The following is a 461,373-nucleotide window of genomic DNA, read 5'->3' on the forward strand; positions in this document are numbered from 1 at the left end:
GCCGGCACCACCGAGGAAGAGGCGATGGTCGATTTCGAGCTGACCGTCGGCAATTCGGGCGACACCGAGGCGCGCAACGTCCGCATCTCGAGCTTCATGCTCACCGAGGAGGGCGAGAGCACCGAGATGGAGCGCATGCTGATGGAGCACCGCAGCGACACGATCGTGCCGCCGGTCTCGATCGAGCCGGGCGACGGCACCCGCGTCGACGCGCACCTCGCCGTGCCCAAGGGCGAGCTCGGCCGCACCTTCAACCCGGTGGTGGTCGCCGAGGCCCGCTACACGCTTCCGGACGGCAGCGAGGCACGCACCTCGGCGGCGTTCCGGATCGGGCGCCCGGCCTATGAAGGCGGCATCGGTGCGATCGGCGCGTCGCGCCCGCACGTGACCGACGATCTCGCCGCCGAGCTCTACGGCCAGCCCGAGCACGTCTAACCTCCGGCATATCGGAGCAACAGGAGCCCGCTTCTTCCGAAAGGGAGAGGCGGGCTCTTTCCTTGCGGAGGGTTTTGGGCCTATCGAACGCGCTTCCTCAGGGAGACAAGATCACATGAAGAAGTCGCTGCTCGCGCTCGCCGCCGGAACCGCCATCCTCGCCGCCACCGTCGCCCAGGCGCAGGAAAGTCCGCAGGCCGCGCCGCCCGCGTTCAACGACATCCCGGCGAACTTCCAGCCGCCCGCGCAGGAAGCCGACTATATCAAGCGCGAAGTGATGATCCCGATGCGCGACGGGACCAAGCTCTACACCGTCTTCATCATCCCCAAGGGGGCGAAGAACGCACCGATCCTGTTCACCCGCACGCCCTACAACGCCGCTGGCCGCGTCGTCCGCACGCAGAGCGGCAAGATGCTCAACACTCTGCCCGAGGGCGACGAGGTGTTCGTCAAGGCCGGCTATATCCGCGCCTTCCAGGACATTCGCGGCAAGTACCGGTCCGAGGGCGACTATGTCATCACCCGCCCGCCGGTCGGCCCGCTCAACCCGACCAAGGTCGATCACACCACCGACGCGTGGGACTCGATCGACTGGATGACCAAGAACCTCCCCGAGAGCAACGGCAAGGTCGGCATGCTCGGCTCGTCGTACGAGGGCTTCACCGTCGTCATGGCGCTGCTCAATCCGCACCCGGCGCTCAAGGTCGCCGCGCCCGAAAGCCCGATGATCGACGGCTGGATGGGCGACGACTGGTTCCACAACGGCGCCTTCCGCCTCGCCAATATCGGCTGGATCGGCGCGCAGACCGGTTACAAGGGCGACGGCAAGGCCCCGCCGCGTCCAGACTGGGACGATTACGAGACCTTCCGCAAGGTCGGCTCGGCCGGCGATTGGGCGAAGAAGTTCGGCTATGACCAGCTGCCCGCCTGGAACAAGATGTCCGAGCATGTCGCCTACGACCAGTTCTGGCAGCTCCAGGCGCTCGACAAGCTGATCGCCGAAAAGCCCTCCAACGTGCCGACCCTGTGGGAGCAGGGCATCTGGGATCACGAGGACATGTACGGCGCGATCCACTCGTGGGAGGCGATGCAGAAGACGTCGTCGGCCGACAAGAACTTCCTGCTGATGGGCCCGTGGCGCCATTCGGGCTTCAACTATAACGGCTCGACGCTCGGCGAGCTCGCCTTCAACGGCGACACCGCGCTCCAGGCCCGCCGCGATATCCTGCTGCCGTTCTTCAATGCCTATCTCAAGGACGGCGCGCCGCCCTTCACCCCGGCCAAGGCAAGCTTCTACAATACCGGCGACAACCGCTGGGAATATCTCAACAAATGGCCGCTCGCCGGCGGCACGAGCGATACCCCGCTCACTCCGATCTACCTCAAGCCCGGCGAGGGCCTGGGCTTCGACAAGCCGGCGGCCGGCTCGGACAGCTACATCGCCGATCCCGCCAAGCCGGTGCCGCATCTGCCGCGCCCGGTGAACTTCCAGGACGGCCGCTGGTCGACCTATCTCGTCACCGACCAGCGCTTCGTCGACGGCCGGCCCGACGTGATGACCTACATGACCGACCCGCTGACCGCCCCGGTCCGCGTCTCGGGCGCGCCGCTTGCGGACATCTTCGCCAAGACCACCGGGACCGACGGCGATTTCGTCGTCAAGGTGATCGACGTTTATCCGGACGAGAACGCCACCAAGAAGGAGATGGGCGGCTTCCAGCTGCCGATCGCGCTCGACATCTTCCGCGGCCGCTACCGCAACTCGTTCGAGCACCCGACGGCAATCCCCGCCAACAAGGTCCAGGAATACAAGTTCCGCCTGCCGACGGTGAACCACGTCTTCCAGCCGGGGCACCGGATCATGGTGCAGGTCCAGTCGAGCCTGTTCCCGGTCTATGACCGCAACCCGCAGAAGTTCGTGCCCAACATCTTCTTCGCCAAGCCCGAGGACTATCAGAAGGCGACGGTGACGCTGATGTATGGCGGCGCCCAGTCGAGCAGCGTGCAGCTGCCGGTGGTGCCGCTCGACCAGTCGGCGAACATGGCGAAGTGATCGCACGGAACCGGGGCGTTATCGGGCTTGGTAACGCTCCGGACACGGCGTAGCACGGCATCGGTTGCGGCACGGTCACGCCGCTGGGGGAGCGCGATGATCAAATCGGCGATATTTGGCCTGGCGCTTGCCGGCAGTATCGGGCTGGGCGGCCCGGCGGCATTTGCGCAGGACAAGCCGATCGACACGCTGACCCGGTCCAGCCAGTGGCTGGTCAATTTCGACGACGATTCCTGCCAGCTGATGGCCGAGTTCGGCCCGCCCGAGGATCGGATGGTCCTCAAGTTCACCCGCTATTCGACCGGCGACAGCACCGATATCGCGGTGATCGGCAATCGGCTCAAGAACGGATCGACCTGGTTCGATGTGAGCTTCGACTTCGGCCTGGGCAAGCCGACCACGCGGCAGGCCGCCGGCGGATCCCAGGGTACGATGCCGGCGATCTTCGTCGTCGGCGTGCGCTATGACGGGCTGGACTCGGGAGCGCGCGACCAAGGTGATCCTTTTCCCGATCTCACCCCTGCGCAGGAAGCAGCCATCACCGGGGTCAAGGTGGCGGTTTCGGGCAAGAAGCCCTTCCGGCTCCAATTTGGCCCGCTTGATCGGCCGATGGCAACGATGCGCCGTTGCATCACCGATCTCGTGCAGAGCTGGGGCTATGATCCGGTGGTCATCAAGGGGCTCAGCCGCCGCCTGAAGCCGATAGTTAGTCCCGGCAGCTGGTTTTCGAGCGATGATTTCCCGGATCAGGCAATGGCCGGCGGCCATAATGGCCTGCTCCGATTCCGGCTCGATATCGACGAGAAGGGCGGCGTGGCGGGCTGCCACATCCTCGATCGCACCGATCCCGATGATTTCGCCAAGGTCACCTGCAACCGGCTGACCAAGAACGCGCATTTCAAGCCGGCCCTGGATGCGAACGGCAAGGTGGTGCGCGCCTTCTATCTCGGCTCCATTTCGTGGAAGGCCTGATCCGCGGACTGCCCTCTTCCCAACCCGGTATCGTAGTGAAATAAAACACCGACTCACCCGAGAGGAAAAGCAATGAGGAAGTGGAGTCTCGCGCTCGCCCTGGCGGCGGCCGCCGTTCCGGCGCTCGCGCACGCCCAACCCGCCGCACCGGCGGGTGCGCTGCACGTCGATACCCAATATTTCACGCTGCCCAACGGCCTGCGCGTGGTGCTGACCAAGGACAGCATCGCCCCCACGGTCACGGTCGGCGTCTATTACGGCATTGGCTTCCGCGTCGAACCGCGCGACCGCACCGGCTTCGCCCATCTGTTCGAGCATCTGATGTTCCAGGGATCGAAGCACGCGCCCAAGGGCGTGTTCGACACCACGATCACCAATTCGGGCGGCGTCAACAACGGCTCGACCCGCTTCGATTTCACCAATTATTACGAGATCCTGCCCTCGGGCGCGCTCGAGCGGATGCTGTGGCTCGAGGCCGATCGCATGGCCAATCCGGTGATCGACGATGTCGTGCTCAAGAACCAGCAGGGCGTGGTCGGCAACGAGATCAAGGTCAATGTGCTCAACCAGCCCTACAGCACCTGGCCGTGGATCGACCTGCCGATGCTGGCCAACACCAACTGGTACAACAGCCATAATTTCTACGGCGACCTGAAGGAAGTCGAGGCCGCGACCGTCCCCGACGCGCAGAGCTTCTCGAAACAGTTCTATCGGCCGAACAACGCCGTGCTCGTGATCGCCGGCGACCTCGACTATGCCGCCACCCGGGCGATGGTGGAGAAGTATTTCGGCCCGATCCCCGCTGCCGCGCCGGTCGCGCAGCCCGACATCTCCGAGCCGCGCCAGACCGAAGAGAAGTTCAGGAGCCGCGTCGATGCGCTGGCGCCCAAGCCCGGCTATGCCGCGGGCTATCATGTGCCCGCGCGCGGCACGCCCGAATGGTATGCGATGGGGCTGATCGACCAGATCCTCGTCCAGGGCGACGACAGCCGGCTGTTCCGCAAGCTCGTCACCGATACCGGCATCGCCGGCGAGATCGACGGCGGGATCAACGGCGATCTCGGCAACATGTTCAACTATCGCGGGCCGATGCTGTGGAGCTTCAGCTTCACGCATGATCCGACGCACTCGACCGCGCAGATCACCCAGGCGGTGGACGAAGTGATCGAGGAGCTGCGCAGCAAGCCGGTCAGCGCCGCCGAGCTCGAGCGCGCGCGCACCAAGATGCGCTCGGCGCTGTACGGCACGATCGACGGGGGCGGCCGCGTCGGCCTGGTCGACTTGCTCGCCGTCTATGCGCTGTTCGACAATGATCCCGCCGCGGTGAACCGGATCGAGGCCGGCTTCGCCCAGGTGACGCCCGCGCTGATCCAGAAGACCGCGCAGGAATATCTCCGCAAGACCAATCGCTCGGTCTACGTCATCGCGCCTGGTGCCCAGGCAAAGGGAGGCAAGTGATGAAGCGCGCGCTCCTCGCATTCGCGGTCCTGCTCGCCGCTCCCGTTCCGGCGCTGGCGCAGGACAGTTTCCCGCCCGCGCCGCCGATCGCCGATCCCAAGCCGTTCACGCTGCCGGCCACCGAGACCTACACGCTGCCCAACGGGCTGCAGGTCACGCTGATTCCCTATGGCATCGCGCCCAAGACCGTCGTGTCGCTGCGTGTCCGCGCCGGCGCGGTCAATGAAGGCGACGCAGTGTGGCTTTCCGAGGTCACCGGCGCGCTGATGAAGGAAGGCGCCGCCGGCAAGACCGCCGCCGATCTCGCCGCCGCGGCGGCGGGGATGGGCGGCCAGCTCGACGTCAGCGCCGGCATGCAGACCACCGGCATCGGCACCAACGTCCTTTCCGAATATGCCCCCGCCGCGATCCAGCTGGTCAGCGACGTGGCGATCCGCCCGACCTTGCCGGCGAGCGAGCTTGCCCGGGTGAAGGCCAATCTCGGCCGCCAGCTCTCGGTCGCGCTGTCGCAGCCGGGCACGGTGGCCGATGTCGCGCTGGGCCGCACCGTATACGGCGCGAACCACCCCTATGGCCGGCTGATCCCCGGCGCCGGGCAGCTCCAGGGCTATACGATCGCGCAGGTGCGGGCCTTTCACGACGGTCAGTTCGGGGCCAAGCGCGCGCATCTCTATGTCGCCGGTCGGTTCGATGCGGTGGCGGTGAAGGCGGCGATCGACAAGGCGTTCGCCGGCTGGGCCGCCGGCCCCGCGCCGGTGATGCTCGAAAGCCCGCACAAGCCGGGCCCGCAGATCGTGCTGATCGACCGTCCCGGCGCGCCGCAGACCACGCTGCGCCTCGCCTTCGATGCCAGCCGCGCGGGCACCGATGCGGATATCCCGCAGCGCGTGACCAATGCGCTGCTCGGCGGCGCGTTCAGCTCGCGCATCACGGTCAATATCCGCGAGGACAAGGGCTATACCTATTCGCCCTATTCGGACATCGACTTCAGTCCCGAACAGGCGCTGTGGGGCTTCCAGGCGGACGTGACCACCGAGCATACCGGGGACTCGCTCAAGGAGGTCTTCAAGGAGATCCGCCGCATGCAGACCGAGCCGGTGCCGGCCGAGGAAGCCAAGGGCATCCGCACCTATCTGGCCGGGTTGTTCGCGATCTCGAACTCGACCTCGGCCGCGGTGACCGGCACGCTGGCAACGCGCGACCTGCTCGGCCTGCCCGCCGACTGGACCGAGCGCTACGTCCCCGCGGTGCTGGCGGTGACGCCCGAGCAGATGATGGCCTCGGCCAGGGCAGGCTATCCGATCGGCAAGCTGATCCTGGTGGTGGTCGGCGACCTCAAGACCGTCGTCCCCCAGCTCAAGGCACAGCCCGAGCTGGCGAACGTCCCGATGACCACGGTGACGGTGCCGTGACCTCTAATTTCCCCTCCCTGCAAGGGAGGGGGCAGAAGGCTTGCAATGTAGGATTTCGCCTGCTTGGCTCAGGCGGTCGGTGTGGCGGCCGGCCGCTCTTTGCCCTGTTGGAAACATAGGATCTCGCGCACGCAAGGATATTGCGAGATGCGGCGCGTTGGCGGGAACTCTGTCAACCTAAGCGCCGCGAAAACCCGCCCTTGGCGTGAACTTTGAGGACTTTGGCGAGTCGCCAGCATCCGCGCTGTTGGAGCCGTCGCGGCGCGTCACCGCACCCCCAGCACCGTCCGCTTGAGGTCGGCATAGATCAGGTCGTTGCCCAGCCCGCTTGGATGGTCGCCATCGAAGAACAGCGGGCGCCCGCCCGGCAGCGCTTCGCAGGTCTGGCCCGGGCAGAAGATCGGCAGCGGGTCCCACAGGATCATCGCCGGCTGGCTTGCGGCGAGCGCGCTCATCCCGCGCATCACCTTGCGGCGGCGCTCGAGCATCGCCTCGCGGCCGATCGTCAGGCCGTGACAGGCCGGGTTGGCGCGATTGAACCAGTCGGCGCAGCGGAAGGTCGGGCTGGGGAAGGTCGGCTTGGGGGCCTCGAGCACCAGGCGCGCGCCCCTTGCCGCCAGCCGCTGTGCGATGCCCTGCGCCTCGGCGAGCGCAGCGGGGGAGACGCTGTCGTCATGCGGGCCGATCAGGTCGTGGTCGTTCTCGAACTGGTTGGCGAGGCGGGTGACGCGCAATCCGGGCAGGAACACGACGTCGCCCGGCCGGGAGCGGCTGACGATGTCCTGCTCGACGCCGTCATACCACCCCGCGCAGCGCGGGCGCGAGGCGTGGCTCTCGATCAGCTTGAAATAGGGGCAACCCGCACGGAAATAGAGCCGCACGCTGGCGCCGGTCTCCGCCGCCAGCCGCATCAGCGCAGGGGCATAGGCGAGGGCGTGCGAGTCCCCCGGCACGAACAGCGTGAAGCCCTCGGGCCGCGCACAGCGCGGCGCCCAGGCAGTGACCTTGCCGCCTGCGAGCCGCGTGTCGCTGGCGGTGGGCGTGCAGCCGGTCAGCTCGACCGGCAGCGGCCGGTTCGGCTCGGCATACCAGGCGAAGCGGTCGCCGGTGACGCTGAGCGTGATCCGGTCATGCGCCGCGATCAGCGCCTGGCCGGCCAGCGCCGTCACGATCACGCCGGCAATCGCCGCGACCACCACGCGGCCGCGCGGCCAGCCGGCGAGGCGGCGGCTGGTGCGCAGCGGCTTCTCGACGAGGAAATAGGAGAGGACCGCGAGCGCCACGGCGATCGCCAGCGCGGCGAGCTGGAGCGCGAGCGTGTGCAGTCCGCAGGTCCAGCGGAACAGCACGAACACCGGCCAGTGCCACAGGTAGAGCGAATAGGAGAGCAGGCCGACGCCCACGAGCGGCCGGCTGCCGAGCAGGCGCGGTGCGGTGCCGCCCAGGATCGCCATGAGGAGGAGCGCGGTCCCGCCGACGGGCAGCAGCGCCCCGGGGAAGGGGAAGAACGGTCCTTCGGGCAGCACGAAGCCCGCGATGATCAGCAGCATGCCGAGCGGCGCCAGCCAGCGCCTCGACGCCGCCCAGGGCTGCCAGCGCTCCCGGGTCAGGCAGAGCAGCATGCCGGCGCCCAGCTCCCAGAAGCGCGGGAAGATCAGGTAGAAGGCGAATTTGGGGGCAAGCAGGGCCAGTATCGCACACAGCAGCAGCGAGGCCGCGGAGAGGATCGTCACCAGCCGCACTGCCTTGGGTCCCGAATGCAGCTTGTGGTGCCACCACAGGATGAAGGGGAAGAACAGGTAGAACTGCTCCTCGACGCCGAGCGACCAGGTGTGGGTGAGGGGGTTGTACGCCGCCTGCGGGCCGAAATAGCTGTCGGTGTCGGTCGCCAGCACGATGTTGCTGAGACCGAAAAAGGCGAAGCGGGCGACCTGCGCCAGGCTGTTGCTCAGCCAGGCATCGGGGATGAACAGCTGGGCGGCGAGCAGCGTGGCGAGCAGCATCGCCACCAGCGCCGGCATGATCCGCATCAGCCGCCGGGCGTAGAAATAGCCGGCGAGCTGCTTGAGGCTGGTGAACTCGCGGCCGAGCAGCGATCCGGTCACCACGAAGCCGGAGATCACGAAGAAGATGTCCACCCCGGTGAAGCCGCCGGGCAGCGATCGGGGCCAGAGGTGGAAGAGGATCACCGAGGTGACGGCAACGGCGCGCAGCGCGTCGATCGCCGGAATATAGCCGGTCCGGTCCCCGGTTCGCTCGCCAACCACGCCTGTCTCCCTTTCGAACGCCTCTAAGCGAGCGGACGGGCGGGGACAATCCGCCCTTGCGGTGCGGCGAGCGGCGCGCGATGTGCAGCCATTGTTCATCTTCGCAGGGCCAGGAAAAGCCAGTGAACGCAGGGAGGCTCAAGACCCGCTGGCTATGCGGCCTTGCCGCGGCGACGCTCGCCGCGCCGCTGGCGCATGCGCAGGACGCGCCGGCGCCGAGCCCGAGCGCCGCGCCGGTGATCGTCCCGCCGCCGCGCCTCCAGCAGCAGCTGCCGGGAGTGATTCCCGAACGCTTCAGCATCGCACCCGCGCCGAGCCCGACCCCCGCACCGGCGCCAAGCCCCACGCCGAGCGCCAGCGCCCGGCCGCAGCGCCAGTTGCCCGCCGCCCGCTCCGCGCCGCCGCGCGCCGCTCCTGCGCCGGCCGCGGCCACGCCGACGCCGGCTGCGACGCCGGTACCGGCCGCCGCGCCCAGCCCGGTCGCTAGCGCCGTGCCGGCGCCCTTGCCCCAGCCGGTCGCTACCTCGGCAGCAGCCGAGCCGGCGCCTGCCACACCCCCCTGGATCTGGGCTGCGGCAGGTGCCGGCGGCACGGCGCTGCTCGGGTTCGGTGCCTGGCTGCTGTTCAGCCTCCGCCGCCGCGATGAAGACGAGGAAGCGGTGTTCGAGCCTGAGCCCATAGTCGCCGCACCGCCGCCGCCGGTCACGCCGCCCCGGGGGCTGACGCCCGCCGCGCCGGTGTCGCCACCGGCGCCGGTTGCGAGCGGCAGCGCGCCGTTCGAGCTCCAGCTCAACCCGCACCGCATCGCCTTCGCCGAGCGCGAGGTGCTGCTCGAGTTCGAGTTGCTGGTCGGCAACGCCTCCGGCGCGCTCGCCGAGAATATCCGCATCGCCTTCGCCGCGATGAGCGCGCATGCCCGGCAGGACGAGGTCATTGCCGGCTTCCATGGCGGCCCGCCAGGCACTCCGGGCGGCGAGCCTTTCGACCTGCCCGCCGGCGGTGGCGCCCGCATGCCGGTGCGCCTCGCCATTCCGCGCGAGGGCGTGAATGTGGTGCAGGTGAGCGGCCGGCCGATGTTCGTGCCGATCGTGCTGATCGACCTGCGCTGGCGCGGCGGCCTCAGCATCCGCCGCTTCGGGCTGGACTTCATCCTGGGCACGGCGGGGCAGGGCGACAAGCTGGGCCCGATCTGGCTCGATCGCCCGGCACCGAGCGGCCCGCTTGCGGCGCACCGCTATTTCGCCAGGGAAGCCGCGGCGGCCTGAACACCCCAAAGGAAAAGGGCGGCCCGTTGCCGGACCGCCCTGATCTTTGGTGCTGAGAAGCTAAGAAGCTTACTTGACCTCGACGGTCGCGCCAGCTTCCTCGAGCTGCTTCTTGATCTTCTCGGCCTCGTCCTTGTTGACGCCTTCCTTGACAGCCTTCGGAGCCGACTCAACGAGGGTCTTCGCCTCGGTCAGGCCCAGGCCGGTGATGGCGCGGACTTCCTTGATGACGTTGATCTTCTTGCCACCGTCGCCGGTGAGGATCACGTCGAACTCGGTCTGCTCTTCAGCAGCCGGGGCAGCGGCGCCACCGCCAGCGGCCGGAGCGGCGGCAACGGCAGCGGCGGCCGAGACGCCCCACTTCTCTTCGAGAAGCTTCGAGAGCTCGGCGGCTTCGAGAACGGTCAGCTCGGAGAGCTGGTCGACGAGTGCGTTAAGGTCAGCCATGATAAACTCCAATCAAATCAAATGGGTTAGGGAATAAGTCTCGAAAAGGCCGCTCAGGCGGCCTCCTTCTCCGCATAAGCCGAAAGGACGCGCGCAATCTGCGCGGCCGGCGCCTGGGTGATGGTCGCGAGCTTGGTCGCGGGGGCAACGATGAGCCCCACGATCTTCGCACGCAGTTCATCCAGCGACGGCATCGTCGCGAGCGCCTTGACGCCCTCGGCATTCAGCAGCTGCGCGCCCATTGCTCCGCCGACGATCTCGAGCTTGTCGTTCGTCTTGGCGAATTCCGCGATGACCTTGGCCGCAGCCACGGGATCGGCGGAAGTGGCGAGAGCGGTCGGACCCGTGAGCAGGTCCGCGATCACCGAGTAATCGGTGCCCTCGGTAGCAATCTTGGCGAGCTTGTTCTTCGAGACCTTATAGGTCGCGCCGGCTGCGCGCATCTTGTTGCGGAGGTCCGTCGACTGCTTGACGGTCATCCCGAGATTGCGGGTGACAACCACCACGCCGACCTCGTTGAAGGTGCGGTTCAGCTCGGCAACGGCGTCGGCCTTTTGGGAACGATCCATGCCGGTCTCCTCGTTATGAGCAAGTCCCTTGCGGGAATGCCCGGTTACAACATGTCCGAGGGGAAGGATCGTCGTGGCCAGGATATCCCTGGGCATGACCCGAACGCTCCGCGTGCGGAGCCGGTCGGTAAAAATCTGTCCCCGTCTAGGCGAGAGATTAAGCGGGGCATATTCCCCGCACTCGCTGTCTCGGACGGTCTCCTCCCGAAGGAGGAAGGCGCGCCAATAGCGATTCTTGTGGATAAGTCAACCGAGCGCCGGCCGCGCGGGGAGAGGGGTCGGCAGTCTGCCTCGATTGTTTCATAAGCGTGTCCCTAATGTGTCTCAGAACCTCAACGGGACTGCCACATGCCGGGCCTAGGCGCCGTTGCTGCGGCGCAACGAAGCCGCGATTCCCAGGGGGGTTCCATGACCGTTCGCCACGCGCTTCGCGCCACTGTTTGCGCTGCCGCTCTTTCCTTCGCCGCCATGGCCGCGGCGCCGGCCTATGCCCAGGATCAGACCGCGCCCGTCGTCGACGAACAGGCGCCCGAGAATGCCGGTGACGGCTCGATCCTCGTCACTGCCAAGCAGACGCGCTCGGCGACCGCGATCCCGGCGAGCGAGATCCAGAAGATCCTGCCGGGCGTCTCGCCGCTGAAGGCGATCCAGACGCTGCCCGGCGTGCTCTACGTGACCGCCGATCCCTGGGGCAACAACGAGCAGAACGCCCAGATCTTCATCCATGGCTTTGCCGGCAACCAGCTTGGCTACACGATGGACGGCATCCCGCTCGGCGACCAGAGCTACGGCAACTATAACGGCCTTTCGCCGCAGCGCGCGGTGATCTCCGAGAATGTCGGCCGCGTCGTCGTGGCGGCGGGCGCAGGCGATCTCGCCACCGCGTCGAACAGCAACCTGGGCGGCACGGTCGAGACCTATTCGTCCGATCCCACGCCGGGCTTCGGCCTGATCACCAATCAGACGCTCGGCAGCTACAACACCTCGCGCACCTTCCTACGCCTCGACACCGGCAATTTCGGCCGCGATGGCAGCACCGATGCCGGCTATGTCTCGGTCGCGCGCCAGAAGGCCAAGGCCTGGGACTTCAACGGCTGGCAGGGCGGCTGGCAGGCGAACGGCAAGTTCGTGCACGACGACAGCGTCGGCAAGCTCACGCTGTTCCTCGACTATAACGACATGAAGCAGCCGAACGAGGACGCCACCGTCTTCTTCAAGCCGACGCCGCCGGCAACGGCGACCGCGGTGCAGCTCTATACGCCCTATACCAAGCCATTCTTCTACCCCGCGTTCGATGCCTATCGGAACAGCTACCTGACCGCGCTGGGCAATTCGCCGGCGTCGGTGGGCAGCAACTACCGCAACTATTATTCGGACGCGCAGCGCACCGACTGGCTGACCTATGCGCGCTACGACGCCAAGATCGCCGACAATGTCACGCTGTCGAACACCTTCTATTTCCACCACAATGACGGTGTCGGCGTCGTCGCCGGCCCGCTCGGCCAGTCGATCACGACCGCGCAGCCCTATCTCGATCCGAACTATGCGACACTGGCGACCAACTGCCGCTTCGGCACCAACGCCAACGGCATCCGTCCCACCGCCTGCACCACGCTGACCGACGCGCAGGCGGCGGCGCGTGGCGCCGCGCTGGTCGCGGCGACGGGCGGCTCGGGCATGATCACCCGCACCACCGAATATCGCATCGACCGCGAGGGCGGGATCACTGCGCTGAATATCGATCTCGGCAACCACAAGATCGAGCTGGGCGGCTGGTTCGAGCATAACAGCACGACGCAGTGGCGCCGCTGGTATGCGGTCCCGGCCGCCAATCCGGGGATCAGCACGCCCTATATTCGCCCCCTCGACGCGGCCCAGCCGCTGTTCACCCAGTATCAGGGCGAGGCGCGGATCAACGAGCTGCAGCTCCATGTGCAGGACACCTGGCAGGTGTTCGAGCCGCTCCTCGTCCAGTTCGGCTTCAAGACCAGCGCGCAATGGGCCGATGGCTGGTTCCCGGTGCAGCCCAAGCTGGGCTCGCTGTCGGGCCTGACCGGTGGCCTGCCCGAGGGCAAGATCAACACGCTGAAGTGGTTTCTGCCGGCCATCGGCGCGACCTATGACTTCAACGGGCACGAGCAAGTCTATTTCAACGTCCAGAAGAACCTGCGTCAGTATCAGGCATATCTGGCCGGTGGCGGCGGCCCGTGGTTCACCGGCAGCCAGACTGCGTTCAACGCTTTCGCCACCGACGGCAAGCCCGAGAGCAGCTGGACCTATGAAGCCGGCCTGCGCACGCATCGCAGCTTCGGCGGCGGCATCGGGCTCGACGCGCAGATCAACTATTACCATGTCGACTTCAGCGACCGCCTGCTGGCGATCTCGACCAATCCGGGCGGCATCGCCGGCGGCCAGATCGCGGGCGGCACCTCGATCCTGGTGAACGTCGGCGACGTGAAGACCAACGGCGTCGATGCGGCCTTCACGCTGCGCTTCGGCCGCGCCTTCTCGTTCTACAACGCGGTCTCGTACAATCTCTCCAAGTACCAGAGCGACTATACGTCGGCGGCAACCGGCATCGGCGGTGCCACCGACAGCTGCATCGGCGGCTATGTGGTGGTGGCCGGTGTCGTCCCGACCTGTGGCAAGCAGCTGCCCGGCACGCCGAAGTGGATGAACAAGAGCGTCGCGACGCTCAATGTCGGTCCGGTCGAAGCGCAGCTCGTCGGCGACTATGTCGGCAAGCGCTACGCGACCTTCTCCAACGATGCGAGCGTCGGCTCCTACTTCCTCGCCTCGGTCAGCCTGGGTGTCGACCTGCCGGCCGAGGCGCTCGGGATGAAGAAGGCCAAGCTCAGCCTCAACGTCACCAACCTGGGCGACATCAAGGGCGTCTCGACGCTCTCGATCGGCTCGGCGACGAACAGCTACTCGGCCTATCCGATCCCGCCGCGCCAGTGGTTCGTCACCTATTCGGCGAACTTCTGATCGACGCTTGAAGACGGGAACGGGCGCTCCGGGAAGCCGGGGCGCCCTTTTCCTATAGGGTCGCCAGTAACGCGCGCGCCCGCGCGGCCTCGGGCGAATCATAGGCGCCGTTCGCCACCGGGATCAGCGCCTTGCGCGCCGCGGGCAGGTTGCCGCGCTTCGCCAGCGCCTCGCCGAGCAGCAGCCGCGGGCCGGGCGCAGCGGGCACCGCGTCGGCGGCCTTCATCAGCCCTTCGATCGCGACATCGGGCGCCGCTTCGCCGGCATCGGCATAGCTGCGGTAGAAGGCGAGCAGGGGCAGGGGATTCTCGGTATCGGCGCGATTGGCCTGGGCGATCGTCCGGCGCGCGGACTTGAGCATCGAAGCCCGATCGGCTCCAGACGCGGCGAGCGCGAGCAGCACCAGGCCGCTGCCCTTCCAGGCGAGCGCATCGCTGTTGCCCGGCGCCGCGGCGAGCGCGCGCTCCGCCGCCGCAACGCATTCGGTGCCGTTGCCGCTGCGGCACTCGGCCTCGGCGAGCAACAGCTGCGCCTGCAGGTTCGCGGGATAGCGCGCGGCGTTCTTGCGCACGCCCTCGATCCAGCGGTCGCGCTCGGCGATCGCGTTGCGGCGTGCCTGGGCGAGGCGGGGATCGTCGCTCGCGGGCGGCACGTCGATGCGGGCACCCAGCTCGAGCCGGCCCTTGACGAACGCAGCCTCGCCCTGGGTCAATTGGCGCAGGCTCGGCTCGCCGGCGCGATCGGCCGGATAGGTCATCTGCTCATAGGGCAGCTTGTGATCGTCATACGCCATCAGCTCGCGCTCGAGCTTGCCGATATCGCCGAACGCCGCGGCCGCCTGCTCCATCGATCCGCCTGCCGCGATCGTCGCGAGATAGGCGTGGAGCTGGCCCTTCCGCTCGTTCGAGAAGAACAGCATGTGGGTGAGCGCCCAGGCATGATAGGGCGTCCAGCGCTCGGTGGTGCGCTTCTCGGCGAGGTAACGGCCGGTGAGGATGTCGGCGAGCGGCATGCGCAGATACCGGCCCATCACCTTCTGATAGGCGGCGGGCGCGCGGCCATATTCGATGCTGCCGTCACCCTGCGTCGCGATCGTCGAGAACAGCTCGCCAAAGCCGTCAACATACCAGCGCGGATAGGCGTTGGGGAAATAGGTGAGCAGCCAGTTCTGCGCGAAGCCGGCATAGATGCGGCTCTCCGCCGGGATCGGCACGGTCGAGCCGTTGACGTCGATTGCGAGCGGATCGTTCTGCGCAAAGGTCGCGCCAGCGCCTGCGAGGTAGACGCTCATCCCCGGCATGTCCGCGGCGGCAACGGTATCGGGGCCGCCGCCGCCCTGCACTGAACTGACAAGCGCCGGCAGGATCGCGGAAAGCGGCGTGCCCTGCTCCAGGATCGCGCGCGAATCGTTGCGGCTCGCCGCCATCACCGGCCCGTCCTCGCGCGGATCGTAATAGCGCTGGAAGGGGAAGGCGGCGACATAAGGGCCGCTGCTCGAGCGCAGGTTCTTCAAATGCATCGCATCGAACTCGGCCGTGTCGCCGACGAGGGTGACGCGCAGCTTCACGGCGATGTCGGGCTGGTCGACGCGGTTGAGCAGCACCGAGAGCAGGAAATGCAGCCGCTCCAGATTGTGCGCGATGCGGGTCAGGTCTTTTTCGCTGCCGTCGCTGATCACCACGACGTGGTCGGTCTCGGCCTGGCGCCAGCTGCTCGGCTTGTCGCGCAGGCCTCGCACAACGATCGCGGCGTCCTGGCCGGCATTTGTTTCCTGCGCCTGAGCAACGCCCGGCAAGCCGATCAGAAACAGTGCCAAAATCGCAGAGGTGCCCTGCATATTCGCCTCTCCCTCTTCTCTCCCGATGCGCTACTATGCACCGGAAAACGGGGGAAGGGGAGCGGGCGTCATGCGAGCTCGGCCACGTCCGGAACGGCAGGCGGCTCACCTGGTGCGGGTGGTCCGGTCGCGGCTGGCTAGCTTCCCGGCATCAATCGATTTTTTCTGTCTGCGACCTGCGACGAAACCCGCCGAAAACTACACCAACTCGGTTGGATTCGCGCGGGCGATGGCTAAAAGCAGGCTGCGATGGTGACCGGGACGATTGAGCAGCTGACAGCGCGTGAACGCGACTGCCTGCGCCTTGTGGGGCGTGGCATGTCGTCGAAGGAAATTGCGCTCGCGCTCGGCCTCTCGCCCCTCACCGTCGACGGCTATCTCAAGGAAGCAGTGCGCACGCTCGGGGTCTCGGGCCGGCGCGAGGCTGCGCGGGTGCTCGCCGCGCACGAAGACGTCTCTCCTGTGGAGGCGGAAACGCCCCCCCAAAATTTGGGGGGCGAGCCGCTGGACCTTGCCGAAACGGTGCATTCCGGAGTTCCATTGCCACCGAAACGGTCCGAAGGCGAACCGCGTTTTCGGGTCCCGTTTCTGAGACAGGGGAAGCAAATCAATGAACTGGACCCGCTCAACCGCTTGATGTGGATCTTTGGCCTCGCGTTGCTGATGCTGATCGCGGTGGCCAACTTCCTCAACGGCCTGGGCGCGCTCTGGCGCATTACCAGCTAGCTCCGGTCTCTTTCGACACTGTCAATGTAACCCCGTCGCGGCCGCTGGCTGCGCGAAGGAGGACCTATGCCTTCTGCCAAGAAGATTGCATCCGTGCGCATCGCCCGTTCGCTCCAGCCCGCGGAGCTCGCGGTCAATCAAGCCGCCCTCAAGGTGCTCGCCATGGGCACTGCCGTGCTCACTGCGCGCGCCGACGGCACCTTCCACCCGCTCGAGGCGCAGAGCGCAGTGGACTATGTCGGCGAAGCGACGGCCAAGGTCTTCGGCGCGCTTTCGGATATCAAGAAAGCACATGGCGAGCTGCGCAGTGCGGCGATCCGCCATCAGATCCTCGGCGAGGGCGATCTCTACCAGACGCCGCCGCACGGTGAGGAGCCGATCGGCATCGTCACGCCCCTGATCGCAGCCGTAGCATGAGGAGGGCGTTGACTTGGACCAGTTTCGCTGGTGCGATCATGTCGCATGAATGTGATCGTCTATCTCAGCCTGTTGTTGACGTGCTGCCTCTACGCGCTTGCGCGGGGCGGCACGCCCGAACGGGTGGCCGTCGCGATCCTCGTCACCGCAGTGGTGGCGTCGACCTTGGTGCCTTCCATGGGATCGCATCGATTCTATCAACTCGAGGTCGGCATGCTCGCGGTCGACACCTGCCTGTTCGTCTCGATGACGGCGCTGGCGCTCCGCGCGCAACGCTACTGGCCGATGTGGCTGGCCGCGGTGAAGCTCAACACGGTGATCACGCATCTGCTGATCCTCGCGCCGACGCTGCCGCCCTGGTCCTACGCGATCGCCAATGCGGCATGGAGCTATCCCAGCCCGCTGTTGATCGCGATCGGCGCGATACGGCACCGGCAGCGCTTGCGGCGCTATGGCGCGGACCCCGCCTGGTCCTGAACCGGGAGGTGCGTCATGGCTGAGGCAGACAACGCGCTGTACCGCCTGCGCGAACGTCCGGTCATTCCGAGCCGCGGCGCGACCGGAGGGGCGGGCTTCACCGGTACGGCGACCGATTTGGTGGAGGGCATCTATCGCTCGCGCCGGCTGCGCGACGACGTCTTCGGGCCGATCGCGGGCCAGTTCCGCGAGCCGACCTGGGATATCCTGCTCGACCTCTATCTCGCCGCCGCCAAGGGGCGCCCGGTATCGGTAAGCAGTGCCTGTATCGGCAGCGGCGCGCCGCAGACCACGGCGATCCGCCATCTCGCCCTTCTCGAGAGCGCCGGGCTGGTGGTCCGCACGCCCAATCCGATGGACAATCGTGCCGGTATCGTCACGCTCACCGAGGAAGCGATCCGCCGGATCGATGACTGGGCACGGCGCGTGCGCGGTGCCTGGAAGGCGGACACGCCCTTGCCGGGCGATCCGCTCGCTTAGCCGCCCCTTTTCGATGGGGGAGGCGAAAAGGGGCCGAGGGCAGCGCCTTCGGCCCTTTTTGCTGCCTCAGCCGCGTTCACGCGCGTCCGATGGCGTCATGCCGAAGCGGCGGCGGAAGCAGCGGTTGAAATAGGAGATGTCGCCAAAGCCGCTCTCCAGCGCGATCGCGGCGATCGGGCGATGCTGCCAGGCCGGATCGCATAGCCGCGCGCGCGCCTGGTCGAGCCGCATCGCCAGCACGCAATCGGCGAAGCTGCTGCCCTCGGCCGCGAACAGCTTGCGCAGATAGACCGGCGAGATGCCCTGCCGGGCCGCCACGCCGGCGATCGACAGCTCGGGCCGCCAGGCGTTGCGGCGGATGTCCGCCTTGGCGAGCGCCAGCCGCGCCGCCCCTGCCGAGGCGCGGCGGCCGGGATCGGGCAGCGCGCCCAGCGCCAGCAGCGCCAGGTCGCAGATATGGTCCGCCACGATCGCTCCCAGACCGTCGACGGGGGCGAGCGTCTCCACCAGTTGGGTGTAGCGCGTGAGCAGCGCTAGCGCCGGCGTGACTGCAGGCAAGGCGCGGGCGAGCCGGTCATGCACGTCGGGCATGCGCTGGGCCAGCTCGGCGCCGGGCAGTCGGATGTTGAGAAAGTCGACTCCCCCCGGGTGGATCGAGCGGCCCAGCTCGGCGCTGTGGAGCAGGGCGGCATCGCCGGGCGCCAGCTCGGCGCGGCGCCCGCATTGCTCGACCGCGCCGTGCGCGCCGCCATGGACGATCAGCAGCAGCTCGTCGCCGCCGGCCAAGTCCGGCGTCTTGGCGAAGATCGCGCCCGATGTGTGCCCGCGCACAAAGGCGACGCGCTCCACCGCATGCGCGCTGAAGCTGCAGGCAAAGGGGAGCTCCCCCACGGGATCGAGCGCGACGTTGAGGATCTCGCGGCCATAGAGCGCACGCCATGCCTCGGTGCGCACGGGCGCGGGCAGGGTGTCGGTCGAGAATCGCAGCGGGGCTTGCATGTCCTCGTCGATACGGGAAAGTATCGCTGAGTCCAACTGTCCGGAAGCGGACAGTCCAAGATGCCGCCGTCACCGACGGGTAGAATGGTTCTCGTCGTTGTCTTTGTAACTTCTAGCGATTTCGTTTCGTTGGATACGGTATGCATAGCGGTTTTGACTTGGCCGGAGCGGCATGTGCTTTTGCCCCCGCAACTTGTCCGTATCGCCATCTTTCGATCGAACCAATGTGGTGCGAGGTTACTTCGGCAACATGAGGAGGGTTGTTGTCATGAAACATTACATCATCGAAAGACAAATTTCCGGAATACACACATTCGACCAAGACAAGATGCGCAAGGGGGCGGCTTCGTCCAATGCAGCACTTGACGAGATCGGCGGCCGCGCGCGCTGGCTGCAGTCGTTCGTCCTCGAAGATCGTACCCTGTGCAGCTATCTCGCCGAGGACGAGGCCGCGATCCACGAGCACGCGCGGCTCTCGGGTTTTCCCGCCTCGCGGATCTTCGAAGTCGCGGCCGTGATCGGTCCCGAGACTGCGAGCGGCTGAGGCATGGATCTTTCCCCCAGTAACGCGCCCGAGGGGCGCCGCGTACTCGACGTCACCATCGTCATGCTCGATGACGGCCTGTCCTCGACAGCGGTGATGCCCACCGAGATTTTCCATTCCGCCGGCAGCCTGTGGAACGCGCTGCACGACGAGCCCGAATATCCCGGGTTCCGCGTGCGCACCGCTTCTCTGCGCGGGGCGGCCGTCCGCACGCCCTATGGCTTCGGCATGACGCCCGAAGTCGCGGTCGAAGCCGTCGAGCGCAGCGATATCGTCATCGTGCCCACCTCGGGCCTCGATCTCGATCTCAAGCTGGTCGAGAACAGCGCGCTGCTGCCCTGGCTGCGGCGCCAGCACGCGTCGGGCGCCTATATCGTCGGCGTCTGCATGGGCGCTGCCTATCTCGCCGCGGCCGGGCTGCTCGACGGCCGGCTGGCGACCACCCATTGGGCAGCGTGCGGCGAGATGGCGACGCGCTTCCCGCGAGTGCGCTGGCATCCCGAGCTGTTCATGACCGAGGACCAGCGCATCCTGTGCAGCGGCGGGGTAGGGGCATCGATCGACATCAGCCTCTATCTGGTCGAGAAGTTCTGCGGCCACGATGTCGCGGTGCAGACCGCCAAGGCGCTGTTGTTGCCGATGCCGCGGCTGATGCAGTCGGGCTATGCGGTGCTGCCGGTTTCGCGGGCGCATGACGATCCGCAGATCCGGGCGATCGAGGCATGGCTGCAGGAGAATTTCCGCAAGGAAGTGTCGATCCCCGAGCTCGCCGCGCGCGTGCATCTGGGCGCGCGGACCTTCGTGCGGCGGTTCAAGTCGGCCACCGGGCGGCTGCCCGCGGCCTATATCCAGGCGCTCCGCATCGAAGCGGCCAAGACGATGCTCGAGCATGAGGATCGCTCGGTTGCGGTGATTTCCGAGGCGGTCGGCTATCTCGATCTCGGTTTCTTCCGGGCGCTGTTCAAGCGGATGACGGGCATGACGCCCGGCCAGTATCGCGCGGAATTCGCGCCGATCAGCGTGCGCGGCCATGCGCCGCCTGCGCTCCACCTCGTGCCGGGCGACGCGCTCGTCGGGCATTGCTGAGGCGACAGCCTCCAACGCTTTGAAAAGACAAGAGTTCGCGGGTCGCAGCCGCGCGCGCCTTCGCGCGCCTCAACCCCAAGGAGTGTTTTCGATGTTTCGTACCCTGTTGTTCACCACGCTGGCCTTCGGGCTGGCGGCGCCGGCGCTTGGCCGGCCCTTCGACGATCCGCAGCCGGTCTCGCGGACGGTCTCGGTCCGCGATCTAAACCTCGCGACCGACGCCGGCGCTCGCGAGCTCGATCGGCGCATCCAGGCGGCGGCGCGTTTCGTCTGCCGGATTCCCAATCCGAGTCTAGCCATCCCCTTCGTCTATTCGCGGCCCTGTGTGGCGGAGGCGTTGCGGGACGTCGCCCCGCGGGTAGCCAACGCCGTCGCGCTCGCCCGCAGCAACCAGCTGCGGATGAGCGCCATCCAGGTCTCCACCCGCTAGGGCTGGCGACAAGCGATCCCTCGCTTGACCTGACAGGGCCGGGCAATTCCCCGATTTCCCGGCCCTGTTCTTTGCCCAGGCGCGGGACGCAAAAAAAGGCCCGGGAGGATCGCTCCTCCCGGGCCCATTTTTCAGCTTGTCGCCAGGATCAGACGGTCGCGACTTCGGCGACGTCGACCTTCACGCCCGGGCCCATCGTCGAGCTGAGGGCGACCTTCTTCAGGTACTTGCCCTTGGCGCCCGACGGCTTGGCCTTGACCACGGCGTCGACCAGCGCGTCGAAATTGGCGCGCAGGTCCTCCGCCGGGAACGACGCCTTGCCGATGCCCGAGTGGATGATGCCGGCCTTTTCGACGCGGTACTCGACCTGGCCGCCCTTGGCGGCCTTGACGGCCTCGGCGACGTTCATGGTCACGGTGCCGAGCTTCGGGTTCGGCATCAGGCCCTTCGGACCCAGCACCTTGCCGAGGCGGCCGACCAGGCCCATCATGTCCGGGGTCGCGATGCAGCGATCGAACTCTATCTTGCCGCCCTGGACGATCTCGAGCAGGTCCTCGGCGCCGACCACGTCGGCACCGGCCTCGCGGGCCTCGTCAGCCTTGGCGCCCTTGGCGAACACGCCGACGCGCACGGTCTTGCCGGTGCCCTTGGGCAGGGTCACCACGCCGCGGACCATCTGGTCGGCGTGACGCGGATCGACGCCCAGGTTGAGCGCGACTTCGATCGACTCGTCGAACTTCGAGGTGGCGTTGGCCTTCACCAGCGCGATCGCCTCGTCCACGCCGTGCAGCTTCTCGCCGTCGACGGTCCAGGCCTTCTGCTTCTTCGTGAGCTTTGCCATGTCCTTAGCCCTCCACAACCTGGAGGCCCATCGCGCGGGCCGAGCCCTCGATGATGCGGGTGGCCGCCTCGATATCGTTAGCGTTGAGATCCTTCATCTTGATCTCGGCGATTTCGCTCAGCTTCGAGCGCGCGATCTTTCCGGCGGAAACCTTGCCCGGCTCCTTCGAGCCCGACTTCAGGTTCGCGGCCTTCTTGATCAGATAGGTCGCCGGCGGCGTCTTGGTCTCGAACGAGAACGAGCGGTCCGCATAGACGGTGATGACGGTGGGGAGGGGCGTGCCCTTCTCCATGTCGCCGGTCGAGGCGTTGAACGCCTTGCAGAATTCCATGATGTTCACGCCGCGCTGACCCAGCGCAGGGCCGATCGGCGGCGAGGGGTTTGCAGAGCCGGCCGGCACCTGCAGCTTGATATAGCCGGTAATCTTCTTTGCCATGTCACTCTCTTTCGTGGGGAGGGGCCAAAGGCCGATCCCCTGATCAAGTCGAGCGGTTAAAGCGGCCGAGCGAACCCGGCCTCCCGCGGTTTTTCCGTAGCTGTTGCTCTGGAAGGGCGCGCGCCTAACGCAATATGCGTTCGAACGCAAATGCTTCTGTGCCGAACCGCCGAAAACCGCGGTTTTCTGTCACAAAACTGCCAAACATTAACTTTTGGTAATGTTCGGGATTTACCCCGAACTGTCATTTGTGCAGCGCAACCGGCGGCCTCCTAAAGGGGGGAACCAGAAACAATGCGCACCGCACGCTCCACTTTCCTTGCGCGTCCCGCGCTTGCCGCGCTCGTCATGGGCATCGCGCTCGGCGTCGCCGCTCCGGCCTTCGCGCAGGACCAGGCTGCGCCTGCCGCCGAGGCGCAGGAAGCGCCGCCGCAGGAGATCGTCGTCACCGGCCAGCGCGCCGCCCAGCGCGCCGCGAACCTCGAGAAGCGCGATGCCGACAACACGGTCGAGACGCTGCATGCCAACGATGTCGGCAAGCTCCCCGACCAGAACGTCGCCGAGGCGATCAAGCGCCTGCCTGGCCTGTCGGTCGCCAACGACCAGGGCGAGGGCCGCTACGTCATCATCCGCGGCATCGATCCGAACCTGATCAACGTCACGCTCAACGGCCAGACGTTGCCCGCGCCGGAACCCGCCGGCCGCCAGGTCAAGCTCGACGATCTGCCCTCGGGCATGATCCAGTCGGTCACCGTCAGCAAGTCGCTGCTCGCCAGCCAGGACGCCAATGCGGTGGGCGGCGAGGTCAATATCAAGACCAAGACCGGCTTCGACAGCCGCAATCCCTTTTTCCTCGATGCGCGGGGCGCGATCGGCCGCTACGACATGAACCACAAGGCGCCCTGGGAGCTCGACGGCACGCTGGGCGGCCATTCGGGCGATTTCGGCGCAGTGGTCTCGGTCAATTATTCGCGCCGTCCGATCGAGTCCGAGAATTTCCAGGGCTCGACCGCCTATACCGCCGCCGGCGCACCCGACGGCAACGGCCTGCGCGACTATAACCTGATCCGCACCCGCCTGGGCGTGGTCGGCAATTTCGACTGGCATCCGAGCGATGGCGTGAAGCTGTACCTGCGCACCAGCTATTCGAAGTTCCAGGACCACGAGACCCGCGACCAGAACCGCCTGGCGATCACCACCCCGACGCCCGGTGCGCTCAAGGCGACCGGCACGATCCTCGTCCGCCACCGCGAGGAGGACGACAACACCAAGTCGGCCACGCTGGGCGGCGAGTTCGACCTGGGCGGCGGCAAGCTCGAGGCCTCGGGGGGCTGGACGCGCGCGGTGAAGATCGATCCGATCCGCAGCGAGTTCACTTTCGGCACCGCCAAGGGGGCGGTGTTCGCGACCCTCGACAGCAGCACCGATCCCTACACGCTGGTGCCGAGCGGCACCACGGCGGGGATCTTCGACGATCCCAGCAAGTTCAGCCTGACCAAGTTCAACTACGAGACCCGCCAGGCCAGCGAGGATGTGTGGCAGGGCCGCGTGGATTACAGCCATCCGATCGCGATCGGCGACGACAGCGCTATCAAGTTCGGCGCCAAATATCTCGAGCGCCGCAAGAAGAACAACCAGGATAAGCGCAACTACAAGAACGGCACGCTCTGGACGATGACCAACGTCGCCTATGCCGCCGATCCGAACTTCTATGACGGCATGTTCCACTTCGGCCAGCGGATCGATTACGGCGCCGCGCTCGCCTATACCCAGGCCAATCCCGGCGTCATCGCGATCGACAATGGCACGTCCCTCTCGGACTCGCTGTCGAGCGATTATGACGTGCGCGAGAAGATTAGCGCCGGCTATGTGATGGCGACGCTGCGCTTCGGCGCGCTGACCCTGATCCCCGGCGTGCGCGTCGAGCATACCGACGACGATACCCGGGCGAAGATCGTCCATACCGGCTCCACGCTGGCGGACGGCTACAACAGCCATGGAGAGAACGGCTATACCGACGTCTTCCCGGGCCTGAACGCCAAGTTCGAGATGGCGCATAACCTGTTCCTGCGCGGTGCCGTCACCACCTCGATCGGCCGCCCCAACTATGCGGACCTCGCGCCGTACATCACCGTCGACAGCACTGCCTCGCCGACGGCGATCGCGCTCGGCAACCCGGACCTCAAGCCCTATCGCGCGGTCAATTACGACGCGTCGATCGAATATTATCCCTCGCCGGACACGCTGTTCGTCGCCGGCTTCTTCCACAAGGACATCGACAACCCGATCTACAAGACGGGCAACCCGGTGACCAATGGCACCTATGCCGGCGTGACCTATCCCAGCGCGTTCGTCACCAAGCCGATCAACGTCGACAGCGAGACGCTGAGCGGTGTCGAGTTCAACGCCCAGACCCAGTTCACCTTCCTTCCCGGCCCGCTGAGCGGCTTCGGCGTGTCGGCGAACTTCACCCATGTCTGGGGCCATGCCAACGGCCTGCCGGGCCGTGCCGGCGACCTGCCGCTCGGCTTCCAGTCGAAGAATGTCGGCAACGTCCAGCTCTTCTACGAGAAGTACGGCCTCGCCGCGCGCCTCGCCTTCAACTATCGCTCCTCCTATCTCGACACGCTGGCCGGCAGCGCCGCGCTCGACCAGTTCACTGACGGCAATGGCCAGCTCGACCTTCACGTCAGCTACCAGGTCATTCCAGCGATCACGCTGTTCGGCGACGCGGTGAACATGACCAACGCGCCGTGGCGCCGCTATATCGGCACCAAGCCGTTCCTGGTCGAGCGTGAGCAATATGGCGCGCTGCTGCGCGGCGGCGTGCAGCTGCACTTCTAGCGCGGAAGAGACCGCATGCCGACGCTGGTCAGCATGCGGTCTCGCGAAGCAGACTATCACGGAACGCGAAGGAGAGGGCGATGCGCATGACGAGGTTCCGTACCCTGTTGGGCAGCATCGCCCTTGCGCTCACTCTTTCCGGCAATGGGCCCGCAGGTCCGGCCGCCGATGCGCCGTCAGGGCTCCGCGTGGACCGCGTCGTGCTGCTGATGCGGCACGGCGTGCGCCCGCCGACCAAGGCGCAGCCCATGCCCGCCGGCGTGGCGGCCGATCCCTGGCCGAGCTGGCCGATCGCACCCGGCTGGCTCACGCCGCACGGCGCTATCGCGATCGGCCGGCTCGGCAGCTGGGACGGGGCACGCCTGCGCCGCCTCGGCGTGCTGCCCGCCACCGGGTGCCCGGCACCGGGCGCGGTGACCGTTGTCGCGGACAGCGACCAGCGCACGATTGCCACTGCTGACGCCTGGCTCGCCACGCTCGCGCCAGGCTGCGGCATCCCCAACCGGCACCGGCCGCAGGGCGAGGCCGATCCGGTCTTCTCCGCGATCGAGCAGGGGCAGGGCGGCTATGATCCCGCCAGGGCAGATGCCGCGGTTGCCGCCGCTCTCGGCTCGGGTGGCATCGCCGCCGTCGAGGCGCGCCACCGCGCACTGCTTACTCGGCTCGACAAGATCCTGTGCGGCGCGGCCAAGTCCGGCTGCGGCGTCTCCGCCGAGCCTTCGAGCATCGCGCCCGCCAGCGCCGGCAAGCGCCCCAAGCTCGGCGGCGCGCTCGACCGCGCCTCGACTGCCGCGCAGATCCTGCTGCTCGAATATGCCGACGGCAAGCCGATGGCCGAGGTGGGCTGGGGCCGCGCCTCGCCCAGCGACGTCACTGCGCTCTCCGCCTTTCACGCGCTCGAATTCCGCCTGCTCGCCCGCCCGCCGCATGTCGCTGCCGCGAACCTGGCCGGCATCGCGCCGATTCTGCGCGACGGGCTGACCGGCAAGGCGGTGGTCACGCTCGTCTCCGGCCATGACACCAATGTCGCCAATCTCGGCGGCCTGCTCGGCATCCACTGGCAGGTGCCCGGCATCGCTGCCGACGATCCTGCGCCCGGCGGGGCGATCGTGCTCGAGCGGCTGCGCGACGCCAAGGGTGCGCTCTATGTCCGCGCGCGCTACCGCGCCCAGGCGCTCGAGCAGATCCGCAGCGCCGCGCCGCTTGCTGCCAATGCGCCCTATGATGCCGTGCTGCCGATCCCGGGCTGCACTGCGCGCGGCGTCGCCGGCCTGTGCACGCTGGCGCAGTTCGAGGCGAAGCTGGCGCCCGCGCTGCACTGATTCCGACCAATCACCGCTTGCCAAGGCGCGTACGCCGTCACAGGCTGTGCGTACCGGCGGCACGAGCACAAGCTCCCATGAGACTGCCGGGGCAATCCAGGAGGCGCCTGGAGAAGATGCCATGTTCAAGCACAACCGTACGGCCGTTCTTGCGGCCACCGGCCTGATCCTCGCCACCGCGGGGGTCGCCTGGGCCTATACCACCGATACCGACGACCACGGCACGATCAGCAACATCAGCGGCGGCAAGCGGTTCGTCATCCAGCAGCGTACCGACAGCATCCCCGGCCGCGCCGAGTTGCGCGGCACATCCAGCACCACCGGCGTCTCGGCGAGCGGCCGGTTCAAGCTGGTCAGCGGCGGCAAATATGTGAGCGTGATGCAGGTGCTCAACGTCGTCGCGGCAGGCTCCACCTCGGGCCCGTCCGAGCCGATTACCCAACTCGCCGTGCGGCCCAAATCGGGCGGAAACTACGAGTTCTACATCGTCCAGGGCAGCCAGGTCTGCAGCGGCGCGCCGACAGTGGTGGTGGGCAGTTCCTACGATGTCAGCGTATCGGTGAGCACCGGTCAGAGCCCGGGCTACACGATCAACGGCGTGAGCTGCAAGAAGTCCAACCCCGACGGCGACAAGGCCGGCACGGTGTTCGACGGCAGCCTGAAGAGCGGGCGCTATTTCTACCCGAAGATGGGCGCCTACAACACCAGCAGCAACCAGTCACAGAGCGGCGGCGGCTCGACGATCGAGTGGACCGAGATCGCGATCTAGGCGGGGTTGGGGGATCGGCCGGGCCTAGAATGGCCGATCCCCCACAAGCGCTAGTGCCCGCCGCCCATATCCTGCGGCATCGGCATCATGTTGGCGTTGAGGTGGTACATCACCCAGATCGAGCCGCCGATCGTCAGCACCACGATCACCGTGGTGAACAGGAAGGCGAGCAGCGTCCATCCGCCTTCCGACCGCGTGTCGAGGTGCAGGAAGAACAGCACGTGCACCACGATCTGGACGATCGCGAAGCCGAAGATGATTGCCGCGGTCCAGCCCGGGGCGAGCTGCGGGCCGCTCATCACCAGCCAGAAGGGGATCACCGTCAGGATGATCGCCAGGACCGAGCCGAGGCGGTGGCCATTGCCATGCGCGGGGGTGTTGCCGGGGGTGCTCAACGGATCACTCCAAACAGATAGACGAAGGTGAAGACGCCGATCCAGATGATGTCGAGGAAATGCCAGAACATCGAAAGGCAGATCAGCCGCCGGCGAGTCGCGTCGTTGAGGCCGTGCTGGCCGATCTGGACCAGCATCGTCACCAGCCAGATCAGGCCGATGGTCACGTGTGCGCCGTGGGTGCCGACCAGGGTGAAGAAGGCCGAGAGGAAGGCGCTGCGGCCAGGCCCGGCATTCTCGGCGATCAGGTGCGAGAATTCGTAGAGCTCGATCCCGATGAAGCCGGCGCCGAGCAGCCCGGTCAGCACCAGCCAGAAGCGCACCGCGCCGGTGCGGCCCGCCTCCATGTGCGGCATCGCCTCGCCGAAGGTGATCGACGAGGCAAGCAGCAGGCCGGTGTTGAGCGCGACGAGCTTCAGGTCGAAGATCTCGCGCGGCACCGGTCCGCCGGCAAAGGCCGTGCTCACCACGCCGAACATCGCGAACAGCGAGGCGAAGATGAGGGCGTCGCTCATCAGGTAGATCCAGAAGCCCAGGATCGTCGGGCCGGTGGCCGCGTGATCGTGATGCGCTTCCTCGGCGAGATACCAGATCGGCTCCGCCTGGGGGTCGAGTGCGTGGTCGGTCATGTCAGGCCCCCTGTGCAAGCAGCTGCGTGCGCTTGTCCTCGGTTTGGGCGACTTCCTCGGCGGGGATGAAATAGTCGCGCTTGAAGTTGAAGCTATGGCCGATGGCGACGACGAACAGGCCGATAAAGGCGAGTGCTGCAAGCCACCACATGTACCAGACCATCGCGAAGCCCATCACCAGCGCCAGGCCGGAGAGGATCACGCCCGCGCCGGTGTTCTTCGGCATGTGGATCGGCTGGAAGCCGGTGGTCGGGCGCCGATAGCCGCGGGTCTTCATGTCCTGCCAGGCGTCGAGGTCGTGGATCACCGGCGTGAAGGCGTAGTTATAGGCCGGCGGCGGAGACGAGGTCGACCATTCGAGCGTGCGGGCGTCCCAGGGATCGCCGGTCACGTCCTTCAGCTGGTCGCGCTTCAGCCAGCCGACCAGGATGCTCATCACGAAGCCGAGGATGCCGACCAGGATGATCACCGCGCCGATCGCCGCGATCACGAAATAGGGCTGGATCGAGGGGTCGTCGAAATGGTTCACGCGGCGCGTCGTGCCCATCAGGCCGACGATGTAGATCGGCGTCCAGGCGACCCAATAGCCGATCACCCAGCCCCAGAAGGCGACCTTGCCCCAGAACTCGTCGAGCTTGAAGCCGAAGGCCTTGGGGAACCAGTAGACCATCGCCGCGAACAGGCCGAACACCACGCCGCCGATGATCGTGTTGTGGAAGTGCGCGACGAGGAACAGCGAGTTGTGCAGCACGAAGTCGGCCGGCGGGATGGCGAGCAGCACGCCGGTCATGCCGCCCACGGTGAAGGTCAGCATGAAGGCGACGACCCACATCATCGGCAGCTCGAAGCGGATGTTGCCGCGGTACATCGTGAACAGCCAGTTGAAGATCTTCGCGCCGGTCGGGATCGAGATCACCATCGTGGCGATGCCGAAGAAGCTGTTGACCGTCGGGCCAGCGCCCATGGTGAAGAAGTGGTGCAGCCACACCAGATAGCTCAGGATGGTGATGACCACCGTCGCGTAGACCATCGACGAATAGCCGAACAGGCGCTTGCCGGTGAAGGTCTGGGTGATCTCGGAATAGATGCCGAAGGCCGGAAGGACGAGGACATAGACCTCGGGATGGCCCCAGATCCACACCATGTTCCAGTACATCATCGGCGCGCCGCCGAGCTCGTTGGTGAAGAAGTGCGTGCCGGCATAGCGATCGAGCAGCAGCAGGAAGAAGGCCGCGGTCAGCGCCGGGAAGATGGCGATGGCGAGGATGTTAGAGCAGAGCGCGGTCCAGCAGAACACCGGCATCCGCATCATCGTCATGCCCGGGGCGCGCATCTTGATGATCGTCGCGACCATGTTGATCGCCGAGAGTGTCGTGCCGACGCCGGCTATCTGCAGCGACCATAGATAATAGTCGACGCCTGTGTCGGGGCTATAGGCCAGCCCCGCCAACGGCGCGTAGGACAGCCAGCCGGTCCGCGCGAACTCGCCGACGAACAGCGAGATCATGGTCAGCACCGCGCCCGCCACGGTCAGCCAGAAGCTGAGATTGTTGAGGAACGGGAAGGCCACGTCGCGCGCGCCGATCTGCATCGGCATGACGAAGTTGATGATGCCCACCACCAGCGGGATCGCCACGAAGAAGATCATGATCGTCCCGTGCGCGGTGAAGATCTGGTCATAATGATGCGGCGGCAAATAGCCCGGGTTGCTGCCGAACGCGACCGCCTGCTGCGCCCGCATCATCAGCGCATCGGAGAAGCCGCGCAGCAGCATCACGATGCCCAGGATGATGTACATGATGCCGATCTTCTTGTGATCGACGCTGGTGAACCACTCGGTCCACAGATAGCCCCACAGCTTGTACTTGGTCACCACGCCGACCAGGCCGAGGCCGAGCAGCGAGACGACGATGAAGGTGCCGAGCAGGATCGGCTCGTGGAAGGGGAAGGAGTCGAGCGTCAGGCGCCCGAACACCGTCTTGATCAAGGTATCACTCATGGCGGTTCCGATGCGCTCAGGCCTGGGCGGCGCGCGGGGCGCCGGGGAGGGGGTTCAGGGCGGACATGTCCCGGTTGTGCGGGTCGCCGGGCTTGCTGCTCCCGGGCGGTTGCCCCTCCTGGGGCTTGGTCACGGGCGGGGCGCCTTTCATCTCCTCGGGTGATTTTTGCAGCGCCGGCGTCGGCGTCATCGCGGGCATCGGCGCCATCTGCGGCGCCGGCTTGCCCGCGGCGCGCAGCGCATCGGCGCGCATCACGTCGACCATGCAGGGCGTGCCGGGCGCGACGCACTGGTTGACGATCCGGTCGAACAGCCCCGGCTGGATGGCGGAGAAGCGCATCACCGGCACCTTCTCGCTCGGCTTGGCCAACGCGAGATAGGCGCTGGTGTCCAGCTTGCCGCCGGCCTTCGCGCCCGCGACCCAGGCGTCGAAGTCCGCGTTGCTCACGCCGCGCAGCTTGAAGCGCATGTCCGAATAGCCGCGGCCGGTATAGTTGCCCGAATAGCCCCAGCTTTCGCCCGGCTTGTTGAGCACGGCGTTCAGCTCCGATTTCATCGTCGGCATCGCATAGATCATGCCCGCCAGCGTCGGCGCGTAGAAGGTGTTGAACTGGTCGGTCGAGGTGATCGAGAAGTGCACCGGCCGGTCGACCGGCAGCGCCAGCTCGTTGACCGTGGCGATGCCCAGCTCGGGATAGATGAACAGCCACTTCCAATCGAGCCCGACCGCCTGCACCTCGAGCGGCCTGGTGCCGGCGGGGATCGGCTTGCCCGGCGCGATGCGCTCGAGCGGGCGGAAGGGATCGAGCAAATGAGTGCTCGTCCAGGTCACCGCGCTCAGCGCGATGATGATCAGCAGCGGGCAAGTCCAGATGATCAGCTCGAGCGTGGTCGAGTGGTCGAATTCCGGATCATAGACCTTGTTCGGATTGCTCTTGCGATACTTCCACGCGAACCAGATCGTCAGCGCCAGCACCGGCACGATGATCAGCAGCATGACGCCTGTCGAGAACAGGATCAGGTTGCGCTGCTGGACGGCGATGTCCCCGGTCGGGTTCATCACCACCATGTCGCAGCCGCCCAGCAGGGCCGGCAGCGCGAGGATGGAAAGGCTGATTGCCCGGCGAGTTCGCTTGGATCCTGGTCTCCGCATGCGCCCCAGCTACCCCTCAGTTGCGCGGCTGCCTTTGACCGGAGTCAAAGGGCCGCCCGTCGCTCTCGGCTAGATTGAACCAACATCGCGCTGAATCGTTGCGCACGCGTTCCTCCCGAACGCGCGTTGCGCCGAAGACAAAGGACAAAAGGGGTATGGTGGCTACGCTGAGCTCGACGAATTCGACATCGCTCGAACGCGACGCCCGCCTGATCAACGCGCGCGGGCACGAGGTCCGCCCGGCGGACATCGCCGTCGGCGTCATCATTGGCCGTGCCTCGGAGTTCTTCGATTTCTTCGTCTACGCCATCGCCTCGGTGCTGGTGTTCCCGTCGGTGATCTTCTCCTTCGCCGATCCGCTGACCGGCACGCTCTATTCCTTCGCGATGTTCGCGCTGGCGTTCGTTGCCCGCCCGTTCGGCGCGCTGCTCTTCGTCTGGCTCGATCGCAAGCATGGGCGCGGGGTGAAGCTCACCATCGCGATGTTCCTGCTCGGCGGCTCGACCGCGGCGATGGCCTTCCTACCCGGCTATGCCCAGGCGGGCAGCCTGGCGGTGCTCCTGCTCGCGCTGTTTCGGCTCGGCCAGGGCTTCGCGCAGGGCGGCACCTGGGACGGGTTGCCCTCGCTGCTCGCCTTGAACGCGCCCGCCTCCAAGCGCGGCTTCTACGCGATGATCCCGCAGCTTGGGGCGCCGATCGGCCTGTTCGTGGCGGTGGCGGTGTTCGCCTTCCTGCTCACCGCGCTCAGCCCTGCCGACTTCCTCGACTGGGGCTGGCGCTATCCCTTCTTCGTCGCCTTCGTGATCAACGTCGTCGCGCTGTTCGCCCGGCTGCGCCTGATCTCCACGCCGGAGTTCGAGCGGTTGTTCGAGAGCCAGGAGCTCCAGCCGACGCCGGTTGGCGAGCTGTTCCGCGAGGAAGGGCGCACCGTCATCCTCGGCGCCTTCGCTCCGCTTGCCAGCTTCGCGCTGTTCCACCTGGTCACCGTCTTCCCGCTCTCCTGGGTGGTGCTGCACGGCGCGCCGGCGGTGGACTTCCTGACGATCGAGCTGGTCGGCGCCGTGGTCGGCCTGCTCGCGGTGGTCGCCTCGGGCTATATCGCCGACGCCATCGGCCGCCGCACGCTGCTCGGCGTCTCGGCCGTGCTGATCGGAGCCTATAGTGGCTTCGCGCCGCAGCTGCTCGCGCACGGCCCGGCGGGCGAATGGACCTATATGGTCCTCGGCTTCATCCTGCTCGGCCTGTCGTTCGGCCAGAGCTCGGGTGCGGTGAACAGCAGCTTCTCGGCCAAGCGGCGCTACACCGGGGCCGGCACCACCGCGACTGCCTCCTGGTTCATCGGCGCCGGCTTCGCCCCGCTCGCCGCCTTGTTCCTGGCGAGCCAGTTCGGGCTGATCGCGGTGGGCGGCTATCTGCTGTCGGGCGCGGTCTGCACGCTGGCGGCGCTGGGCCTCAACCGCGAGCTTGGCCGCAAGGAGAGCTAAGCGCCTTCGGATACAATCCGCAAACCGCGCATTTCCCCTTGGCCCCAAGGAGCGATGCGCGTGCTAAGCGAGCTGCAACGGCTACACGGCCAGATATTGGCCAATCTCGACGAGCTGGAGGCGCTGACGGCGCTCGGCGAACCGCCGATGCACCGTCTCTCCGCCGTCCGGCTGGCACTCACCCGCGCCAGCCGCGCGCGGACGATGCTGCTCGATCGGCTCTATCCCACGCTGATCGCGGGTGCGGGCGCTGCAGACCGGGCCGTGCTGGAAAGGCTTCGCGGCGAGGCGAAGGACAATCTGGTCACCTCGGTAAACCATATCGGCAACTGGACGGTGCGCGAGATCACCGCGCGCTGGGCCGATTATTGCACGGCCTCGCACGCGCTGCGCGCTGCGATGCGCGACCGGATCGCGCGCGAGATCGCCGTGGTCTACCCGCTGCTCGCCGACAGGGCCGCCTGAACGCAAAAGGCCGGAGCGTCGCCGCCCCGGCCTTTTGATGCGCCTGGAAGTGAGGGGTTACTTGACCCGCTCGACGTCCTCGAAGCCCAGCTCCAGCGGCGTCGCGCGACCGAAGATCGAGATCGAGACCTTGACGCGGCTCTTGTCGTAATCGAGCTCCTCGACCACGCCCGAGAAGGTCGCGAAGTTGCCGCTGGTGACCTTGACGGTGTCGCCGATGTCGTAGTCGACCTTGACCCGTGCCTTGGGCGCGGCGGTGGCCGCCTCGTCCTTGGTGTTGAGGATGCGCGCGGCTTCGGCCTCGCTGATCGGCTGGGGCTTGCCCGACGAACCGAGGAAGCCCGTCACCTTCGGCGTGTTCTTCACCAGGTGGTAGACGTCGTCGTTCATCTCGAGCTTGGCGAGGACATAGCCCGGGAAGAACTTCCGCTCGGACTGGATCTTCTTGCCGCGGCGGACCTCGGTCACCGTCTCGGTCGGCACCTCGACGGCTTCGACCAGGCGGTCGAGGCCCATGCGGGTGGCGTCGGCCAGGATCTGGTCGCGGACCTTGCCCTCGAAGCCCGAATAGGCGTGGATGATGTACCAGCGCGCCATGCGTTCGTTCTTTCCCTTTGGTTCTGTGATCGGCTTACTGCGCCAGGCGCAGCAGCGAATTGACGATGAAGTCGAAGATCGAGTCGATGCCGAGGAAGAAGGCGCCGAGCAGCGTGGTCATGATCATCACCATCACGCCGGTCATGATCGTCTCGCGGCGCGAGGGCCACACGATCTTGCGCGCTTCGGTCTGCACCTGCTTCACGAATTCGGTCGGACTGGTCTTCGCCACCGGGGCATCCTCGCTTCAAAGTTCGCCAACTGCGGGGCATGGGTCCGCTGCCCGGTCCTTCTGGAAGGAACCGGTGCTTACCCACCCACGCTGTCGGATTGGGGTTGGTATCTAGCGAGTCGCGTCCCGTGGCGCAAGCTGCGCCGCGGGGAAAAGAAACAAGCGGCTCAGAACAGCGCGACGGCGACGAAACCGAGCACGATCAGGCCCAGGAACGCCCAGGCCAGCAGGTCCAGCCGCTTCTCGATGAATTCCTGCACCGGCGCGCCGAAGCGCTTGAGCAGCGCGGCGACGATGAAGAAGCGGGCGCCGCGGGTGATCGCGCACAGCAGCACGAACAGCGGGAAGTTGAAGCTCGCCGCGCCGCTGGCGATCGTCACGAGCTTGAACGGGATCGGGGTCAGGCCCTTCAGCAGGATGATCCAGGTGCCATATTCGCTCTGATAGGCGTGGATCGCTTCTTGGAGCTTGGCTTCCAGATGATAGGTGTGAACGATCCACTGGCCGACGGTCTGCATCAGGCCGTAGCCGATATAATAGCCGAGCATCGCACCCAGCACCGAGGCGACGGTGCACACCAGCGCGATGCGGAACGCCCGCTCGCGGCGCGCGATGATCATCGGGATCAGCATCGCGTCGGGCGGGATCGGGAAGAAGCTGCTCTCCACGAAGGAGACGAGGCCAAGCAGCCAGATCGCATGGCGGTGCTCGGCCATGCGCAGCACCCAGTCATACAAGCGTCGAAACATCGGGACCGGGCAACTTTCGCAGAAATTTCAGTCGCGCGGCTATGGCATCCGAACCGGGCTTTGGGAAGATGGCGCCGCGCCGGCGAGGCGGGTGCGTCAGATCGCCACTGCGTAGAGCGCGTGATGGGCGAGGATGAACAGCGTGTGCCCGCCCGCGCCGCCGATCACCAGCTGGAGCGGCCGCTCGGGCACGTCGATCCGCCGGATCGGCTTGCCGCCCGCGTCATAGACGAACACCTGCCCGTTCGCGACATAGAGCGTGCCGTCCGCGGCCCGCGCCACGCTCTCGCCGCCGCGATCGGCGACGATGCGCAGGTCGGTGACGGTGCCGTTCGGCCCGACCAGCCCGCTATAGGTCCGGTTCTCCGAGCCGTTGGTCAGCGTCACTCGCTCGCCGGGCCGCGCCGCGACCAGGCCATGCGCATCGAGCGTGTCCGACCAGCGCCAGCCATTGTGGTCGTCGGGCCCCTGGTTCCAGACGCGGAAGGCGGGGAGGACGAGCGATCCGTCGGGCGAGACATATTCGCGCGGCTTCGGCGTGCCCATTGCCTTCAGGAAGAAGTCGGCGAGCGGCGGGAACTGGTAGGTCGCCGGATCGATGCGGTCGGCGAACTCGCCATTCGCCCACATGTTGCCCGGCAGCAGCGTCGCGGCGCCGGCGTGCGGCTTGGCCGGGGTAGGGGCGATCACCTGCACGTTGCCGGGTGTCGCCGGGTCGATGCTGTAGACGCTGGCATCGTGCCCGGCCGAGGACAGCACCAGCAGATGGCCCGAGCGATCGACCGCCAGGCTCACCGGATCGAGCGGCGCATCCGCGACGATCGTCAGCCCTTCCTTGGCCGACCAGCCATGGATGCGCTGGAACTGGCGGTCGATGAAATAGAGCTTGCCCTTTGCATCCACTGCCGCGCCGGCGATCGAATAGAAGCCGTCCGCCAGCTTCTCGACCCCGGGCGACACCGGCACCGACGTCTTTGATGCGGCAACCGCGCCGACATCGAGCCGGGCGAACTCGCGCTCGCGCACTTCCTGGCCGCCGGTCAGGTCCTTTATCGCATTCTCGAACGGATATTTGCTCGCCCGCACATAGGTGCCGCAGCCCTTGTCGTCGCAGCTCGCGAAGGCGCTCTCGGCGTTCACATGGACATTGCGGAAGCGGATGTCGCTCGAGTTGGTCAGCTTCACCGCCGCGTCCATCGGCTTGGCCGAGCGGGTGACGCGGTAGCCGTGATAATTGGCGAACAGGATGTTGCGCGAATTGCGGAACTCGGTGGAGATCGCATTGACCCCGTCGCGCACCTCCTGCTCGGTCTGCGGCGCCAGGAACTCCCAGTTCTCGACATGATCGAACACGATCTCGACCCGGTAGTGATGCTCGGCCGACAGCTCGTAGACATGGCCGGGCGTCTTGGTGTCCGAGACGTAGAATCCTGCCGAGGCCAGCGTGTTCGGCGACCAGATCGCCGCGAAGGTGCCGCCGCCGCCATCGGTCACCCAGATGCTCGGATGCTGGCCGTCGAAGCGCGCCTTGGGATCCCCGAAGCCGATCGGGCTGCCCTTGGTCAACACCGTACCGCCGCCGCCCTGGATCTTGACGTCGTTGACCATCGACGCCGCGCCCGCCTTCCACAGCAGCGCGGTGGCGCGGGGATTGACCCCGCCGGTCCACAACCCGAGCCCGGAGACGATCGCATCGCCGCCCTTCGCGCTCTCGAGCAAGGCCCTGGCGCTGCCCACGCCCGCATAGGCCGGTGTCTCGTCGGGCAGATAAAGATGCGTCAGGCTCGGATGCAGCGCGATCAGCACGCTGTCCGGCTGCAGCCTGAGCGTGTCGGTCACCCGGTAGCGGCCCATCGGCAGATAGACCACGCGGTGCGTGTCGATCGCGCGTTGCAGCGCCGCGGTGTCGTCGGTCTCGTCATCGCCCTTCACGCCGAGGTCGCGGACATTGGCCCATTCGCTGACCGGCGGCAGCGCGCGGATCGCGGGCGCTTGGCGCTTCGGCATCTTCGAAAGCGGCGCCATCGTCACATCGGTCGCGAAGTCGCCCATCGCGCCCAGGCCAGGGAGCTTGAGGCCGTAGGAGAAGTCGCTGACCCGGTAGCTGCGGCCCTGTCCCGCCACGATCCTGCCGCTGTCGCGGAAGCGGGCGAACACCGGCGTGCCCGTCGCCACCGCATTGTCGAAGCCGATCTGGGTGAAGACGCTGTCCTCGTTCGAGATCAGCACCCCGGCGCGCGACACATTCTCGAAGCGGACGTCCTTGCCCCACAGCGAATCCGAATAGCCGCGGTCGATCTCGATCCCGACGGGCACGTTGCGGATCGCGACATTGACCAACGTCAGGTCGACCTCATGCTCGCGGATCGCCGCGTCGCGCTGTCCCTCGAACTCCGAATCGATCAGCGTGAACTGCCAGGCGGGCGAGGTCTTCTCGGTGACGATGCCGTAGCGCCCGCCATAGAAGCGCAGATCCTCGCATTCGTTGCCGGCCTGGTAGATGCCGGCCAGGCCGGAACCCAGATGGAAGTCGATATGGCGCAGGAAGCCGTGCTGCGCGACGCGGAAGCGCACCGCGACCGCGCCCGCATTGCCCTGGCCGATCTCGAAATCGACGTTGGACAGCGCCGAATAGAAGGTGCTCGAGGTCGCGTCGTAGATGTCGGGATTGGCCGGCACGCTGGTCGGCGGCGGCACCGGCACCGCGCCGACGCGGTACTGGTCCTCGCCGGTGAAGCTTACCATCGCCGCCACGCCCGCGCCATAGCCGGGCGTGTTGTCGTCGAGCACGATCACCGGCCGGGTCGCGCCGACGCCGAACACGCGCACGGCGGAGCGCAGGAAGATCGTCCGGCTGATCCGGTAGCGTCCCGAGGGCAGGAAGACGATTCCGCCATGCCCGCCGGCTGCCGCCGCATCGATCGCCTGCTGGAGCGCGGCGCTGTCGTCGCTGCGGCCGTCGCCCGCGCCCTTCACGACGATCGCGCGCGGGTCGTTCGGCTGAGTGCGATAGACCGAGGTCGATCCGGCCAGCGCGGGCAGGGGCGCAAGCAGCATCAGCGCGACAAGCAGGCGAAAGGCCTTCAGCATAGCGTCCCCCGAACCGGAAATTGAAAGGTGCAAGCCGGCGCGCGCGGCGCCGCAAATCAGGAAAGCGGGATCGCCAGCGCCTGGGCCGCGATCGCCACCTGGGTGCGGTTGCGGACGTTGAGCTTGCGCATCAGCGCGGTCATGTGCGCCTTCACCGTCGCCTCGGCGATGCCGAGCTCGAACGCGATCTGCTTGTTGAGCTGGCCCGAATGCACGCCGCGCATCACCTTGAGCTGCGTCGGCGTCAGCCGCACCGGCGTGCCGGCGCGATCGAAGGTGCAGGGCATCGCCGCCATGGCCTGACCGGTTTCCTGGGAAATCCCCGTCATGTCATCCTCTCCTAGGCTCTTTGGCCTTGCGCGGAGCCACCAGGTTCCGCGATCTATCCAGGTTCCGATTGTTCGGAATCAGTTGGACAGGTTTCAGTATGTTCCTCGAATGTGAGCGCTAGCAAGCCTTTTTCATTGCCGAATGACAAAAATCTGTCCTACAGATCATGCTACTCGGCAGCCAAATACGAAAAAGTGGCGGACTTCTGGGGAGGACAACGATGTCAGAGATTTCGCCCGGCGCGGCGCCGGCTTGGGATCATTCGCGATGACCGGCGGCGACATCCGGCTGGTGCTGGCCGCGCTCGCGGGCATCGCGCTTGCAATCGTGCTGATCGTCCGCGGGCGGCTTCATCCCTTTATCGGCCTGCTCTGCGGCGCCTTCGCTGTCGGGCTGCTCGCCGGCCTGCCTTTGGCCGACACCGCAAAGGCGGTGCAGAAGGGCGTGGGCGACATCGTCGGCGGCACCGGTCTGGTTGTCGCGCTCGGCCTGTCGCTCGGCGCGATGCTGCATTTGTCAGGCGCGGCCGCGTCGCTCGCCACCGGCGCGCTGCGGCTGACCGGGCCCAGGGCCGCCCCCTGGGCAACGCTCGGCATCGCGATCGTCATCGGCCTGCCGCTGTTCTTCGAGACCGGGCTGGTGCTGCTGCTGCCGATCGTGGTCGCCGCGGCCCGGGCGATGCCCGACAATGGCGATCCCGACGGCACCAAGCTGCGGCTGATCATGCCCGCGCTCGCCGGCCTGGGCGTGGTCCACGCGCTGGTGCCGCCGCATCCGGGGCCGCTGCTCGCCGTCGACGCGCTGCACGCAAGCCTGGGCCTGACGATGCTCTACGGCGTGATCATCGCCATTCCGATCGCGATCCTGGCCGGGCCGGTACTGGCGAAATTCGTCACGCCCGGCGTCAAGCTTGCCGAGCCGGTGCTGAGCGATCCCGTGCCCGACATGCTGCCGCCGCGCCGGGCGCTGTCGCTGTTCATCGTGCTGCTGCCGATCGTGCTGATCGCGTCAGGCGAGCTCGGCAAGCTGGTGCCCTGGCTTGCGGAGGCGCCCTGGCTCGCCGCCGCTGCCAACCCCGTGCTGGCGCTGCTCGTCACCAACCTGCTGGCGCTGCCCTTGCTGTTCGGCCGGCGCCTCGCCGAGGCGAGCATCCAGGATGCGATCTGGTTCGAGACGATGGGCGCGGCCGGCGCGATCCTGCTGGCGATCGGCGCGGGCGGGGCGCTCAAGCAGGTGCTGGTCACCGCCGGCCTGTCGGACCTGCTGGCCCGGCTGGTGCTGATGTACGCGATCTCGCCCTTGCTGCTCGGCTGGCTCGTCGCGGTCGGCATCCGTCTGGCCGCCGGCTCGGCGACGGTGGCGACGATCACCGCCGTAGGCATCATGCCCGGCGTGGTCGCTGCCTCGGGTGCCTCGCCCGAGCTGGTCGTGCTGGCGATCGGCGCGGGCTCGGTGTTCTTCAGCCACGTCAACGATCCGGGCTTCTGGCTGGTCAAGGGCTATATGGGCACCAGCACGGCGGACACCTTCCGCACCTGGTCGCTGCTCGAGACGGTGATCTCGGTGGCCGGACTCGCCATGGTGGTGGGGCTCAGTTACATTGTCTGAGACGCGGAAACACCCGCGCACCGGCTTGAAGAGAGGCGCCGTGCAAGAGGGGAGGCTCGCCGATCGCGCCTATACCGCGATCGTCGGGATCATCAACGAGGACGATCTGGCCGCCGGCGATCGCCTGCCGTCGGAAGCGCGGTTGGCGGAGCTGTTCGGCATGTCGCGCACGATCGTGCGCGAGGCGCTGGTGCGGCTCGCTGCCGATGGGATCACCGAGGCACGGCGCGGCGCCGGCTCCTATGTCAAGCGTCGCCCTTCCGCCCGGCTCGGCTCGCACGTGCCGATGGACGGCCTCGCCGGCACGCTCGGCACCTATGAGGTCCGCTTCGTGCTGGAGGCCGAGGCGGCGCGGCTGGCGGCGCAGCGCCGCTCCGATGAACAGATGGACGCGATCGACGCCGCGCTCGAGGCGCTGCGTGCCGCATTGCTCTCCAGCGCGCCGGCGCATGAGGAGGACTGGCGGCTGCACCGCGCGATCGCCGAGGCGACGGGCAACAGCGCCTTCATCTCCACCTTCGACCATTTGCAGGGCGACGTGATGGGCATCTTGCGCGCCGGCGTCGACATCTCGCGCTCGCGCCCGCCCGAGGTGATCGGCGCGATGATGGACGAGCATGACGCGGTGGTCGACGCAATCCGCGCCCAGGATGGCGACGGCGCGGCGCTGGCGATGCGCTGGCACCTGTCGCAAGGCCGCAAAAGGCTGATGCCCTAACTTTCTCCCTCTCCCTTCCGGGGAGAGGGAGAAGGCTTGCAATGTAGGATTCCGCCTGCTTGCCTCTCGCCGCCCGGCAAGCAGCCGGCCGCTCTTTGCAATGTTGGAAAGATAGGATCATCCGCCCGCAAGAATGTTGCGGGACGGGGCCTTGTCCGGAAAGATAGGGAAAATAGTCGGCCCGAAAAATCGCCATTGGTGCGGCCTTTGTGACCTTTGGTGAGTCGGCCCGTCACACGATGTAGGATTCCGCTAGGCGCCCAGCACCGCCTGCGCCCAGGCAAGCACGTCGCCGCGAAGCTCCTCGATCGGCCGGTAGCAATGCAGCGCCAGCGCGCGCTCGTCGGCGGCTGGCCGTTCCAGCGTCGCGAACTGGCTGTCGAGCAGGCTCGGCGCCATGTAATGCCCGGCGCGCGCCGCCAGCCGCGGCGCGATCTCGTCGCGGTCGCCGTCGAGCAGGACGAAGACGATCGGCACGCCCGCTGCCGCCTCGAGCCGTTCGCGATAGCTGCGCTTGAGCGCCGAGCAGGCGGCCACCGCAATGCCCTGCTCGCGCACTGCTGCGCCGATCGCCGCGCCCAGCCGGTCGAGCCAGGGCCAGCGGTCGGCATCGTCGAGCGGCTGGCCGGCGCGCATCTTGGCGACGCTTTCGGCCGAATGGAAATCATCGCCTTCGAATGCCGGCGCGGCGAGATGCGCGGCAAGATGCGCGACCAGGGTCGACTTGCCGCAGCCGCTCACCCCCATCGCGACGATCGCGCAAGGCAGCAATCCGGTCATTTTTCGCTGCGCTTCCACGTCGTTCCCCGGCTTCGGACAGGACGCTAATGTTCCGCGCCGCGCGCTTTGACCATTGCGACCTTTGTCGCGGTCGCCGGAGCCTGCGCGCATGCGTATCGGCGTGCTATCGTGTGGCGATAACAAGAAGATGGGGACGGGCATGATCGGCAGGATGCGGTGCGGGATCGCGGCTTTGATGCTCGTCGCGGGCGTGCAGGTCGTGGTCGCCCAGGCCCAGCCGGCCCGCTCGGTCTACGCAGTCGCGCCGAACGAGCCCGCCGCGGTCACGGTCAAGGCGAAGGGCGACGACATCGCCGATGACGGCGCTGCGATCCAGGCGGCGATCGACACCGCCGCGGCCAGGCCCGGCGGCGGCATCGTCTTCCTGCCCTCGGGCCGGCACCGGATCACCCGGACGATCTACCTCTGGCCCGGCGTGCGGCTGTTCGGCGTCGGCAGGACGCGGCCGGTCTTCGTGCTCGGCGCCAATACGCCTGGCTTCCAGAGCGGTGTCGGCAGCATGGTCTTCTTCACTGGCAACCAGCCGAACGGCGCCGCGCCCGGCCCCGGTGGCGGCCCTCTGCGCGGCAAGGTGCCGGTGCCGCCGCCGACCAGCGTGCCGTTCGATCCGAACATCGCCGATGCCAATTCGGGCACCTTCTATTCCGCCCTGGCAAACGTCGATTTCGAGATCGGCGCAGGCAATCCGGCCGCGACGGCGGTGCGCCAGCATGGCGCGCAGCACAGCTATCTCGCGCATATCGACTTCCATTTGGGGTCCGGACTGGCCGGCATCTACCAGGTCGGCAACCTCGGCATGGACCTGCGCTTCTTCGGCGGGCGCTATGGCATCCTCACTGAGAAGACCTCGCCCGCCTGGCAGTACACGCTGCTCGATTCGAGCTTCGACGGGCAGCGCGATGCCGCGATCCGCGAGCATGAGGCGGGGCTCACTCTGGTCAACACATCGTTCCGCAATGTCCCCGTCGGCATCGAGGTCGACCGCGGCTATGGCGACTGGCTGTGGGGCAAGGACGTCCGCTTCGAGAATGTCTCGAAGGCCGGGGTGATCATCAGCAACGAGGGCAATGCCTATACCCAGATCGGCTTCGACAACGCCCTGGCCAGCGGCACCCCGGTGTTCGCCCGCTTCCGCGACAGCGGCAAGGCTGTCGCCGGGCCGGCGCCGCGCTACCGCGTCAAGGAATTCACCTACGGCCTGACGCTGCCCGGCCTCGGCCAGTCGAGCAGCTATGCGACCCGCATCGACGCCGCACCGCTCGCCAAGTTGCCGCCCCGCCGCGACCCGGCGATCCGCGCCTTCCCGGCCGTCGCCGCCTGGGCCAATGTTCGCGATCTCGGTGCGAAGGGCGACAACGGTGCCGACGACACCGCCGCGCTGCAGAAGGCGATCGACACCCACCGCGTGCTCTATTTCCCCGCCGGCTTCTACCGCGTCACCGACACGCTGAAGCTGCGCCCCGACAGCGTGCTGATCGGCCTGCACCCGAGCCTGACCCAGATCGTGCTAGCCGAGGACATGCCCGGCTATCGCGGTATCGGCCCGGCCAAGGCGCTGGTCGAGAGCGCCAAAGGCGGCGACGCGATCGTCTCCGGGCTCGGTCTGTTCACCGGCGGTGTGAACCCACGGGCGACTGCGCTGCTCTGGAAGGCGGGGGCGAAGTCGCTGGTCGACGACGTCAAGTTCCAGGGCGGGCATGGCACCAACCTCGCCGATGGCAGCCGCTTCGATCCCTACAACGCCAACCACACGGCGGACGCGGACCCGAAGAAGCGCTGGGACGGCCAATATCCCAGCCTCTGGGTCACCGATGGCGGCGGCGGCACCTTCAACGGGCTGTGGACGCCCAACACCTATGCCCAGGCCGGGCTGTACGTGTCGGATACCGACACCCCCGGCTTCGTCTACGAGCTGTCGGCCGAGCATCATGTCCGCGCCGAGATCGTGCTCGACCGGGTGCGCAACTGGGAATTCCTCGCGCCGCAGACCGAGGAGGAAGCCGGCGAAAGCCGCAACACCGTGGCGCTGGAAGTGCGCAACTCGCGCGACATCCTGTTCGCCAATTTCCACGGCTACCGCGTCACCCGCTCGCTCCAGCCGGCGCACGCTGCGGTGAAGCTGTTCGGCTCGACCGATATCCGCTTCCGCAACGTGCATGTGAACGCCGAAAGCGGCTTCTCGACCTGCGACGCCAATGGCTGCGGCACTTATCTGCGGGCGAGCAAATACCCCTATGCGAACGCCATCGTCGATGTGACGCGCGGGCTCGAGATGCGCGAGCGCGAGTTCGCGGTGCTCGACGTCACCGAAGCCCCGGCTCCGGCTGCCGCGCCTTCGTTCGCATCGGTCACGCGCCTTGCAGAGGGCTTCGGCGCGCTCGGTGGCGGTGCGGTCGATGCCAAGGGCAAGCTCTATTTCATCGACCGCCAGTTCCAGCGCGTCCATGGCTGGTCCGAAGGCGAGGGGCTGTCGGTCGCCGCCGATGCGCCGCTCGATGCAGTGAACCTCGCGGTCGATCGGTCCGGCCACCTGCTGGTGCTTTCCTCGATGGGCGCGGAGGCAACGGTCTACAGCCTGGATCCGGCGAGCCCCGGCGAGGTCCGGAAGATCGAACCGACCGCCGCCAGGGACCGCTCAAGCGCCCGCGTCGCGCTGCCCGGCAGCTTCTGGAACAATGGCGAGTTCCGCGACCAGTATGACCCCGCCAGCGACCATTTTACCACCCTCGCCGAGATGTTCGCCCGCGACATGGCCGCACCCAAGCCGCGTGAATATGTCTCGCTCGACGGCAGCCTGGTACTGCCCGCCTACCGCGTCTGGCAGCAGGGCCCGCCCGACCATCTCGGCTGGCGCTTCTCCGATACGCTCGACACCTATGGCTGGGTCACCGGCAAGGCCGGCGAGCGCGTCTATCTCGCCAACGGTTCGGAGAACCGGACCTATTCGGGGCTGCTCGGCGCCGGCGGCGCGGTGACCGACCTCAGGCCCTTCGTCTCGCGCGGCGGCGAGAGCGTGGCGGTGGGGCCGGACGGGCGCGTCTATGTCGCGAACGGCGAGGTGTTCGTCTACGCCGCCGATGGCCGCGAACTCGGCCGGATCGCCGTGCCCGAGCGTCCACTGCAATTGCTGTTCGGCGGGCCGGATGGGAAGACGCTGCTTATCCTCGCCCATCACGGCCTCTATTCCGCACGCCCCTGAGGATCGCCGCCCGGGGCTTGCGACCATGGTCGTAGATGTCGCCCGGACCCTGATCCGATAAGACTCGGACACAATGGCACAGCGCATGTGCCGATAATGATCAGGGGATGGATGATGGGGAATTCGTTCGACCGCCGCGCGTCGCTTCGTGATAGCGCTACCAGCCTTGCCGCGCTCGCGGCGGCATTGTGCTGCTCGCCCGCGCTGGCGCAAACCGCGACCGCGCCGCAGAATGTGCCGGCACCGAGCCAGACCGCCGACGAGCCTGCGCAGAGTGAAGGCCAGATCATCGTCACCGGCACCCGCATCCTGTCGAGCGGCTTCACCGCGCCGACGCCGACCACGGTGATCGGCGAGGAGGCGATCGCCAACAACGCCCAGCCGAACCTCTTCAACACGATCGCCCAGCTGCCCTCGCTCCAGGGCTCGACCGGCGCCGCCACCGGCACGTTCAGCACCTCGAGCGGCCAGCAGGGCCTCAGCTCCTTCTCGCTGCGCGGCCTCCAGCCGATCCGCACGCTGACCCTGCTCGACGGCCAGCGCGTCGTCGGCGCCAATGTGACCGGCGTGCCCGACATCAGCATGTTCCCGCAGCTGCTGGTCAAGCGCGTCGACGTGGTGAATGGCGGCGCCTCGGCCTCCTACGGTTCGGACGCCGTCGGCGGCGTGGTCAACTTCATCACCGACACGCACTTCACCGGGTTCAAGGCCAATCTGCTCGGCAGCATCACCCGCTATGGCGACGACAAGACCGGGCTCGCCCAGGTGGCCTTCGGCACCGCGCTGTTCGACAATCGCCTGCACATCGTCGTCAGCGGCGAATATGACAATGAAGAGGGCGTCGGCCCCGGCAATTTCGGCACCGACCTTGCCGGCGACCGCGACTGGTTCCGTGCCTCGACCCTGCTCGACAGCAAGGTCACCAGCGGCGGCGCCCCGCAATACACCTATGGCGACTACGCCCAATCCTATCAGTATGCGAAATACGGCCTCATCACCAACGGGCCCCTCCAGGGCACCGCGTTCGACAAGAACGGCGTGCCGTATAATTTCAACTATGGCTCGAACGGCGTGCCCCAGGGCAACGGCAACGTGTCGAATTGCTATCCCGGCAACAGCTTCTGCGTCGGCGGGGACCTTTCGGGCGGTGTCGGCTCGGGCGCCTCGCTCAAATCCGCGCTCGAGCGGATCAACGGCTATGGCCGGATCGGCTTCGATTTTGCCGAGGGCCAGGAGTTCTACGTCACCGCCAACGTCGCGCAGGTGCTGACGAACAACCAGCCGAGCCCCGGCTATAACCGGGTCAACCTCACCATCTCCTGCGCCAACGCCTTCCTTCCCCAGTCGATCAAGGACCGGTGCGCCACTGCCAACATCACCTCGTTCGCGTTCGGATCGAGCAACGGCGCCTTTCCCAGCCCGAAGGTCAGCACCGACCGGCGGCAGTATCGCTTCGTCGCCGGCGTGAAGGGCGAGTTCGCGCCCAAGTGGAGCTATGACGCCTATTACGAGCACGGCACCACCAAGTCGAACATCGACGTCGACCACATCGTGCTGCAGAACCGCTATGCCGCTGCGATCGACGCGGTGACGCTCAACGGCACGATCGTCTGCGCCAATGCCCAGGCGCGCGCGCTTGGCTGCCAGCCGATCAACATCTTCGGCGGAGCGACTCCGTCCGCTGCGGCGCTCGCCTATGTCCAGCCGGAGAATGGGCCGTTCCAGCACACCACGCTGACCCAGGATGTCGCCAGCGTGAACTTCTCGGGCGAGGCGTTCGATCTTTGGGCGGGGCCGCTGTCGGTCGCGTTCGGCGGCGAGTATCGCCATGAATATTACCGGGTGACTGCCGACCCCTATGGTGCGGGCGTCTCCGCGATCAGCCCGAACTCGGCCGCCTATCCCGCCGATCCGCTGCTCAACTCGACGCAGGGCAGCAACTATGCGGCGGGCAACTACAAGAACGGCAACGGCGCCTACAGCGTGTACGAGGGCTTTCTCGAGCTCAATCTGCCGCTCTTCAACGGTCCGCTCGGCAAGGCGAACATCAACCCTGCGGCGCGCGTCACCCATTACAGCACCTCGGGGACGGTATGGGCGTGGAAGGTCGGCGGCACCTGGGATACGCCGCTCGACGGCCTCCGCCTGCGCGCGGTGACTTCGCGCGACGTCCGCGCACCGAACCTCTCGGAGCTGTTCGCCGCGCCCACCGTCACCACGGTGCCGAGCTTCGCCAACCCCTATGGGCCGACGGTGCAGATCTTCCAGAACACGGTCGGCAACCCCGACCTGAAGCCGGAGATCGCCCGCAACACCGAGCTGGGGATCGTCTATTCGAACCCGTCCTGGCTGCCGGGGCTCAGCCTGTCCTTCGACTATTACAACATCAAGCTGAAGGGCGTGATCTCGACGCTTTCGGCAGCGCAGATCGTGCAATTCTGTCATGACGGCCTAACCGCCTTCTGCGGCGGCTTCGTCCTCGACAGCCCGACCCAGGGCGGCAATTTCGTCAACGTCCAGCCGTTCAACCTCGCCTCGTGGAAGACCAGCGGGTTCGACATCGAAGCGAGCTATCAGTGGAAGCGGCCGCTGGGCCTTCCCGGTTCCTTCACGGTGCGCGGGCTCGGCACGCATGTCCGCGAGTTCCTGGTCGATGCCGGCGTCAAGGGCGTGGACGTCGTCGACCAGGCAGGGGCGAACACCGGCAACACGCCGCACTGGAAGTGGCTGGCCGTCCAGACCTATGACGGCAACGGCTTCACGCTGACGGCGCAGCAGCGCTGGTTCTCCGACGGCGTGTTCGGCAACCAATATGTCGTCTGCCAGTCCGGCTGCCCGGTCTCGACCACCAACCACCCGACGATCAACACCAATACGATGAAGGGGGCCTTCTACTTCGACATCGGCGGATCGCTCGATCTCGGCGACCACATCACCTCATACTTCAAGATCGACAATCTATTCGATCACGATCCCGCGCCGTCGCCGCAGACCAATACCGGTCTCGACGTCAATCCGGCACTCTACGACACGCTTGGCCGCACCTACCGTATCGGCGTCCGCATCAAGTTCTGATCCCCGGTGTCCCCTATGGCTTGGCGGAGCCCGGCGCGATCGCGCCGGACTTCGCCAAGCCACTTTGTCTTCGGTGCCGGCCGCAATGCTTCAGCCCTGCTTCGTGCTGGCGGCCGCGAGCGCGCGCGCTGCATCGCGGACCGACAGCCACCGGGCACGCTCCGCCTCGGCGTCCGGCAAGGCGCGATGCTCCGGCGCCGCGCCCCGCATCGCGCCTTCGCTCTGCGCCAGGATCGCCTCCACCGCAGCCGTGAGCGCTTCGCCCGGCAGCACTGGCGCCAGGATCGAGCATGCACATTCGCGCATGGCGTCGTCGCTGCGGCGTACCCTCAGGCTGTGCCGCGGATGGCCCGCAGCGCGAAGCAGGGCGCTGAGCCATTTGCCGTCCCAGGAGGGTGCGCTCGCCAGCAGATCATGTCCACCGAGCTGCTCGACCATGCGCGCAGCGACCAGCCCATGCGGCGTGCCGTGCTCGACGAGCGTGGCGGGCGCGATGCGATGGATTGCCTGTGCTTCTTCGTCCCAGTCGGACCAGTCCGGCGCCGGCCGGATCAGATAGGATTCCGCGCGACCGTCAGCGAACACCCAGGCCACTTCGATCGGGTAGCTGTGCTTGCCAAGCGAGGACGCTTCGAAATCGAGAAAGACGAGCATGGAGCCGGAACGAGCGCAGGCAGACAAGGCTGCATATGCGAAGGGCCGCCCTTTCGGGACGGCCCTTCCATTGTCATCCGAACGCGGGCAGCTCAGGCGAGCCGGACCCCCGCGGTGGAGGTCATGCTCAGAGAATCTGCCGCGTGCGGCATGTGACAATGAGACATCAGACCACCTCCTTTCCGTTGTTGAACGAGAATTGGAATGTGGGTGCGCACGCGTGCCGTTTCAATTGCAAGACATTGGCCCGGCAGCAGAAATCATAGGAAACGGGCGGAGGGCCGCGGGACTAGCTCTCGATGCCGCGCTGCCCCGATCGCACGGTCAGCGTGGCAAGATCGCGCGCGCCGCTGCGTGGGTCCGCGGGATTGTCCAGCCCGACGAAGCGCACCGTGCATTGCTGTGGCGTCAGCGTCGCCGAAGCGTAGCCACGCACTTCGTTCTCCGCATAGCGGAAGCCGTGCGCCCGGCCGGTGCTGCGCTTGAACAGCGGATCATGGTTCTTGCTGGTGATCGCGCCGCCGACGAATTCGGAGGCGAGGGGCGGCGCCTCGGGGCGATCCGGGTCGAGCAGATCGGCCGCTGCAAAGGCGTGGATGTCGCCGCTCAGCACCAGCGGGTTGGCGATCCGCCGGTCGCGCCAATGGCGCAGGATGCGCTCGCGCGTTGCCGGATAGCCGCCCCAATTGTCGACCGTGTAGAGATCGGGCCCGGTATCGGGATGGGCCGGATTGAGGCGGGGGCAATCGGCCATGAGGGTCTGCTGGCCGAGCAGGTTCCACTGCGCCTGCGATGCCTCGAACGCGCCGCGCAGCCATCGCTCCTGCGGCATGCCCAGGGCCGAGCGCATCGGATCATGCCGCTCCGCGCAGTCCTGGACGATCGACCGGTAGTCGCGGTGCTGCGCGAGCAATTCGGGCGGCTGGCACGGGTGGCCCGAGCGATATTGGCGATCGTCGAGCAGCTGGAATTCGGCGAGCCTGCCCCATTTCAGCGTGCGGTAGAGCTGCATCATCGCGCCATTCGGCCGGTTGGCGCGGCGCAGCGGCATATGCTCCCAATAGGCCTGGTAGGCGGCGGCGCGGCGGCGCAGGAAAGCCGCCGGGTCGCCATTATGCTCGTCCAGCGTATCGGCATAGTCGTTGGCGACTTCGTGATCGTCCGGGATCACCGCCCAGGGCGCGGCGTGATGCGCGGCCTGCAGCAGCGGATCGAGCTTGTAGCTGGCATAGCGCACCCGGTAGCCGGGGACGTCGAACGGCTCGGGGTTGAGGTGGATGCGGACGTCCTGCTGCGGGCCGTTCTCGTAGATATAGTCGCCCAGGAACAGGATCAGGTCGGGCTCCTCGGCCGCGATCAGCCGGTGCGCGGCGTAGTTGCCCGCCTCATATTTCTGGCAGGAGCCGAAGCAGAGGCGCAGCTTGTCTACCAGCTGGTCATGCGCCGGCGCGGTGCGGGTGCGCGCAACCGGGCTCGCCTGGCCACTGGCGATAAAGCGATACCAATAGGGCCGGTCGGCACGCAGGCCGCGCACTTCGGCATGCACCGAATGCGCCCATGCCGGCTCGGCCAGCTCGGTGCCGTGCGCCGCGATATGGCGGAATCCGGGATCCTCGGCGATCTCCCAGCGCACCGGCACTGCCCGTGCGGGCATGCCTCCGTCCGCTTCGAGCGGCAGGGGAGCGAGGCGGGTCCAGAGCACCATGCCGTCGGGGGTCGGCTCGCCCGAGGCCACGCCGAGCGTGAAGAGCGGCGCGCCCGAGAGCCCCGCCGCCCGCGCTGCCATGAGCAGCAAGCCGGTGGATCCGGCGATGGCGCCGCTGCGGAGCAGCGAGCGGCGATCTAGGTCGAAACGCATGACGAACCTCAGCGATGCAGGAGGAGTTGATCGGGCCGTATTTCCGCGCGCAGGCCGAAATTGGTGCGCGCGGCTTCGAGGAACTCGGCGGGATCGCTGGTGAGGAAGCGGCCGCCGAGGCGCAGCTTGCCGATCTCCGCATCGGCGAGGACGATCGGCGTGCGCAGGTACCGGTTATATTCGGCCACTGCCTCCGCAAGCGTCTCACCGTTGAAGATCAGCTCGCCTTCGCGCCACGCCGACAGCGCGCGCACGGCGTCGTCGGCGATCCTGCGGGGATGGGCGGCGCCGCTTTCCGATACGGTCAGCCCCTGCTGGCGTTCCAGTCGTACCTCCCCGGTGCCGCCATGCCGCGCGAGCAGGTGCGCCACGCCACGGATCGCCACCACATCGGCAACGCCGTGCGAGACGAGGCGCAGGTCGAAATTGCCGGTGCCGAAGCGAAACGCGGCCGGCCCGGCACGTACCGTGCAGGTCGGGCTGCCCGCCGCCAGGTCGAGCGACAGCTGGCCGCGCTCGAGCTCGACCTGGATGCCGTCGTCGCTGTGCCACCAGCGCAGCCGGCTGGCCGTGTTGAGGTCGAAACAGGCCTTCTCGTCGACATAGAAGCGGCGCCGCTCGCCCACGGCGGTCTCCACGACATGCGCCGCGGCCTGCTGGATGGCGAAAGCGCCGGCGCCGGCTGCCGCCAGCCCGGCAAGCCCCGCGATCTTCAGCGCGCGGCGGCGTCCGGGCGCGGCGGGAAGCGCTTCGGGCTCGACCGGATCGGGAGCGGCGGGCGCCGGCGCGGCGCGGCCGAGCCGGTCGAGCTGGCGCCAGGTCTGATCGAGCCTGATGAAGGCGATCGCATGCGCCGGATCAGCGGCGCGCCAGGCTTCGAACGCGGCGCGGTCAGCCTGGCCGCAATCGAGCGCCGCCAGCCACTCGGCTGCTTCCTGCTCGATCCGGTCGTGGCGCTGCTGCTCGTTCAAAGGAATCGGTCCGTCCCGAAATGCACTGGTGGTCTACTCCCGATGATCGGGACGAGGAAAACCGCCATAACATTGTTCAGGCTTGGCGAAGCGCCAGATCGGCGGCTTTTTGCACCGCAACGGGTTCGGCGGCATCGCGCATCGCGCGGGTCAGCAGCAGCGTGCCGCGGGCCAGGTGCTTTTCCACCGTCGACAGGCTGAGCCCCAGCTTTTCGGCGATGGCGCGCGGCGGCATTTCCTCGAACTTGCGCAGCAGGATCACGCGCCGACAGGCGGGCGGCAGCGCGTCGACCGCCGCCATGAGCCGCCGCAGTTCCTCGCGGCCGGCAGTGATCGCGAAGCTGTCCGGCGCGGGATCGGGGAAATCCAGTTCCTCGAGCGCGGCGAACTGGCGCATCGGCACGATCCGGGTGCGGCGCATCCGCTGCAGCGCGCAGTTGCGGATGGTCCGCACCGCGTAGGCCGCCGGATTGCCGATTGCCTCCCAGGCGCTCAGCTGGAGCAGCTGGGCATAGGCTTCGTGCAGCAGGTCGCGCGCCTCGTCCTCGTCCATTGCCCAGCGGCGTGCCTGGCGCAGAAGGTCCGCTTCGTGCGGCAGGATGGAGGATGCGAACCACGCATCGATCGGGCGAAGCCAGGACATGGAAGGACCTGAAGAGAAGGAAGTCGCTTCCGCCTATGCGGCGATTGATACGCCCCTGTGACAATGGCCGCATTCCTTGCCGAAAAATGCGGCCTTCCCGCTCCTTAGAAGAGGGGAAGGCCGCAGGCACCTCACTTGCGCAGGCGGGGCTTGATCACCAGCCCGAACCAGATCGTGCGGCCCACCGGATAGCGGGTCTGCAGCAGCTCGCGATTGGCGCCGAGATGCGCCTCGAACGACGTCTTGGTCAGGTTCTGGACCTGCGCAGTCAGCTGCGCCCAGGGCAGGATGTAGTAGCTGCCCTGCAGGTCGATCTGGTCGCGCGCATCGGCCCAGATGTCGCGCCACGCCACTGCCGAGTCGACCGAGACGGGCGAAGCGCCGATCCGGTTATAGGCGAGGCGCAGGTTCGCCGGGCCGTCCGAATAGAAGACCGAGGCGTTGTAGATATGGTCGGGCTGATTGAAGAGCGCGCCGATCCGCCGCGACGTGCCGGTGCCCATGATGAAGTCGAAATGCCCGTCGAGCCAGGTGGCGTTGAGCGACACGCCGAGATTGGCGAGCGGCCCGGGCAGGAAGTCGAGCTTGTCCTTGACGATCTGGAGCTCGGCACCCTTCACCGCCGCCCTCGACGCGTTGACCGGCTGGACGATCGTCGCGTTATAGGTCTTGCCGTCCAGATAATAGACGGCCGGGCCCACGGTCGACTTGTTGAAGATCTCGTCGTGGATGTCCTTGTAGAAGAGCGCCGCCGAGATCAGTCCGCCATTGCCGAGATACCATTCGCCCGACAGGTCGTAGTTCCACGAATGGCGAGGCTTCAGGTCGGGATTGCCCTGGTTGATCGAGAGCGGCGTATTCTGGTTGGACGTGTCCAGCGATTCGGACGTGGTCGCGCCGTACTGGCCATAGTCCGGCCGGCCGATCGTCTCGCTCACGCCGGCACGCAGCTTGAGCGCCGAGGTCGCGTTCCAGGTCGCGATCGCCGAGGGCAGGAAAAAGTCATAGTCCCGGCTGCGGCTGATCAGCGCGCTGCCGCCGTTCACGTGCGTCGTCACGTCGACATCGGTCTTGTCGTAACGCACGCCCGCCTGGATGCTGAACGCATCGCTCTGCCAGCGCGCCTGGCCATAGCCCGCGGTGATCGATTCACGCAGCGCGTAGTAGCCGTTGTTGCTGTCGGACACGCGCGCGGTGTTCTCGACGAACCATTCGGGGTGGTTGGCCAGCACCGCCGCCGCCTTGGCCTGATCGATCAGGTAGAAATTGATGCCCGGCGCCATGATCGGATGCAGCACGGTCGGCTGCTCATATTGGTCGAGATTGCCGATCAGCGCGGCGGACGCATTGTCCTTGGCGAACCATTCGCGATAATTGACCGTGCTCAGCACATTGGTAAGCGTCTGGTTCACCCCCAGATCGATACCGAACCCGCGATCGTCCGCCTCGAAATTCCAGCCGAGATCGCCGCGCAGCGAGCGAACCTTGTTGTCGATATTGTATATGACGTTGCGCCAGTAGCGCGGACCGTAATTGGCGGCGTTGTCGGCAGCGGTGGGATCGTTCAGGGTGATGGTCGGCTCACCGTCGACATCGGTGTAGCCATACCCATAGGCGGCCGAGTTGGTCGTCTTGCCGGCGCCATAGGTCTGGCCGGTGTTCCACTTATACATCCACCGGTTTTCGTTATAAGTCGCGTTCGAGTCCGACGCGGCCAGCTTGAGCTTCAGCTTGTCGTCGAAATCATATTTGGCAGTGCCGTTGACGAACCAGGTGCGGCGCTTCTCGGGCTGGGCGACAAGGCCGAGCTGGTAGTTGCCGGTGGTCAGTGTGCCGGTGTCCGGCGTGGTGCCGGGCACATAGCCGGCGGCGGGCAGCGCCAGCGCCTCGTAGCGGTCTTCGTCCGAGAATTCGTGATAATAGCCGCCGAACAGCGACGCCTCGAAACGGTCGCTCGGGCGGAATTCGAGCTTGCCGTTGATGCTGTAGCGCTCGCGCTTCTCGTCGAACGCATAGTCCTGCACGCGCACCGGCACTGCGCGGCCGGTGGAGGCGGCGATGTTCGCGGTCTGCGCGCCTGCAGCGGTGTAGTAGGTCCAGCCGGCGCCGCCGGTGTCGCCCGGCAGGCTCGCCAGCGCCGAGGCGTGGAGCTGCTGATATTCGCCCGACAGCACCAGGCCGAACTGGTGGTCGTTGCCGAACACGGCGGCGGCGGTGGCGTCGGCGCGGATATTGGCGTGCTTGTCGGGCACGACCTTGCCGTCCTGCGAGGTCCAGCCGCCCAGCGCCTGCGCGCTGAAGAAATTGCCGGTGTCGAACGCGCTCTTCGAAACCAGGTTGAGCTGGCCGCCCAGTGCGTGCGGGTCGTATTGCGCCGTCACGGTCTTGATCGCCTGGATTTCGCTCACCAGCGACGCCGGCAGCATCGCGAGCTGCGCGCCGCGATAGCTTGCATCCGCGCTGGCGACCTGCGCGCCATCGACGGTGACGAGATTGTAGCGGCTGTCGAGGCCGCGGATCGTGACATACTGGTAGTTGTCGTGCCCGCGCGAGCTGTCGCGGTCCGAGATGACCGACAGGCCGGGGATGCGCCGTGCCGCCTCGACGATGTTGACGTCGGGGAGCTGGCTGACTTCGTCCTGGCTGACCGTGTCGATGATCTGGTCGCTGTTGCGCTTGCTGGCGAGCGCGCGGCGGTTCGACAGGCGATAGCCGGTGACGGTGATCTCGGCATTGTCCTCGGCGACCGGTGCGGCGGCGGGTTGCTGCTGGCCGCTGTCTGCCTGCGGCGCGGTGTTCGCGGTGAGCAGGATATGGTCGGCACTGGCCTGGACGATCCGCAGTCCGGTGTTGGCGATCAGGCGGCGCACTGCGTCTGCAGCCGTCATCTGGCCGCGCAGAGCGAACGCGCGATGCCCGGATGCGCGGTCATAGGGAAAGGCGATCCGGACGCCCGACTGGCGCGAGACTTCGTTGAGCGCGGAGGCGAGGTCGCTCGCCGGAACGTCGAAGCGGACGGCCTGAACGGTCTCCGCATGCGCGGCGACGGTGACGAACCCGGGCGCTGCGGCCGCAGCCGCACCGCACATCAGCACGGAAATGATTGGACGACGGAACATCTGCTGGAGCCCTCCCTGGCGGCATCATGCCGCTTCGGTTGCCCGATGCCCGGGGGAGGAAAAACCGCCATCGCGATCGGACGATTGTCGAAAACGGCAGGGGTTCGTCAGGTTCTGGCGTGACCAGGACGGCCGGGATCGGGCCGGCGGCGCGGCCGGCATGACGGCTGGCGCCCGGTCGTCCGGCCCGCCATGACATTGCAACGTCGCGCCGCTAGCCCGGCTGCCTGACCCGGGGAGGAACCGCATGCCTGATCTCGATCGCCGCTCGCTCCTGCTCGGCGCCACCGCGGCGGCGGCGCTGCCGGCGTCGATCGCCCGTGCGCTCGCGGTCCCCGCCGACCGGCGGACCGGCACGATCCGCGACGTCGAGCATGTCGTGATCCTGATGCAGGAGAATCGCGGATTCGACCACTATTTCGGCACGCTGCGCGGGGTGCGCGGCTTTGCCGACCGCTTCCCGATTCCGGTGGCGCCGGGCCGCGACGTGTGGCGCCAGCTCGATCGCAGGGCCAGGGGCGGGCCGCGCATCTCCGCGCCGTTCCACCTCGACACGCGCCGCGCGTTCGAGCTGATGCGGATGAAGGGCACCCCGCATGGCTGGCCCGACGCGCAGCAGGCGTGGGACAAGGGCCGGATGGCACATTGGACAGAGGCGAAGACCGAGCGCGCCATGGGCCATTATCGGCGCGCCGACATAGCCTTCCAGTTCGCGCTGGCCGATGCGTTCACGATCTGCGACGCCTATCATTGCTCGATCCAGACCGGCACCAATACCAACCGGCTGTTCCTGTGGACGGGCACCAACGATCCTGGCGGTACTCGCGGCGGCCCGTCGATCGACAATTCGCACGACGATTTCCCGGAAGGCGAGGGTGCCAGGGACAGTTATCGCTGGACGAGCTATGTCGAGCGGCTCCAGGCCGCCGGGATCGACTGGCGCATCTACCAGGACATGACCGACAATTTCACCGACAACCCGCTTGCGGGCTTCGAGAAATTCCGCGCTGCGCATCGCCGCGACCCGGGCCATGACCCCGCGCTGCTCGACCGCGCGCTCACCTCGCGCCTGCCGGAGCAGCTGCGTGCCGATGTGCTCGCCGGCAAGCTGCCGCAGGTCTCCTACATCATCGCCCCTTCCGCCGATTCAGAGCATCCAGGCCCGTCGAGCCCGGCGCAGGGCGCGGCCTATACCGCGCGCATCCTCGACGCGCTGACCGCCGATCCCACGGTGTGGGCGCGCACGGTGTTCCTGGTGATGTTCGACGAGAATGACGGTTTCTTCGATCACGTCCCACCGCCGGCGCCGCCTTCGCAGGGCGCCGGCGCGTCGAAGGTGGACACCACGGGCGAGTATCATCTCGCGCCCAGCACCGGCGACGCCAAGATCGATCTCCTCGAGCTGCGCGGCCGCCCCTATGGTCTGGGCCCGCGCGTGCCTTTCTATGCGATCTCGCCTTGGAGCCGTGGCGGCTGGGTCTGTTCGCAAGTCTTCGATCACACATCCGTGATCCGCTTCCTCGAGGCGCGGTTCGGTGTCGCCGAGCCCAATATCTCGCCCTGGCGGCGCGCGGTCTGCGGCGACCTGACCGCGGCGTTCGACTTCGCCAATCCCAATGCGCGGCTGCCCGCCGCCATTCCCGATCCGCGCCCCGACGCCGCCCGCGCCGCTGCAGTGCCCAGGCAGGTCGCGCCCGCCGCGCCCGCCATCTCCGAGCGGCTGGCGCAAGAGCCTGGCACGCGCCCCTCGCGCGCGCTGCCCTATGCGCCCGAAGTCAGCACGATCGCCGCCGATCGCGGCGCGATCGCGTTGCGGCTCGAAACCGCCGGCAGCGGGGCGGTGGTGTTGCATGTCTATGACCGGCTCAACCTTGACAGGGTGCCGCGGCGCTACACGCTCGTTCCCGGCACCTATCTGGAGGATAACTGGCGATGTCGCGCGGGAGATGGCGCTTATGACCTGTGGGTGCTCGGCCCCAACGGCTTCCATCGCCATTTCGCCGGCAGCGATGCCGCCGACGCCGCGGCGCGCGCGGTGCGCTGGGAGCTGGGCCGCGAGGCGCTGACGCTCCGCGCCGAGGCCGGCACGGCGCCGCTCCGCATCGTCGCCAATGCCTATCGCGCGCACCACCGCGACTGGACGCCCGGCCCCGCAGCCGCGCATCGCAGCTGGCCGCTCGCCGCTACCCGGGGCTGGTACGACCTCACCATCGAATGCGGCGCGCATCGCCGCCGCCTCGCCGGCCGGTTCGAGACCGGCTACCCCTCGATCAGCGATCCCGCGCTCGCCTGACCCCCCGCTGCACTGGAGGAGAATGTGACTCACCGCCTGCTCGCCGCCGCCGCCGCCGCTGTCGCCGCGCTGCTGCTCCCCGGCATTGCCGCCGCCCAGGTGCGGATGAACGACATCCAGGCGGTCGGCACGCACAACAGCTACAAGGTGGCGATCCCGCCGAACGAACTCGCGATCATCCGCGCCCGCACTGCTGAGGGTGCCGACGCGCTCGACTACGGCCACGCCGCGCTCGAAGCGCAGCTCGATGCCGGGGCGCGGACGATCGAGCTCGACGTGTGGCAGGATCCGCAGGGCGGCCTGTACGCGACGCCGCTCCTCCCGCGCGTCGCCCGCAGCCCGCTGCCGCCCGTCGATACCCGGCCCGGCTACAAGGTGATGCACATGGCGGATGTCGACGTCCGCGCGCATTGCGTCCGTTTCGTCGACTGCCTCGCGATCCTCAAGCGCTGGTCCAGCGCGCATCCCGGCCATGTGCCGATCCTGATCATGATCAACGCGAAGGACGAGACTGCCGCGGTGCCCGGTGCGGTGAAGGTGCCGCACTATACCACCGCCGCCTTCGACGCGCTCGATGCCGAAATCCGCTCGGTGTTCGGTGCCGGCGACCTGGTCACGCCCGACCTGGTCCGCGGCAGGCACAAGACGCTGCGCGAGGCGGTGGCGGCGGGCTGGCCCATGCTCGACGCGGTGCGTGGCCGCTTCTTCTTCGCGCTCGATGAAGGGCCCGAGAAGGTCGATCTCTATCGCGGCGGCCGCAGGAACCTCGAGGGGCGGGTGATGTTCGTCAACGGCAGCGAGACCGCGGACGATGCGGCCTATCTGACGCTCAACGATCCGGTCGGCGACGCCGCGCGCATCCGCAGCGCGCTGGCGCACGGGCTGATCGTGCGGACCCGGGCGGACGCGGACACGATCGAGGCACGCGCGGGCGATACGCGCCGCCGCGATGCGGCCTTCGCCTCGGGCGCACATTATGTGTCCACCGACTATATGGCCGGCGACGCCGACGCGCGCTTCCCCGGCTATTCGGTCGGACTGCCAGGCGGCGAGGCTGCACGATGCAATCCGGTGCATCGGGACGGCTGCCGCACCGGCCGGCTGGAGCCGGAGTCCAGGCGCCGGGGAAGCTGACTCGGCGGCATTCCCAGGTTGGCGGGGCAGCTTGTGCGCGGGCTATGCGAAAACTGTCATATTCCGGCGCTAGCCGTCAGGCTCTTGCGGGATCGACACAGACCTTGATGCGATGACGTGGCGGGGCAATTTCACGACAAGTTCTTGGACAAGGCGGCTTTTCGGAGCCGCGCCGATTGTCGTCCCGACGATTCCTCCCGTCGCGAATCGCTGAGACGATGCGGCCCCAGGCTCTTGTCGGCACCGGCCACAATCCGTCGGACATGGCGATGGACGGCGTGCGCCATGCCTATCACCCCAGCCCGGCGACCGGGAAGGCGCTGACGCTCTCGACCTTGGTGTCGGGCGGCATGGTCGCGATGCTGATGGTCGGCAACAGCGCATCGCATCGCCCGGTGCGGCCGGACAATGGCCGCCGCATGACGGTGTTCTCGCTCGACGCGCCCGGAGCCGAGCCGGAGGCGCGAGCCGCGTCGGCAAATGGCGCTGCCCGCGGCGAGCGGCACGTCGCGAACCTCCCGGCCTCCGCGCTGCCGCTGCCCGCTGAACAGGCTAGCGGGCAGGGCAGGGAAAAGCGCCCGCCCGCCGCGACGGAGGGAGGTGCCGCACCGTCGGAGATGGCGGGCCAGGGTGCCGCCGGCGGTGCCAGGGCAGGCGGCGTCTTCGACATTTCGAGCTACCGCGCAATGATCGAGGCCCGGATCTGGCGCGCGCGCCGCTATCCCCCCGAGCTTGCGGGCCGCGGAGTGCGCGGATCGATCGATGTCTCGTTCACGATTTCGCGCGATGGCGCGGTGATCGATTCGTTCGTCCGGCACAGCTCGGGCGATGACGGGTTCGATCGTGCGGCGCTGGCGACCGTCGAGCGCGCGGCGCCGATGCCCGGGATCCCGGATCCGCTGCCCGATACGATGCGCTTCGTGGTTACCATCGACTTCGATACCCCGGGGTTGGCGAGCCGATGATCGATAGCGGCTTGTCGCTCAAGGAAAACCTGACTGCCCATTATTCCGAGTTCGCCCGCCGCCTTGGCGTGCGCCTGGGCTCGCGCGATCTCGCCCATGAGACGCTGGCGGAATTGTTCATCAAGATCGAAGCCGCGGCGAACCCGCCCGCGCCCCGCAATCCGCGCGCCTATCTGTACCGGATGGCGATCAATCTCGCCACCGATCGGCGGCGTTCCGAGGCGCGCCATCTGTCGCGGGCGGATGTGGATGCCTTGCTCGACGTGCCCGATCCCTCGCCCGACGCGCTGCGCGAGGCGGAGGCGCGCTCGGAAATCGACGCCTTGCGGCTGGCGCTGCGCGAACTGCCCGAGCGCCAGCGCGAGGTGTTGCTGGCGAGCCGGCTCGAGCGAACGAGCAACGCGGAATTGGCGCTGCGCTACGGGGTTTCGACCAGAACCGTGGAGACTGATCTGAAGCGGGCGGTTGAACATTGTTCGCAGCGGTTGGAAAGAAAAGTCGTCCAGCGCTTCGGACCCGCCCGGTTCCGAACGTTTAAGAATTGAAAAGACAGCAGGAAAGAGACCAGCATACCGTCATGACCGATCGCGACGCCGCCTTGTCCCACCGGAATGCGCTGCTCAGCCAGGGCCTGGACCATGTCCTGCGCCTGGCCTCGGGCAATGCGACCGAGGGGGATGCGCGCCTGCTGCGCGACTGGCGTGCGGCGAGCCCGGAGAACGACGCCGCCTTTGTCGAGGCGGCGCGGCTATGGCGCAACATCGGCAAGGCTGCGGTCGAGGAACAGGCGGGACCGGCCGAACTGGTGTCGATCGCGCGCGCGCGCTGGTCGCGGCGGCGCGTGATCGGCGGCGGACTGGCGACGGCTGCCGCGGCGAGCGTCGCGATGGTCGTCCTGCTGCCCGATGCCCGTGCCGGCGACCTGGTGAGCGCCAAGGGCAGCCGGCGACGCTTCCAGCCGGTGGCGGGCGTCCTGGTCGATCTCAACACGGATTCGCGCCTGCGCCCGCTCGACATGGCGGGTGCCGATGCGCAGTTCGAGCTGATCCGCGGCGAGGTCCTGCTGTCCACGTCGCGGCCCGTGCGCGTGCGCGTCGCCAGCGTGGAGGCCGCGACCCAGCGCGGGCGGTTCAACGTGCGGCGCGACGGCGCGGCGTGCGAGATCGCCTGTGTGAGCGAGACGGCGTCGGTGCGCGACGACACGCAGACCGTCGTGCTCGCCGCGGGCCAATCGGTGCGCCACGACGGGACGCGCTTCGAGCCGCGCAGGGCGGCAGACCTCACGGTCACCACCGCGTGGCGCGACGGGCTGCTGGTGTTTCGCGACCGCGCGCTCAGCGACGTGGTCCACGAGATCAATCGCTATCGCCCCGGCCGCGTGATCGTCGCCAGCAGCACGCTCGGCGCGCGCCGGCTGAATGGCGTGTTCCATCTGGGCGACATGGATGCGATGCTGGCCGAAATCCGCCGCGGCACGGGTGCCAGCATCACGCGGCTGCCCGGCGGGATCGTCATCCTCGATTGACCCCGGATTTGGCGCGCACGCGATCGTCGCCTAGGTTGCCGGCCATGCGGGCATTGGTGCAAGTGGCGATCCTGATCGCGGTGCCGGGCGCCGCCGTGCTGCCATTGCCGGTGGCGGCGCAGGCAATGGCCGAGCAGCGGGATTTCGACATTCCGGCCGGGCCGCTCGACGTCGCGCTTGAACAGTTCGCCCGCTCCACCGGCGTCAATTTCGTACTCGAGACGCGCCTGATCGCGGGGCGGCGGACCGAGGGCATCCACGGCCGGATGTCGATCACCCAGGCGCTGCACAAGCTGCTCGCGGCGAGCGGCCTCGACGTCAACTGGACCTCGCGCTCCTCGGCGATGATCGTCGATCCCGCGGCCGGGGGAGAGGGCGAGGTGCGGCTGCATGCGGTGCGCATCGAGGCCAAGCCGGCGAGCCCGGCCGAATTCTGGGCCTATGCCGGGCTTGTCGGCGCCGAGGCGAACGCCGCATTGCGCCGCCGCTCGTCCGCGGCCGGTGCCGGCTATCGCGCGCGGGTGAGCCTCTGGCTCGACGAGCATGGGGCGGTTCGGCGGCTGGAAGTGGGCGGCGGCCGGCGCGATCTGCAAGCCGAGATCCGCGCGGCGCTGGCCGGGCTGATCGTCAGCCGCGCGCCGCCCGTCGGGCTGCCTCAGCCCCTGCGCTTCGAAGTCTCGCTCGAGGACTAGCCGCCGCCCGGCGGCGCTTGTGTGCACCTGCGAAAATATTTTCGCAGGTGGCTTCGGTCGCACCGAATCCGATCCGTCCTGATCATTGAGGAGGCGTCACGCGAGTGCCGCAGCCGAGGGGCTTTGACGACAATGGGGTGGGACGCATGACGGCGCGCGCGATCGGCAGCAACCAGGGTTCGAGCGGGCAGCCGCGTGCGGTGAGTCTGTTCCCTTCTCACCGTGCGCGGACGGTCCTGCTCGCGGGTACCGCGCTCGGTGCCATGCTGCTCGCGTCCCCCGCGGCGGCAGGGCCCGTGACCGCGGTACCCGTCAAGGGGGGCGCCGCGCCTTCTGCCGCCCCCACCGGTTCGCGCCCGGCGGCGCCGACGTCGATCAAGCCCGATACCAGCGCGGGTCTCGCCCAGCGCGTCCGTGACCTCACCGCCACCGCCGATGCGATCCGCGCCGCCCAGGCGGCGCAGGCCGCCGCGCGTGCCGCGGGAGGATCGAACCTGACCCCCAACGGGCTCAGCAAGGGCGGGCTCGAGGTCTATGGCGGCGTCACCGCCGATCCGCGCACGGCGCAGAACAACAATCCGCTCTGGGTGAATGCCGGCCTGCCGAGCGAGACCGTGAATGCCGATGGCTCGGTGACGGTGTCGATCAAGCAGACCGACGCCAAGGCGACGCTGACCTGGAACACGTTCAACGTCGGCGACAAGACCACCGTCGCCTTCGACCAGACCGACAGCGCGGGGGTTGCCCGCAAGGACTGGATCGCGCTCAACCGCGTCGAAGACCCGTCGCTCGCCCCCAGCGTGATCCGCGGCAAGATCCAGGCGCCGGGCGAAGTCTATATCATCAACCGCAACGGCGTGATCTTCTCGGCGACCAGCCAGGTGAATACCGCCGGATTGCTCGCCTCGACGCTCGATTTCTCGGTGCCGGTAGGCGCGGCGGCGGTGCCCTATGGCACGCGCGCCACGGCCGATCAGAAGAACATCGCGTTCGGCAGCCTTACCGCCGACCAGAAGGCGGCGGGCGTCGACACCACCTATTCGGGCCTGCTCGGCGCGTTCCGCAGCGATGCCGACCAGAGCATCGGCCAGCAGGTCAACAACAGCTTCGGCCTCGGCCGCACGCCTTCGCTCACCAACGATACGCTCAATCCGGGCAGCATCGTGATCGAGGCGGGGGCGACGATCACCACGCCCAAGGTGGACCTGACCAACGCGGCCTCGTCCAATTCGGTATCGCGCGTGATCCTCGTCGCACCGAAGATCGTCAATGGCGGCATGATCACCGCGGACCAGGGCCAGGTGATCCTGGCCGCCGGCGCCGATGCCTTCTTCGCCGATCGCGGCGGCGGCAAGCTCGACGTGTTCGTGCGCGGCCGCGACAAGACGACCACCGGCGAGCTCGGCAGCCTGCCGCTCATCGAGAGCAGCATCACCAACGCGAAGAACGGGCTGATCGCGGTGCCGCGCGGCGACATCACCTTCGTCGCGGACAAGATCGAGCAGGACGGCGTGCTCGAAGTCAGCACGTCGGTCACCACGCCGGGCACCGTCAATCTGCTGACCCGCACCGGCCTGCGGTTTCTGTTCGGCGCCGGCTCCAGCGCCAATATCCCGAGCTCGCTGACCTCGCTCACGCTGGGCAGCGTCACGATGGGCGATGGCGCGGTGATCGCCAACTTGCCCGACGACGCGACGGGCGGCGGGCTGGACGGCATCGCCGACGCCGATCCGTTCACGCCGCCGGTGGTGACGCTGCAGGGCCGCTTCATCACGCTCGGCAAGGGCGCCGGGATCATGGCGCCGGGCGGCACCGTCAATTTCCTCGACACGATCGCCGGGTCGAATTTTTCGCCGCTCAACTACGACCTGACCAGCCCCACGCGCGTCGGGCGCACCTATCTCGGGCAGAACAGCTTCGTCGACGTCAGCGGCCAGGCGGTGACGCTGTCGGCGGATCGCAACTTCATCACGGTCAATCTGCGCTCCTACGAGCTGCGCGATTCGCCGCTGCAGCGCGAGGACGGCCCCTCGAACGTCTATGGCCAGGACGTGGTGATCGATCTGCGCGTCACCGGGACGCGCGACGACGGCTCGACCTGGGTCGGCACGCCGCTGGCGGACGTGAGCGCGGCGGTCGCCAATCTCACCCGCGGCATCGACGAGAAGCTGAGCGCCGGCGGGACGATCAATTTCGGGATATTCAGCCAGCTCGGCAACAGCTCGACCGGCGAGCTCGTCGCGATGTCCGGATCGACGCTCAACGTCGCCGGCGGCTATGTCAGCTACACGCCGGGCGAGGCGCTCACCACCAAGCTGGTGACCGCCGATGGGCGGCTGGTCGATATCGGCGCGGCGAGCCGCGACGTGGTCTATCAGGGGCTGTACGGCGCCGACAATGTCGATCACCCGACCTGGGGCGTCGGCGATTCCTACACCCAGCCCTTTACCGAGGGCACGGCAAACCAGGGCTATTTCGAAGGCAAGAACGCCGGCAAGATCTCGTTCACCGGATCGCGCCTGGTTTCCGATGCGGCGATCTATGGCGGGGTGGTGATCGGCCAGCGCCAGCGGCTGACCGGCTCCACGACGAGCAGCCTCTACGCCGGCGACCTGATCCCGACGGCGGCGACGCTGTCGATCACCACCTTGGCGTCCAGTTCCGTCACCTATATTCCGGGCGCCACCGGGACCAACGCCAGCATCTCGACGGCTTCGGGCGCCGCCGGGCTCAAGTTCGTTGCAGGGTCGGCGACCGGGCTGGCCGGGCTGACCGCCGATTTCCGCCCCGACGACGCGCTTCCGGCCACCGCCGAATTCCCCACCAGCTACCTCTCGGTCGACGGGCTGTCGGGCGACCAGGGCATCGGCAACCTCAAGGTCGTCGCCGGCGACATCACGCTGGGCAAGGGCGTGTCGCTCAAGCTCGCGCCGCGCGGAACGCTCGATCTGGAATCCTATGGCCGCATCACCGAAGTGGTGGATGCGGTGACCGGCAAGCCGCTGCCCTGCACGGTCTGCGCGGGCGGGCGCGTGGTCAACGGCGTGGCGTTCGTCACCGATCTGGACGGCGTCGAGCACCGGCTGGCCCAGCGCAGCCGCGCCGCCGTGACGACGATCGACGGCACGATCACCACGCCGGGCGGCAACGTCATCCTGCGCCACGCCACCACGACCGATTCGGGCACCGACCGCACGGCCGTGCGGATCGGCAGCGGCGCGGTGATCGACGTCTCGGGCCAGTATCTCAACGACTATGGCGCGACCGTGCTCGGCGCGCCGCCGGTGATCGGCGGCGGCTCGATAACGATCGGCAATCTCAACGAAATTGCGCCCAACGCCTATGACATAGCCAGCGGCGCGCAGCTGCTCGCCAATGGCGGGGCATGGCTCCAGGCGGGCGGCGACCTCGCGTTCGGCGACGGCGGCGCGATCACGCTCAACGGCCCCAGCGCCGGCGACAGCGCTGCGCTGTTCGGCGGCCAGATCGTGCTCGAAGCGTTCGGCTATGCCGCGCCCGCGCTGACCCGTGCGACAGGGAAGGGCGGTTCGCTCTCGTTCAACGTCAATTCGGGCGTCGCGTTCGGCGCGCTCGATCCCAACAGCCGCCCGGGCTCGCTGGTGATCGATCCGGCCTTCCTGACGCGCGGCGGCTTTTCCAGCGTCTCGGTCAAGGCGATCGTCAACAATGTCGATCCGCTGCTCACCCAGACCGCCGACCAGACGCAGGACTACACCTACGCACTGAGCTTCGCGCCGGGGAAATATGATTTCGGCATCCGCAACCGTATCCTCGACGCGAGCCTGCGCAGCGTCGCGAGCGGAGCGGACCTGCGCGCGGCAAGCCATGTCGGTCAGGTCGATGCGCTGTTCCGCCCGGGCGTCGCGATCAACCTGACCACCACGGGCCGCATCTACGTGCCGACCGGCGTCGACATCACGCTCGATCGCGCCAGCGCCTTTGCGCTCAACGGCGGCCCCAGCCTCTATTTCGACGGCACGATCACGGCGCCGGCGAGCAAGATCAGCTTCTACACCACCGGCGCCACCTTCGTGCAGCGCGGCGATCCGGCGGACTATTTCTGGAGCCCGGTCTCGGTCAGCAACGTGATCGATTTCGGCGCGCATGCGAAGATCGATGCGCGCGGCATCGCCAGCATCTACAAGGATTCGGCGGGGCTGCGCGCAGGCGAAGTGCTTGCCGGCGGCGATGTCAGCATCACCACGAACAACGGCGTGGTCTGGCTGCGCCCGGGCAGCGAGATCGACGTCTCCGGCACTTCGGGCATGGTCGATGCCGCGCGTGCAGAGGACACGATGTTCGGCGTTGCGCGCGGGCGCCGGCCGACCAGCCTGGTCGGCGAGGCCGGCAGCGTCACGCTGATCGGCACCGAAGGGCTGTTCGTTGATGGCACGCTCACCGGCAAGGCCGGCGGCGCCGGCGGAATGGGCGGCACGCTCACCGTCCGGCTCGCCCGCCAGGTCGGCCTCAATACCTATCTGACCGGCGTCTCGTCGCTGGATGCCGACCGCGTCGTTACGCGCACCGCAACCGCCAACCAGGGCGACAAGGACTGGTTCTGGTTTGCGCCGCTGATTCTCGAGACGCTCGATGTCGCGCAGAGCGGCACCTCGGGCTTCAGCCTGGCGACCGATGCGAACGGCATCCGCACGGCGGCGCTCGGCAGCTATGCCAACAACGCGGTCCAGCTCAACACCGCCACCGCGACGGACAATTTCGCCGCGGGCATGGACGGCAAGGGTTTCATCGCCGCCGACACGATCAGCAAGGGCGGCTTCAGCGACGTGACGCTCGATGCCCGCCGGGCCGTGCGCTTCACGACCGATGTGACGCTGGCGCCGTCGCGCTCGCTCACCTTGCGGACCCCCAATGTCGGCGTGATCGGCGCGGCCAAGATCGCGCTCTCGGCGACGCGTGTCGCGTTCGACAGCCCGCAGGAATATATCGGCACGACGCCGGGCGTTCGCAACGCGGACGGCACCACCAGCATCGGCCTCACGCCCAGCTCGATCGGGGACACGCTCGGCAACAAGCAGCGCGACACCGAGAACAGCCGGCCGGACAATGTCCTGGGCACGCTGGACGTCAATGCCGGCGTGATCGATGTCAGCGGCAACGTCGCGTTCGGCAACGGCACGGTGCAGATCCAGTCGGTGGCGGAATCGGTCGCGGCGACCGGAACCTATACCGGCAACGGCCTCGCCTATGTCACCAATGCCGCGGGCACCGGCTACACGTCCTATTATCGCCCTGCGGTTTCGCGAAACCTCGACGGTTTCGCGACGATCAACTTCCTCAGCGCCACCGATATCCGCGTTGCCGCATCGATCGGTTCGCGCTTCGTCGTCCCGCCAAGCTATCCGGCGGGCCATGCGCTCTACACCTGGGGCAACCTCAACCTCACCGCCGGCCAGCTCTATCCCACGCTGCGCGCCGACAATTTCGCGCCGAACAACTTTGCCTTCCGGATCAACGCGCCGGCCGACAAGACGATCACGATCCGTTCGAACGGCGCGACGCCGCCCGTGCCCTACGCGCCGTTCGGCCAGCTGACGATCGCGGCGGGCACGATCGACCAGGGCGGCGTGGTCCGCGCGCCGCAGGGCACGATCGCGCTGATCTCGACCGACCCGGTCAACGGGAAGGTGATCCTGCGCCCCGGCAGCCTGACTTCGGCCTCGCTCGAGGGCGCGGTGATCCCGGCCGGCTCGATCGAGGATGACGGCATCACCTGGGCCTTCTCGCAGGGCGCGAATGGCGGCTTCTTCGCCACGCTGGCGAACGGCACCACCGGCGCACAGACCGTCGGGCCGTTCACCGTCCCCGGCAAGGGACTGACGATCTCGGCGACGAACATCGATGCGCAGGTCGGCTCGGTGATCGATCTGTCGGGCGGCGGCGATCTCTATGCCAAGCGCTTCGTCCCCGGCACCGGTGGCTCGGTCGACGTCGCGACGCGCGGACCCAATCGCTGGGCGATCGTGCCGGCACGTGCGGGCCTGCCCGGTTCGCTGGTCGGCGAGGATCCGCAGCAGATCTATATCGGCGAAGGTGCCGGCGTCCCGGCTGGTTTCTACACGCTGCTGCCGGCCGATTACGCGACGCTGCCCGGAGCCTATCTGGTCACCCGCACGGACGTGTCGAGCGACTTGCCGCTTTATTCGGTCGATCGACCGGACGGCGCCCGGCTGGTCTCCGGCTATCTGACGCTGGGCGGCGAGCGCGAGCAGAAATGGTCGCAGTTCGAAATCGATGCGCCCGCCGTCGTGCGCAGCCGCAGCGGCTATCAGGAATTCTTCGCCAACCAGTATTTCACGTCCGACGCCTATCTCGCCGCGGCTGCCCGCACCGCGGGTGCTGCGGTGGACGTGCCGGTCCTGCCGGCCGATGGCGGCTCGCTGACGCTCAACGCGCTCGGCACGGTCAATCTGCTCGGCACGTCGCGGTTCCTGGCGATGGGCGGCGCGCGCGTCGGCGTCGGCACGATCACCGGCGACAAGCTCGCGGTGATCGACAGCGGCGCCGACAAGGCATCGCTGCTCGCGCAGAACTACACGCTGCTGCTCGCCGACCAGCTGAGCGCCTTCTTCAGCAGCGGCTCGCTGGCGGTCGCCGGCAAGACCGCGCTGCTGGTCGATACCGAGGTCCAGCCGCTCAGCGCCGCGCAGATCCGCCTGACCTCTGACACCAACGTCACGATTGCGGACGGCAGCCAGATCGTCGCCAAGGGCGTGTTCGACCAGAACAGCCTCGATGCGATCAACATCAACTTCGTGTCGATCTATGCGCCGGTCACGCGGATCGGCGACAATACCAAGTTCACCAGCTCGGGCGCATTGCGCATGGGCGGCAATGCGACCGACAACATCCCGGACCTGGCGTTCGGCAAGAACGTAAGCCTGGTCGCGCGCGAGATCGATCTGCAGAGCACGGCAATCAGCCTGGGCGCCGCGCCGGCGGGCACCAAGGGCCTTGTCCTCGGCCAGGCCGCGATCGACGGCATCGCCAAGGCCGAACGGATCAGCCTGCGCAGCGGCGGCACGATCGACTTCTACGGCGCAGTGACGATCGGCGGCGTCGATGCGGCCGGCCTGCCCACGCTCGAGCAGCTCCGCCTCGATAGCGCAGGCCTGTACGGCTACGCCAATGACGGGACCGAGAGCAAGCTGATCGCCGGCACGGTGACGATCACCAACACCGGCGGCGTGCTGCCCACGGGCAAGACCGCGACGGGCACCGGCTCGCTCACGATCCAGGCGCTGAACTATGATCCGGGCACCGCGCCCGATCCCAATGGCGACAGCCTCAACAACCCTGCCGACAATATCGCGGGCGACGTCTTCCTCTCGGCGACCAGCTCCTCGGTCCTCGGCTTCACCGTCACCAATGGCGGGCGCGGCTATACGAGCCCGCCGACCGTGACGGTCTCGGGCGGCGGCGGCGGCTCGGGCGTGGTTGCCACGGCGGAGCTCGACACGTCGCTTCGCAACCTTAAGACGCTCGGCCTCAGCGGCGGCTCCGGCTATGTCGCCGCGAGCGATACCGGCGCGCTGCCGATCACGATCATGGCCAACGGCCAGGTGCTGGGGACGATCAACGGCTTCGTCCAGGGTGCGCTCAAGACCGGCGCGACGGGTGGCGTCACGGCGTTCGGCGGCGTCCAGTATCTCCGCGCAGGCGCCAGCACGATGGGAACGCTGGTGCAGGGCACCGGCGCGACGCAGCAGACCGCCGTGGTCGAGATCACCTATGCCGTGCGCGGCACGACCAGCGGCACGCAGCTCGCCACCGACGTTACGCCGATCGCCTACAAGGTGATCAGCAGCAGCGCCGGCTTCCAGTCGGACCAGACCTTCTCGCTGGTAGCCTCGGGCATCGTCGCGGTCACCGGCCAGCCGGGCACGATCACCCAGCAATCCTCGACTCGCCTTGGCCAGAATGTCGTCGGCCAGGCGATGAACGCCACGCTGGTCCCGACGGCGATCAACAGCGTCAATTTCGCCGGCGATCCGACCTTCCAGATCGCGGGCTCCGGCACCGGCGCGGTGTTCGCGCCGGTCTTCGGCAACCCGATCAAGTCGATCAAGATCGTCAACAGCGGCGCGGGCTTCACCTCCAACCCGACGATCGCGATCGCGGGCGGCGGCGGCAGTGCCGCGACGGCGACTGCGGTGGTGAGCGACGGCAACACCGGCACGCAGGGCTTCGGCAAGACCAACATCGTCGCGTCCGATCGCGTTGTCGTGACGAGCACGCGCCCGGCGGGCTTCACCGCCGGCGGCGACCTGACGCTGACCAGCGGCGCGCTCACGGTCGGCTCGGGCAGCAACTACACGATGAACATCGCCGGCGCGCTCAGCGTCGTGCAGGGCGCGACGGCGGCCAAGGCGCGCGAAGAGAATGGCGGCGCGCTGGTCGTGTCGGCCAAGACCGTGGACATTGGCGGCCTGGTCGAAGCGCATTCGGGCCTGGTGACGATCAACAGCCAGAACGGCATCAACGTCACCGGCAAGATCGACACGTCGGGCATCGTGAAGCCCTATTACGACGTTACCCAGGCGCTCGACGGCGGCATGGTCAAGCTGGCCGCGGCCAAGGGCGATGTGACGCTCGGCAAGGACAGCGTGCTAGACGTGTCGGCAGGCGAGGGGGCCAAGGCGGGTCTGATCGATCTCAGCGCCTCGGGCACCGCGAAGCTCGACGGCACGCTGAACGGCGCCGGCGATGGCGATTTCGCGCTCGATGTCGCCAGCCTCACCGGCTCGCTGGGCGGGCTCGGCGACATGCTGGGCAAGGCCGGGCTCGACGGGCAGGTCGCGATCCGCGTCCGTACCGGCAACCTCGCGCTCGGCGCCGGCGAAACGATCCGTGCCGGCTCGGTCACGATCGGCGCCGATGCCGGCAACCTGTCGATCGCCGGCACGATCGACGCGCGCCGGACGACGACCGGCGGTGGCGATGTCCGCCTCTCGGCCGGGCAGTCGCTCACCCTTGCGGGCACCGGCCTGGTCGATGCCTCGGGCACCGCGGTCGACAGCGGCGGCAAGGGCGGCGACGTGCTGCTCGCGGCGGGCACCGGCACGCTGGCGATCGCCGATGGCGCGCGCATCCGCGTCGGTGCTGCGGGCACCACGACCTCGGATACCGGGCAGGTGCATCTGCGTGCGCTGCGCACCGGCAACGATGTCGCGATCACCGGCAATGTCGGCGCGGCGGTCAGCGGTGCGGAGGACATCCTCGTCGAGCCGCTGCGCATCTATTCGAACCCCGTCGGCAACACGACGGGCACCGGCGCCGGCGCGGTGGTGACGGTGAACAATGCGCTGATCAACACGATCAATACCGACAACACCGCCTATGCGGCGAACGCGGGCGCGATCCTCGCCAAGCTCGGGCTCACCACCAACCCGGCGGCCTATTTCGAGATGGGTGCCGAGATCCGCTCGACCGGCGCGATCGACATCAACGACAGCACCGGCACGATCGACCTGGTCGGCAAGCGCTACGGCAGCCAGGGCTATGCCGGCGTGCTCAGCTTCCGCGCGGCGGGCGACATCACCGTCAACACCACGCTGACCGACGGCTTCACGATCCGCAGCGGCCAGATCGTCCGCACCGTCAGCAACAATCCGGCCAATCTGAGCGGCCCGGGCAATCTCGGCTCGATCCCGAGCAACGACATCATCTTCACCACCAACACCGGCACGGTCGGCATCGGCGTGCTCGGCCGCTCCTGGGACTTCAACTTCGTCGCCGGCGCGGATTTCACAGCGGCGGACAGCATGGCGACGGCGCGCGGGGCGACCGGCAACTTCACGCTCGGCAACGCGACCACCGCGCGCACGATCCGCACCGGCGCGGGCGACATCAACATCGCCGCCGCGGGCAGCGTCACCTCGGTCAACGTCAATTCGGGCATCGTCACCGGCGGCCGCGTGGTCGATCGCCCGGTGGCGATCCCCAACGGCACCTATCTCACCTACACCACCACCCAGACCAGCCTGACGCTGGTCCAGGGCGCGATCTCGGTCGATCCGTCGCTCGTTGCCGGCGGGAAGACCTATGACGGCACCTTCCTGGGCGATGGCGGCAACATCAAGATCGTCGCGGGCGGGGACATCAACATCGCGGGCAACGGCCGCGGCGTGATGAGCCGCGTGCCGGCGATCGGCGACAACGCCAATGCGCTCGAATGGTGGTCGAACCTGTCGATCGCCAATGGCGTGGGCACCTATGGCGGCGGCAATGTCGAGCTGATCGCCGGCGGATCGGTCAACGCGAACGTCGTCACCGCCTCGCATTCGGACACGGTGTCGAACCGCAAGGTCACTGCGATCGGCGAGCTCACCGTCGCGGGCAGCAGCAACGGCATCATCGGTTCGCCGCGCCTGCTCACCTTGTCGAGCATCGACGGGCTGAAGGTCGGCGACACGCTCACCTTCCGCGCCAATCCGCCGGGCACGGCCTATGCCAATGCCCAGAACACCACCTTCACCGCCACGGTGCGCGAGATCGTGCTCGACGCGAACGGCAAGCCGACCGGCCAGGTGCGGGTGGATTACGGCCTGTCCTCGCTCCAGGTCGTGCCGCAGGGCTATTTCGGCCAGTCGGCGGCGACCAGCACGGCCGGCGGCCCGGTGGTAGGCTCGGTGTCGGTCTACACCAACTCCGATCCGCGCGTGACGGTCAATGGCGGCGACATCTCGATCAAGGCGCGCGGCAACATCGCCGGCACCACCCAGGCCTATCGCGGCGATACCAGCCTGCGCGCCGGCCTCTCGGTCAATGCGACGACGCAGACGGGCGAGGGCGGGCTGACGATCCGCGCCAACCAGTCGATCACCTTCACCGCCGACGATCTGCCGCGCGTCAATCCGCTCAAGACCGGCATTTCGGCGATCTCGACCGGTGGCGGCATCACCTTCCTCAACGGGACCAGTTTGTTGTTCACCGCGCCGCAGGTGACGCTGGTCGCGGGCGCGGGGGACATCACCGCCTCGTTCAACCAGGTCGCTGCGCCCGACGCCACCTTCACGCTGCTCGCCAGCGGCTCGATCGGCACGGGCACCGGCCAGATCGTCCGCCAGAGCGACCGCATCGCCGGGGTGACCGACCTGTACAACGCCACCACCGGCCAGCCGCGCATCTCGATGGCGGGGCTGCACCTGCGCGACGGATCGGCGCTCGGGCCGGATACCAACCCCAACCGGCTCTATGCGCTGACCGGCGACTATAATGGCGGCTTCGTCTCGGCAAAGAGCCTGCAGCTTCGCGCCGGCCGCGACGTGCGCATCCAGTCGGCGGCGAGCGTGCTCGCCGGCGGCGGCTATCGCAACGCCGCCTATGTCACCAACGTGTCGGACAGCGACCTGACGCTGATCGCCGCGGGCCGCGACATCCTCGACATCCGCCCGGGCAATCTGGTCGGCACCGATACCTCGCTGGTGGTCGGCGGGCCGGGCACGGTCGAGCTGATTGCGGGCCGCGACATCTATCCGGGCGGCGGCATCATCACCAACGGCAACCAGGCGACCGCGACGAGCGGCGCGTGGAGTGACCGGGTGGAGGGTGCGGCGCTGTACCTGCAGGCGGGCACCGACCCGTATCAGGCGACCCGCACCCAGTTCATCGATCGCTATTTCACCACCGGCGCGGCGATGGCGCCGGGCATCGGCAAGGATGGCGGGACGCTCTATACCGAGGCACTGATCGCCTATGTCGCCCAGCGCGAAGGACTGCACGACGCTAAGGGCAAGCCGACGATCACCGGTGCGCAGGCGCTCGCGATCTTCCGCGGCTATGACTATGCCAACCAGCTGCCGCTGATCCAGTCGACGGTGACCGCCGAGCTGAGCCGTGCCGGCCGCGCCTCGGCAAGCACCACGGCGAGCGCCGGCGGCGCGCTCGACGTCACGGCGGGAGGCTATGAGGCGCTGGCCGCCGCTTTCCCGACCTCGGACAAGGAAACCGGCCTCTCGCGCCACGGCAGCATCATCAACAACGGCACCGGCGTGCTCAACCAGCCGACGCCCAGCTCGGTGCTGCAGACGCTGGCCGGCGGCCGGATGAGCATCTTCGCGCCCTATGGCACGGTGGTGATCGGTGTGCCGGGCGACAGCGGCGGCGGCGCCTATACGGGCCGCGGCGGCGAGATCAACGTGGTTGCGCATGACGACATCCCGGTCGGCGACGGGCGCCTGCTCACCGTGCTCGGCGGCCGTCTGCTCGCCTGGTCGAGCTGGGGCGACATCAACGCCGGCAAGGGCGCCAAGACGTCGCAGATCAACCTCGGCAACTTCGTCAGCCTCGACAATGACGGCCAGGTGCGCAGCTCGGTGCTGCCGCCGATCCCGGGCTCGGGCATCGGCACGCTGGTCGCGCCCGGCTTCCCGCCCGCCGATGTCGAGCTCTACGCGCCGCACGGCGTGGTCGATTTCGGCGATGCCGGCATCCGCGCCTCGGGCAACCTCATCGTCTTCGCCCGCACCGTGATCCATGCCGACAATGCGCAGGTTCAGGGCACGACGATCGGCGTGCCCAAGCCGGCGACGGTCGATGTCGCGGTGGCCGCGAGCGCATCCGGCGCGGCGGCGGCGGCGCGCAAGGTGGCGGAGGACGCGGTGGGCGGGCGCCAGCCGCCGAGCCAGCCGGCCACGTGGCGCGTGACCTTCCTCGGCTTCGGCGACTGAGCCGGCCTTTCCCCTTTCCGAACGGATCGATGATGACCAAAGGCATCCAGACAATGCTGTTGCTCGCGCCCGTGGCGCTGGCATCGGCAGCCCAGGCGCAGGAGGCGCCGCCTCCCTCGCCGACGCCCGCCGCGGTGGCGGCGGCGGCCGCCCAGCCGATCGACATTCTCGAGTTCCGGGTGCGCGGCAATACGCGCCTGACGGCAGACCAGATCGAGCGCGCCGTCTACCCCTTCGAGGGCCCCGGCCGCACGGTGGGCGACGCCGAGCGTGCCCGCGCCGCGCTCGAGAAAGCCTATCGCGAGGCCGGCTATCCGAGCGTTTACGTCCTGATCCCCGAACAGGACGGCGCGCACGGCATCGTCTATCTGAAGGTGATCGAATCCAAGATCGGCGCGGTCACCGTTGCCGGCGCCAGCGAGGGCGTCGCCGCGAAGGTCCGCGAGGCGCTTCCGGCGCTCAAGCAGGGCGAGGCACCCAATTATACTGCGCTCACCGCCCAGTTGATCGCGCTCAATTCGCGCAGCTCCGATCGTCAGGTCGACATCATTCCCAAGCCGGGCGCCACGCCCGAGACGATTGACGTCGACCTCAGTGTGAAGTCGGCATTGCCGCTGCACGGCCAGTTCGAGCTCAACAACCAGTATAGCCGCGACACCACCGATCTGCGCGCGCTCGCCCGGCTGCGCTATGACGATCTGTGGGGCCTCAACCATTCGATCGAGCTGCTCGGCAATTTCTCGCCGCGCAAATACAGCGAATCCAGCGCCTATTCGGCGACTTATTCGCTGCCGCTCTTTTCGTCGCTGACGCGTCTCTATCTCACCGCGCTCAAGTCGGACAGCAATGTCGCGACGCTGGGCGACACCACGGTGATCGGCAAGGGCGAGCAGGTCACCGCCACCTTCAGCATGCCGCTCAGCCCGATCGGTACCTATCAGCAGACGATGCAGTTCGGCGGCACCTGGAAGCATGTCGACGAGCGGACGATGTTCCCCGGGCTCGAGACCCGCGCGCCGATCACCTATTATCCCGTGTTCCTCGGCTATTACAGCTCGATCCGTACCGACACCGACCAGCTGAGCTTCAACGGCTCGCTCAACATGGCGTTTCGCGGGCTGGGCAGCAGCGATGGCACGCTCGACGCCAAGCGCTTCCGCTCGCGCGGCAACTTCGTCTATTTCCGCGGCTCGCTGAGCGCGCTCCACCAGTTCCCGTTCGGCGCCAATCTCTGGGTCCAGCTCGAAGGCCAGGTGGCGAGCGCGGCGCTGGTGCAGACCGAGCAGTTCGCCGTGGGCGGCGACGGTTCGGTGCGCGGCTATCTCCAGGCGGAGGGGCTGGGCGACAATGCCTATCGCACCTCGATCGAGCTGCGCTCGCCGACGCTCGGGCCGATCCTTGGCCTGGGCCGCTCGGTCGACGACCTGCGCGTGCTCGGGTTCCTCGATGCCGGCCGGGTGTGGATCTATGATCCGCTGCCCCAGCAGGATGCCGGGCTGTCGATCGCCAGCGCCGGGGTGGGGCTGCGGCTCCAGCTGTTCAAATATCTCTATGGCTCGCTCGATTTCGGCATTCCGCTCCGCACCACGCCGGTGACCGAGCGGGGCCCGAAGCGGGTCCAGTTCCGCATCTACTCGCAATTCTAACTGATCGGGCGCGCCCCTGCGGCGCGCGAGGGAGGGCTTTATGAAGCTGAAGAAGATCGCGGCCGTCATCGCCGCATTGCTGATGCTGCCGCAGGTGGCGCATGCCTGGTGGGACCCGCACTGGGCCTATCGCAAGGCGCTCACCGTCGATACCGGCGCGCCGGGCAGCATCGCCGAGGAAGCGCAGAAGGATTTCCCGATCCTGCTGCGGCTGGACAGCAGCAACATCCGCTTCGAGGACCTCAAGACCGGTGGCGCCGATCTTCGCTTCCTTGCCCAGGACGACAAGACGCCGCTCGCCTATCAGATCGAAAGCTTCGATGCGAAGCTGGGCATCGCGCTCGTCTGGGTGAAGCTGCCCGAGCTGCCCGCCGGTGGCCAGCAGAAGATCTGGCTGTACTATGGCAACAAGGAAGCGCCGGCGGCCAGCGCCCCGGCCAGCGTGTGGAACGCCGGCTACCGCGCGGTCTACCACTTCTCCGGTGCCGACGCTGCGCGTGACGCGACCAGCAACCGCAACGACCTGCCCCAAGGGCCCGCGCTCGCCAATGCCGGCTGGATCGGCAACGGCGCCGCGCTCGACGGCACGCGCAGCCTCGCGATCACGGCTGCCCCCGCGCTGGCAATCGATCCGGCGCAGGGGATCAGCATCCAGGCCTGGGTCTCGCTCGCCAAGGACAAGCCGGCGAACGGCGTGCTCTACGCCAATCAGGGCGGTGCTTCGTCGATCGTGATCGGCGTGGCGAACGGTGTGCCCTATCTCGACATCGTCAATGCCGGCCGCCAGCAGCGCGTCACGGCGACGACCGCGCTCTCGAGCGACTGGACCGCGATCGCGGTGACCGCCAATGCCGGCGGCGCGACGCTCTATGTCAACGGCCAGGTCGCCGGCCAGAGCCCGCTCGGCATCGCCTCGCTCGCAGGGGGCGGCACGATCGGCGGCGACAGTGCCGGCAATTTCCTCGCCGGGACGATCGACGAGTTCCGCATCGCCGGCAGCGCGCTTCCGGCCGATGCGATTGCCGCGGACTATGCCGCCACCGGTCGCCGCACGGGCTTTCTCAGCTTCGGCACCGACGAGCAGCAGGGCGGCGGCGGCGGCGCCTTCGGCACGATCGTCCGCAGCACGCCGATCGACGCCTGGGCAGTGATCGGCGTGCTCGGCGTGATGTTCGTCATCGCGGTCTGGGTGATGGCCAGCAAGGCCGCGCTGCTCGGCCGTTTCGCCAAGGCCAATGCCGCCTTCCTGCGCCAGTATCGCGGCTTTCGCGGCGATGTCGCGCCGATCGCCGAGGACGAGGCGCGCCGCAATCGCTTCGGGGAATCGCCGCTCTATCACCTGTTCCGCACCGGCATGGCCGAGCTTGCCGAGCGCATCGAGCTCTATCGCGGCGAGCCGCTCTCGGCCGAGACCCTGGCCGCGATGCGCTCCTCGCTCGACGGCCAGCAGGTCCGCGAGAACCAGCGGCTCGACAGCCAGATGGTGCTGCTGACGATCGCGATCGCCGGCGGGCCGTTCATCGGCCTGCTCGGCACGGTGCTCGGTGTGATGATCACCTTCGGCGCGATCGCGGCGGCGGGCGATGTCAACGTCAACGCGATCGCCCCCGGCATCGCCTCGGCATTGCTCGCCACCGTTGCCGGCCTTGCCGTCGCGATCCCGGCGCTGTTCGGATACAATTATCTCAACAGCCGCATCCGGGCCCTGTCGGACGATATGCAGGTGTTCGTCGACAATCTGATCACGCGCCTGGCCGAGGCGCAGCGTCACGCCGCCCCGGTGCGCGTGGCCGCCAATCAGTAACCAGTCGAGCCCGGGAGACACGCCATGGCCATGAAGCTCGGCGGCCGCCGCGCGGCCTATGACGAGATCAACATCACGCCGATGCTCGATCTCGCTTATGTGCTGCTGATCATCTTCATCATCATGACCACTGCCTCGGTGCAGGGGATCAAGACCAACCTGCCCAAGGCCAGCTCGTCGGCCCAGCTCGACAGCAAGTCCAAGGCGATCACCGTCGCCGACACCGGAGAGGTCTATTTCGAGGCCTATCCGGTGACGATGACCGAGCTCGAGCAGCGGCTGCGCGAGCAGCAGGCGCTCGATCCCGAGGTCAACATCGTCGTCAAGGGCGACACCGCCGTCCAGTACGGCAAGGTGATCGAGGTGCTCGATCTGCTGCGCCGCCTCGACCTCAACAAGGTCGGGCTGGTCACCGGCAAGCCGGGCAAGAGCTGACGATGTACGCCGACAGCCTTCTCGACCGGCCGGACGCGCCGGGGATCGCGCGGACCTGGCTGCTGCGCGGCCTCGTCCTCGCCGGGGTGCTCGTCCTGGTGCTGTTCGCCTGGCGCACGTTCACGCAGGACGACGGCGTGGCGCGCAAGGCGGCGGACATCTCGACGATCATCCCGCTTGCGCCGCCGCCGCCGCCACCCCCGCCTCCGGAAGAGGTCGAAAAGCCCAAGCCGGTCGAGGAGAGCCCGCCCGTGCCGGTGCCGAACCCGGCGCAGAATCCCCAGGCGCCGAGCCCTTCGCCGGCGGCCAATGCCGCAGCGCCGGGCGCGGTCACCCAGAATGCCGATGCGCAGACGGCGGGGGCAGGGGTCCAGTCCGGCGCGGGCACCGGCAGGTTCGGCAGCGGCATCGGCGGCAGCGGCACGAGCAACGGCACCGGCGGCAATGGCGCGTTCGACGCTTCCGCCTATGGCAATTATCTCAACACGGTGATCGAGGCGGCGCTCAAGCGCAGCCGCAAGCTGCCGGGCAATCTGCGCGCCTATGCCAAGGGCCGCGTCTGGGTCGATGCCGGAGGGCGCGTCGTGCGCTTCGAGTTCGACCAGGGCACCGGCACGCGCGCCTATGACGACGAAATCGCCGCGATCATCCGCAGCCTGAGCGCGCTGCGCTTGCCGTCCCAGGCCGTGCTCGACCGCCAGCCGCTCCGTTTCTCCATGGATCACCGCACCGGCATTTGAAGCCCGGCCCGCACCTCGCTTTGTCGAAAGGAAACCTGACTGATGACCCGTTCCTCCCTCTGGCTCAAGGCGCTGGCGCTCGGCGCCTCGGCGGCGGCGCTTGCGGCGGGCAACCCCGCGCTCGCGCAGACCGGCACCCCCACCGCCGCCGCGACCGCGGAGCCCGGCGGCGCGATGGCCGATCTCGTCCGCCTGCTCGTCAAGAAGGGCTCGATCACGCAGGAGGAAGGCGACCTGCTGATCGCCAAGTCGGCGGCCGAGCTGGTTGCCGCGCGCGCCCAGGGTGCGGCCAGCGCCGTTGCCAGCGCCGCGCCGCCGCCCGAGCCGGGCGAAGTCAGCGTCCCCTATGTCCCGCAGCTGGTGCGCGATCAGATCCGCGACCAGATCCGCGAGCAGGTGCTTGCCCAGGCCAAGGCCGAGCGCTGGGCCGCGCCCAATGCCGTGCCCGACTGGACGTCGCGCATCCGCCTGTTCGGCGATCTGCGCGTCCGTGCCGAGGGCCGCTACTATGACAAGGACAACCGCGCCAACCTGGTCGACTTCATCGCGATCAACGCCGGGCCGGGCTATGACGTCAGCACCAGCAACCCCGATTTCCCGGCAATCCAGAACTCGCTTGCCGATCGCCAGCTGCTCCGCCTGCGCGCACGCTTCGGGCTCGAGGCGCAGCTCGGCGGCGGGCTGAGCACCACGATCCGCGTCGCCACCGGCAGCGACAATTCGCCGGTATCGACCACCCAGACGCTGGGCGGCTATCTCTCCAAGAAGAACCTCTGGCTCGACCGCGGCTATCTCAGCTATCGCCAGGGCGACGCGCTGCAGGTCAATCTCGGCCGCACGGACAATCCGTTCATCGAGAGCAACGCCGCCTTTGCGACCAGCGACATCGTGTGGGACGAGGATACCGCGCTCGACGGCATCACCGCCACCGCGCGCTACAGCCCGAGCAAGTCGCTCAAGCTGCGCGCCGATCTCGCCGGCGTGACGCTCAATTTCGCGCCTGACGGCTTCCCTGATCAGGCAACCGCGGACCAGAAGGTCAGCTCGAGCCAGAACAGCTATCTGGTCGGCGGCCAGGTGGCGGCGACCTACCAGGTCAATTCGGCGGTCAACGCCTCGCTCTCGGCGGCGGTCTATGGCTATTACAACGTGACCGGGAAGGTCGCTTCGCAGTGCCTCAACACCGGCCCCTATTGCGCGACCGACTATAGCCGGCCGGGCTTCATGCAGAAGGGCAACACGCTGGTCCAGCTGCGCGATTTCGTCATCCCCGACCCGACCAGCAACCGTCAGCTCCAATATTTCGGCTATGCCTCGCAGTTCCGCGACCTGAGCGTGAAGGGCGCGGTCAGCTATCTGTTCAAGGACGACGTCCACGCCTCCCTGACCGGCAACTACGTCCATAATTTCGGCTATGACCGGAACGTCGTGATGAACCGCGGCGTGATCGTCACCAATAATGACGGCTGCTCGGTTCAGGTGCCGCTCGGGCAGCCTTGCCCGGTGTCGAACCAGATCTTCCGCAGCGGCGCCGACGCCTATATGGCCCGCTTCGAGATCGGCCGGACCAGCTTCAGCAAGAAGGGCGATTGGCTGGGCTTCGCCGAATATCGCTACATCCAGCCCGACGCGGTGCTCGATGCGTTCAACGATAGCGACTTCCACCTCGGCGGCACCAATGCCAAGGGCTATGTCGTCGGCGGCGCCTATGGCCTGACCGACAATTTCTCCGTCGGCGCGCGCTGGCTGTCGGCGAACACCGTCTATGGCGCGCCGCTCTCCATCGACGTTCTGCAACTGGACCTTTCCGGCAAGTTCTAGCCGGAAAATGGAGCGGATCGGGCTTCCCCGGGCCCGATCCGCTTCAGCTGCCGCTCGGGCAATAGCGGCGACGGCCCGGCCGCGGCGATCGCCCCGGCGGGCTCGACGCCACGGCGCGCGCGGCTGTGCCGCAGAACTAGGGATCGCGATGCACCGCTTGCTCTTGCCGATCGCCGCGGGGCTGGGGCTCGCCTCGGCTCCCGCTGCAGCCCCAGCCCCAGCGCAGGCCGTCACCGGACAGGCTGTGCCGGAATCGTGGCGTGCCTATGCCGAGCGCGTCACCGAGAAGGTAACGGCGCGGCTCAGCGACGGTCAGGATCCTGCGGCGCTCCGGCTGCGGGCGGCCATGCGGACCTTGCCCGACAGGCAGGGCGAAGCCAGCCCAGGCCTGGTGCTGCGCATCTGGATCGACGCCTCGGGACACATCACGCGGGTCGAATGCCCGACCTTTGCCGCCGCGCCGGCGGGCGACGATCTGCGTGCGCTGCTGCTCGGCATGGCGCTGGACCAGGAGCCCCCCGCAAACATGCGGCTGCCGCTCCGCCTGTCGATTCAGGCTATTCCCCTGCCGGACGCCGATATCGCTCCCGGGGGGGACAGAAGAAAAATAGCTACGACGATGAACGTCCGGAGTCGCGCAGAATTCTGAAAATGGCAGGCCATCGTGCAAGATATTCGAACTTCGCTATGGGAAGATGCAGATATAATCGCCGCGAGCGTGCTAAGCCTCCGGTTGATTGGTTACTTGCCGATAGCGGGCCTTGAATAGGCCATTCAAAAACAACATGCCCAAGGTAAAGGCGCGGATATTCCTAGGGAAGCAGGGCGGGTAAAGTCATCAAGAGAAACCTTCAAGGCGGAAAGGTGCGACGTCGGCTCTCGAAACGGCTGCCTGCGCCGTCGCACGAAGGCGGGACTGGATAAGGGCGGGAGAAGCACGTGCTTCGGCGAAGAGTCCGAGGCTCCGCTTCGTGACGACCGTCTCGATCGGCCCGAGCCATTCTATCGCTTCGGCGACGCACGCATCGTCGCCGGTGATCAAAATCGTCGGGACGCCATATTGACCGGCAATGGTGCGCGTTGCGCGCGTTCGGGCAGGTCGCGCCCGTTGAGGATGAGGCTGGTGAATAGCTTACTGGTTCCTGCACCAAGGCAGTGCCGCGGATGACGGCAAACCGGGGAATCTCGATTGTCGTACGCCTCTCATGCAGCGTGACACTATCGACAACCGGATCGCGAAGATCAGGATCGCACTCGGCGCGCCCGTGACGTCGAGGAGTGTGACCATCGGCGTCGCTATTTAAATCCCGCCAATAAGACCATAATGGTTATATTGCGTAAGCGGCACGATCATTTAATATAAATATCTAAAGAGTCAAGTTGATTATGATCTGATAGTTGATCCATATCCCGCTTGACACAAAAAAAACTAGGTCTTTAATGCTGAAGTTATCCGAGGGGGGTAATTCGGTGTCAGATATTGATGTGGCGCGTGATATAACTCGCGTTGTTCGTTCTGCTGAGCGATTTACGAAGGGCTTGCAGCAGCTACAACTAAAACTCGATGAGCTTGTGCAACAATCTGCCGAGCAAATTGACAGTTCTAACATTATATTCAGCAACTCCGCCTCAGATAACTTGGGCGCATCTGAAGTTAGAATTGCCCTGTCCCGCTCAAAATCGCGGCCGACCTTCGGGGCGCCCGATCTTTTTGGAAACGCGCTTTGGAGCCTGATGCTCGAGCTCCTTCTGGCCGAAATGGACGGCGAGGCAGTCCCGGTCAGCAATGCGTGCATCAGCCTGGGCGGGCCGCAAAGCACGGCCATTCGCCTCCTGAACTGCATCGAGAAGCGCGGATTGGTGGTGAGTCATCCCGATCCCCGCGATGGCCGGCGCCGGCTCCTGCGCCTTGCGGAGTCGGTCAGGGCAAGGCTGATCGCCCACCTCGTGACCGAGCACTCCGGCGGCGCGGTGCGGTTCCGCGTCAACATGAAGCTGACCGAGATGCACGAAGATTCCGTGGAGAGCTCGCGCGAAGACGAAGTTCCCACATTGCATCTGGCAAGAATGGACGAGAAAGCTCCAGCATTGGATGCAGTCAATAACGACACAAATTCCGCATTCCGAAAAGTATCTTAAAATGAGAGGTAGTATTAGTCGAGTTGCAAATTGGTGCGCTCGACTAAGCAAAGGGGAAATACGATGCGTAATCTTTGCCTCGTTGAGCTCGAAATGATCGTCGGCGGCTATAGCCAGTTCGATGCCGGAGATTATTCGGGCGTCGCCACCGACAATGGCGATGGCAGCTACTCGCTCGTCGTGAGCGAGGCCGAGTATTCGGCCCAGGCCAGCGCCGCAGCCGACAATGGCTGGGGCGTCGAGGTTACCGGCGGCTGGACTCAGAACGGCGGCTTCTCCGTGGGCGTCAAGGCCTCGAAGAAGTGCTGATGTGATCGCGACGCCCCGGTTCGCCGGGGCGTCGCACTTTACAAGCGTGGTGTCATGGTGAGTTCAGTTCCGTTGCTGTCAGAGCCCGAACCCGATCGCCGCGGCGCCCATTCTCTGGCCGAGCGCGGTGTCCGCCTCCTGGCGCGCCTCCCGATGCGGCTACGCCGCAAGCTGCTCCGCTCGGCGTTCCGGCTCTCGCGGGCATCCGGGTTGCTTCGACCCTGCGGCAAGAGTGCATGGATGATGGCCAAGGCCTTGCATTTGCCGCGTGCGCAGGCGTGGAAGCTGGCCGGCGAGAATGGCTATCATGATCTGCTTTTCCAGATGGAATGGCTCGCGCTCGCCGATCGTTCGCTGCCTGGGCTGCTCGCCGATGCCGCGAACGTCCGGACCGAAGATGATGACGCGCTGCGCTGGATTTCGCGCCAGCGCGGCGCAGTTCTGGCGACGCTGCACATGGGTCCCTATTCGCTGGCGCTTGCCTGGCTGCTGCATCGGTACTTCCGCGACCGCGACGTCATCATCGTCAAGACCCGGACCACGGATGATGATGAGAGCCGGGCGATGAACCGCCTCGATCAGCTGGGCGTGCGCGTGGCGCTGATGGCACCGACAGAGCCCGCGGAGTTCCATGCGCTACTCAAGCGCGTCCGCATGGGCGCTATCCTGATCGCGCTGATTGACCTGCCCGAAAGCTATGGCCGTGCGGTGGACATCAACTTGCTCTGGACGCCGGCGCGCATCGCAGCGGGCGCCGTCGACGTCGCAGCACTCTGTCAGGTCCCGTTGCTGCTGTTCCGGACCGAGGCTCGGAGCACAGGCGACCAGGTCACCGTGGCGGACCTGCTCGAAGTGCCTTCACGCCAAGCAGAGCGTGATCACGCGACCGGGAAGATCGCATCCTTCATTACCGACTCTGTGCGCGGTTGCCCCGAGCAATGGCATATGTGGCAGCGCTTCGACGAGTTCGTCACCGCGCCGCAGCGGTGCGCGGCATGACCGCCATCCTTACCAAGCCGCGGCGCGTGGCGGACATGGATTCGAAAGTGCTGCTGGCGCAGCCGGTATTCGATCATGTTCTGAGCGTATTCTTCGGCACGCTGCTCGTCGTGGGTGGTATCTTCTGCTGGGCCACGCAATATTCGAAGCAGGAGACCGTATCCGGCGAAATCGCCGCGGTCTCGGGCTTCTCGGCGATCGTCGCCGATCAGGGAGCGATCGTCTCGCAACTTCGAGTTGCCTCCGGCACGCGTGTCCACAAGGGGCAGGTGCTGGCGGTGCTCAGCCTGCCGCCAGTGATCAGCGGCGATGGCGACACCATCGCGCAGAGCATCCAGCGGATGCGCGAGTCGATCGCGAACATCGACAATCAGCTCGCCGAATATGCGCGGACTAGCGAGGAGGCCCGCCAGCAGATCGCAGAGGTCGAGGCGAGCGCCCAGGCATCGCTCGTCTCGGCGCGCAATCGTGGCAGCGCTACCAAGGCGCGCCAGCAGATGGCCGAGCGACGCCTGCGCGGCTATGAGCAACTCGCCGGCAAGGGCTTCATTACCGACATGGCGGTGGACCAGGCGCGCGGCGTGGTCATGCAGTTGAACCAGGAGGCCTCGGACACCGAGCTGACCTTGCAGGAGGTGCGGCGCTCGCGTGCCGATCGCGTGACCGGGATCCAGAACCGCATCGCCGAGATCCGCCAGGCGATGCTCAACCTCAGTACGCAGCGGCTGCAGACCGAGAACCAGCTGCACGCCCAGACCTCGTTGCAGACGCGCGAGATTGTCGCTCCCGCCGATGGCGTCGTGTCGGCAGTCTCGGTGCGGCCCGGCGAGCGCATCGAGGCCGGCGCGCGCATCCTCGCCATTGGCCAGCCCTCGGCACGGCTCACCGCCATCCTCACCGTACCGTCCAAGGCGATCGGCATGATCGATGTGGGTCAGCGCGTCGTGCTGAAATACGACGCCTTTCCGTATCAGAGCTTCGGCGTGCGCTACGGCAAGGTCGTCCGGGTCGAGCAGGCGTCGATCGACACTGGCGCGCAGAAGGCGGACGATGCCAAGCAGATCGAGCGCAACTTCATCGTCGAAGTGGCGCCCGCCGAGGACGCGGTCGAGGTCTATGGACGTCGGCGCGCGCTCAAGGTCGGGATGACGCTGACCGCCGACATCGAGGTCGAGCGGCGCAATCTGCTGCAATGGTTCCTGGAACCGCTCGTCGCGCTCAGGGGACGCATGGGATGAACCTGTTCGAATCCGGGCGGCGGACGCTGCCCATGATCCTGCAAGAGGCGAATGGCGAGTGCGGGATCGCCTGCATGGCGATGATCGCGCACTGGCACGGCCACCGGCTCGACTTGACCTATCTGCGCAGCCAGTACCGTACGACGCGGCGCGGCCTCAGCCTTTCCGACCTTGCGAATGTCGCCGACCAGCTGCGGTTCGACGTGCGGGGGCTCCGCATCGACGATCTTGCCGATCTCGCCCATGTCCGCACGCCTGCGATCCTCCACTGGGACAGCAATCATTTCGTCGTGCTGAAGTCGGTTCGGCGCGGCCGCGCCGTCATCCACAATCCCGCGATGGGCGTGCGCACCTATGACATGGCCGAGTTCGCCGAGCATTTCAGCGGTATCGCCCTCGAAGTCTCGCCGGGCGGCGCGTTCGAGACGATCGTGCGCGCCAGAAAATACACGCTGTCGCGTATCTTCGACCTCACCCACGGCCTGAAAGCCTCGCTCATCCAAGTGATCGTTGTCGCCACTGCGGGTGCCGTCATCGCGATGCTGATGCCGATGATCGTCCAGGTTGCTCTCGATTCGGTGCTGCCGCGCAATGATCTCGACTTGCTATGGGTGCTCGCGGTCGGCCTGATGCTGGTCTCGCTCAGCACCGCGGTCGCGACATGGATCCAGAAGCGCGTCATCGCCAATGCCGGAAGCGCGTTCTTCGCGCAGCTGACGCGTAACGCCGTGGGCCATATCTTCCGATTGCCGCTGCGCTATTTCGAGGGACGCCATCCGGGCGATATCGCCACGCGGCTCGATTCGATCGATTCGGTGCGCAACGTCGTCACAAAGTCCTTCTCCGCGGCGGCGGTGGACCTGATCATGATCCTGCTGAGTGGCGCGATCATGTTCCTCTACGCGCCCGGGCTGGCCGCGCTGGTGAGCGCGATCTTCCTGATGGTGATCGCGATCCGGCTCACGCTCTATCCCTATATGCGCCGCCAGGGCGCGCTCGCGCTCAAGGCGAAGTCGGACGAGCGCTCGCGCCTGATCGACAATCTTCGCGCGGTCGCCGCGATCAAGACCGGCAATGCGACGATCGTCACCACCAACCGCTGGTACGACAGCCTGGTGCGGCACGTGAATGCCAGCTTCCGCATCCAGATCACGGAAGCCAATGCCGTGCTGCTGGTCGAGCTGGTCACGGCGCTGGGCATGGCGGTGACGCTCTATTACGGCGTCGCCGCGGTCCTGCTCCAGCAGATGACGGTCGGCATGCTCTACGCTTTCTTCACCTACCGCACGATCTTCTTCGACCGGATCGACAATCTGGTCACGACGATGACCGAGGTGTCGCTGCTCGGCGCGAACATGACGCGGCTGTCCGATTTCCTGGAGGAAGAGCCCGAGCCGAGCGACCAGCCGATCGAGCGCCATATACGCGACGCGGTGACACTGCGCGGGGTGACCTATCGCGCCGGATTCGCCGACGCGCCAATCCTGTCCGACATCGATTTCGAACTTGGCGCGAAGCAGGGCAACGCGATCGCGATCATGGGTCCCTCGGGATCGGGCAAGACCACGCTGCTCAAGATCCTGGCCGGACTCTACACGCCGAGCGAAGGCGTGATGGAGGTGGACGGGGTCGGGCTCGCCGCCTGGGGTCTCAAGGCCTATCGCGAAAATGTCGGCCTGGTGCTCGGCGCGGACAAGCTGGTGCGCGGCTCGATCCTTGAGAACATCACCGGATTCGAGGAAAACCCCGACCGCGGCCGTGCGCTTTCAGCATTGCGCGTGGCCTGTCTCGAGGACGTGGTCGAGGCGTTGCCGCGCGGGCTCGACACCGTGGTGAGCGAGGAGAATGGCACGCTCTCCAGCGGGCAGCGCCGCCGCCTGATGCTGGCGCGCGCGCTCTATGGCGATCCGCCCCTGCTGCTGCTCGATGAAGTCACCTCGAACCTGGATGTGGAAACCGCCACGCGGATGATCCGGGCGCTGGCCGAGCATCCCTCCACCAAGGTGATCACTTCGCACGATCCGCAGGTCCTGGAGATTTGCGACACTGTCTACCGCATGGAAGCGGGGCGCCTGACGCGCGACGCCGCCTACGAGCAGTTTTCAATCCACGAGCGGAAAGGTCTCTGAGATGAACGAAGACATTGAAGCCGATGTGATTTCACTGGTCCGCGAGGCGGCCCGGGTCGGCGATGTTCCGATCGATCTCGACACCAGCCTTGAGCAGCTGGGAATCGAATCGCTCGACATGGTCGAGTTGCTCTTCGCGATCGAGGACCGTTTCGGCATCGACGTGCCGTACAACGCCAATGCGGTCGGCGAATCCGGACTCTCCAAGGTGCGCGACGTCGTGACGGCGATCCGGCAGCTCGTCTCGCAGCGGACTGCCCAGGCATGAGACGGGTCGCGATCACCGGGATCGGCGCGCTGACCGCCGGGGGCACCGATGCGGAGCGCAGCTGGCAGGCGATACGCGACGCACACCGGCCCTTCGGCGCGCCTTCGCGCCTGGGCGACAAGACGACGGGCGTCAGCCGGGTCGCGGAACTGCAGGGCTATGATCCCGAAGCCTATTTCGACCGGCGCCGGCTGAGCGCGCTCGACCCCGCCGCGCAATATGCGATCATCGCCGGGCGCGAGGCACTGGCCCAGTCGGGCATCGATTTCGCGGACTATGATCCGGATCGCACGATGTGCGTCATCGGCAGTGGCGCTGCGGGCGAGTCGACGCACGACATGAGCTCCGAGCGAATCTATCGTCACGGTGCCGACCGGCTTCATCCGCTCACGGTGCCGCGGCTGATGGCCAGCGCGCCGGCCAGCCAGCTGGCGATCGAATTCGGAATCCGCGGCGGCGTGTTCCTGATCGCGTCGGCCTGCGCATCGGCCGCCCACGCGATCGGGCAGGCGTATCAGGCGATCCGTTACGGGATGGCCGATGTGGCGATGACCGGCGGTACCGAGGCAAGCCTGACCTTTGGCTGCCTCAAGGGCTGGGAAGCGCTGCACGTGCTTTCCGACGATCTGTGCCGGCCCTTTTCCTTTGGACGGCGCGGGCTGATGCTCGGCGAAGGTGCGGCGATCCTGATCCTGGAGGAGATGGAGGCGGCCAAGCGCCGCGGCGCCGACATTCTGGGCGAACTGCGTGGGTTCGGGATGAGCTCGGACGCCGGCTCGCTGACCTCGCCCGATCCCGCCGGCATGGCGCGGGCGATGCGCCTGGCGCTTGCCGATGCAGGTACCGACGCGGACGCGGTCGATCATTTGAACGCGCATGGCACCGGCACCAATATGAACGACGCTAGCGAATGCCTCGCGCTGCACCAGGTGTTCGGCGATCGCGCCGCGCGCATCCCGGTCACCGCCACCAAGTCGGTGCTCGGCCATTGCCTCGGCGCCTCGGGCGCGATCGAGCTGGTGATGACGGTGAAGTCGCTCGGCGCGCAGACACTGGCGCCGACGGCGAACTTCGTCGAGGCCGATCCCGAATGCCCGATCGACTGCATCCCCAATGTCGCCCGCGACGCCAAGGTGCGCACGATCGTCTCCAATTCCTTCGCCTTTGGAGGGCTCAACGCCTCATTGGTGGTCGGGCATGCCTGAGCGGGTGGACAGCTTCCTGGCCGCGTGCATGACGGTGAACCCGGCCGCGCGGGACGCCGGCCTGCCGCCGTTCATGGCGCCGCTCGGGCGCGAGACCCCGCTCGACAGTTCGCCCTATGTCTACGACATCGCGCGCTTCGCCGATGCCTTTGCCGGCTCGGAGCAGCGGCGCACGCTGCTGTCCGCGCTGCTGACGCGGATTGCGGCGCTCGAGCGGGCCGGGATTCGGGTCGATCTGCTGCTCGTCGGCGGCAGCTTCCTGCGCCTCGGCCAGGAGCCGCGCGATATCGACGCGTTGGGCGTGTACACGCTGACTTGCGATCCGGAGGCGGGCGCGACGGCATTGTCGCAGGCAATGGAGCGGGGCGACACGGCGGATCTCCATCTCTGCCCCGCGGACGCGCATCCCGCGGTGCTGATCAAGCGCGCAATCTACTTCTCCAACACCTTCGCCTACGACAAGGGAACGGGGGCGCTCGATCGCGGCATCGTGATGGTGGTGCCGCGCCGCAGCCCCGTGGCGGCGGCATGATGGCGGGCGTTTCGATCGCCGAGCAGGCGATGCGGCGTGGCGAGGCGCTGGCGGTGCTCGGCCGGGCGCTGCTTTCGCCGGCGCACGCACCTGCGCTCTTCGAGAGCAGCCCGCATGTGGTGAGCGCGCCCTGGCTGTCCGAGCATCTCGGATGGTCGCCGGGGCGACGCGTCCTGCTCGAGCGCTTCACGGCCAGGATCGAGGCGATGCGGGCCCAGCGCGTGATGCCCTTGTGCGCGCTTGTCGGCGGCAGTTTCGTCGGGACGGGCGATGCGCCCAACGATCTGGACGCCCTCGTCATATACCGGACCGATGCCGCGCCGGACGTGATCGCCGCAGTGTTGCGCACGAAGATCGAAGGACTCGACCTGCGCTACGTTCCCGAAGACGCGGATCCGATCCTGCTCATCAAGATGACATGCTTCTTCCATACGCTCTATCAAGGCATCGACAACGGCGCCTGTCGCGGAAGCATGCTGACATTATTCCACGATTCGATTTTGGCGGGAGCGGACTAGATGCGTTTTTCGATGACGATTCTTGCGGTCGCAGCCGCATGGATGCCGGCGGCGGCGATGGCCCAGGCGGAGGCGCCGTTCACCGGCACCTATGTGGGGGGCGAGGCGGGCGCGCTCGAGCATCATATCTATCTGGAGACGCAGAGCGGCGGCACCACCACGGGGCGTTATCACCGCGCTTGGGGCGTTGGCGGCGGCTTGTTCGTCGGCCATGACGTCGTGGTCTCAGAGCATTTCCGCATCGGCGGCGAGGCGGGTCTGACTACCGGCGGCGGCGACAATGTCGTGCCGTTCGCGGGCGGCGCCGAGCTGCGGCTGGAGCCGCGCTACGGCTATCGCGTCTCGCTGCATGGCGGCGTGGTGCTCGGCTCGTCGCTCTTCGTCTATGCCAGCGGCGGCTATGGCGGCAACAACTACCGGATCCGCAACACTGCCGGCGTCGCCGATGTGCACGAATGGGGGAGCAGCTTCGTGGTCGGTGCGGGCGCCGAATACCGGATCTCGCCGCGGCTCGGGATCCGCATCGACTACAAGCATGTCGACAATCAGAGCCATCAGTTCTTTGTCGGCGTGCCGGTCCGCTTCTGATGCGGCACGGGAAGACAGTCCTCGCCCTGTTGCTGCTCGGGCTGTCGATCGGCCTGGCGCCGAGTTGTGCCGGGCAGATCGACAGCCGCATCTTCCGGCCGGATCCGATGCCGCGAGAAGTGAATTGGGCCGGTCCGGCGCCGGTGGAGGTCACCACCACCACGACCGACGGCGTGCATCTCAAGGGCTATTGGTGGGCGCCCACGCGCGCGGGCGCGCCGGTGCTGGTGTTCTTCCACGGCCAGAGCGGCAACCGCTTCGAGTCCGCGAAAATGGCGGCCGCGCTGGTGACCGATGGCCAGGGCGTGCTGGTTGCCTCCTACCGGGGCTATGGCGACAATCCCGGCAAGCCGTCGGAGGCTGGGCTCTATGCCGATGGCGACGCGTTCGTGCGGCTTGCGGGAACGCTCGCGCCAGGCGCGCGGCTCTATGTATGCGGCTTTTCGCTCGGCAGCGCGGTTGCCCTGCGCGCGGGCATTGCGCCCGGCGTGCGCGGGATCGTGACGATCGGTGCCTTTACGCGCATAGCCGATCTCGCGCCGCCCCTGGCACGTGCGTTTGTCGGAAACCGCTTCGACAATCTCGCTGCGATCGCGCAGGTCGAGAAGCCGGTGCTCCTGATCCACGGCACGGCGGACGAGGTCGTGCCCTTTGCCCATGCGGAGCGCTTGCGCGCGGCTGCTCGGCGGGCGCGCTTGCTCAGATTGCCCGGCGCCCCCCACAGGCTGGATTTCGCCCAGCTCGCGCCGATGCTCTGGAGCAATCTGGCGCAGATGCCCGCGCCGCTCGACTAGGCGTCTAGCGCATTCCGGGTCCGGTCTGACGGAAAGCGTCGGGCGCCCGAAGCGCCGTGCTGACGTGCGAAATGGCAGACCATCGTGTTGCTCTATGGGAAAATGCCGATGTCATCGCGGCGAGTGCGCTCAGCCTAAGATTGATCGGTTATCTTCCGAGAGCTCGGTCAGTTTCCGTCGGCGAAGCAGATCGGTCTATCAATAGCCGGGAATCTTGTGGTCATAGTCCGAGGGCAGTTCGCACAAGCCGCGCATCGGATTAAAGAGATAGGTGGGCGCGCAGGGGTGGTGTGCGGGCTTCGGATAGGCCTGCACGATGCACAGGCTTCGGAACGCATCACTCAACATCACGCCGCAGTGTAAATTTAAGTGCAGAATAAAAACGGGGATGAAGCAAGGTGCGAATAAATCATTATTTTTCAAAGAGTTATGGCAGGCCATTATGTACGATATTCGAACTTGTCTATGGGAAGATGCGGACGAGATCGCCGCAAGCGTGCTTAGCCTCCGTTTGATTGGCTACTTGCCGAAGGCGTCAGAGCAAGACTGCCATCGACAGCAATAGGCCTATCTCAACGCCTTTCTGGTAGTGATTTTGGGACCCCCGCAAATCGTGCAGACATCGCTGAGTCGTTCAAAGTGGTCGCTCCCGACCAGCTCGCGCGCAGCCTGGTTTACTTGGGATTTCCAAGAAAGGCTCAGCTTCTCGGAGATGCACTCGTCGCAGATCGGGGCCGGCGCCAGCCTCTCGATCAGGCTTCGGACGCGCTCCAAAATCGTGGGTGTTCCCTGCATTTCTCCCCCTATGAAGGGGATCCGACGCACGAGCAACGGACGCTCCGGAATGGACACACAGAACCCGGAACCTGCGACGTCGCCGACCCGAGGAGCGTGACGTCGTCTGGTTTCAGCTCCAGGTCAGAATCAGGCGGCCGTTCGCCGGCACGCGATAGTCGATGCGGTCGGCGGAGCTGGAGTGTGGGCGTAAGGCATCTCCGCCCACCGTGACGAGCCTGACGCTCGGGAGCTTGCGGCGCTTCCGACGTACGAGACTAAACCCGGCCGTGCAGGTCTCGCCGCCATCCAAGGTCAGGGTCAGAGCATTGTCGCCCGTGCGTTCGCGCGCGCGAACGAAATGATCGCAGTGGACAAGGAAGGGCGCACCTTCGACCTGGTGAAAGGCACGCGTCGCGAAGACCATCGCCGCGCCCGCCCCATAGACCTCCTGGCCCACCTGGCCGGCAAGTTGCCCGTCGGGATAGAGATCCTCCAGCGGGAAGGAGAGCTTGCGATCGACATGCCCATTGGTCTCGCGCTGCTTCGGCGATATCGCCTCGGGCGGCAGTGCGTCGGGATAATAGTACCAGGCGCGATCAAGCGCATATTTGCAATATTCAGCGATCAGCATGCGCGCGGCCGGCTCAAGGTCTGGGCCGCTATCGTCGAGATATTTCTCGAAGGCCGTGTAGGCATCGAAGCATTCGTAGATCGCCATGTACGGCGCATCTTGCAGGCATGTCGCGCCAAGGAAGTTACGGTAGTGGACGGCGAGCTCGAGCTCGCTCTCCCAGATTTCGCAATTGTGGAAGAAGCTGGCGAGATAGACGTAGCTCTGCTCCAGATACACATCTTGCGAGGTGATCCGCCACAATCGCATGCACGCTGCGGCGCCCCACGCGGTCAGGTTCGCCTGATAGTTGATGCTGAATCGTAGCCCCACCGCGGCGTCGATCGCCGCACGCGCCTCGTCGAGGAAGCGCTTCTCGTCAGTGAGCTCGAATGCCTGGAGCATCACCCAGGCATAGACTCCGCCGACATCCGTCTGGCCGCGGCCATCCGCCCCGGCGGTCTCGGTGATCACCGAGAAATCAGTGACGTTATACTGGACCGGCCATTTGTACTCGAAGTGCTGGGCTGCCTTAATTCCATAGTCGATCGATTTCACGAACAGTGCGCGCGCCTCGCCGTCGCCATCCAAGGCGAGGCGTCCCAGGTTCAGCATCGGATGATAGAGGTACCAGCTGTCCACGGCATTCGCGTCCTTGTCGTCGCCGACATTGGGCAAATAGCGCCGCATCGCCTTGAGCTTCGGATCGTAGAATTTGCCCAGGCCAGCCTTAAATTCCGCTTCGAGCGGATGGAGTTCTCCCTGCCACTTGCTCCAGTCGTGAATCGCCGCAACGATCGACATCTGAACCATGCTGTCGGGATATTCGGCCGCGGTATAGGGATGAATGTAGCGGTGCCCATAGTGACGGATGGTCGCTTCGGGGGCTTCGTCCAAATCGCGTAGCGTACGCTCGGCCCGGTCGATCCAGTCGCGGAAGTCGGTGCGCGGCAAGTCGATCATCCTGTAGGCGACGCCGAGCATCTGGAGGAATTGCCGGGCTGATTCACGTTCCCCGGAATCGGTTTGGTGCCGGAAGACCAGGATCGCGTCGGAGAGAGTGACTTCGGCTCCGGCAGGCAGCGGCTCGGTTGGCGGGGTGCCGCTCTGTGTTGGCGTCGGCGGCAGATAGCCGAGTTCGGGCCAAACGCCGCCCACAGCGCCGTCCGGACTAGTTTTCGTTGCGCTATAGAACGGATTCATCGCGGTGAGGTTCTGGAAGTAGAGGACGTTGCCGAACGCAGGCTCATCGAGGCGGAAATAGAGCAAGCCCGAATTGAGTCCGCGTTGCCCGGCTTCGACCGTGCCGGACGAACCTAGGGGATCGTCATTCGCGTCGAGCGGATACAGGTCGCGCGGCAGGAACGGTACAAGCAGGGATTCCGAAGGAGTGAGCGTCACCGTGAGGCGCAGGTGCTCGAGTGCGTCTTCGCCGAGGCGGACAACGATGAGATGCTCCCCGAGCACGCTCGTCACCCGAATCCGAACGGCCTCGCCCGCTTCCGGTTTCAGCTTGGTCACCTCGAACTCGTCTGCGAGATAGGCGGCACGTAACGCGAGACCGCCGCGCCCCTGACGTCGGATCACGGCCCAGACGGAATCGCGGCTGCGGACCATTTCAACGTCCAGCGCGCCGACCGCGCAATCCGCAATTTTCTTGGTCGCACCTTCGGCAAGCGCCCGGCGTAGCGCCAGGACGAATGGAGTGGCGCTCGATGTTTTCGATTTGAGCGCGGTCGTTGCCATGTCTTCTCCGCTGATCTGGGTAGAATTCAGGCACGCAAACAGGCCATCCCGATCCCCGGTTCCGGCACCACGTCCGTTCCTTGACCCAGGTTATGAAGATTCCCTCGGTCCCAACTTACGGTCGGAACGACGCCTTCGGCCGGAGGTTGGTGTGGGCAACGACATGGAGACGGAACATGGCCGACAAGCAGCCGATGCAATCTGATGGCGGCGCAGGCAAGCGCGCGCCAGACGGTGTCGAAGATCCCGCATCGAATGGTGAGAGCAAGGGCGGCGCCTATCCCAATCCGCATACGGACGGCGACGGCGGCCACTTCGGCGGCGGCCAGAGCCACAAGGATTATGAAGGGCCTAAAAATCCGAACGCCACCACCGGCTCAGCTTAGGCCACAGACTCATAAAAGCGGCCTATCCGCTCACGCCCCAATTGCAGTCGGTCGCCCGAAGGCTGCTTCGCGCCCCAATAGCGGTTGTTCGGTTGGTCCAACCGCAGGCCCGAAAGCTGCCGTTCGCCGGCAGCGGCATCTACACCGACTGAGTGGTTAAGCGGTCATCCCGCCAGCAACTCGTTGCAGGATACCTGAGCCATTCTCGAAGACGAGCATCCGCGCACAGTGCGGGCAACGGTAAGTGGTGAACTGCCGGAGTCATCCCATACAGGGCCCGCGCGCCAGTTTCGCTTGAGAATGTCGGAAAATGGCAACCTCGAAGACGGCATGTGGCCATTTGGGCGGCGCTTGATCGACGAACCGAGAGCCAATATCATGATGCAATCAAGAGCTTCGGGGGCACATGGAGCTGGAGATGCAACGAGAAACGGACTTGGCATATTTCGCGCGCCGGGCGACCGAAGAACGCGAAAAGGCGGAGAATGCCAAGGATCCCGCCGGCTATCGAATGCACATGGATTTTGCACGGGAATATGAGCGCAAGGTCCAATCCTTGCAGTCCCGGGTTATCGACGCATAGCCAGGCACTCTGACTTGTGATGTCATCGCTTCGGCCGGTTTTAGCGACCGGTACCTTGCCTGGCGAATGATCGGTGTCCGCTCTGCGACTTGTTGCCCTGGTCCATGTCCCGCAAGAGGAACGAATCCGCTGCCTGCACGTCCTTGCTTCATCACCGAGACTACAGATGGCTGCGGTGACTGAGAGACTGCGCGCTCCCGCCCAAATAAAGGGAAGCGCATGTGCCCAAATACTATTTTTACGCCCGGGACAGCGCGCCTCACCGAGACGGAACTTCCCTACCCGACCTAGCCGCTGCCAAGTGCCTTGCGGCGCAGCTCATCGGTAATTCGATTATTGATGCTGCCCCAAGTTTCTGGGCCACGGGGGAGTTGAGCATGACGGTAACTGATGAAGCCGGACTTATACTCTTCACACTCCAAATCATGGGCATCGAATCACCCGCAATTAGGGGGTGATCTTCTGAAGCCAGCGAAGAACTGATACCGTTTTTCGGTCTCAACCCAGCAGATCGGACCCCCGGTCGAGGTGCAGATAGCGAACATCGAAATCGCCTATTCGAGCCAGTTGGTCGAAGTCCAGAATCCGTATCGCCCTCTTGGTGCGTTCGATCAGGCCTTCCTGTCCAAAGATCTTGAGCATCCGATTTACGTGGATGCTGGTGAGCGCGAGCGCATCCGCCAATTGTTCCTGTGTCATCGGCAGTTCGAAATCACGCTTCTCGCCGAGGCCCGCAACCGCGAGCCGAACGCCGAACTCGCAAATGAGGTGCGCCGCGCGGGCACGGGCGTCGCGCCGACCGAGATTGAGCGTCCATTCCCGGAAAATCGCTGCGTCGACGAGCGTCTCGTACCACATGGCCTGGCCGACCTGGGGATAGTCCGCTGCGATCTTGCGAATCGCGTCTGCCGGAATGAGCGCGACTTCGACCTCGGTCAGGGTTTCCACATTATGGTCGGCGCGGCGAAGGATCGAGTTGTGAAGATCGACCACGTCTCCCTTCATATGGATCGAGAATATCTGGCGCCCACCGTTCCCCGCGATCTTGTGCCGGACCGCAAATCCCGAAAGCAATAGGCAGGAATTGGTCGGCCGGTCGTCCTCGCGTACCAAATATTCCTGGGCGCGCAGCGTTCGCACGACGTGGGGAAGCGCAAGCACAGCTGCCTGGTCGCGCGCATCTAGTGGAAGCCAGAGCTGCAACTTATCGATCATCGGTGTTAAAACAGCAGCCAAGACACGCTCCGTTTCTCTGACGGGAGCGCTTCGCATCTCTCAGCCATCGGCGGCCAGAAATCGGGCCGATGATACCTTACCTTAGTTTATAACCCGACGCCTGTCTCTGTATTATTAACCCATGCAACTAATCTAGGTTTGGTTAGTTGTCTGACCCATCGCCGGCTCATCGATGGGCGCCTGCGGCTGGGAGTCTCCGCACTCTCGCTCACAGGGAGGCGACATGCTCAACGGATTGCCCATCCTCATCGTCGAAGACGAGCCGCTCATCGCAATGAATTTGGCAAGCGCGGTCGCCGAGCTCGACGGGAAAATCGTCGGTCCGGTCGATACGGTGGCGGCAGCTTTTGAACTGCTCGCATCGGAAACGATCGCCGCAGCCATATTGGACGCGAACCTGCTGGATCGCGACGTCACGCCGCTGGCGACGTCTCTAGCGGAGCGATCCGTCCCGTTCGTGATCTTTACCGGAACCGGGCTGCCGCCCGCTCTGGCGGCGACACATCCGGACCTTCCGGTCATCATTAAGCCGGCGCGATCGACAGCGGTCCTCGCTGCCCTACTTCAACGGGTATCGCCAGATCGCTTGGCACTTGAGGCGCGATGTTCGGATCCCGGAGCGGGTGTCTAGCAACTCGTCCAGTCTGCCTCGGCGTCGTCCACCGCGTCGAACATGTCCCCCTCGGCCATCACTTCGCGCAAGCGCGCCCTGACCTGTTCGGGGGTGCCCGCCTTTGGAAACTTCGGATCGTTCTTTGCGGAGGCAGCCAGTTCGCCAACATAACCGGTGCGATTGCTTTGCTGCAGGAGCCACTCACCAAAGGGCATGTTGCCTTGGTTGTGCGGCGCGTCATCCATGATCGATGGCCCCTGAGCCGATCGAAGGCGACGAAGTTTTCCCGATCCCAAGAGCAAAAAGGCCGAACGCCGCGAGCGGCGGCCTATCCAAAACAGCCGCAACAGGGGAATCTATGACCTCATGCCCCGGTTTGAGCTCGAGGCGAATGGCATCGTCATGAGGCACCGGGATGGCGACCGCGACGGCACGCGCTGGGCAATCAATGATCTGAGGCAACATGGCGAATTCCCTCTCCGATGAGCGGGAGCGCAAGCGTCTCTCAGCCGCCCTTGCTCGAACATCGGGGCGATGCGCATCAGATAGGATGTGTGCGACTGGAAAGCGAGGAACCAATCTCGCCGGAGCGATCAATCGACTGGTGGTTTCAAGCCGAAAGTATCTCGTCCAACACATATTGGCTGTTTCGGCACCTGAGGGTCCGGCACTATAATGATCCGGTCGAACAGCCGTTTGCGGCGAGCGCCTTCGGAGCGATCTCTGGCATCGCGCTCCAAACCAGCGGCGATGCTGGCGGCCTTTCCGCGGGTTAGAAAGGCAAACATCTCTTTGGCTCCAATATCCTACCGCTACGCCTGACCTATTAACAAAAAGCGCGAAGCCGCTCGTCCCGCGTATATTCTAGGGGTTCGTCCGAGATCGGTGAGGATGGTCAAAGACCACAAATGCGCATATACTCGCACAATCGTCGCCAGGCCCGCTTCGCAAGCGCGCGACGCCCGAGAGAAATGTGGTTTACTCCCGCTTGCAGCCGGGAGAAATCATGTGCTGACGATATTAACGAATCCCAATTTCGACTTGTCACAGCCCGTGGGTGCTGGGCTGTCTTTAGACACGCCCGATGTCCTTTTGCAGCTCGTCCGGCCAGTGGATGATACATTGCCGCTATCGGAACTGATAACGGCACAGCCTGACGTATGGCCGGACCGGGAGCCGTATTTCGAGATCTATTACGCCGAGCGCATCAGCCTTACCTCGATCCTGTTCTCCGGCGGAGACTGGCGTTGGCGGTTCTGTTCGGCGACCGGCGAGGCGATCGCATCCAGTCTCGGCTATCGTTCCAAACAAACCTGCGAAGCGGCGGTGACTGCGCTTCGGAAAGGCGCGGGCAGCGCATCGATACGCAGCACGCCGTAGCGGCCGACCTGGGCCGGCCGGTCAGACTGTCGAGGTACCGGTCCACTGAAAGCTCGGGGTCAGGCGGCCTCGGAAAGACGACCAGATGGTTCGCCGAGCAGCAAGAAGCCGTCGTCAAAGTCCCCGACTGAGACTAGCTGATCCCAGTCATGGATCGTGACGATCCCCGCGCGCATTGTCGCTATGGAGCGCGTTCTTAGCTCCCGCAGCGTCCGGTTGACATGAACGGCCGTCAGGCCTGTCGCGTCCCCTAGATCGCCTTGGGTGGCGGGAAGCGGAAACGAGAGTCGGTCGCCCTGACCCGCTCGTTGAGACCTGATCGCCATTTCGCAGAGCAGGTGCGCCAGTCGAGAAAGGGCGTCTCTTCGGCCAACATTTACGACCCATTCCGAGAAGATTGATCCGTCCGCGACGCAATCGCGCCAGAAGGCCTCGGCAAGGCCCGAATGCTTTGCCGCGACGCGACGCAGGCTGGCATGCGACAGACACAGAACTGTCGAATGAGTCAGCGCCGCCAACCCCCATCCTGCCTTTGGACTTACCACCGACGGGAGGTCGGCCATGTCGCCCGGGATATAGAGACAGGTTGTCTGTCGCTCCCCATCCTTGTTCTGGCCGAAGCGGCCAACAAGGCCATCGACGATGAGGCACGAATGCTGGACGTGCTCGCCCAGCCGCACGAAGTCGATATGGGCGGCAACGCGCCTCAATTGGCCCTGCAAACCAAGGACCGCTTTCTTCTCGTCTTCGGTAAGGATCGAGCGTGAAGAGAGGCGATCGACGAAGAGCTGAAGGGCCGTGTCCTGCGATTGAACCATAAATCCGCTCCTGCCAAAGGCGGGAGCGCATAGGTCTCACAGTCACCAGCGCCTCGAAGGTCGTTGCCGGTAATGGATTTCTATTAGCACGATTCGGCGAGCTGCCCTAATTGGCATTGCACCATGCGGCGCGGCGCTTGGCACTTAACTCCGATCTTCGCTTCAATCCCCGCCCGCATGAGGACAGCCCGCTGCAGTCATCTCAATCGGGCTTGTCGCCGATCAGCGAGGCCGACGACGAAACGCCGTCCATGAAGATTTCCCACAGGATTAACCCGGAAGAGTCCGTGACGCTTACGTTCCATGGCCTGCTTCCCCAAAAGTCTTCAGGCGCTTCTTGCATCATTTGCCCGCAGGTTTGGATCGCCTGTCGGCGTGCTTCAATCGGTCCGGCCAGCTCCATACCCTCGTGATCGGTCACTCGGGTGTCGGTCTGGGTATGGAAGTAAAACCGAGGCACGGCCGCTCCTGTAGGTGGGAGCTACGCCACTTTGTTGCTCGCAGGAATGAGCGCTTGATGAGCCTCGTCGTTCCATTGACGCTGGGGGGCTGCGAAATATTCTCTTCGTCGCGGCCGGTAACTTTTTGACGTTTCAAGCCGGGGTCCGGGACCTAGGTGAGATATGCGCTTCACATCCTGTCTCCGCGAGCGCAAAGCATCTCTAAGTCGCGGCGCTCGAGGCATTGCTAAGATAAGAGCGATATGGTGTTGCCGAGGCGGATTGGTGCGCCGCATACCACGATTTCCAGTGGCGGATAACGAACCTAGGCGGGCGCCAAGGACCCGCCTTCGCCTTCCCACCTGTTGAGCGCTACATCGCGACGCTGGCGTTGTTCCCGCAGTTGGGCTCGTTCGGCATCCGTTTGAAAGCGGTTGTGGGGGTAACTGCTCTTCACGAGAAGCTTCCCAAATTCCAATGCGAACGCGCGATGCGCCGCACGTGCCGAGCGCGATGGCGAACGCGTGGCCTTCGACAGGGACTCCTGTTCGCGGCTAAGTAGGTAGTTGATGTCCATAACAAAGCTCCTTTGAGCGGGAGCGTCAGGCCCTCACGCGCATCGCTCAACGGGCGCATGATATATTCTCCTACCACACCGCTGCCCCAAGCACTTGGAAATTCGCGCCACTGCTTGCCCAAGCGGGGGCCGAACAAGGTCCTGGCTCCGTCACGAAGGGAGAAGTGCTCAGGACGAGGCGATAGGATCGAGCGGACCGCCAAGTGCGGCTTTTCTGCGATACGGGGCCTGCCCGACTGGGCGCAATGCGTGGGTCAAAAGCCGCCCGCAGGCGCCATGTTCGGCGAGGCCGGCGAGTCGTCTGAAAAATCGACGATCGCGGCTTCCGTGGTGAGCACCAGGCCAGCCACGGATGCTGCGTCCTGAAGCGCCGACCGGACCACCAAAGTGGGATCGATCACGCCCGCTGTGACCAGATTCTCATAGACTTCGGTCTGGGCGTTGAACCCCATATCTGCGTCGTTTCCGTCGAGCAGCCGGCCGGCCACCACCGCTCCGTCGTGCCCGGCATTCTCGACGATCTGGCGCAGCGGTGCGGATAGCGCCTGGCGGACGATATCAATTCCCCGCGTCTGGTCGTCGCTGGCACCGGCCATCCCATCTAGCGTGCGCGACGCATAGAGCAGCGCAGTGCCACCGCCGGGGACCACGCCTTCTTCTACGGCGGCGCGCGTCGCGTGGAGCGCGTCGTCGACGCGGTCCTTGCGCTCGATCATCTCGACTTCGCTCGCGGCACCGACGCGGATGATGGCGACCCCGCCTGCGAGCTTGGCGAGCCGTTCCTGGAGCTTTTCCTGATCATAGTCGCTGCCCGCGAGCTCGAGCTGCTGCTTGATCGCGTCTACCCGACTTGCGATCACCTCGGCATCACCCGCGCCATCGATGATGGTGGTATCGTTTCTGTCGATCGTCACGCGCCGCGCGGTGCCAAGTCTGTCGAGCGTGACACTTTCAAGTGTCATGCCGAGATCAGGCGAAACCACCGTGCTGCCGGTCAGGATCGCCATGTCCTCCAGCATGGCTCTGCGGCGGTCCCCGAAGCCCGGCGCCTTGACTGCCGCGACCTTGAGTCCGCCACGCAGTTGATTGACGACCAAGGTCGCGAGCGCCGCACCCTCGACGTCCTCCGCGACGATCAGCAATGGCCTGCCCGCTTGCGCCACCGCTTCCAGCAGCGGTAGCAGCGCCTGGAGCTCGGCCAGTTTCTGCTCATGGATCAGGATGTAGGGATCCTGAAGCTCGACGATCATCTTCGCCTGGTCGGTGATGAAATAGGGCGAGAGATAACCGCGGTCGAACTGCATGCCATCGACGATCTCGAGCTCGAATTCCACGCCGCGCGCATCCTCGACCGAGATCACGCCCACCTTGCCTACCTTGGCCATCGCCGCCGCGATCATGTTGCCGATCTCCTCGTCGCCATTTGCGGAGACGATACCGACCTGCGCGATCTCGTCGTTGCTCGACACTGGCCGCGATCGCGCCTTCAGCGCCTCCACGACGGCCAGGACCGCAAAGTCGATGCCCCGCTTGAGATCGATTGGACTGACGCCCGCGGAGACCGACTTCATCCCCTCCCGGACGATAGCCTGGGCGAGCACGGTGGCCGTGGTGGTGCCGTCACCGGCATGATCGTGCGTCTTCGAGGCGACGGCGCGGAGCAATTGTGCGCCGAGATTCTCGAATTTGTCCCGAAGCGCGATTTCCTTCGCGACCGTGACGCCATCCTTGGTGATCCGAGGCGCGCCATAGCTCTTGTCGAGCAGGACATTGCGCCCTTTGGGGCCGAGCGTGACTTTGACTGCGTCGGCAAGGATGTCGATCCCGCGAACGATGCTCTCCCGCGCAGCACGCGAGAATCTGAGGTCTTTGGCTGGCATGGGGTGGGGCCGTTTCGATTGCTGGGCCACGACAAAGGCGTCGTTTTCACAACCGGAGCCAGCGCTACCATTTGCGAAGTGGCACTCGGGAAGCGCGAGCGCCAGCATGTTTGATGTGGGGTTATGCGAAGTCTTTCGCAAGGCGGCGAGCGGGGGGCTGCGATGATCATGCGCCTGGCGGTTTCGATCCGAAGGTCTCGCGGATTCTTGCTGACGCTCGGCGGCCGCAGCTACCCGCTCAACCGCTTCGATCCAAGGTCGTCTCGGGGCCTCTGCGGTCCCAGCTCAAATGTCAGCTTTCTTCCTCTGCCTTCTGAAAGCTGCCGGACCGCAAGCGGACCAAGAGCCGCTGGGCAGCTTTCGAAGAAACCTGCCGGTCGGGAATGCGCTCAGGTTGCAGCCATTTGGTGGTCACCGCATCGTTCTCAAAAGCGGCCGAATTTCCATCCCGAAGGCGCTACGAACCATCGCGACCAACGGCAGCGCGCATGGCAACCGACATCGTCCGATCAAGTCCGGCGGCGATGTCGAAGGGCGTCTCCTCAACTACTATGTCGGGAACGATCCCGGCATCGGGCTGCGCGCCGGGCGGAAAATAGCCGATCAACGGAATATCGACCTCGATGCCCGATGCCGGCAGCCGCAGGAACAGGAAGGCACCGCCATTGATACCGCGACGATTTCCACCGGTCGTTTGCCCTATAAGCGTCGCGAGCCGTCCCGATTTGACGACCTGGGCGAAACCAAAGGTCGCCGAGCTGTTGCTCGCATCCGTCAGCACGACCACCTTACCACCAAATCGCTTTCCCGCCGGACGAATGGTCATTCCTCCGTTTGCATCATCGTCGCTTGTCGCCAGATCGTAGAATCCGTCGCCCCGCGGCCCCGTGGCGCGTCCGCCCCAGTCGTAGAATTGCTTGTTCCAGGTATCGACATGCGGCCTGATATCATCGGGTACGCGGCGGGCCCGCACCCGTCGCGCATTCACCACGGGCGCGATCTCGCGTTCGATGAGCCGCGCAAGAATCGGATTGCCGCAATCGAGCCCGCCTTCGTTGCCGCGCAAGTCGATGATCAAGCCGCGGGTGCCATCGGTCGCAATTTCGTCGAGCCGCGCTTCGAGCCAGGCGCGCCAATCCCAGCTTCCGTTGTAGACACTCCAGGATGGCATGGTCAGGCATGCGATGCCGTCCGGCTTGCGATCGAGCGACCAGAGCGCAGCATCCTTGGGTTTCGTGTCGATGGGCGGTACTGCCGCAAGCCGCTCCGCAGGCGTCATGAGAGCCAGGTCGATACGACGCGGAGGCCGACCCGGCCTCGTGGCGAAAACCGCGACCTTGCCGCGTGACACCAACTGCGGCCACAGCATCGGCATGTAGATGTCGAAGGCCTGGAAGCGATCGATGCCTTCGACGGCCAAAATCCGTCTACGCTTGGCGTCGTTATGACCGTCGGCCCGCGCGAACGGCATCAGGCTCGACAATAGCCGCTTTGCTTCTATCCGTTCGATCGAATGGATTTCCGTGCCTGGCTCCAGTCCCGCGCCGGATAAGTCACGGGTCACGATCATCCGCTCGCCGATCCAGCGGAAAAGGAACGGCAGACGGCTGCGTCCGTCGAACAGTGCCGCAGTGATTGCGTCTGTCTGATTGTAGAAATTAGGATAACTATGGCCGCAGCGCACAGCGGCGGTGATCCGCGCGAAGGCGAGATAGGTATCGCTCAGGCTGCGCGGAGCCGACAGGCTATTGTGTAGCGCAGCGAAGCGCGCGTCCATTTGCGCCGGGCTGTTGTATCGATACAGCCCTGGATGCAGCGCGCCATAAGCACGTGCGAGAAGCGCGGCATCTTCGCCGAGATTGGCGACTTGCGTGGATGCAAGCGCGGAAGGGCTGGCTATTGCAGCGGCACCGACGGCGGCGCCGGCTGCTTGGAGAAACGACCGGCGCGAGGTGTTGGAGTGCATGTCTTTGCGTCCCTGGTGATATCCAAGCCCAAGTCCACCTATTGGACGACGCGCTCGCCTCAGATTCCGAAGCGCAAGAAGCTATTTCGGATTTGAGGCGTGTGCCCGTCGATATGCCGACGGCGACAATCCAAAGCGCGCGCGAAAACTGCGGTTGAAGCTTGCTTTGGATCCGAACCCCGCGTCGAGGGCGAGGCGAAGCAGATCGATTTCGCTTCCCGAGCGTAGCGTTGCCGCGACATCGTCGCAGCGAAGCCCCGCGATGAACGTCGAGAAACTCACCCCAAGGCCTTCGTTGAGCGCGCGCGACAGGTATGCGGTATTGGTGCCGAGCATCCGTGCCAGCGCAGCGAGTGAGAGTTCCGGATCACGCTGCCAGTTGGCATCGCGAACCTGCGACGCCCATGCCGCTCCTTGTGCTCTCCAGTCACGGGAGGGGGCTGGGGGCTCGTCATTCGAGGGGACCGGAATTGGGGCGAGCCGCAAATCGGCGTGCCGCCACCCTTCGATCGCGAGATAGCAACCGATCGCGGCGATCGCGAGATAGCGCCCAATGACGCCGAAATAGTCGAGCGGTGCGATGAAAGCATTCCACGCGGCGTACGCCAAAGAGATCGTCAGCAGGAGCAGCAATGCCACGACCGCACGGCTCAACCAGCGTGCACTCAGCCGGTCGTCATCGCTGCGCTGCTGTGCCAGTGCGATGCGATAAAGGCGCAGAATCCGCAGGCTGGCGATGCTATAGCCCGCCAGGCTTGCGATCAGCGCAAGCATCAGTATGGGCGCCAGCACGGGCGTGGCAATGGCGTCCCAATGGTTCTTGACGGACAGGGGCAGCGGGAAAATCACTGCCTGATAGCCGAATTGCGCCAGCGCGGGCGCGAGGTGCAACGCGAGCCGCGGCGGCGTCGCCGCGAACGCGACGCTATAGGCATAGCTATAGAGCAGCGGCCCGATCGCGAGCGGCACCGCGAAAGGTGCAAATGACAGCCAGGGAAAGCGATCGTAGAAGCCGGCAAAGCCGATCGCGAAAGGCAGGATAACGCCAACCAGGACGATCAGCAGGCACGAGAGGATGCGGTTCGCAGTTCGGTTCGCGAGCGGCTGCCACAGCGCCGCAGCCAAGACCAGCATCTCGATACTGGCGAACAGCAATAGCGCCGTGCGCCATCCAAATGTCAGCAATGCCATCGGCTATGCTTAGCGCCGGGTGCCATTCGAAATGGAGTGATTTCTGCGCAAAGCGCAGGCGAGGCGAATGACAACTTATTGAAGTTCAGTCACTGAAACCTGCCGGTCCGTTTGCGGCCCACTTTCCGGCGTTCAACTCGGCACAGCGGGCCGACCGCAAACCACCCAATGTCAACCATTCAACTCTTGCGCCCAAAGCGGTCTTTATGGGTTCACGACCTAAGTAACGGACATGAAGCTTCGCAGGGTTCTCCTGTATTTGTCCTCGTGAGCGCGCATTGTTCGGAACTCCCCCCGCCGCATGGGGTTCGTGCGGCGAGGAGATGTCCATGTCAGACTTAGCCGACCCCCCAGCCCGAAACCTGTCCGACGCGCATACCGCCATGCCAAGCCTTAATGGGCGCAAAGCGATCATCACCGGCGGCACCACCGGGATAGGGCGAGCCATCGCCACTCTGCTTGCCTCTGAGGGCGTCGACGTGTTCGTCTGCGGTCGGGACCCGCAACATCTCCAGGACGGACTTGAGCGCATCCGCGAAGTCGGGAAGGGCGACGGTATCGCGATCGACCTGGCCGAACCGGAAAGCGTCGACCGCTTCGTTGAGGCTGCCAAGGACTATTTCGGGGATTTCGATATCGCGATCGTCAACGCCGCCATCCCAGCCCAGGGCGTGACCAAGATGAGTGCTGACGAGCTGCGCTACGCCATCGCCACTGACTTCACCGCCTATCTCACGACTGCCCATGCGGCTGCGGCGGTGATGAAGGACAAGGGCGACATCGTGTTCATCGGATCGGTCGCCGCCCATATCCTCGGGGCGGAATCCAGCGTCTATGCCGGCATGAAGGCTGGCGTCGCCGGTTTTGCCGAGGCGCTGCGCAAGGAGCTCGCGCCGAAAGGCATCAAGGTCTGCAATGTCGAGCCTGCAAAGACCGGCGCTGATTTCCAGTATCAAAGCTTTACCGCAGAAGAGCAGGCAGAGCAGAATCGCAACGAGACGATGCTCCGCGCCGAAGACATCGCCGTCGCCGTACACTTTGTCCTCACCCAGGCGCGCCGCGCGAATGTGCAGCAGGTCGTGATTGCACCGCGTGCGCGAGGTGAAGAATGAGTGGCTTTCCGATTGATCGCCTGATCCTTGGCCCGGACGACATCGATCTGACCCGCTCGCCGCTGGCGGGGCAATTCGAGGCCGAGACCTATGTGCTCGGCGCCTTCAACCCCGCGCTGACCAGACTCCCCAACGGCAACCTCGCCATTTTCGTGCGGGTGGCGGAAGCGCTTCGCCGGCCGGTCTTCGATGGCTATATCCACGCGATCCGCTGGGACGAGGGCAAATATGTCCTCGATGCCTGGTCCCTCGAACTCGTTGACACCGCAGATCCCCGCAAATTCCTTCTTCGCGGCGGGCGGTGGAAGGTCATGGCGCTGACCTCACTGTCCTGGATCCTCCCGGTCGAACTCACCCCCGACGGCCTCGAGATCGTCGAGATCCATTACGACAAGGCCATTGCGCCGCAGGGCAGCTTCCAGTGCTACGGCATCGAGGATGCCCGGGTCTCGAAGGTCGGCGACCGCTGGCTGATGACGACCTGCTCGGTCAGCCCGGAGCGGCATTCGACCACGCTATACAGCTCGGACAACGGCCTGGACTTCCGTTTCGAAGACATCGTCCTCGATCACCAGAACAAGGACATGCTGATCTTCGAAGGCTTGGTCGACGGCAAATACTGGGCACAGACCCGGCCGCTCGGGGACCTATATTTTACCTATCCTCCCGGGAGCGAATGGCGCGGCGGTCCGTCGATCAATCTGGCGACCTCGCCGGATGCGCTGCATTGGAAGCCGCACCGCGAGCCCGGCATCCGTCCGCACGCGGCGACGATCGCCACCGCAAGGATGGGCGGCGGCACGCCGCCGATTTTGACCGACGACGGTTGGCTCACCCTGTGGCACGGCGTCGAACCCAAGGAGATCGTCGGCATCTATCGGACCTATTGGTCGATCCTAGACCGGGACGATCCCGCGAAGGTCATCCGGACCGAGCACAGCGCGCTGCTCGAAGCAGCCCCCGATCTCACCAAGCCGCTCGAAGACAAGATGTATGTGCGCGATGTGGTATTCACGACCGGGATCGTCGATGCGGGCGACCATTATGTCGTAGCCTCGGGCGAGGCGGATCTGGCCTGCCGCATCACGCATATCCCCAAGATCGTCTTCCAGGCGGAACGGGTAGGGGTGGCCGCCTAGCCAGCGGCCATCAATTTCGGAATTTCGCCGAGCAGCTCTCGGGCAAGGAAGCCGATCTTCCCCGAGACCGTCGCACGGTTGCGCCCGGCCTCGCCGTGCAGCCAAACCGCCCAGGCGGCGGCAATGCGGGGCGCCGCCCCGCGCGAAAGAAGACCGCCCATGATGCCGGCGAGCACATCGCCGGAGCCGCCGGTCGCGAGACCGGGCCCGCCGCCTTCATAGCAAAGCACATCCTCGCCGGGCGCGGCGATCCATGTCTCGGAACGCTTGAGGACGACAGTCGCGCCGAACCGCTCCGCCGCCGATCGAGCAAGGGCCTCCGGCCTGTCTCTCACCTCGTCCTCGTCGCATCCCATCAACTGCATCATCTCGCCGGGATGCGGCGTCAGTACGACACGGCCACCATGACCGCGCACGGCATCCGCGCAGCCGCTCGCGCCGCCGATCGCTGCTGCGTCGAGCAGGACGCTGCGCTCTCCAAGGGGTTTGGCCAGCAGCCGGCGCACGATCGAGGATGCAGCTGAGTCGGGTCCCATGCCTGGGCCCAACACCAGGGTGTCGCACGCTTCCAGAAGGTCGAGCAGTCTGGCGACTGCGCTCGCGGCGATCTCTCCGGTCCCGTTTACCGGCAGACCGAACACCGCAGCCTCGGGCATTGCGATCCCCAGCGGAAGGGCGGCCGGCTCGACCGTGGCCAATTGGACCTTGCCGGCGCCGGCACGAAGAGCCGCCTCGCCGGTCAGCGCGAGCGCGCCGGGAACCGTAAGCGAGCCGCCCGCCACCAGTACGCGGCCGCGCGCATTCTTGTCGGTCTCCGCGTCGACCCGTGGAAGCGGATGGGCGGTCAGCCATTCGGCACGTAACGCGATCATCCGCGCGCCGCCACGGCCCGGTCCGGCTCGCTCGTCACCTCAGCAACCGGATCCTGCTCGATGGAGGCGATTTCATTGTAGCGCACCAGCTCAAGGCCGCCATCTTTCCCCTTCGAAGCGTTGAAGCGATATTCCGTGACGGAGCAATTTGCGACGTCGCCGTCCCTGTCGATCGAGAGTATCTCTTCCTCGCTCAGATTCTCGATGACGTAGCGCAGGCAGAGCACCACCACTTGGTGGCCGACGATCATCACATGTCGTCCGCCGTAATGGAGCGAGACGGTGTCGAGCAGACTGCGCAGACGCAGGATGACGTCGCACCAACTCTCGCCGCCCGGCGGACGATGATAGAATTTGCCGAGCAGACGGCGAAATTCCGCCTGTTGCGGCAGCTGCGCCGCGACGCCCGCGGTGGTGAGCCCGTCGAGAATGCCGAACTCCTTTTCGCGCAGCCGCTCGTCGACGCAAACGGGTTCGTCCGGCGCTGCGCCTCCGGCATCGCGGAAGCGGCGGGCGGTCTCGCGCGACCGGACATAGGGGCTGGAAAGGATGATGTCCGGCTGACCGTTGCCATGACCGTCGGCAAACCAGCGGCCAAGGGCGTCGGCCTGCTGTTCACCCAGCTGCGACAGCGGGACGTCAACGTCACGCGTGTCGAGCGGAATGCGCTCGAGGCCCGCGGCATGGGCGGCGTCGCGCGCGACGTTGCCGGCGCTCTGGCCATGGCGGACCAGCCAGAGACGCGCCGGCCAGCTGGACGTTTCCGCCCCGCTCACGCGCTACCGCGCCGGCGCCGGGTCTCCCAACCCTTTTTCGCGGCGGCGGAGCGCGTCTCTGCGCTTTGGCTTGAACCGCTTTTTTGGCCGCCCTTGCGGGCGCTATCGTGATTCTCTTTCTTGCCGCGTCCCGAGCCGGACTTCTTGCCGCCGCCCGACTCCTTGTTCACGGTCGCCCAGGCGCGGCGCTCAGCTTCCTTCTTGGGCGTGCCTCGATCCTCGTAACCCTCCTCGATATGCTCGGCCTTACGCTTCTGCTTGTCGGTATAGGCGCTCTTGTCACCCTGCGGCATGGTCCTCTCCATCGACAGACTCGCTTTTCAACGACGCTGGCGGGAGAATGATCCGGTCGCGCGCAGGAGGGAATTTGCCATGCCGCCGCGCCGCAATGGGACGTTGCCGGCGACCAAGGCGCGTCGGTTCGATCGCGATCGTCACAAGGCACGCGGCGCCTATATCCGGCAGGGGGTGCCGTTCAAAAAGAGCAGGCGGGGCACCCTATCGTAAACTGACTCTGCGTGGTGCCAGCTAGAGGAGCAGGGAGGAATCGCCCCCGGGCGGCGCGCCATGGACTTGGCGGACCTTCAGGCTGCCGGTTGGGAGGATGCGGAGTATATCGGCTGCCGGTATCGCGGGATCCAGCCACGCCGACCATTGGTCGCGAGCCAGAGGAATTATCTGGCGATGGTGATAGGGCGCGACGTCCGGGCCGGCGTCGAGGGTCAGCATCGTAAAGGCTTCGCCGACCTCCGGATGCTTGCGCCAGATGCCGGCGATCGCGAACCAGTCATGCTCCTCGAGCGTGAACAGCCATTTATTCTGCCGCTTCTGCTTGGGGTCTTCCGCCTTGGTGAATTCGTAGAAGCCGTCCGTCAGGATCAGGCATCGGTTGGACTGGAATTCCCGGCCTTCCGCGCGATAATTATAGACGGGCTTTCCCGTCGGCCCCGGCCAGCTCCATCTGCGGTTGAGGAGAGCGCCACGCGCGCGGGCCCCCGCCACGCTGGCGACGATCGGCGCGATATCGGTGATCTTGATGTCTTCGCGGGCTGCGACATTCGGCGTGCCCTCGGGCGTGTCGATCGCGATCTCGAGCTCGTCGAAATCCTCCATGATGGAGGCGATATCGACCTCGAGGCGATAGTCATTGCACATGGCGAGCTCCCGATTTGCACCTCGAGCGTGTTCGCATTATGTTCTCACCATGCAAGCGAGTCCCTTCGAGTCGGATGCACCCTTTGGCAGCCGCAAGATCATCATCCGGCGCAATCCGCGCACGGGCAAGCCCCAGGCGATCGAAGCAAGCTGGGGTCTCGAGCCGTGGGAGCCGGAGGGCAAGCCGTTCCGCTTCATCCGTTCCGAGGGACGCAGCTTTCCGCATCAGCGCTGTCTCGTGCCAGCGAGCGAGTTTCAGGTAACCAATGGCGACCGCAAGTTCCGGGTCACGCTCGACGACGGCAACTTCTTCTATCTCGCCGGCATCTGGCGGTCTTCCTCGGGGGAGCATGACGTCAGCTACGCGATCATCACGATCGAGGCCGGACCGGATATCTTTTTCTATCAGGAGCGGCAGGGCGCGGTGTTGCTGCGGCGGCAGAATATGGCCTGGCTCGACCTCGCTCAGCCCGAGTCCGAGCTGCTGCACGCGCTGCCGAAACATAGTTTTCATATCGAGGAAGTGGGCCCGAAAGGGCTCGCCGATCGCCAGCGCATGCTGGCCTTCTGAAAGGGCTTACCCATGTTCTCGCAAACATCGCCGGTTGCAGCCCCAACGTCTCTCGGCAGCGCCACCGAGCGCCTGAACGCGGTGCCGCTCGTCGGCGGGCAGATCGCGGCGGCGCTCGAAGTGCTGGCACTGCTGCCGGCCGCGCATCGCCAGGATCCGCGGTCTCAGGCAGCGGTGCTGCAAGCCTATGCGCGCGATGCTGGGTTCGCCGATGACGCGCTCGCAGGTACGGCGCTCCACGCGCGCGTCACTGCGCTGGCGAAATGGACGACGGCCCATGACCCGCTCCGCCAGTCCGACCCCGAAGCCATCGTCGAGGCGGCAGCACGGCATCCTCTGGTGGAGAGCGAAGGAGGAATTGGGTTCGAGGCGCCGGCCTTTCAGGAGATGATCCTTTTTATCGAGGAACTGCCCTGGTAGGCTGGCGCCTATCGCTTCAACCGATCGGCCCGGCGCTACCGCGCAAGATAAGCCCGCACTGCGTCGGCGCTGTTGCCGACGGCATCGACCGCTTCCTGCAAGCGCTCCCGGCTGACGCCGAACTTTTCCGTCCAATAGGAAACTTCATATTCCTCGCCCATCGCGACGCGCGAGCTGTCTTGCGGTCCACGTAACGTCTTGTCGTCTGCCATGCTCAAGCTCCTCTTGTCTGATCTTCCAACGTTCCGGATTCTCAAGAGTTTCCCGATGCTTGGCGTGACACGGAACGAACCCGCCTTGAATAGAGTCTAGGGACGATGAAAACGTCCGCTTCTACCGCGCGTCGCGCTCGCCCAAAATCGGATCGGGTAAAGGGGCCGCCGCCGTTCAGGGCGGTACAGCTCGCCCAGCTCGTCGATGCCGTTCCTTCGGGCGACCGCTGGCTGCACGAAATGAAGTATGACGGGTACCGGGCTTTGATCGCGGTCGGCGGAGGCGAGGCGCGCGCCTATACGCGCTCCGGTCTGGACTGGTCGGACCGTTTCTCGGCCATCCTAAAAGAGGTTGCCGGGCTCAAGGTCGATTCCGCTTTGATCGACGGCGAGGCTGTCGTGCTGGACGCGAACGGCAAGTCGAGCTTCCAGGCGCTGCAGGGCGCGCTCAAGGGCGCCCCCGGGACCATCGACTATTTCGCGTTCGACCTGCTCGAGCTGAACGGCGAGGATCTGACCGGACTGCCGCTGCTCGAGCGCAAGGAAATGCTGCGCGCCATCCTGCCGGAGGATAACCCGCACCTGCGCTACTCCGAACATATTCGCGGCAACGGCGAGAAGCTGCTCGCGAGTTTCTGCAGCGCCAATCTCGAAGGCGTCATCTCCAAGCTCGCCACCGCAAAATATGTCGGCTCGCGCAGCGGCACCTGGGTCAAGACCAAGTGCATCAAGCGCCAGGAATTCGTGATCATCGGCTGGACGCCCTCGGACAAGTCGCGGACCTTCCGCTCGCTGATCCTGGGTATCCATGAGGATGGCGCGCTGCGCTATGCCGGCAAGGTCGGGACGGGGTTCAACACCGCCGAGCTGCTGCGCCTGATGGAGATCATGGCGCCGATCGAGCAGAAGGAGCCGACGGTGAAGGCGCCGCGCGCCGAGGTGCGCGGCGCACATTGGTTGAAGCCTAAATTGGTCGCCGAGATCGCCTATACCGAGATGACCAACGAGGGCACCCTCCGGCACCCGAGCTATCTGGGCCTGCGCGAGGACAAGAAGCCCGAAGCGGTCGTGCTCGAGGTCGAGGCGTCCGTCGAATCGGCTGCTGTGCCGGCAGCGTCCAGCGTCAAGATCAGCAACCGCGACCGCGTGATCTTCCCGGAATCGAGCATCACCAAGGGCGCGCTCGCCGATTATTATGCCGCGGTGGCGCCGATCATGCTGCCTTGGGTAGCGAGCCGGCCGATCAGTCTGGTGCGCTGTCCGCAGGGTCGCGCCAAGAAGTGCTTTTTCCAGAAGCACGATGCCGGCAGCTTCGGCGACACGGTCAAGCATGTCGGCATCCTCGAGAAGGACGGGCACGAGGAGCCCTATCTGTTTGTCGACACGGCCGACGGTCTGCTGACCTGCGTCCAGATGGGGACGATCGAATTCCATGGCTGGGGTGCCAGGATCGAGGATGTCGAGAAGGCCGACCGGCTGGTCTTTGATCTCGACCCCGACGAGGGGCTGGACTTCGAGGCGGTGCGCAAGGCCGCCTTCCATTTCCGCGACATCCTGAAGTCGATCGGGCTCGAGACCTTCCCGATGGCGACGGGGGGCAAGGGCATCCACGTCATCGCGCCACTCGTGCCCAAGGCGGAATGGCCGGAGGTGAAGGACTTCGCGCATCGCCTGGCGCAGGCGGTGGCGCAGAGCGATCCCGAGAACTTCACCGCTGCGTTGCCGAAGGTCCAGCGCAAGGGCCGCATCTTCGTCGACTATCTGCGCAACCAGCGCGGGGCCACGGCAGTGATGCCCTATGCCGTTCGCGCGCGGCCCGAGGCGCCGGTGGCCGCGCCGATTACCTGGAAGGAAATGGAGACGATCGACAAGCCGTCGCATTTTCATATCGGCGACGCTGCGGAGTTGGTGAAAAGGGCTGCATCCAAGGCGCTGTCCGGATGGGGACGCGCGGATCAAGTGCTGCCCGACCTGTAAAGGTCAGGAAGACCAGCATACCACTCGGCATAGGGGGTGTTGCGCGCCATGCGGCGGTTATAGTCCTCGGAGCCATCGTTCCACCACACTGGCCCGCGTTCGCCGAGCGCGCGCTTTGCTCGATCGACTGCAGCACGCGCACGGTTCTCGGCATCAGCGTCGGCAGCGCGGCGAGCCATTCCGACCGCCCGGCGCGCCGTCATCAGCTCGTGAACCAGTTTTTCCCGCTCGTGGGCGGGAAGGGATGGGTCCGACATGCGCCAGAGCCGCCCGCGGACGACGAAATAGCGCCCATCTGGCGTAACGGGATTTTTCCCTGCGAAGGGCATGTGTTCAACGATCCCCAACCTTCGCCGCGGCGACCTCGCGTGCGGCACTGCAGACTGCCAGCCATCGGGCGCGGTCGGCCTGCGCATCGGGCAGCGCGCGATGGGCGGGCGCTTCGCCCGACGCGCCATTTTCGCTCCGCGTCAGGATCGCTTCGATCGCCGCTGCGACATCTTCGTTCGCCAGCGTCGGCGCCAAAATCGACAAAGCGCATTCGCGCAGTGCCTCGGCGGTGCGGCGCAGCCTCAGGCTACGGCGCGGATAGCCGGCGGCGCGCAGCAGGGCGCTGAGCCACTTGCCATCCCAGGACGGCGCGCTCGCCAGCAGATCGTGTCCCGTAAGTTGATCGATCATGCGCTGGGCGACGAGATCGTGCGGCGTGCCATGCAGGGCGAGCGTCTCGCGCGTGATCCCGTGAACTGCTTGGGCTTCCTCGTCCCAATCGATCCAGGCGGGCGCCGGACGGATCAGATGGGTCTCCGAACGCCCGTCGGCGAATATCCAGGCGACCTCGATCGGATAGCTATGCTTGCCGAGCGACGAGGCTTCGAAGTCGAGAAAGACCAGCATGGGAGCGGAACGACTGCGGCACGACATGGCTGCATATGCGAAGGGCCGCCCCTTTCGAGACGGCCCTTCCATTGTCATCCGAACGCGGACAGCTCAGCCGAGCCGGACCCCCGCGGTGGAGGTCATGCTCGAAGATCCTGCCGCGCGCGGCATGTGACAATGAGACATCTGACCACCTCCTTTCCGTTGTTGAACGATCAACTTGATGTGGGAGGCCGGATCGGATTTTCAATCGGTCAAGGCATTGGAGAGGCAGGAATTTCGGCGATCCCTCCTGATCGGATCGCCTCGACTTCAAGCGCCCTCGGCCGGAATCGCAGTCCGGCTTGGCGGCGGCTCCTCGCCGAACACGCTGCGCCCGCCATAGCCGTGCGAATTGTGGCGTTCCTCGGCGATCAATGCTTCTACCGACGGACCGGTCGCGCTGGCTTCCAGCCGGCGCGCCTGGGCATCGAGCCGCCGGATCGCGTCGAGTTCCTCGCTGTGGCCGAGCCTGGCCTTGCGGACCGCGGTCTTCATCACCGAGATCGTATAGTCGTAGACCTTGATCGGCACGGGATAGGGATGCCGGTCCTTGCCGCCATGCGCGAGCGAGAAGCGCGCCGGATCGCTGAACCGGCAGGGCGCGCCGTGCACGACCTCCGCGACCATCGCCAGCGCGCGCACCGTCCGGGCGCCGACGCCCGGCACGAGCAGCAGGTCGGCGAAATCCTTTGGCCCTTGCTCGGCGGCCGCGGCAAGCGCGCCGTGCAATCGGCGGCCGATGATATTCTCGGGGCGGACGTCGTGGTGATCGGGCAGCACGAGATGCGGCAGCAACGCCTGGGCATCGGGCGGGGCGGGCGCCTCGAAGCGCGCGAGCTCGCGGGCGATGCCGTCGGGACCGATCGAGCCGAGCAGCTCGAGCTGTCCCTGCCGCGATGCTTCGGCCCGCCGGTCGGCGAGATTGACGATGACGCCCTGGTCGCGCCCGTCGATCGCGGCGTGCGGCGCGTCGACGAAGCTCTCCAGCCCCTCGCTCAGCCAATGATAACGCCGTGCCTGGCGGCGATCGCCGTTCATCCCCTGCTGAACGATGACCCAGCGGCCGTCGTCGGTGACGATGAAGCCGTGGAGATACAGTTCGAAGCCGTCCTGGACGGCGGCGCTGTCGACCTTGGCGACGAGGCGGCTGGCATGGCCTAGAGCCGCGCCGTCGAGCCCGGTGCGCGCGCCGACGGCGAGCAGTTCGGCGGGCGTTGCCCTGCTATGCTTGCCGCGTCCGCCGCAGACATGGATGCCGAGTTCCTGCGCGCGGGGCGCCAGGCCACGCTTGAGCGACCCGAGCACGCTCGTCGTGATGCCGGACGAGTGCCAGTCCATGCCCATCACCGCGCCGAAACACTGGAACCAGAAGGGATGGGCGAGCCGGCGCAGCAATTCGTCGCGGCCATATTCGAGGACGATCGCCTCGACGAGGATCGTGCCGAGCTTGGTCATGCGCTCGCCGAGCCAGGCCGGCACGCGGCCCCCATGGAGGGGCAGGTCGGCGCTGCCGCCCCGGCGGCTCATGCGGCAAGCATCCCGCGACGCTCAACCCGCGGCAAGGCAATGATCTTAGAGGGCGGATGCGCGTTCATGGCAATGGACATAGTAGATCGGGAACAGATTGTGAACAACGGGTCGAGCCAAGAAGGGGATGACGAGGCAATGGAGATCATCCGGTTGCCGCAAGGCGAGGCGGCTCCGGTCGACAGCGACTGCATCAGTGTCGACACGGTCGAGGGTGGATTCCGGTTGACCGGTTCGCTGCTCACCTCCGAGGAGAGCCATGCGATCGTCGATGGCGACGTCTATGCCGATGAAGATGCCGCCGAGGCTGCCGGCGTGTCCTGGGCTGCCGGCTGCGGCGTAGCGACATTGTATGTCGCGCGAAATTCGCCCGGGCCCGCGTGAAGCGCTGCCTCTTCGTGTCGAGCCGGAGGCGTCTCCGTGGCGTGGCGTTGCTTCGCCCCGACGCAACAGGCGCATTGCGAGGTGGCCCGGGGCCGGGTTTGCGCTGCCAGCGTGCGGCGTTCCTTGCGATTCATCATGCCGGTCCCGAGAAGGAAGTGAGAGCCGCGTCAGCCTGGCGTGGTAATCCGGTCAGGCAGGCGTTCGGCCAGGCTTGCGATCGCCGCACCGGTCAGGCGGGGTGTCGCCACGCCATCGATCAGAAGCGGACGCTCCGGCGTCAGGATCGCTTCGGCGCGGTGGGCCGGATCGAGCTCCAGCCATGCAGCGACGGCGCCCTCGAGGCTCGTCACTTCTGCCAGGTCGCTATCGCCGCGCGGTACATTCTCCAGCGCTGCGCTCATATGCCATTCGATGTCGGGCGACAGGGAGCCGTCGCCCCAGCTGGCCTCGGTCATGTCAGCGCCGCCCGCGCAGCGTGTTCAACAGCGCGATCGCAGCGATGCCGACAAACGCCGCGCTGGTCCAGGGGCGCGCCTTGGCGAAGCTCTTCGCCTTCTCGGTCAGTGGCGCGTCGCCGGAAAAATGCTCGCGAAAGGCATCGGTGAGCGCGGTCTTTCCATTGCTTGCCTGCGCGGCGACTACAGGCTCTGTCGTATCGGTCATGAAGATCTCCCGAGGCGAAGGCCTCGCAACCGTCCAACGCCCGGCGTGCCGACGCGGTCCACCGACCGCCGAAAATGAGGGCGATGGACGCAATCGACGAATGCGAGGCTGTTCACGCTGCCGAGCGGGGCCGGCGTTTCCAGTCGCGAGCCCTCCGGAACTTCGGGCGACGGCAGCACGTTGCGCTCTCGAACCGATCAACGGCGACAGGAGGAGAGACAATGGGAAAAGGTATCCTGCTTTGGCTATTGGGCATTCCGTTGCCCATCATCCTCCTTCTCCTCCTGTTCTGGCATTGATCATGGCAACCCATCCCCATCACATCGATCCCGTCCTCTACCCGGCAGGCGTGCCGGAGACCGGCGGGGGCTCGGCGCTTTCCTGGTCGGCCATCGTTGCCGGCACCGTCGGCGCGATCGCACTGACGCTTACGCTGCTCGCACTCGGCGCGGCACTCGGGTTCGCGTCGATTTCGCCCTGGCCCGGCGTGGGTGCGCGGCCCGCCACCTTCACGATTGGCGCGGGCGTCTGGCTGATCGTGACCCAGTGGCTGTCGGCCGGCCTGGGCGGCTATCTCGCCGGACGGTTGCGCGTCCGCTGGCCCGGCCTCCACACCGACGAAGTGCTTTTCCGTGACACCGCCCATGGTTTCCTGACCTGGGCAACGGCGACGGTCGTCATGACCGGTATCGCCGTTGTGACGGCCTCGCTTGCGAATATCGGCAGTGCGCCGGTCGACGCCTCGGTGACCCGGGACACGATAGACGCGGCGCGCAAGGTCGCGGTCGCCTTTGCGGGCTTCTCGGCCCTTTCGCTTGCGGTCGGCGCCTTTGTCGGCAGCGTGGGCGGTGCGGTCGGCGGCCGGCTGCGCGACCTGCACCCCTGAGGTTCGGTGTCGCCGCCATGGCGGCGACACCCCCTTGCACCGGCTACTTGAAGGCCTGGCTCCAAGGCGGACGTCGCATCGCAGAGGCCGTTTGGACGCCGGTTCTCCCGCCCGTCGCGCTTCGACGAGCCGGTAGCGCCTTCTATCGGAAATCCCGTGTCCTGACCTTGATACCTTCGGTCGGCTGGCCTGGGATGATCCCGGAGCCAAGCCTGAGATCGGGGATGTAGATGTCGCGCGGCGGCTTGCCCAAGGGGCGCTCCGCAGGGTCGCGCGGATCCGGCCCCATGCCGTGCTTGACGACATCGGCGCGGCTGACGCGGTAGACATCGGCGATATCGTCGCGGGCGCCCACGCTCGCGAGGAGGGGGGACAGGTCGTCCAGCCTGCGCGCGATCACATGGATGACATCGCCTTCGCGCTGGACCTGGCCCCGCACACCCATCATCGACGCGCCAAGTACGGTCCGGCGGTTCTCCTCGAAGATCTTGGTCCAAACGACGAGATTGGCGACGTCGGTCTCGTCTTCGAGCGTTATGAACATCACGCCCTTGGCCGAGCCCGGCTTTTGCCGGACGAGCACCAGTCCGGCGAGCTCGACATAACGGCCGTCCTTCACGCCGCGCAGCTCGGCGCACGAGATCATCCGCCGCGCCTTGAGTTCGTCGCGCAGGAAGGCGAGCGGATGGGCCCGCAGCGAAAGCCCTGCGGCGCGATAGTCCTCTACCACTTCCTGGCCTTCGCCCATCGCGGCGAGCGCCACTTCGGGTTCGATCGCCTCGGCACGCGCCCGGCCCTCGCGGGCATCGGCGGCGGCGAACAAGGGAAGGGCGTCGTTGCCCAGCGCCTTCACGCCCCACAGGCCCGCACGGCGGCTGAGTTCCAGCGAGCCGAACCCGTCGGCATCGCCGATTCGGTCGAGCGCGCCGCGGCCGACCTCGGCACGGCGCTGGATCTCCTCGACCGAGGCATAAGGAACATCGCCGCGCGCGCCGACGATCGCCGCGCCGTCCAGGTTGGACAGGCCGCGTATCATGCGCAGGCCGAGCCGGACCGCCTTATGGTTTCCAGCGTCCTCGAGCGTGCAGTCCCAGCGGCTGTGATTGACGTCGATCGGCCGGACTTCGACGCCGTGCTGGCGCGCGTCGCGGACGATCTGCGCGGGCGCGTAGAAGCCCATGGGCTGGGCGTTGAGCAAGGCGGCGCAGAAGGCGTCAGGGTGGTGGCACTTCACCCAGGAGGAGGCATAGGCGATCAGCGCGAAGCTGGCGGCATGGCTTTCGGGAAAGCCATAGGAGCCGAACCCCTCGATCTGCTTGAAGGTCTTCTCGGCGAAGTCGCGCTCGTAGCCGCGTGCGACCATGCCGTCGATCAGCTTGTCGCGGAAATGGCTGACCCCGCCGGTCAGCTTGAACGTCGCCATCGCGCGGCGCAGCAGATCGGCCTCGGACGCCGTGAACCCCGCGCATTCGATGGCGACGCGCATCGCCTGTTCCTGGAACAGCGGCACGCCCAGCGTCTTCTCGAGGACGCGGCGAAGCTCGGGGGTCGGATAGGTCACTTCTTCCAGACCCGCGCGCCGCCGCCGATAGGGGTGGACCATGTCGCCCTGGATCGGACCGGGACGGACGATCGCGACCTGGATGACGAGATCGTAAAAGGTCTTGGGACCCATCAAAGGGAGCGAGGCCATCTGCGCGCGGCTCTCGATCTGGAAGACGCCTAGCGTGTCGGCCTTGCGGATCATCTTATAGGTCGCGGGATCCTCGGCGGGGATACTGGCGAGGTCGAGCGTCACGCCCTTGTCCTGGTCCATGAATTCGAAGGCGCGGCGCATGCAGCTGAGCATGCCGAGCGCGAGCACATCGACCTTCATAAAGCCCAATGCGTCGATATCGTCCTTGTCCCATTCGATGACCTGGCGATCGTCCATCGCCGCCGGCTCGATCGGCACCAGCTCGTCCAATCGGTCGCGGGTCAGCACGAAGCCGCCGGGGTGCTGGGACAAATGCCGCGGCGTGTTGATCAGCTGCTTGGCGAGCTCGAGAGTGAGGGTGAGGCGGGGGTCGCCCATATCGAGATTGAGCTCGCTGGCGTGCTTCTCCTCGACGCCCTCGCGGCTCCAGCCCCAGACCTGGCTCGCAAGGCCCGCGGTCATGTCGTCACTGAGGCCAAGCGCCTTGCCGACCTCGCGCACTGCGCCGCGCGCGCGGTAGCGGATCACCACGGCGGTCAGCGCGGCGCGGGTGCGGCCATAGGTCTCGTAGATCCACTGGATCACTTCCTCGCGCCGCTCATGCTCGAAATCGACATCGATATCGGGCGGCTCGCGCCGCTCGGCGCTGACGAAGCGCTCGAACAGCAGTTCGGAGCGCACCGGGTCGATCGAGGTTATGCCTAGACAAAAGCAGACCGCCGAATTGGCCGCCGACCCGCGTCCCTGGCAGAGGATCTCGCGGCGCCGCGCTTCGGCGACGATCGCGTGCACCGTCAGGAAATAGGGTGCATAGTCGAGCTCGGCGATCAGCTTGAGTTCGTGCTCGAGCTGCGCTCGGACCACGGGCGTGACACCGTCCGAATAGCGTTCGGGCGCCTTCTCCCAGGTCAGTCGCTCGAGCTCCTGCTGCGGCGTTCGGCCCGCGACGCGAATCTCGTCGGGATATTGGTATCGGAGCTGCTCGAGATCGAAGCTGCAGCGTTCGGCAATCTCCATGCTGCGGGCGACCGGGCGCGTGTCGCCGAGATAGCGCTTGAACAGCCGCTCCATCTCCTGGCCAGGCTTGAGGTGGCGGTCGGCGATCGCCTCGCGCCGGTCGCCGAGATCGTCGATCGTGCATTTCTCGCGGATGCAGGTGACCACGTCCTGCAACAGGCGCCGCTCGGGGCTGTGGTAGAGGACGTCGCCGGTCGCGACCGTCGCGACCCGCGCCGCCGCCGCCATGGCGGCGAGATCGCGCAGCCGCACCGCATCGCGCGGACGCCGGCGCAGCGACAGGGCAAGATAGCACCGGTCCCCGAAGATCTGGCTGGTCCGCGCAACGCCCCAAGCGTATCGGCATCGGCGCGGTCCGGCACCAATATCCCGATCAGCCCGGCGTTCCAATCCTCGACATCGCTCCAGTCCAGATGGCAGGCACCCTTGCCGGCGCGTCCCTTGCCGACCGAGAGCAGCCGGGTCAGCCGGCCATAGGCCATGCGGTCGGTCGGATAAACGAGCAGCCCGGTCCCGTCCGCAAGGTCGAGCCGGCAGCCGGCGATCGAGCGCACGCCGGTGGCGCGATGCGCATCCCACGCACGGACGATTCCGGCGACCGAGTTGCGGTCGGCAATCCCGAGCGCAGGCATCTCGAGCATTGCCGCGGCGGCGAACAACTCCTCGGGCGAAGAAGCCCCGCGCAGGAAGCTGAAATGCGTCGTGACCTGGAGTTCGGCATAGCGGGAAGCGGGCATCGGCTTCGCTCTCGGCAAAACGTCGTTCTCTATATGTTCTTCTTCGGCGTGTCGATTCCAATCGCGCCGGTCCTGCCGCGCTTTCTCTACCGGCGATGCATCGTGGATCGGGTGACGCCGGTCCCCGCACGATAATTATCTGCAACCAGCGGGCATTCGGCTGCGCCGAGCGTTGTTTCCTTACAATCGAGCAACGGAGCAGCAATGAAGCAGAATTTCGACGACCGGCTCCGCGACCTGGAACGGAGCCGCGCGCTCAAGATGGCGCGTTCGACGCATGCCTATGTCCGCGGCAACACCGCGAAATTCTATGAGTGGCTGGCGGACTCGCGCTCGGCGGCGCGACTGCCGGCCGGGCCCGCCATCTGGATCTGCGGCGACTGCCACCTCGGCAATTTGGGCCCGATCGCCGATGCCGGCGGCAAGGTCGACGTGCAGATTCGCGACCTCGACCAGACCGTCATCGGGAATCCCGCCCACGACCTCATCCGCCTTGGCCTCTCGCTCGCGACGGCGGCGCGTGGCTCGGACCTGCCCGGCGTGACCACCGCGCAGATGATCGAGCAGATGGTCGAGGGCTATGCACTGGCGATGGCCGAGCAGGGGGAGGCGGAAACGCCCGAGCCCAATGTCGTGCGCGCGGTGCGGCGGCGTGCCCTTGGCCGGCGCTGGCGACACCTCGCGGATGAACGGCTCGACGATGTCGAGCCGAAGCTGCCGCTCGGGAAGAAATTCTGGGCGCTCGCATCCGACGAGAAAGCGGCGCTCGACCAATTATTCGAAGATCCGGCCGTAACCGCGCTGATCCTGTCGCTGAGCGCGCGCGACGAAAGCGACCGGGTCCGTCTGATCGACGCCGCCTATTGGAAAAAGGGCTGCAGCTCGCTTGGCAATCTGCGCTTCGCCGCGCTCGTCTCGATCGGCGGCACGCGCAAGAAACCCGCGGAATATGCGCTGATCGATCTGAAGGAGGCGGTTCCCGCCATCGCGCCGACCGGCCATGGCCGGGCGATGCCGCGCGACCATGCGGAGCGCGTCGTGGCAGGCGCCACGGCGCTCGCGCCCAATCTCGGGGAACGGATGCTGGCAACGCACGTCCTTGGCAAGCCGGTCGTGCTGCGCGAGTTGATGCCGCAGGACCTGAAGCTCGAGATCGCGCAATTCTCCCGGTCCGAGGCAACGCGCGCGGCGCGCTATCTCGCCTATGTCGTGGGCCTCGCGCATGCGCGGCAGATGGATGCGAGCGACCGCGCCAGCTGGGGTCGTGCGATCGCGCGGCGCCAGAGCGCGAGCATCGATGCTCCGACCTGGCTGTGGGACAGCATCGTCGACCTCACCGCCAGCCACGAGGCGGGCTATCTCGAGCATTGCCGCCGCTACGCGCTTGCCCAGGCCGCATAGCCCCATGGCGGCGCGGCGGAGGTGCGGCGCGCGCGTGCCCAACCACTGCGTTGGCGCGTTGCGCTCCTCCATGCGCGAAGCGTGCGATGGTATTGAGAGGATAAGGCACTGAACGAGATTGCCGCATGGGTCGCCCCGGTCGCGACCATGATCGCCGCGATGATGACCGCCGCCAACCTCGGAGCCCGGCTGACGGGCTGGGGCTTCGTGGTCTTCACGATCGGGTCGGTGTGCTGGGTCGCGATCGGCCTGTCCTCCGGACAGGCGAACCTGCTCGCCTCGAACGCCTTCCTGACGTTGGTCAACCTGGTCGGGATCTGGCGCTGGCTCGGGCGCCAGGCAACCTACGAGGACGGCGCCGAGACAGCCAAGGCAAAGAGCCACAAGGCGTCGGTGCCGAGCCTGTTCACCGCCACCGGGGTCGCCGGCATGGCGGTGGTCGACGCCAAGGGCAAGCCGCTCGGCAGGGCCGTCGAAGCGCTGGTCGAATGCCGGTCGGGCACCGTGAGCTATGTCGTGGTCGCGACCGGTGGTGTCGCGGGGATTCGCGAGGCCTTGCGCGCCGTGCCGCGCGAGGCGGTCGACTTCGGCTGCGACAAGCTCGCACTCACTCTGTCGCCGACCGCGTTCGAGGCGCTGCCTGCGCTGGACGGCGGCGACTGGCCGGCGGCCGCGGTGCCACAGCCGGTGACGGCATGAGGATCGCCCATAGCGCGCTGCGGATCGCCGCTGCCCTGGAGCAGGACGATCTCGTCTATCTCGCCGATGACGAGCAGCAGGCAGACGCGCTTGCCGCCGCCCTGCGTTCGCTGGTGCCCGAAGCGCAGGTGATTTTTCTGCCCTCGAGCGACGCCCTGCCGGGCGACGTCGCGCCGCCATCACCGTCCAACACCGGCAGACGCGTTGCGGCGCTTCGAGCGCTGCGGCAGGCACAGCAGCCAAAGGACCGCCCGCATCTCGTGCTGATACTGAGCGGCGAGGCGGCCGCGCGGCTCTATCCGGCGCCAGAGGCCTATGACGGGGCGCCGCCGACGCTCCGGCCGGGCGATACGCTCGACGCGGAAGGCTTTGCGGCGCAGGTCGAGGCGCTTGGCTATTTCGCCGACGACCGCATCGACGAACCTGGCGAAGTCGCGATCCGCGGCGACGTGATCGACATCTTCCCCGCCGATGCCGGTCTCCCGGCGCGGATCGAGATCGCCGATGGCGCCATCGCCGCGATCCGCGCCTTCGACCCCCTGACCCAGCGCACCGTCGCCGAGCTCGACCTGCTCGAGATCGGCCATGCCGCCGAGCCGGCGCTCGTCGAGCCGGTTCCGATCCTCGCCCATATGAAGCCCGGCCTGCTCGCGCGATCGGACAAGGCCGACAAGCGGCGTGCGCGGTTCCTTCAGCTCGCAGCCGACACCGCGGGACGCGCCGGCGGCAAGGTCGATGCGATCGAGGAGAAAATCTGGGCGGCGGCGCTCGCGGACTGGCAAGACGTCGCCTTCGACGATGCCATCGTGCCGATGCCGCGCTTCGTCGAGGCGCGCGGGCCGATGGCGGCATTCGTCCGCTTCGCCCGGCCGCTGCTGGACGAAGGGCGCGCACTGGTGCTCGCCGGCAGCAAGCGCGACATCCGCTTCCTGCGCATGAAGATCGCGCGGCGCCTCGCGCTCGACCTGGTCGATCTTGTCGGCTTCGCCGATATCGAGGCACTCGCTTCCGGCGCTGCAGGCAGCATCGACATGCCCGTCGATGGCGGGTTCGTCGACGACCGGCTGGTCGTCGTCGCGGCCGCCGACATCCTTGGCAGCCGCGCGCAACTCGAGGATGCGCCCGTCCATGCCATTGACCCGTTTGCGGCCGCTGGCGCCGAGATCCGCCTCGGCGATGTCGTCGTCCATGAGGATCACGGCGTGGCGCTGGTCGCGGGGCTCGAGCCCGTGCCCGAGGGCGGCGGCGAGCCGGGCGAGATGATCGCGCTCGAATATGCCGGCGGTGCACGCCGCCTCGTCACGATCGACGCTGCCGACCGGATCTGGCGCTACGGCGCCGATGCCGATGCCGTGACCTTCGACAAGCTCGATGGCTCGTCCTGGAACAAGCGCCGCGCGGCGATCGACGAAGCCATCAACGAGAGCGCGCGCGGGCTGGCTGCGCTCGCCGAGGCGCGCGCGACGCTGAAGGCGCCGGTGATCGAGCCGGACGCCGCCGCCTATGAGCGCTTCGCGGGCGGCTTTGCGTTCAATGAGACCGCCGACCAGGCGCGGGCGATCGCCGCGGTGCGCGCGGACCTTGCCAGCGGCAAGCCGATGGACCGACTGGTCGTCGGCGATGTAGGCTATGGCAAGACCGAAGTGGCGCTGCGCGGCGCCGCGCTCGCCGCGCTCGCCGGCTATCAGGTGATCGTCGCCGCACCGACCACGGTGCTGGTACGCCAGCATCTCGAAGGCTTCGCCAAGCGGTTCGAGGCAACGGGGATCAGGGTCGCGGGACTGTCGCGCCTGTCGAGCGCCGGGGAGAAGAAAGCGGTCAAGGCCGGGCTTGCGGACGGCTCGATCCAGATCGTCATCGGCACGGGCGCGGTGATGGCCAAGGACGTGCGCTATGCCAATCTGGGGCTCGTCGTGATCGATGAGGAACAGCGCTTTGGTGCGGCCGACAAGGCGCGGCTGCGCGGCTCGGGCGAGACGCATCTGCTGTCGCTCAGCGCCACGCCGATCCCGCGCACGCTGCAGATGGCGCTGATCGGGCTCCAGCAGGTGTCGGTGATCGCCACCCCGCCGGCGCGGCGCCAGCCGATCCGCACCAGCCTCGACCAATATGACGACGTGCGCATCCGCACCGCGCTGCTGCGCGAGAAGGGCAGGGGCGGGCAGAGCTTCGTCGTCGTGCCGCGGATCGAGGACCTGGCCAAGCTCGCCGAGAAGCTGCGCCGCATCGTGCCCGACCTTGGGTTGGTCGAGGCGCATGGCAAGATGCCGGCCGCCGAGATCGACGCGGCGATGGTCGACTTCGCCGGCGGCAAGGGCGATATCCTGCTCGCCACCAACATCATCGAAGCCGGGCTCGACGTGCCGCGCGCCAACACGATGATCGTATGGCGCGCCGACCGCTTCGGTCTTGCCCAGCTCCACCAGCTGCGCGGCCGGGTCGGGCGCGGCAATCGGCGCGGGCAGGTGATCCTGCTCACCCAGGCCGAGGACGCGATCGGCGAGCGCACCTTGAAGCGGCTACGTACGCTTGCCACCCATGACCGGCTTGGAGCGGGCTTCGATATCAGCGCCGAGGATCTCGATATGCGCGGTGCCGGCGACCTGCTCGGCGACAACCAGGCCGGGCATATGAAGCTGATCGGCACCCAGCTCTACCAGTATCTGCTAAGCGCGGCGCTGCGCAGCGCCCAGGGCGAGACGGTCGAGCGCTGGTCGCCCGAATTGCATCTCGGCGTGGGCGGCTTTCTTCCCGAAAGCTGGATCCCCGAGCCCGATGTCCGGCTCGGTCTTTATGTGCGGCTGGCGCGGATCGAGGATGATGCGGGGTTGGACGCTTTCGAGGAGGAACTGCTCGATCGCTTCGGGCCGTTGCCGCACGAGGCCGAGGCGCTGATGGCGCGTGGCCGTATCCGCATGGCCGCGCAGGCGCTGCGGATCGAGCGCATCGACGCCGGTCCCGCCGCGATTGCGCTCACACCGAGGACCGGGTTCGACGCCGATGCGATGGGAGCAGGGTTGACCGAAAAGAATGGCAGGCTCGTGCTTGCAGAGGCGACCGACGAAGGGAATCGAAGCGAGCGGATCCAGGCCTTGCTGGAATTGCTCGCGTCCTGACCGGCTTCCCCCAAGACCGACGGACAACGTCTTTTTCAGGAGCATCGTCCCGGCGGCTGATTTATGTTGCGGCGCAGCAACTATTGGTCGGCTAGGCCGTTTGATAGGGACCGGCCACCTTCGGCTTCCTGGCCGAAGGAGCAAGCGATGAGACCCCTATCGGACACGATTGGCAGGCTAACCGCGCTTCGCGCTGCGCGCGCAGCCGGCGCTGCCCCTGCCGCATCCGCCAAGCTGACGCCGCTTGGCGACTTCGGTTCCAACCCCGGTGCGCTCGATGCCTATTTCTATGTGCCCGATACCGCGGGCGCGCAGGCGCCGCTGGTGGTCGTGCTGCACGGCTGCACCCAGAATGCCGCCTGCTACGATCATGGCTCGGGCTGGTCGCAGCTCGCCGAGGAACAGGGCTTCATCCTGCTCTTTCCCGAGCAGCGCCGCGCGAACAATATGAACCTGTGCTTCAGCTGGTTCGAACCAGAGGACAGCCGGCGCGATGCCGGTGAGCCCCTGTCGATTCGCCAGATGATCGATGCAATGGTCGATCGCCATGGCGCCGATCCCGACCGCGTCTTCATCAACGGCCTGTCGGCCGGTGGCGCGATGACCTCGGTGATGCTGGCGACCTATCCCGAGCTGTTCGCCGGCGGCGCGATCATCGCGGGGCTCGCCTTCGGTTCGGCCGGCAGCGTGCCCGAAGCCTTTGACCGGATGCGCGGCCATGGCGGGCCGGGGCAGGCTGCGCTCGCGGCGGCAGTGCGCGCGGCATCGCCGCATCGCGGGCCCTGGCCGACCGTATCGATATGGCATGGCAGTGCCGATCATACCGTGGTGCCCGCCAACGCCGATGCCATCCTGGCGCAGTGGCAGGCGATCCATGGCGTTTCCGGCGATACGGCCGAAACCGACATGGCTGATGGCCATCCGCATCGTGTCTGGCGCGATGCGCGCGGGCGCGCCGTGCTCGAGGAGTATCGGATCACCGGCATGGGCCATGGCACGCCCCTGTCTACACGCGGCGAAGCGGGCTGCGGGGCGAGTGGCCCGCATATGCTGGAGGCGGGGATCTCCTCGACCCGGCAAATTGCACGTTTTTGGGGGCTGGCTGCGCCCGAACTCGCTGCCTCAGCGCATCGACGCACGACCGGATCAAGGCCGGCGTCGGCTGCTGCGCCCCGACCCGTCGATAGTCCGCGCGCTAGCACCGCATCCCTTCCGCGGCCGGCTGCTGGCGGCGGGGTCGGGCAAATCATCGAAAATGCCTTGCGCGCGGCCGGGCTGATGCGGTGACGCGCCGCGCCGGCTATTGGCGTTCGTCGCGCCGGCAAACGGCTGGTGTCTTCAGTCGGCGCTTTCCAGCAATCGGCCGGCATCGAGCGCACCGAGGAACCTCCGGTGGTGCCCGGCCGTCTGACCGCGACAATCACAAGACAGGGAGACTTTCATGGGTATCATCATGTGGCTTATCGTCGGCGGCGTGGTCGGCTGGCTCGCGAGCCTGATCATGCGCACCGACGGCCAGCAGGGCATCTTCCTGAACGTCGTCGTCGGCGTCGTCGGCGCCTTTATCGGCGGCCTGATCCTGGGCCGCGGCGAGATCAACAACTCGCCGCTGACCGTCACGACCTTTCTGGTCTCGCTTGCGGGCGCAGTCATCCTGCTCGCCATCGTCAATCTCGTCCGGCGTGGCTCGCTGCGCTGACAAGGCACGGGTGGCGCCTGGCGCGCCGCCCGCCTCTCGGCCGGCGAAGTCGCATCGTCCGATCCTGCGATTCCGATATCGGCTTTTCGGCCTCAATCGGGGAAGTCACTGATCGCCGCCCTCGCCGGTGCGGGCTTCCCGTTCCTCACGACACAGGATGGCAATGCGGCGCTCATAGGCGTACGCGAAGTCGAGATGCTTGCGGTAGCGCGGCGGGTCGGGCGCGTTTTCCGCCTTCTCCCGCTCCTCGCGCGCGCGGCGCGCGAAATAGTCCACATCCGATTCCCGGTTCATCGTCTTCCCATGGGTCGATGCTTGAACGCGCGAGATAGAAAGCGGGCGCCGCTCGCTCAAGAACCTGGATCAGGTTACGGCGAGGCGTTGGGCGTTCCGCATTCAAGCGAAGGCACCGTGGATGAACCAGGTCATGGGGCCCGTCGCACCATGCTCGCCGTCGCCCTGGCGGAACAGCCAGTAGCGGCCGCCGCCTTCGACCTCGACCTGGAAATAGTCGCGCACCGCAAAGGGCTGGCGTGCCTCATGGCCCTGGCCGCACCACCATTCGGCGTGCAGCCGCTCGGGACCGTCGGCCTGAACGACGCGGTAGCGCTTGCGTCCCCAGACGAACATCGCCGGTGGGTGGTCGGGCAGCATCGCGGTGACCTGGATCGGCTGGGGCGGGTCGAGCAGGCGCCCGGGCCGTGGCAGGTCGTCCGCCCAGCGGCCGCTCGACACGGCCTCCATTGCCCCGGCTTGCCCTACCGAGCGCTCGGGCATGCCGCCGGCCCTAGGCTGCGCGCGATACAGGCTCGCCTGCCCGAACCGGTTGGCGAGCGCATCGACCAGCGCGCCTAGATCGGCCTTGCGCTCAGCGCTTGCCGCGAGATCCGACTGCGCCGCCGCAAGCGGCTCGAGGAGTGGGGCGACGAGCGTCATCGCCTCGATGCCGAGGCCGGGCTCGACCTGGTCGATCCGGGCGACGAGCAGCTTGGCAAAATGCGCAGGATCGCGGCTGGGCGCGGCGGTGCCGACGCGAATAGCCTGCACGCGCCCGTCGACGCGGTGGAAATGGCAGTCGAGCCTGCGGGCGCCGCGGCCGAGCGCAACGAGCTGGCCGGCAAGATCGCCCGCGAGATCGCCGATCACCTGGGCAAAGGCCTCCGGCGTGACGATCGGTTCGAGCAGCCCGCGGCGCGCCCGCGGCACCTTGGGCGGGAAAACCGGCTCAAGCGTTTCGCCGGCATGGCCGAGCGCCTGGTCGAGGCGCTGATGGAGCGTGCGGCCGAAGCGGCGCGCGAGGGGACCACGCGGCGTGCCGAGCAATTGCTCGACGCGCTCGAAGCCGAGCTTGCGCAGGCCGTCGACCGTGCCCGGATCGAGGCGCAGTGCTGCCACCGGCAGCAGCGCTATTGCCTTGCGCTGGTCGCCGGGAAGGATCGACACCGGGCGGCCGGCGGGCACGTAGCGCGCGACCGCATGCGCGCAGCCGGGCGTGTCGGCCGCGGCGATCTGTACCGCGAACCCCGCGCGGGCGATGCGGCGATGCAGGTCCTTGAGCAGCGGCCGCTCGCCGCCGAACAATGCCGCGCAACCGCTGATGTCGATCCAGACGCCGTCGGGCGGGTCGGGCGCCACGAATGGCGAATAGCGCCCCGCCCACAGCGCCAGCCGGTGGAGCGCTACGAGATCGGCGGCCGGATCGGCATCGATGACGGCCAGTTCGGGCACCAGGCTGCGCGCCTTGGTAACGGTCATGCCCGGGCGAATGCCGGCGGCACGCGCCGCCGCGTCGATCGCGGCGACGACCTTGCGGCCATGATCGGGCAGGGCGGTGGCGAGCGGCGTATCGGGCGCGAGGCGGGCCTCAGCTTGCCCGGCGCCGCTCTTCCGCCGCAGCCGGTCGGTCGGCCAGCTGGGCAGGTAGAGCGAGACGACCCTGCGCATCGCAGGCCTCCATGATCCAGGATCGGGGTTCGCCCCCGCGCACGCGTTCGAGCTGGACGTCCCAGCGCGGCCGGCCGAGGCTGGGAATGCCCAAGGGAATGCTCGGCGCCGCGAGCACGCGCCAGCGCGTCACCGCGGCGGTGCCTTCGCCCGTGCCCTCGATCGGCGCGGCACGGCGGAACACGAAGGCCGGGACACCCGAGCCCTCGGCGGCGAGCTGGAGCCGCTTCGAGGCGGTGGTCGAGAGCTTGGCGACCTCGCCGACCACGCCGGCCAGGCCGGCATGGCGCAGGCATTCCTCCATCGCGAGCAGGACGTTGACGTCGCTGCCCGCCTCGACATGGATCACCCGGTCGGGCGCCAAGCCGGCCAGGTCGAGGGCAGGGGCGAACAGGTCGCGCCAGCGCAGGCACCAGAATACCGGGCCGTCGATCCGCGCGAGGATGCCGGCCAGGAAGATCGTCGCGGCGGCATCGTCGCATAGTTCGGGGCTGCCGGCCACTTCATGCAGCGCGCCGGTGGCGAGGCCACCCCCCGGCAGCCAGCCATCGAGCGCGTCGATCCCGAACGGCACCGACGCATGGCGCTGGCCGACACCTTCGATGGCGGCGATGCGCGAACGCAGCTGGGCGATGACGGCGGGCTGACCCATGGATTGGCTAGACTCGAGAACGAGGTGATTCGTTCCTTGTTTGTTCCCAATGGGATGAACGAGTCAAGCGAGCGGCCGCCGGACGCTCGAAATCGGGCCTTGCAAGGCGCGAGGGTCAGGGGCCTTCGTGCAGCGGGTCGGTGCCGGGTTCGGGCGCGTCTCCCGAGCTCAACCGCAGATCGTCGAAGGGCTCGCCGAGCGCGGCCGCGATCATCCGCTGCCAGACCGCGATGTCGCCGGCGCGCTCCATCTCGGCATCGGGCTCGCGCAGCGTTTTGAGCACGGCGATCGCATCGTCCTCGAATTCGTGCCACCGGCTGTCGACCGCGCCTGCCGCATGGGCATCGTCGCCGTCCGCATTGGCACTGAGACGCTGTCCGGCCAGCACCCGCGCGATCCGCTCGACCGCGCCTGTCGTTGCAATGTCCATATCCTGCTCCTCCACCGCGTTCGAACGATTGCCGCTACCGGCGTTGCGGAGACGCCGGGCGCGCAGGCACCCGCCGGCGATCTAGTCGCCGCCGCCCTGGCCGCGCAGATAGGTCTGGACGGCATGCGCGTCGCTGCCGACCGCGCTGACCGCCTCTTCGAGCTGCGCGCGTGTCACCGAATAGCGATCGGCCCAGCGCTCCGCGGCTGTCTCGTCGTCCAGATCGATTGTCGTCGTATTGCGGTCGGCGATGCCCGGATCGCCGGCGGTACCTGCCCCGATCGTCGGGTTGCTCGCGGCAGTGGCCGCGTCGGTCTTGGCGCCACCCTGGTCGCCGTCGCGCGCGATCGCGTTGGTATAGGCGGCGCCCTCGTCGGCAATGCCGGCCTGCTCGCTCTCCTGGGCGGCCTGCTCGGGATCGGCTGGTCCGGTATGGGCTGGGTTGCGGTCCGACATCTGCGTTCTCCTCGCCAGAACCAACCTTTGGACGCAGTCCGGGTTCCTGCGCACGACACGCGAACCGACCCATTTTCAACCAGTTGGGAGGGCGCGATCAGCCGCTGGGACCGGGGCCGGTCTCGCCGGCAACCTTGATGTCTTCGGCCGAACCCGGGATGCGCGAGGGCTCGATGCTGTCGTCATCGCCGCCCGACTGGTTCGCCGCGTCCTTCTCGGCTTCGGACTGCGAGAAATCGGCTGCGCTGCGCTCATCGTCGGGGCCGGCGCTGACTTCGGCGAGCGGATCCTCCTCGCCGGTCTGGGGAATGCCCTGATCGTCCTCGATGGGCGAACCGGGCCGCGGCGCCGAAGATGCGCCGGAACCGTCGACATTCGCGTCGTTCGTCCAGCGGCCGTCCGGTGTCGATGCGGTGCCGGTGACGTTGCGCGAATCCGCAGGTTCGAGTTCGCCGCCATGGCCCGGCGCCGGCGCATCCCCGCTCCAGCGTCCGTCCGGTGTATGGGCAGTCCCGGTCACGTTTCGCGAGTCCCCGGGCTCCAGTTCGCTTCCTCCGGCCATTATCGCTCTCCATCAAACGCCGCATCGTGGCGGCCCGGCTTCAAAGCGCGCTGACGGCGCCGGGAGTTCCGGCGATGGCGTCCATCGGCGCGCGGCCAAGGGCGAGTGGAACGCGGGGCCGCTTCGAAACGTCTGTCCCGCGTGAAGATCGCGACCTACAATGTGAACGGCGTCAACGGACGCCTACCGGTGCTGCTGCGCTGGCTGGAGGAACGCCAGCCCGACATCGTCGTGCTGCAGGAGCTCAAGGCACCGCAGGAGAAGTTTCCCGAAACGGCGATCCGCGACCTGGGCTATGAGGCGATCTGGCATGGCCAGAAGAGCTGGAACGGCGTCGCGATGCTCAGCCGGGTCGGCGAGATCCACGAGACGCGCCGCGGCCTTCCGGACGATCCCGACGGCAGCCAGAGCCGCTATATCGAGGCGGCGGTCAATGGGCTGCTTATCGGCGGGCTCTATCTCCCCAACGGCAATCCGCGGCCGGGCCCCAAGTTCGACTATAAATTGCGCTGGTTCGACAAGCTCATCGAGCATGCCGCGGGGCTGCTGGAATCGGGGCTGCCGGTGATGCTCGCCGGCGACTTCAACGTCATGCCGACCGAGCGCGATGTCTACAAGCCGGAGCGTTGGCTCGACGATGCGCTGTTCGCGCCCGAGGTGCGCGAGGCCTTTTTCCGGCTGACCGGGCAGGGCTGGACCGATGCGCTGCGCACGATCCATCCCGACGAGACCATCTACACCTTCTGGGATTATTTCCGGAACGCCTATGGCCGCAATGCCGGCCTCAGGATCGATCACCTGCTGCTCAGCCCGATGCTGGCCGACCGGCTCGTCGACGCGCAGGTCGACATGCATGTCCGCGGCTGGGAAAAGACCAGCGATCATGCGCCGGTCTGGGTCGAGCTTTCCGACAAGCCCAAGCGCAAGCGGCGCCCGTGACCGACAAGCCGCATCCGCTCGCCGACACGGTGCCGATGGAGGCGAAGCTCGTCGAGGCGTTGCCCGTGCAGGGCGCGTTTCAGTTCGAGCCCAAATGGGACGGCTTTCGCGCGATCGCCTCGCGCCTGGGCGGCCATGTCGAGCTGCGCTCCAAATCGGGCAAGTCGCTGGCGCGCTATTTCCCCGAGATCGTGGCGGCGCTGCTCGCGACCCGGTCCGACGACTATGTGCTCGACGGCGAGCTGATCCTGCCGATGGACGGCATCCTGTCCTTCGACGCGCTGCAGGCCCGGCTGCATCCGGCCGAAAGCCGGATCCTGCGCTTGTCGCACGAGACGCCGGCGCAATTGATGCTGTTCGACTGTCTCGCGCTGGGTGGCACGGTACTGACCGACCGGCCGCTCGCCGAACGCCGCGCGGCACTCGAGCGGTTCCATGCGCGTGACGGCAGCGCGATGCTGCTGCTCTCGCCCCACGCCTCCGACCTGGCGGGCGCGCAGGCCTGGCTCGCCGCCAGCGGCGGGGCTCTCGACGGGGTCATCGCCAAGCCGCTCGACCAGCCCTATCGGCCCGGCGAGCGCGCGATGCTCAAGGTCAAGCAGCACCGCACCGCGGACTGCGTCGTCGGGGGCTTTCGCCGTGCCAAGGACAGCCAGTTGGTCGCTTCGCTGCTGCTCGGGCTCTATGATGAGGCCGGGCTGCTCAACCATGTCGGCTTCACCTCGGCGCTTGCGAAGCAGGATCGTGCGGCGCTGACCGAGCGGCTGGACGCGCTGATCGCGCCGCCCGGCTTCACCGGCAAGGCACCCGGCGGGCCCAGCCGGTGGAACGACGGCAAGGAAAGCGAATGGCTGCCGCTCAAGCCGGAGCTGGTCGTCGAGGTGAGCTTCGACCAGGTCACCGGCGAGCGCTTTCGCCACGGCACCGGCCTTGTGCGCTGGCGGCCGGACAAGGCGCCCCGGCAATGCCGCATGGAGCAACTCGACTATGCGCTGCGGCCTTCCGAGCTGGCGGATATCCGCTAGCCGGGCTCGGGAACCGTCATTCGCCAAGGGGTTGCGCCCAGGGAACATCACGGCTCTGTAACGCTTTCATATTCAAAGCCGCGAAGGCGCGGAAATGCGGGATACGAAATTGGCATCATCGAATGAGCTGCCGGAGCTTGCCTCGACCGGCATCGCGGGGCTGGACACGATCCTGAAGGGCGGACTGACCCCACACCGCATGTATCTCGTCGAGGGTACGCCCGGCACCGGAAAGACGACGCTTGGCCTCGCCTTCTTGTTGGCGGGAGCCGAACGCGGCGAGCCGGGGTTGTACATCACCCTTGCCGAGACCGAGACCGAGCTGCGCGGGGTCGCCAACACCCATGGTTGGTCGCTCGATCCGATCACCTTGTTTGAGATGGTGCCGGCCGACGGATTTAGCGACGAGCAGGAGCAGACGCTACTTCATCCCAGCGAAGTCGAGCTCGGCGAGACGATCCGCAACATCATGGCCAAGGTCGGCGAATTGCGGCCGAGCCGCGTCGTGCTGGACAGCCTGTCGGAGCTTCGTCTCCTCGCCCAAAGTCCGATCCGCTACCGACGTCAGATCCTGGCGCTCAAGCATTTCTTCTCGACCCAGCAATGCTCGGTCTTGTTCCTCGACGACAAGAGCGGCAGCGAGAGCGATCTGCAGCTTCACAGCATCGCGCACGGCGTGATCTCGCTCGAGCAGACGCTGTCCGGGTTCGGCGCCCAACGCCGGCGGCTTCACATCGTGAAGATGCGCGGCGCCAGCTACCGTGGGGGCTATCACGATTTCGAGATCGAGCGTGGAGGGCTCTCCGTTTTCCCGCGGCTCGTGGCGTCCGAGCACTCGGTTCTCGAGCAGCGGCCGACGGTGTCCACGGGATCGACCGAGCTCGACCTGTTACTCGGCGGCGGGCTCGTGCCGGGCACCTCGACCCTGCTCACCGGCCCCGCCGGCGTCGGCAAGACCACGGCATCGGTGCAGTGCATGGTGACCGCGCTCGAACGTGGCGACAAGGCGGCCTATTTCCTGTTCGACGAGCGCCTGCCGACGTTGCTGACCCGCAGCGCCAATCTCGGCATGGACCTCCAACCCTATATCGATTCCGGCCATCTCGAACTGCGCGCGGTCGATCCCGCGGAAATGTCGCCGGGCGAGTTCGCCGGGGCGATCCGCGGCGCGGTTGAGGAGCTGGACGCGCGGGTGATCGTGATCGACAGCCTCAACGCCTATCTCCAGTCCATGCCCAGCGAGCAGTTCCTCGTGCTGCAGATGCACGAGCTGCTGACCTATCTTGGCCAGAAGGGCATCGTTACCGTCCTGATTCTCGGGCTCCACGGCGTGATGGGCGATATCCGCTCCGACGTGGATCTCAGCTACCTGTCCGACACGGTGGTCCAGCTTCGATATTTCGAAGCCGAAGGCCAGGTGCGCCAGGCCATTTCCGTCATCAAGACGCGGACCGCGCAGCATGAACGGACGATCCGCGAATTCCAGATCGGCGCAAGCGGGCTGCAAGTCGGCGAGCCGCTGCGGCAGTTTCAAGGTGTCCTGACCGGAGTTCCGACCTTCTCGGGCGAAGGCAAGGCGCTGATGGCGAGCCGAATGGGAACGCGGGACCGTCAGGGCTGAGATGCACGAACGCGTCCTGATCCTTGCGCCACGTGGGCGGGACGCCGCGATTGCCGCCGAACTGCTCGGCCGCAATGACATCCGCTGCCACATCTGCGCGGACCAGGCCGGCCTTCTGGTCGAGATGACCGCCGGTGCGGGAGCAGTACTGCTTACCGAAGAAGCGCTCGCTGCAAGCGATACCAGCGCGCTTGCCGAATGGGTGACGGCCCAGCCGACATGGGCCGACATCCCGTTCGTGGTGCTCGCCAACGGCACGACCGCGCCGCGCACGCAGGCGGCGGCGAAGCGCCTCGCCGAACTGGGCAATGTCGTCCTGCTCGAACGCCCGCTCCATGCCGAGGCGATGCTCGGGGCGATCCGCTCGGCGCTCAAGGCGCGAACGCGGCAATATCAACTGCGCGATGCGGCCAGCACGCTCGAAAAGGCGGTCGTAGACCGGACGCGCGACCTGGAAGATGCGCGCGCCAGCCTCGAGATCGCGCTCGATGCTGCGGAGATGGGAAGCTGGGACATCGATCTCGCGACCGGCCAGGCCAGGCGCACGCTTCGCCATGACGAGATTTTCGGCTACCCGGCATTGCTTCCGAGCTGGAACGTCGAGACCTTCCTGTCGCATGTCGATCCGGCACAACGCGACGCAGTCGCCGGCGCGCTCGACCTGGCGGTGCAAAGCGGCTCGCTCGAGATCGAATGCGGCATCACCGACGCCAATGGTCGCGGCCGTTGGCTCGTCATCAAGGGCCGCGTGCGCTACAGTCCGGAAGGGGTTCCGACGCGGATGGCCGGCGTGGTTTCGGACGTGACCGACCGCAAGGAAGCAGACGCGCAACTCGCCCAGGCCCAGAAGATGGATGCGGTCGGGCAGCTCACCGGCGGTGTCGCCCACGACTTCAACAATCTGCTTACGCCGATCGTCGGCAGCCTCGATCTCATTCGCCGGCATCACGCCGACGATCCGCGCACCCAGCGCATGATCGCGGGCGCACTCGAGGCCGCGGAGCGCGCGGCGACGCTTACCCAACGGCTGCTGGCCTTCGCCCGGCGGCAGGCCCTCCAGCCGCAGGCGGTCGACGTTGGCGCGCTCATCGAGGGCATCGTCGACCTCATCCGGCGCACATTGGGGCCGTCAATCTCCATAGTGCTCGAGGCACCCCCTCGGCTCAGCGCGGCGCGCGTCGATCCGAACCAGCTCGAGCTCGCTTTGCTCAACCTGTCGATAAACGCGCGGGACGCGATGCCCGGCGGCGGAAAGCTGACCCTGTCGGTTGCCGAAGTCGCGGTGGACCACCGCAATGCGCTCGGTCTCGGCGCCGGTGAGTATCTGTGTATGACGGTCACCGATACCGGTACCGGCATGGACCGCGCCACGCTGGAGCGGGCCACCGAGCCGTTCTTCTCGACCAAGGGCGTGGGGAAGGGCACTGGTCTCGGCCTGTCGATGGTCCATGGCCTCGCCGCCCAGTCCGGGGGAACCTTGACGATCGAGAGCGAGATCGGCGTCGGGACGTCGATACAATTGTGGCTGCCGACCACCGACGAGAAGCCTGCAAATGCGATTCACCACGCGGTCGATCCTGTCCGCGCACGCGCCGCGGCACGAGTGCTGTTGGTGGATGATGAGGATCTCGTCCGTTCGGCGACAGCGGATATGCTGCGCGATCTCGGCTATGTCGTCGTCGAGGCCTCCTCGGCGAGCCAGGCGCTGTCGGCGCTGCGTTCGGGCATCGAAGCAGATATCCTCGTCAGCGACTATCTGATGCCGTCGATGACCGGCGGCCAGCTCATCACGGAGCTCCGTGCGACGGGAAATCGCATACCCGCGCTCCTGGTCACCGGCTACGCGGCCGCGGGTAGCGATGTGCCAGGCGACGTCGTCCGGCTCGCCAAACCGTTTCGCCAATCGGATCTCGCCAAGCAGGTGGATGAATTGCTCGGCGCTTCGCGCTCGCGGGTCTCGCCACTGCCGGCCTAGCGCAGTCGGCGATACCTTTCGCCAGCAACAGGTGCGAGACGTGGCGCGCGCAGATCTCCGCGGGATCGCTGCGCGGAGATGACGGACGGCCGACAATTCTACCTGGAGGGATCGTCGAAACGCTAGGTGCGACATGCCCGCCGCCGCGCTCCCCGGTCGCGCCCGCTATGCTGTGGCGCGTCGCCGGCTTGCCGATTTATTTCGAGCGGCATGCGCCCGCGTTCGATTTCAACGGGTTATAGCTTCACAATCCGCCGCACGAGGGAACGCGTCCTGTCGATCTCGCATCGACAGATGACGTGCGCCTGCAAGACGCGCGGCGCTACCGAGAGGAACTTCATGAAGCTCTATATTCTTGCCGTGCTCGCGACCGTCGCCAGCACCGGCGCGATCGCGCAGGATCGCCAGTCCTCGCCGCACAACCCGGCGATGAAGGACAGCCGCGTCCATGCGGTCGCGCGTCCGGCGCGCGGGCACAGCTCGTTCACCCAGAGCCAGGCCCGGGGGCGCATCGCCAAGGCCGGCTTCACCAACATCAGCGGCCTTCGCAAGAACAATGACGGCGTCTGGCAGGGCCGCGCGATGAAGCGCCGCCATGCCGTGACGGTGATGCTCGACTTCAAGGGCAACGTCACCTCGCGCTGATCCACCGCATTTCAGGAGCATTGAACATGACCAGGACCATCACACGCCTGTTCGACGACTATTCGGACGCGCAGACCGCCGTGACCGAACTCGAGCGCATCGGCGTTCCCCATGACGATCTGAGCATCGTCGCGAACAATGCCCATGGCACGCACGGTGCCGATCGCGCCGATAACGACGGCATTAATGACGATGGCGACGTCACGCGCGGCGCCTCCGCCGGCGCCGCCATCGGCGGCGTCGGCGGCCTGCTCGCCGGTCTCGGGCTTCTCGCCATTCCCGGCCTTGGACCGATCGTGGCCGCGGGCTGGCTGGCATCGACTGCCGTTGGAGCCGCTATTGGCGGCGTCGGCGGCGCGGCCACCGGCGGCATTGTCGGCGCGCTGAAGAATGCGGGCCACAGCGACGAGGAAGCCGGCGTCTACGCCGAGGGCGTGCGCCGTGGCGGCACCCTCGTCAGCGCGCGCGTCGAAGACGCTCTCGTCGGCGAGACCGAAGCGGTGCTCGACGGCAATCGTGGTGTCAGCGCCGACACGCGCGGATCGGACTATAAGCAGTCCGGCTGGACCGGCTTCGACCCGGATGCCGCGCCGTACAGCGCCGGCGAGATCGACAGCCACCGGGCGGCCTATCGCCGCGAGCCGGCGGCGATGTGATCGATGATCAGGAGGCCGGCCATCACGCCGGCCTCCTTACTCAACGCATTGCCGTACGAACGCAGGACCCGGCGCGCGGCACCGGCGCCTCCAGTCCGGGTCAACCGACCTGACTGCCGTTAGCTGGCGAGGTTTGCGCCTTCGGATTTGGCTATGCCGTGCGGCGCGCCGGTGCCGCGAATGCGGGAGGGTATCCCGACGTGATGAACGTCGCGGCGATTGATCGGTTAGCACCTGATGTCGGACATCTTTTCCTGGCCTCCGGAGCCCTATATATCGGCGCTGGTCGGGATCGGCGTGCTGATCGCGCTCGTCGCATGGCTGCCGCTTGCCTTGAAAAGGCTGCCACTGTCGCTTCCGATCGTCTGCATCGCGATCGGTGCTGCCTTGGGCCATTATGCGCCGACCCCGGTGGTGCCCTTGCCCAGCGCGCATCCGGTCTTCGTCGAGCACTTCACCGAGCTCGTGGTCATCATCGCGCTGATGGGGGCCGGGTTGAAGATCGATCGGGTGTTCGGCTGGAAACGCTGGGCAGTCACCTGGCGCCTCCTGGGTCCCACGATGCTCCTGACCATCGCCGGGGTTACAATGATCGGAGTTTGGGTCCTTGGTCTGCCGCTCCCGCTCGCCATCCTGCTCGGCGGTGTCATGGCGCCGACCGACCCGGTGCTTGCTGCCGACGTCCAGGTCGGTCCCCCCAGGTCGGGCGAAGAGGATGAAGTGCGTTTCGGGCTCACCTCCGAGGCGGGCCTGAACGATGGACTGGCTTTTCCGTTCGTCAATCTCGCGGTAGCGCTGGCGGCAGCGAGCGTCACGGGCGAAGCCTGGGCGACGAAATGGGTCCTCCATAGCGTGATCTGGGAAATCGTTGCGGGGGCCGGGATCGGCTGGCTCGTCGGCCAGTTGTTCGGATGGATCACGTTCCACATCCCGGCCGAGAGCAAGCTGGCGCAGACCGGCGACGGCGTGATCGCGATCGCGGCGACGCTGATCATCTACGGACTCTGCGAGATGGCGCAGAGCTATGGCTTCCTCGGCGTCTTCGTCGCCGCCATGGCCATTCGGCATGCGCATCGCAGCCACGAGTTCCAGCGCGAAATGCACGACTTCACCGAGCAGATCGAGCGGATTGCAATGATGGCGGGCCTGTTGCTGTTCGGGGGCGCACTGGTGAGCGGCCTCCTGGCGCCGCTCGGCTGGCCGGAGATACTTGCCGCCGGCATCATCTTGCTCGTGGTTCGGCCGGTGGCCGGCGCGATAGGTCTTCTCGGCTTCAAGGCCGGACGCAGCGAAAAGCTGACCTTGGCCTTTTTCGGGATTCGCGGCGTCGGCTCCTTCTACTATCTCGCTTACGGCCTGAACCATATGGAAGACGGAGATCAGAGCCGGCTCTGGGCGTTGTTGAGCCTGGTGGTCCTGGTCTCGGTTCTTCTGCACGGGCTTACGGTCACGCCGGTTATGCGGTCGCTCGACCGCCACCACGGGCGCGATCCGGATGCGGACGAAAGCTCCCCCGGCCACGCCGCCTAGCAGAAATTACTTCCGTCATGCGCCCCTCTCGCAGGGCTGAACCACGGCGCGATATCGCTGTGCCCTGCGGTCTCGCATAGCGGACATCGCGCGAGCGCGATGGCGTTTTCTGTCCGCGTCCGCGGACTGGCGGGGTGGGCGTCGCATCCCTTTGGTCCCGCCGCGGCGCGCCGCAAGCCGGGCTTTGCCCGGCTCCTCCCCTGCGTTGCGGCCCTGCGGGTGCGTCCCGCCTCGTCCGGCGGGACCGGCGGTCCTGCTCCTGCCGCCCACCCCGCCATTCCGGCCCGGGTCGCGGTGTTTTGAGCAGGAGGAGGGCAGGGCGTTGCGCCTGAACCGCAAGGACCGTGTCCGCTTGGCACGGTTGGAGGCCGCTGTGGCAACGATGGAGGACACCACACGCGAGATATTCCTGATGCTCCGGGTGGACGGTCTTGCCTATCCCGAGATCGGCGCGCGGCTCGGGCTGTCCGTCGCCGAGGTCGAGCGAGGCTTCGTCGAGGCGATGGTGCATCTGACTCGCTTCATGGACGAAGCGGAGCGCGGGGAGGGCGACTGAACGCCTTTGGACCCGATGGGTCTTGCCATCTCGGCTTTGCCTGCCACAGGTTGCGGAAACACCATGCGAACCGGTCTCGATCATCTCCCCCAGTCCAAGCAGCGCGAGCTCGGCCATGTCGTGCGCGTGCTGATCGAGGAATTCGAGGCCGCCCATGCGATGGGCACGCTGAAGTGGAAGAAGGCCGGTCGCGTCTTCAAGATCGTGCTCTACGGCTCCTATGCGCGCGGCGACTGGGTCGACGATCCGGTCGGCGGCTACCAGTCCGATTATGACATCCTCATCGTCGTCAACGACGAGCGGCTGACCGAATTCGAGTTCTGGTCGGCGGCCGAGGATCGGTTGATGCGGGATACGACGATCACGCATGTGCTGAGCGCGCCGGTCAACTTCATCGTCCATTCGCTCGCCGACGTGAACCATCAGCTCGAGCGGGGCAGGCCTTTCTTCATCGACATCGTGGGGCAGGGGATCGCGCTCTACGAGGCGGAAGGCTTCCCGTTCGTGCAGCCGCGCGATCTGCCGCCTGCCGAAGCGCGCGCCGAGGCGCAAAAGTATTTCGATGAGTGGTTTCCGACCGCAGCCGAGTTCGCAGCGGGTGCAGAGTTTCACCGGTCGCGCGGTGCCGGAAAGATCGCAGCGTTCAACTATCACCAGTCCGTTGAGCGCTTCTATCACTGCGTGTTGCTGGTGTTCCGCCTCTACAGCCCTAAATCGCACAGGCTCAAATTTTTGCGATCCCACGCTGAGGAGGTGGCGCCCGAACTGGTCGCTGCCTGGCCGCGCGGCGACAAATTCAGCCGCCGGTGCTTCGAGCTTATCCGCCAAGCCTATGTGAACGCTCGCTACTCGCCGCACTACGAGATCACCGATGAAGAACTGCGCTGGATCGGGGAGCGCGTGGCCGTGCTCCAGGCATTGGTGCTGGAGGTGTGTGAGCGTCGATTGGTCGAGAACGGCTAGTCTTGGGCCGCTAGCCGACTGTCGGGTTTGAGGTGCAAGAACTACGAAAGCAGCCGTCACTTGTTCGTCTAGAGCGCTGCCCCTCCGAAGGCAGAGGCCGCAGGTTCGAATCCTGCCGGGTGCGCCATGTTTTCAATGACTTAGCTCTACGCCGCACTTGCCGTACGGAATAAGTACGGAAAACGTCGTCGGATGTTTTGCGCCGGAATGAACCCAATCTTTCCCGGCGATTCGCGACACGCCTCTAGCGCTTCAGTGAGGGTAGTCATTGCTAAGCCGCAGAATCCGCGGAAGGAATCTTAGATTCTTCCGTAGTGAATTGATTTCACATCAGATTTCTCTGCAGCCTTATCGGCTAACCCACGTGAGATCCTATGGAGCGGCACGACACGGTATACGTCCGCTTTGCGCCCCAAATACGGTCGTCCGGGGCTTCATGATTTCCCTGAAAGCTACCTTTTATCAGAGACGGTGAACCAGTGGCCGCTGTTTTGCGGTGACGGATCGCCGCCGCGCTTGAGCGCTGGTTTGGCGGCCGCGCGAAGAGGTCATACACGATCGGCTCTTAGGGCAAAGAACGCGAAGTCTTTGACCTTGCATCGATGCGGCATAGCGGGAGCAGTTCAATTAATGCAGCCGATGTGCTTTCCCAGCTTTCGGCTCGGCGAGCCGATACCAGCCTAAATGCTTATGGGCCGCCTCTTACGAGACGACCCACAAACACCCACGCTCTCGAACGGATCAGAAGCGGAAGCGGACGCCGGCGCGGCCGCCATAGCCTTCATAGTCGCCGCCATCGGCATAGCGGCCTTCGAAGAAGCCGCTGATCGCGCCGTGCTGCGAACCGATGTTCAGTCCGAGCAGGCCCTCGCCATAGTCGCTCAGCCGCTGGTTGCCGAACCGGACCGTCTGCCCACCGCTGGTGAAGGTGACCTGATCCTGACCCTTGAACTCATGGACGTAGTTGCCGCCGCCATAGAGGGTCATCTTGGCCGGGCCGATATCGCTGGTGAAACCGATCCGCGCGCCGCCGCGGCCGCGCACGCCGTCTTGGTCGTTGAAGGCGAAATTGCCCGACGCGCGGCCGAAATCATCGAAATCGGAATGCGTGTAGGAAACGCTCGCCGCCGGTTCGAACCAGAGCTTGCTGCCGAAGCGGAAGCCCGCCTCCGCCTTGCCGCCATAGATCGAACCCTTCAGCTTCTGGGTGTAGCGTCCCGAGATGCTGACATTGTCGCCCCAGTAATAGTCGTACTTGGCGAGCGCATTGACGAAGAAGCTGCCGGCATTGAGGCTGGCATAGACGCCGCCGTTGACCGCATCGAAATTGATCCGGTCAGGCGAGTTGGCGAAGTTCATGTTGGAATTGAGATAGCCGCCGGTCAGGCCGAAGGCGAAGCCGCCCTCACCCACCGGGGCGCCGAGATCCACGCCCATCTGGCCACCGAAATAGTCCTGCTTGTAGCTGAGATCGACCGGCGTTGTGACGCCGTTGAACGCGAAGCTGCGATTGCTGCCGCGCTGCTCGACCTGGCCGAGCACCTGAGCCCAGACGCGACCGCCGGCACCACCCGGCCCGTTGGCCGCGACGTTGTCGCGCAATTCGCGCATATGGCCCGACCAGCTGTCGCCCGACTGCAGCCAGAGGTTTCGCACCCCTTCGGCGAACAGCGAGGCGCGGTAGACGCCGACACCCGGGGTGGCGACCAGGCTGTAGGAGAAGGTCGTCGGGTTGTAGACGATGCCGTATTGGATCAGGCCTTGGTCCACCGTCGCGCCGTCGAGTGTGAAGGCCGTTGCGGATGAAGCCGCGCCGGCCTGCACCACCAGCGTGCCGGCGCTGGGGCTGAGCACCGCCGGCGTGGTGTTGAGCGCCGCGATCGAGACGATCGTCGTGCCGCTCGCCGCGCCGCCGATGCGGAGCTGGTCGGCGGTGAAGGTGGCGAGGTTCACGTCGACGCCAAGCTGGGCCGCACCACTGCCGGTATAGGTGCCCGGCAGGACCAGCACATCGCCGACATGGCCGTTGCGCAGATCGACCAGGCCGCTGTTGTTGAACGTCTCCAGCCCGGTCAGCGTGACCGTGCCGGCGGTGGTCGCCAGGCCAAGCACCCGCAGCGTCCCGCTGTTGTTGAACACGTCGGCACCGGCGCCGAAGTCGCTGTTGCTGTTGCTGTTGGCGTTGAAGGTCCCGGTGTTGTTCACCGTGTCGCCATTGGCGGTGAGCAGGATACGTCCGTTGATCGTGCCGCTATTGTTGACCGTGGCCGCGCCGCCAGTGACCGCGAGGGCATAGTTGCCGCCGTTGATCGTGCCGGCGTTGGTCACCGTGGTGCCCGTGCCCGAAGTGATCGTCGCGCCGTTGTTCAGGCCACCGAGCGTACCCGAGGTCAGCGCGAGATTGGCGGTAGTCGCCGCTGCGATGTGCACGCCGTCGAGGCTGGCCGAGTTGTTGGCACCGCTGAGCGAGACGCCCACCGAGCCGGCCGTGCTGTTCGCCACGACCGCATTCGCAGTCGTACCGGTGGTGGTGACGCCGGTCGCCGAGACGGTGACTGCGCCGCCGCCATTGGCGACGATGCCGCGGCTGCCGGCGCCGGTGGTGGCAACCTGGCCGCCGGTGATGGCGATGGTGCCGGGCGTGACGATGTTGATGCCGTCGGAAGCGGCGCCGGTGGTGGTGATCGTGCCGCTATTGGCGAACGTCACCGGACCGGTGCCGGTGATAACGACTGCCGTCCCCGCGCCGGTGGTGCCTGCCCCGGCAACTGTGGCGTTGATCGCGCCGGCACCGCCGGTGATGCGAAGCGCGTTCGCGCCATTGGCCGCCTGCCTGCCGCCGGTGAAGTTCACCGCGCCGGTCGAGTTGACGACGGTGCCGGTCGCACCCGCCTCGGTCGCGGTGACTGCGCCGGTCGTCAGCGTGACGGCGTTGGTGCCGGCATTGACGATCAGGCCATTGCCGGTCGTCGCCACGGTGCCGATGGTGAGGTTGATCGGAGCGGTCGAGGTGATGATCGCGCCCTGCGAACCGAGGCCGGTGGTGGTGACATTGCCGAGGTTACCGGTGATACCCGCACCGGTGACGACGGCGGCAGTCACGCCGGCGCCGTTGGTGCGAAGCGTCGCGCCATTACCGCGCAGGTTGATCGTGCCGGTCGAGGCGAGATCGAGCGCAGCGGCACTGTTGGCGCCGGCCGCAATGCCCGAAGTCGTGATGTTGCCGTAGCCGGCATCGATCGCGCCCGTCGCGGCGCGGCTATAGAGGCCGGTGCCGCCGATGCCGGTGGTGGTGATCACTCCCGCATTGGTGGTCACCGTGCCGGCGCCTGTCGTGTTGGCAGTGACACCATAGGAGCCGACACCCGAGGTGGTCGCCGAAGTGGTGTTGACGGCCACGTTGCCGCCGACCGAAGTCGCGAACACGCCGTTGCTGTTGAGGCCGGTCGTCGAGAGCGCGCCGCAGTTGACCGTCACCGATCCGGTGCCCTGCGCCTGTGCCGAGACCGCGGTCGCGTTGTCACCGGTCGTGGTGACGGTGGGGCAGCCGCCCACGTCGACGGCGCCGGTCGGGCTGAACGCGCTGGCGATGATGCCCGCGCCGTTGACCGTGCTCACCGTGCCGGTCCGGACCGCGACATTGCCGGTAAAGCCCTGCGCCGCGATGCCATAGCCGCCGGGGGTCGTGCCGCCATTGGTCGAGGTGGTGATGTTGCCGCTGGTGACCGACACCGCGCCGCCATTGGCGAGGATGGCGCGATCGCCCGCCACGACATTGCCGACAACGGTGGTGTTCGCGCCGTTGGTGGCCGAGACCGTGCGGATGCCGCGGCCTGTCGCGGTAATGTTGCCCGCGGTGGTCGAGATGGCGCCGGTCTGGGCGCCCGCATCGATCGCAGTGCTGTTCGCACCGGTGACGTTGATGTTGCCGGTGCGCAGCGTGAGGTCGCCGCCGGCCGTCGACAGCACGCCGAAGGAATTGGTGCCGCTGGTCGCAATGTTGCCGACCGTGACGGTGGCCGGCTGAGCGAGCGTATTGAGCGTCACGCCATTGGCAGCAATACCGCCCGTGACGTTGATGTTCACCGGCGCGCCGGCGCCGGCGGGGGTGAAGCCGAGCGCACCACCCGTGGAGGTGAGGTTGACCGCGGTCACGCCCGTCGTCGAAATCGGGCCGGTGGCGGTATAAGTTGTCGTTGCCGGGCTGGTCGTATCGACAGTCACCAGGCCGGGGCCCGCAATCGTCGCATTGCCGGCGCTGGTGGTGCCGGTCAGGACCGGGGCCGCGCCATCGACGCAGGTGATCGTGGTGCCGGTCTGCGAGCAGGTCGTCGCCTGCGCAGCGGCGCTGGTGGGCAGAAGCAGCATTGCTGCGGCGGTGGATACGCTACCGAGGAGCGCGAGGCGCAGCTTGGTGGTCGGGGTGGCAAAAGCCATCACGTGCGAAGCGAACATTTGAAGCCGGTCTCCTGAAATCAGGTCCCCCCGGATTACGTTTCGCTTAGCCGCAACCTTTTGACATGGATACTCGTAGTACTACCAGTTCCAGCAACTGTAATTATGCCAAAAACTGCATATGTGGATAGTTCCCCAAAAAGAGGAAATCTTTATTTCTGGTGCCTTGAAACTGTGCTTACAAACCCCGGCCGAGGAATCTTCGGCGGAACTTCTCCAAGTGGCGATCAAACATTCTTTGATCGGTATTGCGGTTTGTGATCACGACCTCACCGTGCACTTCTTTAATCCTGCGATGGCCCGGCTCATCGGCGGCAAGATAGCCGCTGCCCACGGACTGGCGATGCTACGCTTGCTCGGCGTCGATGAAGCTGCGGCAACGGCGGAGATCGCATCGCAGGGTGGCTGGGCCGGCCTAACGCGCATCGGCGCGATGGCCGTCGAAATGCACGTCGCAGTGGAGTCCTTTCGCGGCGCGAATAATGTCGCCGGCTGGTTGATCACCGCGCACCAGCCCGTCATCCGGCCGGTCTCCCTCGGCGATCATCAGCTGATCGCCTTGTCAGGCAAGCTCACGGCGCGGGAACGCGAGGTGATGCTCGCGCTGCAGGAAGGTGCCAGCAACAAGGCGATCGCGCTCCGCCTCGCCATTAGCCCTCGCACCGTCGAGTTCCATCGCGCCAGGATCATGCAGCGCTTTGACGCCAAATCCGTCGTCGATTTAGTGCGAAAAGTCGCTGCGGACGCGATGGCGGCGATGTGAGCGCGCTACCGCGCGGATTCCTCCATTATGGAGCAGCGCGCGGTCGCATGGCTTGCAATGTCTTCGCGGCGCCGTACCTTGGTGAGGCACCGCACGCAGTGCGGCGCCGAGGCGTGAGAACCTCGCTCTGAAAGCGATCTACTATATCCGGGCCTTTCCGTGGCCGGGTGGCCTACGCGCATGTCCAAGCCGCTTGCGGCCAAAGGCGTGGGCGCATGTACTTTCAGGCATGTTCTCATCACCCGGCTTTGCCGGTCCGCCTCGAACGGGAGAGGCGGACGCATGCGACGGTCGGTTCGAGCGAGGGATGGGGAGGGGCGGCATGGCCGCCCGGGCTTCGCGTGACGAGCAAGTCCGCGTCGCGCGGATCGGTCGTCCCGAAGGAGCCGCCCGAGGCGGCCGAGCCGCCACCGGCGCGGGATGTGGCTTCCTTGTACCGCTCCGAGGGGCCGCGGCTGCTGCGTTTCTTCCGGCGACGTACTGCGAACGCCGAGGACGCCCGCGACCTGATGCAGGAGAGCTTTTCGCGGCTGTTGGGAGGGGGGACGGGCCGCGATGTTGGACAGCCCGAGGCTTATCTCACGCGGATCGGCCAGAACCTTCTACGCGACCGCGCCAGGTTCGCGGCGCGGCGGTCCGCCGCGCTGCATGTCCCGGCCGACGACGCGGTTCTAACCGGGATGGATCAATTCCGTCTGCTCGAGACGCGCGATTTGCTTGACCGCCTCAACCTGGCCATGCTGGAGCTGGCAGAGGAAACGCGGGAGGTTTTCATGGCGCACCGTGTCGAAGGCCTGACCTATGTCGAGATCGCCGAGCGCACCGGCCTGACGGTCAAGCAAGTCGAAAAGCGTATCGCGCGCGCCATGTTGGACCTGAGCGATCTGCTCGGCCCGCGTTGATGAATGCCGAGTCCGACGCGGCGCTGCGCGAAGCAGCCGCCGAATGGTTTGCGAGAATGCGGGCGCCCGATGCAGAGCGCGACCGTTCCGCCTTTGAAGCCTGGCTTGCCGAAGATGTTCGCCACAGGCGCGCGTACGATCGCATGCTCATGACCTGGGAGCAGTCGCGCTTGGTCACGCACACGCCGGCGGGCGAAGCCTATAAAGGCTTGCCGAAACGCATGCGTTCCCGCCGCCCGGCCTGGCGATATGCGTTTGCGGCAGGAGTCGGGGCGTTGTTCGCCATCGGCGTCCTCCTCGTTCCGCGGGATCACTCCGCCGGTCCGCAGGTCGCGGCTCAGGAGGTAACATCGCCGGTCGGCATCCGGAAAGTCCGGTTGGGCGACGGTTCTATCGTGACTCTCGACGTGGGCGCGCGGCTGACAGTGCGCTTCTCCGGACGCGAACGCCGCGTTCAGCTTGATGCTGGCAGGGCGCGGTTCGAAGTGGTTCACGATGCGACGAGGGCCTTTGTGGTCGCGGCAATCGATCAGGAGATCGTCGCCACGGGAACGACCTTCGATGTTACCTGCATGGACGGGAAAATCTCCGTCGCGCTGCTGCGGGGCAATGTCGAGATACGCCAGTTCCAACCCGGCGCGTCCCGGGTGCCGATCGCGCGCTTGGCGTCGGGGCAATCGGTCGACCTCGCATCCGGCGCCAGCAAACCGGTGCCCCACATGATCAACCCGGCGGCCAGAGACTGGCCGAGCGGCATGGTCGAGTTCGATGGGGCGCCGCTTCGCGAGGTAATCGCGATCGCCAATCGCTATTCAGCGCGCAGAATTGTGCTTGGTGACCCGGCGATCGGCGAATTGCGCGTCACTGGCGGATACCGCATGGGTGATGCCCAAGCGCTGGCGGCCACGCTTGCGGCGGCGTTCGGCTTGCGCGTGGAGAGTGGTCCGGACCAATCTATCGTCTTGAAAGGGACGCGGTCGCCGGCGCGCTAATCCGCTCGACTTCGCGATGCCCGTGAAATTTTTTTTACGCGCTGTAGGGGGGATTCCCGCCCGCTGTCGTCAAGCACCCCATCGAGACCGCCGAAGGGCGGCCGGATGGGGGAGATGGCATGCACGAGACGTTCAAGACTTTCCTGATGGCGGGTGCCGCGCTGACCTTGTGCGCGGCGGTGCCGGCGACCGCCGGCTATCAGGCACAGATCTATGATCTTCCCGCGCAGTCGCTGGGCGATGCGCTGCGCGCGGTGGCGCGCAGCTCGGGCCAGTCGATCATTGTCCCCACCGATCTGGTGGCCGGCGAGCGCGCGCCCGCGCTCAAGGGCGAGTTTTCCCCCGAGGCCGCTCTGGCCCAGCTCCTGGCCGGGACCGGCCTCATAGCCCGCCGGGTCGGTGACGCGCTGGTGATCCAGCGCATCGGTGCCGAAAGCACGCAAGATGCCCAAGGCACAGGGGAGGGTGCCGGTGACCAGAGTATCGTTGTCACCGGCACCCGTATTCGCGGGCGTGCACCCGCCGGGTCGGCGGTTACCGTGATAGACCGCAAGGCGATCGACCAGAGCGGCTATGCGACCGCCCAGCAGATCCTGCAGGCGCTGCCGCAGAATTTCGGGGGCGGCGCCACCGAGGCCAGCTACACCACCGGCCGGAATGGCGCCGATGCCAACGCGACCTTTGGGTCGGGCATCAACCTGCGCGGCCTTGGACCGTCCTCGACCCTGGTGCTGCTGAACGGCGAGCGCCCGCCGATGGCGGGCTTTGCCGGCGTATTCACCGATCTGTCGATGGTGCCGGTGAGCGTTGTCGAACGGATCGAGGTCCTGCCCGACGGTGCCTCGGCGCTCTATGGCTCGGATGCAGTCGCTGGCGTCGTCAACATCGTGCCGCGCAACACCTTCCGCGGCCTGGAAACCAGCGCCAATATCGGCAGCGCCGATGGCTACCGCCAAGTGCAGGCAAGCGCCATCGCCGGCTTCGCCTGGAACGGCGGGCACGCCGTGCTCGGCTACGAATATTATGACCGCGGCGCGCTCGCGGCGCGCGAGCGCGCCTATTTCAGCGAGGATCTCCGGCGCTTTGGTCTGGGCGATTACCGGACTGCGCCTGGCATCGTCCCGGTGATCACCGCAGGCGGGCGGACCTATGTTGTGCCTGCGAACCAGGATGGCACCCATCTGACCGCGGCGGACCTTGTCCAGGGTCCGGGCGAGAAGAGCGATGCCTGGGCCGGGGCCGACGCGCTTCCCGCGCAGCGCCGGCACAGCCTGTTCGCCTCGCTCGATGTCGGGCTCGCCGATCGGCTGCGGTTCACGGCACAGGGTCTGTTCGGCTCACGGCAGTTCGACGCGAAGGGCCGCACCTTCTCCAACGCAAGTGCCGTCACGGTGCCGGTGACCAACCCCTTCTATGTCGACCCGGTGGGAACCCATCTCCCAGTGCGCGTCGCGTACAGCTTCCTCAAGGAGCTCGGCGCCGAAGGTACCCGCGGTACGTCCGAGGCGATCGGCGGCACCGCGGCGCTCCATTGGACGCCGGGCAGCTGGGACGTCAGCCTGAGCGCGACCTATGGGCGCCAGCGCGAGGACATCGAGATCTACAATATCGTCAATACCGCCCAGCTCGCGGCGGCGCTTGCCGATCCCAACCGGACCACCGCGCTCAACGTCTTCGGCAACGGCACCGCCAACAACCCGGCAACGCTCGACAAGCTGCGCGGCTATTATTTCACGGGCGGTACCTACACCATGTGGTCGGCGGCGCTGCGTGCCGATGGCGCGTTGCTCTCCCTGCCTGCCGGCGACCTCCGCCTGGCCCTTGGTGCCGAGCATCGCCGCGAGCGCTATCTCGATCCGGCGTCCGATTATTACCGCACGACGCTGACCCCGATCGTTCAGCCCGGGTCGCTGAACGCGCGGCGCGACGTGACCGCGGCCTATGCCGAATTGAGCGCGCCCTTGTCGGGCAAATCGGGGACCGGTCTCAGGATCGGCCAGCTCGACCTTTCCGGCGCAATCCGCGCCGAGCGCTACAGCGACTTCGGAACGACCGTGAACCCGCGCGTCGGACTGAGCTGGCTGCCGGTCGACATGGTACGGTTGCGGGGCACCTTCGGCACCTCGTTCCGGGCGCCGAGCTTCACCGAGCTGCAGCAGGGCCCGGGCTTCACCAGCTATTTCGCCTATCCACTGGCCGATCCTGCCGCGCCGGGCGGAACCACGAATGCGCTCATCATCGCCGGCAACGATCCCGACATGGGGCCGGAGCGGCCGACGAGCTGGACCGCGGGCCTTGATTTCCGGCCGGACGCATCGCGCGGCCTGACCGCGCAGCTCACCTATTTCGAGATCCGCTACCGCGACCGGATTACCAATCCCGGCGCGGCGGCGCCGACCTTTCTGACCAACCGCGCCGTCTACGCGGCGCTCATCACGATGAATCCGGACCCGGCTGTCGTCGCCGGCTATTTCGCGAGCCCGTTCTACGCCAATTATTTCGGCATCCCGGCCAGCCAGGTCACCGCGATCATCGATGCGCGACGCCAGAACCTCGCATTGCAGCGGCAGCGCGCACTCGACTTCGATCTTGGCTATCGCTTCGACCTGGCGGGCGGCGCCGGCGAGATCGGCGCGAGCGGCGCCTATATCTTCGACTATTCGCAGAAGCTGACGGAAACCGCGCCGCGGATCAGCCTGGTCGGCACCCTGGGCTATCCGCCCGCCTTCAAGCTACGCGGCCGCGCGCTCTATTCGAACGGCGGCAGCGGCCTCGCCGTCTTCACCAACTATCTCGGCGGCTATTCGAACAATTCCACCGGCCCCATCCAGCATGTCGACAGCTGGCTCACCTTCGATGTGCAGTTGAGCCATGCCTTTCGCAATGGGCCGCTGGGCAAATTGCGCGTAGCATTGAGCGTCTCGAACCTGCTCGATGCGGATCCGCCGCTGACGGTGGCGAAATCGACCCTGACGACCCTGGGTATCGATCTCGAGAATGCCAGCCCGGTGGGCAGGATGGTGTCCTTGCAGGTGTCGAAGCAATGGTGACGGTCTTGCGTGTCCGCCTCGCGCTCGGCGCGGTGCTGCTCGCCTGCGCTGCACAGCCCGTCAAGGCGGCCGGCTGCGCCGATCGGCTGCGCTGGTCGACCGGTTCGCCGGCCGACCCGCATCCCTTGCGCGCGGAGGATCTGATCGAGCTGCGCGACTTCGGTGCGGCCGACAGCCTGAGCAGCCAGAAAGGCGATTTCGCGCTGTCTCCGGACGGCACTCAGATTGCCGTCCTGCTGCGCCGCGCCGAGGTCGCAAGCAACAGCTATTGCTACGGCTTGGCGATCATCGCGCTTGCCACCGGCGCGGTGCGCTTCGCCGATATCGGCGGCGAGCCCATTCTCTGGACGATCGACTTTCGAGGCCAGGCCGATCAACCCTTCGGGGCCATCGACACCAAGGCGCCGCTCTGGTCGGCCGATGGGCGCTGGATCGCGTTCCTCCGGCGCGATGGCGGACGCACCCGGCTCTGGCGCGTGGCTTCAGCTGGCGGGGCGGCCAAGCCCTTTCCGACGCCGGACCTCGACGTCCGGCGCTTCGCGTGGACGGCGGATGGTGGCGGGCTCGTCTACGAAATCCGGCCGAGGCTGGATGCGGCGCGCGCCGAGATCGCCCGGGAGGGGCGTTCGGGCTATCTCTACGACACGCGGTTCGCACCGCAGTTCGCCAGCGCACCGAGCCCGGCGCCGGAAACCCCGACGGACTTTCGCTATGCCGCGCGCGACGGTGATGTCGATCGAGCGGCAAGCGATGACGAGAAGGACGCGTTGCTGTTACCATCCCGACCTGGATTGCCGCGCGGCGCAAGCGTTCCGGTCGTCGCGTCCGACGGCAGCGAAGCCTGGACCGGGCCCCGCGACGCCGACACCTATATCGGTGCCGCGCCGATCACGATCCGGCGCGCCGGCAGAATCCTTTCCTGCGGCGTGGCCGCCTGCGCCGATCGCATTCGGGGCATGTGGTGGCTGAGGCCGGGCGAATTGCTGTTCGTCCGCGACTGGGGCGCCGAGGCGCTCGGCGCGATGGAGCTGTTCCGCTGGAGAATCGGGGCCAAGCCGGTCTCGCTGCTGCGAACCACCGACCCGCTGCTCAACTGCCAGTTCGCTGCCGGCGCCCTCTACTGCGCGCATGAAACTTCGTCTCGACCCCGCCACATCGTCCGGGTCGATCTGCGTAGCGGTGCGCTGCATACCATCTTCGACCCGAACCCGGAATTTCCGGCCACGAGCCTCGGATCGGTGAAACGCCTTGGCCTGCGGTCGGCAGATGGCGCGCCGGCTTATGCCGATCTCGTCCTGCCGCCCGACCATCGGCCGGGACAACGGCATCCCATGGTCGTCGTTCAATATCAGACGCGCGGATTCCTGCGTGGTGGCGTCGGCGACGAATATCCCGTCTGGCTGCTTGCCGCGCGCGGCTATGCCGTGCTGAGCTATCAGCGCCCGACATCCGTTGCCGACGATCACAAGGCGCCCGATCTCAACGCCTTCCAGCGGATCAACACCCAGGGCTTCGCCGATCGCCGGCGCGTCTTCACGGCCCTCGAACAGGGCGTCGACAAGGCGATCGCCGACGGCGCGGTGGATCCTGGGCGACTTGGCATCACAGGGCTGAGCGAGGGCGCGGCATCGGCTCTCTGGGCGATGCTTGCGACCTCGCGCTACCGCGCCGCCGCGGTGAGCACCTGCTGCGAGGACCCCGGATCGGTGCTGTACGCAGGTGGGCTGGCACTTGCTCGCGACGTGAAGGCATGGGGCTATCCGACTCTGGATAGGGACACGCAGGGCTTCTGGCAGACCAATTCGCTCGCGCTCAACGCCCGCCGGATCACCACTCCGCTCCTCCTCCAGCTGTCGGATCAGGAATATCGGCTCGCGCTCCAAGGCTTCGGCGCGCTCAAGGACGCCGGCAAGCCGGTCGAGCTCTATGTGTTTCCCGGTGAGTTTCACAATAAGTGGCAGCCGGCGCATCGTGCCGCGATCTATGAACGGGCGATCGACTGGTTCGATTTCTGGTTGCGCGACCGCGTGGATCCCTCGGCTGCCAAGGTAGCGCAGGCGCAGCGCTGGGCAGCGATGCGGGATGCGGCATCACGGGCTGCGCACGGACTGGAGCCAGGCCTCGACGGCGATCAGGCGGAGCATCCGGGACGATAAGGCTGGCGCGATCGGCGCCGGATCGGCCAGGAGCGCTGCGATCGCCTGCGTGTCGAGCCAGCCCCGTTCGGCCAGCGTGCCGTCGAGCAGCATTTCCTGTGCGACGGTGCGGTTGCGCTCGAGCAGATCGTGGACGAAGCCGTCAAAGCCGCCCTTGCTGGTTCGCGCCAGGATCGTCTCCGGCAGGGCGTCCGCAAAGGCGGCGCGTGCCACCGCACGATTGGCGCCCTTGGTGCAGGACAGCCAGCTCGGAATGCCTAGGCAGGTCTCGATGATCGGTTGCGAAGCGAGCGGGGCGATCAGCGGCGCATAGTGACTGCGCAGATGATATTCATGATGATCGGCCAGCTGGATCAGCGCCAAGACATAAGCCCGCACGCCGGGGAGCGTGCCGGGGGGTGCCGGCCACCAGGGATGGACGGGCGATGCCGCCAGTGGCTTCGCGGCGCCGGCGAGCAAAGCGGTGCTGCTGGGCCAGGGGCGCGGACGCCGCTGCGCGCGCTTCTTGAGGGCGATGGCGAGCGACCGGGTCCAGGGCACCCGGCACATTACCGCAAGGTCGCCGACCGTCCTGAGAAACCCGCCGGGGCCTTCGACCGCGAGGCGATCGAGCGCGGGTGCCGCCGTATTGAAATACCAGAAGATACTGTCACCGCCGGCGCCCACGAAGAAGGTGTCGCACCCGAGCGCCTCCGCCAGCGCGATATCCTGCCGGTCATTGGCTTGGGAAAAAGCGCGGCCGCTCGGTCGGGGCAATGCGGCGGCCGCCGAAAATCGCAGGTCGATGAGCGACAGGTCCAGCACCTCGCGGTGCAGCGGTATACCCAAATGATCGGCGACCGCGGCGGCGTAGCGGCCTTCGTCGAGGTCCGCCTCGCCGCCGCGATAGGTCACCGCCTGCAGCGCCGGAGCCTGCGGGGCGGAAGCCGCAGCAACGATCGACGAATCCAGTCCCCCGGAAATGTCGATGAGGGGCTTTTCGAACAGCTTTGCCCAGCTCGCGATGCTGTGTTCGGTGGTGCGGCGCAGCCGGTCGGCCGCCTCGTCGAACGATTGCGGTCGGCCCCATGTGCTCGCAAACCCGTAAGGCGTCCAGAGCTGCTCTGTCGTTAAGCCTGAGCCACCGACGTGTAGCGCGGCGCCGGGCAAGAGCTCTTCCACGCCCTCGATCGCGGTTCGAACGGTCCGCAACGACGAATATTGGAGCTGCGCATGGATCTCGCTCCAGCAAATCTCTCTGGCGCGATCGTCAGCAAATTCGACCCAGTCGAGATCGGAGCCCAGTGCGACCGCATCGCCGAGCCGACGGTAGTAACAGGGAAAAAGGCCGGATGGATCCCGGATCGCCACGATACCGGCCGGGGTCCGTAGGATCGCGAGATAAGCGCCCCAATAGCGCTCGATCAGGGTGCGGCCGTTCGTTGCGATCCAGCCGGCAACGGCCTCCTCGCCGATCTGGTCGCATCGGCGTCCTGAGCGATCGAAGAGCGTTCCGAGGAGAAAACCGGTGGCCGCCGGCAGGAGAGTCACGCGGCAGCGGGGTCCGGTGACAAGGGCTGCTGCAGCGCTCGCCTGATGGGCGAGACCTTGGCGCGTGGCGGTGGCCGACAAGCGCTCGACGGCCGCGATCGGCAGGGGGCCGGCGCTGACCCGCACATGATAGCCGTCGGGCTTCATCGCTGCAGGATCGGCGTGTAGGGCGAGACATAGTCGAGCCCGTCATTCAGGATTTCGTCACCGAGCTGCACCCAGCAATGCGCACGAAACGGCATGCCGGTGATCCCGAATACGATCGACGCGTGGATGTCGCGTCGGCGCAGATAATGGAGGAGCGCGAGAGAGTCGGGCAGACAGGCGCGCCGATCCGGATATTGGGGGCGGATACGGAGAAAGGCGGCGGCCGCCCGCCGGGCAGCATCGCCATGCGTTTGCTCGGCGCCTGGACGCAGCCAGTCGAGCGTGGCGAGAAGGCCCGCTCGGCGGAATTTCCATCGAACCCAGCGGGCGCTGCGTTCGATCACGAGCGCTTCGCGCAAGCCCGGCCATCGGGCCGCTAGCGCCTGTCCTCTTTGGACGCGGGCGATATTGGGCGCAGCGATCATCGAGGTGCCATCGACTTCCGCGAGCAGACCTGCGCGCTCCAGCAACTCGACGCTGGTGGGAAGGGGGCGTTGGTCGGGTGCCGAGAGCCATTGGATAAAGGCTCGGCTTTGCTCGAGGGGCAGCGCGAAATAGCGGTCGCGCGCGACATCGAGAAAGACGATCCTGCCGGAACCGACGCAGAAAGTGACATGGGGTGCGAGCGTCCAGCCCATTTCGCGATAGGCGCGTCGGCGTTGCCGCCGGCGCGCCCTCCGGTTCAGTCTTCGTCCGACATCGTCTCGGGGATGCCCTGGACGAAGAGGTCGATCCCGTTCTCGGGCCGGCCCTGGGTCTCGACGCTGGCGGCGCCGAGGTCGATGAGTGCGTCGTTCGTGTTCATGATCGTCTCCTGTCTGCCGCATGGGAGTCGCGGCAGTCCGACGATCCGCCTGGTCGAGCGCAATCCGAAGTTTATACGGATAATATATCGAGATTGTTTGGGATGTTGCGCTGCGGCGCCCGTCGGCGGTGCGGCCGGTCCGCTTTGCGTCCCCGGCCGCGTGCGAACCGTCGAGGCGGTCAATCCCCGCGCGTCGGCAAGAGCGGAATTTCGTCTGGAAGGTCGCGTAGGGACAACCGGTCGGTAGGGGATCGGCATCGACGCGAGCGTACGGTCCATGGCGCGACAGGCGCGCCGACGTTGCCGCCGGCGCGCCGTCGGGTCAGTCTTCGTCCGACATCGCCTCGGGGATGCCCTGGACGAAAAGATCGACCTTCATGTCGGGCTGGCCTTGGGTCTCGACGCTGGCAGCGCCGAGATCGATCAGCGTGTCGCTCGTGTCATGCGCGTTCATGATCGTCTCCTATCTGCCGCATGGGAGTCGCGGCACGTCAACGATCCGCTCAGGGAAGCGCTATCCGAAGTTTATACGGAGGAAATTTGGATATTGTTTGGGACCCCGCGCTGCGGCGTCAGCCTGCCGCGCGATATAGCGCCCGCAGCGTCTCGGACGCCGCCGCGATCCGCCGGCGATGATAGCGACCGAGCCTGGTTCGCAGCGTCCGCAGATCGGCTTCGATCAGATCGGACAGTTCCTCCGCGAGACCGGGCAAGACCAAGGTTTCAGCGCGGCGGACGGCGTGGAGGCGGTCTCCCGAAGCGGCGACGGCGTGACGAAGCTCGAGATTTGGCGCTGCGTTCGCGATCGCGCTGAACAGTTGCTCGACCACTTCCGCAAGATGCGCTTCTGCGGGTAACTCAGGAAGAAAATCGGCATGTGTTCGGCGCGACGTGCGTAGGGCCGACTGCAGGAGCTGATACTGCCAGTCATAGAGGTCGCGCAGGTCGGGCTCGCTCGGGCTCGGCACCTGGAAGCCATCGTGCGTGGCGAGCACCATATGCTCGCCCGCCAGCCGGTGAAGCGCATCGCGCACGGGGGTCACGCTGGCGGCTAGCTGCTCCGCATAGCGGGCAGGATCGAGCCGGGTTCCAGGCACGATCGTGCCCGAGCGAAGCAAGTGTTTCAGACCGCCATAGACGCGGTCGAATACCGGTGCCGCATTCATGGCTGGCCTCAATCCCCGTCGTCCTGGCTGACGGTTCGTCGATACTCGGCGGCAAGCGCTGCCTGATCCGGGCGCAGCGCGTCGATCGCCCCGATACGCTCGGGAAGCCTCTCCTGGAGCAGGACCGAAGGGCATTGGCCTTCGTAATTGCCGAGATTGGGCCGATGCTGACGATAGCCGACCAGCGCCGCGAGCTCGCCCGGGAAGTGGCGAGCGACTTGCGGCGGGTAGGCGAGCCACTGATTTTCATACGGCTTCAGCCAGCCCAGGCAGTAGCTGACAATCATGCCGCGGCGCACCGCCTGGGTCCGGTTGGCGCCCGCGCCGTGGAGCGTCGAGCCCAGGAAGAGCAGTGCATCGCCGGGATCGAGCTCGGCCGCGAAGCACATGCTCGGCAGATCCTGGTCGAGCGCTCGGGCGCCGTGGCTGTCCGGATAGACGAGCGTCGTGCCATTCTCCCTCGTGTATGGGGTAAACGGCCACATCACGTTGACGAGATATTCGAGCTCGCCCTTGGGGCTCGCCCACATGTCCTGATCGCGGTGCGGAAACTGGCGTGGAGCGCCGGGATGAATCTCGATCGCTTGGGTCAGGTTGAGCTGGATCGTGTCGCACCAGGGCGCGAGGACCCGCTCCACGATGGCGAGCACCAGCGCGTGCTGGACGAAGGCGGCGGTGTGCGGTGAACGCGCCAGCAGCCTGCCGATCCTCTTGGTGCGCGTGCCGTAGAAATCGCCCTGGCAGAACAGGGCGGCCTCGAAGCCGGGGCGGAGTTCGGCGTCGAGCGCGGCGACCGTTTCGATGGGCTGCAGCCTCGGAACGATACAATAGCCGTGCGCGCGCAGCGCCTGGGTGTACTGGTCGACAGCGTCGATGAGCGGGGCGATTGCAGTGGCCATGGCGCTGCTCCTCAGGCGGCGTCGCGGCGGACGGCGTCCGCCAGCGTGGTAATCGGGCAGAGGCCCGAGGCGCGCAGCAAGGCAGGCGTCTCGGGATCGATATGGATCTGCAGCGCGCCGAGCCCGGTATCATCCGGCTGCCCGAGCAAAGCGCACCGCCAGCCGAAGCGCAGGATCTGCGCGAGCCAGGCGTGCTCGGCGACGCCGGTATAGGAATCGATGCCCGCAAGCAGCGCATATTCGGCGAGCCCCACGACCAGCGTATCGCGTGCCCGCCGGCGGTCCGCAGCGCTAAGGTCGCGGTCGAGACAGAAGCGGGTGATCTCGCGGACGTTCGCGCCGCGCGGCGCCGGCCCGCCGCACAGCTCGGGGAACATGGTGTCGAGCAGGTGCGGTCGCTCGGTCTCGAGCAGACGGGCAGAAGCGAGATGCCCGCCGGCGGCGTCGAGCAGGATCAAGTACACGGCATGCGGGTCGTCGAACTGGTCGACCTCGTAGCGACCTGCAAGCACCGGCACGTCCCATTTGAGCAGATCGACAAAGACGCGCTTGCGCGCTTCGAACATGGCCCGGAACGCCTGGGCTTCGCCGGCGGAATCGCGTGGGCCGATCAACAAATACATGGCTAGCTTCCCTTGTTGCCAAGGGCAGAAGCTGACCAGATCGATCCGGGCGGCCATATACCGCAAAAGGGGGATCAGCTGTCGAGCACGTCGCCGAACGAGATGATCCCGTCATAGAGCGCGCGCACCGCGAGCTGCGAGCGCTTCTGGATCCCGTAGCGTTCCCGCGCCTGCTTGAGATGCTGGCGGACAGTCTCCTTGCTGAGGCCGAGAATCTGTCCGATCTCCCAGTCGGTCTTGCCGCGCGCCGCCCAGATGACGCAGTCGCGCTGGCGCGCGGTGAGGCGAAGCGGACCGCCGTCCGGGCCGCCGGGAAGCGCCAAGCGCCGCGCGGTCTCGAAGGCGGAGACTCCGATGAGCTGAGCGACCGGCAGCCAGTCTTCGGGCACGTCGTGGGTGTCGGATACCGCGAACGAGCAAGACCCGCGCGATTCGCCGGGGACGTGCGCGGGCACCGTGAAGCCGTTGCCGATACCTTCCTGACGCGCACGCTCGAAGATCTCGTGATCGGTGCGCCCAAGGTCGATCATTGCGGCGACATGCGCCCAGCGAAATCCCTTGGTGGTGCGATGACAGGCGCGGTGCACCGGATCGAGGCGCCCATAGCGGTTCTCGTCGAACCAGGATGAAAAGGCGGAGGGGTAGTTGTGCAGCCGGAGCGACGGACCGGGTCCCTCGGCGGTGTCGACGTGATGCATGAGCGCGAAATAGCGAAAGCCCATCGTCGTCGTCGCTCGGCCCAATAGGTGCTCGAGATCTCCGATCGTCTTCAAATGCTTCGTTTGGTCGTCGAACTCCTCGGCCAACATTAACCTGTGCATGTACTCTGCCGCGACCGCAGGGACGTCTTCCAGTCCGCCTTTCCCACGCGTCGTCCTCTGTGCGCCCAGCCAAGACCTCCCATGGTCCCGCCGACGGCGCGTTACGCAACATGCTTGTAATCAAACACCTTATCGCAAGTATTTCCAACATCTTGTGCGCCGCAGCAGCGGCAACACCCATCCCCTTTTCGGGGGAAGGCACTCGATCTGCCTTTATGTTCTGTGGATGTCTCACTTTGGTGGAGCGCACTCATGGCTTTTGCCGCCCGGCCTTTCTCCAACAAGTCGTCAACTCGCCTGGCTTGCCGTGGTACATGCCGCCCGTACCCCTGACGGGTCCGATCCTGAGGCCTATGCCTGGATGGTCAATCTCGATCGCACGGGGTGGGCCTGGGAATGGCTGCGCCGTGATCCCGGCTATGACGGGCGGGACGTCCGCGCGGACGCGCAGATGTCCCATGGCCCGATCCTGTTGCAGGAGGCCCCCGACGCTGGTCGGGGGCTGTTGTTTCGCCGAGGACGCTGGCACGCCGGCCTGGCGCGCGCGCATCTTCTTTGACGCGGCAACCGACCCTTCAGTCCTGATATGCGATGTCGCGTGCGAGGATCCGTCGGGTTTCGATCTAGCAAGGGTCGGATGCTTTTCTGCGGTGCTCCGCGGCGAGGATCCTCTCGAGCATGTCTTGCTGACCGATGGGCTGCACCAGCTGCGGCTGGATGTCCGCGGCGGGACGCTGACGCGAGGGCCCGTTCGACTGCATTTCGAGTTTGAAGGACTTGCCGAGATCGATGCCGCGCTGCTGACGCTGCGCCGGCTCGTCGCCGTCGACCGGCGAGGGAAGATACCGCTCGGCCTGTTCGCGAAGGAGCCCCGCGCCGGCCGCTGGATCGCCGCCGCACGGGCCCTGGACGCCCGCGAGGCCGGTGCCAGCCAGCGCGATGTGGCCGAGACTCTGTTCGGGGGAGAGCGGGTGCGCGCGGACTGGGCGGGATCGTCCGACTATCTGCGTTCGCAGGTCAGGCGCATGCTCGCATTCGGAACGCGGATGCGCAGCAGTGGCTGGCGCGCCTTGCTTGCAGGCAAGGGGTAAGCGATGCCGCCGGGCGGGCGTGCCGGCACCGCCGGCACGCGTCGCCGATCAGACCTGGACCGCGGTGAGCGTCGTGGTCTCGGGCTTGGCCAGACCGCCTGCCTTGTAGCCGGCGATGAGCTCTTCCTTGCGGGCGCGGAGCTGGTCGCCGAGCGCATCCATGTCGAGCCCGGCCTTGCGCGCCTGGGCGAACATTCCCTCCATGCGCTGCTCTTCCTCGCCGACATGGTGCTCGATCTGCTCGGAAAGCACCGAGACCTTGGCGTCGTAGAAGTCGTCCGACGGCGTGCCGGCCTCGATCTCGGCGATCAGCACCTTGGCGCCGTCATGCTCGACATAGGCCTCCTTCAGCAGGTCCTCGTCGATCTTGCCTTCGCAGGCCGGATAGAAGATTTCTTCCTCGATCTGCGCATGGACGGTCAGCTCGAGGCAGATCTGCAGCGCGATCTTCTGCTTCTTGCCGTCTCCGCCCGCCTTCTCATACTGCTCGAACAGATCTTCCACCGTGCGGTGGTCCGCCTTCAGAAGGGCGATCGCGTCCTGTTTGGTATCGGCCATGGAAATGCTCCTTTCAGACAGAACAAGAGGCGGAGATACTCGTTCCGCTTCCGTGCCCATTGCGAGTCGTTCGCAGACCTGGGTCAGGCCCAGAGCGCGCGTCGATAGGCTTCGAAGCAGCGCGCGCCGCAGCGCAACCGGATCAGGGCGCCTTCGGCCATTGCCGTGGCACGTGCCGGATCCTCCTCGACCGCCGGACGGATCGCTTCCTTGTTCCATTCGATGCTGTGCTTGATGTCGAGCACGGCATGGACCGAGAAATAGCGGCGCTCCTTGCCCGACAGGCCGATCCGGCCCAGGCCGTCGGCGACCATTGCCGAGCGACCCGGCGCGGTCAGTTCGATCACGCCCAGCGCACCGACCGAGTGCCAGGCGTAGCGCCGGTTCGTCGCCATCGCGGTCATCGCATTGGCGAGCGCGAGGCTCTCCCAGACGGTGCGCTCGATCGCGGGCGAAACCTGCAGCGTCTCGACCAGCGCGTCGAGCATCGGGCCATGCATGCCCTTGGCGGTGCCGTGTCCCATCTCGTCCCAATAGTTGCGCGCGAGCTCGAGCTTGGGGCGCGTGGGGAGCTTGACCTGCGTCATCGCGACGAGATCGTCGAACCCCGCCTCGCCCGCGGCTTCCTGCTCGAAGAACCATCGAAGCTGGTCGCGGTCGGCGGTCTCGGCCAGCCAGGGGAAGAGCGGATCATTCTGTCCTGGACCGGCGGCCTTGAGCCCTTCGAACCAGGCGATGAAGCCGTCGGCATCGGTCGGCGCGGCGGCTGCCTCGTCGATCACCTCGGCGCGTAGCTCCTCGAAGAAGCCGCCCTCGAGGCGTTGCATGCGGATGTCGCGCTCGAAGGTCTTCTGCCAGTCGATGCTCGGGAAGCCGGGCTCGAGGCGCTCGCGGTTCCAGTGTGCAAGGCCGCGCTGGAAGCTGTCGGTGAGGAATTGCGATCGTCGTTCGGTGTCGAATTCAGCGGCTCTGGTCGCCATGGGATATGCTCTCCTGTTGACCGCCAGAACCCAGGAACAGGAGGGCATGTTCCCCGACATGGCGCCAAACATAACCCAGGTTATCGAACTCGTTTTTAGGAGCCGGCGGCGCTCTGCGCCGAGCGGAACGATCGCTTCGCCATGCGTTGTGTAGGGCGAGGAGCACCGCCATGACCGATCCAACGCAGCCCGATGCCGACCTTCCGCCCGAGGCCGGCAAGCGCCTCGTCTTCGCCAGACCCGTGGACCCCGAGGCAGGGGCCGAGATCGGCACTGGCGGGGGCTATTCGGGGCAGGAATATGATTCCGCGGGCCAGGCAGAATGGCGTGCCGAACAACAACGCCATGCGCTGCCCGCCGACGGCGCCGTGCACGGGAGCGGCGCAGGCACGGGCGGCGGCAATCCCGGAGAAGACTATGATTCCGACAGCCAGAACGGCTCGGGCTATCCGCGCACCGGCGCCGAAGGCGAAGCGCAAATCGAGGCTGCCGACGATCAACCCTAACCTGCTTAGTGTTACCGCATCCGATTGAGACCCAAGACTCTCCCGGCACGCGCGATGTGGCGCGAGCGGCAAGGGAGAGTCGGATGAGCATCTTGATCCTGTTCGGCATCGGCATCGTGGCCGGCCTGATCGCGGCCTTTCTACGCGGTCCCGGCAGGCGGTTCGTCTTCCTGCATGTTCTGGTCGGGATCGTCGGCGCGATGGTCGGCGGCGTGCTCGTCGCGCGCTTGCTCGGCGACAAGGCCTATCACCCCGATCATTTCGATGCCGAGGCCAGCGCCTGGGCCGCGGGCAGCGCGGTGCTGTTTCTCGCCCTTGCCAAGCTGATCGGCGCCGCGCTGGCGCGCCGGCCCGACTAGGGACGCGACAGGAACGGCGCCTCGGCAAGGCCATCGAAGAGGAACTGAACCGCCAGGGCCGCGAGCAGGATGCCCGAGACGCGGCCGATCACATCGGCACCGGTGCGCCCGAGCTTGGCAACCAGCCCTTCCGAAGCGCGCATCGCGGCGTAGGTGAGCGCCAGGCACAAGCCGAGCATCGCTAGGACGCCTGCGCTCTCAAGCGTCGTTCCGGTGCGCCCCATCAGCAGGACGACGGCCGAGAGCGCGCCCGGGCCGGCGATCAACGGAAAGGCGAGCGGAAATACCGCGATGTCGCCCGGACGGCGCGCATCGCGCTTCTCGGGCTCGCTGATCGAGGAGAGGCCCGGACTCGAAAACACCAGGCTGAGGGCCTGGAGAAGCAGCAGAATGCCCCCGGCCACACGGAATGCCGGCATCGAGATATGCAGCAGCGACAGCAGCAATTGTCCGGCGACGGCGAACAGCAGCAGCACCAGGCCGGCAATGCCGATGGAGCGTGCCGCCAGTTTCAGCCGGTCCGGGCGATGCACCTCGGCGGTGAGGGAAGCGAAGATGGCGGCGGTCTCTACAGGTCCGATCGTGACGAACAAAGTCACGAAGGCGGAAAGGATGGACGGCGCGACATGCATAAGCGGGCTCCACGACTCCTTGCGCAAAAATCGCGCAGTTAGGTTCGCTTCGCGGGTACGCAAGACCCTGGAATAGGGCGGAAAAGGCTACTGACGGGCTCGCGCGATTTTTTTGCGCGCGCGATCTTGAAGCCGGTTTTGCCATTCCTAATTTTGCCCTCGCCGGTGCGCGATGGCGACCGGCACTGAGGGCGCCGGCTCTCTCCGGCGTTCCTTGTGACCAAGTTGCTCTATGGAGGATTTGCACATGAGGACCAATTTCGACTTCTCGCCCTATCGCCGTTCCACCGTCGGGTTCGACCGGTTGTTCGACCTGCTCGAATCGAGCGCGCGCGCCGACACCGGCGACGGCTTCCCGCCCTTCGATATCGAGGCGATGGGCGAGGACAGCTACCAGATTACGCTTGCGGTGGCCGGCTTCCGTCCGGACGAGATCGAGATCGTCGCGCAGAACAACCAGCTGACCGTCAGTGGCCGGAAGGGCGAGGATGGCGACAGCGGCCGCTACCTGCACCGCGGCATCGCGACGCGCGCGTTCGAGCGGCGCTTCCAGCTCGCCGACTTCGTCGAGGTTCGCAGCGCCGATTTCGACAATGGCCTTTTGCGGATTTCGCTGAAGCGCGAGATCCCGGAGGCGATGAAGCCGCGCCGCATCGCGATCGGTTCGGCGGCGCCGGCGAACGACCGGCTCGAAGGGCCGCGTTCCGAGCAGGAAGCGGCCTGAGCAAGGCGGCCCGCCGCCTGCGCGGCGGGCCTTCGCTTTTGGCTAGGCCGCCTGGCTTATGATCGCTGCGACCAGCGCGATCCGGTCGACATCGCGGTACGCCGGGCGCTCCAGTTCCTCGCCGAAGACGTCGGGATCGAGCTCGCGGTAGCGCAGCGTACATTCCCCCGTTTCCGCTGCTCGGGTGAGCGCTGACTGCAGGGCATCCTCGCCGTCAACGATCGCGCTGCCGGTATAGAGGATCAGCCGCCCGCCCGGCGCCAGCCGGGCGATCGCGGCCTGCGCCATGCCGAGCGCGACTTCTGCTCCGTGCATGCCGCCGCCATCGCGGTAGTGCCGCTTGTCGTCGTCGATGATGTAGGGTGGATTGGCGAGGGCCAGATCGATCGGGCGCCCGACGCCGCCGAGATTGTCGCCTTGGACCCCATGCAGCGCGACGCCCGCGGCGCGTGCATTGATCGCGGCGAGCCGGAGGGCCTGGGGATTGACGTCGGTGCCGGTGGCGGCGCCCAGTCCCGACAGCTTGGCAGCCACGATTGCGCCCACGCCGGCGCCCGTCCCGATGTCGACGATATGGCCGTGCTCAGGCGCCGGCTCGGCGGCCAGCTCGGCTTCGATCAGCGCTGCGAACCGATAGCTGTCGGGCCCGAAGAACACCGCGTCGCGTCCATCGGTCGGGTAGGCGGAGTGCAGATACAGCGTGTCCATGAGCGAAGAGACGCGCAAATGGCTGCGGAGCAGGCCGCCGCTCGCTGGCTCGACCATGCAGGCCAGCTCGAGCAGGCCGAGCAGCTCGGGCTCGAGCGCATCGCGGGCAAAGGGCAGGCTCCAGCCGAAGATGTCCGCGAGCGTCCGCGCCCGCTCGCGCCCGGGGCGTGCCACCACGCGGGCGTGCGAGGCCGGGGTAGGGGTGACGAAACGATAGCCGCGCTCGCGCAAGCTATCGAGCAGCTGGAGCAGCGCCACGTCCTCGCGGCCGAAGACGAAGCGCTCGCCGAGACCGCCAGCGGTCTCGCGCCGCATCCGTTCGAGCGTGCTAATCGGTTCTCTCCTCACGGTTCGTAGCGGCTTCGCCGGGCATTCTGCGCTCGAGGTCGAAGCGGTCGCCTGCGCTCAGCACGTGCAGGCGCACATCGTGCATCGACAGCGTACGCTCGGGCCGTGCCTCGGCGATATTGGAATGGGTGACGCTGGAGCCGTCGACGATATAGACTGCGCCCGCCCCGATCACGCCGAAGCAGCAGCCTTCCACGACGATCGCGGTGTCCTCGTCGATGCCGATGCCGAGCACGCGCGGGTTCTGCGCAACCGCGCCGAGCAGCCGGCCGATCCGACCCCGCTCGGCGAAGTGTTGGTCGATGATGACGTCGGGGACCAGGCCGAGGCCGGGGGCCATGTGCAGGTCGCCGACACGGTGCGATTCCGAGCTCGTCCCCTTGACCAGCATCGTCTCGCTCATCACAGAGGCGCCCGCCGAGGTTCCGGCAATCAGCCCGCCACGTTCGTGCAGCTCGCGAACCATCCGCTCGATCGGCGTGTCGCCGATCTGGCTGGAAATGCGCAGTTGGTCGCCGCCGGTGAAAAAGACGCCGGCCGCGCCCTGCAACAGCTCGGCGAACCGCGCGTCGCGCGTTTCCCCGCGCTCATGGACATAGAGTTCGACCAGGTCGGTGACGCCGAGGGCGCCAAAGGCTTCCTTGTACGCGTCGAAATAGCCTTCGGGCTCGTGGCTCGCGACGGTGGCGATGACGAGCTTTCCGTCGCGCACCCGGTCGGCGACGTGCTTGAGGATGACGCGGTCGTGTTTCTTGTCCTCATGCCCCCCGATGATGATGAGGGGCCCTGGTTGATCAGTCATGGTCGAGGACGTCCTTGAGTTCGGAGGAATGGAGCGCGGCCCGCGGTTCGGGCAGCCAGCTCGCATGCAGCGCGAGGGCGAAATGCTCGCTGTTATGGGCCACGCCGATCCGGCCCGCCCGATCGATCACGATCGCCCCGGCTTCGCCGCCGACACGCGCAAGCCTGGCGATCGCGGCCTCGGCCGCGGGGGTGGCCTGCATGGTCTCCAGCGCCTGCATCACGCGTGCGGCGAGCATGGTCCGCAGGATGCTCTCGCCGTCGCCCGAGAAGGCGACGCCGCCGAGCTGGTCGTCCGCGTAGAGGCCGGCCCCCGGGATCGGCGCGTCGCCGATCCGTCCGGGATGTTGGCCGGTCAGTCCGCCGGTCGAAGCGGCCGCGGCGATATGCCCGGCGGCATCGATCGCAACGCAGCCGACCGTGTCGTGTTCGGGGCTGCCGGCAGCGGCAGGGGGAGACGCCAGCGGCTCGGGCTCGCAAAGCGCGATGCCATGGTCGCGCGCGAAACGCTCGGCGCCTTCGCCGACGAGCAGCACCGGCAAGGCGTCCAGCATCATGGCCGCGCCGCCGATCGGGTTGCGGATCCTGCGCACCGCGGCGACGGCGCCGACCGCGAGCGTGGTCCCGTCCATAATCGCCGCATCCATCTCGATCTCGCCATCGGCGTTGGGCACCGAGCCGATCCCGGCGTTGAAGGTGTCGTCGTCCTCGAGATGGCGCACCGCCGCTTCGGCGGCTGCGACGGCGCTGCCGCCACCACGCAGGATCTGCGCGCCGATCCGCGCGGCGGCGAGGCAGCCGGCGCGGTTGGCCTCCGCCTTGTCCGGCGCGATCGACTTCGCCCCGCCATGCACGATGAGGGCCCAGCACCCATTGGCATCATGCATGCGCTGCGGCCTTCGACTCGGCGGCTTCCGCCGTTGCCGGCTCGAAATCGCGGACGAGCCGCCAGACGCGCTCGACCGCGGTCGGCATCAGCACGACCAGGTCGCCGGGCGCCGCCATCCGCAGGCATGCCTCGGCCGCCCGATGTTCGTCGACGATCCGGCGGATGCGCTCGGGCGCGAGGCCCGAGCCAAGGGCTGCGTCGGACATCAACGAGGTGACCTCGCCTTCCTGCCGCCCGCGTCCGTCGGGCGCTTCGCGGAACACGATCTCGTCGAAGATCGCGCCGGCGAGGCGGCCCATCTCGGCGATATCGGCGTCGCGCCGGTCTCCGGGGATGCTGACCATGCCGATCACCCGCCCGAAGCGCTCGCGCATCTTGCCGATGACCTGGCCGAGCGCGGTCAGGCTCGCAGGGTTATGCGCATAGTCGACGATGACGCGGAAGCCGTTGCTGTCGTCGATGTTGAGCCGCCCGGGGCTTTCTTCGAAGGAAGAGGTGAAGCCTGCCAGCGCGCGCCGTACCGTCTCGACCGGCACGCCGTGCGCGAGCGTCATCGCGGCGGCAGCCAGCGCATTCTCGATGTTGAACTCGGCGATCCCGCCGATGGTCGCCGGAATCTCCGCGGCGGGCATCACGGCGATGCGCTCGCCATCCCGGTGCAGAACGATCGTTCCGCCATAGGAGCCGGTCTCGCGCACCACCGCCATGCCGCCGGCCTGGACATGATCGCGCAGCCGGGGCGGCATCAGCGTGTCCCCGAACATCGAGAACCAGACAGGTGTGCCGCCCGCGTGGCGGGCGATGCGCTCGCACATCGGATCGTCGGCGTTGAGGATCGAATGGCCGCGTCGGGCGACGCTCTCGACGACCACCGACTTGACGTCGGCGAGGTCCTCGAGCGTGTCGATGCCCTTGATCCCGAGATGGTCGGGGGTGACATTGAGCACTGCGCCCACATCGCAGCGGTCGAACCCCAGGCCTTCGCGCAGGATGCCGCCCCTGGCGGTCTCGAGTATCGCGGCGTCGACCTTGGGATGGCGCAAGATGGCGCGCGCGCTCTTGGGGCCGCTCGCATCGGCCTCCTTGGTCAGCCGGCCGTCGATATAGATGCCGCTGGTCGTGCTCATACCGATGGTGAGGCCATGCTCGCACAGAATGCGAGCCACCATGCGGACCGTGGTCGACTTGCCGTTGGTGCCGGTGATCGCGAAGATCGGGATGCGGCTGCGCGAGGGCCGCGGGAACAGCGCGTCGATGACCGGGCCGGCCACGTCGCGCGGGGTTCCGCTCGACGGCTCGAGATGCATGCGGAAGCCTGGCGCCGCATTGACCTCGACGATGCCGCCGCCGGTCTCCGCGACCGGTCGGGCGATGTCGCTTGTCAGGAAATCGATGCCGCAAATGTCGAGCCCGACCACCGCGGCCGCCTGCTCGGCGACCGCGATATTGTCCGGATGGATGGCATCGGTGCGATCGACCGCCGTGCCGCCGGTCGAGAGGTTGGCGGTCTCGCGCAGCACCACTTCCTCGCCCGCCATCGGGACGCTTTTGAGCGTCCTGCCGCTCTTGGCGAGCAATGCCTCCATCGCGGCGTCGGGGACGATCCGGGTCAGGACATTCTCATGTCCGATACCGCGGCGCGGGTCGGCGTTCAGGTCGGCGATCAACTGCTCGATCCGGTGCAGGCCATCGCCGATCACGCGCGCCGGCACGCGCTCGGCGACCGCGACGACCTTGCCGGCGACGACGAGGATGCGGTGATCGTTGCCCGCCACCTGTTGTTCGACGATCACCCGCCGCGAATGCGCGCCGGCGCGTTCGAAGGCCGAGCGGACCGCTTCCTCGGAGTGCAGGTCGGTGCTGACGCCGCGCCCATGGTTACCATCGAGCGGCTTGACCACGACCGGATAGCCAAGCCGCGTTGCCTCTTCCGCCGCGGCGTCGGCGGTGCGCACCACCGTGCCGCGCGGGACCGGGAGGCCAGCCTCGCTGAGGAGGCGCTTGGTCAGGCTTTTGTCGGCGGCGATTTCCACCGCGATGTGCGCCGTCGCGCCGGTGATGCTGGCGCGCAGGCGCCGCTGGCGGCTGCCGTAGCCGAGCTGGACGAGGCTATAGTCATCGAGACGCAGCACCGGGATGCCGCGCGCGTGGGCCGCCTCCACAAGGGCGCGGGTGGTGGGGCCGAGCGCGGTCTTGCGCAGCAGCGCTTGCAGCGCCGCGACCATCGCGGGCACGTCGCGGGCGTCCTCGATCGCCGGGACGCCCAGCATGCGTAGGCCATCGATCGTCCCGAGCCGTTCTGGCAGCAGCGCGGCGACGAGCTGGATCGCGAAAGCACCGGCGGCGAGCGCGGTGGCTTCGTCGCGATATTCGTAGAGGATGTTGTAGACGCCGGGCCGGTCCTTGACGGAGCGCGTCTTGCCGCGCGTGACCGCGCTACCGGCCAAGGTCTGCAGTTCGAGCGCGACGTGCTCGATGATGTGGCCGAGCCAGGTGCCGTCATGAAGCCTGCGCAGAAATCCACCGGGCTCGCGGTAACTGCAGCCGTGATTGGCGAGTCCGGGCAACAGGACGGCAAGCTGATCGGCAAAGCCCGGCAATTGATCGCTGGGCCAGCGCTCAAGCTCGCCCAGATCGATCTGGATCCGGACCATCGGCCGTACGGAATAGAGATGCGGGCCGCGGTACACGCTGCGCTCCAGCACCCTCATCCCGCACGCGCCGGCAGCTTCGTCTGAACGGGCCGTGCCCGCTCGCCGCTCTAACGCCGTCATATTTGCCCCATGGTATCGGCCGGACTGGGCCTTCAGATGGCGCAAAAACACTGGGGCGGCGGTCGCAGTTCCGCGACTCCGCGCCAACCTTAACCCTTGTTATCAAGAAAGATCGCCCATGGGCTCTGTTGCATTGGAGTCCGGCCGACGCCCTGTCGCGAGCCATGCGGGGGCGGCGACGATCAGGCTAGCGCGGCTCCTTCTCGAGATAGAGATATGCCGGGTTGAACTCGGCAATCGCGTGAAGCCGCTCCAGGTCGAAAATCCTGACACGGCCGCGCTGCATATCGGCGACGCGGTCCTCGCGCAGCAGCTTCAGCGTGCGATTCACGTGCACCGGGGTGAGGCCGACGCATTCGGCAAGATCCACCTGCGTCAGCGGCAGCCGGAACTCGAGGCCGTTGGTCAATCCGACCAGGCCAAGGCGGACATGTGTCTCGGACAAGAGATGCGCGATACGCGCGATTGCCGACCGACGCCCGAGCGAGAGCTCCCATTCGCGGTGGACCGCCGCGTCCATGTTGGTCGTGAACCAATAGAGGCGGGTCAAATGCGGGTGGTCGTGGGACAAGAGCTGCAACCGCTCATGCGGGACGACCGCGATCTTGCAGGCGGTCAGCGCCATGATGTTGTGATCGAGGCGCTTGAGCGTGAAGCTGTGGAGATCGACGAAATCGCCTGCGACGTGGAGCTCGCTGATCTGGCGCTGCCCGTCGTTCAAGTCCTTGTAGCGACACATCAGGCCTTCGAGGAGCAGCGTCGATATGGTGATCCGCTGGCCGGCGCGGATCAATGTCGACTTCGCCGCAACGTCGCGGGTCTCGCTGATCAGATTTCGCAGAACCTGTTCTTCTTCGGCGCTGACGTCGTCGCGCGCTCGAAGCTTTGCCAAGTGCTTCTCGATCATTCCTCACCCTTGTCCGGTGCTCGCAATTTTACCGCTTCGCTGAACGGAACGGAACGCAGAACGGATCCGGCCCGGTCGCAAATGTCGAGCCGGCCGTTGAGATCGATCAGTCCGGATTCCAGCTCCTCGCCGAGGAGCGACCGGATCCCGGTGAGCGCCTGCTGGCGCGCTGCCTCGAGGTCGGGCAATTCCATGCCCTCCGGATCTTCCGTAAGCCCCGTTCCATTGTGCACATTGAAAAAATAGCGTTGCATCAGTCTGTCCATGCGGCCTGAGGGAATGAAGGCTTCGACATCGGGATCGCCCGTTGACCTCCACTCGTATCGAGCCAACCCCGCTGGGTGCCCGGGGTTGCGCCGAAATGCGCGGACTTAACGTCGGTTAGTACGAAATCGCGAACGCTCGCCGTGCCAGCGCGATGCAAGGCTCGGCTGAAAGGCCAGCCGGGCCGATGCGCGCGCCGCTTACAGGCGCTGGCCGATTGTACCTCGGGAACGCACGCATCGGACAAGGGTTGGTAGCGAGGAATGGCCAGGAAAAATCGCGATGGATCAGCCGGTTCGCTACAGCCCGTCGGTCGAACAGGTCGAGCCGGACGAAGCGGAGACGATCCAGGGTCTCGAGGAACAGTTCCAGAAGATCCTCGATACGACCTCGCAGGATTACGGCCATGCCGTCCGCTCGGTGCACGCCAAGGGGCATGCTATCGCCCGCGGCACGCTTCGGATCGCGCAAGGGCTGCCGCCCGAGCTCGCCCAAGGCCTGTTCGGGGTGCCGGGCGAGCACGAGGCGATCCTGCGCTTCTCGACCAACGCCGGCGACATTCTCGACGATGCGATCCGGCTGCCGCGCGGAGTCGCGATCAAGGTGCTCGGCGTCGAGGGCGAGCGCCTGCCCGGCAGTGAGGGCGACACCACCCAGGATTTCGTCCTTGTCAATGCGCCGGCCTTCGCCGCGCCCGACGCCAAGAAGTTCCTGACGAACCTCAAGCTGCTCGCCGCGACCACCGACAAGGCCGAGGGCGGCAAGAAATTGCTGTCGGCGGTGCTGCGCAGTTTCGAGTCCGCTCTCGAGGCGGTGGGCGTCCAGTCGGCGATGTTGAGCACGCTGGGTGGCGCCAAGCCGGTCCATCCGCTTGGTGCGACCTATTTCAGCCAGACGCCGTTTCGCCATGGCGATCATATCGCCAAGTTCCAGCTCGTGCCGGTCTCAGCCATCAAGGACTTCGCCGACGCAACGATCAACGCCACGGGACGTCCCGACGCGATCCGTGCGGCGATGAACGAACTGCTCGCCGAGCAGGGCGGCATCTGGGAGTTTCGCGTGCAGCTCTGCACCGACTTGGAGACGATGCCCATCGAGGACGCCTCGGTGGCCTGGGACGAGGAGGCGTGCCCTTTTCGTACAGTCGCGACGCTCACGGTTGCGCCGCAACGCGCCTGGGTCCAGGGCGAGAGCGAGAAGACCGAGGACGCCCTGTCATTCGCGCCCTGGCATGGGCTCGCGGCGCACCAGCCGCTCGGCGGCGTCAACCGTGCGCGCAAGCGTCCCTATGCATTTTCTTCGGCCTATCGCGCGCGGTTCAACGGCTGCCCCATCCACGAACCCCGGACGCTCGAGGAACTGGGCGCTTGAAGGTTGCGTCCTCCGCACCTTTGATCGGCCCGGCGGAATGACCGAGACGCTCGCCGAACTCCAGCGGATGATGGAAGTCGCCGCCGAGGCGATGGATTTCGAGCGCGCCCGAACGCTGCGCGACCAGATCAGCCTGGTACGCGGCGGCGCCACGCCTGAGGAGGCCGCGCAGGCCGAAACCGCCGGGCTGCGGCGCCAGCAGCCTGGTGCGATGGGATTGGGCACCAGCCAGCAGCGCGTCACGCCTCCGCCGGGATGGAAGCCGCCGCCCAAGCCGGATCCGATGACGCGCGGCAAGGGCAGGCGGCGCGCGCGAGATCAGGCCTGAGCGGGCGCTCACGCCGGGCCGGCGGGTTCCGTGGAGGCTTCCGTCCCGCCCGCCACGATCGCGTCGTAGCGGTTCGCCAATTCGCGGTGGAGGCGCGCTACCGCCGGATCCTGGGCCTTGTCCGCCAGTGCCCGCTCGACCTCGGCGCGGCGGGCATAATAGTCCGATGGATTGTCGGTCATCGATCGTTCCCTATTCAAAAGGCTTCCCACAATGGCCCGCACGCGTCGGCTCGCATCAGCGGGCGGCGCTTAGATGGGTTTTGCGCGCACCGTGTCAACGCGGGCGAACTAAGTAGCGGATTTTTATGACGTTTCTGCTGCGCAATGGATGGCACGTACGTCGCGCTGCAGCGTTCGCATGGAATGGATGAAGCACGCTTCACGATCAAGACGGTCTCCATGCGCGATCTCGAGCGCTGGGCGCAGGGCCTGGCGCTTGCCTATCCGCTCGGCGAGCCGCGCGACTTCGACGTGCTTATGCGCGAGCTCGACGCCGTGCCTTGGCCGCCGGAGGGTATGGCCCCGGAGGACAGGCGGCAGCTTTAGTCCGAGCCGCTATGGCGCGCGAGCAGCTCGTCGACCGAGGCGTCGGCCGATTCGGCTCCCGCGTCGCCGCTGCCCGCTTCGCGTTCGAGCGCATCACGGATCGCGCAAATCTCCTTGTCGGTCAGATGCTCGATGCCGATGAACTCGGGCCGCGCCTTGTTGACCGCGCGCAGCAGTTCGTCGAGCTTGGCCTGGATCGCCGAGCCGTCACGGTTCTGGCTGTTTTGGATCAGGAACACGGCGAGGAAGGTGAGCACCGTGGTCGCGGTGTTGATCACCAGCTGCCAGGTATCGGAATAGTGGAAGACCGGGCCGCTGACCGCCCAGACGATGCAGCACAGCGTGGCGAGGATGAACGCCAGCGGATGACCCATCACGGCAGCGCTGCGCGAGGCGAGCGCGGTAAAGAAGCGGTTCACAGGCGATTCCTCTCTCGATTGTCCCCGGCGAACGTTTCGCAAGCTTTATGGTGCCGGGCGGAGCCCACGCTTGAGCGGGACGCGGAACTGCGGGGCTCCGTCGCCTCAGCCGGGAGACCGCCGGCGCCTCCAAAGCGCATAGGCGCCGGCAGCCGCTACCGAAGACAGGAGCAGGGCGCCGGTCAGCCGAGGCCGCAGGACCGCCTGGGTGTAGGGGCTGAGGGTGAAGCCGCGCTCGTGCGGCGACCGCTCCTCGCCGTCCGTGCCCGGGCCGAATAGATTGCTGCCCTTGGACTTCACCATGGCGCGGTCGTGGAGGAAGGGGATGATCAGCGGCGCGAGGCGCTCGAACAGCGCCGGGAAATGCTCGGAGAACAGCACCTGCGCGCGACCGGCACCCCCGACGGTGACCTCGCGGCGAGGGCGCTCGGCACAGCGCAGGATCGCCTCGGCGACGAGACCCGGATCATAGGGTGGGGGCGGGATCATCGCCTCGCCATCGAGATGGTTCGCCGCGTGAATGCCGATGGGCGTCGCGATGCCCGAGGGCTTGATCAGGCAGACCGCTACCGGCGAGCCAGCAGCCTTCAATTCGATGCGAAGCGAGTCGACAAAGGCGCGCACCGCGTGTTTCGACGCGGCATAGGCGCCCATGATCGGCGTACTCATGTCCGCCGCGATCGATGCAACGGTGATGAGGTTTCCGGCGCGGTCGCCGAAGCGCTCGAGCGCGACGTGCGCACCGTTGACGACGCCGAAATAATTGGTGCGGAACAGGCGCTGATGCTCGTCGTCCGGCGTGTCGGCGAGCGTCGCATAGATCGCAACGCCGGCATTGTTGACCCAGGTGTCGATGCGGCCGAACCGCGCGATGCCGGCATCCGCCGCCCGCGCCAGCGAGTCCCGGTCGCCGACATCGGCGATCGCGAAGCAGGCCTGTCCGCCTTGCGCTTCGATGCCGCGCACGATGTCCGCCAGCGCAGCCTCGTTGCGCGACACGAGGATCACCTTCGCGCCGCGCGACGCGGCGAGCCGCGCGGCGACGAGCCCGATTCCCGAGCTCGCCCCCGTGATGAGAATGGTCTGATCGCCGAGCGGCGGCATGTCAGGATGCCGCTGCGCGACGAGCGGCGCATGCGTCGCCCCGGCTTGCCGTTGGGGTCACGCGTCGCCGCTGCCCGGTTCGGCCATGCCGCGGTGCATCTGGGCCGGCACCGATTGCGGCAGCACGCCGGCCGCGGCAACCTGGAGCTTGTTCATCCAGCCCGAGATGATCGTGTCCTTGCCGGCGTTGAGCGCGTCCCAGCCATCCTTGGCGACATCGGCCGGATCGGCCTTCTCGCCCTGGCCGACCTTGGTGTCGTCCATGCCGGCCCGGTGGAAGAAGTTGGTCTCGACCGGGCCCGGCTCAAGCGTGGTGAGCGTGATGCCCTTGTGGTCCTTCAGCTCGTTGCGAATCGCGGCGGTGAAATTGTCCACGAACGCCTTGCTGCCGTTGTAGACCGCCGAGAAGCTGCCCGGCATCCAGCCGGCGATCGAGCCCGTGACGAGCACCTTGCCCTCACCCTGCGTCACCATCTGCTTGAGGACCTTCTGGAGCAGATAGGCTGTGCCGGTGACGTTGGTGTCGATCACATGGCGCCACTCGGCGATGTCCTGATCGAGGAATGCGCCGCCCAGACCGTGCCCGGCATTGGCGCAGAGCAAGTCGATGTGACGCTCGCCGATCGCGCCGAGCAGCCGGTCGACGCCTTCGATCGTCGAAAGGTCGACCTCCAGCGTCTCGGCGCCGGCGATTCCGGCTGCGGGGTCGACGAAGGGCGTGTCCGCGACCAGCAGCAATTCGTAGCCGTCGGCCGAGGCGAGCTTCGCTAACTGCGCACCGATGCCGCTCGAGGCGCCGGTGATGATTCCGAATTTCGCCATGGTGCTCACTCCGCTGCGAGTGCCAGGCCGGGCTTGAGCACGACCTTGGTCACTTCGTTCTGATTGTCGTGGAACATCTTGTAGCCGTCCGGGGCCTGCTCGAGCCCGAGCGTGTGGCTGATCAAGAAGGTGGTATCGATCTTGCCTTCCATGATCGCGTTGAGCAGCGCGGGCATATAGTGCTGGACGCTGGTCTGGCCGGTCTTGAGCGTCAGGCCCTTTTCCATGAAGGCGCCGAGCGGGAACTTGTCGACGAAGCCGCCATAGACCGCGGGCATCGAGACGCGGCCGCCCTTGCGGCAGGCATGGATCGCCTGGCGGATCGAATGGGTGCGATCGGTGCCGAGGAAAGTCGATTTCTTGATCTGGTCGATGACGTTGTCGACGAAGAAGCCGTGCGCCTCGAGCCCGACGGCGTCGATCACCGCGTCGGGGCCGATGCCGCCGGTCATCACCATCAGCGCCTCGTAGGTGGCGCTTTCCTCGAAGTTGATCGTCTCGGCCCCGAACTTCTTCGCCAGTTCGAGCCGGTGCGGGAAATGGTCGATCGCGATGACGCGCTCCGCGCCCATCAGGAATGCCGACTGGATGGCGAACAGGCCAACCGGGCCACAGCCCCACACAGCGACGGTGTCGCCGGGCTCGATCTGGGCATTCTCGGCTGCCTGCCATCCGGTCGGCAGGATGTCGGATAGGAACAGCACCTTCTCGTCCTCGACGCCGTCGGGGATTACGATCGGGCCGACATCGCTGAACGGCACGCGGACATATTCGGCCTGGCCGCCGGCATAGCCACCGGTCAGATGGCTGTAGCCGAACAGCCCCGACATCGGCTGGCCGTACATTTCCTGGCCGATATCCTGATTGTCTGCGGGCAAGCCGTTGTCGCAGGCGGAATATTGGTGCTTGCCGCAATGATAGCAGCTGCCGCAGGCGATGGTGAACGGCACGACGACGCGCTGACCCTTTTGCAGCGTCGACTTGGCGCCGACCTCGACGACTTCGCCCATGAACTCATGGCCGAGGATATCGCCGGCCTGCATCGTCGGGATATAGCCGTCATAGAGATGGAGGTCGGAGCCGCAGATCGCGGTGGAAGTGATCTTGATGATCGCATCGCGCGGATTGAGGATCTCGGGATCGTCGACCGTGTCGACGCGGACGTCGTGCTTGCCGTGCCAGGTGAGCGCGCGCATCAGTTCTTCTCCTCATCGAGCTGCGCGCGGGTGCGCGAAGACGTGGCGATCTCGCCGGTTTCCATGAGTTGCTTGAAACGACGCAGGTCGCGGCGTGCCTGGATCGCGGGCTCGCGCTGGAACATCTTTGCGATCACCTTGCCGATCACACCGGCGGGCGGATCGTAGAGGATGGTGGCGGTGACGACAGTGCCGCGGGCGCCGGCGTCGCGGAACTCGATGCGGCCGCTATTGGGCACTTCGGCGCCTTCGTCCGAGGACCAGGCGATCAGCGCGTCCTCGATCTCCTCGGTGACGGTCGCGTCCCATTCGACGGTCTTTCCGCCCGGCGCCTTGACCACCCAATGCGACCGGGTCGGCGACAGGACATCGATGCGCTCGACATTGTCCATGAAGGTCGCGAGGTTCGCGAAGTCGCGCCAATAGGCGAAAAGCTCCTTGCGCGGACGATTGATCGTAACAGCACGCCCGATCAGCGTGTCGCCGCGCGGATCGACGAGCTGGCCGGAGGCGATGTCGACCGCGGCGGAGGCGTGCTTGGACGTTGCCAGCGGCGCGTCGTCGGCGCGGGCTGGCTCCAGGATCTCGGACATGAACGGCTCTCCTATGGGTCCTTCTCAAACCCTGGCCGACCTTCGCCGTTCCCGACGGTCGCAACATAGAGCAAGATTTCGTCTTGATTATCAGCGATTAAGTGGCGGTGGGCGCGGCGAGCCGCTCAGCGGAGCTGGCTGTCCTTGCTTCCGCGCCGATTGAACGCAGAGAAAGCCGGTTTGCGGTCCCGCGTCGACTGGCATTGCACGCAGGTCCGGGCGCTCGGCAGCGCCTTGCGGCGTGCCTCGGGAATTTCCTCGCCGCATTCCGCGCAGTGAGTATCGCCTTCGCCCGAGGCCATACGCGCGCGCGCGAACTGGACCGCGTCCGCGACCGTGTCGTCGATCTGATCCTGCACCGCGCCGTCGCGCGTCCATCCACCGGCCATGTCCACCACTTTTCCGAATTGTTCTTCGCCATGAACCAACGCGCCGGGCCGGCGCGCGATCCGGTAAGGTCAGCGGAACGCGGGTTTTGGTGAGCGCACACTGGCGGGCTTCTGCGAAGCCGCCAGGGTTCGCGCATTGACGGGCCCGCGTTGCACACTCGGGAGCGCCTTGGGGACGCGGCAGCGGCTGGCGCACGGCCCGCGCGCGCACGCCGCCGCGCCAATGGCGGCGTCCCGAGAGTGCGTATCAGGGACGGACTTGTGTCCGTCCGGGATCAGGAAATCTGACGCATCAGCTCGCTGAGATAGATGCGCGCGATCGGCTGTCTGTCGGCATCCTGGATATCGAGCGTGCCGCGGACCGCCTCGGGGCCGCAACGCACGCATCTGCGCAGCACGGCGCGCGCGCGGCTATTGGCCTTTTGCAGCGCTGCCATGAGGTTTGGCAGTTCGTGCGCTTCGTCCTTGAAGGCGATGTCGGGACCGGCGCGGTTGAGATGGAAGATATAGTGCGGCACCCGGCGATAATGCGCGGCCGCTCAATCGGTTGCGCATGCTGTCCCGGATGTCCGTCGCGCTAGTTTGCTGCGATCGATGCCGGTCCTGTGGCGCTGGCGTTGCAAAGGCGTGGGTATGCCGCTCAAGCGCGTGCGAGCGGCATGGTCACGCAATGCAGTCCGCCGCCGCACGCCGCGAATTCCGATATGTCGACCGGAACGGTTTCGAAGCCCGACCGCCATAGCAGCGCCTCGAGCCGCGTCTCTCCTTTGGCGACGAGCACGGTCTGCCCGTCCAGCGACAGGATGTTGCAGCCGAGCTGGCGCGATTCCGCCGGCAGTACGGGGAGGATATGGATGCCGCGCGCCTCGAGCGCTCGGAGAAATTCCTGCGGCAATGCGTCGATGCAAGCCAGCGCTGTGCGCGCATCGACCATGCAGAAGATGGTGTCGAGATGGAGATGATAGGCGTCGAAAGGACATAGCAGGACGTCCCAGCCATGCGTCCGGAACAGCGCCGCCAGCGTCTCGGCACCAGCGAGGCTGGTGCGTTCGCCGGACCAGCCGATGATCGCGAGACCGTCGCGCGCGACGCAGACGTCGCCACCCTCGACCGTGCCGCGCTCGATCCGGCGCACCGGGCCGGCGTCGAGTTCCGAAAGATAGCGCGCGACATGATCGACTTCGCGGCGGCGATGACCCAGCGCCGGATTGAGCAGCACCGGCCCCCAGGGCGTGACGACCGCGGAGTCGCGGGTGAAGCACAGGTCGGGGAGGCCGGGCAGGGGATCGAGCATATGGCAGCGCACCGCGTGCCGCTCGAGCGCGGCGCGCAGGTCGCGGTGCTGCGCAAGCGCCTTGTGCGTGTCCGTCTCGAATCCCCGGTCTAGGCTCTCGCGCGTGACCGAGCAGCACGGCACCGGGCTGAGATGAGCAGGTGCGCACAGCAGCACGTCGGTGAGGCGGTCGCTTTCGCAGCGGACCGACCAGCGCGGCGCATCGCGGCGCGAGGCAAGGCCGGCGGGGATATTCAGAAACTCGGGCTTCATGGGGCCTCATTGGATTGCCGCGCCGGGGCAAGGGGCGCATCGTTCGCGTTGCCGGCGGCGACGCCCTCGGCCCGTGCCGGGGCGCCGCCGTGCGACCGGGCTATTTCGCCTGCTGGGCGTCCGCGTCGAGATCGACCGCCAACTCGCGCGGCCAGTGACGCAGCGCTCCGCACGCCGCGACGAACGCCTTGGCGTCCGCTGCCTTGGCAAGCGAAACGAAGGCTTCGTCGCGATCGGCCTCACCGATGCCGGCCTTGGCGAGCAGCGGTGCCGCTTCCTCGGTGAACCCGATGAACTTCAGGTGGCCGAACGCATCGGCGACGAAATCGCGTGCCGCGCCGTCGCGCGCCAGCCGCGCCGCGCCGTCCGCCGAGAGCACGAGTGCCACCGCGTCATAGAGTACCGAAGGCCCGCCATCGAGCTTCTGCTTGCCCTCGAACAGGGTCCCGTCGTCGAGCGTCACGCCGCCGATCCGGGGCGTGATCACCTCATAGGTGGCGGGGAGCGCCTCGATCGCCTTGGCGAGGGCATTGACCAGCGCGGCCGATGCGCCGTCGCTGACCAGGATGCCGAGCTTGCGGCCGGCGAAGCTGCCGGGCGCGCGCTTGACGATGCTGAGTGCGTCCGAAGGCGCGAGGTCATCGCGCGGCTTGACCGCGGGCTTGGCGGCTGGCGGCAGCTTGGGAAGCGCGAGCCCGGTCGCGACGGTGGTCGCAAGGGTATCGTCAATATTGCGCAGATGTCCGACGATCTTCTCGCGGATGTCGACGCGCACGCATTTGGAGAGCTCGAACACCAGCGCATCGCCGATATGCTTCTGCTCGATCGGCGTCTGGCTGATGAAGAACTGGCGCGCCTGGCTGTAATGGTCGGCAAAACTTTCGGACCGCAGCCGTACCTTCTCGCCCATCTCGGGCTCGGCGAAGTGGCGATAGCCGGCCTCCGGGTCCTCGCGCGGGCCGCCCCAGCTATTGGGTTCGTAATTGGCGCGCCCCTTGGGGTTGCGCATCGCCATGTGCCCGTCCTGCTGGAAATTATGGACCGGGCAGCCGCGCGGCTGGTTGATCGGAATATGGGTGAAGTTGGGCGAGCCCAGGCGCTTGAGCTGGGTGTCGAGATAGGAGAAGTTGCGGCCCTGGAGCAGCGGGTCGTTCGAGAAGCCGATGCCCGGCACGACATTCTGCGTGCAGAAGGCAACCTGCTCGGTCTCGGCGAAGAAATTGTCGACGAGATTGTCGAGCACGAACTCGCCGATGATCCGAACCGGCACCTGTTCCTCGGGAATGATCTTGGTCGGGTCGAGCACGTCGAACTCGAACGCTTCGGCGAACTTGTCGTCGAACAGCTGCACGCCGAAGTCCCAGACCGGCGGCGTGCCCATGTCGATCGCGTCCCACAGGTCGCGGCGGTGGAAGTCGGGATCGGCACCGTTGATCTTGACCGCTTCGTTCCAGACGACCGACTGCAGCCCGAGGCGCGGCTTGAAGTGGAACTTGACGAAGGTCGACTTGCCCTTGGCATTGATCAGCCGGAAGGTGTGGACGCCGAAGCCTTCCATGAACCGGTAAGACCGCGGGATCGCGCGGTCCGACATGGTCCACATGATCATGTGCATCGCCTCGGGGGTCAGGCTGATAAAGTCCCAGAAATTGTCGTGCGCGGTCTGCGCCTGCGGGAATTCGCGGTCCGGCGCGGGCTTGGCGGCATGGACCAGATCGGGGAACTTGATCGCGTCCTGGATGAAGAAGACCGGGATATTGTTGCCGACCAGGTCCCAATTGCCCTGCTTCGTATAGAATTTGCAGGCAAAGCCGCGCACGTCGCGCGCGAGGTCCGCAGAGCCCTTGTTGCCGACCACGGTCGAGAAGCGCGTGAACATCGGCGTGCGCTCGCCGACTTCGCTGAGGATGCGCGCGGTGGTGAATTCCTCCAGCGATTCGGTCAGCGTGAAGGTGCCATGGACGCCGTAGCCGCGCGCATGGACGACGCGCTCGGGGATCCGCTCATGGTCGAAGTGGAAGATCTTCTCGCGGAAATGGAAATCCTCGAGCAGGGTCGCGCCGCGCGGCCCGGTCTTGAGACTGTTCTGGTCGTCCGCGACCGGAATGCCCTGCTGGGTCGTCAGCGTCTCGACGCCGTTGCCTGCCAGCTGGTGGAGCTCGCCGCCATTTCCGACCTTGGTCTCGATTTCTACGGGTTGCGGATCGACGATCTTGTCGTTGGTCGGTTTTACCATGATGCCCTCCAGTTGGTATTTGCCCCAACCCGCCGGAGTGCCCGAAGTTGCCCTATCTTTTCGAACCTTAACTTCAGTTATGACGATTTGGACGGCGCGGCCTCAAGGGGGGCGGCCTTCTCCGCGATCAGGTTGACCGTCGTCGGATAGGCGAAGGCCGATGTCGCGTTGCCGGAAGCGCGCGAGCACTGCGGCCGCGACATTGTCGCGCGCATCGGCCGGGAAGTCGGTCTCGACCGATTCGAACTCGAGATCGTAGCTGAGGCCGGCGTCGGAGAAGCCGTTGAGCCCGCCATGGACCAGGACATAGCCCTCGCTCTCGACGGCTTCCTTGAGCAAAGCGGGCAGCGACCGCACCAGCTCGGGATCGGTCGTGTAGCCGAGATGGAAGTCGAACTTGAAACGGTTGCGCGCGCGCCTGGTGGTGTTGAGGATCTCGAAGTCGAGCAGCTTGCGATTGGCGATGATCCGCTCTTCGCCATTGCCGCCGCGAATGCGGGTCGACTTGAGCCCGATCGCCTCGACCGTGCCGGACCCCGACCCCTTGTCGTAGGAAATGGAGTCGCCGAGCCGGAACGGCCGATCGAAGATGATGGCGAGCGCCGCGAACAGGTCGGCGAACACGCCTTGTGCGGCCAAGCCGATCGCGATGCCGCCGACGCCGAGCCCGGCGATCAGGCCGGTGACGTTGACGCCGAGATTGCTGAGCACCAGCACGACCGAGATGGCGAACAGCGCGATCGTGACCAGCAGCCGGATGATGCCTAGCGCGCTGGCCAGGCCATGGTCATGGCCGGGGTCGGCGCGGGTGCGGTGCTCGATCGCGCCGAAGATGATTTCGCGCGCCCAGATCGCGGCCTGGAACACCGCGACGATGGTGAACAGGAAAACGATGGTCGCATGGATGATCGGCGGAGCGTCGGCATAGCCGATCACCAATCGCGCCGCGGTCATCCCCATGAAGAGGGTGCCGGTCTTCGCCAGCGCGCGGCCGATAATGCTATACCAGGTGGCGACACCTTCGCCGCGCTTGCACAGCCGCACGGCCCAGCCGCGCAACAGCAGGAGGAGGCCGAAGATCGCGACCCCGACGGCTATGGCGATTGCGATCGCCAGCCAGTGCGCGGTGAACCAAGCGGCTGCGTCGGCAGCCGCGCCGCGGGTCTGGGCGATGAGGTCGCCGCGACGCAGGTTTGCGATTGGTCCGGCAAGGTTCTGGTTGGGCATCCGGGACCAAAGCCGCGACCTCGATCGCGGTTCCGGCCGGTTTTGTGCGGCGCGGGAATAAACGCGTGCCGGAAGTCGGGGCTAGGCCGTCGTGCGGACGCTTGCCAGCCCTTCAAACGTGGCGCGCACGTTCGGGGAAGCGCCCGCGACGAGCGACGAGACCTGGGCTAGGAACGCCTCTGCTTCGTCCCCGGCCTGGCGCTCAGCCATTGCCCAGCTGCCGAACTCGCGTTGCTCGATCGAGCGATCCGACAGGATGACGATTGCGCGGTGCCGGCGATCCTCGCGGATGCGATCCAGCGTCGTGGCGAGCTGCGGATCCTCGCCCTCGATGGCTTGCAGGAAGCGCTTGCCGTCGAAAAACAGCAGGCCGGTGATGCCGTCGCGGCGGTTGTTGGCCTTCGAAGCTGCCAGAATCTCGCGCAGTGCGGCGGTACCGACCTCGCCTGTCGCAGTGCTGATATAGACGATCTGACGCATGCAATCCTCTTACCGGGTTGCGCTAGGCTTAGGGCTAACCCGTTATAAACTGGTGAAAACGCGCATGCGCGTTGGCGCCTCTACTATCGGGCTCGAGAGCGAGCCGCAGATCGCGGTAGGCCGCAACCTCAGGCGGACGGCAAGGGCAACAGGATCGACAGGCTTTCGGCCAGCTCGGCATTGCGGAATGGCTTGGTCAAGCGGGCGATGTCGGGATCGACGCCTTCGGCTTCTGCATAGCCGGAGACGATGAGCACCGGCAGGTCCGGCCGCATGGCCTTGAGCTCGCGCGCGAGCTGGGCGCCGCTCATGCCCGGCATGAGATGGTCGGTGACGACGAGGTTCGGGGTGAGCCCGGTCCCGAGCAGCGCCAGCGCTTCCTCCGCGGAGCTTGCTTCGGTCACCTGGTAGCCGAGATCCACCAGCATGTCGGCGGTGCTCATCCGCACCAGCTCCTCATCGTCGACCAGCAGCGCGACGCCGCGCGACTTCACGACCAGAGTCTGCGCCGGTTCCTGCTCCGGGCTTCCCGGGGCGATGGCGCTGATCGGCAGCCAGAGCATGATAGCCGTGCCCGCGCCGGGTTCGCTTTCGATCGTCATCCCGCCACCGAGCTGGGCGGCCAGTCCATGCACCATCGACAGGCCGAGGCCGGTGCCCTTGCCGAGCCCCTTGGTCGAGAAAAAAGGTTCGGTCGCGCGCTGAAGCGTCGCTTCGTCCATGCCGACGCCGGTGTCGGTGACGGTGAGGCACACATAATGTCCTTGGGCCAGGCCCGCGGCATGCTGGACGCGAATGCTTTCGCGATGCGCGGCAATCCTGAGCTCGCCGCCCTTGGGCATCGCGTCGCGCGCATTTACCGCAAGGTTGAGCAGCGCCATCTCGAGCTGATTCACATCCGCGCGCGCCGGCGGCAGGTCCTTTGCGAGGTCGACCCGGACATCGATCGTCGGACCCAGCGTCGAGCTGAGCAGTCCGACCATCCCTTCGACGAGCAACGCAACATCGACCGCGGTCGGCTGAAGTGGCTGGCGGCGGGCAAAGGCGAGCAGGCGCTGCACGAGCGTCTTGGCGCGCTCGGCCGACTGGAGCGCGCCGTCGATCAGGCGCCGCTCGCGTTCGCTGCCGACATTCTTGCGCACCAGCATGTCGAGCGAGCCGATGATCGGGGTGAGAAGATTGTTGAAGTCGTGGGCGACGCCGCCGGTCAGGCTGCCCATCGCCTCCATCTTCTGGCTTTGGCGCAGCGCTTCCTGCGCCTTCTCCAGTTCCGCCTCGCGGGCCTTGGCGTGGCTGAGATCGCGTCCGACGGCAATGAAGTTGAGGCCGTCCGGCTCGGGCGCGACCGTCCATTCGATCGGCTTCCAGCCGCCGTCGCTGGTGCTGATGCGATTCTCGAAGCGGGTGGGCTGACGTGTCTCCGCCATGCGCCCGATTGTCGCCAGGGTAGGCGGCGCATCCTCGGGATGCATGAAGGTCGCATAGCCGCGCGTCAGCAACTCGTGTTCGCTCCAGCCCAGCACCTGCGTCCAGGCCGGGCTGACCGCCGACATCATGCCCGTGTAATCGGCGCGTGCGAGCATGTCCTGCGACAGGTTCCACAACCGGTCGCGCTCTGCGGATTTGGCCGCAACCTGCGCCGCCAGCGTCTCGTTGAGCTCGCGCAGCCGTGCCTCGCTTGCCCTGAGGGCATGTTCGCCGCGCGCGCGCTCGACGGCGTTGCGCGTCCGGTCCGCGAACTCCCGGATCAGCGCGAGATCGGCCTCGCTCCAGTTGCGGACCTCGCCATGGTTGACGAAGAATACTGCGACGAGACGGCCCTGCTCGAGGACCGGCGCATTGACGAACGCGCAGGAGTTTTTGGCTGCCAGCGCTTCGACGGCGCCGGACGTGCGGGGATCGGCGCGGACATTCGGGATGACGATGTACTCGCCCCGCTTCAGGTCGTCGATGAACGAGCCATAGTCGCGCAGCGACAGGGTTCCGGCGAGCGTATCGACCCCAGGCGCGGTCCAGTCGCGCTCGACATGGAGCGTCTCGGCATCGTGATCGATCGCGGCATAGCCAACACGGGCATTGCCAAGCGTCCGCCCAAGGACCTCGGCCGCAGCATATCCGATATCGGCGGGATCCGTCAGGTCCCGGATCGCCAGGGTCAGCTCCGCCAGTGCGAGGCGATAGACCTCCGCCGCCTTGCGCCCGGTGATATCGAGCACAGTCCCCGCAACGCGCAGGCATTGCCCGGAGGCGTCGAACACGCCGCGGCCCTTGGCGGCGACCCACCGCACCAGGCCGTCCTCCTTGCCGATCGTGCGATATTCGACATCGTAGAGCGCACGGACTTCCGGATCGGCGGCGGCGAGATAAGCGATGGTCGTCGCTTCGCGATCGTCGGGATGGAGGCCGCTGTAGAAGTCGTCGAGCGTGACCGGCACGTCCGGAGAGATGCCGAACATCGCCTTGGTGCGCGCGGGCCAGATCAGACGGTCGTTGACGATATCGACGTCCCAGAAGCCGACCTCGGCATTGTCGACCGCCAGGTGCAGGCGCGCTTCGCCCTCGCGAAGCTCGGCCTCGGCGCGGTCGCGCGCCTGTGCGAGCCGCGCATTCTCGATCGCGATAGTCGCGAGCCGGGCCAGGCTCTCGAGCCGCTCGACCGTGCCCTGGTCGTGATCCGCCGGCGCGGACCAATAGGCGCCGAGCGCCGCGACCGGCTCGGGCCGCCCGATCGGCACCATGATGAGGCTGCGCACGAAGGTCTGGGCATAGGCCTTTTGCGGAATTCGGGAGTCGAGCCGGACATCGCGGATCGCGACCGTTTCGCGTTCGCGCATCGCCCAGCCGGAAATGCAATCCGCCGCGGGAAAGCTCTGGCCCTGCCATAAGGGCGAGACCGCATCCTCGGCGACATAGGCGCAGCGGTCGCCGTCCTTGAGCGCGATGGCGATGCCTTCGGCGCCGATTGCGGAGCGCGCCGTGTCGCGCAGGACCTGAATGACGTCCTCGAAGGAGTGCGCCGTAACCAGCCGTTCGCTGGCCTCGAGGATGCGGGTTTGCCGGCTGGCGTCGCTGGCATGCGGCCCGGCATCGCTTGCAAAGGCCGCGGGCGAAGACATCGGCGGATCCTCCGTGCTCTGAGTTTTCGAGGCCATAAGAAGGGTATAGAGTGCGTAGCCCCGCGCGTCATGCGCGACTTTTGGCCAGAGCTTCGCGCCGCGTCTCACCGATCGACGCGGCGAACCGTCTATCCCTTCGTTCTTGGCTCCGACGTCGCCGGCGAGGTTGCCGAGGTCGGCGCAGGCGTGACCCGGTTCGCGGTCGGCGATCGGGTGGTCGGCCATGCGGTCGGGTCCGACAAAGCGCGCAATTGCGCTGCCGAGGGCGCCTTCCAGAGCCATGTCGTGCTGCTCGCCCATATGACTGCGCCGCCGCCGGACGACCTGGCGTTCGAGGCGGCAGCGGTGCTGCCGCTCGCGGCCTCGACCGCGGCCTGCGGCCTTTTCCAGCGGGACCTGCGTAGGGTGTTTCCTGGGGCAGGGGCGGCAAGGGGCGGGGCGGCGCCTCGCGCGCTTGCGCGCGACCGCGTGCTACGCCGCACGATCGCCTGACGGCATGTGCGCCGCCGAGCCCTGCGGTCTCGGCCAAGGGTGACGCCCGCTGGCGCAGCGGCGGAGGCTGCTGTGCAGCCGAGTCTTTTATGTGCCTCTCCCGGCAAGCGGGAGGTGGCCGGCGCTCCCGGCTAGGCCCGCCGCGGCCGGCGGCAACCCCTCGCTACGCTCGCGGTGCTCCACTTCGTTGCGCCCTTCGGTGCCGCCCGCCGCTTCGCGCGGGCCTGGTCCGTCCGCTTCGCCGCCCACCCCCCGCTCTTGCGGGGAGGCATGGTGTTTTTGGCGGTGGGGAGCGTGCGATGCGCAAGACCAACAACCGTGGAGCCAAAGGCGAGCGGGGCGATCTGTATCGGCAAGTGACGGCGCGGATCGTCGCCGAGCTGGAGGCGGGACGGCTTCCATGGGTGCAGCCTTGGGGCAGCGCCGGGATCGGACCCTGCCTGCCGCATAATGCGGCAACCAAGCGGCCCTATTCGGGGATCAACATCCTGCTGCTCTGGGGCGCCGCGCAGGAGCGCGGCTTTGCCGGGCAGGGCTGGCTGACCTTTCGCCAAGCGCTCGGCGCGGGTGGCGCGGTGCGCAAGGGCGAGCGCGGGACCACGGTCTTCTATGCCGATAGCTTCGTGCCCAAAGAGGAAAAGGCGCGGGCTGCCGAGACAGGGGAAGACGCGAAGGCGGTCACCTTCCTCAAGCGTTTCACCGTCTTCCATATCGACCAGTGCGACGGCCTGCCCGAGGGACTGGGCGGGGAGGCGGCGCCCGTGTCCGAGGCCGATCAGGTCCCGCTTGCCGAGGCCGTGATTGCCGCCTCGGGCGTGCCGTTCCGAATCGGCGGCGACGAAGCCTATTATGCTCCCGGACTGGATATGGTTGTGGTGCCGCCGCAGCGGGCCTTCTTCGCGCCGATCAACTTCTACCGCACCGCGCTCCACGAACTGACCCACGCCACCGGCCACGCCAAGCGTCTTGGACGCCAGCTGCTCAATGCGTTCGGCAGCAAGGACTATGCTCGCGAGGAACTGGTCGCCGAGATGGGTTCGGCATTCCTCTGCGCTGCGCTCGGTATCGTCCCCACGGTACGCCATGCCGACTATATCGGCGCGTGGCTCGCGGTGCTGCGCGACGACAATCGCGCGATCTTCCGCGCCGCCTCCCAAGCCAGCAAGGCCGCCGACTGGCTGCTGACGCGCCATCGCGAGGCCGAAGAAGCCGCCGCCGCGCTCCCGCAGGCCGGGAGGATCGCCGCATGATCCTGCTCCCCGATGATCTGCGCGTGATCCTGCGCGCCTATGCCGAGGCGCATCTCGCGGCCCAGCGTTCCCATGCGGCGGAGCCCGATCCCGTGCCGGTTCTCAAGCTGTTCAACCCCTTGAGCGCCGCGACATGGCTGGCGACCGAAATCGACGTCGATGGCGACACCTTGTTCGGGCTCGCCGATCTCGGATTCGGCTGCCCCGAACTCGGATCGTTCAGCATCGCTGAACTGGCTTCGGTGCGCCTGCGCTACGGTCTGCTGATCGAGCGCGACACCGCCTTTCGGACCCCGTTCGCGCTGTCGGTTTGGACGCAGTGGTCGAGCCATGCGGGCTCGATCCTCTGGGCCGAAACCCTGCTTCGCCGCGTCGCGCTGGCGCGCGGCATCCCCGATCCCTCCGGACCCTGAGCCCGGCGGATGGCGTGCGGCGCGCCTGTCCGCCGCAATCGAAAGAGGAGTTATTGCTATGCAATTGCAGTTCATCGCGCTCGACCGGCTTACGGTCAGCAAGGCCAATATGCGCCACGGCAAGGCGCCGCCCGATGTGAGCGACATCCTTCCCACGATCCGCAAGCGCGGGGTGATCCAGTCGCTGCTGGTCCGCCCCGGACCCGAGCCGGAGCATTTCCAGATCGACGCGGGAAGCCGCCGCTTCCACGCGGCGGGGCTGGACGCCGCCGAGAAGGAAATCGCGCCAAGCGACTATCTGCTGCCCTGCGGCATCCTCGAAGACGGCGACGATGCCGCCGCCATCGAGGCCTCGCTGATCGAGAATATGGCGCGGCTCGATCCCGACGAGGTGCGGCAATGGGAAGCGTTCGCCAAGCTGGCGAAGCAGGGCCAGAGCCCCGAGGCAATCGGGCTTACCTTCGGCCTGCCCGAGCTTGCCGTGCGCCGCACGCTCGCGCTCGGCAATCTGCTGCCGCGCCTGCGCGACCTTTACCGCCGCGACAAGATCGACCGGGTGACGATCCGCCACCTGACCCTTGCCAGCAAGGTCCAGCAGAAGGACTGGCTGGCGCTGTTCGACGATCCCGAGCAGCGCGCGCCGAGCGGCAACCAGATCAAGGCGTGGCTGTTCGGCGGGGCGACCATCCCGACCGCCAACGCGCTGTTCCCGCTGGACGGCTATTCGGGCATTGTGGTCGCCGACTTGTTCGGCGAAGGCGGCTATTTCGCCCACGCGGAGGCGTTCTGGGCCGCGCAGAATGCCGAGATCGAGGTGCGCACCACCGCCTATCTCGACGCCGGATGGAGCGCGGTCGCGGTCGTCCCCGCGACCGAGCATTTCCACAGTTGGGAATATGAGAAGACGCCGAAAAAGAAGGGCGGGCGGGTTTATGTCGATGTCCGCGCCAATGGCGAGGTCGTCTTTCACGAAGGCTATCTCAGCCGCCGCGAGGTTGCACAGCGCGCCAAAGGGGAGCAGCCGGACGCGCCCAAGCCGCCGCCTCCCGAGATCAGCTCGGGTTTGCAATGCTATGTCGATCTGCACCGGCACGCGGCGGTTCGCACCGCGATGCTCGCCAAGCCCGGCGTGGCGCTTCGCCTGATGGCGGCGCACGTCATCGGCACCGGCGCGGCGCAATATTCGGTGAAGCCCGACAACCGTAGCGCACCGAGCGATGCGGTCGCCGAGAGCGCCGAATGCGCCCGCGCCGAGACGGTGTTCGACGAGAAGCGCCGCGCGGCGCTGGCGGTACTGGGGTTCGGCGAGGACGAGGCCAACCTCGTCCACGGCTATGGCGTCGGCCATGAAGTGACCGCCATCTTCGAGCGGCTGGTGGAGCTTCCCGATGCCGTCGTCATGGAACTGGTCGCGGTGGCGATGGGCGAGACGCTGGCGCGGGGCTCCGCCGAAGTCGAGGCGCTGGGGCTGCATCTCGGCGTGGACATGGCCGATTGGTGGGAAGCCGATACCGCCTTTTTCGACCTGATCCGCGACAAGGAGGTGCTGGGCCAGATCGTCGGCGAAGTCGCGGGTGCGCGGGTCGCCGATGCCAACAGGCAGGAGAAGACCAAGACCCTCAAGACCATCGTCGTCGCGCATCTGGAAGGCGCGGACGGTCGTCCCAAGGTCGAGCGCTGGGTGCCGAAATGGATGGCGTTCCCGCCCGCCGCCTATACCGGGCGGGGCGGGGTCGGCACGGTCAAGGCCCATGGCCGGATGCTCGGCGCACGGCCTGTTCTGCCGGACCCTGAGCCGGGTGAGGTCGAGGAGAAGCTGGCGGCCTGACTTGCTGCACGGGCGGTCCTGGGGCCGCCCGTGCCCTTTCGGACCATGAATGAATCGGCCGCGCCGGGCGCCTTTGCAGGCTGCCCGGCGCGGCTTTTTGGGTCGTTGACTAAGGAATGCGGAACGACGGAAGGTTCGTGGAAAGCGGTCGGGCGGCTCATAGGAGCTTGGGCCGCTATCCGGACGCTCGATTACGCAATATCGTTTGCGACCTTGGCTTTGTCTCGCGCGAGGCTACGTCTGGAAAACTCGGCAAGGAACGGCTTGGCGCGTTCCCTGGCACGCTCGCGAAATGCGGCCCTGACTTCGTTGAGCAACTGCCGGTCGGTCAATTCAGCGTTGCTCATCTCAACTCCTCCGAACGGCGATGTTGACCAAATTAGATATACTGCATGGTCGCGTCGAGCGGCGGATTTTCGAGGCGCACAACTTAGGGCCCAACGTCCTGCATGGGGGCGAAACGGTCATTCGCTTCATTGCCGGTAGGGCTCGCAGGCGATCCCGTCCGAATCTCCATCCAGCCCCTCGCGATATCCCGCCTGGCCGCGATACATCGGGGCGGCGCCGGCCGCGCGCGCATCATTGCAGTTGCGATAATAGGCGGATCGCTCGATCGCCGCGCGCTGCTCGGGGGTGGTGGTCACCGCACTCGAGACCGCCAGCAGCTGTGGCATCGCGGCCCAGGTGCCGATGGCGACGGCGCCCCAGACCAGCAGCAGCGTGCGCACGAATGCCCCACGCGATTCCCGTCCGCTCTGCGATCGGCGCGGGCGGCGGTGCCGGTACGGAGTGAATTGCCGAGCCACGCCCCGCAGCCTCGCACCCTGGCCTTGCCAATCGCTTAAGGTTCGCGCTCGACCGCCCCGGCAGGTCCGCCTGTCGCGCATGTCGTACCCTTGGGAGACTGGATTTGCCCTCACTGGCGGGGGGCGGATCCGGCCTTCTTGAGGCCCAGCGCGCGGCGGGCACCCACCGGCGCCGAACCTCCCCGGCGCTTTGGCGAGAGCCGCCCACGGCCTCTTTGCGATGGCTGTCTGGCAGGGCGCGGCCTTCATGCCTGCAACGGCTTCGCCGTCCTCCACTGCGTTGCGGCCCTACGCCCACCCCATCGCGCGAGCGCGACGGGGACCCCGAGCTGGGTGCACGCAGGCCGCCTGCCCTGCCTGTCCGACGCCATCGAGGCCGCATTCGGGCGGCTTCGACCAAGCAGTCGGAGGTTATCATGGCACAGATTGGCAGCTTCACCCGCGACGATGCGGGCAATTTCACCGGCACGATCCGCACGCTCACCCTCAACGTGAAGGCGGTCCTCAAGCCCTCGCCCAAGGACAACGACAAGGCGCCCGACTATCGCGTCACCGCCAATGGCGGGGTCGAGTTCGGCGCCGGCTGGAGCAAATCCTCGCGCGAGGATCGGCCCTATATCTCGGTCAAGCTCGACGATCCTTCCTTCCCCGCGCCGATCTACGCGACGCTGGCCGAGGGCGAGGGCGGTGCGCACAATCTGATCTGGTCGCGCTGATCCGGCCGCCGCGGCGCCCTTCGGGGCGCCGCGGTCCGTCACCCTTTCAAGGGGGTGTCGATTTCGCGGGGGTGCGGTTTTCGACCCTGCTGCCGCCCGGCGCCAGCCGGCAACACCCGTCGTCAGGACGGCCTGCGGGCCTGCCAGCAACGACGGGATTGGAACGATGGACGACGAACTTGCCCGGGCCGAACGCGCAAAGCGCGGCAGCCCCTATCTGAGCACGGCGCAGGCCGCGCATTATCTCGGCATTTCCGAACGCACGCTGCAGCGGATGCGCGGCGGGAAGTCCAAGGATCCGGGTCCGACGCCGCGTCGCCACGCGCATATGGTCATCTACCATATCGACGATCTCGACGCCTGGTCGCGCGATACCTTCAAGGGCAAAAAGCCATGAGCCCCGATGATCTGCGGGTGCGGGCACGCGTCTGGCGATGGATCCTGGTCGGTCTCGCCTGCTTCTGGGCGACGCTCGCGACCCTGGCCTTTCCGCCGGCGCCGCGCCTCGTCTGGAACGCGAGCGACAGCGCCCCGCAAGGGCTCTACCGGGTGTTCCCGGGCACTGCGCCGGGTCGCGGCGATATGGTGATTGCCTGGGCGCCGGCGCCCTATCGGCACCTTGCTGCGACCCGACACTACCTCCCGGGCAATGTGCCGCTGGTGAAGCGTGTCGCCGCGCTCGCCGGGGATCGAGTCTGTGCGACCGGCCCCTCGATCCGCGTCGACGGCAAGCAGGTCGCGACCCGGCTCGCCGTGGATGGCAAGGGCCGGCCTATGCCCTGGTGGGAGGGCTGCCGGACCCTGCCTCCCGGCGAGTATCTCCTGCTGATGGATGCGCCCGCGTCGTTCGACGGGCGCTATTTCGGGATCAGCCGCGCCGACCAGTTGGTCGGCAAAGCGAGGCCGCTATGGACCCGCTGAGGTTCGCGCTCGCCCCGCTGATGCTCGCGCTGCCGGGCCCTGCGGCGGCCGACGCGGTGGCGCGCTGGCAGCCCTTCATCGCCGAAGCCTCGCAGCGCTTCGGCATCCCCGAGACCTGGATCGTCCGGGTGATGCGCGCCGAGAGCGGAGGGATGACCGCGATCGACGGACGCCCGATCCGTTCGACCAAGGGCGCGATGGGGCTGATGCAGCTGATGCCGGGAACCTGGTCGGACATGCGTGCGCGGCTCGGCCTCGGCGCCGATCCGGACGATCCGCGCGACAATATCCTCGCCGGTACTTGCTACCTTCGGCTGATGTACGACCGGTTCGGCTATCCCGGCCTGTTCGCCGCGTACAATGCCGGGCCGGGCCGCTATGCCGAGTGGCTCGCCGGTCGCGCCACTTTGCGCGCCGAGACGATCGCCTATGTGGCGAAGGTCGCGCCAGCCGGCCGAGTTGCACAGACAGCGGCAATCGAAGCGCCCACGCCGCCCTTGTTCGCGGTGCGGCGCGAGCTTGCCGATGTTGCTGCGCAGGATGCTGCCAATAGGCCCCGATCGCTCCTGTTCGCAGTGCGGAAGGACCCGCAATGACGGTCCTGCGGGGTGGGGGCTCGTCGTGGTCGTCCCAGCATGACGGGGGGCGCAGCGCCTATCAAGGCCCGCGGGTCCCCCCAATTTGCTGCGCAAATCGGTTCCCCCCGCGTCCGCTGCGCGGCGCCTGCGCTGGCGCTCCGGCGGCCCTGACAGCCGCTGCGCCCCCCGTCGTCGAGGCTGCGTCCTCGATGAGGAGGGCGACAAGCGGAGACAGTTCATGACCTTTGTTCAACCCATCTCGGCCGCAGCGGATCGCGTGATTTCGGCGCTGGCGGCGGGGCTAGAGATCGAGTTCGGACGGGGCGCCGGCCAGGCATTGGCGCATCGTTTTCTGGAAGCCGAGGATGTCGAATTCCATTGGGATGCGCGGATAAAGGAGCGCTGGATCGGCAGCTATGAGGCGTTGGGCGGGGAGGAAATCGAGCTCGATCGGGTGCGCATTCTGGGGCGCCTGGACGGCAAATGGTTCGTCGCGGTGATGATCATCGACGGGGACGGAAGCGCGCACGGGATGCAAGGTCGACGCGCGTTCAAGCGGCGTGGCGACGCGGTTCGGGCGTTCGCGGATGCCTGATCTCGATGGGCCGGGATGCGGTGTCGGAAGGCGCGCGCGTCCCGGCCATTTTTTTGCGCCGAGTGAGGGGGAGGGCAGCAGAAGAAGGAAGAAGGGAATGCAAGAGAAAGGCAATGTCTCGCGGCCATTGCTATGTGGTTGTCTGCACATCGTTTTTTCGCGAGACAGGCGCGGCGCCCTGCGAGACAGAAGGCGCAGAAAGGGCGGAAATCCGACGTTTCTTGCCCCTGTTTGCGAGACTCTCGCTGAGCGGCGGTCGTCATGAGCGATGACGGAGAGTTCACCCCGCGTCTGGGCAGGATGCGCAACCGCGGCGGCGGTAAGCGCGCGCGGCGCTACCTTTCGACCGTCGTCGCTGCCGCGGCCCGCTCCGCCGAGAAGGGTGAGATCCGCAGCCGGCGGTTCGACGGCAGCCGGATCGGCCGTGGCGCCAGCATGGGCAGGTTGCTCTCCAGCCGCGACCGGCTCGCCGCGTTCCGGGCACGGCGCGCGGTGGTCAAGACGCGGCTCGTGCGCCTCGGCGGGAAAGGCCTGTCGGCGGCGCGTGCGCATCTCCGCTATATCCAGCGCGACGGCGTCACCCGCGAAGGTGCGCCGGGCGAGCTCTATTCGGCCGAGCATGCTCGGGCCGACGGCAAAGCATTCCTCGAACGCTCGGCAGGCGACCGCCACCAGTTCCGTTTCATCGTCTCCGCCGAGGACGGGTCCGAGTATCCCGACCTTAAGCCCTATATCCGCCGTCTGATGACGCAGATGGAGGCCGATCTCGGCACGCGTCTCGACTGGGTGGCAGTGGACCATTTCAACACCGCGCACCCGCATACGCACATCATGCTGCGCGGCGTCGACGACCTCGGCCAGAATCTTGTCATCGCCCGCGAGTATATCTCGCACGGCATCCGCACGCGGGCGGCCGAACTGGCGACACTCGATCTGGGACCACGCACCGACCAGGAGATCGAGGCCCGGCTGCGCCATGATATCGGCGAGGAGCGGGTGACCGCGATCGACCGGCGCCTGATCCAGGCGATGGACTCCGATCGCGTCGTGTCCTCGGCGGACAGCGACCCGTTCCAGCAGTCGCTTCGCGCGGGTCGGCTGCAGAAGCTCGCCAGCCTCGGGCTCGCCGACAATTTGGGCGGCGGCCGTTGGCAGCTCGCCGAGGATCTGGAGGCGACCCTTAAGGCGATGAGCGAGCGAGGCGACATCATCCGCACGATGCAGCGCGAGTTGACCGCCCGGAAGCTCGAGCGCCCTTGGCTTGGACGCAGCGTTTTTGGCGCCGGCGACGCCGCCGTCGAACCCATCGTCGGCCGCATTATCGCGAGAGGCTTCGCCGACGAGCATAACGACCGCCATTTCCTGCTCGTCGATGGCGTCGATGGCCATGCCCATTATATTGATATCGGTCGAGGCGATGCGACCGGTCCATTGGCCGAGGGAAGCATCGTCGAAGTGCGCGCGCGCAGCCTGGAGGTCCGCGACGCCGACCGCGTCGTCGCCGAGGTCGCCGCCGCCAATGCCGGGCGATACTCGGTAGATCTCCATCTGCGGCATGATCCCACCGCGACCCAGGCCTTTGCCGAGGCGCATGTCCGCCGGCTCGAGGCGATGCGCCGCGCTGGCGCCGGCGTCGAGCGAGAACCGGACGGAAGCTGGACGATCGCCGCGGACCATCTCGATCGCGCCGCTTCGTACGAGGCCCGCCGCTACCGCGACCAGCCGGCCGAGGTGGTCATCTTATCGGCCGCCCCGCTCGAGCAGTTGCGCGACGCTGATGCCGCGACCTGGGTGGACCGTGAATTGGCTTCTGGCGACGCGCAACCCATACGCGATGCCGGGTTCGGACGAGAGGTTCGTAGTGCGCTGGCTGCGCGTCGCCAATGGTTGGTCAAGCACGGACTGGCAGATTCGGACGGCGACCGCGTGCGGCTACGTGCCAACGCGCTGGCGGCCCTTCGACGCCGGGAATTGCTGCGCGTCGGCGGGCAGTTGTCCGGCGAGCTGGGCAAGGCGTTTGCCGAGGCGCGGCCTGGCGACGCGATTGGGGGCCGGCTCACGCGTCAAATCGATTTGATAAGCGGGCGGTTCGCCCTGGTGGAGAAGAGTCGCGAATTCACGCTCGTGCCCTGGCGGCCGGTACTTGAGCGGCAAGTGGGTAATCAGGTGGGCGGAATCATGCGTGCCGACGGGGTAAATTGGCAGTTCGGGCGGGGAAGGGCCGGGCCGGAAATTACCTAACTGTTGACGCAACGCCTTTGCGAGCGCGTCGCGGGTAACTTCTCTGCGTTCCGAGTACTTCGTTGTTCGACCAAAACCCGCATGGCAGCACCGCGCCCCAATTGCGGTCGTCCAGAGGGTTATCAATCACCCCCATAGGCTGCCATTCGTTCAGGTGATCTGGGAACGTCCGCAATGGGGTGGAAAGCGGACTGGCGGCTTCCAGCCACAATAAGGCGTTAGCCGCCGAACTTTTCGACCTTCCACCAATATGCCACTTTAAGGTCGCCTACCTGGATGGACGATGGCTTCGAACGAGTCATGTCCAAGAGTTGTCAATCGGCTAGCGGCTCAGAAATTGACGGACCGCTTTGACACGACCTGTCGTGCGGCATTGCGACCTAATTTCGGTTGCTCAGCCGGAGTGAGCGTGACTCCAGAACCTGCCATCCGTTCGCACTGTCGAAATGGCAATTACGACGGCAAATTCCTCGTGCTCACCACGCTCTTGTATCAGCGGCAGCTACGCGGTGATATCTACCCAGCAATCCGGAATGCCGCCTCAAGTTGCGTTTTGAGGGAATCGTCACACGGATATTCCCTAATTCGCTCGAGTGCCCGGGAGCACCAGGCGCGGCACTCAATCCTGTGAGAGAGCGCGAGGAACAACGGCGCGCTTACTGCAGCTAGCGGGATGGCGATCTTCGGGTCGCCTTGGGAGCCAAAGCTCCAATCGAGCGCGTTGCGGATGTTGCCGAGCTGAAGGCGCAACTGGCCTGTGCCCTGCGGTAGGTTTATCGCTTCCTCAGCCGCTTCGAGTTCGCCGAGGAAATAGTTGGCGTGGCGACGCGCGATTTCGCGCTGCGCGTCGCGGCCACGCAATGCCAGCTTTTCTCGAGCATAAGCGCGCGTCATTTCGAGCAGCCGGTAGGTGGAAGTGCGCCGCGACGTGTCCGGCACGAGCAGCGACTTGGACGTCAGGCTATCCATGGCTGCCGCTACTTCATCCGCCAATATCCCCGCGTCGGCGACCACTTCAACTGCCGCGTCGATCGAGAATGGCCCGACGAATACCGATATGCGCTCGAGGACGACTTGCTCGGCGGGTGAGAGCAGGTCGTAGCTCCAGTCGAGCATCGCCTGCATGGTCTGCTGGCGCGGCTGCGCCGTTCGCCGGCCCGGCCAGACGAGACTGAACCGTTCGCCGAGTTGGCGTGCGGTAGCGACGATACCATGGGTGGCTGCGCGCACCGCGGCGAGCTCGATCGGCAGCGCAAGGCCGCCGAGCCGCCGGCACATCTGGGCAATCAGTTGCATGGCTTCATAGTCGATTGTCAGCGCGCTGTCAGCGGCGGTGGCGCGTTCGCAGAATAGCCGCACCGCGGGGAAGGCGCGCAGTTCCTCCAGCGTCCGACCATCCAGTTCGCCCGGAAACTCCAGCGCCTCGAGGCGCAGCACATGCTCGTCGCGTATGCGAAGGGGCTCGCGCGAGGTGCTCACGATCCGCGCTCCGGGCGCTTCGGAGACGATCCGCTCGGCGACGCTGGCGGCCTGCTCGATGAGATGCTCGCAATTGTCGAGGATCAAGAGGAACGGCTCGTGGCCGATATGCTCGAGTATTGCTGCGAGCGGATCATTCCTCCGATCGGTGACACCCATGGCACCGGCGATCATCGACGGTACGATCGCCGGGTTTTCGAGCATGCTGAAATCGACGAAGGCGACGCGGTTGGCGAAGGCGGGTGCCAGCCGGTGCCCGAGTTCGATCGCGAGCGAGGTCTTGCCCAGGCCGGCCGCCCCGACGATCGAGAAGAGAGGCGTGTCGATCACGCGTTCCATCAGGAACGCCACGTCACGCTCGCGCCCGATCAGATGCGGCAGGCGGGCAGGGACCCGGATGTCACCCGCGAGCGGACGGGTGACCACCTCCGGCACAGGCGCGCCCTGCCGCTCGATGGGACTGACAAAGGCATAGCCGACGCCGATCTGGGTCGCGATGTAGCGCGCGCCATCGGTGCCGTCCCCGAGCAGCTTGCGCAGTGCCGCCATATGGAAGCGCAGGCTGCCATCCTCGACTATCACGTCCGGCCAGACGCGCTTGAGCAACTCGCGCTTGGAGAGCACGCGCCCCGGTTGTTCGGTCAGCACGACAAGCAGATCAAACGACCGCCCGCCGATCTCGACCGGCTCGCCGTCCTTGGTCAGCAGTCGCTCGCCCGGCGACAGGCGGAAAGGGCCGAAGCATAGGGGGCCGCCGCGAAGCTGTGTCTCTGGGTCTGCCACGATCCGTCGTCCCGGTGTCCGATCGTGGGCCTAATGCCGCAAAAGCGGGCACATCTCCATTCTACCAAGGTAGCAGGAGAGCGGCCTCAGCCTTCCGGCGGGAAATCGGTGGAGAGGCTGACCGCGCGCCATTGCTCCAGCTCCGCAAGACGCGCCTTGTCGAAACGCTCGATCAGACCGACCGCGTCGCTGCCAAGGGGGAGGCGGAGGGGCGGGGAGTCCGAAGCGACCACGTCCAAAATCGCCCGGGCGCCCAGGCGCGGATCGCCGCGCTGCTTGCCGTTGGATGCGGCCTGCATGCGCGAAGCATTGCCGACCACCGCATCATATTCGGCGCGTCCCGCCTCCAGCCTGGTCGAGGATCCGGCGAAGTCGGTGCGGAAGCCGCCCGGCTCGACAACCGTCACCCGTACGCCGATCAGTTTCATTTCCTGCGCGAGCACTTCGGAAAAGCCCTCCACGCCCCATTTTGCCGCCGAATAGGGCGAGCGACCGGGCGCGCCGATCCGACCGCCGACCGAGGAGAACTGGACGATATGCCCCCGGCGCCGTTCGCGCATGTGCGGGATCGCCGCCTTGGTCATGATGATCGTGCCGAACAGGTTGGTCTCGATCTGGCGGCGGAAGCTGTCGAGCGTCGTGTCCTCGACCGAGCCGACATCGCCGTAGCCGGCATTGTTGACGAGCACATCGAGCTCGCCGAACGCGTCGATTGCAGTCGCCACCGCGGTGGCCGCGTCGGCCTCGCTGGTCACGTCGAGCTTCGCGGTGGCGAAGCGCGCGGGGTGATGCCCGTCGCCCAGGCCCGCGAGCTGCGCGGGATCCCGCGCCGTCGCAAGCAGATTGTCGCCGGACGCGATAATGGCCTCGCACAGCGCGCGCCCGAAGCCCCGCGAACTGCCGGTCACCAGCCAGGTTCGTGCCATTATCGTTACTCCATCAACCGAAGGTGAAGACATAGGCGCGCGCGCCCGGTCGGGAAAATTCGATCGCGATCGTCCGGTCGGTGATTGCGCCGGTCTGGCGGACGAGCTGATAGAGCCGGTCCTCCTTCACTTCGCCCCAGCCACCCGCATCGACATCGACGCCGTGGCTTGCCCCCGGCGCCCGCCCGTCGATTGTCACGCGGAAGCGCACCGGCTGCCCGTCGGGCGCTCCGCCAAGCACGAGATGCGCATCGCGGGCGCGGAAGCGGAAGCGGATCGTGCCGGTGTCCCCCACGAGCATCGCGTACTCGCCGCCGACCTGCCAGCTGCCCACCAGGTCCCATTGGTTTAGCGACAGGCCCGGTGCCGGGGTATAGGCGTGGGCCATGTCCCGCCGCAGGCCGCCGGGCGAGGCGAAGTCGACGCCCTTGGCATAGCCGAGATAGGCCTCGGGCGAGCCCAGGTCCGCCCAGTCCGCCGGGGCCTCGATTCCCGTGCCGTCGATCGGCGCCACCGGCACGCCGGACAGGTTCTGGCCTGCCTCGGCCAGCAGCGAGCGGATCAGCCGTTCCGCTTCGCCATACCCGCCCTCGCCGAGCCGGTAGCCGCGAATCTTGCCCTTGGCGTCGATGAAATAGATGCCGGGCCAACCCTGGTTGGCGAAGTCCCGCCACACGGCATAATCATTATCCTGCAAGTTCGGATAGGTGATCTTCAGCTGCGCGACCGCCAGGCGGACCTTGGCCGGATCCTTCTCGAAGCCGAATTCGGGCGCGTGCACGCCGATCACCGCGAGGCCCCTGGCGCCATAACGCGTATTCCACGCGCGCAGATAAGGCAGGGCGCGCAGCGAGTTGATGCACGAATAGGTCCAGAAATTCACGACCACCACCTTGCCGCGCAGTGCCTTCGGACCTTCGCGCACCGGCGTGAGCCAGGGCGATCCGCGCTGCAGCACTTCGACAGGCCGGGAGGTGGCGCCGAACGGCGCGTCGGCGATCGCATCGGCGGGCTGGGCCGAAGGGCGCGTCAGCCCCAGCGCATCGCCGAAGCAGATCGCAGTGGTGGCACCTGCCGCGGCAATTGCGGCAGCGGCAAAGCCGAGCGAGCGTCTGGTCATCATCACAGCCTCATCTTGAAGTGACGCTGATCTAGGGTGTCGCCGCGCCGGCGCCCGTTAGTTGCTGCGAGGCGCTGTCAGGCGCGAGCGCTAACGCCGCATCACCGCAGATAACGAGCGTCCAGCCGCCGCTTCTCTACATCCGGCCCTGACCAGATCAGAGGAGACGCCCATGTTCGCAGACCAGGCCTCGCGCCGCCAATTCGTCGTCGGGGCGAGCGTGGCGGGCGCGCTTGCCGCCATGCCCTCCGCCGTGCGTGCTCAAGGCGCCAACAGCGCCATCCGCCCGTTCAAGATCGCCATTCCGCAGGCCGAGATCCAGGCGATGCAACGCCGGATTGCCGAGACGCGCTGGGCCGATACCCAGCCGGCGCCGGATGACGGCCAGGGCGTGCGCCGCCAGGTGCTCGAACCGCTCATGCGCTACTGGGCGCGCGGCTATGACTGGCGCAAGGTCGAGGCCCGGCTCAACGCGCTGCCGATGTTCCTGACCGAAATCGACGGTCTCGACATTCACTTCATCCATGTCCGCTCGCGCCATGAAAATGCGATGCCGATGATCCTGACCCATGGCTGGCCGGGCTCGATCCTCGAGTTCCTCGGCGCGATCGGCCCACTGAGCGATCCCACGGCCTATGGCGGCAAGGCCGAGGACGCGTTCCACCTGGTAATCCCCTCGATCCCGGGCTTCGGCTTCTCCGCCAGGCCGACGGTGCCTGGCTGGGGTTCGGACCATATCGGCCGCGCCTGGGGCATGCTGATGCAGCGGCTGGGCTATGATCGCTATGTCAGTCAGGGCGGCGATTGCGGCTCGGTGATCTCGCAGCGCATGGCGCTCCAGTATGTGCCGGGTCTGCTCGGCATCCATCTCAACATGCCTGCGGTCGTCCCCGCCGAGATCGCACGCATCCTCGCGGTCGGCGACCCCGCGCCGGCGAGCCTCTCGGCCAAGGAGCGCGGCGCGTTCGACCAGCTCGAGGCCTTTTACCGCGACAATGCCGGCTATGCCGCGATGATGAACACCCGGCCGCAGACGATCGGTTATTCGCTGGTCGACAGCCCCGTCGGCATGGCCGCCTGGATGTATGAGAAGATCGGCCAATGGGCCTATCCCGCCGGCGACCCCGAAAAGGTGCTCGGCCGCGACACCATCCTCGACGACCTGTCGCTCTACTGGCTGACCGGCACCGGCGCCTCGGCCGCGCGGATCTATTGGGAAGACCATAGCAACAACTTCAACGCGCGCGGCATCATTGACCTGCCGGTGGCGATCAGCGTGTTCCCCGGCGAGATCTTCCGCGCGCCGAAGAGCTGGGCGGAGCGCTGTTACACCAACCTCTTCTACTTCAACGAAGCCAGCAATGGCGGCCATTTCGCCGCCTGGGAGCAGCCCCGACTGTTCGCCGAGGAAGTGCGCGCCGCCTTCCGCCCGCTGCGCTGATCCGCCGATCCTCAAGGAGACTATCGATGTCCGATACCAAGACCCTCTATACCGCGCATGTCCATGTCACCGGCGGCCGCGAAGGCGCCGCGCGCAGCTCGGACGGGCGGCTCGACATCCAGCTGGCCGTCCCCGGCAGCGCCGGTGCGGGCACTAATCCCGAGCAGCTGTTCGCAGCCGGCTGGTCGGCCTGCTTCACCGGTGCGATGGCGATCGCCGCCAAGGAGAAGGGCATCGTCCTGCCGTCCGATCTCGCCATCGATGCCGAGATCGATCTGCGCCACGGCGCGGATGGCTATTCGCTAGCTGCGCGTCTGAATGTCAGCCTACCGGGTATTGCCCCCGATATCGCCGCCCAGTTAATCGACGCTGCCCACCGCACCTGCCCTTACTCGAAGGCAGTCCAGGGCAATATCGACGCCGTCTTCGCGCTCGCCTGACCCAGATCCCGAAGGAGATCCGACATGAAGAATTGCATAGCCGCTGGGTTGCTGCTCGCCGCCTCCGCGCTGCCTTTCGCGGCACAGGCCCAGGCAAAGAAGCCCACCATCGTCCTCGTCCATGGCGCCTTCGCCGATTCCTCGAGCTGGAACGGCGTGATCCCGATCCTCGAGCGCGACGGCTACACCGTCATCGCCGCACCCAACGCGCTGCGCAGCGTGCGCACCGACGCCGATCAGGTGCGCGATCTGCTCAAGAGCATCGACGGCCCGGTCGTGCTGGTCGGTCACAGCTATGGCGGCTCGGTGATCAGCGAGGCGGCAGAGGGAACGCCCAACGTCAAGGCGCTCGTCTATGTCGCTGCCTTCGCGCCCGAAGAAGGCGAAACCGCGCTCGGCCTCACCGGCAAGTTCCCGGGCAGCACGCTGGCACCCACCTTGGCCCCCCCGGTCAAGCTGACGGGCGGCGGCAACGACCTATACATCCTCCAGGCGCGCTTCCACGACCAGTTCGCAGCGGACGTGCCGGTGGCCGAAGCCCGGCTGATGGCCGCCGGCCAGCGCCCGATCGCGGATGCGGCGCTCGGCGAGGCATCGACCGCGCCGGCCTGGAAGCATTTGCCGTCCTGGTTCATCTATGGCGATGCCGACAAGAACATCCCGCCCGCCGCGCTCAACTTCATGGCCGATCGCGCCAGCTCGCGCGGCACCGTGGTGGTGAAGGGCGCCTCGCACGTCGTGATGGTGTCGCACGCACCGGCCGTCGCCAGCCTGATCGAGAAGGCCGCCGCGGCGCAATAAGTCCCGGAGCGCCGGCGGCTTCCCCAGCGCCCCCCACGCCGGCGCCCGCGCCCACGGTTGGTTCATGCCGGCCGTGGGCTTTCCTATTGCGACTGTCGTTCCGGCGGTGCTTCGGGCATGGCGGGTCGATCGGGAAGAGAGGGACGCGGATGACGGAAGCAAAGCCATGGGACGGCGAACAGGTCCGGAAATGGCTGGAGCGCCGCTTCGCGGCCGCGCGGCTCGACCAGGCGGCGGCGGACCGCCGCGGCTATGAGGCGCAGGACGATTATGACAAAGCCGCTGCCGAGGAATGGGTGTGCCGCGCGCTGCAGGCGGAGGCGAGCACCAACGACCAGGCCGCGTTCGCCAAGCGGCTCAAGGATCTGATCGGGCAGGACGAATATCCGCAGACGGGCATCTATGACGACACCAAGTTCGAACGGCACGTCCGCGGCCATCTGCGCAAGATCGCCAAGATGACCAAGGTGAATGAAGGCTTCGAGAAGACGCTGCGATACCAGTGACGGGCTCGGCGCCCTATTCCGAATACACCGTGAACACCAGATCCGCCTTCGCCTCGAGCGCCTCCAGCTTGGCATGGCAGGCGAAGCACGACCTGGTCAGCGCCGCATCCTGGTTGGCCATGCCCTTCTCGAACTGGCCATAGCCCCAGCCGCCGCTCGCGGCATAGCGCTTCGAGTCCTTCACGCTCACCTGCACATTGGTCGGCTCTCCCGCGACGAAGGATTGCGGCGCGGGGAATACCGTGTCGTTGCGCGACGACGACTGATATTGCCAGGCGAGCCGCACGATCACCGCGCCATCCGGGAAGGGGCGCTTGCCCTCGCGAAAGGCCTTCACCGCGATATCGTTACCCAGGATCGCACGGATATCGTTGTTCCTGCCTGCTTCGTGCGCGACGCTGATCAGCTTCCAGTCGCGATAGTCCTTGGGAAGCTTGACGCCATAGACGGGCGGGGCCTCCTGTCTCGGCCACACGGCGGCGATCCCGAAAATCAGGATCGCGGCGCCCAAGGCGGCATTGCCGAGGCGTCTCATGCCAGCTTTGCCACGTCGAGCACCGCCTTGGCGAACGCCGCGGGCGCTTCCTGAGGCAGGTTATGCCCGATCCCGCCGGCGATCAGCCGGTGCTCGTAGGGGCCGGTGAACTTGGCGCGATATTGCGACGGATCGGGATGCGGGGCGCCATTGGCGTCGCCTTCCATGGTGATCGCCGGGATCGTCACGACCGGGCCGGTCGCGAGCTTAGCCTCGATCGCGTCATACTTCGCCTCGCCTTCGGCCAGGCCGAGCCGCCAGCGGTAATTATGGATCACGATCGCGACATGGTCGGGGTTGACGAAGTTCGCCGCCGAACGGTCATAGGTCGCCGTGTCGAACGCCCATTTCGGCGAGGCGAGCTGCCAGATCAGCTTGTTGAAGTCCTTGGCGTTCGCCGCATAGCCGGCCTTGCCGCGCTCGGTGGCGAAGTAGAATTGGTACCACCATTGCAGCTCGGCTGCCGGCGGCAACGGCTTGGCATTGCCCGCCTGGCTACCGATCAGATAGCCGCTGACCGAGACCAGCGCCTTGCAACGCTCCGGCCAGAGCACCGCCATGATGTCCGCGGTGCGGGCGCCCCAGTCGAAGCCGGCGACGATCGACTGGCGGATGCCGAGTGCGTCCATCAGCGCCAGCCCGTCTGCCGCGAGCGCCGCCTGCTGGGCATTGCGCGGAGTCTCGGCTTCGCGGATCACCGTGGTGCCATAACCGCGTAGGTGCGGCACGATTACGCGGTAGCCGCGTGCCGCCAGCAACGGCGCGACTTCGGCGAAGGCGTTGATGTCATAAGGCCAACCGTGGAAGAGCAGAACGGCCGGGCCGCCTGCTGGACCCATCTCGACATAGCCGATGCTCAGCACGCCCGCACCGATCTGCTTGACCGGGCCGATCGGCGCGAGGGCGTCCGGTGCGGCTCGGGACGCGGCGGTGGCGGAACCACCGGCCAGCGTCGCGATCGCGGCGGCCCCGTGGAGGAAACTGCGCCGGTCGGCATTCAGGATTTCGGACAGCGGCTTCGACATGACTCGCTCCTTTCGGCAGGGGGAACCCGTCGAATATAAGCCAGCGAACGGAAAGGTGCCTGTTAGTCGCTGTGATCTGCTGTGAGCGCGTGGATTGCGTCTTGAATGATCGTTCCAATATCCTATTTTCGCGGCATGGCGAGACCCAAGGAATTCGATCACGACCGTGTCGTGGAAGCCGCGGTGACGGTATTCCGCGAGCATGGCTTTGAGGGCAGCTCGGCGCAGATGCTCGTCGATGCGATGGGGATCGGCCGGCAGAGCCTGTACGATACCTTCGGCGACAAATGGGGCATCTATCGCGCGGCGCTCCAGTTTTATTCGGACGCCGAAGTTCATGCCCATGCCGACATGCTGGCGAGCCGCGAACGGGCAGTCGACGGCATAAGGGCGATGTTCGATCGCGTCGCGGAGGAGGCGGAGCGGGGCTGCCTCGGGGTCAGCTCGGTCGTCGAGTTCGGCTGCAGCGCGCCCGATCTCGTCAAGATTCGCGAGGCTGCGGGTGGGAAGCTCGCCCGGGCGGTGAAGGCTGCGCTGGCGAAGGCGCAAGCGCAAGGCGATGTCGCCGCCGATCTCGATCTGGACGCGCTCGCCAGGTTCCTGATTGCCTCGATCTCCACGCTGCGCCTCGCCGCGCGCTCGGGGGTGGGCCGCGCGGATCGCGCCGCCCTGGTCGATCTTACAATGCGCGCGCTGCGATAATCATTTGCCCAATTCTGGAACGATCATTCAATAAGGAAACAGCGAAATGAAGACGATGACAATGTCCGCGGTAGGTGGGACCGAAGTTCTGACGCTTCTCGACCTGCCCGAACCCGTGCCGGGGCCCGGCCAGGTGCTGGTCGAGATTACCGCTGCCGGCGTGAACTTCATGGACATCGGTGTGCGGCAGGGAATGGCGTGGCAGGAGATGCCGCTGCCCCGCGCGCTTGGCGTCGAGGGCGCCGGACGCGTTATCGGGCTGGGCGAGGGCGTCACCGATCTCGCGCTCGGGCAGCGTGTCGCCTGGGTATATGCGCCGGGCAGCTATGCCGAGCGGATCGCCATTCCGGCAGCCGCGCTGGTGCCGCTTCCCGACGATATCGACGACCGCACTGCCGCCGCGCTGATGATGCAGGGCCTGACCGCCAGCCATTTCGCCACGGATTTCTATCCGGTCCAGCGCGGCGATGTGGCGCTGGTCCATGCCGCGGCGGGCGGACTCGGGCAGTTGCTCACCCAGATCATCAAGCTGCGCGGCGGCACCGTGATCGGTCGCGTCTCCAGCGTCACCAAGGTTGCGGCGGCCAAAGCGGCGGGCGCGGACCATGTCATTGTCGATGCCAAGGGCGACTTCGCTGCCGAGGTGTTGCGCCTGACCGGGGGCGAGGGTGTGCATGTCGTCTATGACGGCTCGGGCCCGGCAACCTTCGAGGGCTCGCTCGCCTCGCTGCGCCGCTCGGGCACCTTCTGCTGGTATGGTCCGGTGCTGGGTGGGCCGGAGGCGATCGACATCATGCGCCTGCCGCGCAGCATCAAGATCGGCTATGCCGTCTTCTCAGACCATATCTACACGCCTGAGCTGCTCCGCGCTCGCACGACCCGGCTGTTCGACTGGGTGCGCGAGGGACAGCTGCGGATCGCGCCGGCAACCGATTACGCGCTGGCCGATTCCGCGCAGGCGCATGCCGCGATGGAGAGCCGCGCGACTACCGGCAAGCTGCTCCTCATTCCGTGACGCTGTCTATGTAGCGGCGGGCAGGCCGATGGTGACGGTGGTGCCGTTACCCGGTGCGCTGTCGATCTCGGTCCAACCGCCGCTGCGCTCGGCGAAGCGGCGGACGGCGGCGAGACCCAGTCCGTGCCCGTCAAGGGCGAATCCAGGAGCGAAGGCGAAGGCCATCGTCGCCGCGCTCATGCCGGGACCGTCATCGATGGCGTGCAGCAGTACGGCCTGGCCCTGCCGGGCAAGGGCGAGGAGCAGCACGCCACCCTCGGGCATCGTGCCGCGCGCATGGGTGACGAGGTTGAACACGGCATTCTCGAACGCGTGGATCTCGCAGGCCACCGCGGGCAGGTCGTCGGGGAGGTCGAAGCCCAGATCGACCAGGGGACCAGCGGCGAGGATGAGCAGGGGCGCGATCGCGGCGATCGCCTGAGCGGGAGGGATCAGCTCGTCCTCCGCGGCGGCGTGACGATCAATCATCGGGCCCGGGCCTGGCGTTGGGCAGGCACAGCAGCAACTGCGGCGATGCGCACCGATCTGCTTCATACGGCTTTCTCCAAGATGGGCCGGATTGTGCATCGAAGTACGGCCTGCGCGCCATTGCACGATGGTATGGGCTGGACCTTGGTATCGCTTTGCGCTGCAACGCATTGATTTCCCGCGCTGCGCCGGACTAGCTGCCGCTATTGGCTACTCGCGCGCGGTTGTGAGATGATGGACCGGAATGGGGAGAAATACGCACGACATCAGCCACTCGACGCTGGCCCTTGAAGCCGGGCCGGTGCGACGCTGGCTGTCCGGCTATTTCCACCGTCGGGTTCGCGACCATGATGAGGTAGAGGACCTGGTGCAGGACGTCTTCACCCGGATCGTAGCCCGAGACAGCGAGGAGGCCGTAGGCCATCTCGGCGGCTATGTGATGCGCACCGCGGCCAGCGTGTTGGCCGACCGCGCCCGCCGCCGCGCCGTACGCCAGGCCGATCTGCATATCGTGCATGATGGCGATCGGCACGGTGACGACGCGCTCGATCCCGAGCGCGTGCTGAGTGGTAAGCAGGACCTCCATGCCGCCACCGCCGCGTTGCTGTCGTTGCCCGAGCGGACCCGCACGGTGTTCGTCTTGCGGCGGCTCGAGGGGCAGCGGCACGCAGATATTGCCCGGCATCTCGGTATTTCGATCAGCGCGGTGGAGAAGCATATGGTTCGCGCGATGCGCCATTTGAGCGCGGAGATGGAGAAGCGCGATGGTGCGTGAGGCACTCACTTCCGCGCGGCTCCGCGCCATGCCGACCGACGAGGCCGCCGCGCTGTTCGCCGTGCGCCGAGCCGAAGGGCTGACGGAGAGTGAACAGGCGCTGCTGGCCGAATGGCTGACGGAGCCTGTGCATGCCCGGGCCTTCGAGCAGATTGAACGCGGGTGGGATGCGTTCGACGAAGCCGGCGACGACGAAATTCTCGCGGCCATGCGTGAACATGCCCTGGCGCCGCGCGCGCGCGGCGGGTTGCATTGGCCGCAGGTTGCCGCAGTGGCCGCCATGCTGCTGGTCGTTGTCGCGGTGGGCCTGTGGTTTATGCTTCCGCAGCCGCGACAGGAGACCCCACAGGTCGCCTGGGCTCGCTACGAAGCGCCAGCGAGTCAGGTTCGGCCGGTCACCTTGGCGGATGGCAGCGTGATGACGCTCGACGCCGGCAGTGCAGCGGAAGCGCGGTTCGTGACGGACGGGCGCGCGATCCGGCTGCTGCGCGGCCGCGCGCTGTTCGAGGTCAGCCACGATCCCGCACGCCCCTTTGGCGTGACGGCCGCGCGCCGCCGCATTGTCGCGCTCGGCACACGCTTTGAAGTCGATCTGGGCGGCGATGCGCTGAAGGTGACGTTGCTCCGCGGAAAGGTCGCGGTCGAGCCGGTTGGTATCCCCGCGAAGACCGTCACGCTCGCGCCCGGCCAACAATTCATCGAGCGGGGGGGAGCGGCCTCGGTCGGCACGGTGCCCATGCTAGAAGCACCGGCCTGGAGCCGCGGGCTGCTCGATCTCGACGACGTGCCGCTCGGCGCGGCAGTGGCCGAGATCAACCGCTACGCCCAGGACCACATCGTCATCCGCGATGCCGGCGTGTCGGCCCTGCGCGTGTCAGGCCAGTTCCGCGCCGGCGAGGCGGCGCGCTTCGCCAATACCGTGGCGGAGCTGCACGACTTGCGCGTGATCCGCCGCGGCAGCGAAATCGAACTCGTGCGGAAATAATTTTCATCGGCAGGTGTGGGTTTCGCAATTCGCTGCGTCCTTGGCGTGAATTTCGAAAAGGCCGATCATGACCGCGACCCTAGCTTCCTATGACAGCCGCCGCGCCGACAGTGTGCTCTTTCTCGGCAGTGCCGGTGTTCCGGTCGTGCGGATGCGGGCGAGGCATCGGCTCGATCCCGCCGCGCGCCAGCCACAGGCGGTGGTGCATATCGTCCACACCGATGACGCAGCCGCCGAACACCTCGCCGCGCTTTGCCGCGCGACGGGGATCGAGGCGCAGCTGCACGCCAGCATCCAGGCCTTTGCCGAGGCAGAGCTGCCCGATGCGCCGGCCTGCCTGCTCCTCCAGCTGCGCAGCGCCTCGGTCAGTGCGTTTGAGGCGCTGGCACAGCGTGTCGCGCCGGTGGCGCGCCCGCCGATGATCGTCGTTGCCGAGCGCGCGGAAGTACGCACCGCGGTCCAGGCGATGAAGGCGGGAGCGATCGAATTCTTCGACCGCGTGCCGCGCGACCAGGACCTGCTCGATGCGATCGGTACCGCGATCGGCATGGATCGGGCGCGCCGTTGGCTCGCGGTGGATTGCGCGGCGCTGCGGGCAGCCTTCGCGCTGCTCACCGATCGCGAGCGCCAGGTGATGGCGCGGGTAACGCAAGGGCTGCTCAACAAGCAGGTCGCCGGCGAGCTGGGTATCACCGAGATCACGGTGAAGGCGCATCGCGGCGCGGTGATGCGCAAGATGGGCGCCCGCACGCTTGCCGATCTGGTCCGCATGGCCGATGCGCTGGCCTATCTGAACGGCGCGCAGAACTGAGCCTCAGAAGCGCGTATTGACCGAGAGCTCGACGCGCCGTTGGCGGATATCGCCATAGGGGCTGTACATGGGACCGACGAGCCGGAGCTGCGCGACGTAGGGTGGCGCGGTGTTGAGCAGGTTGACCAGCCCGAGATCGATGCTGAACTCGCGCGGCTTGCCTGCCCAGTCCAGCTGGAAGCGGCGGCTGGCATAGAGATCGAGATAGGTTTGCCCTGCCACATAGGGGGAGCCCTGCAATGTCTCGACGCTAGCGCAGCAACCGATATCGGAAGTCAGGACGCGGTATCGGCTGAAATACTGGACGTTCATGCCCAGCGTCGTCCGTCCCCTGGTCCATTCCGGCCCGCCATTGGCGCGCCAGCGCAGCGGTCCGCCCTGATAGCCGGCGACTTCTTCGGGCGGATCGAGCGGGCTGTGCGAGATATTGTGGATCTGGAAGGTCGCGGCGCCATTGGCGCGGAGCGTCCCGTCGGCGAACGGCAGTATCCAGTCGAACCTGGCATCGACCGATTCCGACAGGAAGGTGCCGAGGTTCATCGTCCGCGCGTCGATCATCGTGACCACGCCGCCGGTATAGCCGCGCGCCCGGTCGGCATCCGTGAGCGGCAGGCGCGTGACGCGACCGGGCAAGCGCTCCTCATTGGCGATCACATAGGCACTGTCGATCCACACCGGATCCCCGGTCCGGCGAATGCGCGAATAGTCGATCGAAACGCGCGGCCCGCCTTCACCGCGTGGATTGAGGACGATGCCGAGCGCCAGCGTGCTCGCCCTGACCGGCTTCAGATCGGGGGATCCGGCGAGCTTGTTGAGATACGTGCCGGACTCGCTGAACATGGCATTCCCGCGCTTTGGATCGGCGAGGGTGTCGAGCAATCCCAGCGTGTCGAACTCGACCAGGTCGCTGAGCAGGGGAGGCTGTTGCCCGGTCGCATAGCTACCGCGCAGCATCAGCCAAGGACGCGGCAGGACCTTGGCGCCGGCAGTGAAATTGGTGCCGGCGAAGCGGGCGCGCAGCGCCTTGTCCGCGTCCGGCTTCTCGTCGGCGTAGAAGTCCACCGATTGATCGTCATGGCGCAGTGCAAGCTGGAGCGTCAGCCCGTTGAGCAGCGGCACCCTGGCATCCTCCGCGACTAGCGGCGCATCGAGTTCGACCGAGAGAGAACGCGTGCTGCTGCCGCGATCGGCATAGTCGAAATAGCTTGGATCGGGCCCATCATAATCGGCATCGGAGCGCACCGTATAGGTCGGCACCTTCTCGGCGCGGTTCTGCCCGAGCACGGTCAGCGTGGCCGCACCGGCGGCGGTGCGGAACAGCGGTCCGGCCACTCGCAGCGATTGCTCGCGGTAGCGATTATAGCTGTCGAAGCTGGTGGCGGAATTGAGCAGGTCGCCAGCCAGCGCACGCTGGAAACTTTCCCAGTCGCCGAACGGATTGATCGTCGAGGGAGCCTGGCCGAAGCTGAAATAGTCCTGTTTGCTGCCGACGCTGCCGAAATGTGCGGCGCCGAAACTGGCTTCGGCCGTCGCTTTCCAGCCCAGCGAAAGCGGGACCACCAGGCCACCTGTGAACCGGTCGGTGGAGAAATGCACCTTCAGCACCTCAAGTGCCGAAGGGGCAGGGAAGGTCACCAGAACAAGGTTCTGGAACGGATTGCCCGGATCGCCGGGGCGAAGGAGCACCTCGCCATTGGAGGCATAGCTGCGATAGCGCCCCTGGTTGCGCAACATCAGCCCGTCGACATAGGCCTCCACGCCGCCGCCGAACCGGTGCCGCACGCTGAAGATCGCGGAGCCGGTGGTGGGCGTGGAGCCGATGTCGCTCGCCTGGGTCTCGTTCGACGGGGTGAGGTCCGTCCGCCCGGCATTGCCGGTGAGCGCGGCGACCATCTCGGCCGCCGATCCGGAAAAGCCGCGCGGCAGGAAGGTGCGGTTCGACGCCAGCGCCGCGCCGCCATATTCAGGGCGAAAGACCAGCTGGTCGGTATCGAAATTATACGCGAAGACGTTGATCGCGTTGGCGTTGATCGGGGAATGCTTGCCGCTCACCTCGTCAGGCAGGAACTGCGCCGCGAGCTCGCGGCCGCGCAGGACATAACCGCGCTCGCCCTCGCGCACCGCCTGTTCCCAGCGCTGCGAAACATAGAGCATCAAATCGGTATCGCCGCCATCGGGCGAGAAGCCGAAACCGCCCTCCAGGCTCAGCCGGCCTGCATCGCCGCGCGTGCTGATCCCGGTGGTGCCGTGCAGCTCCAGCCCGTGCAGGTCGCGCCGCAGGATGACATTGACCATCCCGCCAAGCGCGCCGAAGCCATAGATTCCGCCGGCTGTGCCGGTGAGCGTCTCGACCCGCTCGATCGCGTGCAGCGGGATGGCGTTGAGGTCGGGCTGCTGAAAGGTCAGCGGCTCACGGGGCACGCTTGGCAGACGGCGCCCATCGACCAGAATAAGCGTCTGGTCGGTGCCCAGTCCGCGCAGGTCTATCAGCGAATTGGTTGCGCCGTTCTGGCTTGAGGGGACGGCCTGGGTGTTCGCAGTGACGCGGCTGCGAAAATATTGATCGAGATCGTCGCGGTGCGCGCTGACGATCTCGGCGCGTGTCGAGACCTGGTAGGGCTGGATGCCGTTCTCCTGGCGGGGGATGTCGACATTCTGACTGCGCCGGCCGACGACCAGGATCTCGGGCTCGGCCAAATCCTCTGGCGGGGGTGGTTCGTCCGAGACGGGGCGTCGCGTTACCACCCAGGCACCCGAGGCGCCTCGGTGCGCGACGAAGCTGGTGTCGCCGATTAGCGCGCGCAGCGCCGCATCGATGGTCATCCGGCCTCTAAGGCGCGGCGCATGATAGCCGCGCAGCGCCGCCCGGTCGAAGAGCAGCTCAGCGCCGGTCTGCCGGGCCAGATCCTGCAACGCGCCATCGAGAGGCCCGCTGCGGATGTCGACAGGAAAGGCGTAGCCGTCTCCGGACAGGCCTGGTGCCGGAGCAGCTATCACGAGCATCGATGCGATGGGCGCGAGAATGCCCACTCCCCCTAAGAGCATGCTGCCGCTTAGTTCAGCAATGCGCGGCATGTCCACATCGGAGCGCGACCCTCAGTTTCGGCTGATCCAAAGGATGAAAGCGGACGATTTGCAATCGCTCCCACAGCCGCCGGGCTGGAATGCGCCCCAACTGTAGCCGTTCGGACTCGCTTTCGCGTTTCCCAAAAGCTGAAGCTCGTTTGGAGGTCCTGTCTCAGAACCCAGTCAGGAGGGACATCACCGCTCGCGCGGCGCATCGCAGGCATTCGCGCGATTTGCACGCAAGCACTGGGAGGCGCGTCTTTGATTTGCCAGCCAAATCGCGGCGGCCGGTATGCTTCACAATCTTCCGGCTCAGATACGAAAGGCCGTCATGCTTACCCTGTACGATTATCGCCCTTCCCAGAATGCCTGGAAGGTTCGCCAGCTGCTGTCCCACCTGTCGCTGGACTACAGCAGTATCGAGATTAGCATCTTTGAAGGCGAGGGCCGTAGCGCGGAAATTCTGAAAATGAGTCCCAGCGGCAAAGTGCCCATCCTGGTCTTGGAGGACGGACGCGCCCTCGCTGAGTCCAACGCCATTCTCGCCTATCTTGCCGACGGAACACACTATCTTCCCACCGACGCGTTTGACCGGGCGAAAGTGCATCAGTGGATGAGCTTCGAACAGGAGCAGGTCGAGTCTGTGATCGGCTCGCTACGCCATTGGACGATGACCGGCAAACTCGATCGTCGCTCCTTGGAGGTCGTAGCCGGAAAAAAAGCTGCGGCCATTCGTGCGCTGTCAATCCTCGATGCGCAATTCGCCGACCGGCCCTTCATCGCTGGAGGAAACTACACGATCGCCGACATCTCGCTCTACGCTTATGCCGGCCATTCTGAAGAGGCTGGGTTGGAAACTAAGCCATACTCTCACTTTAACGACTGGCGCCGCCGAATCCGTTCGCAACCGGGATTTCTGGAGGCTCGTTTCCCGTATTCGGTGGATCCGAATTCAAGATTGGAGCTACCTGGATAAAGAGAGGTAACGCGTCTGCAATGCGCCCCAATTTCGGTCATTCAGCGAACACCGGCTGGCGCCTGGAAGCCGACATTCGTGCGGGTCGGATGGAAGGGTAACTGGGGAGCGATTTTCGATCGTTTAGGTCTGAGCGAAGAATTTAGGAACCGAGGTTCGGTAGTTCGGAAGGCAGAGTGAGTCGTAGCCGCGTACCGAGCGCGGACGGCGAAACCTCCAAGGTACCCCCAAGCGATGCGGCTCGATGCCGCATATTGTTTAGACCATTTCCGCCGCGCTCGTTCCCTATCTCGATTTCTCGCCCGTCATTCTCGACGGAGATTACCAGCTCGCCGGAGCTGCCCGCACAGATAACGACATTGATCACCCGGGCGGGGCCGTGGCGGATGGCGTTGGTTATGGCTTCCTGGAGGATTCGAAGTAGCGAGAGGGCGTTGGCTGGCGTGAGGCCTGTAGTGGCCGGAATCGGGCCCATCGACCAGTTCAGTTCGATCCCGAGCCGCCGGAACAGCGGCGTGATCCGCTCGCGGAAATAGCCGAGCACGACCGGCAGATCCTCGCTGCCGATATCGAGCGAATGAATGACCAGGCGAAGGTCGTCGAGCGCCTCCCGCGCGGTCTGCTCGATGTCGAACTGCGCCTCGCGCTCCGCCATCGCGATGATCGAGGCGATATGGCCCGAAAGCCCGTCATGCAGGTCGCGCATCAGCCGCTGGCGCTCCTGCTCGCGCGCGAACTTGGTGGCGAGCACGCGCTCCTGCTCGTGCAACTCGGCGAGCTCCGCTTCGCGCACCCCGAGCCTCTGCGTGAGTGTCTCATTGGCCGCATCGAGCCGGTTGGTCGCGGCGGCGAGGCGGCCGAGGAAGATTCCAGCCAGCACCAGCGCCATGATCGGGGTGGCATAGGGCAGCAGCAGCACGCCGCGATCGACAAGCCCCGAGCCCGTGCCGATGTCGAGCGCGGCGAACCAGATGAATAGCATCCACCCCGCGGCGAGCAGCCCGTTCTCGCCACCGTCGCGGCGCAGATAATCGCGCACCAGCTCCAAGGCGGCAGCGGCGATCAGCACGACCGAGGCGATGCCGGTAAGCGCGGTTAGCAGTGCGAAGGGAAGCTGCGCCGCATAGCCGAGGAGAAGCAGGAGAGGCAGCGCCGGCAGCAGCCAGGGCAGCCAGCGCGCCGGTCTGGCACGCACCGCGGCGCGCGCCAGGCCGAGCGCCGCCGTGGCGGTCACCACGGCGGGCAACAAGGTGAGGCGGTTCTGCCAGTCCTCTCCCACAATCCCACCCGGGGAAAGCTCGAGCGCCCCGGCCACGAGACTACTCGTCCCCGCCAGCGCGAACCAGCCGAAGATGCGATCCTGGGGGCGCAGAAGCCCGATCGCGATGGCACCGACCAGCAGCAAGAGGTGCACGCCGATCATCGTGACACGAAGCTGGTCGCCGAGAAAGGCGCGCAGCTGATAATTGCCGGCCACCGCCTCCGCATCGCCGAGATAGGGCGCCGAGAGATAGCCTGGCCGCGGCCCGGCGTGGCGTTCCTGGACGATTTCGATCCGGTTCATGCCGGGGCGGAGCAACCCGTCGGGCACGGGCGCGAATTGGGCGACGCGCGTGATCGGCTCCGCCCAGCTCGCCGCGCGCTGCAGCGGCAATTCGCGGCCGTTGAGGAACAGCCGCAGCGCCACCCGCGAAAGCGGAAGCAGGATCGCCTGCCGTGCGGACACAGCGCCGCGCAGCTCGAAATCGATCCGGTAGCGGGCGACGGCGGGCCCAGCCGACATGCGCCGGGACCAGGAGAAGGGCAAGGCGACCGTGCGCGGCGCTGCCCCATCGATCGTCACGATCGCGCGGTCGAACCGCAGCGCGCCGCGCGGCTCGGGCAGATGGAGGAGGAGAGGCAGCAGGGCGATCAGCGCCATCAGCGCGATCAGCGGCACCAGCGTGGCCGGTGGGCGGCGCACCCCGGTGACAGGCTGCGTCGCCGCGCTCAAATCCGCAGCAGCCCCCGCTGCGTCGCTTCGAACACGGCCTCGGAGCGATTGCTCACCGCAAGCTTGCGATAGATGTTGCGGATGTGGACCGGCACGGTCTGGCGCGAGATCGCCAGCCGCTCGGCGATCTCGTCATAGGTAAAGCCCTTGGCGATGCCCCAGAGAATGTCCATCTCGCGCGCGGTGAGGTCGGATTGGCTGAGGTGCGGCCGTCCGGTATCCTCCTGCCCGGCGAGCCGGCGCACCAGCACCCGGGCAATGCTGGACGAGATTGGCGACTTGCCTGCCATCACGTCATTGACCGCGTCGATCAGGTCGATCGCATAGGCATCCTTGAGCAGATAGCCCGCGGCTCCCGCTTCGATCGCGTCGAGCACGGTGCGCTCGTCGGCCAGAACCGAGATCACCATCGCCTCGGCCTCGGGCTGGAGCGTCTTGAGCTGGCGGATCGCCGTGATGCCGTTGCCGTCGGGCAGGCGCAGATCAGTGACGAGCAGGTCGATCGCATGCGCCTGAAGCGCTGCCAGGCTCTCCTGCAGCGTGCTGCACGCCGCGACCAGCACCGCGCGATCCCATTGCTCGATGATCGCGCGCAGACGTTCGCGCACGGGCGCGTCGTCTTCGGTAAGCAGGATCCGCCAAGGTTCGCGATGCTGTGGCGCATTGCCGGCGCTTTCCGAATTCTGCATGCGCCCGATCCGTCCGCTCCCGTGAAGCCTGCGCTCGTACATCTGCCTGCGGCGTGCGCAGTTCGCCATGCCCGTGTGCACCCCCGTGCGCCCCGCCGACGCCCCGGCCAATACCATATTCATGGTATTTCGGTCGACCGGCCCGGGCGATATCCGATGCCCCGGCAACAACAAGGCAGAGGTTCGCGGAACCGGGGCCAGCTGCGACGCACGCGCGCCGCGGCATGGCTTCGCGCATCCTCGGGCCGGAGGGCGCTATGGTACGGGGAACCATCGGATCGCGGCGATTGGGCGCGCTGCTGTGCGGATCAGCGGCGGGGCTGCTCGCCTGGACGCCCGCGCAGGCCCAAGATGCCGGCGCGCTGCTGCGCCAGAAGCAGCAGCAACAGGAATTGAAGACGCCACAGAAGATCGAGCCGAAGGCCGATCCGCTGGCGCCGCCGCCCAACCAGCCAGAGCAGGGCGAGACCGTGCTGGTTCGCACGCTGCACTTCGCGGGCAAGCTCGACCTGCTTCCCGAGGCGGATCGCCAGCGGATCGCCGCGTCGGCGGAAGGGAAGCGGCTGGGCATATCCGGAATCCGGGCGATCGCCGACATGGCGACCCAGGCGATCCAGGCAAGCGGCCACATGCTCGGCTATGCGCAGCTACCGCCCCAGGACGTGACCCAGGGCGAAGTGACGATCACGCTCGCCGAAGGCACGCTCGACGCGATCGAGGTCGAGCGCGGCACCGGCACGCGGATCGATGCGGGGTTGCTCACACGCATCCTCAACCAGCAAGGCGGCGGCACGGTGCAGAAAGCCGATCTCGAGGCGGCATTGCTCCGCATCGGCGATCTGCCCGGCGTCTCCGCGCACGCCCGGCTGATGCCCGGCGCGCGGCCGGGCACCACCCGGCTCAGCGTGCAGGTCGATGAGCAGCCCCCGGTCTCGTTCGAGGCCTGGGGCGACAATGGCGGGACGGCGAGCACGGGTCGGTGGCAGGCCAATGCCGCGGTCACGCTCTCCGACCTGAGCGGCGCGGGGGAGATGGCGCGGCTGAGCGGCACGCTTTCCGAAGGCCAGAAATACCTCCAGGCAGCAGTGGCGCTGCCGCTCGATGCGAGCGGCGTGACGCTCAACGCCAGCTATGCCTATCTCGACTATCGCAACCGCGACCCGATCGGCCGCGCGCTCGACCTGAAGGGCCACGCCCAGTTCCTTAGCTACGGGCTGGATGCCGGGCTGCTGCGTTCGCGCACGCTCAACCTGCGGCTCACCGCCGGGCTTTCCTGGAAGCTGCTGGCGGATGACAGCCTGTTGGGCAGGCTGCAGGACAAGCGGATCCTTGCCGGCACGCTTGGCCTGCACGGCGATGACCGCGACGCACTTGGCGGCGGCGGGCTGACGAGCTGGTCGATCGACTGGAGCTTTGGGACGCTCGATCTTTCGCGCGTGCCGGCGGCGCTTGCCGTCGATCGCGCCGGATTGCGCACCGATGGCAGCTTCCATCATGTCGATATCAACCTGGTGCGGTTGCAGAAGCTGCCCCGCAATTTCTCACTGCTCGCCCGGGCCTATGGCCAATGGGCGAGCCGGAACCTCGACAGTTCGGAAGAGATCGGGCTGGGCGGCCCTTATGCCGTGCGCGGCTATGGCGTGGGCGACGGACAGGGCGATGCCGGGCTGATCGAGACGGTCGAACTGCGCTATGACATGCCGTTCGAGAACGGGCGGGACACGTTCCAGCTCGCCGGCTTCCTCGACGCCGGGCGGATCTGGATCAATGCCGATAGCGGGCGTGTGCCGCTGTTCAACCAGTGCGGCTGCAACAGCTACGCGCTGTCGAGCGTCGGCGCGGCCGCACGCTGGACGCACCGCAAGTTCAATCTCTCGCTGAGCTACGCAGTCGCGCTCGGCAGCAATCCCGGACGCAGCGCGATCACCGGCGCCAATGCCGACGGCACACGCGACCGCTCGCAATTCTGGCTCCAGGGCGCCCTCCGGTTCTGAAGGGGATCGACATGACCAATACTCGCCTCCGCACGCGCCGCCTGCTCCGCGCGCTGGTTCTCGCCTCTAGCATCCTCGCCGGTCCCGCCTGGGCGCAGAGCCTGCCGAGCGGCGGCCAGGTCGTGTCAGGATCGGCGACGATCACCCAGGACGGCAATGCGCTGACGATCGACCAGAAATCGGACAAGCTGATCGCCAATTGGCAGAGCTTCTCGATCGATACGGGCAAGACGGTCACTTTCAACCAGCCGACGGTCAATTCGGTCGCGCTCAACCGCGTGATCGGCCAGGACCCCTCGAAGATCCTCGGGGCGCTCAACGCCAACGGCAAGGTGTTCCTGGTCAATCCCAACGGGATCGTGATCGGCAAGGAAGGCGCGGTGCAGACCGGCGGTTTCGTCGCCTCGACCCTGGCAATCAAGGACGCGGACTTCCTCGCCGGCAATTACCGCTTCACCGGCACCGGCGGCACGATCGAGAACCAGGGCAGCCTGAAGGGCGCGGTAGTCGCGCTGATCGCCCCGAGCGTGCGCAACAACGGCGCGATCACCGGCGACACCGCGATGGCAGCTGGCAGCGACGTGCTGCTCGATTTCGACGGCGACGGGCTGCTCTCGGTCGAGGTCAAGGGCGCGACGCTCGCCACGCTGGTGGAGAACAAGGGGCTGATCGCGGCGAAGGGCGGGCTGGTGGTGCTCACTGCCAAGGGCGCATCGGACGCGATGAAGAGCGTAGTCAACAATAGCGGCATGATCGAGGCACAGACGATCGGCAGCAAGGGCGGGCGGATCTACCTGCTTGGTGACATGGCGAACGGTGCGGTCGAAGTCTCGGGCACGCTCGACGCGTCGGCGCCCGGCGGCGGCGATGGCGGCTTCGTCGAGACCTCGGCGGCGAAGGTCCACATTGCCGACGGGGCGCGGATCACCACCGCCGCGCCGCAAGGCAGGACCGGTACGCTGCTGATCGATCCGCACGACTATCGCGTCGCCGGGTTTGGCGACAATGAAGACATCACCGGCACCGGCCTGACCGCGCTGCTGCTGTCGAACAATGTGACGATTGAAAGCTCGGCGGGCGCGGCGAGCGGCGGCGGCGACATCACACTGGCCGACGACGTCAACGCCTATGTCAACACGCTGACGCTTACCGCGGCGCGCGACATCCTGATCAAGGCCGAGCTCAACCTGCTCGGCACCAGCACGCTGGTGATGAACACTGGCACCGCCAATGGCGGCGAGCCCGGCGTCGCCGGCGGCACGGTGAAGGTGAACATCGCCGGCGACCTGAGCGGCTTTACCGGGCGGGTGAGCTTCGACCGGGCAGGGGCGGGGCTGCTGACGATCAACGGCGTCGCCTATACGGTGATCGACAACATCGCCGACCTCCAGGCCATCGCGACCGACGCGAACGCGCGCTACGCGCTGGGCGCCGACATCGATGCGAGCGCGACGTCGGGATGGAACGCCGGCAAGGGATTCGCGCCGATCGCCAATTTCCAAGGCGTGCTCGACGGGCTCGGACATGCGGTCGACGGGCTGGTGATCGCACGGCCGACGGAGATCGAGGTCGGCCTGTTCGGCCAGATGCTCGGCACGGCGCGGAACCTCAACGTCAGCAACGCCAATATCCGCGGCGGCTACGATAGCGGCGTATTTGCCGGCTATATCGGCGGATTGACTCACAATGTCCTGGTCAGCGGTCAGGTGCGCGGCGGCACGGAGGTGGGCGGGCTGGCCGGCTACGCGATCAGCCAAGTCGAGACCACATCGCCGATGCTCTACGATGTGCACTCGTCGGTCACGGTAACGTCTACCGCCGACCGCGCCGGTGGGCTCATCGGCTTCCTCAACCAGGCGGGCATGCAGAACGTGTCCGCGAGCGGAAGCGTCACCGGCTACAATTATGTGGGCGGGCTCGTCGGATGGGCGGAGACGGGGACCTTGCTCCCGCTGATCCAGGATGCGCACGCATCGGGAAATGTGAGCGGGCGATGGTATGTGGGCGGGCTGATCGCCAGCCTGGACGGCTATCGCCTCGATAATGTGAGCGCTTCGGGCGCCGTGACCAATCTGGCCTATTCGGGGTCCGAGACGGTCATATCGGGCTTTGGCGGGCTGATCGGCCGCGCCCGCAGCACGCAGATCAGCGGCGCCGTCGCCAGCGGAAGCGTGACGATAACCGGGAACCGAGACATCGATGCGGTGGGCGGGTTGATCGGCTATACCAATAACAGCACGATCTCCGATGCTTCCGCGACGGGCGCGGTCTCGGTGACGACGCAGAGCAGCCTGTCGATATCGCATGTCGGCGGGCTGATCGGGTTCGCCGACCTGTCCGGCGCATCGGCCGCGCCGACCAGCCTCGCGAATGTCCAGGCGCTCGGCAATGTCGATGTCAGCGCGGGCAAGGACGCCAGCTATGTCGGCGGGCTGGTCGGCCAGGCCAATGCAGGCCTGGTGACGCAGGCGAGCGCGATCGGGCATGTCAGCGTCGCCAGCCTGGGCAACACCGAGTATCTGGGCGGGCTGATCGGCGAGATCAGCGACGGATCGGTCTCGGATGCGCAGGCGAGCGGCGCGGTATCAGGCAGCTCGACGAGCGGCGGCACCGGGCGGACGCGCTATTTCGGCGGGCTGATTGGCTCGAGCACCGACTCCAGCCTCACCGACGTCAGCGCCTCGGGCAATGTGACGCTCACCGCCGACCACAATGGCAACGCCGACACGGGCGATGTGGGAGGATTGCTCGGCACGGGCAACACCGTCCAGATCGTTCGCGGCACCGCCAGCGGCGACGTCACCGCCAATGCCGGTCGATTGGGCGGGCTGGTCGGCAGCCTCTATTCCGACCTGCTCGAGGTGACGGTCAGCAATGTGAGTGCGTCGGGCGACGTGATCTCGACCGGGAGTGTGTCGGGCAGCTCGCAGCAAATCGGCGGGCTGATCGGCGTAGTCGCGGACAACGGAAGCACGATGTATTCTGCGCGGCGCGTGTCGATCGATCACGCGACCGCCACCGGCTCGACGGTCAGCGGCATCGTCTTTGTCGGCGGGTTGGTCGGCAGGTTCGGGGGAGTCGCAATCACCTCGTCGAGCGCCACCGCCAACGTGACCGCCGCGCGCTCCGGTGGTGGTGGCCTCCTCGGCGTACTCGATGCGGGCGATATCAGCGATGTGTGGGCGAGCGGAAACGTATCCGGGGGCAGCGTGGGCAATCTGGGCGGCCTGATCGGCCTCGCCTATTTCGGCGGGAAGGTCGACCGAGCCTTTGCAACCGGAGACGTCACCAGCCCGGGAACGCAGATTGGCGGCCTGATCGGCTACAATGAAGTCGACCTCCACGACGTCTTCGCCACCGGCAATGTCACGGGAAGCGCAACCGTGGGTGGGCTGGCCGGCTACAGCGACGGCTCGATCTACCGCGCCTATGCCGATGGCGCAGTAACCAGCGGCGATGCCACGACGACCGGCGGGCTGGTCGGCCGGTTGCTGAACGGCGCAACGGTTACCGCCAGCTTCTACGACAGTCAGACCAGCGGCCAGAGCGACACCGGCAAGGGCACCGGCCTGACCAGCGCGCAGATGGCGGATCCCTTCACCTTCATCGATGCCGGATGGGACTTCGCGAATATATGGGGCACGCCGAAGGCCGGCGGCGCGCCGCTGCTGCGCGAATTCGCCGGCGTGCCGCTCTACGACTATTATGTCCGCATCGCCGGCAGCCTGTCGCGCAGCTATGGCGACGCCAACCCGGCGCTTTCGGCCCTGACGCTGAGCGGGGTCGGCACGGGCAATCTGCTCCTCGGTTGGGGCAGTGCTGCGGGCGCCACCGCCAATGCCGGCACCTATGGCTGGTTCACGCCGAACCTGCTGAGCTACGGCTACGCGGTCGGCAATGCCACCGACTACTACATTGCCTATGGCAGCGGCGGTCTGACGGTCACGCCGCGCGTGATTGCGCTCAGCGGCGCACGCACCTACGACAGGACCACCGATCTCGCCGCGTCGATCTTCACGCTCGGCAATCTCGCCAATGGCGAAACGCTGACCCTGACCGGCATCGGGCAACTCGCTGACAAGAGCGCGGGCAATGGTCGCAGCGTATCGCTCGGCTCGCTCGCGCTAGGCAACGGCACCGGCCTTGCATCCAACTACACGCTCGCGGGCGGCACGCATGTCGCGGACATCGCGCGGGTTCTGATCACGCTTTCCGGTGTCACGGCGTCGAGCCGCGTCTATGACGGCACGCTCACCGCTACGCTCGACACCTCCGCGGTGTCGATGGCCGGGGTGCTGGCGGGCGACGCGGTCGGCTTCGGTTCGGCGACGGGCGCGTTCTTCGACAAGAATGTCGGCACCGCCAAGACCGTGGTGATCAGCGGCGGCGTGCTCACCGGCGCCGACGCGGCCAACTATGCCTTCGCGCCCCAGAGCGGCGCGACCGCCGACATCACGCCAGCGACGATCAGCGCGATCACCGGCATCGGCGGCGGCGCGAAGATGTACGACACGCGCACCGATACCGACCTGGACTATTCGGGCGCGACCTTCGTCGGCATGGTTGCCGGCGACCAGCTCGAGGTCGCCAGCGGCACCGGTGCATTCGACGACAAGAATGCCGGCACCAACAAGCTGGTCCATGTGACCGGGCTGAGCCTGGGCGGCGTGGATGCGGGCAACTACATCCTCGCCGACACGACCGCGACGGCGCTCGGCGAGATCAGCAAGGCGCCGCTGACCAGCGTCGCCATCGCCGCCACGCGCGCCTATGACGGCACGACCACGGCGTCGCTCGACCTGTCGAGCGCGACCTTCGACCAGATGTTCGCCGGCGACGACCTTACCCTTGCATCGGGCAGCGGAGCCTATGCGGACGCCAAGGCGGGCACCGGCAAGATCGTCACCGTCACCGGCATGACGCTGGGGGGTGCCGATGCGGGCAACTACTATCTCGTCTCGCCCGATACGTCGGTGGTCGGCACGATCACGCGCGCGCTACTGACGCTGTCGGGCTTCGCCGCGGCGAACAAGGTCTATGACGGCGGTGTCACGGCGAACGTCGCCAGCGCCGGAACGCTCACTGGGGTGGTCGGCAGCGACAGCGTAGGCTTCAGCTACGGCAGTGCCAGCTTCGACGACAAGAATGCCGCAACCGGCAAGACCGTGACGCTGGGCGGCATCGCGCTCACAGGCACCGATGCGGGCAACTACATGATCGCGGCAACGGCAACCGCCGCGGCGGACATCACGCCGAAGACGATCACGCCGGCCTCCGCGCTGCGCGTCGATACCAAGACCTATGACGGCACGACCACCGCGACGCTCGATCTCGGGGTCGACCTGAACGGCGTGCTGGGCGGCGATATCGTCGGCCTGGTCTCCTACACCGCGGATTTCGCTGACAAGAATGCCGGCGCGGGCAAGACCGTCAACGTCACGGGCCTCGCCCTGGGCGGTGCGGATGGCGCCAACTATGTCCTGGCCTCGACCAGCGTGACGCTTACCGGCGAGATCACCAAGGCGATGCTCACGCTTTCGGGCGTCACGGTCGCCGACAAGGTCTATGACGGCACCACCGATGCGACTGTAACCTCCTGGGGAACGCTGGACGGGATCGTCGGCTTCGACGACGTGTCGATCGACGGCGGTGCCCTGGCCTTTGCCGATAAGAATGCCGGCACGGGCAAGGCCATTGCGTTCACCGGCTCGCTGATCGGCAGCGAGGCGGGGAATTACGAACTCAGCGTGGCGCCGATCACCGCATCGATATCGCGGGCGACGATCAGCGCGATCACCGGGATCACCGGCATCGGCAAGACCTATGACGGGACCACCATTGCCGCATTCGATGCGTCGCATGCCGGCTTCACCGGCATGATCGCGGGCGATGCGCTGAGCGTCGGCAGCGGCTCTGGCTTCTTCACCGACAAGAATGCCGGAACCGGAAAGACCCTTTATGTCTTCGGCCTGACGCTGGGCGGCGCCGATGCGGCCAATTACCGGCTCGTCTCGACCAATGCGGTGACTAGCGCCGACATCGGCCGTGCGACGATCGCCGCGGTCACCGGCATCACCGCTGCGGGCAAGACCTATGACGGCACCACCGGCGCCGCGCTCGATACCGCGCATGCGGGCTTCACGGGCATGATCGCGGGCGACGCGCTTACCGTCGCCAGCGCCTCGGGCAGCTTTGCCGACAAGAATGCCGGCACGGGCAAGACGGTGAACATCTCCGGCCTGGCGCTAGGCGGCGCGGATGCGGGCAATTATGTGCTGGCCTCGACCAGCGCCACCGCCAGCGCCGATATCGCTCGTGCGACGATCACCGCGATCACCGGCATCACCGCCGCGGGCAAGACCTATGACGGCACCACCGGCGCCGCGCTCGATACCGCGCATGCAGGCTTCACCGGCATGATCGCTGGCGATGTGCTGGCGGTGGCCAGCGCATCGGGCAGCTTCGCCGACAAGAATGCCGGCACCGGCAAGACGGTGAACATCTCCGGCCTGGCGCTGGGCGGTGCGGACGCGGGCAACTATGTGCTGGCCTCGACCGGAGCGACCGCAAGCGCCGATATCGCTCGTGCGACGATCGCCGCGGTCACCGGCATCACCGCCGCCGGCAAGACCTATGACGGCACGACCGGCGCCGCGCTCGATACGACGCATGCGGGGTTCACCGGGATGGTCGCAGGTGATCTGCTGACGGTGGCAAGCGCGTCGGGCAGCTTTGCCGACAAGAATGCCGGCACGGGCAAGACCGTGATGATCACCGGAATCGGCCTTGGTGGCAGCGATGCGGGCAATTACGTGCTGGCCTCGACCGGTGCGACGGCCAGCGCCGATATCGCCCGCGCGACGATCACCAGCGTCGCCGGCATCACGGCTGCCGGCAAGACCTATGACGGCACCACCAGCGCCGCGCTCGATACCGCGCATGCCGGATTCAATGGGATGATCGCGGGCGACGCGCTTACCGTCGCCAGCGCATCGGGCAGCTTCGCCGACAAGAATGCCGGCACGGGCAAGACGGTGAACATCTCCGGCCTGGCGCTGGGCGGTGCGGATGCCGGCAATTATGTGCTGGCCTCGACCAGCGCCACGGCCAGCGCCGACATCGGCCGTGCGACGATCGCCGCAGTCACCGGCATCACCGCTGCGGGCAAGACCTATGACGGCACCACCGGCGCCGCACTCGACACCGCGCATGCCGGATTCAATGGGATGATCGCAGGCGATGTGCTTACCGTCGCCAGCGCATCGGGCAGCTTCGCTGACAAGAATGCCGGCACCGGCAAGACGGTGAACATTTCCGGTCTGGCGCTGGGCGGTGCGGATGCCGGCAATTATGTGCTGACATCGACCAGTGCCACCGCAAGCGCGGACATCGCCCGTGCGACGATCGGCGCAGTGACCGGCATCACTGCCGCCGGCAAGACATATGACGGTGGGACGAGCGTTGTGCTCGATACGGTGCATGCCGGCTTCACCGGCATGATCGCTGGCGATGTGCTGGCGGTTACGGGCGCGACCGGCGCCTTCGCCGACAAGAATGCCGGCACCGGCAAGACGGTGAACATCTCCGGCTTGGCGCTCGGCGGTGCGGACGCGGGGAATTACGTGCTGGCCTCGACCAGCGCCACCGCGAGCGCCGACATCGCCCGCGCGATCATCACAGGACTGGGCGGCATCGTCGCCGCGGACAAGACCTATGACGGTACGGTGGCGGCGGTGCTCGACCTCTCGGGTGCGACCTTCACCGGCGCGGTCGCGGGCGATGCGCTGACACTTTCGGCCAGTGGCAGCTTCGCGGACAAGAATGCCGGTGCCGGCAAGGTGGTCACCGTCACCGGGCTCGCGCTCGGCGGTGCCGATGCGGGCAATTACGACCTGGTGCTCGGCAGTGCGACCGTCCAGGCAAGCATCGCGCGGGCGACGATCACCGGCGTCACCGGCATCACCGCGCGCGACAAGACCTATGACGGCACGACGAACGCCCAGCTAGATACCGCCGGCGCGGCATTTGCCGGGATGATCGCAGGCGATGTGCTCACCGTCTCGGCCAGCGGCAGCTTCGCCGACAAGAACGCCGGCGCCGGCAAGCTGGTGAACATCTCCGGCCTGGCGCTGGGCGGCGCCGATGCGGGCAATTATGTACTGGCCTCGACCAGCGCGACCGCCAGCGCCGACATCGCGCGGGCGACGATCACCGGCGTCACCGGTATCACCGCCCGCGACAAGACCTATGACGGCACGACGCGCGCGCAGCTCGATACCGGCGGCGCGCTGTTCGCGGGGATGATCGCGGGCGATACGCTCACGGTCTCGGCCAGCGGCGGCTTCGCCGACAAGAATGCCGGCACGAACAAGCTTGTGACGATCACCGGCCTGGCGCTCGGCGGCGCCGATGCCAACAACTATGTGCTGGCGGCCAGCAGCGCTGCAGCCTCCGCGACCATCACGCCGGCGCTGCTCGGCGTCTCCGGCATCCAGGCGGCGAACAAGGTCTATGACGGCACCACCGGTGCCACGCTGGACCTTTCGGGTGCGGTGCTCAGCGGCGTGATCGCGGGCGACACCGTCATGCTCGCCGGCGCGACCGGCAGCTTCGCCGACAAGAATGCCGGCGCCGGCAAGACCGTCGGCATCGGCGGGATCATGCTCGGCGGCGCGGATGCGGGCAATTATGTCCTGGCCTCGACCAGCGCGACCGCCAGTGCCGACATCGCCCGCGCGACGATCGCGGCGGTCACCGGCATCATCGCCAATGACAAGACCTATGATGGCGGCACCGCGGCGACGCTCGACCTGTCCGGCGCGCATCTCGGCGGCGCGGTCGCGGGCGACGATCTCGGGATATCGGCCACGGGCAGCTTCGCGGACAAGAATGCCGGCGCGAGCAAGACGGTGGCGATCGGGCTGGCGCTCACCGGCGCCGATGCCAGCAACTATGTCCTCGCCTCTGCCGATGCGGTGGCCAGCGCGACGATCCGCCAGGCGACCATCAGCGCCGTCACCGGGATCGTGGCGCTCGGCAAGACCTATGACGGCACGACCGCGGCGACGCTCGATCTCACGGGCGCGCGCTTCACCGATGCGATCGCGGGGGACCGGTTGGTGCTCGCCTCGGCCAGCGGCACGTTCGCCGACAGGAATGCCGGCAGCGCCAAGCTGGTGAACATCGGCGGGCTAAGCCTGGGCGGCGCGGATGCGGGCAATTATGTTCTCGCATCGACCGGGGCGACCGCCCGCGCCGACATCGCCCGCGCAGTGGTGACGCTCAGCAGGATTAGTGCTGCGAGCAAGACCTATGATGGCACCACCGCCGCGACACTCGACGTCTCGCAGGCCCGGTTCGCCGGGCTGATCGCGGGCGACTCGCTGAGCGTCGCGTTGGCGACAGGCAGCTTTGCCGACAAGAATGCCGGACAGGGCAAGACGGTAACGATCGCCGGCATCGGCCTGGGCGGCGCGGACGCGGGCAATTACGTGCTGGCCGGCATCGCGACTGCGACGGCGAACATCGACGTGGCGGTGATCGGCTCGATCGGCGGGATCACCGGCATCGACAAGGCGTATGACGGCAACGCGGATGCGCGGATCGATGCCAGCCATGCGGTGTTCAACGGCATGGTCGCGGGCGACCAGCTCAGCGTCGCGGCGGGCGCGGGCATGTTCGCCGATGCGCTGCCAGGCACGAACAAGATGATCGCGATTTCCGGCCTGGCACTCGGGGGAGCGGACGCGCGCAACTACCGGTTGGCGAGCAGCACCGCGACCGCCAGCGCCGACATTGTCTGGCGCGTCCTCGCACCGATGTACCCCGATCAGGCGAGCAAGATGCAGCTCGAGGGATTCGACGGTCCAAGCGCGTTCCTCTTGGACGATCCGGAGCTGATCCAAGACCTGACCCAAATCGGAAGGGAGGTTGGAGCACAAACTGGGCCAGCACGCTGAGAGCTTGGTGATCTTCAACCGGTCAAGAGGCATTGTGGCGTCGGCACGGCGTGCATCGCCTTGCGTCCGTCCGCTCGCAGTCGGATGGGAGCAAAGACGCGGACTTGAGGCGCTGTTCGACTATCTCAACGACAGAGATTGCGAGTTCGCAATCATAGGCAGACCGGCATCAAACTGCTCAACGAATGACCCGGATCAGGTCGGAACCGGGGGTCGCCGGTCTGACCAGAGTAGAAGGACGTTCGCGCGATCTTTTCCGCGGCCAATCAGGGCCAAGGAGATTGATCATGGGATACTCAAAATACGACCCTGCCATGCAGGCGCGCCCGGCTTGGAATGCCGGAAAAATAGTCGGCACCAAACGGCCTCTAACGCAGAAGCAGATTTGGGCGGTTCGCTTCTTCCTTGAGCGCGAAGGACGGCTTCGCGATCGAGCGCTGTTCGACCTCGCGATCGATAGCAAGTTGCGCGGTTGCGATCTGGTCAAAATCAAAATCGGTGATCTGGTGTCGGGCGCTGAGATCAGGACACGCGCGATCGTCATCCAGCAGAAGACCGGCCGCCCCGTCCAATTCGAACTTACCGCGGATGTTCGGGCGAGCCTTCTGGCATGGCTGGAACGCCGAGGCGGCACGACTGACGACTATGCATTTCCAAGCCGCGTCGACCACGCCGGCCATCTGAGCACGAGGCAATACGCTCGGCTGGTAGATGAATGGGTCACCGCAATCGGACTCAGGCGCGCCGAATATGGCACCCATTCGATGCGCCGAACGAAGGCCGCGATGATCTACAAAGCCACAGGCAATATCCGGGCGATTCAGATTTTGCTCGGTCACACCAAGATTGAAAACACGGTCAGGTACCTTGGTGTTGATATCGAAGATGCCCTGCTCTTGGCTGAAAGAACAGAAATCTGACTTTGGAGCGGCCTGTCCGCTAGTTGATAGGCCGCTCTCAAAAGGGACAGGAATGCGCCCGAGAGCGGTCGTCCAGCCCGTGCGCAGACAATCTCGAAAGCGGCCGATTAGTTAGCTTGCCAGACGCGGAAACATCCGCCGCGAAGCGTCAGCACTCCCGCCTCCTTGGTTCTCGATCGTTTCCGACGCGCTCACTTCGTAGAGAAGCGCGCTGTGATCCAGCTTGTCATCTTCTCGAGCGCAGCTGGCGCCACGGTCTCCTCAATCGTCGCATATTCGCCAACGCCGCCCGTTTTTGCCGTTTGAAACATGTGATTCAGACCCGGCAACTCGACGATCGTCGCATCCCTGTTGTCCTTGAGCGCGGCTCGGATCGCAGCAAGGTTTTCCTTCGGCGGTACCTGCCGGTCGAGGCTTCCGCCCATCGCGAGCACAGGCACCGTGATCGCGCGTAGATTGAAAGCCGGATCGTAGGTGAAGAAATAGCGGAACCAGGGCGTCGCGATCTGCGAGACCACCATCTGCGGGTCGATATTGGCCGGGACGCCGATCGCCTTCATCGCGTCCGGGGTCAGCACGGCGAGCGCGGCGGCACGCCCCGCGTCGAATGTCGCGCCATTCTTGAATGCCTTGAACAGGGCCGCCCAGACCGGGGCAGCACGGTCGATCTCGGCCTCGCTTTGCCCCATGCCCGCGCTGATCATCCGGCGCTGCGAGACCATGAGCTGGTCAAGTGCGGTACCGGGGCCGGCCATCATGATCAGGAACGCGACCTGCTTGTTGGAAGCCATCGCGATCGGGCCGATCATCCCGCCCTCGCTATGTCCGATGAAGCCGATTGCGTCGGAACGGATATCCGCCCGTGCCCTGAGGTAGGCGAAGGCTGCATTCGCGTCGGTCGCGAAATCCGCCGAGGTCGCGTTGGCGACGTCGCCGGTCGACTTGCCCGTGCCGCGATCGTCGACACGCAGCACGGCGATTCCGCGACGCGAGAGATAGTCGGCAATCACCCAGAACGGTTTATGCCCCAGGATCGTCTCGTCGCGGTTCTGCTGTCCCGATCCGGTGATCATGATCGCGGTCGGGAAGGGGCCCTTGCCCGCCGGCACCGTCAGCGTGCCGGCGAGATGGACGCCCGGCTCCTGCCCGTTGTCGAATGCGACTTCTTCCGCGCGGTAGGGAAAGGGCGGTTGTGGCGTCTGCGGGCGCTTCGGCCCGGCATTGACGGCAGCCTCGCTCTGGCGGGCGAAATCGATCTGCGCGAGCGGTCGGTTGGGAACGGTCCAGCTGCCGACGAGATGCTGGCGATCGTCAGACAAGACGCCGTCGAACTCGGCGCCGACGAGTGCGACCTTGAAGCGAATCTTGCTGCCGTCGCGCGAGAAGCCCTCGACACCCACGCCATAGACGAGTTGGTCGGGCGAATCGAACGAGACCAGCGTACCGCGCTCATTGGTCACCACCCTGAGGACGAGGTGGAGATCGACGCCGTTGCGGTTGACCTTGCCGGTCCACGCGCCGTCCAGCCCCGAGATAACCGGTCTTGCCGGGGGCAGGCCCCGTGTCAGCTTGAGCGGCAGTTCGGTCCCTTGCGTAAAGACGCCGTCCCAAGCCTGCTCGCCCGCGACCCAATGCCCCTTGAACGAGGCGCCGATCCTAGGGATGTCAAGCGACAGCTGGTCGCCTTCCACCTTTACGGCCGTCTCGGGGATCTTGCCCGAGGCCTGGTCGGGGCTCTCCAATGTGCCGGTCAGCGAGCCGTCGGGAGCGCGAGCGATCGAGACGATCAGCGTCAGCGCCCCGCGCGGGGTCTCGAGCATCCCGTGCCAGTCGCCGACTGCGTCCGGGGTCGGTTGGGCAAAGGCCGTGGGGGTCATCGCGACGGCGGCGAAACAGCATATCGCAAAGACGAGCGATCGGAGGAGCATGCGCATCGGGAAAACTCCCTGGGAAATGGAAAATCGCATTCTGAGGCGGTGCCGAGCCGGCGGATCGCGGACGTCTTGAAAGGCCGACTTGCGGGCAGCCAGGCTCAGGCGGTCTTCGTCTTCGCCTTGGTCGCCAGCCACAGGCTGTAGCCGAGCGAGACAAGAATCCCCGTCAGGACCGCGCCGGTCCCGAGGGTCAGCGCGAGCGGCATCGGCGCGAACGCAAACACCCCGGCATAGACAAGGCCGCTCAATACCATGGACCACCCGATGACCCGCTTGGCTGCCCGTGCGCAGGCGCTCGGGACGAACGCCTTCGGGATTCGATTGCCGTACCAAGCGATCCAGAGCCCGTTCATCGCGATCACCCGGACTTTCATGTCGTCGTCGATATAGCCCTGCCGGTGCGCGAAGGCGGCAACGAATGCCAAGGCGATCATCGCGGCGGCCCAGCCGACGGCGCCGGACAGTTCCTTTCGTGCTTCCTCTTTCATCTTTCCCACCCTTTTTCGTGCGTTTGTTCGGAGGCGCCCAGCCGAAGCGAGTTGGCGAAGCCCAGCAATGCGTCTTCGAGCACCGACAGCTTCAGGTGATAGAGCACCGACTTCCCGGCCTTTTCGGCGTGGACCAGATCCGCCTCCCTCAGCACGGCGAAATGCGCCGACATCGTCGGCTTGGAGACATCGAAATGATCACAGAGCGCACCCGCGCTCATCGGGCCCTTGCGCAAGAGTTGCAGCACGCGGCGCCGCGTCGGATCGGAAAGGGCCTTGAACACCGAACTCATAATTCGACAAATAGCTAATCATCTAATCGAGTCAAGCGCGGTGCGCGTTCATTTCCTAGGAAGAGATTTGGTGGGAGCGCAGATCCTCGTTTGAACGTCCAGCTTTGGGGGTCTCGCATCAGCTTAAAAGCCGACGAGTTCCCGCCTTCACGGTCTGCCACGCAGAAGCAGCTCGTCTAGAACCGGCCGACAAGACGCCAAGCGGCGCATGCTGACGCGATTTGGCGGGATCTGACGCAGGCAGGGTAGTACAGCAAGGCGACGGACCGTGAAATCAAGATCACGCCCGCGCATTTAGGAGTCGCGGGTGGAGAGCCCCGTGACCCCGACCAAGCTACTCATCGGCCAGATCATCGTGGTGTTCGCCATCGTGATCGGCGGCATCTGGTTCGCGACCCAATGGGCTGCTGAGGCCCTGGCTTATCAACCCGAGTTAGGCGCCCCCTGGTTCCACGCGTTCGGGCGGCCGATCTATCGGCCCTGGGCACTGTTCGCCTGGTGGTACCACTTCGATGCCTATGCCCCGGAGCTCTTCGACCGCGCCGGCGAGATTGCTGCTGCCAGCGGTTTCGTCGGCTGTGGTGCTGCCGTGTTCGGTTCGCTGTGGCGCGCGCGGCAGCGTCGCAACATCACCACCTATGGCTCGGCGCGCTGGGCGAGCTATGCCGAGGTGCGGCGCGCGGGTCTGCTCGATCCTTGCGGCGTATTCCTTGGTCGGACCGGGCCCGATTATCTGCGTCACGATGGCCCCGAGCATGTCATGGCCTTTGCTCCAACCCGGTCGGGCAAGGGTGTCGGCTTGGTCGTTCCGACCTTGCTCGGCTGGACCGGTTCCGCTGTCGTCCACGACATCAAGGGTGAGAACTGGCAGCTGACCGCCGGCTGGCGCGCACGCTTCTCGCATTGCCTGCTGTTCAATCCGACCGACGCCCGCTCTGCACGGTACAATCCGTTGCTTGAGGTTCGTCGGGGCACCGAGGAAGTGCGCGATGTCCAGAACATCGCGGATATCCTGGTCGATCCGGAAGGGGCACTGGAGCGTCGATCGCACTGGGAAAAGACCAGTCATTCGCTGCTGGTCGGCGCCATCCTCCATGTTCTGTACGCCGAGGAGGAGAAGACGCTCGCGCGCGTCGCGACCTTCCTCTCCGATCCGCAGCGGCCCTTCAAGGCGACGCTGCAACGGATGATGACCACCAATCATCTCGGCACGCCCGAGGCGCCGCGGGTCCATCCGGTGGTGGCGTCCGCGGCGCGGGAGGTGCTCAACAAGTCGGAGAATGAACGCTCGGGCGTGCTGTCGACCGCCATGTCGTTCCTCGGCCTCTACCGCGATCCGACCGTCGCCGAGGTCACCTCGCGGTCCGATTGGCGGATCGCGGACCTGGTCGAGGGCAAGTCACCGGTCTCCCTCTATTTGGTGGTGCCGCCCTCGGACATCAGCCGCACCAAGCCTCTGGTCCGCCTCGTCCTCAATCAGATCGGCCGTCGTCTGACCGAGCGCCTCCATGCCGAGAAGGCTGGTGGTCGGCACAAGCTGCTGATGATGCTGGACGAGTTTCCGGCGCTCGGCCGGCTCGACTTCTTCGAAACCAGCCTCGCCTTCATGGCCGGCTATGGCGTGCGCGCCTTCCTGATCGCGCAGAGCCTAAACCAGATCGAGAAGGCGTATGGCGAGCACAACTCGATCCTCGACAACTGCCATGTCCGCATTGCGTTTGCGACCAATGACGAGCGTACCGCCAAGCGGATTTCCGATGCACTCGGCACCGCCACCGAGCAGCGCGCGATGCGCAACTATGCCGGGCACCGCCTCGCACCCTGGCTCGCCCATGTTATGGTCAGCCGTCAGGAGACCGCCCGCGCGCTGCTGACGCCCGGCGAAGTCATGCAGCTGCCACCCAGCGACGAGTTGGTCCTGATCGCCGGCACGCCGCCGATCCGCGCAAAGAAGCTGCGCTATTTCGAAGACACGAGCTTCACTTCGCGCGTCCTGCCGCCACCGCTGCTGATGATCGGCGCCTATGCCGATCGCCCGCTTTCGCGCGCCGACGACTGGAACGGCGTCGTTCGCGGCGTTGATGCCCGCCTTGCAGGCGACGAGGAGACGGACGGGAACGCCGCGTCCGGCGGCCTCGAGCAGGCTCGGCATCCGGCACTCGAACCGGAAAAGCCGGTCGAGCCCGAGCCCGCCACCGCCGATCCGCTCGGACTTGGCGACGACGATAGCGATCCGGCCGGTGAAAAGCGTGCGATGTACCATGCCCAGACGCTCGGCGCCGCCCGCACCGTCTACGCGATCGACGCGGCCGGCGGCCGCGCGAACGACCTGCAGCTGGATCTGTGACCATGGTCGAGAAGATCCGCCACCAGCTCTTCCTTCCAAGGGACGTCAGCGGCAGGCTCGAAGCGCTCGCCGCCAAGCCGGGCGCTTCCAAGTCGGCTATCCTCGCCGATGCCGTCACCGCCTGGCTCGACCGGCGCGGTCGCTCCGAGCTGGAGGACCGGTTCGGACTTCGCCTCGACCGCTTGACCGCCGCCCTTGGCCGGATTGAACGGGACGGTCAGGTTCTGCTCGAGACGCTGGCGCTGTTCGTGCGCTACGAGCTCGCGATCCATGCGCCGCTTGCCGAGAATGATGCGGCGGGAAGGGCGATCGCGCGCGAGCGTTTCGACGCGTTCGTCGCCCAGGTGGGACGCCAGATCGCCGCTGGTCGCCGCACCATCGGGACTCCGGAGTCCGACCGATGACCGGCGCCGTTTCTGCCGATCGGCGCCGGGCAATGCTGCGTACGGCCATGGGCCCGGCGATCGCGGCCGCGATGGCCGACGCGCGCGTGATCGAGATCATGGTCAATCCCGATGGTGCGCTGCGCGTCGACATCCTGGGCGAGGGCAGGGTCGATACCGATGTCCGGCTCGATCCGGACCAGATCGAGCGGATCATCCGCCTGGTCGCGAGCCATGCGCGGGCTGAGGTTCATGGCGAGGCACCGATCGTGTCGGCCGAGCTGCCGCCACACATCGAAGGTCGGGCGGGCGAGCGGTTCGAGGGTATCCTGCCGCCGGTTGCGGTTGGCCCGTGCTTCTCGATCCGCAAGCCGGCGACGCGGCTCTACACGCTCGACGACTATGTCGGCGATGGGCTGATGAGCCAGGCCGCGGCTGACCGGCTGAAGGCGGCCGTCTTTCAGCGCTTCAACATCCTGGTCGCGGGCGGCACCAGCTCGGGGAAAACGACGCTGGCCAATGCGCTGCTGGCGGAGATGGCCTGGGTCGATGAGCGGGTCATCCTGATCGAGGACACGCGCGAGCTGCAAAGTCCGGCCCCGGATACGGTCGCGCTCCGCACCCGCCCCGGCGTCGTGACCATGGCCGACCTGGTCCGCTCGACCTTGAGGCTGCGGCCCGACCGTATCGTCGTCGGCGAGGTCCGCGGGCCCGAGGCGCTGGACATGCTCAAGGCCTGGAACACTGGCCACCCGGGCGGCATCGCGACCGTGCATGCCAACAGCGCGGCGTCCGCGCTCTTCCGCGTCGAGCAGCTTGTCCAGGAAGCCGTCGTCACCGTGCCCAGGCGGCTGATCGCCGAGGCAATCGACCTCATCGTCTACATCGCCGGCCGCGGTGTGGACCGCCGGATAGAAACCATCGCCCGCGTCGCCGGGCTCGATCCCGACGGCAATTACAGCCTCGTCGACCTCCTCAATCCTGCCGATCCCAAAGGAGAATGAACATGCGCGTTTCCCGTACTTCCGAGAGCCGGTCGCACTTCCTCGTCGGTGCCGCGCTCGGCCTTGCCCTCACCATCGCCAGCCAGGCGCAGGCGGCCGGCTCCGGCATGCCTTGGGAGCAGCCGCTCCAGCAGGTGCTGGAATCGGTCCAGGGTCCGGTCGCCAAGATCGTCGCGGTGATCATCATCATCGTCACCGGCCTGACGCTCGCGTTCGGCGAGACCGCGGGCGGCTTTCGCAAGCTGATCCAGATCATCTTCGGCCTGTCGATCGCCTTCGCCGCTTCCAGCTTCTTCCTGTCCTTCTTCTCGTTCGGCGGCGGAGCGCTGATCTCGTGATCGGGAGCGGCGGGCATATCGAAGGCTTCGAGGCGCCGATCCATTCCAGCCTCGGTTCGCCGATTCTGCTGGGCGGGGCGCCGCGTGCCATCGCGATCGTCAACGGCACGGTCGCCGCTGCGGTGGGCCTCGGCCTCCAGCAATGGATCGCCGGCATCCTCCTTTGGGCGGTGGGGCACAGCCTCGCCGTCTTCGCTGCCCGCCGCGACCCGGACTTCGCCGCCGTGCTGGTCCGCCATCTTCGCCAGAAAGGGCATTTCGCGTGCTGAAGGATTTCACATGTTGAATCTGGCCGAATATCGCAGCCGCGCAGACCGGCTTGCCGATCATCTTCCCTGGGCGGCGCTCGTCGCGCCCGGCATCGTCCTCAACAAGGACGGCAGCTTCCAGCGCACGCTATCCTTTCGCGGCCCCGATCTCGAGTCTGCGACCGAAGCCGAGCTGATGTCGGCCTGCGCGCGGGCGAACAATGTCCTCAAGCGCTTCGGTACCGGTTGGGCGCTGTTCTTCGAGGCCGAGCGCCGCGAGGCGCTGGCCTATCCCGATAGCGAGTTCCCGGACGCCGCGTCCTGGCTGGTCGATCAGGAGCGGCGCGCAGCCTTCGTCGCCGAAGGCGCCCATTATGAAAGCCGCTACCACCTGACACTGGTGTGGCTTCCCGCGGCAGACAGCGCGGACACGGCCGGGCGCTCGCTGGTGGAGCGGCCAGAAGCGGAGAAGGGCAGGGACTGGCGTGCCGGCCTTGCCAGCTTCATCGCCGAGACCGACCGTGCGCTCGACCTCTTCTCCGGGTTCATGCCCGACATCCGCGCGCTCGACGATGCCGAGACGCTGACCTTTCTGCACGGCACGGTGTCCGGCCGGCATCACGTCGTCGCGGCACCCGAGACGCCGATTTATCTCGACGCGGTGCTGGCCGACACGCCCCTGGTCGGCGGGCTCGAGCCGATGCTCGGCGATCACCATGTCCGAACGCTGACGGTGCTTGGCTTCCCGAACATGAGCCGGCCCGGCATCCTCGACGCGCTCAACCATCAGGACTTCGCCTATCGCTGGGTCACGCGCTTCATCGCGCTCGACAAGAGCGATGCGACCAAGGTCCTGACCAAGCTCCGCCGCCAATGGTTCAACAAGCGCAAGTCGATCACTGCGCTGCTGCGCGAGGTGATCTACAACCAGCCGACCCAGCTGCTCGATAGCGACGCCGACAACAAGGTCGTCGATGCCGATCTCGCGCTTCAGGCGCTGGGCGGCGACCATGTCGCTTTCGGCTATCTGACCACGACGATCACCGTGTCCGATCGTGACCGGCAAGCGGTTAAGGACAAGGTCCGCCACGTCGAGCGGATCGTCAACGGCTTGGGCTTCACAACGATCCGCGAAGGCGTGAACGCGGTCGAGGCCTGGCTGTCATCTCTGCCGGGGCACGCCTACGCCAATGTCCGCCAGCCGCTGGTCCACACGCTTAACCTGGCGCACCTGATGCCGCTATCCAGCGTCTGGGCGGGCCCGGCGCGGAACGCACATCTGGATGGTCCGCCGCTGCTCCACGCGAGCACCGCCGGCTCGACGCCGTTCCGGCTTTCCACCCACGTCGGCGATGTCGGCCATATGATGGTCGTCGGCCCGACCGGTGCCGGCAAGTCCGTGCTGCTTGCGCTGATCGCGCTCCAGTTCCGGCGTTATGCCGGGGCTCAGGTATATATCTTCGACAAGGGGTTCTCGGCGCGCGCGGCCGTGCTTGCGATGGGCGGCGCGCATCATGCGCTCGGGCTCGGGGCCGATAGCGGTGAGACGCTGGCGTTCCAGCCGTTGCGGCGGATCGACGATCCAAGTGAGCGCAGCTGGGCGGCCGAGTGGATTGCGGCGCTACTCGAGCACGAGAAGGTCGAGGTCACGCCCGCGATCAAGGATGCGGTGTGGTCGGCGCTCGGCAGCCTTGGCTCGGCCCCGCCCGAAGAACGGACGCTTACCGGTCTCGCGCTGCTGCTTCAGTCCAATGCGCTGCGCGTCGCGCTCGGTGCCTATACGCTCGAAGGTCCTTACGGTCGGCTGCTCGACGCGGCCGAACAGGGCCTGGCCTTTGCCGATATCCAATGCTTCGAAACCGAGGCGCTGATGGGTCAGGCGGGCGTGGTCGCCCCGGTCCTCACCTATCTGTTCCACCGGCTCGAGGAGCGGTTCGATGGCCGGCCGACCTTGCTGGTCCTCGACGAGGCCTGGATCTTCCTCGACCATCCGCTGTTCGCGGCACGCATCCGCGAATGGTTGAAGGTGCTGCGCAAGAAGAATGTCGCGGTGCTCTTCGCAACGCAGAGCCTTGCCGATATTGCGTCCAGCACGATCGCACCCGCGATCGTCGAGAGCTGTCCGCAGCGCATCCTGCTGCCCAACGACCGCGCGATCGAGCCGCAGGGCCGCGAGGCCTATGCCCGGTTTGGCTTGAATGAGCGCCAGATCGAGCTGGTCAGCCGGGCGACCCCGAAACGCCAATATTACCTCCAGTCCGCGCGCGGAAACCGCCTGTTCGAGCTGGGCCTGGGACCGGTCGCCCTCACGCTGTGTGGCGCGTCCGACCCCGAATCTCAGAAGCGGATCGACGCGCTCCTCGCCGAGCACGGCTCGGCGGACTTCGCCGCCAATTTCCTGAGCGACGCCGGTCTCGACTGGGCGGCGGCGCTGCTCCGCGACTTTCCCGCCCAATCACAGGAGTAATCGAAGATGCGTACCCCTTCATCCGCCAGGAAGACGATCATCGCTTCGCTGCTCGGTTGCGGTGCCGCGGTGTCGCTCGGCATGGGTCTGCTCACCAGCATGCCGGCGCACGCGCAGATCACCGTGTTCGATCCCACCAACTACAGCCAGAATATCCTCACTGCGGCGCGGACTCTCCAGCAGATCAACAACCAGATCCAGTCGCTCCAGAACGAGGCGACGATGCTGCGCGGTCTTGAGTTCAACCTGGCGCGCACCGACTTTCCGGACTTCGCGGCACTGGTCTCGCGGATGCAGGAGATCGGCGCGCTGATCCAGCAGGCGCAGGGTATCACGTTTCGCGTTGGCCAGGTCGACCAGCAGTTCCGCCAGCTTTTCCCCGATTTCGACGCCAGGGTCGGCGCCAGCGGGATCGCCGCCCAGGCCAAGATCCAGCTCGACACCGCGATGGCGGGCTTCCGCCACACCATGAAAGTCCAGGCGGACGTCGCCGAGAATATCGAAGCCGATGCGGTCACGCTGCAGAAGCTTTCCGAGAAGAGCCAGAACGCGGTCGGCGGTCTCCAGGCCGCCCAGGCGACCAACCAGCTGCTTGCGCTCGCCGCCAAGCAGCAGCTCCAGATCCAGCAGCTGCTCGCCGCCCAGTTCCGCGCCGATGCGACCGATGCCGCGCGCCGTGCGCAGGCCGAGATCGACGGGCGCGCGGCAACCAAGAAGTTCCTCGGGTCCGGCTCGGCCTACACGCCCCGGTAGGCCGTGCCCGCATGACGGCGGCGCCGGTTTCCCGCCGCCGTCGCCGCGGGGCGTGGCGGTGCTCCCCCTGCCACGCCCCGCGGCACCCGTTCCTCCATCTCGAAGGCGCAGCCCGTGCACGACCTCAACGTCATCGATCGCTTCCTGGACACCTTCACCCGCTACATCGACAGCGGGTTCGGGCTGCTCGGGCCGGACGTGGGCTTCCTGACCACGACCCTGATCGGCATCGACATCACGCTGGCCGGGCTGTTCTGGGCGCTGGGCGGCGAGGACAATGTCCTCGGACGTTTTCTCAAGAAGATCCTCTATATCGGCGCGTTCGCCTTCATCCTGAACAGCTTCTCGACGCTGTCCGACATCATCTTTCGGTCTTTCGCACAGGCTGGGCTCACTGCCGGCGGCGGGACCTTCTCGGCGAGCGACCTGCTCAAGCCCGGGCGGCTCGCCGGAATCGGCTTTTCCGCGGCGCATCCGTTGCTCGAACAGATGTCCGATCTGATGGGGTTCATCAGCTTCTTCGAGAATTTCGTGACGATCGCAGTCCTGCTGTTCAGCTGGGCGATCGTCATCGTAACCTTCTTCATCCTTGCGGTGCAGATGTTCGTGACGATCGTCGAGTTCAAGCTGACCTCGCTGGCCGGCTTCATCCTCGTGCCGTTTGCGCTCTGGAACCGCACCAGCTTCCTCGCCGAGCGTGTCCTCGGCAATGTCGTGTCGTCCGGCATCAAGGTGATGGTGCTCGCGGTCATCATCGGCATCGGCTCGAACTTCTTCACCGATTTCACCGACGCGCTCCAGGGTCAGGAGCCCGACATCAACCAGGCGGTCAGCCTGATGCTGGCTTCGCTCACGCTATTCGGCCTCGGCATTTTCGGTCCCGGCATCGCCTCTGGCCTCGTCTCCGGCGCGCCGCAGCTCGGTGCCGGCGCCGCGCTCGGCACGGTCGCCGGCACCGCCGGCATGACGATGCTCGCGGGCGGCGCGACCATGAGTGCCGCGCGCGCGATCGGCGGCGGCGCGCTTGGCGCGGTCCGCGCGGGGACGGCAATGGGGTCTGCCGCATCGACCGCCTACTCGCTGGGCAAGGAAACCGCCTCGAACCCGAGCGTCGGCGCCGGGCTGGGCGGCGTCGCGCAGGCGGCCGGCAATGCCATGCGGGATCGCGCATCGAGTGCGCTCGGCTTGGGCGAGGCTGCGAGCAGCGGCCGGACCGCCGCATGGAACGCGCTCAATCGTTCCGGTCAGGGCAGTTCCTCCGCGCCGGAACAGCAAGGCGAAAATGCGCCGGCCTGGGCGCGGGCCATGCGTGCCGAACAGTCCGGTCGCCACCACCGGCAAGTCGCTGCCCATGCCCTGCAGCAGGGCGATCGCGGCGGCGCATCCGCCACTCCCGACATCAAGGAAAGGGACGACTGATGGTCTTCAAGCGAAGCGTTCAGCGCTATGGACGCACCCCCGAGCCCGAGACGCCGTATCAGCGCGCCGGCCAACTATGGGACGAGCGGATCGGCTCCGCCCGCGTCCAGGCACGCAATTGGCGGCTCATGGCGTTCGGCTGCCTCACCCTCGCGACCGGTCTGTCCGGCGGTCTCGTCTGGCAGTCGATGCAGAGCCGGGTGACGCCCTATGTCGTCGAGGTCGATCGCCTGGGCGAGGCGAGGGCGGTGATGCCGGCTGAGGCCGCGTTCCAGCCCACCGACCCGCAGATCGCTTGGCATCTGGCGCGGTTCATCACCGATGTGCGCTCCATCTCGCTCGATCCGGTGCTGATGCGCCGCGGCTGGCTCGAGGCCTATGACTTCGCGACGCGGCGCGGCGCGCAGTTCCTCGGCGACTATGCGCGATCGGCAGACCCGTTCGCCCAGGTCGGCGAGAAGACGGTCTCTGTGCAGGTGACGAGCGTCGTCCGTGCGTCCGACCGATCCTTTCAGGTGAAGTGGTCAGAGGCCGCATTTGCCCGGGGTTCGCAGACCGGCACCTCGCGCTGGACGGCGATCGTCACCGTGGTCCGGACGCCGCCCGCCAACGCCGATACGCTCCGGAAAAACCCGCTCGGCATCTATGTCGACGCGATCGACTGGAGCCGCGAGCTCGATCCCGCGCCCCCTGCCGCGGCCGCTTCCGCAGCGCCGCCGGCCAATGTTCCGCTCGGATCGCCGCTCGATCCAGGCCTGGCCAACCCCACCCAGCCCCAAAGGGAGATCCAGCCATGAAGTGCTTCCTCACCGCGTCGGCAATTGCGCTGAGCATTGGCGTTGCCAGTGCGCAGTCCACGCCGCCTCCGCCTGTCGCAACGACCGCTGCCCCGACGAAGAGTACTCAAGCGCGCGAACATCGGCCGCGTCATCGCAAGCCGATCGTCGCTCCGGAGGTTGCGCGGGTAGCAATTGCCAATCGCGCCGCGACGCAGGTCCCGCAAGCCACGGGGTTCCTCAACGCCGTCCAGGTCTACGCCTATAGTGAGGGCGCGATCTATCAGGCCTTCACCGCGCCGGGCGTCGTGACCGACATCGTGTTGCAGCCGGGCGAAAACCTCGTGTCGGTCGCGGCAGGCGATACGGTCCGCTGGGTCATCGGCGACACTAGCAGCGGGAGCGGCGCGGACAAGCGGACACATGTCCTGGTAAAGCCCTTCTCGGCCGGCCTAGCCACGAACCTCGTCATCGCCACCGATCGTCGTAGCTACCACGTTCAGCTCAACGCGACCTCCCGGACGGCGATGGCTGCCCTGTCCTGGACCTATCCGGCCGATGCGCTCATCGCCCTGCGTCGGACCGCCGCGGCGGCCGAGGTGGCTGCGCCCGTGGCGCAGGGTCTGACGGTGGAAGACCTACGGTTCAACTATGTCGTCAGCGGCGACCGTGTCGCCTGGCGGCCGACCCGTGCCTTCGACGACGGGCGGCAGACCTTTGTGGAGTTCCCGGCGGCCCTGGCGGTCGGCGAAGCGCCGCCATTGTTCGTCATTGGGGCAACCGGCCAGGCTGAACTCGTCAACTACCGCGTCCGCGGCCGCTTCTATGTCGTCGACCGCATCTTCGAGACCGCCGAACTCCGCCTCGGCACGAAGAAGCAGCAGGTCGTCCGGATCACGCGATCCGTCGGGACCGAGCGCAAGGGGAGGGCATCGTGACCGAAGCCGCTCCCACACCATCGCGCAAGCTCGACCCTGAATCGCTGGTGATCCGCGGGAAGCCGCGGCGGGCGATCCGCTTCCGGCGGGGCGTGATCATCGGCGTTGCTGCCTTCGGCTCCGCGAGCCTGATGACAATCGCCTGGGTCGCGCTCAAGCCGCAGGTGTTCCAGCACGTCGCCAGCCAGGAAGAGCTGTCGCAACCGAACGCGCGCCCGGCGAGCGACGCCTTGAACGGCGTACCGGCGACCTATGGCGATGCGCCGAAACTGGGTCCGCCACTGCCCGGCGATCTCGGCCGGCCGATCCTCGAGCATCGGCGTGCCATGGCGGTCGAGGGCACCTCGGGAACAGGTTTCGATACCGCGGCGCAAGCGGTCCAGGCCGAACGCGAGCGCCTGGCATCGGAACGTAAGGCGGCCCTCCAATCCGGCATCCTCGTATCCGGAAGAGCGGGCGCGACGGTGGGGCCAGCCCAATCACAAGGCGAAGCCGGGTTGGCTGCCGCCGCAGCGCCCCCGTCGGCGGGCACAGCGAAACTGGCAATCGACCCCGCAGCCGACCCAAACGCCCAGCAGCGAAAGACCGATTTCGTCGGTACGCTCGATACGGCTGGCGACCTCAACCCGCACCAGCTGACCGCGGCGCCGTCTCCCTATCTGCTCTCCGCCGGCAGCGTCATCCCGGCCAGCCTCATCACGGGCCTGCGCTCGGACTTGCCGGGCCTGGTGACGGCGCAAGTGACCGAGCGGGTGTACGATAGTCCCACCGGGCATATCCTGCTGATCCCGCAAGGCGCCCGCCTGGTGGGGAGTTACGACAGTGTGGTGGCCTTCGGCCAGAAGCGCGCGCTGATCGTCTGGCAGCGCATCATGCTTCCCGACGGGAGCTCGCTGCGGATCGACAATGTCCCGGCGACGGATGCCTCTGGCTATGCCGGTCTGCAGGACAAAGTCGATTTTCACACATGGACGCTGCTCAAGGGCGTCGTCTTGTCGACCCTGCTCGGCGTGAGCTCCGAACTCGCGTTCACCGGCGACGGCGATCTGGTTGAGGCGATGCGCCGCTCCACCCAGGACAATGTCTCGCGCGCCGGCGACCAGATCACCCAGCGCAATCTCGACATCCAGCCGACGATCACGATACGGCCCGGCGCCCAGGTGCGGCTGATCGTTCACAAGGATCTGGTGCTCGCGCCCTGGCGCGACGGGAGTCGGTGACATGGCCGATCTAAAGCTGGCGAAATTGCCCGATCGCACGCCGATCAAGCTCGCGATTACGGTGACGCCCGACCTGCATCAGGCCCTGGCCGAATATGCGGCGCTCTATTCCGAGACCTACGGCCGTGACGAGCCGGTTGCCGAGCTGGTCCCGGCCATGCTCACCGCGTTTCTCGACAGCGACCGTGAATTCGCCAAGCGGCGACGGGCGCCTTCGGCAGGAAACTGACATGGCGCGGAGGAAGGAAACTCGTCGGCATTGGACGGATCCCGGCCCGATTGAAAACCCCGCCGGTGGGCGTTGTCCTGGTGTCCGAATGCGGTATTCGCGCGCGCTCATCGAGCAGACGATCAAGGTTTGGCAGCCCTATTACCGGACGCCGCTGAGTGAGCAGGATGCCCATGAGATCATCGAGAATATGACGATGTTTGCGGGGGCCCTGATAGGCCTCGGTGGGATGGTGCGCTCGCGCGCCGAAACCTTATCCGAACCGGATTAGTCTCGCCCTTGACGTCTTGCCAATTGCGTCTCCGCGGCCAGACTGGAGAGCGGTCGGCTGTGCCCCCATGCGTGTGCGGCTGGCGATCCTGTCAGCGAGTATGGGTCCATGAAGCGAACTAAATCGAACCGCCGGCAACCGGTGCAGAAGTCAAAGCGTGCCGTCCTATACGCGCGCGTGTCATCGAAGGAACAGGAGCGCGAGGGCTTCTCGGTTGAGTCCCAGATCAAGCTGCTCAGGGCGTATGCGGAGGAGCAAGGCTATAAAATCGTCCGCGAGTACGTCGACGTCGAAACTGCGAAGGCAAGCGGGCGGACCTATTTCGGCGAGATGATTGCATATCTGCGAAGCCATCCGGCGACGGATACCGTCCTCGTCGAAAAGACCGATCGCCTTTACCGCAACCTTCGTGACTGGGTGACGATCGACGATCTCGATCTCAGCATCCACTTCGTGAAGGAGAACATCGTCCTCGCGCCAGAGTCGCGCTCTTCCGAGAAGTTCTTGCACGGCATCAAGGTGCTGATGGCGAAGAACTATATCGACAACCTCTCCGAAGAGGTCCGCAAGGGGATGCTGGAAAAGGCTGAGCAAGGGATTTGGCCGTCGGTGGCGCCGACGGGTTATCGCAACGTCCTCGGCCCGAATGGCAAGCGAGTGATTGAGGTTGAACCCGACACGGGACCGCGCGTGACCCGGCTCTTCGAGTGGTATTCTACCGGCTTGTACTCGCTCAAGCAGGCGGCGGCTCGCGCCCGGGCGGATGGAATGACCTTCCGTGGCAGCGCCAAGCCGATCAGCACCAGCAGCGTCCACAAGATCCTGCGCTCACGCATCTACACTGGCGAGTTCGAATGGATAGGAAAGCGCTATCAGGGCTCGCACGAGCCTTTGGTGTCGATCGAAACCTGGGAACGCGTCCAAGGCGTCCTTGATGGCCGCCACACCGCCCGTGTTCGCGGCATCGAGAAGGACTTTCTCTTCACCGGCATGATCCGATGCGGCCACTGTGGCTGTGCGCTCGTCGGCGACATCAAGAAAGAGAAGTACATTTACTACCGCTGCAGCCACGGGAAGGGGAAGTGTCCTGAGCCGTATGTGCGGGAGGAGGTACTGCTCGAGCAGTTCGGCGACATGCTGGACCGCGTCACTCTATCGTCCGAGATGTTCGAATGGCTCAGGGCCGCGCTCCGGGAGAGCTTCGCGCACGTGCACAAGGAACATGATGACGCGGTCTCACGCCTCCAGACGGAGCGGGAGCGCCTGCGTGAACGCCTGAAGCAGATCTACATCGACAACCTCGACGGCCGTATCGAGGATGAGGTCTATAATGCGCTCACGGTGCAGTTTAGGGATCAGGAACGGAAGGTCGCGAAGGAGCTGGAGAGGCGGCACGACGCCGATTTGAGCTACTTCGACGATGGAATCGCCCTTCTGTCGGTCGCGCGGGATTCGAAGCAGAGGTTCCTAGCGGCCGATTTAGCGGCGAAAAAACACGTGCTTTCGGCAGTACTTTCGAACTGCTCGTTTCGTGATCGACAGCTGTCGGCTGAGTACCGAAAACCCTTTGATATTCTTGTAGAAAAATCGCCGGGTGGCGATGCCGCGGGCAAGCGGACGCGGCGGAAAAAAGGAGAGAGTCCGCAGTGGCAGGGGCGCTCGGATTCGAACCGAGGGCCTTCGGTTTTGGAGACCGACGCTCTAACCAGCTGAGCTACGCCCCTGTGCGGTGGGTGGCTCTAGCGGGGACTGGCAGCCGGGGCAAGCCAGTTCCGCCAGCCTTTTTTCACGCCGCGGCGCTCGCCCCGTCGCGCGGCCGCATCGCCAGCGCGCGGGCTTCCTGCACGGGGAGGGGGCGGCCGAAATAATAGCCCTGCACCTTGGTGCAGCCGAGCTGCTGGACCATGTGGTGCTCCTCCTCGGTCTCGACGCCCTCGGCGGTCGTCGCCATGCCCAGGCTGTCGGCGAGCGCGACCACGGCGCGGATGATCGCGATCGCCTCCTTGGTGCCCTTGGAGGCGCCCTGGACGAAGCTGCGGTCGATCTTGATCGTGCTGAACCTGGTGTGCGCCAGATAGCCGAGCGAGGAATAGCCGGTGCCGAAATCGTCGAGGCTCAGCTTCACGCCGAGCTCGAGCACCTTCTCGAGCACCTGGATCGCCTGGGTGCCCTCGCGCATGAACACGCTCTCGGTCACTTCCAGCTCGAGCCGCTCGGCCGGCATGCCCGATTGCGCCAGCGCTTCCACCACCATGGTGACAAAGGCCGGCGAGTGGAGCTGCTCGGGGCTGACGTTCACCGCCACGCGGATCTGCGAATCCCATTTCGCCGCTTCGGCGCAGGCGGTGCGCAGCACCCATTCGCCGATCGCCGGGATCAGGCGCGCGTCTTCCGCGAGCGGCACGAACTTGGCGGGGGAGACGACGCCGAACTCGGGATGCGTCCAGCGCAGCAGCGCCTCGAAGCCCATCAGCCCGCCGGTGCCGGCATTGACCACCGGCTGGTAGTTCAGGTGCATCTCGCCATTGTCGACCGCGCTGCGCAGCGCGATCTCGAGCACGCGGCGCTCCTCCGCGGCCATGTGGAGCTGCGGCTCGTAGCTGTGATAGGCGCCGCCGCCGGCATCCTTGGAGCGATAGAGCGCCAGGTCGGCCGAGCGGATCAGCATCTCGGCGGTGCGGCCGTCGCGCGGGCCCACGGCGAGGCCGACCGAGGCGCCGATGAACAGCGTGTTCTGGTCGATCTCATAGGGGCGCGAGACCGTGTCGATGATCGCCTGGGCCAGCCGCTCGATCGCCGCGGTATCGGTCGCGTCGCGCACCACCACGGCGAACTCGTCGCCGCCCAGGCGGCCGACCATCTCGTTCTCGCTCATCAGCTGCTTGAGCCGCTCGGAGACGCGCATCAGCAACCGGTCGCCGACCGGATGGCCCAGCGTGTCGTTCACGGCCTTGAAGCGATCGAGGTCGATCATCATGAAGGCGCAGCGCGAGCTCCATTTGTCCGCCTCGGCCATCGCCCGCGCCAGCGTCTCGTTGAGCAGCAGGCGGTTGGGAAGGCCGGTCAGCGTGTCGAAGCGCGCCATCTTGCTGATCTGGTCGGCGGACTTGCGCGCCTCAGTGACGTCCGAGCCGACGCCGCGGAAGCCGATAAAGGCGCCGCCCTCGTCATAGCGTGGGCTGGCGGACATTTCCCACCAGCGCTCCTCGCCATTGACGAATACCGGCAACAGCAGATCGTGGAACGCGTCGCGAGTCTTCAGTTTCTCGGCGAGGTCGCGCAGCCCGGCGGCGAAATTGCCGTCTTCCCAGGCGGGGCCCGCCAGAACCTGGAGGAAGGGCATGCCATTGATCGCCTTGGGATCGACGCCGAGCGATTTGGAGAAGCGCGGATTGGCACGCGCCACGCGGCGCTGCGCGTCGATTTCCCACAGCCAGTCGGCCTCGCCCTCGCGCTCGGTCTCGCGCAGGAGCAGGCTCAGCGTCTCGTCGCGGTCGGCAATGGCGATCTCGCCGGCGCGGATCACCACCAGCGCCTTGCCGCGGGCGAAGGTCGCCATCACCAGCAGCACGGTGAACAGCGCCGCGGCGGCGGCGAGCATCGGCGAGGCGATGGTGGAAAGGGTGAAGACCAGCGCGCCGCCGACGATCGTCACGAAGCTGATCGTGGCGAGCGGCAGCGCGGCCATCGCCACGGCGCTGGCGGTCATCAGCAGCGAGATCACGATCCACAGGCCGAGCGCGGCATTGGCATCGACCGCGTGGCCGAAGGCGAGCGGCGGCACCGACCAGACGGCACCGAGGGCGACTCCGTCGAGCAGCGTGCCGCGTACGTCGCGCAGAGTCGCGGTGACGGCTTCGCGGTGGCGCTTGGCAAGGCGACGAAAGGCGACGGCGGCGGCGACAGCCGCGACGATCGCGCTCCAGCTCGCCAGCTGCCAGATCGGCACCCGCGGGGCGAGGATCATCGTGACGAGCGAGGCGCCGATGACGTTGGCGGCGAGCATGAACAGCGCGAGCTGGCTGCCGGCGTGCAGCTGGGCGGCGCGAATCGGGCCCCAGTCCGTCGCGTCGGCGGGATCGCGCAGGCCAAGCAGCGCTCGCGCATCGATGCGCGGCCGGGCGAACTGTGAGGAAGTCTGATGGGCCACGGTTCTAGATATCTTCCCGACGGTTGATGATTGATTGACACCTGATGCGAAGGCAGCAGCGACAGGCAGCGCTGCTGCCCCGCGAATATTAAAAGATAAATTGTACGAGAGAGTCGAGTTTGCCCAGCGCAATGCTGAGTGCGACACAGATGATCAGTGTCTTGGTGCTCGACGAACTGCGCTCGATCAGCGCAAGAAATTCCCGGAAGTCTTCAAACATGACGAACCCTCCCAAAGAAATGAATTCATAGGGTAGGGCTGTAGCGCCTGGCTAACGGCACCGCCTACCCACGCTAGTTGAGCGTTGAGCATCAGGTCACCATTGTCCAGTTGCGTCGGCGATATCGCACCGACGTCCTTCACACGGACCAGCCGGAAATGCGGCACATTGTCCGTAACGCGGAGTATGTCGCATTTTGGCACATTAAGCAACTTCTTTAACCGAATTGGTGCTTGATAAGAACTGTTCCAATTCCGGCACTTGCGGAAACCGGGCCAATCTCCCTGCCGGGATATTCGCGACGGGGCGCGCATCCGGCACTTCGAGTCGGCCTGAGCCCCGGGGCGCCGAAGTCGCAAAAAAACGGCCGGCAAAGGCCGGCCGTTTTCCAGGTCTGCGGGAGAAAGAGCCTTAGGCGGCGAGCGCGTAGGGCTTGATCTCGCCGTTCAGATAGAGGTTGCGGGCCTTGGCGCGCGAAAGCTTGCCCGAGCTGGTGCGCGGCAGCGTGCGCGGCGGCACGAGCTCGATCACGCAGTTCATGCCGGTCACCGAGCGGACGCGCTCGCGGATCTCGTCGCGCAGGCGCAGGCGCTCGGCCTCGTCCGAGGTGCGGCACTGGACCAGCACCGCCGGCGTCTCCTCGCCGCCCGGGGTGGTGATCGCGAAGGCGGCAACGTCGCCCTGCTTGAACGCCGGCAGCTGCTCCACGGCCCATTCGATATCCTGGGGCCAGTGGTTCTTGCCGTTGATGATGATCATGTCCTTGGCGCGGCCGACGATGTAGATATAGCCGTCCGACATGTAGCCCATGTCGCCGGTATCCAGCCAGCCGTCCTTCAGGCAGGCGTCGGTCGCTTCAGGATCGCGGAAATAGCCGACCATGACCGACGGGCCCTTGCACCAGACCTTGCCGATCGCCTTGTCCGGAAGCGGCGTGCCGTCTTCCTCGCGGATCTCGATCGTCATGTCGCGCGCGGGGACGCCGCAATTGACGATCGCGCGGAAACGCTGGGGGCGGTCGCTGCGCGGGGTGTCGCCGCCCGAAAGCTGGGTTTCCTCGACCAGCTCGACCAGGATGCCTTCGCCCGGCGGCATGATCGAGACGGCGAGGGTGGCTTCCGCCAGGCCGTAGCTCGGCAGGAAGGCGCTGGCCTTGAATCCGGCATCGGCGAACGCGTCGACGAACGACTGCATCACGTCCGGGCGGATCATGTCGGCGCCGTTGCCGGCGACGCGCCAGCGGCTCAGGTCGAAGCGCTCGCTCGCCTTGGTCTGGCTCGACATGCGGCGCGCGCAGATGTCGTAGCCGAAGGTCGGCGAATAGCTGAGCGTCGTGCCCTTGTTGCGGCTGATGAGGTCGAGCCAGGCGAGCGGGCGCCGGGCGAAATCCTCGGTCTTGAGATAGTCGGTCGAAACCTGGTTGGCGACGACCGAGAGCAGGCAGCCGACCAGGCCCATGTCATGATACCAGGGCAGCCAGGAGACGCAGCGATCGCCGTCGCCCACCTTCATGCCGTGGCTGTGCGCCGCCAGGTTGTTGAGCAGCGCATGATGGGTGATCGCCACGCCATGCGGGAAGCGCGTCGAGCCGCTGGAATATTGCAGATAGGCGATGTCGTCGGTCTTCGACTCGGGCAGCGTGGTCTCCACCGCCGCGCGCTGGCCGAACTCGGACCAGTCGATGCCCGGCACGTCATTGGCGCGCGCCGCCTCGGCGCACATCGCGCCGATCTCGGGCGGGTAGATCAGCATCACGGGATCGCAGCTCTGCAGCTGGACGCTGAGCTGGTCGATATAGGACTGGGCGCCGCCGAAGCTCGTCGGCAGCGGCAGCGGCACCGGCCAGGCGCCGGCATAGATGCAGCCGAAGAACAGGCTCGCGAACTCGGTGCCCGTCTCGGCGATCAGCGCGATGCGGTCCTCGGGCTTCACGCCCGCGGCGATCAGGCGCTGGGCCTGCTTCAGCGCATCGTCACGCAGCTCCGCGAACGGATAGGGGCGCGACAGATTGCCGCGCGCATCGTGGAAATTGAGCCCGCGCTTGCCCTGGGAGGCATAGTCGAGCGCTTCGCCGAGCGTTTCGAAATCCGCAAGGCGGCGCGGCAGGCTGTCGTCGGTCGGCGTAGGCGCGAGCATTCCCGCTTCCTTTTCAGCCTCGAGCGATCCCGTAACGTCCAATACCATTCTTTATTCCGTGCCCCTGCGTGGTAGCCAACGTCGTGCCCCCACGACATATTTTGAGGCTAGCCTCTGCTACGCACTGTCGTTCAAAATCGGTTGCCAGTGTGGCACAATCATGGCGCATGACCGCCCCGAGACGCCCCCTGCCACCGCTGAATAGCGCCGATCTGGAGCGTTATGCGCTCCGCTATGTCGAACGTTACGCTACGACAAGGGCCAAACTGGCAGCCTATTTGTCCCGAAAACTGCGCGAACGCGGCTGGGGTGGGGAAAAATCGCCCGATCCCGAGGGCTTGGCCGAGCGGATGGCCGAGCTCGGCTATGTCAACGACCGGCTCTATGCCGAATCCAAGGCCGGGGCGATGGCGCGGCGCGGGCTGGGCGCGCGGCGGGTGCGCCAGGCGCTGCGCTTCGACGGGGTGGGAGAGGGCGATGCCGAGGCCGCGCTGGCCCCGGCGGTCGAGGCGGACGGAGTCGCCAGCGCGCTCGCCTTTGCCCGGCGCAGGCGGATCGGTCCCTATGGCCGCGAGGCGGTGGATCGGCCGGGCCAGGAGAAGCAGATGGCGGCGATGATCCGGGCCGGCCACAGCCCGTCCCTGGCCCGTGCGATCGTCCGCATGATGCCGGGGGATGACCCGGAAGCCACACTGGCCGGTGCTTGAAACGGGCCAGTCACAAAGGCAATTCCATTTATGGAAAATACCATGTTAATGTACGACTTCCGGGGGAACAGGAAATGCGTGCTGACCAACAGGTTGCGCAGAACGACTATATAGACACGCCAAACTTGGACGAGGGGATTGGCGAGGATCGGACGGACGAAGGTCAGGTCTTTGCCGGTGTCGTGAAATGGTTCGACGTAACGCGTGGCTTTGGCTTTCTCGTCGCAGATGACGTCGCCGTGGGCGACATTCTAATCCACTTCACCGTGCTTCAGGATCATGGCCGAAGGTCGCTGCCGGAAGGCGCGCGGGTCGAATGCACGGCAGTCAGGCGCCAGCGGGGGCTGCAGGCGCGCGAGATCATCTCGATCGACCTCAGCCAGGCGGTCGAGGTGCCCAAGCGGCCCGCCGAGCGCATCGACCGGCTGCGGATGATCGATTCCGCCGGGCCGTTCGAGCCGGTGACGGTGAAATGGTTCAATCGCCTCAAGGGCTATGGATTCCTGGTGCGCGACTCCGACTCGGCGGATATATTCGTCCATATGGAGACCTTGCGCCGCGCCGAGATCGAGGAGGTCGAGCCCGGCCAGCCGCTCAGCGCGCGCATCGTCGATGGCGAAAAGGGGCCGCTTGCAGTGGCGGTCGAAAGGACCAGCTGAAACGATGAAGTGCCTATTCGGGTTGGCTGCGGCGCTTGCCGCCGCGCTGTCGTTCGTCTCCGGCCCCGGCCTGGCGATGCCCCTGGCGGCGCAGGTCGCGCCTCGGCTGGCGGTGACGATCGAGAGTGCGAACGGCGCGCACCGCTTCCAGGTCGAGGTTGCCCGCACCGCCGAGCAGCAGGAGCGCGGCTTGATGTTCCGCACCAACATCCCGGCGGACGGCGGCATGCTGTTCGCGCCCTATCCGGCCGATGGCCCGCCGCGCGAGGCGAGTTTCTGGATGAAGAACACGCCGAGCCCGCTCGACATCCTGTTCATCCGCGGCGACGGCACGATCGCCCGCATCGCCGAGAATGCGGTGCCCTTCTCCGAGGATACGCTCAAGTCGGGCGAGCCGGTGGCGGCGGTGCTCGAGGTCAATGCCGGCGTTTCGGCCCGGCTCGGCATCAAGGCCGGCGACAAGGTGCGCTGGGACAAGCGGTGAGGCCAGTCGCGGCAACGCGGTACCTTATTGCCTAGCCCGGCGCTCCCGGCTAATCCGCGGCCATGGGTCTCAATCTCAATCCCTTCACCTGGTGGAACGGCGCCACCTTCGGCACCTGGATGGGCCTGCGCGGCAAGACCCGCGTCGGCGAGGACGATCTGGGCAACGTCTATTACGAGGGCGGGCAAGACCCCAACGGCATCACCCGCCGCTGGGTGATCTACAGCGGCTCCAACGACGCGAGCCGCGTGCCGCCCGAATGGTTCAGCTGGCTCCACCACCAGATCGATTCGGTGCCCGACCAGGCGCTGCCGGCGCCCAAGGCCTGGGAAATCCCGGCCGAACCGAACCTCACCGGCTCGCAGCTCGCCTATCGGCCGAGCGGCGCGCTCGAGAAGGGCGGTCACCGCGCCCGCGCCACCGGCGACTACGAGGCCTGGACCCCCGGGGCATGACGCCACGCGCCGCCGGAGCCGTTGCGGCGGGCATGCTGCTCGCCCTCGGCGCATGCTCGGGCGGCGGCAGCGGCAGTGCCGGCGGCAACAAGGCGGCGTCTGACGAGATCGTCACCACCGGCGACTCGGGCAACCAGGCATCGGACGTGATCACCGTCGACCGCGACGGCAAGGCGATCGAGGATGCCGGCGCGACGCCGATGAACCAGCGCGTCGCCGTGCTCGGCCTGCTCAACAAGCGCAATGGCGAGGCGCACGAGTTCAAGCTCAAGCCCGGCCAGGCAGTGCGGATCGGCGACGTGGTCGTCCGGCTCAAGGCCTGCGACAAGACCGCGCCCTGGGAGCCCGACCAGCTCACCGGCGCCTTCGTCCAGGTCGATGTGCTCGAGCTCGACAAGAAATGGCACCGCGTCCATTCGGGCTGGCTGTTCGCAGAGCGCCCGGCGCTCAACGTCGTCCAGCACCCGATCTACGATGTGTGGCCCAAGAGCTGCGCGATGACCTTCCGGGACAGCGGGCCGGACACGGTGCCGGCGCCCGCCGCCGGCGGCTCGGGCGCCGGATCGGGCAATGCGTCGAGCGCGAAGAAGTCGCCGTCGACCGAAGGCACGCCGAGCGCAAGCCCGGCCGAGGTCTCGCCCAGCGCGCCGCCCAGCAACGCGACATAGTCGTCGCGGGGGATCTCGATCGCGCCCAGCGTGGTCAGGTGTTCGGTGATGAACTGGCAATCGAGCAGCGTGAACCCGCCGGCCTGCAGCCGCGCGACCAGATGCGCGAACGCGACCTTCGAGGCGTTGGGCACGCGGGTCACCATCGACTCGCCGAAGAACGCCCGGCCGAGCGCCAGCCCGTAGAGGCCGCCGGCGAGCCGGTCGCCGTCCCAGCACTCGACCGAATGGGCGAAGCCGCGGCGGTGCAGCTCGAGAAAGACCCGCTCGATCGGGCCGTTGATCCAGGTATCGGGCCGGTCCTCGGCGCTTTCGGCGCAGAGCTCGATGATCTCCTCGAACGCGGCATCGACGGTGAGGCGGAAGCGGCCGGCGCGGATCAGCTTGCGCAGCGAATGCGAGAAGTGGAAGCCGTCCAGCGGCAGCACGCCGCGCTGCTTGGGCTCGACCCAATAGACGCTCGCCGCGTCGCGGTGATCGGCCATCGGGAACACGCCCATCGCATAGGCGCGCAGCACCAGGTCGGGATCGAGTTCCTGCTGGGGCGGCTGGGCCCGGCTCAATGCTTCTTGCCTGCCAGGCGGCGCTCGATCGCCTGCCAGAGCTCGGCGAACGCCTGGGCGCCGGGCGTGCGCGGCGCATAGCTGCCCACCGCGGCGCGGTGCACGCTCATCGCCTCGACGATGCTGGCCATCGGGATCACCGGCCAATCGGGATGCGCGGCGACGGCTTCGGCATGCAGCTTGCGCCGGCGATCGACCATCGAGTGGACCGGCATCAGCGGCACCTTGCCGCCCTTGCGGGCCAGATGCGCCGAGACTTCCTCGAAGGCGCGGGTGGAGAGCGGCGAGGGGATCACCGGCACGACGATCAGGTCCGCGGCGCGCATCACCTGCTCGCTGGTCTCGGTGAGGCCCGGCGGGCAATCGAGCAGCATCCGGTCATAGGCCTTGTCGAGCTCGCCGAGCAGCTTGGCGAGCCGCTTCTTCTTGTCGAGCTCGTGGAAGACCAGGTCGAGGCCGCGCAACGACGCGTCGGCGCCGATCAGGTCGAGCCGCTCGACCCCGGTGTGCTGGATCAGCTTGGCCGGTGCGACGTCCTTGGTGAAGATCGCCTGGGCCTGGTCCCGCGTCTTGCCGTGCGGCTCGACCAGGAAGGTCGAGGCGGCCTGCGGGTCGAGGTCCCAGAGCAGGGTGCGGCGGGACGAGAGCGTGGCCGAGGCCCAGGCGAGGTTCACCGCCAGCGTCGTTTTGCCGACGCCGCCCTTGAGGCTGTAGATTGCGACCGTAGCCACCTGGATTCGCTCCCTTCCGCGATCAGCCTCGCATGAAAAAGGGCCGGCGGGAATGCCCGCCGGCCCTTGTTGAAACTCGATGTGCCGCGATCAGCCGTGGCAGTCGCGCGCGCCCTTGCCCGGGATCTCGATCGTGGCGTTCTTGGCGGTGCCGGTGATCTTGTAGCCGCCGTCGGCGACGAAGGGCTGGCCGGCTTCCGGCGCCTTGAGCATGGTGCCCGGGCCGTCCTTGGTCTGCTTGACCAGGACCTGCTTGCCGCCCTTGTAGAAGTCGGCGAACACGATGCTGTTGTCCTTGCAGCGCATCGACACCGAGGTCTCGATCGACGGCGGCAGCTCGACCTTGGGGGCGTTCTTGAGCGCTTCGGCCTGGGGGTCCGGCGCGGTCGAGGTCACTTCCTCGGGCTTGTTGTTGCAGGCTGCGAGCGAGAGGAGCACAGCGGCGGCGGCAAAAATGGGGGCTTTGTTCATAACGGGCGGGAGCTTTCGTTTACCGGGAAAGAATCGTCAAGCGATTCGTGTTATAGAGTTACATTCGCATGCTGCATCGCAGCATGGCACATGTTTTGTTGCGGATCGGTGACATCCACCGGTGTCACTCATGGAATTCGCTCATTTCCGGGATACGTCCGAACGCGATCTTGGTGCCGACGCGATCGATTCTGCCGCCATGCAGCGGACCCACGGACACGGCGTTGCGCCCGAACTTCTCGTTGATCCGGTCCATCGCGCGGCTGAGCGCCAGCGTGCGCGTCTCGCGGGCGAGCGGATCGTCGGGATCGAGCGCGGCGAACAGCGAGCCTTGCTCGCCCTCGACGCCCTCGATCTCGCACAGCGTGACGCCGACCATGCGCAGGCGGAAACCGCCGGGCCGGCCGCGCCCCGCCTCGGCCAGGCGCGGGAAGAGCTGGTCGAGCGCGTGGAGCACGACGAAGCTGTCCTGCGTGGCGGGCAGCTTGATCGACGCGCGCCAGCCTGACTTGTCGTCCTCGAACTTGCCGTGGAGCACCAGCAACCGGGCGCGATAGCCCTTGCGGCGCAACCGGCTGGCCGCCTTGAGCGCGAGCCGCCGCGCAGTGAGGCGGGTGGGCTCGAGCCCGCGCTTCGAGGGCGAGAGCACATGGCTGTGCCCGATCGTGCGGCTCTGCGTCGGCTTGTCGGGCAGCTCGACGCCGTGGAGCAGATACCAGAGCCGATCGCCATTGACGCCGCCCCAGGCGTTGCCGGCATCGCGCGGTCGCCGCGCGCAATATTGGCGAATGTCGAGGATGCCGTCTTGCGCCAGCCGCTTCTCCATCTTGGCGCCGATGCCGGAGATGTCGCGCAGCCTGAGCCCGAACAGGCATTCGGGAAGCTTCTCCGCGCCGAGCACGACGAGCCCGTCGGGCTTCTGCATGTCCGACGCCAGCTTGGCGAGCAGGCGATTGGGCGCGATGCCGACCGAACTGGTCAGGCAGGACCCGATATTCGCGCGGATGCCCGCCTTGATCCGGTGGGCGAGGGCGATTGCCGCCTCGGTGCCGTTCTCGTTGTCGAGCAGGCGGCACGCGACCTCGTCGATCGAGCAGACATGCGTGACGGGCACGTGCTTCCAGATCTCCGCGACGATCGCCTCGTGGAACGCGACATAGTGCTCGTGCCGTGCGGGGGTGATCAGCAGCTCCCGGCACAGACGCTTGGCTTCCCAGACCGGCGTGCCGGTGGAGATGCCGTATTTCTTGGCCTCGACCGACGCGGCGATGGCGACGGTGGTGTCGCTGTCCACCGGCGCGACGATCACCGGGCGGCCGCGCAGCGCCGGGTTCAGCTGCTGTTCGACGCTGGCGAAATAGGAATTGAGGTCGAGATAGAGCCAGCGCAGCGGCCGGGGCGGAAAGGCGAGGATCGGGGCCGGAAAGTCACAAAGGCCATGACATTCACGCGCGCGAGCCTCGGCGGCGCGCTCCGCCGGATGCGACGGGGCCGCCGCGGCGGGCAATGGGGAGGCAAGGCGACTCGCATCGGGCATCGGGCGGAACAATACAGGAACGATCACGTGTAGGACAGCCGGAATGGGTCGGGAAATGTTTCTGGCGCTTGACCGTTATGGTGCGGTCCGCGCAGGCTCGCGGCGGGAGGATGGTTAATGCGCGCACTCGCCATTGCCGCGTTGCTCGTGCTTTCGGGCTGCGGATCGAAGGAAAAGGCCAAGGAGCAAGAAACAGCCACGCCGGGCCCGACCGGCCCGCACCTGGGCGAAGTGCCGCTCGACCAGCCGCTGCGCGCCACGGACAACGCGCTGACCTGGTCGCTCGAAGTGGCACCGGGATCGATCACCTGGACGCGCTTCGCCGGCCATGCGGCGGAAGGCAGCGTCACGCAGTTCTACCCGGTCTCGCCCAAGGTCGACGACGACAAGGCGGTGTGGACCACCAAGGACACGGCCGGCGCCGCGGTGACGATCACCTTCACCAACGCGCATTGCGTGGAGGGCGGCGACCCGACGATCGAGCGCCCGCTCACCGCCCAGCTGCAGGTGGGCGACAAGGTCTTTCACGGCTGTGCGGGCGCGCGGCCGGCGGACGGGCTGAACACCCAGCCGCTGACGGGCCAGGGGAATGTGGCCGGCAATGCGGGCGATGACGCGGTGGAGAATAGCGTAACGAACGGTCGCTGAGCCGTTAGCCTTTTCCCCGGCGAACGCCGGGGGCCAGACTTGGAGTCTGAAGTTGGAGCTGCGCGGTTATGTCTACATCATGGCGAGTGGGCGCAACGGAACGCTCAATCTCGGTGCGACCAGTGATCTTCCCAGGCGCGCATGGGAACACCGCAATGGCGTCGTCCAAGGCTTCACCAAGAAATATGGCTGCAAGCTGCTCGTCTGGTATCATGCTTTCGAGAGCCTTGAATCCGCGCGGCTGCGTGAAGCAGATGAAGACCTGGAAGCGCCTCTGGAAACTGCGTGAGATCGAGGCGATGAATCCCGATTGGGACGATCTCTACGATCGGATTGCGCTGCCCTAGATCTCAAGTCTGGGCCCCGGCCTTCGCCGGGGAAAAGGAGGGCGGGCGCCTGGGAAGCAGGAAACCGCGGCCCGGCCTCCGGGGGAAAGGCCGGGCCGCGGCGGCCGGCGGCGCCCTAGCTCGCCGCCGGAAGGGGACGAAGCGGCTAGAGCGCCCGGTCTTCTTCGCGGCGCGCCACCGAAGCGGTGCGGGTCTGGGTGTCCGCGAGGTCGACCAGGCGCAGGAACTCGCTGCGCCACCAGGCCTGCTGGCTGAAGCCCCATTGCGCGCCGGCCAGGCGCTTGACGTCGGCATATCCCCATTCGCCGAGCAGGTCGTCGCCGCGCAGCTTCTGCGCGAAGCCGGCCACGGCCACCGCGAAGGCGAGGTCGCCCCTCGGCATCGCGGCGCCGCGCATCAGGCTGGCCTCGACCGGCTGGGTGATCAGCCGCGAGGCACCGCCTTCGGGCAGCTTGTAGCGCAGCCGGACCTGCGCGAGCTCGCCCTTGCCGGCGCCTTCGCCTGCGCTTTCGGGCTGGCGATTGGCGGCGAAATGGCGATCGGGCAGCCAGCCCTTCGCGCCGGCGGGGACGATCTCGTAGATCGCGGTCACCTGGTGCCCGGCGCCGATATCGCCGGCATCCACCTTGTCGTTCTGGAAGTCCTGCTCCTGGAGCGCGCGGTTCTCATAGCCGATCAGGCGATACTGGCTGACCTCGGCGGGGTTGAACTCGACCTGGACCTTCACGTCCTTGGCGATGGTGAACAGGGTCGAGCTCAGCTCGCTGTCGAGCACCTTCCGCGCCTCGTCGATCCCGTCGATATAGGCATAGTTGCCGTTCCCCTTGTCGGCGATCGCCTCCATCATTGCGTCGTTGAGATTGCCCTGGCCGAAGCCGAGCGTGGTGAGGGTGATCCCGTCGTCGCGTTCCTTCTCGATCAACTGCTCGAGCTGCGCCTGGTCGGTGATGCCGACATTGAAGTCGCCATCGGTGGCGAGGATCACGCGGTTGATCCCGTCCGCGCTGAAATTCTTGCGGGCCAGTTCATAGGCGAGCTCGATGCCTTCGCCGCCCGCGGTCGAACCGCCGGCGCTGAGATCATCGAGCGCGGCGCGGACCTCCTCGGGGCGCGAGGTCGGATCGAGGACGACGCCGGCGGCGCCGGAATAGACGACGATCGAGACGTGATCGCCGGCGCGCATATTGTCCGCGACCAGCCCGAGTGCGCGCTTGACCAGCGGCAGCTTGTCGGGGGCGTCCATCGATCCCGAGACATCGACGAGGAAGACGAGATTGGCCGGCGGTCGCTGGGTGCGGCCCAGGTCATAGCCGCGCAGGCCGATGCGGAGCAGCCGCGTCTCCGGATTCCACGGCGTCTGCGCAACGTCGGTGGTGATGCTGAACGGCGCGCCGCGTGTCTCCGGGGCGGGGTAGTCATAGCGGAAATAATTGACCAGCTCCTCGGCGCGGACGGCGTCCCTGGGCGGCATCTGCCCCTGCGTCAGGAAGCGGCGGACATTGGCATAGGATGCGGTGTCGACATCGACCGCGAAGGTGGAGACCGGCGCCTGTGCGACCGCGCGGATCGGCGAGATGTCGTTCTTGGCATAGCGCTCGGCGCCGGGATCGACGGCCGCGGTATCGGCGGCCTCGGCCATTTCCTGCGGGCCCGACGGGTAGCTGGCGGATGTGCCCTCGCGGCTGTTGCAGCCGGCGAGGAGGAGCGCGGGAAGTGCTACGGAAATCAATAGCTTGGCACGCATGCATTCTCTCCTGCCCAAATCTCGCCATAAATGTGGCATGATTGTGGCGGAGTCGGCAAGCGCAAAATTCACAGCGTTTTGATAGGATTATTCGAGCAGCGGCTTGAGCGCCTCCCAATGCGGCAGCTTCTTCTCGAAGCCGATCGTGTGCAGCGGACTTGACGAGGGCAGGGCGATGACGGCGTAGCGCTGGGCTGCCGCGCCGAGCTGCTTCGTGCCGGTCCGGAAGGCGGTGCCGCCGTTGAAGGCGAGCGCGCGCAGCTCGGGCAGGGTGCAGGCGAGCGCGACGATGTCATGCTGCTCGACGTCGCGCAGCGCCGCATCGGTGCTGCCCGTGCGCCGGGCACTGGCGACCACGTCCCACAGCCCGATATACGCGTCGCGCAGGGCCGCCAGGCGATCGGGATAGGCGAGCGCAGTCAGGTCGCGGCCGGCGGCGGGGGAGATCAGCCGCCAGAACTGGTTCTGCGGATGCGCGTAATAGCGCTGCTCCGCCAGCGAGCGTTCGCCGGGGAGCGAGCCGAGGACGAGCAGGCGCGTGCTGGCATCGACGACGGGCGGGAAGCTGTGCTTGCGCGGATCCATGCTGCGGGGTTAGCCTCTCGCCATGGCAGGCACCATCACCCACTATCGCGACTTCTGGCCCTTCTACCTGCGCGAGCATGCGAAGCCGTGGACGCGCGGGATGCACTATGTCGGCACCGTGCTGACCTTGTGGTTCCTGATGCTGGCGCTGGGCGGGGCGGGACTGTGGTGGCTCGTGGGTATCCCGCTGGCGGGCTACGGCTTTGCCTGGGCCGCGCATTTCGGCGTGGAGCACAACCGGCCGGCGACCTTCACCTATCCGCTCTGGTCGCTGGTCTCCGACTATCGCATGTTCTTCCTGTGGTTTGCCGGCAAGCTCGACGCGCATCTGGAGCGCGCCGGCGTGGCCGCCTAGCCATCGGCGAGCACGGTGCCGCCCAGCCGCGCGAGCGCCGCGGCGAGCGGGCTGGCGGGGTAGGGCATCGGTTCGGAGAGGAAGATCAGGTCGGCGGCGCCATCGTGCTCGGCGGCGAGCGCGGCGATCGGCTCGGCGATCTCGAAGGTCAGGCTGGTCGAGGGATGGGCGGCGATCTCCGCCTGCCAGCGCGCGTGGCGGATGCCCGCGGTCCACAGCGACACGCCGTGCCCCTCGACCGCGACGAAGCCCAGTTCGCGCGCCCTGGCGGCGGCGCGCAGCAGGCGGCCGCCATCGGCGCAGTCGAGGTCCAGCATGCGGACCGCGCGGTGGCCATGGTTGCGGAATTCGGCGAGCGCCCGGGCGATGCGTGCGTCGCACGGGCCGTGGCGCGATCCGCCCGGTTCGGTGACGCGGCGCAGCAAGCCGCCGAGCGAGAAATGCGTGGCGAGCATGGTCTCTTCCTTCAATGGCTGAGGATGGAGCGCAGCGGATCGGTGGCGAGCACCATTCGCGATCCGGGAAAGGCGCGGCACTCGCTCAGGGCGAAGCGGATCGCCGCCTCGCGCGAGCGGAACAGGCCTTCGAGCAGGCCATCCGCCTCCTGGACGACCCAGTGGCCGTCGCTGTCCCGGCCGACGCGCAGGATGTGTTCGCAACGCTGGTCCATATGCACTCCTTGGGTAACCGGAGCGCGAGATAGGGGCGCGGGCCGTTAAGCTTCGAGACGAATTTCGGCGCGCGGCATAAGCGTTCCGTAAAGCCGCGAAGCCCGGCTTCTGCATGCCCTGCCAGCGCTTGCTTGCGGCGGGCGGCAAAGCGCTCCATCTAGCGGCCATGCATGCGACATCCGACACGCTGGCGCTCATCGGCAACACGCCGCTGGTGCGCCTCAAGGGGCCGAGCGAGGCCACGGGCTGCGAGATCTACGGCAAGTGCGAGTTCGCCAATCCGGGGGCCTCGGTGAAGGACCGGGCCGCGCTCTACATCGTCAACGACGCCGAGGCGCGCGGGCTGATCCAGCCGGGCGGCACGATCGTCGAGGGAACGGCGGGCAATACCGGCATCGGCCTGGCGCTGGTCGCCAATGCCAAGGGCTACAAGACGATCATCGTCATGCCCGAGACGCAGAGCCGCGAGAAGATGGACACGCTGCGCGCGCTCGGCGCCGAGCTCGTGCTGGTGCCGGCGGCGCCCTATTCGAACCCCGGCCATTTCGTCCACACCTCGAGGCGGATCGCCGAGGAGACGCCCAACGCGATCTGGGCCAACCAGTTCGACAACACCGCCAACCGCAAGGCGCACATCCTGGGCACCGCCGAGGAGATCTGGGCGCAGATGGACGGGCGGATCGACGGCTTCACCTGCGCGGCGGGCACCGGCGGCACGATCGCCGGGGTCGGCATGGGGCTGAAGGCGAAGGACGAGAATGTCTGCATCGCGCTCAGCGATCCGCACGGCGCCTCGCTCTACAGCTGGTACGAGTGCGGCGAGCTCAAGGCCGAGGGCAGCTCGGTCGCCGAGGGCATCGGCCAGGGGCGGATTACCGGCAACCTCGAGGGCGCGCCGATCGACGCGCAGTTCCGCATCTCCGACGAGGAGGGGCTGGAATGGGTCGAGCGGCTGCTCAAGGAGGAGGGGCTGTGCCTCGGGCTCTCCTCGGGCATCAACGTGGCCGGCGCGGTGCGGCTGGCGAAGGCGCTGGGGCCGGGCAAGCGCGTCGCGACGATCCTGTGCGATACCGGATTCCGTTACCTTTCAACGCTGTACAATGGCGAGTGGCTCGCGGCCAAGGGCCTGCCCGTCCCGGAGTGGCTCGCACGCGGGTGAACGATCCGTCTCGACAGCGGCTCACTTCGGCGTTACATTTATGCAACAGATATGAGTGTGGGATCGCCTGATACCGCCCAGACGATGCAGCGTGTCTACGTTGGTCTGACGGGCCTGGCCGTGGTGACGGTGCTGATCGTGCTGGCAAGCGCGGTCATCGCTTGGCGCACGCGCGACGTGGCGATCTCGGCGATCGGCGGCGCCAACCAGACCGTGGTCGCCAACATGACCACGATGGGCAACAGCCTGGGCGAGAAGACCAAGGAAGAGCCACTCGCCGAGCTCGGCGTCGCGCCGAGCGCTTCCACCACCGAGAAGGTCGACGCCGCGGCGATCGCGCGCCAGCAGGCGGCGCAGCAGAACGGCGAGACGCGCTAGCGTTTCCCCTGTCGGCGCAAATGCGCGCCGAGCGTCCTTCCCACCATTTCGATCCGGCAGAACGGGGCCGCCCGCCATCCACAATTTCTTGCTCGGGACCGCGCAAGACGGCTTGAGTTCCTAACGAAAATGGTAAACGCGCGCCGGTTTTCGCGGCGACTCGCCGGATTTCTGCGGTTTTCTGCAGCCGCGCCGCTGGCTGCGCCCGAGCGCGCCTGCTAGGCATTTTCGAGGAAAAACGGGGAATTCGCGCCACTTGGCGTGGATTCCGGGGACGGCGCGGGATTGCGCCCCACTTTCAGGAATTACCCGTAATCGCTGCGGCATTTACCTAGGAGCTCGCTGAAACGAACCAAGAACAAATGCCGATTCTAAGAAAAACACGCGCCAAAAATGGCGCTGAGTGGGGCTAAATCCCGCTCTATCCCCAATTCTCCCGTTGTATCCCGGGCCACTTGTGGTAAAACGGGATGCTTAAGAGGGGGCACACCCTTTTCACCGTCATTCGCAAGCGCCGGACCTGGCCGTGGGGGCTGATTCCGGAGACGGGAAAGCTGTGCCCGTTTGGGGTATTCGGGCGTGGCGGACAGGGAGCTCTTCGAGGGATTTGCGCTCCAGGCGGTGGACCAGAAGGGCCGCGTCGCCATCCCTGCCGACCTGCGCACCGCCGCCGAGCGCAATTCCGACATCCGCCAGATCGTCGTCGGCTTGCACCCGTTCGACCCTTGCCTCTCGGCCTATGACCTGAGCTGGTCGAAGGAGCGCTACGACCGCATCGACCGCAAGGAGCAGCTCGACGCCGATCGCGGCAACGAGGTGGACTATCGCGCCAAGCGCCGCGCCTTCGGCCAGGTCGAAAAGGCGCCGTACGACGATTCCGGCCGCTTCGTGATCCCGCCCTTCTTCCGCATGAAGGCCGGCATCCAGAAATGGGCGCTGTTCTACGGCAGCGGCGAGACCTTCGATATCTGGGCGCCCGAGCGCCTGATGAGCGATCCCGAGGCAGACCCCACGCTGCGCGAGATCTGTGCGTATCTGTGCCAGGCCAAGGGAGTCACGCTGTGAGCTCACGCGCCGCTCCCTTGGCCGAACTGCATATCCCCGTGCTGATGACCGAAGTGGTCGACGGCCTCGCCCCTGTGCCCGGCGAGCGCCATGTCGACTGCACCTTCGGCGCAGGCGGCTACACCAACGCCATCCTCGAGCGGGGTGCCGAGGTGGCCGCCTTCGATCGCGACCCCCGTGCGATCGAAGGCGGCCAAACTCTTGTCGCCCAGGCCGATGGCCGCCTGATCCTGATCGAGGCGCCGTTCAGCCAGCTCGAGCGCGAGCTCGAGGCGCGCGGGCTGGTGCCCGTCGACGGCGTGACGATGGACATCGGCGTCTCGTCGATGCAGCTCGACCAGGCCGAGCGCGGCTTCTCCTTCCAGCAGGAAGGGCCGCTCGACATGCGCATGGCCGGCGAGGGGATGACCGCGGCCGAATGGCTCAACGAAGCGGATGAGGGCGAGATCGCCGACATCCTCTATCAATATGGCGAGGAGCCGCGCTCGCGCCGGGTTGCCAGCGCGATCGTGCGCGCGCGCCCGCTCGTCACTACCACCGACCTCGCCAATGTCGTCCGCAAGGCGCTCGGCTACAAGCCGCACGACAAGAAGGACCCGTCGACCCGGACCTTCCAGGCGGTGCGCATCTTCATCAACCGCGAGCTCGACGAGCTGGCGGAAGGCCTGGCCGCGGCCGAGCGCGTGCTCAAGCCCGGTGGCCGGCTGGCGGTGGTGACCTTCCACAGCCTCGAAGACCGGCTGGTGAAGCGCTTCCTGCGCGAGCGCAGCGGCAGCGAGCCCGCCGGCTCGCGCCACCGCCCGGCCGTCGGCCCGCGTGCCGAGCCCAGTTTCGAACCTCCCGCCAAGGCCGTGAAGCCGGGCGACGACGAGGTTGCCCGTAATCCGCGTGCCCGCTCGGCCACGCTGCGCGTCGCGCGGCGGACTGCAGCGGCCCCGTGGTCCAGTGAAGGAGTTGCGTGAGATGTCGGTTCAGAGCTTCAAGGGACTGGGGTGGTTCCTCTGCGGCGTTATCGTGGCGCCGGCATGCTATATGGTGAACTCGCACGGCGCGGCCGAGCAGGCCAAGCTCAACGCGATGAAGGGCGCGATCCTGCAGGCGCAGAAGGATATCCGCGGCCTCGAGACCGAGTTCCAGACGCGCGCCAACCTCGCCCAGATCGAGCGCTGGAACGGCGAAGTGCTGGCGCTCGCCGCGCCCGCGCCCGGCCAGTATCTGGCGAGCGAGACGGCGCTGGCCAGCCTCGACCAGCCTGCCCAGGTCCAGACCGCGTCGCTGATCGTTCCGACCGGCGCGCCGGCGGCTCAGCCCGTCGCAGCAGTGGCGACGGCATCGGCCCAGCCGGTGCAGGCGGCGCCGGCAGCGCAGCCGGCTTCGGGCAAGAGCGTGGCGCAGCAGGACCGGGAATTGCACGACCTCATGCAGAAGGCTGACAAGCGAGTGGCGATGGTGGACAAGGGCGTGCTCAGCACCTCGACCATCGATGAGCTGAAGAAGCTCGCGCAGCGCGAGAAGCTGGCCCTCCGTTGATCGTCGTCGTCGCCCCGCCGGCCCGCAAGGGCCGTACGGGCGATGCCCGGCAGGCGCTTGTCGCCACCGCCCAGGTCCGCCTGATGATCCTGTCGATCCTGTTCGGGTTCGGCATGCTGCTGGTGATCGGCAAGCTGGCGTTCCTGGCGCTGTGGGCCGAGCCGGCGACCGCGCGCGACATCGCGACGACGCTGATCCCGCCGCGCGGCGACATCACCGATCGCCGCGGCGCGCCGCTTGCGCGCTCGATCGACAGCTGGACGATCGCGATCCACCCCAACCAGGTGATCGGCGACAAGGCCGAGCTCGCCAGGCAGCTCGCCGCGCTGATCCCCGAGCAGAGCGCCGAGCGCTATTTCGCGCTGCTCAAATCGAACAGCGGCTTTGCCTTTCTCAAGCGCCGGGCGATGCCCGAGCTGGTCAATTCGGTGAACGCGCTCGGCCAGCCGGCGATCGAGTTCCAGCGCGAGAACGACCGGCTCTATCCGCAATCGACCCTGGCGGCGCATGTGCTCGGCTATACCGACAGCACCGGCCATGGCCGCTACGGCATGGAGCGCGTGCTCGACGGCCAGCTGCTCGATCCGGCGCGCCGCGGCCAGCCGGTGGCGCTCTCGCTCGACCTGCGCGTGCAGGCGGCGCTGGAGAATGAGCTGGGCACGGCGATGACGCAGCTCCAGGCGCGCGGCGCAGCGGGCGTGATCCTCGACGTGCAGACCGGCGAAGTCATCGCGATGACTTCGCTGCCCGCCTTCAATCCCAACGCGATCGACAGCCCGCCGCCGCGCAACAACGTGACGCAGAGCGTCTACGAGCTCGGATCGACCTTCAAGCCGATCGCCGTTGCTGCCGCGATCGATACCGGCACGATCACCTCGATGGCGCGCCGCTTCGATGCGACGGTGCCGCTCCAGGTCGGCCGCTTCAAGATCCACGACGATCCGGGCGACGAGCAGTTCCGCTGGCTCAACATCCCGGAAACATTGGTCTATTCCTCGAACATCGCCACCGCGCGGATCGCCGACGAGCTCGGCCCGGAGAAGATGCAGGACATCTTCCGCCGCTTCGGCTTCGACAAGAAGCCCGAGATCGAGCTGGATGCGAGCGCCCGGCCGCTGTGGCCGGCGAGCTGGGGCCGGCTGACGGTGATGACCACGGCCTATGGCCACGGCATCGCGGTGACGCCGCTGCACCTCGCCACTGCCTATGCCGCGCTGGTCAATGGCGGCATCCTGCGCCCGGCGACGCTGATGAAGGCCGATCCGGCGCACCCGGTGGCGGGCAGGCGTGTGCTCCAGCCCGCGACGAGCGACCGGATGCGTCAGCTGCTCCGCCTGATCGTGTTGAAGGGCACCGGCCGCAAGGGCGATGCGCCCGGCTTCCGGATCGCAGGCAAGACCGGCACCGCGGAGGCGGCTGCCGGGGGTGGTTACGACAAGAGTCGCAACGTTTCGACCTTCGCTGCGGCTTTCCCGATCGACGCGCCGCGCTATGTGATGGTCGCAATGCTCGATTCGCCCAAAGCCAATCCCGCCATCGGCGTCTACCGCACGACCGCCGCCTGGACGGTGGCGCCCGTGGTGGCGCGCGTGGTGACCCGCACCGGCTCGCTGCTCGGCGTGGTGCCCGATGCGGGACGCGATATTGACGAGCGCGAGCTGCTGCCGCTCATCTGGGCGGGGCCGGACGCCGAAAAGAAGGATCCCGAATGAAACTCGGTGCGCTGACGGGAGGCGGAGAGGACGCCGTCGTCACCGGATTTGCCATCGATCATCGCAAGGTGGCACCCGGCACGATCTTCGGCGCGTTCGAAGGCGCGCGCTTCAACGGCGAGGACTTCATCGCCGATGCGGTGAAATCGGGCGCGGTGGCGATCGTCGCGCGGCCGGGCGCCAAGGTGGAAGGCGCGGTCCATATCGCCGACGACAATCCGCGCGAGAAGTTCGCCCGCCTGGCGGCGCAGTTCTTCGCGCCGTTCCCTGCCACCGCGGTCGCGGTGACCGGGACCAACGGCAAGACCTCCACCGTCGAGATGACTCGCCAGCTCTGGCGGATGCGCGGCTTCCATGCCGCCTCGATCGGCACGCTGGGCGTGACCACCGCCGACGATACCGTCTCCACCGGGCTGACGACGCCCGACATCGTCACCTTCCTCTCCAATGTCGCCGGGCTGGCGCGCGAGGGCGTGAGCCATGTCGCATTCGAGGCGTCGTCGCACGGGCTGTCGCAATACCGCACCGAAGGGTTGCCGGTGAAGGCGGCGGCCTTCACCAACCTCAGCCGCGATCACCTGGACTATCATGGCGACATGGAGACCTATTTCCACGCCAAGATGCGCCTGTTCGCCGACGTGCTCGACATGGACGGCGGCACCGCGGTGGTGTGGGCGGACGATCCCAATGCGCCGCGGATCGAGGATCTGGCGCGGCAGCGGGGCAACAGGCTGGTCACGGTGGGCGAGCATGGCAGCACGCTGCGGCTGGTCGACCGCGCGCCGACGCTGCTCGGCCAGGGGCTGACGATCGAGCATGACGGCACCACCACCAAGGTGAACCTGCCGCTGATCGGCGCCTATCAGGCCGCCAATGCGCTCGTCGCCGCGGGGCTGGTGATCGCGACCGGCGGCGATGTCGCGCAGACCCTCTCCGACCTGAGCCGGCTCCAGCCGGTGCGCGGACGGCTCGAGCGCGCCGTGATCACCAGGGTCGGCGCGCCGGTCTATGTCGATTATGCGCACACCCCCGATGCGCTCGATGCGGCGATCGCTGCGCTGAAGCCGCATACCAGCGGGCGGCTGATCCTCGTCTTCGGCGCCGGCGGCGACCGCGACACCGGCAAGCGCGCCCCGATGGGGCAGGCGGCGACCGCGGGCGCGGACGTGGTGATCGTCACCGACGACAATCCGCGCTCCGAGGATGCCGCGGCGATCCGCGCGCAGGTGCTCGAAGGCGCGCCGGGCGCGATCGAGATCGGCGGGCGTCGTGAGGCGATCAAGGCGGCGATCGACATGGCCGAGAGCCAGGACATCGTGCTGATCGCCGGCAAGGGGCATGAGCAGGGCCAGATCGTCGGCGACATGGTGCTGCCCTTCGACGACGTGACCGTGGCGCGGGAGAGCGTGGCGTGAGGCTCTGGACTTCCGACGAGATCGCCGAGGCGACCGGCGGGACGGCTTCGGCGGACTTCGAAGTCTCGGGCGTCGCCTTCGATTCGCGCGAAGTGGGGCAGGGCGACCTGTTCCTCGCGCTGAAGGGCGAGACCACCGACGGGCACAAGTTCCTCGACCAGACCTTCGCGCAGGGCGCGGCAGGCGCGGTCGTCTCGGTGGCGACCGACTATCCGCACGTGACCGTCGCCGATACGACCGCGGCGCTCGATGCGCTGGGCGCGGCCAGCCGCGCGCGGATGCAGGGCAAGGTCATCGGGGTCACCGGCTCGGTCGGCAAGACCGGCACCAAGGAAGCTTTGTTCGCGGCGCTCGACCGCAATGCGCCGGGCGAGGCGCATCGCTCGGTCAAGAGCTACAACAACCATACCGGCGTGCCGCTGAGCCTGGCGCGGATGCCGCGGAACGCGCGGTTCGGCGTGTTCGAGATGGGTATGAACCATGCGGGCGAGCTGGCGGCGCTGACCCGGCTGGTGCGGCCCCACGTGGCAATCGTCACCACGATCGCGCCGGCGCATATGGGCTTCTTCGCCGATGAAGCCGCGATCGCAGACGCCAAGGGCGAGATCTTCCAGGGGCTCGAGCCGGGCGGCACTGCGGTGATCCCCTTCGACAGCTCGCACCGCGACCGGCTGATCGCGGCGGCGACGCCCTATGCGGCGAAGATCGTCACCTTCGGGCTTCAGGAGGGTGCCGACTACCGCGCCGTCGAGACGATGCGCACCCGCACCGGCGGCACTTTCGTCACCGCGCGCTTCGGGCAGCGCGAGCTGAGCTTCACCCTGTCGCAGCCGGGCGCGCACTGGGTCTCCAACGCGATGGCGATCCTCGCTGCGGTGGACGCGGTGGGCGCCGATCTCGAGCTCGCGGGGCTGGCGCTGGCCGAGCTGGGCGGGATTGCCGGGCGCGGCGCGCGGCTGATGGTGCCGGTGGGCGGCGGCGAGGCGCTGGTGATCGACGAGAGCTACAACGCCAACCCCGCCTCGATGCGCGCGACGCTCGAGGTGCTCGCGCACGAAAAGGGCCGCAAGCTCGCGGTTCTCGGCGAAATGCGCGAACTGGGCGACCATTCCGCCGCGTTTCACGCCGAATTGTCCGGCCCGATCGAGGCCGCAGGAGTGGATTATGCCATTCTAGTCGGCGAAGCGATGCAGCCGCTCGCACAGGCGCTTGAGGGTGTCGTCGATTTCGTCCATGTGCCCGACGCGGCGACCGCGCAGGGCAGGCTTGAAGACATGCTGCAGGCGGGCGACGCGGTTCTCATAAAAGGGTCGAACGGCGTGCGTCTGGGTACGGTGGTCGCGGCGTTGGCGGAAAGGGCACCTGCCTGATGTTGTACTGGATCGCGGAGACGCTGGGCTTTCCGGGCCTCTTCAATCTCTTCCGCTACCTCTCGTTCCGCACCGGTGGCGCGGTGGCGACGGCGCTGCTGATCGGGCTGCTGATCGGCCCGAAGTTCATCGGCTGGCTGCGCGTCCGCCAGGGCAAGGGGCAGCCGATCCGCGACGACGGCCCGCAGAGCCACCTCGCCAAGCGCGGCACGCCGACGATGGGCGGGCTGATGATCCTGACCAGCCTGATGCTCGCGCTGCTGCTGTGGATGGACCTGCGCAACCCCTATGTGTGGGCGTGCATGTTCGTCACCTTCGGCTTCGGCATGATCGGTTTCCTCGACGATTACGACAAGGTGCGGAAGCAGAAGACCGCGGGCGTATCGGGCAAGGTCCGGCTGATCGGCGAGTTCGCGATCGCCGGCATCGCCGCGGCGATCATCTGCTCGCAGAACGGCACGCAGCTCTATGTGCCGTTCTTCAGCGGTTTCCACCCCAATATCAGCTATTTCTACATCGCCTTCGCCGCCTTCGTGATCGTCGCGTTCGGCAACGCGGTGAACCTGACCGACGGGCTCGACGGGCTGGCGACGATGCCGGTAGTGATCGCCAGCATGGCATTCATGCTGATCGCCTATCTGGCCGGCAACAAGATCTACGCGGTGTATCTCGGCATCCCGCACGTGCCCGGCGCTGGCGACCTGGCGATCTTCTGCGGCGCGATGGTGGGGGCGGGGCTCGCCTTCCTGTGGTTCAACGCGCCCCCGGCGGCGGTGTTCATGGGCGATACCGGCAGCCTGGCGCTCGGTGGCGCGCTCGGCACGATCGCGGTGACGACGCACCACGAGCTGGTGCTCGGCATCATCGGCGGCCTGTTCGTGATGGAGGCGCTGAGCGTCATCATCCAGGTCTTCTTCTTCAAGCGTACCGGCAAGCGCGTTTTCCGGATGGCGCCGATCCACCACCATTTCGAGCAGCTCGGCTGGTCGGAGCCGACCGTCGTGATCCGCTTCTGGATCATTGCCTTCGTGCTGGCGCTCGCCGGCCTGGCGACGCTCAAGCTGCGGTGATCACGAGCACGACCTGGCGCGGCAAACGCTATGCAGTGCTCGGGCTGGCGCGCTCGGGGCTGGCGACGGTCGACGCGCTCGTCGCGAGCGGGGCCCAGGTCGTGGCCTGGGACTCGAATGAAGCGGCGCGGTCCAAGGTGCAGGGTGCGGAGTTGGGCGATCCTGTCGAGATCGACCTGACCGGCTTTGCGGCCGTCGTCGTCTCCCCCGGCGTACCGCTCAACACGCATCCGATCGCCGCAAAGGCTGCTGAGGCGGGCGTGCCCATCATCGGCGATATCGAGCTGTTCGCCGAGGCCCGTGCCGAGATGCCCGCGCACCGTGTGGTCGGCATCACCGGCACCAACGGCAAGTCGACCACCACCGCCCTCATCCACCACATCATCGAGACCGCCGGCATTCCCGCGCGGCTCGGCGGCAATATCGGGTTGCCGATCCTGGGGCAGGACCCGCTGCCCGAAAGCGGCGTCTATGTGCTGGAGCTCAGCAGCTACCAGATCGACCTGACCCACAGCCTCGACTGCGACGTCGCGGTGCTGCTCAATATCACCCCCGACCATCTCGATCGCTATGCCGGGTTCGAGGCCTATGCGGCATCGAAGGCGCGGCTGTTCGCGATGCAGTCGCGCGGCCATGCCGCGGTGATCGGTATCGGCGACGCGCCTTCGGCCGCCATTGCCCGTGAAGTGGCGGTTTCGGGTCGCAGCGAGGACCTGACCAAGATCGCCCCCGGCGTGTGCATGGACCAGTCGCGCTGGCCGGCGCTGCAGGGGCCGCACAACGCGCAGAACGCGCTCGCCGCGATTGCCGCCTGCGAGGCGCTCGGCATTTCCCAGGCCGCGATCGACAAGGGGCTGGAGAGCTTCCCCGGCCTGCCGCACCGCATGGAGCGGGTGAAGACGCGCAACGGCGTATTGTTCGTCAACGACAGCAAGGCGACCAATGCGGACTCCACCGCGCCGGCGCTCTCGGCCTATCCGAAGATCCACTGGATCCTCGGCGGCAAGGCCAAGACCAATGACCTCGATGCCTGCCGGCCGGGGTTCGGCCATGTGGTGAAGGCCTATACGATCGGCGAGGCGGGCGAGATGTTCGCGGCGCTGCTCGAGGGCGAGATGCCGGTCGAACGCTCGGGCACGCTCGACGCCGCGGTGAAATCCGCCGCCGCACAGGCCCAGCCGGGCGAAGTCGTGCTGCTCTCGCCGGCCTGCGCCTCGTTCGACCAGTTCAAGGATTACGAAGCGCGCGGCCAGGCCTTTCGCGACGCGGTGGAGGCGTTGGGATGAGTGACGCCGTGCCGCAGGAAGCGGTGCCTGAGGCCCGCCGCCGCGGCCAGCCCCAACTCGGCCGCGCGAGCAAGACGCGCGCCGGCATGTGGTTCTGGGAAGTCGATCGCGTGCTGCTCACGCTGGCGATGCTGCTGATCGCGATCGGCCTGGTCGCCGTCGCGGCGGCTTCGCCCGCCACCGCGCGCCGCTATTCGGACGCCAGCCACATCATGCCGGCGATGCACTATTTCTGGCGCCAGCTGATCTGGGTCTGCGTCTCGGTGCCGGTGCTGATCGGCGTATCGATGCTGCCGGTCACGCTCGCGCGTCGCCTGGCGCTCATCGGCGCGGCGGTGTTCCTCGTTTGCCTGGCGCTGGTGCCGATCATCGGTCACGAAGTGAACGGCGCCAAGCGCTGGATCGGCCCCGAATTCGCGGCCTTCCAGCCTTCCGAGTTCCTCAAGCCGGTCTTCATCGTCGCGACCGCCTGGATGCTGAGCTTCCGCGCCAAGGATCCGCAGCTGCCGGTGCTGTTCGTCACCGGCGGACTGACGGCGCTGGTCGGCGTGCTGCTGATGCTCCAGCCCGATTTCGGCCAGACGATCGTGTTCGCCAGCGTGTGGATCATCCTGCTGATGATCTCGGGCATCTCGCCCGCCGCGATCGCGGGGCTGTTCGGTACCGCGGTGGCCGGCGTCGTCGCGGCCTATCTGTTCTATGGCACCGCGCGCACGCGGATCGACAACTTCCTGTTCCCGACCAAGGATGCCGCGCTTTCCGATCGCTACCAGCTCGAAATGGCGCATGACACGCTCACCTCGGGCGGGCTGTTCGGGCGCGGGCCGGGCAATGGCATGATGAAGTTCAGGCTGCCGGAAGGGCATACCGACTATATCTTCTCGGTGATCGGCGAGGAGTTCGGGCTGATCGCCTGCGCGGTGATCGCGCTGCTCTATTTCGCCATCGTCATCCGCGTGCTGATGAAGCTGCTCGACGAGGAAGACGCGTTCCGCCTGCTCGCGGCCGCCGGCCTGGCGGCGCAGTTCGGCGTGCAGTCGCTGATCAACATGGCGGTGAACACCGGCATCGCCCCGTCCAAGGGCATGACCTTGCCCTTCATTTCCTATGGCGGATCGTCGATGATCGCGCTGGCGATCGGCTATGGGTTGCTGCTCGCCTTCACGCGGCGAAACCCGTATCTGAAGCGCTCGCCCTATACCGGCCGCTGGAGCACCAACGCATGAGTCAGTCCCGAAGCTATGTCCTCGCAGCCGGCGGCACCGGCGGGCATATGGTGCCCGCGGCCGCATTGGCGGCGGAGCTGGCCGAACGGGGCCATCATGTCGCGCTGGTGAGCGACGATCGCGGCGTGCGCTTCCCCGGGCTGTTCGACGGGGTCGAGACGCATGTGCTGCCCGCGGGGCGCCTCGGTGGCGGGCCGCTCGGCTATCTCCGTGCGGCGGGCAAGATCATGGCCGGCCGCTCGATGGCGCTGCGGCTCTACAAGGAATTGCAGCCCTCGGCGGTGATCGGCTTTGGCGGCTATCCCGCGCTGCCGGCGCTGCTCGCGGCGTTCCGCGCTGGCGTGCCGACGATCATCCACGAGCAGAACGCCGTGCTCGGCCGCGTGAACCGTTTCGTCGCCGGCCGCGTCGATGCGATCGCGACCTCCTATGACCAGGTCGACCGGCTCAAGCCGGGCTGGCAGGCCAAGACGCATCTCGTCGGCAATCCGGTGCGCGAGGCGGTGCTGGCGCTGCGCAACCGGCCCTATCCGCTGCTTGAGGAGGACGGCATCTTCCGCGTCCTCGTCACCGGCGGCAGCCAGGGCGCGACCGTGCTCAGTCAGGTGGTGCCGGACGGGCTCGCGCTGCTCCCGGTCCATTTCCGCCGCCGGCTGCAGGTAACGCACCAGGCCCGTGTCGAGGATATCGAGACGGTCCGCGCCAAGTACCAGAACCACGGCATCCCGGCGGACGTCTCGACCTACATCACCGACATGGCCGACACGCTCGCCTGGTCGCACATCGTGATCGCGCGCGCTGGCGCCTCGACGATCGCCGAGCTGACCGCGGCGGGCCGCCCGGCGATCCTGGTGCCGCTGCCGAGCGCCACCGACGATCACCAGACCGCCAATGCCCGCGAGATGACCGCGGCGGGCGGCGCACGGACGATCTCGCAAAAGGGCTTCACCGCCGCCGAGCTCGCCAAGCAGATCCAGAAGCTCGGGCTCGAGCCCCAGGGGCTTGAGAATGCCGCGGCGCGCGCGCGCAGCGTGGGCCGCCCCAACGCCACGCGCGATCTTGCCGATCTCGTCGAATCCATCGATGCGCCGGAGGCCCCGATCAAGGGCGCGCGCATCTCCATGCAAGGAAGGCCAGCGTACGCATGAAGGGTGTCGCAACCGACATCGGTACCATCCATTTCGTCGGCATCGGCGGCATCGGCATGTCCGGCATCGCCGAGGTGATGCATAATCTCGGCTATGTCGTGCAGGGATCGGACGTGGCCGAGGGCTATGTCGTGCAGGGGCTGCGCAGCCGCGGCATTCCGGTGACGATTGGCCATGATGCCGAGAACCTGGGCGACGCGGCGGTGGTGGTGGTCTCCACTGCGATCGTGCGCACCAATCCCGAGGTGGAAGCCGCCTATGTGCGCCGCATCCCCGTGGTGCGCCGTGCCGAGATGCTCGCCGAGCTGATGCGGCTGAAGTCGACGATCGCGGTGGCCGGCACGCATGGCAAGACCACGACGACCTCGATGGTCGCCGCGCTGCTCGATGCAGGCGGGGTCGATCCCACCGTGATCAACGGCGGCATCATCAACCAGTACGGCTCGAACGCGCGTCTCGGCGACAGCGAGTGGATGGTGGTCGAGGCCGACGAGAGCGACGGCAGTTTCCTGCGGCTCGACGGCACCTATGCGATCGTGACCAACATCGATCCCGAGCATCTCGACCATTACGGCTCGTTCGACCGGGCGAAGGACGCCTATGTCGAGTTCGTCGAGAATGTGCCCTTCTACGGCGCGGCGTTGCTCTGCCTCGACCATCCCGAGGTGCAGGCGATCATCCCGCGCGTCCGCGACCGGCGGATCGTGACCTATGGCTTCGCGGCGTCGGCGGACGTGCGTGGCGTCAATGTCGTGCCGCATCATGGCGGCAACCGCTTCGAGGCGATCATCCGCCACCGCGACGGCTCGACCCGCTCGATCGAGGGGATCGAGCTGCCGATGCCGGGCCGCCACAACGTTCAGAACGCGCTCGCCGCGATCGGCGTGGCATTGGAGCTCGGCATCCCCGACGCGACGATCCAGCAGGGCTTCGCCAAGTTCGGCGGGGTCAAGCGGCGCTTCACCAAGGTGGGCGAGACCGACGGCGTGACGATCATCGACGATTACGGCCACCACCCGGTCGAGATCCGCGCGGTGCTGGCCGCCGCCCGCGAGAGCGCCGAGGGCAGGGTGATCGCCGTCGTCCAGCCGCACCGCTTCACGCGCCTCAAGAACCTGATGGACGAGTTCGCCCAAGCCTTCAACGACGCCGACATGGTCTATGTCACCCCGGTCTATGCCGCGGGCGAGCTGCCGCTCGAAGGCGTGAGCGCCGAGGCGCTGGTCGAGAATGTCCAGCGGCGCGGGCACCGCGCGGTGGCAGCGGTCGAGAGCGAGGACATGCTGGTGCAGGCGCTGGCAGGCGTGGTGCAGCCCAGGGACATGGTCATCTGCCTCGGCGCCGGCGACATCACCAAATGGGCCGCGAACCTGGCGGGCGCGATCGAAGAGGCGCGGGAGACGGCGGCGTGAGCCCAGTCTGCACCGCGCTTCCTCCCCTGCGCGGCACGGTCGAGCATCAGGGCAGCCTGGCCGACTTCATCTGGTTCCGCACCGGCGGCCCGGCCGAATGGCTGGTGCGCCCCGACGATGTGGAAAGCCTTGCGGCGTTCCTGGCCGGCCTCGCCCCCGAGGTGCCGGTCCTGCCGGTGGGTGTCGGCTCGAACCTGATCGTGCGCGACGGCGGCGTGCCGGGCGTGGTGGTGCGGCTGCCCAAGGCGATGGCCAAGGTTTCGATCGAGCCCGGCAACCGGGTTCGCGCGGGCGGGGCCGCGATGGGGATCACCGTGGCGAGTGCTGCGCGCGATGCGGGCATTGCCGGGCTCGAGTTCCTGCGCGGGATTCCGGGGACGGTCGGCGGCGCGGTGCGGATGAACGCCGGCGCCTATGGCCGCGACACCAGCGATATTCTGGTCGAGCTGACCCTCGTGACTCGAAACGGGACGGTCGAGACCTGGCCGGCGGCCAAACTCGGCTACACCTATCGCCATTCCGAGCTGCCCGCAGGGGCGGTGGTGGTCGAGGCGCTGTTCGAGGGCACGCCCGGCGACAAGGCGGTGATCGGCGCCGAGATGGATCGGATCGCCGCGGAACGCGAGGCTTCGCAACCGCTTAGGTCGCGTACCGGCGGCTCGACCTTCAAGAACCCGCAAGGGCATAGTGCCTGGAAGCTGGTCGACGACGCGGGCTGTCGTGGCCTGACCCGGGGCGATGCGCAGGTCAGCGAAAAACACTGCAATTTCCTGCTCAACCTTGGCAATGCTTCCTCGGCCGACATCGAGGCGCTGGGCGAGGAAGTCCGCGCCAAGGTGAAGGCGCAATCCGGCATCGAGCTGGAGTGGGAAATCCAGCGTGTCGGCATGTTTGCCGACGACGCCGACCAAGACGCTATTGGGGTGGATAAGTGAGCAAGTTGCACGTTGCCGTACTGATGGGGGGCTGGTCGGCCGAGCGCGAGGTCTCGCTGATGTCCGGGGCAGGCATAGCGGACGCGCTCGAGCAACTCGGTCACCAGGTAACGCGGATCGACATGGACCGCGATGTCGCCTCCAGGATCGCCGAGGCAAGGCCCGATGTGGTGTTCAACGCGCTGCACGGCACCCCCGGCGAGGACGGCACGGTGCAGGGCATGCTCGACCTGATGGGCGTGAAGTACACGCACTCCGGACTGGTTACGTCGGTAATCGCGATCGACAAGCAGCTGACCAAGCAGGCGCTCGTGCCCCATGGCATCCCGATGCCGGGCGGACGCATGGTCAGGACGGACGAGTTGCACCAGGCCGATCCGCTGCCGCGGCCCTATGTGCTCAAGCCGGTCAATGAAGGCTCGTCTGTGGGCGTCGCCATCGTCACCAAGGAAGGCAATTACGGCAACCCGATCGCCGCCGAGGCGGTGGGGCCGTGGCAGGAGTTCGACGAGCTGCTCGCCGAGCCGTTCATCCGCGGGCGCGAGTTGACGACCGCGGTGCTGGCCGGCGAAGCGCTGGGCGTGACCGAATTGAAGCCCAAGAGCGGCTTCTACGACTATGACGCCAAATATACCGACGGTCTCACCGAGCATGTCTGCCCGGCCGAGATTCCCGACGATATCGCCGATGCCTGCAAGCGCATCGCGCTCGAGGCGCACCGGCTGCTCGGCTGCAAGGGTACCTCGCGCTCGGACTTCCGCTGGGACGACAATCTGGGCGTCGAAGGGCTGTTCCTGCTCGAAGTGAACACCCAGCCCGGCATGACGCCGCTCAGCCTGGTGCCCGAGCAGGCAAAGCATCTCGGCATCTCCTATCCCGAGCTGTGCCAGCGCATCGTCGACGAGGCGATGGCCGGATGAGCCGCGCACCGACACGGCGCACGGCGACGCGGCGCGGGGGCAAGCCGGCGCCCAAGCGCAAGCAGCAGGCGCGCCGGAAGCAGCCCGGGCTGATGGACCAGGCGCTCGCCGCGCTGCCGTTCAGCCAGGCAACGCTCACCCGCATGGCGACCTGGGGCATTGTCGGCATGTTCGGGATCGGGCTGATCACCGTCGCGACCTGGTTCGGCGTGCCGCAGATCATCGGCACCGGCGCCGCCCAGGCGGTGGGCGAGGCGGGGCTGCGCGTCGACACGATCCAGATCAACGGCCTCAAGCGGATGGACCGCATGACCGTGTACCAGCAGGTGCTCGACCAGAATTCGCGCGCGATGCCGCTGGTCAATCTGGGGGACGTCCGCACGCGGCTGCTCGCCTATCCCTGGATCAAGGACGCCCGCGTCTCGCGCCGCCTGCCTGACAAGCTGCTGATCGACATCGTCGAGCGCGAACCCGCGGCGATCTGGCAGAACCATGGCCAGCTGATGCTGATCGACCCGAGCGGCGTGCCGCTCGAGCCGGTCTCGCGCGAGGCGATGCCCGATCTGCCGCTGATCGTCGGCGACGGCGCCAATTCGCAGGAGCCGGCGCGCCGCGACCTGATGGACAGCGCGCCCGCGCTCAAGCCGCTGGTCCGTGCCGCCACGTGGGTCGGCAATCGTCGCTGGGACATTACCTTCGATACCGGCGAGAAGCTCCAGCTGCCCGAGGGCGACAAGGAAGCCAAGGACGCGCTGAAGACCTTTGCCGAGAAGGATGGCGCCTATCGCCTGCTTGGCCGCGGCAATCTGGGGTTCGACATGCGTGACCCCGATAACCTGGTTGTCCGCAGGCCCGCCGCGATCGGCGCGCCGGCTGCTACGGGATTATGATGAACACCGTAGTTGCCATGAGAGGAAAATACTGATTCATAAGCTGAATCAGGAAGTGGGCGTTTTTTGAAGTGAGGGGCTTATGGCGAAGGCTGCACCGGAAGGACTGATCACCGCGCTGGACGTGGGCTCGTCCAAGGTCTCGGCGCTGATCGCGCAGAAGGCGGATGACGGAACGCTGGTGGTGCTCGGCACCGGCCAGCGCGAGAGCCGTGGCGTCAAGCGCGGCTATGTCGCCGACATGCACGCCACCGAGCTGGCGATCCGCGAGGCGGTCGAGCAGGCGGAGCGCATCGCCGGGCAGAATATCGAGGACGTCTGGGTGAGCTTCTCCGCCGGCGGCCTGATCTCCGACATCGTCCGGCTGGAATCGGACCTGGGCGGCCACCGCATCGAGCAGAACGACGTCGACGAGCTGCTCAAGGCCGGTCGCGACGCTATCGATCCGCAGGGCAAGATGGTGCTCCACGCCCAGCCGACGCGCTACACGGTCGACGGCCTGGCCGGCGTGCGGCGCCCGTTGGGGCTGCATGCCGAGCGGCTGGGCGTCGACATCCATGTCGTCGCGACCGACGGTGCGCCGGTGCGCAACCTCGATCACTGCGTCCGCTCGGCGCATCTCGAGGTCCGCTCGATCATCGCCGCCCCGGTGGCGACGGGCCTCGCCTGCCTGACCGACGAGGAGCGCGAGCTCGGCGTCGCACTGATCGAGATCGGCGCGGGCGTGACCAACGTCTCGGTCTTCTCGCAGGGCGTGCTCTCGGGCCTCGCCTCGATCGCGATGGGCTCGGCCGACATCACCGACGACATCGCCTCGTCCTTCGGCACCGCGCGTGCCTGGGCCGAGCGTACCAAGTGCTTCCACGGCTCGGCGAACCTCAGCCCGCGCGACAATCACGAGATGATCGAAGTGGTGCCCGCGATCCCCGACGAGGGCAGCGAAGGCCCGCGCATCACCAAGGCGCAGCTCAATGCGATCATCCGCAAGCGGCTCGAGCGGCTGATGGGCGAGATCCAGAAGGAGCTGAAGAAGCTCTCGTTCGAGGATCCGGCCGGCCGCCAGATCGTCCTTACCGGCGGCGGCGCCGAGCTGAAGGGCGTGGCGGACTATGCCCAGCAATTCCTCGGCAGCGCGGTGCGCGTCGGCCGGCCCAAGGGGCTGGTGGCGCTTCCCGAGGCGCATGCCGGCCCGGCCTTCGCCACTTTGGCGGGCCTGGCGCGCTTCGCAGCATCCGATCCGATCGACCTGCGCGCGCTCGAGCCGAACCACCAGATGGTGACCCGGACGAGCCCGGGAGCCCTTATGCAGCGGCTAATCGCGGCGTTCCGGGCGAATTATTAGAAGAAATGCGTTGGTAACTTCGCGTTCCCTCTAGAGTCGCCCCCGGCGTTCGTGCAGAACGGGGCCAAATTACGCGCCTGTGACAGCCACGCAGGCGCAGGGAGAACAAGGCGATGAGTATCGATTTCCTTCCGCCCGACGTGGACGAGCTGACCCCGAAGATCACCGTGGTCGGTGTGGGCGGCGCGGGCGGCAACGCCATCGCGAACATGATCCGCGCCGACGTGCAGGGTGTCGACTTCGTCGTCGCCAACACCGACGCGCAGGCACTCAAGCAGTCGAGCGCGGGGCATCGCATCCAGCTCGGCGCGAAGATCACCCAGGGCCTGGGTGCCGGCAGCCGGCCCGAGATCGGTCGCGCCGCCGCCGAAGAGACGATCGACAGCGTCCAGAAGGCGCTCGAGGGCGCCCACATGGTGTTCATCGCCGCCGGCATGGGCGGCGGCACCGGCACGGGTGCGGCGCCGGTGATCGCCAAGGCCGCGCGCGACCTGGGCATTCTGACCGTGGGCGTCGTCACCAAGCCGTTCGCCTTCGAGGGCAAGCGCCGTGCGGCGTCGGCGGAAGCCGGCATCAACGAGCTGCAGAAATATGTCGATACGCTGATCGTCATCCCGAACCAGAACCTCTTCCTGATCGCCAACGCGAACACGACCTTCAAGGAAGCATTCGAGATGGCCGACGAGGTGCTGCAGCAGGGCGTACGCGGCATCACCGACCTGATGGTCATGCCGGGCCTCATCAACCTCGACTTCGCCGACGTCCGTTCGGTGATGCAGGAGATGGGCAAGGCGATGATGGGCACCGGCGAGGCGGACGGCGACGACCGCGCGCTGATCGCGGCGCAGAAGGCGATCGCCAACCCGCTGCTCGACGGCGTGAGCATGAACGGCGCCAAGGGCGTGATCGTCTCGATCACCGGCGGCGAGGACATGCGCCTGCTCGAGGTCGACGAAGCCGCGAACCATATCCGCGAGCTGGTCGATCCGGATGCGAACATCATCTGGGGCTCGGCGTTCAATCCGGAGCTCGAGGGCAAGATCCGCGTCTCGGTCGTCGCGACCGGCATCGATGCCGATGCGCAGCCGGTCGCCGCGCCGCGCGCCGCCGAGCAGCCGCGCGTCTTCTCCTTCTCGACGCCGCGCCGCACCGCCGCCGATCCGGCACCGGCCAGCGCGCCGGAGCCCGCTGCCGAGGAAGCGCCGCTGGAGCCGCCGGTTCCCGCAGCCTATGAGCCGGTGGCCGAAGCCGATCCCATGCCGCTCTCGCCGCCGGTTCCGGAAGCCTATGAGCCCGAGCCCGAGCCGGCCCAGGCAGCGCCGGTCCAGTCGAACTGGGTCGATGACGGCAAGGACAGCGACGAGGACGAGCTCGTCCTCGGTGCCGACAGCCTGGTTCCCGAAGCGCCGCAGCCGGTCGCCGAAGAGCCCACGCCCGCACCGGCCTCGCGCCGCCGCTGGCTGACCGGCGGGGACGACGAGGAAGCCTCGCCGCTGGCCGAGAAGCCGGCGAAGAAGAGCGGCGGCACGCTGTTCGAGCGCATGGCGATGGCATCGCGCGGCGCAGCCAAGGCCGAGGATGAAGAGGACAAGGACCCGCTCGACATCCCGCGCTTCCTGCGCAGCCAGAACAACCAGTAAGTCATTCGTCGCCGGCGGGGCTCGTTTCGGCGAGCCTTGCCGGCGTCGTCATTGTCGGTTCAGCGCAACGATGCGCAGGTTGGCGGGGACATGAACCGGATACGCTTTATCGGCGCCGCTGCGCTCGCCCTGGTCGCAGCCCAGGCTGCCCCCGCCCTTGCCCAGAGCGAAGTCGTCGCCCAGGCCAATCCCGATGCGGACCGGCTGGCGAACGATATTCGCGCGCTCGCCAGCGATCCGCGCGACGTGCGCATGCTGCTCGATGCGGGGATGACCAGCGCACGGCTGGGCGATACTTCCGCTGCGCTTGCCTTTTTCCAGCGTGCCGAGGCGATAGCGCCGGGCGATCCGCGCATCTCCGCCGGGCGCGGCATGGCGCTGGTGCGGCTCGAGCGGCCGGGCGAGGCGCTGCACCTGTTCCAGACGGCTGAGGCGCGCGGCGTGGATGTGCGCGACTATGCCAGCGACCGCGGCTTCGCCTATGACCTGCTCGGCCAGCCGGCGCTGGCGCAGCGTGACTACAAGCTGGCGCTGAGCGGCGGCGACCGCGACGACGAGACGGTGCGCCGCTACGCGCTGTCGCTCGGCATCGCCGGTGACCGCGAGGAGGCGATGCGCGTGCTCGAGCCGCTGCTTCGCCGCAGCGACCGTGCCGCATGGCGCGCGCGCGCGTTCATCCTCGCGATGAACGGCGATACCGCGGGGGCGGAGAAGATCGCCGCGAGCATGATGCCGGGCACGATGGGGCAGGCACTCTCGCCCTTCTTCCGTCGCCTCGCCGGCCTTGGCCCCGCCGATCGCGCCTTCGCCGTGCATTTCGGCGAGCTTTCGCCGACCCAGGCGCGGCTCGCCGATGCGCGGCTGGCGCCCGAGCTGCCGCGATATGTGCCGGCGCCGCCCAGGCCGGTGCAGCTTGCCGCCGCCCAGCCAGTCGCGGCCCCGATGGCAACCGCGGGCAAGGACCGCCGCTCGCGCAAGGATCGCGAGCGCGACCAGAAGCTCGCCATGGCCGCCGCGGTCCGCCCTGCGCCGGCGCCTGCGCCCGAGCCCGACGACAATCTCCCGCCGCCGCCGCGCTTCGTGCTGCCGCCCACGCCGATCGTGCAGCCGATCCCGGCGCCGAAGCGCGACGAGGAGCCGGTCGAGGTCGCCGAGCGGCCGGCACCCGCGCCGGTTCGCCCCGCACCCGTTCGCCCTGTGCCGGTGCGGCCGACCCCGACGCCCGCGCCCGTGCATGCCGTCGCGATGCCGTCGCGGCCTGCGCCCGAGCCGGCCCAGCCGGTCGTGCTCGCGCGCAGCGAGCCGGTGGTGCAGCCGGTGCGCCCGGCGCCGCGGCCCGAGCCTGCGCCAGCCAAGGTCGGGCAGGAGGATTCGGCGCTCGCCGCGATCGTCGGCGGGATCACCATTCCCGCGGAGGAGCTCGCCACCGTCACGGCGCCGCCGCCCGAGGAGCCCGTTGCCGCGCCTGCGCCGGTACGCGTCGCCGAGGCCAAGCCGGTTCCGGCCAAGCCCAAGCCCGAGCCTGCCGCAGCCAAGCCCGATCCCAAGAAGCCGGACCCCAAGGCCAAGCTCGATCCGAAGGCGAAGCCCGATCCGAAGGCCAAGGCCGACCCCAAGGCCAAGCCGGATGCCGAGGATGGCAAGAAGGGCAAGCTCGATCCCAAGGCGAAGAAGCCCGATCCCAAGAAGCCCGACCCGGCCAAGGCCGATCTGGCGCGCGTCTGGGTGCAGGTGGCGGGTGGTGCCAACGAGGACTCGCTCGCCAAGGCCTGGAAGGCGGTGGTCGCCAAGGCGCCGGCTGCGCTGAAGGGCAAAGCCGCCTGGACGACGCCGCTGCGCGCCACCAACCGCGTGCTCACCGGCCCGTTCAAGACGAGCGCGGAGGCGCAGGCCTTCGTCAACACGCTGGGCAAGGCGGGCGTGTCTGGCTTCGTCTTCACCAGTGAGGCCGGGCAGAAGGTGACCAAGCTGGCGCCATAGAGAAGGGGCTGATAGGAGCCGCCCGGTGAAAGCGATTTCTCCCTGGGCCTCTACCCCCGAAACCAGCCGTGGCCGCCTCCATCCCGAGCCCGGCGGCACCGCCCGGGGGCCGCGCGACGCCTTCCAGCGCGACCGCGACCGGATCATCCACTCGATCAGCTTCCGGCGGCTGCGCCACAAGACCCAGGTGTTCATGGCGCCCGACGGCGACCATTTCCGCGTGCGGCTCACCCACAGCCTCGAGGTCGCGCAGATCGGCCGCGCGATCGCGCGCACGCTCGGGCTCAACGAGGACCTGACCGAGGCGCTCTGCCTGGCGCACGATATCGGCCATCCGCCCTTCGGCCATGCCGGCGAGAAGGCGCTGGGCGAGGCGCTGGCGGCGCAGGGCGGGTTCGATCACAACGGCAACACGCTGCGCACGCTGACCACGATCGAGCGGCCCTATCCGGCCTGGGACGGGCTCAACCTCAGCTGGGAGATGCTCGAGGGCCTGGCCAAGCACAATGGCCCGATCGCGCATCCCGAATGGGCGCTGGCCGAGGCGGACCGGCAATTCCCGCTCGAGCTGGAAAGCTGGGCCTCGCTCGAGGCGCAGGTCGCCGCGATTGCCGACGACATCGCCTATGACAATCACGACATCGACGACGGCTTGCGCGCGGGGCTGCTCCAGCTCGACCAGCTGTTCGAGCTGCCGATGGTCGCCGATGGCTGGCGCGAGGTGGAGGCCAAGTTCCCCGGCTGCGAGCGCCGCCGGCTGATCAGCGAGCTGATCCGCGCCCAGATCGGCGCGATGGTCAACGACCTGATCGACGCGACGGGCAAGCGCATCGCCGAAAGCGGCGTCGAGACGGTGGCGGACGTGCGTGCAGCCGGCCGGGTGCTGGCGCATTTCTCCGACGGGATGCGCGAGGCGGAACGCGGGCTCAAGCGCTTCATGTACGCCAATCTCTACCACCATCCGAGCCAGCTCGCCGCGGCCGATGCGGCGCACACGGTGGTGGCGGGGCTGTTCGCGGCCTATCGCGCCGATCCGAAGCTGATGCCCGAGGAATGGAGCGCCGCACTGCCCGAGGCGGAGCCTGCACGCAGCCGCCACATCGCCGATTTCATCGCGGGCATGACCGATCGCTACGCCATTGCGCGCTACCGCGAGCTGATCGGCAGGATCGAGTTGCCCGAAGGCTTCTGAACGCGAGAAAGGCCGGAGCTGGGCCCCGACCTTCCACAAATCGCTGGAAACGATCCTTAGCGCGTGGCGACCTGCGTCAGCGCCTTGCCCTTGGGAGCGCGGAACGAGACGCGCGTGTCGTTCACATACCCGTCGACCCAGCCATTCTTGACCGACAGGCGGAAGTCGCCGCCGTTACCGGTGCGGCCCTGGAGGACCTGGACACCATTCTTCTGCGTCACCGTATAGGTATAGGTCACGCCTTCATGGGTGAAGGTGCGGTCACCGGCGAACGCGGCCGGCGCAGTGAAGGTCAGGACTGCGGCAGCAGCCGCGAAAAGGAATTTCGTCACGATCTTTCTCCTTGTTGATAAAGAGCCAGATCGGCATCCAATTTGTTATGTTCTTGCGGACCCTTTTGTTGCGACGCAGCAAAATCGGCAACCGCAAAGGCCGGGCAGGGCGATTGCACAAAACGCAAGCGGCGAGCCGAGCCAATGTTTCGACGGATCGAAAACGTGGCAAACTTCTGCGACAGTTTGTGCGTAGTCAGGAAATATTGTCACAGGGGATGTCGCAATGACGGACGCGAGTATCGCTCTCAATCGCTTCGGGCTCGGCGCCAGGCCGGGCGAGGATCCCGGCAGCGATCCCCGCAAATGGCTGGCCGCCCAGATCGAGAGCTTCGATCCTCGGCCCGAGGCGATCGCGTCGCAGGTGCCCAGCACCCAGGTGGCGCGCGATCTGGCCGATTTCTACGAGCAGCAGCGGCTGCTCCGCCAGGCTGCGGGCCCCAAGGCCCAGCAGGGCGCGGTTCCGTCCAGGCCGGCAGTAGCCCAGCCGCCGATGGCGGGTGGCGCGGCGATGCAGGACATGCAGTCCGCGGCTCCTGCGATGCAGCCGGGCACGATGCAGGGCGGCTCCATGCAGGACGGCATGAGCGCGCAGCCCGCCGGGGCGCGCATCCAGGCCAAGCCAGGGGCCGCCGGCAAGCCGCTCTATGAAGGCGAGGATGCCGCGATGCTGGCCCGGCGCGAGGCGCGGCGGGTGCAGCAGCAGATCTATGTCGGCATGGTCTCGGCGCGCGCGCTCACCGCGATCAACTCGCCGACGCCGTTCGCCGAGCGGCTCACGCATTTCTGGGCGAACCATTTCGCCGTCTCGGCCGACAAGCTCGAGCTGGTCGGCATGTGCGGCACGCTCGAGTTCGAGGCGATCCGCCCGCACGTGATGGGCAAGTTCGGCGACATGCTCAACGCCGTCGAGCGGCACCCCTCGATGCTGCTCTATCTCGATCAGGCGGTGTCGATCGGGCCGAACAGCCCCGCCGGCCAGATCGCGGCACGCCGGCAGGCGAAGAACCGCTCGGGCCTCAACGAGAATCTCGCGCGTGAGATCATGGAGCTCCACACGCTCGGCGTGCGCAGCGTCTACACCCAGGCGGACGTGACCGAGTTCGCCCGCGCGATGACCGGCTTCACCATTGCCGGGATCGGCCGCGGTGCCGGCGCGCGCTATGCCGGCACCGCCGAGGGCGAGCCCGGCACCTTCGTCTTCGCCGACCGGCTGCACGAGCCGGGCACGCGCACGATCCTGGGCAAGCAGTGGAGCCAGCAGGGCGAGGCGCAGGCTGCCGCGGTGCTCAACTTCTTCGCCACCCATCCGGCGACCGCGCACCATATCGCCACCAAGCTCGCCCGCCATTTCGCCGCGGACGATCCGCCCCCCGCGCTGGTTGCCAAGCTCGAAAAGGCGTTCCTCTCCTCAGGTGGCGACTTGCCGACCGTCTACCGCGCGCTGATCAATGCGCCCGAATGCTGGGCGCCCCAGCCGGCCAAGTTCAAGTCGCCCTGGGAATGGTCGATCTCTGCGATGCGCGCGCTCGGCACCAAGCAGGTCCAGGCGAACGCGGTGAACGGGCTGATGGGCCAGCTCGGCCAGCCGACCTGGAAGCCAGGCTCGCCGGCGGGCTGGGACGACGTCGCCGGCGCCTGGGCCGGCCCCGATGCGGTGATGCGCCGGGTCGAGGCGGCCGAGCGGATGGCGCAGCGCGCCAAGGACACGATCGACGCCCGCCAGCGCGCCGCCGAGCTGTTCCCCGGCGCGCTCAGCCCCGCCACCGCCCAGTCGATCGCCCGCGCCGAAAGCCCGGGCCAGGGCCTTGCCCTGATGCTCGTCTCGCCCGAATTCATGCGGAGGTAAGCCCGATGACCGCACTTTCCCGTCGCAATTTCGTGGGGCTCGGCGCTTCCGCCGTCCTCGCCACCGCCTTCGGTTCGCGCATCGCCTTTGCCCGCGCGGCGACCGAGCGACGCTTCGTCTTCATCATCCAGCGCGGCGCCGCCGACGGCCTGCATACCGTCGCCCCGGTGGGCGATCCGGCCTATGTCAGCCAGCGCGGCCAGCTGGCCGAGGATTTCGCCGCCGCGCCCAAGCTCAACGACATGTTCGCGCTGCACCCGGCGATGAAGAACATCCACGGGCTCTATGGCGCCAAGCAGGCGCTGTTCCTCCACGCCGTCGCCTCGCCCTATCGCGACCGCTCGCATTTCGACGGGCAGAACGTGCTCGAGACCGGCGGAACCTCGGCCTACCAGCTCAAGGACGGCTGGCTGAACCGCCTGCTCAGCATGCTGCCGGCCGACGACAAGGCGATCGCGCTTGCCGCGACCATCCCGATGGCGCTGCGCGGCGGGGTCGAGGTGGCGAGCTATGCGCCGTCGTCGCTGCCCGACGCATCGGACGACCTGCTGATGCGCGTCAGCCAGATGTACCAGGGCGACCAGCAGCTGCACGGCATCTGGGAACAGGCGACCGCCACCCGCATGCTCACCGGCGATCTCGTCTCCGACAATGGCAAAAACGCCGCCGATACCGGCGCGCTCGCGGCCAAGATGCTCTCTGCGGCGAACGGCTCGCGCATCGCGATGATCGAAACCGGCGGCTGGGATACGCATGCCGGGCAGAAGGGGCGGCTGGCCGGCCAGCTCAACGGACTCGATAAGATGGTCGGCGAGCTGCAGAAGGGGCTCGGGCCGCTGTGGAACAACACGGTGGTGCTCGTCGCTACCGAGTTCGGTCGTACGGTGAAGATCAACGGCACCCAGGGCACCGATCACGGCACCGGCTCGTGCGCGATGCTGATGGGCGGCGCGGTCAATGGCGGCAAGGTGCTCGCCGACTGGCCGGGGCTGGCCGATGCCGCACTCTACGAGAATCGCGATCTCAAGCCCACCACCGGGCTCGACACGCTGATCGGCTCGGCGGTCGCCAGCCATTTCGACCTCAACCCGCTGACGACCACCAAGAAGCTGTTCCCTGACGTGCAGGCGGCGCGGCCGCTTCAGGACCTGGTGCACGCCTGATAGGCTTGGACCCCAATCCCCCCGGCGCGATCGCCGGGGGGACCCCCGCTAGGGCGTGGATCAGTACAGGCGTCCAGCGCCGACCAGAATGCGATCGGACAAGACCTGCTGGAGCAAAGCGGCGCTCACGGGACGAGGCAGCGATCGGGCGACGAAAACCTAATATCAATTAGCGTCCGAGATTAATAACCCAGAGACAGGCCCGGCGCCTTGGTCTAGGTTAAGCTTACCATCGGTCAGATATTTGGCCGCCGATGGCTGAGAGATGCGATGCGCTCCCGTCAGAACCGGAGCGGAATTTGACACTCTCTGCGCTCTCGCCGATGCTGGAAAAGCTTCAATTGTGGCTTCCGCTCGACGAGCAGGACCAAGAGGCGGTATGCGCGCTTCCGCACACGCTGCGTACCTTGCGCGCCCACGAATATATTGTGCGCGAAGGCGATCGGCCCACCCATTGCTGCCTGTTGCTGTCGGGCTATGCGATCCGCCACAAGATCGCCGGCAGCGGCGATCGCCAGATATTCTCGGTCCATATGAAGGGCGATGTGGTCGATCTCCACAACTCGATCCTCCGGCGCTCCGATCACAATATCCAGGCGCTGACCACAGCCGAGGTCGCGATGATCCCGAACGGTGCGATCAAGCAGATCGCCGCCGAGCTGCCGATGGTCGGGCAAGCGATGTGGTACGAGACCCTGGTCGACGCGGCGATCTTCCGTGAATGGACGCTCAATGTCGGCCGCCGCGATGCGCGCGCCCGGACCGCGCATCTGCTCTGCGAGTTCAGCGTGCGGCTCACGGTCGCGGGCCTGGGCACCGACCGCGACTTCATCCTGCCGATGACGCAGGAGCAACTGGCCGATGCGCTGGCGCTGACCAGCATCCACATCAACCGGACGCTGAAGGGACTGGAGCAGGACGGGCTGATCGAGCGGACCAAGCGCGAGATCCGGATCATCGACTTCGAGCAGCTTTCGCGGATCGGCGATTTCAATGCCGGTTATCTGCACCTCGATCGCATTCCGCGCAGCGTGCAGTAACGCCTTGATAAGACGCGTTCCCGCGCAAACCAGGCTTTAACGTTCACCTTGCTATGTGCGCCTTGTCGCATATCGAGGATGGAAGCTGCCCACGTCTCCGCCATCGCAAAAGCCGCTGCGCACCGCGCTTGCCGCGCTCGGCAAGTGCCTGATCGCGCTCGCGGTGTTCGCCGGCATCTTCGGCGGCTGGATGTGGATGAAGGCGCGCGAGCCGCTGCCCGGCGCCTCGGCGCGCGAAGGCGCCTGCGTGCTGTGGTTCGTCGGCAGCTCGTCGATGAGCCGCTGGAACACGCTGCAGAACGACCTGCGCCCCTGGATCGCGCAGAACCGTGGCATCGGCGGCGCGACCATGGCCGAGATCAACCTGCATTTCGAGCATGACCAGGCCAAGCACAGGCCACAGGCGATCATCTATTATGCCGGCGACAATGATCTCGCCTTTGGCCGCACGGTCGACGAGACGATCGCGGACCTGCGCGACTTCCTGCGGATCAAGACGCAGCTCTTCGGCCAGACGCCGGTGTTCCTCATCTCGCTCAAGCCGAGCCCGACGCGCTGGGACCACCGCGCCCAGCAGGTGCAGTTCAACGCCGCCGCCCGCGCGATCGCCGATGCCCAGAGCGACGTTGCCTATGTCGACACGGTGCCGCTGCTGCTCGAGCAGGGGAAGCCGGGGCCGTTCTTCAACGAGGACGGGCTGCACCTCAACGACGAGGGCTATCGCCGCTGGAAGATCGCGCTGCGCCACGCGATGAGCGAGGCGATGCCGATCAACGTGCTCAAGAAGTGCGACCCGGGGATGCTCCAGCCCACCGCTTGATTCTTACCGCGGTTTAAACCATTTCGGTTCGATAGCGGAACAACTGCTTAAGTATTTTAACCTAGGTCACGTCGCATCGAACTGCATGTTTGGTTGCGTGAGGGGGCGTAGGTGCAAGGCGAGCGGATTGCCGGCCTGGACAATTGGCGTGCACTGCTGATGCTCGCGGGCATTTTCCTGCATGCCACCAGCGTGCAGGACATCCAGCTGCCGCTGTTCGTGCTGATCGCCAAGATGTCCGCCAATTTCCGCATGGGCACGTTCTTCGCGGTGGCCGGGCTGCTCAGCCTCTATGCGGTCCGCAAGCGCGGTGCCGATGCGTGGCTGGCGCGGCGGCTTTTCCAGATCGGCGTGCCGACGATCTTCGGACTGTTCTTCCTGAGCCCGCTAATGAGCGCGATCTTCGCCTGGCACAAACTCGGGCTGGCGATGCCCGGGATCGCCGAGCTCGGCTGGTGGCATTTCTGGTTCCTGGTCGACCTGCTCGTCTATGCCCCGCTCACCTGGTGGCTCTACCGCACCGACCAGACGCATGGCCTGTTCGTCCGTATCGATCGCTGGGCGGAGCGGCAGCGGCCCTCGCCGACGCTGATCATCCTCGCGCTGGGCGTGCTGTCGAGCCTCAACGTGCTGCTGGTCGGCCGGCTGGCGGCGATGGCGGGGCCGCTCGGCGATCCCGTCTGGGCGCTGCACCAGGTGGTGGGCTATGTGCCGCTCTATGGCTTTGGCGTGATGCTTGCCGGATCGCCTGCGCTGTTCCGGCGGATGACCGCGCGCAGCGGGCCGGCGTTCAACGTGCTGATCCTCGTCCTCGTGCTGTGCTCGGCATCGCGGCTGCTGCCGGGCAATGGCGCAGGCCTGTTCGACACGCCGGCGAGCCCGCTCAACGTGGTGACCGCCTGCCTGTGCCCGCCCGCGGTGACGGTGCTGATCCTGCGCTCGGCGATGGCGATGCGCGAGACGCCGGTGCTGTTCCGGCGCATCGCCGACGGCGCCTTCACTATCTACATGGTGCACTTCCCGATCATCCTGCTGATCGACTTGCTCATCGATCCGCTGCGGCTCAATCCCTATGCCGGCTATGCGCTCACCGTGGGGCTGGCGGGGTGGCTCTCCTATCTGGTGCACCGCCTGGTGGTGCGCCGTTCGCCCTTCGCCGCGATGTTGCTCAACGGCATCCAGCCGGGCAAGGTGCGCGCAGTGGCGGCCGAATAGCGGCTTCCTATATTCAGCGCTGTGGCATCGCGCCGCCGCATCCGCTAAGGCGCCCGCTTCCTTCCTAGCTGGAACCCTGAATGACGCTCTACGCCCGTTTCGCCGCGCATCTGAACCTTGCCCTGGATGCGCTCGTCCTCGCCGGTGACCTGCCTGCGGGGCTGGAGCGACGCGCAGTCACGGTGGAGCCGCCGCGCGACGCATCGCACGGGGACCTGGCGACCAACGCCGCGATGGTGTTGGCGAAGCCCGCCGGCACCAACCCGCGCGCGCTCGCCGAGAAGATCGGCGCCGAGCTGGAGAAGCTGGACGAAGTCGCTTCGGTCTCGATCGCGGGCCCGGGCTTCATCAATCTGACGCTGACCGACGACACCTGGCGCGGCGAGCTGATGGCGATCCTCGATGCCGGCGACGACTATGGCCGCTCGACCGTGGGCGCCGGCACGACCGTCAACGTCGAATATGTCTCGGCCAATCCGACGGGGCCGATGCACATGGGCCATTGCCGCGGCGCGGTGGTGGGCGATGCGCTGGCGTCCTTGCTCGAATTCGCCGGGCACAAGGTGATCCGCGAATATTATGTCAACGATGCCGGCGGCCAGGTCGACGTGCTCGCCCGCTCGGCGCATCTGCGCTACCGCGAAGCGCTCGGCGAGACGATCGAGATCCCCACTGGTTTCTATCCGGGCGACTATCTGAAGCCCGTCGGCGAGAAGCTCGCTGCCGAGTTCGGCGACAAGTACGTCCATGCGCCGGATAGCGAGTGGCTGGTGCTGTTCCGCCAGATCGCGGTCGCCGCGATGATGGACCTGATCCGCGCCGACCTCGCGCTGCTCGGCATCCATCACGACCTGTTCTCGTCCGAGGCCGAGCTCCAGGCCGCGGGCAAGCCGGAGCAGGCCGAAGCCTGGCTGCGCGAGCGCGGCTTCGTCTATGACGGCGTGCTCGAGGCGCCGAAGGGCGAGACGCCCGAGGATTGGGAGCCGGTCGAGCTGCCGCTGTTCCGCTCGACGCAGTTCGGCGACGATCAGGATCGCCCGATCAAGAAGTCGAACGGCGCCTGGACCTATTTCGGCGCCGATCTCGCCTATCACTTCCAGAAGGCGCAATCGGCCGACGCGCTGATCGACATCTGGGGCGCGGACCATGCCGGCACGGTCAAGCGCATCGTCGCCGCGGTGCAGGCGCTGACCGGCGGCGAGACCAAGTTCGACGTCAAGCTGGTCCAGATGGTCCGGCTGATGCGTAACGGCGAGCTGGTGAAGATGGGCAAGCGCGCGGGCAATTTCGTCACGCTGGCGGATGTGGTGAACGAAGTCGGCAAGGACGTCGTCCGCTTCACCATGCTCACCCGCAAGGCCGATGCCCAGATGGACTTCGATTTCGCCAAGGTGGTCGAGGCATCGAAGGACAATCCGGTGTTCTACGTCCAGTATGCGCATGCCCGCGTCGCATCGCTCGGCCGGCGCACCGCGGAGGCCGGGATCGCGTGTGCCAATGTGGACCTGTCTCTGCTTGATACACAGGAGCTGCGGCTGGTGCAGGCCGCCGCGCAGTTCCCGCGCATCGTCGAGGCAGCTGCATCGGCGCGCGAGCCGCACCGAATTGCGTTCTATCTCTACGACTTGGCGGCTGAACTCCATTCGCTGTGGAATCTCGGCAAGGACGATGCGAGCCGTCGCTTCCTGATCGCGGATCAGGCTGGGTTAACCTGCGCGCGGCTTTATCTGGCGCGTGCTATCGGGCAGATTATCCGCAATGGCCTTCGCATCATGGGCGTAGAGGCCGTCCAGGAGATGTAAGCGAATGAATATGCGTGGGGGGGAGGCCGGCTTCGGAGACGATGATCGCCTTCCCTGGCTGGAGACGGTGGAGGAGGATTACCGCGAGGGTCCGTCCTTTGGCCGCATCCTGCTGCTGATCCTGCTGCTCCTCGCCGTGATCGGCGCGGGGGCGTTCGGCTATTACTGGTATCAGAAGCAGCAGAGCCTGGTCGGCAATGGCGAGCTGATCGCGGCGCCGGCGGGCGACTACAAGGTCAAGCCCGACGAGCCCGGCGGCATGAAGGTGGACGGCGAGGGCGACACCGTCTTCGCGACCAGCCAGGGCAATGCCGGCAATTCGAGCATCGACGTGGGTGCGCTTCCCGAAGCCCCGGTCGAGGGCAAGAAGGTTGCCGACAAGGGCGTGTCGCTGACCGGGGAGAAGGACGCCAAGGTCGCGATCCCGTCCGGCGCCAGCACGCCGGCGGCGCCGAAGAAGCTGCCGGCGATCGCCGCGCCTGCCGCACCGGCGGCGGGATCGGGCGCGCTGATCCAGCTCGGCGCCTTCCCCGACGAAGGTGGCGCCAATGCCGCCTGGGCACGGCTGTCGAAGCGCTTTTCCTATCTCGCGCCGCTCGGCAAGTCGGTCGAGCGCGGCGAGAAGGATGGCAAGGCGGTGTTCCGCCTGCGCGTGAACACCGGCTCGAACAGCCAGGCCCGCGAGCTGTGCGGCAAGCTCAAGGTCGCCGGCGAGAATTGCTACGTGGCGAATTGATCCCGGCCATGCCGCGGGTGCATGGCCGATAAAGGGGGAGGGGCTTATCCGGCGCCCTCCCTTTCGCTAAGACGCCCGCATGAAGCCAGTCATCTTCGGCGTATCCGGCCTGTCGCTCACGGCCGAGGAGCGCGATTTCTTCCGTGATGCCGATCCGCTCGGCTACATCCTGTTCAAGCGCAATTGCGAGAGCCGCGACCAGATGCGCGCGCTCACCGAGGAATTGCGCACGCTCTCCGGCCGCGCCGACCTGCCGATCCTGATCGACCAGGAAGGCGGCCGGGTCAGCCGGATGGTGCCGCCGGTGTGGCCGGCCTTTCCGGCGGGCGAGGTGTTCGGCAAGCTCTACGACATCGCGCCGATCTCCGCGATCGAGGCGGCGCGGGCCAATTACCACGCGCTCGGGATGATGCTCGCCGAAGTGGGCGTCACCGTCGACTGCGCGCCGTTGCTCGATGTGGTGACGCCCGAAGTCACCCAGGCGATCGGCGATCGCGCGTTCGGCAGCGAGCCGATGCGCGTCGCGGCGCTCGGCCAGGCCTGTGTCGAGGGCCTGCGCCGCGGCGGCGTCGTCGGCGTGGTCAAGCATATGCCGGGGCACGGCCGCGCGCTGGTCGACAGCCATCTTGAGCTGCCGCGCGTCAAGGTGGACGAGGCGGCTCTGGCACAGGACATCGCGCCCTTCCACGCGCTGAAAGACGCGCCGATGGGCATGACCTGCCACGTTGTGTTCGAGGCCTGGGACGCCGAGCGCCCCGCCACGCTCTCACCCAAGGTGATCCAGGAGATCATCCGCACCCGCATCGGGTTCGACGGGCTGCTGATGACCGACGACATCGACATGAAGGCGCTGTCGGGCACGCCAGGCGAGAAGGCGACCCAGGCGCTGGCTGCGGGCTGCGACGTGGTGCTCGATTGCTGGGCGCGGATGGACGAGATGATCGAGATCACCGGCCTGCTCCCCGATGCCACGCCCGAATGCGTCGAGCGGCTCGATCGCGCGATGGCAACGACCGGCGCCGACGAGCCCGAGGCGGACTTCGCCGAACTCGTGGCAAAACGGGACGCGCTGCTCGCTCAGCTCTGATTCATTTGGATTGGCGTAGCTTCGATTCTTCCTGCATCTTCACTCGCAGGGGAGCGAGCCAATGCGGCTTCGGGATTATGCGTGGCGCCGCGCCGGAAAGGGCGAGGCGGTCGAGTTCGTGGCGGTGCTGAACGGGCAGGTGCGCCCGTCGCCGCTCGACAGCAACACGGTGCAGCTCTGGTCTGCGCCGCTGCCCTTCTATGCCGATACCGAACTGGTCCGTATCGTCGACCAGAGCCGCGGTGCGCCCAATGCGCGGCTGGCGCTGTCGGCGGGCGGCCAGGCGGTGCTGCTCGATCACAGCAACGTGCCGATCTACCGGCACAATGCCCGGGTCGGCATGCGGATCTCCGCCGCGAACGCCGCCGCCTATGCCGCCTTCTTCTTCGATCATGTCGGCGGCGCGCATGGGCGCTTCCTGATCGTCGAATCGGCGCGCGAGCTTGCCTGGCAGCCCGATGCCGATCCCGCCGCGATCGCCTCCGCCGCGCTGGAGATTCGCCCGGTGACGTTGCGCGGGGTGGAAAAGGACGCGTTCCTGCTCAGCGCCACGGTGGTGTTCAAGACCGGGCTGTTCCACGGCGAGATCCGCGTCGCGCCCGATGGCCGGGTGGACATGCTGAGCGAGGCGGTGCTCGTCGATCGGCTGCCGGTCCGGCCCGATTGCACCAAGGCGACCGATCCCTTCCACGCCGCTTCCGAAGGCCAGCTCTATTGAGCCGGTGACTTCTGCCGCGCGGGCTGCTTAGATCGATCGATGGACGTCGAGACTGCGGACAGGTTGAAGATCGATATCGACGGCTGGGAAGGGCCGCTCGACCTGCTGCTGACGCTTGCGCGCACGCAGAAGGTCGACCTGCGCCAGATCTCGATCCTCCAGCTCGTCGAGCAATATCTCGGCTTCGTGAACGAGGCGCGCGAGCTGAAGCTCGAGCTTGCCGCCGATTATCTCGTGATGGCCGCCTGGCTGGCCTATCTCAAATCGGCGCTGCTGCTGCCGCGCAACCCCGAGGAGACGCCGAGCCCCGAGGAGCTGGCGCTGCGGCTGCAGCTGCGGCTCGAGCGGCTCAACGCGATGCGCGAGGCCGGCGCTCGGCTGATGGCGCGCGACCGCACCGGCCGCGATAATTTCTTCCGCGGCGCGCCCGAGGGCCTGCGCGTGCTGCGCAAGGCACGCTGGGAAGCGGAGATCTACGACCTGATTTCCGCCTATGGCAGGATCAGCGCGCGCACCCGGCCGGTGATGCACGTCGTCGCGCACCGCGACGTGATGACGCTGGAGGCGGCGATCGAGCGCGTTTCGAAGCTGATCGGCGCGCGGATCGACTGGAGCACGCTTCAGTCCTTCCTGCCCGAGGATGCCAGCGGCCCCTATGCCAAGTCGGCACTCGCCTCGTCCTTCGTCGCTGCGCTCGAGCTGGCCAAGCAGGGGCGGGTGGAACTCAAGCAGAAATCGGCCTTTGCGCCGCTCTATCTCAAGGCAATTGCATGACCCCTGAAGACGCCGCGTCGCGCGCGGTGGAGGCGGTGCTGTTCGCCTCCGAGACCCCGATGAACCTGGACGAGATCCGCGCCCATGTCGGCCCGGAGATGGACGTGCGGGCGGCGCTCGCCGCTCTCGAGGCGCTCTATGCCGGGCGCGGGATCGAGCTGGTCCGCCGCGGCGACCGCTGGCATTTCCAGACCGCCGCCGATCTCGCCCATCTGCTCCGCCGCGACCGCGAGGAGAGCCGCAAGCTCAGTCGCGCGGGCATCGAGACGCTGGCGATCATCGCCTATCACGAGCCGGTGACCCGCGCCGAGATCGAGGCGATCCGCGGCGTGCAGATCTCCAAGGGTACGATCGACGTGCTGATGGAAGCCGGCTGGGTGCGGCCCGCCGGGCGCCGCGAAGTGCCCGGGCGGCCGCTGATGTATGCCACCACCGGCGGCTTCCTCACCCATTTCGGCCTTGCCAGCCGCCGCGACTTGCCGGGCATCGACGATCTCAAGGCGGCCGGCCTGCTCGATCCGGTCGATCTCGCGATGGAAGCGCTGGGCGAGGGCGGCGACGAGCCGGAGCCGGCCGAAATCGAAACTGTCACGGACGACGAATAGGGGCTCCCGGCGCTTGGGCATTGCCGCAGGTGCGCGCGAAGCCTAGATACAGCCAGATTCGAGGAGATTTGTAATGGGTAGCATGAGCCTGGTGCACTGGCTGATCGTCGGTGTCTTCGTTATCCTCCTGTTCGGCGGCACGCGCTTCTCGAACATGATGGGTGACGTCGCCAAGGGCATCAAGCAGTTCAAGAAGGGCATGTCGGAGGACGACGACGACAAGCCGGCGCCGACCCGCATCGAGGGCAAGTCCACGCCCGAGCCGACGGTGCAGCGCGAGGCGGAACCCGCCCGCGAAGAGCAGCGCTGACCTTCCGCGCCCCCGGTGCTGAGCCGGGGTGCAGCTTCTGGCGATTGATCGATGCTTGATTTCAACGCGCCCGAATTCGTGGTCGTCGCCATCGTGGCGCTGATCGTGATCGGGCCCAAGGATCTGCCCAAGGCGATGCGCTTCCTGGGCAAGTGGTTCGGCAAGGCGCGCGCCGTCGCGCGCCAGTTCCGTTCCGGGTTCGACAATATGGTGCGCGAGGCCGAGCTGGCCGAGCTCGAGAAGCAATGGGCGGCGGAGAATGCCCGGATCATGTCCGAGCATCCGCCCGCGGCGCTTCCCGCCCCCGCGCCCGAAGCCGAGGTCTATCACGCCGGAGAGGATGCGCCGCCCGTGATGGTCGAGCAGCCGATGATCGCCGCTGAGACGCCGGGTGTCTCGGCGCCCAAGCCCAAGCGGGTTCGTAAGCCCGCCGCTGTCGCGCCGGTAGCCGAGACCGCTTCGGTTGAAGCCGCACCCAAGTCCAAGCCGCGGACGCGCAAGGCGCCCGCCGCCGATCCGGCCGAAGCTGCTGCCGCGGCCAAGCCGCGCGCACGCAAGCCGAAGGCGCAGCCGCCCGCCGAGGCAGCCGAATGAGGGACATCGACGACACCCAGCAGCCGCTGCTCGAGCATCTGATCGAGCTGCGCCGCCGCCTCCTCTACTGCGTCGCCGCGCTGGTGGTGGCCTTCCTCGCGTCCTTCTATTTCTCGAAGGAAATCTACGGGTTCCTGGTCCACCCGCTCGCCGCGGCGGGGCAGAACAAGATCTATTTCACCCAGATCTTCGGCGCGTTCTTCGTCCAGCTCAAGGTCGCCTTCTTCGCAGCGATGATGCTGTCCTTCCCGGTGATCGCGTCGCAGCTCTGGCAGTTCGTCGCGCCGGGGCTCTACAAGCAGGAGAAGAAGGCGCTGCTGCCGTTCCTGCTCGCCACGCCGGTGCTGTTCCTCGCGGGCTGCTCGCTGGCTTATTGGGTCGCGATCCCCACCGCCTTGCACTTCCTGCTCGGCTATCAGGGCAATCTCGGCGGCGGCGTCGAACAGCAGGCGCTGCCCGAGGCCGAGAAATATCTCGACTTCATCATGCAGTTCCTGTTCGCCTTCGGCATCACCTTCCTGCTGCCGGTGCTGCTGATGCTGCTCGAGCGCGCGGGCATCGTCACCTATGAGCAGCTGAAGAGCGTGTGGCGCTATGCGATCGTCGCTGCCTTCGCGGTCGCGGCGGTACTGACCCCGCCGGACGTCGGCTCGCAGCTGCTGCTGGCGATCCCGCTGATCGGGCTGTATTTCGTGTCGCTGGTGGCGATCTGGTTCACGCGCCGGCGGCGCAGTGCCCAGGACGAGGCGGAGACCAACGAGGTCGAGCCCGCCTGATACGGAAAGCCCCTCCCGCGCAGGGGAGGGGCCGTCCTTCGATAGCTAGAGGTTTACTTGGCGTCGTCGGCGGTCTTGGCGACCGTGTCGCCCGCCGAGGAAACGTCCTTGCCGGCGCCTTCGATCGTGTTGCAGGCCGCAACCAGCATTGCGCTCGCCAGGGCGACGCAGGTGATGATCTTACGCATCGTGTCTCTCCAAAAAATACCGGACCCCGAAGGGGAGTCGGAAGGACAATGCTCGGCCCCGCGCAAACGTTCCGTCTGCGTCCAAGTGGCTGGAGATGCTGGAGAAGATGGGGAGCCCCGAAAAAAGTGTAGGCCCGGAAGCGTCACCGGGGGGGGGAGGGTTGACGCTTCCGGGCCCATGTCTTGGATAGCGAGAGCGGGGGGGCAAAAGGTCACTATCCGAAGAGTAAAACGGACCATGCGGTCCGGGGTTCCACGCCGTTCGAATTTTTTTCGAACTTTTTTATCTGGGTTGTTGTGGCCCCTCAGGGCCGGCCGGTGATCGCGATCGCGGCCTCATAGGCGCCGGTGAGCGGATCGTGGTGCAGCTTGGTGCGCAGCTGCCGGGCGAGGCCGCCGATCACGCGGCCATAGCGGTTCTCGATCAGTTCCTCGAGCGCGGGACTCTCGACCAGCGCCGGCGACGTGACGCGCAGCAGCGCGCGGCTGTCATCATCGTCGATCAGCTTGATCGAGATGCGGATCTGCGCGGCCGGATTGCAGTTCATCGCCAGCTCGACGATCTCGGTGAGCAGGAAGGCGACCGCGATAGCGACATCCTGGTTGGCGAGCACCGGGGTGAGGTCCAGCGTAACGCCCATGCCCTGCGCGCGCTCGGGCGCGGTGGCGCGGATGTTCGCGGCGAGCTCGCCGATCACCGAGCGCAGGTCGAGCCCGCGATTTTCCTCGAGCTCGGCATAGTGGTGGCGATGCACCACCGCGAGCGCATCGACGCGGCGCTGGATCGAGGCATAGGCCTCGCTCGCCTCGGCGCTTTTGGCGCTGCGCGCGTGGAAATTGATCAGGCTGGCAATCACCTGCAGGTTGTTCTTCACGCGGTGATGGACTTCGCGGGTGAGCTTGGTCTGGCGCACCAGCCCCTCGGCCAGGTCCGCCTCATGCTCCTTCACCGTGCGGGTGATCTCGCGGAAGGTGTCGCCCAGCTCGCGGATTTCGGCGGCAGGCATGTCGCCGAAGCGCTTGATGTCGATCATCTCGCCGGGCTTGTAGGCGCCAACGCTGGCGCGCAGCCGCCGCAGCGGGCGGATCAGCAGGATGTCCACCACGAACCAGCTGATCCCGGCGGCCGCCAGCCACATCAGCACCAGCACCACCGTGTTGATGATCATCGGCGAGGTGATCGGCGCGCCGAGCATCGACATTTCGAACGCGACCCCGTCGAGCCCGAGATCGTCGGGAATGGTCTCGCGCCGGTCGAGCGGGCCGATGCCCTGGAGCTGGCGCAGCACCAGCCGGTCGCCATGGCCGACCAGCGCGGCGCCATATTGGGGAACGAAGCCGCTCGGCTGCACGATGCTGGCGAGCGAGGCGGTGGGATAGAAGGCAGTGGCGGTGCCGCCGGCCTTGCCGCCGATGCGCAGCGTCATCCCGTCATCGATAAGCGTGGTGCGCACCTGGCGCGGCTGGAGTACGGCCTTGCCGGCGATTGCGAAATTCTGGCCGCAGATCACCCGGCCATTGGCATCGGCGATGGCGAAGCGCGCGCCCGCCGCGGTGGCGAAAGTGCCGGCGAGGCGGGTGCAGGCGGGGGCGTCGTGCGGGTTCGCCTCCAGCGCCTCGAGCGCGCTCGACAGCTGGCCGACATGGTTGACGAGCAGGTCGCGCAGCACGCCCGAGCTTTCGCCCGCGGCGACCCGCAACCGCTCGCGCGCCTCGGTATCGGCGCTGCGCGTGCTCTGCAGCGTGGTGAACAGCGCGATCAGCGCGAGCGGCAACAAGCAGACGATCAGGTAGAGAAACACCTTGGCGCCGGTGGGCATAGCCCCCAGCGTCGCCGCCGGATGGAGCCTGGCGCGCGTTTCTTCTTCCTGAATGTCCATCAGCTAAGGACTAGTCGAGCTTCTTCAGCAGGTCGAGCAGGTCATCGGGCACAGCTTCGCTGACCGCTTCGTCATAGGCCTGACGCAGCGCTTCCCCGACATTGCGGCCGGGGCGACCGGTTTCCTTTCCGCCGTCTGACTTGGACGGTTTTTTCATTTTGTCATCCGCGGAACGCACTAATTCCCCCCTGCGCCATGGCGTCAGCCAGGGCTCGGACTAAAAGCGACGGCTTCCGGATGCAATGTCCGGAATTGAACGAAAGCCACCGGTCGCATCGGGCCGGCGGCTGTGCAGCTATACAACGCAGCATCTGCCATGAAACCAAACAGCGCGTCGTTTGTTCCACAGGCGATGCAATATCCGGGAGGGGCTCCTTCGGGTTGCATAAATGAAGATTTGCAAGCTTGGAACGGGGATGAAACAATCCGTTCCGCACTCGATTGGAGAATAGCACTACAATGTCGCTTGGACAGCAACTCGCGCCGCACCTTCCGCTGCTTCGCCGCTATGCGCGCGCGCTAACCGGCAGCCAGGCCGATGGCGACCGCTATGTGCGCGCGGCGCTCGAGGCGATCGTGGCGGCGCCCGACCAGTTCCCCCGCGATGTCGATCCCCGGCTCGGCCTGTATCGCACCTTCCAGGCGATCTGGCAGTCGACGCACCTCGAGGAAGAGGACGTCATCGAGGATACCACCAATGAAAACGAGGCGATCGCCCGCAAGCGGCTCGCGCGCCTCACCCCGCTGTCGCGCCAGGCGCTGCTGCTCACCACCGTGGAGGGCTTCAGCATCGAGGACGCCGGCTATCTTATCGAAGAGGATGCAGGACAGGTGCAGAAGCTGGTGCAGGAGGCCGTGGCCGAGATCGAGCGTCAGACGCGCACCCGCGTGATGATCATCGAGGACGAGCCGCTGATCGCGATGGACCTCGAGCAGATCGTCCGCGATCTCGGCCATGACGTCACCGGCGTCGCCGTCACCCGCGACGAGGCGGTTGCGCTCGCGATGGAGGATCGCCCGGGCCTGGTGCTCGCCGACATCCAGCTGGCCGATGACAGCTCGGGCATCGACGCGGTGAAGGACATCCTCGCCGAGTTTAGCGTGCCGGTGATCTTCATCACCGCCTTCCCCGAGCGGCTGCTCACCGGCGAGCGGCCGGAGCCGACCTTCCTGATCACCAAGCCGTTCCAGCGGGAAACCGTGAAGACGACGATCAGCCAGGCGCTGTTCTTCGACCAGGCGACCGTTCCGGCCTGATCGCCCCCGAAAAATCCGGCGCGGGTTCCATATGGTACGGACCCAAAACGGCTTTCGTGGGTTGATGGGATATGGCTGAGAACGATCCTACACCCCATATCGCCACGGAGGACGCCCGCGCCGGCGCCACCCCGCATATGACACGCTATGTGCTGGGCATCAGCCTGGTGCTGGTGATCATCGCCTTCGCCTTCATCCTGCTTCGTTAAGCAGGAGCGGCAAATATGCTGGCAATCGCGGCGGCTACGCCTATTTCTGGAAAAGGCCGTTTCACCACGGCCTTCGCAAGCAAGCGGGAACGAATGAGTCAGTCCGAACAGCCCGAGGACCAGGGGACCGAGGCGCCGCAGGAGCATGTCTCGCTCTCGGATCCTGAGTTCAAGAAGCAGTTGGCGATCGTCATCCCGCATCTGCGCGCCTTCGGGCGCTCGCTGTCGGGCAATCGCGATCTCGCCGACGATCTGGTGCAGGAAACCCTGCTCAAGGCATGGGCGGCGCGCAAGCGCTTCCAGGCCGGCACCAACATGCGCGCATGGACCTTCATCATCCTGCGCAATCTCTATCTGAGCCAGATGCGCCGTGCGCGCTTCAAGGGCGAGTGGGACGATCTGGTCGCCGACCGAATCCTCGCCGCGCCCGCGAGCCAGGACCGGCACGTCGAGCTTTCCGATATGCAGCGCGCGCTGCTCCATCTCCCCCAGCCGCAGCGCGAGGCGCTGATCCTGGTGGGTGCGGGTGGCTTTGCGTATGAGGAAGCCGCCGAGATCTGCCAGGTCGCGGTCGGCACGATCAAGAGCCGCGTCGCGCGCGGCCGCGTCGCGCTCGAGCATCTCCTGACCGAAGGCCAGCTGCCTTCGCGTCGCATCGAGTCCGGCACTGCCGAGGGCAAGACCGCGCTCGACACGATCATGGGCGAAGTCGAGGAACTCAGCCGCGATCGCGGCGGCGACTATCCGGCGAAATAAGCCGACGGAATCAAAAAAAAGGGCCGCGCTTCCGATCGGGAGCGCGGCCCTTTTTGTTGTCTGAGATCGGGGTTCAGTAGCCGTCGCGGTTGAGCTGGCGGAGCAGCGCATTCATGTCGTCAGGCAGCCCATTGTCGCGGCCGAAGGCATCGCGCAGCGCCAGGCCGATCGCATCGCTGGCGCGCGGCGGCTCGACCCGATATGCGGGCTGGCGGGCGTCCATGGCCGATGCTGAAGGCGACTGGTCCATATTGCTAGAACAATTCAGTTCTCATTTTGTTGCTTGACACTTGGCAACGCATTGTTTCGCAGGTGACTGATTCTTGGCTGATTCTTTTTCTTCCGCCGATCTTGCCGATGCCATCGCCCGGGCGCGGGCGCATGCGCCGTTCCTTGAAAACCTCCTGTCACGCGAGACCGAGCTCGTCGCCGATCTCGACTCGGCCCTGAAGAACCCACGTGCAGCCGCCCGCTCTTTCGCAGGCGAAATGAACGAAGGCGCTCGCCTGCGCATCGAGCGCCGGCGGCTCGCCATGCTCGTCGCGCTGGGCGATTTGTCGGGCCGCTTCGACCTGACCAAGGTTACCCATCTTCTCAGTGACTTCGCCGACGAAGCGTTGGACCGTGCGATCCGCGCGGCGATTGCCGAGCGCACGCCGGATGCCGAGCCGCGCGGCTTCGCGGCGATCGCGCTCGGCAAGCAGGGCAGCCGCGAGCTCAACTATTCGTCGGACATCGACCCGATCCTGCTGTTCGATCCCGAGACCTTGCCCTGCCGCCCGCGCGAGGACGTGCAGGAAGCCGCAGTGCGCATCGGCCGCCGCGTGGTCGAGCTGCTCCAGTCGCGCGACGCCGATGGCTATGTGCTGCGCGTCGACCTGCGCCTGCGGCCGTCGCCCGAGGCCACCCCGATCGTGCTGCCGGTCGATGCGGCGATCTCCTATTATGAGAGCCAGGCGCTGCCCTGGGAGCGCGCCGCCTTCATCCGCGCGCGCGCCTGCGCCGGCGACCTGTCGCTCGGCGGCTATTTCCTCGACGCGATTCGCCCGTTCGTGTGGCGCCGCGCGCTCGATTTCGGCACGATCGGCGAGATCCGCGACATCAGCCGCCGGATCCGCGACCATTATTCGCAGGCCCAGGCCTTCGGCCCGGGCTACGACCTGAAGCGGGGCAGGGGCGGCATCCGCGAAGTCGAGTTCTTCGCGCAGATCCACCAGCTCATCCATGGCGGCCGCGAGCCGGCGCTGCGGGCGCCCGCCACTCGCGACGCGCTCGCCGCGCTCGCCGAGGCTGGGCGGATCGGCGCCGACGAGGCGCGCGACCTGACGGACGCCTATCTCACGCTGCGCACGATCGAGCATCGCCTCCAGATGGTCGACGATCGCCAGACGCATGAGCTGCCCGAGAACCCGGCCTCGCTCGACAATGTCGCCCGGCTCCATGGCTTGGCCGATGGCGCGGCGCTCACGGCGCTTCTGCTTCCCCATGTGACGCGGGTCGGCACCATCTATGACAGCCTGGCCGGCGAGGAGGAGCAGCGCCTGCCCAGCGAGACGGCGCCGCTCGAGGCAAGGCTGAACGCCGCCGGCTATGAGCGCCCGGACGGCGCCGCGCGCATCGTCCAGGGCTGGCGCGGCGGCACCTATCCTGCGCTGCGCACCCCGGCAGCGCGCGAGGCGCTCGAATCGGTGCTGCCCGGCCTGATCGATGCCTTTTCGCGCGCGCCCGACACGGTGCATGCGATCACCCGCTTCGACGCGATGCTCTCGCGGTTGCCGAGCGCGATCAACTTCTTCCGCCTGCTCGAGGCGCAGCCCGGCATGGCGCAGTTGCTCGGCCAGATCCTCGCATTGGCGCCGACGCTCGCCGAGCAACTCGGCCGCCGCGCCGAGCTGCTCGACGGGCTGATCGACGCGACTGCGCTCGAGCCGGTGCCCGATGTCGAGACGCTCGCCGCCGGCATGCGCCGCTGGGAGCCGGGCGCGGACTATCAATATCAGCTCGAATTCGTCCGTCGCTTCGTCAACGAGAAGCGCTTCGCGCTGGGCGCGCAGATCGTGGCCGGGGCGAGCGATCCGCTCGAAGTCTCCGTCGGCTATGCTCGCGTTGCCGAAGCCGCGATCGAGACGCTGGCGGCCGCGACGGTGGAGGAATTTTCCCGCAACCACGGCGCGGTGCCCGAAAGCGAGCTGGTGATCCTCGCGCTTGGCCGGATGGGCGGGCAAGCGCTGACCCACGCCTCGGACCTCGACCTCGTCTATCTATTTACCGGCGACTATGCCGCCGAGAGCGACGGCGCCAAGCCGCTCGGTGCGGTGATGTACTACAATCGCCTCGGCCAGCGCGTGACCGCGGCGCTCTCGGTGCCGACGCCCGCCGGGCCGCTCTACGAAGTCGATACCCGCTTGCGGCCCTCGGGCGCGCAGGGGCCTTTGGTGGTCTCGCTCGAAGGCTTCGAGAAATATCAGCGCGAGGATGCCTGGACCTGGGAGCATATGGCGCTAACCCGCGCCCGCCCGGTCTATGGCTCACCGGTCGCGCGCGCCAAGGTCCAGGCGATCATCGACGAAGTGCTGGGCGGTGCCCGACCGGCGCGTGATATCCCCGCCGAGGCCGCGAAGATGCGGGCCGACATGGCCGGGCACAAGCCGCCCAAGGGGCCGCTCGACGCCAAGCTGCTCGATGGCGGCCTCGTCGATCTCGAATTCGCGGTGCACGTGACGCAGCTCGTTCATCGCACCGGCTTCGAGCCGCGGCTGGGTGCTGCGATCGACGAACTCGCGTATGCGGGCCTGCTGCCCCCGGCGATGCACCCGGCGCACGATTTCCTCACGCGCCTGCTGGTGACGATGCGGCTGGTGGCACCCGACGCGCAGGAGCCCGGCGCCGCGACCCAGGCACTGATCGCCCGCGCCCTTAAACTCGGCAGCTGGGACGAGGTGGTTGCGGAGCTCGACCGGACCCGGCAGGAGGTCCGCCAATGCTGGGCAGCGGTGCGCGGCGCGGCGCAAGGAGAATAAGATGGCTATCGAGGAAGGCGACAAGATCCCCGCAGTCGATCTCGACGGGACCGAGGGCGAGACGATCGCGCTCGCCGACAAGATCGGCCACCCCTTCGTCCTCTATTTCTATCCCAAGGACGATACCTCCGGCTGCACGCGCGAAGCGCAGGATTTCTCGGCGCTGCTGCCCGAGTTCACTGCGCTCGGCGCCGAGGTGGTCGGCGTCTCCAAGGATCCGCCGATCAAGCACCAGAAGTTCATCAACAAATACGACCTGACCGTGCCGCTCGCCACCGATACCGAGGGCAAGGCGATGGAGGCGTTCGGCGTGTGGGTGGAGAAGCAGCTCTACGGCAAGCGCTACATGGGCATCGATCGCTCGACCTTCCTGTTCGATGACGAAGGCAAGCTGTTCCGCGCCTGGCGCCGCGTGCGCGTGCCCGGCCATGCGGTCGACGTGCTGGAATCGATCAAGGAAATGCAGGCGCGGTGAGAAGCGTTGCCCAGGCCTGCCGCGCGGTGCTGACCGCAGCGGCGCCGGCCGAGAAGATCAAGGCCGCCCGCGCCGCCGCGCGCGACTGGCGGCTGGGCCGGCTGGCCTTCGCCTTCGACGTCGCGATGCCCGATCGGCCCGGCCGGCCTGAGCATCCCGAGTTGCTCCCGCCCAACCGCATGCCCAAGCGCGGCAAGGGCTCCGCGCATGGCCGCATCGCGCTGATCCACGCCATCGCGCACATCGAATTCTCCGCGATCGACCTGGCGTTCGATGCGGTCGGGCGTTTCGGCGGCCAGTTCCCACGCGGCTTTACCGACGACTGGATGCATGTCGGCGCCGACGAGGCAATGCACTTCGCGCTGCTCGATCGGCGGCTGAAGGCGCTCGGCAGCCGCTATGGCGCGATGCCCGCGCATGACGGATTGTGGGACGCGGCGGCGGAAACCGCGCAGGATGCGCTTGCCCGGCTCGCGGTCGTCCCGATGGTTCTGGAGGCGCGCGGGCTCGACGTCACGCCGGCGATGATCGAGCGGTTTTCATCGGCAGATGATGGAGTTACACGCCGCATCCTCACGCGCATCCTGAACGACGAGATCCGCCATGTCAGTGCCGGAACGGTGTGGTTCGAATCGCGGTGTCGCGAAATGGGGCTCGTCCCCGAAACGACCTGGCAGGCGCTGGTGACCCGCTATTACCGGGGCCTGATTAAGCCTCCGTTCAACGACTCGGCGCGCAACGCTGCCGGTTTGTCCCGGGATTATTACCAAGCCCTTGCGGTGGGGTGATTGCTCGGGTCACAAGCCACCGTCCAGAGGCGGAGGGGCTGCTTCCTGTGACTTGGAATAATTGAAGTACGGCAACCGGGTCGCTTTTCGGTGCTTGCTTCCATGAAACTTGCCGGGGACTCATGGCTAAGGCGTCGAACTCCAAAACCGCTACCACCGCGCAGCGGTTCCGGGCTTTCTTCACTACCCGCGATTTTATTTTCCATGACGGCCGCGACCTGAAGCGCTTCAGCGTCGCCGGGCGCACCCAGGCGCTGCTCGCCGGTGTCGCCACCGTCACCGTGCTGTTCTCCGCCTATGGCGTGGCCCAGGCCGCGGTCGGCGCGATCGCGATCAGCGGCGTCACCGGCACGCCCTCGTCGCCCGAGGCGCAGGTCGCCCAGATGCGCGACCAGGTCGATAAGATGCAGGCTGACGTCACCGCCGCCAAGGAAGCCGCCCGGCTCCAGGCCGCGCGTGTCGAGCAGCACCAGGCGTTGATCAGCGCGACGCTCACCGGCAAGGGCGACCGCGCCGCGATCGAGCAGCCGCTCCCCAACGCGTCGAACCGCACCAGCGCCGTCGCCAACGAAGTGCTCGCGCCGCTCAAGCAGGTCGAGGCCCGCCAGGTAGCGATGGCCGGCAAGGCCCGCGCTGCCGGCGAGGCCCGCTACAACCAGACCGCCAGCGAGCTCCGTCGCCTCGGCCTCTCGCCCGAGCGCCTGGCGCCGGTCCCCGCGATGGGCGGCCCGTACGAGCCGATCGACAACGACAATGCGAGCGGCAGCGATGCCTCGGCCGAAGCCGCCGACGCGCAGTTCCGCGCGCTGTTCGTCACCTGGAAGAAGCTCGACATGCTCGAGCAGACGGTGATCTCGATCCCGTCGATGCAGCCCGTCGATCGCGTGACCTTCACCTCGCAGTTCGGCGTCCGCTCGGATCCGTTCCGCGGCACCGCGGCGATGCATGCCGGCGTCGATATCCCCGGCGCGCTCGGCACGCCGATCTATGCGACCGCCGACGGCGTGATCAGCCACGCCGGCAAGCAGGGCGGCTATGGCAATCTCGTCCAGATCAACCATGGCCGCGGCATCGAGACGCGCTACGGCCATCTCTCGAAGATCCTTGTCGCCGACAATACCCGCGTGAAGCGCGGCCAGCTGATCGGCCTGATGGGCTCGACCGGCCGCTCGACCGGCAGCCACCTCCATTATGAAGTGCGCGTTGACGGCAAGGCCGTGAACCCCATTCCCTTCCTGCAGACCGGCGAGTATTTCGTCGCGGTGCAGGATCGCGTCCAGGGCGGCGTCGGCGGCCCGGTGACCAACAACAAGTAAGTGACCAGCAAGTAATTAGCCCCTCAACGGGGCAGGAGAGGAGAGGGGCTGCCCATGTAGGCGGCCCCCTTTCCTTTTTGGGGAGAAGCGCGATGGACTTTCCCGCCGCCTGTCCGGAAATCCCGGTTTCCGACCTTCCTGCCGCGCTTGCCCATTACCGCGACCGGCTGGGCTTCACCGTCGACTGGGCGGACGAGACCCTGGGCCTGGCGGGCCTGTCACGCGGCGCCACGCGGCTGTTCATGAGCAACGCCGCCTATCGCGCGCATCTGGGCAATGCCGCGCCGGTGGTGCTGTGGCTCAACCTCGACAGCCGCGCCGCGGTCGATGCGCTCCACGCCGAATGGGCAGGGGCGGGGGTGGCGATCGACGCACCGCCCCAGGCCCAGCCCTGGAAGCTCTACGAGTTCTTCGCCCCCGACCCCGACGGAAACCGCTTCCGCGTCTTCTATGATTTCGCCTGGGAAGCGCGCGGCTGAGCCGCAGCATTTCCCCAGCTACCCGCGGCCCTATATGACTCGCTGACAACACCTCTCGGTCGGGCCCTCATGATCCTCTTCCTGCTTTCCTATCTCGGCGGCGCGCTGACGATCCTCAGCCCGTGCATCCTGCCGGTGCTGCCCTTCGTCTTCGCGCGCGCCGACCGGCCGTTCCTCACCAACGGCCTGCCGATCCTGATCGGCATGGCGGCGATGTTCATGGGTGTGGCGACGCTGGCGGCGGTCGGCGGCGGCTGGGCGGTGGCGGCGAACCAATATGGCCGGGGCATCGCGCTGCTGCTGCTCGCCTTGTTCGGCCTGACGCTGCTGTTCCCCGCAATCGGCGACCGGGCGATGCAGCCGCTCGTCCGGCTCGGCTCGCGCCTGTCGCAATCGGCCGATGCGCAGGGCTCGGGCTTCGGCGCGTCGCTGCTGCTCGGCGTCGCGACCGGCCTGCTCTGGGCGCCCTGTGCCGGCCCGATCCTCGGCCTGATCCTCACCGGCGCGGCGCTGCAGGGCGCGAGCATCGGCACCAGCCTGTTGCTGCTCGCCTACGCACTGGGCGCCGCGACCTCGCTCGCGCTGGCGCTGCTGATCGGCGTCCGGCTGTTCAAGGCGATGAAACGGTCTTTGGGCGCGGGCGAATGGGTGCGCCGCGGCATCGGCGCACTGGTGCTGGTCGCGGTCGCCGCAATCGCGCTCGGCCTCGACACCGGCTTCCTCACCAGGGCGTCGCTCGCCGGCACCAACAGCCTCGAACAGCGCCTGCTCGACCGGTTCGAGATGGGCGGTCCGCCCAAGGCGAAGAGCGGGTTGCGCGATTACGGCCCGATGCCCTCGATCGACGGTGCGGCGACCTGGATCAACTCGCCGCCGCTCACCGCCGCGCAGCTCAAGGGCAAGGTCGTCGTCATCGATTTCTGGACGTACAGCTGCATCAACTGCCTGCGCGCACTGCCCTATGTGAAGGCCTGGCAGGCGCGCTACGGCAAGGACGGCCTGGTGGTGATCGGTGTCCACGCGCCCGAATTCGCCTTCGAGAAGGACGTCGCCAATGTCCGCAAGGCGGTGACCGATCTCGGCATCGCCTATCCGGTCGCAATCGACAATGACTTCAGGATCTGGCGCGCGTTCAAGAACAGCTATTGGCCGGCGCATTACTTCATCGATGCCCAGGGGCGCATGCGCTTCTATCACTTCGGCGAGGGCGAATATGCCCAGTCGGAGGAAGTGATCCGCCGCCTGCTCGCGGAGGCGCACCCGGGCATGGCGCTGGGCGGCAAGCTCGACCTGAAGGGCGGCACCGGCGTCCAGGCACCCGGCCAGAAGGACAAGCAGTCGCCGGAAACCTATATCGGCTATGCCCGCGCCGCGCGCTCGGTCTCGCAGCCCGCGCTGGTGAAGAACCAGCCCGCCACCTATTCGGCAGCGCCCAGGGCGCTCAACGACTGGGGCCTGACCGGCAGCTGGGCCGTCGGCCGCGAGAGCGCCACGCTGACCCGGCCCGGCGGCCGCATCGCTTATCGCTTCCATGCGCGCGACCTGCACTTGGTGCTGAGCCCCGGTGCGGGCGGCAAGCCGGTGCGCTACCGGGTGACGATCGACGGCAAGGCGCCCGGTGCCAGCCACGGCGTAGACAGCGACGCAGCGGGCAACGGCACGGTCACCGAGCAGCGGCTTTACCAGCTGGTGCGGCTGGCCGAGGGCGCGGGCGATCACCTGTTCGAGATCGAGTTCCTCGATTCGGGCGTCCAGGCGTTCAGCTTCACCTTCGGCTGAGGCTCAGACGGTCAGCACCACGCGCTCGCCCTCGAGCGGCCAAGCCTGCGCCACCTCGGCCAGCGGCATCGCCCGCGCCGGCAGCGCGAAGCCGTCCTGCGCCGCCGCCTGCAGCATCGCGCCGATCGCCGCGACCAGCCGTCCCAGCGATATGCTGCCGATCCCGCTGCCCATCAGCTCGATCGCGGAGGAGCGCAGCACCGCGCCGGGCAGGCTGATCTCGCCGCCGCTCACCGATCCGACCTGGACGAAGCGGATCGGCACCCCGTCCGCGCCTGACTTGGCGCCGGCGATCAGCAGCCGCTCGGCGCTCGGCCCCCAGAGATAGTCGAGCACCACGTCCACCCCCTGCGCGAACTCGGCCTTGAAGCGCTGCTCCAGCACATCCGGATCCTCGCCCAGCGGAATGACGGCATCCGCGCCCAGTTCCGCCAGCGCCGCTTCGTTGCGCCCGGTCGCGATCACCCGCGCCGCGCCCAGGTGTCGCGCGACATCCACCGCGATCTGCCCCGCCGCCCCGGTCGCGCCATTGACCAGCACCGTCTCGCCGCGCTTCAGCCGCGCGCGCTCGGTCAGCGCTGCCCAGGACGACATGCCAGGGTTGATCAGCGCCGCTGCAGCGACATCGCCCAGGCCCTCCGGCAGCGGCACGACATGCGCCGCGGGCACCGGGACCTGCTCGGCCATCGCCCCGAACGGCGCGCGGGGCAGGGCGAAGGCGACGCGGCGCCCATCCTCGAGCCGGCCGGTCCCATCGACGCCTGCGACGAAGGGAAACGCCCCGCCGCTGCTGTAATGCGTGCCCGCCGCCCGCGCGCGGACCAGCGGACTGATCGCCGCGGCCGCCACCTGAATGATCACTTCGCCCGCGCCGGCCACCGGCGCCTCGAACTCGCCAAAAGCCGGCGTGGACTGCCCGGCCTGCGTCACGATCGCTGCCTTCATCGCCTGTTCCCTTCGACTCGAATATGTGTATGATGCACATATATTGAGAGAGGTCGCGAATGCCGTCAAGCAATAATGTGCATAATACACATATGTCGTCGCGACTGGCGATGCTGCACGGGGCGGTGCTCGATATCGTCGCGGTGATGAACCGCCCGCAGCGCGATGCGCTGATGATCCGCGCCGCCGGCATCAAGCTCGATCGCGCGCTGTTTCCGCTGCTCGTCGGCATCGAGCGCCTGGGGCCAATCGGCGTGGTCGAGGCGGCGGACCGGCTGGGACGCGATTACACTACGGTCAGCCGCCAGGTCGCCAAGCTCGAGAGCCTCGGCCTGGTCGAGCGCCGTCCGGGCGCGACCGACAAGCGCGTGCGCGAGGCGGTCGCCACTGCCGAGGGCAAGGCGATGACCGCGCGGATCGATGCCGCCCGCGAACGCATCCTGGGCGGGCTGTTCGCCGATTGGAGCGCGGAGGATGTCGAAAGCCTCGCCCGGCTCACCCGCCGCTTCGCCGATGCGATCCGCGAGGTGCCGGACGGCGCCTAGACGCATTGCCTCGCGCCGCCTGCGCCCCTATCTCCACTCCATGGCAACGCTCACCCAGCCCGAGATCGCGCTGACTCCTTCCGCCGCCGCCCGTGTCGCGGTGATTGCGGCCAAGCAGGGCAAACCCGCGATCCTCCGCCTCTCGGTGGAAGGCGGCGGCTGCTCGGGCTTCCAGTACAAGTTCGGCTTCGCCGACGGCGTGGAGAGCGATGACGCCGTCGCCGAGCTTGACGGCGCGAAGCTGGTCGTCGATTCGATCAGCCTCGATCTTGTCCGCGGCTCGGCCGTCGATTTCGTCGACAATCTCGGTGGCGCGCACTTCACCGTTACCAACCCGCAGGCGGCCTCGGGCTGTGGCTGCGGCACCAGCTTCTCGGTCTGAAAGCCGCACCTTGCCCAAGATCGTCACTTACAATGTCAACGGCATCAAGGCGCGCATGGAGCGCCTGCTGGAGTATCTCGCCGAGCAGCAGCCCGATGTGGTCTGTCTTCAGGAGCTGAAGGGCGCCGACGAGACGCTGCCGGTCAAGGATATCGAGGCCGCCGGCTACGGCGCGGTATGGCACGGGCAGAAGGGCTTCAACGGCGTCGCGGTGCTGGCGAAGGGCCAGCAGCCGGTCGAGCGCCAGCGCGGCCTGGCCGGCGATCCCGAGGATGCGCATAGCCGCTATATCGAAGCCGAGATCGGCGACCTGATCGTCGCCTCGATCTATCTGCCCAACGGCAATCCCCAGCCGGGTCCCAAGTTCGACTACAAGCTGAAATGGATGGAGCGGCTTGCGGACCGCGCCCAGGCGCTGCTCGCCGAGGAGCGCCCGGTGGTGCTGGCCGGCGACTATAACGTCATCCCGAACGACGACGACACCTTCTCGGTGCGCGCAATGGCCAGCGATGCGCTGATGCAGCCCGAGAGCCGCGAGCGCTATCGCGCGCTGCTCGCCCAGGGCTGGACCGACTCGCTGCGCACGCGCTTCCCGGGCGGCGGCATCTGGACCTTCTGGGACTATCAGGCCGGCGCCTGGCAGCGCGATGCGGGCTTCCGCATCGATCACCTGCTGCTCAGCCCGATCGCGGCGGACCGCTATCTCGGCGCCGGCGTCGACAAGGACTATCGCGGCCGCGAACGCGCCAGCGACCACGCGCCTACCTGGGTCTCGCTCCGCTAACCTGCTCGGTTGCGCCGCTCTCGCGTCATCCCGGCCTCGTGCCGGGATCCCGCTTCTTCTTGGATGGGGGCGTTCCCCCTCCAGAACGGTTCGCCCCGTCCGGTTCCGGACAGGCCAACTGTCCGCTTCCGAACGTCCCCTTGGCACAAATCCCAATATTTGGCGTGTATTGCTGTGCTATAGCACGTCATCACTCGGTCATAATCGGCTAAGTCATTGAATCTCCGTAACTACCAAAACTGGCACGCGGATTGCGATGCATAAGGCACAGGCGGGATGGAGCGCCTGCCCACAGTCCGAGAGTAGAGGAGTTAAGGATATGAACAGCAAGCGCATCCAGTCCGCCGCCCTGGCATTTGCCGCCACCGTCACCCTGGTCGCGGGCGCAGTCGCGCCGGCCAGTGCAGCGGTCAACGATCCGTCCAAGCCTGCCGCCAAGCAGGAGAAGAGCGCGACGGCCGACGCCAAGAACGACAAGCGCCGCTACTGCGTCGAAGGCACGGTCACCGGCTCGCGCATCCCGAAGCGCGAATGCCACACCCGCGCCGAGTGGGTCGATCTGACCGGCAGCGACCCGACGCAGGAGCGCTGACACGCATCGAGGCACGCCCGCGCGGAATAGCTCCCCGCAACGGCAGCCCGCGGCGGCCTGGTAAGCGTTCGCCGCCGCGGGCATCGTGTCCCGGCCAGCCCCCGGCCGGCCGTGGCCCGCTCCTGGTCAGCAGGGGCGGGCCAATCGGCGTCAGAGCGGCTTCTGGTAGATCACATATTCGCGGTTGATCTTGGACTCGATCGCATCGGCGATGGCGTTCATGCCCTGGTTGTCGTCGAGCACCCAGCCGATCTCGCCGCGCTTGGCGCCATAGTTCGCTACCGCGGCGCGGCGGATATATTCGATCATCATGAAGGCCAGCTGGCTCGCCATGCGCGACGCCTGGAGCCGCTTGACCACGCCCATCAGCGGCACGCGCATCGTGTTCGCCCGGGGCCTGTGCAGCCACCACAGCAGCTTGGCCCAGCCGAACGGCAGCAGCGAACCGCCCAGCGGCTTCACGGCCTCGTTGAGGTCGGGCAGGGTGACCATGAACGCCACCGGCTCGCCGTCAAGCTCGGCGATCATGATCAGGTCCTCGAACACCAGCGGCTTCAGCTTCTTGCCGACATCGTCGATCTCGGGCTGGGTCAGCGGCACGAAGCCCCAATTGTCCGCCCAGGCATCGTTGAGGATCGACAGGATGATCGCCGCTTCCTCGGCGAACTTGGACTTGTTGACCTTGCGGATATGAATCCGCGAATTCTTCTCGCCGGCCGCCACGATGCGGTTGATCAGCGGCGGGAAGCCCTTGTCGACGGGAAGGTCGTAGGTGATCAGCGTCTTGGCCGGCTTGTAGCCTGCTGCCTCGATCCAGCCCTGATAATGCGCCGGGTGGTGGCCCATCAGCACGGTGGGGGAGTGGTCATGTCCCTTCACCAGCAGGCCGGGCTCTTCCCAGATCGACAGGCTCACCGGGCCGAGCGCCTTGGTCATGCCCTTGCCGCGCAGCCAGTCCTCGGCGGCGTTGATCAGCGCCTTGGCGGCGTTCTGGTCGGCGGCCTCGAACAGGCCCCAGAAGCCGGTGCCGGGGCCGAAGCCCTGCGCCGCCGGCTGCTCGAGCGCCAGGAAGTCGATATGCGCCGAAATGCGCCCCACCGGCTCGCCGTCGCGCTCGGCGAGGAAATACTGCGCCTCGGCATGGCTGAACCAGCCATTCTTCTTCGGGCTGATCGTCGAGGCGACCTCGTCGCGCAGCGGCGGCACCCAGTGCGGGTCCCCCGCGTTGAGCGTGTAGGCGATCTCGATGAACTGCTTGGTGTCGCGCTTGGAAGAGACGGGACGGATGCTGAGCGGGCCGGTGGGCAAGGGAGGACCCCTCCTATGGGTTTGATTCAGCGCAATGCAGTCCTTCGCCGAAGGCCCAGTGTCAAGCACGGCATTGCAGCGGCCGGGGCGCCACCTCCTAACCGCTGGAATGCCACCATAAAGCCACTATCTCTCGCCAAATGGCAGACATCATGACGAAATCGCTTGCCCTCAAGGTTCACGAAGACGCGCCGGTCACCACGCCGGCGGCTGCGCGTATCAAGCTGTCCGGCGTTCCCGACGATCGCGCGATGCTGCGCGCCGCGGCGGAGCTGACTCGCGACCTGCACGCGCCCAATCCGCGCATCTACTGGACGGACATGCTGCTCTCGGCCGGCATCGGCTATGGCGCGCTCGCCGCTGCGATCTTCGCGCCGAGCCTGCCGCTGGCGCTGCTCGCCGGCGTGGTCGCCGTGCTCGCGCTCTACCGCGCCAGCCTGTTCATCCACGAGATCACCCATCTCAAGCACTCGCTGCTGCCGAACTTCCGCCTCGCGTGGAACCTGCTCGTCGGCGTGCCGCTGCTGCTGCCGTCGTTCATGTACGAGGGCGTGCACACCATGCACCATGCCCGCACCCGCTACGGCACGATCGAGGATCCCGAATATCTGCCGCTCGCGCTGATGAAGCCGTGGACGCTGCCGATGTTCCTGCTCGTCTCGCTGCTGCTGCCGGTGGCGATGCTGGTCCGCTTCGGTGTGCTCACGCCGCTGTCGCTGGTCATTCCGCGCCTGCGCCGCCTCGTCGTCGCGAAATATTCGGGCCTGCAGATCAACCCCAAGTTCGAGCGCCGCGCGCCCGAGGGCGAGTTCCGCACCCAGTGGTACCTGCAGGAAGCTGGCGCCAGCATCTTCTCGATCGCGCTGCTCACCGCGGTGGCGACGGGCGTCGTGCCGCTGCGCGCCTTCGGCATCTATCTCGCGGTCGTCGCCGGTGCGGCGGTGATCAACCAGGTCCGCACCCTCGTCGCGCATCTCTGGGAGAATGACGGCGAGCCGCTGACCGTGACCGCGCAGTATCTCGACAGCGTCAACGTGCCGACGCCGGGCTTCTTCGCCTATATCTGGGCGCCGATCGGGCTGCGCTACCACGCGCTGCACCATCTGCTGCCGAGCCTGCCCTATCACGCGCTGAACGAGGCGCACCGTCGCATCTCGGGGGCGCTCGAAGAGGCGTCGTCCTATCACAATGCGAACTACCCCACGCTGCGCGGCCTGATGCACCGCCTCGCGCGCAGCACGATGGGCGCCCGCTAAGCTTTCCTGCGGGAGGGAAACAAGAAGGGCCGGGGAGCGATCCCCGGCCTTTTTGTTTCAGCCTCAAGGGGAGGGGGAGGGGGACCGCCGAAGGCGGTGGAGGAGGCTAGCCGCGGGCAGTTGCCTCGATATGGCGCAGGACAGCGTCCAAATCTCCGAGCACGTCCGCAGCCGGAATGCGAAGCGTTCGTACGCCGCGTAGCGTGAGCCAGGCATCGCGCTCGGCGTCCCGAGCAGGGCGATCCCCGTGCCCATGCGCCTCGCCGTCGACTTCGATCGCCAGACGGGCGGCATCGCAGTAAAAATCGAGCACATAGAGGCCGGCGGGATGCTGCCGTCTGAACTTGAGGCCGTCGGGGTGCTTGCGCAGTTCGCGCCATAGCAGCGCTTCCGGCAAGGACATCTCGCGGCGCAGGCGTTTCGCGCGCTGGATCGTCTTTGGCGGGCCGGAGACTTCCATGGCAAACCCCCTCCACCAGCCTGCGGCTGGTCCCCCTCCCCCTCCGGGGGAGGACTAGCGACGCCGCTACTCCTCCGTCCGCAACAACACCGCCTCGCCGATCATCAGGAACAGCAGGAACGGTGCCCAGGCGGCGAGGAAGGGCGGGTAGGCGCCGAGATTGCCCATCGCCAGCGCGAAATTGTCCGCGACGAAGTACAAGAACCCCAGCGCCATGCCGATCACGGCGCGGACGAACAGCTTGCCCGAGCGCGCCAGGCCGAAGCCGGCGACGGCGCCAAGCAGCGGCATCAGGATCGCCGAGAGCGGCCCGGAGAGCTTGTGCCACAGCGCGCCTTCCAGCGCGTCGGTCTGGCGGCCTGCCACCTTCAGGTCGGCGATCGCCTGGTAGAGCGGCATGAACCCCATCGAATCCGCATCGACATGGGCGAGGGTGAACTGGTCCGGCCGGATGTTGCGGCCGATCACCAGGCTGCCGACCTTGGCCTTCTGGCCGGTGGCGACGGTGAAGCGCTCGGCATTGTCCACGCGCCAGCCATTGCCGTCGCGCACGCCGTGCGGGGCGGTCAGGATGCCGGTCAGCGAGCGGTCCTGCCGCTCATAGACGGTGATGCCATAGAGCTGCGCCGCATTGCCGCGCCCGCGCACCTGCTGCACCTGGATCAGGTTGTTGTCGCCCTTCACCCACACATTGCTGCGGTCGCCGCGGTCGATCGGCAGCGGGGCGTAGGAGACCTTCTTCCACTGCTCGAGCGTCGCGGTGGAGCGCGTGACGATGCGGTCGTTGAACGCGAAGGAAATCGCCGCCACCGCGATGCCGGTCAGCAGCAGCGGCGCCAGGATCTGGTGCGCGGAAAGGCCCGATGCCTTCATCGCGGTCACTTCGCTGTTCTGGTTGAGCTGGAACAGCGTCAGGATCGAGCCGAGCAGCACCGAATAGGGCAGGAAGGTCGCCGCGATCTGCGGCGTGCGCAGGCCGACATAGCGCCAGATCTCGGCATCGCCATTGCCGGCATAGGCCAGCACCGCGCCGCTCTCGGTCAGCAGGTCGAGCGACTGGAGGATGAGCACCAGCGCGCCGAGGATCGAGAAGGTGCGCACCAGGAACATCTTCGCCATGTAGAGCGACATGGTGCGCGACGGGAAAAGGCCGGTCAGGATCATGCGGCGGCCCCATCGGCCAGATGCGGCTTGCGGCGGCGGCCCGGCACGAAGCGCAGGATCGCCTTGGTGAGCTTCTCGAACGCCTTCTCGAGCCCGCCGATCGGCTGGGCGCCGGGCACATAGGCGATCTGATAGTACATCCAGATCACCAGCGCCGCGAACAGCGAGAACGGGCCCCATAGCGCGATGATCGGATCGATCTTGCCGCCGCTGCCGAACGATTGCCCGAACTCGTTGATCTTGTGATAGGTCACGATCATCACGATCGACAGGAAGATGCCCAGCGCCGAGGTCGAGCGCTTGGGCGGCACGCCCAGCGCCACGGCGAGCAGCGGCAGCAGGAACATCGACGCGACTTCGGCCAGGCGGAAGTGGAAGGCCGCGCGGCTGGTCTCGCGATCCTCGACGCTCGACTTGGGGTTGCGGCCGATCACCGCGAGCTCGGGCAGGGTGCGCTCGATATTCTTGCCGCCGCGGGTGCGGAACTGCTCATATTTGGGCAGCGGGATCGGCAGATTGTGCGTGGTGAAGGTCAGCACGCGCGGCACCGGCGAGCCCTTGTCCTGGTGGACCAGCGTGCCGTTCTGCAGGCGGAAGATGATCACGTCCGGATCGTCGGAGCGCAGGAACTGGCCGCTCTGGGCCGTCACCGCCACCGGGGTGCCGTCCTTGGTCATCATCTGCACGAAGATGCCCGAGAGCTTGCGGCCCTCGTCCTTGCTCTCCTCGATGCGCAGCGTCATCTTCTGGCCGAAGCTGGTGAACTCGCCCACCTTGATCGAGGCGCCGAGCGCGCCCGAGCGCAGCTCGAAGCGCAGCTGCTCGTAATTGTAGCGCGAGGTCGGCTGGATGTAGCCGACGATGGCGAGGTTCAGGATCGCCAGCGCGAAGGCGTACATGTACGGCACCTTGAGCAGCCGCGTGTAGCTCATCCCCACGCCGCGCAGCACGTCGAGCTCGGACGAGGTGGCGAGGCGGCGGAAGGCGAGCAGGCAGCCCAGCATCAGGCCGATCGGAATGCCCAGGCCCAGATATTCGGGCAGCAGGTTGGCGAGCATCCGCCAGACGACGCTCACCGGCCCGCCCTCGGTCGCCACGAACTCGAACAGGCGCAGCATGCGGTCGAGCACCAGCAGCATCGCCGAGATCAGCAATGTGGAGATCAGCGGCACTGCGATCAGCCGCGCCAGGTAGCGATCGATCGAGTTCATCTGCGCGCGACGGTTGCCTTGTTCTCTCGCCGGCGCGTGCGGGGCGCCGCTTCAGTGAACCGCAAGCCTATACTCGCGGTTCCGTCGCGCGCCAGCAGGAAAGTTGCGCGACGTCGCGGAATGGGCGCGATTGCGCACCGTCGCGGCGCAGCGGCCGCGGCGCGCGCTGCAAATGGGGTGACGAAATTGCGACACTCGCTTATGGGGCGGCGATGCATTTCCTAGATCAGGCCAAGATTTTCGTCCGTTCCGGCTCGGGCGGCCCCGGCGCGGTGAGCTTCCGGCGCGAGAAGTTCATGGAATATGGCGGGCCCGACGGCGGCAATGGCGGCAAGGGCGGCGACATCATCTTCGAAGCGGTCGCCGGCCTCAACACGCTGATCGACTTCCGCTACACCCAGCATTTCCGGGCGCAGCGCGGCCATGGCGGCTCGGGCGCGAACCGCACCGGCGGCGGGGGCGACGATCTGGTCATCAAGGTGCCGATCGGCACCCAGGTACTCGCCGATGACGAGGAGCGCACGCTGCTGCTCGACCTCACCAAGGAGGGCGAGCGCGTCGTCTTCCTGCGCGGCGGCGATGGCGGCCGCGGCAATGCCAGCTACAAGACCAGCACCAACCGCGCGCCGCGGCAGCACGGCACCGGCTGGCCGAACGAGGAAGCCTATGTCTGGCTGCGCCTCAAGCTGCTCGCCGATGCCGGGTTGGTCGGCCTGCCCAATGCCGGCAAGTCGACCTTCATCAACCAGGTGACCAACGCCCAGGCCAAGGTCGGCGCCTATGCCTTCACCACCACGCGCCCGCAGCTCGGCGTGGTCCGCCACAAGATGCAGGAATTCGTCGTCGCCGACATTCCTGGCCTGATCGAAGGCGCCGCGGAGGGGGCGGGCATCGGCGACCGGTTCCTCGGCCATATCGAGCGCTGCCGCGTGCTGCTCCACCTGGTCGACGCCAACGATGCCGACGTGGCCGAGAGCTACCGCATCGTGCAGTCCGAGCTCGAGAATTACGGCGCTGGCCTCACCGACAAGCCGGTGATCGTCGCGCTCAACAAGATCGACACGCTCGACGACGAGCTGATCGCGGCGCTCTCCGCCGAGCTCGAGGAAGCCAGCGGACATCCCGTGATTCCGATTTCGGGCGCCAGCGGCGTCGGCGTCGACTGGGTGCTCGACCAGCTGCTCGAAGCGATCGGCAGTGACCACGGCAAGGTCGACGAGGACGACGAGGGCGAGGAAGCGATAGAGTGGTCGCCGGTCTGACCTGAAAATCCTCTCCCGGAGGGGGAGGGGGACCGCCGAAGGCGGTGGAGGGGGCTAGCCGCGAGCGAACTCGACGATGTGGCGCGTGACCGCGCCATATCCTCAAGAACTCCTCGCGCCGGCAATCGAAGCGCCCGCTCGCGCCAGAGTAAGGCTTCCGGCAGCGACATCTCGTGCCGCAGTCGCTTCGCAAGTTTGATCGTTCCTAGCGGGCCGGTGACCTCCACGGCAAACCCCCTCAACCAGCCTGCGGCTGGTCCCCCTCCTCCTCCTCCGGGGGAGGATCGGATACTGCGCTCGCCCGGCGGCTGTGCAATTGCCTCCGGACCCAGCTTGATCCGACTTGGGCAAATCATTTGGCGGACCTGCACGCTGGCTCTCACCCAGCTCGCCCACCGCATGGCTGGTGATTTAGCAGCGCTTTGCGGCGCCCCAAGCATATCCGCGTTGGCGCTCTCGCTATCCCGCGCTAACGCCTCCTGATGTCGCTCTTCCCGCCCGCATCCTGCCCGCGCATCGTCGTCAAGATCGGTTCGGCCCTGCTGGTCGATCCGGACGGCAGCGTGCGCCGTGGCTGGCTGGAGGGCATCGCCGCCGATATCGCCGCGCGGGTGCGCGAGGGGCAGCAGGTCGCGGTGGTCTCCTCGGGCGCGATCGCGCTGGGGGCCCGCCGGCTCAAGCTCGCCAAGGGCGGCCGTGCCAGCCTGGAGGATGCGCAGGCAGCCGCTGCTACCGGCCAGATCGAGCTGAGCCGCGTCTGGGCCGATGTCCTCGGTGCCAACGGCCTCACCGCCGCACAGATGCTCGTCACGCTCGGTGACCTCGAAGACCGCCGCCGTTACCTCAACGCCGCCGCCACGCTCGATCGGCTGCTCGGCCTCGGCGTCGTGCCGGTGCTCAACGAGAACGACAGCGTCGCCACCGAGGAAATCCGCTTCGGCGACAACGACCGCCTCGCCGCGCGCGTCGCCCAGGCGGCGGGGGCGGGGGGCGTCGTCCTGCTCTCCGATATCGACGGGCTGTACGACCGCAACCCCGCGCTTCCCGGCGCGCAGCACATCGCCAGGGTCGAGCGGATCGACGGCGCGATCGAGGCGATGGCCGACAAGGGCAGCGCCTCCGGCATGGGCTCGGGCGGTATGGTCTCGAAGATCGCCGCCGCGCGCATCGCCAATGCCGCGGGCGCGCATCTCGCCATCGCCTCGGGCCGGGTCGCGCATCCGCTTGCCGCCGAAGCGCGTAACACGCTGTTCGTGGCGGAGAAGTCCGCCCCCGCCCGCAAGGCTTGGCTGGCCGGCGGCATCACCGCGCACGGCACGATCCATGTCGATGCCGGCGCGGCCAGGGCGCTGGGGCAGGGCCGCAGCCTGCTCGCCGCCGGCGCTACTCGCGTCGAGGGCGAGTTCGCCCGCGGCGACCTGGTCGTGATCGCCGGGCCGGACGGCAAGCCGCTCGCCCGCGGCCTCGCCGAATATCCCGCGGAAGACGCCGCCCGCATCCTTGGTCGCCGGGGCGAGGAGCAGGCGGAGCTGCTCGGCTACGCCCCGCGCTCGACACTCGTCCACCGCAGCCATATGGCGCTGCTGTAATGGCCGCTTCCCTTTCTGTTTCCTTTTCCCCGGCGAAGGCCGTGGCCCAGCCTCAGCGTCCCAGACTGAAAGTCTGGGCCTCGGCCTCCGCCGGGGAAAGAAGAGGGGAGGTCGGCTGATGGCGACGATCGCGCTAACCGGCGGCACCGGCTTTGTCGGCACCCGCCTGATCGCCCTCGCGCTCGAGGCGGGTCACCAGGTCCGCGCGCTCACGCGCCGCCCGCAGGCCGAGCGGGCGAACATCACCTGGGTGCAGGGCGACTTGAACAACACCCAGGCGCTCGCCGAGCTGTGCGAAGGTGCCGATGCGGTGATCCACGTCGCCGGCGTGGTCAACGCGCCTGACAAGGCCGGCTTTGCCGCCGGCAATATCGACGGCACGCGCAACATGCTGGAGGCCGCCAAGGCGAAGGGCGTGCGCCGCTTCGTCCATGTCTCCTCGCTCGCGGCCCGCGAGCCCGAACTCTCCGCCTATGGCTGGTCCAAGGCCGAGGGCGACAAGCTCGTGATGGCCTCGGGGCTCGACTGGGCGATGGTCCGCCCGCCGGCGATCTACGGCCCCGGCGACCTCGAGATGCTCGAGCTGTTCAAGCTGGCGAAAAAGGGCCTCGCGCTGATGCCGCGCGGCGGCCGCATCTCGCTGATCGAGGTCGGCGATCTCGGCCGGCTCCTGCTCGCGCTCGCCACCACCGATGGCTGCAACCAGATCCTCGACGCTGACGACGGCACGGCGGGCGGCTGGAGTCACAAGCAGTTCGCCGAGGCGATCGGCGCGGCGCTCGGCAAGCGCGTCGCCAGCTTTGCGCTCCCGCGCCCGCTGCTGATGGCCGGCGCGCATCTCGATCGGCTGGTCCGCGGCAAGAACGCCAAGCTCACGCCCGACCGCGTCGCCTATTTCTGCCACCAGGACTGGGTGATCGATTCCACCAGGCGCCCGCCCGCCAATCTCTGGACGCCCCAGGTCGAAACCGATGCCGGCCTCGCGGCCACCGCCGCCTGGTATCGCGCGCAGGGGCTTCTATAGTTTCGGCGCACGGGAAGTGAAGTAAGGCTATAGATAGTTATATATCCATTTCAGTTCATTTCAGGAATAGCTACTGTTCATGATAATATTCGCCTTGTCGATTGGACGACTCGGGGGATGTCATGAAAAATTCATCGCAAGTTATTGTTGCATGTGGTTTTCTTGCTATTGGTGGGCTGGGGAGTACGGCAGCGCAGGCGCAGGCTAGCAGGACCTGGGTGTCCGGAGTTGGCGACGACGCCAATCCCTGCAGCCGGACTGCGCCGTGCAAGACGTTTGCGGGCGCAATTTCGAAGACGGCGACCGGGGGCGAGATCAACTGCCTGGATTCGGGTGGCTTTGGTACCCTGACCATCACCAAGTCGATTACGATTCTCTGCGACGGCGTGGTCGGCGGCGTCCTTGCCTCTGGAACCAACGGCATCAACATCAACGATGGTGGCGCGGGTACTGCGCGCGTGTTTCTGCGCGGGCTGGAGATCAACGGGTTCGGCACGGGCCTGGTGGGCATCAACTTTGTTTCGGGCGCCTCACTGGTGGTCGAGGATGTGGCGATCTTCGGCTTCAACAGCGGCAGCGCAACGGGTATCCGCTTCGCGCCGACCACAGCCGCGCAGCTTCAGGTAAACGGCGTCACGACAACGGGGAACGGCACCACGGGCACGGGCGGTGGCGTCGTCATCCAGCCGAGCGGCGGCGGGGCAGTCCGCGCTTCGTTCCGCAATCTCAATTCGAACGCCAATACAAATGCCGGGCTGATGCTCGACACGGGCTCGTCCACTGCGGCCTCGGGCATCAACGTCAACATCACGAGCAGTATATTCTCCGGCAACAATTCCGGTATCGTCTCGAACGGCACGGGCACCTTCTCGACGATGATCATCAGCGGATCGAGCGTGAACAGCAACAGTGGCACCGGTATCGTTTCGAGCGGCTTCAGCTCGACTGTCCTTGTCGGCACCACCACCATTTCGGGCAATGGGCTGGGAGTCGGCGGCAGCTCGGCCCTCTACAGCTCGGGCAACAATCAGCTTGACGGCAACCCGAACTATGCAGCGCCCAACAACGGCAGCTTCACAGCGCCCGTACAGCCACCGCAATAAGCCGCGAAGCGGACGGAGCGGTCCGACGACCGCTCCGTCCATTTGCGTCCTAAAAGGGAAGGAGACGCACGCATCGCGCATGCGCTGAGGACGCGCATGCTCAAGCTCATCATCTGGGACCTCGACGACACGCTCTGGGCCGGCACGCTCGCCGATGGCGATGCCGTGCAGCTCCACCAGCACCGCGCCGAGCTGGTCCGCGCCTTCAACGCGCGCGGGATCGTCTCCTCGATCTGCTCGAAGAACGATCGGGCCACCGCCCAGGCGAAGCTGACCGAGCTCGGCCTGTGGGACGCGTTCGTCTTCCCCCACATCGCCTTCACCCCCAAGCCCGAGGCGATCCGTGCGATCCTCGCGGACATGCAGCTGCGCGCGCCCGACGTCCTCTTCGTCGACGACAACCCGCTCAACCTGCGCGAAGTCGCCCACGCGATCCCCGACCTCCAGCTGCTCGACATCACGCAGCCGGGCGCCGACGACCATCTCGCCGGCCTGCTCGCGACCACTCCGCCGGGCAAGAGCCGCGTCGAGCGCTACCGCATGCTCGAGCGCCGCAAGGCCGATCGCGCCGCGCTGCCCGCGCTGTCCAATCATGATTTCCTGCGCAGCTGCGGGATCCACGCCACCGCGCCCTATCTCATGGACAATCTCGACTTCGCGCCGCGCATCGCCGACTTGGTCAACCGCTCGAACCAGCTCAACTATACCGGCTCGCGCGTCGAGCAGGCGCAGCTCGAGGCCGACATCATCGATGTCGTCGCCTATGACAGCTGGTCGATCTTCGCCTGGGACGCCTATGGCCGCCACGGCCTGGTCGGCTTCGTCATGGTCGATCGTGCCGCCGGGCGCTTCGTCCATTTCACTTTCTCGTGCCGGATCATGCACATGGGCGTGGAAGCGTATGCGCTGTCCAAGGTCCGTGAGAAGTGGCCGGATATCGACACCGGCAGCTGGGATTTCGACCGCACCGATCCCGACTGGATCGCCGACAGCGATTTCAACGATCCCGCGGTCCGCGCCACGATCCTCGCCGAGCAGGCGCCGCAGTTGATGCCCGATCCGGCGATCCGCATCCTGTTCGACTGCCAGTCCGGCGGCATCGCGCATTTCAGCCGTTTCCGTCCCGCGATCGAGTTCGATCACCATCCGCGCGTCTTCGCGATGCGGATGATGGACGATGGCAGCTGGCAGGACCAAAGCTTCCCGCCCTTCCTCGTCTATGGCGCCGCGGTCGATTATCTCGACAATCGCTGGGGCGAGCGCTGGCCGCTGGTCGATATCGGCCTCTACCAGACCTGCGTCGTCCGCACGCTGATCATGCTGCTCGAGCAGGATCGCCGCATGCTCGTCGTCCTCCCGCCCGAGGACGCGCCGGCGGACAAGTACCGCGCCGGCCTCAACCTCACGCCCGAGCGCTGTCGTCGCCTCAACGCGATCTGGCGCCAGGCCGCGCGCGAGAATCCCGAGCGTCTCTGGATACTCGACATCGCCGATATCGCCGGCGCGGACGAGATGGCCGACGTCACCCATCTCCATGCCGGCCTGCTCCGCAAGATTGCCGGCCAGGTCGATTGCTGGATCGACGCGGTCGCGCTGGGTGGAGGCGCGCGCGAGGCAGCCTAGGGGATGATGACGTCGGTCCCCGCCTTCACCCGGTCGAGCGCGATCAGCGAGCGATAGCTGGCGATAAACGCATTCTCCGAGAACAGCCGCTTGGTCAGCGCCGAATAGGCCCGCATGTCCGAGGTGACGATCACCAGCATGAAGCTCACGCCGCCGGTAACGTAATAGCATTGCTGCACCTCGGCGGTGTCGAGGAACAGCTGCCGCGCCTGCTCCACCGTCGGCGCGCGCTCGTCGATCAATTGCACCTCGACGATCGAGGTGATGGTAAGCGGCACCGCGTCGGGATCGACGATCGCCACGTTGCGCGCGATCACGCCCGACGCCTCGATCGCGGCGATCCGCCTTTGCACTGCCGCCGCCGAAAGGCTCACCGCCTCGCCGATCTTTCGCTGCGGCAGCTTGTTGTCCGCCTGCACGAGTCGCAGGATCGCGCGGTCGAAGCGGTCGAGGTCGCGCGGGGCTTTGTTGAGCGGATCGGGCATGCGCCGGGTTTTTGTTGCATTCGGCCTGCCAATCAAGAGCGCCTGGCTCGCATAAGTGATGATATTCCCCGCCGTGGAAGGGGAATGACATGCCGCAGGACCGCCGATCGCTGGCGCTGGGCGTCCTGTGCGGCGCCGCTGCCGGTGCGCTCTGGGGCCTGGTGTTCCTCGCGCCCGAGTTCGCCCGCGCCTTTAGTCCGCTCGAGCTGACCATCGGCCGCTACCTCGCTTATGGCCTGCTCTCCGCCGCACTGCTCGCGCCGCGCTGGCGCCGCGTCTTCGCGCACCTCCACGCCGCCGAATGGCGCGCGCTGCTCTGGCTCGGGCTCGCCGGCAACACGCTCTATTATGTTCTGCTCGCCAGCGCGGTGCAGCTCGGCGGCGCGGCGATGACCTCGCTGGTGATCGGCTTCCTCCCCGTGCTGGTGACCATCGCCGGCAGCCGCGCCCAGGGGGCGGTGCCGCTCGCCCGGCTCGCGCCTTCGCTACTGCTCTGCGCGGCCGGCGCGGCGTGCATTGGCGGCCAGGCGCTGTTCCTGCCCTCGACGCGCCCGGTGGCTGCCCAGCTCGCGGGCTTCGCCTGCGCGCTTGGCGCGCTCGCGTCCTGGGGAGCCTTCGCGATCGGCAACAGCCATATGCTCGCCCGGGTCAGGGCCATCTCCGCGCATGACTGGAGCCTGTTGATCGGCATCGTCACCGGGGCGCAGAGCCTCGCGCTGATCCCGCTCGCGCTGCTGCTCGGCACCGCGCACCACGGGCCCATGGACTGGGCGCTGTTCGCCGCGGTCTCGATCGGCGTCGCGCTGTTCGCCTCGGTGATCGGCAACGCGCTGTGGAACCGGATGAGCCGCCTGTTGCCGCTTACGCTCGCCGGGCAGATGATCACCTTCGAGACACTGTTCGCGCTGCTCTACGCCTTCGCCTGGGAGGGCAGGGGCCCGACGCTACTCGAAGCGGCGGCGTTCGCGCTGGTGGTGGCGAGCGTGGTGACCTGCCTCGCGGCGCATCGGCGGCCTGCAAATCCCTCTCCCGCGAAGCGGTAGAGGGAGTTAGCTCCCCACCAAGCTCCGCGCCACCGCCTCGGCGGCCTTGATCCCGTCGATCGCGGCGGAGAGGATCCCGCCCGCATAGCCCGCGCCTTCGCCGGCCGGGAACAGCTGCGCGACGTTCAGGCTCTGGTGATCCTTCCCCCGCGTGATCCGCACCGGCGAGGAGGTCCGCGTCTCCACGCCCGTCATGATCGCATCGTGATGGTCGTAGTTCGCGATCTGCCGCCCGAACACCGGCAGCGCCTCGCGGAACGCCTCGATCACGAAGCCGGGCAGGCATTCGGCCAGGTCGGTCATCTTCACCCCCGGCTTGTACGACGGGATGACTTCGCCCAGCGCAGTCGAGGCGCGCCCCGCGAGCAGGTCGCCGACCAGCTGCCCGGGCGCATGATAGTTGGAGCCGCCGGCGAGGAACGCCATGTCCTCCCAGTGCCGTTGCAGCTCGATCCCGGCGAGCGGCCCGCCCGGAAAGTCCTTCGCCGGATCGATCGCCACCACCAGTCCCGAATTCGCATTGAACTCGGCGCGCGAATATTGGCTCATCCCGTTGGTGACGACGCGGCCTTCCTCGCTGGTCGCCGCCACCACGCGTCCGCCTGGGCACATGCAGAAGCTGTAGACGCTGCGCCCGTTCGAGGCGTGATGGACCAGGCTGTACGCCGCCGCGCCCAGGTCCGGATGCCCGGCGCACTGGCCGAAGCGCGCCCGGTCGATCCAGCTCTGCGGATGCTCGATCCGCACCCCGATCGCGAAGGGCTTGGCTTCGATGTGCACGCCGCGGCGGTGGAGCATCTCGAAGGTCGGCCGCGCGCTGTGCCCTACGGCGAGCACGACATGATCGGCCTCGAGGAAGCTGCTCTCGCCCGCCGCAAGATCGTGCAGGTGCAGGCCGCGCATCCGCTGGTTGCCGTCGGGCAGCCGCTCGAGCTCGAGATCGTCGACCCGCGTCTCCCAGCGATATTCGCCGCCGAGCGCCTCGATCGTCCGGCGCATGCTTTCGACCATCGTGACCAGCCGGAAGGTGCCGATATGCGGATGCGCTTCCCACAGGATGTCGTCGGGCGCGCCGGCCTTCACGAACTCCTCGAGCACCTTGCGGCCGAGGAAGCGCGGGTCCTTCACCCGGCAATAGAGCTTGCCGTCGGAAAAGGTGCCGGCGCCGCCCTCGCCGAACTGGACGTTGCTGTCAGGGTTGAGCTCGCCGCGCCGCCACAGGCCCCAGGTGTCCTTGGTCCGCTGGCGCACCACCTTGCCGCGGTCGAGGATGATCGGCCGGAATCCCATTTGCGCCAGGATCAGCCCGGCGAACAGCCCGCACGGCCCCGCGCCGATCACCACCGGGCGCACGCCGCTCCAGCCGGCGGGTGCCATCACCGGGAAGTTGTAGCGCATGTCCGGTGTCGGGCGCAGGTCCTTGTCGTCCGGAAAGCGCGCCAGCACCGCGGCCTCGTCGGCCAGTTCGACATCGACGGTGTAGACCAGCTGGATCGCGTTGCGCCGGCGCGCGTCGTTGCCGCGGCGATAGACGCTATGGCCCTTCAGTTCGGCAGGTTCGATGCCCAGCCGCGTGGCGATCGCCGCGGGCAGGGCCTCGGGCGCATGGTCGAGCGGCAGATAGAGTCCGGAAAGGCGAAGCATCGCGAGCCTCTAGCGGGGAATGGGCTGCAAACCAAACCCCTCTCCCCATCGGGGAGAGGGAGGGGCCCGCTCGGCAAAGCCGAGTGGGAGGGAGAGGGGCAGGGGAAAGGTTCCGGATTGCCCCTCTCCCGACCTCGCTACGCTCGGCCACCCTCTCCCCGAGGGGGAGAGGGGAAGTTGCTTGCAATGTAGGATTTCGTCTGGTTTCCTTGGCCCATGACCGGGTCCGGGCCCCGCCGTTCCAGAAAATGCGCCTCTGCGCCGCCCCCGATCGCTCCAAAACAAAGTGAAACGATTTGCCTCGACTCCCTTCACTTTGCCGCCGCGCTTGCCCCGTCGGCGGCCCCTTTCCGCCGCAATCGCTTGGCACTGGGAAACGATATCACTAGAGGGACCCCATGACCGACCGCGCTTCCGTCTTCGAGACCGTCACCGCCCAGATCGAGCCTTTCAACAAGAAGGGCGTCGCGCTGACCGACAGCACCACCTTCGCCGGCGACCTGGAGTGGGACAGCCTGACCGTGATGGATTTCGTCGCGGCGATTGAGGACGAGTTCGACATCATCATCACGATGAACATGCAGGCCGAGATCGAGAATATCGGCCAGCTGGTCGATGCCGTGCAGAAGCTCAAGGGCTAACAGCGGTGACCGACGGACTGAACACGCCCGACGCGCTGCCCGCCAACCCGGCCGATGTGGCGCCCGAAACCGACCTGATGTCGAAGTTCGATGCGCTGATCAACGAGCGCGAGCGGCTGCTCGCCAGCGGCGTCACCGATCCCTATGCGGTGGTGATGGAGCAGGTGAAGTCGCCCACCCAGGCGGTGATCAAGGGCAAGGACACGATCCTGCTCGGCACCTACAACTACATGGGCATGACCTTCGATCCGGACGTCATCCAGGCCGGCAAGGACGCGCTCGACAAGTTCGGCTCGGGCACCAACGGCAGCCGCATGCTCAACGGCACCTTCCACGATCACATGGAAGTCGAGCAGGCGCTGCGCGATTTCTACGGCGTCTCGGGCGCGATCGTCTTCTCGACCGGCTACATGGCCAATCTCGGCATGATCTCCACTTTGGTGGGCAAGGGCGAGTATGTCATCCTCGACGCGGACAGCCACGCGTCGATCTATGACGGCTGCAAGCAGGGCAATGCCGAGATCGTCCGCTTCCGCCACAACAGCGTCGAGGATCTCGACAAGCGCCTTGGCCGCCTGCCCAAGGAAGCCGGCAAGCTGGTCGTGCTCGAGGGCGTCTATTCGATGCTCGGCGACATCGCGCCGCTCAAGGAAATGGTCGAAGTCGCCAAGAAGCACGGCGCGATGGTGCTGTCGGACGAGGCGCACTCGATGGGCTTTTTCGGCCCCAATGGCCGCGGCGTTTATGAGGAGCAGGGGCTCGAGGGCCAGGTCGATTTCGTCGTCGGCACCTTCTCCAAGTCGGTCGGCACCGTCGGCGGCTTCTGCGTGTCGAACCACCCGAAGTTCGAGGCGATCCGCCTCGCCTGCCGCCCGTACATCTTCACTGCGTCGCTGCCGCCTTCGGTGGTCGCCACCGCGGCGATGTCGATCCGCAAGCTGATGCATGCGCACAACAAGCGCCAGCATCTGTGGGAAAATGCCCGCACGCTGCATGGCGGGCTCAAGGAAATGGGCTTCAAGCTCGGCACCGAGAACCCCGATTCGGCGATCATCGCGGTGATCCTCGAGGATCAGGTGCAGGGCGCGATGATGTGGCAGGCGCTGCTCGATGGCGGTCTCTATGTGAACCTCGCCCGCCCGCCCGCGACGCCGGCCGGCACCTTCCTGCTGCGCTGCTCGCTCTGCGCCGAGCACACGCCCGAGCAGATCCAGACCGTGCTGGGCATGTTCAAGGCGGCGGGCCAGGCAGTGGGCGTGATCGGCTGAGGATGCTTCCCACGATCGTTCGGCTCGATTAAAACCGTCGGCGGAATGAGCGAGAGCAACACTGCCCTGGATCGGGTTGTCCGGGCGAGCAACTGGCGTTTCATGCTGCTCGGCGCGCTGGCGCTGCTCGGCATCGCCGTGCTCGCCGCGGTGGCGCTCATCCAGCAGCGCACCGACGCCGAGCGCGACCGGGCGATCTCGCTCCAGCAGCACACCTTCGAAGTGATCATGCGCGCCAACCAGCTCTCCGGCGCGATCGCCGAGGCGGAGGCGGCGCTGGGTCGCTATGTCGTCAGCGCCGACAAGAAGCTCGGCCGGCAATATAGCGAGCAGTGGGACCGCGCCGGCGAGCAGCTCGAGCGGCTGCGCCAGGCGACTGCGGACAATCCCGCCCAGGTCGAGCGGCTCGCCGAGCTCAAGCGTGCCTTCGATGCCCGCGGCAAGGAGCTCGCCACCACCGCGCTCTATTCGGCGTTCAAGCGCGACCGCGATGCCTGGGGCAGCTATTATCAGGTCCGCCAGAGCCCGGCACGCAGCAAGCTCGAGGCGTTGCTCGACCAGATCGTCGATTCCGAGCGCGTGCTTCTCCAGGACCGCACCCGGGCGGCCTCGGCGCTGATCGCCAATTCGGGGCTTGCATCGCGGGTCCTCACGGCGTTCGGCATCCTGATCGTGCTCGGCGCGGTGCTGCTCGGCTGGCTGGCGATCGAGGCGCTGAGCGAGCGCGCGGTCGCCGATGCCAATGCCGATGCCGAGCGCGAGCGCGCCGTCGAACTGCAGCAGGCCGTCGCCGAGGCGACCGAGCAACTCCGCGCCGAGGCGGGCGAGCGCGAGGCGGCGCAGGAGCAGCTCCGCCAGGCGCAGAAGATGGAGGCGGTCGGCCAGCTGACTGGTGGGATCGCGCATGATTTCAACAACATGCTCGCCGTCGTTCTGGGAGGTTTGGAGCTAGCCAAGCGCCACCTCCACACCGGCGGCCCCGATGCCCAGCGCCATATCGAGAATGCGATGGAGGGCGCCAATCGCGCTGCCGCGCTCACTCGCCGCCTGCTCGCCTTTTCCCGTGCCGAGCCGCTGCTTCCCGAAGCCGTCGAGGCGGGGGCACTGATCGAGGGCATGGAAGACCTGCTCGACCGCACGCTGGGCGACGGCGTCGCGGTCGAGACGCGGGATGCCGGCAAGGGCTGGCGGATCTGGGTCGATCGCCACCAGCTCGAGAATGCGCTGCTCAACTTGGCGGTGAATGCCCGCGATGCGATGGAGGGGCAGGGCACGCTGCGCATCGTCACCGGTGGTACCTCGCTTGCCGAGAACCAGATCGGAGAGAGCCTGGCCGGCGACTATGTCACGATCGAGGTCGGCGACACCGGCATGGGCATGACGCCCGACGTGCTCGAGCGCGTGTTCGAGCCCTTCTTCACCACCAAGCCGGTCGGCCAGGGCACCGGCCTCGGGCTCAGCCAGATCTTCGGCTTCGTCCGCCAGTCGGGCGGCGAGATCGGCATCGATACCGTGCCGGGTCAGGGCACGCGCGTCACGCTCTACATGCCACGCTACATCGGCGAGGCGGTGGCGGAAGCGGCCCCTGCCGCCGAGCGGGCCTCGGTGCCGAGCGACCGCGCGCTCGAGATCCTGGTGGTCGAGGACGATCCCCGCGTGCTGGCGCTCAGCTTGGGCGCGCTTCAGGAGCTAGGCCACCGCGCCACCGGCTGCGAGGATCCGCTGGCAGCGCCCGCCGCGATCGCCGCGATGCCGTCGCTCGACCTGATCGTGTCCGACGTGCTGATGCCGGGCCAGACCGGCCCCGAGATGATCGCGGCGCTGAATGGACGGATCGATGGAGTAGCGGTGCTGTTCGTCACCGGCTTCGCCGGCGAGGCCGATGCCGCGATCTTCCAGGGCCGCACCGTACTGCGCAAACCCTTTACCATCGCCGGGCTGGAAGCGGCGGTGGAGGAAGCGATGGGGCAGGAAGCGCGCCGCGCGGGCAGGGCTGCGGCGGTGTAGCCTAGTGCAATTCCCGGATCGCCGCCGCTACGTCGCGCAGATCATTGCCCAGCTGATGATCCCGGCCCTGCAATAGGTGCACGTCGAGCTGCGGGATCGCCGCCGCATGGAGCGCGGCATGCGAAGGTGGCACCGTCTCGTCCGCGGTCCCATGGAACAGCAGCGCTGGCATGCCGGCTGGCAAGGGAAAGTGCGTTCGTGCCGGCACATCCTCGCTCTCCCACCCGCCTTCGCCGACGAAAGGCGGCGCGAGCAGCACCAGCGCGCCCGGCCGAAATCCGGGGTCCATCTCCGCCAGCACGTGCAGCAACATCGTTCCGCCGACCGAATGCCCGATGAGCAGGTCGCCGTCCGCCAGCACCGCCATCTCGCCGATCAGTGCTGCCCTCCACGCCACAAAGCGCGGCTCGGCCTCGTCCGGCATGCGTGGATAGCGGACCGGTGTGTCCAGTTCGGCCGACAGGCTGGCGACCAGCCTGGCGTCCCAGTCGTCATGCGCGCCCTTGCCGGCGCCCTGGATGAAGAGGATCCGGCGTGCCATCCGTCCTTAACGGACGGCGCGGCTCAGCGTTGCGCCGGGCGGGTAGGCGGGACCGCCAGCGGCGGGGCGGGCTTGTAGCTCACCACGCACCAGTCCGGCGCGCAATTGGCCGATGCCTCGATAATCCCGGCATAACGCTCCACCACCGTGCAATCGGTGCCGGCGGCGTAGAGGATGATCGGCCGGTGCGGCGTGTCGCGCCCGGCGCCGCCGGCGAAGTCCTCGAGCGCCGTGTCGTCGGCGCGGATGAAGTCCCACAGCGCGGTGCCGCCCTGGTCGCGGACCTCATGCGCGCTGGCGCCCTTCTTCGGCAGCTTGTCGCCCCATTGCGCGGAGAGGCTGCACTTGTCCGGCACGGCGGTCAGCAACAGCGCCAGCGAGAAGATCATTTTGCGGTTCCTTCGCCGTGATGCTCGCTCATCGTATGGGCAAGCTGTGCCGCCGCCATCTCGCGCGCCTTTTCGCGCGGCAGCCCGAGCGCCCGTGCCATCGGCGCGCCGAGCAGCGCGTCGCCGAGCGCCATCAGCACGAGTTGCAGCGTTTCCTCGTGCAGCGAGTGCGTCTTGTCGTCATGCCCTTCGGCCAGCTGGTCCATCAGCCGGTGGATCGCCTCGAGAATGGGGTCGAGCGCGTCCTGGTTGCCGGTCAGGATCATCCAGCTCGCCAGCGCGCCGGCGCCGCCCTTGCCAAAGGCGTCGAAGGTCATGTCGACCACCTCGCGGTCGTCATGGTCGGCACCTGCGCGGGCACGCTGCACGGCGGCGCCGATCTTGTCGGTCACGCCGTCGGCGATATTGGCGGCCAGCGCCTTTTGCAGCCCGGCGGCCGATCCGAAATGGTGGAGGAGATTGGCGTGCGTCCGCCCGATCTTCGCCGCCACCGCCTTCAGCGTCACGGCCTGCGGCCCGGCCTCGAGCAGCAGCTCGCGTGCCGCTTCCAGCGCGGCATCGCGCGATTCCTCGGGTGATAGGCGTTTGCGTTTTGCGACGGTCATCTTGTGCTTCATTGCCCCCGGAAACCCACGGCTTAGGCCATGATTTCCCAAGGCGAAAGCAAAGACATGCGCCGTCCCTCCCGCACGAGCGGAGGGACGGGCGTCACGCCGCCATTCGGTCGTCGGCATCGCCGCCGCCACAATCGCCCTCCGAAAGGTCGATCTCGTAGCGGGCGGTGGCCGCCTCGCAGCCGCGGCCGCGCGAATACATCGTGATCAGCTGGCCGGTCGGGCGGAAGCCGAGCTTGCGCAGCACCTTGCCTGAGGCAGGATTGTCGATGAAGTGGCCCGCGGTCACCCGGCGGATGCCGCGCGCGCGGGCGGCCTGCAGCACGGCGCGCCCCGCCTCGGTCGCGAAGCCGCGGCCCCAGGCATCGGGCGTGTACCAATAGCCGAACTCGTTGGGCTCGTCCTTCCACACGCTCAGCCCGGTGCCGCCGATCAGGCGCACAGCACCGCCCTGGTGCTCGAACACCAGGAACTTAGGCTCCAGCGCATCGCCGAAGCAGCTCAGGAAGGTTTCGGCCGCTTCGATCGGATAGGGCCAGGGCGCGCGCGACAGGTTGCGCACCACGGTCTCATGCCCGATCGCCTGGGCCAGGGCAGGGGCGTCCTCGGGCCAGCCGGGCCGCAATGTCAGTCTCTGCGTTCGCACGAACATGACCATCTCCTCGGTCCTGCGACGCCCCACGCCACGCTAGTGTGACGAGGTTGTTGCGCCGTGGTGTCAGGGAGGAAATAAAAAAGGGAGCCGGGGTGACCCGTCTCCCTTTTCAGCTGGTTCGTTCGCCGAACCCGGGTCACCCTGGTGGGCAACCCGGCCGGTCACCCGATGTTATTCGGCAGCTTCCGCAATCATCTCTACCGAGCAGAACTTGCGGCCGAGCTTGCCTTCCTTGAACGCCACGCGGCCGTCCACGAGCGCGAAAAGGGTATGGTCCTTGCCCATGCCCACGTTCACGCCCGGATAAATCTTGGTGCCGCGCTGGCGCACGATGATGTTGCCGGCGACGACTGCTTCGCTGCCGAACTTCTTCACGCCGAGACGGCGGCCTGCGGAGTCGCGGCCGTTGCGGGAGGAACCGCCTGCCTTCTTGTGTGCCATGGTCTATACTCCTCGTATCTCTGCTTACGCTTCAGCGGCCGGGGCTTCAGCCTCGGCAGGAGCGGCGGCCTTCTTCGCCTTCGGCGCGGCCTTCTTCTTCTCTTCCTGCGCACCGATGGCGGTGATCTTCAGGATGGTGTGGTTCTGGCGATGGCCGTTCTTGCGGCGATAATTGTGCCGGCGGCGCTTCTTGAAGACAATGACCTTCTCGCCCTTCGCCTGCGCAATGATCTCGGCCGAGACGGTGATGCCGTCGGTCGACTGCAGGTCACCACCTTCGCCCGCCAGAAGCACGTCGCCCAGCGTGACCGTCGAACCGGCCTCGCCGTCGAGCTTCTCGACTACGATCTTGTCTCCCGCGGCAACGCGATACTGCTTGCCGCCCGTGCGCACGATAGCGAACATCGGGTCTCTTCTCTGGTTCAAATGCTTGTGCCCGCCAAGGTTACACCCCGGCAGGAGGAAGGGCGCAGCTAAGGGAGGGAGTCGCCGAAGTCAACAATAAATGCCCGGATTGGGCAGTTTAGTGACGGTGCGTGCGCTTCAGCGTGTAGCGGCCGGCCGTATAGCCGTCGAAAAGTCCGCGAATCGCCGGGTGATCCACCGGCTCCTCGCTGTCGTCGGCCACCAGATTCTGCTGGCTGACATAAGCGACGTAGCTCGATTCGTCGTTCTCGGCGAGCAGATGGTAGAAGGGCTGGTCCTTGCGCGGACGCACGTCCTCGGGGATCGCCTCATACCATTCGTCGCTGTTGGCGAAGACGGGATCGACGTCGAACACCACCCCGCGGAACTCGAACTGGCGGTGGCGCACCACCTCGCCGATCGCGAAGCGTGCCGTGGCGACCGGCGGCATCGCAACGCCGGGTTCATAGGGGGGAGAGGCACCGGGCGTCTGAGTCATGGGTTCAATCTAATATCTCTGCGCCTAGGTACAAGGACGTGCTTGCAGTATCCGAAACGCTGCGCTAGTGGCCCGCCCTCACAGCGACCGACGCGGAGTTCTTCCGCGCAGTTATCGCCTCGCGGAGAGGTGGCAGAGTGGTCGAATGCGCCGCACTCGAAATGCGGTTTACGGGTAACCGTAACGTGGGTTCGAATCCCACCCTCTCCGCCACTTCCACGAACGCAGTCGCTGCGCCGGTGCGCAAAAAATCCTAGCCGCCGGTCACCCGCCAGACGACATTGCCGCCATCATCCGCGATCAGCAGCGCGCCTCTGCTGTCGATGGCAACGCCAACGGGCCGGCCCTGCGCCTTGCCATTCTTGCTGATGAAGCCCGTCACGACATCGATCGGCTTGCCGACCGGCCGGCCGCCCGCAAAGGCGATATAGACCACCTTGTAGCCATTGAGATGGCCGCGGTTCCAGCTGCCATGCTCGCCGACGAATGCGCCGCTGCGATATTGCGGCGGCAGCGCCGTGGCGTTCGCGGTGAAGGTCATGCCGAGCGGGGCGACATGCGAGCTCAGCGCATAGTCGGGCGCGATCGCGCTGACGACCAGATCGGGGCGTTGCGGGCGCACGCGCGGATCGACGTGCTGGCCATAATAGCTGTACGGCCAGCCATAGAAGGCGCCGTCCTTCACCGATGTCATGTAATCCGGCACCAGGTCGGGGCCGAGCTCGTCGCGTTCGTTCACGACGGTCCAGAGCTGCCCCGTCGTCGGCTCGAAGGACAGGCCATTGGGATTGCGCAGGCCCGTCGCATAGGGGCGGTGCGCGCCGGTCAGCCGATCGACTTCCCAGATCCGCGCCCGCTCATGCTCGGCCTCGATGCCGTTCTCGGTGATGTTGCTGTTCGATCCGATGCCGACATAGAGCTTGGACCCGTCGGGGCTCGCGACCAGGCTCTTGGTCCAGTGATGGTCGATCGGGCCGCCCGGAAGTTCGGTGAGCAGCGTCGGCTTGGCGGTGATCCGGGTCTGGCCGGTATGATAGGGAAAGCAGAGGATCGCGTCGGTATTGGCGACGTAGAGGTCGCTGCCGACCAGCGCGACGCCGAAGGGCGCGTTCAGGTGGTCGATCAGCACGGAGCGCAGCTCGGGCTTGCCGTCTCCATCCACGTCGCGCAGCAAGGTGATGCGGCTCTCGGCCTTCACCTTGGAATGGCCGAAGCCCTGGATGAAGCCCACGACGATGTCCTTGGGCCGGTTGACCGGCTCCTCGGGGCCCTTGGCCTCGACCGCGAGCACATCGCCATTGGGCAGCGTGTAGACTTGCCGGACATTGTGGAAGTCGGCGGCGAAGGGGGCGATCTTCAGCCCCTGCGCGACTGTCGGCTTTGCGCCGTTTGCCCAGGGCTCGACATGGGCGACGTGCATGGGCGGGACCAGATACTGGTTGATCGCCGGCAGTTTAGGGTTGGGCCCGAGCTGGTCGTCCGGATTGCCGCCGCCGCTGCTGCATGCGGCGAGGAGCAGGATGGCGGAGCCCGGCAGGAAGGTCAGCGTCTTCATGCCAGCGTCTCCGAACGAACCGAGTAACCGATCCAGCTCGTCACCAGAACGAGTAGTGCGGTGATCGCGGACAGGATGATTCCGGTCGGGACCACCGAGGTCCAGCCGTCGCGGCTATGGACGAAGCCGTTGACGATCGCGGTGACGAGCATCGCGACGGTTAGGATCGAGTGCAGCGAGGAGCGACGGCGCACTGCGCTCTTGAGGACGAGCGCGTCGACAATGCCGGCGACGCCGGCCGCTACCGCCATGAGGACCCCGCCTGCGATGAGCCAGACCGAGAAGTTGGCCCATTGCATATTAGCGCTCCGGGCATAGGCCCAGTCGCTGAAGAAGGCCGCGACGAAGAAGGCGAGTGGGAAGGCGGCAAGAATGCCGTGCAGGGGCACGAAAATCCGTGCCGCACCAGGATGATATCGCGCCAATCTGCCTCTCCACCAGGATATAGGCGCTGAACGCGCTATATCGCCTGTGGGTCCGTGGCGGCCAGCCTCAGCGTGCGATCCTCCCGCACGAGAAATTGTCGGGATCGTCCTTCGCCCCGCTTCCGCGATAGATCGCCTGCTTCGGATAAGGACAAAGCGGCCTCTGGAAGGCGATCCTCCTGGAATCCGCGCTCTCGAACTTCGTCGCGATGACGCGCTCCGGTGCCTTTCCCTGTTCGCTCCATGCGATCAGTGACTGGAACAGGTCATCTTGCGCACTGGCTTCAGGGGGTGGCGGCACGCCCGCGGACGCCGAATTGAACGAGTCCGGGCCGGTGCCGCCGCCACAGTGCATCACGCCGGGCGCCAGGAAGAGCCGCGCAGTATCACGCAGCCGCGACACGCCGCCCAACTGGCCCGCCCGCCGGTTGTAGAACGCCACCGTCTGGCCGGGCGGGACCAGCGTGTCCGCCAGGCCGTGATAGAGGATGAGCTTGCCGCCACGGGCCCGGAAGGCGCGCAGGTCTCCGCGCGTGGCATCGTTGACCTCGCCGCCGAGCGCGGCGTCCACGATCGGCATGTCGCGGTCCAGGTTGAAGCCGCTCCAGTCCCAAGAGGCGCCGAATACCCATTTGAACAGGCTGGCGAATTGCGGTTGCCCGTTGTTCGCGCTCTGGAGGAACGACCAGCCGAACCGCCCCGGCCCCTCGCTGCCCGGCAGCCAGCCGAAAAAGACCGGCTTTCCGGCGCGCGTGGTCGGGCCGGCGTAGAAGGCGCGGGCGGTGGCGACTTCGGCGGCGGTCAGGCATTGGCCGTCATCGGCGCCTCGGCAGGTAAGCGCCGCGGGATCGAAGTTGCAGCTGAACGGATCGGCGATGAAGGAGTCGCCGGCGAGCGCCGCGCCCTGGCGGCGGCACTCGGCGATCGCGGCGCGGTTGAGCAGGCCGAGCTTGGCGTCCGACAGGCGGCTGCCGGGCGTCCGGTTGGCGGCGGCGTAGTCCCAGACCGCAACGGCGTGGCCCCAGGTGCGGTTGATGACCGGCGCGCCGACCAGGATGCCGTCATAATCCGCCGGATAGTGGAGCGCCTCGATCAGTCCTTGCTGCCCACCGGTCGAGCAGCCGGTGTAATAGGAACGCCTGGCGCCGCGTCCGTAAAAGGCCTTGGCGATGGCCTTGCCGGTCACCGTCATCACATGCGTGGAGAGCCGGCCCCAATCCTTCCATTTGCGCGGATGGCCGACCAGCGCGTCGCCGTCGAGCACCGTCGCGGGCGCCGTTCCGGTGTCGGTCGTCGCCGTCGCGTAACCGCGCCGCAGGCCGGTCAGCATCCCGCCATAGCCGGCCTGCAGCGTACCAGCGAAGCCGCCATTGCCGTTGCCGTGGAAAATGCCCGTCCATCCGTCGGCCGGCAGCCAGATCTCGACACCGATATCGGAATCGGAGGCGGACCGCACATGCGCGACTACCCGGCAGAATGCCGGCAGATCGGCTACGGCGGGCAAGTTGAGCGCGGCCGCAGCCATGCCCTTCGGCACCATCGTGGCGCTGGTGACGGTCGTATCCGCCAGCCGGAAGCCGGTGAGCGCCTCACATCTGGACGTGCTGGCGGGCGCCTGGGCCGCGGCGAGCGACGGCAGCGTTAGCGACAGTGCCACCGCCGCATTCCTGGCCAAGCGCCGAACGAAGACCGAATTCCCCATGATCACGAGCCTTGCTTGGAGGGAGCGGGGGCGGAGCACGCCGCCACCGGAGCGGGCAGCACGGGCGCGATGCTCCCGGTCCGCCAGTTCCAGCTTTGCGTGCCGGCCGCCCGGCGCCGGCATAGCAGCTGCTCGTGCAGCGCGTACATGCCCGGCATGAACCCGGTGGCGGCGCGGGGAGCCTCTACGAAACCCATGAAGGCGCTGTCGGCGCCGAAGCTGCTCCAGGCGGGACCATTCGCGGATACAGGTTTCCCGCCGCGCGCGAAGCTGGTCCAATAGTCGAGCATCGCGGCGGAGAGCCGGTGCTCGGCCACGGTGTCGGGGATCGCAGGCCAGGCGGGCGGCGTGGCGTTGATCGTCCCGAACACGAAGGGCACTTCGCTGGCGTGGAAGCCGGTAAGGCCGGCTGCATCGGCGCTCGGATAGCTATGGCTGAAATAGTAGAGGAAGGCGGGCTGGCCGAGCGCCGCCTGCTTGCGCACCAGCCGCTCGGCCGCCCAGCCGAAGACGGCGTCGCGCGTGCTATCTAGGCCGCGCTGCTCGATGTCGCCGCTTGCCGGATAGAGGCGGAGGTAATCGTCCGCGAGATCGCCGTAGCGCGCCCGGATGCCCTCGGCATAGGCCTCGCGGCTCGGCGGAGTCGGCGGGGCCAGGAAGCGGAGCGAACGGATCTCGCCGCTGTTGAATCCGGCGATCAGCGGCACCTTCGCCTGCTCGCCGCGGTCGAAGGTATCGACCAACTGGCGTGGGAGGATCTTCCCGTCGATCGTGCCATAGGGCACGTACCCAGTCGCGGCGGCCGCTTCGACGAGCTTGCCCGCATCCATCGCCCGCAGCGCCGCCAGGTTCGGTGCCTGCAGCTTGCCAGCGACCCAGGCGCCGATGTCTTCCGCCGGGAACTCCTCGCCGCGCTTGCTACGAAGCTCGGGCATGGTGAACAGATATCCGCTCTCGACGATCGCCCGGTCGAAGCTGCCCCGCGCGCGCGGCGAGGCGAGCAGATATTCGACGCTGAGCGCGCCGGCGGATTCGCCGAAGATCGTGACGTTGCGCGGGTCGCCGCCAAACGCCGCGATGTTCTCGCGCACCCAGTGCAGGGCCTGTATCTGGTCGAGCAGCCCGTAATTGCCCGAGACGCCGTCGGGCGATTCCTTGCTCAGCTCGGGATGGGCCAGATAGCCGAGCACACCCAGGCGATAGTTGACCGAGACGAGGACGACGCCGCGCTTGGCGAACTCCCGCCCGTCATACATCTCGGAATGGCCCGATCCCCAGATCAGCGTGCCGCCGTGAATCCAGACCATCACCGGCGCGCCCCGCGCGTTCGCGGGCGCGGTGACGTCGAGCGTCAGGCAATCCTCGGCCATCGGCACCTTGCCGCGATCATAGGGGCCGGCGGACATCGGCGGCTGCATGCACGCCACGCCCATTGTCTGCGCGGCCCGCACGCCCTTCCAGTGCGGCATCGGCGCGGGCGGGCGCCAGCGGCGCTCTCCAACTGGCGGCAGCGCATAGGGAATGGCGCGGAAGACGTTCGCGTCTCCTTCGCGCAGCCCCTCCAGCTCGCCTGCGGGCGCGTGCACCACGGGAGGATTGGCCGGCGATTGCGCCAGCGCACCGCCCGCTCCGGCGAAGGCAGCCCATAGGGCAAGGATCATCGGGTGCGACCGGAGCTTCATGACGGGCTTCCTTGGTGGAGATTTTCGGTTCGGCGGATCAGGCCGGCGAGGAAGAGAAAGAGCGCCGCTCCGATCAAATACATCGGCGCGAGCGTGAAATAGGCCATCTGCAGGGCATGGGCCCCGTAGGCTGGCCGGAAGAAGTCGCTCGCCATGCCTACGTAGGTAGGCCCCAGGCCGAGGCCGATCAGGTTCATCACCAGCAGCAGCAGCGCCCCCGAGATCACCCGCGTTTCGGGCGGTACCTCGCCCTGCACAAAGGTGACGGTGGCGGAGAGGAAGAACGAGTTCATGAACATCGGCACGCACAGAAAGAGCAGGGCGAGCCGCCAGCCCGGCGCCCAGGCAAAGCCGAGGAAGAAGGGCAGCGCGAGCAGCAGCGAGATCGCCGGGACCGTGGCATAGGCCGCCTTGTTGCGCGCCGCGAACCGGTCGACCAGCCGCCCCGACGCATAGATGCCGGCACCCATGCCGATGCCCACCACCAGCGCATACCAGATCGCCACCTCGCCCAGCGCCATGCCCTTTTCGCGCATGAGGAACAGCACGGTGAAGTTGAGCAGGCCATAGGTGATAAAGTTGCCCGCGCCGCTCGCCAGCGAAGCAGTGAGCAGGAGCGGGTTGCCGAAGAAGCGAGCGATGGTGGCGAAGAAGCCCGGCCCCATCCGGCCATCGCGCTCTCCACGCCCCGGCTCGCGCACGGTCAGGCGGACGGCGAGCGCCGTCATCACGCCGATCGCGCCGATGATGTAGAAGGGGATCCGCCAGTCGAACGCTGCCGCCAGCGACGCACCGAACGCGACGCCCAGCGCCGAGCCGAGCGGCGGCCCGAGGTTGAAGATCGCCATCGCCGTGGTGCGCCGCTCGCGCGGGAAACTGTCGGAGATGATCGCATAGGAGGGCGGCACGCCACCCGCCTCGCCGACGCCGACCAGCATGCGCGCAGCGGTCAGCTGGGCAAAGCTGCCCGCCATGCCGCACGCCGCGGTCGCCGCGCTCCATATCGCGCAGCCGACCGACAGCACCGTCACGCGGTTGGTTCGATCGGCCAGCCAGCCGATCGGGATCGCGATCAGGCAATAGAAGAGCGCGAAATAGAAGCCAGTCAACAACCCCAGCTGCCCATCGCTGATGTGCAGGCTGTCCTGGATCGGCTTGGCGAGGATCGAGATCAGCTGCCGGTCGAGGAAGTTCAGGACGTAGACGAAGCATAGCATTGCCAGCGTGATCCGTGCACCAGCAGCGGGCACCGACGCCGGCTGCTGGCCGGCACCCGGCGCAGTCTCAGCGTATGGAAACGACATGGCGGTCGAGCTCCCCTTGCGCATAGGCGGCGCGCAGCCGCACCTTGTCGATCTTGCCGGTCGCGGCCAGCGGCATCTGCGGCAGCCGCACCACCTCGTCGGGCAGCCACCAGTCCGCCACTCTCCCGCGCAGCGCCTCGACGAACGCGCGTGCCTCGCCGACCTCCGCCTCGCCGGTTTCGCTTTGTCGCAGCTCGACGACCAGCACCGGACGCTCGCCCCATTTGGGATGCGGCTTGCCGATCACCGCGACCTGCCCGACGCGCGGATCGCGGCCGATGATCGCTTCCATCTCGGCGGGATTGATCCATTCGCCCCCCGACTTGATCAGGTCCTTCGAGCGCCCGCAAATCGTCAGCGAACCCTCCGCATCGATCGTCGCGAGATCGCCCGTGTCGAAATAGCCTTCCGTGTCCAGCGCATCCTCGGCCGCGTTGAAATAGCGATCGATAATGGCCGGCCCCTTGACCTTCAGGTGCCCGATCACCCCGCGCTGCTCGGCAAGCGTGGCGCCCGCGGCATCGGTGAGCTTCAGGTCTACCCCGATCGGCGGGCGCCCCGAGGATCGCTCAGCAGATGCCGGGAATTGCGGCGAATCGGCAGTGCCCAGCGGCGACATCTCGGTCATCCCCCAGGTCGTCTGGACGCGGGCGCCAAGACGCTCTTCCATCCGTTGGATCAGCGCATCGGGGCATTTCGATCCGCCGATGATCACGCGCTCGAGGCTCGGCACGTCCTCCCCGGTGGCATCGAGATGGTCGAGCAGGCCGATCCATACGGTCTGCACGCCGCCGGCGATGGTGACCTGCTCGTCGCGGATCAGCGCGGCCAGGCTGGCGCCGTCCAGCTCGCGGCCGGGCAGCACCAGGTTCGCCCCCACTGCGGGCGCCGAGAAAGGGAAGCCCCAGGCATTGGCGTGGAACATCGGAATGGCGACGAGGATCGTGTCCTTCGCCGACAGGCAATAGGCGTCCGGCTGGATCGACATCAGCGTGTGATGATAGTTGGAGCGGTGGGTGAACTCGACGCCCTTGGGCTTCCCCGTCGTACCCGAGGTGAAGCACAGCCCTGCAGCGCTGTGCTCGTCGAACCCGCCCCAGGCGACCGCGCGGCCTTCCGCTTCGACCAGCGCGTCGAGCCCTTCGACCGGGATGCCGAAGGAACTTACCATCGGTGACTCCTCGTCAAGGACGATCACCCGCTCGACACTCGGGCAGAGCGGCAGCAGCTCGGGAAGCATCGGCAGCAGGCTGCCGGCGATCACCAGCAGCCGGTCCGCGGCCTCGTTGATCATCGCCGCCAGATGCGTCGGGGTCAGCCGCGGATTGAGCGTGTGGCAGACCAGGCCCGCATTCATCGTCGCATAATAGAGCTCAAGGTGATGCTGGGTGTTCCAGGCCAGCGTACCGACGCGGTCGCCAATCTCGAGCCCCAGCGCCAGCAGGGCGCCGGACAGAAGGTTGCTGCGCGTCCGCAGCTCCGCATAGCCGGTGCGGTGGACGATCGCCCCGCGTGAGGCGGTCGCGATGGTGCGGGCGCCATGCCACTTCGCAGCATGATCGATGAACTTGTCGAGAGTCAGGGCGTAATTTTGCATGTCTGGTTTGCTTACTCGGTAACTGGATTGGGGAGCGCCGGTGCCGGCCGGCGCTCCTTGCGATCAGAAGGCCTTGCGCAGCCCGACCGAGACGTTGCGGCCGAGATTGTAGCTTCCGCCCACACCATCGGTTGCGGGGAAGAAGGGCGGCTTCTGGTCGAGCACATCGTTCAGCTGGAACGACAGCTCGGTGCCCTTGGCGAGGCCGACATCCGGCAGCTTGACGGAGACGTGCAGGTCCACCGTCGTGTAGGATCCGGCACTATACTCGGCGGTGCCGGTCGGCGTGGCGTAGAGCCCGGTGACGCCTTGCCGATAGTTGACGAAGCCGACGCCGGTCACCGGCCCGACCTGCGCGCCGAGCGTGCCGCGCACCGTTGCCTTGGGAATGCCGAGATCGAGCTGGTTCGACGCGGCCGAGGTCGGAGAAAGCTGCGTCTCGTATTTCAGGATATAGTTGCCGGCCAGGTCCGCGAAGACCGAACCGAACTTGGTGGCCTTGCGATAGCCGATGTCGAAGTCGATGCCGTTGGTGTCGCGGACGCCGAAATTGCCCTGGCGGAAGTCGAGCAGGTTCCCGATCGCGGGCAGCGCGCCGGCTGCGAAGTTCACCGGCACCGCGATCGACAATAGGCTCGAAAGCTGCGTGGCGCTGGGGTTGCGGAAGACGACCGCGGCGAAGGTCGGATCGGTGAAGGCGATGCTGCCGCCCGGTGTACCGATCACATCGGTATAGTGGATATTGTAGAACGTCCCGCTGACCCGCAGGCCGGGCAGGAAGCTGGGGGTGAGGTCCGCGCCCACCGACCAGGTCTTCGCCTTTTCCGGCTGTAGCCCGCGATTTCCGCCATAGAGGACGACGGTATCGACCTGCGCCGCGCCGCGTGACGGATCGCGCAAGGTGCTGCCGGCAATCGCCGCTGCGTTGAAATAATAGGCGCCGACCGTGGCGGCGACGTCACGCAGGCCCGGTGCCCGGAACGAAGTGCCGTAGGTGCCGCGGACCATGACGCCGCGCACCGGCTCCCAGTTGACCCCGACCTTGGGGTTGGTCGTCGATCCGAAGTCGCTGTAATCGTCGTAGCGGGCGGACAGCGACAGCGCGAGGCTGCGCATCAGCGGCGCTGCGTTGCCGGCACCGAAGATCGGCACGAACACCTCGCCATAGACCGACTTGATGTTGCGATCGAGCGTCTCGGGCACCTGCGCACCGCCATAGATGCCGCGCTGGCGGAACGACTCCTTTCGATACTCGGTCCCGGCCGCGATCTTCAACTGACCGCTGGGCAGATCGACGAGCGTCCCGTCGATCTTGGCCGCGCCCAGATAGGTCCGCTGATGGATGGTCAGGTCGCCGGCATAGTCCAGGATCTTGGCGACGACCGCCGGCGCGGTGCCGTTGCCGAACGGATCGAGCGCCGTGGCGAGCGTCGACGCTGATGCTGCCGCGTCGAGCGCCGCGGGGTTGATCGCCGGCAGATAGCTGTCGTTCCGCGCCCAGTCGAAAATACCGTAGACACTCAGCTTGAAGTCGCCCGCCAGCTTGGCGTCGATCCCGGCGGACGAGTTGCCCGCCCGCACGCGGAACCGGTTGTCGATATGGTCGGCGCCATAGAGATTGTCGGTACGGAACTGAACGAACTCGATCGTGGCGCCGGTGCCCGGCGGAGTCCGGAAGAACGGGTTCTGCGAGAAGCCCGGGATATTGTAGAGGATCACCCCGCCCGAGGCACCCGCGCCGGCCGGCGGCGGTGCCTGGACGGTATCCTTGCGGTCGGAATAGAGCAGCTCGCCCCACAAGGTGATGCGGTCGCCCAGGTCCTGATGGGCCGTGACATAGCCGCTGTGCAGCTGCGTCTCAGGCACGATGTCCGTCACCGAGCCGTTGTCGCATTTGTTCTGCGTGTTCGGCGCGAGGGCGGGGGTTGCGTAGTAGATCGCATAGGCGGTGGTGTTCACCGCGACGTTCGCCGCCGGGCACACCGTGCTGCGCGTGTCCACGCCGCCATAGGGCCGGAAGTCGACGACGCGGAAGTCGCGGTCTGCGCCGGTGATGTGGCTGTTCTCGGCATATTGATAGGCCGCTACGATCGCGCCGCTGCCCCAGTCATGGCCGAACAGTCCGCTCGCGCTGAAATTGTGATAATTGTCGGCCATCCCGTAGCGCACCGACGCCTCGAGCCCGGATGCGCGCTTGCGGGTAATGAAGTTGATCACGCCCGCCACCGCATCCGAGCCGTAGATCGCCGATGCACCGTCGGCGACGATCTCGACGCGCTCGATCGCGAGATCGGGGATGAACGGGAAGTCCGGGTTGGTTTCCTTGGTGCTCGAGGCCACCAGACGATGCCCGTTCATCAGCGGCAGCGTCGCGCTTGCCGGCAGGCTGCGCAGCCCGGGCGCGAACGAGCCCGCGCCGCCGCCGCTCGCCCGCGGCGTGGTGTTGAAGCTGTTGAGCTGCGGAACCGTTGCGAGCAGATCAGCGGTGGTGCTCGCGCCGATCGTCTTGATGTCGTCGCGCGTCACGCTGATCAGGTTGGAGCCGGTCGGCGGCACGCCGCGGATACTCGATCCGGTTACGACGATCTCGTTCTTGTCCGGCGTCGCCGCATCCTGATCCTGCGCGTCCGGCTGGGCAGCCGGAGCGCTATCCTGCGCCCATGCCGGCGACGCCGCGCAAAGCATCATCGCCAGTGCCGACGCGCCCGCCAAGGCCGCCCGGCCACTGAGAATCCGAGTCCCGATCATGCATTCCTCCCCACTTCTTTTTGTTGGGGAGCATCGTCAGCGCTGGCGCCGGGCTTGGCGATGGCGGGTTTGACGGCCAGATTTAACCCAAGTGACCAGATTCAGCGATCAGGCGCCGATACGCTCGCTCAGCAACATCGATGCGGCGGCCAGGCGCGCGCCATCGGGCTTGTAGCGGTCGCGATATTGGCTTGGGGTCAGCCCGGCCCATTCGGTGAAGTTGCGCGAGAAGCTGCCGGGCTCGCTGAAGCCCACACGGTAGCCCACCTCGGTGATCGGCAGGTCGGTGACGAGCAGATAGGCCGCGGCCAGCTCGCCGCGCAGCCGCGTTCGGATCTGCTGGAAGCTCTCGCCTTCGCGCGCGAGGTCGCGGCGCAGCCGGCGCGGGCGGCTGCGCAGCTGCTCGGCGACCGCCTCGATCGGCGCCGACCAGTTCTGTTCTCGCTGGAAATCGACCAGCGCATGTTCGGTCCGAGAGCGCCAGGTCGTCCGGCCCGTCGGCGTGGCGAACCAGTCCGGGTTGCTGGCATTGTACTCCTCGACATCGGCTAGCGTGCCGTGCCGGAGCCGCGTGCCCAGGTCGCTGCGATCGTAGAAGAGCGCGTCGAACGGCGCATTGTAGCGGATCGGGCACCCGAACACCGCGAAACGGTCGAACCCGTTGGCCTGCACCGGCTTCGGGCCGCGTATCTGAACACCGCGCAGGCGCAGCGGCCGTCCGATCAGCCAGCTGAAGAACTGGAAGATCCAGATGAAGCGGAACCAGACGAAGATGTCGCGGTCGACGCCTTCGATCGTGTGGTAGACGCAGACATGCTTCGCCCCGTGGCGGTCCTCGATCAGCTGCGGGCCGATGTCTTCCGACAGCGCCTGGGTGAAGCGGATGCTGACCCGGATCGATTCACCGAAGGTCTCGCAGTGGAGGTAGGCGAGCATGCGCTCCAAGTCGAGTGCGAGCCTGCATCGCTCGGCCATGAAGCCGATAAAGGCGTCGTCCAGCGCCAGCTGGATCTGCTGGATCAGCCGGGAGAGCGCCCGCCCGTCGATCGAGGCATCGACATCGCCGTAAACCGTCGGATCGATACCCGCCTTGTGCAGGATTCCCTCGGGATCATGCCCCTTCAGCGCGGCACCCTGCAGCAGCTGCGCCACCGCGATGCCGTCCAGCCCGGGTAGCTTCTCCGGCGTCGCCATGGAGTGCGCGGGTGGAGGCAGGATGTCGGAACGCTTGGTCACGCGGCCTAGATTTCCACGTTCGCGCGCCCCGCGCCAGCGCAATGACGCGCTGTGCATCGACTGGCTCAGGCAGGTTGAACCGGAATCACATGCCGGTTTTCAGCACCCCTCCGCGCAGCAGCGCAGCATGCGTCAGCCGGCGATCGGTCAGCGACGTCCCGTTCGAGGTCGGAGTGCCACGCGGTCCGCCGCCCACAATCGAGAACGACCGTCCCCCGGCAAGGCGGAGGGTCACCCGTTTCGCGGCGGGCGGGGTGACGATGTAGAAGGGGTCGCCCGGCACCAGCGGATAGAGCCCGATCGACGCCCAGACATACCAGGCCGACATCGCGCCGCCATCGTCGTCCATCCCCTCGGCGAAGCCGGGCTCGAGCGCGAAACTCTTCTGGCGGATCGGCTGCGGATATTTGCGCTGGTTCTCGTACCAATGGTTGATCGGCGCATCGCGAAGCATCGCCACCAGCCGGTCCATCCGCGCCGGATCCCCGGCCGCGAACAGATAGGGCGCATGGATATCGGGCTCGTTGGTCATGTTGAACAACTCGCCGTCGAAGAAGCGGCCTAGCTCGTCGCGGAAGCGCGCAGTCCCCAGCGCCTGGTTCCGCAGCCAATCGAGATCGAACACCGGCGCCCAGCGATATTGCCACAGCGTGCCCTGGTAGAGCCCGCGCGCCTTGACGGTATCGGCATCGGGGCCGAGATCGCGGAACACGTCGAGCCAGAGCGCGCGGTAGCCGAGCGCCCGCGCCGTGAAGTCCCGCGCGACATCCGCATGCCCGCTGTCCGCCGCAAGCTGCGCCACCGCCCATTGGTCATAGGCGAGCTCGAGCTTCTGGTCGGGCGTCTCCTGCGGCAGCGCCAGCGTCTCCTCGGCCATCGCGGCGAGCGCGGTGGCGGGATCCTCGCTGCCCAGGCCCTTGCGGTGCAGGTCGAGCAGCGCGATGCCGGCATGTTCGGTGCGCACGCTCAGGAACGGCTCGTTGGCGCTCGCCCATTGCGGCTTGTCCGACTGGAACAGCAGTATCAGCGAATCCGCGATGTCTCCGCCGACATTGGGCGCGACCAGCGCGACCAGCGGAACCTGGGTGCGGTAATTGTCCCATAGCGACCAGCCGGCATAGCGGTGATGCCCTTGCGGCACGCGCTGCAGTCGCCCGTCCGATCCGCGAAACGCGCCGTCGCTGTCGTCCACCCGGGCGGGCATCTGCAGCGCGCGGAACAGCGCAGTGTAGAACAGCCGGCGCCGCTCCAGGGGCGCGTCGAAGGCGATCGCCGAAAGCCGTGCGTTCCAGTCGGCGCGGGTCTGACGCACCAGGCGCTCGAAGGGCGTGTCGCCCAGCTCGCGCGCCAGTGCGCGCCCGGCGGAAGCGGCGTCGACGGTGGACAGTGCCGCGCGCAGCTCGACTCGATCGCCCGCGCGCACCGCCAAGGTGAGGTGGAGCAGGCCCTTGGCGTCCGGGATGCCGACGGCCTGCACCGGCCGCCCGTTCAGCTCCAGCCGCGCCGCGACGGCGAGGTGATAGACGCCGCGATTGCAGACCGTCGCATTCGCCAGGGTGAGCCGCAACCCGCCGGCATCGGTCGCGAGCCATTCGTGCGACACGTGCTTGGCGTAGCTGTGGCGCGGATCGAGCACCACATCGACTGCGCCGGCACGCGACAGGGTGAAGCGGCTGATCGACACAGATTGCCCGGCGGCCAGGTCGGCGGTGATCGCAGTCCTGCCATAGCGGACATGATACCAGCCCGCGCCGGCGCGTTCGCTGCGCCGGTCGATCGACGCCGGTCCTGCCTCCCCGGCATAGGTAACGCTGGTCAGCAGATCGCCGCCGCCCCCGCCACATCCGACGCCTTGGGCGCGGGTCTGCGAGAAACCGCGGAGCAGGGGCGCGGAGCGGTCATAGCCGATATGGTTCGCCGGGTCGGTATCGGGCGCGAGCTGCACCATGCCGAACGGGGCTGCGGCGGCGGGCGAGAGCTGGCCGCGGTCGCCGCGCGTCCCCATGAACGGGTCGACCAGGTCGACGGGGGCCGTCGCCCGCTGCGCCGCGGCGGGGGGGACGAGTGCGAGGAGCGAAAGCAGCGCGTACAGGGGCTTCTTCACGGGGCGGTTCTTCCAGAGACAGAGGAAAGGATCATGATGCGCGGTCCGATGCGGCCTTGAGGCAGCGATACAGCAGCGTGCCGCCAAGCTGCATCGCATGGGCGTCGATCCGCGCGACTGGGGACGAACTGCGTTCCTCGAAATGCGAGCGGTCCTCGCCCGCGTCGATATCGTAGACGATGCGGCCCCAATAGCTGATCGTGCCGGTGCCCAGCGCATAGCGGCCCGAGGCCCCCCTGGCGAAATACTGGCCGCCGGGGAGATAGGTGACCGCGCTCGCCTGATCGCAGGGAGCATCGCCCGCGCCCTTGTTGTCGCGCTGGCTCCAGGTGCCGAGCAGCCAGTCGCGGGTCGGCGCCTCGGCGCGTTCCGGCGTTGCCGCGGCGGCGCGCGGGGAGGGTGTCCCGGTCGGGACGACGCGGACCGTCCCGGCGGGTTCCGGCGCGGCCTTGTGGCGCGGCCAGGCCAGCCAGAGGATCAACGCCGCGCCGATAAGCGCGATCGCGGCAATGCGGGGCCAGCGGGGCATCGTCATGTCCATCCTCGAAAAACGGCCGGGCACCGCGAGGCGCCCGGCCAGGTCGACGGAGCCTCAGGCGAGCAGGCTGTTGAGCAGCGCGGCGAGACGATAGCCGGCCTGCTTCAGCCGCTGCGCGACCAGCGGATATTTGGTAGTGGCATAGTTGCTCGGCAGCGTGACCGGCGTGGCCGGGCAGGCGGGCGCCTTATAGTCCCAGCAGCTCGGCATGATGTCGTAGATATGGTCGCGCGCCATGTTGCTGCTCTCGGTCGCCCAGTCGCGCGGGGTTCCGCCCAGCGTGACGCTCACGCCGTTGTTGATCAGCTCCTGTGCGAGCAGCGCCGAGGCGACGCCGTGATTGTCGATGATCGTGTCGTCCCAGATCGCATGGATGATCGTCGAGGTGCCGCCGAAGGTCACCGTGTTGTAGCCGATCGGATCGGACCCGTGCAGCGGCTGGTGCAGGTCGCCGACCAGGTGGATGATGTACTTGAGCGCCACTTCGCGATTGGCGTTGGACTGGGTGCGATCGGCCAGGATCGTGCTGTAATAGGCGATCGCCTCATCTGCGCACATCGCGGTGCCGGTGCAGGCATGCGCCGGCGCCGCGCTGCCGTCGATCGGGATGCGCGTGGTGTGCGTGGGATCGGTCGCCGCGCGCTGGGTGTCCGCCCAGGAGGCGACCTTAGACATGTGCGTCACGCCATCGACGGCGAGCAGCCCCTGGATCTCGGTCCATACCGAGGCATTGAGGTTGAGTTCGGCGATATTGGCGATCGCCGCATGCCCGGTCGTACCCCAGGCATAGGCGGACTGCGGGGCGGCGAGCAGTGCCGCGGCGGCGAGCAACAGGGCCTTGGAACGCTGTTTCACTGGCTTCTCCTCTCGTGTCGCATGCTGCCTCGTCAGTCTCCCCGGCGCGGCGGCAGCGGAAAACTCCGCCCGGCGAGGGCGCACGGCTCCGCTCCCCGCGCGGAATGCGCGGAGCCCGGCGGCCGGCATTGGAAAATCCTCTATCGCGTCGCGAACAGCGCGAGCGGCACCGCCCGGCCCATCGCCTCATAGCCGCTGTCGCTCGGGTGCAGCTTGTCGCCGGAATCGAACGCCGGCTTGATCATCACCGGCGTGCTGGTGTCGCGCACCGCGGCTTCGAAATCGATCACAGCGTCGAAGGCGCCGCCCGTGCGGATCCAGCGGTTCACTTCCTGGCGCAGCGCCTCCATCTCGGGCGTGATGTATTTGGAGCCCCAGCCCGGTGTCAGCGTGCCGCCGATCACCCGCATGCCCCGCGCATGCCCCGCATCGATCAGCTTGCGATAGCCGGCGATCAGGTCGGCGGCGGTCACCGGCTGCTCGCCTTCGCTGCCCGCCTTCCAGATGTCGTTGATGCCCTCGATCAGGATCAGGTGGGTAGCGCCGGCAACCGAGGCGACGTCGCGCTCGAACCGGTCGATGCCGGCCGTGCCGCGCCCGTCGCGCAACAGCCGGTTGCCGCTGATCCCCATGTTGACCACGCCGCAATGCGGCTTGCCGCCGTCGGACAGCCGCTTCGCCAGCATGCCCGGCCAGCCGCGCCAGTCCGGCCGCGTGCCGCGCGCGCCTTCGGTGATCGAGTCGCCGAACGTCACGATCGTGCAGTTGGCGGACGGGTTGCGCACTGCGATCTGGGTGACGAGCGGGCGGATCTTCTGCGCCGCCATGCCGCTGCCCGCCGCGTCCGCCGGGCCCGCCACGAATGCCGCGGGGAACGCAGCATTGCCCGCCACCGTCGAGCTCTCGGCGCCGGTCACGACCGTGACGACAACGTCCTCGCCGCTCTTCACCGCCAGATCGATCGGCGCGCTGGTCAGTGCCGCGCCGCCGGTGATGCTCACGCCTTCGCCGCTCTCGAACCGCACGGGCCGTTCGGTCCCCGGATCGATGCCGAAGTCCTTGGCGGCCCGCGCGATCGAGGCGCTGGCGATGCGCAGCGGCACCGCGCCCTCCGGATTGGTGAACACCAGCCGCACCGCGTCGCCCGCCTGGCTCAGCCGGAAGCGGAAGCGATAGGTGCCGGCGGGAAGCGTGCCGCGCACTGCCTTGGTGGCAGGCGAGGTCGCGTAGCCCCAGGCGCCGCCCCAGCGTGCCTCCTCGGGCGCGCGTGAGCCGGCCAGCAGGGTCAGGGCGAGAGTGGCAATGGCGGTAGTTGCGATGCGGTGCACGGCGTCTCGTCCCGTCAGTATTTGAAGCGCAGGGCGGCGGAGAACACGCGGCCTTCGAAATAGACGCGGTCGGTCACTGTCTTGTCCGCCCAATAGGCGCGCTGCGGCTTGGCGAGCAGGTTGCTGCCTTCGAGCGTCACCATCACGTTGCGGCTGAAGCGGTAGGTCGCCGAGGCGTCGAGCCGCGAGATCGGATACCATTTCAGGTCGTTGTTGCGGTCGGTGAGCGTATAGGCGAGCACGAAGCCGCTGCGGATGCTGTAGGCGACCTTCGCGCGGAACGGGCCGTCGTCATAGAACAGGCTGCCGTTGAAGCTCCGCCGCGAGATGCCCGTCGTGTCGCCGGTGAAGGCGACGCTGACCGGGGTAGCCGGCAGCTCCTGGCGCGATTCCATCAGCGTCAGGTTGGCCGATGCGCCGAAATTCCTGAGCATGCCCGGCGCGAAGTCGAAGAAGGTGCTGGCATTGAATTCGACGCCGCGGATCCTGCCGTCACCGGCGTTGATCGGCTTGGTGACGGTCACGGTGCCGCTCGCCGAGGGAATCGATGTCTCGTCGATCTTGGTGCTGACGATGAAGCCGTTCACGTCGCGCTCGAACAGGGCGATGCTGAAGGCGCCGGCCCGGCCGTAATAATATTCGAGCGAGGCGTCCCAGTTGGTCGAGCGGATCGGCTGCAGGTCCGGATTGCCGGTGGTCGCCGCGGCGACATAGGCGCCGCTCGCCGCGGTCACCTGGGCCAGGTTCATGCTCGGGTTGAGCTGGGTGAAATCGGGCCGGCTGAAGGTCTTGGTATAGGCCAGCCGCAACTGGAGCCGGCGCGAGAAGTGGAACACCATGCTCGCGCTGGGATCGACGTCGACATAGTTCTGCCGGCCGTGGATCGGCGTGTTGGTGACGACGGTGCCGGCGGGCGTGCGGGCGGTGTTGGTCTGCGTGCCGTCGATCGCGAGCACGGTGTTGACGATGCGCGCGCCGACGATGCCGTCCACGCCGATCCCGCCAAGCCCGAAGCCGTATTTGGCCTGGCCGTACCAGGCATAGCTGGTCTCGCTGCCGTGAAACGCCTTGAGCGGGTCATAGGCGGGGCGGCCATTGTCGGTGAACAGCGCGCTCTGCCCGGGCAGCGCATGGACATAGTTGTTGAGCGCCAGCAGCGTGCTCGCGTCGCTCAGGTTGCTGCCGCGATAGCCGATCCACTGGCTGGGCAGCTCCGCATCGTCGCCGCCGAACCCGGCATCGATCACCAGCGGATCCGAACCGCCGGGAAAGGCCGACATCGGCAGCAGCTGGCTGTTGAGGTCGGCAAGGCTGGTGCCCTCGCGATAGTCGGCGGTGCGATTGGCATAGCGGATTCCGGTCTTGATCGAGCGGATCAGCCCCTGGCCGGTATCGAGCGTCAGGTCGGTGCGCCATTGCAGCCCGTCGCCCTTCGCCCGGTTGCGCGAGTCCGAATAGGCGCGGACGTGGAACAGGCTGGGGTCGGTCATGTCGACATTGTCGTAGGTGTACGACAGGCCGCCATATTTGCTGTCGCTCTGAAAGGTGGCGTGGATCACCGGCGCCTTGTTGAAGGCGAGCAGGAACAGCTGCTGGTCGGTGTTGATCCGCGACAGCGTGTAGACCGCGCTGGTGGTTAGCGTGGCGATGCCCGAGGTCCAGTCGGCGCCGAACTCGATCTGGGTGGTGTCGAGCAGCTGGCGCGTGTTCGACGAGCGCGGGCCCGAATTGGCCGTGGCGGTGAAGGTCGCGCTCTTGATGATGTTGGTGCCCGGCACCAGCACGACGTCGCGCAGCGCGGTGCCGGCGGCGATGTTGGTCTGCAGGTCGTTGTCGTTATAGCGATTGTCATCGGCGATGTTGGTCGCGCGCAGCTTGAAGCCCAGATTGTATGCCGGGCGCCACTGCACCTCGCCGGTCAGCACCGGGCGCGCATAATGCCCGTCGACATGCTTCACGAGGATGCCGATCGGATAGTTGAGGCCGGTGCCCTGGCCGGCCGGCGTCACCGATTGCGCCGCGGTGGTATATTGGCGCTGCAGGTTCTCGCGATAGGATTCCAGATAGTCGCGACGCAGATAGGAAGCGTTGGCCAGCACGCCGATCTCGCCGATCCCGGTATCCCAGCGCCCGCTGACCAGCAGGTCGACATTGTAGAAGGGCTTCTTCGCCTGGTCGTCATAGCTGCCGCGCAGCGTGCCGGCGACGGTGATGCCCTTGGCGAAGTCGAGTGGCTGGCGCAGCTGGACGTCGACTGAGCCGCCGATCCCGCCCTCGATCAGGTCGGGGGTCAGCGCCTTGTAGACCTGGATCGATCCGATCATGCTAGACGGATAGGAATTGAGCAGGGTGCGGCGTGACGCGCCGGTGTACGCCTCCTGGCCGTTGAGCGTCGTCACCACCTGCGAGATGCCGCGCACGGTGACCGCCTGGCCCTCGCCACGGTTGCGGAAGATCTGCACGCCGGGCAGCCGGGCCAGTGCCTCGGTCGCGCTGTTGTCGGGCAATTGCCCGATATCCTCGGCCGCGACGACATCGACGATCGCGTCGGACTTGCGCTTGGTCTCGCGCGCCGCCTGCAGGCTGGCGCGGAAGCCGGTGACGACGATCGGGCCGCCTTCCTCGGCCTGCGTGGCCGCGGCCACCGGAACTGCCGGCTGCGACTGTGCGCTCGTCGCGCCGCGCGCCAGGATCGCCGTATGCCCGTCATTGCTGGTGATGCGCAGGCCGGTGCCGGCGAGCAGGCGGTCGAGCGCGGCACGGTCGGTCATCACGCCCTTCAGCGCCCGCGAGCGGACGCCGCGGATCGTGTCGGTCGGGAAGAAGATCTGGACATGCGCCTGGCGCGCCCAGGCGGTCAGCGCGCTCGCCAGAGGCTGTGCCTCGATGTCGAACGCGCGCGTCGCGGCCTGGGCCAGCGCCGGCGACGAAGCAAGGACGCACGTGGAGAACAACGCCGCAGCAAGCTGCGCGCGCCGGTTGAAGCCGGTCATAAGGTTTTGCCCTTCAAGTTCGAGCGCCGCTTCGCGCCCCCCAGTCTGCAGGACGATCGGCAGTCGCCGCACCGCCAAATCGGTCGAAAATTATTTTCGCAGGTGCACTGCGTCCGCCGTGGTGCTGACGCGGACGCCCAGTCCGGTCGAGACCGCGCGCAGGAAATCCGCGGGATCGGAAGAGACGAACCGGCCACCGATCCGCACCGTCGCCAGCGCGGGATCGTCGATCACGATAGGGCGCAGCAGATAGCGGTTATACTCCGCAACGGCGTCCGCCAGCGGCGCATCGACGAACACCACGTCGCCGCTCTGCCAGGCAAGTGCCGCCTCGACCGCTTCGCCGCTGACCGGCTGGGCGGAGGGCAGCGCGGTGGCGAAGGAAAGCTGCTGATAGGCGCCGGCCGGCCGCGCGCCCTGCTGCGCCGAACGCGCCGAGCCGCGCAGCACGATCAACTCCAGCGCAGCGCCGCGCAGCCGCGCATTGAACCTGCCGGGATCTAGCGTCGCGGCACTGTCGCGCGTGACGAGGTGCGCGGTCGCGCCCGGCTGCAGGTCGAGCGCGACTTCGCCGCGGTCGAGCCAGAGCTCGCGCTGCTTTGCCGAAAAGCGCCATTGCAGCCGCGTGTCGGTGTTGAGCATCGCCATGCTGCCGTCGGGCAGCCGCAGCCGGCGCGTCTCGCCGACTTCGGTGGAGGCGCTGTCCCAGGCATAGGCGCGCGTGGCGAGAAACGCGCTGCCTGCCGCGACGGCGATCGCCCCGGCCATGCCGCCGCGCACCAGGCGGCGGCGGGTGATGTGCGCCGGCAGCTCAAACGCGGCGGGCTGTTCCGCTGCGCCTTCCCAGGTCGCGGTCACCCGTGCGAACGCAAGCGCATGCGCGGGGTCCTCGCGCCATTGCTCGAATGCCAGCTGGTCTGCGCTGCCCGCCTGCAAGGCGGCGAACCACGCCGCCGCGTCGCGCATGTCCGCGTCGCGTTGCAAGCCGGAAAAACGCGTCCCTCCCAAACTCATCCCATGCTGCTTTCGAAACCCATCAGACCAAGGACGAACGAGACGGCCTCCACCGCCAAGTCGCGGGCCGAAAAATCTTAGCGCTTCACGCGCGTTTGGCCATCCTGCTCGGGTGCGGGGTCGGCCTGCGGCGTGTCGCCGGGCTCGACGGCGCGGGCGAGCAGGTACAGCGCGCGGCCCAGCCTCTTCTCGAAGGTCGACAGGCTGATGCCCAAGTCGCTGGCGATGTCGCCTGGCCGCTCCTCGCGAAAGCGCCGGCGGACGAAGACCGTGCGGCAGCGCTCCGGCAGCAGGTCGATCGCCTTGCGCAAGCGCACGACCTGGTCGCGCCCTGCCGCAACCTCGAACGCGTCGGGGGCGTCGTCGCGCAGCTCGATCGTGTCGAGTTCGCTCAGCTGCTGGAAGGCGACCACCTTGGCGCGACGCATCCGTTCCAGCGCGATATTGTGGATCGAGCGGATGACATAGGCGCGCGGATCGGTGATCGCCGCCCAGCCGTCGATCGCCATCAGGCGGACCAGGGCTTCCTGCACCAGGTCGGCCGCCTCCTCGCTGCCGCGGGTGAGCCGGCGCGCGACAGCAAGGTAGCGGCCCTCATGCGGCAGCACCTCGTCGATCAGCCAGCGGTCCCGTGGGCGCGTGACGGACATCATTCCCCTTGCCGCGAATCTTCAATCCGCTTGCGGGCAATATGGACAATCGATTTCAGTTTTGCGACGGCGAAATCCGCGGTCGGCCGGGCGCCGTTTCCCAGTCCTTGTCCCCGAACCGCCGCACCCCATCTTCGCCCTATCAACAAGCTGGAGGGGACCATGGCGCTTACTGGACGCGAACTACGCTCGAAGATCGACGAGGACGGGCGGCTTTCGCTGGTGCTCGAGGAGGTCGCGGTCGACGATCCCGCCGAGGACGAGATCGTCGTGCGGGTCGAGGCAGCGCCGATCAACCCCAGCGATCTCGGGCTGCTGCTCGGCCCTGCCGACCTGTCCACGCTGGAAAAGGCCGATGGCGGACTCGCCTGCACCGTGCCGCAGGGCCGGTTGGGTGGCGTCAAGGGACGGCTCGGCCAGTCGATGCCGGTCGGCAACGAGGGCGCCGGCATCGTCGTCGCGGCCGGCGCTGCCGCCAAGGCGCTCGAGGGCAAGCGCGTCGGCATGATCGGCGGGGGTATGTATGCCGATTATCGCCGCATCAAGGCGCGCGACGTGATCCCGCTGCCCGAGGGCGCCAGCGCCGCCGACGGCGCGTCGATGTTCGTCAATCCGCTGACCGCGTTGGGCTTTGTCGAGACGGCGAAGCGCGAGGGGCATCAGGCGATCATCCACACCGCCGCCGCATCCAATCTCGGCCAGATGCTGCAGAAGATCTGCCTCGCCGACGGCATCCCGCTCGTCAACATCGTCCGCTCGCCCGAGCAGGTGGAGATATTGCGCGGCATCGGTGCCACCCATGTGCTCAACAGCAAGGACGCCGATTTCGCCGCGCGCCTGCTCGATGCCATCGAGGAAACCGGCGCGACCATCGCCTTCGATGCGATCGGCGGCGGCACGCTGGGCGGCGAGATCGTCCAGGCGATGGAGCGCGCGGCGATCCGGCAGATGAGCGCGTACAACCGCTACGGCTCGGAGGTGTTCAAGCAGCTCTATATCTATGGCGCGCTCGACTTGTCGCCCACCGTGCTCAACCGGCTGGCGTTCGGCTTCCAGTGGAGCGTCTCGGGCTGGCTGCTCTTCCCTGCGCTCAAGAAGCTGGGCGCAGAGACCGCAGAGCGGATGCGCAAGCGCGTGCTCGACGAGCTCAAGACCACTTTCGCCAGCAACTATACCCGCGTCATCGGTCTCGCCGAGGCGCTCGATCCCGAGGTGCTGCGCGCCTATGAGCGCAAAGCGACGGGCGAGAAGTTCCTGATCGACCCGACGCGCGGTTGAGTGGGGCCGGCCCGGCCTCGCCCCGATGCGGGGCAGGGCCGGACCGGCGCGCCGCGATCAGCGCAGCTTGTGCCCCTCGGCGTCCCACACCTCGACCGGGCCGAGCTTGAGCGCGCGGATCTTCGCCTCGGTCTTGGAAAGGTCGCCGACGATCACCCAGGTCAGCGCATCGGGGTGGATCGCCTGCGCGGTGCTTGTGATCGTGTCGGTGCGCAGCGCGGCATATTGCGCGGGCAGGGTGGTGATCCAGTCATAGGGCCGCCCGAAGCGGTTCACGTACTGGAGATAGCCGACCATCGCGTTGTTGGTCTCGAAGCGGCCGGGCAGCGCGAGCACCTCGCCCTTGCTGAGCAGGTCGAGCTCGGCCTGGGTCGCCGGCTTGTCCTTGCGGATGCCGCGGATTTCCTTGTCGATCTCGGCCAGCGCCTCGGCGGTCTTGTCGGTCTGCACGCTGGTCGCGACGCCGAACACCTGCGGCCCGCGCGCCTCGGCGAGATAGGAGCTGGCGCCATAGGTCCAGCCCTTGTCCTCGCGCAGGTTCATGTTTAGCCGCGCCGTGAAGTTGCCGCCCAGCAAGTCGTTCATCGCGTTGAGCTCGAACTCGTGCGGATTGCTGCCGTTCGGCATGACCTGGCCGACGCGGATGACCGACTGGATCGAGCCCGGCTTGTCGACCAGCACGATGCGCGGCGCGGCCGCGTCGGGCACGGCGGCGAGCGTCTTGCTGCCTTTGGCGATGGCAGGCGCCTTCCAGTCGCCGAACGCCTTTTCGAGCGCGGCGGTGAGCGTCGCGATGTCGGTGTTGCCGGCGGCGTAGATCACCGCATTGTCCGGCCGGATCCACGCGTCATGGAAGGCGACGACGTCGTCGCGAGTGATCGACTTCAACGTCTCCGCCCGGCCGGCGAGCGGCACGCCATAGGCGTGGTCGGCGCCGTAGATCAGGTTGGTGAAGGTGCGCTGGGCGACCTCGTCCGGCGAGGCCAGCGACTGGGAGAGGCCCGACAGATGCAGCTGGCGGTCGCGCTCCAGGTCGGCGGGGCGGAAGGCCGGGTTGCGAATATAGTCGGCCCACAGTGCCAGCGTCTCGGGCAGCGACCGCGTCATCGCCGAGGCCATGAAATCGGTCGTGTCGATGTCCGACGTGGCATAGAGGCGCGCGCCGAGCAGCGCCTGGCGCTCGGCGAACTGGGTGCTGGTAAGCATGGTGGTGCCCTCGTCCATCAGTCCCAGCGTGAAGCCGCCGATCCCGCGCTTGGCGTACTGCTCGGCCGCCTGGCCGGCATCGAACACCATCGTCATGTCGACGCTCGGCGTGCCCGGGCGCGCGGCGAACACCACGCGCATGCCGTTGGAGAGCTTGGCTTCCTGCAGCGCGGGCAGCTTGAGCGCGGGCGAGGGAGCGAGCGCCGGCAGCTTGGTGCGGTCGGCGCCGTCGGCGGTCACGCTTGGGTTGCCGAAGGGCAGCACGGTGAGCTTGTACGAAGGCTTGGCGATCCAGGTGGCGGCGGTGCCGCGCACCTCGGCGGCGGTGAGTTCCTGGAAGCGCTTGTCGTCCAGCGCATATTGGCCTGGGTTGTTCTTGAACACGGTGCCGGCGGCGAGCGCCATCGCCTTGACGTAGATCGACTCCATTGCGCGGGCATTGTCGGCATAGGAGCTCGCCTTGATGCGGGCGAGTTCGCCGGGGGTGGGGCCCTTGGCGAGGAATTCCGCCAGCACCTGCTTCACCGCCGCTTCGGCGATCTCGGGATCGACGCCGGGCTTCAGGCGCAGGTCGACCGAGAAAATGCCGGCGATCGCATAGCCCGAATAGCTGGCCGAGGCGTAGGTGGCGAGCTGCTTCTCCTGGACGAGCACCTGGTAGAGCCGCGAGGTCTTGCCGCGGCCCAGCGCCTGCGCGGCGAGCTGCAGCGCGGCGGCTTCGGGGGTGCCGTTGCCGGGCACTGCCCAGTTCCAGGCGATCGCGGTTTGCGGCACCGCGTCCTGCATCACCTCGCCCTTGTCGCGGTCGAGCATGGGCACCCAGGCGGTGGTGCGGCTCACCGGCTGGCCGGCGGGGACGCTGCCGAAATACTTGGCCATCAGCGCCTTGGCCTGGTCGAGCGTGACGTCGCCGGAGAGCGAGACGACGGCATTGGTCGCGCCATAATATTGGGCGAACCAGCCCTTCACATCGTCGAGCGAGGCGGCGTTGAGGTCCTCCATCGAGCCGATCGTCGGGTGGTGATAGGGGTGGCCGACCGGGAACAGCGCCGCCGCCTCGCGCTGGTCCATCAGCGCATAGGGGGTGTTCTCGCGCGTGCGCTTCTCGTTCTGGACGACCTTGCGCTGCTCATCGAGCTTGGCCTGGCTGATCGCGCCGGCGAGATAGCCCATCCGGTCCGATTCCAGCCACAGGACGCGCTCGAGCCCGCCGGTGGGGACGATCTCGTAATAATAGGTCTGGTCGAGCGAGGTCGCGCCGTTGACGCCCGAGACGCCGATCTCCTGGAGCGGCGGCATATATTCCTTGTCGTGATGCTCCGATCCGTTGAACATCAGATGCTCGAACAGGTGCGCGAAGCCCGACTTGCCGTCCGGCTCGTTCATCGAGCCGACGTGATACCAGACCGCGACCGCCACCTTGGGCGTCTTGTGGTCCTCGTGCACCACGACGCGCAGGCCGTTGGGAAGCGTGAACTGCTGGTACGGAACAAGCTCCTGCGCCCGGGCGGGCAGCGCTGCGGCGATGGCGATCGTCGCGGCGGCAAGGAGCAGCTTGGTGGCCTTCATGGGGATCATCCTCGGACAAGAAAAAGGGCCGGCTCCCCGCGCACGGGGGAGCCGGCAGTGCGTGCAGGGCTTCAGAAGATCGCGGCGGCGCCGATCTTGAACTTGCGGCCGCCCAGATAGGTCGCGCGGGTGTAATAGCCGGCGATCTGCTGCTGGAGGTCGGGCGTCTCGCCGCCCTTGAGCAGGTCCGCCGCCTCGACATAGACGCGGTATTTGCGGCCGCGGTCGATATAATATTCGCCGCGCAGGTCGAGCGTCTGGACGTCCTGATTGTAGACAGAAAGGCCGCGCGGATAGAAATTGTCGAGCGTCTTCGACTGGAAGCTGTAGGCCAGCGTGCCGTCGAACCCGTATTTGTTGTAGCTCAGCGCCAGCGTGCCCGAATGCTTGGGCTGCTTGTTGAACGGCAGGCCCGAGAACTCGTAGACGCTGCTCTGCGTCGCCGGGGCATAGGCCCAGCTATATTGCTGCCAGCGGCTCGAATGGGTGTAGGTATAGTTGGCGATGATGCCCAGGCCGCTCAGCGCGCCCGGCAGGAAGTCGAACTGGCGCTCGAACCTGCCTTCCACGCCCCAGACCGTCGCGGGATGCTTGCTGTTGATCGGCGAGCCGCCGTTGATGAAGTAATTCTCCGGATGCGCCGGATCGAAATAGGGCAGGCCCTGGAAATAGGGGCTGTCGGGCAGGGTCAGATTGGCGAGGTTGGCCGGGCCGTTGGTCTGGTTGGCCTGGAGCAGATTGTTGATCCGCTTGTAGAAGCCGCCCAGCTTGATGATGCCGATCTTGTGGTAATATTCGACGTTCAGGTCGAAATTATGCGTCATCGCCTGCTTCAAATTCGGGTTGCCCGAATTGATCTGCAGGATCGGCTGCACGCCGTTCGGGCCCGGGATCGGGATGTTGATGAAGCTGATCCGTGCCTCTTGCGACAGGTCGTTGATCTGCGGGCGGGCGACCGAGAGGAAATAGCCGCCGCGCAGGATCAGATTGTCGCTCTGGCGGAAGTTGAACAGCACGCGCGGCAGGAAATCCTCGGACTTGCCGCTCTCGGTCACCAGCCGGCTGAACTGGTTCTGGAAGATCAGGTCGCTGCCAAAGCCGCCGCCATCCGCCGGCAGGATCGGGCCGATATAGGTCGGGAAGAGCAGGTTGGTGGCGTGCAGGTCGGTGCGGTTGTAGCGCACGCCGCCGATCACCTCGAGCTTACCGAACTGCAGCCGGCTCTGGACCCAGGCGGCGTAATTGTCCTCGCGCGTGCCTTCCTTGTCCTGCCCGGCGACCGGCGCGATCGGCGCGAGGATCACCTGCGGATAGTTGCCGAAATTGTCGAACAGGCTGATCGCCGTCGCTTCGCTCATCGCGGTGAAGTTGGCGCCGGTGACGCCGACCCGCGTCAGGTCGGTGGGCGAGAAGGGCAGGTGCAGCGAATCGATCGTTGCATTGCCGTCGAACTGGGTGCGCCGCAGGCCGTGACGGAACTCGGCCCGCTCGTAGCGCGCGCCCATCTCGACATATTTCAGGAAGCCCCAGTTCATGTCCCAGCGCAAGCTGACCTGGCCGGTGTAGCGGTTGTTGCTGCCATGGCTCTTGTCGATCCCGCCGGTGCCGTTGGTGATCGTGTAGAGCGAGGGATTGTTGATCAGCGCCCAGCCGGCGCTGCTGAGCAGCGGGATCGGGATCCCGTCGCCGCTGCGGCGGCCGAACGCGGTGACGATATAGCCGAGCGCCGGATCGGTGGCGGCGGGCAGGAACAGCGCCGCGGTGGCGTCGCTGGCCGGCATGCGCAGGTCGAGCGTGGTGTTGCGATCGTGCAGCTCGCTGCCATGGGCGTAGCCGGCGAGATAGTTGAAGGTCAGCGCACCCGCGACGCTCTTGCCCGTGAAGCTGTAGGTGTCGGTCGTCGTCTTGGCGTTGGGATCGTAGCTATAGGCCTGCTCGCGATGGATCGCGAGGTTGCCGGGCGTCAGGTCCAGGTGCAGCGCCGAGATCGCCTGGCCGCCGGGCACGTCCGAATATTCGCTGCTCGCGGTGAAGACGTCGCTCATCGAATAGGTGGTCTTGTTCGACTGGGCGTGCTGGAAGTCTAACTTCAGGTCGGTATGCCCGCCGATGTTCCACTCGGCCGAGACCGTCGCCGCCAGCGTCGATTGCTTCACATGGTTGAAGTTGGTGAACAGCTCGGTGACATAGGCGCCGTCATCCCCGGCCACGAACGGAAAGGTCGCATTGGGGCTGACCGCGTCGCCGGCGGTGAGCGTCGGCGTGCCGTTCGCGGCGTTGGGCAGGAACGCGCCGAACCGGGTCACCGTGTCGTACGAGATGTTGCGCACCGAGTTGCGGCGAAACTGGACCGAGGCGCTGAGACCGAAATTGTCCTGCGCGCCGAAGCGGCCGGCGACGGTGCCCGAGACGAGGAAGTCCTTGCTGAAGTCATGCGCGCTCAGCCCGCCTTCGAGCTGGAAGCTGGCATAGCGATGCGGGCGGTTGAGCGGCGACAGCGTCTCGATCTCGATCAGGCCGCCGGTGCCGGCGCTGTCCTGGCTGGGCAGCAGGCTCTTGCTGATCGTGATCTTGCTCACCGAATCCGCGAGCAGGTTGCTCAGGTCCGCCGAGCGGCCCATGCCGTTGCCGACGGGGAGCTGCAGGCCGTTGAGCTTGACGTTGTTCATGTCGGGCTCGAGGCCGCGGACGATCACGTTGGTGCCGTCGCCGGTCACCGGATCTCGGCTGAACGACACGCCCGAGGTGCGGCGCAGCGCATCGGCGAAGGTGGTGCCGGTGAAGTTGCCGAGATCGTCCGCCGAGACGACTTCGGTGTTGTTCTCGGCCGAGCGTTGCAGGTTGAGCGCGTTGGCGCGGGCGCTGCGCGTGCCATAGACGACGATCGGCACGCCTTCGGCCGAGCTGCCTTCGTTCACCGCGAGATCGATCGTCGCGACGTTGCCCGATCCCACCATGATCGGCTGGGAGCGCGTCTCGAAGCCGAGGAAGGAGATCTCCAGCGTATATTCGCCGGGCTCGATGCCGGGAAAGCGAAAGTCGCCATTACCGTCGGCGGTCGTGGTCTGCCCGGTCTCGACGACGCGGATCAGCGCGCCCGCCAGCGCGCGGCCGCCGTCCTCGCGGGTGAGATGGCCGCTGATCGCGCCCTTCTCGCCGCCATTGCCGCCGCTCTGCCCGGCGGGCGCGACGACGACATAGGAACCGCCCTGGGTGGCGTTGAGGGTCAGCCCCGATCCCTGGAGCAGCGCATGGAATGCCGTCTGCGCAGTGAACTCGCCATGCAGCGGTGGTGCGGTCCGGCCGCGCACGGCAACGCCGTCAAAGATGATGTTGGTCGAGGTGCGCGTCGCGACCGAGCGGAGCGCTGCGTCGAGCGGCTGGGCCGCCATGTCGAAGCTGTAGCGCGTCTGCGCCTGGGCAACCGGGACGACGAACAGGCAGCAGCTGGCTGCCAGCGTGGTTAGCGTGAGTTTGGACGGCATTGCTTTCCCCCCGGGAGCGCGACCCCTTCGCTTACTCCCTCATGGGTCTAGACGATGCTGCGTTGCAAAACCGACATCGCTTCGAAACAAAAATGTCAAAGCGGCTTCGATCAGCGCACGATGTGCAATGTCGCGCCCGATTGCGTGACGTGCAGGCCATGCAGCGCGGCGACGGCGCGGGCGAACTCGTCGGTGTCGTTGGTGGCGAACACGCCCGACACGCGCAGCGCCCCGATCTGCGGATCGTCGACGACCAGGCGCGGGCCGCCATAGCGGTTGAGCTCGACGATCGCGTCGGCCAGCGGCGTGTCGGCGAACATCGCCTGGCCGCGCCGCCAGGCCGTGGCGATCTCGGCGGGCTGCTCGTCGATCTGGGTCGGCAGCTTGGGCGCGCTGCGCAGCCGGTCGCCGGGATTGAGATAGGTCGGCTGGGCGTGCGCGGTGGCGGGATGGACATCGGTCACCGCCACCTTGCCCTGGAGCAGCGTCACGATCACCGCATCGCCTTCGCGGCGCACGACGAAGCTGGTGCCCACCGCGCGAACCTGCTTGTTGCCGGCGCGCACGATGAACGGGCGGGCGGCGTTGTGCGCCACCTCGAACATCGCCTCGCCGTGATCGAGGTCGATCAGCCGCTCGTTGACGTCGTAGCGCACCTGGACGCGGCTGTCGGTGTTGAGCGCGATGCGGCTGCCATCCTCGAGCGTCGCGATCTTCTGCTCGCCGACCGCGGTCGCATAGCCCGTCGGGCGCGACATCCAGAACAGAGTGCCCAGGCCGAGCACGATCGCCAGCGATGCGGCCAGCGCCAGTTCCGGCCAGCGGGCGCGGGCACGCGGGGCGGGCGGGGCAGGGGGCGCTTCCTGCCGCGCCGGGCGCATGCCGCGCGCCGCGCCGGGGAGGATCGACCAGATATCGGTGGCCTGCTCGAACGCGGCGGCATGCGCGGGATCGGCCTGAAGCCAGTCCGCGAACGCAGCCTCGCTCGCCGGGCAGCGCGCATCGCCCTGCAGCCGGGCGAGCCACGCCGCGGCTTCGGCGGAGGCGCGGGGCGAGGCGGCGCTCACCAGCCCTCCATCCACTGCATCAGCTGCAGCGTGGCGCGCGCGACCTGCTTCTCGACCGCGGCGACGCTCATCCCCTCGGCGGCGGCGATATCGGCATAGCTGGCGCCGTCGAGCCGGCGCGCGAGCAGGATGCGCCGGGTGCGCTCGGGCAGCGTCTCCAGTCCGGCGCTCGCATGGCGCAGCTTCGCCTGCTGCTCCAGTATTTCGACAGCGTCGGGCGTGGCGTCGGCGATATGGCTGATGTCGGCGATGTCGGCAAAGGGTGCGCGCTTCTCGCGGCGCTTGCGGTCGATCGACAGATTCACTGCGGCGGTGACGAGCAGCGCCTCGCGCGAGCGCGCGCTTCCCTCCTGCTCGTAGCGCTCGATCTTCAGGAAGGCCTCCTGCACCAGTTCATCCGCATCCTGCTCGGCGATTCCCCGTCGCACGACCGCACGCTTTGCCTTTGCAAGCATTTCGGCGAGTCCGCGCATCGTCACCGGCTTCCGTCAGCTAGACGGTTGGCCGGACGAAACCTGACATAGGAAAATGCGGTTCGCCCCGGGGAATCTCATTTGCACGGTTTTGGACCGAATATCGGGCGATGCCAAGCCGCCCTGGAAATGGTGCGAATCAAACTAATTGATTCATGAATGAAGATTGACAGGTGGTGTCTCCCGTGTTGATTTCCCCGCAGCGGCGCAAGTCCGCACAGGAGAGAGAATCGTGCCATTTGTCGAAAGCGGCGGCGCCCGCATCCACTGGGACTCCGAAGGCGAGGGTACCCCGGTCCTGCTGATCATGGGGCATCTCTACAGCGCGCGCATGTGGTATCCGCTGCTGCCGGCGCTGACCAAGGGCCACCGCGCGATCTGGTTCGACAATCGCGGCACCGGCGACAGCGACACCACGCCGGGCGTGACAGTCGAGCAGTTCGCCGCCGATGCGCTGGCGGTGCTGCAGGCGGCGGGCGAGACCAGCGCGCACGTCTATGGCGTGTCGATGGGCGGCGGCATCGCGGGCGAATTCGCGATGGCCTATCCCGAGCGCACCCGCTCGGTGACGCTCGGCTGCACGATGTTCAAGACCGAGAAGACTGAGATCAAGGGCGCGCAGAAGCTGATCTACAACCTGCCGCGCTGGCTGGTGAAGGCGATCTTCAAGCGCACCAAGCCGGAGGGCTATGGCTCGGCCGCCCCGCGCGAGGCGGCGCAGCACGATATCGCCGTGCTGGCGCAGGACCGCTTCACCATGGCCGGCGTCCGTGCCCAGGCCTATGCGATCGCCAATTATGCGACCACCAACGCGCGTGCGGTCGAGAAGCTGACCATGCCGGTGCTGATCCTCCACGGCGACGAGGACAAGCTCGTGCCGGTCGAGAAGGGCCGCGAGGCGCATGCGCTGCTGCCGCACAGCAACTATGTCGAGTTCAAGGGCGCCGGGCACAATTACCTCGTCGCCGACAACGAAGGCTCGACCCGGGCATTCCTCGACTTCATCGACGGTGTCGACGCGCAGGGCGCCCGGTAGATGCCGCGCGCCCGCATCGTCGGCATTGGCATGATCCCCTTCGCCAAGCCGGGCCAGAGCGAGGACTGGGATGTGATGGCCGAGAAGGCGATCCGCCTGGCGCTCGCCGATGCGGGCATCGATTATGCCCAGGTCCAGCAGGCCTATGCCGGCTATGTCTATGCCGATTCCACCGCCGGCCAGTCGGCGCTCTACCGCGTCGGCTGCACCGGCATCCCGATCGTCAACGTCAACAACAATTGCTCGACCGGCTCGACCGCGCTGTTCCTCGCCCGCCAGGCGATCGAGAGCGGGATGGCGGAGTGCGTCCTCGCCTTCGGCTTCGAGCAGATGCTGCCCGGCGCGCTCGGCGCGGTGTTCACCGATCGCAAGCGTTCGCTCGATCACCATTTGACCCGGCAGGAGCAGTTGCTCGGCGAGGACGACACCTCGCCGCTGGTCGCGCAGCAGTTCGGCGGGGCAGGGCTCGACTATCAGCAGCGTTACGGCACCTCCGACGATGTGTTCGGCATGATCGCGGTCAAGGCGCGCGCGCACGCCGCCAACAATCCGCTTGCGCTGTTCCGCGACCCGCTCACCCTCGACGAGGTGATGGGCTCGAAGCATCTCTACGGGCCGCTGACGCGCTTCCAGGCCTGCCCGCCCACCTGTGGCGCGGCGGCGGCCTTGCTGGTCTCGCCGGCCTTCGCCGCCCGGCACGGGCTCGATGCTGGCGTCGAGATCCTCGGCCAGGCGATGACCACCGATTATGCCGCGACGTTCGAGGGCGGATCGATGATGAGCGTGGTCGGCTATGAGATGACGCGCGAGGCGGCGCGCATGGTCTATGACCAGGCGGGCATCGGCCCAGACGATATCCAGGCGGTCGAGCTGCACGACTGCTTCACCGCCAACGAGCTGATCAGCTACGAAGCGCTCGGCCTGTGTCCGGAGGGCGGTGCGGAGGCCTATATCCGCAGCGGCGGCAACACCTATGGCGGCACGCACGTCACCAATCCCTCGGGCGGGCTGCTCTCCAAGGGCCATCCGCTCGGCGCGACCGGCCTTGCGCAATGCTATGAGCTCACCCGGCAGCTGCGCGGCACTGCCGACCGGCGCCAGGTCGCTGGCATGCGCTTCGGCCTGCAGCACAATCTTGGGCTGGGCGGCGCCTGCGTCGTGACGCTATACGGGCGCGCCTGATGGGAGGAACAGCATGACCGGAACGCGCCACCTCGTTGATCCGGAGCTGTTCGACCTGCTCGATCTCTGGCCGGCGGTCACGCTCGACGCGAGCCTGCTTCCCCTGATCCGCGCGCCCGGCCGGCTGCCGCTCGGCGAGATCGTCAACCCCGAGCGCGTCGAGAAGCGCGAAGCCACGGCGCCCGGCCGCGACGGCGCGCCCGATGTGCCGCTGCTCCTCTACCGGCCGGCGGGGCGGGCCGGCGAGGTGCTGCCCTGCATCTATCACATCCATGGCGGCGGCTATGTCGGCGGCGCCGCGGCGGGAATGGAGCCGGTCCACCGGCTGATGGTCGAGGCGCTCGGCTGCGCGCTGGTCAGCGTCGACTATCGCCTCGCGCCCGAGACGCCGTTCCCTGGCCCGCTTGAGGATTGCTACGCCGGCCTCGCCTGGCTGCACGCGCATGCCGATGACCTCGCCATCGACGCCGCCCGCATCGGCATCCGCGGCGAGAGCGCCGGCGGGGGTCTCGCCGCCGCGCTGGCGCTGCTGGTGCGCGACCGGGACGAATTCGCCATCGCCTTCCAGCAGCTCATCTATCCGATGCTCGACGATCGCACCTGCACCGCGCAGGACCATCCCCACGCCGGCAAGCTGATCTGGAATGCCGAGAGCAACCGCTTCGGCTGGCGCAGCTATCTCGGCGCCGAGCCGGGCGGGGAGGGCATCTCGCCCTATGCCGCCGCCGCGCGTGCCGAGGACCTTACCGGCCTGCCACCCGCGTTCCTGTCCACCGGCGCGCTCGACCTCTTCATCGACGAGGACCTCGCCTATGCCGGCCGCCTGATCCGCGCCGGCGTGCCGACCGAGCTGCACGTCTATCCGGGCGCCTTTCACGGCTTCAACGTCCACAAGACCGCCGGCGTGTCGCTCCGCTCGAACCGCGACGCCGAGGACTGGCTGAAGCGATATCTGCACGGATAGTCCTGCACCGTCACCCCGGCTCAAGGCCGGGGTGACGAAAGGGGTGGGTGCCCCTCCCGCCTCACGCCTCCGCCGGGATCATCTTAGCGTTGGGATCGAGCGCGACTTCCTGCGGTGCGTTGCGCATCGCCAGCCAGAAGCCCGCCAGCGACATCGCCCCGGTCACCACGCCCATCACCGCCACCGCCTCGCCCAGGCCCCATTGCCCGGTGCTGAAGGTCGACAGCCACACCACCAGCGGCGGCGCGATGCCGGCGCCGACCATCGTGCCCGCGATCTTCATACCCGCCAGCGTCACTGCGCGGTCCTCGTTCGGGATCAGCACCGCGATCGCCGCCGACGAGACTAGGTTGACGATCGTCCCGCCGACCAGCAGCGCGAACAGCACCCAAGCGAAGCCCGCAACCGTCGGCATGATCGAGAAGGCGCCCGCCGGGATGGTCAGCGCCGTCGCGATCGCCGCCGGCAGCAGGATCGCGCCGCGCATCTTGAGCTTGCCCGCCGCGTCCGCCGCGAAGCCGCCGATCACCGAGCCGATGATGCCCGATCCCAGGATCACCGCGCCCACCCAGCCGCCGAACGATCCCGGCGCCTGGTGATATTGGCGGATCAGCAGCGATCCCATCCAGATCGCCGCGGCGCCCTCGGCCATGCCGCCGGTCAGCTGGCCGGCGAGCAGCGGCACCAGGAATTTCCGCCGCCGCCAGAAGGCCTGCATCGCCAGGCGCAGCGAGACGCTGGTCTGCTCGACTTCGTAGCGCGGCGGCTCCTGGATGAAGCACAGCGGCACCACCGCCAGCGCCGAGCCGGTGCCGACGAGCAGATGCACTTCGCGCCACGGCGTCATCCCGAGCAGCCCTGCGCCCGGGTGGCTGGTCAGATAGCCGAACAGCGAGCCGCCGATCGCGAACGACGCAGCGGCGCCGCCCCAGGCGCCGATCGAGACGAGCAGCATCGAGCGTCCGCGCCGATCGGGCATGCAGACATCGGCGAGCAGCGAGATCAGCACCGGGAACGCCGTGCCCGCGCCGATCCCGGCGATCAGCCGCGCGAGGAACAGCCAGGTCAGGCTCGGCGCGAAGGCCGTGCCGATCGTCCCGACCGCCCAGAAGGAGGCGAGGATCACCAGCAGCCGGTTGCGCTTGCTGTGATCGACCAGCCAGGCGATCGGCAGCGAGAGCAGCGCGATCGGGATCGCGGTCGCCCCGCCGGCGAGCAGGCCGATGTCGAGGTCGCTCAGGTGCAGTTCGGCCTTCACCGCTTCCTGGAGCGGGCTGAGCAGCCCGCCGACGGTGAGCGCCGAGAAAATCGTCAGGGTGAGCAGCCAGATGACGCTCCACTTGGTCGGCCTGATCGCCGCCGCTGGGGGCATCGGGGTCGCCTGCTCATGCGCTTCCGCCACGACGGACCCCGCGGGCACAGCCTTCATATCCATTCTCCCATGGGCGCCGTGTGTTCCGGCGCTCGCAAGTCCGTGGAATATCAGGTCGCAAAGAAATTCACTAGAAAATAAATGAATATTGACAGGCACGGCGGGCCGATGCCATCCAAACGCCGGCAAAAAACAGAAAATGTGGAGAGCGCCGGCATGCACGAGGGGCAGCTGCGCACGCAGGATGCGGAGGAAGATATGGGCGACTTGCAGCCCTATGAGCTGACGCTCGACAAGTTCATCGCGCACGCCGCGAAATGGCATCCCCGCGGCCAGGTGGTCACCGGCGGCGGTGCCGGCGGCCCGGTCGCGCGCATCGACTATGCGGGATTGCACGCGCGCGCCAACCGCCTGTCCGGCGCCTTTGCCGCGCTCGGCATCCGCCGCGGCGATCGCATCGCCACGCTCGCCTGGAACAGCCAGGGCCATATGGAGGCCTGGTACGCCGCGTTCGGCATGGGGGTGAGCTGCCACACGCTCAACCCGCGGCTGAGCCCCGCCCAGATCGCCGACATGATCCGCCAGGCCGATGACCGGCTGATCGCCGCGAGCGCCGACCAGGCGGCGGTGGTCGAGGAGCTGGTCCGGCTCTGCCCGAGCATCGCACAGGTGCTGATCCTCGACGAGCCCGGCGAGGAAGCGGTGAAGCTCCCCGATTGCGGCCCCATCCCGGCCTGGACCCAGGCGCGGCTGCTCGCCGAGCATGGCGCGCCGGCCGAATGGGGCGGCTTCTCGGAGCGGACCGAGGCGGCGCTCTGCTTCACTTCGGGCACCACCGGCGCGCCCAAGGGCGTGCCCTACACGCATCGCTGCAACTATCTCGTCACCCTCTCGCTGCTGCAGAGCGACGTGATGGGGATCAATGCGCGCGATGCGATCCTCGCCGCGGTGCCGATGTTCCACGCCAATGGCTGGGGCCTGCCGCTCGCTGGCGCTGCCTCGGGCGCGAAGCTGGTGTTCACCGGCCATCACAATGACGGCGCCAGCCTCGCCGAGCTGATCCGCAGCGAAGGCGTCACGCTCGCGGTCGGCGTCCCCACCGTGTGGCTCGGCCTGATCGAGCATCTCGAGCGCACCGGCGGGGCCTTGCCCTCGCTCCAGCGCGTCCTGCTCGGCGGATCGGGCGTGCCCCAGGCGCTGATCGACCGCATCGAGCAGCGCCTCGGCGTCCGCTGCCAGACCAGCTGGGGCATGACCGAGCTCGCCCCGCTCGGCACCGTCACCCCCGCGGGCGATCCCGGCCGGGCCAGCATCGCCGGCCGCCCGCCGGTCGGCGTCGACCTGCGCCTCGTCGATTTCGAAGGCAGGGAGCTGCCCGACCAGCGCGGTGGCGAAGGCCATCTCCAGGTCCGCGGATCGAGCACCGTCCATTGCTATTTCGGCCATGCGGAGCCGGCCACCGACCGCGACGGCTGGTTCGACACCGGCGACCTCGCCACGATCGACGCCGACGGCAATCTCGCGATCACCGGCCGCGCCAAGGACCTGATCAAGTCGGGCGGCGAGTGGATCAACCCCGGCGAGATCGAGGCGATCGTCGGCAATCTGCCCGGCGTCTCGCTGGTCGCGGTGATCGGCCGCGCGCATGCCAGATGGACCGAGCGCCCGGTGCTCGTGGTCGAGGGGCAGGGCGCCTCCGATGCCGAGATCCGCGCCGCGCTCGACGGCGCCGTGCCGCGCTGGTGGATGCCCGATGCGATCGTCCGCGTCGATCGCATGCCGCTCGCGATGACCGGCAAGATCGACAAGCAGGCGCTGCGCCGCACGCATGGGACGGATCCCGCAGCCGCCGCGTAATTATAATCTTGATTTACTAATCAATGAATGTTGAAGTTGATTCGTGAATCAGTAAGTTGAGTCGCAACGCCACCTCAAAGAGGGGCGACACCTGGGAGGATGATATGAAGGCCTTTTGCTGGCTGACGGTTTCTGCCGTCGCACTGATGACTGCCGGCGCCGCGCAGGCGCAGACCACCGATCCCACCGCCGCCGCCAAGCCGGCCGACAGCACCGATCCTTCGAGCGAGATCGTCGTCACCGCCGAGCGCCGCTCGACCAGCCTCCAGCGCACCGGCGTCGCCGCGACCGTGCTGACCGGCCAGGACCTGGTCAAGAAGAGCATCAACGGCGTCGAGCAGCTCCAGTTCGCCACGCCGTCGCTCACCGTCAACACCACCGGCCAGGGCAACGCGTTCAACATCCGCGGCATCGGCAAGACCGAGCAGACCAGTGCGATCGGCGTCGGCGTCGTCACCTATCGCGACGGTGTAGCCACGCTGCCCGGCTATTTCCAGGCCGAGCCCTATTACGATATCGCCAGCGTCGAAGTGCTGCGCGGGCCGCAGGGCACCTTCGCCGGCGGCAACGCGACCGGCGGCGCGGTGTTCATCACCGAGAAGAACCCCGATACGCAGAGCGTCAACGGCTATGCCATGGCGCAATACGGTAACTACAACGACATCAAGCTGCAGGGCGCGCTCAACCTGCCGGTCAGCGACACGCTGGCCGTCCGCTTCGCCGGCAACATGGAGCACCGCGACACCTTCTACGATGTGTCCGGCCCCTGGACCGGCAATCCCGGCGACCGCCGCGATTACAGCGGCCGCGCCTCGATCCTGTGGCAGCCGAGCGCGAACTTCCGCGTGCTGCTGAAGGGCGACTACAACAACATCGAATATGGCGGCCTGCCCGCCAGCCCGGCGACCGCGACCGGCGATCCGCTGGTCGTCGCGCAGAACGCCTATCTCAACGGCCGCGACGAGTTCGGCCGCATCGTGCTCAACATGGCCTACACCACCGATGGCGGCATGACCTTCCGCTCGATCAGCGGCTATCAGCGCGGCACCACCCAGATCAACTATGATGCGGACGGCACCGCCGCCACCGGCACCGCCGCCGCGCCCGCGCTGTCGTTCCGCGACAACATCACCGAGGAGATCTGGTCGCAGGAGTTCAACATCGTCTCGCCCGATACCGGCCCCTTCACCTGGGTGCTCGGCGGCTATTGGCAGAGCGACAAGATCTTCATCCCGGCCAATGGCGGCTATTATTCGGACGCGACGCCGAACACGCCCGCCGCGCTCGACATCGAGATCGTTGGCACCAATCCCAAGACCGCGCTCGCCGCGTTCGGCCAGGTCGGCTATCAGCTGACCGACGGGCTGCAGGTCACCGTCGGTGGCCGCTGGTCGCGCACCTCCTCGGCCAATGACGCAGTGGCGCGCGCCTATTTCACCGGCCTGCCCGGTCCGCTGGCGTCGCTCCCGCAGAAGGACAAGACGGTCGACAAGAAGCTCAACGGCAAGGTCGCGCTCAACTGGACCGTCGATGCGAACAACTTCCTCTATGCCTTCGTCGCCACCGGCTCCAAGGCGGGAGGCCTCAATGGCCCGAACCTGGCGGGCGTCGCGCCCCTGGCCTTCGATGCCGAGGACGTGACCGATTTCGAGCTGGGCTGGAAGGGCACCTTCATGGATGGCCATCTGCGCACCCAGTTCGGTGGCTATTACAACCTCTACAAGAACTTCCAGATCAACATCGTCGATCCGCGCTCGCCGGGCATCTCGTCGCTGTTCAACGTGCCGGGCGATACCAGGCTCTATGGCCTGGAAGCCTCGGCGCAGGGCAGCTTCGACGCCTTCTCGTTCGATCTCTCGGCCTCGGTCTCGAACTCGAAGCTGAGCAAATTCTACGCGGCGGATCCCCGCCTCGGCGCGGCGCCGGCAGTCTGCAACCCGGCTACCGGCCCGGCCACCGCGCGCTGCATCAACCTCGAGGGGCGCGAGCAGAATTATGCGCCGAAGTTCACCTTCAGCGGCGGCATGCAATATGCCATCCCGCTCGGCGGCGACGCTTCGCTGACGCCGCGGGTCGACTATGCCCATATCGGCGCGGTCTGGGGCACGCTGTTCCAGAACGTCTCGCGCGGCGACCGTATCCAGGCGCGCGACATCGTCAACGCCCAGCTCACGCTCGCCACCGGCCCCTGGTCGATCGCGGCCTATTCGACCAACCTGACCGACGAGCATTATGTCGCGGCGATCAACGGCACCCGCCGCCTCGCAGGTGCGCCGCGCCAGTACGGCCTGCGCGTCAGCCGCAGCTTCTAGGGTCTTGCGCGGGCCGGTTTCGGCCGGTCCGCGGGACAGTATTTGCATCGGGCGAGAAGTTGGACAAAAGCCATGGATCAGGCGGGCCTCCCCACTAGTACACTTGCGGGCGGAAGAGCCTCGTCGATCGATGGAGCGACAATGACCGAAGCCAAGCCCAAGCGCCGGACCAAGGCGCAGCAACGCGCCGAAACGCTGGACCAGATCCTCGACGCGGCGGAATATCTTTTCTCGCTGCGCGGGCTCTACGGCGTGACGCTCAAGGATGTCGCCCAGCAGGCGGACGTCCACACTTCGCTTCTTCACTATTATTTCGAGGACAAGAAGGCGATCTTCGACGCGGTGTTCGCGCGGCGCGCCTCGGTCACCGCCGAGCTGCGCATGGCCGCGCTCGATCGCTATGCCGGCGAATGCCGCGGCAAGCCGACGGTGGAGGGCGCGCTGCGCGCCTTTCTCGATACCGATCTCGATCTCTACATCCAGGGCGGGGAGGGCTGGCGCAATTTCGCGACGCTCGGCGCCCAGGTGGCGATGGCGCCAAAATGGGGTGCCGAGATGTTCGACAAGCATTTCGATCCGGTGGTGCTCCGCCTGATCGGGCTGCTCAAGCAGGCGATGCCCGGTTGCCCGGAGGAGGATATCTTCTGGGGCTATCACTTCGGCACCGGCGCGCTGATCATGACGCTCGCGCGGACCGGACGCATCGATCAGCTTTCGGGCGGCCTGTGCAAGTCCGAGGATTTCCCCGCCGTCAAGGCGCGCATGGCCCGCTTCCTCGCGTTCGGTTTCGAAGGTATCTGCCGCGACCGTGCCGAGGCACGGGCGGCCGCCGCGGTCAGTTAGAAAGACACCATGTTCACTCCCGCCACCGCCGAGCAGCGTTTCGTCCTGGAGCATGTCGTTCGTCTGGACGAGATTTCTCCGGAAGCCGCCGAAATGACCGATGCGGTGCTGGAGGGCGCGGGCCAGTTCGCTGCCGGCGAATGGGCGCCGCTCGAGCGCGAAGGCGATACCAGTGGCCCCAAATGGACCCCCGAGGGCGTGAAGATGCCGGCAGGGTTCGCCGAGGCGTACCAGGCCTATGTCGAGGGCGGCTGGGGCACGATCGGGTCGCCGGCCGAGCATGGCGGGCAGGGGCTGCCGGTCAGCCTGTCGATCGCCGTGCTCGAGACGCTCGGCACTGCGAACATGGGCTTCGCGCTCGCCCCGATCCTGACGGTCGGCGCGGTCGAGGCGCTGCTGCACCACGGCACCCCCGAGCAGCAGGCAGCCTATCTGCCCCAGCTCTCGACCGGCGCCTGGACCGGCACGATGAATTTGACTGAGCCCCAGGCCGGCAGCGATGTCGGCGCCTTGAAGACCAAGGCCGAGCCAGTCGGCGACGGGACGTTCAAGATCAAGGGCACCAAGATCTTCATCAGCTTCGGCGACCACGACATGGCCGAGAACATTGTCCATCTCGTGCTGGCGAGGACCCCCGGCGCACCGGCGGGCACCAAGGGCATCTCGCTGTTCCTGGTGCCCAAATTCCGCCTGAACGCGGATGGCACGCCGGGCGCCTTCAACGACGTCCGCACGGTCTCGATCGAGCACAAGATGGGCCTCCACGCCTCGCCGACCTGCGTGCTCTCCTTCGGCGACAATGACGATTGCATCGGCACTTTGGTCGGGCCCGAGCTGGGCGGCATCCGCGCGATGTTCACGATGATGAACAATGCCCGGCTGAACGTGGGCCTGCAGGGGGTGCAGGTCGCCGAGCGCGCCACCCAGCGCGCCGTCGCCTATGCCCGCGAGCGGGTGCAGGGCATTCGAAATGGCCAGCAGGTGGCGATTGTCGAGCATCCCGATGTCCGCCGCATGCTGCTGCGCATGAAGGCGCAGACCCAGGCGGCGCGGGCGCTCGTCTACTACGCCTTCGGCCAGCTCGACCGCGCCCGCGCCGGCGATGCCGCCGCAGACAAGCGCGTCGAGCTGCTCACTCCGCTCGCCAAGGCGCATGGCACCGATCTCGGCAACGAAGTCGCATCGCTGGGCGTCCAGGTCCATGGCGGGATGGGCTATATCGAGGAGACCGGCGCCGCCCAGCATTTCCGCGACGCGCGCATCACTCCGATCTATGAAGGCACCAACGGCATCCAGGCCGCCGATCTGGTCGGCCGCAAGCTCAGCATGGACAATGGCGGGACGTTGCTCGGCCTGCTTGGCGAGATGCGCGGCGATGCCGAGAATGCCGGCCTGCTCACCCTGATCGACGCGTGCGAGGAAATCGCCCGCCACCTGCTCTCGAGCGAGATGGATGACCGGCTCGCCGCCAGCTATCCGTTCCTGACGATGCTCTCAACCGCGGTCTGCGGCTGGCTGATGGAAGCGAGCGGCCGCGCCGCCGCGCGCAGCGAGGGCGACCCGGCCTTCCTCAAGATGAAGCAGGCCAGCGCGCGCTTCTATGTCGAGCAGATCGTCCCAGAGGCGATCGGGCTCAAGGCCGCCGCCATGGCGAAGGCGGATATTTTATACGGGTTCGATGCCGAGACGTTCGCCGCCTGAAGGCGCGTCCCGAAAAAGGAAGAGGGCTGGAACATGAGCAAATTCGTCAGTGCCTGGCGGATACGGGATTTTGCGCCCGGCGAAGGCGCACGCGCCGGGGCCGCGAGCGGGCAGGGCGAGGGCTGGATCCCGGCCAGCGCGCCCGACGATACCTATCGCGCGCTGGTCGACGCCGGTCGGCTGGCGGATCCCTATGTCGGGCGGAACGAGATCCCCGCGGAATGGGTGCGCGACCGCGAATGGTGGTGGCACACACAGGTCGATCTCGCGGGGGACGGGGCACTGGTCTTCGACGGGCTCGATACCTTCGCCGATGTGTATCTCGATGGCCGGCTGCTCGGCAGTGCCGACAACATGTTTCGCAGCTGGCGCTTCGATCTCGGGCATATCGCGCCGGGCACGCACGACCTCGCGCTCTGCTTCCACCCCACCGCCGCGAAGGTCGCCGGCGCGCCGCTGCCGGTGTGGGAGGCCTTCGCGGATCGCATCTCGCGGTCGCGCCGCACGCTGATGCGCAAGGCGCAGTTCGGCTGGGGCTGGGACTGGGGTCCCGACCTTCCCACGGTCGGGATCTGGCAGCCGGTGCGCATCGAGCGCCGCGGCGGCGCCGTCGTGCGCAGCCTGAACTTCACGACCCTGGCGATCGCGGACGTAGCGGAAGTCGTCGTCGATATCGACCTCAGCGAGCCCGCCGAGGTCATGGTGCAGCTGCTCGATCCCGCGGGCGTTTCCGTGGCGAGCGCGCGCCTCGACGGGTCGGGCTCGGTCGGGTTGACGGTTGCCGATCCGCAGCTATGGTGGACCGCCGATCTCGGCGCCCAGCCGCTCTACACCCTGGTCGCGCGGACCGGCGATGCCGAGCTGCGCCGCCAGGTCGGCATCCGGACGATCGCGCTCGACCAGTCGCCCGATCCCGACGAGCCCGGCACGACCTTCTTCCGCTTCCTGCTCAACGGCGTGCCGATCTTCGCCAGGGGCGCCAATTGGGTGCCGGCCAGCTCGTTCGTCGGCGCGATTCCCGATGCCGCCTATGCGGATCTGCTGGCCCGCGCGGTCTCGGCCAACATGAACATGATCCGCGTCTGGGGCGGCGGCATCTACGAGCCCGACCTGTTCTACGATATCTGTGATCGGCTCGGCTTGCTGGTGTGGCAGGATTTCATGTTCGCCTGCGCACCCTATCCGGACGGCGATCCCGCCTTCGACGCGAATGTCCGCGCCGAGGTGGCCGAGCAGGTGTTACGGCTGCGCCATCACACCTGCCTTGCGCTGTGGTGCGGCAACAACGAGAATCAGGCGCTCCAGTGGTTCAACAACCTGGCCACCGGAGAGCGCGCCGAAGTGGGTGGCCTCGCCTTGTACGAGGAACTGATCCCGCGGGTTCTCGACGCACTGGACCCGGAAACGCCCTATCGGGCCGGCAGCCCTTTGGGTGGGCCGAGTCCCAACAGCATGCGCGGCGGCGATGTCCACAACTGGACGGTGTGGCACGGCATCCCGCTCGTCCTCGATGCCGATGCGGTGGGGGAGAAGGATACCACGCCGGAAGGCGTCGCTTTCACCCGCTATGCCGAGGACATGGCGCGTTTCGTCAGCGAGTTCGGGCTGCAGGCCGCCCCCGATATCGGCACGCTGCGCCGCTGGATGGCGCCCGAGGACCTCGCGCTCGGCGCGCCGGGTTTCCTCGAGCGGATCAAGGACGTGGCCGACAAGGCGACGGCGATGATGATTCCGGTCACCGGCCTGCCCGCGACGATCGAGGACTTTGTCGACTTCACCATGATCGCCCAGGCCGAAGGGCTGAAGTTCGGCATAGAGCATTATCGCCGCCGCAAGCCGCATTGCTCGGGCGCGCTGATCTGGCAGCACAATGACTGCTGGCCCTGCGTGAGCTGGAGCCTGATCGACTATGACGGGATCGCAAAGTCGAGTTGGTATGCCACCCGCCGGGCCTTTGCGCCCGTGCTCGCCTCGTTCCGGCGCGATGGAGACATGGTCGAGCTGTGGATCGCCAACGACACGCTCGCGCCCGTGCGCGACGTCGCCACGATCGCGCTCGCCCGGCTTGCCGGCGGCACCGAATGGACCGAGCGAGTGGACCTGGAGGTCGCGGCCAATCGCAGCACCTGCGTCTGGCGCGGGCCGGTCGCGGACAGCGTCGAGAACGTGCTCACCGTGCGCTCCGCCGGTGCGAGCTTCCCCGACAATCGCCTGCTCCTCGCGCCGGTGAAGGAGCTCGTGCTGCACCCGGCCGGGCTTGCGATCAGCCATGAGGCATCGGGCGATGCGCTCCGCATCACGATCGCAGCCGAACGCTATGCGCTGGCCGTGCACCTGCGTTCGGATGACCCATCGCTGCGCTTCGACGACAATCACTTCGATCTGGCGGGTGGCGAGGCACGGACCGTGACCGTCACCGGCACGACCGATCCCGGCAGCGTCGAGATCCGCTGCTGGAACGCGCGGAGCCCCGGCTGATGGAGCGGGTATTGCCCGAACAGGTCGGCCTCAGCGGCGAGGGGCTCGATGCCGTCGATGCCGCGGTGCAGGCGAAGATCGATGCGGGGATCGTCGTTGGCGCGGTGACGCTCACCCTGCGCCACGGCCGGATCGCGCGGGTCCGCACGCTCGGGCTCGACGATATCGAGACCGCCAAGCCGCTCGCAGAGGACACCATCTTCCGCATCTTCTCGATGACCAAGCCGATCACCGGCACGGCGATGATGATCCTCCACGACGCGGGGCTGTGGCGGCCCGAGGACCCGATCGCGCGGCATCTGCCCGAGCTGGCCAATCTTATGGTGCTGGACGGGGAGGGACGGGTGTCCGCCGACCACCAGCCGACCATGACCGAGCTGATGACCCACCGCGCCGGCTTCGGCTATGGCCTGACGCTAGGCGAGCCAAAGGACCGGATCGAAGCGCTCTACCGCGAGGCGTGCGTGCTCCAGGCGGCCGATCTCGATGAGATGATCGCACGGCTCGCGACGCTTCCGCTCGCGCACCAGCCGGGGACGCTCTGGCGCTACAGCCTGTCGATGGACGTGCAGGGTGCGATTATCGAGCGGCTGAGCGGGCAGCGCCTGGCCGACTTTCTCCGCACCCGCATTTTCGAGCCGCTGGGCATGCGCGACACAGGCTTCTTCGTGCCGCCCGAAAAGCGCGACCGGCTCGCCAGCCTCTATTTCAAGCCGCTCGACGGTCCTTTGGAGAAATGGGCGGTCAATCCGATGCGGCCCGATCCGGAGAGCGAGCCGGCCTTCGCGATGGGTGGAGCGGGGCTCTACTCGACGGCGCTCGACTATGCCCGCTATGCCCAATTGCTGCTGGGCGGCGGAACGTTCGAGGGCCGGCGGATCGTCAGTGCCGAAGGCGTCCGCGCGCAGATGACCAATCGCCTGCCCGATGCGCTGCTCGAGACTCGCTTCGTCGCCGGGCACCAGAAGTTCCGGCCGGGCTTTGGCTATGGCTATAACGGCGTCGTGGTCACCGATCCCGAGCTGGCGGGCCTCCCGGTGGGTCGCGGCAGCTATCATTGGGACGGCGCAGCGGGCACATGGTTCTGGGTCGATCCCGAGAACAACCTCGCCTTTGTCGGGATGATCCAGCTGCTATCCTACGCCGCGCCGCCGCTGCAGGAGATCACCCAGGCGCTGATGGCCGGGGCGATCGCCGGATAAGGCTCAGTTGAGCGTCGCAGTGACCAGGCTTTTGCCCTGCACCTGGCTCGTCAGGCCCAGGAACAGGTCGAAGCTGCCCTTGGTCGCGTGCGAGAAGGAATAGGTCTTGCCGCCCACCAGCGCCGTGCTCTGGCCCATGTCGAAGGTAGCGAAGAAGGGCTGGTGGCGTGCCAGGTCCGCCGGGCGGGTGGCATCGGTGATCCGCTCGAGGCTCGCCAGCGTTGCCGAGACCTTGCCGAGCTCGCCGGAGATGATGAAGGACGAGCCCACCAGCTTGTCCCAGTCGCTGACCTCGGCCGCGGTCAGGATCGGGCCGCTCGGCGTTGCGGCGGCCGTCGGCGTGGGCGTGCCGCCGGTTGCGCTGCTGCTGCCACCACCGCTGCATCCCGCGACTCCCGCGCCAGCAACCACGACCAATCCGCCAACCATGAAGCTGCGACGCGAGCTGTAAGTCATTGTTATTGAGCCATTCATACGGCCAAGCCGGAATGCGGCGATGCGCACGGCCTTTCCCCCGAACCGGTTGTTTATCAGGTAGTGACGCACACTGCACCCCGTGAATCGCGCGTGCGGCGGCCCATCGCGGGATTGGCGTGCACGGCGCGGCCCGTCTATAGCCGCACCGTCGCCGGTTCGATGCGACACGGGGAGATTTGTTGATGACGCAAGGTGCTGGTCCGGCGCTTCCGCCCGAGGAGCCCGCGCAGCTGGGGCTCGGCGATTTCGAGCCGCATATCGGCACCCGCTTCGCCGTCGATACCTCAGCGGGCGCCCAACCGCTCATCCTCACCAGCGCGACCGCGATCCCCAACTCGCCCCGCCCGGCCGGTGGCTTTCAGCTGGAGTTTTCAGGGCCGGCCCAGCCGACGCTCTCGCAGGGGATCTATGCCTTCGCGGCCGAGGGCATCGCACATGAGATCTTCATCTCACCGGTCGGCCGCGCGGCGGACGGCGCGGTGCAATACCACGCGGTATTCTTCTAGGCCGGGTCCGTGCCCGCGGGCATGCCCAGTTCCATCAGGTCGTAAATGCCCTTGTCCTCGGTCACGACGAAGCCGAGCCGCAGATAGAGGTGCCGCGCCGGATTGAACTTCTCGACATGAATCGAGACGCCCTTGCCCTGGCTCGCCGCCCAATCGATCAGGTCGTGCAGCAGCGCCTCGCCAAACCCCCGGCCGCGCGCGGTGGGCACCAGCGAGATGTCGACGATGCGCAGTTCGCGCGTCCAGGCATCGATGTAGAGCCGGCCGATCGCCTTTCCGTCGTGTTCGACGATCAGCCGTTCCGCGTTCGGGTAATAGGTCTCGTAGTGATGGTGCTGCGCCCGGTGCTGCTGGGTCAGGAAAGCCTGTTTTTGCGAGTCCGGCCAATCGCTCAGCGCAAGCTCTTCCTCTCGCGTGGAGACGTACAGTGCCTCGATGAAGGCGAAGTCCTCGTCGGCAAGCGGCCGATAGCTGAGTGCGAACCGCGCTGCGGCGTGGAGAGGGGGTGGCATGACGGTCCGGGCGATCAGCCCCGCGGGGGGAACACGCCCTGCAGCGCGATGCAGAAATACATGGTCAGATAAGGCTGCATGTTGTTGTGCGCGAAGCTGCCGCCGGCCGGCGAGAGCGCCTGGGTCGACATGGTCACGAGATTGGTGTTGGTCGTGCTCTGATAGAGCGATCCGCCTACCGTCGTGGAGAGCGTGACGCCGTTGGAGAGCGTGCCCTGCGTGGCGTCTTCCACCGAACTGCGCAGCGTATGTGAGTGGTTCGGTATCTCGCTCTCGAGCAGCACCACGGCATCCGTGCCGCCGCTCTCGCCGAGATCATGCAGCGACAGCCCGGCGCCTTGGCCGGGATGCATCGGCGCACGGCCCTGAAGGTTGGGCAGCGCGAAATTGCTTTTGCCATTGCCGCCATAGTTGGTGCCGAGCAGCGAAAACAGCGCGGTGTTCTGGGAGAGCGGCAGGAGCTGGCCGTCGCACCACGCCCACCCCTTGGGGGCGAAGTTGAACGGGAAGATCCGGATTTCGGCGACAAAAGGATCGGCCATGATGCGTTCCTGTCAGTTCTGGCTCGGGAAGATGCCGAACAGGGAGATGATGTAGTCGACGCAGAGATAGGGCTGCATGTTGGTATGCGGGAGGCTGCCGCCGATCGAGGTGATCGATGCCGCCGACATCGCCGTGTCCGGCGTCTCGCCCGAATAGGCCTTCACCAGAGTCGAGCTCGCGACCACGTTGTTCTTCGGGTTGCTCTGCGATCCATTGCCCGACGCGCCGAGCATCGGATGGCTGTGCGATGGGATCTGGTTGATCGACAGCGTGACCTCTTCGGCGCCGCCGGTTTGCGCCAGCGTGTACCCGTTGCCCTGGTGGATCGGGAGCCGGCCGCGCAGGTCGGGCAGGCCGAAGCTATCCTGTCCATCGCCGCCATAGGTGGTGCCGATCAGCTGGAAGAGCGTCTCGTTCTCCGAGATCGGGAGGAGCTGCCCTTCACAGAACATCCATCCCGCAGGGGCGAAGTTTCCGGCGAAAATGCGAAGTTCGCCGACATAAGGCTGTGCCATGGGCTGTTCTCAGTTCGGGCTAGGGAAGATGCCGACAAGGGCAATGCAATAGGTGAGCGTCAGATAAGGCTGCATGTTCTCATGTGCTTGACCGCCGCCGTTGCTTGCCACCGTCCCCGCATTGAGCGCGACGGCGTTTGGCGTGAAGCCCGTGGCATAGGTATTGCCCGGTTCCGCGGCCAGCACATAGCCGGTGCCGCCGAAATTGGGGTTCACCTTGTCCCCGACCGCGTTGGATGCCTGCACGAAATGGGTGTGGGTGGGCATCTCGTTGATGCTCAGCGTGTGGGCCGCCTCGCCGCCGGTCTGTCCCAGCGTATAGCCATTGCCGACATGGATCGGCACGCGGCCGCGCAGATCGGGCAGGGCAAAGGTCGTCTGCCCGTTGCCGCCATAGGTGGTGCCCAGCAGAGAGAACAGCGCCTGGTTCTGGTTGATCGGCAGGAACTGGCCGTTGCACATCACCCAGTTTTTTGGAGCGAAGTTGAACGACATGAGGCGGATTTCTGATAAAAAAGGTTCCGCCATGCCCGTACTCCCCCGAAAACTCGGCGCAGGCCTATCCGAAACGGATGCAACTAGCCATAGCCATACTTGACAATGTGACCCGTTTTGACCGGCTCCTGATTCGGCGGCCTTGAGGGTTGCTCCGAGCGGTGGTAGCCGTTGCCCTGGCGTTATAACCCCTCATCGAGTCTTTGGCGCATGTGCCATTGCCCGGGTTAGGTGTCGATCGGGGGGATTTTCGTGAACAAGCTGAACCGTGGCCGTCTGTTGCTGTCGACGTGCCTGAGCGGCGTCGCGCTCGCCTGGACCCCCACCGCGCTGGCGCAGACGCAGGACAAGGATGCCAATTGGCAGCCGCGTGCCGAAGTCGATGCGCGCGCCGCTAACGGCAACAGCCAGGTCTCGTTCGATCTCTTCGCCCCGGTGGCGCAGAACGACTCCAACCTCCTGTTCGTCGCCGGCCGGATCGGCACCGACGAGCGCTACGACCGAAACGGATCGGTCACGATCGGCGGACGCGGCAAGATCGGCGAGGACGTCGCGATCGGCGTCAATGCCGGCGTCGATTTCTACAAGACCGACATCACCTCGCGCGACCAGACCGCGGTGTCGTTCGGCCTCGAAGGCTTCACCTCGGTCTTCGATCTGCACCTCAACTACCGCCTGCCGGTCAACAGCCGCCGCGCGATCGGCTATCTCGATCCCAATTCCACCGCGGCGGGCGTGGTCTCGGTCGAGAACAACCGGCTGATCGAGCGCAAGAGCGGCTGGCGACTCGAGGAAGTGCCGCTCGCCGGCGCCAATGCCGAGCTCGGCGCCCGGGCGCCGATCGCCAAGGATCTGAGCGTGCGCCTGTCGGGCGCCGGGTTCGATTATCGCGACGATGCGGCGGCCAAATCCTATCGCGGCGTGCGCGGCGGGCTCGAGCTCGACGTCGAGGATCCGCTCGGCACCGGCGGCCGCTTCTCGGTCGGCGCCGAGCTGCAGAACGACAATCGCTGGGGCACCCAGGCGCGCGGCATCGTGCGCCTCTCGATCCCGCTCGGCCGTGGCTCGCACGATCGCGGTTCGGGCAGCTCGGGCCTCGACCGGCAGATGGGCGAGCGGCTGCGGCGCGACTATGTGACGCCGTCGGGCACGCGCTACACCGATCTCACCAGCACCAACTTCGCGATCGACGCGCGCACCGGCGCGGCCTTCGGCAACGTCTATTTCACCAGCGGCGCGGCGGTCGCGGCGGGGGCGGGCACCAGCGCCAGCCCGACCACGCTCGGCGACGCGGTGACGCGCGCGGGCCAGAACGGCATCGTCGTCGCGCTCGGCGGGGCGGGCAATATTGCCAGCGCGGGCGTCACGCTCGCCACCAACCAGTATCTTGTCGGCGGCGCGAGCAGCGTCGATGTGAAGCATTCGGACGGGTCGGTCACGGCGTTCGGCTTCGGTGGCACCAATGGCACGATCGTCGGCAGCAATGCCGGCGGCGCGGCCGTCACGCTCGGCACCGGCTCGGTGGTGCGCGACGTCACCGTGCGCGGCGCGGGCAGCGGCATCGCGGCCAATGGCGTGGGCGGATTCTCGCTTGAGCGCGTGGTCATCGAGAATACCGGCGGCGCGGGCCTCACGCTCACCAACACGCTCGGCAATGTCGTGGTCGATGGCATCACGATCCGGGGCGGCGCGGGCGCGGGTCTGGTCGTCAATGCCGGCAGCAACGTCACGATCCGCAACTCGACCATCGGCGGCGGCGCGGGCGCGATCGACATCAACGATGCCGGCGGCAACCTGACCACCTCGCTATCCAACCTCACGCTTTCGGCGACGGGCGGCAACGTCCTGGACATCGACGGCTCGGGCGCGGGCACGGTTACGGTGGCGGGGCTTTCGGGCATCAACATCGCCGGCGGCAATGGCGAGACCGGAGGCTTCGCGGCGCGCTACGTCACCTTCGATTCGAGCACCGCGGTGGGCATCCAGGCGGTCAATGCCGGCACGATGCAGGTCGGCACCGCGGCCGCGCGCGTCAACGGCGCGGGCGTGAGCATCACCGAGAGCGACGGCGCGCTGACCTTCGGCACGCTCAACGTGTTCAACAATGGCGGCACCGGCCTCACGGTCAACAACACCAAGGCCGGCACCTTCACGCTCAGCAACACCACCGGCACGGTCAACACGACGGCGGGCGCGGCGCTCAGCCTCGATCCGCTGCTGATCGACCTCAACTTCACGGCGGTCAGCTCGACCGGCGCGACCGGCGCGGGTATCGTGCTCGACAATGTCCAGGGTGCGGGCACTGGCGGCAATGCGCTCAACATCGGCACGCTCACCATCACGGGCGTCGGGCAGCAGGGCCTGTGGATCTATGGCGGCTCGACCGGGCTGGTAACGATCGGCGGCGGCACGATCACCAACAGCGGTGGCGCCTCGGTGCAGATCGGCCAGTCGGGCGTGGCGGGCAGCGGCGGCACGATCGGGCTCAATTTCGGCGCCGCGATCAGCGATTCCAGCGCAGGTCCGCTCGTCTCGATCTTCAACAGCGGCGGCGCTATCCGCTTCACCGGCGCGATCAGCGGCGCCGGGCCGATCACGATCAACGACACGCTCGCCGGATCTAGCGTCAACTTCCTCGGCGCGACGACGATCACCGGATCGACCTCGTCGGCGATCGCGCTCGACAACCTGGCGGGCACCACGACCTTCACCGGCCTGCTCACCATCGCCAATCCCGTGGGCACCGGCATCGTCATCGGCACCGTGCCGGGCGGCGTGACCTTCGGCGATGTCGATATCACCGGCCTCGGCGCGGGTGTCGGCGCGAACTTCACCGGCACGCACGGCAACGTCACCTTCGGCACGCTCGACATCACCGGCACCGGCGTGGCCGGATCGACCGGCATCGACCTGACCGGCGCGACCAATGCCGGCGCGATCACGATCGCGCGTTCGAGCATCATCCAGGGCGTCGATATCGGCGTGAACCTGACCAACGCCGCGATCACCGGCAGCTTCCGCTATGGCGACGCCAACGCCGCCGACGGTCTGCAGAGCCGCATCACCGCCAACACCGTGATCGTCGTCGCCGGCATGGACGCGACCCACGGCACCTATAATTTCGCCGACGTCCAGCTCGACGGCAACACCAACAACATCACCGGCGGCAGCTTCACTGCCTATTACGTCCTTGCCGGCGCCAGCGGCGCGGGCACGGCCACCGATCCGGGCAGCATCGCGGGCGCGGCGGCTTCCGGCGCGCAATATATCGTGCTGCTCAACAACCCGGCCGGCGGGCAGGACGTGATCGACACCACCGGCCTGGCCGGCGGCGCGCTGAACCTCACTGCGGGCCAGTCGCTGGTCAGCTTCCTCAACACCGATTTCTTCGCGGTCACCGGCGCGACCGTGCCGGCCAACCTGATCGTCACCAATCTCGGCCCGACGGGCATCGCCAACACCTATGCCGGTTCGGGCGCCGCGATCCTGACCAGCACGGTGGTGGGCAGCGCGACAGTCCGCCTGGCGAACGACACGCGGATCGACGGCGTCGTCATCAGCAACGCGGTCGGCAACGGTATCGTCGGTGTCGGCGTGTCGAATGCCATCATCCAGAACTCGAATGTCTCGGTTAGCGGCGCGGCGGTCAGCATCAACGACGGTGGCGCTGCCGCCTCGGTCACTCTTACCAACCTGAACCTGTCGGCGAGCGGCGGCCGCGTTCTGACGCTCAGCGGCGCGGGGGCGGGGACGCTCAACGTCTCGGGCACCAATATCAACGTCACCGCCACGGGCACCGCCAGCGCGGTCAACGTGGCCGATGTGACAGTCGGCACGCTCAACATCAACGCGATCAGCACCCAGACCGCGACCAGCAACGCAGTGCAGTTCACCCAGGTGGCCGGCGGAACGGTGAACGTCGGCAGCATCACGGTGCAGGGCACCAACGCGGCGCCGGCGGGCTTCGGCCTGGTCGTCGGAAACAGCAGCGCGACGGTGAATATCGGCGCGGTCAACATCTCCAATACGAGCGCCGCGGCCGTCACCGTCACTGGCAACAGCGGCAATGTGACGCTGGGACCCGTCACGGTCGTCAACAGCGGCGGCGTCGGCAGCACCGGCGGCGTGAACCTCTCGAACAATACCGGCAACGTGACGCTCGGGGCAGTGTCGGTCGACGGGAGCGCGAGCAACGGCGTTCGCATCAGCGACAATAGCGGCACCGTTTCGCTCGGCCAGGTTACGGTCAACAATGTCGCCGGCGCAGGCCTGCTCGTCGCGAACGCGGCTGGCAACACGACGATTGCGGGCGCTTCGATCACCGGCGCCGCCAACGGCGTCCAAGTCTCCAACATCTCGGGCAACGTCACCGTCGGCGCGACGAGCATCGCGAACAGCACCGGCACCGGCATCCTGATCAACGGGGTGGCCGGCACCGTCAACTTCGGCGCCACCGCCATCGCCAACAGCGCCGGCATCGTGCTCGGAATCGGCAGCACCGGCCGGATCGCGTTCGGCGATACCGACATCACCGGCCTCGGCGCGAACAAGACCGGCGTCGACGCGCGCGCTAGCGAGGGCATTGTCAGCTTCGCGACGCTCGACATCACCGGCACCTCGACCACCGGCACGCGCGGCATCGACCTGACCGGTGCGGCCTATGTCGGCAGCCTCACCGTCACAGAAAGCAGCACGATCACCGGTGTCGGCACCGGCGTCGACCTGACCAACGCGCGCATCACCGGCAGCTTCCGCTATGGCGACGGCTCGAACAGCGATGTCGACGGCGCGCATTCGATCATCAACGCGGTCACGCCGATCGCGATCGCCGGGCTCAACCAGACCGTCGGCGGCTACAACTTCTCCGATGTCGCTCTGACCGGCGACACTACCAATCTCGCGACCAACCCGGTCACGCTGTTCTTCGTCGAGCAGGGCCGCACCGGTATCGGCACCAAGACCGATCCGGGCAGCCTCGCCGCGGCGCTCACCGCCAACGCGACCGTGATCGTGCTGCTCAACAACCCGGCGGGCGGCAATGACACGCTCGACCTCGGCAGCACCTTCACGCTCGACGCCAATCAGCGGATCATCGGCTTCCTTAACGGCGATACCCAGACTGTCGGCGGCGGCACGCCGGCCAATCTGTTCCTGTACGGCATCACCCCGGGCACCGTGACCAACCCCTATGCGGGTTCTGGTGCGGCGCTGTTCACCAACAGCGGCGCGGGCGCGACCATCACGCTGTCGAGCGGCTCGTCGATCGACGGGCTGCGCATCGGCGGCGCCGGCATCGGCGTCTCGGGCATCGGCGTCTCGGGCGTCTCGATCACCAACTCGATCATCTCGGGCGGCACCGGCGCGATCCTGCTGCGCGACGGCGGCACTGCGGCTTCGGCGACGCTCTCCAACCTGTCGCTCTCCGCCACCGGCGGCACCGTGCTCAACCTGCTCGGCACCAATGGCGGCACGCTCTCGCTCAGTGGCTCGGGCCTTGCGATAGCCGCGACGGGCAATGCCCGTGGCCTGGCGATGGACACCGTCACGCTGGCCGGCAATCTCGGCTTCACGACCGTCTCGACGTTGACCTCGGCCGGCTCGGGCGTCTCGCTCGCGAACAATATCGGCAGCGGCGGGATCAGCTTCGCCAGCATCAACGTCGCCGGCACGACCTCGGGTTCTGCCGTCCGCGTGGTCGGCAACAGCACCGCGGTCAGCCTCGGCAACGTGACCGTGGGCGGCACGACCGGTGTGGGCAGCTACGGCATCGAGGTCGGCAACAACCCGGGCAACGTCACGCTCGGCACCTTCAACATCAGCAACACCGGCGCGGGCGGCCTGCTGGTGTTCGGCATGCCCGCCACCTTCACCGCGGCCGGCGGCACCGTCACCAACAGCGGCACGATGGGCATCGGCATCGGCGATGTCGACGGATCGGTTACCTTCACCGGCGCCGTCACGATCACCAATCCGGGCACCGCGGGCATCGCCTTCAATACCGGCAGCACCGGCACGATCAGCTTCGGGGATGTGGACATCCTCGGCCTCGCCGCGAACAAGACGGGCGTCGACGCGCGCCTCGCCTCGGGCAACATCACCTTCGCCACGCTCGATATCGCCGGCACCTCGACGGCCGGCACGCGCGGTATCGACCTGACCGGCGCGACCTTCGCCGGCAACCTGATCGTCACCGGCAGCAGCACGATCACCGGCGTCGGCACCGGCGTCGATCTCACCAACGCCGCGATCACCGGCAGCTTCCGCTTCGGCGACGGCTCGAGCACCGATGCGAACGGTGCGGGTTCGACGATCAGCGCCGTGACTCCGCTCATCGTCGCCGGGCTCAACGCGCTGCAGGGCAACTATGACTTCGCCGACGTCAACCTGGTCGGCGACACCAGCAGCCTGGCGACGTCGGCAACCGTGTATTGGGTGCTGGCGGGCGCGAGCGGCGCCGGCACGCGCACCGATCCGGGCAGCCTGGCGGGCGCCGCGGCATCGGGTGCCGATGTCATCATCCTGGTCAACAATCCGGCCGGCGGCACCGACACGCTCGACGCGGCCAGCGCTCCCGGCGGCACCTTCACGCTGATCGACGGCCAGTCGCTGCGCGGCTTCCTCAATGGCGACACGATCTCGCTGCCGGGCGGCGCCCCGGCGAACGTCGTGCTCTACAACATTGCCCAGGGCTTCGTGACCAACCCCTTCTCGGGTTCGGGCGCACCGACGCTGACCAACAGCTCGGCCCTAGGGGCCGATACCGTCACCGTCACCGGCAACAACCTGATCGATGGCGTGGTGATCGCCAGCAACACCGGCACCGGTGTTGTCGGTGTCGGCGCGTCGAACGTGACGATCCGCAACAGCATCATCTCGGGTGCTGACAGCGCGATCGACTTCAGCGACGGCGGTGCCACCGCGAGCATCGCGCTCAGCAACCTGCGCCTCTGGGCCACCAACAACTCGACCGTGCTCGCCGCCTATCGGACCGGTGCGGGCTCGACGACGATCACCCAGCTCTCCAACATCACGGTCGAAGGCGGCCATGGCGAAGGGCGTGGGGCCTATTTCGCGGGCGCGATCTTCGATTCCGATCCCGCGAGTGCGGGCTATTCGAACGTCGATGCCTCGCTTCAGCTCGGCAGCGCGGCGACCCGCGTCACCGGCACAGGCGTCGATCTCACCGGCGCGACCGGCTCGCTGAACTTCTCCGGCCTCGGCATCTACAACCAGGGCGGCAGTGGCCTGGCCGCCATCGGTGCCGGCCTGAACCTCACCAGCACCACCGGCACCATCGACACGCTGAACGGCACCAGCCTGTCGCTCAGCAATGCGCAGATCGACCTGGTGCTCGCCAGCCTCGTCCATGCGGGCACCGGAAACGGCGTCACCAGCGTCAACAACCTCACCGGCCTCGGCTCGGGCGGCCGCGCGCTGCAGGTCGCCGCGCTCAACGTCACCTCGGGCACGAGCGGCATCGCGATCTCGGGCGATGTCTTTGGCGGGGTCGGCTTCGGCGCCGGGTCGAGCATCACCGGCACCACCGGTCCGGCGATCACGCTCGCCAGCGGGGTCGGCGCGCTCGACTTCACCTATGGTGGCAGCGTCACCCAGGGCGCCAACGCGGCGCTGCTCGATGTCGCGAACCATCACGGCACGATCACCTTCGGCGCCGGCAGCAGCCTGTCGGCCACCAACGGCACCGGCCTGCAATTCACCAATGCCGACGGCACCTATGCCTTTAACGGCACGACCACGCTGAACGGCGGCGATGCCGGCATCGACATTGTCGGCGGTTCGGCCGGCACCTTCACCTTCGGCGCGGGCGTCGTGATCACCAACCCGAGCGGGGCGGCGATCGACATCGCCAACTCGACGGCGAGCGTGAGCTATATCGGCACGGTCAACCAGTCGATCGGCGCGGCGCTGACCGTCTCGGCGCATTCGGCCGGCACGCTGAATTTCAGCGGCGCGACGTTCAACGTCACCGGCGGCGATGGCATGTCATTCGACAATGCCGACGGCACGTACAGCTTCGGCAACGCGACGCTGTCCGGCGGCGCGCAGATCGGGATCACCAACGGGTCGGCCGGCACCTTCGCCTTCGGTTCGGGCACCAGCATCACCGACGCGGCCGGCGCGGATCTCTTCGTCAGCAACTCGACGGCCAACGTCACCTATGCGGGCCAGATCAACCAGTCGCTTGCAGGCCTTGCCGCGCTCGACCTCGGAACGCATTCGGGCGGCACGATCGACTTCACCGGCGCGACGTTCAACGTCACCGGCGGCACCGGCCTGTCGTTCTTCGATGCGGACGGCACCTATAGCTTCGGTGATGTCGCCCTCTCGGGCGGCGCGCGCCTGACGGTCCTCGGCGGTTCGGCCGGCGCCTTCACGTTCGGCAATGTCGACATCACCGGCCTCGCCGCCAACACCACGGCGGTGAACCTCACCGGCGCGACCGGCAACGTTACCTTCGCCACGCTCGACATCACTGGCGCCTCGACGGCCGGCACGCGCGGCATCGACCTGACCGGCAGCACGACTGCCGGCAATGTGATCGTCAGCGGCAGCAGCCAGATCGCCGGCGTCGGCATCGGCGTGGACCTCACCACTGCCGCAATCACCGGCAATTTCCGCTATGGCGACGGTTCGAACAGCGATGCGAACGGCGCGGCATCGAACATCACTGCGGTGACCCCGCTGGTGATCGCCGGCCTGAATGGCGGCACCGGCACCTACAATTTCGCCGACGTCAATCTGAACGGCGACACCACGAATCTGTCCGTCTCGGCCTATTTCGTGCTCGCGGGCGCTAGCGGCACCGGTACGCGCAGCGATCCGGGCACGCTGGCGGGTGCCGAGGCGGCGGGCGCGACCTATATCGTGCTGCTCAACGATCCGAATGGCGGCAACGACATTCTCGACGCGACGGCGGGGGCGGGCGGATCGCTAGACCTGGCCGGCGGCCAGTCGCTATTCAGCTTCCGGGACACCGACAGCTTCGTCGTGGGCGGCGGCGCGCCGGCCAATGTCCTGCTGTTCAATGTCCAGACCGGCGTGATCTCCAACCCGTTCGCGGGCTCGGGCGCGCCGACGCTCACCGCGAGCGGCGCCAACGCGACCGTCACGCTGGGCGGCGGCAATACCATCGACGGCGTCATCATCGCCAATTCGGGCACCGGCGCGGGCGTGCTTGGCAACGGCGCCGCGGCACCGATCATCATCCGCAACAGCGCCATCTCGGGCGGTGCCGCGGGCGCGATCCGAATCTATGACAATGCCGCGAATGTCGGCCTCGCGCTGAGCAACCTCACGCTCGCCGCGAACGGCGGCAACATCCTGAATCTCGACGGCAGCGGCACCGGCACGTTCACGGTCTCGCAGCTGTCGAACCTGACCGTCGTCCACACCACGGAAACCGGCGGCTTCGTCTTCAACGACCTGACCTTCGATTCCGATACGGTCGCCGCCGGCCTCCAGGCGGTCTCCGCCGGCGCGCTGACGCTGGGCACCACCGGTGCGCGCATCACCGGCACTGGCCTCAGCCTGACCAACGTGTTCGGCACGCTCAACTTCACCGATCTCAACATCGCCAACGATGCCGGCACCGGCCTGATCGTCGCCAATTCAAAGGCGAACAACTTCGTCCTCGGCACCACCGGCGGCGCGATCGATACGACGGGCGGCACCGCGATCAACCTCGATCCGCTGACGATCAACATGGTGCTCGGCTCGGTCAGCTCGACCGGCGGCGCCTATGGCGTGCTGCTCGACCAGGTCGAGGGCAGCTTCACCGTCACTGGCGCGGTCAATGTGAGCGGCGCGACCACCGCCGCGATCGCGATCCGCGACAACACCGCGCAGACCGACGCGATGGACGCCCATTTCCAGGGCGCGGTGACGATCAGCAACACCGCCGGCGCGGGCGTCTCGCTCACCAACAATGCCGGCGCGACGGTCGACTTCGCCGGCGGCCTCGGCATCACCACTACCACCGGCGCGGGCTTTACCGCCACCGGCGGCGGCGCGTTCAGCGTCACCGGCAGCAGCAACACGATCACTACGGGCAATGCCGGGGCGCTGGCGCTCAGCGGCGTCACCGTCGCAGCCGGCGGTGCCACCTTCGATCAGATCACCTCGGCACCGACCGCCGCCAATGCGGTGAGGGTGTTCGACGTGAACCTGGCCGGCGCGCTCAATTTCGGCGGGCTGGATATCGATGCCTCCAACGCGGCGGTGTCGATCAACAACCTGACCGGCACCGGCGGCGTCAATATGACTGGCGTCCTCGACATCGACAGCGTCATCGGCTTTTCGCTCTCGGGCACGCTCGGCACGATCAACATCGCGAACACGGCAGGATCGTCGCTGACGATCTACGGCGGCGGTGAGGGCATCCGCTTGGCCAACGCGACCAGCGGCACGGTGAACGTCGCCACTGCCGGCGGCAGCGCGGCCATCAACGGCACGAGCGGATCGGCTGTTGCGATTTACAGCAGCACCGGCAGCACGCTGAACTATGGCGGCACGATCGGTCTGTCCGCGGGATCGGTCCTGACGGTGGGTGGCGGCACGGCTGCGGTCACGCTATCCGGCGCGATCAACTCGACGAGCAGCGGCACTGCGTTCAACTTCGCCGATGCCGACGGCAGCTACACCATCTCCGGCGCCGTGACCCAGAGCAACGGCCCGGGCGTGATCGTCAATACGGCCAGCAGCGGCGACATCACCTTCTCGAACGCAAGCAAGGTGTTCAGCACCGGCGCCAACACGGCGATCAGCATGGGCGGCACCGGCACGCTGTCCTTCACCGGCGGCGGGCTCGACATCGACACGACGACCGGCACCGGTTTCAGCACGACCGCCGGTACCATTGCCGTCACCGGCAGCGGCAACACGATCACCGTCGGCAACGCGATCGCTCTCAACCTGGCCGGGATCATGGTCGGCGGGGCTGGGGTCACGTTCGACGGCATCACTGCCGCGCCGACGGCGGCGACCGCGCTCATCGTGGCCAACGACACCATGACCGGCGCGCTGAATATCGGCGGCCTCCGCGTGACGGGCACCGGCGCTGCGGCCTTGTTCAACAACATCTCCGGTTCGGGCGGCATCAACCTGACCGGCACGATCGATATAGACGGCGGCGCGGGCCTCCAGTTCAGCGGCGGCCTGGGCACGATCAACGTCGCCAATGTCGCCGGCTCCGTCCTGACCATCGACGGCACCTCGCGCGCGATCCGCTTCACCGGCGTGACCAGCGGCACGGTGAACGTCGCCAGCAGCGCCGGCACGGCCTCGATCGGTGCAACCGCCAGTTCGACCTCCGCGGCGATCACGGCGACCGGCGGCGCCGGCACGCTCAACTATGGCGGCACCATCGCGGCAAGCAGCGGCTCGGTGCTGGCAGTGAGCAACAGCACGGGCGGCATCACGCTCGCCGGGGCGATCACCGCGACGAGCGCGGCCACGGCGTTCATCTTCGCGGACGCCGACGGCAGCTACACGATCTCCGGCACGGTGACCCAGAGCAACGGCGCGGGCGTCGCGATCGACGCGGCGAGCAGCGGCGCGGTCACCTTCTCCGGCGCATCGAAGAAGTTCAGCACCGGCATCAACACCGCGGTCAGCATGGGCGGCACCGGCACGCTATCCTTCACCGGCGGCGGGCTCGACATCGACACCACCAGCGCTACCGGCCTCAGCGCGACCGCCGGCGCGCTCGTGGTCCTCGGCGCGAGCAACACGATCGACACCACCACGGGCCAGATCCTCAACCTCAGCGGCGTGACCGGCGGCACCGGCGGCATCAACTTCGCCTCGCTGACCGCCACCGGCACGGTCGCCAACAACGGCATCGTGCTGAGCAACCTCACCGGCGCCACCTTCAATGGCGGCACGGTCAACATCGCCGGCACCAGCGGCGGCGCCAATGACGGCATCCTGGTGAGCACCGGCACGGCAGCGATCACCTTCGGCGCGACCACGATCGGCACCGCCGGCAGCCACGCCATCGAACTGCTCAATAGCGGTTCGATGGTGACCTTCGGCACGATGGCCCTGACGGGCGCCGGCAGCAGCACCGTGCAAATCGGCGGCTCGACCGGTCCGGTCACGCTCGGTACCGGCACGATCACTGCTACCGGCGGCGCCAACTATGCGGTTTCGATCACCGGCGGCACCGGCGACATCACGGTCGGCTCGACGCTCGGCGGCACCAGGATGGTGACGATCAACGATCACGAGACCGGCACCGTGACCTTCAGCGGCAACATGTCTTCGACGGTGGCCGGGATCTTGATCACCAACGTCAATTCGGGCCTGATCACCTTCACCGGTCAGACCCTCGCCCTGAACGCCACCAGCGGCGGCGTCACCATGGCCGGTAACAGCGGCGGCACGATCGACTTCAACATGGCCGCGGGCGGCAACGGCCTCGACATCGTCAGCACCGGCACCGGCTTCAATGCCGGCTCGGGCGGCACGGTCATCGTGCGCGGCACCGGCAACTCGATCAGCACGACCGGCACCGGAACCGCGCTCAGCCTGCAGAACGTGACGATCGGCACCAACGGCTTCACCTTCGACAGCGTCAGCGCCAGTGGCGCGACGACCGGCATCCTGCTCAACGGCGTCGCCACCACCGGCCCGGCGCTGAGCCTCGGCACGGTGAACCTGCAGGCTATCACCTCGCGCGGCATCGACGTCATCGGTATCCTCGGGGCCGGCCTGTCGATCACCGATCTCGACATCGGCCTGAACAGCAACAGCGCGGTGGCGCTCAACTTCAACGGCACGACGATCAACGCTCCGATCATCATCGGCGACTTCGACGTTACCAATTCGGGGGGCGCGGGCACCAGCATCGGTGTTGACCTGCGCGGTACGCTTGGCGGCGCGAGCATCCTGCTGGGTGGACAGATGGGCGCCTCAAGCTCGATCTCGGGCGTCGGCACCGGCATCTATCTCAACGCCTCGACCAACGCGCTGTTCACCTATGGCGACGGCGAATCGGGCATCGACACGGGCTCGACGATCTCGGCGACCACCGCGATCGACGCGACCAACGCGCCGACGCTGGGCACCTACGACTTCCGCGACGTGGCCTTCTCGGGCAGCCCGGGCGCGGGCTTCGGGCTTAACCACATCTATTTCGTCGACTCGGATGGCGGCACCGGCGGCGGCAATGGCAGCGGCTCGGACGGCAGCAACCCGATGACGCTGGCTGCGGCGGAACTGATCGCCGCGGCGCAGGACATGATCATCCTGGTCAACAACGGCAACGCGATCAGCGCCGCCGGCTCGAACGGCAATGACTCGCTCGTGCTCGCCTCGAACGTCCAGGTCCGCGGCTTCGGCGATGGCGTCGGCGGCGGTGCCGGCACCGGCAGCGCGCCGATCAACATCACGCTCACCGTGCCTTCGACGATCCTGCTGTCGGGCGGCACCAGCTTCAACATCGCCGATCCCACCGGCAACGGTGCGGCGACGCTCACCAGCGCGGCGGGCGCGAACCTGATCACGCTGGGCGCGACGGGCAACCACCTGTCGGGCTTCATCCTAGACGGCGGCGGCGCCGTGTCGCGCGGCATCAAGGACAATGGCGCCGGCGCGACCAATACGCTCCTCGACTATCTGACGGTCCGCAATTTCGGGACGATGGGCATCGAGATCACGCCGTCGACCAGCACGACGATCGATCACGTTTCCTTCTCGGGCAACCCGGGCGGCGACGTTCTGCTCAACGCCGCGAACTCGGTGCTGACCAACATCGTCAGCAACGGCGGCGGCATCACGCTAAACAACGCCACTGGCACGACGACGCTGACCAATGTGAACCTGACCGGCGGCGCCGGCCTGGTCTTCACGAATGCGACAGGCACGATCAACGCGACGAATGTCGATGTCACCAATCCGCTGGTCGCGGGTCTCACGATCTCGGGCGGCACGGCTGCGTTCACCTTCGACTCGACCAGCTCGGTCACCAAGAGCGGTGCCGGCGCGGCGCTGAGCATCGGCGGCGGTCACGCCACCGGCACCTTCACCTATGCGGGTACGCTCAACATCACCGGCGGCACCGGTCTCCAGTTCGACAATGCCGACGGCACCTACAACTTCACCGGCAATACGACGCTCGCCGGCGGCGACGCGGGTATCGACATCCTGAACGGTTCGGGTGGCAGCTTCGTCTTCGGCACGAACACCACGATCACCAGCCCGACGGGCACGGCGTTCAACGTCTCGGGCAGCACCGCCGCGATCACGTACAGCGGCAATATCACCCAGGCGAACAACGCGGCGCTGGTCTCGTTCCTCAACCATTCGGGCGGCACGGTCACCTTCCAGACCGGCACGCTGAGCGCGACCAACGGCACCGGCCTGCAGTTCGACAATGCCGACGCGACCTACGCCTTCAACGGCACGACGACGCTGAACGGCGGCGACGCCGGCGTCGACATCCTCAATGGTTCGGGCGGCACCTTCACCTTCGCTTCGGGCGCGTCGATCACCAGCCCGACGGGCACGGCGTTCAACGTCTCGGGCAGCACCGCCGCCGTCACCTACAATGGCAGCATCACCCAGGCGAACAACGCCGCGCTGGTCAACGTCCTCAACCATGCGGGCGGGACGCTGACCTTCCAGGGCGGCACGCTGAGCGCCTCCAACGGCACCGGCCTGCAGTTCAACAACGCCGACGGCACCTATAACTTCAACGGCACGACGACGCTGAACGGCGGCGATGCGGGCGTCGACATCGTCAACGGCTCGGATGGCACCTTCGGCTTCGGCAGCGGCGCCGCGATCACCCATGCCGCAGCGGGCGACGCCTTCGTCCTTACTGATAGCAACTCGAACCTGACCTATGCGGGCACTGTCAGCGACGCCAATGGCTATGCCGTCCGCATCGACAACCACGATGCTGGTGCGGTGACCTTCAACGGCAACAGCGCGATCAGCGCGAGCGGCGCCAATGCGCTGGGCCTGAGCGTGACCAACAGCAATGGCGGCACGGTCAACTTCAACGGGACGACGACGCTGTCGACCCAGGCCAACAACGCCGTCACACTGAGCGCGAATGCGGGCGGTACGGTCGCATTCAGCTCGGTCGGCACCGCGCTGGGCATCACCACCACCAGCGGCACCGCCTTCGTGATTTCCGGCGGCGGCACGATCAACGCGACCGGCCCGAACAGTACCATCACGACCGGCTCGGGCACGATCTTCGACATCAGCAACGCCGCGGCGGTGACGACGACGCTGGGCATGACCTTCGCGAGCGCCAGCAACACGCTGGGCGCCAACGGCATCCTGATCAGCCGCACCGCCGGCACGCTCACCGGCAGCGTCACCGTCAATGCCGGCTCGATCACCGCCACCACGCGCGGCATCGACGTCGATGGCGGCACGCTGTCGCTCGACTATGCCGGCAGCGTCGCCACCAGCGGCACCACCGCACGCTCGGTGGAGGTGACCAACATCACCAGCGGCGCCATCACGATGTCGGGCAACCTCACCGACAATGCGCTGGGCATCAACATCGCCAACAACACCGGCGGTTCGATCAACTTCTACGGCCAGAGCATCACGCTCAACACCGTGGCCAACGTCAATGCGGTCACGCTGGCCAGCAACACCGGTGCGAATATCACCTTCTCGTCGGCGGCGGGCGGCAACGGCGTCGACATCACGGCCTCGGGCACCGGCAACGGCATCGACTTCACCGGCGGCGGCACGCTGACCGTCTACAGCACCGGCAACTCGGTTCAGACCGCCACCGGCCAGATCCTCAACCTGGTCAACGGCAATGTCGGCTCGCTCGGCCTGGTCTTCGACTCGCTTACCAGCACCGGCTCGACCAATGGCAGCGCGATCAACATCAACAATGTCGACGGCACGGGCACGCTGAGCGCGACCGCGGTCTCGATCGCCGGCACCACCGGCGCGACGGCGGACGGCATCTTCTACGGCGGCGGATCGACGATGAACGTCAATCTCGGCACCGTGACGATCGCCAATACCGGCGACGAAGGCATCGAGATCAATGGCACCGGCAACGGCACCTTCACCGCCGGCAGCGTCACGATCAACAATACCGGCGGCAACGGCGTCGAGATCAACAACTCGAACAACACCGTCAGCCTGAACGGCGGCGCGATCGGCGCCAGCAACGATCCGACCGGCTTCGGCGTCTATGTCCTGAACGGCACCGGCACGGTCAGCATCGCCTCGTCGATAACCAAGACCACGGGCAACAGCGTGGTACTCGTCGACAACCACGAGACCAACAACGTCACCTTCTCGGGTGCGATCAGCGCCACCGGCGGCCTCAACAACGGCATCGTCGTCCAGAACGTCAATTCGGGCACGATCAGCTTCAGCGGCAACGCGACGTTGACCACCGGCGCGAACACCGCGGTCAACCTGCTCAACAACACCGGCGGCACGATCACCTTCCCGAACGGCGGGCTGGTGATCACCACCACCAGCGGCACCGGCTTCAACGCCACCGGCGGCGGCACCGTCGGCACCGCGGGCAGCGGCAACAGGATCACCTCGACCACGGGCACCGCGCTCAACGTGGTCAACACCTCGATCGGTTCGGGCGGCCTGCGCTTCCAGAGCATCTCGTCGAACGGCGCCTCGAGCGGCATCATCCTCAACAACACCGGCACGTTTGGCGGCATCAACGTCACCGGCACCGGCGCGGCGGGCTCGGGCGGCACGATCCAGAACTCGAGCGGCGACGGCATCAGCCTCACCAGCACCGAGAATGTCCGCCTCGCTTACATGAACGTCACCAACAATCTGGGCGACGGCATCGGCGGTTCGAACATTAACGGCTTCCTGATCGACAACATGCTAATCAGCGGCAATGGCGACGATGCCGGCACCGATGAATCGGGCATCAACCTCGCGAACCTGTCCGGCTCCGCGTCGAACGGCGCGCGGCCGACCGGCATCTTCAACTCGACGATCCAGAACAACAACGAGTTCGAGGTGCAGATCACCAACTCGACTGGCACGCTGACCAACTTCCAGATCGTCAACTCGACCTTCGCGTCGAACGGCGTCGGCATCAACGGCAACGGGACGAGCCCGCACGGCAACCTGGTCAACTTCCTCGGCACGGGCACGTCGTCGATGGGGATCAGCGTCTCGGGCAGCTTCTTCACCGGCAACTGGAACGCGGCGAGCCCGCCGACCGTGATCGTCGGCAGTGGCCTGTTCATCGACAGCACGGGCACCAGCATGACCGCGCAGATCAGCGGCTCGACCTTCACCAACACCAACAACGGCATCAACGTCTCGACCGGTCCGGGCACGACGACGCTGACATACAGCATCGACGGCAACAACTTCACCGGCACGCGCTCAACCGCGATCAACGACTTCCAGAACGGCAATGCGCCGTTCGGCCGCACCGTCAACGGCCGGATCACCAACAACATCATCGGAAACAACGCCGTCACCAATTCGGGTTCGAACAATGGCAACGGCATCAGCATCGCCAACGAGGGCGGGGTGAACGCCAACTATCTGATCAGCGGCAACACGATCCAGCAGATCCAGACGTCGCAGGCGATCGCGGTCAATGTCGGCCTGGTCGGCCAGGCGACGGGCAACCTCACCACCAACGTCACCATCCTCAACAACACGATCCGCAACATCAATGGCAGCCGCGGACTTCTGATTAACAACAATCAGAATACCGGTGGCTTCCCGACGGTGAATGTTAGCGTCTCGGGCAACAGCTTTACCGGCATCGCCGGTCAGGCGGGCAACGGCCAGTATATGCGCTTCGCGGCCACCGGCGGCGGCACGATCAACATCACCCAGGGTCAGGCCACGTCCAGCGCCATCGCCAGCGAGCTCGACGACGCCAACGGCTTCAACGACACGACCAAGGTCAGCATCGGCGTCGGTACGTTCAACTACGGCCAGCCGGCGCCGACCCAGCCGCCGGCGTCGGTGCCGCTGCCCTGATCGGGAACGCCCGGCCTCGCCTATCGCGAGGCCGGGCGCCCAGGGCTGCGTATCTGTCTTGCAATGTAGGATTTCACCTGCTTGGCTGGCGCAGTCGGGCCTGCCGTCCGGCCGCTCTTTCTCATTGCGAAAGGCCAGGATGAATTGCGAAGGCCAGGGCTGCGATTTCTCAATTGGGGTAAATCGGCCCGCGGGAAAGTCGCGCCGCGACAGGCCATGGCTGTTGCGGCCTTCGTGACTTTTCGTACCCTGGCGGGGTAATTCTCTACTAGGGGCCTAGATCTCGATGAACCCGCGCCGCGCCGCGACGATCACGGCGTGCGTCCGGTCCGCCACGTCGAGCTTGGCGAAGATGTTCTTCAGATGCGCCTTCACCGTGTCGGTGGAGAGCGACAGCCGCCAGGCGATCTGCTTGTTGGGATGCCCCTCGGCCACCAGCTTCAGGATATCGGTCTCGCGCTCGCTCAGCCGATCGTCGAAGGCGTGGAGGGCGATTTCCTGCGCCACATCGGCGGCGATCGCGCGGCGGCCGGCATGGACGGCGCGGATCGTGTCGAGCAGGTCCTTGCGGATGCAGCTCTTGAGCAGATAGCCGGTCGCGCCCGCTCGCAGCGCCCGCAGCGCGTGCGTGTCGCCCGGATAGGTGGTGAGCACCACGAACAGCGCGGCGGGGAACTCGCGGCGGATCGCCTCGATCGTCTCCACGCCGTCCATGCCGGGCATCTGGATGTCCATCAGCGTCACGTCCGGCCGCAGCGCGCGATACTGCTCCACCGCCTCGGCGCCGCCCTGGGCCTCGCCGACAATCTCCATGTCCGGCTGGCGCTCGATCACCGCGACGATGCCCTCGCGCAGCATCGGATGATCGTCGACCACCATCACCCGCACGGTCCGTGCGCTCGTCATCGTTGCTGCTTCAGCCAATCCGGCCTCCTGTCACCAGTGCGCGCCATTTGCGGCGGCGCGTGTTCGAATAGGCGATCGCCGCGGGGACGATCAGGACGACTTCGGTGCCGCCGGCGGGCGGGCGCTGGACCACCAGCCGCGACTGGATCTTGCGGGCGCGCTCCTGCATGCCGGGCAGGCCGAAATGGCCGTCGCGCCGCCCGTCGCGCAATATCTCCTCGGCGATGCCCACGCCATCGTCGCGGAACCGCACGATGAAGCTGTCGGGGCGGAACTCGATGCGGATGCCGATCTGGCGGGCATGGGCGTGGCGCCAGATGTTGAACAGCGCCTCGTTGGCGATCCGCGCGACTTCGTCCCACACCAGCGGGTCGAGCGGCCGCACCTCGCCCTCGCTCGCCACATTGATCTGGGTGGCGGCGGAGAAGACCTGCTTGCGGGCGATCTCCAGGATCATGTGCTCGATATCGTCGGCGCCGCCGATCATCCGCAGGTCGCGCACCCGGTCGCGGCCCTCGGCGAGCACCGTGTCGGCGCGGTCCAGCGCTTCCTCCAGGCTGTGGCGTGACGGATCTTCGGGGGCGATGTCGTCGGCGACGAGCTGGAAGCGCAGGATCAGCGCCTGGACGCCCTGGAGGAGGGTGTCGTGCAGCTCGCGCGCAATCCGCTCGCGCTCCGCCAGCCGCTCGCGCATCCGCCCGCGCATCTGCCCGGCGATCGCCCGCACCTTCACCTGGTAGAGCAGCGCGAACACGGCCGCCGCGGCAAGGGCGCAGAGCAGCATGAACCATCCGCTCTGCAGGAAGGTCGGCGGGATCGTGAACTCCAGCGTCGTCGGCGCGGGGTTCCACACCCCGTCATTGTTCGACGCCATCACCCGGAAGCGATAATTGCCGGGATCGAGATTGGTGTAGAAGGCTTGGCGCCGCGTTCCCGGATCGACCCATCCCTGGTCGACCCCCTCCAGCATGTAGCGGAATCTCACCCGGCTCGGCACCGAGAAGCTGAGCCCGGTATATTCGATCGACAGGTTGGTCTTGCCGGCGGGGAGGGTGATGCGCGTCGGGTCGACCAGCCGCCGGCCGTCGACGATCAGCGCGCGGATCGCGACCGGCGGGACGACGGCGTTGCGCACCAGGCGGGCCGGGTTGATGCGCATCACGCTCTGCCGGGTGAGGAACCACAGCCGCCCGTCGCCGCCCGCGTCGATCTGCAGCCCGTCGCCGCGCTGCATCCGGCTGGCGAGGCCGTCCTGCTCATCGAACAGGTCGTGCGGGATCGGCGCGCGGGGGTTGGCGAAGGCGCGGTCGAGATCGGCGGTCCGGAGCTTGAGCAGGCCGGTGTTGTTGACCATCCAGGTCTCGCCCGAGGCGGTCTGCACCATGCCGCGCACGCCGCGCAGCCAGGGATGGTCGGCGGTCAGCAACCGCTCGAACCGCCCGGTCTTCCAGCGCGCCAGCCCGCTGCCGCCCGCCACCAGCATGCCGCTGCGCCCGCCAAACAAGCTGGTGAGGCCGGAGACTCCGATCTGCTCGTTGGTCCAGCCGCGCGCCGTGGTGCCGATCACCCGGACGATCGACTTGCGGTCGAGGATGATCACCGGATTGCCATCGCCATCGATAACGATGTCCTGCGGCCGGCCGGGCAGGGGGAGGTGCGCCTCGTGCCAGCCATTGCCGCGGCGGACGAGCACGCCGTGCTGGAAACGCGCCACCCAGAGCCGGCCGAGCCGGTCTTCCGCGCAGCCATAGGTGTCGCCCATGCCGGGCAGGTCGAGCGTCTCGGCGGTGCGGCCGCCGCGCAGCCGGATCATTCGCTCGGCGGTGCTCAGCCATACCGAGCCATTGTCGCCGCGGCACAGCGCCTGGATCTCGCCGCCATAGGTGGCGAATAGCTGCGGTTCCTGCCCGGGCAGCGCGCGATAGACCGCCGCGCCGCTGGCAAACCAGACCGTGCCGGTGTCGTCGGAGGCGACGAAATAGCCCGCCGCCGCGCCGGCCTCGGGCGGCTCGATGCGGAACAGGTTGGCGGGTCGGAACTGGTCGAGGCCCAGCTCGGTACCCACCCAGATATTGCCCTCGCGGTCCTCGAGCAGCGACACCGCCTGGTTCGACGTGAGGCCGTTCTCGGTACGATAGCTGGAGACGCTCGCGGCATCGGCCTGTTCGGCGGCATGATCGATCTGGAAGATGCCGTTGGTGAACCCCGAGCCCCAGAGATTGCCGTCGCGGTCGAACAGGATCGCGGTGCGGCGGACGGGTCCGGAAAAGGGGAAGACGACGTCGCTGCGCGCCTGGCGCGCGCCGGCGGCATAGTCGGGCAGCATCCGCGTGCCGTTCGAATCCGAAAGCCACATATTGCCTTCGGGATCGAGCGCCAGGTTGGCGCCGAAGCCGAGCTTCAGTCCCATTGCGGCGAAGCGGCCCGTACCTTGGCGCATCAGGAAGAGCTGCTTGTCGGTGGCAGCCCAGATCGACCCGTCGCGCCCCACCGCGAGGCTGGAGACCCAATCCTTGTTGGGCATGCCGAAGCGCTCGTCGATCAGTTCCCAGCGGCCGTTGCGGTAGCGCCGTAGCGCCTTGTGGGTGCGCCCGCCCACTGCCCAGATCGCGCCGCTGCTGTCCTCGCGCAGCTCCGTGATCTCGCCGGCCGCGTCGGTCATGCCGGTGCGCACCATGCGGCCGCCGCGATAGGCCTCGACGCCGGCACCGCCCGTATACGCCGCCCAGAGCTCGCCCGAGCGTGTCACCAGCAGCGCGCTTACCGGGATCGAGCCGGCCGGGTGGTCCGGGGCGGGGGGCACATATTCGAACGTGACCCCGTCGAAGCGATAGAGCCCGTTGCTGGTGCCCAGCCAGATATAGCCGTCCGGCCCCTGGACCAGCGCCTGCACCGTGGCGGGCACACCGTCCTTGTTCGTCCAGGTGGCGTGGAGGAAGCGCGATATCCCCCGGCCCGGCGCATCGGCCGTGGCCGTGCCGGCGAGGCACGATAGCACCATGGCAGCGATGAGCAAGGCAAGTCGCAAGACGATCCCCCTCTCGCGCAACAACCCGGTGGGCCGGAACAGGGATGCTAGCACGGAGCGCATCGCGGCGCAGTAGCCCGAAAGGGTAGCCTCTCGCTACTGGCCCGGGATTTCCGCCAGGCGTATCGTCTGCGACCTGGAAGCCCCAGATTTGGCGGGAGAAACAGGATGAACGAGCGCCTCGAGCCGACACGCCGCGAATTCGTTGCCGGAGCCGCGGTAGCGGCTGCCGCTACCACCCTGCCGCTCCCGCTTTCCGCCACTGCATCCCCCGCTACAGGAGACAAGACCATGGCCTTCCTCAAGACCGCCGACGGCACCGAGATTTTCTACAAGGATTGGGGCCCCAAGACCGCGCAGCCGGTGTGGTTCCACCATGGCTGGCCGCTCACGTCGGACGACTGGGACGCCCAGATGATGTTCTTCCTGCTCAACGGCTTCCGCGTCATCGCGCATGACCGCCGCGGGCACGGCCGCTCGACCCAGACCGACACCGGCAACGAGATGGACACCTATGCCGCCGATGTCGCGGCGCTGGCGGATCATCTCGACGTCAAGGGCGCGGTCCATGTCGGCCATTCGACCGGCGGCGGCGAAGTGGCGCACTATGTCGCCCGCGCCAAGCCCGGCCGCGTCGCCAAGATGGTGCTGATCGCATCGGTGCCGCCGCTGATGCTCAAGACCGAGAAGAACCCGGGCGGCCTGCCGATCGAGGTGTTCGACGGCATCCGCGCCGGCGTGCTCGCCAACCGCGCCCAGCTCTACATCGATTTCCCGACCGGCCCGTTCTACGGCTTCAACCGCCCCGGCGCGGTGATCAGCCAGGGGACGATCGACAATTGGTACCGCCAGGGCATGATGGGTGGCATCAAGGCGCATTATGATTGCATCAAGGCGTTCAGCGAGACCGACTTCACCGAGGACCTCAAGAAGATCGAGGTGCCCTCGCTGGTGATGCACGGCGATGACGACCAGGTCGTGCCCTATGCCGACTCCGGCCCGCTCTCGGCCAAGCTGCTCAAGCATGGTACGCTCAAGACCTACAAGGGCTATCCGCACGGCATGGCGACCACCCATGCCGATGTGATCAACCCCGATCTGCTCGCCTTCATCAAGGGCTGATCAACCCCCGGTTCGGAGTATCGGATGGCCGCTACGGTCATGCTCATCCACGGTGCCTGGCTGACGCCGAGTTCGTGGGACCGCTTTCGACAGCGCTTCGAGGCGGCGGGCATGACCGTGGTGGCGCCGCCCTGGCCCTATCTCGATCGCCCGGTGGACGAGCTCCGCCGGGCGCCCGACCCGAGGCTGGGCGCGCTCGGCCTCACCGAGATCGTCGACCATTATGCGGCGCTGATCGCGGCGATGCCGCAGCCGCCGATCCTGATCGGGCACAGCTTTGGCGGACTGATCGCCCAGCTGCTCGCCGATCGCGGGCTCGGCGCCGCGGTGGTGGCGATCGATCCGGCACCGCCCTTCGGCGTGCCCGCGCACCCGCTGGCGATCTGGACCTCGCTGCCCGTCTTCCTGGCCTGGAACGGCTGGAACCGCGTGCTGCGGATGAGCCTGAAGGGCTTCTCGACCGGCTTCGCCCAGACGCTTCCGGCCGCCGAAAAGCCCTATGCCTGGGAGAAGTTCATCGTGCCCACGCCCGGGCGGATCTTCTTCCAGGCGCTGCTCGGCATCGGTAGCAGGCTGCGCTGGGACAATCCCGACCGGCCGCCGCTGATGCTGATCGCGGGCGGCAAGGACCGCACCGTGCCCGCGGCGATGGTGCGGGCCAACTATCGCAAATATCTGCGCTCGCCGGCCGACACCGCATTCCACGAATTCCCCGGCCGCTCGCACTGGCTGTGCAACGAGGACGGCTGGGAAGAAGTCGCCGACCGCGCGCTTTCCTGGGCGCGGACGGCGGCGGGGCGCTGAGGCTTCCTACATTGCGCGTGGCGGCGACTCGCCAAAGGGCGTGAAGGTCACGCCAGTGGCGGGTTTTCGCGCAGCTTAGATTGACTCTGTTCGGGGAAATGCGGCGCAACGCGCAATATCCTTACGCGCGCGAGATCCTATCTTTCCAACAGATCAAAGAGCGGCGAAGCCATGAGCTCCGGCGCGCATAGCCAAACAGGTTAAATCCTACATTGCAAGACACGCCTGTCAGGTGAATTCGGGCATCCCTGCGAGCAGCTTGTCGAGCGTGACCGGATAGTCGCGCACGCGCACGCCGGTGGCGTTGTAGATCGCGTTGGCCACTGCCGCGCCGACGCCGCAGATGCCGAGCTCGCCGACGCCCTTGGCCTTCATCGGCGAGCTCATCGGATCGGTCTCCTCGAGGAAGATCACCTCCTGGTGCGGGATGTCGGCGTGCACCGGCACTTCATATCCGGCAAGGTCGTGGTTGACGAAGAAGCCGAAGCGCTTGTCGACCGCGAGCTCCTCCATCAGCGCGGCACCCGCGCCCATCGTCATCGCGCCGATCACCTGGCTGCGCGCCGAGATCGGATTGAGGATGCGCCCCGCCGCGCAGACTGCGAGCATGCGGCGGATGCGGATCTCGGCCGTCGCGGCATCGACGCCGACTTCGACGAAATGCGCCCCGAAGGTCGATTGCTGATATTTCTTGGCGAGGTCGCCATATTCCATCGCATCCTCGGCGACGATCTCGCCGGCCTTGGCCGCATCGGCAAGCGGCACCGAGCGCTTGCCGCTCTTGACCTTGCCGCCGGCGAACACGGCGTCAGCCGAGTTGAAGCCGAGCTTCTGCGCCACGGCCTCGCGCAGCTTCGCGCAAGCGGCATAGACGCCCGCGGTAGAGCTGTTCGCACCCCATTGCCCGCCCGAACCGGCGGAGGCCGGGAAGCTGGAATCGCCGAGTTTCACCACGACCTTGTCGAGCGGCACGCCCATCATCTCGGCGGCGGTCTGCGCGATGATCGTGTAGCTGCCGGTGCCGATATCGGTCATGTCGGTCTCGACCGTGACCGTGCCCTGCGCATCGAGGCGCACCCGCGCGGCGGACTTCATCACCAGGTTGTTGCGAAAGGCGGCGGCGACGCCGATGCCGGTCAGCCAGCGCCCGTCGCGCACGCTGCCCGGCTTGGCGCTGCGCTTCGCCCAGCCGAACCGGTCCGCGCCGGTGCGCAGGCACTGGATCAGCTGGCGCTGCGAAAAGGGGCGCTCGGGCTTTTCGGGATCGACCTGGGTGTCGTTGATCACGCGGAACTCGATCGGATCGATGCCGAGCTTCTCGGCCATCTCGTCCATCGCGATCTCGAGTGCCATAAGCCCTGGCGCCTCGCCCGGCGCGCGCATCGCATTGCCTTCGGGCAAGTCGATCACCGCGAGGCGCAGCGCGGTCATCCGGTTGGCGCCGGCATAGAGCAGCTTGGTCTGGCCGGTCGCGGTCTCGGGGCCGCCGCCGGGCAAGTCGCCGGACCAGCTCTCATGCCCGATCGCGGTGATCTTGCCGTCATGCCCGGCGCCCAGCCGGATGCGCTGGATCGTCGCCGGGCGATGCGTGGTGTTGTTGAACATGAGCGGGCGGGGCAGGGCGACCTTCACCGCGCGGTTCGCCGCCTTCGCGCCGAGCGCCGCCAGCACCACGTCGCTGCGCAGGAACAGCTTGCCGCCAAAGCCGCCGCCGATGAAGGGCGAGCGCATCCGGATCTTGTCCTTCGGCATGCCCATCGTCTTCGCCATGTCGCCCAGCGACCAGGCGACCATCTGGTTCGACGTCCACAGGTCGAGCTGGTCGCCGTTCCAGGCGGCGATCGTGGCGTGCGGCTCCATCATCGCATGCGCGTGATCGGGCGTGGTGTAAGTGGCGTCGAACTGCACCGGCGCGCGGGCGAAGGCGCCGGCGAAATCGCCGACCGCGGTCTCGGAGCCCTTGTCCTTGGGGACGGTGGCGTTGCCCTTTTCGGCCGCGAGATCGAACGCGCCCTTGTCGCGCGCATAGTCGACGCGGATCAGCGCGGCGGCGGCGCGTGCCTGCTCGAAGCTCTCGGCGACGACGAGCGCGATCGCCTGGTGGTAATGCTCGATCTCGGGCCCGCCGAGCAGTTTGGCGGTGTTGTTGTTGCCCTTGCCGAGCTTGCCGGCATTCTCCGCGGTGACGATCGCGATCACGCCCGGCGCGGCCCTGGCATCGCCCAGCGCCATGCCGGTGATCCGCCCCTTGGCGATCGACGATCCCAGCACATAGCCATAGGCGGCGTTGGGCACGTCGTGATGCTCATAGGCATAGGGCGCGGTGCCGCTGGTCTTGAGCGGCCCTTCGATGCGCGGGGTGGGCTTGCCGATGACCTTGAGCTGGTCGATCGGGTTGGTGCCGGCGGGCTGGTCGAACTTCATGGCTCAGGCCCTCGCTTCGGCGATGACGGCGGCGAGCGTGCGCTCGGCCAGCACCAGCTTGAACTGGTTCTGCTCGGTGGGTTTCGCTCCGGCAAAGGCGCGCGCCGCGGCGGCCCTGGCGCCCTGGGCGAGCGCGGCTTCCGCCGCCTCGACCCGCCACGGCCTGGGCGCGACGCCGCCGAACGCGACGCGGCCGCTGCCGTCCTTCTGGAGAATCGCGCCGACCGAGACGAGCGCAAAGGCATAGGACGCGCGATCGCGGACCTTGTGGTAGAGATGCGTACCGCCGATCGGCCTGGGCAAAGTCACCGCGGTGATCAGCTCGCCGGCGGCCAGCGCGTTCTCCACATTGGGCGTGTCGCCCGGGAGGGTGTGGAAGTCGGCGATCGGGATCGACCGCGTCGTGCCGTCTGCCCGCACCGTCTCGACCACCGCATCGAGCGCGCGCATCGCCACTGCCATGTCGCTCGGATGCGTGGCGATGCATGCCTCGCTCGTGCCGACCACGCCGAGGCTGCGGCTGACCCCGCCGATCGCCGCGCAGCCGCTGCCGGGCCGGCGCTTGTTGCACGGCTGGTTGGTGTCGTAGAAATAGGGGCAGCGCGTGCGCTGGAGCAGATTGCCCGCGGTCGTCGCCTTGTTGCGCAGCTGGCCCGAGGCGCCGGCGACCAGCGCGCGGGAGAGCAGGGCATAGTCCTTGCGAACGCGCTTGTCGGCGGCGAGATCGGTGTTGCGGACCAGCGCGCCGATGCGCAGCCCGCCCTCCGCCGTCGCCTCGATCTTGTCGAAGCCGAGATGGTTGACGTCGACCAGGTGCGTCGGCGTCTCGATCTGCAGCTTCATCAGGTCGAGCAGATTGGTGCCGCCCGCGATGAAGCGCGCGCCCTGGGTGCGGCCGACGATCGCGGCGGCTTCGGCGGGGCTGTGCGCCCGCTCATAGCTGAACGCCTTCATGCCTTCCTCCGCGCCGCGACTTCCTGGATCGCCTCGACGATGTTCGAATAGGCGCCGCAGCGGCAGATGTTGCCGCTCATCCGCTCGCGGATCTCGTCGGCGCTCATCGCCGGCTTGCCCGCGATATCCTCGGTGACGTGGCTGGGGATGCCCGCGCGAATCTCGCCCAGCACCGCCACCGCCGAGCAGATCTGGCCGGGGGTGCAATAGCCGCACTGGTATCCGTCATGCTTGACGAAGGCGGCCTGCATCGGATGGAGCTTGTCGGGCGTGCCGAGCCCCTCGATCGTGGTAACGCTGTCGCCGTCGTGCATCACCGCAAGGCTGAGGCACGAGTTGATCCGCCGCCCCTCGACGATGACGGTGCAGGCGCCGCACTGGCCGTGGTCGCAGCCCTTCTTGGTGCCGCTGAGCTTCAGATGCTCGCGCAGCGCATCGAGCAAAGTGGTTCGCGTGTCGAGCGCTAGCGCGTGCGGCGTGCCGTTCACCTTCAGGGTGACGCTTGCCATCACCGGCGCGCCGGCGCCTGCCGAGGCGGCGTCCTGAGGCGCCGCGTCGGCGGGGGAGGGGGCCGCGGTCACTGCGACCGAAGCCGCGCCGGCAGCCAGGACGCCGCGGCGCGACAGTTCGAATTCATTGAGTCCATGCATCTCGGCCCTTGCTCCCTGAAACCGGACGGTCCGACGAGCGCTGATCCTAGGCCTGAATAACGACGGGGGTAAAGCTTGGCTCCGTCACGGCGGCGAAACGGCAACGAAAAAGGCCGGGAGCATGCCCCCGGCCTGTTCGTTGCGGCGCTCGTCCGGCTTACTGGCCGGCCAGCTCCTCCTCGACGTCGAGGTTGCTGTCGTCGAGCTGGATGATGATCGCGGTGTAGCCGAGGCGGAGCAGCTCGCCGAGGCGCTGGACGTTGTTGACCACCACCGCCGGGCGCTGGCCGCCCGAGCCGTTGCCCGCCGGCGCGATCAGGCCGAGCGCGAGGCCGGCGGGGAGCTGGACCTCGCCATTGGTCGAGACCGTGCCGTGCGCCGGGATGATGAAGGTGTCGATCAGGATCTGGCGCGCGTCGGTGGTGCCGTTGCCCACCACCGGCTGGTCGTTGACCACGAAGCTGCCCTGGTCGTTGGTGTGGATCTCGCTGAACACGCCGGTGACGGTGCCGCCGGGTGCGGTGACGGTGACCACGGCGCCGTTGACCGAGACGTCCACCGGCCGGGTCGAAGTCAGCGTGATCGCGGTCGGGCTGGTATAGTTGCCGGTGATCGCGCCGTTGCTGGTGACGCTCACGCCGCCATTGCCGGTCACCGTCGCGTTGACGCTGCCGGTCTGCGAGGCGATCGACGCCGTGCCCGGCGTGGTCACGCTCGAGGTGACGCCGCCGCTGGTGGTGGTGATGCCGACCGGCCCGTTCGCGGCGATCGAGCCGCCGATCGCGCCGCTGGTGCTGCTCAGCGTCGTCGCCCCGCCCGAGGTGACCGCGGCGTTGATCGCGCCGGCGGTGGTCTGCAGGTTCACGCCGCCGGTCGCCGTCACCGAGCCGGTGATCGCGCCGAGGCTGGAGAGGATGACGTCGCTCTGCGAGGTGATCGTGCGCGTGACGTTGCTGTCATACTGCGCGTTCACCGCGCCGCCCGCGATAATCGAGCCGCTGCCCGATCCGCCCGCATCGATCGTCACCGAGCCGCCGGCCTTGATCGGCCCGCTCTCGTTGCCCGCCACCACGGCGTTGACGCTGCCCAGCGTGTCGAGCGTGTTCGCGCTGAACAGCTGCGATCCGCTGAGGATCGAGTTGAAGTTGCCCGCCAGCTTCACCGTTGCCGCGGTGAAATTGTGCGCGGTGACGCTGAGCGTGCCGAGGCGGAGCGCGTCGCTGCCGAGGTTGCCCAGCGTCACGTCGCCGCTGTTCACGGTGATCCCGTTGCCGGCGGTGAACACGACATTCTGCGCGGCATTGGTCGTGCCGATCAGGTTGGGCGCGATCGCGATGTTGCCACCCGCGCCGCCCGGAATGCTGGTGTTGAGCGTCGTGGTGCCCTGGGTGAGGCGGACGGTCGCGCCTGCGCCGCCGGTGAAGGCCAGGCTGTTCGCCGCATAGGTCGCGCCGTTCAGCACGGTCGCGCCGGCGTTGATCGAGGTCGCGCCGAGGCGGCGGACCGCGCCGAGAGTGCCGAGCGTCGCCGTGCCGGTGCCGGCATCGAGCGTCAGGCTCTGGCCGCCCGCCACCGCCGCGTCGACCGCGCCGAGCGTGATGCCGCCATTGCCGCTGGTCACGCTGGTGTTGCCGGCAAGGCTGGCGGCGCCGGTGACGGTGAAGGCCGCGCCGCCGGTGGTGTAGGCGCCGTTGAGGCTGGTCGCGCCGGTATAGGCCTGCGCGCCGCTGGTCGCCGCCCCGCTGGTCGCGATCGTGGCGCCGGTGACGCTGAGGCCCGACAGGCCGGTGACCGCGCCGAGCGAGGCGCTGCCCGCGCCGGCATTGACGGTCAGGCTGCCGGTGCCGCCCACATTGCCCAGCGTGGCGTTGCCGGTGGTGGTCACGCTGGTGCTGCTGCCCAGCACCGTGGCACCCGAGATGAAGCTGCTGGCGGTGTATGCCCCGTTCAGCGTGATCGCGCCGGTGTAGCTCTGCGCGCCGGTGGTGGCGACGCCCGAAGTGGCGATCGTCGTGCCCGTCGCGGAGAGCGAGGCGAGGCCCGAGGCGGCGCCCAGCGTCACGCCGGTGCCGGCACTGAGCGCCAGCGCGTTGCCGCCGCCGGCCACGGTGCCGAGGCTGGTGTTGCCCGTGGTCGAGACGCTGGTCGCGCCGCCGAGCGTGGTGGCGCCGCTGGTGAAGCTGCTCGCGGTGTAGCTGCCGTTCAGCGTCGTCGCGCCGGTGTAGCTCTGCGCGCCGGTGGTGACGGCGCCCGAGGTGGCGATCGTCGCGCCGGTGGCGGAGAGCGAGGTGAGGCCGGTCGCGGCGCCCAGGGTGACGCTGCCGGTAGCGGTGACCGTCAGGCTGTTCGCGCCGCCCAGCGTGCCGAAGCTCGCATTGCCGCCGCTGCTGACGGCGGTGTTGCCGCCGAGCGTGGTGGCGCCGCTGGTGAAGCTGCTCGCGGTGTAGGTGCCGTTGAGGCTGGTCGCGCCGGTGTAGCTCTGCGCGCCGGTGGTGGCGACGCCCGAGGTGGCGATCGTCGCACCGGTTGCGGTGAGCGAGGCGAGACCCGAGGCGGCGCCCAGCGTCACGCCGGAGCCGGCGGTGAGCGTCAGCGCGTTGCCGCCGCCCGTCACCGCGCCGAGGCTGGCGTTGCCGGTGGTCGAGACGCTGGTCGCGCCGCCGAGCGTGGTGGCGCCGGCGGCGAAGCTGCTGGCTGCGTAGGTGCCGTTCAGCGTGGTCGCGCCGCTATAGCTCTGCGCGCCCACCGTCGAGGCGCCCGCCGTGGCGATGGTCGCGCCGGTCACCGAGAGCGAAGCGATGCCGCTCACCGCGCCGAGCGAGGCGCTGCCGGTGCCGGCGTTGACGGTCAGGCCGCCGGCGCCGCCCACGGTACCGAAGCCCGCATTGCCGCCGCCGGTGGTGACGCTCGCGGCGTTGACCGTGGTCGTGGCGCCGTTGACCGCGAAGCTGCCGCCGCCGGTGGTGTAGGCGCCGTTCAGCGTGGTCGCGCCGGTGTAGCGCTGCGCGCCGCTGGTGGCGACGCCCGAGGTGGCGATCGTCGCACCGGTTGCGGTGAGCGAGGCAAGGCCCGAGGCCGCACCCAGCGCCACGCCGGCACCGGCGGTGAGCGTGAGCGCGTTGCCGCCGCCGGCCACGCTGCCGAGGCTGGCGTTGCCGGTGGTCGAGATGTTGGTCGCGCCGCCGAGCGTGGTGGCGCCCGAAGCGAAGCTGCTGGCGCTGTAGGTGCCGTTGAGGCTGGTCGCGCCGACAAAGCTCTGCGCGCCGCTGGTGGTGGCGCCCGAGGTGGCGATGTTCGCGCCGGTCGCGGAAAGCGAAGCGATCCCGCTCACGGCACCCAACGTCACGTTGCCGGTGCCGGCATCGACCGTGAGGCCACCTGCGCCGCCGACCGTGCCGAAGCCCGCATTGCCACCACCGGTGACGACGCTCACCGCGTTGACCGCGGTCGCGGCGCCGTTGACCGTGAAGCTGCTGCCGCCCGTCGTGTAGGCGCCGTTCAGCGTCGTCGCGCCGGTATAGTTCTGCGCGCCCGAAGTGGCGGCGCCCGAGGTCGCGATCGTGCCGCCGGTGACGTCGAGCGCGCCGAGCCCGGTCGCCGCGCCGATCGTCGCCGTGCCCGCGCCGGCGTTCACGCTCAGGTTGCGGCCCGCGCCGCTTACCGAACCCAGCGTCGCCGCGCCGCCATTGGTGGCGATGCTGGTCGCGCCGGTCAGCGTCGCGCCGCCCTGCACGGTCAGGCTGCCGCCGCCGGTGGTGTAGCTGCCGCCGAGCGCGGTCGCGCCGGTGTAGCTCTGGTCGCCGCTGGTCGCGACGCCGGCGGTGACGATGTCGGCACCGGCTGCGCTCAGGCCGGTGAGGCCGCTGACCGCGCCGCCGAAGAACACCGAGCCCGTGCCGGCATCGGCGCCGAGCTGGTGCGCGCCGCCGACCGTGCCGGAGAAGTCGATGTCGCCGCCGTTGCTGCTGACATTGGTGGTGCCGGCGAGCGTGGCGGTGCCATTGACGACGAAGCCGTCGCTGCCGGTAGCATAGCTGCCGCCGAGCGTGGTGGCGCCGTTGTAGCTCTGCCCGCCGGTGGTGGTGGCGCCCGCGGTCGAGATGGTCGCGCCGGAGACGCTGAGCGAGGCGAGGCCGTTCGCGGTGCCGAGCGTGACCGCGCCGGTATCGGCGTCCACGACCAGATTGTGCCCGCCGTCGAGGCTGGCGAAGGAGATCGCGTCGCCGCCGGTGCTGACCTCGGCATCGCCGGCCAGCGTGGCGAGCCCGGAGACGGTGAAGCTGCCGCCGGCGCTATAGGTGCCGTCAAGCGAGGTCGCGCCGGTGTAGAGCTGCGCGCCGCTCGTGAAGGCGCCGTTGGTCAGGATGGTGCTGCCGGTCGCGGTCAGGCTGGCGAGATCGGCCAGGCCGATCGATACCGTGCCGGTGCCGTTGAGCGTCAGGCCATAGGGCGAGGTGATCGCGCCGAGCGTGATGCTGTTGCCGCTCAGCACCGTGTCGCCGGTCAGCACCAGACCGTCGGCGAAGCTCAGCGCGCCGCTGGCGGTGATGCTGGTGCCGATATTGGTGCCTGCCGCGCCCGCGCCGAAGCTTAGGCTGTTCACCGAGATCGGGCCGGCGATGTTCAGCACGCGCAGTGCGTTGAGCGTCACGTCCTCGGCATAGCTGCCCGAGGCGATGTAGACCGTGCCGCCCGCGACGACGCCGCTCAGGCCGGCCTGCAGATTGGCGAGCGTGCGCAGGCTGCCCTGCGCGCCGGCGGTGCCGGTCGGGTCGACATAGGCGCGGGTGCGGTTGGCGGCGCTATAGCCCTGGTTGTAGACGGCCATGCCGCCATTGGCGCTCGACAGCGCGAGCAGGCGGGCCTGTTCGCTGAGCGGGGTGTTGGTGCCGAGCGCGCCGCCCGAGGCGGTGATCGTCGATCCGTTCCAGATGCCGTTCAGATAGGCGATGACGCCCCATTCGTTGCCGAACGTGCCTTCGCGGTTGCCGGCGATGGTGAGGTTCGACCCGTCGGTATACTGGACCGAGATCGCCGACTTGGTGTTGTCGATCAGGTTGTTGGTGAGCGACGTATTGGCGTTGCGGCCGTCGATCAGGATGCCGTTGCGGACATCGTGGATGTTGTTGCCGGTGACGGTGACGTTGTCCGCACCGTTCGACACGACAATGCCGCGCGTGACCGTCGGCCAGGCATAGGTGACATAGCTCTGATTGGCGTCGCCGAAGATCTCGAAGCCGGTGACGGTCACGCCGTCGGCGTTGATCGTGATGCCGTTGTCGCCGCCATGGCTGGCGTCGATCTTCGCGCCGTTGGCGCCGAGCAGCTGCACGCCGTTGGCGGTGATCAGGCTGCCCGAGGCATAGGTGCCGGCGCCGACATTGATCGTGCCGCCCGCGCGGACGTCGCGCGTCGCCGCGCTGATCTGCAGCCCGTCGGTAACGGTGAAGACGTTGCTGAACGCCGTGCCGGTATAGCCTTCGATCGAGCTGGTGTTCGCCGCACCCAGGCCGAGCGCCCAGGCGGTCGCGTCGGCCAGGTCGGTGCGGAAATAGGTGAACTGGCTGCCGTCGCTGCGCGAGCCGGTGTTGCGCACCGCATAGCCATAGCCGCTCAGGTTGAGCTGGCCGAAGCCCTGCGTCGTCGATTCGAGCTGGGCGAACAGGCCGTTCGCTTCCTCGAAGTCGTTGTCGGAGGCGGCGATGTTGATGTCGGTGGTCTGGCCGTCATAGCCGCCCGCGCGGTTGGTCTGGTAGAGCGCGACGCCGCCCCAATTGTTGTTCAGCGTGTGCACGCCGGCCAGCAGCACATTGGCGCTGTCGGTGATCTGCACGCCGGCGCCTTCGGTGCCCTGGCCGTCCGCACTGAAGTTGGTGATGGTGACGCCGACGGCGCCGTTGATGTCGAGCTCGGCGCGGCGCGAGCCCTTCACGGTCACGTCGCTGATCGTGACGTTGCTGATCCGCTGCGCAGCCGAATAGGCGACCGGGTCCGGCTGGACCTTGATGCCGTAATTGCCGCCCGAGAGCTGGCTGCCGAGCAGCGTGAAGTTGCTCAGCGTGGTGTTGTCCGCGAACACGCCGATCGTGCCGAGGCCGCCGCCGTCGTTGACGGCGCGGCCGTCGATGATCGTGCCGGCCTGCGACTGGCCGATCAGGCTGATCGACTTGCTGATCGCCAGCTGCGAGCCGAGCACATAGGTGCCGTCGAGGATGCGGACCGTGTCGCCGTTCTGCGCGCGCGCGATCGACGCGCCGATCGTGCTGGTGATGCGGATGTCGGGATCGCCGCCCGCCGTGGTGGTGGCGCGCGCGGCGTTGGTGCTGCCCTCATAGGCGAGCACGCCGCCCTGCAGGAAGCTGTTGCCGTTGTTGCGGAACACATCGTCCCAGGCAAAGCCGCTGCTCAGCAGTCCGACCGTGCGCACGGGCACGTCGACGTCGAAGATATTGCCGGTCACGGTCACCGCGCCGGCATAGAGCTGCTGCCAGGGCGTGGTGGGCATATAGCCCTGGATCTGGAAGCCGCGCATCCCGGCCAGATCGCTGGTCAGGTAGTTGTCCGAGAAGATGCGGTTCGAGGCGTCGGTGGTGCGGCCGGCGCCGCCGGCCACGACGACCATCGCGCTGGCATAGGTGCCGCCGTAGAACTTGTTGCCGGTGATCGTGAAGCTCTCGACACGCTCGTGCCCGGCATCGTCGAAATCGTCGATATAGAGGTTGGCGGCGGTCTCGTTGCCGCGGTTGTCGATCACCGAGTTCGTCAGGGTGAAGCGGTTGCCGATCACCTCGATCGTCTTGTTGTCGCCATTGGCGGCGGGCAGGAAGCCCAGCCCCTCGATCGTGACGCCCGAGCCCGAGATGAAGTGCTGCGCGCCGAAGCCCGACTGATAGGCGGCGGCGATATAGGCGACGACGTCGTCGGCATTGGTGATCAGGTTGCCCGCGGCATCGACGCCGCGGATCGTGATGTCGTTCTTGGCGACGTAGAGCCCGAAGGTCTGCGATCCGGCGCCGCCATAATAATCGACGCCGGTCACGCCCTCGAGATAGGTGCCGGGGCCGACATTGATCGTCGCGCCCGCCCGCGCGTCGCGCGTCGCGGCGTTGATGCCCAGGCCGTTGACCACGATGAAGACGTTGGTGCCCGCGCTGCCGGTCCAGCCCTCGATCGAGCTGCTCGTCGGCGTGGCGAGGCTCAGCGCATAGCTGGTCGCGTCGTTCAGGCTGGTGCGGAAGAAGGTGAACTGGCTGCCATCGGGGCGGAAGGCGGCGTTGCGGACGATATAGTCATGGCCCGCGATGCTGAGCGTGCCCGGATCGTTGATCGCCGAGCTGTCCTGCAGGTACAGCCCGTTGCTCTCGCCGAAGCTGTTGTTGCCCTCGATCGTGATGCCGGTGAGCTGCTGGGTGCTGCCGGTGGCGCCGTTCGCCTGGTAGAGCGCCAGCCCGCCCCAGGCATTGCCCGCGGTGCTGCTGTTGCGCACGGTCACATTGGCGCTGTCGGTGATCGTGATGCCGTTGCCGGCCAGCGCGCCGGTCACGCTGACATTGTCGAGCGTCGCGCCGACCACCGAATTCAGGTCGAGCCCGGTCTTGCGCGAGCCGCTGATCGAGACGTTGCTGATTGCGAAATTGTCGACCCGGCCATTGCCGTTCGTGTCGCCCGCGCCGACCTCGACCTTGAGGCCATAGGTCGAGTTGCTGATCGCGTTGGGGGCGAGCAGGCTGAAGCCGCTCAGCGTGACGTTGTCGGCGTGGACGCGCATGCCATAGACGCTCAGCGCCGAGGCGTCGAAGATCACGCCCGCCTCGCTCGCGCCGACCAGCGTCAGTGCGCGCTGGAGGAACAGCGTGTTCGACAGCGTGTAGGTGCCGTTGGCGACATAGAGCGTGCCGCCCGAGACCACCGCATCGACGCCCGCCTGGACGCTGCTGATCGTGGTGCGCTGGCTGCCCTGGCCGTTCGCGGTGCCGGCGGTGTTGACATAGGCGCGGGTGCGGTTGGCGGCGCTATAGCCCTGGTTGTAGACGGCCATGCCGCCGTTCGCGGCCGACAGCGCGAGCAGGCGAGCCTGTTCGCTGAGCGGGGTGTTGGCGCCCAGCGCACCGCCCGAGGCGGTGATCGTCGATCCGTTCCAGATGCCGTTCAGATAGGCGATGACGCCCCATTCGTTGCCGAACGTGCCTTCGCGGTTGCCGGCGATGGTGAGGTTCGAGCCGTCGGTATACTGGACCGAGATCGCCGACTTGGTGTTGTCGATCAGATTGTTGGTGAGCGACGTATTGGCGTTGCGGCCGTCGATCAGGATGCCGTTGCGGACGCCGCGGATCGTGTTGCCGCTGACGGTGACGTTGTCGGCACCGTTGGCGATGACGAAGCCGCGGGTGATCGTCGGCCAGGCATAGGTGACATAGCTCTGGTCGGCGGCGCCGAAGATGTCGAAGCCCGAGACGCTGACATTGTCGCCGCTGATCGTGATCGCATTGTCGCCGTCATGCGTCGCGTCGATCCTGGCGCCGGCGGCACCGACCAGGGTCACGCCATTGGCGGTGATCAGGCTGCCCGAGGCATAGGTGCCCGCGCCGACATTGATCGTGCCGCCGGTGCGGACGTCGCGCGTCGCCGAGCTGATCTGCAGCCCGTCGCTCACCGTGAAGATGTTGGTGAAGGCGGTGCCGCTATAGCCCTCGAGCGAGCTGCCCGAGGCGCCGAGCGCCAGTGCGAACGCCGTCGCCCTGGTCAGGTCGGTCTGGAACCAGACGAACTGCGCGGCGTCGGCGCGCGAGCCGATGTTGCGCACCGCATAGTTGAACCCGGTCAGGTTCAGCTGGCCGAAGCTCTGCGTCGTCGAATCGCGCTGGGTGAAGAGGCCATTCGCTTCCTCGAAGACGTTCTGGTTCGCATCGATGTTGATGTTGGTGGTCTGGGCGTTGTAGCCGCTCGCCGAATTGCTCTGGTAGAGCGCGACGCCGCCCCAATTGTTGCCCAGCGTGTGCACGCCGGTGAGCGTCACGTTCGAGCTGTCGGTGATCTGGATGCCGGCGCCGTCGGTGCCCTGGCCATCGGCGGTGAAGTTGGCGATCGTCGCGCCGATCACGCCGTTCAGGTCGAGCTCGGCGCGGCGCGAGCCGCTCACCGTGACGTTGCTCACCGAGAAATTGCTGACGCGCTCGCTGGTGCCGCCCGCGGTGCTGACATGGCCGGCCGGGTTCGGCGCGACCTTGATGCCGTAGTTGCCGCCGCTCAGCTGGCTGCCGAGCAGCGAGAAATTGCTGAGCGAGACATTGTCGGCGAGCACCGAGATGGTGCCCAGGCCATTGGCGCTCACCGCGCGCCCGTCGATCACCACACCGGCCTGCGAGGCGCCGATCAGGCTCAGGCTGTGGTTGATCACCAGCTGCGACGCGCCGAGATTGTAGTTGCCGTCGGCGACATGGACGGTGCCGCCGGTGACCACGGCGTTGACGCCCGCCTGGATCGTGGCGAGCGTGCCCAGCGGGCTGCCCTGGTTGCTGTTGCTGCCGGTGGTCGAGACATAGGCGGCGGTGCGGTTGAGCGCCGAATAGCCCTGGTTCTGCACCTCCATGTTGCCATTGGCGGCGCGCAGCGCGAGCAGGCGCTGCTGCTCGGCGAGCGGCGTGTTGGCGCCGAGCGACCCGGCCGATGGCAGGATCGTGGTGCCGTCCGCCTGCAGGATGCCGTTCAGGTAGAGGTTGATCCCCCACTCATTGCCATAGGTGCTGCCGTGGTTGCCCGTCATCGTGACGTTGGAACCGTCGGTATACTGGATCGAGATCGCCGACTTGGTGTTGTCGATCGTGTTGTCCAGCAGATAGGTGTTCGCGTTCCGCCCATCGACGATGATGCCGGTGCGGATGTCGTGGATGTTGTTGTTCAGCAGCTGGACGTTGTCGGCAAAGCGATTGACGAAGATGCCGCGCGAGTTGGTGCTGCCCCAGGCGAAGCTGGTATAGCCGCTGGTCGCCGGGCCCGAGATCTCGAGGTTCTTGACGGTGACGTAATCGCCCCAGATGTCGATCGCGTTCTCGATGCCCGAGGTCCAGCCGATCCTGGCGACGCCCTGGCCGTCGATCGTCACGTCGCTCGCATCGATACGCACGCCCGACTTGTACGTGCCGGCGCCGAGCTTCAGCGTGGTGCCGAAGCCGGTCGTGCCGATCACGCCCAGCGCGTCGTTGATATAGTTGCCGAGGCCGGTGGTGTCGGTGCCGTTGTTGCTGAGGTTGAGGTTCAGCGCGGTGCCCGTGGTGATCCTGCCGGTGCCATAGATGTGCGGCGCGGTGATGTTCACGGTACCCGAGGCCGCTCTCAGATTGCCCGAGATGTTGACGCCCTGGTCGGACGAGATCTGCAGGTTGCGGCTGATGCTGTTGCGGTCGTTCACCGCGATCGTGCCGCTCAGATTGGCGCTGCCGCCCATGGCCTCGAGCACGATCGTGCCATTGTCCATCGTCGCGGAATCGACGCTGAGCGTGCCGGTGTTGACGAGGTTGTCGACCACCGCGCCGGCGCTCTTCGCCGTCATCTGGATGCGGCCGCCCTCGGCGAAGATCTGGCCGTTGTTCTGGACGAGCGCGCTGCTCGCCGGCACGCCGATGCTGAGCAGGCCGTCGCCCGCCAGGTCGAGCGTGAATGCAGTGCCGCCGCCGAGCTGCACGCGGCCGGCGGTGGCGGTGATCACGCCGCTGTTGCGCACTGTCGGCGCGACGAAGGCGGCGAGGCCGAGATTGCCGGCAGTGATGTTGATGTTGCCGTTGACGACGATCTCGCCACCGGTCGCACCGGTGATGTCGAGATTGCCGCCCGCCATGAAGGCGTTGGTATCGATGTCACCGGTCGAGGCGATCAGGCTGCCGACATTGACCACGGAGCCGTTCGAGAATTGCACGCCGTTCGGATTGAGGATGACGATACGGCCATTGGCGCTCAGCTGGCCCGCGATTTCCGAACCCGGGCCGCCGCCGGTGACGCGATTGACCGCGACCGAGGTGCTCGAAGGCTGGACGAAGGCAACGCTTGCGCCCGATCCGATGTCGAACGTGTTCCAGTTGATCACCGCGCGATCGGTCGACTGGTTCACCGTCATGCTCGACGGCGTCGGCGTGCCGATCGTCGCGCCGCCGGCCACCACCGTGCCGTTGGTCGGCAGCGCGTTGGGCGCGAGCTGCGCGTGCGCCGGGTTGGCAAGCGCGATCGCCGCCATCGCGGCCGAAAGCAGCAACGCCGATCGCTTCAATCGGCGTCCCCCCGTGCTCGAGGCGATAAGGGCCTTGGCGGTGTGCTGCTTGCTCATGATCATCATCCCTGTTCGGCCGTTTCGGGTGGCCAGCCCGCAATTCCCAAAATCAATGCCGGTCCGATCGCCCCCCGATCAGAACGACATGCCCAACGAGAAGAAGACGCGGCCGTCCTTGTCGCCGCGCGAGGCGACCGGCCGGTTGATCGGCTTGGCATATTCCAGCGAGCCGTTGATCCCGCCGACGCGCAGCCCGAAGCGCACGCCGAAGCCGACCGATTGCAGCGATGCATGGGCCGGCTCGCCCGGCAGCGGATCGTTCTGGAGGACGCGCCCGGCCTCGTAGAAGCCATAGGGCTGGACGGTGCCGAGCTTGCCGCTCGCCGCGTAGAACAGCTCCGCGCGGCCGGCGACGCCCTTGTCGCCGGTGATCTCCGACGAGTCATAGGCATGGCCATATTGCTCGCCGCCGATGCCGAACTCCTCGCTCGCGAGCAGGCTCTGGCTGCTATACTGCATCGCGCCGCTGGCCTGGAAATACAGGCCGCCGGCCACGCCGTACGCGAACGACACTTCGGCATTGGCGCGCGTCGCGGTGCCGGTGCCGGTGGCGCGTGACTTGTTGGCGTCGCGGCGCGTGGTGGCGCCGAGCATGTCGAGGCCCTGGGTCACCGAGGCGCGGACATTGAGGATGCCGCCCCAGGGCGCGGCATAGTTGCCATAAATCTCGGCGCTCACCGTGCGCGTCGAATCGTCGAAGATCGGATCGATGACGATGTTGCGCGAGCTGCTGTCGCGGCCGGTGAAGGTGACGCGCCCGAAGATGTTGGTCTCGCGGCTGCGCACGAACGGGTAGCGCAGGGCGGCGCCATAGGTGGCGCTGCGGCCGCGCAGGTCGAGCAGGCGCAGCTCGTCGCCCGGATGCGTCGCGGCATAGCTGCCGAACACGCTGAGCCTGAGGCCGCTGGCGGTCAGCGGCTGGTCCCAGCTCGCCGAGAGGAAGCCCAGTTCCTTGTTCACCGGCGCGCTGACCGCGGTGATCGAGATGCGCTCGCCGGCGCCGAGCAGGTCGTTGAACGACAGGCCGCCATAGACCTGGAGCGGGCCGAGCCAGCGCGAGCCGCGATTATCGACCGCGACAAAGCCCTCGATCGGCTTGGGATCGACCGCGAGCGTCAGATCGGCGGCGCCGACTTCGCTGGGGGAGGGGGTGAGCACCGCGCGCACGTCCAGCCCCTGCAGGTCGCGGGCGAGCAGCAGCGCGCGGGTCAGTGCGGCGCCCGAGGTCGGACGCTCGGCTGCGGCTTCGGCAAGATAGCCGCGCAGATAGGGCGCATAGCCGCCGGCATCGCCCTCGATCTTGGTCGCGCCGATATGGCCCTCGACGACCTGGAGAGTCAGCACGCCGCCTTCGATGCGCTGCGGACCGACGACCGCGCGCGACAGCACGAAGCCGCGGCGGCGATATTCGGCGGTCACTTCCTCGGCGAGCTTGAACACCTCGGCGAGCGGCATGTCGCGGTTGAGATAGGGTGCGGCGATCGCGTTGAGCGCTTCGAGCGGCACCGCGGTCACGCCTTCGAAGCGCACTTCGGTCAGGCGCACCTGGATCGCGCTGTCGGGCGTGGTCTGCTGGCGGGGTAGCTCGGGCACGTCGACCGACTTGGCGTCGGGCACCTTGTCGGCGGGGCGCAGGCGCTCGTCGATTCGTCCGGGGTTCACCGTCTGCTGCGCGTGCGCGGCTTGGAACGGCACGGTGGCCGCGGCGGCAAGCACGAAAATCCAGCGACGACGCCTCAGAAACATAACCCGGGTCCCCCTCCCAGAGACGTGCAGCCGCAAAGTTTGCGTCCGATTCGGTTGCACGGAGTGGCGTCTTTACAATGAGTGAGGGGGATTCAGAAGCGGAACTCATCGTTAACTTACGGATATTTGTAATAATGCATTGATCCACAACGGGACTATTTTGTTGTTTCTCAATTGTGTCCGTACAAACCCTTACAGGTCGTCGGTGCAAACCCCTATGCCGGCTCGTTAACTGTACTGTTAACCATAAATCCTTACCATAATCAGTGGCTTATACTTAGGTTCTCATTAGCGCGGTCTTAGGACTGCCCCGTCTATTCCAACCCCCAGTTTCGACCGGGGGGTTGGGGTGTTGCGTCGCGTATCAACAGCGCGGCTGGCGCTGCTGTGTGCGGCGCTGGTTGTGGGGCAGTCTGTGTCTTCCGCCGCTGCGGAGGCGCCCGAGTCGCGGGAGCGTGGCGAGGTCGCGTTGCGGCTCGCCGATGCGCCGCGCTGGACCGATGTGCTCGCCCGCGAGGCGCGCGATGCCGCGCCGCTTGCCCGGCCTTCCATCCGCTGCATGATGCCCGCCGACGATTTGCCGGCCGCCTGTGGCGCGCGGGACTGGCGCGCGGCCTTCCAGGGCTTGCGCGGGCTCTCCCAGGTCGAGCAGGTCGCCGGGGTCCAGGCGGCGGTCAACGGGCTGCCCTATGTGTCCGACATGGCGAACTGGGGCATGGCCGATCGCTGGGAGACGCCCGCCGAGATGTTCGCGCGCGGCGGCGATTGCGAGGATTTCGCGCTCACCAAATATTTCGCGCTGCGCGATCTGGGCATGCCGGAAAGCGCGATGCGGATCGCGATCGTGTGGGACACCACCGACCAGGAGCAGCATGCGGTGCTGTTCGTCGATGCCGGCGGGCAGAGCTGGGTGCTCGACAACAAGTTTCCTGCGCCGGTCGCGGCCGCCAGCGTCGCGGCGCGCTACCGGGTGATCTGGTCGGTCAACCGCGACGGCGCGCGCCTGTCGACTGCCGATGGCGAGGAGGATGCCGGCCCGCGCCTGCGCGTTGCGCGCGGGGGCAGGATGCTCGTCCTGCGCACCCGCCCGCTGCGGCGCGATGCCGCCGAGCCGCTGCCACGGATCGAACTGGCGTCGGCCGGGCAGGGCAGGGCGGGGCCGCCCGCCGGCTTCGCGCAGCTCGGCGCGCGGCTCGTGCCGGCAGGGCTGGCGCAGGTGGCCCTCGCCGCCATCCCTCTGGAAACGCTTCCACTTCCGCGCCCGCCAGCCCTGCGCGACCAGCTCGCCCGGGTGGGGGCGCTGGCGCTGCGCGACGCCGGGAAATAACCCCGAATCGGCGCGATTTATCCCGTTTTCCCAGATGGTTGCGCTAACATCGCGTCAGTGATGTAACAAAATTGAGAACGTTCTTGAGAACGCTCTCAATTTATGCTCTAACCGCCGCATTGGAGCGCAAGACTCCGCGAACAGAGGGGTGTGGAACAGGCTGCCGCTGCGCGCCACAGGGCGTGTTGTCGGCTTGACTTGTGGCTGATGCCGACAGCGTTGTCGGGAAGGCCTCCCCAGGTTGGATCGGATCAACAGGCGTGCCTCCGGGCGCGCGCGGTGTCGCTTGCGCGTGCGCCGAAGGGGAGAGGTGAATGCTGGTCAGCCTGCGGCATGTGGTGCGTTCCACGGCGTTGCTTGCCACTACCGCGCTTGGCGGCATGGTGGTCGCGCATGCGCAGGGCACTGCCGCGCGCACCGCGGCCAATCAGCCTGCCGCGCGCACCGCGGCCGATCAGAGCGCCGTGCCTGCCCCGGCCCGCCAGGACGCCGCGCCTGCCGCACGACCCTGGTCCGATCCCCAGCTCCCCGCCGCGGTCCGCGCCGAGCTGCTGCTCTCGGCGATGACGCTCGAGGAGAAGCTCGCGCTCGTCTACACGTGGTTCCCGCCGCTCGCGAAGGATCCGGCGCGCCCCACCGACATGATCCCCTCGGCCGGCCAGCAGCCGGCGATCCCGCGCCTCGGCATTCCGGCGCTGCGCGAGACCGATGCCAGCCTCGGCGTCGCCAACCAGGTCGAGCAGCGCAAGGGCGACACCGCCACCGCGCTCCCCTCGGGCCTGGCGCTCGCCGCCACCTTCGACCCCACGCTCGCCTATGCCGGCGGCGCGATGATCGGCAGCGAGGCGCGGGCCAAGCGCTTCAACGTCATGCTCGCCGGCGGCATCAACCTGACGCGCGATCCCTGGGGCGGGCGCAACTTCGAATATCTCGGCGAGGACCCGCTGCTCGCCGGCGCGATGGCCGGGGAATCGATCCGCGGCATCCAGTCGAACCGCATCGTCTCGACGATCAAGCATTACGCGCTGAACGCGCAGGAGACCGGCCGCTTCGTCAGCGACGGGCGGATCGGCGAGGCGGCGTTCCGGGAGAGCGACCTGCTCGCCTTCGAGCTGGCGATCGAGCGCGGCAAGCCCGGCTCGGTGATGTGCGCCTACATGTCGGTGAACGGCGACTTCGCCTGCGAGAACGCGTTCCTGCTCAACGACGTGCTCAAGCGCGACTGGGCCTATCCCGGCTGGGTGATGTCCGATTGGGGTGCGGTCCACTCCACCGTGAAGGCGGCGCGCAACGGGCTCGACCAGCAGTCCGGCGGCGAGCTCGACACCCATTTCTTCTTCCGCGGCGACCTGAAAAAGGCCGTCGAGAGCGGCGAGCTGCCCCAGGCGCGGCTCGACGACATGGCCCGCCGCATCCTCAACGGCATGTTCGCCACCGGGGTGATGGACGCGCCGGTGGTCGATGCGCCGCAGCCGATCGACACCGATGCGCATGCCCAGGTCGCCCAGCGCGCGGCCGAGGCGGGCATCGTGCTGCTCAAGAACGACCGCAACCTCCTGCCGCTCGCCAGATCGGCGAAGCGCATCGTGCTGATCGGCGGCCATGCCGATGTCGGCGTGCTTTCCGGCGGCGGCTCGTCGCAGGTCCGTTCGACCGGCGGCGCCCCCGTCGAGATCCCGCTCAAGGACGGCGCCCCGGCGTCGTTCGCGCGGATGACCTGGCACGCATCCTCGCCGCTCGCCGCGATCCGTGCGCTCGCCCCTGGCGCGAGCGTCACCTATCTCGACGGCAGCGACCCTGCCGCCGCAGCGGCTGCGGCCCGCAGCGCCGATCTCGCGCTCGTCTTCGCGACGCAGTGGACCACCGAGGCCGCCGATCCCGACGAGGGCATCGAGCTGCCCGGCAGCCAGAATGCGCTGGTCGAGGCCGTCTCCGCCGCCAACCCCCGGACGGTGGTGGTGCTCGAGACCGGCGGCCCGGTGCTGATGCCCTGGCTGGCGCGCGTGCCCGCGGTGCTCGCCGCCTGGTATCCCGGCCAGCGCGGCGGCGAGGCGATCGCGCGCGTGCTGTTCGGCGAGGTCAATCCCTCGGGCCGGCTGCCGATCACCTTTCCGGCGAACGCATCGCAGGCGCCGCGCCCGACCACGCCGGGGATCGAGCAGGTCCGCACCTCGCCCGATCACGGCACCGATGCCCGTGCGATCAAGCCGTTCACGATCGACTACAAGGAAGGCTCCGACGTCGGCTATCGCTGGCATGCGCGCCAGGGCCACAAGCCCGCTTTCCCGTTCGGCTACGGCCTCAGCTACACGCGCTTCGGCTATGCCAACCTCAGGGTCGAGGGTGGCGCCGGCCTCAAGGTCAGCTTCGACGTGACCAATCGCGGCAAGCGCGAAGGCGCCGACGTGCCGCAGCTCTATGTCACGCCGGCCACCGGCAGCCGCCCGCTGCGCCTCGCCGGCTTCGAGCGGGTGACGCTCAAGCCGGGCGAGACGCGCCGGATCACCCTGATCGCCGAGCCGCGAATCGTCGCGGATTACGACACCGCGCTGCCCGGATGGCGGGTGGCGGCGGGAACCTATCGTGTCGCGATTGCGCGGGATGCCGGCCAGCCGGTGCTCACGGGCGCGGCGGATTTGCAGGAGCGCCGGCTGGCGCCCTGAAAGAACAGCACCGGGTGAGGCGCGCGTAGATGCGCCGCGGGTGCGAAAACAGAGTGGGAGGACGAAGGAATGAAGGGAATATCCAGTTTGATGGCCGGCTTGCTGGCGTCGACCGCGATGGTCGCGCCGGCATGGGCCCAGGACACGGCAGCGCCGCCGCAGGACGACCAGGGCAGCGAGATCGTCGTCACCGGTATCCGCGCGTCGCAGGCCAGCGCGATCAACATGAAGCGCACCGAGACCGCGATCGTCGATGCGATCTCCTCGGAAGACATCGGCAAGCTGCCCGACGTCACCGTGGTCGACGCGCTGCAGCGCATCTCGGGCGTGCAGATCAAGCGTGACGCGGGCGAAGGCTCGAGCGTCAACATCCGCGGCCTGCCGCAGGTGATCACGCTGCTCAACGGCGAGCAGTATCTGAGCCCGGGCAATCTCGGCACCGCCCAGCCCAACCTCAACGACATTCCCGCCCAGCTGATGAATGCGGTGGTGGTCTACAAGTCGCAGGATCTGCGCAACGCGCTCTCGGGCATCTCGGGCACAGTCGATCTGCGCACCCGCCGTCCGTTCGACCTCAAGAGCGGCCTGACCCTGTTCGACCAGGCCGAATATTCGCGTGGCGACTATACCAAGAAGAACGACTATCTGATCTCCGGCCTGATGAGCTGGCGCAACGACACGATCGGCGTGATGGTCGGCGCGACCGAGAGCAAGTCGCATCTCGGCAACAACTATGCCGGCATCGGCGGCAGCCCGTTCGGCAACAACGATTGGGGCGGCTCGGGCGACAACTGGATCGCGCCGCACGGCTATGAGCTGTTCAGCCGCGAAGTCGAGCGCGAGCGCTTCGGCATCAACGGCGCAGTGCAGCTCAAGTTCGCCGATGGCTGGACGCTGACGGGCGAGGTGTTCCACACCGAGCTGGTCGAGCACAACCGCGCCTCGGGCGTGAACATCTCGAACCGCTGGAACGGCCTCACCTGGACCACCCCGACCCAGTCGACTCCCTCGGGCCAGACCGGCGCCAACCAGCAGCCCTGGCTCGACGTCGACCAGTATGACCTCAACGTCTGGTGGTTCAACAGCTTCTCGGTCAACCGCACCGCGCACGAGAAGTCGACCAACTATAATCTCGAGCTCAATTACGACACCGGCGGTCCGTTCAAGTTCACCGCACGGGCGCTGCGCTCGGATGCCAGCCTGCTCAGCATGAACGGGCAGGTGCAGGGCGATCTCAGCAACTGGCGTGCGGGCAGCCGCGCGTTCACGCTGTTCCGCAATCCGAACGACCCGACGCGCGGGCCGTTCTATCCGGCGAACATCGCCGCGCAGTATCCGGCCTCGCGCTACACCAACGGCGTGATCGGCTCGAACGGCGGGCGCTATATCGATCCGAACCCGCTCGGCTACGGCCAGGATCCGCTGCTGCACCTCGATCTGCGCGGCAGCAACCCGACCTTCAGCGGCTTCGACACGCCGATCTCGGGAGGCCTGGGCGCCGGCAAGTCGCTCAAGGACTATATGGCCAATCTCGACAGCTATGCGGTCGCGGCCTTCTCGTCCGAGGGCAACCAGCGCAATACCTCGGATCTCGGCGTGTTCCGTGCCGATGGCAGCTACGAATTCCAGGATGGCGGGCTGTTCGGCCTGCTCGGCCGCGTCGATGTCGGCGTGCGCCGTTCGGATCGCTCGACCCAGATCGAGAATTTCCACCTGTTCTCGAACTTCTACGGCGGCAACGGCGCGGCGACGGCCGCAGGCTGCTCGGCGCAGTGGAAGGCGATCGACGTGGTGATGGACAACCCGCAATGCTCCGCGGGCGAGTTCGTCTCCAACCCCGGCTACAATGCGGCGCTGCCGGTGGCGGCTTCGCCTTCGCCCTGCGGCGCCTCGGCGGCCAACACGCCCACCTGCTTCCAGGGCTATACCGTCAACAAGCCGACCAAGCTCAACACCTACAACAACGTCTTCTTCCAGACGAACTGGGGTGGCGTGGTCAATGGCATGCCGGGCATGTGGGTGGTCGATCCCAAGGACTTTGACGACATCAAGTCGTTCATGACCCGCGTCTTCGGCGGCGCCGATGAAGTCACCGTCCCGGGCAACACCTATGACGTCGATCTCATCGAGGAGAGCGCGTACATCAACACCTCGTGGAAGAGCGGCGGGTTCAAGGCCGATGCCGGCGTGAAGGTCATCAAGACCAGCATCGACGTGAAGCAGAACCTGACCGGCGACACCCGGGCGTATGGCGATACCAACCTCGATGTCGGCGACAGCGTCACGCGCCGCAGCTACACCGATTGGCTGCCGACGGTGACTCTGTCCTACGACTTCACCGACAAGCTGCGCCTCCGCGCGGCCTTCGCCAAGACGATGATCCCGCTGGATCTCGGCAACTACGGCGGCGGCCTCACGATCAGCACGGCGGACTCGGCGGGCCCGACCCCGACCAATCCGAACGCGGCGCCGCTCGGCGTTCGCCAGGTTACCGGCGCCAGCTCGAGCGGCAACCCGTATCTGAACCCGTGGCGCTCGAACAACTACGACATCAGCCTGGAATATTATCTGGGCCGCGCCTCGATGCTCAATGTCGGCCTGTTCAAGCTCGACATCGAGAGCTTCGTGACCACTGCCACCACCCCGACCGGGCGCTTCCCCGATGCGGACGGCGTGATCCGCCGCACGGTGAACATCACGCAGCCCGTGCAGGGTGCGGGCGGCAATCTCCAGGGCCTGGAAGCCGGCGCCAAGCTGGCCTTCACCGACCTGTTCCCGGAGACGCCGTTCCTGCGCAACTTCGGCGTCGACGCCAACTACACCTTCTCCGACTCCTCGCAGTCGGCGCGGGGGCTCGATGGCAAAAAGCTGCCGTTCCAGGACAACTCCAAGCACCAGATCAACGTGGTTGCCTGGTACCAGGACAGCATCTTCCAGGCGCGCGTGGCGTGGAACCACCGCACCGATCGCCTGGCGAACATGGGCCTGAGCTATGACGTCGATCCGGATCCGGTGAAGGTCGATCAGCGCAACATCCCGGTGATGCAGGCGGCCAGCGACTATGTCGACGTGAACCTCACGGCCAACATCAACAGCCAGTTCGCGATCTACGGCAACGTCTCGAACCTGCTGGGCGAGCGCGAGCATTATTACTTCCGCTTCGACGGTGACTCGCAGCAGTTCCATTCCGAGAACCGCTTCGAGCCGCGTTACTCGGTGGGTGTGCGCTACCGTTTCTAAGAGCCAACCCTCCTGGGCCGGCAGTTCCGCATGGGCTGCCGGCCCATTTTTTTCCGGAGCAGCAACGGCGCGGTTTCGCTTGCGAAGCCCGGGCCGAGACGATCAGATGACGCAATGAGTTTTGGGGGACAGAGCAGCGGCGCGATCGAGCGTGTCGTCATCGTCGGCGGGGGCACCGCCGGCTGGATGGCGGCGGCGGCGCTGGGCGCCTATCTCGCGGGCACGGGCACCCGGGTCACGCTGATCGAAAGCTCGGAGATCGGGACGATCGGCGTCGGCGAGGCGACGATCCCCACCATCCGCCGCTTCTATGCCAGCCTCGGCATGACCGATGCCGAGGTGATGCGCGCCTGCGACGCGACGGCCAAGCTCGGCATCCGCTTCGTCGACTGGAAGCCGGGGACGAGCTTCGTCCACCCCTTTGGCCGCTTCGGGCAGGACCTGCGCGGCATCGACTTCCACCACTATTGGCTGAAGGCGCGTCAGGCCGGCCAGGCCGCTCCGCTGGACGAATATTCGCTGGGCGCGATGCTGGCGCGCGAGGGGCATGCCAGCGTGCCGGTCCCCAATCCGCCGAGCCAGCTGTCGATCTTCGACTGGGCGCTCCATTTCGACGCCGCGCGGTTCGCCGCGCACATGCGCGCCTTTGCCGAACGCGTCGGTGTCATTCGTATTGACGCGCGGATCGCCGACGTGGCGCTGCATGGCGAAACCGGTTTTATCGAGTCCGTGGCGCTGGACAGTGGCGAGCGTATCGAAGGTGATTTGTTCATCGATTGCTCGGGCTTTCGCGGCCTGCTGATCGGCGAGGCGCTCGGCGTCGGCTACCAGGACTGGTCGCACTGGCTGCTCTGCGACACTGCCTTTGCCGTCCAGAGCGAGCGGGCAGGGGAGCCGCCGAGCTGTACCACGGTGACCGCGCGCACCGCCGGCTGGCAATGGCGCATCCCGCTGCGCAGCCGCGAGGGCAATGGCATCGTCTTCTCGAGCACGTACCAGGGTGACGAAGACGCGCGCACCGAGCTTGTCTCGAATATTGCCGGCAAACTATTGATGGAGCCGCGAAAACTGCGGTTCACGCCGGGCCGCCGCGACGTCGCCTGGGCCAAGAACTGCGTCGCGCTCGGCCTGGCCTCGGGCTTCCTCGAACCGCTCGAGTCCACCAGCATCGCGCTGATCGAGACGGGCATCGAGCGCCTCAAGCAGCTCTTCCCCGACAAGGGTTTCGACCCCGCGGTGGTGACGGAGTATAACGATCAGTCCGCCGAAGAGATGGAGCGCGTCCGCGATTTCATCCTCCTCCACTACCGGCTCAGCACCCGCGAGGGGCCGTTCTGGGATGCCTGCCGCGCGATGATATTGCCCGACAGCCTCTCCGCCAAGCTCGACTTGTGGCGCGCGCGCGGCGCCTTCCTGCGCTATCGCTGGGAGATGTTCTCGCCCGCATCCTGGCTCGCCATCTATGGCGGGTTCGAGCATCTGCCCGAGCGGATAGATCCCGGCGTCGCCGCGGTCGACCCCGCCGAGCTTGCCCGCGCGCTCGCGCAGATGCGTGCCGCGGTCGCCCGCACCGTGGCCGACACGCCCACCCATAGTGAATTTCTCGCGACGGTGGATGGCGCCGCCACCGAGCCCTTAAGGACATCCGCATGAACAACCCCGACGCGCTGCGTAAGGTCTGCATCGTCGGCGGCGGCACCGCCGGCTGGATCGCCGCCGCGGTGATGGCGCATCACATGAAGGGCAGGCTCTTCGAGATCGAGCTGGTCGAGAGCGACGATATCGGCACGATCGGGGTGGGCGAGAGCACGATCCCGCCCTTCATGGAGCTGATCGCCAAGCTCGACATCAACGAGCAGGATTTCGTCCGCCAGGTCCAGGCCAGCTTCAAGCTCGGCATCGAGTTCAAGGACTGGTGGAAGAAGGGCGAGCGCTATTTCCATCCGTTCGGCGATATCGGCCAGCGGGTCGAGCTCAGCGACTTCTACCAGTGCTGGCGCAAGGCGACGCTCTCCGGCCATGATTTCCCGCTCCAGGATTTCGCGCCGGCCAGCGTGATGGCGCGCGAGGGGCGGTTCATGCTGCCGTTCAAGGCGCAGCGCACGCCGATCTCCAGCGCCTCCTATGCGCTCCATGTCGATGCCAAGCGCGTCGCCCAATATCTGCGCGCGCATGCCGAAGCGCGGGGGGTGAAGCGCACCGAGGGGATGGTCACCGATGTCGCGCTCGACGATCGCGGCTTCGTCTCGTCGCTCACGCTCAAGGACGGGCGCCAGGTCAGCGCCGACTTCTTCATCGATTGCTCGGGCTTCCGCGCGCTGCTGATCGAGAAGGCGCTCGGCACGAGATACACCGACTGGTCGAACTATCTGTTCTGCGACCGCGCGATCGCCGCGCAGACCGAGAATGTCGGCCCGCCATCGCCCTATACGCTCGCCGAGGCGCAGGATGCCGGCTGGCGCTGGCGCATCCCGCTGCAGCACCGCACCGGCAACGGCCATGTCTATTCCTCCGAATTCATGAGCGACGAGGAAGCGACGCGGATCCTGCTCGACAAGGTCGAGGGCGAAGTCGTCGCCGGGCCGATGGTGGTGCCGTTCAAGACCGGGGTGCGCGAGCAGATCTGGCACAAGAACGTGCTGTCGCTCGGCCTCGCCTCGGGCTTCATCGAGCCGCTCGAGAGCACCGCGATCCACCTGATCTATCGCGGCATGGACTTCTTCTTCCGCTTCCTGCCCGATCGCCACTGCGATCCGGCGCTGGCGGATGAGTATAATCGCCGCATGGTTGCCGACTATACCGAGATCCGCGACTTCATCGTGCTCCACTATTGCCTGAGCGCGCGCGACGACACGCCGTTCTGGCGCAAGGTGCGCGACATGGAATGGCCCGACAGCCTGAAGCAGCGCGTCGAGCTGTTCCGGACCAACGGCTCGCTCAGGGAAGGGCTGGACGAGCTGTTCCGCTCGGTCAGCTGGTTCTCGGTGTTCGACGGCATGGGCGAGCGCCCGCGCACCTATCACCCGCTGGTCGACCGGATCGACGAGGCGGCGCTCTATGCGGGCATGGACCAGGCGCGCGGCCAGCTTGCCGCGATGGTCCAGCAGCTGCCGACGCACCAGCAGTTCATCGATGCGCATTGCCGCGCCGACAAGGTCGATCTCGCGCGGCCGGCCCATGCAGCCGCGTAAGCGCGCGATCACTATTCGGGACGTGGCGGCGGAGGCGGGGGTCTCGCTGCAGACGGTGAGCCGCGTCATCAACAAGGGGCCGAACGTCACCGCGGGGGTGCAGGCGCGCGTCCAGGCGGCGATCGACAAGCTCGGCTATGTCCCCAGCCTCGCGGCGCGACGCCTGGGCGGTTCGCGCTCCTATCTCATCCTTGCCTTCAACGACGAGCGGCCAACGCTCGAGGGCTGGCAGTCGCGGCGCGGCAACGACTGGGTCGACCAGATGCTCTATGGCGGCATGCTCAAATGCGCCGAGCATGGCTATCGCATGCTGTTCGAGCTGGTCGATTCGCATTCGGACCAGCTCGAGGCGCAGGTTCGTGCCGCGCTCTCCGCGCTCCACCCGGACGGCGTGATCCTCACCCCGCCGCACAGCGAGGACGATCGGATCACCAACCTGCTGCACCAGGCGGGGCTGGTCTTCGCGCGGCTCGGTTCGCACCGCGATGGCGAGGGCTTCGCGGTCTATATGGACGACGAGGCCGCGGCGCGCCGGGCGACCGAGCATCTGCTCGATCTCGGCCATACCCGCATCGCCTATGTCCAGGGCCATCCCGACTATGCGATGAGCCCGGATCGGCTGCGCGGCTTCACCGGCGCGATCGAGGCGCGGGGCCTCGCCGTGAACCCCGATTATCTCCAGCCCGGCGACTTTACCTATGAAGCCGGCCTCGCCGCGCTCACCACGCTCGCCGGCCTCGCGGTGCCGCCCACCGCCGTGCTCGCGAGCAGCGACGAGATGGCGCTCGGCGTGCTGCATGCGGCGGGCCAGCTGGGGCTCGCGGTGCCCGGCGACCTGTCGGTGGTAAGCTTCGACGATACGCCCACGGTGCGGATGAGCGTGCCTGCGCTGACTGCGATCCGCCAGCCGATCGCGGCGATGACCGCCAAGGCGGCGGAGCTGCTGATCCAGGGCAAGGCGCGCGGCGAGACCGGCAACGGCCACCATCTTCTGCCCTTCGAATTCGTGGTCCGTGATTCGAGCGCACCGCCGCGGCGTTGACTTGGGCCCGGGCCGCGCCGATGGTCCGCCGTCCATGCGCTTTCCATCGCCCGGCCGCGGCTTCATCCTCCTCTACGCGCTGGCCTATGCGGGCATGTTCGTCAGCTTCATGCCGTTCGTCATGGTGCTGCTGCCGCTCAAGGCCGCGCAGGCGGGCGGGGGGCATGCGGTGCAGTTGCTCAGCGCCGGGGCGCTCGGCGGAGCGGCGATCGCGAGCATCGCCAACATCGTCTTCGGCGCGCTCAGCGACGGCACGCGGCGCCGCAAGGGCACGCGGCGCCCCTGGGTCCTGGCCGGGCTGGCGCTGCTCGCCGGCTCCTATGGCCTGTTGCTGATCGCCGCCGATCCGCTGAGCCTGTTGCTCGCGGTGCTGTGGATCCAGATCGGCATCAACATGATGTTCGCGCCGATCGCCGCGGTGATGGCGGACGAGATACCCGACGAACAGAAGGGCCTGGTCGCCGGGCTCACCGGCATCGCCCATCCGATCGGGGCGATGTCGGCGGTGCTGGTCACGCTGCCCGGGCTCGGTGGCGATGCGACGCGCTATGCCTTGCTGTGCCTGTTGTTCATCGCGCTGATCGCGCCGTTCCTGGCCTTTGCCCGCGAAGGCGCCGCGCTTCCTCCGGCGCCGGCCCAGCCGCAGCGCGAGCAGCGTCGCTTCGACTTCCTGCTCGCCTGGGCCTCGCGCATCCTGTTCCAGGTCGCCGGCAACGGCCTGTCGACCTATGGCTTCTTCTACTTCCTGTCGGTGCTCGACCGCGAGGACATCAGCAAGACCAGCGTCGAGGCCAACCCGATCGTCGCGACGATGACGGGATCGACGATCGTCGCGGTGCTGCTGACCCTGCTCGCCGGCCGGCTCTCGGACCGGATGCTGCGCCGCAAGCCGTTTCTTGCGGCGGGTGCGGTCGGGATGGCTGCCGGCTTGTCGGTCATGGCCTTCGCCAGGAGCTGGGGCGTCGCGGCGATCGGCCATGCGCTGGCGATGTCCGGGCTCAGCGTGTTCCTCGCCATCCATTCGGCGATGGCGATGCAGCTTCTGCCGACGCCCGCGCATCGCGGCCGCGACCTGGGCATCCTCAACCTCACCAACACGCTGCCGGCAATGGTCGCGCCGCTGCTTGCGCTCGCGCTGGCGCCGGAGAAGACGGGCTATACGCTGTGGCTGCTGATCCTGGCGGCGGGCACGCTGGCCGGAGGCGCGGTCGCGCTGTGCATCCGGACGCAGGACTAGGCGCGTATCGCTTCAAGACTGTTGGCAAAGCTGATCCCCGGCGAAAGCCGGGGCCCAGTTGCGATGTCGGTCGAGAGGTTCGACCGCCCAATTTGATGCGCCGATACTGGGCCCCGGCTTTCGCCGGGGATCAGCTCGTGAGGTGGTCGGAGCGGGCTTAAGCCCATCCCCTTCAGAAGTTTACTGCGCCGGCTGGCCTTCGCTGGTGTTGCGATCGACCTTGGCAGTCATGCCCGTCGCATCGGCGTCGTCCTGCGTCTGCGCGTCGGGCGCGAGGTCGGCGACGGGGGGCGGGGCGCTGGCGTTGGTCATCGTCGGCGTCGCGGTCGGCTCGGTGATCGTGACGTTGGTCAGGTTCTCCGGCTCGCCGATGTTCGCGACGATCGTCTCGTTGACCTGCGTGTCATCGGTCTTGCTGCCCGAGCAGGCGGCGAGCGCCAGGCCGGCAGCACCGACCAGCGCGAAACTACGGATCTTCATGTCCTATTCCCCTTTTTCTCAACGTGCGGAAACGGCAGCCGCGGTAATCGCGGAGCGTTTCTCGATCTTTGCCGCGAGATCCTTGTCCCAGCCATAGGGATCGCCGCGGAAGTTCACCGTGCCGTTCGCGTTCGCAAAGGCGGTCCAGTAGAGCAGGTACACCGAGACCTGATCCTGCTCCTGCAGGCTCACGCGCAGGGTGTCGCCCTTGGCGAGCGCGGCGTTGATCTGCTCGGGCTGCCAGTTCGGATCGTTGCGCAGCAGCAGCTGCGCCAGCGGGCCCGGCTTCTCCAGCCGGACGCAGCCGTGCGAGGCGAGCCGGCTGAAGCTCGAGAAGGTCGACTGCGAGGGCGTGTCGTGCAGGTACACGGCATAGGGGTTCGGGAAGTCGAACTTGTAGCGGCCGAGCGCGCTCTTCGGGCCGGGCTGCTGCTGCAGACGGCGGTTCGCGCCGGTGCCGATGATCTTGTAGCCCTGCGCCTTCAGTGCCGCCTCGCCCTTGGGCCACAGTTCCTTCTCGGCGATGCCGGTCGGCACGTTCCAGGGCGGATTGAGCACGATCGAATGGATCTTCGACTGGAGCATTGGCGTCTCGTTGCCGGGACGGCCGGTGACCGCCTTCATCGACGCGATCGGGGCGTCGCCCTCGAACACGGTGAGCACGGCGGCGGCGATGTTCACCTGGATGCGCTTGGCGGGAAGCTCGCTCGGCAGCCAGCGCCAGCGCTCCATGTTGGCGATGATCTGGCCGACCCGGTCCTCGGCCGGCACGTTGAGTGCGGCGAGCGTGCCCGAGGAAACCACGCCGGTGGGGTTGAGGCCGTAGCGCCGCTGGGCGCGGACGACCGCGTCCTTCAGGTCGCCGTCGAACTTGTCGCCGGCGGCGGCCACCTGGCCGTCTTCCACCGAGAGCCGCTTGCGCAGCGCCGCGACGCGCGGGCCGCTGGCGCCCTGGGCGAGGTCCGGCCCCGCCGCGAGCTTCTGCCAGCCGCCATTGGCGACGATCTTGCGATAGGTGACCAGGCCGAGCTGGAGCGTGTCGTACCCGGCCCAGGGCGGCGGCAGCTGGCGCAGCCAGGCGCCGACGCGGTTCTGGCGCACGGCCTCGGCAAAGGCGGGCAGGGGATCATAGGCGGCGGGGCGCAGGCCCCAGTTGGGATCGAAGTCGGCCTCGGCGAGGCGGCCCGAATGGACCGCGCGGGCATAATCGAGCGCGGCACGCACCAGCGCTTCATTGTCCTTGAAGCTTGGCGTCGGGTCGCCGACGCGGCGCAGCCCCTGCGCGAAGCCCGCCTCGGTGAGGATCGGCGCGAGCTCGGCCGCCTGGGCGGCGCTCAGCACCGGCAGAACGACCGGCGGGTTGGGGACGAACGGCGGCACGGGCACTTCCTGGAGCGCCGGCGTCGGGCTTGCCTGGGGCTTTACCTGCTGCGCCACCACCGGCGCCGCGATCCCGGCAAGCATTGCGGCCCAGGCAGCCCGGCGAGCCACACGGCCCGAAAACAACTTCGTCACTCGCAAATCTCCTTCGCGGCCGCCCTAAGCCGGGCGACCTGAATCGCCGATTGCTATTAAGCCAAAGCCGGGGCACGTGGCGAGGGCGGATTTTACAGAATCCGCCGGGGCGCCTTGACAGTGGCAACGTTGTCGGACCAGGTTCCGCGCAAACGCCTGCCGGAGAAGGACGGGCGAACGTCCGCAGGGGAGAGTTATCTTGGCATCCGCACGTTCCACGCAGACGACGCTGGCCTTCGCCGCCGTCACTACGCTTTTCTTCGCCTGGGGCTTCATCACCTCGCTGGTCGATCCGCTGGTCGCCGCGGTGAAGGGCATCTTCACGCTCGAGGACTGGCAGGCCCAGGCGATCGCTTCGGCCTATTTCGCCGCCTATTTCTTCATGTCGCTGCCCGCGGCGCTGCTGATCTCGCGCTTCAAGGCAGTGCCCTCGATCCTGATCGCGCTCGTGACGATGATCGGCGGCTGCCTGATCATGCTCGCCGCGGCCAATGCCGCCAATTACTGGCTCGTGCTGCTCGGCCTGTTCGTGCTGGCGAGCGGCATCACCGTGCTCCAGGTGGCGGCCAACCCGCTCGCGGCGGCGCTCGGCACTCCCAAGGGCAGCCATTTCCGCCTGGTGCTCAGCCAGACCTTCAATTCCTTCGGCACCTTCCTCGGCCCGCTGCTCGGCGCGCATCTGTTCCTCAAGGGCGTCGAGGTGAAGGCCGGCACCGTGATCACGCCGGAGATTCGCGCCGAGGCGCTGCACGGCATCGATTCCGCCTATTTCTGGCTCTGCGGCCTGATCGCCGCGCTCGCCGTGTTCTTCTTCCTCAGCCGCCGCGTCGTCACCGAGGCCGCGCCGGCACCGGCCTCGACCGCGGGGCTGCTCTCGGCCTTCTCGTCCAAATGGGCGTTGTTCGGCGGCCTCGCCATCTTCCTCTATGTCGGCGCGGAAGTGTCGATCGGCACGCAGATGGCGCTGTTCCTCAATTCCAATGCGATCTGGGGCCATTCGGACGCGGCGTTCAACGTGCCGCTGCTCGGCTATCTGATGGGCAGCGACGGCGTGCCCGGCGTCTCGCTCCAGGAAGCCGGCAAGGCCGTGGCCTTCTATTGGGGTGGCGCGATGGTCGGCCGTGCGATCGGCTCGGCGCTGCTCGCCCGCTTCAACGCGGCGCGGCTGCTCGCATTGTTCACCGCGATCGCCGCGGCGATGTGCGTCTATGTCTTCGTGGTCGGCGGCGTGACCGCGGGCTTCGTCGCGCTGGCGATCGGCCTGTTCAACTCGATCATGTTCCCGGTGATCTTCACGCTCACGCTCGAGCGTTCCACCGCCAGCGAGGAATCGACCTCGGGCCTGCTCTGCACGGCGATCGTCGGCGGTGCGGTGTTGCCGCCGCTCGTCGGCCTGGTCTCCGGCGCGCATGGCTACAGCTTCGCGCTGATCGTTCCGGCGCTCTGCTATGTCGTGCTGTGCCTGTTCGCGATCGCGGCGGGCAAGGCGCCGGTGGTTCGCGCCGAAGGCGAGATGGCATCGGTGCACTGAGGGGAAAGCCGTTCACTTGCCGCCGGACCCCCGGTTCTCACCCGTCCGGCGGCAAGGAAACGAACTGGTGCGCGGTACGCCGTAGAAACCCGGCCCGTCATCCGCGCACAATGCCTGGCCGATCCACTAAACGGCCGCGCGCACGGGAACTTGCGGGCGCCATCTGATAAAATGTCGTCGCCCTCGCGGCGCTTTCGCGGGCCCGGGCAGGGCGCTAGGGTGCCGGGACCTTGCCAGACCGGAGACGCCTGAGATGCCGATCGTCCGCCGTAGGTTCCTTGCCGGCACCTTGCTGCTCCCCGTCGCCGTCCAGGCCGATCAGGCGCAGGAGAGCTGGGAGGACAAGCACCAGCGCCAGCTCAAGGAAGACTGGCCCTGGCTCGGCCGCTATGCCGCGGACAATCGGAAGCTGATCGCCGCGGGGCAGAAGGTCGACATCGTCTTCATGGGCGATTCGATCACCGAGGGCTGGCAAAGCAAGCACCCCGCCTTCTTCACCCCCGGCCGGATCTGCCGCGGCATCGGCGGGCAGACATCGCCGCAGATGGTGCTGCGCATGATGGCCGACGTGATCGCGCTCAAGCCCCGGCTCGTCCACATCATGGCCGGCACCAACGACATCGCCGGCAACACCGGCACGATCAGCATCGCGCAGAGCTGCGACAATTTGCGCATGATGACCGAGCTCGCCCAGGCGAACGGCATCCACGTGCTGCTCGCCTCGGTGCCGCCGGCGGACCATTTCCCCTGGCGCCCCGGCCTCGCGACGGTCGAGCCGATCCGCGCGATCAACCGGTGGCAGGCGAGCTATGCCCGCCGCGCCCGCGCGACCTTCATCGACTATACCGGCGTGCTCGGCACGGCGGCAGGCGGGATGAAGCCCGGCCTGGCCTCGGACGGCGTCCATCCCACCGAAGCGGGGTATGCCGCAATGGAAGCCGTGCTCGCGCCGGTGCTGAAGGCGCACAAGGCGTGAGGCTGGCGCTTGCCGCGCTCGCGCTGCTCGCCGCGGCGCCCGCTTCCGCGCAACAGGTGCTCACCGCCGCCTCGCCCGACGGCAGCAACCGCATCGCGATCCAGCTCAGCGGCTCGGGCACCCCGGTCTATGCCGTCTCGCGCGGCGGCAGCCTGGTGATCACACCGTCGCCGATCCTGCTCGACCTCGATGTCGATACCCTCGGCTATGGCCTGGCGATAACCGGTTCGGAGACCGCCAGCGCCGATACGCGCTACCCGATCGTCGCGGGTGCCGCCGCGGAGGGCCGCGACCACTACAACCAGCTCACCGTCCATTTCCAGGAGAAGGGCGGGGCGAAGCGCAGGATGGATGTGGTGCTGCGCGCCTATGACGACGGGGTGGCGTTTCGCACCGTCGTGCCGGTCCAGCCGCAGACTTCGGCGGCGATCGTCCGCTATGAGCGCACCGGCTTCTATTTCCCCACCAGCTACAAATGCTGGGGCTTCAACGTCGGCAAGTTCGGCTCGAGCCACGAAGGCGAGTTCGACCCCGTCGACGTGCCGCATTTGCGCGACCACAATCTCTTCGACGTGCCCTTCGCCTGCGAGACCGGCAAGGCCGCCTTCGCGATCGCCGAGGCCGACCTGCTCGACTTCGCCGGCATGTACCTCACCGGCCGCGGCGATGGCGGGCCCGGGCTGCAGGTCAAGCTCTCGCCCTCGCTCGACGACTATCGCATCGCCGTGCACACCCGCGTCGGCAGCCCGATCGTCACCCCCTGGCGCGTGGTGATGCTCGCCGACCAGCTCGGCAAGCTCAACGAGAGCACGCTGATCTCCAACCTCTCCACGCCGAGCCGGATCGAGGACACCAGCTGGATCAAGCCCGGCCTGACCAGCTGGGACTGGTGGCACGGTCCCTCGATTGCCGCACTCCCCGGCCAGCGCAGCACCACCGCGGTGGCCAAGGCGCTGATCGACTTCGCCGCCGCCAATGGCCTGCCCTACACGATGATCGACGAGGGCTGGTATGCCGGCGCCGGCGGGGGCGGGGTGCGCCGACCGGGCGTCGACATCACCAAATGGTCGGAGACGATCAACCTCCAGGAAGTCTCGGACTATGCCAGGTCCAAGAAGGTCCGCCTCTGGCTATGGACGCACTGGCAGGCGCTCGACGAGCAGATGGAGGACGCGCTCACCGAATATGAGAAGCTCGGCATCGCTGGGATCAAGGTCGATTTCATGGACCGCGACGACCAGTGGATGGTCAACTGGTACACGCGTCTGCTCGGCGCGGCGGCGCGCCACCATTTGATGGTCGATTTCCACGGCGCCTATCCGCCGCGCGGGCTGGTGCGCACCTGGCCCAATTTCATGACGCAGGAAGGCGTGATGGGTGCCGAGTACAACAAGTGGAGCCGGCGCGTGACCTCGCGCCACAATGTCATGCTCGCCTTCACGCGCGGGCTGATCGGCCCGATGGACTATACCCCCGGCGGCTTCCGCAACGCGACTCCCGAGACCTTCCGCATCCGGAATGACCTGCCCTTCGTCCAGACGACACGGGCGCATGGCCTGGCGATGTATGTCGCGTTCCTGTCACCGCTCGGCGCAGTCGCGGACAGCCCGGACACCTATGCCGCCAGCCCCGCCGGCTTCGACTTCGTCAAGGCGGTGCCGACCAGCTGGGACGAGACTCGCTATCTCGCGGGCGATACCGGGGAATATATCGTCCTCGCCCGCCGCAAGGGCAGTCGCTGGTTCCTCGGCGCAATGAACAGCGAGACTGCGCGGACGGTGGCCGTGCCGCTCGGCTTCCTCGGCAGGAAGGGCGCGGCGATGCGGCTCTGGGCCGATGGCGACAAGCCCGATGCGCCGGCGTTCGCCGAAAGGCGCGTCGCCGACGGCGAAACGCTCACGCTGAACCTCGCCGCCAATGGCGGGGCGGCGGCGATATTCTCCGAGAAATAGGTTCTGAACTCGGACAATTACGGATAGCATCTCCCGAAAGGAGAGGGACGATGCGGATCACGCGAAGGGATGCCTGTATTGCGGCGGCGGCGTTGCTGTGCGGCTGGGGCGCGAGCGCGCTGGCGCAGCAACAGGCAGTGCTCGGCCCGGCGGTGTGGGACTGGAACCAGCTGGCGGTCCAGAAGACCGATGTCGGCGAACTCCGCAGCCTCGTCCGCCAGCCCACCGCCACGCTCGCCGAGCTCGAGATGCACATCACCACGCTCAATCCGGGCCTCGCCTCGCACCCGCCGCACCAGCATCCGAACGAGGAGTTGGTGATCATCGACAAGGGGACGGTGGAGACGCTGTCCGGCGGCAAGTGGCAGCGGCTCGGCCCCGGCTCGGTGATCTTCAACGCGTCCAATGCGCCGCACGCGCTGCGCAATGTGGGCGACACGCCGGCGACCTATCACGTGGTCAACTGGAAGACCGCCGCCACCCCGGCGCAGTAGGAGGCACGCATGGACCGCCGCTCGATCCTCGGCATTGCCGGCATCGCCCCGCTGCTCCCGGCCGAACTGCGCGCCCAGTCGCAAGGCTCGGGCAACGCGCCGTCGGAGAATGCCGCGCCCGCCGGGCCGGAGCCGGGCGTCCGGCACCGCGTCGATTTCGGCGTGATCGGCCTCGATCATGCGCACATCTATTCGATGACCGACGCGATGATCCGCGGCGGCGGCGTGCTCAAGGCGTTCCATGCCGCTGATCCGAAGCAGGTCGATACCTTCCGCAAGCGCTATGGCAACGCCGTGAAGCTCGCCCGCAGCGAGGACGAGATACTCGAGGACAAGGGCATCAAGCTGATCGTCGGCGCCCCGATCCCCGATCTCCGCGCCCCGCTCGGCATCAGGGCGATGCGCGCCGGCAAGGATTATCTCGGCGACAAGCCCGCGATCACCAGCCTCGCCCAGCTCAGCGAGGTTCGCCAGGCGATCGCCGAGACGAAGCGCAAGTTCGCGATCATGTATTCCGAGCGTCTGGAGGTGCGCGCCGCCGTCCATGCCGGCGAGCTCGTCCAGCAGGGCCGGATCGGCAAGATACTCCAGACGGTCAACCTCGCGCCGCACCGCATCGGCACCGGTCGCCCCGACTGGTTCTGGGACAGGGCGCGCTATGGCGGCGTCCTCACCGATATCGGCAGCCACCAGGCCGAGCAGTTCCTGTTCTACACCGGCTCGCGGACCGCGCATGTCGTTGCCGCGCAGACCGGCAACTTCCACCACCCCGACAAGCCCGGCTTCGAGGATTTCGGCGACATGATGCTCACCGGCGACGGTGGCACCGGCTATGTCCGCGTCGACTGGTTCACGCCCGACGGGCTGCCGAGCTGGGGCGACGGACGGCTCTTCATCCTGGGCACCGAGGGGTATATCGAGCTCAGGAAATATGTGGACATCGCCGGCCGGCCCGGCGGCAATCATCTCCTGCTCTGCGACAAACAAGGTGTGCGCTACGTGGATTGTTCGAAAATGCCCTTGCCCTTTGGTCCCCAGTTCATCGCCGATCTGGTCGAGCGGACCAGCGTTGCGCAGGACCAGGACCAGGCGCTGCTCGCGGCCGAGCTGGTGCTGACCGCGCAGCAGAACGCCACGCGCCCGGTGACCGCATGATCCGCACCGGCATCATCGGCTATGGCCTGGGCGGCATGGCCTTTCACGCGCCGCTGGTCGATGCGGTGCCCGGGCTCGAGCTCGCCGCGATCGCCACGTCGCGCGCCGATGCCGTGCACGCGCGCTATCCGCTCGCCGCGGTCACCACGCCCGAGGCGCTGCTCGCCGATCCGGGCATCCAGCTGGTCGTCGTCTCGACGCCCAACGACACCCACGTCCCGCTGGCTCGCGCGGCGCTCGAGGCGGGCAAGCATGTCGTGGTCGACAAGCCGTTCGCGACCAGCATCGCCGATGGCGAGGGCCTGATCGCGCTGGCGAAGGAGAAGGGGCTGCTCGCCGCTGCCTTCCACAATCGCCGCTGGGACGGCGACTTCCTCACCGTCCGCGAGCTGGTCGAGAGCGGTGCGCTCGGCGACATCTTGCTCGCCGAACTGCGCTGGGATCGGTTCCGCCCCGAAGTCGCCGATGTGTGGAAGGAAAGCCCCGAGGCCGGCGCCGGCATCCTCGCCGATCTCGGCCCGCACCTGATCGACCAGGCGCTCCAGCTGTTCGGCACGCCGGAGGCGATTTCCGGCGACGTCGCAGTGCAGCGCCCGGGCGGCCGCGCCGACGATTATTTCGAGATCACGCTGTTCTACGGCCCGCGCCGTGTGGTGCTTTCGGCCGGGCGCATGTTCGTCACCCCGCGCCCGCGCTTCTGGCTGCACGGCAGCGCGGCGGACTTCGTCAAGCACGGGCTCGATCCGCAGGAGGTGCGGGTGAAGGAAGGCGCGCGCTACAGCGATCCGGGAGTGGGCGACGAGGAGACGCAGTTCCACGGTCTGCTCACCCGCGCCGACGGCAGCAGCGAAGTGGTGCCGACCGAGACGGGGGACTATCGCGGCTTCTATGCCGGCGTCGCGCGCGCCATCGCCGAGGGTACCCCGCCACCGGTCAGCGGCGCGGATGCGGTGCTGGGCCTGCGCATCGCCGAGCTGGCGCGGGAGAGTTCGAAGACGGGCAGGCGTTTGCCCCTCTAACCGTCATCCCCGCCTTCGCGGGGATGACGAAGAAGGAGCTAAGGCCGCCACCCCACCGCGATCGTCCGTGCCGAAAGCGTCACCGGCACCGTAGCCACCGTATCGCGCGCCGACGTGCCGAGCATCACCTGGTAGCTCCCGCCGGCGATCTTCCAGGCATTGCCCACGCCGTCGAAGGTCGCGAGCAGGCGCGGGTCGACCTTGAGCGTGACCTTCTTCGCCTCGCCCGGTGCCAACTCGATCTTGTCGAACGCGCCCAGTCGCTTCGGCGCTTCCCAGCCCGCGCCGGCTACATAGATCTGCGGCACGGCCTTGCCCTTGCGGCGGCCGCTGTTGCGGACCGTGAAGCTCGCCTCGACGGTGCCGCCCACGGCGCGCGCGGTCAGCCCCGAATAGGCGAAGTCGGTGTAGCTTAGGCCATGGCCGAACGGGAAGGCCGGGGTCAGCCCCTTGGCGTCATACCATTTGTAGCCGACCGTCGCGCCTTCGCTATAGGTCGTGTCGTCCTTGTTCGGCGCGCTCGGCTTGGCGAGCTGCGAGATGCTGTCGGGGAAGCTGGCGGGGAGGTGGCCCGAGGGATTCACCTTGCCGAACAGCAGGTTCGCGATCGCGCTGCCGCCCTCAGTGCCGGGATACCAGGCGGCGAGGATGCCCGCGACCTGGCCGCGCCACGGCGTCAGCACCGGCCCGCCGGTCTCCAGCACCACCACCGTTTTGGGATTGGCCTTGGCGACCGCGGCGATCAGCGCATCCTGGTCGCCGTCGAGGTCGAGCGCCACGTCGAAGCTCTCGCCTGCCCACTGCGTGCCGAACACGATCGCGACGTCGGCGCCTCTGGCGGCCTTCGCCGCATCGCCCGCATCCTTGCCGTCGACGAACAGGATCTCCGCATTTGGCGCCTGGCGCTTGATCGCGGCGAGCGGGGCATCGGGATAGTACATCACCGGACCCGGCCAGCCGGTCGGCTTGAGCCCCGGCACGCCATTGGCGGTCACCGGATAGACCAGCGACGAGCCGCTGCCTGCCAGCACGCCCTTGTCGGCATGGCCGCCGATCACGACGATCTTCTTCACCGCCGGCGAAAGCGGCAGGATCGCGCCGGCGTTCTTGAGCAGCACCGCGCCGCCCTCGATATCCTTGCGCGTCACCTCGGCATGGGCGGCGAGCATCGCGGGGGCGAGGTCCATCGGCGCATCTGTCACCGGCTTGTCGATCAGGCCATTGGCGAACATCGCGCGCAGGATCGCGCCGGCCATCGCATCGAGGCGCGCGTGCGACACCTCGCCTTTTGCCACCGCGGCCTTCAGCGGCGCGCCGAAATAGGGTTCCTTGTCGAACGGAAAGCCCGAATCCTGGTCGAGTCCGGCATTGGCCGCAGGGGCGCTCGAGTGGGTCGCACCCCAGTCCGACATCACATAACCCTTGTAGCCCCAGTCGCGGCGCAGCACGTCGGTGAGCAGCCAGTTGTTCTCGCACGCGTGCGTTCCGTTCACGCGATTGTACGAGCACATCACCGAGCCCGGGTCGCCCCTCTCGATCGCGATCTGGAAGGCGAGCAGGTCGCTCGTCCGCGCTGCCACCGGATCGACTATCGAGTTGCCGGTGTCGCGATCGGTCTCCTGATCGTTCACCGCATAATGCTTTACGGTCGAGATGATGTGGTTCGACTGGATGCCGGCGATCTGCGCGCCCACCATCGTGCCGGCGAGCAGCGGGTCCTCGCCGCCATATTCGAAGTTCCGCCCGTTGCGCGGCTCGCGCATCAGGTCGACGCCGCCGGCAAGCATCACGTTGAAGCCCGATGCGCGCGCCTCCGCGCCGATCATCGCGCCGCCGGCATGCGCCAGGTCTGTGTCCCAGCTCGCGGTGGTGGCGAGGCCGGAGGGCAGGGCGGTGCGCCCGCGCTTCCGCGCCGCGCCGCCCTGGGTAGCGACGCCGACGCCGGCATCGGTCTGCCACTGCGCCGGGATGCCCAGACGCGGGATGCCGGGGATATAGCCGGCCGAGCCCGGCCGCGCCTCGGCGGGGGGCTTGTAGCCGTTCTTCGGCGGGAATTCGGTGCCGAAATAGCCGAAGACGAGCGCGAATTTCTCCTCATCGGTCATCTGCGCGAGGACCAGCTTCACCCGCTCGTCGGGCGAGAGCCTGGCGTTCATCCAGGGGCCGGCGGGTGCCTGTTGCGCGCAGGCGGGCGCTCCGGCGAGCGCAATGCCCAAGGCGATCAACGAACCGGCCAATGCGTGGCGGCGGCTGTGCATGATTCCCTCTCCCGCTATTTTTGTCAGCGTTGTCGGGAAGGGTATACGCGTCAACGCGTGGTAACGCTATCACTCAGATACGATTCACCCGGCGGCGCGCTGCGCGTCCCAGCCCGGGTTCTCGTCGCGCAACAGCTCGGCCACCGCGCGCGGATCGATCGGCCGGCTGAACAGATAGCCCTGCACCGAGGAGCAGCCATGGTGGCGCAGCTCGGCGAGCTGGTCGCTTTCCTCCACCCCCTCGGCGGTCGTCTCCATGCCCAGCGCCTGCGCCAGATCGGTGATCGCGCGGACGATCGCGGTGGCGCCCGGCCGGGTGAGCAGGTCCTGGATGAACGATCGGTCGATCTTGATCTTGTCGAACGGGAAGCTCTGCAGATAGCTGAGCGAGCTGTAGCCCGTGCCGAAATCGTCGAGCGCGATCCGCACGCCCAAGGCCCGCAACGAGTGCAGCACCTTCAGCGTCGCCTCCGATCCCTCGAGGAAGACCGACTCGGTGATCTCCAGCTCCAGCCGGTTGGGCTCGAGCCCGCTTGCGATCAACGCCTGGAGCACGACTTCGGACAGCCCCGGCCGGCGGAACTGCACCGAGGATACGTTGACCGCGACGCGGATATAGTCGGGCCAGGTCATCGCCTGCGCACATGCCTCGCGCAGTGCCCAGGCGCCGAGCTCGACGATCAGCCCGGTCTCCTCGGCGATCGGGATGAACTCGACCGGCGAGACCATGCCGCGCTCGGGGTGGTGCCAGCGCATCAGCGCCTCGAACGATCCGATGCGGTTCCGGGCGAGGTCGAACAGCGGCTGGAAATAGAGCTCGAACTGGCCCTCCTGGATCGCGACGCGCAGGTCGCTCTCCATCCGGCGGCGCGCCTGGGCGCGGGCGTTGAGCGATTCCTCGAAGAAGCTGAAGGTCCGCCGGCCCAGCTCCTTCGCGCGGTACAGCGCCAGATCGGCATTCTTGTGGAGCGTGCGCGCGTCCTCGCCGTCCGCGGGGGCGAGCGCGATGCCGATGCTCGCGCTCGGCGTAACGCTGTGCCCCTCGATCACCAGCGGCGTCTCGATCGTCGCCAGCGCGTGGCGGGCGATGCGCTCGACTTCCTCGGCATCCTCGGGCTCGGAGACGATCACGAACTCGTCGCCGCCCAGCCGCGCGATGAAGCATTTGCTCATCTCGGCGGCGAGGTTCTCCGAGACGCGGCGCAGCAGCGCATCGCCCACCGGGTGGCCGAGCGTGTCGTTGATCGACTTGAAGTCGTCCAGGTCGAGGCAGAGCAGCGCGATCGTGCCGCCATTGCGCTCGCGGCGCTTGAGCTCAAGATCGAGATGCTCTTGGAACAGCGCGCGATTGGGCAGCCCGGTCAGCACGTCGTTGAAGGCGAGATGGGTGATCCGCCGCTCGCGCTCGGCGATCCCGGCGGCCATCCGGTTGAAGGTCGCGGCGAGCTGGCCGAGCTCGTCATTGTCCTCGACCGGCACCGAGGCTTCGTCGCCGGCGGCCAGCCGCTCGGCCGCCGCGCTCAGCAGCGTCACCGGCCGGGTGATCGACTGCGCCATGCGCCAGGTGGCGAGCATCGTCACCAGCAGGCCGAACAGCCCGGTCAGCGCGATCGCGAACTGGAGCTGGCGATAGGATGCCAGCGCCTTGTCGAGCGGATAGCGGATCACCAGCACGCTGTCCGGCGCGCCGGCGAGCACGGGCAGCGGGTTGGCGAGCGCCACAGCGGTGCCCTGCGCGGTGGTGACCGTCGCGGGCTGGTCGTTCCGGGTGGACTTGGCGATGAACGCGGCGATCGCCGGATCGGCGGCCATCCGCCGGCTGGCGTTGAACCAGCCATCGGCGCGGTGCTGGAACACCGCCGCCTCGATCGGAATCGAGGAGAGGCGCTGCAGCCCCTGCATCTCGGCCGCGTCGAGATTGGTCGCGAACACCACCCAGCCAAGGAGGTCGGGCGCCATGATCGGCGCGGCGATCACGTGGCGTGCGGCACCGTCCAGCTCGACCACGCCGGTCATCTCGCCGGCGTCGAACGCCTGCCAAAGCTTGGCGGCGTCCGCGGCGGACTTGGGATCGGAAAGCCCCACCACCTTGCCGTCGGCGCGCACGAGGAAAGCGATCGGCACGCCCATGCGCTGGCGCAGATTGTCGAGCGCCGATCCGATCGTCTCGCCGTCATTGGTCGCCACCGCGGCGCGGAAGCCGAAGTCGCGCGCGAGCAGCCCGGCGGCGCCGCCCAGCTGCGCGCTGCGCTGCGTCCAGAGCCGGTCGAACACCGTGCTGCTCGCCACCAGCTCACCCTGCACCTGCCGCGTCGCGTTGCGCTCGACGATCGCGAACAGCACGATCGCGGCGCACAGCATCGCCAGCCCGAACAGCCCGGCATAGAGCACGGTCAGCTTGGTCCGCAGGTGGCGGAAGCGAGGCAGCCGGAGCGTCATCTCAATATTGGCTCGACCCGGTCATCCGTGGCGGCGTGCGAAGCGTGACGTTGACGGTCTGCGTGCCGGTGGCCGCGACCTGGCTCGACACCAGATTGCCCGGCGCACGCAGATAGGGGTGCCACACGTCGAGCTTCACCTGCCCGGCGGGCAGGTTGGCGAACACCGCGTTGCCGCTCGCATCGGTCTTCACGGCATAGGCGGTGTCGACCACATCGATGAACGCGGTCATCTGGTCATGGATGTTGCAGCCCAGCGCGACCACGCCGGCCTTGTCGAAGGTCACCGTGCGCGCCTGCTCCTTGGCGTAGAGCTTGAGCTCGAACTTCTTGGCGCTCGAGAAGGAATAGACGTGGTGGCGCACCGGATCGAAGTTCGGAAACGACACGTTCGCGCCCACCGGCACCACCAGCACGAAGGGGTGGAACTGGATGTCCTTCTGATCGACCTGGAAGTCGCCTCCGACTTGGGGGCCGGGCGTCGCGCGGCCGACCAGGTGCAGCGTCACCACCGCGTCGCGAATCGGCTGGTTGCCGGGGCCGCGCACATAGACGGTGAGGCCGGCCGCAGGGGGCGGGGCGGGAGCAGCGCCGACAAGGCTCAGGGCGGAAAGGGCGAATATCAAGCGCATGGCCGGAATTTCTACCGGATTTGCGTAAACAAGCCGTTGTTCAGAGGTGCACGCGAAGCGCGAGCTGGAACTGGTTCTGCCGTTGGCGCGCGGCGAGGCCGAGCGCGGCGCGATAGTCGCGCCTGCTGTCGACATGCAGCAATTCGGCGAGCAGGCTCAGATGCCTGCCGATCTCGCGCCGTGCGGCAAGTGTCACGGCCCAGCCGTCCTCCGCGCTGAGCGCACCGAGCATGCTGCCGCGCCCGCGCGTGCCGAACGCATCGAGCCGCGCCGAGACCGAGCCGCGGGCAAAGCGCCAGGTCTCGAGCAGATAGGCGGCGCGGAACTTGGTATCGACCCAGATCCGCCCGGCCATCGGGAAGCCCATCTCGGTCCGCCCGCCCATCGCCTGGGCCTTGAGCGTCAGCGGGCCGGCGGTGAACACCGCGCCAAGATTGTCGAACCGCGTCCGCCAGCCCCATTGCAGCGTGTCGGTCACCGCCTCGGGATCGCCGCGATTGTCGTAGTGGAAGGCCTGCAGCTCGAGGCTCGAGGTCGGCGACCAGCCGAGCTTGGCGTACCAGCCCGGGCGATTGTCGATCTCGATCATCGGCCGCGTAGCCGGTGCCTGGACGGCCGCCGCCATGCCGCTGAGCGGGGGCAGGGGCTGCGTGCCGAAGGCCGTCGCCTTCTCGTCGTGCAGCGCCCAGCCCCGGAACGCCAGGAGCGTGCCAGAGGTGTCGTTGAGCCCGAACATACCGAACGTCGCCGCGATACGCTGGCCGCCGATCGGCGCGGTCACCGTCGCTTCCACGCCGCCGGTCTTGATCTCCTCCCCGACCCAGCTGTTCACGGCGGACGGTGTTATCGTGTCCGTCACCACCCAGGCGGCGCCTGAATGCTCGAGCGAGATGGCCGGCCAGTAGAGGCCCGCGCGGACGCTCAGCTTGGCGGGACCGGACACCATGGGCTTGAACGTCACCACCGCCTCGCTCAGGTCCACGGCATGCTCCTGGCCCTGCTGGGCGATCGCCACCACGGTGCCGCTCAGCGCCCAGCTGAAGCGCGGCTGCCAGATCAGGTCGGCCTCGGCCAGCCGCGGCTCGGCCTGAAGCTCGCGGCTGTCGGTCCCGTCGAAGCGCGTCTTGCCCAGGCCGCCCTCCAGCCAGCTGGTCTCGCCGTCCGCTGCGACGATGCGCGCATCGCCGGTGACCGAGATGGCTTCGCTGGAAAACATCTGCGCATGGGCGGGGGCCGTCGTCGCGACTAGCGCGGCGCCGCTCAATGCAATGAGCAGGCTAACCCCCCGGATCATGCCGCTGCTCTGCGCCCGGACTGGTTAAGGAAGCTTCAGTGATGCTTGGTTTTCAGGCGCTTGGCAGCCAGCGGTCGCGCATCCAGCGCTCGGCGGCGACCGCGACGAGTTCGGCATGGCCAGGATAGTCGGTGCCGATCAGCGGCAGGCCGAAATCGTGGATCGTCGCCGCTATCCCGTCTTCATCGAGCACGCGCCCCGCTGCGCGCGCGTGGCGGGCGATCTCCAGCTCCTGTCCCCAGAAATAGATCGCCCCCGCGCGAACGTTCGCCTGCATCCGGCGGACTTCCTCGACGCGCCCGTCGCTCACCAGCGGCAGCCAGATATCGGGCATCAGCAGGTCGACCGGCGCATCGGCCTGCCATTCCAGCGCATCGCCCTGGAGGATGTGCAGCTTGGCTCGTGCCGCGTCGGGCAGCTGGGCGAACAGGTCGAGCGTCTCGTGCAGCGCCAGGACGTCACCGTCACGCTCGATCACGGTGACGCGGGTTACCTCCTCGCCCAGTGCCGTCGCAGCTGCCGCCCAGCCCATGCCCAGCCCCATGATCACCACATGCCCACGCGCTGCCGCCAGCCCAATCGCCTGGCTCTCCACCTCCAGCGGCGTGAGCGACATCCAGGTCTCGTTGCCGCGCAGCAGCACCGGCATCTCGGCCATGAACACCGTCGGCCCCCAATAGCCGCGCGCGATCACGTCGCGCGGCACCTGGATCTCCCAATCGCCGCAGCGCACCGGCTGGTAGCGTGGCAGGAACCAGTCGGTTTCGAACGGCGCCAATCCCAGCGTCGCGCCTAAATTCCCGTCCAATGGCGTTCCCCCGCTTGCCAGGCCGCCAGCTTAGCGCCAGGCGACGGGCCGTCGAGCGGGGATCGCACCGATCAGGGGAGGCTGTTCTTCAGCTCGTCGATCCACGGCCTTGCGACGCCGTCCGACGGCGCCCGCCAGTCGCCGCGCGGGCTCAGCGCGCCGCCGGCCGAGACCTTCGGCCCGTTGGGCATGGCGGAGCGCTTGAACTGGCTGGTCTGGAAGAAGCGGAACAGGAATTCCTCCAGCCACCGGGCGATCGTCGCCAGGTCATACTGGTGGCGCGCATCCTCGGGGAAGCCGATCGGCCATTGCCCGGCGCTCGCGTCCTGCCACGCATGCCAGGCCAGGAAAGCGATCTTGGACGGCCTGAGCCCGTGGCGGATCGTATAATGGAGGAAGAAATCGTGCAGCTCGTACGGGCCGATGCGGTCCTGCGTGCTCTGCATCTTGCCGTCCGCGTCCGCGGGCACCAGCTCGGGCGAAATCTCGGTGTCGAGGATGCGGGTGAGCACCGCCGCGGCCTCGCCGGTGAACTGGCCGGTCTGCACCGTCCAGCCGATCAGATACTGGATCAGCGTCTTGGGCACGCCGGCATTGACGCCATAGTGGCTCATCTGGTCGCCCACGCCATAGGTGCACCAGCCGAGCGCCAGCTCGCTCAGGTCGCCGGTGCCGAGCACGAAGCCCTGGCGCTGGTTGGCGAGGCGGAAGAGATAGTCGGTGCGCAACCCCGCCTGGACGTTCTCGAACGTCACGTCATAGACCGGCTCGCCCTTGGCGAACGGGTGGCCGATCCCTTCGAGCATCGTCCGCGCGGTGGGGCGAATGTCGATCTCCCCGCCGGTCACGCCGAGCGCCTGCATCAGCGCCCAGGCATTGGCCTTGGTCTCGTCGCTGGTCGCGAAGCCGGGCAGGGTGAAGCCCAGGATATCGGTGCGCGGCCGGCCGAGCCGGTCCATCGCCCGCGCCGCGACGATCAGCGCATGCGTCGAGTCGAGCCCGCCCGAGACGCCGATGACGATATGCTTGGCGGCGGTGGATTCGAGCCGCTTGCGCAGCCCCTCGACCTGGATGTTGAACGCCTCGTAGCAATCCTCCTCGAGCTTCGATGGCGTATTCGGTACGAAGGGGAAACGCCTGATTTTGCGTAGCAATCCCTTGTCTGCGAAGTCCGGCTGGTGCTGGAAGGCGACGCGGCGGAAGCGCGTCTCGGGGTCGCCGTTCGCCGCCGCGCAGTCGTTGAATGTGCCCATCCGCATCCGCTCGAGCCGGATGCGTTCCAGGTCGATATCGGCACACACCACTTCGTTGGTGATGTCGAAGCGCTCGGTGGTGGCGATCAGCTCGCCGAGCTCGTGGATCATGCCCTGGCCGTCCCAGGCCAGGTCGGTCGTGCTCTCGCCCGGCCCCGAGGCCGAATAGACATAGGCAGCCACCGCCCGCGCCGATTGCGCCGCGCACAGCAGCGCCCGCTCGCGTGCCTTGCCGACCGTGATGTTCGAGGCGGAGAGGTTGCACAGCACGAGCGCACCGGCCAGCGCGCCTTCGGTCGAGGGGGGCAGGGGCGCCCAATAGTCCTCGCAGATCTCGGCATGGAAGACGAAGTCGGGCAGGTCGACGGCAGCGAAGACCAGGTCGGTGCCGAAGGGCACGGTCTGCCCGGCAACGTCGATCTCCAGTCCGGCAAGCCCGGCACCGAGCGCGAACCAGCGCTTCTCATAATATTCGCGGTAATTGGGCAGATAGCTCTTGGGCACTACGCCCAGGATCCGGCCGCGCGCGATCGCCACCGCGCAATTGTAGAGCCTGCCGCTGCGCCGAAGCGCCGCGCCGACCAGCAGCACCGGCTTGAGCTCGGCACTGGCCGCCACGATCGCCGCGATCCCGGCCTCGGTCGCCGCGCAGATCGTGTCCTGCAGGTGCAGGTCGTCGATCGCATAGGACGTGACGTTGAGCTCGGGGAAGACGAGCACGTCCGCGCCCATCGCGTCGCCCTGCCGCGCCAGCGCGATCGCCGCCTCGGCATTGGCCTGCGGGTCGCCCACGGTCGTGACCGGCGTGCACACGCCCGCCCGGATCATTCCCTGGCGGTGGATCGAATAAAAGGGGTGGGTCTGGCTCATCGTCTCCGTCTTGCAGCCGGATATGTTTCGATCACGTCACACCCCTAGTCGCTCGGCTCGCCCTGTGCCAACCCCAAGCGCAGCATCCCTGCCAACCCTTCTCTCGTGGATTCGCCGCCGGTTCGACGCGTATCCGGTGCGCACGGTCATGGCCGTGTTCACCGCCTACACGATCTTCAAGATCAACCTGAAGTTCTTTGCGCCCGAAGGGCCGTGGTGGCGCGGCTGGCACGACCAGAAGCAATATCTGATGTCGGCCAGGGCGTTGCTGCACTTCGACCTCAACCCGGACCAGCATTGGTACCCCTTGCTCTATCCGCTCGCCGGCGCGCCCTTTGCCTGGGCGCCGACGCCGTTCGTGCCGATAAACCTGCTGTGCTACGCCGCCGCCTTCTGGGGCTTCCTCCGCATCGCCGCGCGCTTCGGGGTGGGGAATTACGCGTCCGGCCTGCTCTTCCTCGCCGCGACGATCGGCGACCTGCGCATCTCCAAATTCTGGCTCGAGCCCTGGACGACGACGATGTCCGCCGCGTTCATCTGGCTGGCCTTCGCGGAAGCGGCCGACATGCTGTTCGGCACCCGCCGGCGCCCGGCGCTGCTCGGCCTGCTGCTGATGGCGATCGCGCTGGTCCGGCCCGCCGATATCGTGGTGAGCGCCGTGATCGGCGGCTTCGCGCTGTGGCGGCCGGTGCTGATGGAGCGGCGCTGGGCCGACCTCGCCAAGGCAATCGGCGGCGCGGCGGCGGCGTTCTTCCCCTATGCCGCGCTCTATCTCGCCATCTATGGCTGGCGCCTCACCGACTATACGATCCTGTCGGGCGACTATGGCTTCGCCTTTTCCGATCTCGGCTGGAAGGCGAGCATCCTGCTGGTCGATCCCGCGCCCTGGTTCCCCGGCGAGACCGGCCTGCTCCGCGTGCTGCCCTGGCTGCTCACCGGCGCGGCGGGGCTGATCCTGGGGGTGTGGCGCCTGCACGGGCCTGCGCGCTGGCTCACGCTGTGCATGGCGCTGGTCGCCTTGCTCTACACGGTGATGATGCTCGCCTATGTCGACCTGGTGCCGACCGGCATGTGGCGCTTCTTCAACGCGCATTATTTCAAATGGCTGTTCCCGATGGCGGTGCTGTTCAGCTGGCTGCTGGTCACCTGGCGCGACACACGCGGGCTGACGGTAGTGGCGCTGCTGGTGCTGCTCGCCTGCTTCCGCATCGTGCCGCGCCCGGCCGAGCCCGGCGAGCCCGCCAAGGCGCTGGCCTTCGCTGCGCCGGTCGCGCCGTGGCAGGACATCTATTTCGCCCGCTCGGCGGTCCAGGATGCCAAGGGCGTCCAGCGCAGCCCGGCGGACTATCACCAGCTGCTGGTCGGCGAGAAGGTCGTCGCGATCGCGTTCAAGCGCGAATTCGAGGGGGATGCCCTGTGGTACGGCGTCGCGCCCGCCGGGTTTGCCGCCTGGCCCAAGGGCAGCGGCAAGCCCGATGTGGTGCTGCCCGGCCATTGGCCGCTACGGCCCGTGGCGCGCTACGCGACGCGGCTCAGCTTCGGCTATCCGTGCTGGGC

The 461,373-nt window shown here is 67.2% G+C and carries 375 protein-coding genes, 2 tRNA genes and 4 pseudogenes (2 of these 381 running past the window's edge); 216 read left to right on the plus strand and 165 right to left on the minus strand.

All coding sequences use genetic code 11. The annotated features are described in order from the left end of the window. The 5 genes from ABLE38_RS13995 to ABLE38_RS14015 all read left to right on the plus strand — a co-directional run. A protein-coding gene (locus tag ABLE38_RS13995; RefSeq protein WP_348974843.1) for a hypothetical protein crosses the window boundary here: on the plus strand, positions 1-435 show its 3' end. The gene continues 888 nt to the left of window position 1, outside the view; only the last 435 of its 1,323 coding nucleotides appear in the window; the start codon falls outside the window, past its left edge; the stop codon is at positions 433-435. Between the two features lie 115 nt (positions 436-550). Next, complete coding sequence (locus tag ABLE38_RS14000; RefSeq protein ID WP_348974844.1) at positions 551-2,488, plus strand: CocE/NonD family hydrolase; 1,938 nt, start codon at positions 551-553, stop codon at positions 2,486-2,488. 96 nt (positions 2,489-2,584) lie between these two features. Beyond that, a complete protein-coding gene (locus tag ABLE38_RS14005; RefSeq protein ID WP_348974845.1) occupies positions 2,585-3,460 on the plus strand; it encodes an energy transducer TonB in 876 nt (291 codons plus the stop codon). A 72-nt stretch (positions 3,461-3,532) separates the two neighbouring features. Further along, the gene (locus ABLE38_RS14010; RefSeq protein ID WP_348974846.1) at positions 3,533-4,918 is read left to right on the plus strand and encodes a pitrilysin family protein; all 1,386 of its coding nucleotides are present in this window, start codon (positions 3,533-3,535) and stop codon (positions 4,916-4,918) included. Then, a complete protein-coding gene (locus tag ABLE38_RS14015) occupies positions 4,918-6,330 on the plus strand; it encodes a pitrilysin family protein (RefSeq protein WP_348974847.1) in 1,413 nt (470 codons plus the stop codon). Before ABLE38_RS14010 ends, ABLE38_RS14015 begins: the two co-directional genes overlap by 1 nt. A gap of 266 nt (positions 6,331-6,596) precedes the next feature. On the opposite strand, the gene ABLE38_RS14020 is transcribed toward ABLE38_RS14015, so the two are convergent. After that, the gene (locus tag ABLE38_RS14020) at positions 6,597-8,597 is read right to left on the minus strand and encodes an acyltransferase family protein (RefSeq protein ID WP_348974848.1); all 2,001 of its coding nucleotides are present in this window, start codon (positions 8,595-8,597) and stop codon (positions 6,597-6,599) included. Positions 8,598-8,719: 122 nt separating this feature from the next. Between ABLE38_RS14020 and ABLE38_RS14025 the strand changes: the two genes are divergently transcribed. Next, positions 8,720-9,862, plus strand: a complete 1,143-nt coding sequence (locus ABLE38_RS14025; protein ID WP_348974849.1) for a hypothetical protein — start codon at positions 8,720-8,722, stop codon at positions 9,860-9,862. A gap of 69 nt (positions 9,863-9,931) precedes the next feature. Here the strand turns inward: ABLE38_RS14025 and rplL are convergent, their stop codons facing one another. Both rplL and rplJ read right to left on the minus strand, forming a co-directional pair. Beyond that, positions 9,932-10,309 (minus strand): 50S ribosomal protein L7/L12, encoded by a 378-nt coding sequence (gene rplL, locus ABLE38_RS14030; RefSeq protein ID WP_135987337.1) that lies wholly within the window; start codon positions 10,307-10,309, stop codon positions 9,932-9,934. A 53-nt stretch (positions 10,310-10,362) separates the two neighbouring features. Then, a complete protein-coding gene (gene rplJ / locus ABLE38_RS14035; RefSeq protein WP_348975218.1) occupies positions 10,363-10,878 on the minus strand; it encodes a 50S ribosomal protein L10 in 516 nt (171 codons plus the stop codon). Between the two features lie 408 nt (positions 10,879-11,286). Here rplJ and ABLE38_RS14040 point away from each other — a divergent pair, with 408 nt between their 5' ends. Further along, positions 11,287-13,866, plus strand: a complete 2,580-nt coding sequence (locus tag ABLE38_RS14040; protein ID WP_348974850.1) for a TonB-dependent receptor plug domain-containing protein — start codon at positions 11,287-11,289, stop codon at positions 13,864-13,866. Positions 13,867-13,918: 52 nt separating this feature from the next. Here ABLE38_RS14040 and ABLE38_RS14045 read toward each other — a convergent pair whose 3' ends face one another. After that, positions 13,919-15,703 (minus strand): hypothetical protein, encoded by a 1,785-nt coding sequence (locus tag ABLE38_RS14045; RefSeq protein ID WP_348974851.1) that lies wholly within the window; start codon positions 15,701-15,703, stop codon positions 13,919-13,921. A gap of 249 nt (positions 15,704-15,952) precedes the next feature. Here ABLE38_RS14045 and ABLE38_RS14050 point away from each other — a divergent pair, with 249 nt between their 5' ends. The 4 genes from ABLE38_RS14050 to ABLE38_RS14065 all read left to right on the plus strand — a co-directional run bounded on the left by ABLE38_RS14050 (position 15,953) and on the right by ABLE38_RS14065 (position 17,803). Beyond that, the gene (locus tag ABLE38_RS14050; protein WP_348974852.1) at positions 15,953-16,429 is read left to right on the plus strand and encodes a helix-turn-helix transcriptional regulator; all 477 of its coding nucleotides are present in this window, start codon (positions 15,953-15,955) and stop codon (positions 16,427-16,429) included. A gap of 66 nt (positions 16,430-16,495) precedes the next feature. Further along, on the plus strand, positions 16,496-16,846 hold the full coding sequence (locus ABLE38_RS14055) for a hypothetical protein (RefSeq protein ID WP_348974853.1): 351 nt from the start codon (positions 16,496-16,498) through the stop codon (positions 16,844-16,846). 45 nt (positions 16,847-16,891) lie between these two features. Next, a complete protein-coding gene (locus tag ABLE38_RS14060; RefSeq protein WP_348974854.1) occupies positions 16,892-17,323 on the plus strand; it encodes a hypothetical protein in 432 nt (143 codons plus the stop codon). A gap of 15 nt (positions 17,324-17,338) precedes the next feature. Continuing rightward, on the plus strand, positions 17,339-17,803 hold the full coding sequence (locus ABLE38_RS14065; protein ID WP_348974855.1) for a hypothetical protein: 465 nt from the start codon (positions 17,339-17,341) through the stop codon (positions 17,801-17,803). A 66-nt stretch (positions 17,804-17,869) separates the two neighbouring features. Here ABLE38_RS14065 and ABLE38_RS14070 read toward each other — a convergent pair whose 3' ends face one another. Beyond that, entirely contained in the window at positions 17,870-18,802 is a 933-nt protein-coding gene (locus ABLE38_RS14070; RefSeq protein WP_348974856.1) for an AraC family transcriptional regulator, read from the minus strand. Between the two features lie 268 nt (positions 18,803-19,070). On the opposite strand from ABLE38_RS14070, the gene ABLE38_RS14075 reads away from it, so the two are divergent. The 3 genes from ABLE38_RS14075 (at position 19,071) to ABLE38_RS14085 (ending at position 20,862) form a co-directional block, all read left to right on the plus strand. Next, positions 19,071-19,346: a DUF4242 domain-containing protein gene (locus tag ABLE38_RS14075; protein ID WP_348974857.1), complete on the plus strand. Its 276-nt coding sequence runs from the start codon at positions 19,071-19,073 to the stop codon at positions 19,344-19,346. 3 nt (positions 19,347-19,349) lie between these two features. After that, on the plus strand, positions 19,350-20,432 hold the full coding sequence (locus ABLE38_RS14080; RefSeq protein WP_348974858.1) for a helix-turn-helix domain-containing protein: 1,083 nt from the start codon (positions 19,350-19,352) through the stop codon (positions 20,430-20,432). Positions 20,433-20,523: 91 nt separating this feature from the next. Next, positions 20,524-20,862 (plus strand): UrcA family protein, encoded by a 339-nt coding sequence (locus ABLE38_RS14085; protein WP_348974859.1) that lies wholly within the window; start codon positions 20,524-20,526, stop codon positions 20,860-20,862. A 148-nt stretch (positions 20,863-21,010) separates the two neighbouring features. On the opposite strand, the gene rplA is transcribed toward ABLE38_RS14085, so the two are convergent. Together rplA and rplK are read right to left on the minus strand one after the other, a co-directional pair. After that, positions 21,011-21,703 carry a 50S ribosomal protein L1 gene (gene rplA, locus ABLE38_RS14090; RefSeq protein ID WP_348974860.1) on the minus strand — a complete coding sequence of 231 codons (693 nt, stop codon included), beginning with the start codon at positions 21,701-21,703 and terminating at the stop codon, positions 21,011-21,013. 4 nt (positions 21,704-21,707) lie between these two features. Then, positions 21,708-22,139, minus strand: a complete 432-nt coding sequence (rplK, locus tag ABLE38_RS14095; protein WP_348974861.1) for a 50S ribosomal protein L11 — start codon at positions 22,137-22,139, stop codon at positions 21,708-21,710. A 294-nt stretch (positions 22,140-22,433) separates the two neighbouring features. Between rplK and ABLE38_RS14100 the strand changes: the two genes are divergently transcribed. From ABLE38_RS14100 to ABLE38_RS14110, 3 genes are all read left to right on the plus strand, one after another. After that, on the plus strand, positions 22,434-24,983 hold the full coding sequence (locus ABLE38_RS14100) for a TonB-dependent receptor (protein WP_348974862.1): 2,550 nt from the start codon (positions 22,434-22,436) through the stop codon (positions 24,981-24,983). 86 nt (positions 24,984-25,069) lie between these two features. Next, complete coding sequence (locus ABLE38_RS14105) at positions 25,070-26,305, plus strand: histidine-type phosphatase (protein ID WP_348974863.1); 1,236 nt, start codon at positions 25,070-25,072, stop codon at positions 26,303-26,305. A gap of 121 nt (positions 26,306-26,426) precedes the next feature. Then, positions 26,427-27,074, plus strand: a complete 648-nt coding sequence (locus tag ABLE38_RS14110; protein WP_348974864.1) for a hypothetical protein — start codon at positions 26,427-26,429, stop codon at positions 27,072-27,074. A gap of 50 nt (positions 27,075-27,124) precedes the next feature. Here the strand turns inward: ABLE38_RS14110 and cyoD are convergent, their stop codons facing one another. Genes cyoD through cyoA form a run of 4 tightly spaced genes read right to left on the minus strand, consistent with a single transcriptional unit; the run spans position 27,125 to position 31,250 of the window. After that, the gene (gene cyoD, locus ABLE38_RS14115) at positions 27,125-27,469 is read right to left on the minus strand and encodes a cytochrome o ubiquinol oxidase subunit IV (RefSeq protein ID WP_348974865.1); all 345 of its coding nucleotides are present in this window, start codon (positions 27,467-27,469) and stop codon (positions 27,125-27,127) included. Further along, entirely contained in the window at positions 27,466-28,098 is a 633-nt protein-coding gene (cyoC, locus tag ABLE38_RS14120) for a cytochrome o ubiquinol oxidase subunit III (RefSeq protein WP_348974866.1), read from the minus strand. Before cyoC ends, cyoD begins: the two co-directional genes overlap by 4 nt. A gap of 1 nt (position 28,099) precedes the next feature. Continuing rightward, a complete protein-coding gene (cyoB, locus tag ABLE38_RS14125; RefSeq protein WP_348974867.1) occupies positions 28,100-30,097 on the minus strand; it encodes a cytochrome o ubiquinol oxidase subunit I in 1,998 nt (665 codons plus the stop codon). Between the two features lie 16 nt (positions 30,098-30,113). After that, positions 30,114-31,250: a ubiquinol oxidase subunit II gene (gene cyoA / locus ABLE38_RS14130; protein WP_348974868.1), complete on the minus strand. Its 1,137-nt coding sequence runs from the start codon at positions 31,248-31,250 to the stop codon at positions 30,114-30,116. Positions 31,251-31,405: 155 nt separating this feature from the next. Here cyoA and ABLE38_RS14135 point away from each other — a divergent pair, with 155 nt between their 5' ends. Next, positions 31,406-32,734 (plus strand): MFS transporter, encoded by a 1,329-nt coding sequence (locus tag ABLE38_RS14135; RefSeq protein WP_348974869.1) that lies wholly within the window; start codon positions 31,406-31,408, stop codon positions 32,732-32,734. A 54-nt stretch (positions 32,735-32,788) separates the two neighbouring features. Further along, entirely contained in the window at positions 32,789-33,199 is a 411-nt protein-coding gene (locus ABLE38_RS14140) for a hypothetical protein (RefSeq protein ID WP_348974870.1), read from the plus strand. A gap of 57 nt (positions 33,200-33,256) precedes the next feature. On the opposite strand, the gene nusG is transcribed toward ABLE38_RS14140, so the two are convergent. The 5 genes from nusG to ABLE38_RS14165 all read right to left on the minus strand — a co-directional run bounded on the left by nusG (position 33,257) and on the right by ABLE38_RS14165 (position 38,163). Next, positions 33,257-33,796: a transcription termination/antitermination protein NusG gene (nusG, locus tag ABLE38_RS14145; protein WP_348974871.1), complete on the minus strand. Its 540-nt coding sequence runs from the start codon at positions 33,794-33,796 to the stop codon at positions 33,257-33,259. A 34-nt stretch (positions 33,797-33,830) separates the two neighbouring features. Continuing rightward, the gene (gene secE / locus ABLE38_RS14150) at positions 33,831-34,028 is read right to left on the minus strand and encodes a preprotein translocase subunit SecE (protein ID WP_348974872.1); all 198 of its coding nucleotides are present in this window, start codon (positions 34,026-34,028) and stop codon (positions 33,831-33,833) included. A gap of 167 nt (positions 34,029-34,195) precedes the next feature. After that, on the minus strand, positions 34,196-34,777 hold the full coding sequence (locus tag ABLE38_RS14155) for a YqaA family protein (RefSeq protein WP_348974873.1): 582 nt from the start codon (positions 34,775-34,777) through the stop codon (positions 34,196-34,198). A gap of 96 nt (positions 34,778-34,873) precedes the next feature. Beyond that, entirely contained in the window at positions 34,874-37,867 is a 2,994-nt protein-coding gene (locus ABLE38_RS14160) for a glycosyl hydrolase family 28-related protein (RefSeq protein WP_348974874.1), read from the minus strand. A gap of 56 nt (positions 37,868-37,923) precedes the next feature. Then, the gene (locus ABLE38_RS14165) at positions 37,924-38,163 is read right to left on the minus strand and encodes a LuxR C-terminal-related transcriptional regulator (protein ID WP_348975219.1); all 240 of its coding nucleotides are present in this window, start codon (positions 38,161-38,163) and stop codon (positions 37,924-37,926) included. 301 nt (positions 38,164-38,464) lie between these two features. On the opposite strand from ABLE38_RS14165, the gene ABLE38_RS14170 reads away from it, so the two are divergent. Then, entirely contained in the window at positions 38,465-39,805 is a 1,341-nt protein-coding gene (locus tag ABLE38_RS14170; RefSeq protein ID WP_348974875.1) for a gluconate:H+ symporter, read from the plus strand. Between the two features lie 40 nt (positions 39,806-39,845). Next, positions 39,846-40,523: an FCD domain-containing protein gene (locus ABLE38_RS14175; protein WP_348974876.1), complete on the plus strand. Its 678-nt coding sequence runs from the start codon at positions 39,846-39,848 to the stop codon at positions 40,521-40,523. A 252-nt stretch (positions 40,524-40,775) separates the two neighbouring features. Here the strand turns inward: ABLE38_RS14175 and ABLE38_RS14180 are convergent, their stop codons facing one another. Beyond that, on the minus strand, positions 40,776-41,303 hold the full coding sequence (locus ABLE38_RS14180; protein WP_348974877.1) for a gluconokinase: 528 nt from the start codon (positions 41,301-41,303) through the stop codon (positions 40,776-40,778). Between the two features lie 196 nt (positions 41,304-41,499). Here ABLE38_RS14180 and ABLE38_RS14185 point away from each other — a divergent pair, with 196 nt between their 5' ends. After that, positions 41,500-44,523: a glycosyl hydrolase family 28-related protein gene (locus ABLE38_RS14185; RefSeq protein ID WP_348975220.1), complete on the plus strand. Its 3,024-nt coding sequence runs from the start codon at positions 41,500-41,502 to the stop codon at positions 44,521-44,523. A gap of 111 nt (positions 44,524-44,634) precedes the next feature. Continuing rightward, complete coding sequence (locus tag ABLE38_RS14190) at positions 44,635-47,598, plus strand: TonB-dependent receptor (RefSeq protein WP_348974878.1); 2,964 nt, start codon at positions 44,635-44,637, stop codon at positions 47,596-47,598. A gap of 90 nt (positions 47,599-47,688) precedes the next feature. Here the strand turns inward: ABLE38_RS14190 and ABLE38_RS14195 are convergent, their stop codons facing one another. From ABLE38_RS14195 to ABLE38_RS14215, 5 genes are all read right to left on the minus strand, one after another. Next, the gene (locus tag ABLE38_RS14195; protein WP_348974879.1) at positions 47,689-48,252 is read right to left on the minus strand and encodes a transcriptional regulator; all 564 of its coding nucleotides are present in this window, start codon (positions 48,250-48,252) and stop codon (positions 47,689-47,691) included. 289 nt (positions 48,253-48,541) lie between these two features. Then, on the minus strand, positions 48,542-50,110 hold the full coding sequence (locus ABLE38_RS14200) for an alkaline phosphatase D family protein (protein WP_348974880.1): 1,569 nt from the start codon (positions 50,108-50,110) through the stop codon (positions 48,542-48,544). A gap of 8 nt (positions 50,111-50,118) precedes the next feature. Then, positions 50,119-51,081, minus strand: coding sequence for a DUF4880 domain-containing protein (locus ABLE38_RS14205; protein ID WP_348974881.1), 963 nt, complete (start codon positions 51,079-51,081; stop codon positions 50,119-50,121). Between the two features lie 76 nt (positions 51,082-51,157). Continuing rightward, entirely contained in the window at positions 51,158-51,724 is a 567-nt protein-coding gene (locus tag ABLE38_RS14210; RefSeq protein ID WP_348974882.1) for a sigma-70 family RNA polymerase sigma factor, read from the minus strand. Between the two features lie 131 nt (positions 51,725-51,855). After that, the gene (locus ABLE38_RS14215) at positions 51,856-54,843 is read right to left on the minus strand and encodes a TonB-dependent receptor (protein WP_348974883.1); all 2,988 of its coding nucleotides are present in this window, start codon (positions 54,841-54,843) and stop codon (positions 51,856-51,858) included. Between the two features lie 247 nt (positions 54,844-55,090). Between ABLE38_RS14215 and ABLE38_RS14220 the strand changes: the two genes are divergently transcribed. From ABLE38_RS14220 to ABLE38_RS14335, 24 genes are all read left to right on the plus strand, one after another. Continuing rightward, entirely contained in the window at positions 55,091-57,136 is a 2,046-nt protein-coding gene (locus tag ABLE38_RS14220) for a phospholipase C, phosphocholine-specific (protein ID WP_348974884.1), read from the plus strand. Positions 57,137-57,160: 24 nt separating this feature from the next. Next, entirely contained in the window at positions 57,161-58,270 is a 1,110-nt protein-coding gene (locus ABLE38_RS14225) for a phosphatidylinositol-specific phospholipase C1-like protein (protein ID WP_348974885.1), read from the plus strand. 218 nt (positions 58,271-58,488) lie between these two features. Continuing rightward, on the plus strand, positions 58,489-59,235 hold the full coding sequence (locus ABLE38_RS14230; protein ID WP_348974886.1) for an energy transducer TonB: 747 nt from the start codon (positions 58,489-58,491) through the stop codon (positions 59,233-59,235). After that, the gene (locus ABLE38_RS14235) at positions 59,232-59,780 is read left to right on the plus strand and encodes an RNA polymerase sigma factor (RefSeq protein ID WP_348974887.1); all 549 of its coding nucleotides are present in this window, start codon (positions 59,232-59,234) and stop codon (positions 59,778-59,780) included. Before ABLE38_RS14230 ends, ABLE38_RS14235 begins: the two co-directional genes overlap by 4 nt. A 32-nt stretch (positions 59,781-59,812) precedes the next feature. Further along, positions 59,813-60,760, plus strand: a complete 948-nt coding sequence (locus tag ABLE38_RS14240; protein ID WP_348974888.1) for a FecR domain-containing protein — start codon at positions 59,813-59,815, stop codon at positions 60,758-60,760. Positions 60,761-60,804: 44 nt separating this feature from the next. Next, positions 60,805-61,452 carry an STN domain-containing protein gene (locus ABLE38_RS14245; protein WP_348974889.1) on the plus strand — a complete coding sequence of 216 codons (648 nt, stop codon included), beginning with the start codon at positions 60,805-60,807 and terminating at the stop codon, positions 61,450-61,452. A gap of 146 nt (positions 61,453-61,598) precedes the next feature. Next, positions 61,599-74,162: a filamentous haemagglutinin family protein gene (locus ABLE38_RS14250; RefSeq protein ID WP_348974890.1), complete on the plus strand. Its 12,564-nt coding sequence runs from the start codon at positions 61,599-61,601 to the stop codon at positions 74,160-74,162. Positions 74,163-74,194: 32 nt separating this feature from the next. Beyond that, positions 74,195-75,808, plus strand: coding sequence for a ShlB/FhaC/HecB family hemolysin secretion/activation protein (locus tag ABLE38_RS14255; RefSeq protein WP_348974891.1), 1,614 nt, complete (start codon positions 74,195-74,197; stop codon positions 75,806-75,808). A gap of 40 nt (positions 75,809-75,848) precedes the next feature. Continuing rightward, a complete protein-coding gene (locus ABLE38_RS14260) occupies positions 75,849-77,612 on the plus strand; it encodes a DUF2341 domain-containing protein (protein ID WP_348974892.1) in 1,764 nt (587 codons plus the stop codon). A 24-nt stretch (positions 77,613-77,636) separates the two neighbouring features. Continuing rightward, positions 77,637-78,047, plus strand: a complete 411-nt coding sequence (locus ABLE38_RS14265) for a biopolymer transporter ExbD (RefSeq protein ID WP_348974893.1) — start codon at positions 77,637-77,639, stop codon at positions 78,045-78,047. 2 nt (positions 78,048-78,049) lie between these two features. Further along, complete coding sequence (locus ABLE38_RS14270) at positions 78,050-78,787, plus strand: hypothetical protein (protein ID WP_348974894.1); 738 nt, start codon at positions 78,050-78,052, stop codon at positions 78,785-78,787. Between the two features lie 42 nt (positions 78,788-78,829). Further along, entirely contained in the window at positions 78,830-80,608 is a 1,779-nt protein-coding gene (locus ABLE38_RS14275; protein ID WP_348974895.1) for a putative porin, read from the plus strand. A 148-nt stretch (positions 80,609-80,756) separates the two neighbouring features. After that, entirely contained in the window at positions 80,757-81,257 is a 501-nt protein-coding gene (locus ABLE38_RS14280; protein ID WP_348974896.1) for a hypothetical protein, read from the plus strand. A 791-nt stretch (positions 81,258-82,048) separates the two neighbouring features. After that, entirely contained in the window at positions 82,049-82,747 is a 699-nt protein-coding gene (locus ABLE38_RS14285; protein ID WP_348974897.1) for a hypothetical protein, read from the plus strand. A gap of 63 nt (positions 82,748-82,810) precedes the next feature. After that, on the plus strand, positions 82,811-83,056 hold the full coding sequence (locus ABLE38_RS14290) for a hypothetical protein (protein ID WP_348974898.1): 246 nt from the start codon (positions 82,811-82,813) through the stop codon (positions 83,054-83,056). Positions 83,057-83,296: 240 nt separating this feature from the next. Continuing rightward, positions 83,297-84,055 (plus strand): hypothetical protein, encoded by a 759-nt coding sequence (locus ABLE38_RS14295; RefSeq protein ID WP_348974899.1) that lies wholly within the window; start codon positions 83,297-83,299, stop codon positions 84,053-84,055. After that, positions 84,052-85,293 carry an HlyD family efflux transporter periplasmic adaptor subunit gene (locus ABLE38_RS14300; RefSeq protein ID WP_348974900.1) on the plus strand — a complete coding sequence of 414 codons (1,242 nt, stop codon included), beginning with the start codon at positions 84,052-84,054 and terminating at the stop codon, positions 85,291-85,293. Before ABLE38_RS14295 ends, ABLE38_RS14300 begins: the two co-directional genes overlap by 4 nt. Beyond that, complete coding sequence (locus tag ABLE38_RS14305; protein ID WP_348974901.1) at positions 85,290-87,422, plus strand: peptidase domain-containing ABC transporter; 2,133 nt, start codon at positions 85,290-85,292, stop codon at positions 87,420-87,422. The genes ABLE38_RS14300 and ABLE38_RS14305 overlap by 4 nt, the downstream gene beginning before the upstream one ends. A 1-nt stretch (position 87,423) precedes the next feature. Beyond that, a complete protein-coding gene (locus ABLE38_RS14310) occupies positions 87,424-87,690 on the plus strand; it encodes an acyl carrier protein (protein WP_348974902.1) in 267 nt (88 codons plus the stop codon). Further along, positions 87,687-88,895 carry a beta-ketoacyl-[acyl-carrier-protein] synthase family protein gene (locus ABLE38_RS14315; RefSeq protein WP_348974903.1) on the plus strand — a complete coding sequence of 403 codons (1,209 nt, stop codon included), beginning with the start codon at positions 87,687-87,689 and terminating at the stop codon, positions 88,893-88,895. The genes ABLE38_RS14310 and ABLE38_RS14315 overlap by 4 nt, the downstream gene beginning before the upstream one ends. Continuing rightward, the gene (locus ABLE38_RS14320) at positions 88,888-89,427 is read left to right on the plus strand and encodes a hypothetical protein (protein WP_348974904.1); all 540 of its coding nucleotides are present in this window, start codon (positions 88,888-88,890) and stop codon (positions 89,425-89,427) included. Before ABLE38_RS14315 ends, ABLE38_RS14320 begins: the two co-directional genes overlap by 8 nt. Beyond that, positions 89,424-89,945, plus strand: coding sequence for a hypothetical protein (locus ABLE38_RS14325; RefSeq protein WP_348974905.1), 522 nt, complete (start codon positions 89,424-89,426; stop codon positions 89,943-89,945). The genes ABLE38_RS14320 and ABLE38_RS14325 overlap by 4 nt, the downstream gene beginning before the upstream one ends. 12 nt (positions 89,946-89,957) lie before the next feature. Then, positions 89,958-90,533, plus strand: coding sequence for an outer membrane beta-barrel protein (locus ABLE38_RS14330; RefSeq protein ID WP_348974906.1), 576 nt, complete (start codon positions 89,958-89,960; stop codon positions 90,531-90,533). Between the two features lie 29 nt (positions 90,534-90,562). Continuing rightward, complete coding sequence (locus ABLE38_RS14335; protein WP_348974907.1) at positions 90,563-91,327, plus strand: alpha/beta hydrolase; 765 nt, start codon at positions 90,563-90,565, stop codon at positions 91,325-91,327. Positions 91,328-91,525: 198 nt separating this feature from the next. On the opposite strand, the gene ABLE38_RS14340 is transcribed toward ABLE38_RS14335, so the two are convergent. Beyond that, entirely contained in the window at positions 91,526-91,768 is a 243-nt protein-coding gene (locus ABLE38_RS14340) for a hypothetical protein (protein WP_348974908.1), read from the minus strand. A 466-nt stretch (positions 91,769-92,234) separates the two neighbouring features. After that, the gene (locus ABLE38_RS14345; RefSeq protein WP_348974909.1) at positions 92,235-94,460 is read right to left on the minus strand and encodes a hypothetical protein; all 2,226 of its coding nucleotides are present in this window, start codon (positions 94,458-94,460) and stop codon (positions 92,235-92,237) included. A gap of 176 nt (positions 94,461-94,636) precedes the next feature. Here ABLE38_RS14345 and ABLE38_RS14350 point away from each other — a divergent pair, with 176 nt between their 5' ends. After that, positions 94,637-94,846: a hypothetical protein gene (locus tag ABLE38_RS14350; protein WP_348974910.1), complete on the plus strand. Its 210-nt coding sequence runs from the start codon at positions 94,637-94,639 to the stop codon at positions 94,844-94,846. Between the two features lie 406 nt (positions 94,847-95,252). Then, positions 95,253-95,429, plus strand: a complete 177-nt coding sequence (locus tag ABLE38_RS14355) for a hypothetical protein (RefSeq protein ID WP_348974911.1) — start codon at positions 95,253-95,255, stop codon at positions 95,427-95,429. A gap of 498 nt (positions 95,430-95,927) precedes the next feature. On the opposite strand, the gene ABLE38_RS14360 is transcribed toward ABLE38_RS14355, so the two are convergent. After that, positions 95,928-96,644 carry a Crp/Fnr family transcriptional regulator gene (locus ABLE38_RS14360; RefSeq protein WP_348974912.1) on the minus strand — a complete coding sequence of 239 codons (717 nt, stop codon included), beginning with the start codon at positions 96,642-96,644 and terminating at the stop codon, positions 95,928-95,930. A gap of 244 nt (positions 96,645-96,888) precedes the next feature. Between ABLE38_RS14360 and ABLE38_RS14365 the strand changes: the two genes are divergently transcribed. Further along, on the plus strand, positions 96,889-97,296 hold the full coding sequence (locus ABLE38_RS14365) for a response regulator (protein ID WP_348974913.1): 408 nt from the start codon (positions 96,889-96,891) through the stop codon (positions 97,294-97,296). On the opposite strand, the gene ABLE38_RS14370 is transcribed toward ABLE38_RS14365, so the two are convergent. Next, positions 97,293-97,523 carry a hypothetical protein gene (locus ABLE38_RS14370; protein WP_348974914.1) on the minus strand — a complete coding sequence of 77 codons (231 nt, stop codon included), beginning with the start codon at positions 97,521-97,523 and terminating at the stop codon, positions 97,293-97,295. The genes ABLE38_RS14365 and ABLE38_RS14370 overlap by 4 nt on opposite strands. A gap of 763 nt (positions 97,524-98,286) precedes the next feature. Here ABLE38_RS14370 and ABLE38_RS14375 point away from each other — a divergent pair. After that, a complete protein-coding gene (locus ABLE38_RS14375) occupies positions 98,287-98,658 on the plus strand; it encodes a DUF1508 domain-containing protein (RefSeq protein ID WP_348974915.1) in 372 nt (123 codons plus the stop codon). Positions 98,659-98,717: 59 nt separating this feature from the next. On the opposite strand, the gene ABLE38_RS14380 is transcribed toward ABLE38_RS14375, so the two are convergent. From ABLE38_RS14380 to ABLE38_RS14405, 6 genes are all read right to left on the minus strand, one after another. Further along, complete coding sequence (locus tag ABLE38_RS14380) at positions 98,718-99,476, minus strand: Crp/Fnr family transcriptional regulator (protein ID WP_348974916.1); 759 nt, start codon at positions 99,474-99,476, stop codon at positions 98,718-98,720. 202 nt (positions 99,477-99,678) lie between these two features. Further along, on the minus strand, positions 99,679-99,897 hold the full coding sequence (locus ABLE38_RS14385) for a hypothetical protein (RefSeq protein WP_348974917.1): 219 nt from the start codon (positions 99,895-99,897) through the stop codon (positions 99,679-99,681). A gap of 344 nt (positions 99,898-100,241) precedes the next feature. Next, positions 100,242-100,493: a hypothetical protein gene (locus tag ABLE38_RS14390; protein WP_348974918.1), complete on the minus strand. Its 252-nt coding sequence runs from the start codon at positions 100,491-100,493 to the stop codon at positions 100,242-100,244. A 254-nt stretch (positions 100,494-100,747) separates the two neighbouring features. Next, entirely contained in the window at positions 100,748-102,373 is a 1,626-nt protein-coding gene (groL, locus tag ABLE38_RS14395; RefSeq protein ID WP_348975221.1) for a chaperonin GroEL, read from the minus strand. Positions 102,374-102,830: 457 nt separating this feature from the next. Then, the gene (locus ABLE38_RS14400) at positions 102,831-104,339 is read right to left on the minus strand and encodes a S41 family peptidase (RefSeq protein WP_348974919.1); all 1,509 of its coding nucleotides are present in this window, start codon (positions 104,337-104,339) and stop codon (positions 102,831-102,833) included. Positions 104,340-104,420: 81 nt separating this feature from the next. Beyond that, positions 104,421-105,530: a helix-turn-helix domain-containing protein gene (locus ABLE38_RS14405; protein WP_348974920.1), complete on the minus strand. Its 1,110-nt coding sequence runs from the start codon at positions 105,528-105,530 to the stop codon at positions 104,421-104,423. Positions 105,531-105,859: 329 nt separating this feature from the next. On the opposite strand from ABLE38_RS14405, the gene ABLE38_RS14410 reads away from it, so the two are divergent. After that, positions 105,860-106,642 (plus strand): SDR family NAD(P)-dependent oxidoreductase, encoded by a 783-nt coding sequence (locus tag ABLE38_RS14410; protein WP_348974921.1) that lies wholly within the window; start codon positions 105,860-105,862, stop codon positions 106,640-106,642. Next, positions 106,639-107,781 carry a glycosidase gene (locus tag ABLE38_RS14415; RefSeq protein ID WP_348974922.1) on the plus strand — a complete coding sequence of 381 codons (1,143 nt, stop codon included), beginning with the start codon at positions 106,639-106,641 and terminating at the stop codon, positions 107,779-107,781. The genes ABLE38_RS14410 and ABLE38_RS14415 overlap by 4 nt, the downstream gene beginning before the upstream one ends. Here ABLE38_RS14415 and ABLE38_RS14420 read toward each other — a convergent pair. The 4 genes from ABLE38_RS14420 to ABLE38_RS14435 form a co-directional block, all read right to left on the minus strand. Continuing rightward, a complete protein-coding gene (locus ABLE38_RS14420; RefSeq protein WP_348974923.1) occupies positions 107,778-108,653 on the minus strand; it encodes an NAD(P)H-hydrate dehydratase in 876 nt (291 codons plus the stop codon). The two genes, ABLE38_RS14415 and ABLE38_RS14420, sit on opposite strands and share 4 nt — an antisense overlap. Continuing rightward, positions 108,650-109,429 carry a histidine phosphatase family protein gene (locus ABLE38_RS14425; protein WP_348974924.1) on the minus strand — a complete coding sequence of 260 codons (780 nt, stop codon included), beginning with the start codon at positions 109,427-109,429 and terminating at the stop codon, positions 108,650-108,652. The genes ABLE38_RS14420 and ABLE38_RS14425 overlap by 4 nt, the downstream gene beginning before the upstream one ends. After that, complete coding sequence (locus ABLE38_RS14430) at positions 109,426-109,722, minus strand: plasmid stabilization protein (protein WP_348974925.1); 297 nt, start codon at positions 109,720-109,722, stop codon at positions 109,426-109,428. The genes ABLE38_RS14425 and ABLE38_RS14430 overlap by 4 nt, the downstream gene beginning before the upstream one ends. 235 nt (positions 109,723-109,957) lie before the next feature. After that, positions 109,958-110,584, minus strand: a complete 627-nt coding sequence (locus tag ABLE38_RS14435) for an SOS response-associated peptidase (protein WP_348974926.1) — start codon at positions 110,582-110,584, stop codon at positions 109,958-109,960. Between the two features lie 49 nt (positions 110,585-110,633). Between ABLE38_RS14435 and ABLE38_RS14440 the strand changes: the two genes are divergently transcribed. Both ABLE38_RS14440 and ABLE38_RS14445 read left to right on the plus strand, forming a co-directional pair. Continuing rightward, positions 110,634-111,155 carry an SOS response-associated peptidase family protein gene (locus tag ABLE38_RS14440; RefSeq protein ID WP_348974927.1) on the plus strand — a complete coding sequence of 174 codons (522 nt, stop codon included), beginning with the start codon at positions 110,634-110,636 and terminating at the stop codon, positions 111,153-111,155. Between the two features lie 12 nt (positions 111,156-111,167). Beyond that, positions 111,168-111,575, plus strand: a complete 408-nt coding sequence (locus tag ABLE38_RS14445) for a hypothetical protein (protein ID WP_348974928.1) — start codon at positions 111,168-111,170, stop codon at positions 111,573-111,575. Positions 111,576-111,610: 35 nt separating this feature from the next. Here ABLE38_RS14445 and ABLE38_RS14450 read toward each other — a convergent pair whose 3' ends face one another. Beyond that, the gene (locus ABLE38_RS14450; protein WP_342249717.1) at positions 111,611-111,787 is read right to left on the minus strand and encodes a DUF3606 domain-containing protein; all 177 of its coding nucleotides are present in this window, start codon (positions 111,785-111,787) and stop codon (positions 111,611-111,613) included. A gap of 105 nt (positions 111,788-111,892) precedes the next feature. Here ABLE38_RS14450 and ligD point away from each other — a divergent pair, with 105 nt between their 5' ends. Next, complete coding sequence (gene ligD / locus ABLE38_RS14455; protein ID WP_348974929.1) at positions 111,893-113,764, plus strand: DNA ligase D; 1,872 nt, start codon at positions 111,893-111,895, stop codon at positions 113,762-113,764. Here the strand turns inward: ligD and ABLE38_RS14460 are convergent. The 3 genes from ABLE38_RS14460 to ABLE38_RS14470 form a co-directional block, all read right to left on the minus strand. Next, positions 113,743-114,093 (minus strand): hypothetical protein, encoded by a 351-nt coding sequence (locus ABLE38_RS14460; RefSeq protein ID WP_348974930.1) that lies wholly within the window; start codon positions 114,091-114,093, stop codon positions 113,743-113,745. The two genes, ligD and ABLE38_RS14460, sit on opposite strands and share 22 nt — an antisense overlap. Before the next feature lie 4 nt (positions 114,094-114,097). Continuing rightward, a complete protein-coding gene (locus tag ABLE38_RS14465) occupies positions 114,098-114,661 on the minus strand; it encodes a transcriptional regulator (RefSeq protein WP_348974931.1) in 564 nt (187 codons plus the stop codon). 294 nt (positions 114,662-114,955) lie between these two features. Continuing rightward, positions 114,956-116,212, minus strand: coding sequence for a DUF763 domain-containing protein (locus ABLE38_RS14470; protein WP_348974932.1), 1,257 nt, complete (start codon positions 116,210-116,212; stop codon positions 114,956-114,958). Between the two features lie 72 nt (positions 116,213-116,284). On the opposite strand from ABLE38_RS14470, the gene ABLE38_RS14475 reads away from it, so the two are divergent. Continuing rightward, complete coding sequence (locus ABLE38_RS14475; RefSeq protein ID WP_348974933.1) at positions 116,285-116,596, plus strand: hypothetical protein; 312 nt, start codon at positions 116,285-116,287, stop codon at positions 116,594-116,596. A 167-nt stretch (positions 116,597-116,763) separates the two neighbouring features. Here the strand turns inward: ABLE38_RS14475 and ABLE38_RS14480 are convergent, their stop codons facing one another. Continuing rightward, entirely contained in the window at positions 116,764-117,051 is a 288-nt protein-coding gene (locus tag ABLE38_RS14480; protein WP_348974934.1) for a hypothetical protein, read from the minus strand. A gap of 1 nt (position 117,052) precedes the next feature. Next, positions 117,053-117,259, minus strand: coding sequence for a hypothetical protein (locus ABLE38_RS14485; protein WP_116842219.1), 207 nt, complete (start codon positions 117,257-117,259; stop codon positions 117,053-117,055). A gap of 301 nt (positions 117,260-117,560) precedes the next feature. Between ABLE38_RS14485 and ABLE38_RS14490 the strand changes: the two genes are divergently transcribed. Continuing rightward, entirely contained in the window at positions 117,561-118,145 is a 585-nt protein-coding gene (locus ABLE38_RS14490; protein ID WP_348974935.1) for a hypothetical protein, read from the plus strand. A 142-nt stretch (positions 118,146-118,287) separates the two neighbouring features. Here the strand turns inward: ABLE38_RS14490 and ABLE38_RS14495 are convergent. Further along, positions 118,288-121,595, minus strand: a pseudogene (locus ABLE38_RS14495) (error-prone DNA polymerase). Between the two features lie 204 nt (positions 121,596-121,799). Here ABLE38_RS14495 and ABLE38_RS14500 point away from each other — a divergent pair. From ABLE38_RS14500 to ABLE38_RS14520, 5 genes are all read left to right on the plus strand, one after another. Next, entirely contained in the window at positions 121,800-122,996 is a 1,197-nt protein-coding gene (locus tag ABLE38_RS14500; protein WP_348974936.1) for a DUF2252 family protein, read from the plus strand. Between the two features lie 147 nt (positions 122,997-123,143). After that, positions 123,144-123,695: a PRC-barrel domain-containing protein gene (locus tag ABLE38_RS14505; RefSeq protein ID WP_348974937.1), complete on the plus strand. Its 552-nt coding sequence runs from the start codon at positions 123,144-123,146 to the stop codon at positions 123,693-123,695. Then, positions 123,692-126,811: a TRCF domain-containing protein gene (locus ABLE38_RS14510; protein WP_348974938.1), complete on the plus strand. Its 3,120-nt coding sequence runs from the start codon at positions 123,692-123,694 to the stop codon at positions 126,809-126,811. The genes ABLE38_RS14505 and ABLE38_RS14510 overlap by 4 nt, the downstream gene beginning before the upstream one ends. A gap of 147 nt (positions 126,812-126,958) precedes the next feature. Then, positions 126,959-128,098: a PHB depolymerase family esterase gene (locus tag ABLE38_RS14515; protein WP_348974939.1), complete on the plus strand. Its 1,140-nt coding sequence runs from the start codon at positions 126,959-126,961 to the stop codon at positions 128,096-128,098. A gap of 154 nt (positions 128,099-128,252) precedes the next feature. Then, a complete protein-coding gene (locus ABLE38_RS14520; protein ID WP_348974940.1) occupies positions 128,253-128,510 on the plus strand; it encodes a GlsB/YeaQ/YmgE family stress response membrane protein in 258 nt (85 codons plus the stop codon). Positions 128,511-128,615: 105 nt separating this feature from the next. Here the strand turns inward: ABLE38_RS14520 and ABLE38_RS14525 are convergent, their stop codons facing one another. From ABLE38_RS14525 to ABLE38_RS14550, 6 genes are all read right to left on the minus strand, one after another. Beyond that, positions 128,616-128,804, minus strand: coding sequence for a hypothetical protein (locus tag ABLE38_RS14525; RefSeq protein ID WP_348974941.1), 189 nt, complete (start codon positions 128,802-128,804; stop codon positions 128,616-128,618). 102 nt (positions 128,805-128,906) lie between these two features. After that, positions 128,907-130,454 carry a DNA polymerase Y family protein gene (locus tag ABLE38_RS14530; RefSeq protein WP_348974942.1) on the minus strand — a complete coding sequence of 516 codons (1,548 nt, stop codon included), beginning with the start codon at positions 130,452-130,454 and terminating at the stop codon, positions 128,907-128,909. Then, positions 130,375-131,106: a damage-inducible mutagenesis protein gene (locus ABLE38_RS14535; RefSeq protein WP_348974943.1), complete on the minus strand. Its 732-nt coding sequence runs from the start codon at positions 131,104-131,106 to the stop codon at positions 130,375-130,377. The genes ABLE38_RS14530 and ABLE38_RS14535 overlap by 80 nt, the downstream gene beginning before the upstream one ends. Positions 131,107-131,221: 115 nt before the next feature. After that, positions 131,222-131,536: a hypothetical protein gene (locus ABLE38_RS14540; RefSeq protein WP_348974944.1), complete on the minus strand. Its 315-nt coding sequence runs from the start codon at positions 131,534-131,536 to the stop codon at positions 131,222-131,224. An 81-nt stretch (positions 131,537-131,617) separates the two neighbouring features. Beyond that, positions 131,618-131,992 (minus strand): DUF3606 domain-containing protein, encoded by a 375-nt coding sequence (locus ABLE38_RS14545; RefSeq protein WP_348974945.1) that lies wholly within the window; start codon positions 131,990-131,992, stop codon positions 131,618-131,620. A gap of 97 nt (positions 131,993-132,089) precedes the next feature. Further along, on the minus strand, positions 132,090-132,512 hold the full coding sequence (locus ABLE38_RS14550; RefSeq protein ID WP_348974946.1) for a hypothetical protein: 423 nt from the start codon (positions 132,510-132,512) through the stop codon (positions 132,090-132,092). Between the two features lie 183 nt (positions 132,513-132,695). On the opposite strand from ABLE38_RS14550, the gene xth (ABLE38_RS14555) reads away from it, so the two are divergent. From xth (ABLE38_RS14555) to ABLE38_RS14595, 9 genes are all read left to right on the plus strand, one after another. Beyond that, entirely contained in the window at positions 132,696-133,493 is a 798-nt protein-coding gene (gene xth / locus ABLE38_RS14555; protein ID WP_348974947.1) for an exodeoxyribonuclease III, read from the plus strand. Continuing rightward, positions 133,490-134,518, plus strand: coding sequence for an ATP-dependent DNA ligase (locus tag ABLE38_RS14560; RefSeq protein ID WP_348974948.1), 1,029 nt, complete (start codon positions 133,490-133,492; stop codon positions 134,516-134,518). The genes xth (ABLE38_RS14555) and ABLE38_RS14560 overlap by 4 nt, the downstream gene beginning before the upstream one ends. Positions 134,519-134,627: 109 nt before the next feature. Beyond that, positions 134,628-136,139, plus strand: coding sequence for an ATPase domain-containing protein (locus tag ABLE38_RS14565; RefSeq protein WP_348974949.1), 1,512 nt, complete (start codon positions 134,628-134,630; stop codon positions 136,137-136,139). Between the two features lies 1 nt (position 136,140). After that, a complete protein-coding gene (locus ABLE38_RS14570; protein ID WP_348974950.1) occupies positions 136,141-138,114 on the plus strand; it encodes an ATP-binding protein in 1,974 nt (657 codons plus the stop codon). Between the two features lie 339 nt (positions 138,115-138,453). Next, on the plus strand, positions 138,454-138,759 hold the full coding sequence (locus ABLE38_RS14575) for a hypothetical protein (protein ID WP_348974951.1): 306 nt from the start codon (positions 138,454-138,456) through the stop codon (positions 138,757-138,759). Positions 138,760-138,785: 26 nt separating this feature from the next. Next, positions 138,786-139,415 (plus strand): general stress protein, encoded by a 630-nt coding sequence (locus ABLE38_RS14580; protein ID WP_348974952.1) that lies wholly within the window; start codon positions 138,786-138,788, stop codon positions 139,413-139,415. A 237-nt stretch (positions 139,416-139,652) separates the two neighbouring features. Continuing rightward, the gene (locus ABLE38_RS14585) at positions 139,653-140,945 is read left to right on the plus strand and encodes a cation:proton antiporter (RefSeq protein WP_348974953.1); all 1,293 of its coding nucleotides are present in this window, start codon (positions 139,653-139,655) and stop codon (positions 140,943-140,945) included. 361 nt (positions 140,946-141,306) lie between these two features. Next, positions 141,307-141,501, plus strand: coding sequence for a sigma factor-like helix-turn-helix DNA-binding protein (locus ABLE38_RS14590; protein ID WP_348975222.1), 195 nt, complete (start codon positions 141,307-141,309; stop codon positions 141,499-141,501). A 63-nt stretch (positions 141,502-141,564) separates the two neighbouring features. Beyond that, a complete protein-coding gene (locus ABLE38_RS14595; protein ID WP_348974954.1) occupies positions 141,565-142,464 on the plus strand; it encodes a HEPN domain-containing protein in 900 nt (299 codons plus the stop codon). 741 nt (positions 142,465-143,205) lie between these two features. On the opposite strand, the gene ABLE38_RS14600 is transcribed toward ABLE38_RS14595, so the two are convergent. Continuing rightward, complete coding sequence (locus ABLE38_RS14600; protein WP_348974955.1) at positions 143,206-146,901, minus strand: autotransporter domain-containing protein; 3,696 nt, start codon at positions 146,899-146,901, stop codon at positions 143,206-143,208. 139 nt (positions 146,902-147,040) lie between these two features. Here ABLE38_RS14600 and ABLE38_RS14605 point away from each other — a divergent pair, with 139 nt between their 5' ends. From ABLE38_RS14605 to ABLE38_RS14625, 5 genes are all read left to right on the plus strand, one after another. After that, on the plus strand, positions 147,041-147,682 hold the full coding sequence (locus ABLE38_RS14605; RefSeq protein ID WP_348974956.1) for a helix-turn-helix transcriptional regulator: 642 nt from the start codon (positions 147,041-147,043) through the stop codon (positions 147,680-147,682). Between the two features lie 341 nt (positions 147,683-148,023). Next, on the plus strand, positions 148,024-148,584 hold the full coding sequence (locus ABLE38_RS14610) for an RNA polymerase sigma factor (RefSeq protein WP_348974957.1): 561 nt from the start codon (positions 148,024-148,026) through the stop codon (positions 148,582-148,584). Further along, positions 148,584-149,576 carry a FecR domain-containing protein gene (locus ABLE38_RS14615; protein ID WP_348974958.1) on the plus strand — a complete coding sequence of 331 codons (993 nt, stop codon included), beginning with the start codon at positions 148,584-148,586 and terminating at the stop codon, positions 149,574-149,576. Before ABLE38_RS14610 ends, ABLE38_RS14615 begins: the two co-directional genes overlap by 1 nt. 119 nt (positions 149,577-149,695) lie before the next feature. Continuing rightward, positions 149,696-152,626, plus strand: a complete 2,931-nt coding sequence (locus tag ABLE38_RS14620) for a TonB-dependent receptor (protein WP_348974959.1) — start codon at positions 149,696-149,698, stop codon at positions 152,624-152,626. After that, on the plus strand, positions 152,620-154,782 hold the full coding sequence (locus tag ABLE38_RS14625; protein ID WP_348974960.1) for an Atxe2 family lasso peptide isopeptidase: 2,163 nt from the start codon (positions 152,620-152,622) through the stop codon (positions 154,780-154,782). Before ABLE38_RS14620 ends, ABLE38_RS14625 begins: the two co-directional genes overlap by 7 nt. On the opposite strand, the gene ABLE38_RS14630 is transcribed toward ABLE38_RS14625, so the two are convergent. From ABLE38_RS14630 to ABLE38_RS14665, 8 genes are all read right to left on the minus strand, one after another. Then, positions 154,717-156,459: an asparagine synthase-related protein gene (locus ABLE38_RS14630; protein ID WP_348974961.1), complete on the minus strand. Its 1,743-nt coding sequence runs from the start codon at positions 156,457-156,459 to the stop codon at positions 154,717-154,719. The two genes, ABLE38_RS14625 and ABLE38_RS14630, sit on opposite strands and share 66 nt — an antisense overlap. Then, positions 156,456-157,097 (minus strand): lasso peptide biosynthesis B2 protein, encoded by a 642-nt coding sequence (locus ABLE38_RS14635; RefSeq protein WP_348974962.1) that lies wholly within the window; start codon positions 157,095-157,097, stop codon positions 156,456-156,458. Before ABLE38_RS14635 ends, ABLE38_RS14630 begins: the two co-directional genes overlap by 4 nt. 44 nt (positions 157,098-157,141) lie before the next feature. Continuing rightward, entirely contained in the window at positions 157,142-157,264 is a 123-nt protein-coding gene (locus ABLE38_RS14640; RefSeq protein ID WP_348974963.1) for a benenodin family lasso peptide, read from the minus strand. Positions 157,265-157,586: 322 nt separating this feature from the next. Beyond that, a complete protein-coding gene (locus ABLE38_RS14645; protein WP_348974964.1) occupies positions 157,587-157,718 on the minus strand; it encodes a benenodin family lasso peptide in 132 nt (43 codons plus the stop codon). A 118-nt stretch (positions 157,719-157,836) separates the two neighbouring features. Further along, positions 157,837-158,430 carry a GntR family transcriptional regulator gene (locus ABLE38_RS14650; RefSeq protein ID WP_348974965.1) on the minus strand — a complete coding sequence of 198 codons (594 nt, stop codon included), beginning with the start codon at positions 158,428-158,430 and terminating at the stop codon, positions 157,837-157,839. 8 nt (positions 158,431-158,438) lie between these two features. After that, positions 158,439-159,329 carry a phytanoyl-CoA dioxygenase family protein gene (locus ABLE38_RS14655; RefSeq protein ID WP_348974966.1) on the minus strand — a complete coding sequence of 297 codons (891 nt, stop codon included), beginning with the start codon at positions 159,327-159,329 and terminating at the stop codon, positions 158,439-158,441. An 11-nt stretch (positions 159,330-159,340) separates the two neighbouring features. Then, on the minus strand, positions 159,341-159,952 hold the full coding sequence (locus tag ABLE38_RS14660) for an acyl-homoserine-lactone synthase (protein WP_348974967.1): 612 nt from the start codon (positions 159,950-159,952) through the stop codon (positions 159,341-159,343). A 74-nt stretch (positions 159,953-160,026) separates the two neighbouring features. Next, complete coding sequence (locus ABLE38_RS14665) at positions 160,027-160,761, minus strand: LuxR family transcriptional regulator (RefSeq protein ID WP_348974968.1); 735 nt, start codon at positions 160,759-160,761, stop codon at positions 160,027-160,029. 373 nt (positions 160,762-161,134) lie between these two features. Between ABLE38_RS14665 and ABLE38_RS14670 the strand changes: the two genes are divergently transcribed. Both ABLE38_RS14670 and ABLE38_RS14675 read left to right on the plus strand, forming a co-directional pair. Further along, positions 161,135-161,332 (plus strand): hypothetical protein, encoded by a 198-nt coding sequence (locus ABLE38_RS14670; protein ID WP_348974969.1) that lies wholly within the window; start codon positions 161,135-161,137, stop codon positions 161,330-161,332. A gap of 124 nt (positions 161,333-161,456) precedes the next feature. Further along, complete coding sequence (locus ABLE38_RS14675) at positions 161,457-161,864, plus strand: DUF2285 domain-containing protein (RefSeq protein WP_348974970.1); 408 nt, start codon at positions 161,457-161,459, stop codon at positions 161,862-161,864. A 48-nt stretch (positions 161,865-161,912) separates the two neighbouring features. On the opposite strand, the gene ABLE38_RS14680 is transcribed toward ABLE38_RS14675, so the two are convergent. Both ABLE38_RS14680 and ABLE38_RS14685 read right to left on the minus strand, forming a co-directional pair. Continuing rightward, positions 161,913-162,422 (minus strand): hemerythrin domain-containing protein, encoded by a 510-nt coding sequence (locus ABLE38_RS14680; protein WP_348974971.1) that lies wholly within the window; start codon positions 162,420-162,422, stop codon positions 161,913-161,915. A gap of 83 nt (positions 162,423-162,505) precedes the next feature. Next, a complete protein-coding gene (locus ABLE38_RS14685) occupies positions 162,506-163,402 on the minus strand; it encodes an iron-containing redox enzyme family protein (RefSeq protein ID WP_348974972.1) in 897 nt (298 codons plus the stop codon). A gap of 170 nt (positions 163,403-163,572) precedes the next feature. Between ABLE38_RS14685 and ABLE38_RS14690 the strand changes: the two genes are divergently transcribed. Together ABLE38_RS14690 and ABLE38_RS14695 are read left to right on the plus strand one after the other, a co-directional pair. Further along, on the plus strand, positions 163,573-163,908 hold the full coding sequence (locus ABLE38_RS14690) for a hypothetical protein (protein WP_348974973.1): 336 nt from the start codon (positions 163,573-163,575) through the stop codon (positions 163,906-163,908). Positions 163,909-163,991: 83 nt separating this feature from the next. Continuing rightward, positions 163,992-164,267 (plus strand): hypothetical protein, encoded by a 276-nt coding sequence (locus ABLE38_RS14695; RefSeq protein WP_348974974.1) that lies wholly within the window; start codon positions 163,992-163,994, stop codon positions 164,265-164,267. On the opposite strand, the gene ABLE38_RS14700 is transcribed toward ABLE38_RS14695, so the two are convergent. Further along, the gene (locus ABLE38_RS14700; RefSeq protein ID WP_348974975.1) at positions 164,264-164,962 is read right to left on the minus strand and encodes a MarC family protein; all 699 of its coding nucleotides are present in this window, start codon (positions 164,960-164,962) and stop codon (positions 164,264-164,266) included. The two genes, ABLE38_RS14695 and ABLE38_RS14700, sit on opposite strands and share 4 nt — an antisense overlap. Positions 164,963-165,146: 184 nt before the next feature. Here ABLE38_RS14700 and ABLE38_RS14705 point away from each other — a divergent pair, with 184 nt between their 5' ends. Then, the gene (locus ABLE38_RS14705; protein WP_348974976.1) at positions 165,147-165,623 is read left to right on the plus strand and encodes an Hsp20 family protein; all 477 of its coding nucleotides are present in this window, start codon (positions 165,147-165,149) and stop codon (positions 165,621-165,623) included. Positions 165,624-165,665: 42 nt separating this feature from the next. Here the strand turns inward: ABLE38_RS14705 and ABLE38_RS14710 are convergent, their stop codons facing one another. The 6 genes from ABLE38_RS14710 to ABLE38_RS14735 form a co-directional block, all read right to left on the minus strand. Continuing rightward, positions 165,666-166,646, minus strand: coding sequence for a methyltransferase (locus ABLE38_RS14710; RefSeq protein WP_348974977.1), 981 nt, complete (start codon positions 166,644-166,646; stop codon positions 165,666-165,668). Between the two features lie 13 nt (positions 166,647-166,659). After that, entirely contained in the window at positions 166,660-167,481 is an 822-nt protein-coding gene (locus tag ABLE38_RS14715) for a cyanophycinase (protein WP_348974978.1), read from the minus strand. Beyond that, complete coding sequence (locus ABLE38_RS14720; RefSeq protein WP_348974979.1) at positions 167,474-168,367, minus strand: isoaspartyl peptidase/L-asparaginase family protein; 894 nt, start codon at positions 168,365-168,367, stop codon at positions 167,474-167,476. Before ABLE38_RS14720 ends, ABLE38_RS14715 begins: the two co-directional genes overlap by 8 nt. Then, positions 168,360-171,080 carry a cyanophycin synthetase gene (gene cphA / locus ABLE38_RS14725; protein ID WP_348974980.1) on the minus strand — a complete coding sequence of 907 codons (2,721 nt, stop codon included), beginning with the start codon at positions 171,078-171,080 and terminating at the stop codon, positions 168,360-168,362. Before cphA ends, ABLE38_RS14720 begins: the two co-directional genes overlap by 8 nt. A gap of 250 nt (positions 171,081-171,330) precedes the next feature. Further along, a complete protein-coding gene (locus ABLE38_RS14730) occupies positions 171,331-172,035 on the minus strand; it encodes a Crp/Fnr family transcriptional regulator (RefSeq protein WP_348974981.1) in 705 nt (234 codons plus the stop codon). 11 nt (positions 172,036-172,046) lie between these two features. Further along, positions 172,047-172,304 carry a hypothetical protein gene (locus tag ABLE38_RS14735; RefSeq protein WP_348974982.1) on the minus strand — a complete coding sequence of 86 codons (258 nt, stop codon included), beginning with the start codon at positions 172,302-172,304 and terminating at the stop codon, positions 172,047-172,049. Between the two features lie 292 nt (positions 172,305-172,596). Here ABLE38_RS14735 and ABLE38_RS14740 point away from each other — a divergent pair, with 292 nt between their 5' ends. Next, on the plus strand, positions 172,597-173,685 hold the full coding sequence (locus ABLE38_RS14740) for a catalase family protein (protein ID WP_348974983.1): 1,089 nt from the start codon (positions 172,597-172,599) through the stop codon (positions 173,683-173,685). Positions 173,686-173,722: 37 nt separating this feature from the next. Continuing rightward, entirely contained in the window at positions 173,723-174,013 is a 291-nt protein-coding gene (locus ABLE38_RS14745) for a UvrB/UvrC motif-containing protein (RefSeq protein WP_348974984.1), read from the plus strand. A gap of 8 nt (positions 174,014-174,021) precedes the next feature. Here the strand turns inward: ABLE38_RS14745 and ABLE38_RS14750 are convergent, their stop codons facing one another. After that, positions 174,022-174,195 carry a hypothetical protein gene (locus ABLE38_RS14750; RefSeq protein WP_348974985.1) on the minus strand — a complete coding sequence of 58 codons (174 nt, stop codon included), beginning with the start codon at positions 174,193-174,195 and terminating at the stop codon, positions 174,022-174,024. A gap of 144 nt (positions 174,196-174,339) precedes the next feature. Here ABLE38_RS14750 and ABLE38_RS14755 point away from each other — a divergent pair, with 144 nt between their 5' ends. After that, complete coding sequence (locus tag ABLE38_RS14755; RefSeq protein ID WP_348974986.1) at positions 174,340-174,561, plus strand: hypothetical protein; 222 nt, start codon at positions 174,340-174,342, stop codon at positions 174,559-174,561. On the opposite strand, the gene ABLE38_RS14760 is transcribed toward ABLE38_RS14755, so the two are convergent. The 12 genes from ABLE38_RS14760 to ABLE38_RS14815 form a co-directional block, all read right to left on the minus strand. Continuing rightward, the gene (locus ABLE38_RS14760) at positions 174,558-174,980 is read right to left on the minus strand and encodes a low affinity iron permease family protein (protein WP_348974987.1); all 423 of its coding nucleotides are present in this window, start codon (positions 174,978-174,980) and stop codon (positions 174,558-174,560) included. The genes ABLE38_RS14755 and ABLE38_RS14760 overlap by 4 nt on opposite strands. A 105-nt stretch (positions 174,981-175,085) precedes the next feature. Further along, positions 175,086-176,084 carry an SDR family oxidoreductase gene (locus ABLE38_RS14765; protein ID WP_348974988.1) on the minus strand — a complete coding sequence of 333 codons (999 nt, stop codon included), beginning with the start codon at positions 176,082-176,084 and terminating at the stop codon, positions 175,086-175,088. Between the two features lie 57 nt (positions 176,085-176,141). After that, a complete protein-coding gene (locus ABLE38_RS14770; RefSeq protein ID WP_348974989.1) occupies positions 176,142-176,906 on the minus strand; it encodes an SDR family NAD(P)-dependent oxidoreductase in 765 nt (254 codons plus the stop codon). A 5-nt stretch (positions 176,907-176,911) separates the two neighbouring features. Further along, a complete protein-coding gene (locus ABLE38_RS14775; protein WP_348974990.1) occupies positions 176,912-178,102 on the minus strand; it encodes a zinc-dependent alcohol dehydrogenase in 1,191 nt (396 codons plus the stop codon). Next, positions 178,102-178,695 carry an SRPBCC family protein gene (locus ABLE38_RS14780; protein WP_348974991.1) on the minus strand — a complete coding sequence of 198 codons (594 nt, stop codon included), beginning with the start codon at positions 178,693-178,695 and terminating at the stop codon, positions 178,102-178,104. Before ABLE38_RS14780 ends, ABLE38_RS14775 begins: the two co-directional genes overlap by 1 nt. Positions 178,696-178,820: 125 nt before the next feature. Further along, entirely contained in the window at positions 178,821-179,084 is a 264-nt protein-coding gene (locus ABLE38_RS14785) for a DksA/TraR family C4-type zinc finger protein (protein ID WP_348975223.1), read from the minus strand. Positions 179,085-179,359: 275 nt separating this feature from the next. Next, the gene (locus ABLE38_RS14790) at positions 179,360-179,602 is read right to left on the minus strand and encodes a hypothetical protein (RefSeq protein ID WP_348974992.1); all 243 of its coding nucleotides are present in this window, start codon (positions 179,600-179,602) and stop codon (positions 179,360-179,362) included. A gap of 122 nt (positions 179,603-179,724) precedes the next feature. Then, on the minus strand, positions 179,725-180,630 hold the full coding sequence (locus ABLE38_RS14795) for an arginine deiminase family protein (protein WP_348974993.1): 906 nt from the start codon (positions 180,628-180,630) through the stop codon (positions 179,725-179,727). Positions 180,631-180,730: 100 nt separating this feature from the next. Then, the gene (locus tag ABLE38_RS14800) at positions 180,731-182,866 is read right to left on the minus strand and encodes a catalase (RefSeq protein ID WP_348974994.1); all 2,136 of its coding nucleotides are present in this window, start codon (positions 182,864-182,866) and stop codon (positions 180,731-180,733) included. Between the two features lie 102 nt (positions 182,867-182,968). After that, entirely contained in the window at positions 182,969-184,093 is a 1,125-nt protein-coding gene (locus tag ABLE38_RS14805; protein ID WP_348974995.1) for a mechanosensitive ion channel domain-containing protein, read from the minus strand. Positions 184,094-184,174: 81 nt separating this feature from the next. Next, complete coding sequence (locus ABLE38_RS14810) at positions 184,175-184,573, minus strand: BLUF domain-containing protein (RefSeq protein WP_348974996.1); 399 nt, start codon at positions 184,571-184,573, stop codon at positions 184,175-184,177. 128 nt (positions 184,574-184,701) lie between these two features. Then, on the minus strand, positions 184,702-187,689 hold the full coding sequence (locus ABLE38_RS14815; protein ID WP_348974997.1) for a PAS domain-containing protein: 2,988 nt from the start codon (positions 187,687-187,689) through the stop codon (positions 184,702-184,704). A gap of 69 nt (positions 187,690-187,758) precedes the next feature. On the opposite strand from ABLE38_RS14815, the gene ABLE38_RS14820 reads away from it, so the two are divergent. The 4 genes from ABLE38_RS14820 to ABLE38_RS14835 all read left to right on the plus strand — a co-directional run bounded on the left by ABLE38_RS14820 (position 187,759) and on the right by ABLE38_RS14835 (position 191,672). Next, positions 187,759-188,181, plus strand: a complete 423-nt coding sequence (locus ABLE38_RS14820) for an alcohol dehydrogenase catalytic domain-containing protein (protein WP_348974998.1) — start codon at positions 187,759-187,761, stop codon at positions 188,179-188,181. 299 nt (positions 188,182-188,480) lie between these two features. Then, on the plus strand, positions 188,481-189,431 hold the full coding sequence (locus tag ABLE38_RS14825; protein WP_348974999.1) for a zincin-like metallopeptidase domain-containing protein: 951 nt from the start codon (positions 188,481-188,483) through the stop codon (positions 189,429-189,431). After that, positions 189,428-189,844: a DUF2958 domain-containing protein gene (locus ABLE38_RS14830; protein WP_348975000.1), complete on the plus strand. Its 417-nt coding sequence runs from the start codon at positions 189,428-189,430 to the stop codon at positions 189,842-189,844. Before ABLE38_RS14825 ends, ABLE38_RS14830 begins: the two co-directional genes overlap by 4 nt. A 58-nt stretch (positions 189,845-189,902) precedes the next feature. After that, on the plus strand, positions 189,903-191,672 hold the full coding sequence (locus tag ABLE38_RS14835) for a ParB/RepB/Spo0J family partition protein (protein ID WP_348975001.1): 1,770 nt from the start codon (positions 189,903-189,905) through the stop codon (positions 191,670-191,672). A 191-nt stretch (positions 191,673-191,863) separates the two neighbouring features. Here the strand turns inward: ABLE38_RS14835 and ABLE38_RS14840 are convergent, their stop codons facing one another. Together ABLE38_RS14840 and ABLE38_RS14845 are read right to left on the minus strand one after the other, a co-directional pair. Continuing rightward, positions 191,864-192,019: a hypothetical protein gene (locus ABLE38_RS14840; RefSeq protein ID WP_348975002.1), complete on the minus strand. Its 156-nt coding sequence runs from the start codon at positions 192,017-192,019 to the stop codon at positions 191,864-191,866. Positions 192,020-192,145: 126 nt separating this feature from the next. Next, positions 192,146-192,400: an excalibur calcium-binding domain-containing protein gene (locus tag ABLE38_RS14845; RefSeq protein WP_348975003.1), complete on the minus strand. Its 255-nt coding sequence runs from the start codon at positions 192,398-192,400 to the stop codon at positions 192,146-192,148. A 494-nt stretch (positions 192,401-192,894) separates the two neighbouring features. On the opposite strand from ABLE38_RS14845, the gene ABLE38_RS14850 reads away from it, so the two are divergent. The 6 genes from ABLE38_RS14850 to rlxS all read left to right on the plus strand — a co-directional run bounded on the left by ABLE38_RS14850 (position 192,895) and on the right by rlxS (position 197,529). Continuing rightward, positions 192,895-193,194 carry a DUF736 domain-containing protein gene (locus tag ABLE38_RS14850; RefSeq protein WP_348975004.1) on the plus strand — a complete coding sequence of 100 codons (300 nt, stop codon included), beginning with the start codon at positions 192,895-192,897 and terminating at the stop codon, positions 193,192-193,194. Positions 193,195-193,360: 166 nt separating this feature from the next. After that, positions 193,361-193,591, plus strand: coding sequence for a helix-turn-helix domain-containing protein (locus ABLE38_RS14855; RefSeq protein ID WP_348975005.1), 231 nt, complete (start codon positions 193,361-193,363; stop codon positions 193,589-193,591). After that, positions 193,588-194,115: a S26 family signal peptidase gene (locus ABLE38_RS14860; protein WP_348975006.1), complete on the plus strand. Its 528-nt coding sequence runs from the start codon at positions 193,588-193,590 to the stop codon at positions 194,113-194,115. The genes ABLE38_RS14855 and ABLE38_RS14860 overlap by 4 nt, the downstream gene beginning before the upstream one ends. Beyond that, positions 194,103-194,711, plus strand: a complete 609-nt coding sequence (locus ABLE38_RS14865; RefSeq protein ID WP_348975007.1) for a lytic transglycosylase domain-containing protein — start codon at positions 194,103-194,105, stop codon at positions 194,709-194,711. Before ABLE38_RS14860 ends, ABLE38_RS14865 begins: the two co-directional genes overlap by 13 nt. Positions 194,712-194,931: 220 nt before the next feature. After that, positions 194,932-195,288 carry a hypothetical protein gene (locus ABLE38_RS14870; protein WP_348975008.1) on the plus strand — a complete coding sequence of 119 codons (357 nt, stop codon included), beginning with the start codon at positions 194,932-194,934 and terminating at the stop codon, positions 195,286-195,288. Between the two features lie 261 nt (positions 195,289-195,549). Further along, positions 195,550-197,529 (plus strand): relaxase/mobilization nuclease RlxS, encoded by a 1,980-nt coding sequence (gene rlxS / locus ABLE38_RS14875; RefSeq protein WP_348975009.1) that lies wholly within the window; start codon positions 195,550-195,552, stop codon positions 197,527-197,529. A 516-nt stretch (positions 197,530-198,045) separates the two neighbouring features. On the opposite strand, the gene ABLE38_RS14880 is transcribed toward rlxS, so the two are convergent. The 3 genes from ABLE38_RS14880 to ABLE38_RS14890 all read right to left on the minus strand — a co-directional run bounded on the left by ABLE38_RS14880 (position 198,046) and on the right by ABLE38_RS14890 (position 201,840). Beyond that, positions 198,046-199,791 carry a winged helix-turn-helix domain-containing protein gene (locus ABLE38_RS14880; protein ID WP_348975010.1) on the minus strand — a complete coding sequence of 582 codons (1,746 nt, stop codon included), beginning with the start codon at positions 199,789-199,791 and terminating at the stop codon, positions 198,046-198,048. Between the two features lie 86 nt (positions 199,792-199,877). Further along, complete coding sequence (locus tag ABLE38_RS14885) at positions 199,878-200,717, minus strand: SDR family NAD(P)-dependent oxidoreductase (protein ID WP_348975011.1); 840 nt, start codon at positions 200,715-200,717, stop codon at positions 199,878-199,880. A 13-nt stretch (positions 200,718-200,730) separates the two neighbouring features. Continuing rightward, on the minus strand, positions 200,731-201,840 hold the full coding sequence (locus ABLE38_RS14890; protein WP_348975012.1) for a redoxin domain-containing protein: 1,110 nt from the start codon (positions 201,838-201,840) through the stop codon (positions 200,731-200,733). A gap of 169 nt (positions 201,841-202,009) precedes the next feature. On the opposite strand from ABLE38_RS14890, the gene ABLE38_RS14895 reads away from it, so the two are divergent. The 4 genes from ABLE38_RS14895 (at position 202,010) to ABLE38_RS14910 (ending at position 205,025) form a co-directional block, all read left to right on the plus strand. Next, positions 202,010-203,278 (plus strand): epoxide hydrolase family protein, encoded by a 1,269-nt coding sequence (locus ABLE38_RS14895; RefSeq protein WP_348975013.1) that lies wholly within the window; start codon positions 202,010-202,012, stop codon positions 203,276-203,278. A 26-nt stretch (positions 203,279-203,304) separates the two neighbouring features. Further along, positions 203,305-203,718 (plus strand): organic hydroperoxide resistance protein, encoded by a 414-nt coding sequence (locus ABLE38_RS14900; protein WP_348975014.1) that lies wholly within the window; start codon positions 203,305-203,307, stop codon positions 203,716-203,718. Positions 203,719-203,742: 24 nt separating this feature from the next. Further along, positions 203,743-204,519, plus strand: a complete 777-nt coding sequence (locus tag ABLE38_RS14905) for an alpha/beta hydrolase (protein ID WP_348975015.1) — start codon at positions 203,743-203,745, stop codon at positions 204,517-204,519. A 149-nt stretch (positions 204,520-204,668) separates the two neighbouring features. Continuing rightward, positions 204,669-205,025 (plus strand): hypothetical protein, encoded by a 357-nt coding sequence (locus ABLE38_RS14910; protein WP_348975016.1) that lies wholly within the window; start codon positions 204,669-204,671, stop codon positions 205,023-205,025. Positions 205,026-205,038: 13 nt separating this feature from the next. Here ABLE38_RS14910 and ABLE38_RS14915 read toward each other — a convergent pair whose 3' ends face one another. After that, a complete protein-coding gene (locus ABLE38_RS14915; RefSeq protein WP_348975017.1) occupies positions 205,039-205,560 on the minus strand; it encodes a cytochrome P460 family protein in 522 nt (173 codons plus the stop codon). Beyond that, a complete protein-coding gene (locus ABLE38_RS14920; RefSeq protein WP_348975018.1) occupies positions 205,557-206,585 on the minus strand; it encodes an alpha/beta hydrolase in 1,029 nt (342 codons plus the stop codon). Before ABLE38_RS14920 ends, ABLE38_RS14915 begins: the two co-directional genes overlap by 4 nt. Before the next feature lie 135 nt (positions 206,586-206,720). Between ABLE38_RS14920 and ABLE38_RS14925 the strand changes: the two genes are divergently transcribed. Next, entirely contained in the window at positions 206,721-207,287 is a 567-nt protein-coding gene (locus ABLE38_RS14925; RefSeq protein ID WP_348975019.1) for a TetR/AcrR family transcriptional regulator, read from the plus strand. A gap of 46 nt (positions 207,288-207,333) precedes the next feature. After that, positions 207,334-208,302 (plus strand): quinone oxidoreductase, encoded by a 969-nt coding sequence (locus tag ABLE38_RS14930; protein WP_348975020.1) that lies wholly within the window; start codon positions 207,334-207,336, stop codon positions 208,300-208,302. 6 nt (positions 208,303-208,308) lie between these two features. On the opposite strand, the gene ABLE38_RS14935 is transcribed toward ABLE38_RS14930, so the two are convergent. Further along, the gene (locus tag ABLE38_RS14935; protein WP_348975021.1) at positions 208,309-208,770 is read right to left on the minus strand and encodes an ATP-binding protein; all 462 of its coding nucleotides are present in this window, start codon (positions 208,768-208,770) and stop codon (positions 208,309-208,311) included. Positions 208,771-209,014: 244 nt separating this feature from the next. On the opposite strand from ABLE38_RS14935, the gene ABLE38_RS14940 reads away from it, so the two are divergent. The 3 genes from ABLE38_RS14940 (at position 209,015) to ABLE38_RS14950 (ending at position 211,341) form a co-directional block, all read left to right on the plus strand. Continuing rightward, positions 209,015-209,545: an RNA polymerase sigma factor gene (locus ABLE38_RS14940; RefSeq protein WP_348975022.1), complete on the plus strand. Its 531-nt coding sequence runs from the start codon at positions 209,015-209,017 to the stop codon at positions 209,543-209,545. Continuing rightward, a complete protein-coding gene (locus ABLE38_RS14945) occupies positions 209,535-210,530 on the plus strand; it encodes a FecR domain-containing protein (RefSeq protein WP_348975023.1) in 996 nt (331 codons plus the stop codon). The genes ABLE38_RS14940 and ABLE38_RS14945 overlap by 11 nt, the downstream gene beginning before the upstream one ends. A 67-nt stretch (positions 210,531-210,597) precedes the next feature. Next, positions 210,598-211,341 carry a LuxR C-terminal-related transcriptional regulator gene (locus ABLE38_RS14950; protein ID WP_348975024.1) on the plus strand — a complete coding sequence of 248 codons (744 nt, stop codon included), beginning with the start codon at positions 210,598-210,600 and terminating at the stop codon, positions 211,339-211,341. 3 nt (positions 211,342-211,344) lie between these two features. On the opposite strand, the gene ABLE38_RS14955 is transcribed toward ABLE38_RS14950, so the two are convergent. Further along, the gene (locus ABLE38_RS14955) at positions 211,345-214,254 is read right to left on the minus strand and encodes a TonB-dependent receptor (protein WP_348975025.1); all 2,910 of its coding nucleotides are present in this window, start codon (positions 214,252-214,254) and stop codon (positions 211,345-211,347) included. A gap of 484 nt (positions 214,255-214,738) precedes the next feature. On the opposite strand from ABLE38_RS14955, the gene ABLE38_RS14960 reads away from it, so the two are divergent. Then, positions 214,739-215,383 (plus strand): glutathione S-transferase family protein, encoded by a 645-nt coding sequence (locus ABLE38_RS14960; RefSeq protein WP_348975026.1) that lies wholly within the window; start codon positions 214,739-214,741, stop codon positions 215,381-215,383. Between the two features lie 142 nt (positions 215,384-215,525). Here ABLE38_RS14960 and ABLE38_RS14965 read toward each other — a convergent pair whose 3' ends face one another. Together ABLE38_RS14965 and ABLE38_RS14970 are read right to left on the minus strand one after the other, a co-directional pair. Beyond that, entirely contained in the window at positions 215,526-217,346 is a 1,821-nt protein-coding gene (locus ABLE38_RS14965) for an ATP-binding protein (protein WP_348975027.1), read from the minus strand. Positions 217,347-217,372: 26 nt separating this feature from the next. Beyond that, the gene (locus ABLE38_RS14970; RefSeq protein WP_348975028.1) at positions 217,373-218,065 is read right to left on the minus strand and encodes a response regulator transcription factor; all 693 of its coding nucleotides are present in this window, start codon (positions 218,063-218,065) and stop codon (positions 217,373-217,375) included. Positions 218,066-218,322: 257 nt separating this feature from the next. On the opposite strand from ABLE38_RS14970, the gene ABLE38_RS14975 reads away from it, so the two are divergent. From ABLE38_RS14975 to ABLE38_RS14985, 3 genes are all read left to right on the plus strand, one after another. Beyond that, entirely contained in the window at positions 218,323-220,059 is a 1,737-nt protein-coding gene (locus tag ABLE38_RS14975; protein WP_348975029.1) for a ShlB/FhaC/HecB family hemolysin secretion/activation protein, read from the plus strand. 11 nt (positions 220,060-220,070) lie between these two features. Then, positions 220,071-230,018 (plus strand): YDG domain-containing protein, encoded by a 9,948-nt coding sequence (locus ABLE38_RS14980; protein ID WP_348975030.1) that lies wholly within the window; start codon positions 220,071-220,073, stop codon positions 230,016-230,018. Between the two features lie 287 nt (positions 230,019-230,305). After that, on the plus strand, positions 230,306-230,938 hold the full coding sequence (locus ABLE38_RS14985; RefSeq protein ID WP_348975031.1) for a tyrosine-type recombinase/integrase: 633 nt from the start codon (positions 230,306-230,308) through the stop codon (positions 230,936-230,938). Positions 230,939-231,129: 191 nt separating this feature from the next. On the opposite strand, the gene ABLE38_RS14990 is transcribed toward ABLE38_RS14985, so the two are convergent. The 3 genes from ABLE38_RS14990 to ABLE38_RS15000 form a co-directional block, all read right to left on the minus strand. Next, a complete protein-coding gene (locus tag ABLE38_RS14990) occupies positions 231,130-232,872 on the minus strand; it encodes an alpha/beta fold hydrolase (protein WP_348975032.1) in 1,743 nt (580 codons plus the stop codon). Positions 232,873-232,970: 98 nt separating this feature from the next. Continuing rightward, a complete protein-coding gene (locus ABLE38_RS14995; RefSeq protein WP_348975033.1) occupies positions 232,971-233,360 on the minus strand; it encodes an ammonium transporter in 390 nt (129 codons plus the stop codon). Next, a complete protein-coding gene (locus ABLE38_RS15000) occupies positions 233,357-233,653 on the minus strand; it encodes an autorepressor SdpR family transcription factor (RefSeq protein ID WP_348975034.1) in 297 nt (98 codons plus the stop codon). The genes ABLE38_RS14995 and ABLE38_RS15000 overlap by 4 nt, the downstream gene beginning before the upstream one ends. Positions 233,654-233,972: 319 nt before the next feature. On the opposite strand from ABLE38_RS15000, the gene ABLE38_RS15005 reads away from it, so the two are divergent. The 14 genes and pseudogenes from ABLE38_RS15005 to ABLE38_RS15070 all read left to right on the plus strand — a co-directional run. Continuing rightward, positions 233,973-236,000, plus strand: coding sequence for a conjugal transfer protein TraG (locus ABLE38_RS15005; RefSeq protein ID WP_348975035.1), 2,028 nt, complete (start codon positions 233,973-233,975; stop codon positions 235,998-236,000). 2 nt (positions 236,001-236,002) lie between these two features. Next, positions 236,003-236,404 carry a CopG family transcriptional regulator gene (locus ABLE38_RS15010; protein ID WP_348975036.1) on the plus strand — a complete coding sequence of 134 codons (402 nt, stop codon included), beginning with the start codon at positions 236,003-236,005 and terminating at the stop codon, positions 236,402-236,404. Further along, positions 236,401-237,387 carry a P-type conjugative transfer ATPase TrbB gene (trbB, locus tag ABLE38_RS15015; protein WP_348975037.1) on the plus strand — a complete coding sequence of 329 codons (987 nt, stop codon included), beginning with the start codon at positions 236,401-236,403 and terminating at the stop codon, positions 237,385-237,387. The genes ABLE38_RS15010 and trbB overlap by 4 nt, the downstream gene beginning before the upstream one ends. A 2-nt stretch (positions 237,388-237,389) precedes the next feature. After that, positions 237,390-237,725 (plus strand): TrbC/VirB2 family protein, encoded by a 336-nt coding sequence (locus ABLE38_RS15020; RefSeq protein ID WP_348975038.1) that lies wholly within the window; start codon positions 237,390-237,392, stop codon positions 237,723-237,725. Continuing rightward, on the plus strand, positions 237,722-237,994 hold the full coding sequence (locus tag ABLE38_RS15025; RefSeq protein ID WP_348975039.1) for a VirB3 family type IV secretion system protein: 273 nt from the start codon (positions 237,722-237,724) through the stop codon (positions 237,992-237,994). Before ABLE38_RS15020 ends, ABLE38_RS15025 begins: the two co-directional genes overlap by 4 nt. A 10-nt stretch (positions 237,995-238,004) precedes the next feature. After that, positions 238,005-240,440 (plus strand): conjugal transfer protein TrbE, encoded by a 2,436-nt coding sequence (trbE, locus tag ABLE38_RS15030; protein ID WP_348975040.1) that lies wholly within the window; start codon positions 238,005-238,007, stop codon positions 240,438-240,440. A 6-nt stretch (positions 240,441-240,446) separates the two neighbouring features. Continuing rightward, the gene (gene trbJ / locus ABLE38_RS15035; protein ID WP_348975041.1) at positions 240,447-241,193 is read left to right on the plus strand and encodes a P-type conjugative transfer protein TrbJ; all 747 of its coding nucleotides are present in this window, start codon (positions 240,447-240,449) and stop codon (positions 241,191-241,193) included. A gap of 114 nt (positions 241,194-241,307) precedes the next feature. After that, complete coding sequence (gene trbL / locus ABLE38_RS15040) at positions 241,308-242,612, plus strand: P-type conjugative transfer protein TrbL (RefSeq protein WP_348975042.1); 1,305 nt, start codon at positions 241,308-241,310, stop codon at positions 242,610-242,612. Next, on the plus strand, positions 242,612-243,409 hold the full coding sequence (gene trbF / locus ABLE38_RS15045; RefSeq protein ID WP_348975043.1) for a conjugal transfer protein TrbF: 798 nt from the start codon (positions 242,612-242,614) through the stop codon (positions 243,407-243,409). Before trbL ends, trbF begins: the two co-directional genes overlap by 1 nt. Further along, entirely contained in the window at positions 243,406-244,326 is a 921-nt protein-coding gene (gene trbG / locus ABLE38_RS15050) for a P-type conjugative transfer protein TrbG (protein ID WP_348975044.1), read from the plus strand. The genes trbF and trbG overlap by 4 nt, the downstream gene beginning before the upstream one ends. Then, positions 244,323-245,546, plus strand: coding sequence for a TrbI/VirB10 family protein (locus tag ABLE38_RS15055; RefSeq protein ID WP_348975045.1), 1,224 nt, complete (start codon positions 244,323-244,325; stop codon positions 245,544-245,546). Before trbG ends, ABLE38_RS15055 begins: the two co-directional genes overlap by 4 nt. Before the next feature lies 1 nt (position 245,547). After that, the gene (locus tag ABLE38_RS15060) at positions 245,548-245,775 is read left to right on the plus strand and encodes a DUF2274 domain-containing protein (RefSeq protein ID WP_348975046.1); all 228 of its coding nucleotides are present in this window, start codon (positions 245,548-245,550) and stop codon (positions 245,773-245,775) included. Between the two features lie 88 nt (positions 245,776-245,863). Beyond that, a complete protein-coding gene (locus tag ABLE38_RS15065; RefSeq protein ID WP_348975047.1) occupies positions 245,864-246,046 on the plus strand; it encodes a hypothetical protein in 183 nt (60 codons plus the stop codon). Between the two features lie 108 nt (positions 246,047-246,154). Then, positions 246,155-247,126, plus strand: a pseudogene (locus ABLE38_RS15070) (recombinase family protein); the annotation flags it as partial. Positions 247,127-247,693: 567 nt separating this feature from the next. Here ABLE38_RS15070 and ABLE38_RS15075 read toward each other — a convergent pair. From ABLE38_RS15075 to ABLE38_RS15090, 4 genes are all read right to left on the minus strand, one after another. Further along, a tRNA-Trp gene (locus tag ABLE38_RS15075) sits at positions 247,694-247,770 on the minus strand. Between the two features lie 62 nt (positions 247,771-247,832). After that, positions 247,833-250,196, minus strand: a complete 2,364-nt coding sequence (locus ABLE38_RS15080) for an EAL domain-containing protein (protein ID WP_348975048.1) — start codon at positions 250,194-250,196, stop codon at positions 247,833-247,835. Between the two features lie 88 nt (positions 250,197-250,284). After that, a complete protein-coding gene (locus ABLE38_RS15085; protein WP_348975049.1) occupies positions 250,285-250,416 on the minus strand; it encodes a hypothetical protein in 132 nt (43 codons plus the stop codon). 411 nt (positions 250,417-250,827) lie between these two features. Beyond that, positions 250,828-252,552 carry a fatty acyl-AMP ligase gene (locus ABLE38_RS15090; protein ID WP_348975050.1) on the minus strand — a complete coding sequence of 575 codons (1,725 nt, stop codon included), beginning with the start codon at positions 252,550-252,552 and terminating at the stop codon, positions 250,828-250,830. Between the two features lie 167 nt (positions 252,553-252,719). Here ABLE38_RS15090 and ABLE38_RS15095 point away from each other — a divergent pair, with 167 nt between their 5' ends. From ABLE38_RS15095 to ABLE38_RS15115, 5 genes and pseudogenes are all read left to right on the plus strand, one after another. Beyond that, entirely contained in the window at positions 252,720-253,259 is a 540-nt protein-coding gene (locus ABLE38_RS15095) for a RecX family transcriptional regulator (protein WP_348975051.1), read from the plus strand. Positions 253,260-253,333: 74 nt separating this feature from the next. Continuing rightward, positions 253,334-253,918, plus strand: a complete 585-nt coding sequence (locus tag ABLE38_RS15100) for a cold shock domain-containing protein (protein WP_348975052.1) — start codon at positions 253,334-253,336, stop codon at positions 253,916-253,918. A gap of 76 nt (positions 253,919-253,994) precedes the next feature. Further along, positions 253,995-254,402, plus strand: a complete 408-nt coding sequence (locus ABLE38_RS15105) for a DUF192 domain-containing protein (RefSeq protein WP_348975224.1) — start codon at positions 253,995-253,997, stop codon at positions 254,400-254,402. A gap of 62 nt (positions 254,403-254,464) precedes the next feature. Then, entirely contained in the window at positions 254,465-254,857 is a 393-nt protein-coding gene (locus ABLE38_RS15110; RefSeq protein ID WP_348975053.1) for an NADH:ubiquinone oxidoreductase subunit NDUFA12, read from the plus strand. 200 nt (positions 254,858-255,057) lie between these two features. Continuing rightward, a pseudogene (locus tag ABLE38_RS15115) lies at positions 255,058-255,291 on the plus strand (DUF2155 domain-containing protein); the annotation flags it as partial. 35 nt (positions 255,292-255,326) lie between these two features. Here the strand turns inward: ABLE38_RS15115 and aat are convergent. From aat to ABLE38_RS15135, 4 genes are all read right to left on the minus strand, one after another. Further along, positions 255,327-256,088 (minus strand): leucyl/phenylalanyl-tRNA--protein transferase, encoded by a 762-nt coding sequence (gene aat / locus ABLE38_RS15120; RefSeq protein ID WP_348975054.1) that lies wholly within the window; start codon positions 256,086-256,088, stop codon positions 255,327-255,329. Continuing rightward, entirely contained in the window at positions 256,085-256,819 is a 735-nt protein-coding gene (locus tag ABLE38_RS15125) for a ParA family protein (RefSeq protein WP_348975055.1), read from the minus strand. The genes aat and ABLE38_RS15125 overlap by 4 nt, the downstream gene beginning before the upstream one ends. Positions 256,820-256,909: 90 nt before the next feature. After that, positions 256,910-257,290, minus strand: coding sequence for a hypothetical protein (locus tag ABLE38_RS15130; protein WP_348975056.1), 381 nt, complete (start codon positions 257,288-257,290; stop codon positions 256,910-256,912). 124 nt (positions 257,291-257,414) lie between these two features. Beyond that, the gene (locus tag ABLE38_RS15135) at positions 257,415-258,827 is read right to left on the minus strand and encodes a type VI secretion protein ImpB (protein ID WP_348975057.1); all 1,413 of its coding nucleotides are present in this window, start codon (positions 258,825-258,827) and stop codon (positions 257,415-257,417) included. 117 nt (positions 258,828-258,944) lie between these two features. On the opposite strand from ABLE38_RS15135, the gene ABLE38_RS15140 reads away from it, so the two are divergent. Beyond that, a complete protein-coding gene (locus ABLE38_RS15140; protein ID WP_348975058.1) occupies positions 258,945-259,475 on the plus strand; it encodes a hypothetical protein in 531 nt (176 codons plus the stop codon). A gap of 52 nt (positions 259,476-259,527) precedes the next feature. Beyond that, a pseudogene (locus ABLE38_RS15145) lies at positions 259,528-259,822 on the plus strand (GIY-YIG nuclease family protein). A gap of 145 nt (positions 259,823-259,967) precedes the next feature. Here ABLE38_RS15145 and ABLE38_RS15150 read toward each other — a convergent pair. Both ABLE38_RS15150 and ABLE38_RS15155 read right to left on the minus strand, forming a co-directional pair. Further along, on the minus strand, positions 259,968-261,566 hold the full coding sequence (locus tag ABLE38_RS15150) for a VWA domain-containing protein (RefSeq protein WP_348975059.1): 1,599 nt from the start codon (positions 261,564-261,566) through the stop codon (positions 259,968-259,970). Between the two features lie 87 nt (positions 261,567-261,653). Continuing rightward, positions 261,654-262,151 carry a DNA-deoxyinosine glycosylase gene (locus tag ABLE38_RS15155; protein ID WP_348975060.1) on the minus strand — a complete coding sequence of 166 codons (498 nt, stop codon included), beginning with the start codon at positions 262,149-262,151 and terminating at the stop codon, positions 261,654-261,656. A gap of 22 nt (positions 262,152-262,173) precedes the next feature. Here ABLE38_RS15155 and ABLE38_RS15160 point away from each other — a divergent pair, with 22 nt between their 5' ends. After that, positions 262,174-262,506 (plus strand): DUF962 domain-containing protein, encoded by a 333-nt coding sequence (locus ABLE38_RS15160; RefSeq protein WP_348975061.1) that lies wholly within the window; start codon positions 262,174-262,176, stop codon positions 262,504-262,506. Here the strand turns inward: ABLE38_RS15160 and ABLE38_RS15165 are convergent. Both ABLE38_RS15165 and ABLE38_RS15170 read right to left on the minus strand, forming a co-directional pair. Further along, positions 262,503-262,961 carry an SAM-dependent methyltransferase gene (locus ABLE38_RS15165; protein ID WP_348975062.1) on the minus strand — a complete coding sequence of 153 codons (459 nt, stop codon included), beginning with the start codon at positions 262,959-262,961 and terminating at the stop codon, positions 262,503-262,505. The two genes, ABLE38_RS15160 and ABLE38_RS15165, sit on opposite strands and share 4 nt — an antisense overlap. 11 nt (positions 262,962-262,972) lie before the next feature. Next, entirely contained in the window at positions 262,973-263,176 is a 204-nt protein-coding gene (locus ABLE38_RS15170; protein ID WP_348975063.1) for a hypothetical protein, read from the minus strand. Positions 263,177-263,343: 167 nt separating this feature from the next. Between ABLE38_RS15170 and ABLE38_RS15175 the strand changes: the two genes are divergently transcribed. The 20 genes from ABLE38_RS15175 to ABLE38_RS15270 all read left to right on the plus strand — a co-directional run bounded on the left by ABLE38_RS15175 (position 263,344) and on the right by ABLE38_RS15270 (position 286,847). Beyond that, the gene (locus tag ABLE38_RS15175) at positions 263,344-264,336 is read left to right on the plus strand and encodes a cysteine synthase A (RefSeq protein WP_348975064.1); all 993 of its coding nucleotides are present in this window, start codon (positions 263,344-263,346) and stop codon (positions 264,334-264,336) included. 84 nt (positions 264,337-264,420) lie between these two features. Then, positions 264,421-264,714, plus strand: coding sequence for a hypothetical protein (locus ABLE38_RS15180; RefSeq protein ID WP_348975065.1), 294 nt, complete (start codon positions 264,421-264,423; stop codon positions 264,712-264,714). Between the two features lie 579 nt (positions 264,715-265,293). After that, positions 265,294-265,779, plus strand: coding sequence for a division/cell wall cluster transcriptional repressor MraZ (locus tag ABLE38_RS15185; RefSeq protein WP_348975066.1), 486 nt, complete (start codon positions 265,294-265,296; stop codon positions 265,777-265,779). Positions 265,780-265,796: 17 nt separating this feature from the next. Then, positions 265,797-266,741, plus strand: a complete 945-nt coding sequence (rsmH, locus tag ABLE38_RS15190) for a 16S rRNA (cytosine(1402)-N(4))-methyltransferase RsmH (protein ID WP_348975067.1) — start codon at positions 265,797-265,799, stop codon at positions 266,739-266,741. 1 nt (position 266,742) lies between these two features. Further along, complete coding sequence (locus tag ABLE38_RS15195; RefSeq protein WP_348975068.1) at positions 266,743-267,309, plus strand: hypothetical protein; 567 nt, start codon at positions 266,743-266,745, stop codon at positions 267,307-267,309. Continuing rightward, positions 267,306-269,021, plus strand: a complete 1,716-nt coding sequence (locus tag ABLE38_RS15200) for a penicillin-binding protein 2 (RefSeq protein WP_348975069.1) — start codon at positions 267,306-267,308, stop codon at positions 269,019-269,021. The genes ABLE38_RS15195 and ABLE38_RS15200 overlap by 4 nt, the downstream gene beginning before the upstream one ends. Continuing rightward, a complete protein-coding gene (locus ABLE38_RS15205) occupies positions 269,018-270,436 on the plus strand; it encodes a UDP-N-acetylmuramoyl-L-alanyl-D-glutamate--2,6-diaminopimelate ligase (RefSeq protein WP_348975070.1) in 1,419 nt (472 codons plus the stop codon). Before ABLE38_RS15200 ends, ABLE38_RS15205 begins: the two co-directional genes overlap by 4 nt. Further along, positions 270,433-271,806 carry a UDP-N-acetylmuramoyl-tripeptide--D-alanyl-D-alanine ligase gene (murF, locus tag ABLE38_RS15210; protein ID WP_348975071.1) on the plus strand — a complete coding sequence of 458 codons (1,374 nt, stop codon included), beginning with the start codon at positions 270,433-270,435 and terminating at the stop codon, positions 271,804-271,806. Before ABLE38_RS15205 ends, murF begins: the two co-directional genes overlap by 4 nt. After that, entirely contained in the window at positions 271,806-272,876 is a 1,071-nt protein-coding gene (gene mraY / locus ABLE38_RS15215) for a phospho-N-acetylmuramoyl-pentapeptide-transferase (protein WP_348975072.1), read from the plus strand. Before murF ends, mraY begins: the two co-directional genes overlap by 1 nt. Next, the gene (gene murD / locus ABLE38_RS15220; protein WP_348975073.1) at positions 272,873-274,162 is read left to right on the plus strand and encodes a UDP-N-acetylmuramoyl-L-alanine--D-glutamate ligase; all 1,290 of its coding nucleotides are present in this window, start codon (positions 272,873-272,875) and stop codon (positions 274,160-274,162) included. The genes mraY and murD overlap by 4 nt, the downstream gene beginning before the upstream one ends. Further along, entirely contained in the window at positions 274,159-275,388 is a 1,230-nt protein-coding gene (locus ABLE38_RS15225) for a putative peptidoglycan glycosyltransferase FtsW (RefSeq protein ID WP_348975074.1), read from the plus strand. Before murD ends, ABLE38_RS15225 begins: the two co-directional genes overlap by 4 nt. Further along, positions 275,385-276,536 carry an undecaprenyldiphospho-muramoylpentapeptide beta-N-acetylglucosaminyltransferase gene (murG, locus tag ABLE38_RS15230; protein WP_348975075.1) on the plus strand — a complete coding sequence of 384 codons (1,152 nt, stop codon included), beginning with the start codon at positions 275,385-275,387 and terminating at the stop codon, positions 276,534-276,536. Before ABLE38_RS15225 ends, murG begins: the two co-directional genes overlap by 4 nt. Continuing rightward, entirely contained in the window at positions 276,533-277,948 is a 1,416-nt protein-coding gene (murC, locus tag ABLE38_RS15235) for a UDP-N-acetylmuramate--L-alanine ligase (RefSeq protein ID WP_348975076.1), read from the plus strand. The genes murG and murC overlap by 4 nt, the downstream gene beginning before the upstream one ends. Next, a complete protein-coding gene (gene murB, locus ABLE38_RS15240) occupies positions 277,945-278,883 on the plus strand; it encodes a UDP-N-acetylmuramate dehydrogenase (protein ID WP_348975077.1) in 939 nt (312 codons plus the stop codon). The genes murC and murB overlap by 4 nt, the downstream gene beginning before the upstream one ends. A 5-nt stretch (positions 278,884-278,888) precedes the next feature. After that, positions 278,889-279,803: a D-alanine--D-alanine ligase gene (locus tag ABLE38_RS15245; protein ID WP_348975225.1), complete on the plus strand. Its 915-nt coding sequence runs from the start codon at positions 278,889-278,891 to the stop codon at positions 279,801-279,803. Further along, on the plus strand, positions 279,800-280,693 hold the full coding sequence (locus ABLE38_RS15250; RefSeq protein WP_348975078.1) for an FtsQ-type POTRA domain-containing protein: 894 nt from the start codon (positions 279,800-279,802) through the stop codon (positions 280,691-280,693). The genes ABLE38_RS15245 and ABLE38_RS15250 overlap by 4 nt, the downstream gene beginning before the upstream one ends. Positions 280,694-280,775: 82 nt before the next feature. Then, the gene (ftsA, locus tag ABLE38_RS15255; RefSeq protein ID WP_348975079.1) at positions 280,776-282,035 is read left to right on the plus strand and encodes a cell division protein FtsA; all 1,260 of its coding nucleotides are present in this window, start codon (positions 280,776-280,778) and stop codon (positions 282,033-282,035) included. Positions 282,036-282,148: 113 nt separating this feature from the next. Further along, on the plus strand, positions 282,149-283,675 hold the full coding sequence (gene ftsZ, locus ABLE38_RS15260) for a cell division protein FtsZ (protein ID WP_348975080.1): 1,527 nt from the start codon (positions 282,149-282,151) through the stop codon (positions 283,673-283,675). Between the two features lie 90 nt (positions 283,676-283,765). Further along, complete coding sequence (locus ABLE38_RS15265; protein WP_348975081.1) at positions 283,766-285,655, plus strand: tetratricopeptide repeat protein; 1,890 nt, start codon at positions 283,766-283,768, stop codon at positions 285,653-285,655. Between the two features lie 25 nt (positions 285,656-285,680). Next, positions 285,681-286,847 carry a deoxyguanosinetriphosphate triphosphohydrolase gene (locus tag ABLE38_RS15270; RefSeq protein ID WP_348975082.1) on the plus strand — a complete coding sequence of 389 codons (1,167 nt, stop codon included), beginning with the start codon at positions 285,681-285,683 and terminating at the stop codon, positions 286,845-286,847. A gap of 56 nt (positions 286,848-286,903) precedes the next feature. On the opposite strand, the gene ABLE38_RS15275 is transcribed toward ABLE38_RS15270, so the two are convergent. Continuing rightward, a complete protein-coding gene (locus ABLE38_RS15275; protein ID WP_348975083.1) occupies positions 286,904-287,179 on the minus strand; it encodes a hypothetical protein in 276 nt (91 codons plus the stop codon). A 226-nt stretch (positions 287,180-287,405) separates the two neighbouring features. On the opposite strand from ABLE38_RS15275, the gene ABLE38_RS15280 reads away from it, so the two are divergent. The 14 genes from ABLE38_RS15280 to tatC all read left to right on the plus strand — a co-directional run bounded on the left by ABLE38_RS15280 (position 287,406) and on the right by tatC (position 300,668). Further along, positions 287,406-289,028 carry a DUF1800 family protein gene (locus ABLE38_RS15280; protein ID WP_348975084.1) on the plus strand — a complete coding sequence of 541 codons (1,623 nt, stop codon included), beginning with the start codon at positions 287,406-287,408 and terminating at the stop codon, positions 289,026-289,028. A 5-nt stretch (positions 289,029-289,033) separates the two neighbouring features. Next, a complete protein-coding gene (locus ABLE38_RS15285) occupies positions 289,034-290,191 on the plus strand; it encodes a DUF1501 domain-containing protein (RefSeq protein ID WP_348975085.1) in 1,158 nt (385 codons plus the stop codon). Positions 290,192-290,514: 323 nt separating this feature from the next. Continuing rightward, complete coding sequence (locus ABLE38_RS15290) at positions 290,515-291,231, plus strand: Crp/Fnr family transcriptional regulator (RefSeq protein ID WP_348975086.1); 717 nt, start codon at positions 290,515-290,517, stop codon at positions 291,229-291,231. Positions 291,232-291,286: 55 nt separating this feature from the next. Further along, the gene (locus ABLE38_RS15295) at positions 291,287-292,051 is read left to right on the plus strand and encodes a GDSL-type esterase/lipase family protein (RefSeq protein WP_348975087.1); all 765 of its coding nucleotides are present in this window, start codon (positions 291,287-291,289) and stop codon (positions 292,049-292,051) included. Between the two features lie 111 nt (positions 292,052-292,162). Further along, the gene (locus ABLE38_RS15300; protein ID WP_348975088.1) at positions 292,163-293,266 is read left to right on the plus strand and encodes an acyltransferase family protein; all 1,104 of its coding nucleotides are present in this window, start codon (positions 292,163-292,165) and stop codon (positions 293,264-293,266) included. An 80-nt stretch (positions 293,267-293,346) separates the two neighbouring features. Beyond that, positions 293,347-295,068 (plus strand): arginine--tRNA ligase, encoded by a 1,722-nt coding sequence (gene argS / locus ABLE38_RS15305; protein WP_348975089.1) that lies wholly within the window; start codon positions 293,347-293,349, stop codon positions 295,066-295,068. 4 nt (positions 295,069-295,072) lie between these two features. Then, positions 295,073-295,804, plus strand: a complete 732-nt coding sequence (locus tag ABLE38_RS15310; protein ID WP_348975090.1) for an SPOR domain-containing protein — start codon at positions 295,073-295,075, stop codon at positions 295,802-295,804. Between the two features lie 79 nt (positions 295,805-295,883). Next, on the plus strand, positions 295,884-296,891 hold the full coding sequence (gene nagZ / locus ABLE38_RS15315; RefSeq protein WP_348975091.1) for a beta-N-acetylhexosaminidase: 1,008 nt from the start codon (positions 295,884-295,886) through the stop codon (positions 296,889-296,891). A 61-nt stretch (positions 296,892-296,952) separates the two neighbouring features. Further along, positions 296,953-297,609, plus strand: a complete 657-nt coding sequence (locus ABLE38_RS15320) for a hypothetical protein (protein WP_348975092.1) — start codon at positions 296,953-296,955, stop codon at positions 297,607-297,609. A gap of 39 nt (positions 297,610-297,648) precedes the next feature. Beyond that, entirely contained in the window at positions 297,649-298,383 is a 735-nt protein-coding gene (locus ABLE38_RS15325; RefSeq protein ID WP_348975093.1) for a ScpA family protein, read from the plus strand. Beyond that, positions 298,380-298,988 (plus strand): SMC-Scp complex subunit ScpB, encoded by a 609-nt coding sequence (scpB, locus tag ABLE38_RS15330; RefSeq protein ID WP_348975094.1) that lies wholly within the window; start codon positions 298,380-298,382, stop codon positions 298,986-298,988. Before ABLE38_RS15325 ends, scpB begins: the two co-directional genes overlap by 4 nt. Positions 298,989-299,061: 73 nt before the next feature. Continuing rightward, positions 299,062-299,298: a twin-arginine translocase TatA/TatE family subunit gene (locus ABLE38_RS15335; protein ID WP_348975095.1), complete on the plus strand. Its 237-nt coding sequence runs from the start codon at positions 299,062-299,064 to the stop codon at positions 299,296-299,298. 51 nt (positions 299,299-299,349) lie between these two features. Then, positions 299,350-299,892: a Sec-independent protein translocase protein TatB gene (gene tatB, locus ABLE38_RS15340; protein ID WP_348975096.1), complete on the plus strand. Its 543-nt coding sequence runs from the start codon at positions 299,350-299,352 to the stop codon at positions 299,890-299,892. Further along, a complete protein-coding gene (gene tatC / locus ABLE38_RS15345) occupies positions 299,889-300,668 on the plus strand; it encodes a twin-arginine translocase subunit TatC (RefSeq protein ID WP_348975097.1) in 780 nt (259 codons plus the stop codon). The genes tatB and tatC overlap by 4 nt, the downstream gene beginning before the upstream one ends. 53 nt (positions 300,669-300,721) lie before the next feature. On the opposite strand, the gene ABLE38_RS15350 is transcribed toward tatC, so the two are convergent. The 3 genes from ABLE38_RS15350 to ABLE38_RS15360 form a co-directional block, all read right to left on the minus strand. Next, positions 300,722-300,856 carry an entericidin A/B family lipoprotein gene (locus tag ABLE38_RS15350; protein ID WP_348975098.1) on the minus strand — a complete coding sequence of 45 codons (135 nt, stop codon included), beginning with the start codon at positions 300,854-300,856 and terminating at the stop codon, positions 300,722-300,724. Positions 300,857-301,161: 305 nt separating this feature from the next. Further along, positions 301,162-302,736, minus strand: coding sequence for a histidine kinase dimerization/phosphoacceptor domain -containing protein (locus ABLE38_RS15355; protein ID WP_348975099.1), 1,575 nt, complete (start codon positions 302,734-302,736; stop codon positions 301,162-301,164). A gap of 10 nt (positions 302,737-302,746) precedes the next feature. After that, positions 302,747-302,914, minus strand: a complete 168-nt coding sequence (locus tag ABLE38_RS15360; RefSeq protein ID WP_348975100.1) for a NepR family anti-sigma factor — start codon at positions 302,912-302,914, stop codon at positions 302,747-302,749. Between the two features lie 281 nt (positions 302,915-303,195). On the opposite strand from ABLE38_RS15360, the gene ABLE38_RS15365 reads away from it, so the two are divergent. The 3 genes from ABLE38_RS15365 to ABLE38_RS15375 all read left to right on the plus strand — a co-directional run bounded on the left by ABLE38_RS15365 (position 303,196) and on the right by ABLE38_RS15375 (position 304,958). Continuing rightward, the gene (locus ABLE38_RS15365; protein WP_348975101.1) at positions 303,196-303,993 is read left to right on the plus strand and encodes a response regulator; all 798 of its coding nucleotides are present in this window, start codon (positions 303,196-303,198) and stop codon (positions 303,991-303,993) included. A gap of 71 nt (positions 303,994-304,064) precedes the next feature. Next, the gene (locus ABLE38_RS15370) at positions 304,065-304,202 is read left to right on the plus strand and encodes a hypothetical protein (RefSeq protein ID WP_348975102.1); all 138 of its coding nucleotides are present in this window, start codon (positions 304,065-304,067) and stop codon (positions 304,200-304,202) included. A gap of 93 nt (positions 304,203-304,295) precedes the next feature. Then, positions 304,296-304,958 (plus strand): sigma-70 family RNA polymerase sigma factor, encoded by a 663-nt coding sequence (locus tag ABLE38_RS15375; RefSeq protein ID WP_348975103.1) that lies wholly within the window; start codon positions 304,296-304,298, stop codon positions 304,956-304,958. A gap of 73 nt (positions 304,959-305,031) precedes the next feature. On the opposite strand, the gene ABLE38_RS15380 is transcribed toward ABLE38_RS15375, so the two are convergent. Then, a complete protein-coding gene (locus tag ABLE38_RS15380) occupies positions 305,032-305,181 on the minus strand; it encodes a hypothetical protein (protein WP_348975104.1) in 150 nt (49 codons plus the stop codon). Positions 305,182-305,320: 139 nt separating this feature from the next. Here ABLE38_RS15380 and ABLE38_RS15385 point away from each other — a divergent pair, with 139 nt between their 5' ends. From ABLE38_RS15385 to ABLE38_RS15410, 6 genes are all read left to right on the plus strand, one after another. After that, positions 305,321-307,978: a bifunctional [glutamine synthetase] adenylyltransferase/[glutamine synthetase]-adenylyl-L-tyrosine phosphorylase gene (locus tag ABLE38_RS15385; RefSeq protein ID WP_348975226.1), complete on the plus strand. Its 2,658-nt coding sequence runs from the start codon at positions 305,321-305,323 to the stop codon at positions 307,976-307,978. A 1-nt stretch (position 307,979) separates the two neighbouring features. Next, positions 307,980-308,453 (plus strand): peroxiredoxin, encoded by a 474-nt coding sequence (locus tag ABLE38_RS15390; protein ID WP_348975105.1) that lies wholly within the window; start codon positions 307,980-307,982, stop codon positions 308,451-308,453. Beyond that, the gene (locus tag ABLE38_RS15395) at positions 308,450-309,241 is read left to right on the plus strand and encodes a ferritin-like domain-containing protein (RefSeq protein ID WP_348975106.1); all 792 of its coding nucleotides are present in this window, start codon (positions 308,450-308,452) and stop codon (positions 309,239-309,241) included. Before ABLE38_RS15390 ends, ABLE38_RS15395 begins: the two co-directional genes overlap by 4 nt. A gap of 122 nt (positions 309,242-309,363) precedes the next feature. Next, positions 309,364-310,557 (plus strand): M23 family metallopeptidase, encoded by a 1,194-nt coding sequence (locus tag ABLE38_RS15400; RefSeq protein ID WP_348975107.1) that lies wholly within the window; start codon positions 309,364-309,366, stop codon positions 310,555-310,557. 92 nt (positions 310,558-310,649) lie between these two features. Then, complete coding sequence (locus ABLE38_RS15405) at positions 310,650-311,036, plus strand: VOC family protein (RefSeq protein WP_348975108.1); 387 nt, start codon at positions 310,650-310,652, stop codon at positions 311,034-311,036. Positions 311,037-311,105: 69 nt separating this feature from the next. Further along, positions 311,106-312,815 (plus strand): cytochrome c biogenesis protein CcdA, encoded by a 1,710-nt coding sequence (locus tag ABLE38_RS15410; RefSeq protein ID WP_348975109.1) that lies wholly within the window; start codon positions 311,106-311,108, stop codon positions 312,813-312,815. 3 nt (positions 312,816-312,818) lie between these two features. Here the strand turns inward: ABLE38_RS15410 and ABLE38_RS15415 are convergent, their stop codons facing one another. Continuing rightward, positions 312,819-313,760 (minus strand): zinc-binding alcohol dehydrogenase family protein, encoded by a 942-nt coding sequence (locus ABLE38_RS15415; protein WP_348975110.1) that lies wholly within the window; start codon positions 313,758-313,760, stop codon positions 312,819-312,821. A 92-nt stretch (positions 313,761-313,852) separates the two neighbouring features. Here ABLE38_RS15415 and ABLE38_RS15420 point away from each other — a divergent pair, with 92 nt between their 5' ends. The 4 genes from ABLE38_RS15420 to ABLE38_RS15435 all read left to right on the plus strand — a co-directional run bounded on the left by ABLE38_RS15420 (position 313,853) and on the right by ABLE38_RS15435 (position 316,063). Further along, positions 313,853-314,305 carry a MarR family transcriptional regulator gene (locus tag ABLE38_RS15420; RefSeq protein WP_348975111.1) on the plus strand — a complete coding sequence of 151 codons (453 nt, stop codon included), beginning with the start codon at positions 313,853-313,855 and terminating at the stop codon, positions 314,303-314,305. Between the two features lie 40 nt (positions 314,306-314,345). Then, positions 314,346-314,687 (plus strand): iron-sulfur cluster insertion protein ErpA, encoded by a 342-nt coding sequence (erpA, locus tag ABLE38_RS15425; protein WP_348975112.1) that lies wholly within the window; start codon positions 314,346-314,348, stop codon positions 314,685-314,687. Positions 314,688-314,697: 10 nt separating this feature from the next. Beyond that, positions 314,698-315,471: an exodeoxyribonuclease III gene (gene xth, locus ABLE38_RS15430; protein WP_348975113.1), complete on the plus strand. Its 774-nt coding sequence runs from the start codon at positions 314,698-314,700 to the stop codon at positions 315,469-315,471. Positions 315,472-315,790: 319 nt separating this feature from the next. Continuing rightward, positions 315,791-316,063, plus strand: a complete 273-nt coding sequence (locus ABLE38_RS15435; protein WP_348975114.1) for a hypothetical protein — start codon at positions 315,791-315,793, stop codon at positions 316,061-316,063. 150 nt (positions 316,064-316,213) lie between these two features. Here the strand turns inward: ABLE38_RS15435 and ABLE38_RS15440 are convergent, their stop codons facing one another. After that, entirely contained in the window at positions 316,214-317,371 is a 1,158-nt protein-coding gene (locus tag ABLE38_RS15440) for a GNAT family N-acetyltransferase (protein ID WP_348975115.1), read from the minus strand. Between the two features lie 152 nt (positions 317,372-317,523). Between ABLE38_RS15440 and ABLE38_RS15445 the strand changes: the two genes are divergently transcribed. Continuing rightward, entirely contained in the window at positions 317,524-318,627 is a 1,104-nt protein-coding gene (locus ABLE38_RS15445) for a fatty acid desaturase (protein ID WP_348975227.1), read from the plus strand. Positions 318,628-318,733: 106 nt separating this feature from the next. Here the strand turns inward: ABLE38_RS15445 and ABLE38_RS15450 are convergent, their stop codons facing one another. From ABLE38_RS15450 to lptF, 3 genes are all read right to left on the minus strand, one after another. Continuing rightward, entirely contained in the window at positions 318,734-319,087 is a 354-nt protein-coding gene (locus ABLE38_RS15450; RefSeq protein WP_348975116.1) for an endonuclease domain-containing protein, read from the minus strand. Between the two features lie 66 nt (positions 319,088-319,153). Then, positions 319,154-320,251, minus strand: a complete 1,098-nt coding sequence (gene lptG / locus ABLE38_RS15455; protein ID WP_348975117.1) for an LPS export ABC transporter permease LptG — start codon at positions 320,249-320,251, stop codon at positions 319,154-319,156. Next, entirely contained in the window at positions 320,248-321,462 is a 1,215-nt protein-coding gene (lptF, locus tag ABLE38_RS15460; protein ID WP_348975118.1) for an LPS export ABC transporter permease LptF, read from the minus strand. Before lptF ends, lptG begins: the two co-directional genes overlap by 4 nt. Positions 321,463-321,674: 212 nt before the next feature. On the opposite strand from lptF, the gene obgE reads away from it, so the two are divergent. The 5 genes from obgE (at position 321,675) to ABLE38_RS15485 (ending at position 328,063) form a co-directional block, all read left to right on the plus strand. Next, positions 321,675-322,724, plus strand: a complete 1,050-nt coding sequence (obgE, locus tag ABLE38_RS15465) for a GTPase ObgE (protein ID WP_348975119.1) — start codon at positions 321,675-321,677, stop codon at positions 322,722-322,724. A gap of 482 nt (positions 322,725-323,206) precedes the next feature. Next, positions 323,207-324,313, plus strand: coding sequence for a glutamate 5-kinase (gene proB, locus ABLE38_RS15470; RefSeq protein WP_348975120.1), 1,107 nt, complete (start codon positions 323,207-323,209; stop codon positions 324,311-324,313). A 118-nt stretch (positions 324,314-324,431) separates the two neighbouring features. Continuing rightward, complete coding sequence (locus tag ABLE38_RS15475) at positions 324,432-325,337, plus strand: NAD(P)H-binding protein (protein WP_348975121.1); 906 nt, start codon at positions 324,432-324,434, stop codon at positions 325,335-325,337. Positions 325,338-325,459: 122 nt separating this feature from the next. Then, positions 325,460-326,440 (plus strand): hypothetical protein, encoded by a 981-nt coding sequence (locus ABLE38_RS15480; protein WP_348975122.1) that lies wholly within the window; start codon positions 325,460-325,462, stop codon positions 326,438-326,440. Positions 326,441-326,536: 96 nt separating this feature from the next. Further along, complete coding sequence (locus tag ABLE38_RS15485) at positions 326,537-328,063, plus strand: HAD family hydrolase (RefSeq protein WP_348975123.1); 1,527 nt, start codon at positions 326,537-326,539, stop codon at positions 328,061-328,063. Here the strand turns inward: ABLE38_RS15485 and ABLE38_RS15490 are convergent. Beyond that, a complete protein-coding gene (locus tag ABLE38_RS15490; RefSeq protein WP_348975124.1) occupies positions 328,060-328,548 on the minus strand; it encodes an Lrp/AsnC family transcriptional regulator in 489 nt (162 codons plus the stop codon). The genes ABLE38_RS15485 and ABLE38_RS15490 overlap by 4 nt on opposite strands. A gap of 89 nt (positions 328,549-328,637) precedes the next feature. Here ABLE38_RS15490 and ABLE38_RS15495 point away from each other — a divergent pair, with 89 nt between their 5' ends. Continuing rightward, positions 328,638-329,591 (plus strand): DMT family transporter, encoded by a 954-nt coding sequence (locus tag ABLE38_RS15495; protein ID WP_348975125.1) that lies wholly within the window; start codon positions 328,638-328,640, stop codon positions 329,589-329,591. Positions 329,592-329,597: 6 nt separating this feature from the next. Here ABLE38_RS15495 and ABLE38_RS15500 read toward each other — a convergent pair whose 3' ends face one another. Next, on the minus strand, positions 329,598-331,235 hold the full coding sequence (locus ABLE38_RS15500; protein ID WP_348975126.1) for an FAD-dependent protein: 1,638 nt from the start codon (positions 331,233-331,235) through the stop codon (positions 329,598-329,600). A gap of 398 nt (positions 331,236-331,633) precedes the next feature. Between ABLE38_RS15500 and ABLE38_RS15505 the strand changes: the two genes are divergently transcribed. The 3 genes from ABLE38_RS15505 (at position 331,634) to ABLE38_RS15515 (ending at position 335,151) form a co-directional block, all read left to right on the plus strand. Then, complete coding sequence (locus ABLE38_RS15505; protein WP_116842527.1) at positions 331,634-331,876, plus strand: acyl carrier protein; 243 nt, start codon at positions 331,634-331,636, stop codon at positions 331,874-331,876. 77 nt (positions 331,877-331,953) lie between these two features. Next, positions 331,954-333,144, plus strand: a complete 1,191-nt coding sequence (locus tag ABLE38_RS15510) for an aminotransferase class I/II-fold pyridoxal phosphate-dependent enzyme (protein ID WP_348975228.1) — start codon at positions 331,954-331,956, stop codon at positions 333,142-333,144. A gap of 45 nt (positions 333,145-333,189) precedes the next feature. Next, positions 333,190-335,151, plus strand: coding sequence for an ATP-binding protein (locus ABLE38_RS15515; RefSeq protein ID WP_348975127.1), 1,962 nt, complete (start codon positions 333,190-333,192; stop codon positions 335,149-335,151). A 1-nt stretch (position 335,152) separates the two neighbouring features. On the opposite strand, the gene ABLE38_RS15520 is transcribed toward ABLE38_RS15515, so the two are convergent. From ABLE38_RS15520 to hspQ, 7 genes are all read right to left on the minus strand, one after another. Next, positions 335,153-335,692, minus strand: a complete 540-nt coding sequence (locus ABLE38_RS15520) for an alpha/beta hydrolase (protein ID WP_348975128.1) — start codon at positions 335,690-335,692, stop codon at positions 335,153-335,155. Between the two features lie 23 nt (positions 335,693-335,715). Continuing rightward, positions 335,716-336,081 carry a hypothetical protein gene (locus tag ABLE38_RS15525; RefSeq protein ID WP_348975129.1) on the minus strand — a complete coding sequence of 122 codons (366 nt, stop codon included), beginning with the start codon at positions 336,079-336,081 and terminating at the stop codon, positions 335,716-335,718. Next, on the minus strand, positions 336,078-336,686 hold the full coding sequence (locus tag ABLE38_RS15530) for a helix-turn-helix domain-containing protein (RefSeq protein WP_348975130.1): 609 nt from the start codon (positions 336,684-336,686) through the stop codon (positions 336,078-336,080). The genes ABLE38_RS15525 and ABLE38_RS15530 overlap by 4 nt, the downstream gene beginning before the upstream one ends. Positions 336,687-336,789: 103 nt before the next feature. Beyond that, on the minus strand, positions 336,790-337,347 hold the full coding sequence (locus ABLE38_RS15535) for a GNAT family N-acetyltransferase (RefSeq protein WP_348975131.1): 558 nt from the start codon (positions 337,345-337,347) through the stop codon (positions 336,790-336,792). A 174-nt stretch (positions 337,348-337,521) separates the two neighbouring features. Continuing rightward, complete coding sequence (gene rpmA / locus ABLE38_RS15540; protein WP_116842532.1) at positions 337,522-337,791, minus strand: 50S ribosomal protein L27; 270 nt, start codon at positions 337,789-337,791, stop codon at positions 337,522-337,524. A 24-nt stretch (positions 337,792-337,815) separates the two neighbouring features. After that, positions 337,816-338,196 (minus strand): 50S ribosomal protein L21, encoded by a 381-nt coding sequence (rplU, locus tag ABLE38_RS15545; RefSeq protein WP_180144719.1) that lies wholly within the window; start codon positions 338,194-338,196, stop codon positions 337,816-337,818. Between the two features lie 118 nt (positions 338,197-338,314). Then, positions 338,315-338,695, minus strand: a complete 381-nt coding sequence (hspQ, locus tag ABLE38_RS15550; RefSeq protein WP_348975132.1) for a heat shock protein HspQ — start codon at positions 338,693-338,695, stop codon at positions 338,315-338,317. A 123-nt stretch (positions 338,696-338,818) separates the two neighbouring features. Between hspQ and ABLE38_RS15555 the strand changes: the two genes are divergently transcribed. Continuing rightward, positions 338,819-338,908: transfer RNA gene (locus tag ABLE38_RS15555), tRNA-Ser, on the plus strand. A gap of 40 nt (positions 338,909-338,948) precedes the next feature. On the opposite strand, the gene ABLE38_RS15560 is transcribed toward ABLE38_RS15555, so the two are convergent. From ABLE38_RS15560 to ABLE38_RS15630, 15 genes are all read right to left on the minus strand, one after another. Continuing rightward, positions 338,949-340,250: a sorbosone dehydrogenase family protein gene (locus ABLE38_RS15560; RefSeq protein ID WP_348975133.1), complete on the minus strand. Its 1,302-nt coding sequence runs from the start codon at positions 340,248-340,250 to the stop codon at positions 338,949-338,951. Next, complete coding sequence (locus ABLE38_RS15565; protein ID WP_348975134.1) at positions 340,247-340,675, minus strand: DUF2231 domain-containing protein; 429 nt, start codon at positions 340,673-340,675, stop codon at positions 340,247-340,249. The genes ABLE38_RS15560 and ABLE38_RS15565 overlap by 4 nt, the downstream gene beginning before the upstream one ends. A 67-nt stretch (positions 340,676-340,742) precedes the next feature. Further along, entirely contained in the window at positions 340,743-342,332 is a 1,590-nt protein-coding gene (locus tag ABLE38_RS15570; RefSeq protein ID WP_348975135.1) for a tannase/feruloyl esterase family alpha/beta hydrolase, read from the minus strand. A gap of 47 nt (positions 342,333-342,379) precedes the next feature. After that, complete coding sequence (locus ABLE38_RS15575) at positions 342,380-344,059, minus strand: carboxylesterase family protein (protein WP_348975136.1); 1,680 nt, start codon at positions 344,057-344,059, stop codon at positions 342,380-342,382. Beyond that, positions 344,056-345,363 (minus strand): MFS transporter, encoded by a 1,308-nt coding sequence (locus tag ABLE38_RS15580; RefSeq protein ID WP_348975137.1) that lies wholly within the window; start codon positions 345,361-345,363, stop codon positions 344,056-344,058. The genes ABLE38_RS15575 and ABLE38_RS15580 overlap by 4 nt, the downstream gene beginning before the upstream one ends. Continuing rightward, a complete protein-coding gene (locus ABLE38_RS15585) occupies positions 345,344-346,960 on the minus strand; it encodes an AMP-binding protein (RefSeq protein WP_348975138.1) in 1,617 nt (538 codons plus the stop codon). The genes ABLE38_RS15580 and ABLE38_RS15585 overlap by 20 nt, the downstream gene beginning before the upstream one ends. A gap of 63 nt (positions 346,961-347,023) precedes the next feature. Further along, complete coding sequence (locus ABLE38_RS15590) at positions 347,024-349,708, minus strand: TonB-dependent receptor (protein WP_348975139.1); 2,685 nt, start codon at positions 349,706-349,708, stop codon at positions 347,024-347,026. Positions 349,709-349,816: 108 nt separating this feature from the next. Continuing rightward, positions 349,817-350,944 carry an AraC family transcriptional regulator ligand-binding domain-containing protein gene (locus tag ABLE38_RS15595; protein ID WP_348975140.1) on the minus strand — a complete coding sequence of 376 codons (1,128 nt, stop codon included), beginning with the start codon at positions 350,942-350,944 and terminating at the stop codon, positions 349,817-349,819. A gap of 85 nt (positions 350,945-351,029) precedes the next feature. Then, complete coding sequence (locus tag ABLE38_RS15600; protein WP_348975141.1) at positions 351,030-353,048, minus strand: glycoside hydrolase domain-containing protein; 2,019 nt, start codon at positions 353,046-353,048, stop codon at positions 351,030-351,032. Positions 353,049-353,079: 31 nt separating this feature from the next. After that, positions 353,080-353,583: a hypothetical protein gene (locus tag ABLE38_RS15605; RefSeq protein ID WP_348975142.1), complete on the minus strand. Its 504-nt coding sequence runs from the start codon at positions 353,581-353,583 to the stop codon at positions 353,080-353,082. A gap of 57 nt (positions 353,584-353,640) precedes the next feature. Then, a complete protein-coding gene (locus ABLE38_RS15610; protein WP_348975143.1) occupies positions 353,641-354,441 on the minus strand; it encodes a S1/P1 nuclease in 801 nt (266 codons plus the stop codon). 140 nt (positions 354,442-354,581) lie between these two features. Then, positions 354,582-355,769 carry an SGNH/GDSL hydrolase family protein gene (locus tag ABLE38_RS15615; RefSeq protein ID WP_348975144.1) on the minus strand — a complete coding sequence of 396 codons (1,188 nt, stop codon included), beginning with the start codon at positions 355,767-355,769 and terminating at the stop codon, positions 354,582-354,584. Positions 355,770-355,783: 14 nt separating this feature from the next. Beyond that, on the minus strand, positions 355,784-358,762 hold the full coding sequence (locus ABLE38_RS15620) for a TonB-dependent receptor (protein WP_348975145.1): 2,979 nt from the start codon (positions 358,760-358,762) through the stop codon (positions 355,784-355,786). 90 nt (positions 358,763-358,852) lie between these two features. Then, positions 358,853-359,746 carry a FecR domain-containing protein gene (locus ABLE38_RS15625; RefSeq protein ID WP_348975146.1) on the minus strand — a complete coding sequence of 298 codons (894 nt, stop codon included), beginning with the start codon at positions 359,744-359,746 and terminating at the stop codon, positions 358,853-358,855. Positions 359,747-359,853: 107 nt separating this feature from the next. Next, the gene (locus tag ABLE38_RS15630) at positions 359,854-360,426 is read right to left on the minus strand and encodes an RNA polymerase sigma factor (protein WP_348975147.1); all 573 of its coding nucleotides are present in this window, start codon (positions 360,424-360,426) and stop codon (positions 359,854-359,856) included. Between the two features lie 162 nt (positions 360,427-360,588). On the opposite strand from ABLE38_RS15630, the gene ABLE38_RS15635 reads away from it, so the two are divergent. Continuing rightward, the gene (locus ABLE38_RS15635; protein ID WP_348975148.1) at positions 360,589-361,704 is read left to right on the plus strand and encodes a zinc-binding dehydrogenase; all 1,116 of its coding nucleotides are present in this window, start codon (positions 360,589-360,591) and stop codon (positions 361,702-361,704) included. Between the two features lie 57 nt (positions 361,705-361,761). On the opposite strand, the gene ABLE38_RS15640 is transcribed toward ABLE38_RS15635, so the two are convergent. The 4 genes from ABLE38_RS15640 to ABLE38_RS15655 all read right to left on the minus strand — a co-directional run bounded on the left by ABLE38_RS15640 (position 361,762) and on the right by ABLE38_RS15655 (position 369,504). Beyond that, positions 361,762-364,479, minus strand: coding sequence for a pitrilysin family protein (locus tag ABLE38_RS15640; protein WP_348975149.1), 2,718 nt, complete (start codon positions 364,477-364,479; stop codon positions 361,762-361,764). Between the two features lie 71 nt (positions 364,480-364,550). Then, complete coding sequence (locus ABLE38_RS15645) at positions 364,551-367,964, minus strand: TonB-dependent receptor (RefSeq protein ID WP_348975150.1); 3,414 nt, start codon at positions 367,962-367,964, stop codon at positions 364,551-364,553. 110 nt (positions 367,965-368,074) lie between these two features. Further along, the gene (locus ABLE38_RS15650) at positions 368,075-369,031 is read right to left on the minus strand and encodes a FecR family protein (protein WP_348975151.1); all 957 of its coding nucleotides are present in this window, start codon (positions 369,029-369,031) and stop codon (positions 368,075-368,077) included. Continuing rightward, a complete protein-coding gene (locus tag ABLE38_RS15655) occupies positions 369,028-369,504 on the minus strand; it encodes an RNA polymerase sigma factor (protein ID WP_348975229.1) in 477 nt (158 codons plus the stop codon). The genes ABLE38_RS15650 and ABLE38_RS15655 overlap by 4 nt, the downstream gene beginning before the upstream one ends. A gap of 232 nt (positions 369,505-369,736) precedes the next feature. Here ABLE38_RS15655 and ABLE38_RS15660 point away from each other — a divergent pair, with 232 nt between their 5' ends. From ABLE38_RS15660 to ABLE38_RS15670, 3 genes are read left to right on the plus strand one after another with little or no spacing between them, the layout of a single operon-like run. Beyond that, complete coding sequence (locus tag ABLE38_RS15660; RefSeq protein WP_348975152.1) at positions 369,737-370,540, plus strand: alpha/beta hydrolase; 804 nt, start codon at positions 369,737-369,739, stop codon at positions 370,538-370,540. Then, positions 370,541-371,722, plus strand: a complete 1,182-nt coding sequence (locus tag ABLE38_RS15665) for a lipid-transfer protein (RefSeq protein ID WP_348975153.1) — start codon at positions 370,541-370,543, stop codon at positions 371,720-371,722. A 13-nt stretch (positions 371,723-371,735) separates the two neighbouring features. Beyond that, entirely contained in the window at positions 371,736-372,686 is a 951-nt protein-coding gene (locus tag ABLE38_RS15670) for an alpha/beta hydrolase (protein ID WP_348975154.1), read from the plus strand. A gap of 61 nt (positions 372,687-372,747) precedes the next feature. On the opposite strand, the gene ABLE38_RS15675 is transcribed toward ABLE38_RS15670, so the two are convergent. Next, positions 372,748-374,115, minus strand: coding sequence for an MFS transporter (locus ABLE38_RS15675; protein ID WP_348975155.1), 1,368 nt, complete (start codon positions 374,113-374,115; stop codon positions 372,748-372,750). A gap of 159 nt (positions 374,116-374,274) precedes the next feature. On the opposite strand from ABLE38_RS15675, the gene ABLE38_RS15680 reads away from it, so the two are divergent. The 6 genes from ABLE38_RS15680 (at position 374,275) to ABLE38_RS15705 (ending at position 384,451) form a co-directional block, all read left to right on the plus strand. After that, on the plus strand, positions 374,275-375,915 hold the full coding sequence (locus tag ABLE38_RS15680; RefSeq protein WP_348975156.1) for an AMP-binding protein: 1,641 nt from the start codon (positions 374,275-374,277) through the stop codon (positions 375,913-375,915). Between the two features lie 104 nt (positions 375,916-376,019). After that, on the plus strand, positions 376,020-378,227 hold the full coding sequence (locus tag ABLE38_RS15685; protein ID WP_348975157.1) for a TonB-dependent receptor: 2,208 nt from the start codon (positions 376,020-376,022) through the stop codon (positions 378,225-378,227). A 141-nt stretch (positions 378,228-378,368) separates the two neighbouring features. After that, a complete protein-coding gene (locus ABLE38_RS15690; protein ID WP_348975158.1) occupies positions 378,369-379,070 on the plus strand; it encodes a TetR/AcrR family transcriptional regulator in 702 nt (233 codons plus the stop codon). Between the two features lie 9 nt (positions 379,071-379,079). Further along, positions 379,080-380,771 (plus strand): acyl-CoA dehydrogenase, encoded by a 1,692-nt coding sequence (locus tag ABLE38_RS15695; protein ID WP_348975159.1) that lies wholly within the window; start codon positions 379,080-379,082, stop codon positions 380,769-380,771. A gap of 33 nt (positions 380,772-380,804) precedes the next feature. Then, the gene (locus ABLE38_RS15700) at positions 380,805-383,249 is read left to right on the plus strand and encodes a glycoside hydrolase family 2 protein (RefSeq protein WP_348975160.1); all 2,445 of its coding nucleotides are present in this window, start codon (positions 380,805-380,807) and stop codon (positions 383,247-383,249) included. After that, positions 383,249-384,451 carry a serine hydrolase domain-containing protein gene (locus ABLE38_RS15705; RefSeq protein ID WP_348975161.1) on the plus strand — a complete coding sequence of 401 codons (1,203 nt, stop codon included), beginning with the start codon at positions 383,249-383,251 and terminating at the stop codon, positions 384,449-384,451. The genes ABLE38_RS15700 and ABLE38_RS15705 overlap by 1 nt, the downstream gene beginning before the upstream one ends. A 3-nt stretch (positions 384,452-384,454) precedes the next feature. On the opposite strand, the gene ABLE38_RS15710 is transcribed toward ABLE38_RS15705, so the two are convergent. Continuing rightward, positions 384,455-384,907, minus strand: coding sequence for a hypothetical protein (locus ABLE38_RS15710; protein ID WP_348975162.1), 453 nt, complete (start codon positions 384,905-384,907; stop codon positions 384,455-384,457). 203 nt (positions 384,908-385,110) lie between these two features. On the opposite strand from ABLE38_RS15710, the gene ABLE38_RS15715 reads away from it, so the two are divergent. Beyond that, positions 385,111-385,434, plus strand: coding sequence for a hypothetical protein (locus tag ABLE38_RS15715; RefSeq protein WP_348975163.1), 324 nt, complete (start codon positions 385,111-385,113; stop codon positions 385,432-385,434). Here the strand turns inward: ABLE38_RS15715 and ABLE38_RS15720 are convergent. From ABLE38_RS15720 to ABLE38_RS15735, 4 genes are read right to left on the minus strand one after another with little or no spacing between them, the layout of a single operon-like run. After that, a complete protein-coding gene (locus ABLE38_RS15720; protein WP_348975164.1) occupies positions 385,431-385,946 on the minus strand; it encodes a GNAT family N-acetyltransferase in 516 nt (171 codons plus the stop codon). The two genes, ABLE38_RS15715 and ABLE38_RS15720, sit on opposite strands and share 4 nt — an antisense overlap. Positions 385,947-385,960: 14 nt before the next feature. Next, positions 385,961-386,488, minus strand: coding sequence for a tail fiber protein (locus ABLE38_RS15725; RefSeq protein ID WP_348975165.1), 528 nt, complete (start codon positions 386,486-386,488; stop codon positions 385,961-385,963). 12 nt (positions 386,489-386,500) lie between these two features. Further along, positions 386,501-387,004 (minus strand): tail fiber protein, encoded by a 504-nt coding sequence (locus tag ABLE38_RS15730; RefSeq protein WP_348975166.1) that lies wholly within the window; start codon positions 387,002-387,004, stop codon positions 386,501-386,503. Between the two features lie 9 nt (positions 387,005-387,013). Next, entirely contained in the window at positions 387,014-387,499 is a 486-nt protein-coding gene (locus tag ABLE38_RS15735) for a tail fiber protein (RefSeq protein ID WP_348975167.1), read from the minus strand. A gap of 252 nt (positions 387,500-387,751) precedes the next feature. Between ABLE38_RS15735 and ABLE38_RS15740 the strand changes: the two genes are divergently transcribed. Continuing rightward, positions 387,752-405,487 carry a right-handed parallel beta-helix repeat-containing protein gene (locus ABLE38_RS15740; protein ID WP_348975168.1) on the plus strand — a complete coding sequence of 5,912 codons (17,736 nt, stop codon included), beginning with the start codon at positions 387,752-387,754 and terminating at the stop codon, positions 405,485-405,487. A gap of 276 nt (positions 405,488-405,763) precedes the next feature. On the opposite strand, the gene ABLE38_RS15745 is transcribed toward ABLE38_RS15740, so the two are convergent. Then, positions 405,764-406,411, minus strand: coding sequence for a response regulator transcription factor (locus tag ABLE38_RS15745; RefSeq protein ID WP_348975169.1), 648 nt, complete (start codon positions 406,409-406,411; stop codon positions 405,764-405,766). After that, complete coding sequence (locus ABLE38_RS15750) at positions 406,404-409,409, minus strand: two-component regulator propeller domain-containing protein (RefSeq protein ID WP_348975170.1); 3,006 nt, start codon at positions 409,407-409,409, stop codon at positions 406,404-406,406. Before ABLE38_RS15750 ends, ABLE38_RS15745 begins: the two co-directional genes overlap by 8 nt. Positions 409,410-409,712: 303 nt before the next feature. Between ABLE38_RS15750 and ABLE38_RS15755 the strand changes: the two genes are divergently transcribed. Continuing rightward, complete coding sequence (locus ABLE38_RS15755; protein ID WP_348975230.1) at positions 409,713-410,543, plus strand: alpha/beta hydrolase; 831 nt, start codon at positions 409,713-409,715, stop codon at positions 410,541-410,543. Between the two features lie 24 nt (positions 410,544-410,567). Next, a complete protein-coding gene (locus ABLE38_RS15760; protein WP_348975171.1) occupies positions 410,568-411,347 on the plus strand; it encodes an alpha/beta hydrolase in 780 nt (259 codons plus the stop codon). Between the two features lie 228 nt (positions 411,348-411,575). On the opposite strand, the gene paoC is transcribed toward ABLE38_RS15760, so the two are convergent. The 5 genes from paoC to ABLE38_RS15785 form a co-directional block, all read right to left on the minus strand. Continuing rightward, on the minus strand, positions 411,576-413,771 hold the full coding sequence (gene paoC, locus ABLE38_RS15765) for an aldehyde oxidoreductase molybdenum-binding subunit PaoC (protein ID WP_348975172.1): 2,196 nt from the start codon (positions 413,769-413,771) through the stop codon (positions 411,576-411,578). 3 nt (positions 413,772-413,774) lie between these two features. Then, positions 413,775-414,725, minus strand: a complete 951-nt coding sequence (locus ABLE38_RS15770; RefSeq protein WP_348975173.1) for a xanthine dehydrogenase family protein subunit M — start codon at positions 414,723-414,725, stop codon at positions 413,775-413,777. Then, positions 414,722-415,375: an aldehyde dehydrogenase iron-sulfur subunit PaoA gene (gene paoA, locus ABLE38_RS15775; RefSeq protein ID WP_348975174.1), complete on the minus strand. Its 654-nt coding sequence runs from the start codon at positions 415,373-415,375 to the stop codon at positions 414,722-414,724. Before paoA ends, ABLE38_RS15770 begins: the two co-directional genes overlap by 4 nt. Before the next feature lie 157 nt (positions 415,376-415,532). Next, on the minus strand, positions 415,533-426,692 hold the full coding sequence (locus ABLE38_RS15780) for a filamentous hemagglutinin N-terminal domain-containing protein (RefSeq protein ID WP_348975175.1): 11,160 nt from the start codon (positions 426,690-426,692) through the stop codon (positions 415,533-415,535). Positions 426,693-426,770: 78 nt separating this feature from the next. Beyond that, positions 426,771-428,441, minus strand: coding sequence for a ShlB/FhaC/HecB family hemolysin secretion/activation protein (locus tag ABLE38_RS15785; protein WP_348975176.1), 1,671 nt, complete (start codon positions 428,439-428,441; stop codon positions 426,771-426,773). 415 nt (positions 428,442-428,856) lie between these two features. Here ABLE38_RS15785 and ABLE38_RS15790 point away from each other — a divergent pair, with 415 nt between their 5' ends. From ABLE38_RS15790 to ABLE38_RS15820, 7 genes are all read left to right on the plus strand, one after another. Further along, positions 428,857-429,768 carry a transglutaminase-like cysteine peptidase gene (locus ABLE38_RS15790; RefSeq protein ID WP_348975177.1) on the plus strand — a complete coding sequence of 304 codons (912 nt, stop codon included), beginning with the start codon at positions 428,857-428,859 and terminating at the stop codon, positions 429,766-429,768. Between the two features lie 314 nt (positions 429,769-430,082). Further along, positions 430,083-432,431: a beta-glucosidase gene (locus ABLE38_RS15795; protein ID WP_348975178.1), complete on the plus strand. Its 2,349-nt coding sequence runs from the start codon at positions 430,083-430,085 to the stop codon at positions 432,429-432,431. Positions 432,432-432,521: 90 nt separating this feature from the next. Further along, complete coding sequence (locus ABLE38_RS15800; RefSeq protein WP_348975179.1) at positions 432,522-435,671, plus strand: TonB-dependent receptor; 3,150 nt, start codon at positions 432,522-432,524, stop codon at positions 435,669-435,671. A gap of 114 nt (positions 435,672-435,785) precedes the next feature. Next, a complete protein-coding gene (locus ABLE38_RS15805) occupies positions 435,786-437,324 on the plus strand; it encodes a tryptophan halogenase family protein (RefSeq protein ID WP_348975180.1) in 1,539 nt (512 codons plus the stop codon). Then, complete coding sequence (locus tag ABLE38_RS15810; protein ID WP_348975181.1) at positions 437,321-438,862, plus strand: tryptophan halogenase family protein; 1,542 nt, start codon at positions 437,321-437,323, stop codon at positions 438,860-438,862. Before ABLE38_RS15805 ends, ABLE38_RS15810 begins: the two co-directional genes overlap by 4 nt. Continuing rightward, the gene (locus tag ABLE38_RS15815) at positions 438,849-439,904 is read left to right on the plus strand and encodes a LacI family DNA-binding transcriptional regulator (RefSeq protein WP_348975182.1); all 1,056 of its coding nucleotides are present in this window, start codon (positions 438,849-438,851) and stop codon (positions 439,902-439,904) included. The genes ABLE38_RS15810 and ABLE38_RS15815 overlap by 14 nt, the downstream gene beginning before the upstream one ends. Before the next feature lie 34 nt (positions 439,905-439,938). Continuing rightward, complete coding sequence (locus ABLE38_RS15820) at positions 439,939-441,141, plus strand: MFS transporter (RefSeq protein ID WP_348975183.1); 1,203 nt, start codon at positions 439,939-439,941, stop codon at positions 441,139-441,141. A gap of 180 nt (positions 441,142-441,321) precedes the next feature. On the opposite strand, the gene ABLE38_RS15825 is transcribed toward ABLE38_RS15820, so the two are convergent. Beyond that, positions 441,322-441,621: a hypothetical protein gene (locus ABLE38_RS15825; RefSeq protein WP_348975184.1), complete on the minus strand. Its 300-nt coding sequence runs from the start codon at positions 441,619-441,621 to the stop codon at positions 441,322-441,324. 18 nt (positions 441,622-441,639) lie between these two features. After that, positions 441,640-443,085: a L,D-transpeptidase family protein gene (locus ABLE38_RS15830; protein WP_348975231.1), complete on the minus strand. Its 1,446-nt coding sequence runs from the start codon at positions 443,083-443,085 to the stop codon at positions 441,640-441,642. Between the two features lie 250 nt (positions 443,086-443,335). Between ABLE38_RS15830 and ABLE38_RS15835 the strand changes: the two genes are divergently transcribed. The 6 genes from ABLE38_RS15835 (at position 443,336) to ABLE38_RS15860 (ending at position 450,263) form a co-directional block, all read left to right on the plus strand. Continuing rightward, positions 443,336-444,667, plus strand: a complete 1,332-nt coding sequence (locus ABLE38_RS15835; protein WP_348975185.1) for an MFS transporter — start codon at positions 443,336-443,338, stop codon at positions 444,665-444,667. Positions 444,668-444,920: 253 nt separating this feature from the next. Continuing rightward, positions 444,921-445,643 carry a GDSL-type esterase/lipase family protein gene (locus ABLE38_RS15840; protein ID WP_348975186.1) on the plus strand — a complete coding sequence of 241 codons (723 nt, stop codon included), beginning with the start codon at positions 444,921-444,923 and terminating at the stop codon, positions 445,641-445,643. Continuing rightward, positions 445,640-447,595, plus strand: a complete 1,956-nt coding sequence (locus tag ABLE38_RS15845) for a glycoside hydrolase family 97 protein (RefSeq protein WP_348975187.1) — start codon at positions 445,640-445,642, stop codon at positions 447,593-447,595. The genes ABLE38_RS15840 and ABLE38_RS15845 overlap by 4 nt, the downstream gene beginning before the upstream one ends. 50 nt (positions 447,596-447,645) lie before the next feature. After that, the gene (locus ABLE38_RS15850; protein ID WP_348975188.1) at positions 447,646-448,089 is read left to right on the plus strand and encodes a cupin domain-containing protein; all 444 of its coding nucleotides are present in this window, start codon (positions 447,646-447,648) and stop codon (positions 448,087-448,089) included. Between the two features lie 9 nt (positions 448,090-448,098). Further along, on the plus strand, positions 448,099-449,244 hold the full coding sequence (locus ABLE38_RS15855; protein ID WP_348975189.1) for a Gfo/Idh/MocA family oxidoreductase: 1,146 nt from the start codon (positions 448,099-448,101) through the stop codon (positions 449,242-449,244). Further along, positions 449,241-450,263 (plus strand): oxidoreductase, encoded by a 1,023-nt coding sequence (locus ABLE38_RS15860; protein WP_348975190.1) that lies wholly within the window; start codon positions 449,241-449,243, stop codon positions 450,261-450,263. The genes ABLE38_RS15855 and ABLE38_RS15860 overlap by 4 nt, the downstream gene beginning before the upstream one ends. Positions 450,264-450,301: 38 nt before the next feature. Here ABLE38_RS15860 and ABLE38_RS15865 read toward each other — a convergent pair whose 3' ends face one another. From ABLE38_RS15865 to ABLE38_RS15890, 6 genes are all read right to left on the minus strand, one after another. Continuing rightward, positions 450,302-452,521 (minus strand): beta-glucosidase, encoded by a 2,220-nt coding sequence (locus ABLE38_RS15865; RefSeq protein WP_348975191.1) that lies wholly within the window; start codon positions 452,519-452,521, stop codon positions 450,302-450,304. A gap of 84 nt (positions 452,522-452,605) precedes the next feature. Then, complete coding sequence (locus ABLE38_RS15870; protein ID WP_348975192.1) at positions 452,606-454,960, minus strand: EAL domain-containing protein; 2,355 nt, start codon at positions 454,958-454,960, stop codon at positions 452,606-452,608. A 1-nt stretch (position 454,961) separates the two neighbouring features. Next, entirely contained in the window at positions 454,962-455,591 is a 630-nt protein-coding gene (locus ABLE38_RS15875) for a methylamine utilization protein (RefSeq protein WP_348975193.1), read from the minus strand. A 40-nt stretch (positions 455,592-455,631) separates the two neighbouring features. Then, complete coding sequence (locus ABLE38_RS15880) at positions 455,632-456,885, minus strand: hypothetical protein (RefSeq protein WP_348975194.1); 1,254 nt, start codon at positions 456,883-456,885, stop codon at positions 455,632-455,634. Positions 456,886-456,937: 52 nt separating this feature from the next. Continuing rightward, positions 456,938-457,693, minus strand: a complete 756-nt coding sequence (locus ABLE38_RS15885) for a hypothetical protein (RefSeq protein ID WP_348975195.1) — start codon at positions 457,691-457,693, stop codon at positions 456,938-456,940. A gap of 71 nt (positions 457,694-457,764) precedes the next feature. Beyond that, positions 457,765-459,816, minus strand: coding sequence for an NAD(+) synthase (locus ABLE38_RS15890; RefSeq protein WP_348975196.1), 2,052 nt, complete (start codon positions 459,814-459,816; stop codon positions 457,765-457,767). 148 nt (positions 459,817-459,964) lie between these two features. On the opposite strand from ABLE38_RS15890, the gene ABLE38_RS15895 reads away from it, so the two are divergent. Further along, positions 459,965-461,373, plus strand: the 5' portion of a protein-coding gene (locus ABLE38_RS15895; RefSeq protein WP_348975197.1) for a hypothetical protein. The gene runs 46 nt beyond the window's last position; the window shows 1,409 of its 1,455 coding nt (coding positions 1-1,409); the start codon lies at positions 459,965-459,967; its stop codon lies off the right edge, out of view.

The organism is Sphingomonas sp. KR3-1 (assembly GCF_040049295.1).
Lineage (GTDB): Bacteria > Pseudomonadota > Alphaproteobacteria > Sphingomonadales > Sphingomonadaceae > Sphingomonas.

Excerpts from the sequence above, each read along its gene's own strand:
- ABLE38_RS14000 (WP_348974844.1), top strand. The coding sequence starts at position 551 with ATGAAGAAGTCGCTGCTCGCGCTCGCCGCCGGAACCGCCATCCTCGCC.
- ABLE38_RS14005 (WP_348974845.1), top strand. The coding sequence starts at position 2,585 with ATGATCAAATCGGCGATATTTGGCCTGGCGCTTGCCGGCAGTATCGGG.
- ABLE38_RS14010 (WP_348974846.1), top strand. The coding sequence starts at position 3,533 with ATGAGGAAGTGGAGTCTCGCGCTCGCCCTGGCGGCGGCCGCCGTTCCG.
- ABLE38_RS14015 (WP_348974847.1), top strand. The coding sequence starts at position 4,918 with ATGAAGCGCGCGCTCCTCGCATTCGCGGTCCTGCTCGCCGCTCCCGTT.
- rplL (WP_135987337.1), bottom strand. The coding sequence starts at position 10,309 with ATGGCTGACCTTAACGCACTCGTCGACCAGCTCTCCGAGCTGACCGTT.
- rplJ (WP_348975218.1), bottom strand. The coding sequence starts at position 10,878 with ATGGATCGTTCCCAAAAGGCCGACGCCGTTGCCGAGCTGAACCGCACC.
- ABLE38_RS14040 (WP_348974850.1), top strand. The coding sequence starts at position 11,287 with ATGACCGTTCGCCACGCGCTTCGCGCCACTGTTTGCGCTGCCGCTCTT.
- ABLE38_RS14045 (WP_348974851.1), bottom strand. The coding sequence starts at position 15,703 with ATGCAGGGCACCTCTGCGATTTTGGCACTGTTTCTGATCGGCTTGCCG.
- ABLE38_RS14050 (WP_348974852.1), top strand. The coding sequence starts at position 15,953 with ATGGTGACCGGGACGATTGAGCAGCTGACAGCGCGTGAACGCGACTGC.
- ABLE38_RS14055 (WP_348974853.1), top strand. The coding sequence starts at position 16,496 with ATGCCTTCTGCCAAGAAGATTGCATCCGTGCGCATCGCCCGTTCGCTC.
- ABLE38_RS14060 (WP_348974854.1), top strand. The coding sequence starts at position 16,892 with ATGAATGTGATCGTCTATCTCAGCCTGTTGTTGACGTGCTGCCTCTAC.
- ABLE38_RS14065 (WP_348974855.1), top strand. The coding sequence starts at position 17,339 with ATGGCTGAGGCAGACAACGCGCTGTACCGCCTGCGCGAACGTCCGGTC.
- ABLE38_RS14070 (WP_348974856.1), bottom strand. The coding sequence starts at position 18,802 with ATGCAAGCCCCGCTGCGATTCTCGACCGACACCCTGCCCGCGCCCGTG.
- ABLE38_RS14075 (WP_348974857.1), top strand. The coding sequence starts at position 19,071 with ATGAAACATTACATCATCGAAAGACAAATTTCCGGAATACACACATTC.
- ABLE38_RS14080 (WP_348974858.1), top strand. The coding sequence starts at position 19,350 with ATGGATCTTTCCCCCAGTAACGCGCCCGAGGGGCGCCGCGTACTCGAC.
- ABLE38_RS14085 (WP_348974859.1), top strand. The coding sequence starts at position 20,524 with ATGTTTCGTACCCTGTTGTTCACCACGCTGGCCTTCGGGCTGGCGGCG.
- rplA (WP_348974860.1), bottom strand. The coding sequence starts at position 21,703 with ATGGCAAAGCTCACGAAGAAGCAGAAGGCCTGGACCGTCGACGGCGAG.
- rplK (WP_348974861.1), bottom strand. The coding sequence starts at position 22,139 with ATGGCAAAGAAGATTACCGGCTATATCAAGCTGCAGGTGCCGGCCGGC.
- ABLE38_RS14100 (WP_348974862.1), top strand. The coding sequence starts at position 22,434 with ATGCGCACCGCACGCTCCACTTTCCTTGCGCGTCCCGCGCTTGCCGCG.
- ABLE38_RS14105 (WP_348974863.1), top strand. The coding sequence starts at position 25,070 with ATGACGAGGTTCCGTACCCTGTTGGGCAGCATCGCCCTTGCGCTCACT.
- ABLE38_RS14110 (WP_348974864.1), top strand. The coding sequence starts at position 26,427 with ATGTTCAAGCACAACCGTACGGCCGTTCTTGCGGCCACCGGCCTGATC.
- cyoC (WP_348974866.1), bottom strand. The coding sequence starts at position 28,098 with ATGACCGACCACGCACTCGACCCCCAGGCGGAGCCGATCTGGTATCTC.
- cyoB (WP_348974867.1), bottom strand. The coding sequence starts at position 30,097 with ATGAGTGATACCTTGATCAAGACGGTGTTCGGGCGCCTGACGCTCGAC.
- cyoA (WP_348974868.1), bottom strand. The coding sequence starts at position 31,250 with ATGCGGAGACCAGGATCCAAGCGAACTCGCCGGGCAATCAGCCTTTCC.
- ABLE38_RS14135 (WP_348974869.1), top strand. The coding sequence starts at position 31,406 with ATGGTGGCTACGCTGAGCTCGACGAATTCGACATCGCTCGAACGCGAC.
- ABLE38_RS14140 (WP_348974870.1), top strand. The coding sequence starts at position 32,789 with ATGCGCGTGCTAAGCGAGCTGCAACGGCTACACGGCCAGATATTGGCC.
- nusG (WP_348974871.1), bottom strand. The coding sequence starts at position 33,796 with ATGGCGCGCTGGTACATCATCCACGCCTATTCGGGCTTCGAGGGCAAG.
- ABLE38_RS14155 (WP_348974873.1), bottom strand. The coding sequence starts at position 34,777 with ATGTTTCGACGCTTGTATGACTGGGTGCTGCGCATGGCCGAGCACCGC.
- ABLE38_RS14160 (WP_348974874.1), bottom strand. The coding sequence starts at position 37,867 with ATGCTGAAGGCCTTTCGCCTGCTTGTCGCGCTGATGCTGCTTGCGCCC.
- ABLE38_RS14165 (WP_348975219.1), bottom strand. The coding sequence starts at position 38,163 with ATGGCGGCGATGCCCTGCACCTTCGATCGCGCCGGCACGCCGGTGCGG.
- ABLE38_RS14170 (WP_348974875.1), top strand. The coding sequence starts at position 38,465 with ATGACCGGCGGCGACATCCGGCTGGTGCTGGCCGCGCTCGCGGGCATC.
- ABLE38_RS14180 (WP_348974877.1), bottom strand. The coding sequence starts at position 41,303 with ATGACCGGATTGCTGCCTTGCGCGATCGTCGCGATGGGGGTGAGCGGC.
- ABLE38_RS14185 (WP_348975220.1), top strand. The coding sequence starts at position 41,500 with ATGCTCGTCGCGGGCGTGCAGGTCGTGGTCGCCCAGGCCCAGCCGGCC.
- ABLE38_RS14190 (WP_348974878.1), top strand. The coding sequence starts at position 44,635 with ATGATGGGGAATTCGTTCGACCGCCGCGCGTCGCTTCGTGATAGCGCT.
- ABLE38_RS14195 (WP_348974879.1), bottom strand. The coding sequence starts at position 48,252 with ATGCTCGTCTTTCTCGATTTCGAAGCGTCCTCGCTTGGCAAGCACAGC.
- ABLE38_RS14200 (WP_348974880.1), bottom strand. The coding sequence starts at position 50,110 with ATGCGTTTCGACCTAGATCGCCGCTCGCTGCTCCGCAGCGGCGCCATC.
- ABLE38_RS14210 (WP_348974882.1), bottom strand. The coding sequence starts at position 51,724 with ATGTCCTGGCTTCGCCCGATCGATGCGTGGTTCGCATCCTCCATCCTG.
- ABLE38_RS14215 (WP_348974883.1), bottom strand. The coding sequence starts at position 54,843 with ATGTTCCGTCGTCCAATCATTTCCGTGCTGATGTGCGGTGCGGCTGCG.
- ABLE38_RS14220 (WP_348974884.1), top strand. The coding sequence starts at position 55,091 with ATGCCTGATCTCGATCGCCGCTCGCTCCTGCTCGGCGCCACCGCGGCG.
- ABLE38_RS14230 (WP_348974886.1), top strand. The coding sequence starts at position 58,489 with ATGCGGCCCCAGGCTCTTGTCGGCACCGGCCACAATCCGTCGGACATG.
- ABLE38_RS14235 (WP_348974887.1), top strand. The coding sequence starts at position 59,232 with ATGATCGATAGCGGCTTGTCGCTCAAGGAAAACCTGACTGCCCATTAT.
- ABLE38_RS14240 (WP_348974888.1), top strand. The coding sequence starts at position 59,813 with ATGACCGATCGCGACGCCGCCTTGTCCCACCGGAATGCGCTGCTCAGC.
- ABLE38_RS14245 (WP_348974889.1), top strand. The coding sequence starts at position 60,805 with ATGCGGGCATTGGTGCAAGTGGCGATCCTGATCGCGGTGCCGGGCGCC.
- ABLE38_RS14250 (WP_348974890.1), top strand. The coding sequence starts at position 61,599 with ATGACGGCGCGCGCGATCGGCAGCAACCAGGGTTCGAGCGGGCAGCCG.
- ABLE38_RS14255 (WP_348974891.1), top strand. The coding sequence starts at position 74,195 with ATGACCAAAGGCATCCAGACAATGCTGTTGCTCGCGCCCGTGGCGCTG.
- ABLE38_RS14260 (WP_348974892.1), top strand. The coding sequence starts at position 75,849 with ATGAAGCTGAAGAAGATCGCGGCCGTCATCGCCGCATTGCTGATGCTG.
- ABLE38_RS14265 (WP_348974893.1), top strand. The coding sequence starts at position 77,637 with ATGGCCATGAAGCTCGGCGGCCGCCGCGCGGCCTATGACGAGATCAAC.
- ABLE38_RS14270 (WP_348974894.1), top strand. The coding sequence starts at position 78,050 with ATGTACGCCGACAGCCTTCTCGACCGGCCGGACGCGCCGGGGATCGCG.
- ABLE38_RS14275 (WP_348974895.1), top strand. The coding sequence starts at position 78,830 with ATGACCCGTTCCTCCCTCTGGCTCAAGGCGCTGGCGCTCGGCGCCTCG.
- ABLE38_RS14280 (WP_348974896.1), top strand. The coding sequence starts at position 80,757 with ATGCACCGCTTGCTCTTGCCGATCGCCGCGGGGCTGGGGCTCGCCTCG.
- ABLE38_RS14285 (WP_348974897.1), top strand. The coding sequence starts at position 82,049 with ATGCTGAAGTTATCCGAGGGGGGTAATTCGGTGTCAGATATTGATGTG.
- ABLE38_RS14290 (WP_348974898.1), top strand. The coding sequence starts at position 82,811 with ATGCGTAATCTTTGCCTCGTTGAGCTCGAAATGATCGTCGGCGGCTAT.
- ABLE38_RS14295 (WP_348974899.1), top strand. The coding sequence starts at position 83,297 with ATGATGGCCAAGGCCTTGCATTTGCCGCGTGCGCAGGCGTGGAAGCTG.
- ABLE38_RS14300 (WP_348974900.1), top strand. The coding sequence starts at position 84,052 with ATGACCGCCATCCTTACCAAGCCGCGGCGCGTGGCGGACATGGATTCG.
- ABLE38_RS14305 (WP_348974901.1), top strand. The coding sequence starts at position 85,290 with ATGAACCTGTTCGAATCCGGGCGGCGGACGCTGCCCATGATCCTGCAA.
- ABLE38_RS14310 (WP_348974902.1), top strand. The coding sequence starts at position 87,424 with ATGAACGAAGACATTGAAGCCGATGTGATTTCACTGGTCCGCGAGGCG.
- ABLE38_RS14315 (WP_348974903.1), top strand. The coding sequence starts at position 87,687 with ATGAGACGGGTCGCGATCACCGGGATCGGCGCGCTGACCGCCGGGGGC.
- ABLE38_RS14320 (WP_348974904.1), top strand. The coding sequence starts at position 88,888 with ATGCCTGAGCGGGTGGACAGCTTCCTGGCCGCGTGCATGACGGTGAAC.
- ABLE38_RS14325 (WP_348974905.1), top strand. The coding sequence starts at position 89,424 with ATGATGGCGGGCGTTTCGATCGCCGAGCAGGCGATGCGGCGTGGCGAG.
- ABLE38_RS14330 (WP_348974906.1), top strand. The coding sequence starts at position 89,958 with ATGACGATTCTTGCGGTCGCAGCCGCATGGATGCCGGCGGCGGCGATG.
- ABLE38_RS14340 (WP_348974908.1), bottom strand. The coding sequence starts at position 91,768 with ATGGCCTGCCATAACTCTTTGAAAAATAATGATTTATTCGCACCTTGC.
- ABLE38_RS14345 (WP_348974909.1), bottom strand. The coding sequence starts at position 94,460 with ATGGCAACGACCGCGCTCAAATCGAAAACATCGAGCGCCACTCCATTC.
- ABLE38_RS14350 (WP_348974910.1), top strand. The coding sequence starts at position 94,637 with ATGGCCGACAAGCAGCCGATGCAATCTGATGGCGGCGCAGGCAAGCGC.
- ABLE38_RS14355 (WP_348974911.1), top strand. The coding sequence starts at position 95,253 with ATGGAGCTGGAGATGCAACGAGAAACGGACTTGGCATATTTCGCGCGC.
- ABLE38_RS14360 (WP_348974912.1), bottom strand. The coding sequence starts at position 96,644 with ATGATCGATAAGTTGCAGCTCTGGCTTCCACTAGATGCGCGCGACCAG.
- ABLE38_RS14365 (WP_348974913.1), top strand. The coding sequence starts at position 96,889 with ATGCTCAACGGATTGCCCATCCTCATCGTCGAAGACGAGCCGCTCATC.
- ABLE38_RS14370 (WP_348974914.1), bottom strand. The coding sequence starts at position 97,523 with ATGGATGACGCGCCGCACAACCAAGGCAACATGCCCTTTGGTGAGTGG.
- ABLE38_RS14380 (WP_348974916.1), bottom strand. The coding sequence starts at position 99,476 with ATGGTTCAATCGCAGGACACGGCCCTTCAGCTCTTCGTCGATCGCCTC.
- ABLE38_RS14390 (WP_348974918.1), bottom strand. The coding sequence starts at position 100,493 with ATGGACATCAACTACCTACTTAGCCGCGAACAGGAGTCCCTGTCGAAG.
- groL (WP_348975221.1), bottom strand. The coding sequence starts at position 102,373 with ATGCCAGCCAAAGACCTCAGATTCTCGCGTGCTGCGCGGGAGAGCATC.
- ABLE38_RS14400 (WP_348974919.1), bottom strand. The coding sequence starts at position 104,339 with ATGCACTCCAACACCTCGCGCCGGTCGTTTCTCCAAGCAGCCGGCGCC.
- ABLE38_RS14405 (WP_348974920.1), bottom strand. The coding sequence starts at position 105,530 with ATGGCATTGCTGACATTTGGATGGCGCACGGCGCTATTGCTGTTCGCC.
- ABLE38_RS14410 (WP_348974921.1), top strand. The coding sequence starts at position 105,860 with ATGTCAGACTTAGCCGACCCCCCAGCCCGAAACCTGTCCGACGCGCAT.
- ABLE38_RS14415 (WP_348974922.1), top strand. The coding sequence starts at position 106,639 with ATGAGTGGCTTTCCGATTGATCGCCTGATCCTTGGCCCGGACGACATC.
- ABLE38_RS14420 (WP_348974923.1), bottom strand. The coding sequence starts at position 108,653 with ATGATCGCGTTACGTGCCGAATGGCTGACCGCCCATCCGCTTCCACGG.
- ABLE38_RS14430 (WP_348974925.1), bottom strand. The coding sequence starts at position 109,722 with ATGCCGCAGGGTGACAAGAGCGCCTATACCGACAAGCAGAAGCGTAAG.
- ABLE38_RS14435 (WP_348974926.1), bottom strand. The coding sequence starts at position 110,584 with ATGTGCAATGACTATCGCCTCGAGGTCGATATCGCCTCCATCATGGAG.
- ABLE38_RS14440 (WP_348974927.1), top strand. The coding sequence starts at position 110,634 with ATGCAAGCGAGTCCCTTCGAGTCGGATGCACCCTTTGGCAGCCGCAAG.
- ABLE38_RS14445 (WP_348974928.1), top strand. The coding sequence starts at position 111,168 with ATGTTCTCGCAAACATCGCCGGTTGCAGCCCCAACGTCTCTCGGCAGC.
- ABLE38_RS14450 (WP_342249717.1), bottom strand. The coding sequence starts at position 111,787 with ATGGCAGACGACAAGACGTTACGTGGACCGCAAGACAGCTCGCGCGTC.
- ligD (WP_348974929.1), top strand. The coding sequence starts at position 111,893 with ATGAAAACGTCCGCTTCTACCGCGCGTCGCGCTCGCCCAAAATCGGAT.
- ABLE38_RS14460 (WP_348974930.1), bottom strand. The coding sequence starts at position 114,093 with ATGCCCTTCGCAGGGAAAAATCCCGTTACGCCAGATGGGCGCTATTTC.
- ABLE38_RS14465 (WP_348974931.1), bottom strand. The coding sequence starts at position 114,661 with ATGCTGGTCTTTCTCGACTTCGAAGCCTCGTCGCTCGGCAAGCATAGC.
- ABLE38_RS14470 (WP_348974932.1), bottom strand. The coding sequence starts at position 116,212 with ATGAGCCGCCGGGGCGGCAGCGCCGACCTGCCCCTCCATGGGGGCCGC.
- ABLE38_RS14475 (WP_348974933.1), top strand. The coding sequence starts at position 116,285 with ATGGACATAGTAGATCGGGAACAGATTGTGAACAACGGGTCGAGCCAA.
- ABLE38_RS14480 (WP_348974934.1), bottom strand. The coding sequence starts at position 117,051 with ATGACCGAGGCCAGCTGGGGCGACGGCTCCCTGTCGCCCGACATCGAA.
- ABLE38_RS14485 (WP_116842219.1), bottom strand. The coding sequence starts at position 117,259 with ATGACCGATACGACAGAGCCTGTAGTCGCCGCGCAGGCAAGCAATGGA.
- ABLE38_RS14490 (WP_348974935.1), top strand. The coding sequence starts at position 117,561 with ATGGCAACCCATCCCCATCACATCGATCCCGTCCTCTACCCGGCAGGC.
- ABLE38_RS14500 (WP_348974936.1), top strand. The coding sequence starts at position 121,800 with ATGAAGCAGAATTTCGACGACCGGCTCCGCGACCTGGAACGGAGCCGC.
- ABLE38_RS14505 (WP_348974937.1), top strand. The coding sequence starts at position 123,144 with ATGATCGCCGCGATGATGACCGCCGCCAACCTCGGAGCCCGGCTGACG.
- ABLE38_RS14510 (WP_348974938.1), top strand. The coding sequence starts at position 123,692 with ATGAGGATCGCCCATAGCGCGCTGCGGATCGCCGCTGCCCTGGAGCAG.
- ABLE38_RS14515 (WP_348974939.1), top strand. The coding sequence starts at position 126,959 with ATGAGACCCCTATCGGACACGATTGGCAGGCTAACCGCGCTTCGCGCT.
- ABLE38_RS14520 (WP_348974940.1), top strand. The coding sequence starts at position 128,253 with ATGGGTATCATCATGTGGCTTATCGTCGGCGGCGTGGTCGGCTGGCTC.
- ABLE38_RS14525 (WP_348974941.1), bottom strand. The coding sequence starts at position 128,804 with ATGAACCGGGAATCGGATGTGGACTATTTCGCGCGCCGCGCGCGCGAG.
- ABLE38_RS14530 (WP_348974942.1), bottom strand. The coding sequence starts at position 130,454 with ATGCGCAGGGTCGTCTCGCTCTACCTGCCCAGCTGGCCGACCGACCGG.
- ABLE38_RS14535 (WP_348974943.1), bottom strand. The coding sequence starts at position 131,106 with ATGGGTCAGCCCGCCGTCATCGCCCAGCTGCGTTCGCGCATCGCCGCC.
- ABLE38_RS14540 (WP_348974944.1), bottom strand. The coding sequence starts at position 131,536 with ATGGACATTGCAACGACAGGCGCGGTCGAGCGGATCGCGCGGGTGCTG.
- ABLE38_RS14545 (WP_348974945.1), bottom strand. The coding sequence starts at position 131,992 with ATGTCGGACCGCAACCCAGCCCATACCGGACCAGCCGATCCCGAGCAG.
- ABLE38_RS14570 (WP_348974950.1), top strand. The coding sequence starts at position 136,141 with ATGCACGAACGCGTCCTGATCCTTGCGCCACGTGGGCGGGACGCCGCG.
- ABLE38_RS14575 (WP_348974951.1), top strand. The coding sequence starts at position 138,454 with ATGAAGCTCTATATTCTTGCCGTGCTCGCGACCGTCGCCAGCACCGGC.
- ABLE38_RS14580 (WP_348974952.1), top strand. The coding sequence starts at position 138,786 with ATGACCAGGACCATCACACGCCTGTTCGACGACTATTCGGACGCGCAG.
- ABLE38_RS14585 (WP_348974953.1), top strand. The coding sequence starts at position 139,653 with ATGTCGGACATCTTTTCCTGGCCTCCGGAGCCCTATATATCGGCGCTG.
- ABLE38_RS14595 (WP_348974954.1), top strand. The coding sequence starts at position 141,565 with ATGCGAACCGGTCTCGATCATCTCCCCCAGTCCAAGCAGCGCGAGCTC.
- ABLE38_RS14600 (WP_348974955.1), bottom strand. The coding sequence starts at position 146,901 with ATGGCTTTTGCCACCCCGACCACCAAGCTGCGCCTCGCGCTCCTCGGT.
- ABLE38_RS14605 (WP_348974956.1), top strand. The coding sequence starts at position 147,041 with ATGTGGATAGTTCCCCAAAAAGAGGAAATCTTTATTTCTGGTGCCTTG.
- ABLE38_RS14615 (WP_348974958.1), top strand. The coding sequence starts at position 148,584 with ATGAATGCCGAGTCCGACGCGGCGCTGCGCGAAGCAGCCGCCGAATGG.
- ABLE38_RS14620 (WP_348974959.1), top strand. The coding sequence starts at position 149,696 with ATGCACGAGACGTTCAAGACTTTCCTGATGGCGGGTGCCGCGCTGACC.
- ABLE38_RS14625 (WP_348974960.1), top strand. The coding sequence starts at position 152,620 with ATGGTGACGGTCTTGCGTGTCCGCCTCGCGCTCGGCGCGGTGCTGCTC.
- ABLE38_RS14630 (WP_348974961.1), bottom strand. The coding sequence starts at position 156,459 with ATGAAGCCCGACGGCTATCATGTGCGGGTCAGCGCCGGCCCCCTGCCG.
- ABLE38_RS14635 (WP_348974962.1), bottom strand. The coding sequence starts at position 157,097 with ATGGGCTGGACGCTCGCACCCCATGTCACTTTCTGCGTCGGTTCCGGC.
- ABLE38_RS14640 (WP_348974963.1), bottom strand. The coding sequence starts at position 157,264 with ATGAACACGAACGACGCACTCATCGACCTCGGCGCCGCCAGCGTCGAG.
- ABLE38_RS14645 (WP_348974964.1), bottom strand. The coding sequence starts at position 157,718 with ATGAACGCGCATGACACGAGCGACACGCTGATCGATCTCGGCGCTGCC.
- ABLE38_RS14650 (WP_348974965.1), bottom strand. The coding sequence starts at position 158,430 with ATGAATGCGGCACCGGTATTCGACCGCGTCTATGGCGGTCTGAAACAC.
- ABLE38_RS14655 (WP_348974966.1), bottom strand. The coding sequence starts at position 159,329 with ATGGCCACTGCAATCGCCCCGCTCATCGACGCTGTCGACCAGTACACC.
- ABLE38_RS14660 (WP_348974967.1), bottom strand. The coding sequence starts at position 159,952 with ATGTATTTGTTGATCGGCCCACGCGATTCCGCCGGCGAAGCCCAGGCG.
- ABLE38_RS14665 (WP_348974968.1), bottom strand. The coding sequence starts at position 160,761 with ATGTTGGCCGAGGAGTTCGACGACCAAACGAAGCATTTGAAGACGATC.
- ABLE38_RS14670 (WP_348974969.1), top strand. The coding sequence starts at position 161,135 with ATGGTCAATCTCGATCGCACGGGGTGGGCCTGGGAATGGCTGCGCCGT.
- ABLE38_RS14680 (WP_348974971.1), bottom strand. The coding sequence starts at position 162,422 with ATGGCCGATACCAAACAGGACGCGATCGCCCTTCTGAAGGCGGACCAC.
- ABLE38_RS14685 (WP_348974972.1), bottom strand. The coding sequence starts at position 163,402 with ATGGCGACCAGAGCCGCTGAATTCGACACCGAACGACGATCGCAATTC.
- ABLE38_RS14690 (WP_348974973.1), top strand. The coding sequence starts at position 163,573 with ATGACCGATCCAACGCAGCCCGATGCCGACCTTCCGCCCGAGGCCGGC.
- ABLE38_RS14695 (WP_348974974.1), top strand. The coding sequence starts at position 163,992 with ATGAGCATCTTGATCCTGTTCGGCATCGGCATCGTGGCCGGCCTGATC.
- ABLE38_RS14705 (WP_348974976.1), top strand. The coding sequence starts at position 165,147 with ATGAGGACCAATTTCGACTTCTCGCCCTATCGCCGTTCCACCGTCGGG.
- ABLE38_RS14710 (WP_348974977.1), bottom strand. The coding sequence starts at position 166,646 with ATGCGGCGCGAGACCGCTGGCGGTCTCGGCGAGCGCTTCGTCTTCGGC.
- ABLE38_RS14715 (WP_348974978.1), bottom strand. The coding sequence starts at position 167,481 with ATGACTGATCAACCAGGGCCCCTCATCATCATCGGGGGGCATGAGGAC.
- ABLE38_RS14720 (WP_348974979.1), bottom strand. The coding sequence starts at position 168,367 with ATGCATGATGCCAATGGGTGCTGGGCCCTCATCGTGCATGGCGGGGCG.
- cphA (WP_348974980.1), bottom strand. The coding sequence starts at position 171,080 with ATGAGGGTGCTGGAGCGCAGCGTGTACCGCGGCCCGCATCTCTATTCC.
- ABLE38_RS14735 (WP_348974982.1), bottom strand. The coding sequence starts at position 172,304 with ATGCAACGCTATTTTTTCAATGTGCACAATGGAACGGGGCTTACGGAA.
- ABLE38_RS14740 (WP_348974983.1), top strand. The coding sequence starts at position 172,597 with ATGGATCAGCCGGTTCGCTACAGCCCGTCGGTCGAACAGGTCGAGCCG.
- ABLE38_RS14745 (WP_348974984.1), top strand. The coding sequence starts at position 173,723 with ATGACCGAGACGCTCGCCGAACTCCAGCGGATGATGGAAGTCGCCGCC.
- ABLE38_RS14750 (WP_348974985.1), bottom strand. The coding sequence starts at position 174,195 with ATGACCGACAATCCATCGGACTATTATGCCCGCCGCGCCGAGGTCGAG.
- ABLE38_RS14755 (WP_348974986.1), top strand. The coding sequence starts at position 174,340 with ATGGATGGCACGTACGTCGCGCTGCAGCGTTCGCATGGAATGGATGAA.
- ABLE38_RS14765 (WP_348974988.1), bottom strand. The coding sequence starts at position 176,084 with ATGCCGCCGCTCGGCGATCAGACCATTCTCATCACGGGGGCGAGCTCG.
- ABLE38_RS14770 (WP_348974989.1), bottom strand. The coding sequence starts at position 176,906 with ATGGCGAAATTCGGAATCATCACCGGCGCCTCGAGCGGCATCGGTGCG.
- ABLE38_RS14775 (WP_348974990.1), bottom strand. The coding sequence starts at position 178,102 with ATGCGCGCGCTCACCTGGCACGGCAAGCACGACGTCCGCGTCGACACG.
- ABLE38_RS14780 (WP_348974991.1), bottom strand. The coding sequence starts at position 178,695 with ATGTCCGAGATCCTGGAGCCAGCCCGCGCCGACGACGCGCCGCTGGCA.
- ABLE38_RS14785 (WP_348975223.1), bottom strand. The coding sequence starts at position 179,084 with ATGGCCGGTGGATGGACGCGCGACGGCGCGGTGCAGGATCAGATCGAC.
- ABLE38_RS14795 (WP_348974993.1), bottom strand. The coding sequence starts at position 180,630 with ATGAAGCCCGAGTTTCTGAATATCCCCGCCGGCCTTGCCTCGCGCCGC.
- ABLE38_RS14800 (WP_348974994.1), bottom strand. The coding sequence starts at position 182,866 with ATGGTAAAACCGACCAACGACAAGATCGTCGATCCGCAACCCGTAGAA.
- ABLE38_RS14805 (WP_348974995.1), bottom strand. The coding sequence starts at position 184,093 with ATGCCCAACCAGAACCTTGCCGGACCAATCGCAAACCTGCGTCGCGGC.
- ABLE38_RS14810 (WP_348974996.1), bottom strand. The coding sequence starts at position 184,573 with ATGCGTCAGATCGTCTATATCAGCACTGCGACAGGCGAGGTCGGTACC.
- ABLE38_RS14815 (WP_348974997.1), bottom strand. The coding sequence starts at position 187,689 with ATGTCTTCGCCCGCGGCCTTTGCAAGCGATGCCGGGCCGCATGCCAGC.
- ABLE38_RS14820 (WP_348974998.1), top strand. The coding sequence starts at position 187,759 with ATGCGCGACTTTTGGCCAGAGCTTCGCGCCGCGTCTCACCGATCGACG.
- ABLE38_RS14825 (WP_348974999.1), top strand. The coding sequence starts at position 188,481 with ATGCGCAAGACCAACAACCGTGGAGCCAAAGGCGAGCGGGGCGATCTG.
- ABLE38_RS14830 (WP_348975000.1), top strand. The coding sequence starts at position 189,428 with ATGATCCTGCTCCCCGATGATCTGCGCGTGATCCTGCGCGCCTATGCC.
- ABLE38_RS14835 (WP_348975001.1), top strand. The coding sequence starts at position 189,903 with ATGCAATTGCAGTTCATCGCGCTCGACCGGCTTACGGTCAGCAAGGCC.
- ABLE38_RS14840 (WP_348975002.1), bottom strand. The coding sequence starts at position 192,019 with ATGAGCAACGCTGAATTGACCGACCGGCAGTTGCTCAACGAAGTCAGG.
- ABLE38_RS14850 (WP_348975004.1), top strand. The coding sequence starts at position 192,895 with ATGGCACAGATTGGCAGCTTCACCCGCGACGATGCGGGCAATTTCACC.
- ABLE38_RS14855 (WP_348975005.1), top strand. The coding sequence starts at position 193,361 with ATGGACGACGAACTTGCCCGGGCCGAACGCGCAAAGCGCGGCAGCCCC.
- ABLE38_RS14860 (WP_348975006.1), top strand. The coding sequence starts at position 193,588 with ATGAGCCCCGATGATCTGCGGGTGCGGGCACGCGTCTGGCGATGGATC.
- ABLE38_RS14865 (WP_348975007.1), top strand. The coding sequence starts at position 194,103 with ATGGACCCGCTGAGGTTCGCGCTCGCCCCGCTGATGCTCGCGCTGCCG.
- ABLE38_RS14870 (WP_348975008.1), top strand. The coding sequence starts at position 194,932 with ATGACCTTTGTTCAACCCATCTCGGCCGCAGCGGATCGCGTGATTTCG.
- rlxS (WP_348975009.1), top strand. The coding sequence starts at position 195,550 with ATGAGCGATGACGGAGAGTTCACCCCGCGTCTGGGCAGGATGCGCAAC.
- ABLE38_RS14885 (WP_348975011.1), bottom strand. The coding sequence starts at position 200,717 with ATGGCACGAACCTGGCTGGTGACCGGCAGTTCGCGGGGCTTCGGGCGC.
- ABLE38_RS14890 (WP_348975012.1), bottom strand. The coding sequence starts at position 201,840 with ATGATGACCAGACGCTCGCTCGGCTTTGCCGCTGCCGCAATTGCCGCG.
- ABLE38_RS14895 (WP_348975013.1), top strand. The coding sequence starts at position 202,010 with ATGTTCGCAGACCAGGCCTCGCGCCGCCAATTCGTCGTCGGGGCGAGC.
- ABLE38_RS14900 (WP_348975014.1), top strand. The coding sequence starts at position 203,305 with ATGTCCGATACCAAGACCCTCTATACCGCGCATGTCCATGTCACCGGC.
- ABLE38_RS14905 (WP_348975015.1), top strand. The coding sequence starts at position 203,743 with ATGAAGAATTGCATAGCCGCTGGGTTGCTGCTCGCCGCCTCCGCGCTG.
- ABLE38_RS14910 (WP_348975016.1), top strand. The coding sequence starts at position 204,669 with ATGACGGAAGCAAAGCCATGGGACGGCGAACAGGTCCGGAAATGGCTG.
- ABLE38_RS14915 (WP_348975017.1), bottom strand. The coding sequence starts at position 205,560 with ATGAGACGCCTCGGCAATGCCGCCTTGGGCGCCGCGATCCTGATTTTC.
- ABLE38_RS14920 (WP_348975018.1), bottom strand. The coding sequence starts at position 206,585 with ATGTCGAAGCCGCTGTCCGAAATCCTGAATGCCGACCGGCGCAGTTTC.
- ABLE38_RS14925 (WP_348975019.1), top strand. The coding sequence starts at position 206,721 with ATGGCGAGACCCAAGGAATTCGATCACGACCGTGTCGTGGAAGCCGCG.
- ABLE38_RS14930 (WP_348975020.1), top strand. The coding sequence starts at position 207,334 with ATGAAGACGATGACAATGTCCGCGGTAGGTGGGACCGAAGTTCTGACG.
- ABLE38_RS14935 (WP_348975021.1), bottom strand. The coding sequence starts at position 208,770 with ATGATTGATCGTCACGCCGCCGCGGAGGACGAGCTGATCCCTCCCGCT.
- ABLE38_RS14940 (WP_348975022.1), top strand. The coding sequence starts at position 209,015 with ATGGGGAGAAATACGCACGACATCAGCCACTCGACGCTGGCCCTTGAA.
- ABLE38_RS14945 (WP_348975023.1), top strand. The coding sequence starts at position 209,535 with ATGGTGCGTGAGGCACTCACTTCCGCGCGGCTCCGCGCCATGCCGACC.
- ABLE38_RS14950 (WP_348975024.1), top strand. The coding sequence starts at position 210,598 with ATGACCGCGACCCTAGCTTCCTATGACAGCCGCCGCGCCGACAGTGTG.
- ABLE38_RS14960 (WP_348975026.1), top strand. The coding sequence starts at position 214,739 with ATGCTTACCCTGTACGATTATCGCCCTTCCCAGAATGCCTGGAAGGTT.
- ABLE38_RS14970 (WP_348975028.1), bottom strand. The coding sequence starts at position 218,065 with ATGCAGAATTCGGAAAGCGCCGGCAATGCGCCACAGCATCGCGAACCT.
- ABLE38_RS14975 (WP_348975029.1), top strand. The coding sequence starts at position 218,323 with ATGGTACGGGGAACCATCGGATCGCGGCGATTGGGCGCGCTGCTGTGC.
- ABLE38_RS14980 (WP_348975030.1), top strand. The coding sequence starts at position 220,071 with ATGACCAATACTCGCCTCCGCACGCGCCGCCTGCTCCGCGCGCTGGTT.
- ABLE38_RS14985 (WP_348975031.1), top strand. The coding sequence starts at position 230,306 with ATGGGATACTCAAAATACGACCCTGCCATGCAGGCGCGCCCGGCTTGG.
- ABLE38_RS14990 (WP_348975032.1), bottom strand. The coding sequence starts at position 232,872 with ATGCGCATGCTCCTCCGATCGCTCGTCTTTGCGATATGCTGTTTCGCC.
- ABLE38_RS14995 (WP_348975033.1), bottom strand. The coding sequence starts at position 233,360 with ATGAAAGAGGAAGCACGAAAGGAACTGTCCGGCGCCGTCGGCTGGGCC.
- ABLE38_RS15000 (WP_348975034.1), bottom strand. The coding sequence starts at position 233,653 with ATGAGTTCGGTGTTCAAGGCCCTTTCCGATCCGACGCGGCGCCGCGTG.
- ABLE38_RS15010 (WP_348975036.1), top strand. The coding sequence starts at position 236,003 with ATGGTCGAGAAGATCCGCCACCAGCTCTTCCTTCCAAGGGACGTCAGC.
- trbB (WP_348975037.1), top strand. The coding sequence starts at position 236,401 with ATGACCGGCGCCGTTTCTGCCGATCGGCGCCGGGCAATGCTGCGTACG.
- ABLE38_RS15020 (WP_348975038.1), top strand. The coding sequence starts at position 237,390 with ATGCGCGTTTCCCGTACTTCCGAGAGCCGGTCGCACTTCCTCGTCGGT.
- trbE (WP_348975040.1), top strand. The coding sequence starts at position 238,005 with ATGTTGAATCTGGCCGAATATCGCAGCCGCGCAGACCGGCTTGCCGAT.
- trbJ (WP_348975041.1), top strand. The coding sequence starts at position 240,447 with ATGCGTACCCCTTCATCCGCCAGGAAGACGATCATCGCTTCGCTGCTC.
- trbF (WP_348975043.1), top strand. The coding sequence starts at position 242,612 with ATGGTCTTCAAGCGAAGCGTTCAGCGCTATGGACGCACCCCCGAGCCC.
- trbG (WP_348975044.1), top strand. The coding sequence starts at position 243,406 with ATGAAGTGCTTCCTCACCGCGTCGGCAATTGCGCTGAGCATTGGCGTT.
- ABLE38_RS15060 (WP_348975046.1), top strand. The coding sequence starts at position 245,548 with ATGGCCGATCTAAAGCTGGCGAAATTGCCCGATCGCACGCCGATCAAG.
- ABLE38_RS15065 (WP_348975047.1), top strand. The coding sequence starts at position 245,864 with ATGCGGTATTCGCGCGCGCTCATCGAGCAGACGATCAAGGTTTGGCAG.
- ABLE38_RS15085 (WP_348975049.1), bottom strand. The coding sequence starts at position 250,416 with ATGTTTGAAGACTTCCGGGAATTTCTTGCGCTGATCGAGCGCAGTTCG.
- ABLE38_RS15090 (WP_348975050.1), bottom strand. The coding sequence starts at position 252,552 with ATGCTCGCGCCTACGCCGACCGACGACAGCCTGCCGCGCCGCCTTGCG.
- ABLE38_RS15095 (WP_348975051.1), top strand. The coding sequence starts at position 252,720 with ATGACCGCCCCGAGACGCCCCCTGCCACCGCTGAATAGCGCCGATCTG.
- ABLE38_RS15100 (WP_348975052.1), top strand. The coding sequence starts at position 253,334 with ATGCGTGCTGACCAACAGGTTGCGCAGAACGACTATATAGACACGCCA.
- ABLE38_RS15105 (WP_348975224.1), top strand. The coding sequence starts at position 253,995 with ATGCCCCTGGCGGCGCAGGTCGCGCCTCGGCTGGCGGTGACGATCGAG.
- ABLE38_RS15110 (WP_348975053.1), top strand. The coding sequence starts at position 254,465 with ATGGGTCTCAATCTCAATCCCTTCACCTGGTGGAACGGCGCCACCTTC.
- ABLE38_RS15130 (WP_348975056.1), bottom strand. The coding sequence starts at position 257,290 with ATGAACAAAGCCCCCATTTTTGCCGCCGCCGCTGTGCTCCTCTCGCTC.
- ABLE38_RS15135 (WP_348975057.1), bottom strand. The coding sequence starts at position 258,827 with ATGCCCGATGCGAGTCGCCTTGCCTCCCCATTGCCCGCCGCGGCGGCC.
- ABLE38_RS15140 (WP_348975058.1), top strand. The coding sequence starts at position 258,945 with ATGCGCGCACTCGCCATTGCCGCGTTGCTCGTGCTTTCGGGCTGCGGA.
- ABLE38_RS15150 (WP_348975059.1), bottom strand. The coding sequence starts at position 261,566 with ATGCGTGCCAAGCTATTGATTTCCGTAGCACTTCCCGCGCTCCTCCTC.
- ABLE38_RS15155 (WP_348975060.1), bottom strand. The coding sequence starts at position 262,151 with ATGGATCCGCGCAAGCACAGCTTCCCGCCCGTCGTCGATGCCAGCACG.
- ABLE38_RS15160 (WP_348975061.1), top strand. The coding sequence starts at position 262,174 with ATGGCAGGCACCATCACCCACTATCGCGACTTCTGGCCCTTCTACCTG.
- ABLE38_RS15165 (WP_348975062.1), bottom strand. The coding sequence starts at position 262,961 with ATGCTCGCCACGCATTTCTCGCTCGGCGGCTTGCTGCGCCGCGTCACC.
- ABLE38_RS15170 (WP_348975063.1), bottom strand. The coding sequence starts at position 263,176 with ATGGACCAGCGTTGCGAACACATCCTGCGCGTCGGCCGGGACAGCGAC.
- ABLE38_RS15175 (WP_348975064.1), top strand. The coding sequence starts at position 263,344 with ATGCATGCGACATCCGACACGCTGGCGCTCATCGGCAACACGCCGCTG.
- ABLE38_RS15180 (WP_348975065.1), top strand. The coding sequence starts at position 264,421 with ATGCAGCGTGTCTACGTTGGTCTGACGGGCCTGGCCGTGGTGACGGTG.
- ABLE38_RS15195 (WP_348975068.1), top strand. The coding sequence starts at position 266,743 with ATGTCGGTTCAGAGCTTCAAGGGACTGGGGTGGTTCCTCTGCGGCGTT.
- ABLE38_RS15205 (WP_348975070.1), top strand. The coding sequence starts at position 269,018 with ATGAAACTCGGTGCGCTGACGGGAGGCGGAGAGGACGCCGTCGTCACC.
- mraY (WP_348975072.1), top strand. The coding sequence starts at position 271,806 with ATGTTGTACTGGATCGCGGAGACGCTGGGCTTTCCGGGCCTCTTCAAT.
- ABLE38_RS15225 (WP_348975074.1), top strand. The coding sequence starts at position 274,159 with ATGAGTGACGCCGTGCCGCAGGAAGCGGTGCCTGAGGCCCGCCGCCGC.
- murG (WP_348975075.1), top strand. The coding sequence starts at position 275,385 with ATGAGTCAGTCCCGAAGCTATGTCCTCGCAGCCGGCGGCACCGGCGGG.
- murC (WP_348975076.1), top strand. The coding sequence starts at position 276,533 with ATGAAGGGTGTCGCAACCGACATCGGTACCATCCATTTCGTCGGCATC.
- ABLE38_RS15250 (WP_348975078.1), top strand. The coding sequence starts at position 279,800 with ATGAGCCGCGCACCGACACGGCGCACGGCGACGCGGCGCGGGGGCAAG.
- ftsA (WP_348975079.1), top strand. The coding sequence starts at position 280,776 with ATGGCGAAGGCTGCACCGGAAGGACTGATCACCGCGCTGGACGTGGGC.
- ftsZ (WP_348975080.1), top strand. The coding sequence starts at position 282,149 with ATGAGTATCGATTTCCTTCCGCCCGACGTGGACGAGCTGACCCCGAAG.
- ABLE38_RS15265 (WP_348975081.1), top strand. The coding sequence starts at position 283,766 with ATGAACCGGATACGCTTTATCGGCGCCGCTGCGCTCGCCCTGGTCGCA.
- ABLE38_RS15280 (WP_348975084.1), top strand. The coding sequence starts at position 287,406 with ATGACGGACGCGAGTATCGCTCTCAATCGCTTCGGGCTCGGCGCCAGG.
- ABLE38_RS15285 (WP_348975085.1), top strand. The coding sequence starts at position 289,034 with ATGACCGCACTTTCCCGTCGCAATTTCGTGGGGCTCGGCGCTTCCGCC.
- ABLE38_RS15290 (WP_348975086.1), top strand. The coding sequence starts at position 290,515 with ATGCTGGAAAAGCTTCAATTGTGGCTTCCGCTCGACGAGCAGGACCAA.
- argS (WP_348975089.1), top strand. The coding sequence starts at position 293,347 with ATGACGCTCTACGCCCGTTTCGCCGCGCATCTGAACCTTGCCCTGGAT.
- ABLE38_RS15310 (WP_348975090.1), top strand. The coding sequence starts at position 295,073 with ATGAATATGCGTGGGGGGGAGGCCGGCTTCGGAGACGATGATCGCCTT.
- nagZ (WP_348975091.1), top strand. The coding sequence starts at position 295,884 with ATGAAGCCAGTCATCTTCGGCGTATCCGGCCTGTCGCTCACGGCCGAG.
- ABLE38_RS15320 (WP_348975092.1), top strand. The coding sequence starts at position 296,953 with ATGCGGCTTCGGGATTATGCGTGGCGCCGCGCCGGAAAGGGCGAGGCG.
- ABLE38_RS15325 (WP_348975093.1), top strand. The coding sequence starts at position 297,649 with ATGGACGTCGAGACTGCGGACAGGTTGAAGATCGATATCGACGGCTGG.
- scpB (WP_348975094.1), top strand. The coding sequence starts at position 298,380 with ATGACCCCTGAAGACGCCGCGTCGCGCGCGGTGGAGGCGGTGCTGTTC.
- ABLE38_RS15335 (WP_348975095.1), top strand. The coding sequence starts at position 299,062 with ATGGGTAGCATGAGCCTGGTGCACTGGCTGATCGTCGGTGTCTTCGTT.
- tatB (WP_348975096.1), top strand. The coding sequence starts at position 299,350 with ATGCTTGATTTCAACGCGCCCGAATTCGTGGTCGTCGCCATCGTGGCG.
- tatC (WP_348975097.1), top strand. The coding sequence starts at position 299,889 with ATGAGGGACATCGACGACACCCAGCAGCCGCTGCTCGAGCATCTGATC.
- ABLE38_RS15350 (WP_348975098.1), bottom strand. The coding sequence starts at position 300,856 with ATGCGTAAGATCATCACCTGCGTCGCCCTGGCGAGCGCAATGCTGGTT.
- ABLE38_RS15355 (WP_348975099.1), bottom strand. The coding sequence starts at position 302,736 with ATGGACATTCAGGAAGAAGAAACGCGCGCCAGGCTCCATCCGGCGGCG.
- ABLE38_RS15365 (WP_348975101.1), top strand. The coding sequence starts at position 303,196 with ATGTCGCTTGGACAGCAACTCGCGCCGCACCTTCCGCTGCTTCGCCGC.
- ABLE38_RS15370 (WP_348975102.1), top strand. The coding sequence starts at position 304,065 with ATGGCTGAGAACGATCCTACACCCCATATCGCCACGGAGGACGCCCGC.
- ABLE38_RS15375 (WP_348975103.1), top strand. The coding sequence starts at position 304,296 with ATGAGTCAGTCCGAACAGCCCGAGGACCAGGGGACCGAGGCGCCGCAG.
- ABLE38_RS15380 (WP_348975104.1), bottom strand. The coding sequence starts at position 305,181 with ATGGACGCCCGCCAGCCCGCATATCGGGTCGAGCCGCCGCGCGCCAGC.
- ABLE38_RS15390 (WP_348975105.1), top strand. The coding sequence starts at position 307,980 with ATGGCTATCGAGGAAGGCGACAAGATCCCCGCAGTCGATCTCGACGGG.
- ABLE38_RS15400 (WP_348975107.1), top strand. The coding sequence starts at position 309,364 with ATGGCTAAGGCGTCGAACTCCAAAACCGCTACCACCGCGCAGCGGTTC.
- ABLE38_RS15405 (WP_348975108.1), top strand. The coding sequence starts at position 310,650 with ATGGACTTTCCCGCCGCCTGTCCGGAAATCCCGGTTTCCGACCTTCCT.
- ABLE38_RS15410 (WP_348975109.1), top strand. The coding sequence starts at position 311,106 with ATGATCCTCTTCCTGCTTTCCTATCTCGGCGGCGCGCTGACGATCCTC.
- ABLE38_RS15415 (WP_348975110.1), bottom strand. The coding sequence starts at position 313,760 with ATGAAGGCAGCGATCGTGACGCAGGCCGGGCAGTCCACGCCGGCTTTT.
- ABLE38_RS15420 (WP_348975111.1), top strand. The coding sequence starts at position 313,853 with ATGTCGTCGCGACTGGCGATGCTGCACGGGGCGGTGCTCGATATCGTC.
- erpA (WP_348975112.1), top strand. The coding sequence starts at position 314,346 with ATGGCAACGCTCACCCAGCCCGAGATCGCGCTGACTCCTTCCGCCGCC.
- ABLE38_RS15435 (WP_348975114.1), top strand. The coding sequence starts at position 315,791 with ATGAACAGCAAGCGCATCCAGTCCGCCGCCCTGGCATTTGCCGCCACC.
- ABLE38_RS15445 (WP_348975227.1), top strand. The coding sequence starts at position 317,524 with ATGACGAAATCGCTTGCCCTCAAGGTTCACGAAGACGCGCCGGTCACC.
- ABLE38_RS15450 (WP_348975116.1), bottom strand. The coding sequence starts at position 319,087 with ATGGAAGTCTCCGGCCCGCCAAAGACGATCCAGCGCGCGAAACGCCTG.
- lptG (WP_348975117.1), bottom strand. The coding sequence starts at position 320,251 with ATGATCCTGACCGGCCTTTTCCCGTCGCGCACCATGTCGCTCTACATG.
- lptF (WP_348975118.1), bottom strand. The coding sequence starts at position 321,462 with ATGAACTCGATCGATCGCTACCTGGCGCGGCTGATCGCAGTGCCGCTG.
- obgE (WP_348975119.1), top strand. The coding sequence starts at position 321,675 with ATGCATTTCCTAGATCAGGCCAAGATTTTCGTCCGTTCCGGCTCGGGC.
- proB (WP_348975120.1), top strand. The coding sequence starts at position 323,207 with ATGTCGCTCTTCCCGCCCGCATCCTGCCCGCGCATCGTCGTCAAGATC.
- ABLE38_RS15475 (WP_348975121.1), top strand. The coding sequence starts at position 324,432 with ATGGCGACGATCGCGCTAACCGGCGGCACCGGCTTTGTCGGCACCCGC.
- ABLE38_RS15480 (WP_348975122.1), top strand. The coding sequence starts at position 325,460 with ATGAAAAATTCATCGCAAGTTATTGTTGCATGTGGTTTTCTTGCTATT.
- ABLE38_RS15485 (WP_348975123.1), top strand. The coding sequence starts at position 326,537 with ATGCTCAAGCTCATCATCTGGGACCTCGACGACACGCTCTGGGCCGGC.
- ABLE38_RS15490 (WP_348975124.1), bottom strand. The coding sequence starts at position 328,548 with ATGCCCGATCCGCTCAACAAAGCCCCGCGCGACCTCGACCGCTTCGAC.
- ABLE38_RS15495 (WP_348975125.1), top strand. The coding sequence starts at position 328,638 with ATGCCGCAGGACCGCCGATCGCTGGCGCTGGGCGTCCTGTGCGGCGCC.
- ABLE38_RS15500 (WP_348975126.1), bottom strand. The coding sequence starts at position 331,235 with ATGCTTCGCCTTTCCGGACTCTATCTGCCGCTCGACCATGCGCCCGAG.
- ABLE38_RS15505 (WP_116842527.1), top strand. The coding sequence starts at position 331,634 with ATGACCGACCGCGCTTCCGTCTTCGAGACCGTCACCGCCCAGATCGAG.
- ABLE38_RS15510 (WP_348975228.1), top strand. The coding sequence starts at position 331,954 with ATGTCGAAGTTCGATGCGCTGATCAACGAGCGCGAGCGGCTGCTCGCC.
- ABLE38_RS15515 (WP_348975127.1), top strand. The coding sequence starts at position 333,190 with ATGAGCGAGAGCAACACTGCCCTGGATCGGGTTGTCCGGGCGAGCAAC.
- ABLE38_RS15520 (WP_348975128.1), bottom strand. The coding sequence starts at position 335,692 with ATGGCACGCCGGATCCTCTTCATCCAGGGCGCCGGCAAGGGCGCGCAT.
- ABLE38_RS15525 (WP_348975129.1), bottom strand. The coding sequence starts at position 336,081 with ATGATCTTCTCGCTGGCGCTGTTGCTGACCGCCGTGCCGGACAAGTGC.
- ABLE38_RS15530 (WP_348975130.1), bottom strand. The coding sequence starts at position 336,686 with ATGACCGTCGCAAAACGCAAACGCCTATCACCCGAGGAATCGCGCGAT.
- ABLE38_RS15535 (WP_348975131.1), bottom strand. The coding sequence starts at position 337,347 with ATGTTCGTGCGAACGCAGAGACTGACATTGCGGCCCGGCTGGCCCGAG.
- rpmA (WP_116842532.1), bottom strand. The coding sequence starts at position 337,791 with ATGGCACACAAGAAGGCAGGCGGTTCCTCCCGCAACGGCCGCGACTCC.
- rplU (WP_180144719.1), bottom strand. The coding sequence starts at position 338,196 with ATGTTCGCTATCGTGCGCACGGGCGGCAAGCAGTATCGCGTTGCCGCG.
- hspQ (WP_348975132.1), bottom strand. The coding sequence starts at position 338,695 with ATGACTCAGACGCCCGGTGCCTCTCCCCCCTATGAACCCGGCGTTGCG.
- ABLE38_RS15560 (WP_348975133.1), bottom strand. The coding sequence starts at position 340,250 with ATGAAGACGCTGACCTTCCTGCCGGGCTCCGCCATCCTGCTCCTCGCC.
- ABLE38_RS15575 (WP_348975136.1), bottom strand. The coding sequence starts at position 344,059 with ATGAAGCTCCGGTCGCACCCGATGATCCTTGCCCTATGGGCTGCCTTC.
- ABLE38_RS15580 (WP_348975137.1), bottom strand. The coding sequence starts at position 345,363 with ATGTCGTTTCCATACGCTGAGACTGCGCCGGGTGCCGGCCAGCAGCCG.
- ABLE38_RS15585 (WP_348975138.1), bottom strand. The coding sequence starts at position 346,960 with ATGCAAAATTACGCCCTGACTCTCGACAAGTTCATCGATCATGCTGCG.
- ABLE38_RS15590 (WP_348975139.1), bottom strand. The coding sequence starts at position 349,708 with ATGATCGGGACTCGGATTCTCAGTGGCCGGGCGGCCTTGGCGGGCGCG.
- ABLE38_RS15605 (WP_348975142.1), bottom strand. The coding sequence starts at position 353,583 with ATGACGATGCCCCGCTGGCCCCGCATTGCCGCGATCGCGCTTATCGGC.
- ABLE38_RS15620 (WP_348975145.1), bottom strand. The coding sequence starts at position 358,762 with ATGACCGGCTTCAACCGGCGCGCGCAGCTTGCTGCGGCGTTGTTCTCC.
- ABLE38_RS15630 (WP_348975147.1), bottom strand. The coding sequence starts at position 360,426 with ATGTCCGTCACGCGCCCACGGGACCGCTGGCTGATCGACGAGGTGCTG.
- ABLE38_RS15635 (WP_348975148.1), top strand. The coding sequence starts at position 360,589 with ATGGCGCTTACTGGACGCGAACTACGCTCGAAGATCGACGAGGACGGG.
- ABLE38_RS15640 (WP_348975149.1), bottom strand. The coding sequence starts at position 364,479 with ATGAAGGCCACCAAGCTGCTCCTTGCCGCCGCGACGATCGCCATCGCC.
- ABLE38_RS15645 (WP_348975150.1), bottom strand. The coding sequence starts at position 367,964 with ATGCCGTCCAAACTCACGCTAACCACGCTGGCAGCCAGCTGCTGCCTG.
- ABLE38_RS15655 (WP_348975229.1), bottom strand. The coding sequence starts at position 369,504 with ATGCGCGGACTCGCCGAAATGCTTGCAAAGGCAAAGCGTGCGGTCGTG.
- ABLE38_RS15665 (WP_348975153.1), top strand. The coding sequence starts at position 370,541 with ATGCCGCGCGCCCGCATCGTCGGCATTGGCATGATCCCCTTCGCCAAG.
- ABLE38_RS15670 (WP_348975154.1), top strand. The coding sequence starts at position 371,736 with ATGACCGGAACGCGCCACCTCGTTGATCCGGAGCTGTTCGACCTGCTC.
- ABLE38_RS15675 (WP_348975155.1), bottom strand. The coding sequence starts at position 374,115 with ATGAAGGCTGTGCCCGCGGGGTCCGTCGTGGCGGAAGCGCATGAGCAG.
- ABLE38_RS15680 (WP_348975156.1), top strand. The coding sequence starts at position 374,275 with ATGCACGAGGGGCAGCTGCGCACGCAGGATGCGGAGGAAGATATGGGC.
- ABLE38_RS15685 (WP_348975157.1), top strand. The coding sequence starts at position 376,020 with ATGAAGGCCTTTTGCTGGCTGACGGTTTCTGCCGTCGCACTGATGACT.
- ABLE38_RS15690 (WP_348975158.1), top strand. The coding sequence starts at position 378,369 with ATGACCGAAGCCAAGCCCAAGCGCCGGACCAAGGCGCAGCAACGCGCC.
- ABLE38_RS15695 (WP_348975159.1), top strand. The coding sequence starts at position 379,080 with ATGTTCACTCCCGCCACCGCCGAGCAGCGTTTCGTCCTGGAGCATGTC.
- ABLE38_RS15700 (WP_348975160.1), top strand. The coding sequence starts at position 380,805 with ATGAGCAAATTCGTCAGTGCCTGGCGGATACGGGATTTTGCGCCCGGC.
- ABLE38_RS15705 (WP_348975161.1), top strand. The coding sequence starts at position 383,249 with ATGGAGCGGGTATTGCCCGAACAGGTCGGCCTCAGCGGCGAGGGGCTC.
- ABLE38_RS15710 (WP_348975162.1), bottom strand. The coding sequence starts at position 384,907 with ATGACTTACAGCTCGCGTCGCAGCTTCATGGTTGGCGGATTGGTCGTG.
- ABLE38_RS15715 (WP_348975163.1), top strand. The coding sequence starts at position 385,111 with ATGACGCAAGGTGCTGGTCCGGCGCTTCCGCCCGAGGAGCCCGCGCAG.
- ABLE38_RS15720 (WP_348975164.1), bottom strand. The coding sequence starts at position 385,946 with ATGCCACCCCCTCTCCACGCCGCAGCGCGGTTCGCACTCAGCTATCGG.
- ABLE38_RS15725 (WP_348975165.1), bottom strand. The coding sequence starts at position 386,488 with ATGGCCGATCCTTTTGTCGCCGAAATCCGGATCTTCCCGTTCAACTTC.
- ABLE38_RS15730 (WP_348975166.1), bottom strand. The coding sequence starts at position 387,004 with ATGGCACAGCCTTATGTCGGCGAACTTCGCATTTTCGCCGGAAACTTC.
- ABLE38_RS15735 (WP_348975167.1), bottom strand. The coding sequence starts at position 387,499 with ATGTCGTTCAACTTCGCTCCAAAAAACTGGGTGATGTGCAACGGCCAG.
- ABLE38_RS15755 (WP_348975230.1), top strand. The coding sequence starts at position 409,713 with ATGGCCTTCCTCAAGACCGCCGACGGCACCGAGATTTTCTACAAGGAT.
- ABLE38_RS15760 (WP_348975171.1), top strand. The coding sequence starts at position 410,568 with ATGGCCGCTACGGTCATGCTCATCCACGGTGCCTGGCTGACGCCGAGT.
- paoC (WP_348975172.1), bottom strand. The coding sequence starts at position 413,771 with ATGAAGTTCGACCAGCCCGCCGGCACCAACCCGATCGACCAGCTCAAG.
- ABLE38_RS15770 (WP_348975173.1), bottom strand. The coding sequence starts at position 414,725 with ATGAAGGCGTTCAGCTATGAGCGGGCGCACAGCCCCGCCGAAGCCGCC.
- paoA (WP_348975174.1), bottom strand. The coding sequence starts at position 415,375 with ATGCATGGACTCAATGAATTCGAACTGTCGCGCCGCGGCGTCCTGGCT.
- ABLE38_RS15780 (WP_348975175.1), bottom strand. The coding sequence starts at position 426,692 with ATGAGCAAGCAGCACACCGCCAAGGCCCTTATCGCCTCGAGCACGGGG.
- ABLE38_RS15785 (WP_348975176.1), bottom strand. The coding sequence starts at position 428,441 with ATGTTTCTGAGGCGTCGTCGCTGGATTTTCGTGCTTGCCGCCGCGGCC.
- ABLE38_RS15795 (WP_348975178.1), top strand. The coding sequence starts at position 430,083 with ATGCTGGTCAGCCTGCGGCATGTGGTGCGTTCCACGGCGTTGCTTGCC.
- ABLE38_RS15800 (WP_348975179.1), top strand. The coding sequence starts at position 432,522 with ATGGCCGGCTTGCTGGCGTCGACCGCGATGGTCGCGCCGGCATGGGCC.
- ABLE38_RS15805 (WP_348975180.1), top strand. The coding sequence starts at position 435,786 with ATGAGTTTTGGGGGACAGAGCAGCGGCGCGATCGAGCGTGTCGTCATC.
- ABLE38_RS15810 (WP_348975181.1), top strand. The coding sequence starts at position 437,321 with ATGAACAACCCCGACGCGCTGCGTAAGGTCTGCATCGTCGGCGGCGGC.
- ABLE38_RS15815 (WP_348975182.1), top strand. The coding sequence starts at position 438,849 with ATGCAGCCGCGTAAGCGCGCGATCACTATTCGGGACGTGGCGGCGGAG.
- ABLE38_RS15820 (WP_348975183.1), top strand. The coding sequence starts at position 439,939 with ATGCGCTTTCCATCGCCCGGCCGCGGCTTCATCCTCCTCTACGCGCTG.
- ABLE38_RS15825 (WP_348975184.1), bottom strand. The coding sequence starts at position 441,621 with ATGAAGATCCGTAGTTTCGCGCTGGTCGGTGCTGCCGGCCTGGCGCTC.
- ABLE38_RS15830 (WP_348975231.1), bottom strand. The coding sequence starts at position 443,085 with ATGCTTGCCGGGATCGCGGCGCCGGTGGTGGCGCAGCAGGTAAAGCCC.
- ABLE38_RS15840 (WP_348975186.1), top strand. The coding sequence starts at position 444,921 with ATGCCGATCGTCCGCCGTAGGTTCCTTGCCGGCACCTTGCTGCTCCCC.
- ABLE38_RS15850 (WP_348975188.1), top strand. The coding sequence starts at position 447,646 with ATGCGGATCACGCGAAGGGATGCCTGTATTGCGGCGGCGGCGTTGCTG.
- ABLE38_RS15855 (WP_348975189.1), top strand. The coding sequence starts at position 448,099 with ATGGACCGCCGCTCGATCCTCGGCATTGCCGGCATCGCCCCGCTGCTC.
- ABLE38_RS15860 (WP_348975190.1), top strand. The coding sequence starts at position 449,241 with ATGATCCGCACCGGCATCATCGGCTATGGCCTGGGCGGCATGGCCTTT.
- ABLE38_RS15865 (WP_348975191.1), bottom strand. The coding sequence starts at position 452,521 with ATGCACAGCCGCCGCCACGCATTGGCCGGTTCGTTGATCGCCTTGGGC.
- ABLE38_RS15870 (WP_348975192.1), bottom strand. The coding sequence starts at position 454,960 with ATGACGCTCCGGCTGCCTCGCTTCCGCCACCTGCGGACCAAGCTGACC.
- ABLE38_RS15875 (WP_348975193.1), bottom strand. The coding sequence starts at position 455,591 with ATGCGCTTGATATTCGCCCTTTCCGCCCTGAGCCTTGTCGGCGCTGCT.
- ABLE38_RS15880 (WP_348975194.1), bottom strand. The coding sequence starts at position 456,885 with ATGATCCGGGGGGTTAGCCTGCTCATTGCATTGAGCGGCGCCGCGCTA.
- ABLE38_RS15890 (WP_348975196.1), bottom strand. The coding sequence starts at position 459,816 with ATGAGCCAGACCCACCCCTTTTATTCGATCCACCGCCAGGGAATGATC.